Below are 450,865 nucleotides of genomic sequence, written 5' to 3'. Positions count from 1 at the left end.
TGTAGACGTCGAACAGGATGTTGTATTGACGGCCGAGGCGGATCTGGCCCAGGTCACTGGACTGCAGGCCAACCCAGGCTTGACGCCAGAAATCGGAAGTAGAGGCGGCAGCGCCGGTATCCGAACTGAGGCGATGCTCCATGTTCACCAGAGCCTTGAGACCGCCGCCCATGTCTTCCACGACATTCACGCCCAGACGGCTTTGCGACATGCCGCCAGGGATCAACTGCTTTGGTGCAGCTCCAGGATTGACGTTGGTGGTGTAACGCGCGGCAGCGTCCACGATACCGTACAGGGTCACGGTGGACTGGGCCCAAGCGGAAGAGGTGCAAGCGGCCAGAGCGGCAACTGCCAGAGTGGCTTTTTTCATCAAGGTTGTCTCCTGCGAAGAAAAGTGAACTTTTTGATTCTCAGTGATGCGCCCTGCCATAACGCGAGCTCTGTTGTTGATTTCCCACAGCAATTCCCCTGTCCCGCATGGGACAAAAGAAAAGCCGCCCGAAGGCGGCTTGGCTGATTTCGCTGCGGCCGAGAGGCCGCTCGACATCAGAAGCTGTGACGAACGCCGACGTCGTAGCCGGTGGACTTCAGGCCGTTGGAGGTCGCTGCAGGAGCGCCGCCGACGGCGAAGCGCGCAGCGCCGCTGTTCTTCAGCTGCGAGAACGTCGTGTACAGCGCGGTACGCTTGGACAGGTTGTAGATGTAGCCAGCCGCGAACAGCTTTGCATCGCCGATAGCGGTGTAGCCTGCAGCGGCCGTCTCGGCGGCGCCATTGGCCTCGGCGTTTGTATAACCAGCCCACAGCTGACCCTGACCCAGCGGCGCCGTGACGGACGCGGTCCAGATCTTCTGCTCGCGGCCGAGGTACTTGGTTTGCGTGTAGGACAGCGACGGGCGAACCACACCGAAGTCGTAAGCCGCGCCAACCGAGGCCAGCTTGAACTTGCTGGTGTCAGCGGCGTTGGACGTGCTGGCGTAGGCGCCCGACACGTGCAGGGGACCCTGCTTGTAGCCCAGACGAACCGACTGGCCCTTGTTGGTGCTCGTGCCTTCACCGGCAGACACGTCCACACCGCCGTAGAAGCCGCCGAGATTGGCCGGCAGCGAGTACGAGGCGAGGTTGTCAGCACGGCCGAAAGACGTGCCGTTGCCGCTGCCCAGGTTGCTGTACAGCACGCTGACGCTGCCCAGGCCGGTGAATGCGGTCGGGTCGAAGTCTTCGACGTGCAGGCGCGAGACGGTCTTGTTGCGGCCGAGGCGCACTTCACCGAAGTCGCCGCTCAGGCTAACCGTGGCGCGGCGACCCCAGAAGGCGCTACCGCCACCAGCGACACCGGTGTCGGTATCGACTTGGGATTCCAGCCAGAAGCCAGCCTTCAGGCCGCCGCCCAGATCTTCGGTGCCACGCACGCCGAAACGGCTGGTGTTCAGACCGCTGGAGTCCAACTTCTTCACCGTGAGACCGCCGGTCTTGACGTACTTCAGGTCGGCATCAATGACGCCAAACAGAGTGACGGACGATTGCGCGACGGCAGCGCCGCCGGTCAGACCGAGGACGGCCAAGGCAATCAGAGCTTTCTTCATTCGATACTCCTAGGTATTCATCCGAGTCGCCGAGCGAACAGGCCACAGCGACTTACCTCCTATGAGGAAGTGCGCGTATTCCACTACAGGTTTGAGATGCTGGGGAATTCACGGATATGAAATTATGTGTTGTCGTTGCCGATCCACAACGCCGCCCCAGATTCACCATTTCTTCATCGAAACATTGCTTAACTGAATGCAACCTCGAGCAAGCAATTCGCATCGTCGCGATCTGGACTTTCGGGACCGGTTCATCAGCGCACTCGACGCCGGGCTTCGCACCGTGTTCATGCCCACCCGCGCTACCCGCCAGTCGCCGTCGGCGGCCCAGTCGCCGGTCGAGTTGGATGCGGCAGACCAGCAGCACGCGGCAGCGCTGATGCGCGTCAATCACGTCGGTGAAATCTGCGCCCAGGCGCTTTACCAGTCACAGGCGCTGTTCAGCCGCAACGAGCAGCTGCGGCGGCACTTCGAACAAGCCGCCCAGGAAGAACTGGATCACCTCGCCTGGACGGCCGACCGGATCGCCGAACTGGATGGCCATACCAGCCACCTCGCGCCGCTCTGGTGGGCCGGTGCCTTCGCCTGGGGCAGCCTGGCTGGGCTGGCCGGCGATCAATGGAGCCTTGGATTCGTCGTCGAAACGGAGCGCCAGGTCGAAGCCCACTTGGCCTCGCATCTTCAACGCCTGCCTGAGGCCGACGCGCCATCCCGCGCCATCGTCGACCAAATGCGGCGCGAGGAAGCCGAGCATGCCGACGCGGCCGTTGCCGCCGGCGCGCGGCCATTGCCCGCGCCCATTGCGGAGCTGATGCGCGCGGCAGCCAAGGTCATGACGACCGTGGCTCACCACATCTGATCAGACCTGGCTCAAACTTCAGTGACCTCGAAAGAGGTACTGATGGCCGAGGTCTTGGCCAGCATGGCTGTCGCCGAGCAGTATTTCTCGTGCGACAGCGCCACTGCGCGCTCGACGATCTCAGGCTTCAGCCCCTTGCCGCTGACGATGAAGTGAAAGTGGATGGCTGTGAAGACCTTGGGATCGCTGGTGGCGCGCTCGGCCTTCAGCGTCACCTTGCAGCCACGCACATCATGGCGGCCGCGTTTGAGGATGAGCACCACGTCATAGGCCGTGCAGCCGCCCGTACCCGCCAGCACGGTTTCCATGGGCCGCGGCGCCAGGTTGCGCCCGCCACCGTCCGGCGCGCCGTCCATGCTCAGCACATGACCGCTGCCGGTCTCGGCCACGAAGCTCATGCCACTCGGGCCCTCAGGACCCAGCCAACTGACGGTGCATTCCATGGTCATCTAGAGTCAAAGCTCCAATTCGTTCACGAAAAATATTGCAGCGCAGCATAACTCGGCGCTAAACTGCCACTCAAGCGAAAACGTTTTCGCACCGATTGTCTCCTCCACCGCCTCCATGGTGGATTCAACCCGAGCTTGCAAAAGCTCGGGTTTTTTTTCGCCGAAGGCAGGCAAGCGGCGCCGCATGAGGGTCTCCCCTATCATGCGGCGCCGCAACAAGACACCATGGAGAGACGATGAGCGCCCCCTCGCGCCGACGCCAGCCCCCCGCCAAGGCGCCGTCCAGCACGTCATCTCAGGTGCCCGCGATGCTGCCGCCCGGCAGCAGCTATCTGCAGCGAATCCTGAACGCCCGGGTCTACGAAGTCGCCCGCGAGACCCATCTCCACGCCGCCGCCAAGCTATCCAAGCGCCTGTCCAACAAGGTCTGGCTCAAGCGCGAGGACGAGCAGGACGTCTTCAGCTTCAAGCTGCGCGGCGCCTATAACAAGATGGCGCATCTGTCGGCCGAGCAACGCGCGGCCGGCGTCATCTGTGCTTCGGCAGGCAACCACGCCCAGGGCGTGGCGCTGTCGGCGAAAAAGCTCGGCTGCCGCGCCGTCATCGTGATGCCGGTGACCACGCCCCAGGTCAAGGTCGAGGCGGTGCGCGGCCACGGCGGCGAAGTCGTGCTGTTCGGCGAGAGCTTCACCGACGCCTATGGTCACGCCAAGGAACTGGAGAGCGCGCAAGGCCTGACCTTCGTCCACCCCTTTGACGACCCCGACGTCATCGCCGGCCAGGGCACCATCGCCATGGAGCTGCTGCGCCAGCATCCCGGCCCCATCGACGCGATCTTCGTCGCCATCGGCGGCGGCGGCCTCATCTCCGGCGTTGCTGCCTACGTCAAGGCGCTGCGCCCGGAGATCAAGATCATCGGTGTGCAGACCACCGACTCTGACGCCATGCTGCGCTCGGTGAAGGCAGGCAAGCGCGTGACGCTCAGCGACGTCGGCCTGTTCGCCGACGGCACCGCCGTCAAGCTGGTGGGCGAGGAAACCTTCCGCATCGCCCGCGAGCTGGTTGACGACTACATCGTCGTCGACACCGACGCCGTCTGCGCGGCCATCAAGGATGTCTTCGAGGACACGCGTTCCATTCTTGAGCCCTCAGGGGCGATGAGCGTCGCCGCCGTCAAGCAATACGCCGCGACGACTGGCGCCAAGGGCGAAACGCTGGTCGCCATCACCTGCGGCGCCAACATGAACTTCGACCGCCTGCGCTTCGTCGCCGAGCGGGCCGAGGTCGGCGAGCACCGCGAGGCGTTGTTTGCCGTCACCATCCCCGAGGCGCGCGGCAGCTTCAAGCGCTTCTGCGAGTTGCTCGGCCCGCGCAGCGTCACCGAGTTCAACTACCGCATCGCCGGCGCGGACGTCGCCCATATCTTCGTCGGCATCGCCATCTCCAAGCCCGACGACGCTGCCAAGCTGGCCCGCACCTTCAGCAAGGCCGGCTTCGAGACGCTGGACCTGACCAACGACGAACTCGCGAAGCAGCACATCCGCCACATGGTGGGTGGGCGCAGCGAACTGGCACGCGACGAGCGCCTCTATCGCTTCGTCTTTCCAGAACGGCCGGGCGCGCTGATGCGCTTCCTGTCCAGCATGCACCCCGACTGGAACATCAGCCTTTTCCACTACCGCAACCAGGGTGCGGACTACGGCCGCATCCTTGTCGGCATCCAGGTTCCCAGGGGCGATGCGGCGGCTTTGCGAGAGTTCCTCAACGGCTTGAACTACCCCTTCGAAGACGAAACCTCCAATCCGGTCTATCGCTTGTTCCTCGGTTGAGTTGAAATGCGGGGTCTGACAACGCCTGCGCCATGACCGTTGCCCAACAGTCGCTGATCTCCCCCACCGCCAATCCCGAGCTGGAAAAAGCCCTGCGTGACCGCGTCGATCGACGCTCGGCCATCGCTGGCGGCCTCGGCGAACTGGAACCACTGGCCGTCCGCCTCGGGCTCGTGCAGAACAGCCTGACGCCGCGCTTTCGCGACCCGGTGCTCGGTCTTTTCGCTTCCGATCACGGCATCGTCGTCGACGGCGTCGGCGCCCAATGGGGCCGCGCCACCAGGGACCAGGTGCAGATGGCCCTGCATGCCCAGTTGCCGGTGTCAGTCTTTGCCCGGCTGCAGGGCCTGCACCTGACCGTCGTCGACTGCGGCGTCGCCGAGAACCTGCCCCCCCACGCCCGGCTGCTGGCGCGCAAGGTCGCCCACGGCACGCGCAACGCGCGCACCGCGCATGCGATGAGCGTCGAGCAGGCCCACGCCGGCGTGCGCGTCGGCATGGAGATCGCCGACAACCTGCCCGGCAATGTGCTGGCCTGCGCCTCCATGGGCCAGGGCTCGCCCGAATGCGCCGCCCTCGTGCTGGCACGGCTGTCCGACCAACCGGTGCGCGACTTCATCGTCTCTGGCCCGACCATGCGCCAGGACGATCTCGTCCATCTGCTCGACGTGCTGCAAGGCGCCCTGGCTCGCCATCGCGACGCCAAGGACCCCATGGACATCATCGCGGCCTTCGGTGGCCACGAGATCGCCGTCATGGTTGGCGCCATGCTCGTCGCGGCCAGCAAGCGCAGCCTCATCATCGTGGACGGCATCGCCGCCTGCGCGGCCCTCAAGCTCGCGTCGCTGATCTGCGCGCCGGTGACCGACTACGCGGTGTTCTGCCGCAGCCATGTGCACCGCGGCCTGGATGAAGCGCTGGCCCTGTTCCATGCCTCCGCCTTGCTTGAGCTGGGCATGGACAGCGCCGACGGCACCGGCGCGGCCCTGGCCTGGCCGATGATCCGCGCCGCCGCCGCTCTGCTGACCGATCTGCACGAGGTCGCCGAAGCCCGCGTCGCGGCCCGCCCCGACCCCAGCGCCCACGTCCCGACGCTGGGCGCCTAACGCCAGGTCAGCGCTGCTGCTCCTCGCGCGTCGGCGGCGAGGCTTGGTTTGCCGGCGCCGCGCCATAGGTGGCCGGCACGGGCGGCGGCACATTGGCGCGCCGCGGCAGGCCCTGTGAGTTGGACGCGGCATTGGGATTGCCATTCGGATTGCCGCCCAGCACCACCGGAGATGGCGCAGCCGGCGGCAGCGCGCCCGTCGCTGCAGCGGCCGGCGGGCTGATCTGCAAGACCTGGCTGGGCGCCTGGCCGATGCGGCCAAGGCTGGCGCTGCGAACATCCACGCGCAGCAGGCGCAACTCGCCGTCGACCACTGCGCCGACGCGCACCGTGCGCGCCACGCCGTCCACCTCGATCAGCGCGACGCCCTCGCCGGCCTCGGCCGCCTTCGCGTTCTTGGGCGCAACGACACCGAGCAGGCGCAACCGCGTCGATACCGCGACCTCGGGCTCGGGCACGGCCTCGGGCGCCGTCACGCCGAGCAGCCGGCTCAGGTCGACCGCGCCGCCGCGCCCCTCACCGGCCGGCAGCACCGAAGCCGGCATGGGCAGCGGCCGTGCGAGCAGTTGCAGGCTCCAGTAAGCCACCGAGCCGCCGAGCAGCAGCCACACCGTAAACGCCATCGTTCGAGCAAGCATGGCCCATTATGATGGCCCGCTCACCGCAGCTCAGCGCTTCCACGCCCCCAGACATGCGTCGCTCCTCCCTCACCGGCTCCGTTGCCCGCGGCTTCACGCTGATCGAACTGTTGGTCGTGCTCGTCATCATCGGCGTGCTCGCGGCCCTCGTCGTGCCCAACGTGCTGGACCGCGCCGAAGACGCCCGCGTCACCGCCGCCCGCACCGACGTCAACAACCTGATGCAGGCGCTCAAGATCTACAAGCTGGACAACCAGCGCTATCCGAGCTCGGAGCAGGGCCTGGACGCCCTCGTGCACAAGCCCACGGCCGGCAACCCGCCGCCGAACTGGAAGCCCTATCTCGACAAGCTGCCCAACGACCCCTGGGGCCACCCCTACCAGTACGCCAATCCCGGCGTGAAGGGCGAGGTTGATATCTACAGCTTTGGCGCCGACGGCCGCGCCGGCGGCGAGGGCCGTGACGCGGACATCGGTTCCTGGCAGTAAGCCCAGGGGCTTCACGCTCATCGAGCTGCTGGTCGTCGTCGCACTGATCGCGATCACCAGCGCCACGATCACGCTGGCCCTGCGCGACCCCGCCGAGTTGCAGCTGCAGCGCGAAGCCCAGCGCCTGGCCGCGCTGCTTGAGACGGCGCGTGCCGAGAGCCGCGCGTCGGGCCTGGACGTGCGCTGGATCCCCAAGGGCATCAAGACCGGTGACGACTTCCGCTTCGAAGGCCTGCCCCGCACCATCCAGCTGCCGACGCGCTGGCTCGGCGAGCCGGTGGCCGTGMTGATCGAGAACGCGACCGCCACCAACCCTGGCCTGAGGCTCGGCCCCGAACCCGTGATCCCCGCCCAGCGCCTGCGCCTGCAGCTCGGCAGCCAGCAACTCGTGCTGGCCACCGACGGCCTGGCCGCCTTCGACATCGTCACGCCGCAATGAATCCCGTGCATGACCAGCGCGGCTTCACGTTGATCGAGGTCCTCGTCGCCCTGGTCATCGTCGCCATTGCGCTGGGCGCCGGCATCAAGGCTGCCGGGGCGCTGACCAACAACGCCGAGCGCCTGGCCCAGGTCAGCGCGGGCCAATGGTGTGCCGAGAACCTGTTGACCGAATTGCGCTTGACGCAGCAGTTTCCCGACATCGGCGAATCGCCCTTCAGCTGCGAGCAGCTCGGCCGCAGCTATGGCGGCAAGCTCAGGGTCAGCCCGACGCCCAACCCACTGTTCCGCCGCGTCGACGCCGACGTCACCGACGACCAGGGCCGCCCCGTGCTCAGCCTGAGCACCATCATGGGCAAGTTCTGATGAAGGTGCGCGGCTTCACCCTCGTCGAGGTGCTCGTCGCCCTGGTCGTCATGGCGACGATGGCGGCCATGGCTTGGCGCGGCATCGACGCCCTCGTGAGAAGCCGCGAGATCGCCCAGGCCCACCTGGCCCAGACCGCCCGGCTGCAGACCGTGCTGGCGCAGTGGGAGGTCGACCTGCACGCCTTGCAGGACAGCCACAGCACCGTGCAACCCATCGCTTTCGACGGCGGCAACCTCGTGCTGACCCGCCAGGCGCCGACCGGTTTGCAGGTCGTCGTCTGGACCCTGCGCGAAGGCAGCCTATGGCGATGGGAAAGCCCGGCGCAGCGTACCGTGCAGGACCTCGAAGACCAGCGCCAGCGCGGCCTGCAGCAACTGGACCAGCGCAACCCGGCGCTGCGCGCATTCGACGGCGTGGCCGGCTGGCAGTTCTATTGCTACTGGGGCAATGCCTGGAGCAACTGCCAGTCCACCGGCGGCAACGGCAACGACAACGCCGGCCCCGTCAACCCCAAGACGCCGACCCAGCCGCCCGCCGGCCTGCGCGTGGCCATGCAGTTCGCCGAGGGCAGCGGCCTGACTGGCACGCTGACGCGCGAGCTGGAGGTGACCGTTCGATGAAGACTCGTCAGAGCGGCGCCGCCTTGCTGACGGCCATGATCATCGTCACGCTGATTGCCAGCCTCGCCGCCGGCATGGTCTGGCAGCAGTATCGCGCCGTGCAGATCGAAGCCGCCGACCGCGCCCGCGCGCAGAGCGCCTGGATCCTGCAGGGCGCGCTGGACTGGGCCCGTCTGATCCTGAAAGAGGACGCCCGAGGCAACAGCCAGCAGCGGAAGAAGATCGACCACCTCGGCGAGCCCTGGGCCGTGCCGCTGGCCGAGGCGCGGCTGTCCACCTTCCTGGCTGCCGACCGAACGGCGGCCAGCGACGACGACGGCCCCGAGGCCTTCCTGTCCGGCACCATCGAGGACGCGCAGAGCCGCTACAACCTGCGCGCACTGCTCGGCGGTGCAAAGGTGCCGGAGTTGGAGCAGCGCGTGCTGGAGCGGCTGTGCAGCCAGGTCAACGCGGCGCCCGGCGCGGCTGCCGTCATCGTCACCGGCCTGCGGAGCGCTTTCCCGGCGCCGGCCAGCGCCGCCAGCGGGCCCGGCGCGCCTGCGAGCGATGCGGCCATCAGCGAGTCCGGCCCCCTGCAGCCGGCCGGCCTGGACCAGCTCGCCTGGCTGGGCCTGGACGCCGACACCCTCAAGCGCCTGCAGCCCTATGTGGTGCTGCTGCCCAAGCCCACGCCGGTCAACTTGAACACCGCGCCGCGCGAAGTCATCGCAGCGCTGTTCGAGGGCGTCGACCTCGCCTCGGCCGAGCGCCTGGTGCAGGGCCGCAAGGCCCAGCCGCTACAGAACGTCGACGACGCCAAGAATTTCCTGCCCGCCGCTGTCGACCTCAGCGGCAACCGGGCGTCGGTGGATTCGTCCTACTTCATCGTCACCGGCCGGCTGCGCCTTGACGAGCGTCAGCTCGAACAGCGCTCGCTGATCTTTCGCAACAACCTGAGCATGGACGTCCTCGCCCGCGAGCGCATCAACCAGCTGCTGGATCAGTGATTCCTTGAACTCGAACCCGGCTACAGACTTTCACCGGCGGCTTGGCGCCCGGGCCGGGAAGGCAGCCGCCCCTCCTAGAATGCGCCGCCCCTGATCTCCCAATGAGCACCCTGCTGCTGTTCCTGCCCCCACGGACGCGCCTGCGCGCCCTGGGCAAAGCCGCGTCCGCCGCGGCCGAGCTGCCGCGCGCCAACGCGGTGCGCGAGTACGACTACGCACTGACGCCGGATGGCCGCCAGATCACCGCCGAGGGCCGTGCCGCGCCGGGTGGCCTGCCGGCGGCGGACAGCGTCATCGCCGTCGTCAACGAGTCCGATGTGGCCTGGCGCCGCGTCGAACTGCCGCGCGCCGGCCGCCAGATGCGCGCTGCCCTCGCCGGCAAGCTTGAGGAGGCCCTGCTCGACGAGCCCGACACCCTGCACTTTGCGGTCGAGCCCGACGCCCTGGGCGGCGACACGGCCTGGATCGCCGTCACGTCGCGCCCCTGGCTGGCCGAGCATCTGGCCCAGCTCGAAGCGGCCCATATCTTCATCGATCGCGTCGCACCGCTGTCCTGGCCCGACGAATTGCCGCGCGGCCATTTCTTTGAAGCCAATGGCGCCGGCGTCGCGCTGCGCTGGAGCCATGTCGACGGCGTCGCCACCCTGCCGCTGGAAGGCGGCCTGGCGCGCCAGCTCTTCCCGCCTGGCCTCGTGCATGCCGCACAGTGGACGGCCACGCCAGCTGTAGCGACAGTGGCCGAGCGCTGGCTGGGCACGACGGTCACCGTGCAGACGCCGACGCAGCGGGGGCTGGCCGTCGTCGACAACGCCTGGGATTTCCGCCAGTTCGACCTTGCGCCCCGCGCTCGTGGCGTGCGCGCCCTGCGCCTTCTCAGCCGCGGGCTGATGCGCAAGCCCTGGCAGCCCGTGCGCTACGGCCTGGCCGGCCTGGCCATCGTGCAGCTGCTGGGCCTCAACCTGTGGGCCTGGCACCAGCATCGCGAGGTGGCGGCGCGACGCGAGGCGGTCACGACGACGCTGACCGGCGCCTTCCCGCAGGTGCGTGCCATCCTCGACGCGCCGGTGCAGATGCAAAAGCAGCTCGACCTGCTGCGCGCCAGCGCCGGCAGCGTCGGCGAGCAGGACCTCGAAGCCCTGCTCGCGGCCGCTGCCATGGCCTGGCCGGCCGACCGCCCGCCAACTGATGCGCTGGCCTTCGAGCCCGGCCGCCTCACGGTGTCGGCACAGGGCTGGGCCCAGCCCCAGATCGACAATTTCCGCAACCAGCTGCGCAGCGAAGGCTGGCAGCTGGACGCCAGCGAGGGCAAGCTGACCATCAGCCGCACCAACGCGCAAGGACGCCCCTGATGGCCCGCTTCAATTCCAGCGCCGGCGACGGCCTCTCCGCCCAACTCGGCCAGGCCAAGGCCCAGGCGCTCGCGCACTGGCAAGCCCTGGGCGAACGCGAACGCTTAGCCGTGGGTGCCATCGGCCTGCTGCTCGGCCTGCTGCTGGCCTGGAGCGTGCTGCTCGCGCCGGCCCTGCGAACGCTGAAGACAGCGCCCACCGAACTGGACCGGCTGGAGCTGCAACTGCAGCAGATGCAGGCCCAGGCGCAGGAGGCCCAGGCGCTGCGCGCGGCGCCGCCGGTGCCGCCCGACCAGGCCCAGGCCGCATTGAAGGCCTCCGTCGAACACCTGGGCGCCGCAGCCCGCCTGAACCTGACGGGCGACCGCGCCGTCGTCACGCTCACCGGCGTCGCACCCGAGCTGCTGCAGGGCTGGCTGGGCGAGGTGCGCTCGGCAGCGCGGGCCCGGCCCGTCGAAGCTCAGTTGACGCGCGGCCCCAAGGGCTATGCCGGCACGCTGGTGCTGAGCCTGGGAGGCGCCTGATGGCCTTGTTCAAGAAGCGCAGCGGCCACACGACGCAGCAAATGTCGGACTCGGTGCTGGGCAGCGGCAGCTATGGCGGCCGTGCGGTGCGCCACCGCACGCCCCGGCGCTGGGCCGTGGGCGGCGCCCTGATCGGCATCCTCGCCGCGCTCATCGTCTTTGCGCCGGCGAGCTGGCTGGCACGCGCGCTGGCCTCGGCCACCAACGACCACCTGCTCATCGTCGACACGCGCGGCAGCGTCTGGAATGGCTCGGGCGTGCTGGTGCTGACCGGCGGCATCGGCAGCCGTGATGCCTCGGCCCTGCCCGGCCGGCTGTACTGGCGCATGGCCGTCAAAGGCCTGGGCCTGCAGCTCGCAGCACGCCAGGACTGCTGCATCAACGGCGACCTGCTGCTGGGCGTCAAGCCGGGCCTGGGCCGCATGGAGATCAGCGTCGACAACCAGGCCGACTGGCTGGCCCGCCTGCCCGCCGGCCTGCTGGCGGGCCTGGGCACGCCGTGGAACACGCTGCAGCTGGGTGGCTCGCTGCGCCTGTCAGCCCGCGAGCTGAGGCTCGAATCGGTGCAGGGCCGCTGGCGCCAGTTCGGCGAGCTGCAGCTGGACCTGCTCAACCTGTCCTCGCGCGTGTCCACGGTTGCGCCACTGGGCAGCTACCGTTTCACCGTGACGGCCGACACCGCCAATCCCGGCGTCAGCACGCTGCGACTGTCCACGCTGGAGGGCGCGCTGCAGCTTTCGGGCGTCGGCACACTGAACAGCGGTGGCAAGAGCCGCTTCACTGGTGAGGCCGGCGCCGCGCCGGGCCGCGAGGAAGCGCTGAACAATCTGCTGAACATCATCGGGCGCCGCCAAGGGGCCCGCTCCGTCCTGACGATCGGATGATCATGAATTTCCAACGCACCGCCGTCGCTTCGGCTACCGCGCTCTCCGTGCTGCTGACGTCCGCAGGCAGCGCGTTCGCCCAGCCCGACAGCGCCACTGTGCAGCGCGGCCGGCCAGGCTCGGGCAAAGGCCCCGCCGTGCGCGCCAGCTCGCCGGTCACACTGAACTTCGTCAACGCCGACATCGAGGCCGTCACCCGCGCCATCGGCGTCATGCTGGACCGCCAGATCATCATCGACCCGCGCGTCAAGGGCACGATCACGGTCTACAGCGAGCAGCCGGTGTCGGTGCGCGAGGCTTACCTCAACTACCTCGCAGCGCTGCGCGGCCTGGGCTTCACGGTCGTCGAGACGGCCGGCCTCTTGAAGGTGCTGCCCGAGCCCGACGCCAAGCTGCAGGCCGGCTCGGTGGCCGTCGAGACCAGCGCCGTGCGTGGCGACCAGATCCTGACTCAGATCTTCCGCATCCAGCACGAAAACGCGAACAACCTCGTCGCCGTGCTGCGCCCGCTGATCAGCCCCAACAACACCATCAATGCCAACCCGGGCAATAACAGCCTGATCATCACCGACTACGCGGACAACCTGCAGCGCATCGCCAAGATCATCGCGGCGATGGACACGCCGGGTACCAGCGACATCGAGATCGTGCCGCTGAAGAACGCCGTCGCCGCCGACCTGGCACCGCTGGTGCAGCGCCTGGCCGATGGCGGTGCGGCCGTCGGCGGGGCCGTGCCCGGCCAGAGCAGCAGCGCCGTCAACGTGCTCGTCGACCCGCGCTCCAACGGCCTCATCCTGCGCGCCAGCAACCCGGCCCGCCTGGCCGCGGTACGTTCGATGGTCGACAAGCTCGACCAGCCCAGCGGCGATGGCGGCGGCAACAATATCCGCGTCGTCTACCTGAAGAACGCCGACGCCACCAAGCTGGCCACCGTGCTGCGTGCGGCCTTCGGCGCCGCCTCGTCGGGCAGCAGCAGTGGCGGCAGTTCCTCGGGCACGTCCAGCCTCAGCGGCAGCGGCTCGCTGACTGGCGCCTCGCCCTCGCTGACCGGCGGCAACGCCGCCAACAGCAACACCGGCGGCATGAGCTCGACCGCCGCGACGACGCCGCTGACGCAGTCAGCCGGCCCGTCCACCGGCGGCTTCGTGCAGGCCGACCCGTCGACCAACTCACTGATCATCACGGCTGCCGAGCCGCTGTACCGGCAGGTGCGCGCCGTCATCGAGCAGCTCGATTCGCGCCGCGCCCAGATCTACGTCGAGTCGCTGATCGTCAAGATCGACAACACCAAGGCGGCCCAGTTCGGCGTGCAGTGGCAGAACCTGTTCGGCAACAAGGGCGACAGCACCATCACCGGCGCCGGCACCAATTTCGGCTCGGGCCTGGCCAACATCATCAACGGCACGGTGGCCGTCGCCGGTGGCCGCTCCACCGTGGGTCCGGCGCTGAGTTCAGGCTCGGCGCCCACCGGCCTGAACATCGGCGTTCTGAAAAAGGTCGGCGACTTCTACACCCTCGGCGCCGTGGCCAATTTCTTCGAAAGCCAGAGCGGCGCCAACGTGCTGTCCACGCCCAACCTCGTGGCGCTGGACAACGAGGAAGCGCGCATCGTCATCGGCCAGAACGTGCCCTTCGTGACGGGCTCCTACGCCAGCGGCACGACGACCGGTGGCACCGTCAACCCGTTCACGACCGTGGACCGCAAGGACGTGGGCCTGACGCTGAAGATCAAGAGCCAGATCGGCGAAGGCGGCACCGTGCGCATGGTGGTCTACCAGGAGAATTCCTCCGTGGTGCCCGGCTCCAACAGCACCACCGGCCCGACGCTGGACAAGAGCGCCATCGAGACCAGCGTCGTCGTCGATGACGGCGACATCATCGTGCTCGGCGGCCTGCTGAAGGATGAGTACACCGACGGCGACGACGGCGTGCCCGGGCTGTCCAAGATCCCACTGATCGGCAACCTCTTCAGCAGCAAGAGCCGCAAGCGCGTGAAGACCAACCTGATGGTCTTCCTGCGCCCCGTCGTCATGCGCAACGCCGACAGCGCCAACCAGCTGACGCTGGACCGCTACGAAAGCATCCGCGGCGTGCAGCAGCTCAGCCAGCCGCAGAAGAGCCTCGTGCTGCCGGACACCGGCGCGCCGGTGCTGCCCGAGCCCAAGACTTCGCCGCCGAACAAGGCGCTGCCGCAACCGTCGCTGCAGCCACCGCCACAGCAGCAGCAATCGCCGCAGCAATCGCCACAGTAAGCGATCGATCCATGGCCGCCACCCGCCACCCCCTGCCCTACGCCTTCGCCAAGGCCAACACCGTGCTGCTGGAGGACGACGGCAGCACGCTGACGCTGTGGGCGCCGCCCGAGGTCGGCTGGGCCACGCTGTCCGAGGTGCAGCGCCAGTACGCGGTGGACCGGCTCGAATCCGAAGCCGTCACGTCGCTGGCCGAGCGCATCAACGCCGCCTATGCCGGCAGTGAATCGAGCGCAGCCGTCGTCGTCGGCGAGGTCGAGAGCGCGGTGGACCTGTCGCGCATGATGCAGGACCTGCCGGCCGTGGAAGACCTGCTCGAAGCGGCCAACGACGCGCCCATCATCCGCATGCTGAACGCCCTGCTGACCCAGGCGGCCAAGGACGGCGCGAGCGACATCCACATCGAACCCTATGAGCGCGCTTCGTCGGTGCGCTTCCGCGTCGACGGCACGCTGCGCGAAGTGGTGCAGCCCAACCGTGGCCTGCACGCCGCGCTGATCTCGCGGCTGAAGATCATGGCCGAGCTCGACATCGCCGAGAAGCGCCTGCCGCAGGACGGCCGCATCTCGCTGCGCATCGGCGGGCGGGCCATCGACGTGCGCGTGTCCACCCTGCCCTCGGCGCACGGCGAACGCGCGGTGCTGCGCCTGCTGGACAAGAGCGAATCCAAGTTCACGCTCGAGGGCCTGGGCATGGACGGCAACGTGCTGACCGCCTTCAAGAAGCTGGTGCAACAGCCCCACGGCATCGTCCTGGTCACCGGCCCGACCGGCTCGGGCAAGACGACCTCGCTGTACGCCTCGCTGCAGACCGTCGACACCAGCACGACCAATGTGCTGACCGTCGAGGACCCGATCGAGTACGAGCTGCCCGGCATCGGCCAGACCCAGGTCAACAGCAAGATCGACCTGACCTTCGCCAAGGCCCTGCGCGCCATCCTGCGCCAGGACCCGGACGTCATCATGATCGGCGAAATCCGCGATTACGAGACCGCGCAGATTGCCATCCAGGCCTCGCTGACCGGCCACTTGGTGCTGGCCACGCTGCACACGAACGACGCGCCCAGCGCCGTCACACGCCTGACCGACATGGGTGTCGAGCCCTTCCTGCTGAGCAGCTCGCTGCTCGGCGTGCTGGCCCAGCGCCTGGTGCGGCGGCTGTGCCCCGTCTGCAAACGCCAGGACGACCATGACCGCTGGCACCCCGTCGGTTGCGATGCCTGCGGCCACACGGGCTACAAGGGCCGCACAGGCGTGTATGAGCTGATGGTGGCCGACGAAGCCGTGCGCAGCCTCATCCACAACCGAGCGCCGGAGAGCCAGCTGCAGGCCGCCGCCGAGGCCAACGGCCTGCGCTCCATGCGCGAGGACGGCGAGCGCTTGATCAACGCCGGCATCACCTCTTTGGAAGAAGTGCTTCGGGTCACTCGCGAATGATCAAGCAGCCCCCACGCTCGCTTCGCTCTCTGCCCCCCGAGGGGGCGTCAGCGCCCTGGGGGCGACCCGGCGGGCGCTGCTGACCACACCATGCCCGCCTACAAATACGAAGCCCTCACCGACGCCGGCCGCCAGAGCAGCGGCCTGATCGAGGCCGACAACCCGCGTGCGGCGCGTGCCATGGTGCGTGCGCAAGGCCTGACGCCACTGTCGATCGAGATGGTGCAGCAGCACGGCACCCAGGAAGGCAGCCGCTTCACCCGCCGCGTCTTCAGCACGACGGCGCTGGCCGTCTGGACGCGCCAGCTCGCCGGCCTGGTCGGCTCCAGCCTGCCCATCGAGCGTGCGCTGACAGCCCTGGCTGACGAGAGCGAGGACACCAAGCAGCGCGAGCTGATCTCGCAATTGAAGGCCGAGGTCAATGCCGGCTCGACTTTCGCGCGGGCGCTGGGCCTGGCGCCGCGCGAGTTCGACGAGGTCTATCGCGGCGTCGTGGCTGCCGGCGAACAGAGCGGCGCGCTGGGCCAGGTGCTGGAGAAGCTCGCCGACGACCTCGAGGAGCGCCAGGACCTGAAGGCCAAGCTCATCGGCGCCATGGCCTACCCGGCTATCGTCTCCTTCATCTCGGTGCTGATCGTCATCTTCCTCGTCACCTACGTGGTGCCGCAGATCGCGACCGTGTTCACCAGCTCCAAGCGCGCCCTGCCCGCGTTGACGGTCGCGATGCTCGCCGTCAGCGACTTCGTGCGCAGCTGGGGCTGGGCCATGCTCGCCGTCCTCGTCGCCGGCGGCGTGGCGCTGCGCTTCGCGTTGAAGGCGCCGGCCTTCCGGCTGCGCTTCGACGCGGGCATCCTCGGCCTGCCCCTGGTCGGGCGACTGGCGCGCGGCTACAACGCCGCCCGCTTTGCCGGCACGCTGGCCATGCTGGCCGGTGCCGGCGTGCCCATCCTGAAGGCGCTGCAGGCGGCGGCCGAGACCCTGTCCAACCGCGCCATGCAGGCCGATGCGCTGGACGCCCTGGTGCAGGTTCGCGAAGGCGCGCCGCTCGGCTCGGCCCTGGCCGGCAAGAAGCGCTTCCCTGGCATCCTGGCGATGTTCGCCCGCCTGGGCGAGCAGACCGGCCAACTGCCCGAGATGCTGGGCCGCGCGGCGCGCCAGTTGGGCGTCGAGGTGCAGCGCCGCTCGATGGCCGCGGCGACGCTGCTCGAACCGCTGCTCATCGTGGCGATGGGCGCGGTGGTGCTGCTGATCGTGCTGGCGGTACTGCTGCCTATCATCCAGCTGAACACCTGGGTGAAATAGACCACCCCCTACCGCAGCGAAGCTGCGGCCCCCTCAAGGGGGCTGAGCCCGGACACAAACAGTCCTGAGGACTGTTTATGCCTGGCGAAGGACAAGGCCTCTGGGCTTGGCAACCGCTGGTGGACCGGCAAAGCCGGATCCACGGCGGTCGCGCGGTCATGCACTACGGCGCGACGAGGCGCCGTTCGGCCATCCTGGCCACGCGCGTCAGCCCGAAGCACATGACGAAGTAGCAACCCGCCAGCGTCAGGTAGATCTCCACCGGCTTGACCAGCACCTGGGCGTTGATCTGGTTGGCGATGAAGGACAGCTCGGAGAGGCCGATGATGGTGCCCAGCGACGTCTCCTTGATGGTTGCGACGAACTGGTTGATCAGCGAGGGCAGCATGTGGCGCAAGGCCTGGGGCAGCAGCACCGAATGCAGCGCCTGGCCGCGCGTCATGCCCAGCGACATTGACGCCTGCAGCTGGCCCCTCGGCAGGGCCTGCAGGCCGGCGTGGACGATTTCTGCAAGATAGGCGGCGTCGAAGACGATCAGCGCGACCAGCATGGTGCTGAACTGGTCGGTCTTGTGGCCGGTCACCGTGGGCAGGAAGAAATAGGCCCAGAACACCACCATCAGCAGCGGCGTGCCGCGCACCACCCAGACCCAGCCGGTCACCGGCAGGCGCAGCCAGCGGCTGGGGCTGAAGCGGGCCAGGCCCAGCAGCACGCCCAGCGGCAGCGCCAGCACCAGGCCCAGCGTGGCCAGGATCACCGTCAACGCCAGGCCACCGAGTGGCCCGTGCGGATACTGCCCGACGAGGAAATAGAGCCAGTAGGTTTCGACGAGTTCGCTCAACGTTTGGCCCCCTGCGGCGACACGACATGCTGGGCCCATTGCGCCAGGCCGGTCAGCACCAGCGACACCGACAGATAGGCCACCGTGACGAGGGCAAAGGTCTCGAAGCCGCGAAAGCTCGCCGACTCGACGCGCTGGGCCTGCGTCATCAGCTCGGCCGCGCCGATGACGGTGGCAATGCTGGTGTTCTTCCAGAGGTTGAGCGTCTGTGACAGCAGCGGTGGCAGCGTGATGCGCAGGGCCTGCGGCAGCACGACCAGGCGCATGCCGGCGAGGAAGCTGAAGCCCAGGGCCATGGCCGCATCCAGCTGGGCGCCGGGCACGGCACGCACCCCGGAGCGGATGTCCTCGCTCATGTAGGCGGCCGTGTACAGCGTCAGCGCGGCCCAGGCGCTGAGGATCTCGATATTGCCGGCGTAGACCTTTTCCTTGATGCCGGCGGGCAGCAGCTCCGGCGCGCCAAAGTACCAGAACAGCATGTGTACCAGCAGCGGCACGCAGCGCACGGCCTCGACATAGCCTTCTCCGATGACGCGCAACGCGCGCCACGGTGACAGGCGCAGCAACGCGATGAAGACAGCCAAAGGCAGCGCGGTCAGCAGCGTCAGGCCGGTCAGCAGCAGCGACAGGCGCAGGCCTTGCAGCAGCCAGGTGAGGTAGTCGCCCTGCAGCAGCGGGGCAAAGGAAAGGACGGGCATCGGGGGGCTCACCAGAAACGAGGCAGCCGCCGGCCCTCGTGAGGCGGCGGCTGCAATCAGACAGACGGACGAATCAGCTTTCGACCTTGTCGCTGTCGATCTTGAAGGTGCGCTTGGGGAACTTCAGACGCGTGTCCGGGCCATACCACTTGACGAACAGCTTGTCGGCTTCGCCACCCTTCTCCAGGCCGCTCAGCGCCGCATCGACCTCGGCCTTCAGGCGCTTCTCGCCCTTGCGAATGCCGATGGCCAGGGGCTCGACGCTGATGTTCTGTTCCAGGATGCGGTACTGCGCCGACGCCGCGCCGAGCTTGGCGTGCTGATCCAGCAGCGAGACCTCATCGTTGACAAAGGCCACGCCCTTGCCCTGCTGCAGCGCCTGGAAGGCCTGCGGGCCGGTGTCGAAGGTGACGACGTCGACCTGAGGTACGGCCTTGCGAATATTGGGCTCCTGCGTGCCGCCCTTGATGGTGACGACCTTCTTGCCGGCGAGCGCGGCTACGTTCTGGATACCGCTGTCGGCCTTGACCAGCACCTTCTGGCCGGTGACGAAGGTCGTCAACGAGAAGTCGATGACAGCCTCGCGTTCCTTGTTGTGGGTCAGCGATGCGGCCAGCAGGTCCACGTGGCCTTGCTGCAGCTCGGGGATGCGCGCAGCGACGGCGAGCTGCTTGATCTGCAGCTTCACGCCCAGCCGGGTGGCGATGGCGCGGGCCAGATCGACCTCGTAGCCAATGATTTCGCGCGTCTTGGGGTCGATGAAGCTGTTGGGCTCGTCGGTGCCGAGCACGCCGACCACGAGCTCGCCCTTCTTCTTGATGTCGTCGAGCTGGTCGGCGTGGGCGACCTGCACTGCAAAGAGGCCGGCAGCGACCAAGGCCTGGGTGATTACGCGGCGGGAGAGAGTCATCTGGATTCCTGGAGAACAAGTGGTCGCATGCTAGGAATCACATAAGCCGCCGTGAACGATGCTTTTCGCATTTGCTTGTGCGGCGGGGCGCGGTCGAAAACCGCGCAAGCTCATGCGAAAAACGGGATTGCGCGCGAAGCCTCCCTTCGTATCCTGCGAGGTCTAGCCCAAATTGGCCGCGCCCGACCCGCGGCCCGACTCGTCATGAACGCTCGACTCCCGCTCGAGGCCCGGCCCGCCGTGCTGGACCTCATCGGCAACACGCCGCTGTTGCCGGTGCTGCGCCTGGACACCGGCCCCTGCCAGCTCTTCCTCAAGCTCGAATCCCAGAACCCCGGCGGCTCCATCAAGGACCGCATCGGCCTGGCCATGATCGAGACGGCCGAGCGCGAGGGCTTGCTCAAACCCGGTGGCACGGTGGTGGAAGCCACCGCCGGCAATACCGGCCTGGGCCTGGCCCTGGTGGCGCGTGCCAAGGGCTACCAGGTGGCGCTGGTGGTGCCCGACAAGATGTCCGCCGAGAAAGTGCTGCAACTCAAGGCTCTCGGTGCCCGCGTGCACCTGACACGCTCCGACGTCGGCAAGGGCCACCCGGCCTACTACCAGGACGTGGCCGCCCGCCTGGTGCGCGAAATCCCCGGCGCCTGGTATGCCGACCAGTTCAACAACCCCGCCAACCCGCTGGCCCACGAGACGACGACGGCGCCCGAGATCTGGCAGCAGATGGGCCACGACGTCGACGCCATCGTCTGCGGCGTCGGCTCGGGCGGCACCATCACCGGCCTCGGTCGTTTCTTCCAGCGCGTGCGCCCCGGCATCGAGATGGTGCTGGCCGATCCGGTCGGCTCCATCCTGAAGGACTACATCGACACCGGCAAATTCGGTGACGCCGGCTCGTGGGCGGTGGAAGGCATCGGCGAGGACTTCATCCCGCCCATCGCCGACCTCAGGCCGGTACGCACGGCCTACAGCATCAGCGACACCGACAGCTTCGCCACCGCGCGCGAGCTCTACCGCGCCGAGGGCATCCTGGCCGGCTCGTCAACCGGCACGCTGCTGGCGGCGGCGCTGCGCTACTGCCGCGAGCAGACTACGCCGAAGCGCGTCGTCACCTTCGTCTGCGACACCGGCACGCGCTACCTGTCCAAGGTCTACAACGACCATTGGATGTTCGACCAGGGCCTGCTGACGCGCCCGCGCCTGGGCGACCTGCGCGACCTGATCTCGCGCCCGGTGACCAGCGGCGGCGTCGTGTCGGTCGGGCCGGACGACACGCTGCAGACCGCCTTCTCGCGCATGCGCCAGGCCGATGTGTCGCAATTGCCGGTGCTCGACGGCGACCGCCTCGTCGGGCTGCTGGACGAGTCCGACCTGCTGGCCCGGCTACATGCCGACCCGGCCGCGTTTGGCGCCCTGGTGCAGAGCGCGATGAATACCGACGTCATCACGCTGGCGCCCAGCGCGTCGCTCACCGAACTGAACGAGCAGTTGCGCCGCGGCCTCGTGGCCGTCATTGCGGACGACGCCGGCTTCCACGGCCTCGTCACCCGCTTCGACCTCATCAACCATCTGCGCAAGGAGATCGCGCGATGAGCGATCAACTCGACTTCAACACCCGCGTCATCCATGCCGGCCAGACGCCCGACGCCGTCACCGGCGCCGTCATGCCGCCCATCTCGGTCAGCTCCACCTACCGCCAGCACGGCCCGGGCGAGCACACCGGCTACGAGTACGGCCGCACCCACAACCCGACCCGCCAGGCCTGGGAGCGCGCCGTCGCCGACCTCGAAGGCGGCGCCCAGGCCTATGCCTTCGCTTCCGGCCTGGCCGCGATGGCGACGGTGCTGGACACCCTGCCGGCCGGCTCGCACATCGTTGCGGGCGATGACCTCTACGGTGGCAGCTACCGCCTCTTCGAGCGCGTGCGCAAGCACAGCGCCGGCCTGCGCGTGAGCTATGTGGACAGCCGCGACACCGAGGCCGTGCGCGCCGCGCTGCAGCCCGACACGAAGCTGATCTGGATCGAGACGCCCAGCAACCCGCTGCTGCGCCTGAGCGACCTGGCAGCCATAGCCCGCGTCGCCCGCGAGCACGGCGCGCTGGCCGTGGCGGACAACACTTTCGCCAGCCCCTGGGCCCAGCGCCCGCTGGAACTGGGCTTCGACCTCGTCGTGCACTCGGCGACCAAATACCTCAACGGCCACAGCGACGTCATCGGCGGCATTGCGGTCGTGGGTGGAGAGCCGCGCCAGGCCGAGCTGCGCGAGAAGCTCGAGTTTCTGCACAACGCCGTCGGCTCGGTGGCCGGGCCCTTCGACAGCTTCCTCGCGCTGCGTGGCCTCAAGACGCTGGCATTGCGCATGGAGAGGCACAACGCCAGCGCCGCCGAATTGGCGACCTGGCTGGCCGCGCAGCCCCAGGTCGAGCGTGTGCTCTACCCCGGCCTGGAAAGCCACCCGCAGCACGCCCTGGCCAAGCGCCAGATGCGCGGCGGCGGCGGCATGATCAGCGTCGCGCTGAAGGCCGACCTGGCCGGTGCGCGCCGCTTTCTGCAGCGCGTAGAGCTGTTCACGCTGGCCGAGAGCCTGGGTGGCGTCGAGAGCCTGATCTCGCTGCCCGCCTTGATGACCCACGCCTCCATTCCGCCCGAGACGCGGGCGCGGCTGGGCATCACGGACTCGCTGGTGCGCCTGTCCGTAGGCATCGAGGCCACGGACGACCTGCGGCGCGACCTCGCCACCGCGCTGGCCGTGATCTAGCGGTAGAAGTAGTAGGTCGCCGTGTAGGTGACGCGCACGACCTGGCCGGCCGCCGTGCAGGCCTCGGCGGGCGCGACGCCACCGACCGTCGTGACGCGCTGGATGCTCTTCGTCGTGCTGAAGACGCCGCTGCCGCCATTGCTCTTGGCCGCGAGCAGCAGCCAGGGGATGGCCTTCGCGTCCGGGCCCGGGTCGCGGGCCTTGACCTCGCCGACGACCGTGCTGCCATCCAGCCCCTCCCAGGTCGGACCGGCGTAATGCTTGCCCAGCGGCCGCCCCGCGCGGTCGGCCAGCGTGGCCTCGGGCGCCTTGAAGACCCAGGCGGTGCCGCTGCCATCGGCCTTGGCCTGGCATTCGTAGATCTGCCAGCCCTGGGCCAACGCCTCGAGCTGCAGCACCTGCCCGGCAGGGGGCTGCAACGCGGCAGGCACTTGAGGCGGCACCGGCTTGCTGGCGCAGGCGGCGAGGATGGGCAGCATGGCAAGGGCAGCAGCGCGCATGGGCAAGTCTTTCGAGTTGAAAACGCGGCGAGTCTAGGAAGGCGTGGCCCGGGCGTCGAGCCCTATCATCGACCGCCATGCCAGCCACGCTCTCCGGTCAACTCGTCGTCGCCATCTCGTCACGCGCCCTCTTCGACTTCGAGGCCGAGAACGAGGTCTTCGAGGCCGGCGACGACCATGCCTACATGGCCCTGCAGCAGCAGCGCCTGGACGAACCGGCTCCGCCCGGCGTGGCCTTCTCGCTGGTGGAGAAACTGCTGGCCTTCAACGCCGGTGGCGCACCCCAGGTGGAGGTCGTCGTGCTGTCGCGCAACGACCCGATCTCGGGCATGCGCGTGTTCCGCTCGGCCAAGCACTACGGCCTGCCCATCGAGCGCGGCGTGTTCACGCGTGGCGCCTCGCCCTGGCGCTACCTGAAGCCGCTGTCGGCCCAGCTCTTTTTGTCCACCAACGAGGCCGATGTGCGCCAGGCCCTCGGCGCCGGCGTGGCCGCAGCGCGCGTGATGCCGCTGGCGGCGCGGGCCTCGGCAGCGCATCCCAAGGAATTGCGCATTGCCTTCGACGGCGACGCGGTGCTGTTCTCCGACGAAGCGGAGCAGGTGTTCCAGCGCGACGGCCTGGCGGCCTTTCGCGAGCATGAACTGCAGCGCGCCCACCTGCCGCTACAGGCCGGGCCCTTCAAGCCGATGCTGGAGGCGCTGCACCGGCTGCAGCATTCACACGCCAACGGCATGAAGGTACGCACGGCCCTCGTCACTGCGCGCAGCGCACCGGCTCACGAGCGCGCCATCCGCACGCTGATGGACTGGCAGATCGAGGTCGACGAGGCCATGTTTCTCGGCGGCCTGGCCAAGGGGGAATTCCTGCGCGAGTTCGAGCCCGACTTCTTCTTCGACGATCAGGTCGGCCATGTCACGAGTGCGGCCGCCCACGTGCCCGCGGGTCACGTGACCGCCGGCATCGCCGCAGGCTGACCTCCTCCCCCTAGCTTGTGCATGCCGGCGTGACCGGGTCGCGCGGATTTGCGCGTCTGTGCATGTAGGGGCCGCTTGTGTGTGCCCCGGGGAGCATGCCGTGCCAAATCTGTGGATTCCTCATGCGAGCCGCCCGGCTTGCGGCCTGCCGCGTCTGCGGCGCCAGCCGCCACAGGTCTTCGGCTTCTACTGGGAGATGCTGCACGACCGCTCCGGCGACGTCGTGGGCGATGGCTTCAGCCGCTGCGCCTTCCCGCAGTTGCTGATGCGCCCGGGCTACAGCTACCGCATCACACCGCTGCGCAGCGACCTGCGCCAGGAGGCAGTATGGCCGTCCTGATCAGCGCACTGCTGGACACCGACGCGATGGCCTTTGCCACCGAGCCTGCCATGCTGGGCGTCAGCGCGCGGCTGGAGCAGGCACTGACCACGCACTTGGACGACGCCACCGGCAGTGTCGACATCCCGCTCCAAGCCCTGGTCGGCGATGCCGACAGCCTCATCATGGCCCAGATGCTGCTGGCCCAGCTGCCGCCCGGGCTGGCTTGCCTGGGCGCGCGGGATACGGCTGGCGGGATGCACGAAGGCGACGATGCGCTGTCGACTTGCGCATCGGGCCGCGGCATACAGGCGGTGTTCTACCGCTTCGACCTGGCGTTGCTGCGCAGCCGCCTGCGGCCGCTCAAGGCAGCAGGCTGAGCCCGAAGCTGCGCTCGACACACCAGAGCAGGGCCAGCGCGGCGACAGCGCTGGATCCACCGGGCACGATCCAGCGCCGGTAGATGGTCGCCGAGCGCAGCATCAGGGCCAGTGGCAGCAGCAGCGCGACGACGGCAAGCTGTCCCAGCTCGACGCCGAGGTTGAAGCCCAGCAGCGGCAGCACCAGTTCGCTGCCGCGCAGGCCCAGGTCCTTCAGCGGCCCGGCAAAGCCGACGCCGTGCACGAGGCCGAAGAGGCCGACCATGCTCCAGCGCGGCCCAGGCACAAAGGGCCGCAGGTTGTCGAGCGCGGCGAGCAGCACGGTCAGCGCGATCAGCGATTCGACGACGGTGGTCGGCGGGTCGATGGCGCCGCTGGCCGCCAGCGCCAGGGTGATGGAGTGGGCCAGAGTGAAGGCGGTGACAAGCTTGAGCGTCTCGGCCAGCGCGGCGCGGCCGCTGGCACGGGGCGCCCAGCCCTTGCCCTCGCGCCGCCAGACGGCGACCAGCAGCAGCGTGACGAGGAAAAGCACATGGTCCAGCCCGCTGGCGATATGGACCATGCCCTCGACGACGAAGCCACCGAAGCCGCGGCTGTCCAGCGCCAGACGTTGTGGGCCGGCGCCGGGCGTCAGCACCAGCGGCTCGCCCGCCGCGCCGACGAGGCGGGCCAGGCCACGGTGGGCGGTGTCGGTGCTGGCAAAGAGGCGGTAGTCGATGTCGAGCTCATGCACGGCGGCGCGGCAAAGCCAGTGGCTGATGAGCACGGCGTGCATGCCGTCGCTGTGCTGGTCAAGCTGGGGTTGGGGACGGTCCTGCGGCGTGCAGGCCGCGCCATCGGCGGTGAAGCGCAGGCCGGCCATGGCCAGCGCTTCGATGTCGGGCCAGCGCTGGCGCACCTCGCCCCAGCTCAAGTTGCCGTCGCCATCGGCGTCCAGCGCCAGGTCGCGGTCCAGGTCGCGCAAGGCGATGTCCAGGCGCTGTTCGACCGCCGCACCTTCGACGCGGTAGACGAGATAGGCCTCGCTGGCCTGGTGGGCCTGGGCCACACCGCACAGCAGCAGCGCCAGCCACAACAAACAACGGATCACGGCGCGAAGCTCCGGTCAAAACGCCGATCAAGAGCGGCAAGGCGTGCATCCTGCCAGCCCTTGCCGCGCAGCACGCGCGCCAGTTCCTCACGCGTCGCATCGCCATCGCGCCCAGCGGCGAGGGCAGCGCGCAGCAGCAGCACCGCATCAACAGGCTCGCGTTGCATGGCCCAGTTCAGCTGAGCCAGGCGCAGGGCCTCGCGTGGCTGCTGCTCGACATCGAGGGCAAAGCGGGCCTGCTCGCGCGCATGCTTGCCCGATTCGCGGCGGTCGGCGGCGGCAAGGCGCTCGCGCATCAGGGCCGTCGGCGCCGACGCATCGCGGCCGAGCTGGCGCAAGGCGATGACCTGGCGCAACAGCAATGCATCGGCCTCGGCATCGGGGCTGCGTTCGACCAGCACGAGGGCCTCGGCCGCGCGCTGGCGGGCCAGCAGCCAGTCGGCCAGCGCGGCGCGCGTGTAGACCTCGTCCTCGCCGGCCAGCGCGGCACGGTAAAGGGCAGGCGCGGTGGCTTCGTTGCCGAGGCGTTCCGCCAGCTCGGCACGCATCAGTGCAAGCCAGGGCGCGATGGACCGGCCCGGGCTGAGCTGGGCCAGCGTTTGTGCCGCCGCTTGGCCCTGTCCCGACAGGCTGGCCAGCTCGGCCAGACAGGCAGTTGCCGGCAGTGCGGCCAGGGGTTGAAGCTGTTCGCACAAGGCGCGAGCCTCGGTTAGTTCGGCGCGCAGCTGATGCAACGCGGCCGCGTCGAGCAGGGCCTGGGCGCGATGCTCCGGCGCGAGATCTTCGCGCGCCAACAGGCGGTGCAGCTCGGCCAGGGCAGGCTCGAACTCGTGCCGCGCCTGCAGAACGCGGGCGCGCAGCAGCACGGCATCGGCGGGTGCATCGGCCTGGCACCACCACGGCGCCAGCGCGGCCTGTGCCGCGCCGAGCTCGCGCGGGTCGCCATGCACGCGGGCGCGCTGCAGCGCCGCACGTGCAGTGGCTACGGCGAGCTGCAGCTGTGCCGGGTCGCGCGCCAAGGCCGCACGGCGCTGGCGCTCGGCCGCGTCGATGCGGTAAGGCAGGCGCTGCACGATCTCGGCGTCGTCCTTCGGGACGAAAGGTTCGGCCAAGACCGCCAGCGGGATTGCCAGCAGCAGCGCGAGCAGGTGCTTCACAGGCTCACGGGCTCTTCGGTTTCGCTGACCGACACCACCACTGTCGGCAGCGTCAGCGCCTCCGTGGTCTCGTCGTCGGTCTTCTGCGCCTTCAGGTAGCTCACCAGGGCGGTGGACGATGCCACGGCACTGTCGGGCACCGCGGTGGGCGCCGGCGGCGGTGGGGGTGGCGGGCTGATGATTTCAGTGTCGCTGTCACTGCCGCCGCAGGCGGCCAGCACGAGCACGGCACCGGCGGCAACCGCGGCGGTCTTGCGGGTCAACATGGCGGCCCCTTTCACTTCGTGCCCGGGATGGGCGTGTTGAGATAGGGGAAGCCGCTCAGCAGGGGCACGACAGCCTGGTCCACCGCGTCATGCAACTTGAAAGTCGTGGCACCCAGCGGCACCGCACTGGGCTTGCAGGCCACGCCGAAACCGAGCTTGTCGGTGTCGCCGTTGGCCACGCACAGGCCGCCCATGACGGCCACCAGCGAGATGTCGACGACGTCGTCCTTGGGACGGCGGCCGTTCGGGAAGCCGGCGTTGTCGTTGCCTGCGGCGAGGATGTTGCCGACGATGCCCAAACGGTTTTGTTGAGCGAATGGCACGGCGGCGATGGCCGTGTTCAGGCGCAGCATTTCGGAGGCCGTGACCGTCTTCTGTTGGTTGACACCCTTGATGCCGGTCAGGAAGGTGGTGACGAGGTCGTTGCGCGGGAAGTTGGTCGGCGCGGTGTTGGGCAGGGCCAGCGCGATCTCCAGCAAGGCCGGCAGCGTCGGGTTGGTCACGTAGTCGGCGAATTGGCCGTCGTCCTTGGGGCGGGACGAGTTGAACTTGTCCTTGTCCCTCAGGCCGATGACGACCTCGTTGACCAGGGGCATGCCCAGGCGCGAGACCTGCACCCAGGCGCCGCCGGCCTTCTCGCTGGCCTGATGGCCCGAGCCCGGCTTGGGATCGAGCAGGCGGCCCTGGCGCAGGCTGGCCGTGGTCCAGCCGCCGATGACATCGTCGGTCGCGGATTTCAGGCAGTCCTTGTGCACCTCCAGCGCCAGCGTGGTGACGTTCTTGTCGTCGATGGTGTTGGGCGCGGCATTGATCAGCGACGGGTCGGTGATGACGGAGACCGGCGCGTTGACCAGGTCGAAGATGGTGCCGAGGTTGACGGCAAACGGGTCCTGGCGCTGGCCGACGAAGACCTTGGCCGGCGTACTGCAGCCGGGGATGGTGATGGGGTAGACATGCTTGGCCGCATAGCTCGCATAGTCGGCGATGGTCTTCTTGCCGATGTTGTCGACCGGCTTGTCGAAGCTGGTCGCACCGCTGGTGGCATGGACCACCGCCTGGGCCGTGCCGCTGCGGCGGTCGCCGCGCACCACGGTCAGCGTGTAGCTCTCGTTGACCTGCAGGTTGGCGTCCTTGACGTTGGCCACCGCGCCCGACTGGATCAACGGGATGCCGACCATCTTGCCGCCGACGCTTAAAGACGTGCCGGCACCGCTGTTGGACAGCGTGTTCTTGAAGCGGAACTGGAAGGTCAGGTGTTCCTTGGCATCGCCAACGTTGTCGACGTGGATCTCGTAGAGCGCATTCGGGTCCATCGAGAAATAGTTCGGGCCGCCATAGCCGTCCTGCAGCGGCTGGTAGTTGGCGATCAGCGTCACGTAGCCGGCACGGCCGGTCTCGTAGCTGTTGAACATGTAGAAGTCCGTCGCGTCGACCTTGGGCACGGTCGTGATGAAGGGCGCTTCGCGGTGGCTGGAAGCCTGAGCGCCTGCGGCCAGGCAGAACAGCGCTGCGCCCACGGCGCTGCGGGTGAGACGAGCTTTCATCGGGGGCATCCTGTATGGCAATGCCGTCTTGGCATCTGAGCGCTGTTACGCGCTCCAGCGCTCTACGGATTCACCCGATGTGACGAATCGCCCTCCATTCCCCTAACAACACAATGGCGACCCTCATCAGGAGAGCACCATGCCCCGCTTCCGTCTCGCCGCGCTCGCTGCGGTCCTGTGCGCCACGAGCGCCTGGGCCGGCACCAGCGGCTTCTATCGCCAGCCCACACTGCGTGGCGATGCCGTCTATCTCGTCGCCGAGGGCGACCTCTGGCGCGTCGGCACGCAGGGCGGCGAAGCCCAGCGGCTGACCACGCACAACGGCCAGGAGACCCAGCCCGCCGTGTCGCCCGATGGGCAATGGCTGGCCTTCACGGCGCAGTACGACGGCGGCACCGAGATCTACCTGATGCCGGTGGCCGGCGGCCCGCCGAAGCGCCTGACCTGGGAAGGCGGCGGCATGCGCGTCTGGGGCTTCACGGCCGCCGGCGAAGTCCTCTACACCGGCTTGGACGCCCGTCCCGGCAGTCAGCTTTTCGCCATCGACGTGAAGACTGGCCAGCGCCGCCAGCTGCCCGTCGGCCAGGCCAGCGACGCCGCGCTGAGCGCCGATGGCAAGACGCTCTATTTCACGCGCAGCGGCCTGCGCAGCGACAACGCCCGACAGTACCGCGGCGGCGCCATCGCGCGGCTGTGGTCGCTGGACTTGACGGACAAGGCCGAAGCAAAACCGCTGATCGCCGAGGGCAACAACGATCGCCGTCCCCTGCCCTACCGCGTCGGTGGCGCGGAGCGCGTCGCCTTCCTGTCGGACCGCGAAGGCACGGTCAACATCTGGTCGGTCAATGCCCAAGGCGGTGACATGCGCCAGCACACCACGCACAAGGGCTGGGACATCCGCCACGCATCCGTCGACGGCAGCCGTGTCGTCTATGCAGTGGGCGCGGACCTCTACCTCGTCGACCTCGCGCAGAGCGCGGGCGCGAAGAAGCTCGACATCAGCCTGGGCGGCGACTTCGACCAGCAGCGCGAGCGCTGGATCAAGAAGCCGCAGGACTTCCTGACCGACACATCCTTCGCCCCCAATGGCGAGCGCGTGCTGCTGGCCGCGCGCGGTCACCTCGCGACGCAGGGCGTGCAGCAGCTGCGCCGCGCTGAGCTGCCGCAGCCGGCCGACGGCAGCTGCAAGAAGGGTGAATTCAGCAGCGACAACAAGAGCGTCTTCGCCGTCTGCGACTTCAGCGGCGAGACCGAGATCTGGCGCTTCGCGGCCAATGGCACGGGTCAACCCGAACGCATCACCAGCGGCGCAACGACGCAGCGCCGCGACCTGCTCCCTTCGCCCGACGGCCGCTGGCTGGCGCATACCGACAAGGAAGGCGGCATCTGGCTGACCGACCTGAAGGCCAAGACAACACGCGAGATCGCTCGCAGCGCCCTTGGTGACGCGCCGCAGCTGCAGGGCTGGAGTCCCGATGGCCAGGCCCTGGCCTGGACGCTGTCGCTGCGCCATGCCGACCGCAGCCAGCTGCAGCTCTACAGCACGGCCGATGGCCGCACCCACACGCTGACCAGCGACCGCTACGACAGCGACAGCGCCACCTTCAGCCCGGACGGGCAATGGCTGTACTTCGCGTCCAACCGCAACTTCGCGACGACGGGCAATGGCAGCACATGGGGCGACCGCAACACCGGGCCGTTCTTCGGCTTTCGCGCCAAGCTCTACGCGCTGGCCCTGCAGCCGGGCCTGCGCTCGCCGTTCGCGGCCAAGGACGAGCTGGAGTCGGTCACCGAGAAGAAGGCCAACGAGCAGCGCGCCGAGGACAAGAAGGCCACCGACAAGGAGCCGACCGAGCGCAAGCCTGATCCAAAGGACGACAAGAAGCCAGCCGCCGAGAAGAAGGGCAAGCCCGCCATCGTTTTCGAAGGCCTGGCCGAGCGCCTCCACGAGCTGCCCGTGACCGCCGGCAGCTACCGCGCGCTGCGCGCGGATGGCAAGCGCCTGTGGTTCCTGGATCGTGATCTGGACGGAAAGAGCCAGCTCAAGTCGGTTGGCATCGACAACCAGGGCGGCCCGGCCGAGATCCTGGCCAGCGACGTGCGCAACTACGACATCAGTGCCGACGGCAAGAAGCTGATGCTGGTGCGCAACCAGCCCGCGGGTGCGGCGCCGGAAATCCTCGTCGTCGACGCGGCGCCCAAGCTGCCGACTGAACTCGCCAAGCTGCAAGTGCGCTGGAGCGACTGGCAGATCGCCACGCAGCCGCGCGCCGAGTGGAAGCAGATGTTCGCCGACGCCTGGCGCATGCACCGCGACCACTTCTACGACAAGGCCATGCACGGCGTCGACTGGGTGGCGGTGCGCGCCAAATACGAGCCACTGGTGGACCGTGTGACCGACCGCTTCGAGCTCGCCGAGCTGATGGCGCAGATGGTCAGCGAACTGGGCGCCCTGCACAGCCAGATCGGCGCCGGCGACACGCGGCTCGCGCCCGACGAGCCTGGCCTCGCGGGCCTCGGTGGGCGCTTCTCGCGCGCACCGGAGGGCTGGCGCATCGATGCGATCTATGCGCATGAGCAGGAGTTGCCATCCGAGGCACCGCCGCTGGCCGCGCCCGGTCTCAACCTGCAAGTGGGTGACGTCATCACGACCGTCAATGGCCGCCCCAGCGCCAGCGCGCCGCACATCCTGGAGCTGCTGCGCGGCCAGGCCGGCCGCCAGGTGCTGCTGGAGGTTAAACAGGCCAGCGGCAAGACGGTGCAGCGCATCGTCACGCCGGTGGCGCAGACGCGCGAAAACCAGCTGCGCTACAACGACTGGCGCGTCAGCCGCGCCCGCGCCGTTGAGCAGTCGGCCCAGGGCCGCATCGGCTACGTGCATCTGCGCGCGATGAGCGCGGCCGACATCGCCGATTTCGTGCGCGAGTTCTACGCTGCCAGCGACCGCGACGGCCTCATCATCGACGTGCGCTACAACAATGGCGGCAACATCGACAGCTGGATCCTGGAAAAGCTGCTGCGCCGCGCCTGGGCCTTCTGGCAACCGCGCTCGCCAGGCGGCGCGCCGGTCTACGCCAACATGCAGAACGTCTACCGCGGCCACACGGTGGTGTTGATGAACGAGGACACCTACAGCGACGGCGAGACCTTCGCCGAGGGCTTCAAGCGCCTCAAGCTGGGACCCGTCATTGGCAAGCGCAGCTCGGGGGCGGGCGTGTGGCTGTCGGACCAGAACCGCCTGATCGACAACGGCATCATGCGGGCCGCCGAGACGGGGCAGATCGACGCCGAGGGCCGCTTCCTCATCGAGGGCATCGGCGTGACGCCGAACATCGAGGTCGACAACCCGCCGCGGGCGACGGCGATGGGCCAGGACGCGCAGCTGGATGCGGCGCTGGCCGAGCTGAAGCGCCGGATTGCCGAGCAGCCGGTCCAGGTGGTGAAGCCGGGACCGTATCTGCGGCCGGTCAAGCCGTGAAAGCAAAGGGAGGCCGCGGCCTCCCTTTTTTATGCGCTTGGGAGCTCAGGCCGCGCGGACGAAACGATGCACCGCCGTGGCCCGGGCCGCGAAGGCGCCGCTGAACAGCCCCAGCACCGCGCTCACCATGGCGATGAACCAGACCTCCTGCAGCACACGGGCGCCCATGCCGGTGGCGAAGCCCAAGCCGAACTTGGTCATGAAGATGCCCAGCATCAGGCCCATCGGCACCCAGCTGCCGGGCATGCGCACGGCGGCGCCTTCCTTGGCCAGGCCGCGCGGTGCAAACAGCGGGCCGCCCATGAAGACAGCAGCGGCAAAGGCCAGCGCCCAGGCCAGCACGGGAATCATGTGGGCGCCGAAGGCCGCCGTGACGCCATAAAACGACAGGGCCAGCATCGCCAGGGCGACCTTGGCAAGCATGCCGGGTCGGACGACACGGTCACGCGACTGGCGGTAGCCCAGCGTCACGAGAACGGCGAGGACGGCGAAGGGCCAGACGGGGAGGGAAGCTGCGGTCATGAGGTGCACTCCGTGGCGTTGCGATGCCCCGGACTGTGCGGATGCCTCGCCTTCCCGGCGACTAGCTTGCGACGAATGGACAGCCCGCGGCGGGAATCGCCAGCGGGCAGCGGCGAATGGAGGCCCGTGCCGGAGAAGATCAGCTCAGCACAACCCGCGCGAACTTGCGCCTGCCCACCTGCAGCACGTGCTCGCCGGCATCCAGCTTGAGAAGCTTGTCCGAGATCACCTCGCCAGCGCGGCGCACGCCGCCCTGCTCGACCATGCGCAGGCCTTCGCCGGTCGACGCGACGAGGCCGGCGGCCTTCAGCACCTGGGCCAGGCCCATGGGCGCGCCGCTGAGCCGCACCTCGGGGATGTCGTCCGGGATGCCACCCTTGGCGCGGTTGTTGAAATCGGCCTCCGCCGCGTCCGCCGCCGCAGCGCTGTGGAAGCGCGCGGTGATCTCCTTGGCCAGCATGACCTTGGCGTCCTTCGGGTTGCGCCCGCCGGTCACTTCGGCCTTCAGCGCGGCGATCTCGGCCAGCGACTTGAAGGACAGCAGTTCGAACCACTTCCACATCTGCACATCGCTGATCGACAGGATCTTGGCGAACATCGTGTTCGGCGCTTCCGTGATGCCGATGTAGTTGTTCTTGGACTTGGACATCTTCTCGACGCCGTCCAGCCCCTCCAGCAGCGGCATGGTCAGGATGCACTGCGGCTCCTGGCCGTATTCCTGCTGCAGGTGGCGGCCCATCAGCAGGTTGAACTTCTGGTCGGTGCCGCCCAGTTCCAGGTCGCTCTTCAGTGCCACCGAGTCATAGCCCTGCATCAGCGGGTAGAGGAACTCGTGCACCGAGATCGGCGTCTGGGCCGCGAAGCGCTTGGTGAAGTCGTCGCGCTCCATCATGCGGGCGACCGTGTACTTGCTGGCGAGCTGGATCATGCCGGCCGCGCCCAGCGGCTCGCTCCACTCGGAGTTGTAGCGAATCTCGGTGCGCGCCGGGTCCAGCACCAGCTTGGCCTGGGCGTAGTAGGTCTCGGCGTTGGCCTGGATCTGCTCCTTGGTCAGCGGCGGACGGGTGGCATTGCGGCCGGACGGGTCGCCGATCAGGGAGGTGAAGTCGCCAATGAGGAAGATGACCTGGTGGCCCAGGTCCTGCAATTGACGCATCTTGTTCAAGACCACCGTGTGACCGACGTGGATGTCGGGCGCCGTCGGGTCCAGGCCCAGCTTGATGCGCAGCGGCACTCCGCTCGCGGCCGAGCGGGCCAACTTCTTGGTCCACTCGGCTTCCGGCAGCAGCTCGTCCACGCCGCGGCGCGTGACGGCCAGGGCTTCGAGGACGGCATCGGTGATGGGGAATTGCGGAGCGTCGGACATGGCGCATCGTGCCCGGTCACAAGCCGGACAAAATTGTTAAGTTATTGATCCATCGGGGTTAACCGGCATGTCGGGTAGGACAAAGCCGTTAGAATTCACCCTTCGTTTTGGGGGTGTTGTTTCAACACAACCAATCCAGGGATTTTAAGGGCCGCCCATGAGCGGCTTGCGCGTGGAACCGGCTCGGCCGGGATTGCCCCAGCGACAACCCCGGGGATACCGAGAGTGACAGCGAGAGTGACCGTTCAGAACCGCCTCCAGCAAGTCCAAGCCAGTCTGCAGCGTGCCGAGGCCTTTGCCGCCATGCACCCGCGTGCGCTGACGGCCACCGTCGTCGGCCTGCTGAGCTGCTTTGCCGTGACCGCCTTCGGCATTGCGCCGCTGGCCCCCGATGCCGCCGAGCTGCCCAAGCGCACCCTGGTCGAGACCCTGGCCACGCCCGACGTCGAGAGTCAACTCGAAGAGCTGGCCACGCACGCCATTGGCCTGACGCGCGCCGAAGCCACCCGCTCCAGCGACACCCCTGACAGCCTGCTCAAGCGCGCCGGCGCCTTCGACCCGGCCGCCGCGGCCTTCCTGCGCACCGACCCGCTTGGCCGCCGCGTGTTGCAGGGCCGCGCCGGCAAGATGATCCATCTGACGGCCGACGCCTCGGGCCAAGTCCAGCAGATCGTCGTGCGCTCGCCCGCAGAGAAAGCCGAGCAGCAGGGAAGTCATTTCACCCGCCTGACCATCGAGCGCGTCGGCGGCCGCTTCACCGCCCGCACCGAAACGGCCCCACTGCAGGCCCAGGTGGCCTTGGGCAGCGGCACCATCCGCACCTCGCTGTTCGCCGCCACCGACGACGCCAACATCCCCGACGCCATCGCTTCGCAGATGGCCGACATGTTCTCGGGCGACATCGACTTCCACCGCGAGCTGCGCAAGGGCGACCGCTTCAGCATCGTCTACGAGACGCTGACCGCCGACGGCGAGCCGGTCCCGTGGGACGGCGGCGTCGGCCGCCTGCTGGCCGGCGAGTTCACGAACAACGGCCGCACCTATTCGGCCGTCTATTTCAAGGACAACGCCACCGGCAAGAGCAGCTTCTTCGGCTTTGACGGCACGAGCAAGCGTCGCGCCTTCCTGGCCAGCCCGATGGAGTTCTCGCGCATCACCAGCGGCTTCGCGATGCGCTTCCATCCCATCATGCAGACTTGGCGCCAGCACAACGGCGTCGACTACGGTGCGCCGACCGGCACGGCCGTGCGGTCGGTGGGCGATGGCACGGTCGAAATGGCCGGCTGGCAGAACGGCTTTGGCAACGTCGTGCAGGTGCGCCACGCCGGCGACCGCAGCACGGTCTACGCCCACCTGAGCCGCATTGACGTCAAGAAGGGCCAGCGCATCGAACAGGGCATGAAGCTCGGTGCCGTCGGCTCGACCGGCTGGGCCACCGGCCCGCACCTGCACTTCGAGTTCCGCGTCGGCGGCCGCCACATGGACCCGCGCACCATCGCTCGCGCCTCCGAGGCGATCACGCTGCCCAACTACGCCAAGTCGCAGTTCCTGCAGACCGTCGCCAGCGTCAAGACCCAACTGGCCGTGGCCGAGACCATGGATGGCGTCTCAGCCGCCGACTGAGCTCCGTCAGCTCTACATCGGGCTGATGTCGGGCACCTCGCTCGACGGCATTGACGGCGTGCTCTTCGACGCTGACGCACTGGCCGTCATCGGTCATGTGCATGCCCCCTTCTCCCACGCGCTGCGCGACGAGTTGTTGGCACTGAACGCACCAGGCGGTAACGAGCTGCATCGCGCCGCCTTGGCTGCCAATGCGGTAGCCCGTGCCTATGCCGACGTCGTCTCGCAGTTGCTTGAAGCCACGGGCGTTCCACGCAAGCAGATTGCGGCGCTGGGCGCTCACGGCCAGACGGTGCGCCACCGCCCGGACGGCTTCGACGGCTACACGACGCAACTGCTGAACGGCGCCCTGTTGGCCGAGCAGGCCGGCATTGACGTCATCTGCGACCTGCGCAGCCGCGATGTGGCCGCGGGCGGCCAGGGCGCGCCACTGGTGCCGGCCTTCCACCGCGCCGTCTTCGGCGCAGCGCAGGCGGACGTGGCAGTGCTCAATCTCGGCGGCATCAGCAACCTCAGCTTGCTGCATGCCGACGGCCGCACCGGCGGCTTCGACTGCGGCCCGGCCAACTGCCTGATGGATGGCTGGATCGCCCGACACCGCAGCCTGGCCTATGACGCCGACGGCGCCTGGGCCGCGACAGGCCGCGTGCTGCCCGAACTGCTTGAAGCGCTGCTGGCCGAACCCTGGTTCGCGTTGCCGCCGCCCAAGAGCACGGGGCGGGATCTTTTTCATCTGCGCTGGCTGGACGCGAAGCTGGCGCCGGGTCTTGCGCCGGAAGATGTGCAGGCGACGCTGCTGGAGCTCAGCGCCCGCTGCGTTGCGGACGCCCTGCAAGCGCAGATGCCGAGCACGGCCACGCTGATTGCCTGCGGGGGCGGCGCGCTCAACAGCCAACTGCTGCAGCGCTTGGCCGCGTTGCTGCCTGGCATTGCCGCGAGCACCAGCGCCGCGCACGGCTTGCCCGTAGACCAGGTCGAGGCTGCCGCGTTCGCCTGGCTGGCGCATCGCTTCATCGAACGGCAGCCCGGAAATATGCCCGCTGTCACCGGCGCAGCCGGGCCGCGCGTGCTGGGTGCGCTGCATCCAGCCTGAGCCCGGGGCAAGCCCCGCCCCATGCCCCGGCCCGCCGCAGTTAGCATGCGGCGCCCTCATCAAGGAGTCCGCGTTTGAGTCCCAGGTTCCGCGCCACCACAGGGCCGGTAGCGACCGCCTTCTTCCTGTCCGGCTTTGCTGCCCTTGTCTACCAACTGGCTTGGCAGCGCCTGTTGTTCGTCGTCGTCGGGGTCGACATCGAGTCGGTCACCATCATTGTCTCGACCTTCATGCTGGGCTTGGGCGTGGGCGCGGTGCTGGGGGGGCAGTTGGCCGATCGCTGGCCGAACCGCATCCTGGCTGCGTTCTGCGTGTTCGAGGCGCTGATCGCGCTGTACGGCCTGGCCAGCGTGGACCTGCTGCAGACCTGCGCCGCACTGTTTGCCGGCCTGTCCCGCCCTGCTGCGGCGGCGCTCAGCTTTGCGCTGCTGATCCTGCCCACCGTCTGCATGGGCGCGACGCTGCCCATGCTGGTGGCCCACGGCTGGCAGCGCTCGGGCAATGTGGGCGTGTCCACCGGCACGCTTTACTTCATCAACACGTTGGGCGCCGCCTGCGGGGCCTTTGCCATCGGCTTCGTACTGCTGTACTGGCTGGACCTGCGCCAGGTCGTCTGGCTCGCTTCCGGGCTGAACGCTGCAGCCAGCGCGGTGGTGGCGCTGAACCTGCGCGGGAGGGACGCGTGATGCGCCGCCTCGCCTTGCTGCTGTCCTTCAGTGTCGGCTTGCTGTCTCTGAGCCAGGAGATCCTTTGGGTGCGTTTGCTGAGCTTCGGCCAGTCGGGGCGGCCGCAGGCGTTCGCGCTGGTGCTGGTGGCCTTCCTGGCCGGCATCTCTGCCGGTTCCGTCATTGGGCGGCGCATCTGCGAACGCAGCACGCAACTGCTGGCCTCAGCGGCCCGGGTGCTGAGCTGGGCCGCAGCCCTGGACGTCGTCGCGCTGCAGTTGGCTGCGCCCATGCTGGGCTACACGCCGCTGCGGCTGGGCGCTTTGATGCTGCTGATCGCGTTGACGGCGGGCGCCAAGGGCGTGCTGTTTCCCATCGTGCACCACCTCGGGTCCGACAGGTCGCGGGAGGCTCTGGGGCGCTCGGTGTCGCATGTGTACCTGGCGAACGTCTTGGGGGCTGCCCTGGGCCCGCTGCTCACGGGCTTCTGGCTGCTGGACCTGCTGACGGTCGAAAGCGCCTGGGCCGTAGTGGTCACAGGCACCGCCGCGCTGGCCCTGGTCTGCCTGATCGCCGCGCCGCAGCGGCAGCGCAGCTGGTTCACGCTGCCTGCGCTGCTGCTGGGCGCGGGCATCACCCTGGTGGTGCAGCCGCTGCCTGTCATCCAGAAGGTGGCCACGGACGACGAAACGGCCTCTATCCGCCAGTTGATCCAGAACAAGCACGGCATCCTGCACACCATCGCGCAGGATGCGGGCGACATCACCTACGGCGGCAACGCCTATGACGGCCGTGTCAACGTGGACATGACTCTGAACTCCAACATGCTGGATCGAGCCTACCTGATGGCGGTGCTGCACCCACAGCCCAAGCGCGTATTGGTGATCGGCCTGTCCACCGGCGCCTGGACCCAGGCGATCCTGGGCGTCCCAGGCGTCGAGCAGGTCGACGTCGTCGAGATCAACCCCGGCTACCGCGACCTCATCGCCAGCCATCCCACCGTGGCGCCCCTGCTGAAAGATCCGCGTGTCCATTTGCACATCGACGACGGTCGGCGCTGGCTGCGGGCAAACCGCGAGGCCCGCTATGACCTGATCTTCCAGAACACCACCTTCCACTGGCGGGCCTACACCAGCCTGCTGATGTCGCGCGAATATCTGCAGGAGATGTCGCGGCACCTCACCCCCGGTGGCATCGTGGCCATGAACACAACGGATAGCCTGGACGCCTACGCCACCGCGCTGGACGTCTTCCGGCACGTGGCGCGCTACAGCAACTTCGCTTACATGAGCGACCAGCCACTGCGCCGCCGTCCCGATGCGCAGGCCGTGCTGCGTGCCTGCCGCACGCTCGGGCAGCCGAGCTTCCCCGAACCCCTGTTTGCGCCTGGGGCCGTGGCGTACCGCCTGCTGAACACGCCGCTGATCGACGCCCGTGACCACCTGCGCCTGCAGACCGACGCCCAGCCCGGCGTCATCACCGACCTCAATATGCTCAACGAGTTCCGGCACGGCAAGCCGCCGCTGTTCGGCTGGCTCAAGCCCATCCTGCCGGCCGCGCCAGCCGACTAAGCCGAGGAACGGAGTGCACCAACGTCCGAAAGCAACAAGCCGCCCGAAGGCGGCTTGTTGTCGCGAACTCAACGACGCTCAGACCGAGAAGCTGGACCCGCAGCCGCAGGTCGTCGTGGCGTTCGGGTTCTTGATGACGAACTGGGCGCCCTGCAGGTCTTCCTTGTAGTCGATCTCGGCACCCATCAGGTATTGCAGGCTCATCGAGTCGATCAGCAGCGTGACGCCATTCTTCTGCATCTGCGTGTCGTCGTCGTTGACGGCCTCGTCGAAGGTGAAGCCGTACTGGAAGCCGGAGCAACCGCCACCCTGCACGAAAACGCGCAGCTTCAGGTCCGGGTTGCCTTCCTCGGCCACCAAGTCGCGCACCTTGTCGGCGGCGCTGTCGGTGAACACCAGGGGCACGGGAATGTCAGTGACGGGGGTATCAAGCACGGCGCTCATGGCGAGGCTCCTGTGAATCTGTCCAGAGACGAATATGGGGATTGTCCGCGCAAAAACAAAAGGCCGCTCGAAGCGGCCTTTTGTGTCCAAGCGCAGAAATTAACGCTTGCTGAACTGCTTCCTGCGACGGGCGCCGTGCAGACCGACCTTCTTACGCTCGACTTCACGCGCGTCACGCGTGACGAAGCCGGCGCGGCTCAGTTCGGGCTTCAGGGCTGCGTCGTAGTCGATCAGCGCGCGGGTGATGCCCAGGCGCAGGGCGCCGGCTTGACCCGATTCGCCACCACCGTGCACGTTCACCTTGATGTCGAAGGCTTCACCATTGTTCGTCAGCAGCAGGGGCTGCTTGGCGATCATGATGGACGTCTGACGACCAAAGTAAGCGTCGATGGCCTTGCCATTGACGATGATCTGGCCCGTGCCCTTCTTCATGAAGACGCGAGCGACCGACGACTTGCGACGGCCCGTACCGTAATTCCAGTTTCCGATCATGGCCGTTCCTTAGATCTCGAGAGCCTTGGGCTGCTGGGCGGTATGCGGGTGCGTCGGGCCTGCGTAGACCTTCAGCTTCTTGACCATGGCGTAACCGAGCGGGCCCTTGGGCAGCATGCCCTTGACGGCCTTTTCCAGCGCGCGGCCGGGGTGCTTGGCTTGCATGTCCTTGAACTTCGTGGCGTAGATGCCGCCGGGGAAGCCGCTGTGACGGTAGTACACCTTGTCGGTGGCCTTGTTGCCCGTGACACGGAGCTTTTCGGCATTGACGATGACGATGAAATCACCGGTATCCACGTGAGGCGTGTAAATGGCCTTGTGCTTGCCGCGCAAACGGAGTGCCACTTCGCTGGCAACACGTCCGAGCACCTTGTCGGTGGCGTCAATCACAAACCACTCGTGCGTCACTTCGGCCGGCTTGGCGCTGAAGGTCTTCATGAGAGTGCTTTCGCTGCGCCGGCTTCAAACTGCTGAAACCGGCAATAGATGGCTGAACTTCGACCGGTCTCGGTGCTTGTGTCTGATGCACAGCCTCTCAACACGGCTCTTTCCCGCAGCCTTTTGACGGAAAAGCCCACGAGTGTAGCAGTGCGGCCGATGGTTTGAAAAGGACCGAGGCGTTAACCTTGCCATACCTTTGCAGTGCCCGCCATGCCCAAGCCCCCGTCCGCCGCCTCTCCTCCCCTCGCCGAAGCCGCGGCGGGCGAGGGCCATGAGCTGTCGGCCTTCGGCCTCGACCCGATTGCGCCGGCAGCCGCCCCGGCCGAACCGGCAGGCCCGCTGGCCAAGGCCCGGGCTGCATTGGAGCTCCTTTCCACCTGGGTGCCAATTCGCTCGCTCGCGCGCCGCCACCGCCATCGCATCATTGACCACCTGCTGGCGCTGGAGCCGCAGGACCGTTACTTGCGCTTCGGGTACCCGGCTTCGGACGAGCAGATTCGCAAATACGCCCTCAGCATCGACTTTGCCCGCGACGAGGTGCTGGGCATCTTCAACCGCCGCCTGCACCTGATCGCCCTGGCCCATCTGGCCTATGGGCAACCGATGCCGGATGAGCCCAGCCGCACGATGGCCGAGTTCGGCGTCTCCGTGCTGCCGCAGTCGCGCGGCCGGGGCCTGGGACGGCGGCTTTTCGACGCCGCGGGCTTGCATGCCCGCAACCGGGGTATCGACACCCTGTTCATCCACGCACTGAGCGAAAACCGTCCCATGCTGCGCATTGCGGCAGCGGCTGGCGCCATCGTCGAGCGCGACGGCAGCGAATCCGCGGCCTATCTGCGCCTGCCACCCGAATCATTCAGCTCCCAGGTCGAGCAGGCACTGGAGCGGCATCTGGGCGAGCTGGATTTCCAGTTCAAGCGCCAGGCTCAAGTGCTGAGTGGATTTGTCGACAGCGTTGCCGAGGTCAAAGCCCATTTCGAATCTCCCGGCCGCGCCGCCAAGGAATAAATGACGGGCTAACGGCCGTTTTCCCAGGCATGCTCCCCCTCAGGCCCGGGGGAATCGGGACTAGCGAGTAATTCCTTTTAGGGACGTTGCGCTACATTGCCCGACCATTGCGCCGCGAGAAAACAAGGTCGGCGTCATCCGCCGAAATCCCTTCAGGGTATGCCGTACGCCATCTATTGGATCGCCGCGCTGGCTGTTTGCGTCCTGGGTCTGGCCATCAGCCTGATCTGGGCGCTGCGCCGACCTGCGTACGCCAATAAAGGCTTGCCGGCGGAGTGGTCACTCACGGCGCGGCCTGTATTCACGACCGACGAGCGCCGTGTCTTCCGGCTGCTGCGCGAGGCCCTGCCCCACCACGTCGTGCTGTCCAAGCTGCCGCTGGTGCGGTTTTGCCAGCCGACCGAGGCCAAGGAAGTGCGCTACTGGTTCGACCTGCTCGGCGCCTCGCATGTGACCTTCGCGGTCTGCAGCCCCAATGGTCGCGTGCTGGCCGCCATCGACCTCGAGGGCGAGCGCGGCGTTACGCCGCGCAGCCTGCAGATCAAGCATGCCGTGCTCTCCGCCTGCCGCGTGCGTTATTTGCGCTGCGCGATGGACCAGCTGCCCAGCGTCGCCGAGCTGCAGCTTTTGGTGCCCCAGAGCAGCAATTCACGCGGCCCGCTCCCCGCACCGGCAGCCACATCGACGCCGTCGCGCCGCCGCATGGGCAGCAGCGAGGACGAATTCGGCAGCGACTGGGGCCAGTTCTCCCAGCCTCTGCCGCTGTGGCAGGACGCTGGCGTCTTCAGCGGCGGCAATGACGGCTATGGGGACCGAGAGCGCGACCGCCATCCGCGCATGCCGGCCCAGCCCGCCACGCCGCATCCACAGCGCCGTCTGTCCTCACGCAACCTCGACCCGGCGCGCTACAACCCGCGCAATCTGCCGGTGCTCGATGACGCCGACGAGGAGGCCATGATGGACGACATCGTCGGCGTCGTCGTCGATGCGCCGCGCTACGCCACCCAGCGTCCCCGTCGGAGTTGATTGCAACCGGCGACACTCGCCGGATGCATGACACGACCCCTGATCTCAGTTTCGGCGACCTGACGCCGGAGTTCATGCTCGACGCCCTGGACGCCGCCGGCCTGCGTGCCGACGGCCGGCTGCTGCAGCTCAACTCCTTCGAGAACCGCGTGCTGATGCTGCACCTGGAGGACGGCGGCGCGGCTGTCGCCAAGTTCTACCGCCCGGCGCGCTGGAGCGATGCGCAGATCCTGGAAGAACACGATTTCGCCACCGAGCTCGCCGCCGCCGAGGTGCCCGTCGCGGCGCCGTGGACGCTAGAGGGCGGCTCCACCCTTTTCCACTATCAGGGCCAGCGCCTGGCCGTCACGCCGCGCCAGGGTGGGCGCGGGCCGGAGCTGGAAGACCCCGAAGTGCTGCGCTGGATCGGCCGGCTACTGGCTCGCCTGCACGGCGTCGGCCGCCAAAAGCCCTTTGCCGAACGCCTGGCCTGGGCCAGCGCCGCGCCCGCCCAGGCCGCACGCGATTGGCTGATGGGCAACGACGCCATCCCGCCCGAGATCGCACCCGCCTGGGACGAGGCCGCACGCCGCTGCATTGATGCCATCCAGGCCGCCTTTGACAGCCTGCCCGACCTGCAGTTGACACGCCTGCATGGCGACTGCCATCCCGGCAACATCCTCTGGACGCCTGACCGCGGGCCGCACTTCGTCGACCTCGACGACGCCGTCAATGGCCCGGTGGTGCAGGACCTGTGGATGCTGTTGCCCGGCGAGCCCGATGCTGCACGCAGCCTGCTCAACGCCGTGCTCGATGGCTACGAGCAGATCGCCGAATTCGATGATCGCGAACTGCGCCTGATCGAACCGTTGCGAACAATGCGCATGATCCACCACAGCGCCTGGCTGGCTCGCCGCTGGGGCGACCCGGCCTTCCCTCTCGCCTTCCCCTGGTTTGGCACGCCCAACTATTGGCTGGACCAAGTGGCCAAGCTGAGGGAACAGCTGGAAGCGATGCGGCCCAAGGGCAGCACCCCGACGCTGGCCCGTGACGAGGACGAGGTCAACTTCGATGGCGACGGCTTCGCCTGATTCGCTCAGGGCAGTGGGCTCGTCAACACCACGGCATAGCCATCGGGGTCGCGCAGCCAGAACTCCCAGTTGCCGTTCTGGCTCCAGCGCTTCGGCCTGACGACGTCGACATCCAGCGCTGTCGCCCGCTCCACGGCGGCGTCGAAGTCAGCCAGCTCGAACCACAGCAGCACGCCGTTGCCATAGGGGCGCAACTCGACGTCGCCAAGAGGCCCATGATCGTGATCGACCTCCCAGCGGTGCAACTGCAGCAGCAAATGGCCGTCGGGCGCGTTCAGGCGTTCGTATTCGTCGCCGCCGTGGCCGCTGTGGCACCCCAGCAAGCGCTGATACCAGCGGCTGCTGGCGGGCACGTCATGGACGCAGATCAGCGGGACGAGTTGCATGGCGGCTCTCCAGGAACGCCGTGAAATGCTAGCGCCAAGGTGGGGTCGATTGCCAGAAAATACTGGATATCCATACAGTCTTGTGATCTCATTCAAGCTCCGGATTCTTCCCCCGACCTGCCTGTTTCCTGGCCATGTTGTCCGCTTCTCTCGCCTCCTGCGTCCCTTGCGCTGCCTTGCGGCCCCCGCTCGTCCCCCTGCCGCTGGACGACGCCCGGCTGCAGGGGCGGCTGTGGCGCGGCAGCAGCCTGAGCACCGCCGCCGACCCGACGCTGGCCAGTGGCTTTGCGGCGCTGGACGCCGAGCTGCCCGGCGGCGGCTGGCCGCTGCGAGCCGTCACCGAGCTGCTGACGCCGCAGCCCGGCGTGCTGGAGTGGCGGCTGCTGGCGCCGGCGCTGAGCGGCTGGTGGGCGGCCCAGGCCCTGCCGGCGGCCGCTCCCGGCCGTCGCGGACGCGTGGTCACGTCGGCGCTGCGTTCGCTGCTGCTCATCAACCCGCCCCACACGCCCCATCTGCCGGGCCTGCAGGCCCTGGGCCTGCCACCCTCGGCACTGATCTGGGTGGAGGCCAGCACGCCGGCTCAAGCGCTCTGGGCCGCCGAGCAGGCCATCAAGTCGCGCGTGGCCGTGCTGGCCTGGCTGCCCGAGGCGCGGCCGGAGCAGATCCGGCGCCTGCAGGTCAATGCGCTGAGTTCCGATGCGCCGGCCTTCCTGATGCGGCCGGAGCGCGTGCAGCAGCAGTCCTCAGCCGCGCCGCTGCGCCTGATCGTGCAGCCGGGCGAGGGCTGGGACCTGGCCGTGCACCTGCTCAAGCGCCGCGGGCCCGCGCACGAGGGCTGGCTTGAACTGTCCGCCGTGCCGGGCGCCGTGGAGCCGCTGCTGACGGCGGCCAAGCGCAAGCCCCTGCCTGCCCCCATGCCGGAGCCCGCGCCGGCTCCGGTCAGCCCTCCGATGGAGCGCCCTGATGCGCTGGCTCGCCCTGTGTTGCAGGCCTGATGCGCCGGCTGGCGATGTTGACGCCCTCGGCTGGCTGGCGCTGAGCTTCACGCCGCGCGTTGCGCGGCTGGAGGAAGCGGTGGTGGCCGAGGTGTCGGCCAGCCTGCGGCTGTTCCGCGGCGCACGGGCTCTGCGGCAGCGGCTGCAGACGCAGGCAACACAAGCCGGCTTGGCCCTGGGCGACATGGCCTGGGCGCCGACAGCGCTGGGCGCCTTGGCACTGGCGCGTTGCAGCGACATCAATCCTGGCCGCCTGAGCGAGCGCCTGGACGCGCTGCCGTTATCGGCACTGAGCGCCGCCCAAGCCCATCACGCCATGCTGGCCCGCCTGGGCTGCACGCGCCTGGGCGAGCTGCGCCGGCTGCCTCGCCCGGCACTGGCCAAGCGCTTTGGCCCGGCGCTGCTGACGGCGCTGGACCAGGCCTATGGCGACCTGCCCGAGATACACAGCTGGCTGACCCTGCCCGATCGCTTCGACGCCCGGCTGGAGCTGCCCTACCGCGTCGAGCACGCGCCCGTGCTGCTGCACTTTGCTGAAACCCTGCTGCGCCAGCTCTGCGCCTTCCTCGCCGCCCGCCATGCCGGTGTGCGTGCGCTGCGACTGGCCTGGCAGCACGACGCGATGCGCCCCCGCGACGTGGCCGACAGCGGCGAGCTGACCGTGGCCACGGCGGACACGACGCGCGATCTGAGGCGGCTTACAAGGCTGCTGTCCGAACACCTGGGCCGCATGGCACTGGCCGCGCCAGCCGGCGAAATCCGCCTCAGCGCCGATACCGTGCTGCCGCTGGAGGAAGGCAGCAGCAGCCTGTTGCCCGGCCCCGCCGATCCGCAGGAGCGCACGACGACGAATGCGCTGCTGGAGCGGTTGTCGGTGCGCCTGGGCGCCGACCATGTGCGCGAAGGCCGGCTGCGCGAAGACCATCGGCTGGCCGAAATGCAGCGCTGGCAGCCTTGGCCAGCACCGCCTTCCGTAGCTGTGCGCTCTCCACCCGGGCCGCAGCCGACCTGGCTCGTCGAGCCACCACAGCCACTGCGCTGCGATGCGCAGGAACAGCCGCTGTACGCCGGGCCGCTGGCGCGAATCAGCGGCCCGCACCGCATCGAGGCCGGGTGGTGGGAGGGCCGCGGCGGCCTGCAGACGCGCGACTACTTCGTCTACCGCAGCGCCGCGCGCGGGTTGCTGTGGGTCTATCACGAGCGCCTGCCGGACGCGGCAACGGCCACATCGGGATGGTTCCTGCATGGGGTCTTCGCATGACGCCGCCGATGTCGGACCGCGACGAGCGGCTGGCGATGCTGCGCGAGCAGGGAATCGCCTCGGAAGCCGACCTGCGCCGCGCCGCCGATGGGTGGCAACGGGCCCAGCCCGGCTCGCGCACCGACGTGCCGCGGTATGCCGAGCTGCACTGCCTGTCGGCCTTCAGCTTCCTGCGTGGCGCGTCCGAGCCGGCCGAACTGGTGGAGCGTGCCTGCGATCTGGGCTACGAAGCGCTGGCCATCACCGACGAATGCTCGCTGGCGGGCGTCGTGCGCGCGCACAAGCAATTGCGGGAGATGCGCGAGGCAGCGCACCACGCCCTGAAAGAGGTTGCACGCGAGGCGGGCCAGACCGAAGACGACATTGCGCAACCGCAGCTGATGCAGTTGCTGATCGGCAGCGAGTTCCTTGTGCGCGACGACGCCGGCACGCCGCGCTTCAAGCTCGTGCTGCTGGCGCAGAACCTCAACGGCTACGGCAACCTCAGCCAGTTCATCACTCGACTGCGGCGCGCCAGCCCGGTCAAAGGCGAGTACACGCTGCACTGGCGCCAGATCGCGCCCGAGAAACTGTCCGACTGCCTGGCCCTGCTCGTGCTGCCGCGCGAGGCTCCTGATGCCGAACTGGCGCCACCCGCGCATTGGGTGCTGCGCCATTTCGCCGGCCGCGCCTGGATCGCCGTCGAACTGCTGCGCGAGGCCAGCGATGCGCTGTGGCTGCAGCGGCTGCAGGCGCTGTCCGAGGAGACGGCGCTGCCGCTGGTTGCCGCCGGTGACGTGCACTTCCACGTGCGCTCGCGCAAGGCGCTGCAGGACGTGATGACGGCCACGTGCCTGGGCCGCACGGTGGCCGAGTGCGGTTTCGACCTGCAGCCCAATGCCGAGCGCCATCTGCGCAGCCGCTACCGGATCTCGCAGATCTATCCGCAAGCGTTGATGCGAGAGACGACGCAGGTGGCGGCTCGCTGCACGTTCAGCCTCAACGAGATCAGCTACCGCTACCCCAGCGAGGTCGTGCCTGCCGGTCGCACGCCGCGCCAGCACCTGCGCGATCTGACCTATGCCGGTGCCTACAAGCGCTGGCCAGAAGCCAAGGGCGGTGTGCCCGACAAATTCAAGCGCCGCATCGAGGACGAACTGGAACTGATCGAGGAGCTGGCGTACGAACACTACTTCCTGACCGTTGCCGATGTGGTCGACTTCGCGCGCAGCATCGGCATCCTCTGCCAGGGCCGCGGCTCGGCCGCCAACAGCGTGGTCTGCTACTGCCTGCACGTCACATCGGTGGACCCCGACCGCAGCACGCTGCTGTTCGAGCGCTTCATCAGCCGCGAGCGCAACGAACCGCCGGACATCGACGTCGACTTCGAGCATGAGCGCCGCGAGGAGGTCATCCAGCACCTCTACAAGAAATACGGCCGCGACCGTGCCGCGCTGACGGCCGTCGTCATCTGCTACCGGCCCAAGAGCGCGATCCGCGACGTCGGCAAGGCGCTGGGCTTCAGCGAGGCGCAGCTCGAAGTGATGAGCAATGACCACAGCGGCTGGTCCACCCAGGTGCTGCCCGAGGAGCACCGCCTCGAGCTGCTGCAGCAGCTTGGCTTGCCGGACGACGATCCGCGGCTTCAGCAACTCATCACTCTGGGCCGCCAGCTCAACGGGCTGCCCCGCCACCTCTCCCAGCACGTGGGCGGCTTCGTGCTGACGGAAGGCACGCTCGAGCGCCTCGTGCCCATCGAGAACGCGACGATGAAGGACCGCAGCGTCATCGAGTGGGACAAGGACGACATCGACGAGCTGAAGATGATGAAGGTCGACGTGCTGGCCTTGGGCATGCTCAGCGCCATCCGGCGTTGCTTCGATCTCGTCAACCCGATGCGCGGCACGGCCATCGACCTGACCATCCCCGACAACGACACCGCCACCTACGACATGATCTGCAAGGCCGACACCATCGGTGTGTTCCAGATCGAATCGCGAGCCCAGATGTCGATGCTGCCGCGGCTGAAGCCGCGCGACTACTACGACCTGGTCGTGGAAGTCGCCATCGTCCGCCCCGGGCCGATCGAGGGCGGCATGGTGCACCCCTATCTGAAGAACCGCGCATTGCCGGCAGACCAGGTGGAGTACCCCAGCGAGGCGCTGAAGGAAGCCCTGTGGCGTACCCGTGGTGTGCCCATCTTCCAGGAGCAGGTCATGCAGGTGGCCATGATTGCCGCGGGCTTCAGCGCCGGGGAGGCTGACCAGCTGCGCCGCGCCATGGCCGCGTGGAAGCGCCCCGGCGTGCTGGAGAAGTACTACGACAAGGTCGTCAAGGGCATGCGAGAACGAGGTTATGAGGACGCGTTTGCCGAGCGCATCTTCAGCCAGATCAAGGGCTTCTCCTCCTACGGCTTCCCCGAGTCCCATGCCGCCAGCTTCGCGCTGCTGACCTATGTCAGCTCCTGGCTCAAATGCCACGAGCCCGCAGCCTTCCTGTGCGCGCTGCTGAACTCGCAACCGCTGGGCTTCTACACGCCCAGCCAGCTCATTCAGGATGCGCGCCGGCACGAGGTCGAGGTGCGCGCCATCGACGTGAACCACAGCAACAAGGACAGCACGCTGGAGCCCCGACCGGGCGAGCACCAACCCGCCGTGCGGCTGGGCCTGCGCCTCGTCGGCGGCCTGGGCGACGAGGCGGCCGAGCGCATCGAGCAGGCTCGCGCTCGCGACGGCGAATTCGCCCACCCGCAGGACCTGGCCTTCCGAGCCCGCCTGACGCAGCAAGACATGCAACAGCTCGCCGCCGCCGATGCACTGACGTCGCTGGCCGGCCATCGCCGCCAGCAGGTCTGGCAGGCCTCGGCCCTGCATGCCATGCCGGAGCTGCTGCAGGGCAGCCTGTTGCCCGAGGACGACCTCGAACTGCCCGCCGCCGCCGAGGGCGAGGAGGTGCTGTGGGACTACGCCGCCACCGGCCTGACGCTGCGCCGCCACCCGCTGGCCCTGCTGCGCCCACGCCTGTCCAAGCAAGGGCTGCTCAGCGCCCAGCAGCTCGACGCCGTCAAGAGCGGCCGCCGCGCCAAGGCCTGCGGCATCGTCACCGGGCGGCAGAAGCCGCAGACGGCCAAGGGCACCCTGTTCGTCACGCTGGAGGACGAGACCGGCAACGTGCAGGTCATCGTCTGGCCCAAGGTCTATGAAGAGCACCGCAGCGCCATCCTCGGCGCACGGCTGCTGGCCGTGGAAGGCGTCTGGCAGCGCGGCGACGGCGATGTGCGCCACCTGCTGGCGCAGGGCTTCACCAACCTCAACCCGCTGCTGGGCCGGTTGCCGACGGAGAGTCGGGACTTCAAGTGAGCCAAACCGAGCAAGTTCCGCTTCTGAACACCGGGCCGCACAGGGGCCCACCATGACCGCCACTTCGGGCCGCTGCCAAGTGCGCACTGCGCACTGGATGCAGCAGCCAGTAATGAGCGGAGGAGCGAAGCCCTGCGTCCTAATGGGCCCAATCGGTCAGAAATTTCAATCCACTCCCATAAGACGGGCGCACAGCCAGTATCTCATTCGCGACATACCCTTACGGAAATCTGCTCTAATTATTCTGAAAAATCAGTCCCCAATCCGGAGGGCCAGCGATGAAGACCCCGCAAAACCGTCGCATCCTGTTGGTGGATGACATGCCTGCAATCCACGAGGATTTTCGAAAGATCCTCATGCCGCAAGCGCCGGAACACGCGCAACTCAGCGCCGTGGAAGCAGCTTTGTTTGGCGAAGAGGACAGCGCGCTCCCCCAAATCGCCTTTGAACTCGATTCTGCCTATCAGGGGCAGGAGGGGCTTTCAAGATTAGAGGCCGCCCTCCACGAAAACAGGCCCTATGCCATGGCCTTCGTGGATATGCGCATGCCGCCCGGCTGGGATGGTGTGCAAACCATTGAACATCTATGGCAGCGCGACCCACGTTTGCAGGTCGTTATTTGCACGGCATATGCCGACGGTTCGTGGGCCGATATCTTGGCGCGCCTGGACGTGTCCGATCGCCTGCTGATCCTCAAAAAACCCTTTGATTCCATCGAGGTCTTCCAACTGGCCACGGCGCTCACCACCAAATGGCAAATGATGCAGGATGCGGCGGCGCACCGCACCCTTTTGGAAGACGCGGTACGGGAACGCACCAGTGAACTGCTCACCGTCAACGAAGTTTTACAGAACGAGATAAGGGAGCGCAAGCATCTGGAAGGGCAATTGATCCAATCAGAAAAGCTGGCCTCCATCGGTCAGCTTGCGGCAGGTGTCGCGCATGAGATAAACAATCCGATCGGCTATATCTTCTCCAACCATGGCACCTTGGATGGATATATCGGAAAACTATTCGAGCTGATTGCCGCCTATGAACACGCAGAAACCAGCATCACGGCACCCGAGGTGATTGCAAATCTGCGCGCACTGCGTGAACGTGTGGAGTTGGACTTCTTGAAAGAAGACATTCCAGTGCTCATACGAGAATCCAAGCAAGGCATTGTGCGGGTGCGCCAGATCGTCCAGGATCTGAAGGACTTTTCCCGCATTGATTCGTCGCAAGACTGGGAATCAGCCGATCTGCACCAGGGCATCGATTCGACGCTGAACATCGTCGCCAGCGAAATCAAGTACAAGGCCGATCTGGTCAAGGAATATGGCGCCATTCCCAATATTGAATGCCTGCCTTCACAGATCAATCAGGTGGTGATGAACCTTGTGGTCAATGCGACTCACGCCATTGGTGAAAAACGTGGCCGCATCGCCATTCGAACGGGAGCCGAAGGGGCGCACGTGTGGATGGAGGTGGCCGACACGGGCACTGGCATACCACCCGACACGCTCAAGCATATTTTCGAGCCCTTCTTCACCACCAAGCCCGTTGGCAAAGGCACGGGGCTCGGGCTATCGGTGTCCTACGGCATCGTGCAGAAACACCACGGCCGCATCGACGTGGAAAGTGTCGTGGGTCAAGGCACCACGTTTCGCGTCACGCTGCCCGTGCGACAGACAAAAACGCAAGCCGAAGTGCCAGTGTCCGATATCTGAAGCCACTTCATGCAAGGCAACCCATCATGAAAACATGGCCTGCCCCAAACAAGGGCCGTATTCTCGTCGTGGACAGCAATCCCGACACTCACGGCGCCTTTCGCAACATGTTGGTCGAAGATGCCCATGCGCAAGGGAAATTCGAACTGGACTGCGCCCGCGACACCCCCGACAGCCTTGCCCTTATGCAGCAGTCCCTGCTGGCCTCACAACCTTATACCTTGGTATTCATAGGCGCCTCTCAAACGAAGGCATGGACAGCGGTCGAAATAGCCCCCCAAATTTGGGCAATTGATCCCAGAGTTCAGATCGTGCTTTGCGCGGAGCGGCTCGCTTCTTCCTCTGACTCGTTATTCGAAGCCATGGGAGCAACGAATAGCAGGTGGCTGACGCTTCAAATGCCTCTTGACCGCGTCGAAGTCATCCAGCTGTCACATTCCCTGACAGAGAAGTGGCATTTGCAACAGTTTGCCGAGGCGCATCAAGGCGTGAACTCGTCGGCAGAGACGACAGCGGCAGAGAGCCCAGTGGATGCGTCCCAGATCAATGAGCAAGATTTGCTGCGCACACTCCTGGACAACTCACCCGATCATATTTATTTCAAAGATATGCAGTCCCGTTTTCTCAAATGCAGCAAAGCCCAGGCGTTGCAATTCGGGGCCGCGTCGCCGGCGGCATTGGTAGGCAAGACAGATTTCGATTTTTTTTCCGAAGAGCATGCGCGCCCCGCCTATGAGGATGAACAGGAAATACTGCGCACAGGCCAACCGATGATTGGCAAAGCGGAGAAGGAAACCTGGAAGGATGGCCGCGCCGAGTCCTGGACGCTGAGTACCAAAATGCCGCTGCGCAACAGTGCAGGAGTCATCATCGGCACCTTCGGCATCTCCAAGGACATTACTGCGCTGAAGCAGTCGGAAGCAGCGCTGGCATATCACCACGATTTGCTGAGCACGCTGATGGAGAATTCGCCTGATTCCATCTTCTTCAAGGATTTGAAATCACGCTTCGTCAAAATAAGCCGTTCAGAGCTGCATAACCTGCTGCGACTATCGATCAGCCGCTACCGCGCAGTACATCCCGGCACGGATGAAGACGCACTCCCGCCGCATTTGGCCAACGTGGATGAGTTTGAAAAATATGTGATCGGCAAAACCGATGCAGACCTTTACGGCCAGGACAGGGCGAGTGAATTCAGCCATGATGAAGAAGAAATCCTCCGGACCGGAAAACCCATCGTCGAAAAGAGCGAGAAAACCGTCCATCCCGATGGGCGCGTTGTTTGGTATCTCACCACCAAAAGCCCCTGGAGAGACCGGCATGGTCAACTGATCGGGACCTTCGGAACGTCAAAAAACATATCCGAACTGAAGGAAGCCGAGCGAAAAATTGAAGAGGTGCAGGCCCAACTGCTGACTGCGGCACGCCTCGCCGGCATGGCAGAGATCGCAACCAACGTTTTGCACAACGTGGGCAACGTTCTCAACAGCGTCAACGTATCGGCCGACTTGATTGGCGCCCAGTTGCGGGCATCCAAGCTCAAGGGACTCGCCCGCTCCGTGGCTTTGATGGATGCGCATACCGAGGATTTGGGGCAGTTCCTGACGCAGGACAGCAAAGGCAAGCTGCTACCCACCTATTTGCGTGAACTGGCTCGAACACTCGAGGGTGAGCACGAAGCCATAACGACTGAACTGGGCGCGCTGTGCGGCAGCGTGGAACACATCAAACAGGTCATCGCAACCCAGCAGTCATACGCAGGCACGCCGCGTGTTGTCGAATCCGCCAAGGTGGACGAACTGCTGGACGACGCGCTGCGCATGCACACGGTTGCGCTGACGCGTCACAAAGTGGATGTTGTAAAAAACTACCCGACCTTGCCCGCTCTCTTACTGGATCGGCATCGCGTGTTGCAGGTACTGGTGAACTTGATCAGCAACGCCAAACAAGCGTTGAGCGCGACCGCGGACAAACGCGCCTTCATTACGCTCGGTGCTGTTTTGATGGAAGGGCCAGTGCTGCGCATCACGGTGACCGACAACGGCGAAGGCATCGCGCCGGAGAATCTGACCCGCGTTTTCTCTCATGGTTTCACCACGCGCAAGAACGGGCATGGCTTTGGTTTGCACAGCTGCGTTCTGGCCGCACAGGAGATGGGCGGCAGCTTGAGCGTCCATAGCGATGGCCCTGGGCAAGGTGCGTCGTTCATCCTGGAGGTTCCCGTGAACGTACCCACGGGATCCGCGCGCTGAATGGCGATACCGACAAATGCCTGGCCCAAGGTCTGCACGTGCCGCCATGCGCTCAACGCTCAAGCAAGTAGAACGCGGTCGGTGTAAGTTGCGCCCGTCCTGGCCCGACCCAGCCTCAGCCCACAGACCCGAGAGCCCCTCATGCTGATTCGAACGACCGCCCTTCACGAGCCCCTGTCCAGCGAGATCACGCCCCGCCGGGTTTACCTGAACCGCCGCACGGCCCTGGCCGGCCTCGGCCTGGCAACCGCGTCACCGCTGGCTCTGGCCCAGGCCCAGGCCGCGCCAGGTGGCGGCAAGCTGCCCAAGCTGCCGGGCGCCCGCTCGGCCGTGGCCGGTGCGATGGTGATGGAGAAAGTCACCAGCTACGCCGATGCAACCTCGTACAACAACTTCTACGAATTCGGCACCGACAAGGCCGACCCCGCCGAGCGCGCCCACACGCTCAAGCCCCGGCCATGGACGGTCAGCGTCGAAGGCGAATGCGCCAAGCCCGGCCGCTACGACCTCGACGCGCTGCTCAAGCTCAGCGCCATGGAAGAGCGCATCTACCGGCTGCGCTGCGTCGAAGGTTGGAGCATGGTGATCCCGTGGGTGGGCTACTCGCTGTCAGAGCTCATCAAGAAAGCAGAGCCCACCGGCAAGGCGAAGTTCGTCGAATTCACGACGCTGGCCGATCGCGCGCAGATGCCCGGGCTGCGCTCGTCGGTGCTGGACTGGCCCTACCTCGAAGGCCTGCGCATGGATGAAGCCATGCACCCGCTGGCGCTGCTGACCTTCGGCATGTATGGCGAGGTGCTGCCCAACCAGAATGGCGCGCCGGTGCGCATCGTGCTGCCCTGGAAGTACGGCTTCAAATCGGCCAAGAGCATCGTCAAGATCCGCTTCGTCGAGAAGCAGCCGCGCAGCAGCTGGGAAGAGAGCGCACCCCAGGAATACGGCTTCTATTCCAACGTGAATCCCACCGTGGCCCATCCGCGCTGGAGCCAGCTCAGCGAGCGCCGCATTGGCGAAGACGGCCTGTTCGCCAAGAAGCGGCCGTCCTTGATGTTCAACGGCTATGAAGCGCAAGTGGGCCAGCTCTATGCGGGCATGGATCTGAAGCGCAATTTCTGATGCGGCGTGCGTTGACGGCGGCGCTGCTCAGCCGCGGCGCCAAACCGGCGCTTTTCCTGCTGTGCCTTACGCCGCTGGCGTGGCTGGTCTTCGGCGCCGTAGCCAACCGGCTCGGTGCCAACCCGGCCGAAGCCATCATCCGCGGCCTGGGCGACTGGACATTGCGCGGCCTGTGGCTGACGCTGGCCATCACGCCGCTGCGCGAGCTGACGGGCCTGGCCGCACTGGCGCGCTTTCGGCGCACGCTGGGCGTGTTCACCTTCAGCTATGCCTCACTGCACCTGCTGGCCTATGGCTGGCTGGACATGGGGCTGGATTTCTCCGACATCGCCCGCGACATCGCCAAGCGGCCCTTCATCCTGATGGGCTTCACCGCCTGGCTGCTGATGGCGCCGCTGGCGGCAACGAGCTTCAACAAGGCCATCAAGGCCCTCGGCGCCAAGCGCTGGCAGGCGCTGCACAAGACGATCTACGCCATCTCCGTCATCGCGCTGCTGCACTTCATCTGGATGCGAGCCGGCAAGCACAACTTCGCCGAGCCGGCCGTCTACGGCGTGATCCTTGCCGCGCTGCTGGGGTGGCGCCTCTTCAAACGCCTGAACACGAAAAAGGCGCGACTGGGATAATTCGCGGTTCTGCCCGAACCACCCCATGCCCAACCCCACCTCCATTGACGTCGCCATCCTCGGCGGCGGCCCCGCCGGCTGCAGCGCCGCGTCCTGGCTGGGCCAGATGGGCATGACGGCCCTGCTCGTCGAGCGCGAATCCCGCCTGTGCGCCGCGCTGGCCGGCCTGAACTTCGCCCAGGACTGGGTGCTGGGCGAGCCCGCCGCCCGCCTGGCTGCTTTGGGCGAGCACTACGCCGCCCAGGCCCAGGCCACGCCGGGCATGACGCTGCGCCTGGGCACGCGGGCCGAGTCCGCCCGCCACACGCCCGCAGGCTGGACCCTGCAACTGGCCACCGGCGAGCATGTGCAGGCCCGCGCCCTGCTCGTCGCCACCGGCCTGCGCCTGTTGCGCCCGGCGCGCTACTTCGCCGTACCGCATGAGCGCGTGCTGGACGCCTCCCAATTGACCGCCCGCCGCGAGGCCCTGTCGCCAGGGCGCGTGCTGCTGCTGGGCGCCGGCGACAACGCCGCAGAGAACGCCCTTTTCCTGGCCGAGCGCGGCCATGAGGTGACTGTCTGGTCGCGCGGCAGCTGGCGCGCCCAGATCCACCTGGCCGAGCGGGCGACCGCCCACCCCCGCATCACGGTGCAACTGGCCACGCCACTGCCCGAGGCCCTGCTGCCGGACGACCGCGGCGTCACTGTCGGCGCCGAACGTTTCGACTTTGTCGCCGCACTGCTGGGCTTCGAGCCCGAGCCTTCCGCCTTTGCGCTGCTGGACGAGGCCTCGCGCCAACGCGCCTTCGTCGCCGGTGACGCCAGCCGTCGCTGGCATCCCTGCGTGCAGACGGCACTGGCCGATGGCGTGCAGGCGGCCAAGCAGATCGAACTGGCGCTGCGCCCGCAGGTCGCCGCCGCGCCGCAGCGCTACAACAACCGCCAGGTCATCCATCTGCAGGGCCTGCGTTTTCGCGCCAACCTGGGCGTGCTCGACTTCGAACGCACCGGGCCCCAGCCCATCCAGGTCGATGCCGAGGTCAACCTCGGCGCCATGCCGGTGGTCGCGCGCGACGCCGACATCGGCCATGTGCTGGACTACCGCCGCGTGCGCACGGCCATCATCGACGAGTGCACGGCCGAGCACACCGACCTCGTCGAAGCCCTGCTCGGCAAGCTCTGCAACCGCCTGATGAGCCTGCCCGGCGTCGTCGGCGTGCGCCTGAAGCTGACCAAGCTCGAAATCTTTCCCGACTGCGAAGTCGCAATCAGCACCGAACTGGGTGCATGGTGAACAACATGTCTGAACTTGATTTGCCCCCACGCTCGCACGGCGAGCTGCCCCCCGAGGGGGCTGTCAGCGGTTTCGGGCGGCCGGGCACCGCTGACGTCCTCGATTTCGCCGAACAAGCCGCGGCCGACAAGAAGGCCGCGTTTGAGATCAACAAGCTGTCCAAGCGCCTGCACCGCCAGGTCGGCCAGGCCGTCACCGACTTCAACATGATCGAAGACGGCGACAAGGTCATGGTCTGCCTGTCGGGCGGCAAGGACAGCTACGCCATGCTGGACATCCTGCTCAACCTGCAGCAGCGCGCGCCAATCAAGTTCAGCCTCGTCGCCGTCAACCTCGACCAGAAGCAGCCCGGCTTCCCCGAGGAGGTGCTGCCCAACTACCTGCGTTCGCGCGGCGTGGACTTCCACATCGAGAACCAGGACACCTATTCCATCGTCAAGAAGCTCATCCCCGAGGGCAAGACGACGTGCAGCCTGTGCTCGCGCCTGCGCCGCGGCATCCTGTACCGCGTGGCCGGCGAACTGGGCGCCACTAAGATCGCGCTGGGCCATCACCGCGACGACATGGTCACGACGCTGTTCCTGAACATGTTCTTCGGCAGCCGCATGAAGGGCATGCCGGCCAAGCTGGTGAGCGACGACGGCAAGAACGTCGTCATCCGCCCGCTGGCCTATGTGAAGGAGCCCGACCTCGTGCGCTGGGCCGAACACCGCGAGTTCCCCATCATTCCGTGCAACCTGTGCGGAAGCCAGGACAACCTGCAGCGCGTGCAGGTCAAGGCCATGATCAACGAGTGGGAAAAGCGCTACCCCGGCCGTATCGACAACATCTTCACGGCCATGGGCAACGTCGTGCCCTCGCACATGATGGACAAGAAGCTCTTCCCGTTCGAGACCATGAAGGCCACGGGCCGGGCCGAGCCCGACGGCGACATCGCCTTCGACGACGATGAAAGCTGCGCGACACCCGCGCAGGCTTCAGTCATCACGCTGCAACGCTGATTTACACGCGGGCAATCTGAGCGGGTCAGAATGACGGCATCTCGTTGATGGAGGTGCCGTCATGAACCGCCGCCTGATCCTCGCCACCCTTGCCGCTGCCTCGGTCGCTGCCTTCACCGGCTGCGCCGGCCCGTACACGGTCTCCGCTGACGTCTCCAGTTATGGCAATTGGCCGGCCGACCGCAAGCCCGGCAGCTATGCCTTCGACCGCCTGCCCTCGCAGCAGCAGAGCGAGGAAGCCGCCAAGCGCCAGGCCACGCTGGAAGACGCCGCCAAGGCCGCGTTGGAAAAGGCCGGCTTCAGGCCTGCCGCCGATGCGAAGAGCGCTGACGTGCTCGTCACGCTGGGCGCCCGCGTCACCGCCTACGACCCCGTGCCCTGGGATGACCCGCTGTGGTGGCGCTGGCGCGGCCGCCTCATTTCGCCGCGCTATGGCTATGTGCCAGGCTGGAGCGGCTTTGGCTGGCGCCACGATCCGTTCTTCGATCGCCGCTACGACCGCGCCGTGGCCCTGCTGATGCGTGACCGCGCCAGCGGCGAGGCCCTGTTCGAGACCCATGCCAGCAACGAGGGCGTGACCATGGGCAGCGACGCCCTGCTGACGCCGCTGTTCGACGCGGCCATGGCCGAGTTCCCCAAGGTCAACCCGAAATCGCATCGCGTCTCCGTGCAAGCCGTCCGCTAGCGGCGAGGACAGCAGGGAACAGCGCCCCGCCTGCCCATAATCGCGGCTTCGTTCAAACGTAGTCGCAAGGCAGGCATGGCGCTCAACATCGTGATCATGGCGGCGGGCAAGGGCACCCGCATGAAGTCCGCAACGCCCAAGGTGTTGCACAAGCTCGCCGGCCGCTCATTGCTGGCTCATGTGCTGAAGAGCTGCGAGCCCCTGGCCGCCAGCGCGCGCATCGTCATCACCGGGCATGGCGCCGACCAGGTCGAGGCGGCCGTCTCGGCTGACGGCATCTCCTTCGTGCGCCAGATGCCCCAGCTCGGCACCGGCCACGCCATCCAGCAGGTCGTGCCGGCGCTGTTGGGCGAAGGCACGACGCTGATCCTGAACGGCGACGTGCCCCTGATCGAAACCACCACGGCCAAGGCTCTCATCGACGCCTGCGCCGGCCACGCCCTGGTGCTGCTGACGGTCGACCTCGCCGATCCCACCGGCTACGGCCGCATCATCCGCGACCCCGATGACGGCGGCGTGCTCGCCATCGTCGAGCACAAGGACGCCACGCCTGAGCAGCGCCTCGTCCACGAGGGCTACAGCGGCATGATGGCCGCGCCCACTGCAGCGCTCAAGCGCTGGGTCGGCCAGCTGACCAACAACAATGCCCAGGGCGAGTACTACCTGACCGACATCGTCGCGATGGCCGTCGCCGAGGGCCTGCCCGTGCTGGGCATCAAGGCCCACAGCGAGATCGAGGTGCTGGGCGTCAACGACCCCGTGCAGCTCTCCCAGCTCGAACGCGCCTTCCAGGTCCGCCAGGCGGAAGGCCTGATGCGCGCCGGCGTGCGCCTGGCCGACCCGGCCCGCTTCGACCTGCGCGGCACGCTGACGCACGGCCAGGACGTCGAGATCGACGTGAACTGCGTCTTCGAGGGCGAGGTGAGCCTGGGCGATGGCGTGCGCGTTGGCGCCAACTGCGTGATCCGCAACGTGACCATCGCCGCCGGCGCACGCATCCACGAGTTCACCCACATCGACGGTGAAGCAGCGGGCGCCAGCGTTGGCGAGGGTGCGCTGATCGGCCCCTTCGCCCGCCTGCGGCCCGGCGCACAACTGGGCGCCGAGGTGCACATCGGCAACTTCGTCGAGGTCAAGAACTCGACGCTGGCCAAGGGCGCCAAGGCCAACCACCTGGCCTATCTGGGCGACGCCACCGTGGGCGAGCGTGTCAACTATGGCGCGGGTTCGATCACGGCCAACTACGACGGCGCCAACAAGCACCGCACAACGATCGGCGATGACGTTCATGTCGGCTCCAACTGCGTGCTGGTGGCGCCCATCAAGATCGGCAATGGCGCCACCATTGGCGGTGGTTCCACCATCACCAAGGACGTTACTCCCGGTGACCTCGCTGTCGCCCGCGGCAAACAAGTTGCATTGACTGGCTGGACCCGTCCCACGAAGAAGCGTTGAATAGTGACTTAGTTCCGGCGATTGCTTCACGCCGCTCGAGGTGAGGGGGCACTTGCCGGGCCGGCCCGCCGTTAGGATGGCCCTGTCACGAACACCGCAGTACCCATGGCCCACGAACTCGACTTTGCCGCGCTCTCGCTTGACGATGCCGTCCCGGCGGATCTGGGTGCCTATGAGATCGCCCAGGCCTATCGTGAACGCGATGAGGCTGAAGCTCGGAATCGCGCCCTTGAACTCAAGGCCCAGGCCTGCGACAACGCGGCCGAAGCCTGCTGGTATCTGGCCCGCAGCCTGGGTGCCGCGCGCGACCTGCCGCAGGACGGTGAAGCCAGCCTGGAACTGCTGTTCCAGCTCATCGGCGCCCTGGCTGACCTGCCCACCGAGATTGCCGCGGCGCCGCTGCCAGCAGTCACTGGCGGCCGGGACGACGGCATCAGCGAACTCTGCCAGCAGCTCGAGGCGGCCCGCGAGTTGACCGAGGAAGCGCTGATTGATGCCGAACTGGCGCCCGCCCGCAGCCAGCACTGCCACTGAACCCAGCCCCACAACGCAAACGCAAAAGGCGCCCCTGAGGGCGCCTTTGTCATTGGCGTGGACGCTTATTGCAGGCTGGTCGGCGCCTGGCTCACCACTGCTGCCGGCGGCACCGTCAAGCGGTTGTCGACGGCCTTCACGCCACCCGTTGAGGACGCGACGACGGTGGCCCGCTCACGGGTCTGGCTGTCGGGTGCCTGGCCTTCCAGCTTCACGACGCCATGGTCGGTGCTGACAGCGATGGGCACTGCGGCCAGCGTTGAATCGGCGGCGAGAGCTATGCGCACCTTGGCCGTGATGCCGCTGTCTTCGGCCGTCGGCAGGATCTGCTGCGGCGGTTGCGGCTGGGCTTGAGCCTGGGCTTGAGGCGACGTGCCAGGCGCCGTCGAGCCGGCAACCGTGTCAGGCACAGCAGGCGTTGCCGAGGCCAGTGGCGGCGTCGCGGGCGGCATGGTTTGGGTCGCCGTGGCCGGGCCGGCCGCGGTGGGCGGCATCACGATGGGCGCCGAGCCAGGCGGTACGCTGAGCGGCTGGGCGTTCGCTGGCGCGGCGGCCACGGTCGTCGGTGGCGGCAGGGTTGCAGCCGGGCTGGTCGGCGCGCCGCGCAACACCATGTCGGGTCGCGCCGCGGGCGCCGGCGCCTGAGCCACCACAGCGGGGGCGTCAGCGGCCGGCCGGGTCGTCGTCACCGGCGGGCCCAGACGAGTGGTCGCTGCAGGCTCGGCGGGTGCTGGCGCGGCGGCGACGGTGGTCGTCGTGCTGTCCTCCACCTGTGACGCGGCCGGTGTCTCCGGCACCGGGGTGGCGGCGGCGACTTCGGTCTGCGGCTCGGCGCTGCCAACCACGATGGCGGGCGGCGTGACGGGTGCCTCGCTCGGCCGGTTCATGGCCCAGATGGCCACAGCGGCGATGAGGGCGGCGCCGGCACCGGCGGGGATCATCCAGCTCATCTGCCGGTCACGCTGCAGCGATGCGGTGGCGGGCTGAGGCCGGGCGTGAACCGGCTCGACACGCGGCGTTTCGGCATGAAGCGGCGTCGTCGCCGACACCTTGGCCCCAACGCCGGTCGGCTTGAATCGCGCCGCGCCGACGGGGGGGACCTTGGCGGCGTGCAGAGGCGCGGAGCCACCGGCCTTCAGCGCGTCGGGCAGATGCTCGGGCTTGGTCTCCTCCAGGTGGTTGGCCCAGCCCTCGGCGTGCATCGATTTCGGGAATTTCATGTCGGCCTCCGGTCGTCGTTGTCGACGTTTGCGATGGAGCCGACTGTGAGGTGACCTGGCGGCACGCCATGCCGGTGCAAGCTCCTTCGCCTTGTAGGACAAAGGGCTTGGGGTGTATGTACTTGTGACCGCTGTGAGGGCGCGGCTTAAAAACCCCGCACCGGCAACGTGCCGTCACGCTGCAGCCAGTTGCGCGGTGAATAGCGGCTGGCCGCGTCCGTCACATGCAGGGTGTAGGCATGGCGCGATTTATCGGAGCGGTTGGCCGCCGAGTAATGCGGCAGCAGGCCGTGGAAGACGACCAGCGAGCCCGCCTCGACCTCCAGCGGAATGGCTTGCCGGGAGTCCGCCGCGGGCCAGGGCGTCGCGTCGATCTGCTCCATCCAGGCCTTGCGGCCCTCGCGCACAAAGCGCTCGCGCAGCACGCCGCGCTCGCCCTTGTGGCCGCCGGGCTCGGTCCACAGGCAGCCGTTGTGCAGCGTCGCATCCTCCAGCGCGAACCAGAAGGTGGTCACCGTGATGGGGTCGCTCTCGAAGAAGCTCGCATCCTGGTGCCAGCGCACCTCACCGCCGATGCCGGGCTGCTTGAAGATGAACATGCTCTGCCAGACCTGCGGCTGCTTCAGCCCGAGCTCGGCCGCCACGCCGCGCAGCGCCTGGCCTTTGGAAAAGGCGCTGAAGACCGGGTCGAGGTCGTGCATCGCATGGCCGATCTTGTTGATGGCCAGGGCCTTGTCGACGCGCAGCCGGCCCTCGGCATCGAAGGCCTCCTCCTCGAAGAAGCAGCGCATCTGGTCGCCGCTGTCGAGAAAGTAGTCGTCGACATGGCGCTGCTGCTCTTCGGTGGTGAAGACGGGGCGCTGCTCGCCGGGATCGAAGGCATCGACGATGTCGAAGGCGCGCTGGCGCAGCGCGGCGATGTCGGCGGCCGTCTTGAAGCCGGGGATGACGAGATAGCCCTGTTCGGCGTATACGGAGGCAAGGTCGGCGGAGTTCGTCATGAGCTTGTAGGAAGGAGTTGTGCGGATTGTGTGACCAGTGCGGGGCGCCCACAGTGCGGCCACGTCAACACCCCGGGAGACTCCCGATGAAAGTGCTCAAGGTCCTGCTGATCGCCATCGTCGCGCTGCTGGTGTTGTGCGTGGGCGGCGGGCTGATGCTGTCGCCGAAGTACACGCTCTCGCGTACGGTGAAGATCAACGCCGCGCCGGACAAGATCTACGCCCTCGTCGCCGATCCGCGCAACTGGAAAGCCTGGAGCGCCTGGAACCAGCGCGATCCGGCCATGGCCATCGAATACAGCGGCCCCGCCTCGGGCGCCGGCGCCGTCTGGGCCTGGAAGAGCAAGAGCCAGGGCGATGGCCGCATGACCTTCACGACGGCCGAGGCGCCCAAGCGCCTGGGCTATGAGCTCTATTTCCCCGACTTCGGCACCACCTCGACCGGCGATTTCCGCCTCGAGACCAACGGCGGTGCCACCCAGGTGACGTGGTCGATGGACGGCGACATGGGCAGCAACCCGGTCTACCGCTGGATGGGCCTGTTCATGGACAAGATGGTCGGGCCGGATTTCGACGCGGGGCTGGCGAACCTGAAGGCGCTGGCCGAGAAGTAGGGCCTGTTAGCCCTGCGGCGATGGGCCGCGAAGGCCCGCCGCAAGGGGCCAATCTAGACGCAGCGTGCAGCCCGCACTCATGTGCGGGCAAGGGCTGCAACAACGAGTGGCCACTTGCGGCGGGCCTTCCCGAAGGGTTGTGGCCAGAAGGGCCGCATGCTGTGTTGCAAATCCTCGCTGGGTATCAACCCAGCTTGCGGTTTGCTGTCGTGCCTGCGGCCCTTCTGGCCACAACGCGACCCATCTCCGCAGGGCTAACAGGCCCAACGAACAACCCCGCGGCCCCCAGCAGGATGGCCGCCGCGCCCAGCCATTGCAGCGGCGCCAGTTCGTGCCCCAGGGCCAGCCAGTCCACGAGGATGGCCACCACCGGGTAGAGGAAGGACAGGCCACCCTGCAGCGCTGTCGGCAGGCGCTGCACGCCGGCATACATCAGCGCGTACATCAGCCCGGTGTGCACGACGCCCAGCACCACCAGCGGCATCCAGCCCAGTGCCGTCTGCGGCAGGTGGCCGAGGTCGGCAAAGGGCGCCAGCATCAGCATGCCGACAGCGACCTGGATCATGGCGATCAGCGGGGCGGGCATGCCGCTCAGGCGCTTGGCGACGACGGCCGCCACCGCCCACAGCGCCGCGGCACCCAGGGCCATCGCCACGCCCAGCCCGAAGTTGCCGCCGACATAGCCGGCGCTCGGCCGTGCCTGCACGATGAGCACCATGCCCACAAAGGCCAGGGCCACCCAGGCCAGCCGCGCCACGCTGAGCCGCTCGCCGAAGAACACCACGCCCAGGCCCATCAGCAAAAAGGGCTGCAGGTTGTAGACCGCCGTGGCCACGGCCACCGAGGCCCGGCCGTAGGCGCCGAACAGCAGCACCCAGTTCAGCACGATGGCCACACCCCCCAGCACGGCCAGCCCGAGCTCCCGCGCGCTCGGCCGGCGCCACAGGCCCAACACCGTGCAGATCAGCGCCAACGTCAGCAACCCGAAGCCGCAGCGCCAGAACACGACGTCCAGCGGCGCCAGGCCGGACAGCAGCACGAAGTAACCGATCGAGCCCAGCAGGCTCATCGCACTGCCCATCTCGAGGGCGCCACGGGTAGTGGGGGACACGGTGCTTCCTTGCAATGACGAGGAATGCCATTGTTTCAAGGTCAGCCCGGCCGATATATGCATTAAAGACGGCAATCTGATGCTTCGGCAGAATCAACGACGGCACTTATCCATTCGAACCTAATCATGATCGACGACATCGACCGCCTGCTGCTGGCCGCCCTGGCCGCCGACGCCCGTGCGCCGCTGAAGGACCTGGCCGAGGCGATTGGGCTGTCGCCGCCCGCCACCTCGGAGCGGCTGGCGCGCCTGCGCGAGCGCGGCGTGATCCGCGCCTTCACCATCGACATCGACCCGGTGGCCCTGGGCTTCACGCTGCAGGCCATCGTGCGCGTGCGACCCATGCCCGGTGCGCTGGCCCAGGTGCAGCAGCGCATCGAGGACATGCCCGAGGCGCTGGAGTGCGACAAGGTCACCGGCGACGACTGCTTCGTGCTGCGGCTGGCGCTGCGCTCCATCGAGCACCTCGACCAGGCCCTGGACAGGCTGGCCGATTGCGCCCAGACCAGCTCCAGCATCGTCAAGGCCCAGCCACTGCGCCGGCGCGTACCGCCGTTGAAGCTGGAGACCTGACGCTCCTGGCGTCAGTTCAGTTCAGCTCAACTCGGCTCCCAGGCCAGCGCAAGGGCCAGAGCCGCCTCCGTGACGGCCCGCCCCAACGGTGTGGCCGGGTCGGGGCGGCGCAGCCGCGGCTGGCTGCCGCTCAGGTCCAGGCTGCCGACGACGGTGCCCTGGTGCAGCATCTCGTAGCCCGTGGCCACTGTTTGCGGCTGCGCGCTGCCTTCGTGGAGATGCACTGAACGCAGCCCCACCGTCAGCTCGCCGCGGCGGTAGGCGCCTTCGCGGCTGAGCTTGCCGCGGCGCATCTGGCCTTCGCCGATCTGCAGCATGGCGGCTGGCGCATTGCCCCAGCGGCAGCTCAGCACCCAGGGCTTGCTGTCAGTCAGCCGGCCATTGGCGCTGGACTCCGGTGTCCAGGCCTCGCAGACGGTCGAGCTTTCGCCCCCCGACCCCTGCCAGCTGAAGTTAAGGGGCGTGCGCAGATTGGCGGGCAAAGGCTCGAACAAGGCCAGCCGCTCGGCGCCGCGCTCGTAGCGCACGCGCTGGCCGCTCAGCGAGAACTCGCCCTTGCGTCCCCAGGCCGGCTTGCCGAAGCTCTCCTCCGCCACGCCCGCCACCGACGGCGCCTGAGCCATGTGCGCGTCACGCCCGCGTGCCTCACGCCCGTCGCGCACCGCGGCACAGCCCGCGAGCAGCAAGGCCAGCAGAGTCGGAACGGAAACGCTCAAAAGGCGATGGCGCATGGGCTGGGACTTCGGTCGTGGCAAGGCCTCGACTCTAGAGCCGGGCGAGCCCGACAGCTGTTACCCGGCGTTGCTTCCGTTAATCACCCTGCCGACTGTCGGCCGGCATTGCAGCTGACCGCCCCGCCCCTGCCGCCGGTCGCAGCCCGTGCCGCCGCCACGCATCTCCTCGGCCACACTCCGGCGGATGCGTTACATCACCCCACCGCGCCTGGCGCTCGCCGCCCTCGCCGGCCTCGCCGAAATCCTGCATCTTGGCTGGGAGGCCCTTCATGGCGGCATCGTCAGTCACCATCTGCTGCAGCGCCCCGATCTGCCGGGCCTGTCCAACGCCTGGGGCTTGCTGCTGTTGCCGGCCCTGGCCGCCTGGGCGGCTGGTCGATTGCCGCGCCGCCCGGCAACGATGCAGGACTGGGCGCCAATCGCGCTGGGTTTCGCGCTGCCCCTGCTAACCGGCGCAGCACTGTCGCTGGCCTTCAGCCTCCAGCTCCAGGCGCTGACCGAGGCGATCTTCTTCGGCATGCTGCTGCTTGCGGTACTGCTGCCAGCCCATCGCCCGGAAAGCCTCTTCGGCTTCGCGCTCGGCATGAGCTGGACGTTTGGCGCCGTGCTGCCAACGCTGGTCGGCGGCATCATCGCCGGCCTGTCTTGGCTGGTGCGCGGCACGGCCCGCTGGGCCTGGCATGCCGTGAGGCCGGCATGATCAGCGTGAGCTCGCGCGAACTGCGCATCTCCGGGCTTTGCTACCTCGCCATCATTGCGCTCGGGCTGTGGAGCGAAGCCTTCGTGCGCGGCAGCCTCGTCGTTGCCGGCGATGCCGCCGCGACGGCCGAGCGCATCGCCGCCAACCCGCAGTTGTGGCGCCTGGGCCTGGGCGCAGACCTGTTGATGCAGGTGCTGGACCTACCGATCATCGTCATGACGTGGCGGCTGCTGCGGCCCGTGAACGAGCCGCTGGCACTGACTGCGGCTGGCCTGAACCTCGTGCAGACGGCCATGCTCGTCGCCAACCGCGTGCAGTTGCTCGCGGCGCTGGACCTGCTGACCGGCCCCGCCATGGGCACCGCCTTCCCGCCAGCCCAGCGCGAGGCGCTGGCGATGCTGGCGGTTCAGTTGCACGGCCAGGGCTTTGCCATCGGCTTGGTGTTCTTCGGCTTCTCCTGCGTCATCTGCGGTGCGCTGATCGCTCACAGCGGCGTGCTGCCACGCGTGCTGGGCTGGCTGCTCGCACTCGCGGGCCTGGCCTATCTGCTCAACAGCTTCGCGCTGCTGCTGGCGCCGGCGTTCGCCAGGCTGCTGTTCCCGGCCGTCATGCTGCCGGTCCTGGTGGGCGAGCTGGCGTTTGCGCTGTGGCTGACCGCGGGCAAACACCGACTTGTGAAGGTCACGGCCAACCCCACGTCCAGCGCATCCACACTGCCCTCACCCCCATGAGCGATCCCGCGATCCCCACCCTTTACGACTGGCTGGGCGGCCTGCCCGCGCTGCAACGGCTGACCGAGCGCTTCTACCAGCGCGTCAAGGACGACGCATTGCTCGCGCCCGTCTTCGCCCACATGAACGGCGAGCATCCGGCTCATGTGGCCGCCTTCCTCGCCGAGGTGCTGGGCGGGCCGGCCACCTATTCCGCCGAGCATGGCGGCCATCCGCACATGGTGCGCCAGCATCTCGACCGCCATCTGAGCCAGGAACAGCGCCGCGCCTGGGTCGCACTGCTGCTGGACACGGCCGATCAGCTCGGCATGCCCGATGACCCCGAGTTCCGCTCCGCGCTGGTGGGCTACCTTGAATGGGGCTCGCGTCTGGCCGTTCTCAATTCGCAACCTGGCGTGACGGTGGACGCCGACGCGACCATGCCCAAATGGGGTTGGGGCGAGGTCAAGGGGCCGTATCAGGGCTGATGCGCAAGCACCCCATCGCGTGCTGAAATCGTGCCACTTCAGGAGCTCGCATGAAACGCGTGATCGGCATCGGCGGCATCTTCTTCAAATCGCCCGACCCCAAGGCCCTGGCCGAGTGGTACGGCAAGCACCTCGGCCTGCCCGTCGAGGCCTGGGGCGGCGTCACCTTCCCCTGGGCCACGCCCGACAACCCGGGCGGCGCGGGCGGCACCAACTGGTGCCCCTTCAAGGCCGACACCGGCTACTTTGCGCCGAGCACGGCGGCTTTCATGATCAATTTCCGCGTTGCCGACCTGCACGGCCTGCTCGCGGCCCTGCGCGTGGAAGGCTGCAACGTCGTCGGCGAACCGCAGGACTCGGAGTACGGCAAGTTCGGCTGGGTCATGGACCCCGATGGCAACAAGGTCGAGCTCTGGGAGCCGCCGGCAGGGCAATGAGCCCGCTGGTCGCTACTGGTTGATCGGCGGCGCCGACGGCGCGGGCTCGGACGCAGCCTCATCGACGCGCGGCGGGGCCGGTGGCAGGCCGATGCGCGCGATCGCCATGTCGCCGGCGAATTCCGAGTAGAACCAGTTGCCGTCCTGCTGCACCAGGCCCTCGTCCGGCGGCGCCAGCTGGGTATTGGGCTGGCCCTTCAAGGCCACGGCCATGGTCGCGACCCAGACGGGCAGGGCCAGGCCACCGCCGGTTTCGCGCTCACCCAGGGACTTGGGCTGGGGATAGCCGATCCAGACGGCACCGGCCCGCGTGGCCTGGAAACCGCAGAACCAGGCGTCTACGGCGTCATTGGTCGTGCCGGTCTTGCCATAGAGGTCCCAGCGGCCGAGCAGGCTGCTGGCCCGCGCGCCGGTGCCTTCGCGCGCGACGGCGGCGAGCAGTTGCGAGGTCATGAAGGCATTGCGCGGGCTGACAGCCGTCCTCATCTTTGGCGGCTCGGCCTTCCACAGCACGGCGCCTTGCGCGTCCTGCACGCGGTCGATGAGCCAGGCCGTCGGCAGCTGGCCGGCGTTGGCGAAGGCGGCGTAACCCTGGGCCATCTGCAGCGGCGTCACGGAGCCGGTGCCCAGGGCGATGGTCAGGTTCAGCGGCTGCTTGTCCTCGTCCAGGCCGAAGCGCGCCGCCCAGGCGCGGGCGCGCTGCGGGCCCAGGGCCTGCACCAGGTGGATGGTGACCATGTTCTTGGAGCGGGCCAGGCCCTGGCGCAGCGTCAGCGCCTCCTCGTACTGGCCGTCGTAGTTGCGTGGCGACCAGTCGCCGACCTCGACGGGCTGGTCGCTGACCAGCGTGCCGGCCCAGGCGCCCTGGTCGATGATGGCCGAGTAGATGAAGGGCTTGAAGGCCGAGCCCGGCTGGCGCCAGGCCTGGGTGGCGGAGTTGAACTGGTTGCGGGCGAAGTCGAAGCCGCCCACCAGGGCGCGGATGGCGCCGGTGGCCGGGTCCAGCGTGACGACGGCGCCTTCGGCCTGCGGTGTCTGGCTGAGCTGCCACTGCTTGCCGGACTCCATCACCCGCAGCACGGCACCGCGCTTGAGGCTCTGCAGCGGGCGCAGCGCCTGGCCCTTCAAGCTGATCTTCTCGCCGTCGGCCATCACCAGCTCGGCCGCGCTCTTGTCGACCTTGAGCAGCACGGCGGTGCGCAGCTCGCCGAGGTCGGGGTGGGCGTCGAAGGCGGTCTCCAGGGCCTCGTCGAAGTCTTCGCCTTCAGGCAGCTCGACGGTCGCCTCGGGGCCGCGGAACGGCTGGCGGCGCTCCAGCTCGAACAGCGCATGGCGCAGCGCCTCTTGCGCAGCCGCCTGCTCGGCATAGCGCAGCGTCGTGTAGACGGTCAGGCCGCGCGTGTAGGCCTCCTCGCCAAAGCGCGTCACCATCTCGGCACGCACCTGCTCGGCGGCATGGTCGGCGACGCCGGAGAGGCGCTTGGGCCGGCGCACGTCCAGCGGCTTCTCGCGCGCGGTGTCGGCCTGGGCCTGCGTGATCTGGCCCACCGCCACGAGGCGTCCCAGCACGACAGCCTGGCGACGCTTGGTGCGCTCAGGGTAGAGAACCGGGTTGAGGCGGTTGGGGTCCTTGGGCAGGCCGACGAGCACGGCAATCTCGCCGGTGTTGAGCTTGTCCAGCGGCTTGCCGAAATAGCGCTCGGCCGCGGCGCCAAAGCCATAGGCCTTGTTGCCCAGCGAGATCTGGTTCATGTAGATCTCGAGGATCTGATCCTTGCTCAGGTTTCTCTCGATCTTGATGGCCAGCAGTCCCTCCTGGGCCTTGCGCGCAAAGGTCTGCCGGTTGCTCAGGAAGATGTTGCGGGCCAGCTGCTGCGTGATGGTGGACGCGCCCTGCAGCCGCGTCGGGTGCAGGATGTTGTGCAGCATGGCGCGGCCGATGCCGCTGTAGTCGATGCCGGAGTGCACGTAGAAGTCGCTGTCTTCGACGGCCAGCAGCGCGTCCTGCAGGGCTTTTGGGATGTCCTTCAGCGGCACGAAGCGCCGCCGCTCGGCGCCGAATTCGCCGAGCAGCTGGCCGTCCTCGCTGAGCACGCGCAGCGGCTGGTGGGGCTGGTAGTCGGTCAGCGCATCAAGGGCCGGCAGCTGCGCCCAGATCAGCGCCGCCACGATGGCACCCAGCAGCAGGATCGCCAACGGCACGCCCACGAGGGCGGCGAGCCAGGGGCGTTGGAGAAGGAACTTCAGCATGGCGCGCATCCTAGGGGGTGGACGCCTGGCTCCGGCGCGGGCTGCAAGCTGTTACTTGGCCGCCGCGATGGCACGCTGCAGGTGCTCGCGCTGCTCGCAACCGGCCGGGCAGAGCTTCTCCAGCACGGCCAGGCGCTCACGTGCCTTGGGCAGCTCGCCCTTCATCACATAGAGCTCGCCCAGGTATTCGTTGGCGCCACGGTGGTTGGGGTCGATGCGCAGTGCCTGCAGGTACTGGGCCTCGGCCTCGGTGAACTGCGGCGTGGCCTGCTTGCGCAGCGTATAGCCCATCAGGTTGTGCCAGTCGGCATTGCCGGCCTGGGGCTCGGTGCGCAACGCGGCCAGGGCGCCTGCCCAGTCCTTGGCCGCGATGAGGCGGCGTGGCGTGGCCAGTGGATCGGCCGCGGCAGGCTTGATCTCCGGCGGTGGGCTCATGTCGGCGGCCCAGGCGGAGCTGGCCAGCAGCAAGGCGGTCAGGACGAAGCGGCGCATGGGCGTCTCCCGAAGTGATGCCGATTGGCAGGGCCGCCAGCTTAGCGCCCTCCGCTGCCACGACGGGGGCTGTCAGAAGTCATGGCGGCCTTGCGCCGTTCAAGCAGCTTGGAGGGCGAACAACTCGGCCGCGTTGCGCCAGGCGATGCGCTGAGCCACCTCAGACGGCAACTGCCCGAGCCAGCCGCGGTACTCGGCGAACAGGCCCTCGTAGTGCTGCAGACGCTGGGGGACCCAGGTGTCGGAGCCGATCAGGAAGCGCCCCGGGTGCTGTGTCATCAGTGCGCGCCAGTCGTCGCCAAGCTTGCCGTCAAACGTGATGCCCGGCCGGTAGGACAGCTCGCCGCGCAGACCCGCGTGCTTGGCTAGCAGCTCCTTCACGCGCGGCAAGGGCTCGCCGGAAATGCCGGTGTGGGCCCAGATCAGCGACGTGCCGGGCGCGTGGCCAAGCAGCTTGTCGACCGCCACATCGTCCACGTGAGCCAGCACGGTCAGGCCGCGCTCGCGCGCCAGCTTCATCAGTGCGATGGCGGTCGGCCCATCGGCATTGGCGCTGTCGTAGAGATGGAACTCACCCAGGCCGCGGAAGGGCCCGGCCGGGCTGCCGCGCTTCAGCAGTTCCAGCACCATCAGCCGAATGCTGTCGTCGGCGAACCAGCCGGTGTAGTCGGCCCGGTCGCGGTACAGGCGGATGAAGGGCACCCATTGCGGCCCCGGCTCAGAGACGAGACGCAGCGTTCCGTCGTTGGGCCTGCTGTTGACCAGCGCACCCCGCACGCCGGCACGGGCCATGCGCGCCAGTACATCGGCCGGTGGATGCAGCGCCTGGGCGTCGTCGTTGTAGTGCAGATGAGCATCGAACAGCGGGCCGGCATAGGCCTGCGCCCATGCGAGAACCGGCAGGCCGGCCAGCAGCAATGCCCGGCGTCTGAGCATCAGACGGCTCGCTCGGCGGCAGCGATGAGGCGACTGATGCGCGAGACGGACAGGCCGAGCTGGCCCGCCAGATCCGTCATCGCGACGCCGCCCTCGGCATGGGCCAGCCACAGCGCCTGCTCGCGGATGCCACCGGCGCGCTTCAGCCACTCGCCAAAGCCCGTGCGGGCCACGCGACGGGGCGCAACGGCGGCGGCCCGCATGCGCGCGGCGAAGTCGGCGTCGCCGAGGAAGATCTGTTCACGCAGACGCCCGGGCCACAGCTGCAAGCCAGGCTCGGAGGCGACCAGGCGGGCATAGCGTTCGCCGGCCAGGCGATGCTGGGCCGGCGTCGTCGCCGGGCGCCCCAGCAGATGGCTGTGCAGGCCATCGACGTCCAGCCATTCGGGCGCGGCTTCCATGGCGGCCAGGGCGCGGAAGCTCGAGCCAGCCCAATCCGCCGCGCCACGCGCCAGGCGCAGGCGCACCGGGTTGAGGTCGACATAGCGGCAGGCATCCAGCAGATGGCGCTCGCGGTCGACCAGCACGGCATGGAAACGCCCCTGGAACAGCGAGCCGCTGAAGCCGTGGCGGCGCTGGTGATGCTGGGTGTAGACGCCGTTCACATGCCGCATCAGCTGCGACAGATTGGCGCGGCGCGTGAACAACAGCAGGTGGTAGTGGTCGGGCAGCAGGGCGTAGGCCAGGGCCTGGGCGTCGAAACGGTGCAGGGCCTGGGCCAGCAAGGCACGCATTTCGGCACGATCGGCTTCGTCGACAAAAGCCTGCTGCCCGCTCTCGAACGGGCAGTGGGCGCCGATCAGATAGACGGCGCCAGCGATCTCGAGTCGAGCAGGCCTTGCCATGCGCCACCTTAAGTCTCGCCGCCCGGAATGGCAAGATGGCGGCCTGCCGGTCTCCTCATTCGTCCGGCACGCCCCATGAAGACCCATCAAATCGAAATCCAGAAGTTCAAGGCCGCGTCCGCCAACCAGCACGGCCAGATCATGTTCAAGGTGGACGCCATGGTCACGCCCAAGACGCCCATCGACGGCATCGAGCCCAGCAGCGTCATCGTCATGACGGAGCAGAACGCCCGCGTGCTGATGGCCTTGCTGAAGGCACAGATCGCCGAAATCGACAACAAGAAGCCCAAGAGCCGCCACGGCCGCCACGGCTGAACTCGCGAGGCAAAGGACGACTCCCATGCAGTACCCCCAATACAACCCTGCCTCCGACAACCGGCCGCTGTCCGACGAGGAGCTCGACGACCTGGACGAGCTGCTCTCGGTATTGCCCACCGATAGCGCGATGAACATCGAGGCGCTGGACGGCTATCTGACTGGCCTGCTGCTGTCGCCGCAGAAGCTGGCCGACCTGCCTGGAGACGCCTGGCTGCCGGTGGTCTGGGGCGGCGACCAGGAGCCCGACCCCAAGCCCTTCGCCAGCGGCAAGCAGCGCAAAAAGGTCGTCATGGCGATGCTGCGGCATGTGCAGTCCATCGCCATGGCCTGGACGCATGCGCCCAAGGCCTGGGAGCCCATCTTCAGCTTTGCCTCACTGGAGGGGGACAGCGAAGATGAAGACACCGAGTACGCCGACGCCGAAGACTGGGCTGCCGGCTTCCTGATGGCCGTGGACCTGGCGCCCGAGGCCTGGGGGCCGTTGTTCGACGGTGCCGGGACGGCCGAGCTGCTCGCGCCCATCGCCGCCCTGGGCGGTGAGGATGGCGCGCTGGCCGAAGGTTCGGCTGCCGAGCGCGACGAAGCCAGCCGCAAGATTCCTGACGCCATGCTGGCGTTGTGGGCTCTGCGCCAAGACGCCGACCAGAAAGCGTAACCATCCCCCCAACGCGGGTGGTTGCAGGTGGCCGCAAGCGTCGGTTTAGGTTAACTTCAGGCCATGCTCCAGACCCTGCTCGCCGCCACCGGCCTTGCCGTCTGCATCGCGATGGCGGTCCACATGGCCCTGCCCTACCGGCTGCAGGCGCGGGTGGATGCCGGCGTGGCCGCCCTGGCATCGTGGGTGGAGTTGCAGATCGCCCGCCTGACCGGTTGGCGCCGCCGCCAGCGCCAGACCCGAGCCGCCGCGCTGGAGGCCGAGCGCGTCATCCGCCGCGCCCGCGAGTCGGCCCTGCACGATGCGCGCGACAGTCGCACGGACGGCGAGTGGGACGGCAACGTCTATCGGCCCAAGAGCTTCGAGAAGCCCAAGAAGCCGCACTAGTCAGCTGACTGCTGCAGGCGCCACATTTCGGCGTAGCGGCCGTTCCTGGCCAGCAAGGTGTCGTGCCGGCCGCGCTCGATGATGCGGCCCTGCTCCAGCACGAGGATCTCGTGCGCGTCGACGACGGTGGACAGGCGGTGGGCGATGACCAGCACGGTCTTGTTCTGGCCCACGGACTCCAGTTCGGCCTGGATGGCGCGCTCGTTGGTCGAATCCAGTGCCGACGTGGCTTCATCAAAGATGAGGATGGGCGGGTTCTTCAGCAGCGTGCGCGCAATGGCCACGCGCTGCTTCTCGCCACCCGACAGCTTCAGGCCACGTTCGCCCACCATGGTGTCGTAGCCGAGCGGTGTCGCCGCGATGAAGGCGTGGATATGCGCCGCACGCGCCGCGCCTTCCACCTCCTGCTGACTCGCGCCCGGCCGGCCGTAGGCGATGTTGTAGGCCACGGTGTCGTTGAAGAGCACGGTGTCCTGCGGCACGATGCCGATGGCGCGGCGCAGGCTGGACTGCGTCACCGTACGGATGTCCTGGCCGTCGATGCGGATGGCGCCCGAATCGATGTCGTAGAAGCGGTAGAGCAGCCGCGCCAGCGTGCTCTTGCCTGAGCCGCTGGGGCCGACGACGGCGACCTTCCTGCCCGCCGGGATCTCGAAGCTGACGCCGTGCAGGATGGGCCGCACGGGGTCGTAGGCGAAGCGGACGTTGTCGAAGACGACACTGCCGCCACCCACGGCCAGCTCGGCGGCATCCGGCGCATCGGCGATCTCGCGCTCGCGGTCCAGCAGCACGAAGAGCTTCTCGATATCCGTCAGCGCCTGCTTGATCTCGCGGTAGATCACGCCGAGGAAGTTCAGCGGGATATAGAGCTGGATCATGAAGGCGTTGACCATGACCAGGTCGCCCAGGCTCATGTGGCCCGCCACGACGCCCTGGGTGGCTCGCCACAGCATCAGCACCAGCGCCGACGCGATGATGAGCTGCTGGCCGGTGTTCAGCATGGACAACGTGCGCTGGCTTTTCAGCTGCGCGCGGCGCAGCTTCTCCAGGCTCTCGTCATAGCGCGTGGCCTCGAAGGCCTCGTTGTTGAAGTACTTGACCGTCTCGTAGTTCAGCAGCGAGTCGATGGCCTTGCTGTGGGCCACCGAGTCCAGCTCGTTGAGCGTCTTGCGGAATTTGGTGCGCCACTCGGTGACGACGACGGTAAAGCCGATATAGATCACCAACGCCGCCACCGTGATGCCGGCGAACCAGACGTCGAACTTGACGCCCAGCAGCGTCAGCACCAGCACCACCTCGATCAGCGTCGGCACGATGCTGTAGAGCGAATAGCTGATCAGCGAGTGCACGGCGCGCGTGCCGCGCTCGATGTCGCGCGTCATGCCGCCGGTCTGGCGTTCGAGGTGAAAGCGCAGCGACAGGTCGTGCAGATGCCGGAACACCTGCAGCGAGATGCTGCGCGACGTGCCCTCGGTGGCCTTGGCGAAGATCAGCTCACGCGCCTCGGCGAACAGCGACGTCGACAGCCGCAACGCGCCATAGGCCAGCAGCAGACCCAGCGGCACCACCATCAGGGCCTCGGGCTGGCCAGGCTTGAGGTTCAGGCTGTCGATCAGCTGCTTGAGCAGCAGGGGCACGCCGACATTGCAGAGCTTGGCGCCCACCATGAAGGTCAGCGCCAGTGCAACGCGCCAGCGGTAGCGCCACAGATAGGGCAGCAGGCGGCCGACGGTGCCCCAGTCGCCACGCGGCGTGGGGGCAGTGCCGGCCGGTGGCACGGATGATGCTGAAGTGAGAGATCGCAAGCGCAGGACCGAGAATGAAAGACGCAATTAGAGAAGAATGGTTCCAAGTGACTGCCATGCCCCAGGATTCAAGCCCCATTCAACCCCTACCCGGCAACCGCGAGCTCGTGCTGCGCGTGATGCCCATGCCCGCCGACTCGAATGCGAACGGTGACATCTTCGGCGGTTGGATCATGGCCCAGGTGGACATTGCCGGCTCCATCATGCCTGCCCGCATCTCGCGCGGCCGCGTCGCGACGGTGGCCGTCAACGAATTCATCTTCAAGCAGCCAGTCTCCATCGGCGACCTGCTGAGCTTCTACGCCACGGTGACGCGCGTCGGCCGCACATCGATCACCGTGCATGTGGAGGTGATGGCCGAGCGCGACCCGGAGAATCTGCACGTGGTCAAGGTGACCGAGGCCAACCTGACCTATGTGGCCATCGACCGCGAGGGCAAGCCGAGAGTCGTCGGGGTCTGAGCGACCGACGCCCGGTTCGCAGGCGCCGGCCACCGCAGCTCAAGGCGTGGCGATCAAATCGACGGCGTCGTAGGAGAAGCCCGGGCTCAGATAGGCCGTACCCGTGGTGCCGCTGACGACGTTGATCGTCAGCGTGTTGGTGCCGGCCACCAGCGCGGTCGACGGAATGTCGAAGCTGTAGAGCCGGTTCACGCCGCGGTAGGTGCCCACCGTCAGGTTGCGCGAGCCCTTGGGCGGCGCGGTCGGGATGGCGGAGGTCCAGCTGCCGTTGTTGACGCTGATCTGGGGCCGGGCGCCGTTGAAGTCTTCCGTCGTTCCAATGCGCAGCGTCAGGTTCTGCACCTGGGCGCTAGTCAGCGTGAACTGGATGACGCGCGCGTTGTTGACGTCCTTCCACTGGTAGGCCGGGAAACCGCTGGCCGCGCTCGACGTGCCCACCACGAAGGTGGCCGGCACCCAACTGCTCATGCGCGCATCCGTCGGGTGCATGGTCGTGAGCCTGGCGCCGTTCAGGAACTCGGCTGGCGTGCCGTCCCAGTTGCCGATGCGCCACAGCGCCGCCTTGGCTGAAGGATCGGCGTTGATCGCCAGCGTGTTCAAGGTCGTCGTGCCGCCGGCCGTGACGGTCACGCTGCCGGTGTAGACCGCCAGCTCGTTCTTGTAGACCGTGAGCGTGTAGGCGCCCGGCCGCATGCCGGTGCTTTTGAAGAAGCCGTTGTTGGCGAGATTGGCGCTGGCCCAGTACTGCGCCGTGCTGCTGGAGAAGCCCACCGTGTAGCTGTAGTTCGGATCGGTGCCCGACAGGCCGACGCCGGCCACCGTGCCGCGGCCGGACGCAGCCACATAACCGTCCAGCGCCATCACCGAGAACCAGCTCGTATCCGGCGCCGACGGCGCACCGCCGGCGGTGAACATCAGCGTGTAGCCGTTCAACACCCCCATGCGGAAGGCCTCGGTCTGGCCCTCGCCGTAGTTGACGATATAGGTCAACTCGTTGTTGGTGGCGGTGATCTGATTGAGCAGGCTGCGGTAGAAGGGCCCGCCGGAATTGCCTTCGTTGTTGTCCCGGTAGAACCACAGCCCCACGCTGCCGGCGCTGTTCAGGCCGCCAAAGTACTGCCAGTCCTTCAGCCGCATGTTGGAGTAGTGCTTGGAGCGCGTCTGCCCCGCGCTGGAGGTGCTGCTGGAGAAACCGAACACGTCGCTCGCTTCGACAGTTGTGTCCGTGCCGCGCAGGTCCTGCGGCCAACTGCCGTTGCTGGCCAGGCCGCCGGGCGTGCCGGCCGGGCCGCCCTTGGAGAGCGCCGCGATGGGTACGCGCAGGATGAAGCGCACCAGATTCAGCGTGTCGGGCTCCTCGGTGAAATAGGTGCCCATGTAGATGCGCGGCTCGCCGCTCTTGGCCATGTAGTAGTGCTTGAGCACGCCGCCGTTGGCGCTGAAGACGGTCACCGTGATCTTGACGTAGGTGCCGCCGCTGACCACGCCGCCGTTGGCGGTGGAGGCCGACGTGGCCGCACCACTGCTGCTGATCATCTGGGCCTGCACGTCGACGGCCGAGACGTTGCTGTAGAGGAAGTCGAAGCCGGAGTTCAGCTGCGAGCCACGGCTGGCATCGGCGTACTGCACGCCGTTGTAGAGCAGGCTGGAAAGGTCGCCCTTGGACTGGGTGCTGACGCCGTTGTCGTAGGCCATCACCTTGAACACCAGGCCGCCGCCGGTGTCCACCTGGTATTGCAGCTTGGCAGAACTGCCGCTGTCGTAGAGCGTGGTGAGGCTCAAGGCCGCCAATGCTGGCGTGGCCGTGGCCGTCGCCAAAAGCAGGCACGCTGCCGCGCCCAGCCGGCGCAGGCACCGACGGAGGAAATCGATCCGCATGTTTTGTCTCCTATTGAGCCCGCCGTCTGCAGGTTCGCGCGGCCGGTGCTGCCGCGTTGCTGCGGCCGGGGCAGTCTAGGAACGGCCGGGCGGCCGCAACGCTCAACTTGGTGAGTGGATCGATAGCTGAGGTAACGACGCCACCACCCGATCGGCCAGCGCCTCGGCCCAGAGCGCATAGCCGCGCGGGCCGGGGTGGAAGCCGTCCTCGGCCATCAGCTCGACGGCATTGCGTTGCATGGCCTCGGGCAGATGCAGCACATGGCGTGATGCCTGGCCTTCGACCGACGAACTCAAGGCCACGTTGAAGCGCGCTGCCTGGCGGCCGAAGAACCAGCGCAGAGGCTGGGGCAGCAGCGGGAATCGCTGCATGGGCGGCGCTGCGCAGTGCACGCTCAGGCGCACACCAGCGCGCTCGGTCGCAAGGGCGTGGATGCGGTCCAACGCCACCAACGCCTGCGCAGGCGCGATCTGGTCAACAACGTCGTTGACGCCCAGGGAGGTGATCAGCACATCGGCCTGCACCACGTCCGCCGCCTCGAACGCCGCGAGCGCCTGCTCGCTGCGATGGCCGCTGGTGGCGATGAGCTGCCAGCCCACCGGCTGCCCGAGGCGCGTTGCCAGAGCCTGAGCGAGCCGGCCGGCCAGTGCTTCGTCCTGATGCGCGGCACCGACTCCAGCGGCGGACGAGTCGCCGACGATCAGCAGCCGCAACGTCGAGCCTTCGGCCCAACGCGGGCCGGCCGCCTCGGGCAAACGCAGCGCCGTCGCACGGACTCGGCGCCCCTGCCAAATCAGCAGTGGGCCGAGTGCGATCTTTGAAAGCTTCAGGAGAATTTGGAAAAGTCCGGCACGCGTTTCTGGAAGAAGGCCTGGAAAGCCTCCATCGCCTCCGGGCTGCGCAAGCGGGCACCGAAGATCTCGGCTTCACGCGTGATGGCGGCCTTGACGGCGTCGCGCTGGGCATCGCGGATCAGCTTCTTGCTGTCGCGCACCGCTCCCGGCGCGAGGTTGTTGAACCGTTCGGCGATGCGGCGTGCGTGGTTCAGCACTTCGGAACCCGGCAGCACGCGGTTGGCGATGCCGCATTCGACGGCCTGCTCACCGGTGAAGGGGTCGCCCAGCAGCAGCTTCTCGGCCGCGCGACGGTTGCCGATCAGCTGGGGCAACACGACGCTGGACGCAAACTCGGGCACCAGGCCCAAGGCGACGAAGGGCATGGCCAGTCGGGCGTCATCGGCGACGAAGACGAAGTCGCAGTGCAGCAGCATGGTGGTACCGATGCCGATGGCCGCACCGGTCACGGCAGCGATCACGGGCTTGGTGCTGTCCACCAGCGCATGCATGAACTGGAAGGTCGGTGCATCTTCACCCCGCGTCGGGCCGGCCATGAAGTCTTCCAGGTCATTGCCCGACGTGAAGATGCCCGGCTGGCCGGTGATCAGCACGGCGCGCACGGCCGGATCGGCATCGGCCGCGCGCAGCGCATCAGCCATGGCTTGGTACATCGCCTGGGTGATCGCGTTCTTCTTCTCGGGGCGGGCGATCTCGAGGGTCGCGACGCCGTTGACGGTGTAGCTCTTGATGGTCATTTCAGTCTCCTGTCGGGGCTGCTTGTATTGTCGGCGGGTCGAGCGCCGGGCCGCTCCCTAGCCGGCCCGCTCTGGCGATGTGCTTGCCGGTCGAGCCGGCAAGCATCGCCGTCCCCTCGGGGGACCGACCGGGCTGGCCCGCGTTCAGCGGAGCGAGACTGGGCGAGGGGCTCACGCGACAGCCGTCTTGGCGTGGAACTGCGTCCAGTGATTCGCCAGGTGCATCAGATGGGCTCGCTCGTACTGCGGCTTGGTCAGCTCACCGTAGGCGAAATGAGGCCGCAGTGTGCCGTTGAATTGCGTGAAGGCGTCCATGGCATCCAGCAGGCGCTGCACCGAGGTCTTCAGCGCCTGTGAGGCGTCCAGCGCCGGCGCGCCGGGAATGGGCTCGTCCAGGCTGTGGCTCATCGCACCGCGCGCATTGAATACCGCGAAGGCCGCCGAGCCGATGGACGAGCGGAACCAGGCGCCCTTGAGCGCCGGGAAGCCCTGCATCGAGAACTCGATGCTCTGGGCCAGATGCTGCATGACCTGGCTGAGGTTCCAGGGGTTGTCCTGCACGACCTTGGGCGCGAACAGCAGATCGAGCACGGCCTGCTGACCGTCCTTCCACGTCGCAAAGGTCTTCAACTTGCCCGTGCAGGCGGCCAGCGGGGTCGCCGCGAGCAACACCGTGGTGGTCTTGAGCGCGCGGCGACGATCCATGGTTTACAGCCTTTCGAAGATGCCTGCTGCGCCTTGGCCGGCGCCGACGCACATTGTCACCATGCCGTACTTGCCACCGGTGCGGCGCAGGTTGTGGATGACCGAGGCCGCACGGATGGCGCCGGTGGCGCCCAACGGGTGGCCCAGCGCAATCGCGCCGCCGTTGGGGTTGACCTTGCTGCGGTCCAGCACGATACCCTTGCTGTCGAGGTCGTTCAGCACGGCCAGCGACTGCGCGGCGAAGGCCTCGTTCAGTTCGATCCAGTCCAGGTCGGCGGCGGTGATGCCAGCGGCCTTCAGTGCCACGGGGATGGCGGCGATCGGACCGATGCCCATGATCTCCGGCGGCACGCCACGCACGGCGAAGGACACGAAGCGTGCCAGCGGCGTCAGGTTGTAGCGCTTCAGGGCCGCTTCGCTGACGATCAGCAAACCACCCGAGCCGTCGGAGGTCTGCGAGCTGTTGCCGGCGGTGACGCTGCCCTTGGCGGCGAACACGGGCTTGAGTTTGGCCAGGCCTTCCAGCGAGGTGTCGGGGCGGGCGCCTTCGTCGAGCTTGACGGTGCGGGCCTTGGTGTTGACGGTGCCGTCGGCCAAGTTGGGCGTGCGCTCGACGACGTCGAAGGGCGTCATCTCGGCGTCGAAGTGGCCGGCCTGCATGGCGGCGACGGCGCGACGGTGCGATTCCACCGAGAACGCGTCCTGCGCTTCGCGGCTGATCTTCCACTGCGCGGCGACCTTCTCGGCCGTCAGGCCCATGCCGTAGGCGATGCCGATGTTCTCGTCCTTCTCGAAGATCAGCGGCGACAGGCTGGGCTTGTTGCCGCCCATCGGGATCATGGACATGGACTCGACGCCGCCGGCGAACATCACGTCGGCTTCGCCCACGCGGATGCGATCGGCGGCCATCTGCACGGCGGTGATGCCGGAGGCGCAGTAGCGATTGATCGTCACGCCGCCGATGGTGGGGCCCAGGCCCGCCAGCACCGAGGCGACGCGGGCGATGTTCATGCCCTGCTCGCCTTCGGGGAAGGAGCAGCCGACGATGGCGTCTTCAATGGCCGCCGGGTCCAGGCCCGGGGCTTGCGCCAGCACGGCCTGCATGACCTTGACGAGCATCTCGTCAGGGCGGGTGTTCTTGTAGAAGCCACGGCCGCTCTTGCCGATGGGCAGACGGGTGGCGGAGACGATGTAGGCGTCTTGGACTTGCTTGCTCATGGTCTTTCCTTTACTTAAGCCTGGGGCTTTTCTTTGGGCACCCAGGCCCAGACAAATTCACACTCGATCGGCTCGATGCCGGCTTCGTCGGTCACGGTCACGGCGACCCGCACTTCACCCTTGGTCTCGTTCGCCATCGTGAAGCGCTGAGCGGCGGTCAGGTGCGCCTTGGCGACCAGACCGCCGGTGGCGCGCTTCCTGAAGTTCACCTGCAGCGACTTGCACAGCGGCAGGCAGTCGTCACGCACATTCATGCCCACCACCATGCCAGTGGCGGTCTCGGCCAGCAGCGACATCGCGGCCGCATGCACGCCCTTGATGTGGTTCTGCACCGGGCGCTTGTTGGCGACGCGGATCTCGCTGCTCTCGGGCGTGAGGGCAATGAAATCGAGCGATGCCGTGCCCGTGAAGGGCACAGCACGGCGCAACGCGAAGTTGCGCGCGGCGCCCCGCAGCGGGCCGGGCAGGCCGTCCAGCTTGGCGAGAGTGCGTTGAAGCCGGTTCACTTTTGTTCCTAGTCAGTCGAGGACAGAGCTACGCGCTACGCGCTTCGGTCTGTCCCGCGATGTCATTAGTTTCGAACCGGCTTGCCGGTCTGCAGCATCCCCATGATGCGTTCCTGCGTCTTGGGGTTGTCGAGCAGCGCGCAGAAGTGCTTGCGCTCCAGCGCCATCAGGTACTCCTCCGTCACCAGGGAGCCCGCCTCGACCTCGCCACCGCAGACCACATCGGCAATTGCCGCAGCCAGGTGGTAGTCGTGGGCGCTGACGAAGCCGCCGTCGCGCATATTGGCGACCTGGCCCTTGATGGTCGCGATGCCGCTGCGGCCAGCGACCGGGAACAGCGCCTTGTGCGGCGGGCGGTAGCCCGCTTCGGACATGCCGATGGCGGTGGCCGTCGCCACGTGCAGCAGCTCGTCCTTGTGCGGCACGATGATGTCGCTGTCGAGCAGGAAGCCGTTCTTCCTGGCTTCGTGCGCCGAGGTCGCGACCTTGGCCGTGGCCGCGGTCAGGAAGCCGTCCTTCAGGAAGGCCAGGATGTCGGCGCCGGCATTGCCAGCGGCGGCCATCTCGGCGGCGCGACGGGCGATATAGGTCAGTCCGCCGCCGCCGGGCACCAGGCCCACGCCGACTTCGACCAGGCCCACATAGCTCTCGACGTGGGCGACACGGCGTGCGCAGTGCACGGCCAGCTCGGCGCCACCGCCCAGGGCCAGGCCGCGCATGGCGGCGATGACCGGCACGGACGCGTAGCGCAGGCGCAGCATCATGTCCTGCAGCTTCTTCTCTTCCGGCGCGATGCCCTTGCTGCCCATCTTCATGAAGACAGGCATCAGGCTCTCGAGATTGGCGCCGGCCGAGAACACGTCGTCCGGCGACCAGATCACCAGGCCCTTGTAGTCGGCTTCGGCGATCTCGACGGCGCGCAAAAGACCTTCGGTGACGGCCGGGCTGATCAGGTGCAGCTTGGCGGTGATGGAGGCGATGACGACGTTGCCGTCCAGCGTCCAGACGCGCACTTCCTCGTTCTTGAACAACTCGGTGCCGCTCTTCAGCGGGTCGGCGGCGCCGGAGCCCAGCAGCGACTCGGGGAAGGCCTGGCGCTTGTAAACCGGCAGCTCGCTGCGCGGCTTGAACTTGCCCTCAGCGGCGCTCCACGAGCCCGCCGGCGTGTGCACGCCACCGGCTTCGGCCACGGGGCCCTCGGTGACCCAGGCCGGCAGCGGAGCGCTGGACAGCGTCTTGCCGTCGGCGATGTCGGCCGAGATCCATTCAGCGACCTGCTTCCAGCCGGCGGCTTGCCACAGCTCGAAGGGGCCTTGCGTGGTGCCGAAGCCCCAGCGCATCGCAAAGTCGATCTCGCGGGCGGTGTCGGCTACGGTGTTCAGGTGCACGGCCGCGTAATGGAAGCTGTCGCGCAGGATGGCCCACAGGAACTGGGCTTGCGGGTTGGTGCTCTCGCGCAGCAGCTTGAGGCGGTCGGCCGGTTGCTTCTTCAGCATGCGGGCGACGATCTCGTCGGCCTTCTTGCCGCCGGCAACGTACTCGCCCGTGGCGAAGTCCAGGCGCTGGATGTCCTTGCCCACCTTCTTGTAGAAGCCGGCGCCGGTCTTCTGGCCCAGCGCGCCCTTCTCGATCAAGCCAGCCAGCACCTTGGGCGTGGCGTAGGTCGAATAGAAGGGGTCGTCCTTCAGGTTGTCCTGCATGGTCTTGACGACGTGGGCCATGGTGTCCAGGCCGACAACGTCCGCAGTGCGGAAGGTACCGCTCGATGCGCGGCCCAGCTTCTTGCCGGTCAGGTCATCGACGACGTCCACGGAGAGGCCGAACTTCTCGGCCTCGATCATCGTGGCCATCATGCCGGCGATGCCGACGCGGTTGGCGACGAAGTTGGGCGTGTCGTGGGCGCGCACGACGCTCTTGCCCAGCGACGTCGTCACGAAGGCTTCGAGCTGGTCGAGGATTTCAGGCTGCGTGGTCGGCGTGTTGATCAGCTCGACCAGGGCCATATAGCGCGGCGGGTTGAAGAAGTGGATGCCGCAGAAGCGCGGCTTGATTTCTTCGGGCAGCACTTCGGAGAGCTTGGTGATGCTCAGGCCCGAGGTGTTGCTGGCCACGATGGCATGCGGCGCCACGAACGGCGCGATCTTGGTGTACAGGTCGAGCTTCCAGTCCATGCGCTCGGCAATGGCCTCGATGATGAGGTCGCAGCCGCGCAGGACCTCCAGGTGCTCTTCGTAATTGGCCTGCTGGATCAGCGCGGCTTCCGATGCATCACCCAGCGGGGCCGGCTTGAGCTTCTTCAGGCCGTCGACGGCCTTGGTGACGATGCCATTCTTGGCGCCTTCTTTCGCAGGCAGGTCGAACAGCACGACCGGCACCTTGCAGTTGACCAGGTGGGCCGCGATCTGCGCGCCCATCACGCCGGCGCCGAGCACGGCGACCTTGCGGACTTGGAATCGACTCATTTCTTTCTCCATGTTTGCCAGTTGTTCATTGCCCTTCGGGCCGAGCGCCGGGCCGCCCCAAGCCGGCCCGGCTGGCTATGTGCTTGCGGCTCAACGCCGCAAGCATCGCCGTCCCCTCGGGGGACCGACCAGGCTGGCCCGCGTGCAGCGCGGCAGCTGGGCGAGGGGCCACTTCATTCCACGCGAATCCACGTCTGCGTGCGGTAGAAGGGGCCGATGTAGCCGCGCATCTCCAGTTTCTTGCCACCGTCCACGGGCTTCAAGCGGGTGCGGTAGGTCTTGCCGTTATTGGGGTCGAGGATCTCGCCGCCGCCCCAGATGCCGTCGCCTTCGGTCTTCACGCCGCGGATGATCTGCAGGCCGACGACGGGCTGGTCCCTGCGGTCATCCTTGCACTTGTCGCATTTCGCGTTGGGCTCCGCGCTCGGGTCCAGCAGCTTGTCGATGCTGCCGACGAGGGTGCCCCCCTGTTCGCTGATGCGGACCAGCGACTTCGCGGTTTTGCCGTCGTCGTCGATGGTCTTCCACAGGCCCACGGGTGAAGTCTGCGCGAACGCAAACGCGGGCAACAGCAGGGCAGCAGCGAACAGGAATTTCATCGGGGCATCCTTGTCGTTCATCAAGCGGTTCAGAACAGAGCTTCTTCCATTTCCATCAGCGGCGCCAGGCCCGCACGGCAGGTGCGGATCAGCGTCGCCGTCTCGGGCAGCAGCTTCGCGAAATAGAAGCGCGCCGTGGCCAGCTTGGCCGTGTAGAACGGGTCACCACTGTCCTTCTTGGCCAGAGCGATCTTGGCGGCCTGCGCGAAGAAGAAGGCGAAGGTCATGTGGCCCACCACGCGCAGATAGTCCACCGCCGCGGCGCCGACCTCATCCGGGTTGCCAAAGGCCTTCATGCCCAGTTCCTGCGTGAGCTTGTTGACCTTGTCGCCGAGGTCGGCAAGCGGGTTCACGAACTCCTGCATGGCCTCGTTGGTGCCTTCTTCCTCGATGAAGGCGGCGATCTTCTTGCCGAACTTCTTGAGGGTTGCGCCGTTGTTGCCCAGCACCTTGCGGCCCAGCAGGTCCAGCGACTGGATGGTGTTGGTACCCTCGTAGATCATGTTGATGCGCGCGTCGCGGACGTACTGCTCCATGCCCCATTCGTGGATGAAGCCGTGGCCGCCAAATACCTGCATGCAGTGCGAGGTGGCCAGCCAGCCGTTGTCGGTGATGAAGGCCTTGATGATGGGCGTCAGCAGCGCGACCTCGGCCTCGGCGTCCTTGCGCTCGTCCTCGTCGTCGCTCTTGAGCGCCTTGTCCAGCTGCAGCACCGTGTAGCCCTGCAGCATGCGGCCGCCTTCGGCAAAGGCGCGGGCCGTCAGCAGCATCTTGCGCACGTCGGGGTGGACGATGATGGGATCGGCCGGCTTGTCCGGGGCCTTGGGGCCGGAAAGCGCCCGCATCTGGATGCGGTCCTTGGCATAGGCCACGGCGTTCTGATAGGCCACTTCGGTCAGGCCCAGGGACTGGTTGCCGACACCCAGGCGGGCCGCGTTCATCATGACGAACATCGCGGCCAGGCCCTTGTTGGGCTGGCCCACCAGCGTGCCGTTCGCGCCTTCCAGCACGATCTGCGCGGTGGCGTTGCCGTGGATGCCCATCTTGTGCTCCAGGCCGGCGCAGAAGACGCCGTTTCGGCTGCCCAGTGAGCCGTCGGCGTTGACGTTGAACTTGGGCACGATGAAGAGCGAAATGCCCTTGGAGCCCACAGGCGCGTCAGGCAGGCGGGCCAGCACCAGGTGGACGATGTTCTCGGCCATGTCGTGTTCGCCGGCCGAGATGAAGATCTTCTGGCCGGTGATCTTGTAAGTGCCATCGGCCTGCGGTTCGGCCTTGCTGCGCAGCATGCCGAGGTCGGTGCCGCAATGCGGCTCGGTCAGGCACATGGTGCCGGTCCATTCGCCGCTGGTCAGCTTGGGCAGGTAGGTGGCCTGCTGCTCAGGCGTGCCATGGGCATGCAGGGCTTCATAGGCGCCATGCGAGAGGCCCGGGTACATCGTCCAGGCCTGGTTGGCCGAGTTCAGCATCTCGTAGAAGAACTGGTTCACCAGATGCGGCAGGCCCTGGCCGCCGAACTGCGGGTCGCAGGAGAGTGCCGGCCAGCCGCCTTCGACGTACTGCTTGTAGGCTTCCTTGAAGCCCTTGGGCGGCTTGACCTCGTGCGTGGTCTTGTCGAGCACACAGCCCTCGGCGTCGCCGCTGAGGTTGATGGGGGCGATGACTGCGGCGGCGAACTTGCCACCCTCCTCAAGCACCGCGTTGATCGTGTCGGCGTCGATGTCTGCATGCGCGGGCAGCATCTTCAGTTCGTCGACGACGTTCAACAGCTCGTGCATGACGAACTGCATGTCACGCATGGGCGGGGTGTACTGGGGCATCGGGGTACTCCTGGAACGGTCAGTGGGTCAAGAAAGGGGTTCAGCGCTTGGCGGTGCCGGTCTTTGGAAGCTTGCGGCTGCCGTCGATGTCGAGGCCAAGCGGCGTGGCGTAGAACTGGATGGCTCGGTCAAAGCCGATGCCGGCACGCGCCAGTGCGCCAGGAATGCGCATGAAGCGCGCGTCGTGGTGCAGGGACAGGATCAGGCCGTGCAGCTCGAAGCAGATCTGCTCGACATCGGCATCGGCTTTCAGATGGCCCTCGCTGATGGCGAGCTGGATGGCCTTTTGCAGCGCCGCATGCCAGGCCTTGACCATGGCCACGAGAGCATCGCGCACCGGGCCGGGCCGGTCGTCGAACTCGACGGCGCCACTGATGTAGATGCAGCCGGAGTCGACCTCGACGGATACGCGGCGCACCCAGCGCTCGAACATCGCGCGCAGGCGCGGCAGGCCGCGCGGCTCGCGGATGGCGGTGAAGAAGACTTCTTCCTCGAACTTGGCGTGATACTCAGTGACGACCGCGATCTGCAGTTCCTCACGCGAGCCGAAGTGGGCGAAGACGCCCGACTTGCTCATGGCTGTCACATCGGCCAGTGCGCCGATGGACAAGCCCTCCAGGCCCATGTGCGAGGCCAGGCCGAGAGCAGCCTCGAGGATGGCGGCACGGGTCTGCTGGCCTTTTTGCAGCGAACGCGCAACGCGCGCCGGCTTCGCAACGCGCAGCGGGGCGGTTTTCTTGGCGGGAGTGGGCAGCGTGGACACGGGCAGAAGGGGCGGAAGCCAGCCTGGAATAAAACGAACGATCGTTCTATTTTGCAGGTCGCTCCCGTGACAGCGCCAGCTTGTCCTACCGATTTCCTAGGGTGATGTGCCTAATACTGCCAACAACCTAGTGCAAACCCTGGCCCCTCGTCCGGTCTCGCGCCGCTGAACGCGGGCGTGCCCGGCCGATCCCCCGGGGGGATGGCGATGCATGCGGCATCGAGCCGCATGCACATCGCCCGACGGGCCGGCTAGGGGCGGCCCGGCGCTCGGCCCAAATACCGGATGCGCAGAACCGCCACGCTGTCATGCACACACGCTTGAGTGCCGGGTCGCTTCTGAAGTAGTCTCCGGGAGGAGGTTGACTTCTGTGGATGTGCTCCAACTCGATGTCTCCGGCCGACCCCAGGCCTGGATCACGACCCGCGAAGCGGCCGTGATCTACGCCTGCGACGGCGTGGCCTGGACGCTGGGCGACCCCTGCCAGGTGCTGCGCGGGGGCTGGCAGCGCATCTCCGGGCGCCAGTCGCGCATCGAGGTCCACCCCATCATTGCCGTGCGTGGCGCCGTGCCCAGCCGGGCCTGGCGCCAGGCGCCGGCGCTGACCAACAGCAAGTTGTTCGTGCGCGACCGCTTCGTCTGCGCCTACTGCGGCCACCACTGCCTGCCCGAAGACCTGACACGCGAACACATCCACCCAACATCGCGCGGCGGCTACGACACCTGGATGAACTGCATCACCGCTTGCCGGCCCTGCAATGGCCGCAAGGGCAACCGCATGCCGGAGGAGGCGCACATGAGCCTGCTCTACCTGCCCTATGTGCCCAGCCTGCACGAGGACATGATCCTGCGCGGCCGCCGCATCCTAGCCGACCAGATGGAGTTCCTGCTCGCCAGCGTGCCGCGCAGCTCGCGCCTGCATGGGTGATGCGGGTCATTCCCGTTGACCGCCAACGGTAAAGAGTTGTAGTCGGGGGCATCGAGCCGTCAACGGCGAGACAATTGGCGACGTTGGGCTGCCGGTTTGCCCAAGGAGTATTCGAATGTCCAAGCTCATGACCTCCCTCACCCTGGCCGCAGCTGTTGCGCTTTCGGCCTGCTCGACGACCAGCCCCGACGTCGTCCAGCGTGGTGACGCGCAACGCATGTCCCAGATCCAGGACGCCACCGTGCTGTCCTCCCGCCCCGTCACCGTCGACGGCTCGCAGAGCGGCGTCGGCGGCGTGGCCGGTGGCGTGACCGGCGCGATTGCCGGCAGCTCGGTCGGCGGCCGCCGTGAAGGCGCGGTCGTTGGCGTCATCGGTGCCGTCGCCGGCGCCGTCATCGGCAACGCCATTGAGCGCTCGGCGACCAAGGAAGATGCTCTCGAAATCATCGTCCAGCTGCGCAACGGCGAGCGCCGCGCGATCGTCCAGGCCAAGGGCGCCGAAGCCTTCAACAGCGGTGACCCCGTTGTCCTCGTGACGACCGGCGGCAAGACCCGCGTGCAGCGCGCCCCGGCCGTCGTGCCGGCCGCTCCGGCCACCAACGGCTGACGCTCACAGGCCGGCTTGTCTCCAAGGGGGGACAATCCGGCCCATGAGCATGAAGAAAACCGATCTTGAACGGCTCGCCGGCCTGAAGCTGGACAGCGCGATGCGCGGCAAGGCGGCCCCCGGCCGCTTCGGCCAGGCCGCTGCCGCCCTGCCTGACCGCAAGGCCCAGCGCAAGCTGGACGCCGCCGCCGGCCTCGTTCCCTTTGCCTGCAAGTTGCCTGCTGAGCTGACCGAGCAGTTGCGCGAGCGCGCCACCGGCCGTGAAGGCGGCATCAATGCGCTCGTCGCCGAGCTGCTGGCCAAGGGATTGAAGGCATGACTGATCTGGACGACCCCGTCTTCGAAGCGCGCCTGTGGCGCGACAACGGCTGGACGGCCCAGGTCATCAAGAACGAAGACGACGAAGGCTGGGCTGTCGCGATGTTCAAGGCCGGCGAAAGCGAGCCGGCCCTGGTCGGCCCCTGGACCATGGGGCGCGACAAGAAGAACCCCAAGCCACTGGACGTCAACGCCTTCAACACGCTGGTGAAGACGGCCTCCGAGGTCCTCCGCCGCCATGAGCAGCAACTGCACGCCCAGCTGAACAAGGCGCTCTATGTGGCGCGCGACGGCAACTGGCTGAAGATCACGCTGGAGATCGTGCCCGCCGAGGACGACCCCTATGCCTGGCTGGCAGCCTTTGATGCCGCCGGCGAGCGCCTTGCGCAGGTCAAGGTCGCAGCCGGCTTCAAGCTCAGCCAGGCGTCCGCCGAAGCCTGGGTGGACAACGGCTATGAGCGTCCCGCAGGCCGAGATTGAAGGTCCGATTGCGGCCAGACGCAGCCCGGCCGTGTCTGAAGAATGGCGTGCATCCACCCCTTGGAGCACACCATGTCCTTTCGCATCACCGGGCTGTCCGCCCAACCCTTCCAGCACCTCTTCGGCCTGAGTGACGCAGCGCTGGCCGACCACGGTGCGCTGCGCCATCGCGGCGCGGGCCTGCCCGACCGCGTCGAACTGCGCGACACCACTGAGGATGAGTCCGTGCTGCTCATCAACCACGAGCACCAGCCTGCCGACACGCCCTACCGCTCCCGCCACGCCATCTACGTGCGCGAAAAGGCCGGAGAAGCTTTCGACGCCATCGACACCGTGCCCGACGCATTGCGCAGCCGCCTGCTGTCACTGCGCGCCTTCGATGCAGCGGGCCTGATGATCGATGCGGACATCGTCGACGGCGCAGCCATCGAAGGCCTCATCGAGCGCCTGCTGTCCCGGCCCGAGGTGGACTACATCCACGCCCATTACGCACGACGCGGCTGCTATGCGGCGCTGATCCGGCGCGGCTGAACCTGCCCCCCCCGAGTCGGGGGACACCCCCAAGTTCAAAGCCCACGGCGCGGACCGGCGGCGGATAGATTGCGCCGAACCCCACCGGAGACGCGCGATGACTTCGATGCCCCGCCTGCCGCTGCTCGCTGCCGCCGCCTTGCTGACGGTCGCGCCCGCCTGGGCCGCCACGCTGTACACCTTGCCCGCGCCGACGGCCACGTTGGACACCACGGTCTCGGTGACCGCCAATTTCGCCGCTGGTGCCGGCGCCGGCCTGATCGACTTCACGCTGGCCGGCTACGCCACGCTGGACGGCGACAACGGCTATATCGACATCCTGCGCGTGACGCTGAACGGCAGCGAAGTGTTCAGCGGCACCTGGAATCTCGGCGGCGGTGGCGCCGACCGCGTGCTGTTCAACCCGAACGGCGCCACGGTCGGTGCGGTGGTCAACCAGCAGCTGACGATCAGCCTCCCCGTCACGCTGGCCGCGGGCAGCAACCAGCTGGTCTTCAGCATCGACAGCCCGACGACCTTCGAGGGCACGGACCGAGCCGGCTTCCAGGGCCTGGGCGACGAGGGCTGGGGCTTGAATGCCGCAACGGTGACTGGCGCGACTGCCCCGGTGCCCGAACCCACCAGTGGCGCGCTGCTGCTGGCCGGCCTGGGCGTATTCGGCTGGCTGGCCAAGCGCAGACGCTAAGCCAGATCCACGACGATCAAGGCGGCTTCATCCCGCGGCAGCGTCAGCACGCAGTGGCCATCCGGCGCGATGACGACGCTGGCCCCGAAGCCGCGCTGCTCGGGTGCGTTCAGCGATTCGGCCCAATTGCTCTGCAGCACCCAGGCGCCCAGCTCGCACGCCAGCGCCTCGGCGCCGGCACGATAGGCTTGGCACAGCGCCGCCTGCTCGGCGTCGGATTCGCTGATGTAGCTGGGCCAGAAGATCACGCGTGGCCCCGAGCCAATGGCCGCGGCGCGCAGCTCCGGTAGCAGCGCTGCGCCGTCCAGCGTCTCGCGGCACAGCACCGACGTCGCCAGCACGCCACCGATCGCCGTCCAGCCGCGTTCATCACCCCGCGCGAAGAAAGTCGCCTCGCTGTCGGTCAGCCCGCGCTTGTGCACGCGGCCCAGCTCGCGGCCCGCGGCGTCGATGTAGAGATGGCTGTTGAACACCGCGCCGTCCACGCCCAGTGTCGGCACGCCCACGGCCGCCGCGATCCCGAGCCGCGCGCAGGCCGCACGCAGTTGCGCCTCGGCATCGGTCAGCGCCCGTTCATCGAGCAGTTCAGGCACGCGGCGGTGAAAGCCCGTCAACGCCAGCTCGGTGCCGACGCAGCCCTTGGCACCGGCCGCTGCGGCCGCCTCCAATGTGGCCAGCGTCTCGGCCAGGCTGGCCTGCAGCGTCCAGTGCATGCGCGGCTGGCTGACCGCCCAGCGCGGGACGCCCGTCAAGCCGCGATCTCGAAGGTCAGCCCGGCGCGTTCATGCAGGCGGCGCACCAGGGCCAGCCCCATGGCACTGCCCGGCGTCCAGATGCCGCCCGGCGTCGCGTCGCGTCCCACGTCCTGCACGAGGCACAGGGCGGCCTCGCTGATGAGCTTGCAGGTCGAGCCATAGCCGGGGTCGCGGTCGCCCTTGACGACGGCGCGCAGCAGCTCGCCGCCGGCCGACCTGCCGGTGAACCAGAGCTCATAGTGCCCGGCCTCGCGCGCCGCCTTGTCCGGCCCGTCGCCGGGCTGGGTCAGCACGAAGCGGCGCAGCAGGGCCCGTGTCGGCGTGAAGCCCAGGGCCAGGTTCTGCAGCTTGGTGAAGCGGGCCAGCGCGATGGCCTTCTTGCGCCCCTTGTCGGCCTGGCCGGGCTTGCCGGTCAACAGCTTCTCGCTGTAGATGAAATCGGCGCCCCAGGGGTGGCCGCGCAGCGCGTTGCTGCGGTGCACGTTTTTCGTGTTGATGGTGGCCATGAAGAAGGGGCCGCTCCAGCGGTCGGCCCAGCCGTCGAAGTCCGCGGCCTGCCCGCCGGGCTGGCGCGGGCCCTTGAAACCCGGTGTCAGCGCGAAGGGGTTGGCCATCACCTTGATGAGCCCGGGTTCGCGGCGCACGGCCTCGATGGTCTCCATCATGCTGGCCAGCGTGCCGCCCGACGCCGTACCCTTCACTCGTGCGACGCGGCCGCGCACTTCCGGCAGCGGCGCGCCGAAGCGCTTCTGCGCCTCCGCCTGCAGGTAGACGACGCCGAGATCGAAGGGGATGGAGTCGAAGCCGCAAGAGAAGACGATTCGCGCGCCGCTCTTCTGCGCCAGTGGCGTGAGCTTGTCGATCATCTTCGCCATCCAGAGCGGCTCGCCGCAGAGATCGACGTAATCCGTGCCGCCCTCGGCGCAGGCCGTCGCCAGCGGTTCGCCATGCAATTGGTAAGGCCCGACCGTCGTGATGACGCAGCGCGTGCGCGCCACCAGTGCCTTCAGCGCTGCAGCGTCGTTCGCATCGGCCTTGAGCAGCGCGACGGACGGCGGCAGGTGCAACTCGTCGCGCACCTTGCCCAGCTTGTCCAGGCTGCGCCCGGCAATTGCCCAGCGCGCGCCACCGGCCCCGCTCAAGTGCAGGTATTCCGCGACAAGACGGCCCGTGAAGCCGGTCGCACCGAAGACGATCAGATCGAATTCACGGTTGTTGTGGCCAGCGGAGCTCACTTGTCCTTGCCTTTCATCGCCATCCACTCGCTGCGCAGCAGCGACAGCGAATGGCAGTCCACATACTCACCGCCGACAAACACGACGCCGCGCTGGATGCCCTCGTGCGTGAAGCCGCACTTCTCCGCCACACGCCGGGACGCATGGTTGTGCACCGACATGCCGCAGGACAGCCGGTTCATCGGCCAGTTCTCGAACAGATAGTCCACCAACAGCGCGGCAGCCTCCGAAGCCAATCCGCGGCCGCGCATCGCGACGTCGGCCAGCGTCCAGCCGATCTCGCGCGCCGTCGTGTAGCGGGCCGCGGCGAAGTGCACCACGTCACCGATGACGCTGCCGTCGTGCAGGTGACAGATCAGCAGGCGCTCGGCGTCCTCGTTGGCGAAGCCGTTGTCCTTCCAGCGCTGGTCCACAGCATGCGGCGTCATCATGCGCGAGCCAAGGTAGGGCCCGCGCACCTGCGGGTCGCCCACGGCGCGCTTGAGCCAGGGCAGATCGTCTTCCGTCACATAACGCAAGCCGACGTGTTGGCCTCTCAACATGAGCTCGGTTCCTTGAATGAGAAAGCCCGGCCGAGGCCGGGCTCCGGGGCATTGTGATTCAGTTGAAGTAGGGGCGCTCGTGGCTCTGGAGCAAGCGCTTGGCGGCTTCCCGCCAAGCTGGCGGCGCGCGGCCACCCAGGCGCACGGTGGCCATGCTGTAGGCTTGGCCGCGCAGCTCGGGCAACAAACCTTGCAGATGCTTTTCAGCGCTGGCCAATGCGGCAGTGCTGCCCAGCGCGTTGCGAAAGGCTTCGAGCTTGCGGATCTGGTCGGGCTCGATGCCGGCACTGGCCATGGCCGCGGCGGGCAGCGCAGGCGCGGGCCGTCCCTCGCGGTCGGCCAGGGCCAGCGCCGTCCAGTAAGTCAGCTCGTCCAGGCCGTCGTCGGGAGGCAGGGTCGCGACACGCCGGCGCAGGTCGGCCGAGGCGCCGTCGGACGCCGCAGCCAGACGCAGTAGATGCGAAGAAGGCGCGGCGTCGACGCTGGCCGCCTTGTCCGGTTCTCCGGCCGCGAGCCTGGCGAAGGCCTCGGGCTCGGAGACCAGCGCGCGTGCCCGCACCTGGTAGCCGAGTGCGCCCAGCAACCGACTCGGCGGGCCGATGCGCTCGGCCTCTACACCCAGCTCCTTTTCGCCAAGCAAGCGACGCAGCCGGTTGGCCTCGATGCTGGCAAACGGCGCCAGTGCGGGCTCCACACGCGCCAGCTCATAGTCACGCAGCGCCACGCGCCAGTTGGCATTGCCGGCTTCGGCCTTGGCCGCGCCATAGGCCAGCCAGGCGTGCTGGGGGAAGCGCGCCAGGCCTGCCAGCAGCGCGGCGTCACGCAGTGGACCTTCGGGCAAGCACCGTGCGGCCAAATAGACCGAATGGCCGTCGGCTACCGGCGCGGCCGCGCGGCCGTCGAGTTCGTCACACAAGCTCCTCTTCTCGTCGGCGGGCAAGGTGTCCATGCGTTCGCGCAGCAGCTCGATGCCTGCCGGCTCGCGTGACAGAGCCGCGGCCAGCACCTTGTCGTGGGCCGGCTGGCCGCGCAGCAGGCGCAACCAGGCGTAACGCACGGGCGAATCACGGCGGTCCCAAAGCAGATGCTGCTCGCTCAAGCGCTCGACCGCCGCTGCGTCGTCGCGCAGCAGGCTGAGCTGCATGGCCGGGGCCACATCCGCTGCGCTGTAGAGCACGTGGCGGATTTCGGTCTGCCCCTGCTTGACCGAGACGCTCTGCGGCGGATCGCCAAAGAAGACATCGGCCTGGCTGCTCGACCAGCGCGGTGCGCCAAGCACCCTGGGCGGCACTTGCCCCGCGTCGCGGCCATAGGTGTAGGTCAATTCCACCAGCGGCGCGGCGCCGGCGACGTTGTAGATCGGCTGGCCCGGGCCGTGCTCCAGGGCGACCTCGAAGCGCTCGATGAGCTCACCCTGCTCCGTCTCGGCGCTGATGGGGAGATGAGCGTCCGGCGCCTGGCCGACGGTCGCCGAACCAAAGGCGGGTAATGTGATCGCGCCCGCTCCGCCAACGCGCACGCGCACCGGGCGGTCGAAGCCGTTGAGCACCTGCACACTGATGTCGCCATAGCCACCGCCAAAGCCGAGCACGCCGACGACGATGCCGCCCGCCACGGCGATACGCGCCGCAGCCGCGCCGCGGCCTTGTGCGGCCAGGAAGCGCGCCCACGGGCTGGGACGCAGGTCGCGCGGGCGCTCGGCGCCTTCGAGCAGGGTGGCGTAGCCGCGCGGCGTGGACGGCACCGTCGCCTCGCCGGCGGGCTCCTTGGCAGCCGTGCGGCTTTCCGCGGCCAGCAGTTCCGCCAGCACGGCACCACGCAGCCCATTGAGGGCGCGTTCCGCCAGGTCCATCCAGCTGTCGATGACGCCGAGCCAATCGCCCAGATGGCTGATGTCGGGCGGACCGAGCTTCAACTCACCCAGCGCGGCGACCCAGCTGTCGACCTGCAGCCGCTTGCAGGTGGCTTCATCCAGCACCACGTCAGGGGCTTCGGCATAGAACTGCTGCAGCGCGTGATGCAGCCGGCCGCCGGCATCTCGCACGCGCATGCGACCGGCATCGCTGATCCGGCCCGTGGTCTCGACGCGAACCGTGTGCGCCAGCATGCCGCGCAGGTCGCGCAGATTGGCGGCGGTGTGCTCGGCGTAGTGCAGCTGAGCGAGCAAGCCGCGCAGCCGCGCCTCGCTGCCGTCGCCCAACGCCCGCGCCAGCGCGAGATGGGCCGCACGGGCGGCCTGGTCGTGGCGGCGCAGTTCGGCCAGCAGCTCGGCATGCTCGGCCGGCTCCTTGTCGGCGTCGATGCGGCGCCAGCGGCGCACGGCCTCGCCCAGGCTGGCCGGATAGAGGGCGGCGAGGCGTTGGATGCCCTCCGCCTCCTCGGGAAGGTCGCCAACCAACTGGCCGGGCTCGGCCGCATGGCGGGTCAGGGCGCGGCCCAGGTAGGCACCGCGGTAGCGCGGCTGCAGCAACTCGCCACCGAAGCGCTCATCCAGCGCGGCTTGCAGAGTCGCCTCATCCATGGCCTTGGCGGCCTCGGGCGCCTCGATCAGCCGGCGCGTGACTTGCTCGCGCAGCGTGGCGGCGTTCTCGAACAAGGTCCAGGCACTGCGCTCATCAACCTCGCTGGCCTTGTAGTTTGTCTTGGCACGCGCCTCGCGCTCATGGTTGAGCGGATGGGTGCGCCACATCTGCGGCACGGCGCTGTCGGCGGTGTCGAACAGGCGGCTGAGGCCGCCCTGTGCGACCGGCACCCGGCCATAGTCGGCGTCATCCAGCATGCGACCGGTGCGCTCGGCGATAGCTCCCTGCAGCGCGAACAGGTCGCCCACCCATTGCTCCTTGGCCCGCAACTCGCCCGCCACGCCGGCGGCACGGTCCCAGTCGATGTCGGCCGTCTGCAGCTTGTAGAGGGCGTGCACCAGCGCATCGCTGCCGGTCAGCGCGACGGCCACCGCGTCGGCGCCGTACTCCATCTCGCGGCCCAGGCTGCGCTGCAGCAGCTGCACACCGGTGAAGACGCTGTCCACCAGGCTGCGGATGGCCCAGACGATGACGCTGAGCACCCAGCCGACCCAGGCGATGCGGAAGTCGAAGCGGCTCAGGGCCTGCAGGAAGTTGTCCAGCATGTCGCGCTGCGCCACCAGCCGCGCAGCGATCTGCTGGGCCACGTAGACCCAGCGGCCTACCGCCATGGCGCGCTGGGCGAAATGGCCGAACTCGTGCGCCAGCACCGCGCGCAGTTCGCTGCGGTTCAGCACGTTGACCAACCCGAGGCCGATCTCGAGGTTCTTCTTGGTCGGGAAGAGCAGGTTCAGCGGCGACAGGTCGTAGAACACCGCCGCGTTGACACGGGCCGACACCAGCACGCGGTGCGGGCGAGGTGCGCCGACCGCGTCGGCGATCGCATTCAGCTCGACGAACAGCGCGGGCTGGTCGGTGCTCTGGATCTCCAGGCTATGGTCTTCAGCGCGGCGCTGGCGAAAGAACAGCGCCTTCAGCATGAAGACGGCCAGCAGCGCCGCGCACAGCGCCACCAGAAAGGCCCAGAAGCCGTCGCTGCGGCCGGCGAAGGCGCTCTGGCCCAGCCGCCAGGCCGTCCAGGCGAACCAGCCGGCCAGGCCGAAGTAGACGCCGAGGAAGGCGATCAGCGAGGCCATGGCGCCCCAGGCGCGCAGTTGGTAGCTGCGTGGCGTGGGTGCTGGCTTGACGGACGGCAGCGGCCCGACAGGGTGTGAGTGTTGCAAGAGATCCTCCCTTCACGCGCCGGAGCTCTGTGGCCCCTGGGCGCTCATCGATGGCTTAGAAGTGAATCCCTCGCATCATTTGTTGCATCGCGATGGCCTCGGGCGACAGCCCCGACTTGCCCGACTTGTCGCCCTTGGCGGCGGAGCTGTCGGGGAACATGCGGAAGGTCGTGTTCATGACGATCTGCGCGATGCGCGGTGCGGCGGCGTGCAGCATCTCGCCCGAGATGCCCAGGCGCGTGGCGATGCGCACCGGCTTGTTGATGCAGGCCTGCGCAATCATGTCGCCAGCCTCCTCGGGCGCCAGCGTCGGCACGTTCTTGTAGATCGCCGTGGGGGCGATCATCGGCGTGCGCACCAGCGGCATGTTGATCGTCGTGAAGGTCACGCCGGTGTCGGCGAACTCGCTGGAAGCACAGCGCGTCCAGGCGTCCAGCGCGGCCTTGCTGGCCACGTAGGCGCTGAAGCGCGGCGCATTCGTCAGCACGCCGATGGAGCTGATGTTGACGACATGGCCCTTCTTCTTGGCCACCATGCCGGGCAACAGGCCCATGGTCACGCGCAGGCAGCCGAAGTAGTTCAGGTCCATCGTGCGCTGGAAGTCGTGGAAGCGGTCGTAGCTGCTCTCGATGGCGCGGCGGATGGAGCGGCCCGCGTTGTTGATCAGGAAGTCGACGCCACCGAACTCTTCGGTGCACCACTGGATCAGCCCGGCGCAACCAGCCTCGTCGGCGATGTCGCAGGCGTAGCTGTGGATCTGCGCGTCCTTGCCCGCCGCGGCCTTGATCTCCTTGACCGCCTCGGCCAGCTTGACCTCGTCGCGCGCGCAGATCAGCGTGATGGCGCCGGCCTCGGCGAACTTGATGGCCGCGGCCAGGCCGATGCCCGACGAGCCGCCCGTCACCAGCACCACCTTGCCGCCGGTCGCGCCGCGCAGCGAACGGTCGATAAACAGCGCCGGGTCGAGATGACGCTCCCAGTAGTCCCACAGCCGCCAGGCGTAGTCGTTCAGGTCCGGGCAGGCGATGCCCGAGCCCTTCAGCGCAGCCTCGGTGTCGCGGCAGTCGAAGCGGGTCGGATAGTTGACGAAGGTCAGCATGTCCTCGGGGATGCCGAGGTCCTTCATGACCGCGTTCTTGATGCGGCGCACCGGCGCCAGCGCCATCAGCCCCTTCTTGACGCTCTTGGGGATGAAGCCCATCAGCGCCGCATTGATGAACAGGTTCATCTTGGGTGCATGCGCGGCCTTGCTGAAGATGTCCAGCACGTCGCCGACGCGGTAGCCCTTGGGGTCGACGAGGTGGTAGCAGCCGTGGGCCTTGGTGACCTTGTGCGAGATGTGGTCGAGCGCATCGACGACGAAGTCCACCGGCACGATGTTGATGCGGCCGCCTTCCAGGCCGACGCTCGGCAGCCACGGCGGCAGGATCTGGCGCATGCGCTGGATCAGCTTGAAGAAGTAGTAAGGCCCGTCGATCTTGTCCATCTCGCCGGAGGTGGAGTCGCCCACCACCAGCGCGGGGCGGTAGACCGTCCAGGGCCGCTTGCATTCCTTGCGCACGATCTTTTCGCTCTCGTGCTTGGTCATGAAGTAGGGGTGATCGAGGTTCTCTGCCTCCTCGAACATGTCCTCGCGGAACACGCCTTCGTACAGGCCTGCCGCCGCAATCGAGCTGACGTGGTGCACATGGCCGGCGTCGATGGCCTGTGCGAACTCCACCATGCTGCGCGTGCCCTCGATGTTGACGGCGACCTGCGACTCCTCGTCGGCGCCAAGGTCGTAGACCGCAGCCAGGTGGTATAGGTGGTCGATCTGGCCCTTGAGGCTCTTGATGACGTCGCTGGCCACGCCGAGCTTTTTGCTCGTCAGGTCGCCGTAGACGGGGATCGCGCGGGTCTTGCTGACGCCCCAGTAGGCGAGCAGGTCGGGCAGCTTGGCCGCACTCTCCTCGCGCATCAGGAAATGGACCGTGCTGCCGCGGCGAGCCAGCAGCTTCTTGACGAGCCGCTTGCCGATGAAGCCTGTGGCGCCGGTGACGAAATACTGCATGCGGGTCTCCTGCTTGTGGATTTGGACGTTGTCGCGCTGATTCTTGACCAGGGTTTGCGGCCGCCCGCTGGGCACTTTCCCCAGGAAACGGCCTTCGCCATCGTAGAGCGCACTCACTAGGAATGGCCGTGCTGAAGGGGGATCGCGCCGCTACAGTCCCGGCGGCTGATCCCAACAAACCGCGCTAACTCGCAAGGACACCCAAATGGTCAAGAAGCTTCAAAAGATGGCAGACAAGAAGAAGGCCTCGGCCGCCACCGGCTTCCCGGCTGGCCTGCTCGATGGCGACATGGCCAAGAATGTCAAGGACAGCGCCCAGCAGATCTGGGCCGCCGGTCTGGCCTCTTTCGCCAAGGCCCAGGGCGAAGGCGGCAAGGTTTTCGAGGCCCTCGTTTCGGAAGGACTCAAATTGCAGAAGAAGACCCAATCCGCCGCTGAGGAAAAGCTCAGCGCCGTGGCCACCAAGGTCAGCGGCATGGCTGGTGATGTCGGCGCCAAGGCCGGCCAGCACTGGGACAAGCTGGAAAGCATCTTCGAGCAACGCGTCGCCAAGGCGCTGAAGACCCTGAACGTGCCGTCCGCCAGCGACGTGCAGAGCCTGATCAAGCGCATCGACGACCTGGCCGTGTCGGCCGGCCTGAAGAAGGCTTCGCCCGCTGCCAAGGCCAAGAAGGCCGTCGTCAAGAAGGCTGCTGCCGTGAAGAAGGCCGTCGTCGCCAAGGCTGCGCCCGCCAAGAAGGCTGTTGCCAAGAAGGCCGCTCCGGTGAAGGCCGCCGTCAAGGCTGTGGCCAAGAAGGTTGCCGCTCCCGCCAAGAAGGCTGCCGCCCCGGCGAAGAAGGCTGCTCCGGCCAAGCGCGCCCCGGCTGCCAAGAAGGCTGCCGCCGCACCGGCCGCCGAGCAAGCCGCTCAAGCCTGAGCAAGTAACTCTCTCTGACCATGAGCCAACCGAAGATCGGTTTGGCCCTGGCAGGCGGAGGCCCACTGGGCGCCATCTATGAAGTTGGCGCCCTTTGTGCTTTGGAGGAGGCCGTTGGCGGCCTCGACTTCACCGCCTGCGACGGCTACATCGGCGTGAGCGCGGGCGGCTTCATCGCCGCCGGCCTGGCCAACGGCATGACGCCGCGCCAGCTCTGCGCCGCCTTCATCGAGAACACCGCCGAAGCACCCGACCGCTTCGACCCCGCCGAGCTGCTGCAGCCCGCCTGGACCGAGTTCGGCGAACGTCTGCGCCTGCTGCCCGGCCTGCTGGCCGACGCCGCCCGCGAGGTGCTGCTGGAAGGCCGCTCCCTGCTCGGCGCCATCGAGCGCCTGGGCCGCGTGCTGCCCACCGGCCTGCTGTCCAGCGAACGGTTCGGCGAGGCGCTGACCCAGGTTTTCGCCGAGCCCGGCCGCAGCAACGACTTCCGCGACCTGCGCCATCGCCTCGTGCTGGTGGCCACCGACCTGGACACCGGCGAAGCCATCCCCTTCGGCGCCGAGGGCTGGGACCATGTGCCCATCTCGCAGGCCGTGCAGGCCAGCGCGGCGCTGCCTGGCCTGTTTCCGCCGGTCGAGATCGACGGCCGGCATTACGTGGACGGCGCATTGAAGAAGACTCTGCACGCTTCCGTGCTGCTGGACCGCGGCCTGGACCTGCTGATCTGCCTGAACCCGCTCGTGCCCTACGAGAGCAACCGCCTGTCGCCGCGCGATGCGCGCTCGCGCCGCGCCAAGAAGCTGGCCAGCAAGCTCGGCCGCCCGGCCCTGCGCGCGCTGCAGCCGCGCATCCACCGCCTGGTGGACGGCGGCCTGCCGCTGGTGCTGTCGCAGACCTTCCGCTCGCTGATCCATTCGCGCCTGGCCCTCGGGCTGAAGGGCTATGAGCTGACGCATCCGCACACCGACATCCTGCTGTTCGAGCCGGACCCGCGCGATGCCGAGCTCTTCATGGCCAACACCTTCAGCTACAGCCAGCGCCGCCATCTCGCCGAGCATGCCTACCAGGCTACACGCGAGCTGCTGCGCGAACGCGCGGCGGTGCTGAAGCCACAGTTCGCGCGCGCCGGCCTGGCGCTGCGCGAGGATGTGCTGGCCAGCCGCGAGGCGCGCCTGCTGCCCGCACCGGGCGAGACGCCGATGGAACAGGCGCTGCGTTCGCTGCGCGGGTCCTTGAGCGTGCTGGAAGCGCAGGGCCGCTAGGCGTCCACCAGCCGGCGCGTGATTGCCGCGCGCAGCGGCGGCAGATGGCGGGCGATGTCGATGACGGCGCGGCGCAGCGCCAACACCGGCGCGCGGTCGTCCGTGAAGAAGCGCACCAGCGCATTCGTGCCGGCATACAGCGGCCCCGCCGCACGGCGGTGCTCCGCCTCATAGGCCAGCAGCGCGCTCATCTCGCCCGGATCGCGGGCCGCATCCAGCCGCTGCGCCAACGCTTCGATGCCGTAGAGCCCCAGGTTGTAGCCATGCGCGGTGACCGGGTGCATGCCCACCGCCGCGTCGCCGATGAGCGCCAGGCGCGGCGCGACGAAACGCTCGGCCCATACAGCCACCAACGGATAGATATGGCGGGCACCGTCGACGCGCATCGGCCCCAGCCGGCCCTCGGCGGCGGCTTCGATGGCGGCGGCCAGCGCCACCTCGTCCATCGCCGCCAGGCGCGGCAGCTCGGTATTCGCCACCGTCCACACCGCCGAGCATCGCCGCCCCGTCTTGGGCAGCAGCGCCAGCGTGTGGCCTCGCAGAAAACATTCCTGAGCCACGCCTTCATGGTCGCGCTCGTGCGCGAGCGGTACGAGCAGCGCGCTGCGGCCGAAGTCGTGATGGCGGGCGCCGATGCCGGCCAGGCGGCGCAGCGGCGAAAAACGGCTGTCGGCCGCGACGACCAGCGGTGCCAGGTGGCGCTCACCGCAACGCGTGTCCGCGGTGGCCATCTCGCCCTCGCGGCAAAAGCCGACGACCGTGCGGCCGCAGAGCACCTCGATGCCGCGCTGCTGCGCGCCGGCCCAGGCCGCGGCGCGGATGCGGTGGTTGGCCACCAGCCAGCCGAGATCCTGCCCACTCGACTCGAAAGGCAGCGCCGTGCGTGAGCCGCTGGAGCGCACACTGGCGCGGCGCAGCGGCGCGATGTCGCTCAGGTGCTCCCACAAACCCAGGTTTTCCAGCGCGCGGCGCGAGCGGTGGGTGAGTGCGATCTCACGGCCATCGTCCGCGGGGGCGGCCTGCGTGGTGGCATCGGCCTGCTCCAGCACGCGCACGGCCAGGCCGCGGTCGTGCAGCGCGCAGGCCAGCGCCAGGCCGGCCGGGCCGGCGCCGCAGATCAGGACTTGCGGCGAAGTGCGGACGAGTTCATTCATGGTCGCGCAGCCTAGGCCGCGGAGCGCAACGGCGCCTTGACGCAGGTCAGACAGGCTCGGCTTCGGCGTCGGGCTCTTCCAGTGTCTGCAGTTCGACCAGGCGGCGGTACAAGCCGCCTTCGATCGCCATCAGCGCCTCGTGCGAACCACGCTCCTGCAGGTGTCCGTGGTTGAGCACGAGGATCTGGTCGGCGGCGCGGATGGTCGACAGCCGGTGCGCGATGGCCACCACCGTCACGCGCCCGCGCAGCGCCGTCAGCGCCTCACCCACGCGCTGCTCGGTGGCGCTGTCGATATTGCTGGTCGCCTCATCCAGGAACAGGATGCGCGGTGAGCCTGCCAATGCCCGCGCCATCGCCAGCAACTGCTTCTGCCCGGTCGATACGCGCGCCCCGCCCTCGCCCAGCCGGGTGTCATAGCCCTGCGGCAGCGCCCTGATGAAGTCGTGCGCGCGGGCCGCCGTGGCCGCGTCCTGGATGTCGTCCTCGCTGATGCCCGGCCGGCCCATCGCGATGTTGTCGCGCACGCTGGCCGACATCAGATAAGGCTCCTGCGGCACCAGCCCCACCGCGTCGCGAAAGGCCGCGTCCGGCACGCTGGCCAGCGGCTGGCCGTCCACCGTGATGCGCCCGGCCTGCGCTGTGTAGAAGCGCAGCAGCAGCGATAGCAGCGTGCTCTTGCCGCTGCCGGTGTGGCCGACGATGCCGACAAAGCTGCCCGCCGCGATGTCCACGTCGACGCCATGCAGCACCGGCCTTGCAGGGTCGTAGCCGAAGCTCAGCCCCTCGATGCGGATGCTGCCCTGGGCAATCCCGCGGCCGTCCTGGGCCGGGCCGCGGTGCTCATCCTCCTCCAGCAGCGTGCGCACGCGCGACGCCGCCACCATGGCCTGCTGCAGCTGGCCGAACTGCATGGTGATCTGGATCAGCGGCTCCACCACCCGGGCGATGTAGCTCAGGAAGGCGTAAAGCAGCCCGACCTCCAGCCCCGACATCTCTCGCCGCCCGAAGCTGTAGATGACGGTGACGAGCAGCAGCACGTTCATCAGGTCCAGCGCCGGGCGCAGCAGCCAGGCGTTGGCGCGCAGCTCGGCGATGCGCGACAGGCGGTGCTCGGCATTCGTCGTCTCGAAGCGCGCGCCAAAGCGCCCGGCCGCACCGCTGGCCTGCAGCACCGCCATGCCGGCCATGCTCTCGGCCATCTGCGCGTTGATGTCGCTGCGCAGCTGGCGCGTGCGCGCCACCGCCGGCGCCGACAGCTTCTGGTAGCCCAGGATGATGACCACCATGGCCGGCACCAGCGTCGCGACGATGAGCATCAACCGCCAGTCGAGAAAGGCCATCGCCACCAGCGAGCCGAAGACGACGATGGTCGAGTCCAGCATCACGTAGAGCACCTGGCGGTAGAGCTGGTTCACCGCCTCGGTGTCGTTGGTGACGCGGCTGACGAGCTGGCCGGTGATGGCCTTGTCGAAGAAGGCCATGGGTAGCGCCAGCACATGCGCGTAGACCCGCTCGCGCAGCCGCAGCACCGAGCGGCGCGCGACACCGGCCATGCGCGACAGCTGGGCGTAGCGGATCCAGCTCGCGGCCCAGCCGGTCAACAGCATCAGCGCCAGCAGCGTGGCCATTTCGGCGACGACGAACTGGCGCGGCAGCAGGTGGTGGTCGATGTAGCGCTTGCCGAGGATCGGGCCGAGCACCTCCAGGCCGGCGGCGAGGACGAGCCAGATACCGCCCTGGATGAGGTGGGGTTTCTCAGGCTTGGCCGCATCGAGCAGCAAACCGACGCTCTTCCACGGTGTCTCTTTCTTCATTTAGGGCGCTCCACCGCGCATTGCATTTCGGGCCGTGCGCAGGGCCGCTCCCAAGCCGGCCCGCACTGGCGATGTGCTCGCGGCTCGATGACGCGAGCATCGCCATCCCCTCGGGGGATCGACCAGGCTCGCCTGCGTTCAGCCAGGCAAGATTGGGCGAGGGGCTCCATTTCAGGCGGCTTCAAGGCTGGCCTCGATCTGTTGATAGCGCCACTGAGCGGCATACCAGCCGCCCAACTCCAGCAACTGTTGATGCGTGCCGCGCTCGATGACATGGCCCTGCTTGAGCACGATGACTTCGTCGGCATCCATCACGGCCGAGAGTCGATGCGCAATGACGATGACGCTGCGATCAGGCCGCGCGGCACGCAGCTCGCGCAGGTGGTCGAGGATGTCGGTCTCGGTGCCGGTGTCGACGGCGGACAGCGCATCGTCCAGCACCAGCAACGGTGCATCGCTCAATAGCGCCCGTGCAATGGCGACGCGCTGGCGCTGACCGCCCGACAGCGTCACGCCGCGTTCGCCGACCTCCGTGGCGTAGCCCTCAGGCAGGCGGGCGATGTCGTCGTGCACGGCAGCCAGGCGTGCTGCAGCCTCGATCTCTTCGCGCGTTGCGCCGGGCTTGGCCAGCGCGATGTTGTCAGCCACCGAGGCCGAGAACAAAAACGGCTCCTGCGGCACCCAGGCGATGTGGGCGCGCAGCGTAGCGAGCGGCAGTTCTGGCAATGCGACACCACCCAGCGTCAGCCGGCCCGCGTCCGGCTCGGACTGGCGCAGCAGCAAGCGCACGAAAGTGGATTTACCCGCACCGGTCGCGCCGACGACGCCCAGCGTCTTGCCCGGTGCGAGTGCCAGGTCCACGCCTTCCAACGCCGGCCGTTTGGCGCCGGGGAAGCTGAAGGTCAGCCCGTCGGCGCGCAGTTCGGCGTGGGCCGGCAGCGCCGCCCTGCCCTCATCGGTCAGTGTCAGCGGCGCGTCCAGCACCGGCGCCAGCCGCGTCCAGGCCGCGCGCCCGCGCTCCAGCAATGCCAGTACCCAACCCGCCGCGAACATTGGCCAGATCAACTGGCCGAGGTACATCGTGAAGGCCGTCAGCTGACCGATGCTGATCTCGCCGCGCGCCACCAGCCAGCCGCCCACGGCCAGCGCGATGGCGAACGCGGCGGACAGCGTCATGCCGACGGCGGGCTCGTAGGCAGCCTCCCAGCGCTGCGAGCGAAAGCTCGCCTCGGCCGCCTTCTCGGCCAGCTCGGTGAACTGCGCCTCACTGCGCGCGACGAGCCCCAGGGCCCGCACTGTGCGCACGCCGGACAGGCTTTCCTGCACCTGGTGGTTCAGGCCACTGAAGGCGCCCAGTGAGTCCTGCGCGGCCTGGTGCAGATGGTTGGAGATCCACCAGAAAGCCAGCGCCATCAACGGAAAGGGCACGAGGGCCGCGAGGCCCAGGCGCCAGTCGATGCCGATCGTCATCATCGCGAGCACCAGCACCAGCGTCTGCGTGCCATCAAAGCCCGCCAGCATCGCCTCGCCGGCGGCCTGCTCGACGGTGTCGATGTCATTGGTCGCCAGCGCCATCAGGTCGCCGGTGCGCTGGGACTGGAAGTAGGTGGGGCCTTGCAGCGCAAGGCGCGCGTAGAGCCGCGTGCGCAGTCGTGCGCCGAGCTGGAAGGACGCTTTGAAGAGGGTCAGCCGCCAGCCGGCGCGCAGCAGGTAGATGACGAGCCCGGCCAGCACGAGCCGGCCGAGTTGTTTCAGCAGCGAATCACCCTTCAGGCCGCCGGCGACGAGGTCGTCGACGACATGGCCGACCTGGCGGGGGATCCAGACGGTCAATGCGGCGATGCAGGTGAGCATCACGCCTGCGGCCGCATAGGCGCGCCAGTGCTCACGCACGAAGGCGGCGAGCATGCGGGACAGGCTGGAAGGCGAAGAAGCGACGGGAACGGACATGCAGGGTTCGGAGTGTCGCCGCAGCGGCACTCCCTTTGAAGGTTAGGGTGCCGGTCGGTCTCGCGGTACCGATGCCAGGTATTCCGCCAGGGAGCCTCCTGCCAGGGGCTTGAACATGACACGGAGTTCGTTGACCTGATCTCCGATGTGGAAGCCGCTGCGAACCTGGGTTTCGGCATAGCCCATCGAGGCCCAGAAGCGCTCGGCCCTGGTGTTGCCGATCACCACGCCCAGCCGCAGCCAGCGAGCGCCCGACCGAATTGCCCAGGCTTCGATGCTGTCGTACAGGCGCCGCGCATCGCCCGAGCCATGGCGAGCGGTCTCGACGATGAAGGTGCTGACGTTCCAGACAGACGGCGCAAAAATGTCCGAGACCAAGTTGGCCATCGCGACGATCTCGCCGTCTGGGCGGACATAGCCGATGACCCATTTCCTCGTATGCGGAATGCCTTCTGGCAGCGCCTCCTCGATCTCCTCGCGTGCATCACCGGGCCGGGCAGGTTCGCCCTGCACGGCGAGAAAGTACGCAGGGTTGGCCGCGAAGAAGCGCGCCAGCGCCGGGGTGTGCGACGACGTCAGTTCGATGGCCGTGAGGCCATCGATGGGTGAGCCAGGCCAAGACATCTTCATCTCCGTATCCCATCAGCCATCCGCAGCCTCTAATCCCGCGCAGGCATTTCCACGACGGGCACGTCGAGGTGGTGCACGGTACCTCGACGAAGAACGCTGATGGCTTTGGTCGTCCCGGGCTCGGCGGATCGAACGGCCGATGCGAGATCCATCATGTCATCGACCGGCTTGCCGTCGAACATCAACACCAGATCGCCCACCTCCAGCAGTGGCGGCGGCTCGCCTGCGGTCTTCCTGACGGTGCGCACGAGCGCCCCGCCACGTGGCAGCCCGGCGCCTGCAGCCTGCTGCGCAGTGAGCGTCGTCGACGTCACGCCAATCGATCCATAGCGAACTCTGCCCACAGACAGCAGCTGCGCTTCGATGCGCTTGAAAGCAGCGACCGGAACCGACAGCGCGATGGCCTGGCCTTTGGGCGGCGCCCATAGCAGCCCATTGACGCCAATGACGCGGCCGCTTTCCTCATCCAGCAGCGGCCCCCCGCCCATGCCAGCAACCAGCTGTACTGTCGACTCCACGAACAGCGGCACTTTGGCGATAGGCAAACTCGCACTGACCGCGCCGGCTGCCAACAACGGCTTTCCGCCAGCAGCCGCAGAGGTTCGGCCAAGCGCCCAGACCTTGCGCCCTGGCTTGGTGGGCTCGTCATCGCCAAGCGTGACGGTTCTCAAATCCTTTGCGGCAATGCGAAGGAGCGCAAGCCCGCTGATCTTGTCTTTGCCAACCATTTCGCCGACGTAGCTGGACCGATCTGCAGTCTCCACGGTGATGTTGCCCTGACCCTCGAACAGGCTCGCCGACGTCAGGATCAGCCCGTCGGAGCGAATGACCATGCCCGAACCGACCGAGGGCATCAGGAGTTCCCGCTGCGTCGCCACAGTGATGCTGACGACCGCCTCCAGAGATCGGTGAACTGGTGTGGGCATTGCTCTCGAAGGCTCATCCGCATGGGCGGAGAAAGCCAGTACCGATGCCAGCGCAGAGGCGATGAAGGCCATGAAATTCATAGGGGTCACATGGGCATGGCGTGCGTCACTTGGTCGGCGAAGCCCTAGCTCTGCCAATAGATGTCTTCCCGGATCTCCACGACCGCGCAGCCCTCGACCAGCTCGAACTCCAGATAGCCGGCATGCTCCGAAAACACGGCGGCCAGGCTGGCCGCTGGCCTGACCACGACAAAGGCCGCGTTGATCTTGTGCGTGCAACCGAAGGGATAGCGGATTTCGACATAGCGTTCCGGGCTGAAGTCATAAGGCTCAGGGCGCGCTCCAGCAAGTCGGCCCCCGGCCGGCCGACCTTCAAGGCCACCTCGGCTACCCAGTCGCACAGGACTTCCTTCCAGGGCCGCAAGGGCTTCAAGGTCATTTCAGGACTCATGCGATGTTCTCCCTCCGTGCCGGCCGCCGCGCCACCAGCCACAAACCCGTCCAGGTCAGCACGCCGTTTAGCAAGAGCAATTCCAACCCGATCTGATAACCGCCCCAAGGCTGTCCGAAATCAAGCACCGCGCACAGCAGCGGCGCGGCCACGCAAACGCCGACCAGCGCCCGCCCCGACACCGCCCTCGGCGTGAACATCGCAAACGCGAACAGCCCTAGCAGCGGCCCGTAGGTGTAGCCCGCCAGCTTCAGGATCAGAAAGATCATGCTGGTGCTGTCCAGGGCCTTGAAGCCGAGCACGAGTGCCAGGAACAGCACCGCAAAGCCGAGGTGCACGCGCCGCCGCGTGCGCACGTCCTCGCGTGGCAGGCGCAGCAGGTCCAGGCAGGTGCTGGCCGTCAGCGCGGTCAGCGCGCCGTCGGCGCTGGGCAGCAGGGCCGACACCAGAGCCAGCACGAAGACGACCTGCACCCAGGCCGGCAGGTACTGCATGACGACGGTGGGGAACAGTGCGTCGCCCTTGACCGCGATGCCGTGCGCTTGAGCGAACAGCGTCAGCAGCCCGCCCAGCAGCAGGAAGGCCGCAACAACGACGAGCATCAGCACGGCCAGCACGAGCACGTTCTTCTGCGCGTCACGGAGCTTCGCAACCGACAGGCTCTTCTGCATCATTTCCTGGTCCAGCCCCGTCATCGCGATGGCAATGAACATGCCGGCCAGCAGCGCCTTGGCGGAGAAATCGCGGGAGAGCGGATCGCCGACCCAGACGCGGCTCAGGCCAGCGGCATCGATCTGCGCCAACGCACCGGTCTGCCACAGCAGCGCCAAGCAGACGACCAGGCCGGTCAGCATGCCCGCGGTCTGCAGCGTGTCCGTCCACACCAGCGCCTTCACGCCGCCCTCCACGGTGTAGAGCAGGATCATCACCAGCACGACCGCCGCGCCCACCCCAAACGGCACGCCCAGCGGCTGCAGGATCAGCGTGTGCAGCACGGCCACGACGAGGTAGAGCCGTGCCGTCGCACCCAGCGTGCGGCTCAGCACGAAGAAGGCCGAACCCAGGCGCTGCGCTGCGGGGCCGAGCCGGTCACCGAGCAGGCCGTAGATGGAGGCCAGCTTGAGCCGGTGATAGGCCGGCAGCAGCACGAGGGCGATGACGGCATAGCCGACCACTTGGCCAACCGCGATCTGCAGATAGGTGAAGCCGCTGATCGCGACCGAGCCCGGCACGCTGATGAAAGTGACGCCGGACAGCGACGTCCCGATCATTCCGAAGGCAACGACCGGCCAGGGACTTTCCCTGCCCCCCACATAGAAACCCTCAGCCCCCGAACCGTGCGAGACGCACCGCGCCAGTACCAATAGCAGCGCGAAATAGGTGAGAACCCCGAGCAAAAGCAGTGCTGGCGACATGGGCCGGGATCATGCCCGATGGCACCCCCCTGAATGCGGCGGGTCAAACCGTCACAGGTGGTCGTTAGCATCCGCGCCCATTGCGGCAATTTTTACTAAATAGTCATGCGAATCAAACCACTGGTCTCCCTCCTCGCCGCGGCCTTCGCCGCGCCCGCCGTGCTGGCCTCGACCAGCGGGGTTGTGATCAGCCAGGTTTATGGCGGGGGCGGCAACGCCAACGCCACCTACAGCCGCGACTTCATCGAGCTCTTCAACGCCGGCACGACGCCGGTGACGATTGGCGGCTGGTCGGTGCAGTACGCCTCGGCCGCCGGCACCAGCTGGACCAACAAGACCGTCATCCCGGCCGGCGTCGTGCTGCAGCCGGGCCGCTACTACCTGATCGCCGAAGCTTCCGGCGGCGCCGCGGGCGTGGCACTCCCCACACCCGACATCGACGTCACGTCGGGCGCAATCAACATGAGTGGCGCCTCGGGCAAGGTCGCCCTCGTCACCAATGGCACGACGCTGCCTGCCGTGGCTGCGCCGACCGGCGTGGAAGACATCCTGTCCTACGGCAGCTCGACGCCCGTTGAAGGCAGCCCCACGCCCGCGCTGGCCGCCACCACGGCAGCGCTGCGCAACGCTGCCGGCTGCACCGACACCAACGCCAACAGCGCCGATTTCACGGTTGGGCCCGTCAGCCCGCGCAATGGCGCCACGCCCGCCAACCTCTGCGGCGGCGGCAACGTCAACCAGCCCATCATCCCGAGCTGCCCCGACCAGGCCGCCGTGTCCGGCGCAGCCTCCAGCTTCGTCGTCAGCGCGACCGACAGCGACAGCCGCGTCAATGCGGCCAGCGTGGTCGGCGCCTTGCCCGCCGGTGTGACTCTGGGCAGCTTCGTCGGCGCAAGCGCCGATGGCGTGGCTGCGACCCAGCAGATCAACGTCGACAACACACTCGCGGCCGGCAACTACAACCTCGGCCTGAAGTGGGACAACGACGAAGCCCAGACGGCGAGCTGCACATTCAAGCTGTCGGTCAGCGGTGTCGTCAAAATCCCCGCCATCCAGGGTTCGGGTGCCAAGAGCGGCATGGATGGCACGAGCGTCACGACCGGTGGCGTCGTCACCAAGCTGATCAACAACGGCTTCTACCTGCAGGACCCGGACGGCGACGGCGACCCGGCGACCTCCGACGGCATCTTCGTGTTCACGAGCACGGCGCCCACCGTGGCCGTCGGCGACAAGGTCAATGTGTCGGCCAAGGTGCAGGAATATTCGGTCTCGAGCAGCGCCGCCAGCCAGGCCAACCCGCTGACCGAGCTGAGCAGCGTCACCAACATCACCGTCGTCAGCACCGGCAACCCGCTGCCCCTGCCCGTCGAGGTCAGCCTGGCATCCCTGGCCAGCCAGTCGGACATGGAGCGCTATGAGGGCATGCTGGTCCACATCACCGACCCGCTGACCGTCAACCAGACCAACTTCGTCGGCAGCTGGGGCCAGCTGACCGTGTCGGCCGGCGGCCGCACGCTCAACCCCACCAACGTGCTGCGCCCCGGCCCGGCGGCACTGGCGATGCAGGCCGCCAACCTGGCCCGCAGCGTCGTGCTGGATGACAGCAGCGCCACCAAGTTCCCCAACCCCACGCCCTACCTGTGGCAGGACGGCACGGTGCGCGCCGGTGACACGGTCGATGGCGTGACCGGTGTCGTCGACTTCGGCCCCTCGACCGACTCGGCCACCGGCCCGCTGGCCTACAAGATCCACCCGACCGCCGCGCCGGTGTTCGCCCGCCCGATCGCGCGCCCGCTGGCGCCGCCGGCCGTGGGCGGCAATGTCCGCGTGGCCAGCTCCAACGTGCTGAACTTCTTCACGACGTTCACCAACGGCGGTGCCGTGCCGGGCGGCGGCGCCTGCCCGAGCGCCGGCTGCCGCGGTGCGGACAATCAGGCGGAGTTCGATCGCCAGCGCACCAAGATCCTGGCCGCCCTGTCGGGCCTGAACGCCGACGTCGTCGGCCTGATGGAGATCCAGAACAGCGGCAACTTCGCCGTGCAGAACCTCGTCGACGGCCTCAACGCCATGATGGGCGTCAACACCTATGCCGCCGTGCCGCTGCCGCCGTCCACGGGCACCGACGCCATCCGCGTGGCCATGATCTACAAGCCGGCCAAGCTCGGCCTGATGGGTGCGTCGATGTCCGACGACAACGCCATCAACAACCGGCCGACCTTTGCCCAGGGCTTCGTGGCCCCCAACGGCGAGAAGTTCGCCGTCGTCGTCAACCACCTGAAGTCCAAGGGCAGCTGCGGCACCGGCGCCAACGGCGACACCGGCGACCTGCAGGGCTGCTGGAACCTGCAGCGCAAGCAGCAGGCCCAGCGCCTACTGGACTGGCTGCCCACCGTCACGGCCACGGCCGGCACCGACCGCGTCATCATGCTCGGCGACTTCAATTCCTACGCCAAGGAAGACCCGATCGACCTGCTGACCAGCGCCGGCATCGTCGACTTGGTCAGCCTGTTCGACCCGGCCGACTACAGCTATGTCTTCGACGCCAGCGCCGGCCGCCTCGACCACGGCCTGGGCACCGCCGCCATCGCCGCCAAGGTGACGGGCGCGACCAGCTGGCACATCAACGCCGACGAGCCGGAATGGATCGACTACAACACCGAGGACAAGGCCGCCGGCAATGACTGGTACCAGCCCAACCAGTTCCGTGCGTCGGACCATGACCCGATGCTGATTGGGCTGGACCTGACCAAGGGCTTCACCGGTACCGACGGCCGCGACAACATCGTCGGCACGGCAGGCGACGACATCATCGAAGGTGGCCCGGGCGCCGATACGCTGACTGGCAACGGCGGCCGCAACCAGTTCGTCTATCGCAGCATGGGGGACGCCGGCGACGTCATCACTGACTTCAAGCCCGGTGTGGATACGCTGGTATTGACCAAGCTGCTGACTGCGAATGGCATTGCCAGCGCAGACCCGCTCGCCAGCGGCCATGTGACCTGCACGGCCAATGCCACCGGCGCAATCATCGGCATCGACGCTGACGGCGCTGCCGGCCCCATCAAGTCCAAGCCGCTGCTGCAGCTCAAGGGCATTGCCTGCGCAGCAGTCACGGCCACCAGCTTCAAGTTCTGAGGAAATACAAAATGAATCGCAAATCTATCCTGGCCCTGGCGGCCCTGACTCTGGCCGGCGCCGCTCAGGCCGCCACGTACAACTTCACCGGCAGCTTCGACACCGCCCCCACAGCCACGGTGCTGAACGGCAGCTTCTCTTTCGACGACGCCGTGGTGTCGGCTGGCGGCTTCGACGGCGACTTCGGCCTGACCTCGCTGAGCTTCAGCTTTCAGGGCCAGACCTACACGCTGGCACAGGCCACCGACCCCTATGTGAAGTTCGAAGGTGGCACGCTGACAGGCCCCAATGGCCGCTTCGCGACCCAAGGTGGTGGCGCCGTAGATCTGTTCTCGAACTTCGGTGCAAGCAATTTCAACTATGCGATCAACGGCATCGATCAAGGTGGCACGCTGAGCATCAGCGCAGTACCGGAACCCGAAAGCTATGCCCTGATGCTGGGCGGCCTCGGTGTCGTCGGCTTCCTCGCTCGTCGCCGCAAGCTGATCTGAGCGCGACCCGCGTCGCTTCGACGGCCCGCTTAGGCGGGCCGTTCTTCTTAGTACGTCCGCCCGCCCTTGAACTGCGCATGCTGCCGCCGCTCCAGCGTCGTGCTGCGGCTCATCGCTTCGAAGCTGACACGTGCATGCGCATGCATGATGGCGATGCCCAGCGCATCGGCGGCGTCCTTGCCGGGCAGGCCGGGCAGGTTCAGCAGGCGCTGCACCATGGCCTGGATCTGCTCCTTCTTGGCGTGGCCGTGGCCGACGATGGCCTTCTTCATTTGCAGGGCGGTGTACTCGCTGACGAGCAGGTCGGCGGACACCAGCGCGGTGATGGCCGCGCCGCGCGCCTGGCCGAGCAGCAGCGTGGACTGCGGGTTCACGTTGACGAAGACGATCTCCACCGCCGCGCACTGCGGCTGGTAGCGCGCCGTGACCTCGCGGATGCCATCGAACAGGATCTTCAGCCGCGCCGGCAGGTCGCCGGTGGCGACGGCGTTGGTCTTGATGGTGCCGCTGGCCACATAGGCCAGCCGCGGGCCGTCGGCTTCGATGACACCAAAACCGGTGGTCTGCAGGCCGGGGTCAATGCCGAGAATTCTCATGTTAGATAGCGGTTCTGCGGGCCGAGCGCAGGGCCGCTCCCAAGCCGGCCCGCCTGGGGCGATGTGCTTGGCGGTCGATCCGCCAAGCATCGCCGTCCCCTTGGGGGACCGACTGGGCTTGCCCGCGTTCAGCGCGGCGAGACTGGGCGAGGGGCTCCATCATTTCACCGGTAGTACCAGTTCGCCGAATGGAACAGCACTGGCGCCGCAAAGCACAGCACCGCGATGCGGTCGAGCAGGCCGACGGCGCCGGTGATGGAGCTGCGGTTGCCCCAGTACAGCACGCCGGCGTCCTTCTTCAGGGCCTTCATGACCAGGCCGCCGAAGCCCGCAGCACCGGCGGTCAGGAAGGCCATGGCCAGCGCCTGGCCGGCCTTGAACGGCGTGATCCAGTACAGCAGCAGGCCGGCCAGGGCGCCGGTGCAGGTGCCGATCCACCAGGCCCGCATCGAGAAGCTGCGGCTGATCTGCCGGGCCACCGGACGGCGGCGCATCGCGCGGGTGGCGATCTCCTGCGCGATCTGCGAGGCCGCCACGACCATGACCAGGAAGAACAGCAGGAAGGCGCCGCGGCCGGTGTTGCCCGGAATATCCAGCAGCAGCAGCGCCGGCGCGTGCGACAGGCCGTAGACGCAGACCATGACGCCCCACTGGATCTTGGCGTTGCGCTCCAGGAAGCGCCGCGGGTCGCCCGCCAACGCGCTGACGATGGGCAGCACCAGGAAGCCGTAGACGGGCAGGAAGACGGTGAACAGGTCGAAGAAGCGCGTGCCGCAGATCATGTACTGGATGGGCAGCAGCACGAAGAAGGCGACGATGAGGGTGCGGTGATCGCTGCGCTCGGTGTGCACGAGGGTGATGAACTCGCGCAGCGCCAGGAAGGAGAACAGCGCGAACAGCAGCGTCGCGCCGAGCGGCCCGGAAATCCACGCCACCCAGAACATGCAGCCGCCGATCCAGGCGGCGCGCAGGTCGCGGCGCACGCGCTCCCAGGCGAGCTGGGACTTCAGGCGTTCGTCCTCGTTCTCGCGTTCGCGCAGCGAATTCAGGAACAGCCCCACCGTCAGCAGCATCAGGAAGCCGAACAGCACGACGAAGAGCAGCGCCACCTGCTCGCTGGGCGTCAAGGCCTTGAGCCAGCGCATCAGTGGCCCTCCTCTTCGCGGCCGACCCAGTAGGGGTCGGGCCGCTGCTCCATGACGGCCTCGCGGGCACGGCACAGGAAGTCGGCCTTGCTCTCACCGGCCTGCAGCTGGATGGGGGCACCGAAGGTCACCGTGCATAGGATGGGCACGGGCACGACCTCGCCCTTGGGCATGACGCGCTGCACGTTGTCGATCCAGGTCGGGATCAGTTGCACATGCGGGAATTGCTCGGCGAGGTGGTAGATGCCGGACTTGAAGGGCTGCGGGTTGCCCTTGTTGGACCGCGTGCCCTCGGGAAAGATGACCAGCGAGTCGCCGTTGGCCAGTGCCTCGACGAGGGGCTCCAGCGGGTCCTCGTCGGGCTTGCTGCGTGCGCGGCTGACGTAGATGGCGTTGAAGACCGAGGTGGTCAGCCAGCGCTTGAGGGCACTGGTCGTCCAGTAGTCGCGGGCGGCGATGGCGCGCGTGGTGGCGCGCAGATCATGCGGGAAGGCAGCCCAGATCAGGACGAGATCGAAGTGACTCTGGTGGTTGGCGATGTAGATGCGCTGCTCCGCCGTCGGCGGGCAGCCCTTCCAGTGGCCCTGAGCCCCCGTGATGAGGCGGGCAATGAAGGAGAGCAACTGGCCGGTGAAAGCGGCTGGCGTCATGGGGCGGGATTATCGGGGCCCGCCCCCGCGCCAGCCCGTGAGGACTTACCAGTCGTCGCTGCCGCCGCCACCGCCACCCAAATCGCCGCCGCCCGCATCGCCGCCACCCCAACCGTCGCCGCTGCCGAAGTCGACGTCGCGGCGGCTCAGTTCGTCGGCGGCGCTGCTGGAGCCACCGGAATCAAAGCTGCCGGGGATCAGGCCGCCGCTGGTATCGGTGTCGCGCGCAACGCTGCGTTCGTCATGGCCACCATGGAGCAGCTTCTCGGCCAGCATGCCGGCGGCAACGCCACCCGCTACGCCAAGACCAACGCCGAGCATGCCGGGGCCGCCCGAGCCTGGCGCCTGCATGCCGCCAGGCCCATAACCAGCGCCAGCGCCATAGCCGCCTGGGCCATAACCACCCGCCATGGCCGGCTGCTGGCTCTGCGCGGCGGTGCGGTTGCGCATCCAGCGCATGGCCAGCCAGATGAAGATGACGGCACCACCGATCAGCAGCCAGAGGGACACACCACCGCCGCTCTCGCTGCGCTCGACCGGCGCGGCGCGCATCGGCGGTGCCGCATTGACGGCAGTCGGCGCGACGGACTTCGCCACCCCGGCCTGCTCACGCTGCAGCAACTGTTCGAAGGCATTGAACTTGGCGGCGTCGGCGAACTTGATGGCAGGGTCCAACGCGCGAGCGCGGCGCGTGTGCTCGGCGGCTTCAGGGAACTGGCGCTGGTGGGCCAGGATCTCGGCCAGCACGTAATGGGCGCGCGGGCTGTCGGGCTTGGCCGCAACAACCTCGCGCATCATCTTCTCCGCGCCGGCGTAGTCGCCACGCTGAGCAGCGGCCTGCACCTCGTCGACGTTAGGCAGCGCCTGGGCGGTGCCCAGCCAGAGCGTGCCTAGCAGGGCCATGCAAAGCAGCAGGAATCGGGGGAATTTCATCGCAACACTCCTCAAACCATCACCCACCCGCCACGCGCGTGGGAAGACGGCAGTTTGCGCCCCTGATCTGGCGACGAGCCGTGCGGTTTCAAGGCTTTACCTGTAGGACTAAAACCAATAATCGGAAACGCATCGGCCATCGCGTGGCAGGTCATCGAAGGTATCAAGGCCGTCGAAGTGATCGATCGGGATGCTCGCCACCACATCGGGCTCGGCCAGGCGCAGGTTGACGGCAATGCGGCGGCGCCCGTCGGCTTCCAGCCTCAGCCCGCGCCAATGCGTCACGCAGCCGCAGGTCGGGCAGAAATGGAATTCCAACGCCTTGCCGCGCACATAGGCCTGCGTAGAGCCGGTGATGTGGATGCCTTCGTCCACATAGTCGTAGGCCCAAAGCGTGCCATAGCGACGACACGCTGTGCAGTTGCAGGCGGTTGCGCCGTCAGGTTGGCCATCGAAACGCCAACGGACGCTGCCGCACAGGCAGGAACCTTCGATCATCAGCAGGCCTCCTTCAGTTCGGCGGGCCACACAGCGACCGCATAGACCGGGTCGATGTAGATCTGGCCGCCGAAAAGGAATTCCTGGCCGCCAACCTGGGCGAAACCGAAGCGCTCGTAGAAGGCCACGGCCCGCACATTGCGGTCGTAGACGCCCAGCCACAGGGTCTGCGCCCCGCGCCGGCGCGCCACGGCATGCACCTCATGCATCAGCGCCGCGCCCAGGCCACGGCCGATGAAGCCCTCGCCGAGATAGATGCGCCAGAGATGGATGGGGGCCGGGCCCGCCACGCAATCGGGCGCGGGCTCGACCTTGACGATGGCGTAGCCGGCGAGCTGCTCGTCCACCCAGGCCAGCAGCACCGTGCAGGCGGTGTCCAGGATGACGCCAGCCATGACCTCGGGCTGGAAGTGCTCGGCGACATAGTCGGCGATCTCCTGCGCGTCGCTGAGGTCACGGTAGGTGTCGGCGAAGGCCTGGGCGCCGAAGGCCGCGAGCGCGGCAGCGTCCTCAGGCGTGGCGTGGCGGATTTGTGGCGGGCTGTACATGCGTGGACCGCATGTTCGCATCCCGAGGCTTCAAATCTGCTCGTAGTGCAGCACCGTCGGGAACGGGTCATAGAAGTGGTGCAGCAACCGGCGCCATTCCTGGTAGCCCTCGGACTTGCGAAAGCCTACCTCGTGGTGCTCGACGCTCTCCCAGCGCACCAGCAGCATGTAGTGATCGGCGCGCTCCAGGCAGCGCTGCAGCTCATGGCCCAGGTAGCCGGGCATGAACGAGATGATTCCCTGCGCGACGGCAAAGGCCCTCTCGAACTCAGCGCCCTGACCAGGCCGCACCTGAAGCTGCGCGATCTCCAGGATCATGCTCAGGCCGCCTGCGCAACGATCTCGGGCTGGCGGGCTGCAACCTGCATCATCTGCGCTGCCTTCTCGCCGATCATCATGGCCGGCGCGTTGGTGTTGCCGCTGATCAGCGTGGGCATGATGGACGCATCCACCACGCGCAGGCTTTGCAGGCCGTGCACACGCAGCTCGGCGTCCACCACGGCCATCGCGTCCGTGCCCATCTTGCAGCTGCCCACCGGGTGGTAGATGGTGTCGGCGCGCTGGCGCAGCAAGGCTTCGATGTCGGCATCGGAGTGCGTCTCGGTGCTCCACATCTCGGTGCGCCAGTGCGCGCGCAGCGCCGGCTGGTGCAGAAGCTCGCGCGTGAGCTTGAAGCCGGCCACCATCTGCGCCATGTCGTCGGCATGCTGGAAGAAGCCTGGGTCGATCAGCGGCGCGGTGCCGGCGTCGCGACCGGCCAGCCTGACGGTGCCGCGGCTCTGCGGGCGCAGCAGGCACACGTGGCAGGACATGCCGTGCCCCAGGCGCATCTTGCGGGCGTGGTCCTCCACGGCGGCGACGACGAAGTGCAGCTGGATGTTCGGCCGCGCCTGCGCGGCACTGGTGCGCAGGAAGCCACCGCCTTCGGCGAAATTGCTGGTCAGCATGCCGCGGCGCTCGGCGCGGTAGCGCTGGACGGCGCGCCAGAAAGCGAACCCGCCGCGCAGCGACAGGCCGAAGGTGTCGAGGCTGCTGCTGCGCAGGCCGAACACAAAGTCCGGGTGGTCCTGCAGGTTGGCACCCACACCGGGCAGGTGGTGCAGCACGGCGATGCCCTGCGCCTGCAGTTGCGCCGCATCGCCCACGCCGGACAGCATCAGCAGTTGCGGCGACTGGATGGCGCCCGCCGCCAGCACGACCTCACGCCTGGCCTGCAGCCGACGCAGCACGCCGCCCACCTTCACCTCCACGCCCACCGCGCGGCGGCCGTCGAACAGGATGCGCTGAACTTGCGCCTGCACGGTCACGCGCAGGTTGGGCCGGCCGAGGTGCGGGCGCAGGTAGGCGCGGGCCGCACTGCAACGCTCGCCGCGGTCCTGCGTGACCTGGTAGATGCCAACGCCTTCCTGCGTTTCGCCATTGAAGTCGGCGTTGATGACGTGGCCCGCCTCACGCCCCGCGGCCACCCAGGCCGCCTGCAGCGGGTTGTCAGTGCGCAGCTGGCTGACCTTCAACGGCCCATCGCGGCCATGCAGCGGGGCGCCGAAGGTGTCGTTGCCCTCGCTCCTGATGAAGTGGGGCAGTACATCGCTCCAGCCCCAGCCGGGGTTGCCGAGCGCGGCCCAGTGGTCGTAGTCCTCGCGCTGACCGCGGATGTAGACCATCGCGTTGATGCCCGACGAGCCACCCAGCATCTTGCCGCGCGGCACATAGCCGCGGCGGCCATTCAGGCCCGGCTGCGGCACCGTCTCGAAGGCGTAGTTGTGCAGCTTGCTGGGCACCATCAGCACGGCACCCGTGGGCACCGTCCCCAGCCAGTTGCTGACGTCGGCACCGGCTTCCAGCACCAACACCTGGGTGCCGGGGTCTTCGCTCAGCCGGCCGGCGAGCGCCGAGCCGGATGAGCCACCGCCGATGACGATGACGTCGTGGGTCTCGTCGAAAGCTTGAGGGTCGTTCATGGTCAGGCGATGCGTCGCAGCAGCGAAAGGAGTTTCTCGAAGGTGGCACCGTAAGGCGGCTGGAACAGCTTGGTGCCGGCAAAGCGCGACTGGATGAACAGCGGCTTCTCCTTGCTGAAGGTACGGAAGCCCCACTCACCGTGGTAGGAGCCCATGCCGCTGGCGCCCACGCCGCCGAAGGGCTGCTCCTCCTGGCCCAGATGCCACAGGCAGTCGTTGATGGTCACGCCGCCGGCATGGGTTTCGCGCATGACGTGGTCGCGCGCAGCGCTGTCGGTGCCGAACCAGTAGAGCGCCAGCGGGCGATCACCGCGGTTGATGTGGGCCAGGGCTTCGTCGACCTTGTCGTAGCCGACGATGGGCAGCAGCGGGCCGAAGATTTCTTCCTGCATGACGGTCGCCTCGGCCGACACGTCCAGCAGCAGGGCCGGCACCAGGCGGCGGTCCTGTTGCGGATCGGGCTGCTCGTCATGGCTGCGCAGCACGCGGGCGCCGCGCTCGGCGGCGTCGGTGAGCAGGCCTTGCAGCCGCGCGTGGTGGCGCGGCGTGGCGATGCTGGTGTAGTCGGCATTGCCGGCGATGCGCGGGTACATGCGGCGCATCTCGGCCAGGATCTTCTGGCTCAGCGGCTCGACCATCTCCTTGGGCACCAGCAGGTAGTCGGGCGCGACGCAGGTCTGGCCGGCGTTGAAGAGCTTGCCGAAGGCCAGGCGCGACGCGGTCAGGTCGAGGTTGCAGCTGCGGTCGACGACGGCCGGCGACTTGCCACCGAGCTCCAGCGTCACCGGCGTCAGGTTCCTGGCCGCGGCCTGGGCCACGTGGCGGCCCACGGCGGTGGAGCCGGTGAAGAACAGGTGGTCGAAGGGCTGCGTCGTGAAGGCCTTGCCCACTTCGGCGTCACCGGTGATGACCTGCATCTCTTCGGGCTTGAAGTATTCGGCGACGAGGCGGGCCATCAACTCGGAAGTGGCCGGCGTCAGCTCGGACGGCTTGATCAGCACGCGGTTGCCGGCGGCCAGCGCCGCGACGGCCGGCTCCATCGCCAGGTAGTAGGGGTAGTTCCAGGGCGACACGATGCCCACGACACCCAGCGGTTGGCGCATCAGCACATTGCGGCCGGGCAGGAAGTGCAGCGGCGTGGCGACGCGCCGGGTCTTCATCCAGCGGCGCAGATGCTTGATAGCGTGGCGGGCGCCGGACTCGACGGTGAAGATGTCGGCCAGCAGCGATTCCTGGCGGGCGCGATGGCCGAAGTCCTGGGCCATGGCGCTAGCGATCGCCTCGCCGTGCTGGCGCGTCATCTTGAGCAGCCGTTGCAGGCGGTCACGGCGCACCTCGTACGAGGGCATGCGGTCGGCCTCGTAGGCGCGGCGTTGCGCCGTCAGCGCCAGATGCAGGCGCTCCTGCAGGGCGGTGTCCATGGGCATGTCTCCGGTTCTCGATCTAGTGCGTCGAGGCTAACCGCAAGACGGGCCCCCACCATCGGGGGAGGCCCTGGACTAGAGGCGCGCGTCTAGTCCCCGAGGTGACACGGGCATTTCATGGGATTTGCGGGCCGAGCGCTGGGCCGCTCCCGAGCCGGCCCGCCTTGGCGATGTGCTTGCCGGTCAATCCGGCAAGCATCGCCGTCCCCTCGGGGGACCGGCCAAGGTACTCCTTGGACGAGGGGCTCTTTAATGGCGGAAATGGCGTACGCCTGTGACCACCATCGCGATGCCGCGCTCGTTGGCGGCAGCGATGACTTCGTCGTCGCGCATGGAGCCACCCGGCTGGATGACGCAGCTCGCGCCCGCGTCGGCCAGCACGTCCAGGCCGTCGCGGAAGGGGAAGAAAGCATCGCTGGCCACGGCCGAGCCCTGCAGGCTCAAGGACGCATGCTGGGCCTTGATGGAGGCGATGCGGGCCGAGTCGAGGCGGCTCATCTGGCCGGCGCCGACACCCAGCGTCATGCCGCCGCCGCAGAAGACGATGGCATTGCTCTTCACGTACTGGGCGACGGTCCAGGCGAACATCAGGTCGTCGAACTGCTGGGCCGTGGGCTGCAGCGTCGTGACGACCTTGAGGTCTTCCTTCTTCAGGAAGTGGTTGTCGGACGTTTGCAGCAGCAGGCCCGAGCCGACGCGCTTGCTGTCGCCGGCATTGCGGCCCTGGTCCCAGGGGCGTGGGCCGCCCGGCGGCAGCGCGATCTGCATGAGGCGCACATTGGCCTTGGCCTTGAAGATCTCCAGCGCCTCGGCGCTGAAGCTGGGAGCCATCAGCACTTCGACGAACTGCTTGGCGACGAGCTGGGCCGCCGCGCCGTCCACTTCGCGGTTGAAGGCGATGATGCCGCCAAAGGCGCTGGTGGGGTCGGTCTTGAAGGCCTTGCTGTAGGCCTCGGCCGCGGTGCCGGCCACGGCCACGCCGCAGGGGTTGGCGTGCTTGACGATGACGCAGGCCGGCGTGTCAAAGCTCTTCACGCATTCCCAGGCCGCATCGGCATCGGCGATGTTGTTGTACGAGAGTTCCTTGCCCTGCAGCTGCTTGCCGGTGACCAGCGACCCAGGTGCCGGGAACAGGTCGCGATAGAGGGCCGCACTCTGGTGCGAGTTCTCGCCGTAGCGCAGGTCCTGCACCTTGACGAAGGTGGCGTTCATCTGCGCCGGGTACTCGGTCTTGCTGCCGTCTTCCTGCAACGCGGACAAGTAGTTGCTGATGGCCGCGTCGTACTGGGCGATGCGGTTGAAGGCGGCGACCGAGGCGGCGAAGCGCGTCTTGTCGCTGGTCTTGCCATTCGCCTTCAGTTCGTCCAGCACGGCGGCGTACTGGGCCGCGTCGGTCAGCACCGTCACGTCCTTCCAGTTCTTGGCCGCGCTGCGCACCATGGCCGGGCCGCCGATGTCGATGTTCTCGATGGCGTCTTCCAGCGTGCAGCCGGGCTTGGCCACGGTCGCCTCGAAGGGGTAGAGATTGACAGCCAGGATGTCGATGCGCGTGATGCCGTGCTTCTCCATCGCCGCGACATGCTCGGGCGTGTCACCACGGGCCAGCAGGCCGCCGTGGATCTTGGGATGCAGCGTCTTCACGCGGCCGTCCATCATTTCCGGGAAGCCGGTGTGCTCGGCCACCTCGGTGACGGGTAGGCCGGCTTCGGCCAGCAGCTTGGCGGTGCCGCCGGTGGACAGCAGCTTGGCGCCCAGGGCGTGCAGCGCTGAAGCGAATTCGAGGATGCCGGTCTTGTCGGAGACCGAGAGCAATGCAGTGAGTTGGGTCATATTCTTGATCAGTTGGGGTCGGAGCTTGTCGCTGCGCTCGAAGGTCCAACCCGCAAAGCATGTTCAGTTGAGGTCGGAGCTTTTCGCTTTGCTCAAAGGTCCAACCCGCAAAGTCTTATAGATTGTGATCGGTCAGCTTGCGGCGCAGCGTGTTGCGGTTGATGCCCAGCCATTGCGCGGCCTTGCTCTGGTTGCCGCCGGCTTCACGCATGACGATCTCGAACAGTGGTTTCTCGACCAGCTTGACCAGCATCTCGTGCATCGAATGCGGCTCCTGGCCGTCGAGATCACGGAAAAAGGCTTCGAGGTTGTCGCGCACACAGGCGTCGATGGGGTTGGGCGTGGTGTTCTTCTGGGCACTCATGACAGGGCGCGAATGGGTTTCAGGCGGCACAGGCTTCGTCGGCCTGTGCGTCTTCGTCGTTGGCGGCCGCGACGGTGGGCGGCAGCCGGTCGTGGGTCTGGCCGAGTTCATCGAACCAGTCACGCAGAGCCTGCAACTGCAGGTCGCAGCTCTCGAGCGTATTCATGTGCTGGCGGAAGGCTTCGCCGCCGGGCAGGCCGCGCACAGCCCAGCCGATGTGCTTGCGGGCGCTGCGCATGCCGCTGAGCGCACCGTACAGGCCGTAGTGGTCGTGCAGATGCTCGGTCAGCCAGTCGCGTGCTTCAAGCACGGTGGGCGCGGCTAGGTGTTCGCCTGTCGCCAGAAAGTGGGCCACCTCGCGAAAGATCCAGGGCCGCCCCTGGGCGGCACGGCCGATCATCAAGGCGTTGGCGCCCGTGTAGGCGAGCACGTCGCGCGCCTTCTCGGGCGAGTCGATGTCGCCGTTGGCGACGACGGGAATTGTCAGCGCTGTCTTCACGGCGGCGATGGTGTCGTACTCGGCCAGGCCCTTGTAGCCCTGCTCGCGCGTGCGGCCGTGGATGGTCAGCATCGCGATGCCGGCCGACTCGAACAACCGGGCCAGCCGCAGCGCGTTGCGTTCGTCGGCGCTCCAGCCGGTGCGCATCTTCAGCGTGACGGGCACGCCGCCAGTGACTCCACTTTTGGCACACACCGCGACGACGGCTTCGACGATCTCCAGCGCCAGCGCCTCGTTGCGCATCAGCGCCGAGCCCGCCCATTTGTTGCAGACCTTCTTGGCCGGGCAGCCCATGTTGATGTCGATGATCTGGGCGCCACGGTCGATGTTGTAGGCCGCCGCCTCGGCCATCATGGCCGCGTCGGTGCCGGCGATCTGCACGGCAATGGGCCCCGGCTCGCCGCTGTGGTCGGCCCGGCGTGAGGTCTTGAGGCTGCCCCACAGCTCCTTGCGCGACGTGACCATCTCGCTGACCGCATAGCCTGCGCCCAGGCGGCGGCAGAGCTGGCGGAAGGGCCGGTCCGTCACCCCTGCCATCGGCGCCACGAAGAGCCGGTTGGGGAGAAGGTGGGGGCCGATTTGCACGAGAGGGTCTGCTTAAAAAAGAGGCGAGATTGTAGCCATCCGGCCGCACCGACAATGACCGCCATGGAAGCCTGGCTCGGTCAATTCATCAGCGAGCTGCTCGCCGCCCTGGCTCTGCCCCAGGTCGGGCTGGTGGCCGTCTTCGTCATCACTTTCGTCTCGGCCACCCTGCTGCCGCTAGGCTCGGAGCCGGCCGTCTACCTCGTCGTCAAGGCGGACCCGAGCATGTTCTGGGCCGTCATTGCAGTGGCCACGGTCGGCAACACGCTGGGCGGCATGACGAGTTGGTGGATAGGCTACGGCGCCGAGAAGGCGGTCGAGGCGGTGAAGCATCACGAGCCCTCGCACTCACGTGCGATGCGCTGGCTGCAGCGCTTCGGCCCCAAGGCCTGCCTGATGAGCTGGCTGCCCATCGTCGGCGACCCGCTCTGCGCCGTGGCCGGCTGGCTCAAGCTGCCGTTCTGGCCCTGCGTGGGCTGGATGGCGCTGGGCAAGTTCCTGCGTTTTTTGCTCTACACCGTGGCTTTGATTTGGCTGATTCCGGAGACCTGGTTGTCATGACGCTGCCCCTCGCCCAATCTCGCCCGGCTGAACGCGGACGAGACCGGTCGGTCTTGCAGACCGCGCAGCCGACGGAGCGGCTGCCCTTCGGTAGGCACCACAAGTCCACAGGACTTGCCGTGTCCGGCCTCAGCCCCCGCGGGGACGGCGATGCTGGCGGCATCGAGCCGCCAGCACATCGCCAGCGCGGGCCGGCTCGGGAGCGGCCCAGCGCTCGGCCCGCAAGTTCCAATACCCCACTACGTGGATTGACATGACCTCTGCCTACCAAGATTTGGCCACGCGCCAGCAGCGCCTGCACCACCTCGGCCATCTGCAGGCCATCGCGCAATGGGACCAGGCCGCCAACATGCCGGCCAAGGGCAACGAGGCGCGCAGCCTGGCCCTGGCCGAGATGGACGGCTTGCTGCACCAACTGGCCACCGACCCGGCCCTGCCCGGCCTGCTGGAGGCTGCCGACGCCGAGCCGCTGGACGAGGGCCAGCGCGCCAATCTGCGCGAGATCCGCCGCGTCTGGCGCGCCGCGAACGCGCTGCCGCAGGCGCTGGTGGAAGCCAAGAGCCTGGCCAACAACCGCTGCGAACACGCCTGGCGCGGCCAGCGCCCGGCCAACGACTGGGACGGCTTCGCGCCGAACCTGCGCGAGGTGCTGAAGATTGCGCGTCAGGAAGCCGAACTGCTGTCGCAGAGCGCTGGCCTGTCCAAGTACGACGCGCTGCTCGACAACTACGAGCCGGGCATGCGCAGTGCCGACGTCGAGGCCGCCTTTGCGCCGCTGCGCGGCTGGCTACCGGGCTTGATCCGCGACGTGACGGCCAAGCAGGCCGGTGAGACCGTTATCCAGCCCGTCGGCCCCTTCCCCACGGCGGCTCAGAAGGCCCTCGGCCTGGACGCGATGAAGCTGATGGGCTTCGACTTCGCGGCCGGCCGCCTGGACGAAAGTACCCACCCCTTCTGCGGCGGCGTGCCCGAGGACGTGCGCATGACGACGCGTTACCGCGAGGACGACTTCCTGCCCAGCCTGATGGGCACCATCCACGAGACGGGCCATGGCCGCTACGAGCAGAACCTGCCGCGCGCGCTGCTCGGCCAGCCCGTTGCTCGCGCCCGCTCCATGGGCATCCACGAGAGCCAGAGCCTGTCCTTCGAGATGCAGCTCGGCAGCCACCCCGCGTTCGCCGGCCTGCTGTCACCGCTGCTGGTGAAGCATTTCGGCGACCAACCCGCCTTCGAGCCCAGCAATCTGAACAAGCTGCTGACGCGCGTGAAGCCCGGGTTCATCCGTGTCGATGCCGACGAGGTGACCTACCCTGCGCACATTCTGCTGCGCTTCGACATCGAGCGCGCCCTCATCGAGGGCCAGGCCGAGGTCGACGACATCCCGGCACTGTGGGACGCCAAGATGGCCGAGTTGCTCGGCCTGGACACGCGCGGCAACTTCAAGGACGGGCCGATGCAGGACGTGCACTGGCCCGCCGGCCTGTTTGGCTACTTCCCCTGCTACACGCTGGGCGCCATGTACGCGGCGCAGTGGTTTGCGGCGATGCGGTCCCAACGCCCCGACCTGGATGCGCAGATCGCCCGCGGTGAACTGGGCACGGTGTTCGACTGGTTGTCCACCCATGTCTGGCAGACGGCCAGCCGCTATGAGACGCCCGAACTGGTGCGGCGCGCCAGCGGCGAGGCCTTGAACCCGGCGCATTTCGAGGCCCATCTGCGCAGCCGCTATCTCGGCAGCTGAATTCAAGCAAAGACAGACAGCTTGTCGACAGCTTGCGCTGGGGTGTGGGAACAAAAAAAGGGCCGCTCCTGCGGGAGCGGCCCAATCAGTTTCAACAACGATCTCTCTCTCTTCAATCCACTGCGCTTCCCCGGCCCCCCGGCCTTCTCCGCGCGTGGCGCCCGGTTTGTGGAGTCCCGGACTGGGCCGCTGCAACGCGAACAGCGACCGTGATTGCATTCTGAGCACATGCCGCCGGCCTCGCATCCCCGCAAGCCAAGGGGGCGCGCGATGCGGCGTGACGAGCGTCACAGCAACAGCGCCAATCGCTCCAGGATGAGCACGCCGAAGAAGGCCAAACCGGCCACCAGCGTCCATTTCATGATCATCAGCCCAAGCCGCCGCCAGCGCGCCTGGCCGGTGGCGATGGAAAAGGCGAAGCACAAGACAGCCGAGAACAGCAGCAGGCCGACGACGAGGCGGGCAATCAGCATCAGAAAGCAGCTCCAGCTGCAGTCTTGAAGTACCGCGCATGGGTATGGCGCAAGGTGGTTTCGTCGGCGGCCGCTAGCAAGACGACCTCCCGTTGCTCACCCGATTGCAGATGCAGCAATTCCAATTTCAGACGCTCTTCCTGCGCAAGCAGGCGCTGCCGATCATCAAAGACCGTCATGCGATGAAGGCGGCGGTGCTTGGGATCGAAATCCATCAGATAGATCATCGCGACTCTCCAAGGGCGGGAATTACCTCCACGAGCGCCTTCAACAACTCGGTCAGGTTCTCGCGGTCAGGCGTCATGTCCGGGCCAGGAGGCATCATGGACACAACGGGTAGAGGAACTGGCATTGTCTCGCCATCGAGTCCTAGCTCGACCTGATCGACAGCCGTTGAAAGTGACGCAAGCCATTGCTGCAGTACGGCGTGGCCAACGCCGTACTTGAATTCAAGGCCTACTTTGTCGGCGATGCGTTCACAGACTTGTGCCCACAAATGCTGCAGCTCGGTCCGGATCTGGATCTCGACGCGACGACCTTCCACCCCGACGACCAGATGCAAAGCACGGTAGCCGTGGCTGGGCCGGGCAATACGGTCGATCAGCTTATGGTCAGCAAACCTCAGCGCCAAGGCGCTCGCTAGCGAGCGTTGTGCTTGCCGGTCTGCCACAACGATGCGGCAGCCGGCAATATCCTGCATGGTTGCTAGGCGCGAGCCGCGCTCCCGCTGCAGCTTGGCGCAAATGGCAGGAGTCGATTTCGCTTCACGCGAGGCGGGCTGCTGCAGAAACTCCTCTCTCAGCACCCGCTCGACTTCTGCGCTCGCATTTGCGAACTGCCGCCGGTACTCATCCAGCAAATGCAGGTCAGCCTCGGAAATCGGCCCTGCGCGCAGCCTCTCGCCCAGCTTGTTGACCTGCGTCGTGCTCACCACGCCGGTGCCAACTCGGCGAAGCCCTTGGGCGCCTGGCGCTCATCGTCGAAGTGGACGATCTCGTAGGCGGCCTCGTCGGCCAGCAGCGCGCGCAGCAGCTTGTTGTTCAACGCATGACCACCCTTGAAGGAGGTGTATGCCGCCAGCAGCGGCATGCCGGCGACCTGCATGTCACCGATGGCATCCAGGATCTTGTGCTTGACGAACTCGTCGTCATAGCGAAGGCCATCGGCGTTCAGCACCTTGTAGTCGTCGACGACGATGGCGTTGTCCATGGAGCCGCCCAGCGTCAGGCCGCGCGAGCGCATCAGGTCGATGTCGGCCGTCATGCCGAAGGTGCGTGCGCGGGCGATCTCCTTCTTGTAGGTACCCGAACCCATGTCGAAGACAAAGCTGCTGCCGGTGGCGGCCACGGCCGGGTTGTCGAACTCGATCTCGAAGCTCAGTGTGTAGCCGTGATGCGGCTCCAGCCGGGCCCACATCAGCTTCTTGCCCTCGCCGTGGCGCACTTCGATGGGCTTCTTCACGCGCAGGAAGCGCTTGGGCGCGTCCTGCATGACGATGCCGGCCGACTGCAGCAGGAAGACGAAGCTCGCCGCGGAGCCATCCAACACCGGCACCTCGTCGGCGTTGATGTCGATGATGAGGTTGTCCAGGCCCAGGCCCGCGCAGGCGGACAGCAGATGCTCGATGGTCTGCACCTTGGGCGCGCCCGGGTCGCCGCCAGGGCTGATGGTGGTGGCCATGCGCGTGTCGCTGACCGACGTCACACCGACCGGGATGTCGACCGGTGGGCAGAGGTCGACGCGGCGGAAGACGATACCGGTGTCAGCCGGCGCTGGGCGCAATGTCAGCTCGACCTTCTGGCCGCTGTGGATGCCGACGCCGACGGCGCGTGTGATCGACTTCAGGGTGCGTTGCTTGACCATGGGGTCAATTGTCCAAGATCAGACCTCGCCTTTGCGCTCCACGGGCAATCTGAGCGACAGGCGCGTGCCCATGCCGGGCTGGGAGTCGATGCGCAGCTTGCCGCCCAGGCGCTGGGCGCGCTTGATCTGGCTCTTCAGGCCGCGGCCGTGCTGAATGCTCTGCAGGTCGAAGCCGGCGCCATCGTCCTCGACGCGGATCTCAACATAGCTGCCGTGGTGGCGCGTCACCATGCGCACGCGGCTGGCCTGGGCATGCTTGAGCACGTTGTTCAGTGCCTCCTGCATCAGGCGCAGCACATGCAGCGCGTCGGGCGGCTCCAGCCAGGCCAGGGGCGGCAGGTCCTGCACGTCCCAGTCAAGCTTGAGGCCGCCGATCTGCAGCCGTTTTCCCAGGCGGTAGCGCATCGTCGCCAGCAGCGAGACGAGGTCGTGGCCGACCGGCTCCAACGAGTCGATGACCAGGCGCAGGTCGTCCACGCATTCGCGCAGCACCTCCACGCACTGCTCGTGCGACATGCTGCCTTGCTCCATCGCCACCAGCGCCGACAGCAGCGAGGAGCCGAGGCCGTCGTGCATGTCGGCCATGATGCGCTGACGCTCCAGCAGCAGGGCCTGCTGGCGCTCGGCCTCGCGCAGCTGCGCGTTCTGCGCATGCAGCACCGAGACCTGCTCGTCCAGGTCCTCCTGCAGCTGGCTGTTCTCGGCCTGGACCTGCTCGACGGCACCGACATAGCGGCGCTGCACCGCATGCAGGAAGCTGAGCATGACGGCCAGCGTCGCGAACGGCATCAGGAAGAAGTGTTCGGGCCAGGCCCAGCCGGCCAGCACGGCGAGGTCGTGGCCGCCGATGACGACGCCGATGACCAGCGCCACGGCCATGATGCGCAGCTCGGTGCGGCGCTCCCGCCAGGCCAGGAAAGCCACCCAGGCCGTGCCGATGGTGGCGACGCCGGCCGTGACGGCGTACTGCATGACGACCATGTCGAGCTGGCGCAGCCACAGCGGCATGCTGAGCAGGCTCACCAACGTCACGCTGGCGGTCAACGCCCACTCCAGCCACAGGATGCGCCGGCTCGCAAAGCGCAGCGCGAACAACAGCGCCGTCAGCATGACCCAGCCCATGGATGCGTGTGTGGCCCACCAGAACCAGTCCTGCCCCGCCGGCGAAGCCGGCAGGCTGACGTAATAGTGCAGGTTGCGCACCATCCATGCGGCGGCACCGAGGGCAAACAGCCCATAGATGGCCTCGGGGCGGCGCAACCACAGCGTCAGCGCGAACAGCCCTAGCACCGCCAGCGTCAGGCTGACGGCCTGGGGCAGGCCGTTCTGGGCGCGCACCCGCCACAGCCAGCGTCTTTCCAGCTGATCGCGCGGGGCGATCCAGATGCGTGACACCGCGTGATAGCTGCCCGCCGGCACCGGCAGAGCGACGACCACGTCCAGCCCCTGGGCACCGATGCCGGGCAAGGGCAGCCACAGGGGCTGCACCCATTGCTCGCGCTCGGCATGCTGGTTGTCCAGCAGGGCCTGCCAGCCTTTGTCGGTGCGGGCCAGCACCGCGGCCGACAACGTGACCAGACGCGGCAGATACAAGGCCATGGCTTCGTCCCGCCCGCCCGGTACGTGAAGTCGGTACCAGCGCATCTCGTAGCCCCGCGCATCGCTGACCATGGCCGCGCCGGGGCGTGAGCGCACGTCAGGCATCGCCACGGGCTTCCAGGCCGCTTCGTCCTCGGGAGGCAGCAGTTCAGGCGGCAGCTCGAGATGGTCGCCGCCGGCCACCGTGTGGTGGCGCAGTGCGGTCCACCAGACGTCGAGCTGGTCGCGCGTCCAGGCGGTGGTGGCAAGCTCAGCGGGGGCCGCGTCATCGCTCCCGGCCCGTGCGCTGGGTTGGGGCAATCGCTGTGCCTGTAACGGCAGACAGGCCAGCAAGGCCAGCAGCAGCAGGCCGCGGCGCCATAGCAGGCCCAACTCAAGCATCCCTATGATTTCTTCTAGGCGTTGACATGGGGCGCGAGCATGCCACAGGGGCTGGCCGCGCCCCAACCGCCGCAGCACCGCTGGGCGGCGGGTGGCGACCGTTCAGCCGCCGGCAGGCAGACTCTTGCGGGCGGCCTCGCGGAGTTCGCTGGACAGCGCGGTGTCGCCGCCGACAGCGCGTGACAGCAACAGCGCCCCCACCAGCGTGGACAGCATGGCCAGCGCCTGCTCGCGTTGCTCGGGCGCCGAGTCGGCCGGCATCTGTTCCTGCAGCGTTGCCACGAGGTTGGCGACGCCCTCCGCAAACACCTCCCGCACGGCCGGCCCGCCACGCGCAGCATCACCCGCCAGCGCGACCAGGCCGCAGCCGGCACCGATATGGTCACGGTGAGCGTCGGACAGATAGGCCTTGACCCAGGCCTGCAGGCTGCGGTCGGACTGCGTCTTCCACTGCTCGCGGTTGGCCTGCAGCGCGCGCCGCGTCGCCTGGGCAGCCAAGTCGTCCTTGGACTCGAAGTGGCCATAGAAGCCGCCACGCGTCAGGCCGGCGGCCTGCATCAGGTCGTTCAGGCCGATGCCATCGAAGCCGCGCTCGCGAAACAGCTGGGCGGCGTTGTCGAGGATGCGTTCGCGGTTCTCTTCGGCCTGGGCGCGGCTGACCTTCATCGCGGTCTCCTGGGGTCTTTGTGTGGGCGGGCTTGACGCATTTTATATGTTGACCGACATTTATATCAATCATGTCGTTCGACATGAATAAGCAGATCGAGAAGGAATTGCCACCATGAGGCTCAAGAACGCCATCGTCTTCATCACCGGCGCCAACCGCGGCCTGGGCCGCGCCTTTGCCCAGGCCGCGCTGGCCGCGGGCGCCGCCAAGGTCTATGCCGCCGCGCGTGACCCGGCCTCCATCGACCTGCCCGGCGTCGTGCCCGTCGCGCTGGACGTGACCGACCCTACCCAGGTGGCCGCCGCGGCTGCGCAATGTACGGATGTGACGCTGCTGATCAACAACGCGGGCATCTCGCAGCAGGCCGGCGTGCTCGGCGCGGACGCCATCGCAACGGCGCGCCGCCATCTGGACACCAACTTCTTCGGCGTCTGGGCGCTGACCCAGGCCTTCGCGCCGGTGCTGCAGGCCAACGGCGGCGGCGCGGTGCTGAATGTACTGTCCGTGCTGAGCTGGGTGACGGTACCGGGCCTGACGCCCTACAGCGCCAGCAAGGCCGCCGCCTGGGCGCTGAGCAATGGGCTGCGTAGCGAGCTGAAGGCCCAGGGCACGCAGCTGACCAGCCTGCATGTGGGCTATATGGACACCGACATGACGCGCGGCATGGACGCCCCCAAGTCTGCGCCGGCCGATGTCGCTCGCCTGGCCCTGGCCGGGCTGGAGGCCGGCGCCTTCGAGGTGCTGGCTGACGACATCAGCCGCCAGGTCAAGCAGAGCCTGTCCACGGCCGCGCCAGCTTACGCGGGCTGAGCCCCGAACTCAGGAGAACGCCATGCTCGCCTCCCCTGCCCTTGCAGCGCCTTTCACGGCCCATGACGACGGCCACCTCGCAGCGGCCCGCCATGCCTTCTCGGCGCCCGAGCGCGTGCCGCTGACGGCCGAGGAGCGCGCTGCGCTGGCTGGCCACGCCGAACCGCCGCTGCGCCACGAAGGCCTGAAGCTCGCGCGCTGGACGCTGGGCGTCGGCCCACGCGTTGTCCTCGTCCACGGCTGGAACAGCCGCGGCGCCCATCTGCTCGGCTTCGCCCGGCCCCTGGTCGAGGCCGGCTTCTCGGTCACCCTTTTCGATCTACCCGCCCATGGCGACTCGACCGGTCATGCGGCCAGCGTCGTGCATGCCGGCCGCGCACTGCGCGCCGTGGTGGCCGACATCGGCAAGGAGGTGCACGGCGTCATCGGCCATTCGATGGGCTCGGCCGCCGCGCTGCTCGCGTTTGCCCACGGCTGGCGAGTCGGGCGCAGCGTGCATCTGGCCGGCCCCTCCTCGCTGTCGCCCATGGTCAAGGGCCTGGCCGCCGCTCAAGGCCTGGGCCCGGCGGATGCGGCCGCATTCGCGGGCTGGGTGGAACGCTTCATCGGCACGCGCATCACCTATGTGGATCTGGAGCGGCTGCAGCATGGCCTGCGCCATCCCGGGCTGATCGTCCACGACCCGGAGGATCGCACCGTGCCTTTCGCTGCATCCGAGGCGCTGCATGCGGCTTGGGCTGGCTCGCATCTGCAGCGCGTGAGCGGGCTTGGCCATCGCCGTCTGCTGGCGGATGCCGACGTCATTGCGCGCAGCATTGCCTTCATTGCCGAAGGAGCCAGGCAATGAGCGCCGTGCCCCGCCCCTGGCTGCTGACGCTGGCCGCGCTGTCAGCGCTGGCGACGCTGTCCACCAACATCCTGCTGCCGTCTCTGCCCGTGATGGCGCAGGCCCTGGGGTCGAGCGAGGCGGCCATGACGGCGGTGCTCAGCCTCTTCCTCGCCGTGTTCGCGCTGGCCCAACTCATCGTCGGCCCGCTGTCGGACCGCATCGGCCGCCGGCCCGTGGTGCTGGGCGGCTTGGCCGTCTTCATCGTGGGCAGCGTGGTTTGTGCTTTGGCGAGCGATCTGCCGTTGCTGCTGCTCGGCCGCGCGCTTCAGGCCGTCGGCGTCGCCGCCGCGTCGGTGCTGGCACGCGCCGCCGCGCGCGACCGTTTCGAAGGCCCGCAACTCGCTGCGCTGCTCGGCCGCATCATGGTCGTCATGGCCGCCGCGCCGGGCTTCTCGCCGCTGCTGGGTGGTCTTGTACAGGCCGCCTGGGGCTGGCGGGCGCTGTTTGTCGTGCTGGTGCTGGCGGGGATGACGCTGGCGGCGGCCTATGTCGGCATCGTCGGCGAGACGCTGCCGGCCGAGAGACGGCGACACCAGCCGGCCAGCGCGCTGGCACGCGGCTACGTCGTGCTGCTGGGTGATGCGCGCTTCATGCGCCCGGCACTCGCCACCGCCGCCATCCTCGGCGCGCTGTTTGCGTTCTTCGGCACCGCGCCGCTGGTGCTGGCGCGCGACTTCGGCTTCAGCGCGCTGCAGGTCGGGCTGTTCTTTGCCACGTCCGTGTTCGTCGTCTTCGCAGCAGGGCAGACCGCGCCGCGCTGGGCCGCGCGCTGGGGTGGCCCCACCGTGCTGCGCATTGGCGCAGCGCTGGCAACACTCGGCGGCCTGACGATGCTTGTCGCGAGTGGAGCCGGTCTCGCGGGCTTTGCCGTCGCGGTGGGCATCTTCCTGTTCGGCATGGGGCTGGTCTCACCCACTGGCACCGCACTGGCGTTGACGCCATTTGCATCGCAGGCCGGCCAGGCCTCCGCGCTGCTGGGCTTTCTGCAGATGGCGGCAGCGGCACTGCTGACAACGGCTGCCGCGACGTTGCCCGGTGCGCGCATGGATGCCTTGGCCCTGGTGCTGGCGGGAGGCGGTTTGCTGGCCCTGCTTTCTGGCGCCGCAAAGCCGGCCGCGGCGGTAGTACGCGCGTCCTGACAAAGCAAAAGGGCGAGCCTCACGGCTCGCCCTTCTTAGGATCAGCGACTGATCAGTCTGCCTGCTTGCGCAGGAAGGCCGGAATCTCGATCTCGTCCATGCCGTTGGACGACAGGGCCTCGACCTTGGCCGCAGCACTGCCCGAGCGGCCATGGCGCCAGACGCTGGGCACATTGGCGTTCGCAAAGTCACCCAGGCCGAGGCCGACATTGGCCTGCTGGCCCGTGGCCGGCGTGGCCATGGCCACGGCCTGCGTCAGCACAGGCATGCCGTCGGTACCGTTGCGCACCACCTGCTGGGTCTGCACGACCTGCAGCGGCGCCTGCTGGCGGGCGCGACCGGCCGTCAGGCCGGTGGCGATGACGGTCACGCGCAGCGCGTCGCCCAGGCTCTCGTCGTAGGCGGTGCCGAAGATGACGTGCGCTTCATCCGAGGCGTAGCGCTTGATCGCGTTCATCGCGTTGCGCGACTCGCTGAGCTTGAAGTTGCTGCGGCCCGCGGCGATCAGTACCAGCACGCCACGCGCACCGGAGAGGTCGATGCCTTCCAGCAGCGGGCAGGCCACGGCCGCTTCGGCGGCCTTGGCGGCGCGGTCCGGGCCGGTGGCTTGCGCCGTGCCCATCATGGCCTTGCCGGGCTCGCTCATCACCGTCTTGACGTCTTCGAAGTCGACGTTGACCAGGCCGGGGATGTGGATGATGTCGGAAATGCCGCCAACGGCGTTCTTCAGCACGTCATTGGCATGCGCGAAGGCTTGATCCTGCGTGACATCGTCGCCCAGCACATCGAGCAGCTTGTCATTCAGCACGACGATCAGCGAGTCGACATTGGCCTCGAGTTCAGCCAGGCCGGCATCAGCCGCCTTGGCGCGCCGGCCGCCTTCGAAATCGAAGGGTTTGGTGACGACGCCGACCGTCAGGATGCCCATTTCCTTGGCAACCCGGGCAATCACCGGCGCAGCACCCGTGCCGGTACCACCGCCCATACCGGCGGTGATGAACAGCATATTGGCGCCGGCGATGGATTCGCGAATGCGGTTTTCGGCCTCTTCAGCCGCCGCCTTGCCCATTTCGGGTTTGGCTCCAGCGCCGAGGCCGGAGGTGCCGAGTTGCAGCAACTGGTCGGCCTTGGACCGATTCAGCGCCTGCGCGTCGGTATTCGCGCAGATGAATTCCACGCCTTGAACGCCCTGGGCGATCATGTGGTCCACGGCGTTGCCGCCGCCGCCACCGACCCCGATCACCTTGATTTGGGTGCCTTGGTCAAACTCTTCGATCATCTCGATGGGCATATCAAACCTCCTACTGCAATTGTGCCGTGGCACAGATAGATTGACTAGTTGCTGAAACAAATTTTTCGTAATTCGTGGGGGTCAAAAATTCCCCATGAACCAATCCTTGACCCGGCCGAGCAGGGTTTGCACCGAGCCAGCCTGCTGCGCTGCCTTGAAACCCCGGCTGCGTGACAGCCGGGCCTCCTCCAGCAGGCCCATGACGGTGGCCGATCGGGGGTTGGCAACCATGTCGTAAAGGGCCCCCGAATAGGTGGGCAGGCCGCGGCGCACGGGTTTCAGGAAAATATCCTCGGCGAGTTCCACCATGCCCGGCATGACGGCCGATCCACCGGTCAACACGATGCCGGAGGACAGCAATTCCTCATACCCGCTCTCACGAATGACCTGATGCACCAGGGAAAAGATTTCCTCGACGCGCGGCTCGATGACGCCGGCCAGCGCCTGCTTGGACAGCATCCTGGGGCTGCGGTCGCCCAGGCCCGGCACTTCCACCTGGTCGGAGGGGTCGGCCAGCAGCTGCTTGGCGACGCCATATTCGACCTTGATTTCCTCGGCGTCCTTGGTCGGCGTGCGCAGCGCCATCGCGATATCGCTGGTGATCAAGTCGCCCGCGATGGGGATGACGGCGGTATGGCGGATCGAGCCGCCGGTGAATATCGCCACATCGGTCGTGCCGGCGCCAATATCGACCAGCGCAACCCCCAGGTCGCGTTCGTCGGCGGTCAGGGCGGCATGGCTGGAGGCGCTCGGGTTCAAAACCAGCTGATCCACTTCCAAACCGCAGCGCCGCACACATTTGACGATGTTTTCGGCCGCACTCTGCGCGCCGGTCACGATATGGACCTTGACCTCCAGCCGGCCACCGCTCATGCCGACGGGCTCCTTCACCTCATGGCCGTCGATGACAAATTCCTGCGGCTCGACCAGCAGCAGGCGCTGGTCGTTGGGAATATTGATGGCCTTGGCGGTTTCGACGACGCGGGTCACATCGACCGGCGTGACCTCCTTGTCGCGCACGATGACCATGCCGGTGGAGTTCTGGCCGCGGATATGGCTGCCCGTAATCCCCGTGTAAACCCTAGATATTTTGCAGTCGGCCATCATTTCGGCCTCTTTCAAGGCCTGCTGGATGGACTGGACGGTGGCGTCGATATTGACGACGACGCCGCGCTTCAAGCCATGCGACGGCGCCACCCCCAGGCCGGCAATGCGCAAATCCCCCCCCGGCAAAACCTCGGCCACGACGGCCATGATCTTGGCAGTCCCAATATCCAGCCCGACGACCAAATCCTTGTATTCCTTGGCCATGTCCGTCCTCAACGTTTTCTATTTACGGGTTTCCCCGGGGTGTTCGTCGTCACGCCGCGCAGCTTGACCGCGTAGCCGTCGGCGTGGCGCAGGTCGGCGGACAGCAGTGGGCTGCGGTAGGTCGCCGTGACCTGCGTGATGGATTGGGCGAAGCGGCCGAAGCGCTCGACCACGTCGGTCTCGCTGCCGCGGCCCAGTTCGACAACGGCACCGCTGCCGAGCGTCGCGCGCCAGGAGCCGCGGCCCGACAGGTCCAGGCGGTCGATGCCCTCGCCGAGTTTTTCAGCGGCCGGCGACAGGGCCCGCCACATCTGCAGCATCGCGCCGGCCGTCTGCGCCGGGCCGGCGAGCACAGGCAGGGTCTCGTCCTCGACGTCGCCGAGATTGGCCTGGAAGACTTCGCCGAAGCTGTTGACCAGGGCCCGTTCGGCCGCGGCCTCGGTCGCAGAGTCAGCACCATCGGTGCGCGCCTCCCAATAGGCGGCGGCCCGGTGTTCCTCGAGATTGACCCGCAGCCGCATCGGCCAGACGCGCGTCAGTTGCGCGCGCCGCACCCAGGGCACAGCCTCGAAAGCGGTACGACCGTCCTTGAGGCTCATGCTGAGAAAGGAGCCGTGCAGACGCGGCAGGGCATTGGCGCGCAGCGAGGCGACGCTGTTGCGGCTGACATCGCCTTCGACCTGGATGGCGCGCAGGTTGAACGCCGGCAGGCGCACCACCCAGCGCAGCACACCCCAAGCGGCGGTTGCCACCAGCGCAGCCACGAGCAGCGCCGACACCGCATTCATCAGGCGGATGTCGGACGGCAGCGCGGCGGTGGCGGCGGCGGAGTTCACGTGATCAGGCGATCCAGCCGAGCCTGGGCCAGCAGCCACAGGCACAGATGCGGGTAATCGACGCCCACGGCCTGCGCGGCCTTGGGCACCAGCGAATGCGACGTCATGCCCGGGCTGGTGTTCATCTCCAGCAGGAAGGGCCTCATGTCGGACTTGCGCAGCATCAGGTCGGCGCGACCCCAGCCGCGGCAACCGAGCAGGCGATAGGCATGCAGCACGAGGCGACCGATCTCGGCCTCGAGTGCAGCGGGCAGCGAGCCGAACAGGTACTGCGTCGTATCGGTCTCGTACTTGTTCGCGAAGTCGTAGTTGCCGGCCTCGGCGCGGATCTCGATGACGGGCAGCGCGACGGCGCCCTCGCCTTCACCCAGCACGGCACAGGTCAGCTCGGGCCCTTCGATGCATTGCTCGAACAGCAGCTCATCGTCAAAGCCCAGCGCCAACTCGACAGCGCCCTGCATGTCGGAATAGCCAGCGGCCTTGGTGATGCCGATGCTCGAACCCTCGTGCGGCGGCTTCACGACGACGGGCAGGCCGAGCGTGTCGGGAATCGTGCGGATGCGCTCGCGAGTCAGTTCGGCGCGGGACAGGGCCAGGTATTGCGGCGTCGGCAGGCCCTCGTTGGCCCACAGCCGCTTGGTCATGGTCTTGTCCATCGCAACGCCGGAGGCCGTCACGCCCGAACCGGTGTAGGGAACGCCCAGCCATTCGAGAGCGCCTTGGATGGTGCCGTCCTCGCCGCCGCGACCGTGCAACGCGATGAAGGCACGATCAAAGCCCTCGTCCTTCAGGGCTTGCAACGGACGTTTGGCGGGATCGAAGGCGTGCGCATCGACGCCGATGGATTGCAGCGCGGCCAGCACGCCGTTGCCGCTCATCAGCGACACCGGCCTCTCGGCACTGTGACCACCGAAGAGCACGGCAACCTTGCCGAGCGCCTTGGCATCGATGTTCAGATCGACAGGCGACTTCATGCTGCGCCTCCTTGGAAATGCGCCGCGACGCGGCCCGGCAGGCTGCTCATCGAGCCTGCTCCCATGCCGATGACGACATCGCCATCGCGGGTCAACGTGGCCAGCGCCGCCGGCATGTCGGCCACGCCGGCCACGAAATTCGACGTGCCCACGGCCTGAGCGAGCGCCTCACCGGTCGCACCTTCGATGCGCGCCTCGCCGGCCGAGTACACCTCGGTCAGCAGCACGACGTCTGCGCCGCCCATCACTCGCACGAAGTCGGCAAAACAGTCCCGCGTGCGCGTGTAGCGGTGCGGCTGGAAGGCCAGCACCAGGCGGCGGCCCGGGTAGGCGCCGCGTGCGGCGGCCAGCACGGCGGCCATCTCGACCGGGTGGTGGCCGTAGTCGTCGACCAGTTCGAAGCGGCCGCCATCGCCCGCCGGCCATTCGCCATGCTTCTCGAAGCGGCGGCCGACGCCGGAGAAATTCTTCAGTGCCCGCTGGATGGCCTCGTCCGGGCAGTCCAGCTCCATCGCGATGGCGATGGCCGCGAGCGCATTGCGCACGTTGTGCTCGCCGGCCAGATTGAGCAGCACGTCCAGGTCTTCGGCACCCTCGCGCTGGCAGCTGAAGCGCATCTGCGCGCCGGCCAGCGCCTGCACATCGACCGCGCGCACGCCGACACCCGCGGACAAGCCGTAGCTGACGACCGGCCGCTCGATGCGGCCGAGGATGGCCCGCACGCCCGGGTCGTCGGCGCACACCACCGCCGCGCCGTAGAAGGGCATGCGGTGCAGGAATTCGATGAAGGCGTCGTGAAGCCGCTCGACCGAATGACCATAGGTGTCCATGTGGTCCTCGTCGATGTTGGTGACGACGGACAGCACGGGGCTGAGCTTCAGGAAGGAGGCATCGCTCTCGTCGGCCTCGACGACGATGAACTCGCCCTTGCCGAGGCGCGAGTTGGCGCCGGCGGCGTTGAGCTTGCCGCCGATGACGAAGGTCGGGTCCAGGCCGGCTTCGACGAGGATGGCGGTGACCAGCGACGTCGTCGTCGTCTTGCCATGCGTGCCGGCGATGGCGATGCCGCGACGCAGCCGCATCAGCTCGGCCAGCATGACGGCGCGCGGCACGACCGGCACCTGGCGACCGCGAGCCGCCTGCACCTCGGGGTTGTCAGCGGCGACGGCGGTGCTGGTGACCAGGGCCTGCGCTTCGCCGATATTGGGCGCGGCGTGGCCGATCTCGACCCGCAGGCCCAAGGCCCGCAGTCGCTCGGTCGTCGCGCTCTCGACGGCGTCCGAGCCGCTGACCGTGAAGCCCAGGTTGTGCAGGATTTCGGCGATGCCGCTCATGCCGGCGCCGCCGATGCCCACGAAATGCAGTCGTTGAACCGCGTGCTTCACTTCAGCATTCCTTCGATTTCATCGGCCACACGAGCGGCGGCCCGAGGACGAGCCAAACCACGGGCCTTCTCGCCCATCGCGAGCAAGGCACTGCGGTCCAGGCCGCTCAACAGTTCATGCAGCTTGGCCGGCGTCAGTTCGCCCTGAGGCAAATGGATGGCCGCGCCGTGCTGAGCCATGAAGACGGCGTTGTCGCGCTGGTGCGAGGTCGTGCTGACGACCAGCGGCACCAGCACCGCCGCGCAGCCGGCCGCGCAGAGTTCGCTGACGGTGATGGCGCCGGCGCGGCAGACGACAACGTCGGCCCAGGCCAGCGCCGCTGCCATGTCGTCGATGAAGGGGCGCACTTCCGCCGACAGGCCGGCATCGGCATAGGCCTGCCAGACGGCGCCGAGATGGTCCTGCCCCGACTGGTGCAGCACCAGCGGCCGCTGTTCCTCGGGCCACAGCGCCAGCGCCTGCGGCACCGCCTGGTTCAGCGCGCGCGCACCGAGCGAGCCGCCCAGCACCAGCACATGCAGCGGGCCGGACCGCTCGGCCATGCGCTCGGCGGGCGCAGCCAGTGCTTCGATCTCGGCGCGCACCGGATTGCCGCTGACGACAGCGCCCGACGTCGAAGCCGCCGCCGCACCGTCGAAGCCGAATGCAATCCGGCGCGCAAAGGGTTTCAACGCGAGGTTGCTTTTCAGCATCGCCGCATCGGCATTGACCAGCATCAGCGGCCGGCCAGTGAAGGCGGCGGTGAGGCCGCCCGGCAGGCAGACATAGCCGCCCATGCCGAGCACGGCCGTCGCATGGCGCTGCGCATAGACGCGACGCGCCTGGCCCAGCGACTTGAAGAACCCGACGATGCCGCGCAGCGCATGCTTCAGCCCCTTGCCGCGCAGGCCGGCAAACGGCAGCGCATCCAGCTCGATGCCACGTGCCGGCACCAGGCGGTTCTCCATGCCGGTCGGCGTGCCGATCCACGACACGGTCCAGCCGCGGCGCTGCATTTCCTCGGCGACCGCCAGGCCGGGAATGATGTGGCCACCGGTGCCGGCGGCCATGACGACCAGGTGCCGCGTCATGACCTGCCTCCGCGCATCATCTGCCGGTTTTCCAAGTCGATCCGCAGAACAACGGCCAGCGCCACACAGTTCATCAAGATCGCCGACCCGCCAAAGCTCATCAGCGGCAGCGTCAGCCCCTTGGTCGGCAGTGCGCCCAGATTCACGCCCATGTTGATGAAAGCCTGGCCGCCCATCCAGATGCCAATGCCCTGGGCGTAGAGACCCGCGAACACGCGGTCCAGTGCGATGGCCTGGCGGCCGATGAGGAAGCAGCGGCGGGTCAGCCAGAAGAACGCAAGGATCACCACGGCCACTCCAGCAAAACCAAGTTCCTCGCCGATGACGGCGAGCAGGAAGTCGGTATGCGCCTCGGGCAGGTAGTGCAGCTTCTCGACGCTGCCGCCCAGGCCCTGGCCCAGCCACTCGCCGCGGCCGAAGGCGATCAGGCTGTGCGTCAGCTGGTAGGCCTTGCCTTGGGCGTACTTCTCGTCCCAGGGGTTCAGGTAGGCAAAGATGCGCTCGCGGCGGAACTCGCTGAAGGTGATCATCAGCGTGAAGGCGCCCACCAGCACCAGCGTGATCAGCAGGAACATGCGGCCGTTGACGCCACCCAGGAAGAGGATGCCCATCGCGATCGCCGCGATGACCATGAAGGCGCCCATGTCGGGCTCGGCCAGCAGCAGCAGGCCGACGAAGGCCAGCGAGATCGCCACCGGCGTGACGGCCTGGAAGAAGTTCTCCCGGGCGTCCATCTTGCGCATCATGTAGTTGGCCGCATACAGCGCGATGCCGAACTTGGCGAGTTCGCTGGGCTGGAAGTTCATGACGCCCAGCGGGATCCAGCGACGCGCGCCATAGACGACCTTGCCGATGCCGGGAATCAGCACCGCGACGAGCAGCACCAGCGCCACGACAAAGACCCAGGGCGCCCAGCGCTCCCAGATGGCGACGGGGATCTGCACGGTGACCAGGCCCGCCACCAGCGCAAAGCCGATGGCGATCATGTGGCGCGTCAGGAAATGCGTCGGTAGGTATTTGGCGAAGCGCGGGTTGTCGGGCAGCGCAATGGAAGCCGAATAGACCATCAAGAGGCCAAAGGCCATCAGCGCGAGCACGACCCAGACCATGGTGATGTCGAAGCCCTGCAACTGCGTGGGGCGGCCGGCCGAGGTCGACACCCAGTCGCGCACGGGCACGCTGGCGTCCTCGGCGTCGCCCTTTTTCCACAGCGATTGCAGCCTGGCGGCGAACCCGCCCAGCACCGCGTTCATAGGGCCACCCCCCGCTCGTCGGCGAGCTGCTGCACCGTGGCGACAAAGACCTCGGCGCGATGGGCGTAGTTGCGGAACATGTCCAGGCTGGCGCAGGCGGGGGACAGCAGCACACTGTCACCGGATTGCGCCTGGCTCAGGCACCAGGTCGTCGCTGCTTCGAGTGTGTCGTGGCGCTGCATGGGCACACCCGTGCTGGCCAGCGCCGCTTCGACCTGCGGCGCATCGCGGCCGATCAGCGCCACGGCACGGGCATGCCGGGCGACGCCGTCGGCCAGCGGCGCGAAGTCCTGACCCTTGCCGTCGCCGCCGAGGATGAGCACCAGCTTGGCCGGTGCGCGGTCGGCACCCAGGCCAGAGATGGCGGCAACCGTAGCGCCCACATTCGTGCCCTTGGAATCGTCAAAGAACTCGACGCCGTCGATGCTGCCCACGGGCTCGACGCGATGCGGCTCGCCGCGGTATTCGCGCAGACCGTGCAGCATGGGTGCCAGCTCGCAGCCGGCGGCGCAAGCCAGCGCGAGTGCAGCAAGCGCGTTCGCGGCGTTGTGGCGGCCCCGCACGCGCAGCGCGTCGGCCGGCATCAGGCGCTGGATGATGAGCGGTTCTGCCTCGTCGTTCTTCTTGCGCTTGATCGTCGGGTCCAACTCCAGGGCGCGCACCAGCCAGGTCAGGCCGCCTTCATCGACCAGGCCGAAATCGCCTGCGGCCTTGGGCGGGTTCAGGCCAAAGCGCACGACATGGCGCGACACCGTGCGGCCGGGCTTGCCGCGGCTGCCCTTGACGAACACCGGCGCCGGAACCAGCCCTTCGACCTCGGCGTCGTCGCGGTTGGCAACGATGACCGACTCGCGGCCGAAGATGCGCGCCTTGGCGCGGCCATAGGCGGCCATGTCGCCATGCCAGTCGAGGTGGTCCTGGGTCAGGTTCAGCACCGCGCCGGCCGTGGGTTCGAAGCCGTTGACGCCATCGAGCTGGAAGCTGGACAGCTCCAGCACCCAGACCTCGGGCAGGGTCTCGAACACCGGGCCGCGCGGCGGCGGCGGGTCAATGGGCAGCGGCGTGTCCTCGTCGGGCAGAACCGCGGCCTCTTCCTCAGCGCTCTCTTCAACCGGCGTGTCTTCAATCGTCTCGGCAGCGGCCTCGGCCGGCGTTTCGACCGGCGCCGGATCGGGCTCCTTGGCCAGGGCCTCGGTCAGCGTGTCCAGCAGCGTCGGGCCGATATTGCCGGCGATGGCGACGCGCCTGCCGGCGCGCTCGACCAGCAGGCCGGTCATGCAGGTCGTGGTCGTCTTGCCGTTGGTGCCGGTGATGGCGAGCACGGCGGGTGCGTAGCCGTGCTGGGCCTTCAGCGCGGCCAGCGCGTCGGCAAACAGGTCCAGCTCGCCCCGCACTGCGGGGCCGTGCGCGTAGACAGCCGCAAGGCGTGCATCCAGCGGCGACAGGCCCGGACTCTTCAGCACGGCATTGAAGCTGGCTGCAATGTCTGGCGTCAGTTCGCCCGTGATGAACTCAGCGCTATCGCCCAGCGCTGCGAGCTGCGGCGGCTGCTCACGCGAGTCCCACACTGTGACCTTGGCGCCGAAGCTCGCGCACCAACGCGCCATCGCCAGGCCGGAGTCACCCAGGCCCAGCACGAGCACGCGCTGATCGACGAGTTGCGGCAGGTCCAGCTTCATGCGGTCACCGCAGCTTGAGGCTGGCCAGGCCGACGAGGCACAGCAGCATCGTGATGATCCAGAAGCGGATGACGACCTGGGTCTCGTTCCAGCCGCTCTTCTCGAAGTGGTGGTGCAGCGGCGCCATCTTGAAGATGCGCCGGCCCTCGCCAAATTTCTTCTTCGTGAACTTGAACCAGCTGACCTGCAGCATCACGCTCAGCACTTCGGCCACGAAGATGCCGCCCATGATGCCGAGCAGGATTTCCTGGCGCGTGATGACGGCCAGCGTCCCCAGGCCACCACCCAGCGCCAGCGCGCCGACGTCACCCATGAAGACCTGGGCCGGGTGGGCGTTGAACCACAGGAAGGCCAGGCCCGCGCCAGCCATCGCGGCGCAGAAGATCAGCAACTCGCCGGCGCCCGGGATGTAGGGCAGCAGCAGGTATTTGGAGAACACCGACGAGCCGGTCAGATAGGCGAACAGGCCCAGGGCGGAACCGACCATGACGACCGGCATGATGGCCAGGCCGTCCAGGCCGTCGGTGAAGTTGACCGCGTTGCTGGTGCCGACGATGACGAAATAGGCCAGCGCCACGAAGCCCCAGACGCCCAGCGGCATGCTGATGGTCTTGAAGAAGGGGATCAGCAGGTCGGCCTTGGGCGGCAGCTCGGTAGAGAAGCCGCTGGACACCCAGCGAAAGAACAGCTGCACGACGCCGAGGAATGACGTCTCCGACACGCTGAACGCGAGATAGAGGGCCGCGAACAAGCCAATCAGCGACTGCCAAAAGAACTTCTCGCGGCTGCGCATCCCTTCCGGATTCTTGTCGACGACCTTGCGCCAGTCGTCCACCCAGCCCACGGCGCCGAAACCCATGGTGACCAGCATGACGACCCAGACGAAACGATTGCTCCAGTCGAACCACAGCAGCGTCGACACGCCGATGCCGATGAGGACCAGCACGCCGCCCATGGTCGGCGTGCCGGTCTTGGCCAGGTGCGTCTGCACGCCATAGGCGCGAACGGGCTGGCCGATCTTCATCTCGGTCAGGCGGCGGATGACCCAGGGCCCGAAGGCCAGGCCGATCAGCAGCGCCGTCATCGCGGCCATCACGGCGCGGAAGGTGATGTACTGGAACAGGCGCAGGAAGCCGAGGTCGGGGTAGAGACCCTGCAGCCACTGGGCGAGGCTAAGCAGCATGCGAATCTCCAGCTTGAAGGGCAGCGACCACTTGTTCCATCTTCATGAAGCGCGAGCCCTTGACCAGGGTCTGGGCCACGCTGGGTTGTTCTGTGAGGGCTGCAATGAGCGCGGCCGTGTTGTCGAAGGCGCGGGCGCCCGGGCCATAAGCCGCTGCGGCGTCACGGGCGGCGCCGCCGGCCGTCCAGAAATGGGCGATGCCGCGCTCGGCCGCATAGGCGCCCACCTCGCGGTGGAAGGCCGGACCGTCATTGCCCACCTCGCCCATGTCGCCGAGGATCAGCCAGCCCTCGCCCGGCATGCCGGCCAGCACGTCGATGGCGGCGCGCACGCTGTCGGGATTGGCGTTGTAGCTGTCGTCGATCAGCGTACGGCCGCGCGCATCGGTCTTCAGTTCCGAGCGGCCCTTGACGGCGCGGAAGGCTTCGAGGCCTTGGGCAATCGAGGCCAGCGGGGCGCCTGCGGCCAGCGCGCAGGCGGCCGCCGCCAGCGCGTTGCGCACGTTGTGCTCGCCGGCCATGTACAGCGCGACCGGCGCGGTGCCTGCGGGCGTGTGCAGCTCCAGCGCCCAGTGCGTACCGATCCAGGCTGCGTCGCCCGTCACGTCGGCCTCGCCACGCAGCGCAAAACTCAGGTGCGGGCGCGAACCGGCCAGCTCCAGCCAGATCGGCGCGCAGGCGTCCTCGGCCGGGAAGACGGCGCAACCGCTGGCGGCCAGCGCCCCGATGACCGCGCCGTTCTCGCGCGCCACGGCCTCGACCGTGGCCATGAATTCCTGGTGCTCGCGCTGCGCGTTGTTGACCAGGGCCACCGTCGGCTGCGTCATCGCGGCCAGCGGTGCGATCTCGCCAGGGTGGTTCATGCCCAGCTCGATGACGGCGGCGCGGTGGCTGGTCTCGTCGTCGTGGCGCAGGCGCAAAAGCGTCAGCGGCACGCCGATGTCGTTGTTGTAGTTGCCTTCGGTAGCCAGGGCTGCATCGCCGACCCAGGCGCGCAGGATGCTGGCGATCATCTGCGTCGTCGTCGTCTTGCCGTTGCTGCCCGTGACGGCAATGACGGGCAGTTGCTGCTGGCGGCGCCAGGCGGCGGCGAGTTGGCCGAGGGCCGCTTTCGCATCGGCGACAAGCAGGCCCGGCAGGCCCGCTTCGGCCAGACCGCGTTCAGCCAGCGCGGCAACGGCGCCCGAAGCCTTGGCTTCGCCAAGGAAGTCGTTGGCATCGAAGCGTTCGCCGCGCAACGCGACGAAGAGGTCGCCCGCCCGCAGCGTGCGCGTGTCGCTGTGCACGCGGGCGAGGCCCGTCGCGCCGTCGCCGACCAGCGTCGATCCCGGCAGCAGCGCCTGCGCTTCAGCCAGCGTCAAAAACAGGTTCACAGACCCGCCCTTTCCAGCAGCGCCGCGCGCGCTTCGCCAACATCCGAGAAGGGCCGGCGCACGCCGTTCACTTCCTGATAGTCCTCGTGGCCCTTGCCTGCAATGAGCACGATGTCGCGCGAGCCGGCATTCATCACCGCGGCCCGGATCGCTTCCTCACGGGCCTCGACGACGATGGCTTCGGGCGCGGCGACCGCGACGTCGGCCATGATCTGTGCCGGCGCTTCGGTGCGTGGGTTGTCGGTGGTGATGACGACGCGACCCGACAACCGGGCGGCGATGGCACCCATCTGCGGCCGCTTGCCGCGGTCGCGGTCACCACCGCAGCCAAACACGCAGACCAGCTCGCCGCCACGCGCCTGGGCCAGGCCCTGCAGGGCGGACAGCGCCTTGTCCAGGGCATCCGGTGTGTGCGCGTAGTCGACAACCACCTGGGGCAGCTCCCGGCCATTGCCGACACGTTGCATGCGGCCCGGCACCGGCGTCACGCGGCCCAGCACGCGCGCCACGTCGGCCAGGGCAGAGCCCTGGGCGCGCAGAGCGCCGGCCACGCCGAGCAGGTTGGCCGCGTTGTAGTCGCCGATCAGACTGGTCTGCACCGGCAGGGCTTCCTCGCCCTCATGCAGCGTGAAGGCCAGGCCCTCGCCGGTGTAGTGCAGGCCACGGGCCGACAGGCGCGCGTCGCTGCGTGCGACGCCGGTGGTCCAGACATCGAGGGCGACCAACTCGGCGGCGAGGGCCTCGCCTTGCGGATCGTCAAGATTGACGACCGCGGCGCGCAGGCCGGGGAAGGCAAACAACGCACGCTTGGCCGCCCAGTAGGCATCCATCGTGCGGTGGTAATCGAGGTGGTCCTGTGTGAAGTTGGTGAACACCGCCACGCGCACGGCGCTGCCGGCCAGGCGTCCTTCATTGAGCCCGATGCTGCTGGCCTCGATGGCGCAGGCCGAGAAGGCCTCGTCGCGCATACGGGCGAAGGCCGCCTGCAGCAGCACGGGGTCTGGCGTGGTCAGGCCGTTGTAGTCCAGCTTGGGCGGCTCGCCGATGCCCAGCGTGCCGACGACCCCGCAGCGCTTGCCCAACTGCGCCGAGGCCTGGGCGATCCACCAGGCCGACGAGGTCTTGCCATTGGTGCCGGTGACGGCGATGACGTCCAGCGTGTCGGTGGGCTTGCCGAAAAAGGTCGCGGCGATCTCGCCGGTGCGGGCCTTCAGTCCAGGCAGCGAGGCCACACGCGCATCGACAAAGCCGAAGCGCTCGACATCGGCCTCTTCAACCAGGCAGGTGGAGGCGCCGGCTTCCAGCGCCGCCGCGACAAACTCGCGCCCGTCGCGTGCATAGCCGGGCCAGGCGATGAAGGCATCGCCGGGGCGGACCTGGCGGCTGTCGGTGCGCAGTGTGCCGGTGCACCATTCGGACAGCCAGCGAGCGGCGGCATCGGGGGACTTGAGGCGTGTCAGCATCAAAAGCTCTCTTCGACCGCGACGGCCTTCTGGTTGGCCACGATCTGGCTCTTCACGTCCAGGTCGGGCGGTACGCCGAGCAGGCGCAACGTCTGCGCGGTGACCTGGCTGAACACCGGGCCGGCGACCTTGCCGCCGTAGTAAACGCCCGCGGTCGGCTCGTCGACCATGACGGCGACGACGATGCGCGGCTTGCTGATGGGGGCGATGCCAACGAACCAGGAGCGGTATTTGTGGCTGGCGTAGCCGCGGCCTTCCTGCTTGTGCGCCGTGCCGCTCTTGCCACCGATGCTGTAGCCCGGCACCTGCGCCTCGGGCGCCGTGCCGCCCGGGCCAGCGGCGGCCTGCAGCATCAGGCGCAGGTCCTGCGTGACCTTGGGTGAGAACACGCGGATGCCGGCGATCGGATGGTCGTGCGGCTGGCGCAGCATGCTGACCGGGACGATCTCGCCGTCGCGCGCGAACACCGTGTAGGCTCGGGCCAGCTGGAACAGCGACGCCGACAGGCCGTAGCCATAGCTCATCGTCGCCTGCTCGATGGGCCGCCAGGTCTTGTAGGGACGCAGCTTGCCGGTCACCGCGCCGGGGAAGCTGATCTGCGGCCGCTGGCCCAGGCCGATGGCCGTGAACATCTCGTGCATCTCCCGCGGCTGCATCTGCATCGCGAGCTTGGTGGCGCCGATGTTGCTGGAGAACTTGATGACCTCGCGCACCGGGATCACGCCATGCGGCTTGGTGTCGCTGATGACGGCGCCCTGGAAGGCGTATTTGCCGTTGCCGGTGTCGACGAGACTGTCGGGCGTCGTGCGGCCGGTCTCCATCGACAGGCCGGCGATGAAAGGCTTCATCGTCGAGCCGGGCTCGAAGACGTCGGTCAGTGCGCGGTTGCGCAGCTGCTCGCCGGACAGGTTCTGGCGGTTGCCCGGGTCATAGCTCGGGAAGTTGGCCAGGGCCAGCACCTCGCCGGTCTGCGCATCCAGCACGACGACGGAGCCGGCCTTGGCCTTGTTCTCCGCCACCGCGTCGCGGATGCGCTGGTAGGCGAAGAACTGCACCTTGGAGTCGACAGACAGGTCGATGTCGTGGCCGTTGGCGGCGGGCACGACGTCGCCGATGTCCTCGACGACACGGCCCAGGCGGTCGCGCACGACCGAGCGCGAGCCGTCGCGACCCTGCAGCTCCTTCTGGAAGGCCAGCTCGATGCCTTCCTGGCCGCGGTCCTCGGCGCCGGTGAAGCCGACGACGTGCGCCGCGGCCTCGCCCTCGGGGTATTTGCGGCGGTATTCGCGGTCCTGGAACACACCCTTCAGACCGATGGCCTTCACGCGTGCGGCGGTCTCGTCGTCGGCCAGGCGCTTGAGCCAGACGAAGCGGGTCTCGGGGTTGAGCTTGGCCTCCAGCTCCTTGTTCGACACGCCCAGGGCCTTGGCCAGCGCGCGGCGCTTGTCGGCGTCGGCATCGACTTCCTTGGGGATGGCCCAGATCGACGGCACGGCCACGCTCGCGGCCAGCACCTGGCCGGTTCGGTCGTTGATGCGGCCGCGGCTGGCGGGCAGCTCCAACGTGTGGGCGTAGCGGGCCTCGCCCTGCTTCTGGAAGAAGTCAGTGTTCAGCACCTGCACCCAGACGGCTCGCGTGAGCAGGCCCAGGAAGGCCAGGCCGACGAGGGCGACCAGGAAGCGCGAGCGCCAGGGCGGCGTCTTGGACGCCAGCAGCGGACTGGTGGAATAGCTGACGCCACGACCCGAGCCGAGGGCGCGTGCGCCGGACTTGGGCGCTTTGCTCATTGGCCGACTCCCGAGGCAACCAAGGCCGGCGAGATCACGCGCATGCCCAGGCGCTCACGCGCAACCTGTTCGACGCGCAAGTTGGTCGCCTGCGCATGGCGCTCGGCGGCCAGGCGTTCGGCGTCGGCAGCCAGGCGCTGGCCTTCGGCCTTGGCCTTGTCGCGCTCGGCGAACAGGCGGCGCGACTCGTAGGCGCTGTGCACCAGCACAACGCCGCTGGCCAGCACGGCCAGGATGAGGATGAAGTTGAGCTTGGCCACGTCAGCGCCGCCCGGCAGCCCGAAGGCGCGGACGCACCCCCTCGGGGGGCAGTGAACGAAGAGAGCGTGGGGGCTTCATATCAGCGCCTGGAGGTGACGGGCGGCAGCGGCGCATCGGTGCGCTCCGCCACCCGCAGCACGGCGGAGCGCGAGCGCGGGTTGGCAGCCACCTCGGCGTCACTCGGTTTGACGCGGCCCAGCGCATTCAGGATCAGCGGCGCGGCTTCGGCGAACGGCGCGCGGCGGTCGAACACGGCCTTGCTGCGCTCGGCGATGAAGGTCTTGACGCGCCGGTCTTCCAGCGAATGGAAACTGATGACGGAGAGCCGGCCGCCGGCGCGAAGCAGGCGCAAAGCGGCGTTCAGGCCCTGCTCAAGCTCCTCAAGCTCGCCATTGACATGAATCCGAAGGGCTTGAAAGGTGCGGGTCGCCGGGTCTTGGCCGGGCTCGCGGGTCTTGACCGTGCGAGCCACGAGTTCGCGCAGCTCGTCGGTGCGCGTGAGCGGCGTGCCGGCTTCCCGGCAAGCAACAACCGCCTTTGCAATCTGTGAAGCAAACCGTTCTTCGCCATAGTCTCGAATCACTCGTGCAATGTCGCGCTCGTCGCCACGGGCCAGGAAGTCCGCCGCGCTCTGGCCGCGCGTCGTGTCCATGCGCATGTCCAGCGGGCCGTTGAAGCGAAAGCTGAAGCCGCGCTCCGGGTTGTCGATCTGAGGGCTGGACACACCCAGGTCCAGCAGCACACCATCCACCTGATGAACACCCAGCGCTGCCAGTTGCTCGGCCATGTCGGCAAAGGCGCTGTGGACGATGGAGAAGCGCGGGTCGGTGATGGCCGCCGCGGCGGCAATCGCCTCGGGGTCGCGGTCGATGGCGATGAGGCGACCTTCGGGCGCCAGCCGGGCCAGCAGCGCGCGCGAATGGCCGCCGCGGCCAAAGGTGCCGTCCACGTAGACGCCGTCGGGCCGCGCGAGCACGCCGTCGACCGCCTCATTCAGCAGCACGGTGGTGTGGCTGAACTGGGCGCTCTCGTTCATCTCGGCGCCCATCAGAAGCTGAAGTCCTTGAGCGCGTCGGGCAGCGGGCCGGCCATCACCTCGGCCTCGTGGGCGGCATGGGCTTCGGCATCCCAGAGCTCGAAGTGGCTGCCCATGCCCAGCAGCATCACGTCGTTCTTCAGCCCGGCGCTCTTGCGCAGCTCGGGCGAGACCAGCACGCGCGACGCCGAATCGATGTCGACGTCCATCGCGTTACCGAGGAAAACACGCTTCCAGCCCGAAGCCGACATCGGCAGGGCGGCGACCTTGTCGCGGAACAGCTCCCAGGTCGGGCGCGGAAACAGCATCAGGCAGCCATCGGGGTGCTTGGTGACGGTCAGGCGCCCCTGGCAGATCAGCTGCAGCACCTCCCGGTGTCGGCTGGGCACACTCAGGCGGCCCTTGGCATCTAAGGCCAAGTTGGAGGCACCCTGAAAGACGATTTCCGACACTTTTCACCACGAAACGACACTTCCTCCCACTTTAAGGGCCAGACCTCACCCGGTCAAGGTTCGGCACAAGTTTTTTCAATGAAATCAAGCACTTAGCAAGCGCTGTTAATTTATACAGCGCCAGTAAAAAATCTTGTTAATAAATAAGGACTTGCCTGGATATTGAGAAGTGCTGCTTGAAGTGATGGGCGTTTGCGATGTGGCGTTTGCCCCAAGGTTGAATCGCCCGCCCCAGGGCCACCGTCGCAAGCCATGTCTGACAGGGTTTTGCCGCACAAATCACGGCAAGCCTCGCCGGCTGGCCGCTCAGAATGCACTCGCCCCGGGTGATTTCTGCTGAAATTTCATGCTGTTTCAGCCCCTTCAGCCAAGAACTCAAACCGGGGGCTCCTACCAAATATCAAAACCGAGGCAGCCCCCAATGAATTTCTTGTCCCATATGCGCATCGGACAGCGCCTCGCGGCGGGCTTTGCCGTCGTGATCGCCTGCCTGGTGACGATGGCCGGCCTGGGCTATTTCGGCATTCAGACCCTCAACGGCGAGATCAGCCAGTTGCTGAGCACCGACTACAAGGCCGTGGCACTGGCCAACAAGGCCAAGGGCGAACTGGGCGACGCCGTGCGCGGCATGATGACGACGCTCATCATGAGCGGCGAAGAACAGATCAAGAAGGAGCTGGACACGGTTGCCGCCCAGATGGCCGCGCATGAAAAGACCATGGCCGAGCTGGAGCCGCTGCTGACCGACGAGGCCAGCCAGGAGCAACTCAAGGCCGTCAAGGAAGCCCGCGCCAAGTTCCTGCCGGCTCAGGCGTCGTTCGTGAAGACGGTGGCCTCCGGCGATACCGAAGGGGCGCCGCTGAAGTTCCAGTTCTCGGTGCGCGCGGCCCAGATCAAGTACATGACCGCGCTGGAGAAGCTGGTCGAGGCTCGCAACGCCGGCATGGATGCGGCCGGCGAGAAGTCCAACCGCGTGGCCAACAAGACAGCCCTGCTGCTGCTCGGCCTGGCCGTGGCCGCCATCGCCGCCAGCGTGCTGACCGGTGTGTTGATCACGCGTGGCATCGTCAACCCGCTGCGCGGCGCGGTCGCTGTGGCACGCAAGGTGGCGTCGGGCAACCTGACCAGCGAGATCGAGGTGCGCAGCCGCGACGAGACCGGCGAGCTGCTGCAGGCCCTGCATGACATGAACGAGAGCCTCAAGGGCATCGTCGGCCGCGTGCGCGAGGGCACCGAGTCCATCGCGTCGGCGTCCAGCGAGATCGCCAGCGGCAATATGGACCTTTCGGTGCGCACCGAGGCTCAGGCCGCATCGCTGGAGCAGACGCTGTCGGCCATGAAGACGCTGACCGACGCGGTGCAGCAGAACGCGCAGAACGCCCAACAGGCCAATCAGTTGGCCAAGGCCGCCTCGCAGGTCGCCGGCGAAGGCGGCGCCGTGGTGGCCAAGGTCGTGACGACCATGGGCAGCATCGACGCATCAAGCAAGAAGATCGTCGACATCATCAGCGTCATCGACGGCATCGCCTTTCAGACCAACATCCTGGCCCTGAACGCCGCCGTGGAGGCCGCGCGGGCCGGCGAGCAGGGCCGCGGTTTTGCCGTCGTGGCTGGCGAGGTGCGGTCTCTCGCCGGCCGCAGTGCCGACGCGGCCAAGGAGATCAAGCGCCTCATCAGCGATTCGGTCGAGAAGGTGGCCCAGGGCAGCCAGCTCGTCGCCCAGGCGGGCAACACCATGCAGGGCGTGGTGGCGAGCGTGCAACGCATGACCGACATCATGGGCGAGATCACCCATGCCAGCGCCGAGCAGAGTTCCGGCATCGAGCGCGTCACGCATACCATCCATGACATGGACAAGAGCACGCAGCAGAACGCCGCACTGGTGGAAGAAGCCGCCGCTGCAGCCGACTCGCTGCGCGATCAGGCCCATGGCCTCGAGGAGGTCGTCAGCCTCTTCAAGCTCGAGGCGGCGCGCTGAAGGCGCGATCATCCCCATCCCCAAAAGATCAGGAGACTGCATGAAGACGAACGACGCCAGCCGATGGATTGCCGGCTTGGGCCTCGCCCTCGGTCTGGGCGGCGCAGCGCAGGCCATCGAAGTGGCCGGCCTCAAGTTCGACGACACCGTCAAGGTCGCCGGCAAGGAATTGAAGGTCAACGGCGCTGGGGTGCGCGTGCGCATCGTGGTCAAGGTCTATGCCCTGGTGCTTTACCTGCCGGAGAAGAAGGACACGACGGCCGGCGTGCTGGACACCCAGGGCCCGCGCCGCTTCAGCCTCGGCCTGCTGCGCGAGGTGACCGGTGACGACCTGGGCCAGGCCTTCATGGCTGGCATCACGGCCAACACCGACAAGGCCGAGCGCTCCAAGTTCGTCAACCAGCTGGCCCAGTTCGGCGAGGCCTTCGTCAACATCCCGCAGGGCAAGAAGGGTGACGTCATCACCGTGGACTGGATCCCGGACACCGGCACCGTCATGGCCCTGAACGGCAAGCCCATCGGCGAACCGATGAAGGACGTCAATTTCTACAATGCCATCCTGAAGATCTGGCTGGGCGACAAGCCCGTCGACTCTTCGCTCAAGCCCGCCCTGCTGGGCAAGGGCTGACGCTCGTGCACCACGAAACGCGCCACGTCGCCACGCGTCGTGGCGCGTTTCGCTTTGGACTCGCCAATCTCATGGCAGCATGAGCGCCGCCCGGCCGCCCGAAGGCGCTCAGCTCCCGCTTGGCGGGACAGCGCACCGCGCCAAGGGTGCACCAATGAGTTCATCTTGAGCCGCAAGCCCTCGTCATCGCTCTTTGCCGCCCTGGCTCTTGGCGCCAGCATCGGCTTGCTGCTGCCGGCCCTCATCGTCGGCGGCCTCTTCATCGGCCTGCGCGAATCCAAGGTCGCCGAGCAGGCGCTGCAGCGCGACCTCGACGCCAAGCTCGACGTGCTGGCCAGCAGCTTGCCCGAGCTGCTGTGGAACCTGGACGCCGTGGCCGCACGGGAGGTGGTGTCGGCCATCGTCAAGTCGCCCGAGGTCGTGCGCGTCAGCGTCAGCGACGCGTCCCAGGGCCTGCCCTTTATCGAGAACCACCTGCCCGAGCGCCGCCTGGGCCAGACGCTGACCGGCGAGCGCGACATCCTGCGCGGCGCCACGCGCATCGGCCACATCCAGATCGAGATCGACGACCACCTCAGCACGACGGCCGTGCTGCGCCAGCGCTGGCTCTATGGCGCGACCGTGGGCGGCCAGCTGCTGGCCTCGCTGGCCCTGGTGCTGTGGCTGTTGAACTCGCGCCTGTTCCGCCCGCTGCGCGAGCTGGGCGACTTCGCCAACGACCTCGCCGAGGGCCGCTTCAATGCCAAGCTGGAGCACACCCGCCAGGACGAGATCGGCCTGCTCGGCGGCCACCTCGAGCACATGCGCGACGCACTGCAGCAGCAGTTCGACGCCCAGCGCAATCTCATCGAACGCCTGCGCGGCATGGCCGAGACGGTGCCCGGCGTCGTCTATCAGCTGCGCTTGGCCGTCAACGGCGAGTTCTCGTTCGCCTATGTCAGCGAGGCGGTGCGCGAATACTTCCTGCTCGGCAGCGCCGAGCTGAGCCGCAGCGCCACGCCCTGGTTCGAGCGCATCCATCCCGACGACCGCGCCGCCGTCCGCGAGAGCCTGCTGGCCTCAGCGCGCAACCTCAGCCCCTGGCAGCAGGAGTTCCGCACGCCGCAGGCGGACGGCAGCGAGCGCTGGATCTACGGCAACGCCATCGCCCAGCGCGAGGCCGACGGCAGCGTGCTGTGGCACGGCTTCCTGACCGACATCTCACGCCAGCGCCGCGACGCGCTGGAGCTGGAGCGCTACCGCCATCACCTCGAGGAACTCGTCGAGGCGCGCACGGCCGAGCTGGCGGAGGCTACTCAGGCCGCCCAGGCCGCGAGCCTGGCCAAGAGCGCCTTCCTGGCCAACATGAGCCACGAGATCCGCACGCCGATGAATGCCATCATCGGCCTGACCTATCTGGCCCAGAGCGACACCATCGAGCCCGAGCAGCAGCAGCGTCTGCAGAAGGTCGCCAATGCGGCCGAGCACCTGCTCAGCGTCATCAACAACGTACTGGATTTCTCCAAGATCGAGGCTGGCAAGGTGAGGCTGGAGCAGCGCGAATTCACGGTCGGCGAGGTGCTGGACAACATCGCCAACATGACGACCCAGGCCGCCGCGGCCAAGCGGCTGCGTGTCGAGACCGACGTTGCGCCGGAGCTGGGCGGCCGCGTGCTGATCGGCGACCCGCAGCGCATCTCCGAAGTGCTGCTGAACTTCGCCGGCAATGCGGTCAAGTTCACCGACAGCGGTTTCGTGCGCCTGGCCGCGCGGCTCGACGAGACCCAGCCCGGCCCGGCGCTGGCACTGCGCTTCGAGGTGCAGGACAGCGGGATCGGCATTGCGAACGATGCGCAGGCACGGCTGTTCCGCGACTTCGAGCAGGCCGACAGTTCCACGACGCGGCGCTATGGCGGCACCGGCCTGGGCCTGGCAATCTGCCGGCGCCTGGCCCACTTGATGGGCGGCCATGTCGGCGTCGACAGCACCTTGAACCGCGGCAGCACGTTCTGGTTCACCCTGCCCGTCGAGGCCGGCAGCCAGGCGCCGGCGCCGCCGGTAGCGGCCCCACGGCCGCATTCAGCGCGCGAACGGCTTGCCGAGCTGGCGCGAGCTCAGCCACGCCGTCTGCTGCTGGCCGAGGACAACCCCGTCAACCAGGAGGTGGCCGTCGCTCTCATCGGCAGTGCCGGCCTGGCGGTGGATGTCGCCGCCGATGGACAGCAGGCCGTCGACATGGTCAAGGCCGGCGACTACGCGCTGGTGCTGATGGACGTGCAGATGCCCATCATGGATGGCCTGGACGCAACGCGCGCCATCCGTCGCCTGCCCCAGGGGGCCGAGCTGCCCATCCTGGCCATGACTGCCAATGCCTTCGATGACGAACGCCAGCGCTGCCTGGACGCCGGGATGGACGACCACGTTGCCAAGCCGGTCGTCGCCGAGCAGCTGTTCGCGACGCTGCACGACTGGCTGTCTGGGGTGAGACGTGTGACCCCTCGCCCAGCCGCACCCCGCTGAACGCGGCTGCACCTGGTCGGTCCCCCGAGGGGACGGCGATGCTTGCGGCATTGAGCCGCAAGCACATCGCCCAAGCGGGCCGGCTCGGTGAACTGGAGTCGGACACAAGCAGTCCCTGCGGACTGCTTGTGCCTACGGAAGGCCATGAGCCTCTGGCTCATGGCAGGCCCAGCGCTCGGCCCGAAGACCGTTACTGGGATTCTTTGATGAGCCGCCCCGAGCCAGCCTGCAGCGGCCGCGCATTCATCGGGTAGAGCTTGGCGAAGATGCCGAGCTGCTGGGCCGTCATGGTGACGGGCTGGCGCAGCACCATCCACAGCACGCCTTCGCTGCAGGGCGGCGTCGTCAGCGAACCCATGTAGGTGTAGTAGCCGCGCTCGGCGGGCAGCAACTGGTTCAGGTCGATCTGCACCTGGGCTTGCAAGGCCTCGCCCTTTTCCAGCGGCAGGTTGGCCCAGACCGTCTGGATCACCGGCTGGGGCTTGTTGTCGGGCCCGCGCTCCAGCAGTACGGCGACGACGGCGAGCTTGCCTTGCGCATCCTTGTGTACCAAGTGGGCCACCATGTCGGATTGCTTGCCGTTGACGCGCTCTTCGCTGGGGCGGTGGAAGTGGAACTGCACGAGTTCATAGCGCCGGCCCATGACGGTCAGGCCGTTGCCGGCGCCGACATTGACCTGGATGGTGTGGCCGTTGTCCTGCACCGAGAAGCTGCTGGTGCGGTAGTCGAAGCTGATCTTCTCCAACTCGACGGCGATGCCCTCGCGGATGTCGATGGGACTCTGGCGCGTGCCGACGGCGCACAGCTTGTTCTCCGGCGCCAGCTCGGCCCAGCGCTCGGGGCCAATGTCGCCGGTGTAGCCCCAATGCGTCGGCTTGGCGGCCTCGGCCTTGCCCGGCTTGACGGGTTTGGCCGCCGGCTTGGCGGTGGCCGTGCCCTCGGGCTTGGTGGACAGGCGATCCGCCAGGCGCTGGCGCAGCACCTCCACGGGTTCCTTGGGTTCCTCTGCCTGCGCAGCCGCACAGGCGGCCAGCAGCGCGGTGATCAGCCAGCGCTTTTTCATCATGTCGGTGATTTCGGCAAGCGGCCGCCAGGCTTGAGTCACGATCAGGCCGCAACGGAGCGCCTGACGCCGTACCAGGCCACCAGGCCGACCATCATCAGCCCCGCCGACGTGAGGGCCAGAGCCACGGTCGAGTGCATGACCAGCGGCACCAGCACACCAGCCACCAGGCCATTGGCCGCCGAGCCGATGCAGGCCTGCAGCGACGAAGCCATGCCGCGGCGCTCGGGCACCTGGTCCAGCACCAGCAGCGTGACGACGGGCACCATCAGCGCCCAGCCGAAGGCGAACAGGCCGACCATGGGCAAGGCCCAGAAGGGGCTCAGCGGCGCGAACAGGTTGAGCAGCACATTGGTGATCGACACGGCCACCATGATGCGAAAGCCCCGCATGATCTGGCGCTTCGGGCCCATCTTGCCCGCCAGCCGGCCGCTGACCGCGGCGCCAGCCATGATGCCGCCGATGGAGCACAGGAAGAACCAGAAAAACTGCTGCGGCGCGAAGTGCAGATGTTCACCCAGGAACACCGGTGTGGCCAGCACGTAGAGAAACATGCCGTTGAACGGGATGCCACTGGCCAGCACTAGCATCATGAACTTCGGGCTGCTGCACAGCCGCCAGTACTCGCGCATCAGTGCGCCGACGTGGAAGGGCTGCACCAGGTTCGCGTGCAGCGTTTCGGGCAGCAGCCGCCAGTTGGATACCAGCAGGGCAGCGCCCACGGCGGTCAGGAACCAGAAGATGGAGTGCCAGTCGGCGTGCACGAACAGGAAGCCGCCCACCATGGGGGCGATGGCCGGTGCCACACCGAAAAAGAGCGTCACCTGCGACATCACGCGCTGGGCGTCCGCCGGCGGGAACATGTCGCGGATGATGGCCCGCGACACGACGATGCCGGCGCCGGCCGACATGCCCTGCACGGTGCGCCAGAACACCAGTTGGCCGATCGAGCCCGCCATCGCGCAGCCGATGCTGGCCGCCGTGAAGACGCCCAGGCCGATCAGCACGACCGGCCGGCGGCCGAAGCAGTCCGACAGCGCGCCGTGGAAGAGGTTCATGAAGGCGAAGCCCAGCAGATAGGCGGACAGCGTCTGCTGCATCTGCACCGGGGTCGCATCCAGCGCCGCGGCAATGCCGGCAAAGGCCGGCAGATAGGTGTCGATGGAGAAGGGGCCCACCATGGCCAAACAGGCCAACAGCACGGACAGGGCCCAGCGAGGCGCACGCCAGAGGCGGCTGGCTTCGGGATTCATGCAAGGCAGTCTATCGAGCCGGGGCCGTTCAGCCGAAAGAAAGAGGCAAGAAAAGAGTGAAGCAAGCCGATAGGCCGGATTCTGTGCACCGCCCTCCCCTTGCGGTTCGGACGGCGTGACCGCCATTCCTCTGGGCCGAGCATCACTGCCCGGCTCGGTGCCACCTACCCGCCAGCTCTGCGAGCCGCATCGACGCTGGCCTACTTGGTGTTGCTGCGCGTAGAGATTGCCCGTTTCACCTCTGTCGGGCAGAGCCCGACAGAGGTGTATTCGGTTGGCGCTTTCGCGCCATGGTGCGGGGCTTTCGCCCCACCCCACACCAGCTTTCGCTGGCGCCTCATAGACCACCCATCGGGGTGTCCCAACAGAACTCGTCTCTGTTGCTCTGATCCTCGGCTTTCGCCGGGCAGCCGTTAGCTGCTACGCCGCTCTATGCAGTCCGGACCTTCCTCCAGGGCCATGTTTCCATGCTTGCCCCAGCGGCGGTCTGGCTTGCTTCACGGGAGCGAGTATCGCAGGCACGGGCATGTGGTTTGCCTGAGGCCACGTCCACTACCGAGATTCCGTCATGACTTCACCCGTGAGAACCGGCCAGGCGCAGATCATGGGCCGCCAGGAGTTCGGCGAGCGCTTCCGGCAACGCTTCGTCGACCCGGCCTACGGCGCCGAGCGCGACGCATTGGGTCGGCTGGAGCAGATTGCCTGGGAGGCCTTCGAGGAAGGCCGCAAGGCCCCGATCACCGTCAAGGCCGGTGCGGGCTTTGCCGATCCCGACTACGACCTATCGCGCGAATGGCGGGACCTGCACCTGCGGCTGAAGGAGGCTCAGGACGCCTGGGCCAGCTCATCATCGCGCGTCCTCGTCATCAACGCCTCGCCGCGCAACGACGGCAGCTGCCCCGGTGAGATGTCCAAGACCTGGCGCATGACACAGATCGCCCGCGCCGCCTGCGAGGCCGAAGGCATGGCCGTGGAAGTGCTGGACCTGAGCCGGTTGACGTCGGATTACGACCGCCACATCCACCCCTGCAAGGGCTGCGTGTCCACCGCGATGCCACTGTGCCACTGGCCCTGCAGCTGCTACCCCAACCACGCCACCGGGCAGACCAATGACTGGATGGCCGAGATCTACGAGCATTGGGTGCGCGCCCACGGCGTGCTGCTGTTGACGCCGGTGCACTGGTACCAGGCCACCAGCCCGCTGAAACTGATGATGGACCGCCTCGTTTGCGCCGACGGCGGCAACCCCGACCCGACCTCCACCCAGGGCAAGAAGCCCGAACTGGCGCGCGAGATGGAGCTCAAGGGCTGGGGCTACCCCAAGCACCTCGCTGGTCGCATCTACGGCCTCGTCGTGCACGGCGACGTCGCCGGCATCGACGGCACGCGCCGTGCGCTGTCGGACTGGCTGGACTGGATGGGCCTGGTCGACGCCGGATTCGGCGCGCGCTTGGACCGCTACATCGGCTACTACGAGCCCTATGCAACCAGCCATGACGCTCTGGACAAGGACACCGACGTGCAGGAAGAGGTCAAGCGAGCCGCGCGCGCGGTGGCGCTCAGCGTTGGCCTGATGCGCGACGGGCACATAAAGCATGGCGACGAAGGCCTGCCCAAGCCACGCACCAAGTGAGCTGGCACACTGCTCCGATTCGCAGAAACGGAGCCCTCGATGAAAGCCGCCAGCATCCTCGACACCATCGGCAACACGCCGCACATCCGCCTGCAGCGCCTGTTCAGCGGCGCCGAGGTGTGGGTCAAGTCCGAGCGCAGCAACCCGGGCGGCTCCATCAAGGACCGCATCGCGCTGTCGATGATCGAGGACGCCGAAGCGCAGGGCCTGCTCAAGCCCGGCGGCACCATCATCGAGCCGACCTCGGGCAACACCGGCGTCGGCCTGGCGATGGTGGCGGCGGTGAAGGGCTACAAGCTCATCCTCGTCATGCCGGACAGCATGAGCATCGAGCGCCGCCGCCTGATGCTGGCCTATGGCGCGAGCTTTGACCTGACGCCGCGCGAGAAGGGCATGAAGGGCGCCATCGCCCGCGCCCGTGAGCTGCTAGAGCAGCACCCCGGCTCCTGGATGCCGCAGCAGTTCGAGAACGCCGCCAACCCGGCCATCCACGTCAAGGCAACGGCTCAGGAAATCCTGCGTGACTTCCCTGAAGGTCTGGACGCGCTGATCACCGGCGTCGGCACCGGCGGCCACATCACCGGTTGCGCTCAGGTGCTCAAGGCCGCCTGGCCCCAACTCAAGGTCTACGCGGTGGAACCCAGCGCTTCACCGGTCATCAGCGGCGGCCAGCCCAGCCCGCACCCCATCCAGGGCATCGGCGCGGGCTTCATCCCGGCGGTGCTGGACACGGCGCTGCTGGACGGCGTCATCCAGGTCGAGGCCGAGGCCGCACGCGAATACGCCCGCCGCTGCGCCCGCGAGGAAGGCCTGCTCGTGGGTATCTCCAGCGGCGCGACGCTCGCGGCCATTGCGCAGAAGCTGCCCGAGCTGCCCGCGAATGCACGTGTGCTCGGCTTCAACTACGACACCGGCGAGCGCTACCTCTCGGTCGACGGCTTCCTGCCACAGACCTGAGCGCAGCGCCTCACTCGCCGGCGCCGACGTCGTCGTCGACGGCGCCCTCGTTGTCCTTGCGCGCCTGCCTGGCCAGTTCGGCCTTCAGCGGCTTCAGCGAATCGATCAGCGTCTCAGGCGGCTGCGGCGACACGAGGCGCAGCGCCGGCGGCGGCAGGCTGGCCAGATAGGGCGGGCCGAAGACGTATTGCTGTTCCTGGCGGCTGCCCACCTGCAGGCCCAGGAAGAGCAGCAGCAGGGCCGCAATGCCGCCGTGCAGGATGCGCCGCGCGCCCGGCCAGACCAGGCCGGCATGCCAGGCAACCAACGCCGCAGCGGCCACCGGCGTGGCCAGCGACTCCACCACCATCAGGCGCGGCCACGAGAAGGCATAGGCCACTGCCGGCAGCAGCCACTCCAGCACCTGCAGCGTGACGATGACGACCAGGGCACGGCGCAGATGCGTCGTGAACGGGAAGCGATGATGAAAGAGCTGGCTGGCCAGCGACCACAGCCCGGCCCAGCCGAGTACGAAGGCCAGCGGCCCGAGCAACGGCGAGGCGTAGTCGATCCAGCGCGCGTCCGGGTCGACGGCGCTCCAGCGGTCCAACCACTGGAAGAACACCAGAGAAAGCAGCAGCAGCGGCAGCAGAGCCCAGTGGCGCACCGGATGGATCACCATCAAATGCTCGGGCGCCAGCGCGTCGGCGCTGGTGCGCAGGCGCAGCGAGCAGCTCGCGAGTTGGAAGGCGCCGCCTTCGGGCAGCGTGGCCTCCTCGCCCGCGGCCAGGCGCTTGCCGGCGACGCTGCCGCCATTGCGGCTGTCCAGCAGCCTGAGACTGACACCACCGCCGGGGGCGAGTTGCAGCTCGGCATGTTCCGCGGCGAGGTGGCCGTCGTCCAGCACGATGTCGCAGGCCGGCGAGCGGCCGATGCGCACCGGCCAGTGCGTCACGCGCTGCACCAGGGTCGCGCGGCCGTCGCGGCCCAGCAGTTCGACGACTGCGGCGTCAGGGATGGCAGGCATCACTTGGCTTTGCTGTTCGTCCACGCGAAGCCCTCCAGGTAATGCGCCGCCAGCTTGAGCGCGTTGTCGAAGCTGATGCCGCGGGCGTCGAAGCGGCCCAGCGCGCCTTCGGTGGGTGAGTCCACCGTCGTCACGAGCACGCTGAGGTCGTGCAGGCCGTCCAGCTTGCGGTAGGCGCGCAGGCAAACGACGGCTCGCAGCGGTAGTCCATCACGATCGACGAACTGCTCCTTGCAGTACGGCGCGGTGCGCGACTTGTCGGCGCTCCCCAGGCGCTCGTTGCGAAAGCTCCCCGTGTACTGGCGCGCAAAGCGCAGCGCCCCGAGCTTGCTGCCGTCATAGGCCTCATGGGACATGTCCAGCCAGCCCGTCTGCAGATTGCCGCTGACGAAGAGGGCGTGGTCCATGCGGCACTGCGAGCGTTCGAAGTCCAGGCCCTTGGTATCGGCCGAGGTGCCCCGCCCCCAGCAGCGCATGAAGTCCTGCTTGGGCACGGGCAGGCGGTAGCGGTCGTGATTGGCGCTCTCCCACGGTGCGGCCAGGAAGCGCGTGACGAGCTCGTCCTGGTAGCGCGTCAACTGGTCGCGCAGCCGGCCCCAGGCCGCCGTGCGGATGGGTTTGGCGGCGAGGCTGCGCTTGACCAGGCTCTCGGCGAACTCGCCGGGCACGAGGAAGCTGACCTGTTGGGCGAACAGCAGCGTCGACACATTGACGCCGACGACCAGGCCGTCCTCGTCCAGCACCGGGCCGCCGCTCATGCCGGGGTTGATGCCGCCGGCGTAATAGATCAGCGGGTCGAAGCTGCGCTCCACCAGGCCGTTGTAATTGCCCTCGACGACGGCGAAGGCCACGTCGTGCGGGTTGCCCATGGAATAGATGCGCTCGCCCTTGGCCAGCGGCTGGTTCTGCGGGCGGAAGGTCAGCGCGCCGCGGCCCTTGAGCCCACCGCCCTTGCCGTCGTCGACGGCACGCAGCAGCGCGAGGTCTCGGCGGGCGTCGAAGTCCAGCAGCTCCAGCGCCCCGCCCTGGCCGTCAGTCGTCGCGTAACGCAGCCGGTAGCTGTCGGGCTCCAGCGCGAACTGGCTGATGACGTGGTAGTTCGTGACGACATGGCCGTCATCGCTGACGAGGAAGCCCGAGCCGACCGAGGCCTGGCTGTCCTGCGTCTTGAGCAGCGTGCGGATCTGCAGCAGCTGGCCCTTGCTGCGCTCATACAGGCGCCGGGCGCTGGCGGACACGGTGGGGGGCTGCGCCTGTGGCTGCTGCGGGTTGGGCGCGGTGGCGGGCGCGGGCGGCGGCGATTGCGCAGCAGCGGCAAGGGCCAGGCCGGCGAACGCCGCACCCAGCAGGGACTTCAGACAGGACTTCAGCAAGCAGGACCTCCGGTGGAGGCCGCCGATGCTAGCCGCTTTGCGCACGACAGCCGCTCGTCACCGCGCAAGGCCCGTGAAGCATTCCGAATCATCCGTGGCCGAAGCGGACCTGGTTGGGCTGCTTGGCCGGCTGCAGCTGGAAGGCCTGCGGGTGCTTGCGGAACAGCTTGGTCGACGCTGCCGTCTTGGGCAGCAGGCCGGCCTCTTTCAGCGCCTTGGCCGCCACGCCGAGGTCATGCCATTGGCCGTCGGCCAGCCTGGGCAGCAGGGCCAGGATGGCATTGATCTCCCGGGCGGCGGCAACGTTGGCGTCAACCGGGGCGGGTGCCGCGGCCGGCTTGGGTGCAGGCACCGGCGCAGCCTTCGGTGCAGGTGCAGGTGCCGGCGTTGGCTTCGCAGCCGGCGCAGGGGCCGGGGCCGCGGCCTTGGCCGGCGCGGCTCTCTTCGCGGCTGGCCGGGGAGACGCGGTCTTCCTCGCCGGCTGGCGCTTGGCCGAAGGCTTGCCGCTGTCATGGGCCAGCTCGTTGAACTGGTCGTAGATGGCGATAACGCCGTCGCCCGTCTTGCCGTGCTGGCCGAAGCCGCGCAGCCAGGCGCCCTTCTCGCGCAGGCGCAGCACCAGCGGTGCAAAGTCGCTGTCCGACGACACCAGCACGATGACGTCGGGCTTCTCGGTGATGGCCAGTTCCATCGCGTCGACGGCCATGGCAATGTCGGTCGAGTTCTTGCCAATGGCGAGATTGACGATGGCGCGCAGGCCCAGGCGCTTCAGGAAGGACTGGTGGGTCTGCGCCTGCTCGGCGTTGCAGTAGGCGCGGCGGATGTGGACGGCTTCATAGTCCTTGAAGGCCATCTGCAGGGCCTGCTCGATGACGTCGGTGGCGACGTTGTCGAAGTCGACGAGAAAAGCAACTTTCTTCATGCGATGAGTTTCCAGTTCAGGGTTTCGCCGCCGCGCAGGGGCTTCAACTGCGCTTCACCGAAGGGCACGGCGCTGGGCAGGGTCCAGGGCTCGCGCTTCAGGGTGACGGTGCCGGTGTTGCGCGGCAGTCCATAGAAGTCGGGGCCATGGTGGCCGGCAAATCCATCGAGCTTGTCGAGCGCACCAATGCCTTCGAAGGCCTCGGCATACAGCTCCAGCGCCGAGATGGCCGTGAAGCAGCCGGCGCCGCAGACCGAGTTTTCCTTCAGCTGGGCGGCGTGCGGCGCGCTGTCGGTGCCGAGGAAGAATTTCGGCAGGCCCGAGGCCGCGGCTTTCAGCAACGCCTGGCGGTGCTCCTCGCGCTTCAGCACGGGCAGGCAGTAGTAGTGCGGGCGCAGGCCGCCGGTGAAGATGGCGTTGCGGTTGTAGAGCAGATGCTGCGGCGTGATGGTGGCGGCCGTGAAGCGGTCGCTCTCTAGCACGTACTGGGCCGCTTCCTTGGTCGTGATGTGCTCGAAAACGACCTTCAGCTCGGGCATGGCCGCGCGCAACGGCTTCATGACGCGCTCGACGAAGACGGCTTCGCGGTCGAAGATGTCGATGTCGCCGTCCGTCACCTCGCCGTGCACCAGGAAGAGCAGGCCCTCGCGCTGCATGGCTTCCAACGTCCTGTAGGTCTTGCGCAGGTCTGTCACGCCGGCGTCGCTGTTTGTCGTGGCACCGGCCGGATAGAGCTTGAGGGCGACGACGCCCGCACCCTTGGCACGCTTGATCTCGTCCGGCGGCGTGTTGTCCGTCAGGTACATCGTCATCAGCGGCTGGAAGTCCAGGCCCTCAGGCAACGCGGCCAGGATGCGCTCGCGGTAGGCCACCGCCTGGGCGGCCGTCGTGACCGGCGGGCGCAGATTCGGCATGACGATGGCGCGGGCGAACTGGCGCGCCGTGTAGGGCAGCACGCTGGCGAGCGCCGCCTCGTCGCGCAGATGCAAGTGCCAGTCGTCAGGCCGGGTGAGGGTGAGCTGTATGGGAGCTTGGGTCATAAAACCGGATTGTCGCCGCCGCACCCCGCCCGGTACAGGCACACTGCGCATCTCATTGAAAGGAGCTTGCACCCCCTCATGAACACCCCAAAACGACTGGCCGGTACCCTGGTCCTGTTGGCGCTGTTTGGCGGCGCCCTGTTTTTTGCATTGCGCGCCAATGACGAAACCAAGCAGATCGCGCAGGAGCAGTCGGCCGTCGCGAGCGCCGAGCCGCTCAAGGGTCTGATCGCCGTCGACGTGGAGGCGTTCTTCAAGGACGAGAGGGTGAGCAAGCTGCTGGCTGGCGCCAAGCTGCCGGTGCAGGTGGCCCGCGTGGGCAGCCGCGACATGGCGGCGAAGATCGGCGCGGCCGACCAGCCCGACTTCTTCATCGCCAGCGGCGTCGTCGCCGCCAACATGATTGCCGACGCCGCGCGCAAGGCCGGCAAGACCGCGACGCAGACCTCGCCCTTCCACACGCCGCTGGTCGTGGCGTCCTGGGAGCCGGTCGCCAAGATCCTGGCCGCCAACGGCATGGCCAAGACGATGGCGCCCAAGGTCTACAGCCTGGACATGGAGAAGTTGACGCAGGCCATGCTGGCCAAGCAGCGCTGGCGTGACCTGAAAGCCAGTGGCGACTACGCGGTGTCGCGCAGCGTGCTGGTGAGCACGACCGACATCCGCCGCAGCAACTCGGCCGCCATGTATCTGGCGCTGACTTCGGCGGCGCTGAACGGTGACGTGGTGGCCGACCGCACGGCAGCGCAGAAGTACGCGGCCCAGCTCGCCGAGCTGTTCAAGCGCCAGGGCTTCCAGGAGAACTACGTCAACGGCGCCTTCGACGACTACCTGTCCATCGGCATGGGCAAGACGCCGATGACCTTCATCTACGAGGCGCAGATGGTGGCCCAGGCCCAGAAAGGCGGCGTACGGCCCGAGATGGTGCTGATGTACCCGCAGCCCACCATCGTCAACAAATGGGTGCTGGTGGCGCTGAACGAGCGCGGCAAGCGGCTGGCCGAACTGCTGGCGACGAACAAGACGCTGCAGGCCGTGGCGCTGGAGCAGGGCTTCCGCACCGGCGACACGGCTGCCTTTGCCGAGGCTGCCAAGACCGCCGGCCTGGCCGTGGACGTGAAGCTGAACCAGGTCATCGACCCGCCGGGGTTCGACCTGATGTTTGAAATGATCGACATCGTCAGCCGGGAGATGAACCAGTGATGCGCCGTGCCCTACTGTTGTTGAGCTTCGCGCTGCTGGCCGCCTGCGGCAAGAAGCCTGAGCCCGCCGCGCCGACGGCGCCCGAAGCGCCCCAGAGCGCCGGCGCCACGCTGCAGGTGCTGGCCACCAGCGACCTGAAAGACATCGAGCCGCTGGCCGCACAGATCAAGGCCGCCACCGGCATCGACGTGCAGTTCCGCTTCGGCGGCACGATGGAGAGCACGCAGGAGGTGCTCAGCGGTGACAGCGCCGGCAAGCCCAAGCCCGACGTGGCCTGGTTCGCCAACGCCAAATACCTGCTCAGCGACGCGGCCGGCCAGGGCAAGGTCAAGCTGCAGGAAAAAATCATGCTGTCGCCCATGGCGGTAGGCGTCAGCAAGAGCGATGCGGCCAAGAACGGCTGGGACAAGCCCGACGCCAAGCTGACCTGGGCCGACATCACCCGTGCCGCCAAGCAAGGCAAGCTGCAGTACGCGCTGTCCAACCCGGCCACCAGCAACCAGGGCTTCATGGCCCTGCTGGGCGTGGTGGCCGCGGCCGGCGGCAAGGGCGAGGCGCTCTCCGCCGCCGATGTGGACCGTGGCGCGATTGCCGACTTCCTGAAGGGCTACAAGATCGTCGGTGACAACTCCACGTATCTCGCCGACCAGTTCATCAAGCAGCAAGGCACGCGCGCCAACGCCTTCATCAACTACGAGAGCTGGCTGCTGAGCCTGAACGCCAGCGGCAAGCTGCGCGAGCCCCTGCACCTGATCTATCCGTACGAAGGCGTGGCCACGGCCGACTACCCGTTCATGCTGCTCAACGAGGCGCGCCGGGCCGACTACCTGAAGGTCGTCGAATACCTGAAGGGCGACACCGCCCAGCTGTGGCTGGCACGCCAGACGCTGCGCCGCCCGATGCGGGCCGAAGTGGCCGCCCAGGTCGCCGACATCCTGCCGGCGCGCGGCTTCCAGGTCGAGCTGCCCTTCTCGCCCGACCGCCAGCTGGCCGACGGCCTCATCGACGCCTATCTCAACGAATTCCGCAAACCCATCGCCAGCACCTTCGTGCTGGACACCAGCGGCAGCATGCAGGGCAAGCGCCGCGAGCAGCTCGTCGAGGCCATCCACTACCTGGCGGGCGCCGACGCATCGCTGACCGGCCGCGTCGCCAAGCTGACCAACCGCGAGCGGCTGTGGTTCCTGCCCTTCAGCGACCGGCCGCGCGAGCCGGTGGCCTTCGAGATCCCGGCCGGCAGCAAGGTGGCCAAGGGCGTGCTGCCGCAGGCCGACACCGAGGCCAAGCGCAATGAGCTCAAGCGTGTGCGCGACGCCGCCGACGAACTGAAGATGGCCGGCGGCACGGCCCTGTACGACGCGGTACTGGCCGGCCTGCAGCAGATGCTGGAGGAACGCAAGCGCAACCCCGACTACCAGTACTCGGTCGTCGCCTTCACCGACGGCAAGAGCAATATGGGCCGCCGCCTGGAAGACTTCAAACGCGCCTACGAGCAGCTGCCCGAGGACRTGCGCGGCATCCCCGTCTTCATGGTGCTGTTCGGCGAGGCTGATGCGGGCGACCTGAAGGCGCTGGTGGAGATCACCGGCGGCAGGGTCTTCGATGCACGCAAGACGCCGCTGTATGCGGTGTTCAAGGACATCCGGGCGTATCAATGAGCGGGCTTCTCAGATGGCTGAACGCGCCAGCCAACTGGTGCGGCCTGCTGGCAGCGACCGCCGTGCTGGTGCTGAAGGGCCTGGGCTTTCTCGGCGGCTGGGGTTTGGGTGTCGCGGCGCTCGGCTATGCCGTCGGCCTGGTCGGCGGCGCGCTGTGGTGGGGCTGGCCCAGCACGCGCGAGGACGCCTGGGAAGCGCTGAACTTCGAGGACGAGGGCGACGCCCGCGAGGCCATGGGCCGGGCGCTGGCCGGTGTGCGCGGCCTGACGGAACACAACCCGGGCGGGCGCATTCCGGCGCCGCTGGCCCAGCGCATCAAGCAGCTCTGCCAGCGCCTCGAAGGCCTGCTCGACCAGTGGGAGCGCAGCAAGGGCCAGCTCAGCCTGCAGGAAACCTTCCACGCCCGCCACATCGCCATCAGCTATCTGCCGCAGGCGCTGAACACCTATCTCAGCATCCCGGCGCAGTTCGCCACCACCAAGCTGCTGGCCAATGGCAAGACGGCGCAGACCACCTTCGAGGGCGTGCTGGCCGAGCTGGAGACCAAGGTCGAGCAGCTCGGCGACGATCTCGCCTCGCAGGACGCCCAAGCCTTCCTGCGCCACAGTGAATTCCTGAACCAGAAGTTCGGCAGCAAGGACATCGCATGAACACCACGACCACGACAACCGCCGCTCCCACGTTCACGCTGACCCCGCCCGAGGTCATCACGCCGGTGCAACCGGCCGCCGCCGTCGAGGCCGTGCCGCTGAAGGCCGAGGTCAGCAGCCAGGTGGATGCGCAGGTGCAGCGCTTCATCGAGGCGCTGGAGAAGGAAGACCTGCACAGCGAGCCCTTCAAGGCCAAGCTGGACAGCGCCTTCCAGCTCGGCCGCCAGGAGATCAGCCTGGCCGCCGGGCTGATGCAGGGCAGCCTGATGCAGCGCAATTTCGTCGGCGCGACCGACACGCCGGCCTACAAGGCCATCGCGGCCATCCGCGGCCAACTCGACGAGCTCAACCCCGGCAAGGACGGCGACCTGCTGCAGCCGCGCAAGCTGCTCGGGATCATCCCCTTCGGCAACAAGCTGGAGGCCTATTTCCGCCGCTTCCAGTCCGCCAGTTCGCAGCTGCAGACGGCCATGACCCAGCTCTACGCGGCCAAGGACGACATCCAGAAGGACGTCATCGACGTCGAGGCCACGCGCGGCAAGCTCTGGGAGGCGATGCAGAAGCTCGCCGCCGCCGCGCGCTTTGCTCGTGTGCTGGACGAACGCCTGGCCACGCGCGTGCAGGAGCTGCAGCCAACCGACCCGATGAAGGCCAAGGCACTCGAACAGGAAGTGCTGTTCTACGCCCGCCAGAACCTGGCCGACATCCAGACCCAGCAGGCCGTCTGCGTGAACGGCTACCTGGCGCTGGACGTGCTGAAGAAGACCGGCCGCGAGATGATGATTGGCTGCGATCGCGTCGCGACGACGGGCATGAGTGCCCTGGCCGTGGCCCAGACCGTGGCGCGCGCCACCGGCAACCAGATCGAGGTCATGCAGATGCTGCAGGGCGTCAACAAGACCATCGGCGACCTCATCAACCAGACCGGCACGGCGCTGAACCAGCATGTGGACGCGACGGCCGAGTTCTCGGCCAACCCCATGCTGGGCATCCAGCAGATCCAGTCCATGTTCGACCAGACCTTCCAGGCCATGGACGCGATGGACAACTTCCGCAGCAAGGCCATCGAGACCATGGGCACCAACAACAAGCTCATCCAGGAGCAGTTGCAGCGCTCGGAGGGCTATCTGGACCGCGTGCGCCAGCAGCAGGCCAAGGCGGCGGTGTCGGGCGCGGCGGCCATCGAAGGCCCGGTCAAGCTATAGGGAAGCGCTGAACAAGTCCTCACGCGCGGCGCATCCCTGCTTTGGGCGGTCTGCTGCGTTGCAAATCCTCGCCATAGCCAAGCTATGGCTGTGGTTTGCGCCTTGCAGCCCATCCCAAACCAGGGCGCGCCGCATCGCGGGACCTATTCAGCGCTCCCCTGGGCATCAAGCCGGTCGGCCAGCCGGCCCGCCAGCCAGTCCATGAACACGCGCACCCGGCGCGGCGTGTGGCGGCGCTGGCTGAGCACGAGTCGCACGGGCAGCGGCGCGGCATCGAAACCGTCGAGCAGCTGGACCAGAAGGCCGTCGGCCAGCAGATGCCGCACGCCCTGCAGGGGGAACTGCGCGACGCCGGCGCCTGCCACCGCCGCGGCCTGGTAGGCGTCGGTGTTGTTGACGGTGACGCGTGACGGCAGGGTCAGCGTGCGCTCCTGCCCGGCGGCGTCCACCCAGTCGAAGCGCGGGCGGCGGTCGGCCCAGCTCTGGCTGTAGTGCACGAGGTGGTGGCCCTGCGCGACCAGGTCGTCCGGCGTGGCCGGCGTGCCATGCGCGGCGAGGTAGCCGGGACTGGCCACGTTGACCATGCGCATCTGCCCCAGCGGCCGCGCCACCAGCAGCGGGTCGTGCACGGCACCCACGCGCAGCACGCAGTCGAAGCCCTCTTCCACCAGGTCCACGCGGCGGTCGGTGCAGCTCAGCTCCACGGTCACGCCGGGGTGGGCGGCCAGGAATTCCGGCAGGGCCGGCAGCACGGCGTCCAGCGCCAGCCGCACCGGCATATCCACGCGCAGCCGGCCGCTGAGCTGCTGGTCCTGCTGGAACAGCGCCTCGATCTCGCCGGCGTCCGCCATCAGCGCGCGGGCCCGCTCCGCGAGCAATTCGCCATCCGACGTCAGGCTGACCCGCCGGGTGGTGCGCTGGAAGAGCCGCGTGCCGAGCTGCGCCTCCAGGTCGCGCACGACCTGGCTGACCCGGCCCTTGGGCAGGCCCAGCTCATCGGCAGCCCGGCTGAAGTGGGCCAGTTCGGCCACCTGCAAAAAGACACGCAACGAGGCGAGGTCGAGATTGGATGTCATTCAAAGCACAGTCATTTCAGCTGCGGCGACTTTATCCACACCAGAACGAACAATAAATTTCACTCCGTCCACAAACCCCATCCTCTGACGGAGCTGAAATGAGTTCTTCCCCCATCACCCTGATCACCGGCGGCAGCCGCGGCCTTGGCGCGCAGATGGCGCTGGCCCTGGCCCGCGACGGCCACGACATCGTGCTGACCTACCGTGAAGCCGCTGCGGCGGCGGATGCCGTCGTTGCCCAGATCCAGGCCCTGGGCCGCCGCGCCCTGGCCCTGCCGCTGGATGTGGCCGAACCGACGAGCTTCCCGGCCTTCGCCGAGCGCTTGGACGCCGGCCTGCAGGCCTGGGGCGCCCCCCGGCTCGACGGACTCATCAACAACGCCGGCGCCGGCGCGCATGCCAGCTTCGCCGAGACAACGCCGGCCCAGTTCGACGCGATGCTCGCCATCCACCTGAAAGGCCCCTTCTTCCTGACCCAGGCCCTGCTGCCCTTGCTGGCCGACGGCGCGAGCGTCCTCAACGTCTCCAGCGGCCTGGCCCGCTTCACCATCCCGGGCTATGCCGCCTACGCGGCCATGAAGGGGGCGGTGGAAGTGCTGACCCGTTACCAGGCCAAGGAGCTGGCGGCCCGCGGCATCCGCGTCAACACGCTGGCGCCGGGCGCCATCGCGACCGACTTCGGCGGCGGCGCGGTGCGCGACAACGCGGAGCTGAACCGCTTTGTCGCTTCGGTCACGGCGCTGGGCCGGGTCGGCGAGGCCGAGGACATCGGCGGCGCTGCGGCCGCGCTGATGCGCCCCGGTGCGGGATGGATCACCGGCCAGCGCATCGAAGCCTCGGGCGGCATGTTCCTTTGAATCAGCGCGTCGAGATGGCGCGGCGCGGCTAGGCGGCGCCGCGGCCCTGCTGGCTGGTGAAGTAGGCCACCTTGCGCGCGCGCATGACCTCGCCCAGAGGCCGGTGCGCCACCAACGCCTGCCAGGGGTCGAAGACACCGGCTTCGACGCGAGCGATGAAGTCGACGTCGGTCGACGGCGCTTCCAGCGTCAGCTCGGCCACGTCGACGAAGGGCGCGACGGACTCGGGCCATTCGACGGACGCGTCCTCCAGCGGCGTGCGCGCCTCATCGACGAAGAATTGCAGCTGCAGCCGGTACTTCAACGGGCCGGCCGCCGCCTGGGCTGCGAGATCGCCCGCCCAGTCGCCGTTGACCTCGGTACGCGGCTTCAGCCCGGCGGGCGGCAGCAGCCGCAATTTGACGGCGGCGGGGCCGCAGCTGATGGGCAGCGTGCTGGCAAAGGCCTCGGTCGCGAAACCCGTGAAAGGCTTGCCGGCCGTCGCTGCCAGCTTCTTGAGCTGCTTGAAGCCGCCTATGAAGCCGAAGGTCTTGAACATCCAGCCGATCACGGCGCCCGGGCTGCGGCCGGCTGCCTCGACGAGACCGAAGAAATGGCGGCTGTCGGGAAACGCAAAGGCCGTCTGGTTGATCAGCGACAGGTCCTGGTGATCGGTGCGGCCGCCGAGGGCCGCCTCACCATCGACGCCGAAGACCCGCATCGCAAAGCCGCGGATGTCGGGCCGGCGGTTGCTCTGCTTGTCCATCGCGCCGTTGGACAGCCGCACCCAGACCTCATGCTCACCCGGCTCGGCAAAGAGGCCGTGGCGGGCATGCCCTGGCAGGCCCTGCGGCACACGCAGCCGCCCGCGCACCGCGGCAACGCCCTTGCGGTGCAGTGCACGGCCGGCGCCAAAGCGCTCGTCCTTGCGCTTCTGCATCTCGGCCATCGCCCGCGCGGCCGCAGCGTGGCGAGCTGCCTCGTCGGCCGCGATGACTTCTCTCCATCCCGTGCCGACGCTGCTCATCACGGGCTCCGTTCCTAGTGCTGGAGAATCTTCGCGAGGAAGTCCTTGGCGCGCGGCGAGCGCTCCTCGGGCTTGGTGAAGAAGTCGCTGCTGCTGCAGTCCTCGACGATCTTGCCCGCGTCCATGAAGATGACGCGATTGCTGACCCGCTTGGCAAAGCCCATCTCGTGGGTCACACACATCATGGTCATGCCCTCGTGGGCCAGTTGCACCATCACGTCCAGCACTTCGCCGACCATTTCAGGGTCCAGCGCCGAGGTGGGTTCGTCGAACAGCATGACGATGGGGTCCATCGACAGCGCTCGCGCGATGGCCACGCGCTGCTGCTGGCCGCCGGAAAGCTGGCCGGGGAACTTGTCCTTGTGGGCGCTAAGGCCGACGCGGTCCAGCATCTTCAGGCCGCGGGTCTTCGCGTCGGCCGCCGAGCGGCCCAGCACCTTGATCTGCGCGATGGTCAGGTTTTCGGTCACCGACAAATGGGGAAACAGCTCGAAATGCTGGAACACCATGCCGACGCGCGAGCGCAGCTTGGGCAGGTTGGTCTTGGGGTCGGCGATGGAGATGCCGTCGACGACGATGTCGCCCTTCTGGAAGGGCTCCAGCGCGTTGACGGTCTTGATCAGCGTCGACTTGCCCGAGCCGGACGGCCCGCAGACGACGACAACCTCGCCCTTCTGGATGGTCGTGGTGCATTCGGTCAGCACCTGGAAGCTGCCGTACCACTTGGAGATGTTCTTGATATCGATCATGGCGGACTCGATTCGACTCAACGGATGATGGCGATCTTCTTCTGCAGCTCCCGCACGAGGCGGGACAGGCCGAAGCAGATGACGAAGTAGACGACCGCAGCCGCCAGATAGGTCTCGACGGGGCGGTTGAAGTTCTTGCCGGCCACTTCGAAGCCCTTGAGCAGGTCGTACTCGCCAACGGCATAGACCAGCGAGGTGTCCTGGAACAGGATGATGGTCTGGGTCAGCAGCACCGGCAGCATGTTGCGGAAGGCCTGGGGCAGCACCACGTAACGCATGCTTTGGCCGTAGGTCATGCCTACGGCATACCCGGCGTTGACCTGGCCGCGCGACACCGACTGGATGCCGGCACGCATGATCTCCGAGTAGTAAGTGGCCTCGAACAGCGTGAAGGTGATGAAGGCCGACATCTGCCCGCCCAGCGGCCCGACGAGCTTGGGGATCAGCAGGAAGAACCACAGGATCACCATCACCAGCGGGATGGAGCGCAGCGTGTCGACGTAAAACGCCGCCGGCACCGACAGCCACGGCTTGCTGGACAGCCGCATCATCGCCAGCAGCGTGCCCAGGATGATGCCGCCGATCATGGCCACCAGCGTCAGCTGGATGGAGAACCAGAAGCCCTTGGCGACGAAGCTCTGGACGACCGCCCAGTTCACGAAGGAATAGTCGAGATTCAGCATCACTTGCCTCCCGACTGGCCGGGGATGCGCACGCGCGCCTCGATGAACTTGGCGATGCGGTTGATGGCGAAGGCCGAGACGAAATACAGCGCGGTGACGGGGATGTAGATCTCCTCGAAATGAGACGTCTCTTCGGAGGCCTGCTGCGCGAACTGCGCCAGCTCGGGGATGCTGACCGCGAAGGCGACCGCCGAGTTCTTGACGATGTTCATGCTCTCGCTCGTCAGCGGCGGAATGACGATGCGGAACGCCATCGGCAGCAGCACGTGGCGGTAGGTCTGGGGAAGCGTCAGGCCCATGGCCAGGCCCGCGTAGCGCTGGCCGGTGGGCAGGGTCTTGATGCCGGCCTTGACCTGCTCGCCGATGCGCGCGCTGGTGAAGAAACCCAGGGCGAAGACGACCAGCACGGAGGACGGCACGGCCTCACGCAGCACCGGGAACAGCGATGGCAGCACGTGGTACCAGAGAAAGACCTGCACCAGCAGCGGGATGTTGCGGAAGAGCTCGGTCCACGCCTCGCCGAAGCGCGCCAGCCACTTGTTCGGCGCGGTGCGAGCAATGCCGATCAGCGAACCGACCACCAGCGCCAGCACGAGGGCCAGCAGCGAGACGCTCAGCGTCCAGCCCCAGGCGTTCAGCATCCATTGCAGATAAGTCTGCTCCTTGCCGCCCGGGCCGAAGCAGCCAGCAACGGCCTCCCCGGTGGCGGTGTCATTGCAGTAGAACTGCCAGTCCCAACTCATGGCCCTCTCCTCAAGCCTCTTAGCTAAAGCAAAGCGGGTGCCAGGCACCCGCTTTGCGGTGGTTCAGGTCGATGCGCGAATCACTTCTTCGCGTAGTCTTCCATCGGCTTGTCGTTGGGGTTGGCCCAGGCGTCCTTGGTCGCAGTGGACACCGGCAGGCCAATCTTCGTGTTGGTCGGCGGGATGGGCTGCAGGAACCACTTGTCGTAGATCTTGGCCATCTCGCCCGACTTCATCATGGCCTTGATGCTGTTGTCGACCGCGGTCTTGAAGCCCGGGTCGTCCTTGCGCATCATGATGGCGATCGGCTCGACCGACAGCACCTCACCGACGATCTTGAAGTCGGCCGGGTTCTTGGACGTGGCGATGTTCTTGGCCAGGATGGAGCCATCCATGACGAAGGCGTCGGCGCGGCCGGAGTCCAGCAGCAGGAAGCTGTCAGCGTGGTCCTTGCCGAAGACTTCCTTGAAGTCCACGCCGTTGGCGCGCTCGTGCTTGCGCAGCGTCTGCACGGACGTGGTGCCGGTCGTCGTTGCGACGGTCTTGCCGTTGAGCTGGCCGATGCCGGTGATGCCGGAGTTGGCCTTCACGGCGATGCGCACTTCCTCGACATAGGTTGTCACGGCGAAGGCGACGTCCTTCTGGCGGGTGGCGTTGTTTGTCGTGGAGCCGCACTCCAGGTCGACGGTGCCGTTGACGGTCAGCGGGATGCGGTTGGCCGATGTGACCGGTTGGTACTTGACTTCGATCTTGCTGCCCAGCTGCTTGCGCAGGTCGGCAACGACGTGCTCGCAGACATCGATGTGGTAGCCGACGTATTTGCCATCACCGATGGTGTAGGACAGGCCCGACGACTCGCGCACACCCATCGTGATCGCGCCGCTGTCCTTGATCTTCTTCAGCGTGTCTTCGGCATGCACGGCCGAAACGCCGGCGAACAGGGCTGCGACGAGCAGAACTTTCTTCATGGAGACTCCAACAACAGGAAGTGGATATCGATAACAGCCGCGAGCAGACCACGCCGCACGCTCAGCCCGAATACGGGTTTACACGATGCATGCGCAAGCTGGATGAGGTCATGCCGCGGACGATAAATAGTCCCACAAAGCCAAGGAGGCTGGTTTGAGCCGGCGCGAAAGCTCGGGCTTTTCGCGATAGATGCGCAGCTCCATGCTGACGCTGAAGGTGCCCGGCGCAGCGGCGGGCACGAGGCGGCCACTGGCGATCTCCTTTTGCACCGAGCTGGCGGGCAGGAAGGCAAAACCATGGCCTTCCAGCGCCATCGCCTTCAGGCCTTCGGCCATGTCCGTCTCGTAGATGGCGTCGAGGTTCAGCGCGCAGTCCGCCTCCTTGACGATAAGCTCGACCAGGCGGCCGAGATAGGCGCCGGCCGCGTAGCTCAGGAAGGGAATCTTCTGGCCCGGCCGTCCGGGCAGCCGGAACATCGGCTCGCCCTGACTGTCGGCCCTGGCATACGGCGACAAGGTCTCGTGGCCCAGCGACACCATCTGGTAGCGCTCCGGGTCCAGCTGCAGCGGCTGGCTGGCGTGGTGATAGACCAGCAGCAGATCGCAATTGCCCTCGCTGAGCTGCAGCATCGCGTCATGCACATTGGCCGCGTTGAGCCGGCACTTGATGGCGCCGAAGCCGCGGCGCAGGCCCATCAACCAGTGCGGGAAGAAGGAGAAGGCCAGCGAATGCGGCACGGCGAACTCGATCATGTCCTGGTCGGCCGCCTGATGGCTGCGCAGCATATTGCGCGTCGCCTGCAGATTGCCCAGCAGCTCGACGGCCTGGGCCAGCAAGGTGGCGCCTGCGGCCGTGAGTCGGGTCGGATAGGAGGATCGATCCACCAGGTCGACGCCGGCCCAGGCCTCCAAGGCCTGAATGCGGCGCGAGAATGCCGGCTGGGTCACGTGGCGCAGCTGGGCGGAGCGGGAAAAGCTGCGCGTCTCGGCCAGGCTGACGAAGTCTTCAAGCCATTTGGTTTCCACCCGAGGCAGTGTAGCCAAGGCCTTCTGCCAGCCGCGCGATCTAGCGAGTCATCTCGGCAACTCATATATGCGCGCGCAGTACCTCTTCACCCCCCTAAGCGCGGCCCCTAGGTGCTTGACTCCCCCTCAACTGAAGGGGCACAACGCGGCCCGGCGCGCAGGTGCTTGTTTACAGTCCGTGCAACCACCCCAACTCGAACAAACCCGGACGGAGAACGCCATGCGCGCGACGAGCAAACTTCTGGCACTCGCCTTGACGGCCACCATGCAATCGGCGATGGCCGGTGCGGTCTTCCTGGACTTCGAGGATGTGCAGGCCACCGAACTGCTGACCAACCGCTACGCCGCCAAGGGCGTTACCGGCAGCGGCGCGGGCTGGACCGCAACCTCCGAAGCCTGCGGTTTCGGTCCCAACAATGAATCTGGCGACATCAGCTTCTTCCGCTCGGGCAGCTGCGGCGCACTCTTGCTGGCCCAGGACTGGACCAAGCCGGCCTCGACGAGCGGCAAGAGCTTGACGCTGAGCCTGTCCGACCACTTCGAAGCCCTGTCCTTTGTCTATTCAGGCAGCGTCACGGCGATCAACCTTTCGGTTCATGTCTTCGACATCGGCGGCAATGAACTGCACGTGTTCGACGCTCAGGGCAAGGACCTGGGCTTTGGCCTGTCGGGCCTTTCCGGCTCTCCGTGCAGCAGCGGCTTGACCTTTTGCAACTGGTCCTCACTGCTCGAGCTGTCTTTCCAGGGCGTCGCTCGCTCGGTCGTCTTCTCGGCAACGGATCAGACGGTCCTGCTTGACGACATCAGCTTCAAGACGTCCGATCCCACCGGCCGCCTGCCAGAGCCGGCCAGCATCGCCCTGGTCCTGGGCGCCCTTGGCGGCCTGGGCTGGAGCCGTCGCCGCGCCACGCGCTGAGCGCCTCGAAGCTGAAGAAACGACCGCCACGGCGGTCGTTTTTCATTGGGCGCCCGCAATAGAGCGGACGTCAGCGCAGTCGCGCGCCGCTGATCGCCGGCCTCGACGAAAGCTGTTCCCCCAAGGCTTGAATCGCCACGCGCCGTCCCTATAATGGCTTTCTGCTAGCACTCAACTCATTCGAGTGCTAACGAGTCGGGCCGACCGGTTTTCCGCTGGCGGCCCCGTTTTTTTCGGCGAGCCGCGATTGCCGCGGCCGCTCCGGTTCCAACTCTCAAGGAGATTCCATGAAGCTGCGCCCCCTGCACGATCGCGTGATCGTTCGCCGTCTGGAGCAAGAAACCAAGACCGCCTCGGGCATCGTCATCCCCGACAACGCCGCTGAGAAGCCTGATCAAGGTGAAGTCCTGGCCGTCGGCCCGGGCAAGCGCAATGACAAGGGTGAGTTCGTGGCCCTGAACGTCGTCGTCGGCGACCGCGTGCTGTTTGGCAAGTATTCCGGCCAGACCGTCAAGGTCGACGGTGACGAGCTGCTGGTCATGCGCGAGGAAGACCTCTTCGCCGTGGTGCAAAAGTAATGGCTTGCGGGACAGACCGAAGCGCGCAGCGCGAGTTCTGTCCCCAACTGATTCAGAGAATTCGACTCTGACCCCAATTTAAGTATTCGGAGAATCAAATGGCAGCAAAAGACGTGATCTTTGGCGGCGAGGCTCGTGCCCGCATGGTTGAAGGCGTGAACATCCTGGCCAACGCGGTCAAGGTGACCCTGGGCCCCAAGGGCCGCAATGTCGTGCTCGAGCGCTCGTTCGGCGCCCCGACCGTGACCAAGGACGGCGTGTCCGTGGCCAAGGAAATCGAGCTGAAGGACAAGCTGCAGAACATGGGCGCGCAGATGGTCAAGGAAGTCGCTTCCAAGACGTCTGACAACGCCGGCGACGGCACCACCACCGCCACCGTGCTGGCCCAGGCCATCGTCCGCGAAGGCATGAAGTACGTGGCCGCCGGCATGAACCCGATGGACCTGAAGCGCGGCATCGACAAGGCGGTCACCGCCCTGGTCGCCGAGCTGAAGAAGGCCTCCAAGGCCACCACCACCTCCAAGGAAATCGCGCAAGTCGGCACGATCTCCGCCAACAGCGACCATGAAGTGGGCCGCATCATTGCCGAGGCGATGGACAAGGTTGGCAAGGAAGGCGTCATCACCGTCGAAGACGGCAAGAGCCTGGACAGCGAACTCGACGTCGTCGAAGGCATGCAGTTCGACCGCGGCTACCTGTCGCCCTACTTCATCAACAACCCGGAAAAGCAAGCCGCGCTGTTGGACAACCCGTTCGTGCTGCTGTACGACAAGAAGATCAGCAACATCCGCGATCTGCTGCCGACGCTGGAGCAGGTTGCCAAGTCGGGCCGCCCGCTGCTGATCATCTCGGAAGACGTGGACGGCGAAGCCCTGGCCACGCTGGTGGTCAACACCATCCGCGGCATCCTGAAGGTCGTCGCCGTCAAGGCGCCTGGCTTCGGTGACCGTCGCAAGGCCATGCTGGAAGACATCGCCATCCTGACGGGCGGCAAGGTCATCGCCGAAGAAGTCGGCCTGACGCTCGAGAAGGTCACGCTGGCCGACCTGGGCCAGGCCAAGCGCGTCGAAGTGGGCAAGGAAAACACCACCATCATCGACGGCGCCGGCGCTGCGGGCGACATCGAAGCCCGCGTCAAGCAAGTGCGCATCCAGATCGAGGAAGCCACCAGCGACTACGACCGCGAAAAGCTGCAAGAGCGCGTGGCCAAGCTGGCCGGCGGTGTTGCCGTCATCAAGGTCGGTGCTGCCACCGAAGTCGAGATGAAGGAAAAGAAGGCCCGCGTCGAAGACGCGCTGCACGCCACGCGCGCAGCCGTTGAAGAAGGCATCGTGGCTGGTGGCGGCGTCGCGCTGCTGCGCGCCAAGCAAGCCGCTGGCGCCATCAAGGGCGACAACGCTGATCAAGACGCCGGCATCAAGCTGGTCCTGCGCGCCATCGAAGCACCGCTGCGCGAGATCGTCTACAACGCCGGTGGCGAAGCCTCCGTCGTCGTCAACGCCGTGCTGGCCGGTTCGGGCAACTACGGCTTCAACGCCGCCAACGACACCTATGGCGACATGATCGAAATGGGCATCCTGGACCCGACCAAGGTGACCCGCACTGCCCTGCAGAACGCCGCATCCGTCGCGTCGCTGATGCTGACGACCGAAGCCATGGTCGCCGAGTCCCCCAAGGACGAAGCAGCCGGTGGCGGCATGCCTGGTGGCATGGGCGGCATGGGTGGCATGGGCGGTATGGATATGTAAGACATTGCGGGACAGACCTGGCGGGCGTACTCGCCCGACAGCTCTGTCCCCAACTGATCAAGCATTCAGGAAGGGGCTGCGCGAGCAGCCCCTTTTCTTTTGTGCCTGAGGTTCTCAGTCGCTGGCGCGGGCGGCTGAGCGCGCGAACGTATAGGTCAGCCCGATGCCGATGCTCGCGCCCGTGGTCTGACGCACAAGCCGACTGTCGCGATTGGCGGCCCCAGCCACGCTGTCGACACGTCCGATGGCAAACAGACGCACATCCGGTGTCAGCTGGTGCGACACCCCGCCCTTGAGCCGCCAGGCAATCAAGCCGGCGCGAGCCGCATAGGCCGGCCGATCCGCCAGCGCCTCGTTCGGCGCGACGGTGTAATAGGTCGCCCCGAGGCGACGGTCGCCGAACAGCACTCCCGCACTGACGCCATAACTCCAGCCCGCCCTGGCGCGGTGCTCCAGAGCCAGCTCCGGCTCCAGGCTCATGCCGCGATGCCGGCGCAGGTCGCTCGCCTCGAACACGCCGCGCAGCGGCAGCTCGAAAGTCAGGCTGTCAGCGGCTTTGCGGCCGTTCAGATACCAGCGACCGACGGGCCCGAACTCCACCAGCGAACGCAGCCGCGGCATGCCCTCGCGCGCCCGCAGCTCCTTACCGCCAGCACTCAGCGAGCCCGCGAAGGACACATCCAGCTCGAAGCTCTCGGTGCGCACCGCCCGCAACCCCGCGCCCGCGTCATCGGCCCGCAGCACCTTGCCGCGGTAGATGACGTAGGGCAGCACCGGCGTGCGCGTGACCTGCTGGTCTGCTCCCGGATAGGCCTGCTGCGACAGCGCGCCGGCGGCCGCACCGAGCTCCCACAGCGGCAGTTCGGAGGGCTTGGTCGCGGCGTCATCGGCATGCACGAGGGTGGCCGCACAGGCCAGGCTGAAACCGAGGAGGCATTTCATGGGCGAGAGGTGGATTGCGACGGCGCGCATCATGCCTGCACCTGCGCCACCCAGCCCGCTGCGAAGCGCTCGGCGTCACCCAGGGGGCTGACTGCCATGCGCTCACGCAGCCCGGCGCGCAGCGCCGCCAGGCCCGCGCGATCTGCGGCCCAGCGTACCGCCAGGCGCACATAGTCCTCCGCGTCCGACGCCACCCAGTCCGGCGCCAGCCCCAGCGTCTGCATGAAGCTCAGGCCCTGACGCGAGATCGGCGCCGGCCCCGGCAGCGTCAGCACCGGCACGCCCATCCAGAGCCCGTCCAGCGTCGTCATGCCGCCGCTGTGCGGGAAGGGGTCCAGGGCGATGTCGATGCGCCCGAAGTCGGCGAGATAGTCGGCCAATGGCCCCGGCCCTTGCAGGTCCAGCCGGGCCGCATCGCCCGGCCAGCGGCCGAGCAGGGCCGTGCGCTCCGCCTCGTGCTGCAGACCGGGCGCCTTCAGCAGCAGCCGGCTGTCGGGCACCGCCTCCAGCACGCGCGCCCACAGCGCCAGCACTTCGTCGCCGAGCTTGTGCAGGGCATTGAAACAGCCGAAGCACATCGGTCCTCCCCGCATGGCCACGGCAGGCGCCTCGGCGGGCGGCGCATAGACCGTGAAGCTGTCGGGCAGCCGCAGCAAAGGCTCCACAAAACCGGCTTCGGCGCCCTCAGGCAACAGCCAACGGTCGCCGATGAAGCCATCCATCTCGGCCAGCCCGGTGCTGCCCGCATAGCCCAGCCAGCTCAACTGTCGCGGCGCCGGCCGGCGCGCGAACACGCCCAGGCGATGACCGCCCGTGTGGCCGTTCAGGTCGATCAGCACATCGATGCCATCGGCCGCGATGCGTTGCGCCAGCGTCGCGTCATCCCAGCCGGCCACGTGCAGCCAACGCGGCGCGGCGGCTCGCAACCGCAGGGTCAGTTCATCGTCGGCACCATGGTTGGCGTAGACGAAAAGCTCGCAACGCCGCGCCAGCGCCGGCAGCCAGGCCTCGGCCAGCCGCCCGACCGGATGGCCGCGCAGGTCGGCCGACACCAAGCCGACGCGCAAAGGCCCAGCCGCGCGCGCGGGCCGCGCAACGGCAGGCGCCGCCACAGCCTGACCGAATGCCTGCGCCTCGCTCCGCAGCTGGGCACCCTGCTGGCGATATGCGCGCAGCAGCAAACGGTCGCTGCGTGCGGTCAGCAGTGCCGGATCGAGGGCAATGAGGCGGCTCAGCACCACGTCGGCCTCGTCCAGACGGCCCTGCTGCCTCAAAGCCTGGGCGAGGTTGCTCAAAGCCTGGGGCGACGTCGGCGCGTCGTCCAGCGCTTGACGGTAGGCGGCCACAGCCTGTGCATACCGTCCCTCGCGCAGCCGCAGCCCACCCAGGTTGGCCAACGCCGCCGCCCGGCGCTCGCCGGCCAGGCCCGTGGCCAGGGCCGCCGTCAACACCGCCTCGCCGCGCTGCGGCCGCAGCAGGCTCAGATTGCAGGCGGCTTCGGCATGGCTGGCATCCAGCGCCAGCACGGCCCCCCAGGCGTCAACGGCACCCGCCGCGTCGCCGACCGCCTGCAGCAGATTGCCCAGCGCGAAGCGGTGGGCGACATCCGCCGGCGCCAGGGCCACGGCCTCGCGCAGCCTGGCCACCGCTTCACGAGGGCGCCCGGCTGCGGCCCAGGCCGTTGCGGCATGCCCGCGCAGACCCGCGTCCGCCGGGCGTGCTGCGATCGCCTGCTCGAAAGCCTGCGCCGCATCCGCGTGGCGCCCCAGTGCCAGCAGCGCCCGCCCGCGGTTGCCCAGGGCGGCGACCAGGCCGGGTTGCAGCGCGAGGGCGGCCTCAAAGGCGGCGAGGGCCTGGGCCGGCTCACCCAGGGCCAGCAGCGCGTTGCCGAGGTTGTTGTGGGCGCCCGGCAGGCGCGGCTGCAGCGCCAGCGCTCGCTCATAGGCGGCCCGCGCCTCGGGCCAACGCTGCCGCGAGGCCAGCAGGGCGCCGAGATTGGCCGTCAGTTCGGCATCGTCCGGCAACAGGGCCAGGGCGCGCTCCAAGGCCGGCAGCGCGTCCTCGCCCAGCATCTGCAGGGCCACGGACAGGGCCTTCCACAACGTGCCGTCCTGGGGATGCTCGGCGAGCAATGCGCGGGCCTGCGCGGCCATCTCGGCATGGCGCCCAGCCTGGAAAAGCGTGAAAAGGTTCTGAAGTGCGGCGTTTGCCATGTGGTTGAGGGGTCGGTAAGAGGGGGCAACACATCGGGGTGCACCAGCCTGGCGCCGGATAATCTCATCACGCCCCTCGATAGCGTCCATGCCCTTCAGCCCGAACCCTCACGACCTGCTTGACCACGCGCTGACCGAAGCCGGCCCGATGGCCCGCGACCTGCTCAACAGCGTGCAGGATGAGCTCGAAGCGCAGCCCCAGCACTATCCACTGCGCGAGGCCTGGCGCAAGGTGCGCGCGCATTTCGCGGCCGACTTCGAGGGCAAGCTCATCGAGCTGCTGCAGGCCGGCCGTCGCGGCGACGATCCCCTGCACCGCTCGCCCGCCCAGCTCGGCGGCCTGGAAAGCCTCAGCCTCGTCGACGAACACCAGGCGCTGCAGGACGTGGCCATCGCCCATGTCGCCCATGCAGCCGAGGACATGAGCCGGGCCGAGCTGCACCAGATCGGCAACTTCTTCGCGGCGCTGCGCGGCATCGCACGGGCCCGCGAGCGCGACAACCCGCTGCGCCCGGCCCTCTACGCTCACGCACTTCACCATGCGCTGGCGTCCAGCCCGCTCGGCGCCCAGACCCAGTACGAGCTGATGCGTGTGGCCGCGACACCGCTGGCCCGCGCCCTGAACCGCCTCTACACCCAGGCCTGCGCCACGCTGCGCGCCGCCGACATCAGCGACATGGTGGCCTCCCACGGCCATGCCCAGACCGACCCGCTGGCCCACCAGCGCCTGGCCGCGGCCCGCGGCGTCAGTACGCGGCCAGCCGCTCATGGCACGCTGGACGGCCTGTCGCGCCGCGTCGACGCGGTCAACTCCCGGCCGCAGGGCCTGGCGCCCCACAGCCCCGTCACCCAGCGCGGTCCGCTGGCCCCGGCGCCCTTCGTGCGCTCGACGGGGCCGGACATGCTGAGCCGGCTCTATGACCAGATCCTGGCCGACCCGCGCCTGCTGCCGCCGCTGAAGGCGCTGCTGGCGCGACTGCAGATCGCCGTCGTGCGCCTGGCACGCAGCGACAGCATGCTGCTGCGCCGCCAGGACCATCCCACCTGGGCATTGCTGAACCGCGTCGCCGCCCACGGCATGGCCTTCGAGCGCGCCGATGACGCCCGCCTTGTGGATTTCCTGCGCTTCATGGAAGCCGAGGCCCAGCTCCTCGTCGACGCGCCCACGCCCAACGCCCTGCTCTTCCAGCAGGTGCTGGCTCGCGTCGACGCCCACATCGACCAGCAGGCCCGCCAGAGCAGCGAACGCAATGCCGTCGCGCTGGCGGCCCTGGAGCGGGAACAGCTGCGCAGCGACTGGCGCGAGCTGATCCGCGATCAGATCGACCACCAGATCACCGGCGCCCCTTTGGGCCCGCGCATGCACCGCTTCCTGCAGACGGCCTGGGTGGACGTCATCGTCGCGGCCATGGTGCGCCACGGCCGCGACTCGCACGAAGCCCACGCGGCGATGGAGATGGTCGACGCCGTGCTCGACAGCCTCATCACGCCGCGCGACCTCGCCGACCGCGAGGCCCTGCGCATGCGCCTGCCCGTCCTCATCGAGCGCCTGCTGACCGGCTGCGAAAGCATCCAGCTCTCCGAAGCCAAGCGCGAGCCGGCCCTGTCCGAACTGATGGCCCAGCATGCCCGCCTGCTGCGCGGCCTGCCGGCGCTGGACCCCGCCGAGCGCCGCCCCGCCGCCCCGCCGCCCGCCTCGCCCACGGCGAGCAGTGCCGCGCCCGCCTCGGCCGACGAGATCGTCCAGCGCCTGATGGAGGAGCGCGATTCCCAGGTGCCTTCGCACTGGCTGAGCGTCGACGTCGACCGCGGCGAATTGCCGACTGTGCCGGTGCAGCTCTACAACCAGCACGATTCGCCGGATGCGCGCGCGGCGCTGCAACGCTGGATCGATGGCCTGCAGATCGGCCGCTGGTTCCATCTCTTCATCCAGGGCGACTGGCATACCACCCAGATCGCCTGGATCAGCGAGGGCCGGCAGTTCCTGCTGTTCGTCGGCCGCGACTCCGACGAACGCCTGCCGCTGACCCGCCGCGCGCTGGAGGCGCTGCTGTCCAACGGCCTCATCACGGCACTGGAAGACGATAACGTCGTCCAACGCGCCGTGGACACGCTGATGAGCGACCTGGACGGCGGCTGAGCTTCAGCCCGCCGAGTGAATCGGCTCGACCGCCGGCATGTCGTCGGGCAGCCGATGCGCCAGCACCCATTCGCGCAGCGCCAGCGCCACGTCGCCGACGCCGCTCTTCTTCAGCGCCGAGAACAGCGTCACCGCCACGTCGGAGTTCTCGGTGGTCATCGCAGCGAGGAACTCCGTCGTCGCGCGCAAGGCCGCGTCTGCTTCCTTGCGATTGAGCTTGTCGGACTTGGTGAGCAGCACCAGCAACTTGATCTCACCGGTGGCCACACGCGCGGCGACGAACTCCAGCAGCTGCTTGTCCAGGTCGGTCAGGCCCAGGCGGGAGTCGACCATCAGCACGACGCCCGACAGGCTGCGGCGCACTTCCAGGTAGTCGGCCATGACCTTTTGCCAGCGCAGTTTGGCCGATTTGTTCACGGCCGCGTAGCCATAGCCCGGCAAGTCGGCGAACAGGGCGTCGGCCGCGTCCTTGGGGCCGAGTTCGAAGAGGTTGATGTGCTGGGTGCGGCCCGGCGTCTTGGAAGCAAAGGCCAGGCGTTTTTGCTGGGCCAGCGTGTTGATGGCGGTGGACTTGCCGGCGTTGGAGCGGCCGACGAAGGCGATCTCGGGCAGTTCGGTGGCGGGCAGATGCACCAGCTGGCTGGCGGTGGTCAGGAAGCGCGTGGTATGCGTCCAGGCCAGGGCGAGCTTCTCGGTGAGGGGCTCGGCCGGCAGGGCCTCAGGAATCTTGTCGGTCATGTCTAGCTCGGACGCTGTGGTTCAGCATTGTAAAATTCTCGGGTTACGCCCTTTGAGACCGTATAAATCCATGAAGACTGTCGCCCTCCTCCTGTCGAGTCTGCTGCTGGCCGCCACGGCTCACGCGAACGAGCCCGCTGCTGTTGCTGCCAAGCCCGATTCGGCCAAGGGCGGTGCCATTTCTTCCCAGGTCTGCGCAGCCTGCCACACGGCGGACGGCTCGCGTGGCAGCCCGGCCAATCCCATCCTGCAGGGTCAGCACGCCGAATACCTGGCCAAGCAGCTGGCCGAGTTCAAGAGCGGCAAGCGCAAGAACCCCGTCATGCAAGGCATGGCAGCCCCGCTGTCGGAGGACGACATCCGCAACGTGGCCGCCTTCTACGCCGCCAAGACCGCCAAGCCAGGTTTCGCCAAGAACAAGGACACGGTCGCCCTGGGCGAGAAGATCTACCGCGGCGGCATTGCCGAGCGCAATGTGCCGGCCTGTGCCGGCTGCCACGGTGCCAACGGCTCCGGCCTGCCGGTCCAGTACCCGCGCCTGGGCGGCCAGCATGGCGACTATGTCGAAGCGCAGATGGTGGCCTTCCGCAGCGGTGCACGCGCCAACAATCCCGTCATGGTCACCGTCGCCGCCAAGATGAATGACAAGGAAATCAAGGCCGTGTCCGACTACATCGCTGGCCTGCGCTGAACGCGGCGCTTGCCTTGAGGAACAAAGGCCGGTGAACCCCACCGGCCTTTTTTGTTGATCGCTGATGTCCGCCGTCCCTGTCCCTCGCTCCTCACCCGCCCGCGAACTGCTGGACGTGCTCGCGTCCATGCGCTTCGCCATCACGCTGCTCAGCGTGATCTGCATCGCCTCGGTCATCGGCACCGTGCTGCGCCAGAGCGAGTCCATGGGCAACTACGTCAACCAGTTCGGCCCCTTCTGGGCTGAGGTATTCGGCAAATTGGGGCTTTACACGGTCTACAGCGCGCCCTGGTTTCTGGTCATCCTGACCTTCCTGGTGCTCTCGACCAGCCTGTGCATCGCCCGCAACGCGCCCAAGATCCTGGTCGACCTGAAGAGCTACAAGGAGGGCGTGCGCGAGCAGTCCCTGCAGGCCCACCACCACAAGGCCATCGGAGAGCTGCCCAGCAACCCCTCGATGGCCCTCGCCGAGATCGGCAATACGCTGGCGGCCCACGGCTGGAAGGCCCGCGTGCAGCGGCGCGACAACGGCATCATGATCGCGGCCCGCCGCGGCGCGGCCAACAAGATCGGCTACCTCTGCGCCCACTCCGCCATCGTGCTGATCCTCATTGGCGGCGTGCTGGACGGCAACGCCATGGTCAAGCTGGCCATGTGGGCCCAGGGCAAGCAGCTCTACACCGGCTCAGGCTTCGTGTCGGACATCCGGCCCGAACACCGGCTCTCCACCGGCAATCCGAGCTTTCGCGGCAATGTGTCGGTCACCGAGAAGCAGCGCCAGGGCATCGCCGTGCTGAGCCTGCCCAGCGGCGTCGTGCTGCAGGACCTGCCCTTCGATATCGAGCTGAAGGCATTCAAGGTCGACTACTACCCGACGGGCATGCCCAAGAGCTTTGCCAGCGACATCGTCATCCATGACGGCACGACACGGCGCGAGGCCACGGTCAAGGTCAACGAACCCGTCATCCACAAGGGCCTGGCCATCTACCAGAGCAGCTTCGAGGACGGCGGCAGCAAGCTCGAGCTCAAGGCCATGCCGCTGACCAGCACCGGCACGCCCTTGAAGCTTGCCGGCCGCGTCGGCACGAAGATGGCCTTTGGCGAGCAGACGCTGGAGCTCGACGGCCTGCGCGTCATCAATGTCGAGAACCTCGCCAATGACGGTAGCAGCGGCGCCAATGCCAGCGGCGCCGACGTGCGCAAGGTCGACCTCGGCGCGGCGCTTGGCAAGCATCTCGGCAGCGGCGCCAAGTCGGACGGCAGCAAAGTTCTGCACAACGTCGGCCCGAGCTTCAGCTACAAGCTGCGCGACGCCGCCGGCCAGGCCCGCGAGTACAACAACTACATGCTGCCGGTCGAGCTGGACGGGCAGAAGCTCTTCCTCGCCGGCGTGCGCGACACCCCGGCCGAGACCTTCCGCTATCTGCGCATGCCGGCCGACGAGAACGGCGAGTTGAGCGGCTGGCTGCGCCTTCGCCAGGCCCTGGCCGATACCGCCCAGCGTGACGTCGCTGCGCGCCGCTATGCCGCCGCCGCCACGCCGCCCAACCAGCCCCAGCTGACGCCGCAGCTGCAGCTGACGGCCCAGCGTGCGCTGACGCTGTTCTCCGGCGCCGCCGCCAAGCCCGGCGACGACGTCAAGGGCGGCCTGCCGGCGCTGTCGCAGTTCATCGAGCGTGACGTGCCCGAGGCCGACCGCCAGCGCGTCTCCGAGGTGCTGCTGCGCATCCTGAACGGCAGCCTGTTCGAGCTGCACCAGATTGCCCGCGAGCGCGCTGGCCTCAAGCCCGCCGGCACCGATGCCGCCGCCCAGGGCTTCATGACCCAGGCCGTGCTGTCCCTGTCCGACAGCCTCTACTACCCGTCGCCCACGCTGCTGCAGCTGGAGAACTTCGAGCAGGTCCAGGCCAGCGTCTTCCAGGTCACCCGCGCGCCTGGGCAGAAGCTGGTCTATCTGGGCGCCCTCCTGCTCATCGTCGGCGTTTTCTCCATGCTCTACATCAAGGAGCGTAGGCTGTGGGTCTGGCTCGTGCCCAGCGCCGACCCGGGCGGCTCGCAGGTGCGCATGGCCATGTCCAGCACCCGTGAGTCGCCCGACAACGCCGTTATGTTCGCCCAGCTCAAAGCCGCCGTGCTGAAGGAGCCCTCATGAACACCACCACCTTTGACCTGCCGCGCCGCCACGCGCTGCAGCGCCGTGACACCCTCGACTGGCTGTTCGCCGCCCTCGTGCTGCTCGGTGGCGGCTATGCCTTCAGCCGCTACCACGCGTCGATGGACGTCTACGAGCAGGGCATCCTGCTGTGCGCCATGCCGGCGCTGATCGCGCTGGGTTGGTTCTGGAAGCCGCTGCGTTGGCTGAGCGTCGCCGTCGGTGCGGCCACCCTCATCGCCATCGGCTTGTATGCCCAGCACACCGACGGCTTCGGCGCCGACCTGGCCGCCGGCGAGAAGGTGTTCTGGCTGAAGTACATGCTGTCCAGCCAGAGCGCCATCCTGTGGATGAGCCTGCTGTTCTACATGAGCATGCTCTTCTACTGGGGCGGCTTCTTCACCGGCGCCGGCCGCAACAGCGTGGCCGAGGTGGTCGGCTCCAAGCTGGCCTGGGGCGGCGTCTTCATGGCCCTGGTCGGCACGCTGGTGCGCTGGTACGAGAGCCACCAGATCGGCGCCGACATCGGCCACATCCCCGTCAGCAACCTCTACGAAGTCTTCGTGCTGTTCTGCTGGCTGACGACAACCTTCTACCTCTACTACGAGGCCCGCTTCGCGACGCGTTCGTTGGGCGCCTACGTGATGCTGGTCGTCAGCGGCGCGGTCAGCTTCCTGCTCTGGTACACGCTGGCCCGCGAGGCCCAGGAGATCCAGCCCCTGGTGCCGGCGCTGCAGAGCTGGTGGATGAAGATCCACGTGCCCGCCAACTTCGTCGGTTATGGCAGCTTCGCGCTGGCGGCCATGGTGGCCCTGGCTTTTCTGCTGAAGACGGCGACGACACGCGCCCTCGTCATCGGCCTCGTTGCCATGCCGCTGGGCATCGTCGGCCTGATCCTGGCGGTGCGCTTCGGTGCCACGCTGGAGGCCGCCACCGTCGCCGGCCTGCAGGGCTGGGCCTACAAGATCGCCGGTGTCGCCGCCTTCCTGGGCATTGCCGTCGCGCTGCGCGGCCACCTGACGGCGCGCCTGCCCGACCTGCCCCAGCTCGACGACCTCATGTACAAAGCCATCGCTCTGGGCTTTGCCTTCTTCACGATCGCCACCATCCTCGGCGCCTTCTGGGCCGCCGAGGCCTGGGGCGGCTACTGGAGCTGGGACCCCAAGGAAACCTGGGCCCTGATCGTCTGGCTCAACTACGCCGCCTGGCTGCACATGCGCCTGATGAAGGGCCTGCGCGGCATGGCCTCGGCCTGGTGGGCGCTGGTGGGCCTGCTGGTCACGACCTTCGCCTTCCTGGGCGTCAACATGTTCCTCTCAGGCCTGCACAGCTACGGTACGCTGTAGCGATGCCTGAAACGCCGGACCGCGAGCCTTGGACGCAGGCTGCGCCGGCCATCGCAGCCGCCCTGCCGGACCTGTGCTTCCTGATCGGGCCCGACCTGCGTTTCGCGGCCTGCAACCACCCGGATCACCCCGATCTGCACGCACCCTGGGCAACGCTGCAGGGTCGATCGCTGCAAAGCATCGGCCCGCCCGCCCTGGCGCAGCAGTTCGCGGCAGCCTGCGCGCCCAGCTCCCAGCGCCTGCGCTATGCGCTGCGCACCCAAAGTGGCCGCCTGGCCCGCTTCGAGGCCAGCATCGCCCCCTTGCCGGACGGCACGGGCTGGCTGTGCATGGCCCGCGACCTCGGCAGCACCGACGCCGAACAGGCGCGTTATGCCCGGGCCATGAAGGGCGCCGCCGATGGCCTGTGGGAATGGGACATCGCTGCCGACAGCGAATACCTGTCGCCCCGTGCCCTGACCCTGCTGGATCGCCCCGGCCGCCTCGCCGAGCAGTTGCACGCCGACGACCAGGGCCAATGGCGGGCCGCCCTGCAGTCCCATCTGCAGCACGGCGCGCCGCTGGACATCGACCTGCGCCTGGCCGGTGCCGCGACACGCTGGCTGCGTTGCCGCGGCTGGACCGAGCGCGACGCACGCGGCCAGCCAGCCCGCGTGCTGGCCACGCTGTCCGACATCACCATCGCCAAATTCACCGAACAGGCGCTGACCGACAGCCAGGCCAAGTTCCGCGCCTTCTTCCACACGGTGCCGGTTGGTATCGCGCTGTTCGACGTCGCCAGCGAGACCGTCATCGAGTCCAACGACGAGCTCGGCCGCCTGCTCGGCTGGCCGACGCTGTCGGTCGTCGGCCAGACCGCCGAGGCCCTGGGCCTGGCGCCACTGCCTGGCAGGGAAGGCCGCACCGAGATCGACGACCGCGAACTGTGTCCCGACTCGGGTTGCCGCCTGCACGCCAAGCTGGTGGCCGAGCCCATCGAGCTGGCCGGCCGGGCGCTGCTGCTGTGCGTCGTCGTCGACATCTCGGTGCAGATCGACGCCGAGGCCGCGCTGTCGGCCCTGGCCGAGCAGTTGATGGACCAGGAGCGCCGCACCACCCAGCGCCTGGCCCAGGCCCTGCACGACCAGCTCGGCCAGACGCTGACCGCCCTGCGCCTGATGCTGGACCTGGGCGCTGCGGACGCCCGTCAGCAGGCCCGCGGCCTCATCGACCAGGCCTTGCGTGAGGTGCGCCAGGTGCTCGTCGACCTGCGCCCGCCGCTGCTGGAGGACGAAGGCCTGGCCGCGGCGCTGGACAACGAGGTCGCTCAGCGCCGCGCCCTGCACCCCGGCGTGCGCCTGGTGCTGGACGCGGAGGACGAGCTGTTGACGCAGCGCTGGCCGGGGGAGGTCGAGTACGCTCTGTTCATGATCGCCCGCGAAGGCCTGGAGAACGCGCTGCGCCACGCCCGGCCCACCGAGGTCAGGCTCAGCTTCTACGGCTGTGCGCAAGAGATCGAACTCGGCGTGGCCGATGACGGCAGCGGCCTGGACGCCGACTTCGAGCGTCGCCCCGGCCACCTCGGCCTCATCGGCATGCGCGAGCGCGCCCGCGCCATCGGCGCAACGCTGGAGCTGGGCCCGCGCGAGGGCGGCGGCACGCAATTGACCCTGCGATGGCAAACCCCGGAATGACGCAAGCCGCCCGCATCTACCTCGTCGATGACCACGCCATGGTGCGCCAGGGCTTGCGCGCGCTGCTGACCGAGGCTGGCCACGATGTCGTCGGCGACAGCGGCGACATCACCGCCGCCCTGGCCGAGTTGCAGCAGCTGACGCCGGACATCGTCCTGGTCGACCTGTCGCTGGGTCCGCGCTCCGGCATGGAGCTGCTGGCCGAGCTGCAGCGCCGCCACCTGTCCGTGCGGCCCCTGGTGCTGACCATGTCGGCCCAGCCCCGCCACGTCGGCATGGCCCTCAAGCTGGGTGCCTGCGGCTATGTGCTGAAGGGCTCGCCATCGGAGGAACTGCTGCAGGCCATCGAGGCGCTGCGCAGCGGCCGCCGCCATCTCGGCCAGGGCGTGGGCGAACTCGCCGCGCGGGCGCTGGCTGAAGGCACGGGCGACGACCCCTTCGCCGCGCTGTCGGTGCGCGAACGCCAGGTCGTCACCATGGTCGTCGATGGCCATTCCAGCAGCGAGATCGGCACCGCCCTGCATTTGTCGCCCAAGACGGTGGACAGCTACCGCAGCCGGCTGATGGCCAAGCTCGGCGCGTCCGATGTGACGGCCCTGGTCAAGCTGGCAATACGTCACGGTCTGATCAGCAACGACGCCTGAGCGGCGCGGACCTGAGCGCCCCGGCAACCGGCATCAAGAACTCCCGGCAGCGCCGCCGGGTGGGGGCGCCTAGATTGACAGTCACCGGCCCTCGGTCGGCGAAAGTCCCAGATGCCCGTCCCCCAAAGCTCAGAGGCCCTCCATGCGGGCGCATGAACTCCCCGCCGACGAGGCCGAGCGCCTGCAGTGCCTGGCCGAGCTGGGCCTGAGCCAGCCGCCCACCCAGCCCGAGCCCGACGCCGTGCTCGACGGCCTGGTGCGCTGCGCCGCTCATCTGCTCGGTTATCCCATCGCGCTGATCAGCCTCGTCGGCGAGCGCCGCATGTGGTTCAAGGCCCGCTACGGCACCGAGGTGGTCGACTGCGAGCGCGAGGCCTCCTTCTGCGCCCACACCATCCTCGGCGAGACGCTGTTCGAGGTGCCCGACGCCACGACCGATCCCCGCTTCGCCACCAGCCCCTGGGTGATCGGTGCAACCCGCCTGCGCGCCTACGCCGGCCTGCCCATCCGCCTGGGCAACCTGACGCTGGGGGCCCTGTGCGTGGGCGACACCGTGCCGCGCCGCCTGGACGCCGTGCAGGCCACGCTGCTGGCCGACATTGCCAACGCGGTCGGCGCCTGGTTCGCCCACCGCCGCGAGCATGTCGACCTGCTCGCCAGCCGCACCCATCTGCAGGCCCAGGCCGAGCTGCTCGGCCGCCTCAGCAGCGAGACGCCCGGCATGCTGTTCCAGTACCGCAGCGCGCCCGGCGGCGGTGGCGAACTCGGCTTCATCAGCGGCCAGGCCGAGCACATCTTCGGCCCCATGGCGCCGCTGCAGCCTGAGGGCCTGCGCGTCTTCGCCGAGCGCGTGCACCCTGAGGACCTGCCCGGGCTGTTGCTAGGCATGCGCGAGGCCAAGGCCGGCCAGCAGGCCTGGCAGCGGCTGTTCCGCGTCTGCCTGCCCGGCGCCGAGCGGCCGGCCTGGCGCTCCGGCCGCGCCAGCCCCTCGCTGCAGGCCGACGGCAGCGTGCTCTGGCATGGCTTCATCGCCGACGTCGACGAGCACATCGAGATCGAGAACCTGCGCCGCGACAAGCTCGCCGCCGAACAGGCCAGCGCCGCCAAGAGCGCTTTCCTGTCGCGCGCCAGCCATGAGCTGCGCACGCCGCTGAATGCCGTCATCGGCTTCAGCCAGTTGCTGCTGCTCAACCATGAAGAGCCCCTGACGCCGCGCCAGCAGGAGCGCATCGAATGGGTGCTGGACTCCGCCAAGCGCCTGCACCAGCTGGTCGACGGCCTGCTCGACGTCGACCGCGCCGAGCCCGGCCGCCCCAGCCGCTTCGATGCGGGCTCCGGGGCCGAGGATGCCTTCACCCTGCTCTACATCGAAGACGAGCCGCTCAACACCCTGCTCGTGCAGGAAGCCCTGCGCGACCGCCCCGACTGGCGCGTGCTGCACGCTGGCGACGGCCGCGCCGGTCTGGCCTTGGCCAAGACCCAGAAGCCCGAGGTCGTGTTGACCGACATCAACCTGCCTGGCCTGTCGGGCCTGGACGTCGTCCGGGAGCTGCGCGCAGACGCCGCCCTGGCCGGCACGCTGTGCATCGCGCTGTCCGCTGACGCGACGCCGGGCCAGATCGAGCGGGCCATGCAGGCCGGCTTCGACGACTACTGGACCAAGCCGCTGGACATCCTCGAGCTCGCCGGCCGCCTGGCCGATGCGCTTGCCGAGCACGGCGGCCGCTGATTCGATTGCTTCTCAGGGAGAGAACATGATGAACGCCCTCGCGACGAGCCCCAGGCCCGCCCCCCCGCCCGCCCAGCCCCGCGTGACCCGGCCCGCGGCCGCGGCCGTGGCCCGCACACCGTCCGAGCGCGCCTGCCTCATCCATCTGCTCGTCGTCGACGACGACGTGGCCGCCATCGAGTACCTGGGCCAGCTGCTCAAGGGCTTCGCGCAGATCAGCTTCGCCACCAATGGCGAGGATGCGCTGCGCCTGGCCGAGCTGCATCGCCCCGACCTGGTCCTGCTCGATGTCGAGCTGCCTGGCATGGACGGCTTTGAGGTCTGCCGCCGCCTGCGCGCCACGCGCGGCCTGGCCGAGCTGCCCATCATCTTCGCGACCTCGCATGTCGATCCCGGCATCGAGGCTCGTGCCCTCAGCCTCGGCGCCAACGACTTCCTGCGCAAGCCCTTCGACGACGTGCAGGTGCTGGCGCGCCTGCGCACCCAGCTGCGCGCCGCCGCCGAGCGCACAGACAAGCCCGAGGCCACCGCCCAGAGCCGCACGCGCATCCTCATCGTCGACGACGACGCCACCAGCATCCAGCTCGTGCGCAGCCTGCTGGCCGACGTCGGCGAATGCCATTTCGCGCTGAACAGCGCCCAGGCCCTCAGCCTGGTCGGCGAGCTCAAGCCCGACCTCATCCTGCTGGACATCGACCTGCCCGACAGCGACGGCTTTCACCTGTGCAAGCGGCTGCGCGCCGACGCCGCGCTGGGTCAGGTGCCCATCATGTTCCTGACCCAGTCCCACACCCTCGGCCACGAGGCCCGCGCGCTGGCTCTGGGCGGCGACGACTTCGTGCGCAAGCCCTTCAGCGCACCGGTGCTTTGCGCCCGCGTGCGCCGCCTGGTTGAGCGCAAGCGCTCGCTGGAGCGCCGCCAGGTCGACCACGACCACCGCCAGATCAGCGACGGTCGGGTCGCCGCCATCGTCCAGGCCTGCAAGGACGCCATCCTCGTCGTCGACGCGGCCGGTGGCGTCGTCATGGCCAATGCCGCCGCCTGCGCCCTGCTCAACGTGAGAGCACAGCCGCTCAGCCTGCGCCTGGATGAGCTGCTCATCATCGACGCTCTGGGCCGCCACTGCGTGCAGCGCGCCAGCGGCCAGCGCGTACCAGTCGAGGTCAGCACCTCGACCGAAGGCGAAGGCGCCGACGCGCTGACCGTGCACGTGCTGCGCGACACCCGCGAGCGCGACCGCGAGCAGGCCCTGGCGCGCCGCCAGACCGAGGCCGCCGCCACGCGCCGCGCCACCGCGTCCATGCTCTCCTACATCGCCCATGAGATCGGCAACCCGGTCAACGTCATCAAGGGTTTCGCCCAGCTGATGCAGGCCGAACGCCTGAGCGCCAGCCAGGCCGACAAGCTCGCCCACATCCTCGACGCCGTCGGCCAGCTGTCGGGGCTGCTCGGCGACGTCAGCGACGTCGCGCGCATGGAGTCGGGGCAGTTCCATGTCGAATTGCAGGATGTCGAGCTGCACACCCTGGCCGGGCAGGCCTGCGAACCGGCCGCCGCCCAGGCCGCCGCCGTCGGCATGCTGCTGAGCGCGCCGCCACCGGCACCGCCCGTGCGCGTGCGCGCCGACGCCCGCCGCCTGCGCCAATGCCTGGACAACCTGCTGTCCAACGCCATCAAGTACGCCGGCGACGGCATCTGCATCGCGGTCGAGATCGAAGCCCGCGGCCCCGAGGTCGTGCTGGCCGTGCAGGACCGCGGCTGCGGCCTCAGCGAAGACCAGCTCGCCCACCTCTACGAACCCTACAACCGCCTCGGCCGTGACGGCGGCGCCATCCCCGGCACGGGCCTGGGCCTGACGCTGACGCGCGACCTGGTGCAGGCCATGGGCGGGCGGCTGGAGGTGCGCAGCCAGCCCGGCCGCGGCTGCCGTTTCGAGATATTGCTGGCGGCCAGCCAGCCCACAGACAACCCGGATTGACTCAGCCTCGCTGCGCGGCCCCAAAATGGGCCGCGCCATGCCTTTGACCCTCCCCAGCCCTCTCCACCCCGCCGCGCCCAGCCCGCTGGCCAGCCGGCTCGACAGCCTGTTGCCGGCCCTGGCGGATGCCCGCGTGCTGCTCGTCGATGACGACCCCGGCATGATCCAGATGCTCGGCCGGCTGCTGTCGGGCTACAGCCAGCTGCGCTTCGCCACCGACGGCGCCCAGGCCCTGGCCATCGCGCGGAGCTGGCAGCCCGAGCTGGTGCTGCTGGACGCCGAGATGCCCGGCATCGACGGCTTCGAGGTCTGCCGCCAGCTCAAGGCCGACCGGCTGCTGGCCGAGGTGCCCGTCATCTTCGTCACCCAGCACACCGGCGCCAGCGTCGAGGCTGCCGTGTTCGAGCTCGGCGCGGCCGACTTCGTCGCCAAGCCCGTCGCCGGCCCGGCCCTGCGCGCCCGCGTCGCCATGCAATTGCGCCTGCATCGCACCGCCCAGCGCCTGCTGCGCCTGGCCCGCCGCGATACGCTGACCGGCCTGGCCGAACGCGCCCAGTTCGACGACGAGCTGGACCTGGAATGCCGCCGCGCCCGCCGCAGCGGACAGCCGCTGGCCCTGCTGCTGGCCGGCCTCGAAGGCCTGGCGGCCTACCGCAAGCGCCATGGCCAAGGCGCCGCCGACAACGCGCTGCGTCATGTCGCCGGCCTGGCCCAGCAGGCGCTGCAGCGGCCCGGCGACCTGGTCGCGCGCCACGGCGACGAAGTCTTTGCGCTGCTGCTGCCCGACACCACGGCCGCCGGCGCCGCGGCGCTGGCCGCACGCCTGCAGCAAGCGCTGGCCGGTGATGCCGAACTGACCCTGGCCATCGGCATCGGGCTGCTGGCCAGCGAAGGCGACCCGAGCGTGGCCGCCGCCGCCGCGCTGGCCGCGGCGCTCGAGGCCGGTCCAGGCCGTGTCCACGTGTGCGCTGCGACTGCCGACGGCCACGAGCCGCCGCTCGCAACATGAAGCTGCCCGCTCCCGACAGCTGGCCCACCCAGCTGGACACGCGCCACAGCCTGCTGCTGGTCGACGACGACGCCGCCAGCGTGCAGGTGCTGGCGCGCATGCTCAACGGCCTGGGCGAACTGCGCTTCGCGCTGTCCGGCGAGGACGGGCTGCGCCTGGCGCGTGAGAGCCCGCCCGACCTCGTCCTCGTCGACGCCGAGATGCCCGGCCTCTCGGGCTTCGAGGTCTGTGCCGCGCTGCGTGCCGACCCGCGGCTGGCCGATGTGCCCGTCATCATCATCACCGGCCACACCGAGGTCGCCGTCGAGGTGGCTGGTTTCGCGGCTGGCGCCTCCGACTTCATCCGCAAGCCGCCGGTGGCCGAGGTCGTCGTCGCGCGCGCCCGCACCCAGCTGCGCTTGAAGGCCCTGGGCGACGCGCTGCGCGCCTCGGCCCTGACCGACGGCCTGACCGGCCTGGCCAACCGCCGCCGTTTCGACCAGGACCTGCGCCTGGAATGCGAGCGCGCCCGCCGCGGCCACGAGAGCCTGGCCCTGCTGTTGATCGACGTCGACCACTTCAAGCGCTACAACGACCGCTACGGCCATGTGGCCGGCGACGCCTGCCTGCGCGAGATCGCCGCCGCCATCCGCGGCTGCATCCGCCGCCCGGCGGACCTCGCCGCGCGCTACGGCGGCGAGGAGTTCGCCGTGCTGCTGCCGCAGACCGACGCGGCCGGCGCGCGTGCCATGGCCCAGCGCATCGTCAACGCCGTGGCCGACCTGGCGCTGGCGCATGCCGATGCGACACCGAGCTGCCTCGTCAGTGTCTCGGTCGGCTGGGCCGCAGCCCGGCCGGATCTGGACGCCAGCGTCGTGCTGACACGTGGCGAGTCCCTCGTCGAAGCGGCCGACCGCGGCCTCTATGCCGCAAAGGCGGCCGGCCGCGGTCGCATCGGCGAAGCCAGCGAGGCCCATGCCCACGCTTGAGCGCCAGCCGCGGCTCGGCGGCCCACACACTGCGCCAGACCAGGACCCGACATGTCCCTGACTTCCTGTGCCCCATCCACACTGCGCCGCTGGCTCGCCGGCCTGTTGCTCGCTGCGACCACGTTCGCGGTTCCGGCTGCTCCCCTGGTCATCGCCATTGGCGACTCGACGCTGTTCGCGCCGCTGCAGCTGGCCGCGCAGGAGGGCTTCTTCGCGGCCGAGGGCCTGGACGTGCAGATCATCGGCTGCATCAACGGCCGGCGCTGCCTCAAACACCTCACCGACGGCGAGGCCCAGATCGCGACGGTGGCCGACACGCCCATGGTGTTCGCCCTGCATGCCGGCCACCGCTTCGAGATCGTCGCCACCTTCGGCACAACGCCCCGCGACACGGCACTGGTGGGGCGCACTGATCGCGGCATCCGCACGCCCGCCGATCTCGCCGGCAAGCGCATCGGCGTCGTGCGCGGCACGAGCGCCCACTACTTCACCAACGTCTTCCTGCTCGTCAATGGCGTGCCGCGCGACTCGGTCAACCTCGTTTTCATCGACCCCGATCGCGGCGCCGAGCCGCTGCTGCGCGGCGAGGTGGACGCGGCCGGCCTCTACCGCCCCGCGGGCCCCCAGGCGCTGCAGCAGCTCGGCCCCAAGGGCGTGCAGTTGTCGACACTGCGGCCCTACACCGTCATGGTCAACCTCGTTGCCCAGCCCGGGCTCAGCCAGGCCACGCTGCTGCGCATGCTCAAGGCGGCACAACGCGGCGTGGCCCTCCTCAACAACCAACCGGGCCGCGCCCACGAGCTGCTCGGGGCACGCTGGAAGGTCGGCGCCCGCAATGCCGCCGCCCAGCTTGACGGTTATGAGTTCCACCTCGGCCTCGACCAGAACCTGCTGTCGACACTGGAGGCCGAGTCGCGCTGGGCGGTGCGCGAAGGCCTGGTGGAGAACAAGGCCGTGCCGGACTATCTCGAGCTGATGCGCGTCGAGCCGCTGCGCGCGCTGGATCCGCGCTCGATGACGATAGTCAAGTAATGATGGTGCCCCTCGACCGCCCCCGCCTCGCTGAACGCGGGCGTGTCCAGTCGGTCCCCCTGGGGGACGGCGATGCATGCGGCGTCGAGCCGCATGCACATCGCCAGAGCGGGCCGGCTAGGGAACGGCCCGGCGCTCGGCCCGCCGAACCCAAATATCCGCGGAGTCATTGATGCGCCTGCGCCCCGCCCTGATGACCTGCGTGATCGCGGCGCTGCTGGTCGTTGGCACGCGGCTGACGAGCATCGCCATCGAGCGCGAAGCCTCCGAGCGCAATGACGCGCAGCGCACGACGGTCGAGGTCATTGCGCGCGACGCCGCCGGCCTGCTGGTGCTGACCCAGGACTACGGCCTGTACCACAGCGAACGCGCCGCCCGGCAGTGGAACCTCGTGCACCAGCGCCTGAGCCAGGCGCTGGCCAACTACGCCGGCGCGGACGCGGCCAGCGCCGAGCAGGTCGGCGACCTGCAGGACACGGCCCGCGGCCTGCCGCAGGTCTTCGCCGCGCTGCGCCAGGCCTCGCAGTCGGCAGCCGTCGATGCCGATGGTGTCGCCCGCCGCGAGATGCTGACCGACCAGCTGGTCAACGAAACGCGCCGCGTCAGCGACGGCGCCTTCGAGCTGTCGCGCGACCTCGTCGAGTCGCGCCGCCGCGACGCCGTGCGCCAGCGCTGGCTGGCGGTCGCCACGCAGGCCACGCTGCTGACGCTGACGCTGCTGCTGGCCGGCCTGCTGCTCAAGCGCGTGCTCGCGCCCATCGACAAGCTGCGCAGCGTGGCCAAGGCCGTCGAAGGCGGTGACCTGGCTGCCCGCAGCGGCTTGGCAGACAAGGACGAGCTCGGCCAGCTGTCGCAGGCCCTGGACGCCATGACGGCCGCCCTGCAGCAGCGCGACACGGCCCTGCGCGACAGCAACCGCCAGCTTGCACGCAACGAGGCCTTTCTGGAGCGCGCCGGCCAGATGGCGGGCGTCGGCGGCTGGGAGCTGGATGTGGACAGCGGCCGGCTGAGCTGGACGGGCCAGACCCACGCCATCCACCAGTTGCCGGACGGCACCGAGCCGGACAGCGAGGCGGTCTTGCGCGGCTTCATGCCCGACTCCGAGCAGAAGCTGCGCCAGGCCATGGCCACGGCCGCTCGCACCGGCGAGGGCTGGGACCTGGAGCTGGAGCTGCTGGCCCCGGACGGTCGGCTGCGCTGGCTGCATTCCGTCGGCGCCACCGAACGAGAAGAAGGCCGCGAGGCCGGCCGCGTCGTCCGTCTTGTCGGCGCCGTGCAGGACATCACCGAGCGCCGCGCCGATGCCGACGCCCTGCGCCGCGCGATGCAGGCGGCCGACGCGGCCAACGCGGCCAAGAGCGACTTCCTGGCCAATATGAGCCACGAGATCCGCACGCCCATGAACGCCGTCATGGGCCTGACCTTCCTGCTCGAACGCACGCCGCTGGACGCCGCCCAGCGCGACCTGCTGGCCAAGGTCAGCAGCGCCAGCCGCTCGCTGCTGGACGTCATCAACGCGGTGCTGGACCTGTCCAAGATCGAGGCCGGCGAGATGGTCATGGAAGCCACGCCCTTCGACCCGCGTGCCCTGCTGCGCGATGTCACCAGCCTGTTCCAGTCGCAAGCCGAGTCCAAGCGCATCGCGCTCAATCTCGAATTGGACGCAGGCCTGCCACCGCTTCTGCTCGGCGACGCGGCGCGGCTGCGCCAGGTCGTCAGCAACCTCGTCTCCAACGCCATCAAGTTCACGTCCGAGGGCAAGGTCGCCTTGAGCGCGCGCTGCGCCGACGCCGGTGCCCAGCCGCTGCAGCTCGAGATTGCCGTGCAGGACAGCGGCATTGGCATTCCGGCCGAGGCGCTGTCGCGCATCTTCACGCCCTTCACCCAGGCCGACAGCTCCACGTCGCGCCGCTACGGCGGCACGGGCCTGGGTCTGTCCATCGTCAAGCAGCTGTGCGAGCTGATGGGCGGCCAGGTCGGCGTCAGCAGCAGCCCCGGCGCCGGCACGCGCTTCATCGTGCGCCTGCCCTTCGAGCCCGCGGCCGGCCCGGGCCCGGCCATCCGCCCGCTGACGCTGCTGCTGGCCAGCGACGATGCCACCCAGCGCGACGCGCTGCAGCGCCTGTGTGCCGACCTTGGCTGGCAGGCCGAACCGCTGGACGCCGCCGCGGCGCTGATGGAGCGCCTGGGCCGCGCCGCACCCGACCTGGTGCTGCTCGACCACCGCCTGTTGCAGACCCTTCCCTCGGCCGGGCAGCGCGTCTTGCAGGAACGCCTGGCCGCCCTGCCCTGCGTGTTGATGAGTCGCGGTGCCGGCGTGGGGCAGCTGCGCCTGCCAGCCGATGTGTCGGCCCTTTTCGACGCCGTACAGGCGGCGCTGGCCGCGCGCGGCACTACGCAGCCGCTGCTGGCCAGCGGCCCCAGCGCCACAGCCGTGCAGCGCCTGCCCGGCGTGCGCGTGCTGGTGGCCGACGACAGTGACATCAACCTCGAGGTGGCCCGGCGCATCCTGGAGCAGGAGGGCGCGATCGTCACGCTGGCCCAGGACGGGGCCGCCGCCGTCGCGCGGCTGCGCGCCGAGCCGAGGGGCTTCGACGCGGTGCTGATGGACGTGCAGATGCCGGTGCTCGACGGCTTGGCCGCCGCGCGCAGCATCCGCACCGAACTCGGCCTGCGCGAGCTCCCCATCCTGGCGCTGACTGCCGGCGCCCTGCTCAGCGAGCGCCAACGCGCGCTGGACGCCGGCATGAACAGCTTCATCAGCAAGCCCTTTGATCCGGCCGGCCTCGTGCAGCAGCTGCGCGAGCAGGTCGAACGCATGCAGGGCCGGCGCCTGCCGGTGGCCGCCCGCGCCGCAGAGAGCCCGGCGGGCGAGGCCTGGCCGGCGCTGGACGGCATCGACAGCGACGAGGCCAGCCAGCGCATGCAGGGCGACCTGGACTTCTTCGCCCGGCTGCTGGAGCGCCTGCTCGACGAGTTCGGCGATCTGATGGCATCGGCGCCTCTCGACGCCACGCGTGCCGCCGCTCGCCTGCACAAGCTGGGCGGCAGCGCCGGCTTGCTGGCGGCTGCGGCCCTGCGCCAGGCAGCCCAGCGTGGCGAAGTCCAGGCCCGCGCCGGACAGGACTTCCAGGCCGCGCTGGCCGAAGTGGCGCAGCGCCTGTCGGCACTGGCGGCGCAGGCCCGACCCTGGCTGCAAGGTCGCCAGCCCGGCCCGGCGACCGCCGCGGCCCGCCCGCTGGATGCGCAGGCGCTGGTGCGCTTGAAGCAGGCCCTGCAGGCGCATGACCTGGCCGCCCTGGACCAGTTCCGGCCCCTCGCCCCGGCACTGCGCGCGGCCTGCGGCGAGGCCGGCTTCGAGCGGCTGCGCCACGCGCTGGACCGGCTGGATTTCGAGGCGGCGCTGGCTGTTCTCAGCTCCATTGCCGACGCACCAGCTTGACGCGCTGCATCGCCGCATCGGACTGGGCCAGCGCCGCCAGAGTGCGTGCCGTCGAGACGGATTCGCAAAGCAGGGCGAAGAGCGTCTATGGCTGCAATCGATCACGCCCAGCCTGTTGCGGGGCGGTCAGCCCACCGGCAGGGCCGTCTCGTACTTGACCTCGCGCAGCACGACGTTGCTGCGTACGCTGCTCACGCCCGGCAGCTTGAAGATGTGCTGCTGCAGGAAGAGGTCATAGGCCTTCATGTCGGCCGCAACAACCTTGATGACGTAGTCGGCCTCGCCGGTGATGGCATGGCATTCGATGATCTCGCGTCGCGTGCCCACCAGGCGTTCGAACTGCTCCACCGCGCCTTCGCTGTGCCGCACCAGGCTGACATTGGCCAGCACGAGGATGGACAGGCCGATCTTCTCGCGGTCCACCAGCACGACCTGGCCGCGGATGACGCCGCGCTCCTCCATCTCCTTGACGCGCCGCCACACCGGCGTGGCCGACAGGCCCACCTTCTCGGCCAGGGCCTGGGTCGACAGGCGCGCGTCAAGCTGCAACGCCTCAAGGATCTGCAGGCTGGCCCGGTCGAACTCGTTTGTTTCCATGTCAGTGGTGCCCGGCCGCCCGAAGCCACTGACGCGCCCCCTCGGGGGGCAGCCAGCAACGCGGGCGTGGGGGCGTTTCGTTAAATAGCCTCTTTGGAGAAGAATCATCTCATTCGGCCCGCCGCAACCCGGCATTGAGGCAAGTTCTTCCGGCGTATGGAGGGAAGAATTTCCCGCCTTAGGAGATCCGATGTCCGACACCTCTGTCAAGCCCAGCCTGCGCCCCTACCAGCTCAGCGACAACCTCGCCGCCAACAGCGGCGCCGTCTTCCTGACCGGCACGCAGGCCCTGGTGCGGCTGCTGCTCGCGCAGAAAGCCCAGGACGAGCGCGCCGGGCTGAAGACGGCCGGCTTCGTCTCCGGCTACCGCGGCTCGCCGCTGGGCATGGTGGACCAGCAGCTGTGGAAGGCCAAGAAGTTCCTCGAGAAGGCCCACATCGAGTTCCTGCCCGCCATCAACGAAGACCTCGCCGCGACGGCTTGCCTGGGCGTGCAGCGGGTGGCGCTGGATGCGCAGCGCACCGTCGATGGGGTGTTTGCGATGTGGTACGGCAAGGGCCCCGGCGTGGACCGCTCGGGCGATGCGCTCAAGCACGGCAACGTCTACGGCACGAGCACGCAGGGCGGCGTGCTGGTCGTCTGCGGTGACGACCATGGCTGCGTGTCCAGCAGCACGCCGCACCAGAGCGACCAGGCGCTGCAGGCCTGGAGCATGCCGCTGGTGCACCCGGCCAATGTGGCCGAGTACCTGGAGTTCGGCCTCTATGGCTGGGCGCTGTCGCGCTTCTCGGGCGCCTGGGTCGGCTTCAAGGCCATCTCCGAGGTTGTCGAGAGCGGCATGACGGTGGACCTGGACGCGGTGGCGCTGGACTTCACTCAGCCCGTCGACTACACGGCGCCGACCAATCTGCACATCCGCTCGGTCGACCTGCCCTCGCTGGAGTTGGAGTCGCGCCTTGCGCACAAGATCGAGGCGGTGAAGGCCTTTGCCAAGGTCAACAGCATCGACAAGCACATCGTCACCAGCCCGGCGGCTACTTTGGGCATCGTGACGGTGGGCAAGGCGCACTACGACTTCATGGAGGTGCTGCGGCGCCTGGACCTCGACCCCAACGCCCTGGCCGCGGCCGGCGTGCGGGTCTACAAGGTCGGCCTCGTATTCCCGCTGGAGCCGACGCGCATCACCGAGTTCTGTTCCAACCTGACCGACGTGCTGGTCATCGAGGAGAAGGGCCCGGTCGTCGAACGCCAGATCAAGGAGCTGCTCTACCACCTGCCCGACTTCCAGCGCCCGCGCGTCGTCGGCAAGACGGATGAACATGGCTGCGCGGTGCTGAACGCCCTGGGCGAGCTGCGCCCCAGCCGCATCATGGGCACGGTGGCCGACTGGCTGGCGCGGCTGAACCCGGCGCTGGACCGCCGCCACCTGGTCGTCGACTTCCTGACACCGCAACTGCTGAGCAACGCCGCCGACGCGGTGCGCCGCCAGCCCTATTTCTGCTCGGGCTGCCCGCACAACACGTCCACCAAGCTGCCCGAGGGTTCGCGGGCGCTAGCGGGCATCGGCTGCCACTTCATGGCGAGCTGGATGGAGCGCGGCACCTCCGGCCTGATCCAGATGGGCGCCGAGGGCGTGGACTGGGCCGCGCAAAGCCGCTTCACGAACGAGAAGCACGTCTTTCAGAACCTGGGCGACGGCACCTACTACCACTCGGGCTACCTGGCCATCCGCCAGGCCATCGCGGCCAAGACCAACATCACCTACAAGATCCTCTACAACGACGCCGTCGCGATGACCGGAGGCCAGCCGGTGGACGGCCAGACCAGCGTGCCGCAGATCGCGCGCCAGGTGGAGGCCGAGGGGGTCAAGCGCCTCGTGGTCGTGTCCGACGAGATCGGCAAATACGACGGCCACCACGGCCTGTTCCCGGCCGGCACGACCTTCCACGACCGCGGCGAGCTGGATGCCGTTCAGCGCGAACTGCGCGAGATCGAAGGCGTGACGGTGCTGATCTACGACCAGACCTGCGCCGCCGAGAAGCGCCGTCGCCGCAAGAAGAAGGAATTCCCGGACCCGCCGCGCCGCATCTTCATCAACGAGGCCGTCTGCGAGGGCTGCGGCGACTGCGGGGTCGCATCGAACTGCCTGTCCGTGGTGCCGGTGGAGACCGACTGGGGCCGCAAGCGCGCCATCGAGCAGAGCAGCTGCAACAAGGACTTCTCCTGCGTGAACGGCTTCTGCCCGAGCTTTGTCTCGGTGCACGAACCGGTGCTGAAGAAGAAGGCCGGCGGCAGCTACACGGCGCAAGACCTGGCGCGCGAACTTGCCGCCATCACGCCGCCCGCGCCCTGGCAGTGGACGGGCCCGTTTGATCTGCTGGTCACGGGCGTCGGCGGCACGGGCGTCGTCACCGTCGGCGCGCTGGTCTCCATGGCCACCCACCTGGAAGGCAAGCAGGCCTCGGTGCTGGACTTCATGGGCTTTGCGCAGAAGGGTGGCGCGGTGCTGAGCTTCGTGCGCGTGGCACCAACGCTGGACCTGCTGAACCAGGTGCGTATCGACACCCAGCAGGCCGACGTGCTGCTGGCCTGCGACATGGTGGTGGGCGCCTCGCCCGATGCGCTGGGCACGGTGAAGGCCGGCCGCACCGTCATCCTGGCCAACACGCATGAACTGCCCACGGCCGGCTTTGTGCGCAACCCGGATGCATCGCTGCAGGGCGACTCGCTGCTGGCCAAGATGAAGTTCGCGGTCGGCGAGCAGGGCGAGCTCAGCACCATCGATGCGCAGGACATCTCGCAGCGCCTGATGGGCGACACCCTGCCCAGCAACATCATCATGCTCGGCGCCTGCTGGCAGCGCGGCCTGATCCCCGTCAGCGAGGCGGCGCTGATGCGCGCCATCGAGCTGAACGGCGTCGCCGCCGAGGCCAACAAGACTGCCTTTGCGCTGGGCCGCCTGGCCATCGCCGCACCGGACGCCATTGCGCGCCTGGCCGGCGATGTCAATGTGGTGAAGCTCTTCAACTTCGACCAGCCCGACGGCCCAGACGGCCTGATCGAGCGGCGCGCCCAGTTCCTGACCGACTACCAGGACGCCGCCTATGCCCAGCGCTACCGTGCCCTCGTCGACCGCGTTCGCGCCGCCGAGTCCAAGCTCGGCAAAGGCCAGCGCCTGACCCAGGCCGTGGCCCGCTACTACGCCAAGCTGCTGGCCATCAAGGACGAGTACGAGGTGGCGCGCCTGTACACCGACGGCCGCTTCGAGAAGGCGATGAAGGACCAGTTCGAGAACTGGGAGCGCCTGTCCTTCCACCTCGCCCCGCCGCTGATCTCCAGGCCCGGCGCCGACGGCCGCGCCAGGAAGATCGAGCTGGGTTCGTGGACCTTCACGGCCTTCAAGTGGTTGGCCAAGCTCAAGGGCCTGCGCGGCGGCGTGCTGGACATCTTCGGCAAGACCGGGGAGCGCCGCATGGAGCGCCAGCTCATCACCGACTACGAGAAGCTGGTCGATGAGATCCTGGCCTCACTGACTGCCGACAACCTGAACACCGCGGTCGAACTGGCCCGCCTGCCCGAAAAGATCCGCGGCTATGGCCACGTGAAGCACGCCAACGTCGTCGCGGTACAGAAGCAGTGGCAGGCACTGCTGGACCGCTTTCATGGCCGCACGGTCGAGGTTGCGGTGCAGCCGGTGGCGATGCCGGTGCGGGTCAAGGGTGTGGCGGAGCTTTGATCAATCAACCAGATCGAGATTTCCAGTATTACCTGGCCAGCGCACGAGCCTTGGCGAACACTTCATCCGCGGACAGGCTCTGCGCCTCGCCACGATCAAAGGCAGCGAGACGCCGTTCGATCTCAGCATCCCAGGCGTCGTCCAACTCGCGGGCAGCTGGCTCGTTCAATGACGCCAGCAACTCATCAACCAGGCGTTCTCGCTCTAGCAGCAGCAACTGGTGGCCAAGACGGGCGAGTTCGGCGGCGGAAGGAGCCTGCATGACGCACCTCGATACAGAGCTTCGATCGTCACACCGGCTCGGCCCAACCCAGCTCCGCCATGTCCGCCACACGATGCTTGTCATCGCCCAGCATGATGAAGTCATCCAGCTGCGGCGGCTTCACCGCCGTGCCGGCCAGCATCGCATGCACCTGCCCCCGATGGTGGGTCTGGTGCATGAAGAGGTGCGCCAGCACCCGCCCCACCGGCTCGCGCGGCCCGTTCTCGATACCGGCGCCGCGGTCGAAGGCGACGATGCGCTCCTCGTCGCCCGGCTGTAAGCCTGAGCAGAACGCCACCAGCTTCTCGTCGCTTTCGTCCTGCCGCGCCGCCAGCTCGGCCGCCGTCTGCGCCGGCACATAACTGGCCCAGATGTGGCGCATGGCTGCGTCACCCTGCAGGGCGGCAAGGTAGTAATGGTCCACATTGAGGATGTGATTGGCCGTCAGCGCCAGGCTGGGGAAGAAGCTGGTGCGCGGGGCGTGGAAATCGACATCGGACAGCGCTGCCAGCGCACTCAGCAGGCGGCGGTTGGCGAGGCGGTTGGCGCGGGCCTGAATGAGGAAGATATTCATGGCTGGCATTGTGCTCGGGCGGCCCCGCCATGGGGCTGACGGCGCGGACCGGACATGCTTCAATCGCCACGCAGGCAGCATGCCGCGCCACAAAAGAGTCAAGGCTTGCGCATCGGAGACGGCTATACCGGGTCAGAGAAGGTCAGCACGGCTGCATGGGTGGCGGCCGCGGCCGTGCTGTCCATCGGCCTGGCTTTGACAGCGGGCGCCGTCATCTGGCAGCAGCAGCGCGCCGGCGCCGAGGCGCGCGGCCTGCAGGAACGCCAGGTTGAGCGGCTGCAGGCCGATGTCGTGAAGCGGCTGACCATGCCGGTCTATGGCCTCAAGGGCGCCCGCGGCGCGCTGGCGGCGCTGGAGGGCAAGTTCAGCCGCGCGGCCTTTGACGCCTATGTCGAGTCGCGCGACTTGCCCCGCGAGTTCCCCGGCGTGCGTGGTTTCGGCTTCATCGAGAGGGTGGCGCGCCGCGACCTGGCCGCCTTCGTCGCGGCCCGCCAGCGCGAGGGGGGCACCGAATTCCGCGTGCATGGCTCAGGCCAGGACCCGACGCTCTACGTCGTCACGCAGATTTCGCCGTTCTCGCACAACTTCTCGGCCTGGGGCATCGACTCCGGCGCTAACCCGGTGCGCCGCCAGGCCATCGAACAGGCCATCGACAGCGGCGAGGCGACTCTTTCCGGCCCCGTGCGCCTGGTGCAGGACCCGCTGAAGGGCACCGGTTTCCTGCTGCTCGTGCCGGTCTATCTGCAGGGGCATGACCCCGGCACGCCGGCCGAACGCCGTAAGGCGCTGCTCGGCTTGCTGTATGCGCCGCTGGTGGCGGGCGACCTGCTGCGCGGCGTGGCAGAGCCGGCGTCGTCGCTGCTGGACCTGAAGTTGTCCGTCCGGACGACGGACGCCGAGTTTCAGCCCCTGCTGGCGACACGCGCGGGCCAGGCGCTGACGCCGGCCGAGGCGGCCGACTACGAGCTGAGCGACGCGCCGACGGCCGATTCGTTGCGCTTCACGGTCGCCGGCCGCGAGTTCATGCTCGATACGGCGCTGACCCGCGAGGCGTCCATGCGGCTGCTGGGCCTGTCGGGCCTGGGCCTGGAACTGGGCGGTGCGCTGCTGAGCCTGCTGCTGGCGGTGACGGTCTATCTGCTGGCCGCCGGCCGCACACGCGCCGAGGAGATGGCGCGCGGCATGACCGCCGACCTGGCGCGCCTGGCCATGGTGGCCAGCCACACGACCAATGCCGTCTTGATCACCGACACGGATCGCCGCATCAACTGGGTCAACGACGGTTTCACGCGGCTCAGCGGCTTCACCAGTGCGGAAGCCGTGGGCAAGCGGCCGAGCGACCTGCTGCACTCCGAGCTGACCAACGAAGACACGGTGCACGGCATGCGCGAGGCCATGAGCGTTGGACTGGGCTGCAAGGTCGAGCTGATACGCCGCGCCAAGGACGGCCGCGACTACTGGGTGGACGTCGAGGTCCAGCCCCTGCACGACGCCGAGGGTGCGCTGACGGGCTTCATGGTCATCGAGTCCGACATCACGGCCCGCAAGCAGCTCCAGGCCCAGGCCGACGAGGCGCGCCAGAGCCTGCAGGATCTCTATGACAACGCGCCCTGTGCCTACTACGCGCTGGACGAGAACGGGCGCTTCCTGCAGATCAACGCCCTGGGCCTGAGCTGGCTGGGCTGCACGGCCGAAGAGCTGATCGGCCAGGCCAGCCCGGCGGACTTCTTCGATGCCGAGGGCCGCCTGCTGTTCAGCCAGGCCTTCCCCCGCTTTATGCGCGAAGGGCGCATCTCGGAGTTGGAGTTCAGCGTCAAGGGCCGCCAGGGCGAAGCCCGCCGCGTCAGCCTGTCGGCCACGGCCGTCTACGACGCCAACGGCAACTACCTGCGCAGCCGCTCCGTGATGTTCGACATCAGCGAGACCCATCGCATCCGCCAGCAGTTGCACCAGTTGACGCTGGACCAGGAGGCCATGCTGGAGAGCGATCTGGTCGGCATCGTCAAGCTGCGGGACCGCGTGACCGTCTGGCGCAACCAGGCGCTGGAGCGCATGTTCGGCTACGCCGAGGGCGAACTCCTCGGTGCGCCGGTGCGCCAGCTTTATGTCGACGACACCGCCTACGAGACCCTGGGTGCGCTGGCCTATCCACAGCTCAAGGCCGGCGGTCGCTTTCGCACCCAGCTGCAGATGCGGCGCAAGGACGGCTCGTTGATCTGGGTGGACCTGGCCGGCGTCGAGCTGCCCGCCGTATCCAGCGAACGGGGTGGCGAGTCGCTGTGGATGATGGTCGACATCACGCAGAGCAAGGCCCACGAGGCGCGCATGGAGCGCGCGGCCCTGCACGACGCATTGACCGGCCTGCCCAACCGCCTGCTGCTGGGCGACCGGCTCAAGCAGGCCATTGCCGCCGCCGAGCGCAGCGGCCATGTCTTTGCGCTGGCTTATCTCGACCTGAACGGCTTCAAGCAGATCAATGACAGCCATGGCCACGACGCCGGCGACGAAGTGCTCAAGGCCGTGGCCGCCCGCCTGCACACCGGCCTGCGCGCCAGCGACACGGTGGCCCGCCTGGGTGGCGACGAATTCGTCGTGCTGCTGACGCCGACCCTGGTGCCGGCCGACGCCGAACCGGTGCTGAACCGGCTGCTGGACGCTCTATCCCAGCCGATCACGCTGGGCTCGGGCGAGCAGGTGGCCGTGGGCAGCAGCCTGGGCCTGGCCCACTTCCCGGTGGATGGCCAGACGGCGGATGCGCTGATGCGCTTCGCCGACGAGGCCATGTTCGCCAACAAGCGCGCCGGCCGCGCTCGCGCACGCACAAGTTAGCAAACGTTTCCGCCGGGGCGTATTCACGCCCGGCGGGCACTGTGCGCCGATCGGTTGTAACAGCTGCCCCCGGCTTGGGGCATGATTCGCGCCCATGCTGACCCGCCGCCAAGCCCATCTCGCCCTGGCCAGCCTTGCGCTGCCGGCCACATCTGCTCGCGCCCAGGAACGCCGCGCCATCGTGCTCGGCCAGTCCGTGCCGCTGACCGGCCCCGCCGCCCAGCTCGGCCTGCAGATGCAACTCGGCGCCAAGGCCTATTTCGATGCCGTCAACACCAGCGGCGGCGTGGGCGGCCTGCCCATCGTGCTGAAGACGCTGGACGACGGCTACGAACCCGCGCGCTGCAAGGCCAACACCGAGAAGTTCATCCAGGAGGATGTCTTCGCCTTGTTCGGCTATGTGGGCACGCCCACGTCGGTGGCGGCGCTGCCGCTGGCGACGGCCGCCAAGATTCCCTTCATCGCCCCCTTCACCGGCGCCGAGGCGCTGCGCGACCCGTTCAACAAGCTGGTTTTCCACATCCGCGCGTCCTACTACGACGAGACCGAGCTGATCGTCAAACAGCTGACCCAGCTCGACCTGAAGAAGATCGCCGTCTTCCACCAGAACGACGCCTATGGCCAGGCCGGTCTGAAGGGCGTGCTTCGCGCGCTGGAAAAACGTGGCCTGCAGCCGGTGGCCGTTGCGACGGTGGAGCGCAACAGTGTCGACGTGGCTGCGGCCATCAAGACCCTCGTGCCGGCACAGGCCGAGGCGATCGTGCAGATCAGCGCGTACAAGAGCTGCGCCGCCTTCATCCGCGAGGCCCGCAAGGCAGGCTATTTCGGCCAGTTCTACAACGTGTCCTTCGTCGGCACGCAGGCCCTGGCCGATGAGCTCGGCAAGGACGCCGCCGGCATCGTCGTCTCGCAGGTCATGCCGTCGCCCTTCGGCACCGCGGTCGGCCTCGTCAACGACTACCAGCAGGCCCTGCGCAAGCTCGACGCCAAGGCCGAGCCCAACTACACGAGCATGGAAGGCTATGTCGCGGCGCGCGTCATCGTCGATGCCCTGCGCCGTTTGGGCGGCCGGCCCACCCGCGAAGCACTGATCGCCGCGCTGGAGACCTTGTCCGGCTACGAGTCACGCGGCTATCACCTGAACTTCTCGCCCACCAAGCACACCGGCTCCAGCTTCGTGGAGCTGTCGATGCTCACGGGCGACGGAAAAGTCAAGCGTTGAAGCCCCTCGTCCAGTCCGGCCTGGCTGAACGCCGGCCAGCCTGACCGGTCCCCCAAGGGGACGGCGATGCTTGCGGCATTGAGCCGCAAGCACATCGCCCTCGGCGGGCCGGCTAGGGGCGGCCCGGCGCTCGGCCCGCAAGAGCCATCACGCGCGCTCGTCTTTGGGCGAGTCCATGACGATGAAGCTCGTGATCATGCTGACCTGGGGCAGGCCGCCCAGCACGTCGGCATGGAAGCGCTTGTAGGCCGGCAGGTCGGCCACCTCCACACGCAGCAGGTACTCGAAGGCACCGGTCACGTTGTGACACTCGCGCACAACCAGGCAGTCCTTCATCGCCTGCTCGAAGCTCAGCTGCTCGTCCAGCGTGTGGCGCGACAGGCCGATGGCCACGTAGGCCACGAAACCCAGGCCCAGCCGCGCCGGGTCCAGCACGGCGCGGTAGCCCTTGATGACGCCCACTCTCTCCAGCTCCTGCACGCGCCGCAGGCAGGCCGACGGGCTGAGCGCGATGCGCTGGGCCAGCTCGGCATTGGTCAGGCGCCCGTCCTTGACCAGTTCGCGCAAGATCTTCTCGTCGATGGCATCCATGGCCGCAGATGATTGCACAAGACCGGCCGGCGGCACTGCAAAACGCAAGCCCATTCGACGCCGACCTGCCTAGAGTTGCGCGCCATGGAAACCACCCTCAGCACCCTGGCCGCCCTCACCGGCTTCGCCTTCGTCATGTCCATCACGCCCGGACCCAACAACCTGATGCTGCTGGCCTCGGGCACCAACTTCGGCTGGCGGCGCAGCCTGCCGCATCTGCTGGGCATCAGCTTCGGCTTCGGCGTCATGCTGGTGCTCGTCGGCCTGGGGCTGGGCGAGGTGTTCACGCACTACCCCGGCCTGCATGAGGTGCTGAAGTGGGCAAGCCTGGCCTATCTGCTCTACCTCGCTGTCAAGATTGCCCGCGCCGCGCCACCGACCGCCCAAGGCGGCGGTCAGGGCCGACCCATGGGCTTTGGCGCTGCGGCGCTGTTCCAGGTCGTCAACCCCAAGGCCTGGGCCATGGCGCTGACGGCCGTGACGGCCTATGGCGAACTCGGCATTGCGGCGCTGACCGCCGTCTTCGTTCTCGTCAACCTGCCCTGCTGCGGCTCATGGGCCCTGCTGGGCGAGCAGATGCGCCGCTGGCTGCACCGGCCACGCGCGCTGCAGGCCTTCAACTGGGGCGCGGCGACGCTGATGGTGGTGTCGGTGCTGCCGCTGCTGCGGAGCTGACGCCGCTCAGTCGGCCACCGGCTCCACGCTGACGCTCACGCCCAGTGTCGCCACGCCGCCGCCGCGCAGCACGCCGCGCAGCGGCGCCACGTCGGCATAGTCGCGGCCCCAGGCCAGCGTGACGTGGTCCAGGCCCGCAGGCACGGCATTGGTCGGATCCAGGGCCAGCCAGCCCTGCTCGGGGCACCACAGTTCAACCCAGGCATGCGAGGCATCCGCGCCGACAAGTTTGGTCACGCCCTCGGGCGGGCGTGTCAGCAGATAGCCGCTCACATAGCGCGCCGCCAGGCCCAGTGAGCGGCAGGCGGCGATGAAGACGTGGGCGAAGTCCTGGCAGACGCCGCTGCGCAGGGCCAGCGCGTCGGCGGCGCGGGTCGCCACCGTCGTGCTCTGCGGCAGATAGCGCAGGTCGGTGTGGATCTGGTGCATCAGCGACAGGCCGCCGGCGGCCAGCGTGCGGCCGGGCGAAAAGGCGCGGCGCGCATAGGCGCGCAGCGTCTCGTCGGGTGCGGCGTAGTTGGAGGCGAGCGCGAACTCGTCGGCCTCCTGCAGCGCACGGCCAGCGCGGTAGCGCAGGCCGGCCGCAACGGCCTCCCAGGCCTGGCCGCGGCCGGGCTCGGGCACCGGGCGGTCGCTGAGCTCCACCTCGAAGCGGCTGTCGACGACGAGGCGTTCATGCACGCGCGCATGGCCAAAGCTCAGATGCTGGTTGCCCCAGGGGTCGCGGCGCAGATGCCGGGCCAGCTCGCCCGTGTCCAGCTCCAGCCCCTCGACGCCCCAGCCGTCCGGCAACGGGTCGATGTTGAGCCGCCAGTCGCTGACCTTTTGCCAGGGCGTGTGGCGCGGCGCCAGGCAGGCGGCGTGATAGGCCCATTCCACCGAGTCGTCGTAGGTGTACTCGGTGACGTGATGGACGGCGAGCCGGATGCCTGTCATTGCCAGACTCGCTGTTCTGCGCCGAGCACATGCGCGAAATAACGCTGGCTGATCAGGCTGGACAACTCGCCCGCCTGGGCCGCCGCGCGCGTCAGATGCTCGACAAGGGCCGGCCCTGACGCCGCCAGTTCGGCCAGCGGCCAGGCCTCGGGCACGGGCAGCTCGGCAGCGATGTCGGCGGCCCAGCCGGGATCGTGGCGGGCCAGCTTGGCGAAGCGGTCGCGCAGCGTGCGCGCCACCCAGGCCAGCGACCGCGGGTTGTCGGTGTCGTGCACCAGCAGGTGCAGCAATGGCGGTGCCTCGCGGCGCGCCTGGAACTGGGCACGGTAGGTGATGGTCGAGTCGAACACGCCCAGCAGCAGGCCGAAGCCGTCCTCGGTCAGCGCCAAGCCATGCTCGAAGGTCTCGGCCAGCACCTCGGCATGGAAGGACAGGCGCTCGATCTGGCGGCCGATGGACAGCAGCCGCCAGCCGTCATCGCGCGTCATGCGGTCGGTCTGGGCGCCGGTGATGGCGGCCAGGTGGGTGTCGGCGCGCGCCAGCACATTGAGCACATCGGTCACCGGCGTGCCCGGACCGGGGCGGTCCAGCACAGCGCGCAGATGCTGCTCGAACTGGGCGGCTGTTTCGTGGATGAGGCGCCAGGCCTCGGGCGACAGGCGCTCGCGCAGCGCCTGGGCGCAGGACTGCAGCGCACGCAGGTTCCAGCCGACGCTGGTCTCGCCGGACGCCGGCAGCAGGGCCGTCAGGATCGCACGCTCGAAACCACGCGGGTCGTCCTCGGCCGCGGGCGCCTTGGCGCCGACAAGGCCATGGCGGCGCGCCAGCGCGTCCAGCAGCGGCAGCATGGGCGGCGGCATCGCGCCGCGCTGCACCATGACGCTGGCCTCGATGACATGACGCGCCAGCCGGGCGCTGTTCTCGGCACGCTCGGTGTAGCGGCCCAGCCAGAACAGGTTCTCGGCGGCGCGGCTGGTCACCGTCCAGTGCACGTCGCGCAGGTCGGCGGCCTGCAGCGGCTGGGCCAGCAGCGTCGTCGGGTCGACCTCGCCGTCGGTCATGACCCAGGTGTCGGCGCTCAAGCTGCCGCGCTGGATGGACAGCCAGGCATCGGCCAGCGGGTCGCGCTTGGGCGCCACGCGCGCCAGGCCGCCGGGCAGCACCTTCCAGCCGCCCTGGCCGTCGGTCATCGCGAAGACGCGCAGCACGGCCACGCGCGGCTCCAGCGCGCCGCGTGTCCAGACCGGCTGCTTGGTGGGCTTGACGCGGGCCTGCAAGGTGTAGGCGGTGGGGTCGGCGTCGATACGCTCGGCCAGCTCCCAGAGCTGCTCGTCGGTCAGTTCCGCGGCGACGATGGGCGAGAAGCTGCGCGTCGTGCTGCTGGCCGAGAAGGTCGGCACGACGACAAACTCCGCCAGCCGCGGGCGCAGTCTGCGCCAGGCGCTGTCCTCGCCGCACCACCAGCTCTGGATGGCTGGCAGCGTCAGGTCCTCGCCCAGCAGGCTCTCGGCCACGCCAGGCCAGAAGGCGGACAGGCCCGGGCTCTCCAGCCAGCCCGCGCCCGGCGCATTGGCGATGACGACTTCGCCGGCACGCGCTGCCTGCAGCAACCCCGGCACGCCAAGGATGGAGTCGGGGCGCAGCTCCAGCGGGTCCAGCCAGGTGTCATCAACGCGGCGCAGCAGCACATGCACGCGCTCCAGGCCGGCCAGGGTCTTGAGATAGACCTTGTCCGCGCGCACCGTCAGGTCGGCGCCTTCGACGAGGGTGATGCCGAGATAACGCGCCAGGAAGGCCTGCTCGAAATAGGTCTCGTTGCGCGGCCCCGGTGTCAGCAGCGCGACGCGGCTGCGCTCGCCGGCGGGTGACAGCTGGGTCAGGGTCTGGATGAAGTCGCGGTAGCTCGCCGCCAGGCGCTGCACGGCCATCTGCCGGAAGGCTTCGGGGAACTGCTGGGCAATGATGAGGCGGTTCTCGAGCACATAGCCCAGGCCCGACGCCGCCTGCGTGCGCTGGCCGACCACCCACCAATGGCCGTCGGCGCAACGCGTCAGGTCGAAGGCCAGCACATGCAGGTGAACGCCAGCGGCCGGCTTGGCTCCATGCATGCCGCGCAGGTATTGCGGGTGGGCCAGCACCAGTGACGCGGGCAGCAGGCCTTCGCTCAACAGCTTGCGCTCCCCGTAGGTGTCGGCCATGACGGCGTTGAGCAGGCGCGAGCGCTGGGCGATGCCGGCCTCGATATGGCGCCATTCGTCCGGCTCGATGAGCATGGGCAGCAGTTCCAGCGGCCAGTGGCGGGCCAGCGGCGCACCCTCTCTCTCGTCCTGGCCGGGCAGCGGTGGGGCATCGCTGTGCACGTTGTAGCTGGCACCGTCCTCCAGCACGCGGCGCTGCACCCGCAGGGCCTTGGCGCTGAGCTCCTGCCAACCCGCCGCACCGCCGGCCGCGAAGAAACGACGCCAGCGCTCGGTGAGGCCGCCCTGGGGCTCGCCGGGCTGGTTGACCTGGCCGGTCAGCTCATAGAAGTGGCCGTCACGGCTGCGCAACGCGGCCGAAGCGGCAAGCGCCAGCGGGTCGGGCGCCAGCACCTCCTCGGGCTCGTCGGGAAGCAGGCTCCACTGGCTGGGGGTGAGCTCAGACATGGGCGAGGAGGATCGATGCGGTCATGCGGCGCGAAGAAGGCGGAAAGGGCATTGTCGAGCAATGTCCGCGCGGCGCCGGCCCGGGGCTGCGGGGGGTGCGCCGGCTGGCGCCGGTCACTGCTCAGGGCGCCGGTAAGCCCGGCTCGCTGGCAACCTGGCCACGCGGCGACAGAAAGGCGCGCAACACGCGTTCGGCCGCTTCCGGGTCATCGCGCCAGGCGCCATGGCCCACGTTGGCAAAGCGCTCGAACTGCACCCATTGCGCCGGTAGCGCGGCAACGATCTCTTCGGCGTCCTGCGGCGGCGTGACCGGGTCCTGCTCGCCGGCCATGACCAGCACCGGGCACTGCACATTCGCGAGGCCCGGGCGAAGGTCCATGTCGCGCAGCTCGGTGCGGGTGTGGGCGAACAGGATCTCCGGCTTGAACATCATCCAGCCGCCGGCGTTCGGGTTCTTGAGCTGCGTGTTGTAGAGGCGGCGGCAGACCTTTTCATACACGGCCCAGCTGGCCGGGCCGGGGTTCTCCCAGAACTCGCGCGTGGCGGCCGCGGCGTCCGGCCCGCCGAGCGCACCGAAGCGCTCGATCTTGCGCTCCAGCCCGAAGTGATGCGAGGTGCTGGACAGCACGACCTTGCCCGGGTGCTCCGGGTGGCGGGCCAGATAGCGCTGCGCGACAAAGCCGCCGAAGCTCTGGCCCAGCACGATGGGCTTGACGACGCCCAGTGCGTCGCACAGCCGCACGATGTCGTCGGCGAAGACGTCCAGCACCCACTCATCCGCCGGCCGCGGGTCGCTGCGGCCATGGCCGCGCTGGTCGAAGTAGACGACCTGGCAGAGATCGGTGAAGCGGCTGAAGAAGGGCCGGAAGGCGGTATGGTCGAAACCCGGGCCGCCATGGATGAGGATGAGGGTTGGCTTCTCGCGCAGTTCGGGGCCGACGGGCTCATGGCCCAGGCCCTCAATGTCGACGAAGAGGCGGACGCCGGGTTCGATTTCGATGCGCATGTTTCGGGTCTTAGCGCGATTCGCGCTGGTGGCGAATCGAGATTACAACGGCCACATCAGCGCGCGGCATGTATCGGTAGCGGACGACGTAACCTCGTGCAGCGCGGCCGACGACCAGTTCACGCGTGCCGGTGCCGGCACGGCGTCCGATTTCTGGCGCGTAAGTCAGCACACGCAGCGCATCGAGCAACTCGTCTTTGCGCTCGATGGCGTTGTCAGCATCGTGCGCCATCAGAAAGTCCGTGATGCGATCCAGATCGTCAATTGCACCGCGCCCAAGCTCGACACGCGTCATTCGAGAATCTTGCGAGGCTTCGGCAGTACCGCCGGCTTACCGGCAACCTTGGCATCGAAGTACGCCTTGGCTTCGTCAAGGCTGACGGCTTCGCCAGTCTTCAGGAACTCAGTCCAACGCTCCTCGCAGATCCTGTCCATCTCCGCATCGAATTCCGCCTGCTCGACCGACTCGGCAATGGCATCGCGGATGAAGGCATGCGCCGTCTTGCCGGCCCGCGCGGCGGCTTCGCTCACGCGTTCCTTCAAGTCGTCTTCCAGGCGAATGGTCGTCGTCGACATGGGGGCTCCAATGTTGTAGCGCAATTGTGCTACATCAGCCCACCTTGCGCAGATCCAATGTGAACGGGAACTCCAGGCTGCGCTTCGGCTCACCCACCTCGACCTGGCCCGGCGTGTGGCCCATGGCCACGAAGCGCGACAGGCGGCGGCTCTCGGCCTCGTAGGCGTTGACCGGCAGCGTCTCGTAGCTGCGCCCGCCCGGGTGCGCGACCGAGTAGCGGCAGCCGCCCAAGGACCGGTTCTGCCAAGTGTCGACAAGGTCCAGCGTCAGCGGCGCGTGGATGGGGATGGTGGGGTGCAGGGCCGACTCCGGCAGCCAGGCGCGGTAGCGCACGCCGCAGACGAACTCGCCGACGCGGCCCGTGGGTTGCAGCGGCACGGGCACGCCGTTGACCGTCACACGGTGGCGCGGGTCGACGAGGCCGGTGACGAGCAGCTCCATCCGTTCCAGCGACGCGTCCACATAGCGCACATTGCCGCCGGCCGAGCCTTCCTCGCCCATCACATGCCAGGGTTCCAGCGCGCCGCGCAGCGTCACATGCACGCCGCGGGCCACGAACTCGCCGTACTTCGGGAAGCGGAACTCCAAGTGCGGCGCGAACCAGTTGGCGTCGAAGGCATAGCCGGCCTCGCGCATGTCCTGCATGACGTCGGCGAAGTCCTCGCGCACGAAATGCGGCAACAGCCAGCGGTCGTGCAGCTCCGTGCCCCAGCGCACCAGCGGTGCGCGGTAGGGTTTGTTCCAGAAGCGGGTGACGAGCGCGCGCAGCAGCAGTTGCTGCACGATGCTCATGCGCGCATGCGGCGGCATCTCGAAAGCGCGCAGCTCCAGCAGGCCCAGGCGGCCGGTGGCGGAGTCGGGCGAGTAGAGCTTGTCGATGCAGAACTCGCTGCGGTGGGTGTTGCCGGTCACGTCGACCAGTACATTGCGCAGCGTGCGGTCAATGAGCCAAGGAGCGACGTTGTCCCCGAGCTTGTGGATCTCGCCCAGCGCAATCTCCAGCTCGCGCAACTGGTCGTTGCGCGCCTCGTCCACGCGCGGCGACTGGCTGGTGGGGCCGATGAAGAGGCCGCTGAACAAATAGCTGAGCGACGGGTGGTTGTGCCAGTAGGCCAGCAGCGACGCGAGCAGCGCGGGGCGGCGCAGGAAGGGTGAATCCGCCGGCGTGGCGCCGCCGAGCACGAAGTGGTTGCCGCCGCCGGTGCCGGTGTGGCGGCCGTCGATCATGAACTTCTCGCTCGACAGCCGCGTGAGGCGCGCGGCCTCGTAGAGGAATTCGGTGTGGTCGACCAACTCGCGCCAGTTGTGAGCCGGGTGGATGTTGACCTCGATGACGCCGGGGTCTGGCGTGACCTGCAGCAGCTTCAGGCGCGGGTCGCGCGGCGGCGGGTAGCCCTCCAGCACGATCTTGTAGCCCGTGTCCTCGCAAGCCGCCTCCACCGCCGTCAACAGCTCCAGGTAATGCTCGAGCTTTTCGAGCGGCGGCATGAAGACGTAGAGCACGCCGCTGGCCTTGCCCTTGCGTTCGGCCGCGGGGCCGTTGGCGCGCCGCGGGTCGCGGGCTTCGACGCACAGCGCCGTGCGCGTGACGTCACGGGCGCTCTCGAAGCGGCCTGGTGCGGCCTGGGTCGAGCCGTCGCCTGCCCCTGCCCCACCAATGCCGGCGCCACCCGCAGCAGCACCGGCCTTGCCCCCCAGCCGCAGGCCCGGCACCGGCCCGGCCGACGTCACGCCCAGCGTCTGCACCCGCAGTGCCGCCGCGGCCGGCAGCATGCCGCGCGGTGCGAAAGGATCCTGCTCGATCAGATAGGGATAGTCGCCCTTGCTGACCCAGGGGAGCGAGTCCAGCGGCAGCCGCCAGCCCATCGGCGAGTCGCCGGGATGCAGGTAGAGGCGATCGTCGCGGAAGAACCAGGGGCCGGTCTGCCAGCGCGTGCCGGCCAGGGCCGGCGAGTCGCCGCTGTGGGCGATCGGCAGCACATAGCCGACGACCTCGGCCAGGCCTTGCTCGAAGATGCGGCGCAGGCGCGCTCGCTCCATCTCGTCGTCCAGCCGCGAGTCGAAGGGGTCGACGTTGACCGGCAGGCGGCGCTCGCGCCACAGGTAGTAAAAGGTGTCCTCGTAAGCGGGCTCGACATGGCTGTCTGGCAGGGCCAGGCGGCGCGTCAGTGCGCTCATGAAGGCCTGGGCATGCGTGCTCGTGTAAGCGTGGCCCTCGCGTTCGTCAGCGAACCACTCCGGGTTGCGCCAGCAGGGTTGGCCGTCGGCACGCCAGTAGATGGACAGCGCCCAGCGCGGCAGCTGTTCGCCGGGATACCACTTGCCCTGGCCGAAATGCAGGAAGCCGCCCTGGCCATATTCGTCGCGCAGCCTGTGCGTGAGCTGCTGGGCGTGGATGCGCTTGGTGGGGCCCAGCGCCTCGGTGTTCCATTCGGGCGCGTCGCGGTCGTCGATGGACACGAAGGTGGGCTCGCCGCCCATCGTCAGGCGCACGTCGCCGGCGGCGAGTTCGCGGTCCACCTGCTCGCCGAGCAGCAGCACTTCGGCCCATTGCTCTTCGGTGTAGGGCTTGGTCACGCGCGGCGACTCGTAGATGCGCGTGACGCTCATCTCGTGCTCGAACTCGACCTCGGCCTTGTCGACGGCGCCGCTGATGGGCGCAGCACTGCCGGGCGTGGGCGTGGCGGCCAGCGGGATGTGGCCTTCACCGGCCAGCAGGCCGGAGGTCGGGTCCAGGCCGATCCAGCCCGCGCCGGGCAGATAGACCTCGCACCAGGCGTGCAGGTCGGTGAAGTCGACCTCGGTGCCGCTGGGGCCGTCCAGCGCCTTCTCGTCGGGCGTCAGCTGGATCAGGTAGCCCGACACGAAGCGCGCCGCCAGACCGAGGTGGCGCATCAACTGCACCAGCAGCCAGCCAGAGTCGCGGCAGGAGCCGGAGGCTTTCTCCAATGTCTCCTCGGGCGTCTGCACGCCGGGCTCCATGCGGATCAGGTAGGAGACGCTGCCCTGCACCTTCTGGTTGAGCTCGACGAGGAAGTCATTCGTCGAGCGCCGGTCGAGCGGGATGTCCTTCAGGTAGGCGGCCAGCAAGGGCGTCAGCGGCTCGACCTGCAGATAGGGCGCGAGCTCGATCTGCTGGACCTCGTCGTACTTGAAGGGGAAGGTCTGGGCGTGCTCTTCGAGGAAGAAGTCGAAGGGGTTGTAGACCGACATCTCGGCCACCAGGTCCACCGTGACGGTGAACTCGGTCGTCTTCTCGGGGAAGACCAGGCGCGCGAGGTAGTTGGCAAAAGGGTCCTGCTGCCAGTTGATGAAATGGTCGGCAGGTTCGATGCGCAGCGAGTAGCTCAGCACCGGCGTGCGGCAATGCGGCGCCGGCCGCAGCCGCACGACCTGCGGGCCGAGGCTGACGGGGCGGTCGTATTTGTAGCGGGTGACGTGCTTGAGGGCGACGTGGATGCTCATGTCAGTTGTCCGTTCTGCATTCGCGGCTATCGCGACGCATAGAGTTATCGGGCCGAGCGCCGGGCCGCTCCCAAGCCGGCCCGCGATGGCGATGTGCTCGCGGCTCAATGCCGCGAGCATCGCCGTCCCCTAGGGGGACCGACCGGACCCGCCCGCGTTCAGCGCGGCAGGACAGGGCGAGGGGCACTGTCATCCTGTCGAAGGAACGAGGAAGTCGCGGCTGATGCCTGCGCCGAGATCGGCCACCTCGGCGAGGAAGCCATCCAGGAAGGGATGCAAGCCCTTGGCCAGGATCTCGTCAATGCGCCCGAAGGCCAGTTCCGCCTCCAGCCGCCCGACGCGGCGCAGCGTCTCGCCCGACTGTGGATTGGCCACGCGCTTGAGGTTGGCCAGCATGCGCGTCACGCAATGCGACAGCGAGCGCGGCATGTCGGGGCGCAGGATCAGCAGCTCGGCCACCTTGTCGGGCTGGATGACGTTGCTGTAGACCTTGCGGTAGATCTCGAAGCCCGACACCGAGCGCAGCACGGCCGACCAGTAGTAGAAATCGCGCGCCGTGTCGCGCTCGGAGACGATCTCCCCGTCGTGGCGATAGAACTTGACGTCCAGCAGCCGCGCCGTGTTGTCGGCCCGCTCCAGGAAGGAGCCAATGCGGATGAAGTGAAAGGCCTCGTCCTGCAGCATGGTGCCGACCGTGACGCCACGCGACAGGTGCGAGCGGTACTTGACCCACTCGAACAGCTGCGACGGATCTCGCGTCAGCAGGCCTTCGCGCAGCAGGCGACGGAACTCCAGCCAGGTCTGGTTCATCGTCTCCCAGACCTCGGTCGTCAGCGCACCGCGCACGGCCCGCGCGTTCTCGCGCGCCGCGCGCAGGCAGTTGAAGATGGACGAGAGGTTGTTCTCGTCGGCCACCATGAACTCCATGACGCTGCGACTGTTGATGCGCGGGTACTTGGTGTTGTAGAGGCTGTTCAGCTCGGAGATCGAGACCAGGCTGCTCCACGACTGCTCGGATTCCGTCGCCGATTGCGGCTGGAGGGAGGTTTGATACGCGATGTCCAGCATCCGCGCGGTGTTTTCGGCCCGTTCGATGTAGCGGCTCAGCCAAAACAGGTGGTCAGCGGTTCTTGAAAGCATCGATCAGTCCTCCCTCAGTCCTCAAGAACCCAGGTGTCCTTGGTTCCACCACCCTGGCTGCTGTTCACCACCAAGGACCCCTCTTTCAACGCCACCCGAGTCAACCCGCCGGGCACCATGCGCACGCTCGACCCCGACAGCACGAAGGGTCGCAGATCAATGTGACGCGGCGCGATGCCCGATTCGACGAAGGTCGGGCAGGTCGACAGCGACAGCGTCGGCTGGGCGATGTAGTTGCCCGGGTTGGCAATGAGCTGCGCCCGGAAGGCCTCCACCTCGGCCTTGGTGGCGGCGGGGCCGACCAGCATGCCGTAGCCGCCCGCGCCGTGCACCTCCTTGACCACCAGCTCGGACAGGTGCGCCAGCGTGTAGGCCAGGTCTTCCTTGTCGCGGCAGACATAGGTCGGCACGTTCTGCAGGATGGGTTTCTCGCCGAGGTAGAACTCGATCATCTTCGGCACGTAGGGGTAGATGGACTTGTCGTCCGCGATGCCGGTGCCGATGGCATTGGACAGCGTCACCTTGCCCGCTTTGTACGCATCCACGAGGCCGGCGCAGCCCAGCTGCGAATCGGCGCGGAACACCTTGGGATCGAGGAAGTCGTCATCCAGTCGGCGGTAGATCACGTCGACGCGCTTGGGGCCGCGCGTGGTGCGCATGTACACGAAGCCGCCGTCGACGAACAAGTCCTGACCCTCGACCAGCTCCACGCCCATCTGCTGGGCCAGGAAGGCGTGCTCGAAGTAGGCCGAGTTGTACATGCCCGGCGTCAGCACGACGACGGTCGGGTCCGACACGCCCGAGGGCGCCACGCTGCGCAGCGTGTCCAGCAGCAGGTCGGGGTAATGCGCCACCGGCGCGATGCGATGGTTGACGAACAGCTCGGGGAAGAGCCGCATCATCATCTTGCGGTTCTCGAGCATGTAGCTCACGCCGCTGGGCACGCGCAGGTTGTCTTCCAGCACGTAGTAGTGGCCGCTACCGTCGGCGTGGCCGGCGCGCACGATGTCGACGCCGGCAATGTGGCTGTAGACGCCGCCGGGCACGTCCACGCCCATCATTTCCTTGCGGAACTGGGCGTTGTTCAGGATCTCGTCGGCGGGCACGATGCCGGCCTTGAGGATTTCCTGGTCGTGATAGACGTCGTGGATGAAGCGATTCAGCGCCGTCACGCGCTGGGCCAGGCCGGCCTGCATGGACGTCCACTCGCTGGCCGGGATGACCCGCGGGATCAGGTCGAAGGGGATCAGGCGCTCGGTGCCTTCGCCCGAGTCCTTGTCGCCGTAGACGGCGAAGGTGATACCCACGCGCCGGAAGATCAACTCGGCCTGCTCGCGCCGTTCGCGCATCAGCGACTCGGGCTGCTCGGCCAGCCAGCGGGCGTAGCTCTCGTAATGAGCACGCACGCCGCCGGCCTGCTGGGCCTGGCCGGTGGCGCCTTGCCACTGCAGCGCAGCGGCATTCATCTCGTCAAAGGCGGTCTGCATCGTTGCTCCTGTTCCCTGCCTCGCGACGCAAGTTCCGCGCCCGCGCTAGAAAGAAGCTTCTGGTGCGTGCACGCACGACTTGCGTGCATACCGCCCAGTACATGGGCAGCATGCACGGTTGTACACCGGGTCGGGGGCTCAGAAACGCAGTTGCAACCCTGTACTCGCCGACCGGCCCGCCTGGGGCGCCAGGTCGCGGATGGTCGGCACGGCGGTGGCGTTGTAGGCCAGCTTGTTGCCCAGGTTGTCGAGCTTCAGGTACCAGAGGGCGTCGGTCTGCCCCCAGCGCAGCTGGCGGGCGACGTACAGGCGCAGCGTGCCGTAGCCGGGCGTGGGCGTGTCGAACTCGGCGACGCGGGTCTGGCGGGCGGCGCCGCGCCATTCCAGCTTGCCGGACCAGTCGCCCTGCCGGGCCTCCAGGCCCAGCATGGCGCGCAGCGGTGCCAGGCGCGGCAGGGGCTCGCCGGTGGCACGGTTGTCGCCGCGCACGGCGTCCAGTTGGCTCAGCAACGCGATGGTGGGATGCAGCTGCCAGCGGCCTTCCAGCTCGACGCCACGCAGCCGCGCCGGCACGGCCTGGAAGTTGTAGACCGGCACCGCCTCGCCGTCGTTGTCCACCGTCGCACCGGTGGCTTGCAGCGCGATGTAGTTGGTAAAGCGCGTCTCGTAGACATTGACGTGGACATGGCTCTGCGCCGATTCCCACTTCAAGCCGACGTCCAGGCCCTTGGACCGCTCCAGGCCCAGGTTGGCATCGCCCCGCTCATACGCCGCGCTGGCCAGATGCAGGCCGTTGGCGAACAGCTCGTAGTAAGCCGGTGCGCGCTCGGTGCGGTTCAGGTTGGCGCTCAGGCTCCAGGCGTCGCTCAAGGGATAGACGCCGCTGAGCGCGACGCTGACGGGTTTGAAGCGCCTGTCCGCCGGGGTGCCGAAGCGCTCGCCACCGTCCGAGTCCACCGTCACGCGCTCGCTGCGCGCGCCCGCCGACCAGTCCACGCCGCCCAGCCTGGCCTGCTCCAGCACGAAGACGCCGGTATTGCGGGTGCGCGTGCTGGGTACGAAGGCTTCCTCGCCCAGGGCCGAGAAGTCCAGCGACTCGGTCTGCAGGCCGACCAAGCCCTTGACCGGGCCCCATGGGGTCTGGATCGCGGCGTGCTCCACCTCCAGGCGCCCATCGGTGCCCGTGCTCTTGAAGGTCGTGCCGACCTCGCCCGTGCCCTCCACCTCCTGGTGCTCGTAGCGGTTGCGGCTGAGCTGCCAGCTGACGCGGTGGATGGGGCTGTCGGCCGTGGCCCATTCGCCAGCCGTCGCCAGGCGCTGGCGCTGCATGCGGATGGTCACGTCCTCCTCGGCCGTGGTGCCGTAGTTGGTGTGAAAGTCGTCCACGGACACGCCGGCATAGCCGCCCTGGAAGAACACCGAGCCGCCCACCGCGCCGCCATGGCTGCGCGCCGCGGAGTTGCGCACGCTGGTGCGGGTTTCGCCATCACTGTCAAAGCGCGGGGCGACCTGGTCGCCGGCATCGCGCCCGGCCAGGTCGACATGCCAGCCAAAGCCCGAGTGCGGCTGGCCGCTGCCGCCGTCCAGCACCACGGCGCCGCTCTTGTCGCGTGAGGCACCGCCGAGGCGAACTTCCGCCGCGCCGCTCAGGCCGTCGATCAGCGTGCGCGGGATGCGGTTGTCCAACGTGTTGACGACACCGCCCACCGCGTTGCCACCGTACAGCAGGGCCGCCGCGCCGCGCAGCACCTCGACCTTGTCGATGACCAGCGGGTCGATGGCCACGCCATGGTCGAAGCTGAGGTTGGACGCATCCACCGACGCGCCGGAGTTGCTCAGGATGCGCACGCGGTCGCCATCCAGGCCGCGGATGCTGGGCCGGCTGGCGTTGGGGCCGAAGTTGGTGGCCGCCACGCCGGGCAGGCCTTGAAGGGTGTCGCCGAGGTTGGCGGCGCGGGTCAGCACGAGCTGGTCACCGCTGAGGGAATCGCTGGGCTGGGCCAGCACCTGGCTCTTCAGCGGGTTGCCGGTGACGACGACCTTGTCGAGGGATTCGGCGGGCTCAGCTTGAGCAGAAAGGGAAACAAGACAGGCGGCCGCGAGGGGCGCCAGGGCAAAGGAACGCATGGAGGTACTTCCGCAAGAAAACGCAAACGCCCGCGCCAACGTTGGGCGCGGGAAGGCTTGGACTTCAGGCGGAAGCGGGCGGCGCGCGGGCCGGGGGCAGGCCGAGGCTGACCGCGCGCGGTGCACCGCCGCGGGCCAGCAGCGGCGCGGCATGCGTGGCCGAGCCGACAGCCAGAACCACCGGTTCGGCCACTGGCGCGCCGGCGCCGAGGTCGGCGGCGGTCAGGCAGAGGTCGCAGTGAACCAGGTGGGCGATGCCGTCGTCCTGGCGGTCGCTGCCGACGTGCGACAGCGCATGCACCCCTGCCATCGCTTGCGCGAGGGGGAGTAGCAGCGCCAGCCACAACAGCCAGTTTCTTGACCAACGACGAACGTTCACGGAGGGGCCTGTTACCAGGGCAAAGATCGGTGCGAGAGGGTCTGCGCGGGTGCAGGGCTAGACGCGCGGCGCCGCCAGGGCTCATGCCCAGGCCAGGCGCGCAACAACGCCATGCGCCCGCGCAGACCCTCTCCCGAAGGGTTGTCACTCAAAAGCCTGCGCGCGGCGTTGCGAAGCCTCGCTGGGGACGACCCCAGCTTCGTTTCGCGCCTTGCTCGCAGGCTTTTGAGTGGCAACGCACCCGACCTTTGCCCTGGTAACAGGCCCCGATCCTAAACTCAGGCCTCTACAGAGCCTGAAGTCACCCTGTCATGAAGCTCATCGACACCATCCTGGCCGACGCGCCGGCCATCACGGCCATCCGCCGTGACCTGCACAAGCACCCCGAACTCTGCTTCCACGAGCAGCGCACAGCCGACGTCATCGCCCAGGCGCTGACCGACTGGGGCATCCCCGTGCACCGGGGCCTGGGCAAGACCGGCGTCGTCGGCATCGTCAAGAACGGCTCGTCCGACCGCGCCGTCGGCCTGCGCGCTGACATCGACGCGCTGCCGATGACCGAGCGCAACGAGTTCCCGCACGCCAGCTCCTACCTGGGCCGCATGCACGCCTGCGGCCATGACGGCCACACCGCCATGTTGCTGGCCGCCGCCAGGCACCTGGCGACGAACCGCAACTTCGACGGCACCGTCTACCTCGTCTTCCAGCCTGCCGAGGAAGGTGGCGGCGGCGCGCGCGAGATGATCAAGGACGGCCTGTTCGAGAAGTTCCCGATGGAGGCCATGTTCGGCGCCCACAACTGGCCCGGCATGCAGGCCGGCCAGTTCGCGCTGAAGAGTGGCCCGGTGTTCGCCAGCAGCAACGAGTTCAAGATCACCTTGCGCGGCAAGGGCTCGCACGCGGCCATGCCCCACCTCGGCCTGGACCCGGTGCCGGCGGCCTGCCAGCTCGTCACGGCCTTCCAGACCATCGTCAGCCGCAACAAGCGCCCCATCGACCCCGGCGTCATCTCCGTGACCATGATCCACGCCGGTGAGGCGACCAACGTGGTGCCCGACTCAGTGGTCATGGAGGGCACGGTGCGCACTTTCACGCTGGAGCTGCTGGACCTGTTCGAGCGCCGCATGAAGGAGATGACCGAGCAGCTCGCCGGCGCCTTCGAGCTGACTGCCGAGTTCGAATTCCGACGCAACTACCCGCCGACGATCAACCACCCCGAAGAAACCGAATTCGCTCGCCGCGTGCTGACCGACATGGTCGGTGCCGACAACGTGCAGGAGTTCGAGCCCACCATGGGCGCCGAGGACTTCAGCTACTACCTGCTCGACAAGCCCGGCTGCTACTTCCTGATCGGCAACGGCGACGGCAGCCACCGCGTCGGTGGCCATGGCATGGGGCCCTGCATGCTGCACAACCCGAGCTATGACTTCAACGATGAGCTGATTCCGCTGGGCGGCTCGATGTGGGTCAGGATGGCTGAAGCCTGGTTGAATACACCGCGATGAATCACGAGCAAATCATCCAGGACACCCGCGACTGGGTCGTCAAGGCCGTCATCGGCCTGAACCTCTGCCCGTTCGCCAAGGCCGTGCACGTCAACGAGCGCATCCGCTATGTCGTCAGCGACGCCACCGAGCCCGAGGCGCTGCTGAAGGACCTGGCCCGCGAACTGCTGGCGCTCAACCGTGCCGATCCGGAAGAGGTCGACACGACGCTGGTCATCCATCCCCATGTGCTGACCGATTTCCTCGACTTCAACGACTTCCTGGACGCGGCCGACGCGCTGGTGGAAGAACTGAAGCTCGACGGCATCCTGCAGATCGCCGACTTCCACCCCGCATACCAGTTCGAAGGCAACGAGCCCGACGACATCGCCAACTACAGCAACCGCTCGCCCTACCCGACGCTGCACATCCTGCGCGAAGACAGCATCGAGCGCGCCGTCGAGTCCATGCCCGACACGGCGTCCATCTACGAGAACAACCTAGAAACGCTGGACAAGCTGGGCGTGGAGGGCTGGCGCAAGCTCGGCCTCAAGGGCTGAGGCTCATTCCTTCACCCAGGAGAACGCGCCGCCGCCCTTCTTGGGCGAATTGGCGCGTGTGCGCAACACGGCATCGAAGCCGCTCTTGCCGCCATTCCAGATGGCTGTCAGCAAGCTGACAACATCGTCGCGGCTGTAGGCATCCAGGTCGGCACGGAACTGCTTGATCGCCGCGGCCAGCATGTCGCGCGGCAGCTCCTGGTGGGTTGCCAGCACGAGGAACATGGCGGCGAACAGGTCGGGCCGGCTGCCACACAGCACCTGGATGCGTCGCAGCGCCTCGGGCGGCGCCGCGCGCTGGCCCGGATGCAGCCAAGTCAACTCGTCTGGGCCTTCGGCTTGCACGTCATCGGCCATCGCGGTCTCCTCGTGCCGCTCGTTGGCGGCTTGATTTATCACAGCGTCCGCCTAGTGTCAGTCATTTATGACCCAAAACGTGCAGCAAACCACGTTCAAGAGGCTTTCCGAGGCATGCTGACGCCCCAGTCATGCGGCAAACTCCGCGGCTGCTCTCGTGTCCCCCGCCACCATGCAACCCAAGACCCTCGCCCTCATCGATGACGACGCTGAGTACTCCGAGTTCCTGACCCAGCATCTGCAGGAGCAGCAGGGCATCGCGGTCAGCCGTTTCGACGACAGCAATGCGCTGCTGGCCTCACCCGATGCCTTTGGCTTTGATTTCTATCTCGTCGACCTGATGCTGCCCGGCGTCAACGGCGTGGAGCTGATCAAGATCCTGCGCCGGCGCACCGATGCCGGCGTCGTCGTCGTGTCGGGGCGCCTCGGGCCGGAAGTCTTCCGCGAGGTCATCACGGCTGGCGCCGACATGTATCTCGTCAAGCCGGTGCAGTTCGAGCAGGTGTCGCTGGCGATTGCCGCCGTGCAGCGCCGCGTTGCCAAGCCCTCGGCGGCCGACGCGGTCTGGAAGTTGGACCGCGCCAGTGGCGAGCTCGTCGTGCCCGACGGCACGCGCATCCAGTTGAGCGAGGCCGACCGCCAGTTGCTGGAATGCTTTGCCCAGGCCGGCGGCGAACCGGTCACGCGCGAGACCCTGCTGAACAAGCTCGGCCGCGAGGTGCCCGAGGGCGAGACCGACGACGGCCTGTCGGCCACCATCTACCGCCTGCGCCGCCGCATCGAGCGCGCCACGCCCACCCTCGTGCCGCTGCAGAGCAAGTCGCGGGTCGGCTATGTCTTCCGCGCGCCGCTGCAGCTGATCTAGACCTGTTTTCTGAAGACGCCTGGGGCCAGCGCTTCCAGGCCCGGCGTCGTGACCAGGCCCTGCTCGGCCGTTCCAACGAAGAACAAGCCACCGGGATGCAGCCGCGCCAGCACTTGCGCCAGGACGGCCTGGCGCGTCGCCGCATCGAAATAGACCAGCACCTGGCGCAGCCAGATCGCATCAAAGCCCTGAGCGCCGTGCAGTGGTGCGCGCAGGTCGTGGCGCTCGAAATGCACGCGCTCGCGCAGGCCGGCCTGCACCTGCACCAGGCCGGTGCCTGCCGGGTCGCCGCCCAGGCCGTAACGGCGCAGCCGCTCCGGCGTGACCTGGCGCAGTTGCGCCTGCGGGTAGAGGCCCTCGGCAGCGCTGCGCAACCGCCGCTCGTTGATGTCGGTGCCCAGCACCAGCCAATCAGCGCCGACGCGCCCGGCCTGCTGCAGGTCGGCCAGCAGCATGGCCAGGCTGTAGGCCTCGTCGCCGAAGGAAGTGCTCGCGCTCCACAGCCGCGGGCGCTGCGGACGGACACGGCTCAGTTCGGACTCCAGCAGGTCGAAATGCATCAACTCACGGAAGAAATGGTTTTCGGGGGTGGTCAGCAGGTCGACGGCCATCTGGAATTCGCCGCCATCGTCCGCCGTGGCGATCAGCGTGACATAGGCCTCATAGCTGTCCAGGCCGAGGCGCTGCAGCCGCGGCGCCAGACGGGACGCCACCACGGTCCTCTTGGCCGTCGCAAAGCCCAATCCCAGGTTCTCCTGCATCAGCCCACCAAGCCGCACATACGTGTCTTCGCGCAATTCCGGCAAGCCCATCGTTCAGGCGTCCTCTCGGGCCGTCGTGGCGATGAGATCGGCCAGGCCGAGAGCGCGGCAGGCGTCGGCAGGCACGTCGCTGGCCCACGTCAGCTGCAGGCTCTGGGCACCGGCGGCATCGAACTGCTCGACGGCCGTGTAGAGGCCGATCTCCATCGGCAGGCTGCCCCGGCAGCTGACGCGCTGGCCCGCCTGAGGGGTGGAAAGGACGACGGCCAACATGGCTCCAAGCCTAGGAGCTGCCTACAGACGCCGCTGCGGGGAATTCTTGACCGAGTCTGTCGGGCCGCCTCAAGACCCCGCTGCGGCGTGATCCAGGCCACGGCCTCGGCCGCCTTCAGCGGTCCAGCGCGTCGCTCATGCCGACGGCAACCCGTTTTCGGGTCGATGGCGCTGCACATCACGCATCAGGCGCGCGACGACGAGGCGCATGACGTGGAAACCGAGCTTGGGGTTCTGGTAGTAGAGCAAGGCCATCTCCTCGGCTGTGAGGCTGTAGACGACGCAATCGCCCGGAGCCTCCAGCGTCAGCGTGCGGCGGTTGTCGGGCGCGAACAGGCCGATCTCGCCGACCAGGCTGCCCGGCGGCAGCAGTTCGTCGTATTCGGCCAGCCGCAGCGTACCGGTGTCGAGGTAGAGCATCTCGGTGGCGGCATCGCCCTGGCGCCACAAGGTGGTGCCGGCTTTCACGGTCCGGCGGTGCATGTGCGGCAGCAGCCACTCGGACACTGGCGTGCCGTCGCGCGCGTTCTCGATGGCCTTGACGAGCTTCCTGATCTGCAACGTCTTCTTGATGTTGATCGGGATCAGTGCGCCATAAAGCAGCAGCGTTGGCAGCGCCGACTTCAGCGCGCCATAGGCGACGAGGAAGCAGCAGGCCGTCAGCGCCGCGATGCGCAACGGCAGCATGCTTTTCATCAGATAGCTGGCCAGCATCAGCGTGGCGCCGATGAAGCCGAGGATGGTGGCGAGGGTGTCGGTCATGGTTGGAGCAGCGCCTGAACTTGGGGTTGGGCCAGCACGGTCAGCGCATGCGCGTGGCCCTGCTCGACGATGGCGTCGAAACGCTGCCAGGCCAGCAGGCCGACACGCTCCAGCGGCGGGTTGAAATAGACGTCGCAGGCGGCCTGCGCGGCACGGCGGCGCGAGCTGCTGTAGAGGATGGTCACGTTGAGCAGATAGGCCGACAGCGCGGGCAGCCGGTAGCGTCGCCGCGAGCGCGCGCGCCAGCGGTCGCGCAGCAGCGCCCAGGGGCCGGGCACCTCGTCGAAGTCGAGCTTGCGGGCCTTGTGCAGGCTCAGGTCCGCGCCGATGACCAGGCCCACGCCGCGGCGCGCGCGCATCACGTCGACGGGGAAGTTGTTGAAGCTGCCGCCGTCGCACAGCAGGTCGCCATCGACGACCACGGGTGGCAGCGCGCCGGGGATGGCCGTGCTGGCGCGTAGCGCACGCTCCAGCGGGCCGTGGGTCAACAGGGCCTCGCTGGCCTGGGAATAGTTGGTGGCCACGCAGAAGAAAGGCTTCCACAGGTCCTCGATGCCGGCGCCCGGGCCGGCCAGCCGGCCGAGCGCTCGGTCCAGGATGCCGCGCAGGCGCCGGCCGCGGATCAGCGAGATCAGCGGCAGCAGGTTGAAGTCACCGGTCGGGTTGACCTTGAAGGCCTCGCGCGCAACGGCCGTGGTGTGCGCCAGCGGCTGGTCGGTCGCGGCCAGCGCCGCCATGACCGCGCCCATGCTGGTGCCGCCCACGCAGTCCACCACCACGCCCTGCTCTTGCAGCGCGCGCAGCAGGCCGAGGTGCGAGAAGCCGCGCGCGCCACCGCCGGCCAGCACCAGGCCGACCGCGCGGCGCGCCTGCAGCCGTGCCAGGCGGGCCAGGTCGCCTGCCAGCGCGGGGCGCACGTGGAAATGATCGGCCACCGGCCGGCGCGCCAGCCAGGCCGCCGTGCCGCGCGGTGCCGGCGTGTCGGCCGCGTGCAGCAGCACGAGGATCTCGTCGGCCTCCGTTCGTGGCGGGCGCTGCACCAGGCATTGCGTCTCGCTGAGGTGCACGGCCGGCGCGGCGCCGGCATCGGCCAGCAGCAGCACCTCGTCGGCATGGCGGCAGCAGCGCTGCGTCCAGGGCGTGGGCGCGTCGTCGGCCAGCAGCAACACGAAGTCGTGGGCGGCCTCGACCTCGTCCAGCCACAGCGACACCTGGCGATAGCGCTCGCCTTCGTCGGCCGCCGCGCCGACGGCGGCATCCACCGCGGCCGCGTCGATGACGCAGACGCGGCCGAAACGGCCAAGCCCCGCCGCCAGGCCGAGTGCCAGCCCGGCCGCGTCCACGCCGGCGGTGATGGGCAGCAGCGCCTGCACGACCGGCGCAGCGAAGGGCGCGGGCGCATGTTCGGTCTGCAGCCGATGCACGATCTGGCGCGTCAGCGCGATGCCGACGCGCGGCTGCTGCTCGATCAGGCGCAGGAAGGGATCCTTGTCCAGCCGCACGAGCACGGAGTCGCGGATGGCGACGACGGTGGCCGAGCGCGGCGCCGCCGTGTACAGGCTCATCTCGCCGATGACCTGCCCGCGGCCCAGCTCACGCACGACACGCGGTGCCTCGCCATCACTCGACACATAGGCCCGCAAGCGCCCGCTGACCGACAGATACATCGAGTCGCCCGGCTCGCCCTGCTGCATCAATGTCTGGCCACCAGCCACCTCGACCCAGGTCAGCTGCTCGCGCAGCAGGGCCAGCGTGGCCGCGTCGAGCTCGCCGAAGGCCTGGGCCAGCAGCTCGCCAAGCAGGTGGTCGTGATAGCCCTCGGTCATTGCAAGGTCAGGGCGAACACGTCGACCGAGCTCGTCTTGCCCTTGAACTGCACCGGCCCGATGGGCTCGCTCGGCAGCGCGCCGGCGAGCTGGGCCTGGGTGGCGGCGTCGAACAGCACGGCGTGGCCGGCCACCTTGGTGTGGGCCTCCATGCGCGCCGCGACGTTGACCGCGTCGCCGATGCAGGTGTAGGTGGCGCGCTGGCGCGTACCGGTGTAGCCGGCCACGACATCGCCGCTGGCGATGCCCACGCCGATGCGGATCTCGGGCCGGCCGGCGGCGCGCTGCTCCTCGCTGAACTGGGCCACCATCTCGATCATCTCGGCCGCTGCCATCACGGCGCATTGCCCGGCTGCGGGCAGCGGCTGCGGCGCACCGAAGATGGCCATCAGGCCGTCGCCGATCATCTGGTTGACCACGCCGCCATGGCCGTTGATGGCCGCGAACATCAGCGTGTAGTAGGTGTTCAGCAGCTCGATGATGTCCTCGGGCGACTCCGATTCGGCCAGCGTCGTGAAGCCGCGGATGTCGCAGAACAGCACCGTCGCCTGCACCTTGCGGCCGCCTAGCGCGAAGCCCTCGGCCTCCAGGTCCTGGGCCACCTCGCGGGTGGCGAAGCGGCGCACCAGCTCGCGCTGCTGGTCGCGCAGGCGCTTGCGCTCCAGGCTGGCGTTGATGCGCGCCTTCAGCAGCACCAGGTTGACGGGCTTGTGCAGATAGTCCTCGGCGCCCAGCTCGATACAGCGCACCACGCTGTCCATGGCCTCCACGGCCGACGTCACGATGACTGGCAGCTCGCGCAGCTCGGGGCTGGCGCGCAATCTTTCCATCAGTTCGATGCCACCCATGACCGGCATGTGGATGTCCACCAGCAGCAGGTCGAAGGCGCTGTCCTGCAGCCGCGCCAGGGCCGCGTGGCCGTCTTCGACGCTGACGACCTGGTGGCCAAGCAGCTCCACGTGCCGGGCCAGCAGCAGGCGGTTCACGCGGTTGTCCTCGACGAGGAGGATGCGGGCGGATGGGGCGCGGCGTTCACGCATTGCGGCGCTCCTTCAGGTCGGCCGCGACCGCGGCGAACAGGGCGGCCAAGGCATCGACACGGCCCGGGGCGGCGGCGCCCAGTTCGGCCAGTGGCGTGTGTTCGAGCTCGCGCGCCGCGGCAGCCAGGGCCGTGGCGCCGAAGGTCAGGCCGTTGGACTTCAGCGAATGCGCCTGGCGCGTCCAGCCTGTGACGTCGCCCGTCGAGGCGGCGCGGCGCAGCGCCGCAAGGCCCTGGGGAGCGTCTTCAAGGAAGGAGTCGATCAGTTCGACAACGAAATCGGCCCCCGCCGTTTCCTGAAGGTCGGCGAAAACCACCCCGTCAATCACCGGCTGGGACATGCTCAGGCTCCTTTCGTAGCGGTGTGCGCTGCAGCGCCAGCACCAGCTCGTCGACTCGGATCGGCTTGGTCAGGTAGTCATCCATGCCGGCGGCCAGGCAGGTTTCCCGGTCACCCTGCATCGCATTGGCGGTCATGGCGACGATGCGCGGCCGCTCGCTTTGGGCGTTCAGGCGCCGCGACGCCTCCAGCCCGTCCATCTCCGGCATCTGCACGTCCATCAGGACGAGGTCATAGGCCTGGCGCGCCACTGCCTCCAGCGCTTCGATGCCGTTGGCGGCCAGGTCGGCGCGGTAGCCCATTTGCTGCAGCAGGCGCAGCGCCAGCTTCTGGTTCACGACGTTGTCTTCGGCCAGCAGGATGCGCAGCGGGTGGCGCTCGGCGAGGTGCTGCGTCGCCACCGGCTGGGCGCGCTGGCGGCGCGGGCTCGGCACGAGGTCGGCCGCCACCGTGGCGCGCAGCGTGAAACCGAAGCGCGCGCCGCGGCCCGGGCCGTCGCTCTCGGCCCACATGCGTCCGCCCATCAGCTCGGCCATGCGCCGGCTGATGGCCAGGCCCAGGCCCGTGCCGCCGTATTTGCGCGAGGTGCTCGCATCGGCCTGGCTGAAGCTCTGGAACAGGCGGGCCAGGGCTTCAGCGCCCAGGCCGATGCCGGTGTCGCGCACAAGGAAGCGCAGCTCCACGCCGCCTTCGGCCGGAGCGGCCTCCACTTCGACGGTGATGCTGCCTGCCTCGGTGAACTTGACCGCGTTGGACAGCAGGTTCAGCAGGATCTGGCGCAGCTTGGTCACGTCGCCATTGATGCCAGCGGGCACAGTGGGCGCGATGTCGACGGCCAGCGCCAGGCCCTTCTCGCGGGCGCGCGGCGCGATCAGGTCGACGGCCGCGTCCACGCAATCGCGCAGCACGAAGGGCGCACTCTCGATGTCCATGCGGCCCGCCTCGATCTTCGAGAAGTCGAGGATGTCGTTGATGATGGTCAGCAGCGCCTCGCCGGCCTCTCGGATGATGGCCGCGTGGTCGCGCTGCTCGCCGTCGAGCGTGGAGTCCAGCAGCAGGCCGCTCATGCCGATGACGGCATTCATCGGCGTGCGGATCTCGTGGCTCATCGTCGCCAGGAAGGCACTCTTGGCCGCATTGGCCTGCTCGGCCACGGCCTTGGCGGCCTGGGCTTCTCCGAACAGGCGCGAGTTCTCCATCGCCACCGACGCCGCCAGGCTCAGGCCCACCAGAAAGCTCAGTTCGCTGTCGCGGAACGGCTGGCCGCCCTGGCGCCAGACGGTCAGGGCGCCCAGCACGCGCTGGCCGGCGCGCAACGGCGCCACCATCATGCGCTCGTCGGGGTCCTCTTCGGTGCCCTCCATCCGGACGCCGCGCGGGTCGTCGCGCGCGGCGTTGATGACGCCGGGCTCGCCCTTGGCGATCAGCGAGCCGATGATGCCCTCGCCGGCCGTGATGACGGCGTCGCGCACCTCGCTCTCGTATCTGCCGACGGCGACGATGGCGCGGTAGCGCCGCGCCGCGCCCCCGCCCTCTTCTTCCGGCACGAAAACCGCGCTGTTGTCGGCGTCCAGCAGCTCCTTGGCATGCACGGCGATGCGGTTCATGACCGTGGCCAGGTCCAGCGTGGAGGAGATCTCGCGGCCCACCTCGGCCAGGGCCGCGCTCTCGCGCGTGCGGCGCTGGATCTCGTCGAACAGGCGCGCGTTCTCCAGCGCCACGCCGACGCTGGCTCCCACCGTGCTGAGGAAGCGCACGTCGGCCTCGCTGAAGGCGTTCTCGCGTTCATAGCTCTCGACCAGGATGGCGCCCAGCACCTGGTCGTTGCCGATGATGGGCACGTTGGCGAAGGACAGCGCCTGGTCGGTGCCTGGCACCGCCAACAGGCCGGCAGCGGCGATCTCGGCCACGTTGCGGCAGACCAGCGGCTGGCGCGTGCGGCGCATCTGCTCGAAGGGCCCGTCCGGCGCCGGCCGCTCCGGCGGCAGCTGGATGGGCACGCCGTGCTCGAGCTCGTAGAGGTAGTGGTTGAGGCCGCTGGCCGGGTCATACCAGCGGATGCCGATGTCCCGGGTCTCGAGCAGCTCGCACAGGCGGTCGCCGACACGCTGGATGATGGCCTCGAAGCTCAGCTCCGGCGACAGGCTCTGCTGCAGGTTGTTCAGCATCGCCAGCTCGTTGACGCGGCGCTCCACCTGGGCCTTGCTGGCCAGCAGCTCGGCCGTGCGCTCAGCGACGCGCTGCTCCAGGCCCTCGCGCAGCCGCAGGTTGGCCAGCGCGACGGCGGCCTGGGCGGCCAGCATGACGAGCAGATCGCGGTCGCCCTCGCGAAAGCGCCCGAAGGCGCCGTCCAGGTCGGCGTAGAGATAGCCGACCAGCTCGCGCTCGGCGATCAGCGGCGCGATGAGGCAGGAGCGCTGTTGCACGGCCGGCACGCCTTCGGGGCCGATGCGCAGGGCCGCCGCGCGGCTGCCGCGCGCTTCATCCAGCCAGGGTGTGATGGCGGCCAGCAGGGCCTCCTCGCCACCGGCCTCCCCTTGCGGCATCAGATGGCTGGCGATGTGGCGCAGGCTGCCGCCGTACTCCAGCACCAGCAGCACGCGTTCGGCGCCACTGATCTCGGCCGATTCGTCGACCAGGAACTCATGCAGCTCAGTGCCCGTGGCCAGCTCGGCCAGGCGCAGGCCGACGTCGACCTGGCGGGCGAAGCGCTCGTCCAGATGCGCGGCGCCATTGAGATGACGCGGCCTGCCGCCGTCGGCCAGCCAGGCCTGCACGACGGCACGCGCCACCGGCCGCTTGTTCAGCGAGTTGCGCCGCAGGCCCTCGTCGGACAAGCCGGCCAGGCGCAGGCAGACGAAGCGATAGGCCCGCGCCAGCGCCACGCCGGCCTCGCGCCGCCGGCCGGCCGCGCGCAGCGCCTCGCAGCGCCGCCACCACAGGGCTGGCAGGTCCAGGTTCTCCAGCGGCGCCAGGCCTTGGGCCCAGTGCAGGCGGGCGGCCTCGGCGCTGGCATTCAACGCTGCCTGCAGGTCGCCGGCGCCCAGTTCGGCCCAGGCGATGAGGCCGAGGTCGGCCATGCGCTGGGCAGCCGATGGCGAATGGTCGAGCGCCAGGCGGAACTGCACCGCCGCGGTCGCCGCATCGCCTTCCGCCATCGCCAGCTCACCTTGCAGGCGCGCGATCTCGGAGCGAAAGCCCGGGTTCTGGCGCGCCAGGCTCAGGGACTCGGCCTCGCCGGCATAGGCGCGCGCCTCGGCCAGCGCGCCGCCCTCCAGGTCGAGCCGTGCCAGCGCCGTCAGCGTGTAGGGCAGCAGCGCCGTCGCGCCGCTGCGGCGCCAGATCGCGAGCGCGGCCAGGTAGTGGCGGCGCGCGCGGCGCGTCAGGCCCAGCGTGACGTAATGGTTGCCAATGTTGTGGATGGCCGTGCCCTGGCGCTCGGCATAGCCGGCGGCGGCATAGGCCGCAAGCGCCAGCTTGCACAGGTGCAGGCAGTCGGCCAGGTCGGGGTTGTTGAAGGTCTGGGCGTTGTAGGCATTGCCCTGGCCCAGCAGGTCGCCAGTGGCCAGCGCCAGCGCCAGCGCGGCCTCGGCCGCCGCGCGCGCCTCGGCAACGAAACCCAGCATGCCCAGCAGCAGGGATTCGATATAACCGCAGCGGCCCCGGGGCACCGTTTTGCCGGCGGCGGCAAACAGCTTGGCGGCCTCGTGCACCCGGCCCAGCGCCACTTCGGGCTCCAGCTGGCAACGGCACTGGGCTTCGGCCAGCAGGGCCAGCGCATAGGCACGGTCGAGTACGTCAGTGCCGGCCTCGGCCAGCGCGGCTTCGGCGGTGGCGATGGCCGCCAGCAGTTCACCGCGGCGCATCTGCACCAGCCCGAGCGCGAGGCGGGCGCGGAGCCGCCAGGCGGGGCGGCCCTCGGCCAGCTTGGCCAGGGCTGCGGCGGCATCGGCCGCAGCAGCCAGGGCGCCAAGCGCGATGAAGCTCTCGACGCGCAGCTCCAGCACCCGGGCGTCGCCGCGCCAGCCCGCGCTCACGTCGATCAGACGCTGATGCTGGCCCGACCAGGCCAGGTCGGCCAAATCCTCCAACACGGCGACATCGGGGCGCAAGGGCATCGCGGGACAGGGCCTGTTCACACCACGGGGATCGGATGCGTTGCCACTCAAGGGCTTGCGAGCAAGGCGCGAAGTCGAAGCTGGGGTCATCCCCAGCGAGGCTTCGCAACGCCGCGCGCAGGCTCTTGAGTGGCAACCCTTCGGGAGAGGGGCTGCGCGGGCGCATGGCGTCGTTGCGCGCCTTGCCCGGGCACCCAGCCCGGGCTTCAGCGCACGCCTAGCCCTTCACCCGCGCAGCCCCTCTCGCACCGATTCCCGTGGTGCGAACAGGCCCTTTTGAAGCTGGGGCCGCGCGAGTCTAGTCCGCTCTAGTCGGCCTGGGGCAGCGTCAGCCTCATGACCGTCCCCAATGGGCCGGTGCGCAACAGTTCCGCCGTGCCGCCATGCATGTCCATGACGCGGCGCACGATGTACAGGCCCAGGCCGTGGGCCGACTCAGTGCCGCCGCTGCCGCGCGCGCCGCGGGTGAAGAGGCGGGGCAGCAGCTCGCGCGGAATGCCGGGGCCGGCGTCCGCCACCTCGAACTGCAGCACGGCGGGTTCATCAAAATCGATGACATGCAGGGTCACGGGGCTGACGCCGCGCGCGTACTTCAGCGCGTTGGACAGCAGATTGCGCAAGGCCAGGCGCAGCAGGCTCATGTCCATCAGCGCCGTGCGGGTGGCCGTGTGGCGATGCACGACGATGCGGTCGCGCTGTTCACGTGGCAGGTCGGCAATGGTGACGGCGATCAGCGTGTCGATGTCGGTGTCCTCGCGCGCGATGCGTCCGCCACCCGCCAGCAGGCTGGCCGCAGCCAGCGTGTTGTCGACGCCGGCCAGCACCTGGCCGAGCACGGCCTGGGCGCGGTTCAGCCTCTCCTGGGCCTGGCGCTCACCGCGGCCGGCCAGGCTGGCCGCCGCGCCCTGCAGGGCCGCGCTGGCGTTGTTCAGCGGCTGGCGCACCTCGTGGGCCAGCACGTCCAGCATCTCGGAGCGCTCATGCAGCAGCTGGTCCAGCTCCTGCACGTGGCGCTCGGTCTGGCGGCGCATGCGCTGCTCGTGCGCCAGTTCGGCGCGGCGCTGCAGGTCCTCGGTGATGTCGTCCACCAGGGCCAGGGCACGCAGTGGCCGGCCGTCGGCGGTGTATTCCGCGACCGCCGAGACCAGCACGTCGCGCAGCCGGCCGTCGGCGCAAATCAGCTGCACGGGGCAGTCGCCGACATGGCCGTCGCGCCACATCGCCGGGCGGTAGACCTCGCGCACCTGCTGCGACGACTCCGGCGTCATGAAGTCGTCCATGGCGCGACCGATGACCTGCTGGCGCTTGTAGCCCAGGCGCTCCAGCCAGCGGTCGGACACGCTGAGCACCCGGCCGGCCGCATCCACCGAATGCATCAGCGCCGGCGTCGACTCGTACAGCGCGCGCAGGCGCTGGCGGTTGTGCTCCAGCTCGACAGCGGCGCGATGATGCTCGGTGACGTCCTGGAAGGCGCCCACGAGCCGCACCGGCACGCCGTCCTGCCAGTCGACCTGCCCCTGGGACAGCACCCAGATCTCACGCCCCTTGGCCGTCACCAGCGGCAGCTCCAGGCTCCAGGGCTCGCCGTGCTGCATGCCGCGCAGCACGGCCGCCTCGATGGCGGCGCGCGCCTCGGGCTTGTAGTAGCCAATGGCCTCCTGCAGCGTTGGCCGGTGGCCGGCCTCGAGGTCGTGGATGCGGCAGGTCTGGTCGCTCCAGACCAGCTCCTCGGTCTGCAGGTCCAGGCTCCAGCCGCCGATGCCGGCGACGCGGCCGGTGCGGTCCAGCAGGGCCTTGCTGTCGCGCAGCTCGCGTTCGGCGGTGATGCGGTCGGTGACGTCCTCGGTGATGCCGACATAGCCGCGCAACCCGCCATCGGGCGCCAGCAACGGCCGGGCACGGGTCCAGACCTGGCGCACGCCGTGGCCGTTGCCGCCGCGGCGCAACCGGTAGCGCATCTCGAATGCCTGACGCTGGGTAACGCAGCGCCGCCAGTGGGCCAGCACCGACGTGCTGTCCTCGGTCGTCAGCGTGGCTGCCCAGCCCTCACCCAGGGCAGCACGCGCCGGCAGACCGCAGATGCGCTGCCAGTTTGCGTTCGTGAAGATGAAGTCCCCTGCCGCGTCGGTACGGAAGATGCCCAGCGGTGCCGTCTCGGCCAGCACCTGGAAGGGCTGTTCCGCCGCCTCGAGGTCGGCGCCACGCAAGGCGCGCTCGCGCATCATCAGCGCTTCGGCTGCGGCGTCGGCCAGGCGGGTCAGGACCTCGCGCTGCGCCTCGGTCAGCTCGCGCGGCTGGAAGTCGACGACACACAGGGTGCCGGGGTGGCTGCCGTCGTCCAGGCGAATGGGCACGCCGGCATAGAAGCGCAGCGCGGGGCGGGCCAGCACATCGGGGTGGTCGACGAAGCGGGCGTCCAGCCGGGCATCGCGCACTTCGAAGAGGCCATCGGCCAGCAGCGTGTGGGCACAGAAGGTCTGGGCCCGCGGCGTCTCGCTGCGGCCAAAACCGACAGCGGCCTTGAACCACTGACGGCGCTCGTCCAACAGGCCGAGCAGGGCGACGGGCGTGCCGCAGATCTGCGCCGCCAGGGCGGTGAGGTGGTCGAACAGCGGCTCGGGCTCGGTGTCCATGACGCTCAGCGCCGCCAGGCGGGCGAGGCGGCGGTCTTCGTCGGGCGGCAGGGGCGGGGTCACCATGGCCGACAGCTTAGGGCAGGTCAGGGCGTCGCTCCTCATTGCGCAGGCCGTCCGCGCGGCGTAGCGTCGCCGTCTTTCTTCCAGGGAGAACCTCATGCTCAAGCTCTGCGCCCTGCTGCTGGCGCTGCTGATCGCGCCGGTGCGCGCCGATGTCGTCAGCGACTGGGCCGAAGCCACGCCCAAGGTGCTGCAGAAGTCGCCGCGCGGTCAGGTCCTGCCCGCGACGCTGCTGACCGACCTGGCGATGTTCAACGCGCTGAATGCGATCACGCCGCGCTACCAGGCCTATGGCGCAGCGCCGGCGGCGGTGCCGGATGCCTCGCCGGAGGCGGCCGTCGCCTCYGCCGCCCGCGTCGTGCTCGGCAACGTGCCTGGCGCCGACCAGGCTCTGCTCGACAAGACCTACGAGGCCTCGCTGAAAGCCGTGACCGACGCGGCCGCGCGCGCCAAGGGCGTGGCGCTGGGCCGGCGCGTCGCGCTGGCGCTGCTGGCCGCGCGGGCGGATGACAGCTTCGCGCGCGTCGAGCCGCCCAAGGTCGAGCCAGCGCCGGGCATCCATGTGCTGACGCCCGAGTACAAGCAGGAGTCGGGCATCGGCCTGGCGCGCATGAAGCCCTTCGCGATCAAGGACGTGGCGGCCTACGACCCCGGCTCGCCGCCGGCCGTGGGCAGCGCCGTGGCGCTGCGCGACCTGGCCGAGGTCAAGGCCGTCGGCGGGCGCGTCAGCACGCAGCGCACGGGCGAGCAGTCGGTCATCGCGCTGTTCTGGAACTCCGGCGAGGGGGAGGACGCCGTGGCGATGCTCAAGAAGCTGGCCGAGAGCACCAAGGCCACGCCGCTTGAGTTCGCGCGCATGCTGGCCCTGATGGACATGGCCGACCTGGACTCGCGCATCGTCTACACCGGCATCAAGACCAAGTACCGCCACTGGCGGCCCTACAACGCGCTGCGCGGTGCCTTTGCCGATGCCAAGCTGCGCGACGCGAGCTGGGAACCGCTGATCCACACGCCGCCCAACAGTGACTACCCCTCGGGCGGCGCGGTCGGCGGCGGCACGCTGCAGGCTCTGCTGAAGGACTTCCGCGGCGACAGCCAGGCGCCACTGGTCTGGGTCAACTCGGCGCTGTCGATGACGCGCAGCTGGAGCTCGCCCGAGGCCATGGGCCAGGAGCTGGCCAATTCACGCGTCTGGAGCGGCGTGCATTTCCGCAACTCGGTGGACGTGGGCTACCGCCTCGGCCAGAAGGTGGCCGAGGAAGTGCTGGCGACGCAACTGCGGCCCTTGCCCTGATTTTTCTCAGGGAGTCGCGCGGCCCAGGTTGCGCAGCCAGAAGGCCTCGTACTTGCGGTGCCAGCCAGCGGGCTTGACGACGCCACCCATGGCATGCACGCCGTCGGGGTCGAGGAAGAGCTCGACCAGCGACTCCTTGCCCGAATCCAGCAGCTCGCGGTAGACGTTGACGGTGTCCTGGTACAGCACGTTCGGGTCCTGCATGCCGTGCACCAGCATCAGCGGCTTCTTCAGGCCCTTGGCCAGCGGCAGCAGCGAGTATTTGCGCAACACCGGCTTGGTGCGGTCCGTGGCCTTGCCGATGGTGCGGCCGCTGTACCAGCTGTTGTAGTTCTCCCATTCGGTCGGGCCGGCTCCGGCAATGCCGGCGGCGAACAGATCGGGCCGGGTGTACATCGTGTACTGGGTCTGGAAGCCGCCAAAGCTCCAGCCATTCAGGCCGATGCGCCGGGCGTCCACGCCGAACTGCGCGGGCAGCAACTTGACGAGGTCTTCCAGGTCCTCGGCCTGGGGCTCGCCGGGGCGCTCCCAGTTGGCGTCGGAGAACTTGCGGCCATAGTTGCTGTGGCCGCGCGGGTCGACGGCGATGGTCACATAGCCATGCCTGGCGGCCATGTATTGGCCGAACAGATAGGCGGTGTTCTGGAAGCTGTCGACCTCGACGATGTGGCGGTCGTTCAGCGGGCCGCCGTAGACGTAGACGATGGCCGGGCGCTTGTCGGCCGCGGTCCAACTGGCGGGCTTGAAGGCATAGGCCTCGATGCGGTCGCCATGGCGGTTGGTGAAGTTGAAGCGTTCGGGCCGCAACAGTTTCAACTCGCCCCAGGCCTTGTCATTGCTGTCGGTCAGCGTGCGCGCCGGCGTCTTGCCATCCGTGGCCAGCAGCTTGAGCTCCGGGCGCTGGGCCCAGTTGCCGGCCACGGCGCCGACCCATCGGCCGTCCTCCGAGGCCGCCGCAGCACGGTGGTACTCGCCCGCCGCACCCAGGGCCTGCGTGGCGCCGCTGGCCAGGTCGACGCGCAGCACATTCATGGCTGCCATGTCGCCCTGGTTGGCCAGCACGAACATGGCCTTGCTGTCGGCCGTGAAACCGATCACCTGATGGGCCTCGAACTCGCCCTTGACGAGGGGGCGCAGCGCCTTGGTGGCCACGTCGATGGCATAGGGCTGGCGCCAGCCGGCTTCGTCCAGGGCCAGCACCAGCGTCTTGCCGTCGGGTGTGAAGCGGGGCTTGAGCACGTTGACCACCTCGTGGCCGACCTCGCCGCGGCGCTCCAGCACCATCTCGGGTTTGGCGGATTCGTCGCAGGCCGCCGGGCCGCTCCCAAGGCCTGCAGCGCCCCCTTGGGGGGCAGCCGTCGTACCCGACGGCTGGGGGCAAGAAGTCTTACCGATGTAGACGCGCAGCAGCTCCTTGTCGCGCTCCCAGGTCGTGAAGGCATAGCGGCTGCCGTCACGGGCCCAGGCCACATCGCTCATCTCGAACCAGACATCGCCACCGTTCTGCGTGAACACAGGCGCAGGCTGCTTGCGGGGCGGCTCATTGCCGGTGGGCAACTGGCGGATATAGAGGGCCAGCGGCTGCTGGTTGCGCTTGTCGTCGGACACCTCGCGGTTGACCTTCTTGGCCGTGGCCCAGCGCTCGCTGTAGTTCATGATCTCGACCTGCTTGGGCGGCGGCGCCGGCTTGTCGTCGGCCGTCTTCAGCGGCGCCTTGGCCAGCAGCGACATCCAGCGGCCGTCCTCGCTGATGGCCGTCTGGTCGATCTTGTATTTCTTCTGCTCGTCGTCCGGGTGGATGAGCTCGCGGTTGATGACCTGCACGCCGGCCTGCTTGAAGCCGCTGCGCAGCACGCGGGTCTCGTCCGTGTAGATGACGCCGCTGTCGTCGGCCGTGTAGGCGACGAGCTTCAGGTCGCGCTGCGTGGCCACCAGCGGCTGAACGGTGGGGATCTTGTCGTCCGCCTTCCAGCGGTAGAGGCCGCCGCGGTACTGGAAGACCAGTTCGTCGGCCTTGTGTGCCCAGGCGAACTGGCTCGGTCCGGGATAGAGATCGGCGGGCTTGAGCTTGTCGCGGGCCAGCTTCTTCTTCAGCTCGTCGCGGAGCTCCCACAGCTCTTTTTCCTTGTCTTTGTCGGGCGACGAGGCGGCCGATGCCGGTGCTGCCGCAGGCACCGGCTTGCCGGCGCGCCTGGCGGCCAGCGCGGCCATGGCCTGCTTCTCAAGCTCGGCCTCGGCCTTGTCGGCGGCCTTTTGCGCGTCGTCCTTGGCTTTCTTCTCGGCAAGCTCCTTCTTCAGCGTCTCGATGGCAGCGGTTTCCCACTGCGACAGATTGACCTTCTCGCCGCGCAGATAGGCCTGCTGCGCCACCTCACGGGCCTGGCGCTCGGCGTATTCGGTGTTGCGCTGCCGGAGCTTCTTGTCGAAGCGCTCCATGTCCTCCGGCGCCTCGAAGGCCGCCATGACCTGGGGCGACGTGATGCGCTGCGTCTTGCCGGTCTTGGTGTCGTGCACCCAGAGATCGGTGCCGGGCTCGCCGAACGGGCTCCACAGCCAGGCCAGGTAACGGCCGCTGCGGCTGAAGTCGGCCTCCTTGGCAGGCTCGCCGCGATAAGGCTCAGCACGGAAGATCTGCTCGAGACTGGGAACGGGCTTGGGCGGCGCGGTCTGTGCCTGCAGGGGGGCGGCGGCCGACAGGGCCACGGCAAGGGCCAGGCTGCTGATGGCAGCGAAGGTCACGGGCTTCAAGGGGGTCTCCTGAGTTGGCCCCAGGGAAGCGCTGAGCAGGCCGCGCGATGCGGCGCGCCCTGGTTTTGGATGAGCTGCAAGGCGCAAACCACAGCCATAGCCCGGCTATGGCGCGGATTTGCAACGCAGCAGATCGCCCAAAGCAGGGATGCGCCGCGCGCGCGGCCTGCTCAGCGCTTCCCTAAGGTTAGGGGCAACGAATTCTAAGAAGCAGGCGCGGCGACCCCCATTCGTCACGGGATCGTCGTGGCAGGCGGCGACGTGGAAGCCTTGGACTTGCGCCACAGCGCTACGCCGACGTGGATGGCCAGGCCGAAGACGAACAGCATCACGGCGCCCAGCACCCAGACCACCCAGGCCAGCACCGTGACGCCGCCAGCCAGCGACGGCAGCGCGCTGGCCAGGGATTGCAACTGCGGCGACAGCGTCTCGACCGTCGACACCAACCAATCCGCCACTGCCGAGGGCAGCCAGTCTCTCAGCGACTCCGGCAAGCTCCAGCCACCCGAGCCGACGCTGCCGGCGTGGGCCAGCAGGCCGGTGAGAAACGACTGCACCGCCCACACGAGGCTGGACCACAGGGCCAGCAGCAGCAAGACCAGCACCCAGCCCACAACGAACGCCATCGCAAACCTCTCCGGTCAATTGAACGGTGCAGTGTGTCCGGTCCGATGCCTCGGACAAAGCAGGCGGAGCCGCAACCGGACTTCTGGAAAACCGAAGCGCGGCCGAGTCAGCCCAACCGTGCCAGCACCGGCTTCAACGCCACGCCCGTGTGACTGCCGCTCGCCACCACCTGTTCCGGCGTGCCTTCGATGACGACACGCCCGCCCGCATCCCCACCTTCCGGCCCCAGGTCCAGCACCCAGTCGGCTTCCGCAATCACATCCAGGTCATGCTCGATGACGACGACCGAATGCCCGCCTGCCACCAGGCGATGCAGCACGCGGATCAGCTTCTCCACGTCGGCCATGTGCAGGCCCACCGTCGGCTCGTCCAGCACATAGAGGGTGTGCGGCGCCTTCTGGCCGCGGCGCGTGACATCGTCGCGCACCTTGACCAGCTCGGACACCAGCTTGATGCGCTGTGCCTCGCCGCCCGACAACGTCGGGGAAGGCTGTCCCAGCGTCAGATAGCCCAGCCCCACGTCCTTCAGCAACTGCAGCGGGTGCGCGATCGACGGCATCGCTGCGAAGAACTCGACGGCCTCGTCGACCTCCATCGCCAGCACGTCGCCAATGCTCTTGCCGCGCCAGGACACGCCCAGCGTCTCCGGGTTGAAGCGCTGGCCATGGCATTGGTCGCAAGGCACCTTGACGTCGGGCAGGAAGCTCATCTCGATGGTCTTCATGCCCTGCCCTTCGCAGCCCGGGCAGCGGCCTGCACCGGTGTTGAAGGAAAAGCGCGCCGGCGCATAGCCGCGCGCCTTGCTCTCCAGCGTCTCGGCGAACAGCTTGCGGATCGCGTCCCAGAAGCCGATGTAGGTGGCCGGGCAGGAGCGCGGCGTCTTGCCGATGGGGGTCTGGTCGACCTCCAGCACGCGGTCGACCTGGGCGTGGCCTTCGATGCCGTCACAGCCGGTCCATTTGGCGGGGGCCTTTCTCAACGGCACCGCAACGGCCATGCCTGCCAGCAGCACGTCGCGAGCGAGTGTCGACTTGCCCGAACCGGACACGCCCGTCACGGCCACCAGCCGATGCAGCGGCACGTCCACCGTCACGCCCTTGAGGTTGTGCAGGGCCGCGTTCAGCACGGTCAGCTTGGGCGCATCGGCCTCGATGGGTCGGCGCGCCTGCAGCGGGTGGATCAGCGGGTGGGCCAGCATGCGGCCCGTGGTCGACTCAGGCTCCAATGCCAGCTGCGCCGCCGTGCCCTGAGCCACCACGCGGCCACCGCGTTTGCCGGCGCCGGGGCCGATGTCGATGATGTGATCGGCGCGGCGGATGGTGTCCTCATCGTGCTCGACGACGACCAGCGTGTTGCCCTTGTCGCCAAGTGTCGCCAACGCCTTCAGCAGGATCTGGTTGTCGCGCGGGTGCAGGCCGATGGTGGGCTCGTCCAGCACGTAGCAGACGCCTTGCAGGTTGCTGCCGAGCTGCGCGGCCAGACGGATGCGCTGGGCCTCGCCGCCCGACAATGTGGGCGCCGCACGGTCGAGCGTCAGATAGCCCAGGCCAACCTCTTGCAGGAACTCCAGCCGGCCGAGGATTTCGCTGACCACGTCGCGTGCGATGTCGGCGTCGCGGCCATGCAGGTGCAGGCCCTTCACCCAGCTGTGCGCCTCGCCGACGCTCCAGGCGGCGACGTCGCCGATGCCCTTGTGCTCGAACTCCACCGAGCGTGCGGTCGGATTCAGGCGCGTGCCGTGGCAATCGGGGCAGACCGCGTCGGTCAGACCTTCGACCTCGACTTCTTCAGAAGGGAAGCTCTGCTCGCGGCCGCGGTTGTTGTCGGACTGCACGCTGTCGTCGAGCTCCTTGCGCTGCTCGCGCGTCAGCGCCAGGCCCGTGCCGACGCAGCCCTTGCACCAGCCGTGCTTGGAGTTGTAGGAGAACAGCCGCGGGTCCAGCTCGGGATAGCTGGTGCCGCAGACCGGGCAGGCGCGCTTGGTGGAGAACACCTTGACCGTGCCGACGCCGGCACCGGTCGAGCCTTCCTCCACGCTGAGGCCGTCCAGCGGTGCCAGCAGGTGCAGCACGCCTTTGCCCACGTCCAGCGCCTTGGCCAGCAGCTCGCGCAGCTCGGCTTCGCGTTCGGGGGCGATGACAAGGTCGCCGACCGGCAGCTCCAGCGTGTGCTCCTTGAAGCGATCAATGCGCGGCCACGGCGACGTGGGCAGGAACTCGCCATCCACGCGCAGGTGCGTGTGGCCGCGGCCCTTGGCCCACTTGGCAAGGTCGGTGTAGACGCCTTTGCGATTCACCACCAGCGGCGCCAGCAGGCCCACGTGCTGGCCGCGGTAGTCGCGCATCAGCTGGGCAGCGATGGACTCGACGCTCTGCGGCCGCACCGGCGCGCCGTCGTTGATGCAATGCTGCACGCCCAGCTTCACATAGAGCAGGCGCAGGAAGTGCCAGACCTCGGTCGTCGTCGCCACCGTGCTCTTGCGGCCGCCGCGAGACAGGCGCTGTTCGATAGCGACCGTGGGCGGAATGCCCCAGACGGCGTCCACCTCGGGCCGGCCGGCCGGCTGCACGATGGAGCGGGCGTAGGCGTTCAGCGATTCGAGGTAGCGGCGCTGGCCCTCGTTGAACAGGATGTCGAAGGCCAGCGTGGACTTGCCGGAGCCGGACACACCGGTGACGACGTTGAACTTGCCGCGCGGGATGTCGACACTCAGACCCTTGAGGTTGTGCTCGCGGGCGTTGACGATCTTGATGGCCTCGTCGGTCTGGCGGCGCGCCAGCACGATGGACTGCAGCGGCCGGCCTTCCTCGACGGCCATGGCCGGGCGGTCCATGTGCAGCGCGTAGTCGCGCAGCGCGGCGGCGGTGTGCGAGCTCGCATGCTTGGTGATCTCCTCGGGTGTGCCGACGCAGACGACCTCGCCGCCGGTCTCGCCGCCTTCGGGGCCGAGGTCGATGAGCCAGTCGGCCGCACGGATGACGTCGAGGTTGTGCTCGATGACGATCAGCGAGTGGCCGGCGGAGAGCAGCTTGCGCAATGCGCGCATGAGCTTGGCGATGTCGTCGAAATGCAGGCCCGTCGTCGGCTCGTCGAACAGGAACAGCGTGCCCTTCTTGGCGACGCCGAAACGCGGTGACGCCGCCGCCTCGGCCAGGAAACCCGCAAGCTTGAGGCGCTGCGCCTCGCCGCCCGACAACGTCGGCACCGGTTGGCCCAGGCGCACGTACTCCAGGCCCACGTCGACGATGGGCTGCAGCTTAGCCAGCACGGCGCGGTGCTCGCTGAACAGGTTCACCGCCTCGGCGACGGTCAACTCCAGCACGTCGGACACGCTGAGGTCTCTATCCTTCAGCGCCAGCTTCACGTCCAGCATCTCGGCGCGGAAGCGCTTGCCGTCGCAGTCCGGGCAGCGCAGGTAGACGTCGCTGAGGAACTGCATTTCGACATGCTCGAAGCCCGAGCCCCCACAGGTCGGGCAGCGGCCGTCGCCGGCGTTGAAGCTGAACATGCCGGCCGTGTAGCTGCGCTCGATGGCCAGCGGCGCGACAGCGAACAGCTTGCGGATCTCGTCGAAGGCGCCGACGTAGCTGGCCGGGTTGGAGCGCGCCGTCTTGCCGATGGGCGACTGGTCCACGAACACCGCGTCGGCGAGAAAGTCGCCGCCCAGCAGCCGCTCGTGCGCGCCAGGCGTCTCGGTCGCCTTGCCGAACTGGCGGGCCAGCGCGGGATACAGCACGTCCTGCATCAGCGTGCTCTTGCCCGAGCCGCTCACGCCGGTCACGACGACGAGGCGCTGCAGCGGGAACTCGACTGTCACGTCGCGCAGGTTGTGCTCGCGCACGCCTTCGAGGATGAGCTTGGGCGTCGATTCGTCCACCAGGCGCTTGAGCCCCATGCCGACATGCTTGCGCCCGCCGAGGTAGGCGCCGGTCAGCGTGTCGGCCGAGCGGATGTCGTCGGGCGTGCCGTCGTAGACGATCTGCCCGCCGCGCTCGCCGGGGCCGGGGCCCATGTCGATGAGGCGGTCGGCCGCCAGCATGACGGCCGGGTCATGCTCGACGACGACCAGCGTGTTGCCCGCGTCGCGCAGGCGCTGCATGGCCTGCACGATGCGGCCCATGTCGCGCGGGTGCAAGCCGATGCTGGGCTCGTCCAGCACAAACAGCGTGTTGACCAGCGAGGTGCCCAGCGCCGTCGTCAGGTTGATGCGCTGCACTTCGCCGCCCGACAAGGTGCGACTCTGGCGGTCCAGCGTCAGATAGCCCAGGCCCACGTCGCACAGGTAGCGGCTGCGGTGGCGGATCTCGTCGAGCAGCAGCTTCAATGCTTCGTCCAGCATCGTGCTGGGCAGCTGCAGGCCGTCGACAAAGTTGCGTAGGCGCTGGATGGGCAGCTGCATCAGGTCATGCAGGGACAGGCCCGGCAGCGTCTCCAATTGCTGGCGGCTCCAATCCACGCCGACCGGCAGGAAGCGTTGCTCCGCGGGCAGTGCCACGTCGGCCAGTTCCTTGGCGCCGACGCGCCACAGCAGCGCCTCGGTCTTCAGCCGCGCGCCGCGGCAGGAAGGGCACTCGGTATAGCTGCGGTACTTGGACAAGAGCACGCGGATGTGCATCTTGTAGGCCTTGCTTTCGAGGTATTCGAAGAAGCGCTTGACCCCGTACCACTGCTTGTTCCAGTTGCCGTTCCAGTTCGGCGTGCCACCGATGACCCACTCGTGCTGGGCGGGGCTCAAATCCTTCCACGGCGTGTCGCGCGGGATACCGGCCTCGCCGGCGTACTTCAGCAGGTCCTCCTGGCAGTCCTTCCAGGCCGGCGTCTGCATGGGCTTGATGGCGCCGTTGCGCAGGGTCTTGCGGTCGTCGGGAATGACGAGGCCAAGATCGACGCCGATGACGCGGCCGAAGCCGCGGCAGCTGTCGCAAGCGCCGAAAGCGGAGTTGAAGGAGAACAGCGCCGGCTGCGGGTCGGCGTAGCGGATGTCGCTTTCGGGACGGTGAAGGCCGGTCGAGAACCGCCAGAGTGTGGCGCCGTCGTCACCGACGTGAACATTCACCCGACCCGCGCCGCGCTTCAAGCACAGCTCGATGGCTTCCATCGCGCGCTGCTTGTCGGCCCCCTGGATGCGGAAGCGATCGGCCACCACATCCAACACCTTCTTGCCCTCAACCTCGCGCTCGCCCTGCACCCGCGTGAACCCGCTGGCGGACAGCCACTGCTGCACCTGCTCCGCGCTCGTGTTGCCGGGCAATTCCACCGGAAAACTGAGCACCATCCTGGGGTCCCCGGCTGCTTCGCCACGAGCCAGCAGTTCCACATAAATGCTCTGGGCCGTGTCATGCCTGACCGGCAGCGCCGTCTTGCGGTCAAACAGCTCCGCCGCGCGCGCAAAAAGCAGCTTCAGGTGGTCATTCAGCTCCGTCATGGTGCCCACCGTGGAGCGGCTGGTGCGCACCGGGTTGGTCTGGTCGATGGCGATGGCGGGCGGCACGCCATCCACCTTGTCCACCGCCGGGCGGTCCATGCGGTCCAGGAACTGACGGGCGTAAGCGGAAAAGGTCTCCACGTAGCGACGCTGGCCCTCGGCATAGAGGGTGTCGAACACCAGGCTGGACTTGCCCGAGCCGCTGGGCCCGGTGACGACGGTCAGCTCCGCTGTGCGCAGATCGAGGTCAAGATTCTTGAGGTTGTGCTGCCGAGCGCCTCGGATGCGGATCAGACCGTCAGACATTGATGGGGGCCAAAACGACAAAGGCGAGCAGTGTAGGGAGACGCATGGACGAAAACTGTCAGCACCCGCGACCGACGAGCGGTCGTTTCAGGCGACATGAGCGGCCCAAGTCGCACTGCATTCATGGGGCATCCGGTTGCGCTGCGGCGCCAGCTGAGGCAACAATGGCTCACGGCTCCTCGAGGGCCGCATAAGAAAAGAACAAGCTGACACAAGGACATGGGGATGGACAAGTCGAGGTTGCCCGAGCCGGCGCAGGTGCTGGTTCCCTTCTGGCTCAATGCCGCCACCGACGGTGCGGGTGTTGACGCGCCGGAGCCCGACGAGGGCGGTACCGCCCCGAGCCAACGACAAGCCCAGGTCCTGCTCGTCGAGGACAACCACATCAACCAGGTCGTCGCGCTGGAATTCCTCGCGCTGATGGGCGTTCAGGCTCGCCTGGCCAGGAACGGCCTCGAAGCCCTGTCGGCCTGTGCCGAGTCCGCCCCGGATCTCGTGCTGATGGATATCCAGATGCCCGGCATGGACGGCCTGGAATGCGCCCGCCGCATCCGCACCCAGCAGCGCGAGGGCAAGCTGCCCGCATTCCCCATCCTGGCACTGACGGCCCATGCGCTGGATGCCGACGTGGCCGCCAGCCTCGAGGCCGGCATGGACGAGCACCTGACCAAGCCGCTGGACTTCGTCGCACTGCGCACGCGGCTGCAGCGCTGGCTCCAGTTGCCCGAGCCGAACTGACAGACCCAGCGCCTAGACCCGCGGCCCCGCATACAAATGCCAGCGGGATCGCCCCGCACGCTTGGCGTCGTAGAGCGCCAGGTCGGCCGCCTTGTACAGCCCGTCCACATCCTGCGCGTCGCGCGGATAGCAGGCGGCACCGATGCTCGCGCTGGGCAGCGTCAGCGATGACTGCCCCTGAGGCAGCACCTGGGCCAGCGCCTGGGCAATGCGGCGGCATACCGCTTCCGCTGCAGCCGGCTCGATGGTGTCGGGCAGCAGCACGGCGAACTCGTCGCCGCCCAGCCTGGCCGTGCGATCCGCTTCCCGCACGGCGAGCCCCAGGCAGGCGCTGACCGTCCTCAGCACCGCGTCGCCGGCGTCGTGTCCCTGGGTGTCGTTGATCTGCTTGAAATGGTCAAGGTCGATCAGCAGCAGGTACAGCCCCAGCCCGTTGCGCTGCGCCTGGGCCATCAGGTGGCGAAGGTCGTCGTTGAACAGGCGCCGGTTGGCCAGCCCRGTCAGGCCGTCGTAGTAGGCGAGTTGCTCCAGCTGCTGCTGGCTTCTCTGGAGCTCGCTCGTGCGCTGCTCCAGCGCCACCGTGCGCTCGGCCACCAGCAACTCCAGCGTGCGCTGGCGCCGCCGCAGGATCAGCGTGCGCGCCTGCATCATCGCGACGAGCAGCGCGGCCACCGCCACGCCCAGGCCGACGCGAAACCACAGCATCTCGTGCCAGCGCGGCCGCACATGCAGCGGCAGCCGCAACACCTCGGACCACCCGCCCTGCGCGCCGGCGCCGCGCAGCTCCAGCACATGGTCGCCGGGCGGCAGATTGGTGTAGGTGGCGATGCGCCGGTTCGGCTCGGTGGCGACCCAATCGGCGTCGACACCCGGCAACCGGTATTCGTAGCGGTTGCGTTCAGGCGCGCCGTAGTCGAGCACCGAGAACTCGACCAGCAGGCTGCGTCGCTGTGGTTCGAGAGTCAGGGCTTCGTCGCCGGGCGAGGCCGGTGGCACCACGGCCCGCACACCGCCCAGCCGCACTTCAGTGATCACCAGCGGCGCCGGTTCGGCGCGGGCCACGGGCTGGCGCGGGTCCACGATGGTCAAGCCGCCGATGCCGCCAAACAGCAGCATGCCGTCGGCACTGGACGCGCCCGCGTTGGTCCAGTAGGTGGGGATACCCACCCCCTCGGCCGCGCGCAGGCTGCGCACGCGCAGGCTGTCCTGTGCGATGTGGGCGATGCCGCCGTCGGTGCTGGCCCAGACGTCGCCGTTCGGCGCCAGCACCAGCGCATCGACGCCGTTGTGCGGCAGTCCTTCGGCCAGGGTGATGCGCCTGACCTGCGGTTGGGCTTGCGGCGCCTGCGCGGCCTCCATCACGCGCACGCCGGCGCCGAAGCTGGCCACCCACAGGCGGCCAAGGCGGTCCAGCAGCATGGAGGAGACATAGCCAACGGGAAAGCCCACCCGGCCGGGCGCGTCGGGCGCCAGCCGGCTCAGTGCCATCGTGGCCGTGTCCAGCCGCAACACGCCCGTGCGCGTGCCCACCCACAGCACGCCGTCCCGGCCCTCCAGCAGCGCGGTGACGCGCTGCTCGTCCAGGCGGCTGCCGTCCTCATGCGCCAGCACGCCCAGTTGCAGGCCATCGGCCGGGGCCACCGCCCACAGGCCGTCGAGACCGCCCAGCCAGAGCCGGCCGTCCTGCATCGCCATGGCCCACACCGACGCGGTGGGTGACCGGCCGGGGATAGCCAGCCGTTGCACCGCTCGGCCATCGGCCGTGGCGCGATACAGCCCGCGCTGGGTACCGAGATAGACCACGCCGTCGGGCGCGCGCACCATGCTCAGCACGCGGCCTGGCGGCAGCGCGGTGGCCGGTATGGCAGCGTCGGGCCGCAATGCCGCTGTGCGGCCCTGATCGGCCCTGACGATGTCGATGCCACCGTCGCCCGTGCTGAGCCAGACGCTGCCATCGGGCATGGGCAGCACGCAAGGCACGTTGAGGTGGCTGATGCCAGCCGTTGCGCCGGGGCCGCCGAACCAGGTGCTGACCGTGACCTGGCGCGCGTCGTGGTGGCTGAGCCCCGTGTCGGTGGCGACCCAGAGCAGCCCGCTGCGATCGCGGTACATCGCGGCGACGTCGTCGTCGGGCAGGCTGGCCGCGCTGTCCGAGCGGTGCCGCACGCGACGCATCTCCCAGCGGCGGGTGTCGATGCGCAGGATGCCGCCCCCATCGGGGGCCAGCCACACGTCACCAGGCGCGGCCTCGGCCATCACGCGGATCGGCGCGTTGCCCAGCCCCGTCGCGTCGGCGCCAGCCGCCTGCAACAGGCGATGCAACGGCACCGCCTCAGCCTCAGGCTCGGGCTCGATCACGAAAACGCCATACGAACGCGTGCCAACCCAGACCCGCCGCTGGCTGTCCAGCAGCAGCCTGGCGACGAATGGCGCGTGCTCTTCGGCCGGCAGCCCGACCTGCACGAAACGATCGCTGCCGGCACCGCGACGGAAGAGGCCCTTGTCGGTGCCAACCCACAGGCCGCCCGTCGAGTCGCGCAGCAGCGCCAGCACGGCGCCATCGGGCAGGCCTTTGGTCCCGGCCAGTACCGCATGGCGCTGGACCGTACCGCGGCTGGTATCCAGCAGGTCCAGACCGGCACCGGTGCCGACCCACAGCAGGCCGTTGCCCTCGTCGAGCATGGCGTGCACGCTCTTGCGGCTCAGCGCCGCGCCGGCAGCCAACGGGGCGACGAAACGGTCGGTGCGCGCCTCATACCGCACCAGGCCACCGGCGCTGGTGCCTACCCAAAGACGCCGTTGGTCATCGACATGCAGCGCTTGCACGTAACTGTCGGGCAAGGCACCGGACGAAGCCATGTCGCTGACATAGCTGCGAAGCTGATAACCATCCCAACGGGACAGCCCGGATTGCGTGGCGATCCAGAGGAAGCCTTCGCCGTCCTGGGCCAGCGCGGTGAAGGACATCGGCGCGACCAGCACCTGGTGGAACACCGCATCCGAACGGGCGGCCCAGGCCGTCGGGGCGGGCTCGTCTGCCGCCCGGGCGCCACCGCCCAACGCAAGCCCAAGCAGGGCGACGAAGCGCGCCCATCTGTTGATCAGCGAGAAAAAGTGACCCATGCCGTCGCAAGGCGCATGCACGGCTGCAGCTTGCGCGCAGCGGCGCATTTCGCGCGTCCTCTGACGGTCAGGATACGGTACAAAACCACTGCGACACCAGCGGCCGCGGACTTGTTGCAACTGCGGCTGGCGCCGGGAAATCGCCCGCTCAGCCCGCCACCGGCACGTAGACGTAGCCGACGTTGCGCACGGTCTTGATGACCTCCGGCTTGTCGGGGTTGCGCTCCACCTTGCGGCGCAGGCGCATGACGCGCAGGTCGATGCTGCGGTCGAACACGTCCCAGCCGCGGTTGTGGGCCTGCTCCATGATCTGGTCGCGGTTCAGCGGGCGATTGGGGTGGCGGGCAAACAGCGCCAGCAGGTCGAACTCGGCGGCCGTGATGTCGATCTCCTCGCCCACCGCGCCAAAGAGCTTGCGCTGGGCCATGTCGAGTTCGCACAGGCCAAAGGCAACGCGCTCCGGATCGCTCGGTGCGAGCACAGGTGCCGGCGCGGCCGTCACCTGCAGGCGTCGCAGCACGGCGCGCACGCGGGCCAGCAGTTCGCGCAGCTCAAAGGGCTTGGCGATGTAATCGTCCGCCCCCACCTCCAGGCCGACGATGCGGTCGATGGCCTCGCCCGCCGTAGTCAGCATCAGCACAGCCAGGCGCGGATGGGCTTCACGCAGCGCGCGGGCCAGGGACAGACCGTTCTCGCCCGGCATGTTGATGTCGAGCACGGCCACATCGGGTACACGCTCGGCGACGCGGGCGCGCGCCGCGGCAGCGTCCTGGGCCTGCATGACCTCGAAGCCGTTGCGGCCGAAATACTCGGCCAGCAGGGCACGCAATTCAGGCTCGTCGTCGACGAGCAGCACGGTGGGCGAGGTGTTTGGCATGGCGGCGAATGATAGGCAGGCCGGCCTTGCTCGGAGCAAGGCAGCGTGGTGTTGAAACAAACGCAACACAGTCGAGCCGACGTGAAGCGCGCTTGAAACCGGCGCGGCCGACAGTGGCGACACACCAACCGGAAGACCCTCATGCACTACCGCAGCGACAACCCCTCCACCGACTGGCCCGAAACGATGCTCGTCGGCTGCCGCAGCGAAGCCTTCGCCGAGGACCTCGAACACGCCCCTGCGCCCTCGCCCCGCTGGAACCTGCTCGAGCGCCTCATCATGGCCTTGCCACTGCTGTGCGTGTTCGCACCCGTCGCCGACGCTTACCTCATCCATTGACACCGAGGCTGCCATGACCCCGCACCAAATCCACCTGATCCGCAGCAGCTTCGCGCCGCTCATGCCCCTGGCGCCCACCGTCGCCGAGGCCTTCTACGCCCAGCTGTTTGCCCGTGACCCCGCCCTGCGCGCGCTGTTCCGTGGCAGCGCCATGGTCGAGCAGGGGGCGCGGCTGATGCAGATGATCGGCGCCGCCATCGACCTGCTTGACCGCCCCGCCTCGCTGAACCCCGTGCTGCTCAAGCTCGGCCAGCGCCATGCCGGCTATGGTGTCGTCGAGGCCCACTACGCCAGCGTCGGCGCCGCGCTGCTGGACACCCTGGCCGCCGGCCTTGGCGATGGCTTCACGGCCGAGGTGCGCGAAGCCTGGACGGTGATGTACGGCCATGTCGCCCGGACCATGCAAGAGGGTGCCGCTACCGAGGCGCTGGCCGCCTGAGCCTGCTTATCATCGGCGCGCCCAGGGAGAGCGCGCCGCATGACAGAGACCTTGCATTTCCACCCCACGCCCGACGCCGGCGTGGGCGAACTCGGCAGCGTGCTCAAGGCCACGCTGCCGCTGCTGTCGCAGCTGCTGGAAGCCGTGCCGGCGCGCGTCGTCGTCATCGACGTGGCCGAGCGCTTCGTCTGGGCCAACCACGAGTTCTTCAAGTTCACCGGCCTGCATCCCAAGCAGGTGCTCGGCCAGCCCATCGGCCGCATCATTGGCGACGCCGCCTATGCCGACTACGGTGCCGTGCGCTCGCGCCTGGCCAGCGGCCAGACCGTCGCGTGGGAGGGTTGGACCGAACTGGCTGGTGCCGGTCGGCGCTATATGCGCGAGCACCTCATTCCCGTCGACGTGCAGGCCGGCGTGCCGCAGGCCACCGTCGTCATGAGCCTGGACCTGACCGAGCTGAAGCGGCGCGACGCCGAGCTGTCGGCCAAGGTCACCGAGCTGCAGGCCAGCGAGGCGCTGAAGTCCTCCATCTTCGACCACGCGATGGCGGCCCTGGTCTCCACCGACAGGACCGGCCACATCGTCGAGTTCAACCCCGCCGCGGCGGCCATGTTCGGGCTGGCGCGCGCCGAGGCTATCGGCCGCTCGGTGTCCGACGTGATGATTCCGGCCCGGCTGCGCGCGGCCCACGAGGCTGGCATGGCGCGCGTCTCGGCCGGCGGCGAACAGCGCATCATCGGCAAGCGCATCGAGATGCAGGCCCAGCGCGCCGACGGCAACGAGTTTCCCGTCGAGATGGTGCTGTGGCGCACCGATGTAGCCGGCCAGGCCTTCTACACGGCGTCGCTGTTCGACCTGTCCGAGCGCCAGACGGCGCTGAGCGAGATCGAACGCCAGCGCGAGGCGCTGCGCCAGAGCGAGAAGCTGACGGCCATGGGCAGCCTGCTGGCCGGCGTGGCCCACGAGCTCAACAACCCGCTGTCCATCGTCATGGGCCGCGCGTCGCTGCTGGCCGAGAAGATGAGCGGCGACCCGCGCGCCGCCGACGCCCAGCGCATCCACGAGGCCGCCGAACGCTGCGGCCGCATCGTGCGCACCTTCCTGAACATGGCGCGCAGCCGGCCCGCCAACCGCAGCGAGGTGGCACTGAACGACCTCGCCACCGCCGCCGTCGACATGCTGGGCTATGTGCTGCGCAGCCACGGCATCGCCGTCACGCTGGACCTGCTACCGGGCCTGCCACCCGTCAAGGCCGATGCCGATCAGATCGGCCAGATCGTGCTCAACCTCATCGTCAACGCCCAGCAGGCCCTGGGCGCTCGAGACAACGGCCGCCGCCTGACCGTCTCCACCGGCGTGGCGCCCATGACCGACGGCGACCGCCGCCGCACGCCGCGCGTCTGGATGCGGGTGCGCGACAACGGCCCCGGCATCGACCCCGAGCTGCGCGAGCGCATCTTCGAGCCCTTCTTCACGACCAAGAGCGAGGGCGTCGGCACCGGCCTGGGCCTGGCCGTGTCGCGCTCCATCGCACGCGACCACGGCGGCGAGCTGACGCTGCAGGACGATGGCAGCGGCGCCTGCTTCTGCCTGCAGATGCCCGTCAGCGGCGAGCCCGAGGCCAGTGAGACCGAACCCGTACCGCTGCCGGCGACCGACGAGTGCAGCGCCCGCATCCTCGTCGTCGATGACGAGACCGAGATTGCCGAGCTGATCGGCGAGATGCTGTCGGGCGCGGGTTATGAGGTCATGACGGCCGAGTCCGGCGCGGTGGCACTGGCCATGCTCGCCGAGGCGCGCTTCGACGCCATCGTCAGCGACCTGCACATGCCCGACATTGACGGCGCCCAGCTCTGGCGCGAGGTCAAGGCCCGGCACCCGTCGCTGGCGCGGCGCATGCTGTTCGTCACCGGCGACACGCTGTCGCCCATCGCCCGCCAGTTCCTGCACGAAGCGCGCTGCGACAGCCTCAACAAGCCCTTCTCCAAGCCGGAGCTGCTCGCCCGTGTGACCGCATTGCTGCAACCATAATTGCCGCACAACACTGACGGAGACAAGCCGATGAAGCGACGCATGCTGCTGCCCGCGCTGTGCAGCCCCTGGCTGGCGCTGGCCCAGGGCACCAAGCCTCAGACCTGGATCGTGCCCTTCCCCGCTGGCGGCGGCACCGACGCCTTCGCGCGGCCGCTGACCGCGCTGCTGACCCGGCAGCTGGGCCGCCAGGTCATCATCGACAACAAGGGCGGCGCGGGCGGCACGGTGGGTGCCACCATCGCCGCCAAGCTGGCGCCGGACGGCAACAACTTCTTCATGGGCGCCGTGCACCACACCATTGCGCCGTCCATGTACCCCAGGCTGGACTACAAGCTGGAAGAGGACTTCATCCCCGTGGCCCTGCTGGCCAGCGTGCCTCAGGTCATCGTCGTGCACCCGGGCCAGGTGCCTGTCAGCGATCTCAAGGGTCTGCTCGCCACGGTGCGCGCCAAGCCCGGCAAGCTGAACTACGGCTCGGCCGGCAACGGCACTTCCCACCATCTGGCCGGCGAGCTGTTCAAGCTGCAGACCAAGACCTTCATCACCCACATCCCCTACCGCGGCGCCGGCCCGGCCCTGCAGGACCTGATCGCTGGCCAGGTGGACCTGATGTTCGACGGCCTGGGCTCGTCGGCCAACCACATCAAGAGCGGCCGCATCAAGGCGCTGGCGGTGGCGGCTCCCAAACGTGCTGTCGGCTTCCCCGATGTGCCGACGGCCGCAGAGGCCGGCGTGCCGGGCTATGAGGTGTCGACCTGGTACGGCCTGTGGGCACCCAAGGGCACGCCCAAGGAAGCGATCACCGCCATGCAGGCCGAGCTGCGCAAGGCCTTCGCGACGGACGACATCCGCAACATCTGGCACGGCCTGGGCGCGGAGACGCCCAATCTCTATGGCGACGCCTTCGGGCAATTCGTCAGCTCTGAAGTCAAGCGCTGGGCAGAGGTCGTCAAGCGCTCCGGCGCAAAAATGGACTAACCCCCTACCGGCTTCGCCGGCCCCCTTTGAAAGGGGGCACTGCCAGTGGCCCGGCAAAGCCGGTTCCACGGCAGTCACTTGGTAAGACACCACCCCGTCAACCAGCACCATGAATCTCTACTCGGCCCTGCGCGCCGGCTTCCCGGCGGACCTGGACGCGACCGCCATCGACGCCGACGGCCTGCTCTACAGCTGGCGCGACCTCGACAATGGCAGCGCCATGCTCGCCAACTGGCTGGGCCGGCTGGAGCTGCCCGCTGGCAGCCGCGTCGCCGTCCACACCGACAAGAGCATCGAGAACCTGATGCTCTACCTGGCGGTGCTGCGTGCCGGCCTGGTCTACCTGCCGCTGAACCCGGCCTATCACGCGGCCGAACTGGAGCACTTCATCAGCGATGCAGCACCGGGCGTCGTGGTCTGTGCGGGCAAGCACTTCGGCTGGGTCAGCAAGCTGGCCTTCCAGCGCGGCGTGCGCTGGGTCTTCACGCTGGACGACGATCGCACGGGCACGCTGCTGGACCGCGCCGCGCAGATGCCGCTCGCACACGAACCCGTCAAACGGGCCGCCACCGACCTCGCTGCCATCCTCTACACCAGCGGCACGACCGGGCGCAGCAAGGGCGCCATGCTCAGCCACGGCAATCTGCTCTCCAACGCGCAGACGCTGAAGAGCTTCTGGGACTGGAAGCCCGATGACGTGCTGCTGCACGCATTGCCCATCTTCCATGTGCACGGCCTGTTCGTCGCCTCGCATGGCGCGCTGCTGAATGGCAGCAAGATGCTGTGGTTCAACAAGTTCGACGCCGGCGCCGTGGCGCGCCGCTTCCCCGAAGCCACGGTCTTCATGGGCGTGCCCACGCTCTATGTGCGGCTGTTGCAGGAGCGCACACTGGATAGCAGCCACATCCGCCTCTTCATCAGCGGCTCCGCGCCATTGCTGATCGAGACGTGGCGCGAATGGCAGGCCCGCACCGGCCATGCCATCCTGGAGCGCTACGGCATGAGCGAGACGCTGATGCTGACCTCCAACCCGTGCCGCCCGGAGGACGGCGACCAGGGCCAACGAGTAGGCGGCACCGTCGGCCCGGCGCTGCCGGGCGTGAGCCTGCGCATCGTCGATGACGAGGGCCGCCCCTGCGCGGCGGACGAGATCGGCCATGTGCAGGTGCGCGGGCCGAACGTTTTCAGCGGCTATTGGCAGATGCCCGAGAAGACGGCCGAGGAGTTCACCGCGGACGGCTGGTTCAAGACCGGCGACGTCGGCCGCGTCGGCGCCAATGGCTATCTGACGCTGATCGGCCGCAGCAAGGACCTCATCATCAGCGGCGGCTTCAATGTCTACCCGGCCGAGATCGAGGGCTTCCTGAACGACCTGCCCGGCGTGGGTGAATCGGCCGTCATCGGCGTGCCGCATCCAGACTTCGGCGAGGCCGTCGTCGCCGTCATCACGCCCGACGGTCAGCCTGACCCCGAGGCGCTGATCCAGGCGCTCAAGGCCCGCATTGCCGGCTTCAAGGTGCCCAAGCGCATCCTGGTCGTGCCGGAGCTGCCGCGCAATGCCATGGGCAAGGTGCAGAAGAAGCTGCTGCGGGAGCAGCAGGCAGCGCTGTTTGCGCCGAAATAGCGGAGCCGGATGGCGGGGGCGGCGGCGCACAATGGCCCGCAACCCCTGCCCCCGATGAGCGCCGCCACCCCGCCCACCGAGCCGCTGAAGCAGGCCCGCCGCCGCCGCTGGCGCGAGCGTGCCCTGCTGCTGGCGCCCGCCCTGGCCTTCGGTTCCGTCGTGCTGACGATCTGGGCCTTGGTGGGCTGGTATGCCGTCGAGAAGCCCCGAGAACTGCTGGCCCAGCAGCGCCAGGAGCTGGCTACCGGCGTTCGTGCCGTCGCGATGCAGACCGAGCCCGTGCTGCGCCAGGCCGAAAGCGCGCTGCGCGTCGTGGACCTGTGGCTGCTGACGCGTCGCACCGATGGGCAGGAGGGGCGGCCGCAGGCCGACGCCATGCTGCGCCAGTTCGTCGACAGCGTGCGCAGCGGCTCGCGCCAGATGGTCGACATCGTGCTGGTGGCGCCCACCGGCCAGGTGCGCCGGCTGCAGGCGGGCGCTGAGGGCGACGACGCCAGCATCGCCGGCACCGCGGCCTTCGGCGAGATCGCGGGCCTGGTGCCCGAGGGCATTGCGCTGGGCCTGCCGCTGCGCCTGGGCGGCCGCGCCGACGATGGCCGGCTGCGCCTGCCGCTGCTGATGCGGCTGTCGCGGCCGCTGGACGACTACGAGTTCGTCATGGCCACCATCGACCTGCAGCGCCTGCATGACATTCAGGGCCTGTTCGTGCCCTTGCCGCCATCCTCCCTCGTCATGCTGCGCACCGACGGCCTGGCCCTGTCGCGCCGGCCTGAGGTGCCGGGCTTTGTCGGCCGCAACCTCTTCGAACAATTCCCCGCCGCCCGCCGCAATCTCAGCGGTGAAGAAGGTTTCTACGCCAGCAGCGGCGCGGCCACGGACGGCCGGCCCCGCACCGGCGCCTTCGTCACCCTGTCCGACTACGGCCTGAAGCTGCTGCTGTCGGGCACCGAGGAAGACGTGCTGGTGCCGTTCTGGCGGCAGCGCAGCCTGGTGGTGGCCGCCTCGGCGCTGGCCACGCTGGGCCTGGTGCTGCTGGCGCGCTGGCTGGGCCAACTGCAGCGCGCGGCACGGCTGCGCGAGGCGACCCTGCAAGCCACCAGCAATGCCATGCCGCTGGGCCTGTTCCGCACCGACGAAACCGGTCGCATCGTCTACGTCAACGACAGCTATCTGCACGTGCACGGCCTCAGGCGCGAGAACGTCGAGTGGGGCTGGACCACCCTCGTGCAGCCAGAGCAGCGCGACATGCTGATCCAGCGCTGGAAACACCAGATGGCCACCGGCGAGCCCATCGACATGGTGCGCAAGATGAAGCGCGGCGACGACGGCCGCATCCGCTGGATCGCGGTGCGCACGGCGCCGCTGTATTTCGACGGCCGGGTGGCCGGCCAGGCCGGCACCGTGGAAGACGTGACCGAGCGCGGCGAGCAGGAGAAGGCCCTGCAGACGCTGACCGCCATCTTCGACATGACGCCCGACTTCGTCTGCCAGGCCCGCGAGCATGGCCAGGTCACCTATCTCAACCCGGCTGCGCGGGCCCGCCTGGGGATGGCCGCCGATGCGCTGCTGGGCGACGCCCACATCGCCGACTACTTCTCGGCCGAGCAGCTCGACCTCTACGAAAAGCTGGTGCTGCCCGCCGCCATGCGCGAGGGCCACTGGCGCGGCCGAATCGGCTTGCAGCTGGGCGACGCGAAGCTGCCGATGGACTGCCTCATCATCATGCACCGCGACGTGCGCGGCCGTGTCGAGACCGTGTCGGTCATCCTGCGCGACATGTCCGAGCAGCTGCACGCCCAGCGCGAGAGCGAACGCAACGAGGCCATGCTGCTGGCCGTCGCCCACACGGCGCGGGCACAGTTCCTCGTCGGCGACACCGAGGCACGGGTGATCTTCTTCAACGCCGCCTTCGAGGAGCAGCGCCGCGTCGAGCTCAAGGACTGGGTCGGCCGGCCGCTGGCCGAGCTGTTCGGCGTGCAGGACTACGCAGCCCGTGCGCCACTGATCGAAAGCGCCCTGGCTGGCGAAACGCGCCGGCTGGATCTCGTCGACCCCAGCGAACGCGACGGCCACAGCTTCGATGCGCAGTACGCACCGCTGCGCGTGCAGAGCGGCAAGATCGAAGGCCTGATCGGCATCGAGGTCGATGTGACCGAAACCCGGCGCGAGGAGGCGCGGCTGCGCCTGGCCTCACAGACCGACGCGCTGACCCAGGCGCTCAACCGCACCGGCTTCGAGGAGGGCGCGCGCCGCTTGCTGACCGCCCCACCGGGCCAGCGCCTGGCCCTGCTCTACCTCGACCTGGACAAGTTCAAGCCCGTCAACGACCTGCACGGCCACCCGACCGGCGACGCGCTGCTGAAGGCCGTGGCGCTGCGCCTGCGCCATGCGTTGCGCCCGGGCGACCTGGTGGCCCGTCTGGGCGGCGACGAATTCGCCGTGCTGCTGCCGCAGGTGCACGAGGCCAGCGACGCCGCCACGGTGGCCGACAAACTGCTGCACGCCCTCTCCACGCCGTATCACATCGGCGAGCTGGAGCTGGAGATCGGCGTCAGCATCGGCTACTGCGTCGCGACGACGGGCGCGGTCAACCTGGAGCAACTGGTGGCACAGGCCGATGCCAGCCTCTACGAAGCCAAGCGTGCCGGGCGCGGCTGCCACCGCGGCGGCGAAATCTAGGAGCCTAGACAGCCACGCCGTTCTTGATCTCGTCCAGGGCCAGCTGCAGCACGCGCGCATCGCTGCTGGCGCGGTGACGGGTCAGGCGCTGTCGCTGACGCACGATTTCGGTGACGCCGCGCCAGCGCTGGGCCTCCTGCTCGTCGAGCAGCCGGCGCAGGTCATCCAGGCGAAAGTTCTGCCGCATGCCGGCCGCGTCGTAGAGACGCGCCAGCCAGGGGTAGTCCTGTCCCCAGCCATCGCAATAGACGGTCTGGCCGGCCAGCCGCTCATTGAGCTGCTCAGCCATCCAGCGAACCGGTCTGCCGTGGCGCTGAAGCAGTTCGCGGCTGATGCCGTGCAGGGCTTCGGCGCTGGGGTCCCAATGCAGCCAATCGGGCTCGGGCGTGACCAGGCCACAGAACAGCCCGCCGTCCACCGCGACGAATCCGACCTCGATCGGATAGCTGCCGCGGCCGAAGCCCGAGGCTTCGATGTCCAGGATGGTGGGAAGCTGCATACGGACGCCAGTTTGTCAGGCCCGACACAGAAGTTACACAGGGTTGTCGCCGAGATGGCTAGCCCGGCTCGTTCTCGATCACCTGTTCGTTCTCGAACAGCTGCAGCGCTGCCCGCCCGACCTGGCGCGTGTCCCAATAGGCATAGGCGCCGACCCCCGCCGCGCCGATCAGCGGCACCCAGCGCGACAGCATCCGGCTGGCGGCCTTCTTGCCCAGGTACACGCCGATGGCCTCGGCCACGCGTTGCAGCAGCACCTGCGCGGCCGGGCGCACGATGACGCGCTCGCCGACGCGCACCGTCAGGTCGCGCAGGGCCTGCGCAGCCGTGTGGCGGAACAGGCACCACAGCATCTGCGCCGGACCGAGGTCGGCGCTGCGGCCATAGAGGGCGGCAATGTCGGCCACCAGTTGGCGCTGGATCTGCCAGACGGCCAGCATCTCCGGCGCGATGGTGGCCCAGCCCAGCGGCCCCGGCGGCAGGGCCAGCGTGCCGGCGGCCAGGCCGGCCTTGGCGGCGGCGCCCTCGATGGCACGCGCCGCCGCATCCCGGGGCCGCGCGCTGGGCGTACATCCGGTATCAGGCGGCTGCGCTACCAGCGCCAGCACCCTTTCGCCCAGGTTGGCTTGCGTCTCCATGCCTTTGCTCCAGTGCCGCGAACTGCACACCACGTGCACTGTCCCTTGCGCGGCATCAAAGATTCGCATAGTTTCACATCCTCGTGCTAACTTCGATTCAACATGGAGCCTGGCGGCGGATGCACGCGCCGCCAGCACACAGGGAGAACAACCATGAATATCTTCAAGGACCTTCGCATCGGCCTGCGCCTGGGTCTCGGCTTCGCGGTCTCCATCTTGTTCAGCGTTGCGCTGGCGCTGTATGCACGTGGCCAGCTGAGGCAGATCAACGACGAGCTGGCGCTGATGGTCAAGGACCGTGTCGTCAAGGTCGAGCAGCTCGAACAGGTCAAGCACAACGTCAATCTGACGGCACGCACGGTGCGCAACATCGTGCTGCTGAGCGATCCAGCCGCCATCCAGAAGGAACTGGACACGATTGCGGGCAACCGCAAGAGCACGGGTGACCTGTTTCAGAAGCTGCAGGCCTCGATCACCTCCAGCCAGGGCACCAAGCTGCTGGCCGCCACCGCCGAAGCACGGGCGCCCTATGTCGCGACGCTGCAGCGCGTGACCGACCTTGGCGTGCAGCAGCAAAAGGACGCCGCACGCGACCTGCTCCTGGGCGATGTGCAGGCCAAGCAGCAGGCCTATTTCGCCGCGCTCGACGCCCTGATCGACTACCAGAAGGAGCTGATGCGCACGTCGGCGCAGCTTGCCGATGGCACCGTGAGCTTTGCCTCGGCGGCCATGCTGATCGCGGCGGCATTGGCAGGCGCCGTGGGTGTGGCGCTGGCGCTGTTGATCACGCGCTCGGTGGTGGGCCCGATCCAGGACGCGGTGCGCGCTGCCGAGACCGTGGCAGCCGGTGATCTGAGGCTGCATCTGACGACCGATCGCCGAGACGAAGCGGGCCAGCTGCTGGCCGCGCTGCAACGCATGAACGACGCGCTGGTCGACATCGTCGGCACGGTGCGCGGCAACGCCGACAGCGTCGTCATGGCCAGCGGCCAGATCGCCCAGGGCAATGCCAACCTGAGCCAGCGCACCGAGCAGCAGGCCAGCAATCTGCAACAGACGGCCGCGTCCATGGAGGAGCTGACCGCGACGGTCAGCCACAACACCGATATCTCCCGCCAGGCCGCCCAGCTCGCCAACAGCGCGGCGCGCGTGGCCGAGAGCGGCAGCCAGGTCGTGGGCCAGGTGGTGAACACGATGGAGCAGATCACGGCCAGCTCCAGGAAGATCGCCGACATCACCGGCGTCATCGACGGCATCGCCTTCCAGACCAACATCCTGGCCCTGAACGCAGCCGTGGAAGCTGCGCGCGCCGGCGAACAGGGCCGGGGCTTTGCCGTCGTGGCCGGCGAAGTGCGCAGCCTGGCCCAGCGCAGCGCCGAAGCCGCGCGCGAGATCAAGGTCCTGATCAACGCCAGCGTTGAACGCATCCAGACGGGCAACGGCCTGGTCGGCGACGCCGGTCGCACGATGGGCGAAGTGGTCGGACAGGTGCAGCGCGTGGCCGACCTGATCAGCGAGATCAGCGCGGCCAGCGTCGAGCAGAGCAAGGGCATCGGCCAGATCGGCGAGGCGGTCAGCCAGCTCGACGAAGTCACCCAGCAAAATGCCGCCCTCGTCGAGGAGAGCGCCGCCGCGGCCGAGAGCCTGCGCATCCAGGCCAGCCAACTCGCCGGCACGGTTGCGGCCTTCAAGCTCGACGCCGTGGCCGCGCCCAGGGCGGCGCCTGCCTCGTTCTAGGCGCTGCGGCCGCGCGCACACCGCCGTTGGCCCGCCGGCTGTGCCCACGGGCGCTAGGCACCCCCCAGCACGGGCAGCGGCGGTAGTTGTTGGCTTTTCGCGGCGGTAACGCCGCTAAAAACGCCTTGCGTGGCGCCGGCCTGAAGGAAGAGACTCGGGGCACGGAATACGGCTCGACACGAAGCCCAGGCCGATCAGGGAGCGTCACCCACAAGGAGACCCACCATGAACCTCCTCACGCGCCTGCGGATCGGCCAGCGTCTCGGCCTGGCTTTCACCATCTCCATCGCCTTCACCGTGTTGCTGGCCGCCTATGCGCGAACGGCGCTCCTTGGCATCGACCACGAGCTCGAGGTGATGGTCGAAGATCGAATGGTCAAGGTCGAGCAGCTCGAACAGATCAAGGACAACGTCAACATCAACGCACTGGCCGTGCGCAATGTGCTGCTGCTGTCTGATGCCGAGGGCAAACGCAAGCAGCTGAGCGATGTCGACGCCGCTGCCAAGCGCACGGCCGAGCTGTTCGAGAAGCTCGACGCCAGCGTGCCGCCGGGGCGGGGGCGCGAAATATTGGGCGGCGTCGTGCAGGCCAGGCAGCTGTTCGTGGCCTCGGTGCGCAGGGTCATCGATCTGGGCCTGAAGGACGACACGGAGAAGGCCCGCAACCTGCTGCTCAGCGAGACGCATGAGTTGCAGCTCAAGTATTTCCAGCAGCTCGACGCGCTGATCGCCTATCAGAAGGAGTTGATGCACGCCGCGGCCGCCGCGGCGAACGCGACCGTTGACTTTGCCGGCATCGCGGTCATCGTCGCGGCCGCTGCCGCGCTGGCCCTCGGCGTGGCCATGGCCCTGCTGATCACCCGCTCGGTGGTGGGCCCGATCCGCCAGGCCGTGGCCGCCGCCGAGACGGTGGCTGCAGGGGACTTGCGCCTGCATCTGTCCACCGACCGCACGGACGAGGCCGGCCAGTTGCTCAACGCGCTGCAGCGCATGAACGACTCCCTGGTGGGCATCGTCGGCGCGGTGCGCGGCAATGCCGAGAGCGTCGCCACGGCCAGCGGCCAGATTGCCCAGGGCAACGCCGACCTGAGCCAGCGCACCGAACAGCAGGCCAGCAACCTGCAGGAGACCGCCGCCTCCATGGAGGAGCTGAGCGCGACGGTCAAGCACAACACCGACACCGCCCACCAGGCCGCGCAGCTGGCAGGCAGCGCGGCTCGCGTGGCCGAGAGCGGCGGCCAGGTCATGGGCCAGATGGTGTCCACCATGGATGAGATCACGACCAGCTCGAAGAAGATTTCCGACATCATCGGCGTCATCGACGGCATCGCCTTCCAGACCAACATCCTGGCGCTGAACGCGGCCGTCGAGGCGGCACGGGCCGGCGAGCAGGGGCGTGGTTTCGCCGTCGTGGCCGGCGAGGTGCGGGCCCTGGCGCAGCGCAGCGCCCAGGCCGCGCGGGAGATCAAGGCGCTGATCGGAGCCAGCGTCGAACGTGTCGAAGCCGGCAACAAGCTGGTGGGCGAAGCCGGCAGCACCATGGACGAGGTCGTTGGCCAGGTGCGCCGCGTGGCGGACCTGATCAGCGAGATCAGCGCCGCCAGCAGCGAGCAGGGCAAGGGCATCGGCCAGATCGGCGATGCCGTCAACCAGCTCGACCAGGTCACGCAGCAGAACGCCGCCCTGGTGGAGGAGAGCGCGGCGGCCGCCGAGAGCCTGCGCATCCAGGCCGGCCAACTGGCCGAGACGGTGGCAGCCTTCAAGCTCGACGCCGTCAACGCGGCCCGTCCGGCTGCGGCGCCCGTCAGCCGGCCGAGGACGGCCGGCGTGGCCAGGCCGGCTCCCGCACGCCCGGCGAAGGCGCGCGCGGTGGCGCCCAGGGCTGCTCCGGTTCCGGCCGCCGTTGCGGTGGCCGCCGACGGCGACGACTGGACGTCGTTCTAGTTGAGCGAACATGGGGCTCCCCATCCAGGAGCCCCAGAGATGCACAACGTCCCCTGGCGCGGCGTCTTCCCCGCCGTCACCACCAAGTTCCATGCCGACGAAAGCCTCGACTTCGCAGGCACGGCGCGCCACATCGATTTCCAGATCCGCAACGGCATCCATGGCGTCGTCTGCTGCGGCTCGCTGGGCGAAGCCAGCACGCTGACGCTGGACGAGAAGCTGGCCGTCGCCCGCTGCGCGCTGGATGCTGCCAACGGCCGCGTACCGGTGCTGGCCACGGTGTCGGAGGCGAGCACCCGCGAAGCGCTGCGCTTCATCGAAGGCGCCAATGCGCTGGGCGTGGCCGGCTACATGGTCATGCCCTCGGTCATCTACGTGGCCGATGCGCGCGAGGCGATGGCCAATGTGCGTACCTATGCCCATGCCGCCCAGCGGCCGCTGATGGTCTACAACAACCCGGTCGCCTACCGCGTCGACCTCAAGCCCGAACACTTCGCCGAACTGGCTGACTGTGAACATGTCGCCGCCATCAAGGAAAGCAGCGGCGACGTGACCCGCATCACCGACCTGCGCAACCTGCTCGGCGACCGCTACCAGCTCTTCATGGGCGTGGACGATCTCGCCTTCGAGGGCCTGGCGCTGGGCTGCGACGGGCTGCTGGCCGGCGTCGGCTGCGCCTTCCCGCGCGAGACGGTGGCTCTGTTCAACCTGATGCAGGAAGGCCGCTGGGACGAGGCCCGCGCCATCTACCGCTGGATGACGCCGCTGCTGCACCTGGATGTGTCGACCAAGCTGGTGCAGAACCTCAAGCTCATCGACCTGCTGGTGGGCGTGGGCAGCGAGCACATGCGCCGGCCACGGCTGCCCGTCATCGGCGCGGAGCGGGAGCGCATCGAGGCCCTCGTCGCGAAGGCACTGGCGACACGGCCGGCTCATTGCCAGTCGCAACCATGAAGCGCATCCAGATCATCGACTCGCACACCGGCGGCGAGCCGACGCGTGTCGTCATCGACGGCTTTCCCGATCTCGGCGCTGGCACCATGGCCGAGCGGCGCGAACTTCTGGCCCGCGAGCACGACCGCTACCGCCGCGCAACGCTGCTGGAGCCGCGTGGCAGTGAGGTCCTCGTCGGCGCCCTGCTCTGCCCGCCACAGGACCCAGCCCACACGGCCGGCGTCATCTTCTTCAACAACGCCGGCTACCTTGGCATGTGCGGCCACGGCACCATCGGCCTGATGGCGACGCTGGCCCATCTGGGCCGCGTCGAAGCCGGCGAGCACATCATCGAGACGCCGGTGGGCCAGGTGCGGGCCACCCTGCACAAGGACGGGAAGGTGAGCGTGCGCAATGTGCCGGCCTACCGCCTGGCGGCCGGTGTCAGCGTCGAGCTGCCGACGGGCCAGACCGTAACGGGCGACATCGCCTGGGGCGGCAACTGGTTCTTCCTGTGCGCCGACCATGGCCAGGCCATCGCGCCCGCGCACGTCGCGGCGCTGACCGACTACGCCGCCATGCTGGGCCAGGCCCTGCAGGACCAGGGCCACCGCGGCACTGACCAAGCCGTCATCGACCACATCGAACTCTTCGCCGACGTCGACCCGGCCCTCGCCGACTCGCGCAGCTTCGTGCTCTGCCCCGGCCGCCAGTACGACCGCTCGCCCTGTGGCACCGGCACCAGCGCCAAGCTGGCCTGCCTCGCGGCCGCGGGCAAGCTGAGCGCCGGCGAGGTGTGGCGCCAGGCCAGCGTCATCGGCAGCGTCTTCGACGGCTGGTTCGAGAAGGAAGGAGCAAGCATCATTCCCACCATCCGCGGCCAGGCCTACATCAGCGCTGAGGCCACGCTGCTGATCGCGCCAGATGACCCGTTCGGCTGGGGCCTGCCGTAGCGCCAACAGAGGCCCTGGCGATATCCCCGCGCTTTCGTGAGTCATTGAAACTTGGGGCTGCACCGCGGCGAAAGCGACGGCAAACTGAGGGCGTCGTTGAAAGGAGTCGTTGCGCATGCCAGCGGAGCAAGCCACGCTATCCCGCCCCGAGGGCCCCAAGCCGCATTCGGCACCGCAGCCGCCCACCGTGCTGCGCGAGCTGCTGGCACGCGCCGATGTGCAGATCAACGGCGCACGGCCCTGGGACATGCGCGTCAACGATGCCCGCACCTACCGCCGCATCCTGACGCAATGGTCACTGGGCGCAGGCGAGGCCTATGTCGACGGCGACTGGGACTGCGAGCGCCTGGACATGATGTTCGACCGCCTGCTGCGCGCCCAGCTCGATCGCACTGCGCCGGCCTCGGCGCGCTGGAAGCTGCTGCTGGAGAGCCTGCGCCATCGCCTGTTCAATCTGCAGAGCGAGGCACGCGCCCACCAGGTTGGCGAGCACCACTACGACGTCGGCAACGATGTCTTCGAAGCCATGCTGGACTCGCGCATGATCTATTCCTGCGCCTACTGGGAGCATGCCCAGGATCTGGAGCAGGCTCAGGCGCACAAGCTGGAGATGATCTGCCGCAAGCTGGAACTGCAGCCCGGCGAGACGCTGCTGGACATCGGCTGCGGCTGGGGCGGCCTGGCGCGCCATGCGGCCGAGCGCTTCGGCGTGCGCGTCACCGGCATCACCATCAGCAAGGAACAACTGGCCCTGGCCGAGAAGCGTTGTGAAGGCCTGCCTGTCACGCTGCTGCTGCAGGACTACCGCTCGTTCCAATGCGCCGATGACCGTCGCTTCGACAAGATCGTCTCGGTCGGCATGTTCGAGCACGTGGGGCTGAAGAACTACGGCGTCTACTTCGACACCGCCCGCCGGCTGCTGGCGCCCGAGGGCCTCTTCCTGCTGCACAGCATCGGCGTGGACCAGCGCGCGCCGCATACCGACCCCTGGATCGAGCGCTACATCTTCCCCAACGGCAAGCTGCCCTCGCCCGTCGAGCTGGCCGGCGCGCTGGAGGGCCGCTTCATCATCGAGGACTGGCACAACTTCGGCCCCGACTACGACCGCACGCTGATGAGTTGGGCCGAGCGTTTCGAGGCGGCCTGGCCGCGCCTGGCCGCCCGCTACGACGAAGGCTTCCGGCGCATGTTCCGCTACTACCTGCTGAGCTGCGCCGGCTTCTTCCGCTCCCGCCAGGGCCAGCTGTGGCAGCTGGTGCTGAGCCGGCCGGAGCGGCGCTGCGTGTATCGCTCCGTCAGGCCGGCATCACCGCGCAGCTGACTGCAGGGCGGCACCAAGACGTTGCCCGCCCTCGGGCTCAGCTCCCTTCGCGCTGGTGTTGCAGCGTGGCTGCGACATGGGCAAACGCGGGCAGGAGTTCGTCCCAGGCCTGGCGAGCAAGCGGCCGCGGCTTGCGCAGCGCGCCGGCCTGCGCTGGCGCCCGCAGCGCGCGCCGGCCAGCGAAGGCAACGGTGTTGCTGCATTCCTTGTCGCCCACCAGAAGAACCGCGCCGTCGAAGGCGCGATCCAGGCGGGCCACATGGCGCTGGAACTCGGGGTGGGCGGTGTGCAGGTTGACCACCAGCAGGCCGTCTTCGCGCAGCGCCGTGCGGCAGTCGTCGTAGAAGGCCTGCGAGCACAGGGCCGGCGGCTGGCCTTCATGGTCGAAGCCATCCACCAGCAGCACGTCCAGCCGGTCCTGGGTGTGGCGCACGAAGTCGGCCCCGTCGCCGCGCCGCACGCGCAGGCGCGCATCGTCCGGTGGCACCTGGAACTGCTCGCGCAACGCGATGACGTGGGGGTTGATCTCGACGACCTCGATGCGCGTGTCCGGCAGCTCGCGGTGGCAGAACTTGGCCATGGAGCCCCCGCCCAGCCCGATCATGGCCAGCGTCTCGGGCCGCGGCACGAACAGCAGGAAGGCCATCATCGTGCGCGTGTAGGCCAGGTCCAGCGCATGCGGGTGCTGCACCTTCATGCGGCTCTGGATTTCGCAGATCGTGAAATGCATGGCCCGGGTATCCAGCGTCTCATAGACGAAGGGCTTGACGAACTGGTGTGGGTCGGCGGTGTCGGGCATGGCGTGCGGGAAAGGCAGCAGCGCTCAGGCGCGCTGCAGGTCGTTGATCAGCGGCGGCGAGGCCATCAGCACCAGCAGCAATGCGATGGGCAGGGTGGCCGAGAAACCGAAGTGCTTGAAGGCCAGCGCGCCGACGAGGCCGCCGACGAAGAACAGGCCCAGCACCAGGCTGTGGATAAAAAGCTTGTCGCGATTGGCGCGGACGAAGTGCACAGAATCGGGCGACGTGGCGCGGTTCCAGTACAGCAGCCGGCCCAGCTCGATGCCCAGGTCCGTCACCACGCCCGTCATGTGGGTGGTGCGGATCTCGGCCTGGGATATCTTGGTCACGATGGCGTTCTGCAGGCCCATGATGAAGCACAGCAGCAGCACGGCTGTCGGCACCAGCAGGTAGGCCAGCGTGTCGAGGTGGGCCCCCAGCAGGCCGAAAGCCAGCAGCAGCGCAGCCTCCAGCAGCAGGGCGAGCGCGTACCGGCTGTGCATGTGGCGCCGGCGCGCCCAGTTGATCAACAGGGCCGAGCAGGCCGCCCCCGCGATGAAGGCCAGCAGCGAGGCCAGCCCGGTCAACGCCAGCGCGACGCCGCCGGTGGCGAGATCGTCGGCCACGCCGGAGATCACGCCCGTCATGTGCGAGGTGTAGCGCTGCACGGCCAGGAAGCCGCCCGCGTTGACCGCCCCGGCCACGAAGGCCAGCACCGCGCCGAGCTGCCGATTGGCCGACCGCGTGCGGTGCCTGCCGGTGAGGCGGTGCAGGAAGCTGATGGTCACAGCGCTAATTTAGTTTGAATTCAATATGATTGCAATTATCATTTGATGAACATGAGGAGCCGGCATGGAACAAAAGACCGCCCGCCTGACGGTGCTGATTGATCCGGACAAGAAGAAGGCCTTCGAGACCCTGTGCGCGCAGCAGGACCAGACACCCTCGCAGGTGGTGAGGCGCCTGATTCGCGACTACCTGGCCGCCCATGGCGTGGACTACAAGCCGGACGCAGCGGCGTCTCGCTGAGCCGCGCTGGCGCCTCGGGGCCGTGCGTGCGGCTCAGAGGGTGAGAGTTTTTCAGACGCGCCCGAAAGGCGCGTCAAAACGCCCTCGAACTAGGCGCAAAGCACAGCCATAGCGGGCTATGGCGAGCATTTGCAACGACGGGCGAGGGTGTTTTGGCGTGCAAGGCGGGCGTGGATGAAAAGCTCTCGCCCTCTCAGTCGTCGCCGCGGCCGATGTAGGCGCGGATGGCCGCGATGCGGTTCGAGGGCTCGAACTCGAACACGTCGACGACGTGAATCGTGTCGCGGCCATTGACGGTGATCTTCAGCTCGGCCGCGGCACCATCCGGTCGGTCGTAGGCCGCCAGCACATCGATCGACAGGCTCGCGACGGACTCGAAGTTCTTGCGCGTCTCGGCCAGTGCCGCAGCCTTGCCAACGACGCGGATCTTCCAGTCGCGCAGCGTGATGGCGTCGGCAAACATGGGCTCGATGGCGGCGAGGTCGCGCGCTGCATAGGCGGCCAGGTAGGCGCGCACGAGGTCGAGTCGGTCCGTCATCGCCAGCTGTCCATGAAACGGTGGTTGTCCAAGGCTGGATGATCGCCGAGGCACGGGATGACACCCACACGAAACCTCGCTTCGCGCCAGGACAATCCGCGCCCCATGAGCCGACTCCAACAACTCCAGGCACGCATTCCCGAAGGGTCTGCCGTGCTCTTCCTGATCCAGGTCTTCGCAACACTGGGCTTCGCAGTCCTGCAGTTCACGCTGACGCTGTACACCACGCGCCACCACGGCTTCACCAGCGAGCAGGCCGCATTGATCACCGGCGTGTTCGGCGCCTTCAACTATGGGTTGCACCTGTTCGGTGGCTACCTGGGCGGCCGTTTCCTGAGCAACCGCAACCTGTTCGTGGGCGGCATGCTGCTGCAGGTGCTGGGCTGCGGCACCGTCGCCGGCGGCAGCCTGGAAGGCCTGTACTGGGGCATGGCCCTGTTCCTGACCGGCAGCGGCCTGAACGTGACCTGCGTGAACATGATGCTGACGCAGCGCTTCACACCCGAGGACAACCGCCGCGAGGCCGCCTTCCTGTGGAACTACGCCGGCATGAACGTCGGCTTCTTCATCGGCTTCACCGTGTCGGGCGTGTTCCAGCTCAGTGAGGACTACCCGTCGCTGTTCTGGTTCGCGACGCTGGGCAATGCCGCGGCCATCGTGGTGGCGCTGATCTTCTGGCGCACCCTGGCCGACCGCAACACGTCGCTCGCCCAGCGCCGTGGTGTGGCCTTCTGGGGGCGCTTCGCCATTGGCAGCGCCATCCTGGTGGGCCTGGTGCCGCTGCTGGTCTGGCTGCTGAAGCAGCCGGGCGACACCGCCATCGGCATGAAGGCTTTCTGCGCTCTGGTTGCCATCGCCCTTGTCGTCATCACGGTTCGTCATCCGGTGCAGGCTGAGAAGCAGCGCATGAAGGCCTATCTGGTGCTGACCCTGGGCTCGCTGGTGTTCTGGTCGCTCTACCAGATGGCCCCGAACGGCCTGCAGCTCTATGCGGTGGGCAATGTGCTGATGAACGTCTGGGGCGTGGCCGTGGCGCCGCAGTGGGTGCAGAACATCAACACCGTCACCATCGTCATCGGCGGGCCGCTGCTGGCCGCCCTCTTCACTCGCTGGCGCGCCCGCGGCTGGCCGGTGGACATCCCGATGCAGTTCGCCGCGGCCATCGTGCTGATGGGCCTGGGCTTTCTCGTGCTGCCTGTGGGCATCCACTTTGCCGACGCCTCGGGCCGTGCTGACTTCTCCTGGCTCTTCCTCAGCTATGTGCTGCAGTCGGTCGGCGAGCTGCTGATCTCGCCCATCGGCTACGCCATGATCGGTCGCCTGGCGCCCAGGCAATACCAGGGCGTCATGATGGGCAGCTGGATGCTGGTGACCGGCCTGGCGTCACTGTTCGCGGGCGACTTCTCGGGCGTGGTGTCCCAGCCGGTGGATGGCTCACCGCTGACGACGAATGCCGCCTACGCGACGCTGTTCACGCAGCTCGCCGTCGGCAGCCTGGTCACGGGCGCCGCGCTGTTCGCGCTGCGGCCGTGGCTGCGGCGCCTGATTGGCGCCTGAGCCGCGGCGGCGCACCAGCTTGCAGCGGCCTGTCCAGGGCCTGGCTGCCGTTGCCAAACAGTTGACGCTGCGCATTGCATCAGCGCGGCAACGGCATGACGTCCCGTCGTCGCGCCGCTAGGCCGCCACTCAAGGGCGAAGGTCGCGTAGACATGAGCGGCCGCCCAGGCCTGCCGGACGCGCTTCGGGTGCGGCAACCTGCCTTGATGGCATGATTTTCCGCCGGGGCCTGACCCGCTGGTTCAGTCGCCCCGACGCTGACAAGATGGGCGCATGAGATTCCTCGCTGCCCTGCTCCTGTCCGCTGCGCTCGCGCTGAGCGCCACGGCCCATGCCGGCACCGCCATCGTCATCGGTGGCGCCCTGAAGAACGACAACGAGGCCGTCTGGCAGCGCATCGTCGATGAGTCCGGCGGCGCCGGCGCCCGCATCGCCGTGTTCGCCACGGCGGCGGCCAACCCGGAGCGCAGCGCCGGCCTCATCGTCGCTGCGCTGAACCGCCACGGCGCCAATGCCGAGGCCATTCCCGTTGCGCCGCGCCAGAAGGACATCGACCTGCAGGCCAACCTCAACGACCCGGCACTGATCGCCAAGGTCGCGGCCTCGAAGGCCGTGTTCTTCTCCGGCGGCGCGCAGGAGCACATCGTCGACACACTGCAGCCCGGCGGGGAGCCGACGGCCATGCTGCTGGCCATTCGCCAGGTGTTCGACGGCGGCGGTGTCGTGGCCGGCACGAGCGCCGGCGCGGCCATCATGAGCCGCATGATGTTCCGCGACGCACCGGACAACATGCAGGTCCTCAAGGGCCAGTGGCGCGACAGGCGGGAGTTCGACCGCGGCCTGGGCTTCATCGGACCGGACCTGTTCGTCGACCAGCACTTCCTCAAGCGCGGCCGCATCGGCCGCATGCTGCCGGCCATGCGGGCACTCGGCTATACGCTGGGCCTGGGTGTGGAGGAAAACACGGCGGCCGTCGTCAAGGGCAGCGAGGTCGAGATCGTCGGCGCGCGCGGTGCACTGCTGGTGGACCTGTCCGAGGCCAGCGCCGACACCAAGTTGCCAGCCTTCAACCTGCGTGGCGCGCTGATCAGCTACCTGGACCGCGGCGACCGCCACGACCTCAAGACCGGCGTCACGATACCCGCCGCACACAAGCTGCGCGAGCCCAAGATCGACCCGGCGGCGAGCGACTACAAGCCCTATCTGCAGAACGACAACTACTTCCTCGACATCCTGGCCGACAACACCATCGTCACGGCGATGGCCCAGTTGCTGGACGGCCGCGCGCCCGAGGTGCGCGGCCTCGCCTACCGCGCGAAACCCCGCCCCGGCGACCTCTCCCCCGAGCTCGGCTTCGAGTTCCGCCTCTACAAGGGGCCCGGGCTCGTCGGCTGGTTCAGCGGCGCCCTCGGCGGCGAGGACTACACGGTGCTGAAGGCCCGCCTGGACGTCATCCCGGTGCGCATGGCAGCGCCGCTGTTCACGCCGCTGGTCGCGAATTGACGGGCGAGCAAGCACTGGCTCGCCGTCGGGCGATGTGATTTACCCGAGGTCCGATGCTCAAGCGCGCATATCGGGCCATGGCAAGTTAGGCTCGCGCCCATGGCTGCCCCTTCTCCCGAACCGCGTTCGGCGCCCCGCCTGCCGCCGCAGTGGCTGCGCCGACCGGTGCTGATCCTGCTCGCTGCCTGCGCGGCCATGGCATCGGCAGCGCCGGCCGAGCCGCCGCCATCCGAGGCCCCGAGGCGGGTCGTCTTCCTGGCCCAGGACTTCCGCAACGGCGGCATCACCGCCGTCTACCGTGGCTTCGAGCAGGCCTGCCAGGAACTCGGCTGGACCTTGAGCATCGTCAACGGCAAGGGCGACAAGGCGACGATCAGGCGTCAGTTCGACGAAGCCTTGCGTGCCGGCCCTGACGGCATCGTGCTTGGCGGCTTTGACGAAGCCGATATCGCCGACCGTCTGGCCCCGACTTCGCGGCCTCTTCCCGTGCTGGTGGGCTGGCACGCGGCCCCGCGCCATGGGTCGACGCCTCATCTGTTCGCCAACGTCAGCACCGACCCCGCGGTCGTGGCCGACATGGCCGCGGCCTTGGTCGCCCAGCCCGGCGGTGCCCGGGCGGGCGTCGTCATCTTCAACGACAGCCGCTTCGACATCGCCAACGTCAAGACCCTGCGCATGCGCGAGGCCTTGTTGCGTTGCGCCTCATGCGAACTGCTCGCCGTGGAAGACCTGCCGATTTCGAACGCCTCCAAGGACATGCCGGCCGCGCTGGAACGGCTGCATCGGCAGTTCGGCACGCGCTGGACCCATGTGCTGGCGATCAACGACGTCTACATGGACTCCATGCACTTTCCGCTGCTCGCCCTGGGCCGCCGCGACGTCGTTGGCATCGCGGCCGGCGACGGCTCACGCACGGCACTGAGCCGCATCCGCTCGGGCCGCTCACAGCAGCTCGCGACCATCGCCGAGCCCACTGGCCAGCAGGGCTGGCAACTGGCCGATGAGCTCAAGCGCGCCTTCGCCAGGCAGCCCCCCAGCGGCCGCGTCGCCCGCCCGATCGCCATCACGACGGAGTTGCTGCGGCAACTCGGGCAATTGGAGGTCGATGACCTGCTGCCTTACCGGGCCGAGTACCGCCAGCAATGGTCGATCAGCCCACCGAGTGCGGCGAAAGCGCCGTAAGCGCCCTGGGATTCGGCCGCCAGCGGCCCGGCCAGGCGCCGTCTTGTGTGCGCCAGCAGACGGTGCGCCGGCCAGGCCGCGGGCAGACTCGCCGTCACCCCCGCTTCCTCGTCCCCCATGTCGCTCCCGCCAGACGATGCCCACGACGCGCAGGCCACCGCCCTGCTGGGCCGGCCGTTTGCGGAACTCGACGTGCGCGCGCAGCGCGTGGCTCGGCATATCGGCCTGCGCCAACCCATCACGCAGCATCCGGAAGCCGCGGCAACCACGCCGCCGACCCGGGGCCAGCGCGCCGCCGATGCGGTCACCGCGTTTGGCGGCTCCTGGCTGTTCGTCAGCCTGTTCGCGGCCGTGATGCTGGTGTGGGTGGGCATGAACGTCGTGTTGCTGGCCGCACGAGGCCAGACCTTCGATCCCTATCCCTTCATCCTGCTCAACCTTTTCCTGTCCATGCTGGCGGCGGTGCAGGCGCCCATCATCCTGATGTCGCAGAACCGCCAGTCCGAGAAGGACCGCGTCACGGCGGGGCATGACTACGAGGTCAACCTCAAGGCCGAACTCGAAATCATGCTGCTGCACGACAAGCTGGATCAGCTGCGCCAGCAGCAATGGAGCGAACTGCTGGCACTGCAGGCCGAACAGATGCGCCTGCTGGCCGCGCTGGCGGCCGGCCTGCCGGCCATGTGCGACACCGCACAGACGCCGGCGGCCATGCCCTTGCAGCATGGCGGCGCCGTCGGCCCCGCGAACGAGCCTGGGAACCGTGCCTGGTTTGCCCAGCCGTAGCACGGCGGCCGGCGGCGCCTCTGTGCGCTAGCGCACGGTCCTGCCCAACAGGCACCGTCAGGATCGACGTCTTAGCGGGAGTCAGCCCATGTACGTCGTCCAGCCACGCCCAACAGCGTGGAACCTCCGTTGCTTGCCTGCACCCTGGTGAGCACCTTCACCGGCCCTCGGCTACCGCTGGCGCTGACGCAATAAGGGCGACGCCCCCGCATGCCAAAAATGTTTATGTGCGATGCCGTACACACGGCAGGCCAGGCGCTGGATAGAGTTGTTGCTTCTAAGTCGCGCCAGCGCGGGAGGATTGATGTCTGCACCGCTTGACGCCCTGGCCCCTCGCAGCAACCGCCTGCTGGCCGCCCTGCCGGGCGAGGAATGGGACCGCTGGGCCGACCAGCTGGAGTTCGTGCCACTGAAACTGGGCCAGGTCATCTACGAGTCCGGCCGGCCACAGAGCCACGTGTATTTCCCCACCACGGCCATCGTGTCGCTGCTCTATGTGCTGGAGGACGGCGCCTCGGCCGAAATCGCCGTGGTGGGCTACGAAGGCGTGGTCGGCGTATCGCTCTTCATGGGCGGCGAGACCACCCCGAGCCGTGCAGTGGTGCAAAGCGCCGGCGGCGCCTTCCGGCTGCGCGCGGCGGCCATCAAGGTGGAGTTCAACCGCTACGGCGTGGGCATGCACCTGCTGCTGCGCTACACGCAGGCGCTGCTGACGCAGATGGCGCAGACGGCGGTCTGCAACCGCCACCATCTGCTGGAGCAGCAGCTGTGCCGCTGGCTGCTGCTCAGCCTGGACCGCATCGCCGGCGAGCAGCTGGTGATGACGCAGGAGCTGATCGCCAACATGCTGGGCGTGCGCCGTGAAGGCGTCACCGAGGCGGCGCTGAACCTGCAAAAGCTCGGCCTGATCGACTACGCGCGGGGCCACATCACCGTGCTGGACCGCGCGGGGCTGGAACAGCGCAGCTGCGAGTGCTATGGCGTCGTCAAGCAGGAGTACGACCGGCTGCTGAACTGGCCGGCAATTCCCTTGCCCTGACCCGCAGCGTGTGCTGGCGCACAGCGGCAATCAACAAGTGATGTGCAGACTGGTGCATGACTGCCAACCAGTTGCTCGATCACCTGCCCGCCGCCGAGTTGCGGCGCCTGCTGGCGCAGAGCATTCAGGTGCCCTTGCGCAGCGGGCAGAAGCTCGGCACCCAGGACCAGCCTGCCCGCGTGCTGCTGTTCCCGCTGCAGGGTTTCCTTTCGCTGGTCACGCCCATGGACGCTCACCCGCCGCTGCAGGTGGGCATGGTGGGCTGCGAGGGCGTGGTGGGCGCGCAATTGCTGTTGGGCGTGGCTGCCAGCCCGGTGAGCGTGATGGTGCAGGAGGACGGCCAGGCCTGGAGCCTGCCCGCCGCGGCGCTGCGCAGCCAGTTGCCCGACAGCCCGGGGCTGCGCCGGCTGCTGATGCGCTATCTGCTGGTGCAGCTGAGGCTTTCAGCGACGGCCGCGGCCTGCCTGCACTTCCATGCCCTGCAGGCGCGGCTGGCACGCTGGCTGCTGATGGGGCAGGACCGAGCGCAGGGCGACGGTTTCGCGGTCACGCAGGAAGGCATGGCCCACCTGCTGGGCGTGCGGCGCGTCGGCGTCACGGTCGCGGCGGGCGCGCTGCAGGAGGCCGGCCTGATCCGCTACCACCGGGGCTGGGTCACAGTCAGCGACCGCGCCGGCCTGGAGGGGGCGGCCTGCGGCTGTTATGCGCAGGACCGGGCGAGCTACCGCGCCGGCATGAAATTCCCCCCTGGAAACGGCGCTCCGCACGCTGACGAACATGCGCCGGTGGCCGCGTTATCTGCAAGCCAAGTGGTCCCATGACGCCGTGGAGTTCCCTGATGAGGCCACGCATCCCGCAACTGCGCCGGCGGCACTGCGGCGAAGCCGGGGCGGGTCAGCTTGCAGCCGGCATCAGCACGGTGTCGATCACATGGATGACGCCGTTGGTGGCTTCGATGTCGCGCTCGACGACGCGGGCCTTGTTCACGCGCAGGCCGACCGGGGTCATGTCGATGGCCAGGTCTTCGCCTTGCAGCGATTTCAGCGTGGCGGGCTGGCCGCCCGCCGCAGCGGCCTTCACATGGCCCGCCACCACGTGCAGCAGCAGGATGGCCGTCAGCCTGGCCTTGCTCTCGGGCTTGAGCAGGTCGACCAGCTCGTTGCTGGCGAGCTTGTCGAAGGCCTTGTCGTTGGGTGCGAAGAAGGTGTAGGGGCCCGAGCCGTCAAGCACGTCGGCCAGGCCGGCGGCCTTGACGGCCGCCATCAGGTGCTTGAAGTGGCCGGTCCTGTGGAGCGTGGCCAGCAGGTTGTCCTGCAGGGCGGCCTTGCTCGGGTTGTGGGTGACGACGGCAGCAATCATGAGCGCTTTCTGGTGAAGGGATGCATGCAAATGCTGCCCCTCAGGATTGCCGGCGTCCGTGCGCTGGAGCACCCGCCCGCGGATCAGGCGCGCGGTTCGCCGTTGGCATTGACCGTCACGGTGGCGCCGGGCGGCGTGGCAACCTGCATGTGGTGCTGCTGGCCGCGGAAGTTGTAGGTCACGTCCCAGTAGGCGGGGTTCTGCGCAGCCGGCCGGTCATCGCAGCGCTGCACGTCGCGGGTCACCACCGATTCGCCACTGTTGTTGCGGCCGATGTTGTTGCCCACCACGCCACCGGCCACCGCACCGCCGGCCGTGGCCAGCACGCGCCCCGTGCCGCCGCCGACCTGGTGGCCGAGGATGCCGCCGATGACCGCGCCGATGACGGTGCCGGGCACGTTGACGTCGCTGCGGCGGTCGTCGCTGACCTGCTCACGCTCCGTCCAGCAGCGCCGCTGGCCGGACTCGCCGTAGATCGCCCGCACATCGCTCACGGTCGCCTGGTACAGGCGCTCGCGGTCGCGGCGGCGGTAGTCGGCCGGCACGCTCGGGTAGGGCGCATAGCTCAACTCGTCATCGCGGGCATTGCGCTGCACGGCGCGCACCGACGAGATCTGCTCGTCCAGCCCCATGGCTTCGAGCGACGGGTACTGGCCGGGTCGCAGCACGCGGCAACGGCCCGAATAGCGCTGGTCCACGCAGACCTCCCAGCGCTGGCTGCGCACCACCACCGACGAGGCCCTGTCGTTGAAGTTGTTGCTCCTGAAATTGCTGACGCTGCCGTTGCTGGTCATGGAGCGGCCCTGGAAGTTGGCCTGCTCATAAAAGGTGATCTGCGCCAGCGCGGGCGTGCTGGCCGAAAGGGCCAGCAGCAGGCCAAGGGCGTTGCGGCGCAGGGAGTGTGTTTGGGGGGTATGCATGGCGTTCTCCGGTGTCGGGGCGAGGCCCGTGAGGAAAGTCTGTGCCGTGTCGGGCAACCCGTCTGTACGGTGGCGGACCCAGCCGGCGCTGAAGCACTGACGCACTGACGCGCGAGCGCTCCAGTGTTCGGCAGCGCACAGACCGTTGGCCCAGGCTCGGCGAGCCTTGCGCCCCGTCACCCGACAAACCGGCAAACACCGCATGGACTGGCTGCTCGCCGCTTTTGTCCTTCTCGCCGCCCTGGCCCTCGCGATCACGCTGCTTCTGGGAGCGCGTCGCCAGCGCCGCTGGCGCTCACAGTCCAGGGCGCTGATCGCCAAGCTCAATGCCGAGCCGGGCCCAGCGGGCGTCACCCATTTCGACCCCGCGGAACTCATCCATTTGCCGGCACCGGTGCAGCGCTATCTGCGCATCGCGCTGACCGCCGGCCAGCCACTGGTGCGCGGCGTGAGGTTGACGCAGAGCGGCTTCCTCAACCTGTCGGCTGCCGGCGACCGTTGGCAGCCCTTCACGGCCGAGCAGCAGGTCGCCACCCGCGGGCCGGGCTTTCTTTGGAATGCCCGCGTCGGGCTGTTCTCCGGCCTGAGCGTGCGCGTGCAGGACAGCTATCTGGCCGGCGCGAGCCTGCTGCATGCGGCCCTGCTTGGCGTGCTCGACATGGCTCGCCAGCAGGGCGGGGGCGAGCTGGCGCGCGGGGAGCTGATGCGTTTCCTGGCCGAGGCGCCCTGGTACCCCACGGCCCTGCTGCCCAGCCAGGGCGTGAGCTGGGCGGCGGTGGACGCGCGCCAAGCCGATGCCACGTTGGCCGACGGCGCCGTCTCGGTGACGCTGCGCTTCAAGTTCGGCGATGCCGGCCTGGTGGACACGGTGCGCGCCGAGGCGCGCGGGCGCAAGGTGGGCCGGATGACTGAAATGGCCCCCTGGGAAGGGCGCTGGAAGGAGTGGACGACCCGCGACGGCATGCGCGTGCCTCTGGCCGGCGAGGTGGCCTGGCTGCTGCTCAGCGGGCGCCAGACCTATTGGCGCGGACGCCTGGGCAAGCTGCGCTACCGCTTCAGCGCTTGATGGGGGGCACGGCCGTCGGTGCGGTGTGCGAACACGAGCCGAAGGATCGGCTTGGAGGGTGGCATTCAACGCGACCCCTTCTGGCCCTTGCGGCCGGCGTGCTTGTGGCGCTCGGGCATGTGGGCCGACGGCTTGGGCAGCTCGGGCTTGATATCCAGCACGGGCGGGTGGCCGGCGGGTTCCGCGGGCTTGTTCCTGGCCTTCATCGACTGCTTCATGGGGTGCTCCGGCATTGAGGTCCAGGCGACGAAGGATTTCTGGCCAGGACTGCCCAGACCTTAGGGCGGCCGCGCGCGCTTGACTGTGCGGCAGCGCACCCGTGGCATGCCGCGCTGTGTGCGCCGCCGCACAGACCCGTCGTAGCGCACGCGTACAAGCTCCTCCTGCCCTTGCTGCACAGGCCCCCATGAAAGCAGAGCCACAGCGCCGTCCGCCCGCGATGCCCGCACCCAGCGATGCCGATCTCGCCTACATGGCGCAGGCGGCATTGACGTGGAACCCGTCTCTGCCCCCGGGCGGGATCCGGGCCAGCGTTGAAGCCGGCTGGCTGACCTTGTCGGGTGAAGTGCGCTGGCACTGCCAGCGCCAGGACGCGGTCAACTGCGTGCGCCATCTGCCCGGTCTTGCCGGCGTCAACAACTGCATCACGGTGCAACCGTCAGTGCCGCAAACGCCCTTCAGGGGCACGACCTGAAGCGTGGAAGGCATGAGGCGCGCCTACAGCCGGCCCATCAGCCAGAGCACGATGAGGATCAACAGCAGCAAGCCGATGCCGCCCGAGGGCATATAGCCCCAACTGCGGCTGTGCGGCCAGGTCGGAAAGGCGCCGACCAGCAGCAGGATCAGCACGATCAAAAGAATGGTTGAGATGCTCATGACGTTCTCCTTGAGCGAAGGCGCTCGGCCTGATTCATGCCGACGCCGCCGAAGCGGCGGGTGTCACGACGACAACGGCGGCGGCGCCTGCTTTGCCGGCCTCGCCCGTGGCGCCGGTGGCCCCGGGCGGCCCCGGTTCGCCCGCAGGGCCGGGGGCGACGATGACCGTGGGCGGTGGTTCATTGCGCTGGCAACCGTCCAGCAGCAGCGCCAGCATGGGCAAGCACAGGGCCAGCGCTGTTGAGCGTGAAGACATGAAGATTCCTTTGCGACAGACCACACCGGGAGGTGCTCCAGCGCAAGGTAGCCACGCGATGCGGTCGTGTCGGTGCGGTAGCGCACCAGGGGTGCACCGGCAGTTCGGACTACCCCGTTGCCGGCCCGCCGGTATGTAAGCGGCTCAACGTCCTACAGCCACGCGCTGGCGCTGAGGACATTGTTGAGGGGCGCTCAAGGTTGAGCAGTGCAGGTCTCAGGCATGAGAACCCCCTTCCGACTGAACGTGCCGAATTGGTTCGACAACCTCGGCTCCGAGTTGCTCCGGTCGCACGCGGCGCCGAGGCCGCTGTGGCGTCGCGCCATTGAACAGCGCCGTAGAACGCGCCGACTGGCGCCGGCGGCCACCACTCGCACGCAACCACCACTGCCGGCACGCCCATGAGCGGCTTCTGGATCTCCACGCCCTTCTCCCAGGAGCCGCGCATCGTGCTGGTCCGCTGGCGGGCCTGGGAGGTGCAGGTGCCCAGCTACGACGCCCCCACCTGGCATCTCGTCGGCTACATCGAGGACGAGCACTGCGCCAAGGTCTCGTCGGCCGTGGCCTTTGTGCACATCGACACCGAGGAGGTGACCACCAAGACGGGCCGCACCTATGCGCTCAACGGGCCGCCCAGCATCGATGCCGACGCGGCCCATCTCTGGGACAGCTGGCGCAAACAGCATGGCGCCGTGGTGCTGCGGGAGGTCACGACGGATGTGCTGGATGGGCGGCAGCCGGTGGCGGTGAACTTGATCCAGCCGCCGGGATAGTCTCCTTCCGTTTACCGGCGTGCCTTGAGGCCTGCCCAGGCCCCATAAATGGCCGCGGGGATGGTGACGAGGGTCGCCAGCGCCGTGAACCAAGCCGACTGCGCCGCGTCGGAGAGCAGCAAGCCGGTGGCAATGCTCAGTACACCGAACGCAGCTGCGTGCCAGTACGGCACGGTTGGAGCCAGGCGGGCGCAGATTGCGCCACCCATGGCAGTCGTCAACGTCCCGAGCACAAAGACAACTGCCAAGTACTCGGGTTGGGCGGGAAGCGCAGCGACATCAGCCGACGTCGAAACACTGCCTGGCCAAAGAGCAAGGACGGCAAAGCCCGAGACCATGTCCAAGGCGAGCATGCTGATGAGCCCGACTGCAAGGGCTCGTAAATTGAGGCGAGGTAACTCCATTGATTCCCTGTTGGCAAACCGAAGCGCCCGGCGCGGGCGCCTGAAGCCGCTATTCCTTGACGATTCGTCGGGCTGGCCAAGTCGGCGAGACCATCTCCGCGGCCACGCGGCTTTGCGGCCGCCCGGCGCTTCGAGCCAGCGACTGCCTTCGCCGGCAACCTCATGGCCCGCGGGTACTTTCACAAATTGGTGCAGCGCACACTCTCACCCGCACTGCCCCACATAGCCACACGCCGTACAAAAATCGCAGCCGTCCTTGTGGATCATGGTCGCGTTGCCGCATTCCGGACAGGGCTTGCCGGCCTGGACCTGCAGCGTGCCGGCCGCCGCGGCGAGCTTCGGAGCGGGCGTCTGCAGCAGGCCCATGTCGCTCAGTGGCTGGCCGGCTTCGTCGAGGATGCCGAGCATCGCGTAGCGATGGATGACGAGGCGGGCCACATAGGCCACCGTCGAAGGCCAGACCTGCTGGCGGCGCTCACCGTTCAGTGACGGCACCGGCGCCATGAAGTGGCCCAGCGGCTCGCCGACATTGAGCAGCTTGCGCAGCTTCATCGCGATCCAGCCAGGGTCCATGACACGCATGTCCAGCGACAGCAGTCGCGCCAGGCCATCGAGCGCCTTGGGGTAGTTGCCCGAGAAGCCCATTGCGCAAGGCCGCATGACGCTGCCGCCTTCGGGCGTGGGCAGCACCACTTCCTTCAGCGTCAGCGTGAACTGCTCATTGGTGGCCGGGTTGTCCACGTCCACCGCCCACGCCAGCGTGCCAGACACGCCGGTGCGCGGCTCGTTGCGGCTGAACATGGCGTCCACCACGGGCGTGGCGCCGCCTTCGGCCAACGCGCCGAGTTGCTCGCAGCGCCAGCGGATGACGGCCGCCGTTGCGGCGACGACGCCGGGGAAGAGGCGCTTCTCGCCGCTGGGCGGCATGGGCATCTCGAAGGCGCGCTCCTCGGCGACTGTCGCGAGCGCATCGAGCTTGAGGCGCAGCCAGGCCGCATCGTTGGTGCGCAGATCCATGGACAGGGTCTTGGCCAGGGCCGACAGGCCGCGCGGCTGCTCGGCGCCGTTGACCCAGACTTCGAAAGGCAGGTTGCGGCCGAACAGGCCGGCGTCGGGCCCCTCCAGCGGCAGCTCGCCGATGAAGAGGGCGAAGTCGCCGTGCGGGTGCTGGATCAGATAGCTCCAGGCCGGGTTGCCGCCAGGCATGTCGGGGCGGCTGGGCCAGCGCAGCGAGGCCACCACCGCATTGGGCAGGCGCTCCACGCGCAAGCGCTGGTTGGCGCCGCCGACGTCGGCTCGCAATGGCTCCGGTTGCTTGACCTCGGGCGTGACCGACAGCACCGAACCCAGCACGCTGTTGGGCCGATAGGTGGCCAGGCCCTTGAGCTTGGTTTGCCAGGCCTGGATGTAGAGGTTCTGGAAGTCCTCGTACGGATAGTCGGCCGGCACATTGACCGTCTTGCTGATCGACGTGTCGATGTACGGGGCGACGGCCGCGACCATGGAGGCATGGTCGGCCGCGCTCAGTTCGAGTGCGGTGACGAAGGCGTCGCTCAGCGGCGCGTCGGCGCCGAACAGGTGGCGGTACAGCCGCCAGGCATGGTCCTCGACCGCGTATTCCTTGAAGCCACCGCCCTCGGTCTGCGGCAGGCGCTTCTTGCGCGTGTAGGTCCACGAGAAGGCCGGCTCGATGCCATTGCTCGCGTTGTCGGCAAAGGCCAGGCTGATGGTGCCGGTGGGCGCGATGGACAAGAGGTGGGAGTTGCGCAGACCTTGCGAACGGATCTTGTCCTTCAACCCCTGCGGCAGGCGCGACGCAAAGCTGCCGCCGGAGAGATACAAGTCGGCATTGAACAGCGGGAAGCTGCCTCGCTCGGCGGCGATGTCACTCGAAGCCGAATAGGACGCGTCGCGCATGAGCTCGCTGATATGGCTGGCCATGTCACGCGCCTCTTGCGTGTCGTAGCGCAGGTTCAGCATGACGAGGGCATCGCCCAGGCCCGTGAAGCCCAGGCCGACACGGCGCTTGTTGGACGCCTCCTGCGCCTGTGCGGGCAGCGGCCACGGCGTCACGTCGAGCACGTTGTCCAACATGCGCGTGGCCACGGCCACGACCTCGGCAAAACCGGCTTCATCAAACGCGGGCTTGGCGCTGAAGGGGTCGCGCACAAAGCGCGTCAGGTCGATGGAGCCGAGGCAGCAGCAGCCGTAGGGCGGAAGTGGCTGTTCGGCGCATTGCCCGGTCACCAGGCCATTGAAGATGACCGTGTTGCCGTCGGCTTGCGTCGTGTCGTAGACGGGCTCGATGCCGGCAGCCTCGATGGATGTGATCTTCGCGGCGAAGCGCTGGGTCTTCAGCAGCGCCTTGCCTTCAACCCAGGCCTCGTACTTCTCTCGCTTGGTTGGTAGCAGGAAGCCGACTTCGCGCATGAAGACTTCGCGCGACTCGCCATCGACGATCAGCTCATGCAGCGTCTGGCAGAGATAGTCGCGTCGGCCACCGTGGCCATCCGGCAGGCTGCGCGCGCCGCCTTGGCGCCGCTCGTGAATGCGCGAGAACACGCCGAAGTTGGCGAGCAGCACCTGCACGTCCTGCAGCAGGCGCCGATGAATGGACGACAGCCGCACCGAGCAGCTCTGGCTGAACGAAGACACATTGACCGTGCCGTCGGTCTGGAACAGCGCGCGCAGATAACCGCGCATGCAGTCCTCGCTGCCCTGCCAGACGACCTCGGGCACGGCCAGCTTGGTCTTCGCGTTGAAGCCATAGCCGTCCAGCACGCGGGCCAGCATGATGGAGCGAATCATCACCAGATTGCGTTCGGCAATGGCGACCGGCTTGACGTGGTACTCACGCGGTGCCTGAGCGATGCCAGCAATCAAGGTGTTGACGAAGCCGGCGATGCCGTCGGCAAGCTGGCGCTCTTCGTTCCACAGGTTGACGACTGCGGCCTGCTCGCCCTTGCCGCGGTTGGTGAAATGGCCGTCGCCGGTGATCAAGCCGAGCAAGGTGCCAAGTGCCTCGCTACCCTGGGCACCGAACTGGCCCTTGCCGGACTGCACCCACAGCTCGTCGCCCGGCTTCAACTCGGACAGCTTGAGCTTGCCGCGTGCTGTGTAGAACTCGTGCCAGGCCGTTGCCTTGATCTCATAGCCTTCGGCCGTCGTGACCTTGAAGACCTCGGCCTGGCCGGCGCTCAGGAAGGCGGGTACGGCGGGGCGAACCACGGTGCCGCGTTCTTCGGCGCCAAGGGCGCGCCGGTCCACCGTGCAATCCAACGCCGCGCCATTGGCTTGCAGCCAGGCGATGGGCACAAGGCCGTGCTGGGTCGCCAGCCGCGTATCGCCCGTCACGCACGGGTTGGTCGCCGCAATCGTCTCGCAGTAATGCAGGTTGTTGTCAGCGTTGATGCGGTCCAGGAAGAGCACGCCCGGCTCGGCGTGGTCGTAGGTGGAGCGCATGACCTGGTCCCACAGCTCGCGGGCGCGCACCTTGCGGTAGACCCATTGCCCGTCGCCGCGCTGGTAGGCGCCGGCCTCGATCTGCTCGGCGCTGGGCTGGGCCTTGTGCGCCAGCTCCACCGTGCCGTCGGCCTGCACGGCCTCCATGAAGGCGTCGGTCACGCCGATGGAGATGTTGAAGTTGCGCAGGTCGCCCTGGTCCTTGGCGTGGATGAAGGCCTCGATGTCGGGGTGGTCGCAGCGCAGCACACCCATCTGCGCGCCGCGGCGGCTGCCGGCGCTCTCCACCGTCTCGCAGGATCGATCAAACACGCGCATGTAGCTGATAGGGCCGGAGGCGTGGCTGCGCGTGGAGCCGACCCAGGCACCCATCGGGCGGATGCGGCTGAAGTCGTAGCCGACGCCGCCACCGCGGCGCATGGTCTCGGCAGCTTCGGTCAACGCGGTATAGATGCCGGGCACGCCATCCTCGGGCGTGGCGATGGAGTCGCCCACCGGCTGCACGAAGCAGTTGATCAGCGTGGCCGACAGCTCGGTGCCGGCGGCGGACATGATGCGGCCGGCCGGCACGAAGCCACGCTTTTGCGCGTCGAGGAAGGCCGCCGTCCAGTGGGCGCGGTCGGCCGGCTTCTCGGCCTGGGCGAGGGCGCGGGCGACGCGCTCACGCAATTCGTCGGGCGTCTGCTCGCCGCCCTTGGCGTATTTCTCGATCAGAACTTCGCTGGAAATGTCCTGCACGGACAGGTCGTTGGTGGTGCTCACGTTGGCCCCGGAAAATGCTGTACAAAAATACAGTCTACGCCTGCCGGCGCGGACGCGGAATGGCCGCTCAGAACGGGTTGATGCTCTTCTCGCGGCGGTAGTGGATGTAGCCGACGCTGGCCCCGGCGCGCAGGCCCACGCCCAGGCGGATGGGCGCCAGCGTGATGCCATTCAGGCGCTGGTAATTGATGCCGGCGCCGCCGATGTAGTAAAGGCTGCCGTCCACACCGGGAAAGCGCTGGTAGATCGCGCTGGCCTTGGGCAGCTTGTAGACCAGCGTGAAGACCTTGGACGCATTGGCGCCCAGGTCGAAACCGATGGACGGGCCGGCCCAGTAGACCCTGGACGCGCCGCCGCCCTTCATCAGCAACTCGCCATCGCCATAGCGCAGGCCCACGGTGATGGCGGCGGCGGCTTCCTCGCCCTTGATGTAGGCATTGGGCCGCCCCTGCTCCTTGAAGGCTTTCTCGACGACCTTGGCCAGGCCCTCCGTCGTCTGGCCGAAGAAATCGGTGGCAGCCTTGAGGACGGACTCCTCGTCATAGGTGCCGTCCTTGTCATCCGCGGCAAAAGCAGGCACAGCCGCAGCAGATGCCAGGGCGGCGAGGTGTTGCAGATGCTGGCGACGATCGATCACGGCAGCTCTCCTTGAGGCCCTCATTGGAGGGGCCAGCATAAACAAAACAGCGTGAAGTTTGGCCGCCCGTTGCCCCTTCACACAACCTAGACTCGACGATCATGTCGTCCAACCCCGACCTCCAGCGGCTGTCCGCCGCCCTCGAATACGCCGACCTCGCCGCCGGCCTCTATCTGGCGGGCGGGGCCGACCAGGCCGCCCGGCTGCTGGCCGCCGCGGCCGAGCAGCAGCTCGGTGATCTGGTCAGGCTCATTGATGCCCCCAGCGCAACGGTCGACACCCGCGAGCTGCTGGCCCGCATCGCGCGGGCGCACCGGCCCGCCGTGGTCGCGCCACGCCAGGCCCAGCAGGAGCGCGGCTGGGATGACTCCCCGGTCGAAATCGACGGCACCCGCGACGAAATCGTCGCCCTGCTGCGCGCCGCCTGGTTCATGCTGGAAGCCATGGGCCTGGCCTCGCTGGCGCCGGAGCGGCTGCAGCAGGCGGTGGAGCACAGCACCGTCTTCAGCAGCAGTGCCGCGCTGGAACCTTTCATCTAGGATCGGCCGAACCCATTCGCCCGGGCTCGCCCGATCAGGGAGACCATCATCAGCACCGAACGCCGCCAATTCACCCGCGTCGCCTTCGCCTCGGGCGCCGAGCTGATCACGACCCAGGAACACCTGCGCTGCCAGGTGCTGGATATTTCCCTCAAGGGCGTGCTGCTGCAACTGCCGGCCGGTCACCCGCCGCAGGTCGGCATGCCCTGCCTCGTCAAGCTCCCCCTCGGCGCCGGCGCCCCGGGAGACATCGTCATCTCGATGGCGGGCGAGCTGGCCCATGTCGAGGGCAGCCATGCCGGCGTGCTGTGCCGCAGCATCGACATCGAGTCCATCACCCATCTGCGCCGCCTCATCGAAGTGAACCTCGGCGATCCATCGGCATCGGAGCGGGAACTCAAGGCGCTGATTGCCGCGGCCGGCAGCCCCTGAGGGCAGTTCGTCGCATCCCACACCGGGCGGCGATGGCCCACCGAGAATCGCCCGAATGGAGGACCTCAGCCCGCTGCAAGCCTTTCGCCGCGTCTGCAATCTGCGCATGCTGGCGGGCGTCTACTACTTCTGCCTGTTCTACGCCATTTCGCGCGCGCTGACCTGGTTCGGCGAAGGAGACGGTGGCCTGGACGACGCCCTCTTCGACCTGATCCGTTTCAGCCGCCAATGCCTGCTGACCGGCATCTCCCTGCTGCTGATGGTGGCCCTGGCCGAAGCACTGCTGGCCGGCCGGCACTGGAAGCTGCCTGCCGCGCTGACGGTGCAGGCCGGCGCCGTCGGTTTCGGCGCTGCCCTCGGCACCTGGCTGCGCTATGCAGTCTCGTCGATGGGCGACCCCGGCAACAAGGTCAAGCCCGCCTGGGTGATGTCCACCGTCTTGCTGTGGGCCCTGCTCGGCGGTATCGCCTATGCGCTGCTGCTCGTCAGCCGCGCCCAGCGCCAGGGCCGCGACGAGCTGACCCGGCTGTTCCGCGAGCGCGAGGCGCTCAAGACGCAGCAGACCGAGGCCCAGCTGTCGGCGCTGAATGCCCAGATCGAGCCCCACTTCCTGTTCAACACGTTGGCCAACGTCAAGCGCCTGTACGAGACCCAGCCCGAGCGCGGCCGCAACATGCTGGTGGCCCTGATCGCCTACCTGCGCGCTGCCCTGCCCGGCATGCGCCGGCATGAGTCCACGCTGGCCGAAGAGCTGGAGCTGGTGCGCCATTACCTCGCCATCCTGCAGATGCGCATGGGCGAGCGCCTGTCCTTTGACATCAGCGCACCAGCCGAATTGCTGACGGCCCGCCTGCCGACGCTGGTGCTGCCGACGCTGGTGGAGAACGCCATCAAGCACGGCCTGTCGCCGCTGCCCGAAGGCGGGCGCATCGAGATCCGCGCTGCACACGCGGCCGATGGCGGCCTGACCGTCGAGGTGGCCGACAACGGCCAGGGCTTCGGCACGGCCAGCGGCGGCGCCGGCGTCGGCCTGGCCAACACGCGCGCACGGCTTGCCGCGCGTTTTGGCGACATGGCCACGCTGGCTCTGGAAGCCGTCCAGCCGCGCGGCGTCGTGGCCCGCGTTCATCTGCCGGCAGAAGCTCTGGTATGAATGCATTGCGTCATGTGCTGCAGTCCTGGCGCTCCCTGAGCCTGAACGAGGCCCTGGTCTTCGTCAGCGCGGCCCTGCTGTTCGGCGCCATCGACCTGACCTCGCTGCTGGAACTGCGTGTCGGCGACCAACTGCCCCAGGTGCTGGCCCGCCAGCTCAGCCTGCCCCTGGTCAGCTGCGCCGTGCTGCTGCTGTGCTGGCTGCCGGCCGCGCGCAGCAGCCCCATCCACCCGGCGCGCCGCCAGCGCCTCGTGGCAGCCACCTTGCTGGGCTCCGTGCTGGCCATGGCCGTCATCTACCCGCTGGCAGCCGCCCTGCCCTGGCCGTCGCTGTGCGACATCTATGCCCAGACCCACGGCAAGATGAAGTGCACGATGTTCCGCGTCAACGCCGTCATCGGCGACACGCTGTGGGTCTTCATGCCGGCACTGATGATCGTCGGCGTGCTGGAGTTCCGCACGCTGCGCCGGCGCCAGGACCAGGCCGCGCAGGACCTGCTGCGTGAGCACAGCCAGCTGCGCCGCCACGCGCTGGCCTCGCGCCTGGCCGCCCTGCAGGCCCAGGTCGACCCGGCCTTGCTGTTCGACGCCCTCGTCTCCGTCGAGCAGGCCTATGGCCGCGAGGACCCGACCGCCAGCGCGCGGCTGGAGCGGTTGATCCGCCATCTGCGCGTGGCCCTGCCGCGGCTTCGCGATGCCGGCGCCACGCTGGGCAGCGAGGCCGAGTTGATCGCCAGCTACCTTGACCTTCTGCGCGATCTCAACGGCGACCCGCCCGCCTTCGACTGCGAACTCGGCCCGCGCGGCGCGACCCAGCTGCCACCGATGCTGCTGCTGCCCCTGGTCCAGCGTGCGGTGCGGCTGGGTCACCCAAGCCGCTGCTGGCTCAGCGTCAATGGCAGCATCACGCTGGGCTTCGACCAGGAGGGCCTGTGCAGCGATGACGCCGACCTCGCGTCGCTGCGCGAGCGCCTGGCGGTGCTTGGCGCGAAACTTGTCTGCACGAGTGGCAATGGCCGCACCGAATTCACCTTAGAACTTTCTGCATGAGCCTGTTTGCCCCCACCGCCGTCGTTGCTGAGGACGAAGCCGCGCTGCGTGGCGAACTCGTCGAGCAGCTCGGCAAGCTCTGGCCCGAACTCAGCATCGTCGGCGAAGCGGCCGATGGGCTGGAAGCACTGCGCCTGCTGGACCGTCACCAGCCCGACATCCTCTTCCTCGACATCGAGATGCCCGGCGCCACCGGCATCGACGTGGCCCGCCAGGTCAATGGCCGTGCCCATGTCGTCTTCGTGACGGCCTATGACCAGTACGCCATCGCCGCCTTCGACCAGGGCGCGGTGGACTACCTGCTCAAGCCGCTGGCCGGCGCGCGCCTGTTCACGGCCATCTCGCGGTTGAAGGCGCGGCTGGGCCAGGCACCGGCCCAGCTCGGTGGCGTGCTCGACGAGCTTGTCGCTCGCCCCGCCGCCACACCGTCTGCCGCGCGCGCGCCGCTTCGCTGGATCAACGCCTCGGTGGGCCAGACGCTGCGCCTCATCACGGTCGACGAGGTCATGTTCTTCCAGAGCGACAACAAGTACACGCGGCTGGGGCTGAAGGACGGCGAGGCCTTGATCCGCAAGCCGCTGAAGGAGCTCATCGACGAGCTCGACCCGCAGCAGTTCTGGCAGATCCACCGCTCGACGCTGGTCAATGTGAACTCGATTGCCACGGTCAGCCGGGACTTTCGGGGAAGGATGCAGATCAAGTTGAAGCATGGAGCGGAGATGCTGTTGGTGGCGGAGAGCTGTGCGCATCTGTTTCGGCAGATGTGAGGGTGGGTTGGGTTGCTTTTGCGGAGAGCGCGTCTGCTCGATGCATTGCCGGGAGTCCGTCCCGGCGGCCGGGTAACTTTCTTCTGCGGGGCTGTATAGACCGGGGACATAGGTAACGGGTGTGCCAGGACATGGGTAACGCTTTCGGGGTTTCGAAGCCCCGGAAGAAGCCCATGGTCTGGACGGAGAAGAGCACCGTGTCCCTGCGTGAAGAATTCGTGCACCTGGCCCGCCAGGACGGCGCCAACGTGCGTGCGCTGTGTCGCCGGTTCGGCATCAGCCCCAAGACCGGCTACAAGTGGCTCGGCCGCTTTGAACTCGCTCAGGGCGATGTCCAGGTGCTGCATGACCGCAGCCGTCGCCCGCTGAGCAGCCCCGCCCGCAGTGGCGATGCCATCGAGCAGGCCGTGCTGGCCGTTCGTCGCGAGCACCCCGCCTGGGGCGGCCGCAAGATCGCCCGGCGCCTGGCGGCCCTTGGCCAGGCTTGCGTGGCGCCCAGCACCGTCACGCGCATCCTGCATCGGCACGACCTGATCAGTCCCGCGGCCAGCGACACCGCCCGGCCCTGGCAGCGCTTCGAGCACGAAGCTCCGAACTGTCTGTGGCAGATCGACTTCAAGGGCCACTTCCCCACGCTGGCCGGGCGTTGCCATGCGCTCACGCTGCTGGACGACCACTCGCGCTTCAACCTTTGCCTGCACGCGCTGACGCGCACCGACACGCCCGCTGTGCGCGATCAACTCATCCAGGCGTTCCAGCGCTACGGGCTGCCGCTGCGCATCAACGCCGACAACGGCTCGCCCTGGGGCACGCCTAAGGCCAGCGGGCACAGCCTCAGCGAGTTGGCGGTCTGGCTGATCCGCCAGGGCGTGCRRGTGAGCTTCAGCGCYCCKCACCATCCGCAGACCAACGGCAARCTGGAGCGGTTCCAYCGCACGCTGGACGTGGAGGTGCTGGCCGGGCGGCACTTCACRGACWTCGMKGCYGTGCAGYGCGCGTTCGAYGCCTGGCGCCCGAGCTACAACTGCSAGCGKCCGCACGAGGCACTGGGCTTGCAAGCGCCCATGCAGCGCTACCGGCCCAGCGCCGTCGGCTACAACGAGGTGCTGCGCCCCATCGAGTACCCCGACACGGATTGCGTGGTCACCGTCGGCTGGAACGGCTTCTTCCACTTCCAGCGGCGCAAGCTGCACGTGTCCAGCGCACTGCAGGGACTGCCCATCGGCATCCGCCCGAGCCTGGAGTGCGATGGCCTGCATGACGTGTACTTCTGCCATCAGCGGTTCACGCAGTTCGACCTGCGCGAGCCGACGTTGGACACTTGAGAAGGTGTTACCCATGTCCTGGCACGGGTGTTACCCATGTCTCCGGTCTGTACACGGGGCCAGAAGAAAGTCACCAAAGAAGAGGCCCTGAACCGCACACCAGCACCACATGCACGAGCTGCGCCGTGCAACAGCCGGTCGGTGAGTGGGCAGATGCGAGCCGCTGCGCTCTCGCTGCTGTCCCTATCACCAGTACCATGCATCGCACCGGCGGGCCGCTTAACGCGCGGCTGCACGCCGGGCTCATCAGAAACCCAAATACAGCGTCGCTCGGGCGACGCGACGGCGGGGACAACTCATCCGTCCTGCGTAGGTCGGGTGACGCAGTGAACTCCAACGCCCCCACGTAACCGCTGTGGCGTCGCTCCAGCGACGCGGTATTCCCTGGTGAGCCCGGCGTGCAGCCGGCGTTAACCGGCGTGAAGGGGCGATCCTTGATGCTCGTCATAGGGACAGCAGCGAGAGCGCAGCGGGTCGCGTCTGCCCGAAATGGAAGTGAGAGTTTTCGCGCGCCGATCTTGGCGGTGTGGTGCTCGTGTGCGGTTCAGCGCCTCTTCTTTGGTGACTTTCTTCTGGCGCCGCAGAAGAAAGTTACCCGGCCGCCGGGACGGACTCCCGGCAATGCACCGTGCAAACGCACAAACAGGCCAAAGCATACAAACACAACACCGGCATGATGCCCCCATGCCCAGCCCCCAGCAGCTCCGCGGCGCCAGCCGCCTCGCCGTCGATGCCACCACCGGCGTCACCAACCTCGTCGAGGCCATGCACGCCGAGATCGCCCGGCTGCCGCTGACCAAGCAACGCGACCGCACCACCGGCATCACCGGCCTGGTCTACCGCAGCGTACGCGGCGTGACCCAATTGGTAGGCGGCGGCCTGGACCTGGCGCTGGGCGCACTGACACCGTTGCTCGGCCAGGCCAAAGCCGACCACGCGAACGCCGCGCAGGCCGCATTGAACGGCGTACTGGGCGACTACCTCGAAGACACCCTCAACCCGCTGGCCACGACGATGAACCTGCGCCCGCTGGTGGACGGTGCGACCGGACCGGCCCTCATCATGCTGCACGGCCTGTGCATGAATGAGGCGCAGTGGCGGCGTGACGGTGCCGACTTCCCCGCTGCGCTCGCGGCACTCGGCTACCAGCCGCTGGGCCTGCGCTACAACAGCGGCCGACCGATCTGGCGCAACGGCGCCGAACTGGCCAAGCTGATGGACGACGTGCCCGGCCCGCTGACGCTGCTCGGCCACAGCATGGGCGGCCTGGTGGCACGCAGCGCCATTGCCCAGGCCGGGCGGCGGCGCTGGCCCAAGCGGCTACAAGCCTTCGTCACGCTCGGCACGCCGCACCAGGGCGCGCCGCTGGAACGCGGCGGCCAGCAGGTGCAGCAACTGCTCAACATCAGCGCCTACTCGCGCCCACTGTCCCTGCTGGCCGCGCGGCGCAGTGCCGGCATCCGTGACCTGCGCCATGCCAGCCTGCTTGAAGCGGATGCCGGCAAGGCCAGTGCCTTGCCGCTGCCCGAGGGCGTGGCCTGCTACGCCGTGGCAGCCACCACGTCCAAGTCCGCCAGCGGCTCACCCGCTCGCTGGCTCGGCGACGGCCTGGTGCCTGTGGCCAGTGCGCTGGGCCAGCACCGCTCACCGGCGCGCCGCCTCGCCTTCACCGACACCGCCCTCTTCACCGGTCTGGGCCATCTGGGCCTGCAGACTGACGCCGCCGTGCTGGATCAACTGCAGCGCTGGTTGAAGCCATGATCGCGACAGCTGCCGCGTACCAGCCGGCCGCCAGAGGTGGTCCCCGTCGTGAAGGCAGGGCGGGCCCCTAACTTCCGCCCGGCAATACCAGTTGCAGCAGGCCCACAATGCCGCTCGCTGGCCCGCTTCCACCCTTGCCGCCATGACGCTTTCTCCGATCAAGCCTCCGCCCCGGCCCCGGCCGGCAGCCCTGCTCGACCTGACGCCCGACTGGCTGCAATGGCTGGCCGACAACCGGCTCTGGGACTGCGCGCCCAACTCCATGCTGGACACCATGGTCACGGCCGGCCAGGACACCGAGACGGCCGCCGCCGCCATAGGCCAGATCGACCAGGACCCGGTCTTCCAGGCCGCGCGCCGCCACCAGCAGATGCTGCGCAAGCTGGAGTCGGTCTGCGGCAATCTGCAGAAGGTCTGGCAGCAAGACCCCAACTACGCCGTCGTCGAGAAGCGCCGCGGCGTCGGGCGCGACGAATTCCTGCAGCGCTATGTCTACGGCTGCCGGCCCGTCGTGCTGACGGACATCGCCGAGGACTGGCCGGCCATGAAGCGCTGGTCGCCGGCCGACCTGAGCAAGCGCTTCGGCCATCTGGAGGTCGACGTGCAGGTGGGCCGCAACACCGACACGCTGTTCGAGCAGAACAAGGAAAAGCTGCGCCAGCGCATGAAGGTGTCAGAGTTCGCCGACCTGGTCGTCAGCGGCGGCGCCACCAACGACCACTACCTGACGGCCAACGACGAGATGCTGCGCCGGCCCGAGTTCATGCCACTGCTGCAGGACATCGGCCGCATGCCGCCCATCTGCGACCCGGCCCTGCTGCATACGGCCGCGTCCTTCTGGTTCGGCCCGGCGGGCACGCGCACGCCGCTGCATCACGACACGCTGATGCTCTTCCACACCCAGGTCGTCGGCCGCAAGCGCTGGCGCTTCGTGTCGCCGCTGCAGACGCCGCTGCTCTACAACCGCATGGGCGTCTACAGCCCCATCGACCTCGACGCCCCCGACTACGCCCGCTACCCACGGCTGCGCGAGGCCGTCGTGCTGGAGACGGTGCTGGAGCCCGGCGACACCCTCTTCCTGCCGCTGGGGTGGTGGCACCAGGTGTCGTCACTGGAGATGAGCATGTCCTTCTCGTACACCAACTTCGATACCGGCGTGCCCAACGAGTTCAGCTATGTGAACCCGAGCATCGGCAACTGGTAGCTCAGGAGCACCCCGAGCGAGGAAAGCTGCACGCATCCGTTTTTCCAAAGGCAACGGCAGCGGTGCGCGGCAGCGGAGACCACCATAGACTTGGCCAGCGGAGCTGCCCCGGCATCGAGGGCGCGCATTCGCCGACTATGGCGCAAAGAAATATTCGAACGGACCGGTCTCGCATCGGAAGGACTGCCATGCGACCCGCTGCGCGGCTGGCGGCCGCCCTGTTGGCCGGATGCGCAGCCTTCGGCACGCCGGTCGCCGGCCAGGCTCAGGCGGCTGCGGCGACAAGTGCGGCCTCCGCTCCCGGCGCCCGGGCGCCCGCCCTGGACATCGCCGAGCTGAAGGCCAGGATCGCCTCGGACGACCGCCGGCGGCCTGCCGCTTCGATCGAACTGGCCCAACAGGCGCTCGCAGCAGCCGGGTTGGCGCCCGAGGATCGCCGCTGGCTGCGTACGCGCCTGGTGCGCGACCTGGACCGCCTGGACCGGACGGAGGAGGCCGTCGCCCAGGCCGGCATCGGCCGGCGGGAAGCTCGCGACGAGCAGGAACGGCTGCATTTCGACCGGTTGGAGATGATGGCGCTGGTGGATGCGCACCGCCACGACGACGTGCTCAAGCGCTACCAGAGCATCGCGCCCCAGCTGCCAGCGCTGGCGAGGGACGCAGCGAATGCCGACGCGCGACTGATCGCGGCGGACATCTGGCGGCTTGCCGGCATCGCCACGTTTGGCGTCGGCCGGCTGCCCGAGGCCACGGAACTGCTGACACAGGCCTTGCGCATCCTCGATGAGCGCCCCGACGCCGTCTACGAGTTCGCGCAGGCGCTGACTTACATGGCCCTCGTGCATTCGCGTTCCGGTCGCGTCGACGAAGCGTTGCGCACGGTGCAACGGGCCATCGACGTCTCTGAGGCCGCAGGGGATCGCTCCGCCCTGTCCAGCTACTACCTGCGCAAGGGTTATTTTCTCGGCCTGCTCGGGCGCCCCGACGAACAGCACGAAGCGCTGCTCAAGGCCCGGGCCACCGCGCGGGACGAATTGAGGAACTACAACCTCGCCGTCGCAGCGACCAACCTGGCCGACGTCGCCCTGCAGAAGAAGGACTACCGCGCCGCGCTGAGCTATGCCGAGGAAGCCATGCCCCTCGTGGAGCGCAGCGGCGACAAGGAGTCACTTTGGATCTGCTGGGTCAACAAGGGCATTGCCCTGAACCGGCTGGGGCGGCCCGGCGGCCTCGATTGGATACGCAAGGCCATCGCCGCCTTCACCGCGACACCCGGCATGGCCGCCAACGCCGCTGACGTCCAGGGCCTGCTGGCCGAGGAGCTGGCCTTCGCCCACGACTACCCGCAGGCCTACGAGGCGGCGATGCAGTTCAAGCGCCTGAGCGACGATGTGCGCAAGGCGGCCGACCACAAGCGCATCGCCCAGGCGCAGGCAGCCTATGAGGCCGACAAGCGCCAGCGTCAGATCCAAGCGCTGGAGCATGAGCAGCAGTATCAGCAACGCTTCCACTGGCTGCTGGCGCTGGCCGCCGTGGCCGGGCTGGTGGCGGCCATCGTCGCGGCCGTCAGCCGCCATCACGTCAAGCGGGCCTACCAGGCGATGCGCGACATGGCGTTCTCGGACCCCCTGACCGGCCTGCGCAACCGCCGCCACCTGGTGAGCAACGTGCAGGAGGACATGGCGCGAGCACGGCGCCTGCGTGCCAACGCTGGCGCTGGCGTCGGGCCGGCCAACACCGACATCGTCTTCATGATGATCGACATCGACCACTTCAAGGCCGTCAACGACGTGCACGGGCACGCGGCCGGCGACGCGGTGCTCAGGCAATGCGCCGCCGTGCTGCAACGACAGCTGCGCGAGTCCGACACCCTCGTGCGCTGGGGTGGCGAGGAGTTCCTCGTCTTCGCCCGCCAGGCCAACGCTGGCGAGATCCACGTGCTGGCCGAGCGGCTGCGCGCCAGCATCGCCGCCCACAACTTCGTGCTGGACGACGGCCAGGTGCTGCGCAAGACCTGCTCCATCGGCTACGCCTGCCACCCCCTGCAACCGGATGCCCAGGGCGCCGCGCCGGCAGACTGGAACGACACCGTGGCGCTGGCCGACCAATGCCTGTACGTCGCCAAGGCCAGCGGCCGTGACGTCTGGGTCGGCGTCACCGCCATAGACACCCCGCGATCATGCGGGCACCCGGACATCCGGGAACTGCGGGCCGGGGTCGATGCCGGCGTCTACACGCTGCGGTGCAGTGACGGGCGCAAGATCGTCTGGCCGGCATCATGAAGCGAGGTCAATGACCTCTCGGGTCATGTCGCCCGGTTGACGCGGGCCTCAAGCTCGGCGTCGCACAATCGTTCGAAAGATCGATCAGGAGACGTGCCATGTCCGAAAGCCATTACCGCATCTGCCCGCTGTGCGAGGCCTGCTGCGGGCTGGAAGTGAAAACCGAAGGTGCCAAGGTCATCAGCATCCGCGGCGCCGACAACGACGTCTTCAGTCACGGCTATCTCTGCCCCAAGGGCGTGAGCCTGAAGGACCTGCACGAGGACCCCGACCGCCTGCGCACGCCGCTGATCAAGCGCGACGGCAAGTTTGTGCCGGCGAGCTGGGACGAGGCCTTTGCCGAGATCGAAAAACGCCTGCTGCCGATCTGGCGTGAGCACGGCCCGGATTCGGTGGCCCTGACCATCGGCAACCCGGCCGCGCACAAGGTCAGCCTGCTGGCCTACACGCCGCGCCTGGTGCGGGCACTGGGCACCCGCAATGCCTTCAGCGCATCGACGCTGGACCAGATGCCCAAGCAGCTCAGCGCCGGCCTGATGTTCGGCCACTGGCTGTCCATTCCCCTGCCCGACATCGAGCGCTGCGACTACCTGCTCATCCTCGGCGGCAACCCGATGATCAGCAACGGCAGCCTGTGGACGGTGCCGGACTACCGCGGCAAGGCCAAGGCCATGCGCGCGCGCGGCGGCCGCATCGTCGTCGTCGACCCGCGCCGCAGCGAGACGGCCGCGGCGGCCGACGAGCATCTGGCCATCCGGCCCGGCGGCGATGCGCTGCTGCTGGCCGGCATCGCCCACACGCTGTTCGACGAGGGCCTGTTGAAGCTCGGTCGGCTGGCCGATCACATCAACGGTCTGGACGAAGTACGCGCCGCCCTGCTGCCCTTCGCACCCGAGGTCACTGCCGCCGGCTGCGGCATCCCGGCCGAGGTCCAGCGTCGCATCGCCCGCGAGATCGCCAGCGCGCCGCGCGCCGCCGTCTATGGCCGCATCGGCACCTGCACGACGCGCTTCGGCACGGTCAACTCCTGGCTGGTCGACCTCATCAATGCGCTGACCGGCAATCTCGACCGCGAAGGCGGTGCGATGTTCGCCAAGGCTGCCGCCTTCGCGTCCAATACCCAGGGCAAGCCCGGCAGTGGCAAGGGCATCACGACCGGCCGGCGCCATAGCCGCGTGTCCGGCGCGCCTGAGGTCTTCGGCGAGCTGCCGATCACCGTCATGGCCGAAGAGATGGAGATCGCCGGCGAGGGCCAGATCAAGGCGCTGATCAGCATCGCGAGCAATCCGGTGCTGTCGGCCCCCGGCGGCCCGCGCATCGCCAAAGCGCTGGAGAAGCTGGACTTCATGCTCAGCCTGGACATCTACGTCAACGAGACCAGCCGCCATGCCGACGTCATCCTGCCCGGCCTGTCGCCGCTGGAGGACCTGCACTTCGACGTCGCCTTCCCACAGCTCAGCCATCGCAACCATGCGCGCTTCTCCGGCCCGGTGTTCGACGCGCCGGCCGGCACGCCGCAGGAGTGGCAGACCATCCTGCGCCTGTGTGCCCTGCTCGAAGGCCGCGGCCTGGAAGTCGACGTGGCCCAGCTCGACGACGACGCCATCGAGGCCGACGTGAAGCGCTTTGCCGGTGACAACACACCGGCCATCCTCGCCGCGCTGCGACCCTGGCGCGGCCCCGAGCGCTTGATCGACCTGCAGCTGCGCGTCGGCCCCTATGGCGACCAGTTCGGCCGCAAGCCCGACGGCATCAACCTCGCCAAGGTCAAAGCGGCAAGCACCGTCGAAGGCGGTGGCATCGACCTCGGTGCGCTCACCGCCCGCATTCCCGAGGTCCTGCGCACGCCCAGCGGCAGGATCGAGCTCGCGCCGCCCTCGGTGCTGGCCGACCTGGCAGAAGTGAAGACCGAGGCCGCGCCCGAGTTCAGCCTCATCGGCCGGCGCGACACGCGCTCGGGCAACAGCTGGATGCACAACCTGCCGGTGCTGGCCAAGGGGCCGGACCGCTGCACGCTGCTGGTCAACCCGGGTGACGCGGATCGCCTGGGCCTGGCCGAGTTTGCCCGGATCAAAAGCGCGGTCGGTGAGCTGATCGCGCGCGTCGAGCGCAGCGCCGACATGAGCCCCGGCGTGGTCAGCCTGCCGCATGGCTGGGGGCATGACCTGGACGGCGTGCAGCTCGGCGTGGCGCGCGAGCGGCCGGGCGTCAACATGAACGAGCTGCTGGACGACGCGGCACGGGACCCTTTGAGCGGCAATGCAGTGCTGAGCGGCATCGCCGTGGAGATTGCACCCGCCTGACCTGCCGGGACCGCGACGACCCGCCACATTTTGCGAACAACTTGTCAAGCATCGCCGGGCCGACCTGCCTAAACTCCCAGTAAAGCGGCGGTCGTCCCTGGCGCGCTCGCCACGGACGGCGATGGCGCGACGCATCCGCCAGCGGGAGCGATTTGATGGATGCAAAAGTTGCCGACCCTCCGGTCGTGCTGTTCGTCGATGACGAGGTGTCGATCCTCAGTGCGCTGCGACGGCTGTTCCGGCCCCAGGGTTACCGGGTGTTGCTGGCCGAAAGCGCCAAGGCCGGACTGGCCATGCTCGAGACCGAGCCGGTCGATCTCGTCGTGTCCGACATGCGCATGCCGGAGATGGACGGCGCGGCGCTGCTCGAACAGGTCCACCAGCGCTGGCCGACCGTCGGGCGCATCCTGTTGACGGGTTATGCCGATATCGGCTCGACCGTCGCAGCCATCAACCGCGGGCAGATCCACCGCTATATCGCCAAGCCTTGGGACGACCGCGAGCTGGTGATGTGCGTGCAGGACGGCCTGGAGCGCCGCCGGCTGGAGAAGGAAAACCGCGCGCTGCAGCTGCTGACTCAAAGGCAGAACGACGAACTGCAGGCCTTGAACACCGACCTGGCGGCGCGGGTCAAGGCGCGGACCAGCGAGCTGGAACAGGTCAACGCCATGCTGGAGACCTCGTTCGCGCAGTTGCAGGAGAACTTCCTGCTGTCGATCAACGTGTTCTCAGGTCTGATCGAGCTGCGTGGTGGTGGCATGGCGGGCTATTCACGCGAGGTGGCCGACCTGGCTCGCCGCACGGCGCGGCGGCTCAACCTGGGTGCAGCGGCAGAGGAAGACATCTACATCACCGGCCTGCTGCATGAGGTCGGCAAGATCGGCCTTCCGGACACGATGCTGCGCAAGCCGCTCTCGGCCATGTCCAGCGATGAGCTCGCCCTGTACCGTCGCTACCCGCTCAATGGCGAGGCGGCGCTGCTGCCGCTCGGGCGGCTGCAACGCGTGGCGCGCCTGGTGCGGTCGCACCACGAACGCATCGACGGCAAGGGCTACCCCGATGCGCTGAGCGGCGACGAGGTGCCGCTCGGCGCGCAGGTGGTGAGCGTGGCTTGCGACTACTACGCCGCACAGTCCGGCCGGCTGTCGCTGAAGCGCCATTCGGCGGCCGAGGCGCATTCGCTGATCCTCGGCGGTGCCGGCACGCGTTACGAGAAGGCTGTTGTCGAGGCCTTCGAGCTGGCGCTCAAGGACGAGCCCTCCGAGAAGCCGCGTGACCGGGAGCTGCAGCCTCACGAAGTGATGCCGGGCATGGTGCTGTCCCGCGACCTGCTGTCGCCGCAGGGCACGCTGCTGCTGGCGGCGGGTTTCGTCTTCGACAACCGGGTCGTCAGGCAGCTGCGCGAATTCGCCGGCCGTGAAGGCGCAAAGCTGCATGTCTTCGTGAAGCTGCCTGAAGGAGGTGCGACGTGAGCGAACGCATCCTGCTCGTCGACGACGAGCCTCACATCCTCAGCGCGCTGCAGCGCCTGCTGCGCAACGGGCTGAAGGACACCGGCGGCGCGCGCTATGACGTTGAAAGCTTCACCGACGGCGCCGTGGCTCTGGCGCGGGCGCGCGAGTGCGCTTTCGCACTGGCCATCTCCGATCAGCGCATGCCGGGCATGACCGGCGTGGAATTCCTGCGCGAACTGCGTCAGGTGCAGCCCGACTGCGGGCGCATCATCCTGTCCGGCTATGCCGACCTGAACGCGCTGGTGGCGGCCATCAACGAGGCCGAGATCGCCCGTTTCATCTCCAAGCCCTGGGCCGACTTCGACCTGCTCAGCGCCGTGCGCCAGGTGTTGCGCATCCGCGAGCTGATGATGGAGAACCAGCGCCTGGCTGACCAGGTGCGCCAGCAGATGGGCGTGCTCACCGCCCAAGAGGCGGAGCTGCGCCGCCTGGAGCGGCTCGAACCCGGCATCACCCATGTGAAATGGGGCAGCGACGGCTCGTTCATCCTGGAGGACCCGGATGAAGAGGTGAAGTGGTGACCGCACTGACGGTCGACTTCAGCCTCGCGCTGCAGGCCGTCAGTGCGTCGGTCCTGGTGCATGGATCGGACCGCATCCTGTTCGCCAACGCGGCGATGGAACGCCTGCTGGGCTATGGGCTGGAGGCGCTGCAGCAGATGCCGCCGCACGGCTGGGCAGCGCCCGAGTTCGCCGATGAGTTGCAGCGCTATGGCCAGCGGGCGCTGGCCGAGGAAGGCGAGCTGCCCGCGATCGAGATCGAGGCGCTGACGGGCAGCGGCTCGCTGCGCGTGCTGGAAGTCAAGGCGCATCGCGTCATGCTCGACGGCCAACCCTGTGCGGTGCTGACCGGGCAGGACCTCAGCGACATCCGCCACGTGCAGACCAGCCTGCTGGACATCGGCCGCGTGCTCTACCAGATCCTCGAGAACAACCCGGTGGCCACGCTCGTGATCGACAAGTCTCACCGCGTCACGCACTGGAACGCCTCCTGTGCCCAGCTCACCGGCCGCGACGCCTCCGAGATGCTGGGCCGCGACGACACCTGGCGCGCCTTCTACCCCGAAGCCAGGCCGCTGCTGGTCGACCTGATCCTGGACGGCAATGTCGAGCAGGAGCGCCAGCGCCTGTACGGCCGGCACTGCCAACCCTCGCCGCACATCGCCAACGCCTACGAGGTCGAGGGCTATTTCCCCAATTTCGGCCGGGAGGGGCGCTGGCTCTACTTCACGGCCGCCCCGCTGGTCGATGCCCACGGGGAAGTCGTCGGCGCCATCGAGACACTCCAGGACATCACGCGACGGCGCCAGGCCGAGGACGAACTCCGCCGCCATCGCAACGAACTCGAGAACATGATCGCGGACCGCACGGCCGAGTTGCTGAGCACCCACCATGAACTCGAAGCCTTTCTTGAGAACGCGTCGGTAGGCATCATCGCGACGGCCAATCAGCAGATCCAGCGCGGCAACAAGAAGTTCATCGAGATGTTCGAACTCGGTGACGTCCCGCCCCATGGGCTGCCGACGCGCCGCCTGTTCAAGAGCGATGAAGACTTCGAAGCGCTGAGCCAGATCGCCATCCCGGTGCTGTCGCGGGGCGGCTCGCTGCTGCACGAGATGGAGGTCTGCACGCTGGCCGGCAACACGCTGTGGGTGCAGATCATTGCCTACGTGTCCAATCCCGAGGAGCCGACAGCGGGCACCTGGTGGCTGCTGCAGGACCGCACGGAGGTGCGCCGCGTGCAGCGTGAGCTGGAGCTCAACTACGAGCGCATCAAGCAGACCAACAACCGGCTTGAGGAAGCGCAGAACCAGCTGCTGCAGGCCGAGAAGATGGCCTCCATCGGCCAGCTCGCCGCCGGTGTCGCCCACGAAATCAACAACCCGATCGGCTTTGTCAGCTCCAACCTCGGCTCGCTGCGCGGCTATGTCCAACCTGTCTTCGCGTTGCTCGCACTGCTGAGGAAGACGCCGGCCGACGCGCTGCCTGGCGATGTGCGAGAAGAGCTGGACCGGGTGGATGCCGCCGTCGACCTGAGCTTCGTGCAGGAGGACCTGCCCCAGTTGCTCGACGAGAGCGAGGAGGGGCTGTCGCGGGTCAAGAAGATCGTGCAGGACCTCAAGGACTTCTCGCGCGTCGACCATGCCGATTGGCAGGACGCCGACCTCAATGCCGGGCTGGACTCGACGCTCAACGTCGTCATGAACGAGGTCAAGTACAAGGCCGAGGTTCGCAAGGACTATGCCGTGCTGCCCCCGGTGCACTGCATCGCCGCGCAGCTCAACCAGGTCTTCATGAATCTGATCGTCAATGCGGCCCATGCCATCAAGGAGCGCGGCACGATCACGCTGACCACGCGCGCCGAGGATGGCTGGGTTCGCATCGAGATCGCAGACACGGGCAGCGGCATGAGCGAGGAGGTCAAGCGGCGCATCTTCGAGCCCTTCTTCACGACCAAACCCGTCGGCCAAGGGACGGGCCTGGGCCTGTCCCTGTCTTTTTCCATCGTGCAAAAGCACGGCGGCCGCATCGAAGTGGATTCCCAACCCGGCGTCGGCACGCGCTTCACGGTCTGGATCCCGCTGCACCCGCCGCAGCCCGCCTGAGCTTTTGTGTCCTGCGTGACACAAAGCAACCACAGGGCAGTAACTCACGAAACGCAGACTGGCGGCATCGAAAGCTCGCGCTGCCCGCCGAGTCAGAAGTCACGCAGCGCCTTTGTCGGGCCCCGTATCTCGGCACCCCGGCGCCTAGACTGAACCTGTTTCACAACCCAGAGGGCAAACCCGTCGAAAGGCGGGGACGCAAAGCCACCGGCCTACAGCGCGCAAGCGCCACGGCAGCGGGGCCGCCAAGACCGGCAGGTCTTGATCGGCGTGGCCCTCCTTCGTACGAGAACCCGGCCATGCGCAGTACCCGCCCTGTCTCCTGGACTTCCTGGACCTTCAGCCTGCTGACCGCCGCGGCGCTGACCGCTTGTGGCGGTGGCAGCAGCGACAGCCCGACCGTCCAGGTCAGCGAGGCGGCCTCGGTCATCAACCTGACCGTTGATCTTGCCGATGGCGCCGCCGCCAGCGTCGAGGCTCAGCCCAGCTTCCACACCGCCGCCGTCGATCTCGAAGAACCCGACAACGGTGCCGCACCCCACCGCAGCCACGCCCTGGCCGGCGTCGCCACCCAAGGCCTGACGCGCGACCGCCTGGACGACGCCATGCGGCCTCGCGCCTTCGCGGCGGGTGCAGGCGAAGCCGCCCCGATGGCGACGTCCACTGCGGTGACGACCTATACGCCGGCACAGATCCGCGCCGCCTACGCGCAGCCGGCCCTGCCCGCCAGCACCGCCGGCCTGACCGCAGCCCAGGCCGCCCAGCTCGGCGCCGGCCAGACCATCTACATCGTCAACGCCAAGCACGACCCCAACATCGCCGCCGAACTGGCCGCCTTCAACACCAAGTTCGCGCTGCCGACCTGCAGCTCGCGCACCCTGGCGGCCAACGCCAGCCTGCCGCTGGCCAAAGCCTCCGCGTCCAGCTGCGAGCTGGTCATTGCCTACAGCACGACCGCCGGCGCCCTGACCGCCACGGCGCCCGCCTATGACAGCGGCTGGGCCACCGAGATCGCGCTGGACGTGCAATGGGCCCACGCGACGGCACCGCTGGCGCGCCTCGTCCTCATCGAAGCGCCGGACGCCGGCGTCGGCAGCCTGTCCAAGGCCGTGGCCCTGGCCAACAAGATGGGCGCTGGCGTCGTGTCCATGAGCTTCGGCGCCGCCGAGGGCAGCTGGACGTCGAGCTATGACAGCGCCTTCACCACCGCCGGCATGAGTTACCTGGCCGCCACCGGTGACAACGGCGCGGCCGTGTCCTGGCCTTCGGTGTCGACCCGCGTCGTGGCCGTCGGCGGCACCACGCTGAGCTACAGCAGCGGTGCGCGCAGCGAAACCACCTGGACCGGCACCGGCGGCGGCACCAGCGCCTATGTGGCCCTGCCCAGCTACCAGAGCGGCACCATCGGCGGCTACGCCAAGCGCGCCGTCGCCGACGTCGCCTTCAACGCCGACCCCAACTCCGGCCAGTACGTGGCGCTGATTGCACAGGGCACGACGACGACGCGCTGGGTCAGCGCCGGTGGCACCAGCCTGGCCACGCCGCAATGGGCCGGCCTGCTGGCCGTGGCCAACGCGATGCGCGCCGCCGCCAGCAAGGCCCTGCTCGGCCAGCCTCATGCCGCCCTCTACCAGCAGATCGGCGCCGTGCCGACGCAGTACGCCGCCGCCTTCAAGGACGTGGCCAGCGGCAGCAACGGCACATGCACGAGCTGCGCCGCCAAGGCCGGCTATGACACGCCCACCGGCTGGGGCACGCCCAACGTCAGCGCCCTGCTGATCAGCCTCAGCGGCGCCAGCGTCACGACCTCGACGACCACCCCCACGCCGACGACCAGCAGCGGCCCCACGCTGACGACCACCAGCCTGAGCGGCACGGCCGGCAAGGCTCTCGCCGCCACCATCGGCTACTCGGCGCCGGGCGCGAGCTCGCTGAGCATCAGCATCAGCGGCGCCGCCAGCGGCATGAGCTTCTCGGCCACCAGCAGCGGCCTCGCCCTGAACTGGGCCAACCCGGTAGCCGGCCGCACCAACCTCGTCATCACGCTGAAGGACAACCTCGGCCAGACGAGCACGGGCAACGTGACGGTGACGATCAACGCGAGCTGAACTCAGCACTGGCGACTGCTCGAATACTGCTTCGTCACGATCCAGACCAGCTGACACGGGCAATGAGGCCGCCACCATCGCGTGGCATCAACCTGAGCTCGGCGCCCTCGGCCCGCGCGATGCGCTCGACGATGGCCAGGCCCAGGCCCGAGCCGGGCTTGCCGCCGCGCGCCGTGTCGCCGCGCTGAAAGGGGCGCTTGAGATCGTCGACCCGGGCCGGCGCGATGCCCGGGCCGCGGTCGCGCACCTCGATCCAGGCGGCACCGGCGTATTCACCGCAGGCCAGCTCGATGGGTGGCGCGCCATGGTTCTGCGCATTGGCGATGAGGTTGAGGACGAGGCGGCGCAACGCCTGCGGCCGTGCGCGCCGATGCACTGCCTGCCCGTTGGCCAGCAGCGGTTGCGGCAGGCCCGGCGCCAGGGCCAGCGTCTCGGCCAGGAATTCGCGCAGCTCGACGTCCACGGCCGGCAGCTCCTGCTCGGCGGGGTGGGCGGCGCGCGCGTAGTCGAGGAACTGGGTCAGCAGCCCGTCCAGGCCGTGGAGGCTGCGGTCCAGCGTGTCGAGCAATTCCCTGTCCCCTTGGCCCGCCCGATCGAAAGAACCACGCAGCAACTCGCTAGCGAGGCGAATCTTTGCCAGCGGCGTGCGCAGGTCATGCGACAAACCGGCCAGCATCAGCAATCGCTCCTCCTCGTCGCGCGCCAGGGCCTCGGCCATGTCGTTGAAGCCGCGCGCCAGCGCCGCGGTCTCGGCCGGGCCGTCAGTGGGCAGCAGCAAGCGGCGCTGGCCGGCACCGACCGCCCGGGCCGCGTCGACGAGGCGGGCCAGCGGGCGGTTGATGCGGCGCTGGATCAACCAGGCGCCGAGCAAGGCCAGCACGGCGCTGACGCCGCTGGCGATCAGCCAGGTGCGCGCGAAATGGTGGGCCGGCTGCACGGCAGGCAGCACCAGCCAGGCCGGCGCGCCAGGCAGTTGCACCGCGATGAGGCCGTTGGCTTCGCGCCGCCACGGCAGCTCGCCGCGCTCCAGGCCCAGTTGCATCGCCAGTTCGGCCAGGAAGCCGCGCTCCACCCAGGTCGGCCGGTCGAGCAAGCGCTGCTGCTGGCCCGAGCCGGCGCGCGCATTGAAGCGATCCACGAAGCCGGCGCGCTCGGCCTCGGGCAACAGGCGCATGCCTTCGGCGACGGCCTGCAGGCTGCGCGCGGTCGCCTCGGCCGACTGCTGCAGGCGCGGCCGGGCGACGAACTGCGCATAAGCAAGCGCATTGACCAACTGGCCCAGCACGATCAGGCAGACGATGAGCCACAGGTTGCGGCCGAACAGCGTGGACAGGCCGAACTTCATCGCGCGCCCGGCTCAGGAATAAAGACGTAGCCCAGGCCCCACACAGTCTGGATGTGGCGCGGTGTGCTCGGGTCGGCTTCGACAAGGCGGCGCAGCCGCATGACCTGCACGTCCAGGCTGCGGTCGCTGACGCCGTGCTCGTCGCCATGCGCCAGGGCCAGCAGCTTCTCGCGGCCCAGCGGCCGGTTGGGCTGGCTGGCCAGCGCGCGCAGCAGCTGGAACTCCACGGTGCTGATCTCCACCGCCGCGCCAGCGCGCTCCAGCCGGCGCTGCGTGGGGTAGAGGGTGAAGTCACCGAAGCGCACCGCTTCCTCGCCCGCAGGGCCGAGGTGGGCACCGAGCTGCTGCTGGCGACGCACCATCGCCTGGATGCGCGCCAGCAGCTCACGCGGGGCGAAGGGCTTGGCCAGGTAGTCGTCGGCGCCCATCTCCAGGCCCAGCACGCGGTCGACGAGGTCACCGCGCGCCGTCAGCATCAGGATGGGAATGGTCTCGCCCTGGCCGCGCAAGCGGCGGCACAGCGACAGGCCGTCCTCGCCCGGCATCATCAAATCCAGCACCAGCACGTCGAAGCGTTCGCGCGCCAGCAGCTGCGCGGCGGTGGCGGCATCGGGCACGGCGCGCACGCTGTGCCCCTGCTCGGTCAGGTAGCGCTGCAGCAGGCCGCGCAACTCGGCCTCGTCGTCGGCGATCAGGATGCGGCTCATAGGGGGATGTTAGGGAGAAGCCCGCGCCCCACCTTGCCGGAAAACAATGACAAACCGTTGCAAGCCGCGCCCGCCGTCAGGCCCTGCAAGCACTGCAACCCGCGCGGCAACCTTTGCGTGGCCACGGCTGGGCAGCATGGCCCCACCTCAAACGGAGATCGCCATGCGCCACGCCGCCTTCACCCTGCTCACCCTGCTGATTGCCGCCCCGCTCATTGCTCAAGCCGAACCAACGCCACTGCAGCGCGCCGGCGCCGCACGGTTGACGGCCGAGAAGTCCGCGGCCTGCGTGGCCGCCCAGCCCTTCTATTGGGAGATCGGCAACGCCACCCAGCCGCTGGCCGGCGGCAAGGCCGGCGAAAACGGCCCCGAGCGCCACACCGAGATGGCCATCGCGTCTGCCTCCAAATGGGTCTACGCCGCCTTCGTGGCCGAGCGCCGCCAGGGCCAGCTCAGTGCCGAGGACGTCAAGTTCCTGCACTTCCAGTCCGGCTACACCTACTACCACGTGTGCCGCCAGAACCAGAGCGTGGCGGCCTGCCAGCAAAGCCTCATCAACGGCCGCGGTCGCCTCAATCCGGCCACCGAAAACCGCTTCGACTACAACGGCGGCCACATGCAGCAGCACGCCATCCTGATGGGCCTGGGCTCGCTGGGCCCGGAGGGTCTGGCCCTCGCGGTGCGGCAGTCGCTCGCACCCACGCTCGGCACAGACTGGTCCTTCAGCTACAGCCAGGCCATGCCGGCCGGCGGCGGCCAGACCAGCGCGGCCGACTACAGCCGCCTGCTGCGCGCCCTGCTGGGCGGCCAGCTGCAACTCGGCCGCTTGCTGGGCAAGGAGGCCGTCTGCACCAACCCACAGGTCTGCCCGAGCGATGCCGTGAAGACGCCCATCCCTGCGACGGAGAGCTGGCACTACAGCCTCGGCCACTGGGTGGAGGACGACCCGCAGGTCGGTGACGGTGCCTTCAGCAGCCCGGGCGCCTTCGGCTTCTATCCGTGGATCAGCGCCGACCAGCGCTTCTACGGCATCGTCGCTCGCGAGCAGCGCCGTGGCGCCCTGGGCGACGACCCCAGCGACAAGCCGGCGGTGGCTTCGGTGAACTGCGGGCGCGAGATCCGCGCCGCGTGGATGGACGGCCAGCCTCGTCGCTGAATGGAGAAGAGATGCCGCCGAAGCCGGCGCACTCCGCGAGCGCGCGCCGGCTTGGGATAACTTGCCGTCTCAGCGCATCCGGTCGGTCTCGAATGCGATGCGATCGACGCTGCCGTCGACGTTGCGGAACAGGCGCACGCGACGCAAGCCGTCGGGGCTGACGAGCAGCTCGGTGTTCTCGGCGCGCCAGGTCTCCAGCGGGCTCTCGTCGAGGCTGACGCCCAGACTGCGCACGCCGACATGGACCTTCAGCGTGCGGCCATCGTCCAGCAGAAATTCGCCTCGTGCGTCGCGCAGCATGGCGCGGCCGGTCATGGCGGGGACGGTGGGTTCCTGGGCACTCGCGGGCGCGATCAGCGTCATGGTTGCGAGCAGAGCGGCCGACAGGGTGAGGGGTCGCAGATTCGTCCAGGTCTTCATGGTGAGGTACTCCTTAGGTTCCCCGAGGCCAGTCGCCTCGGCACAAGCCATAGTGCAAACCCCATGCCAGCTCGAAATGCCAAGAACTTCACGGTCAAACGGCGTCTTCAATCAGTATTCGCCCCAGGTCTGGGCCTGAGCGCCCCGCATCGCGACACCACGCCTCGCGATGGCGCGGCGCTTGACCCTCACGTCACGTGAGGCTTCATCATCCGGCCCGTTTCATGCACGAGCCTGGATATGGACTACACGGTGGGAGAGCTGGCCAAACGGGCCGGCTTGACGGTGCGCACCCTGCACCATTACGAAGAACTCGGCTTGCTGCGCCCCTCGGGCCGCAGTGAGGCTGGCTACCGCCGCTACGGCGAAGCCGACGTGCTGCGCCTGCACCGGGTGCTGGCGCTGCGCGACGCCGGCCTGTCGCTGAAGGCCATCGCGCCGCTGCTGGACGGCGAGGCGCCGCAACCGCTGGCTGACGTGCTGCAGGCCCAGATCGAACAGGTCGAGGCTCAGCTGCAGGCGCAGGAGAGCCTGCTGCTGACGCTGCGCAATGCTGCCAAGCGGCTGGAACTGCAGGGCGATGGCGGCGATGCGGTGCAGGTGCTGCTGGACGCCATGGCCATCCGGCGCGTGCACGAGCGCTGGTTCAGCCCGGAGCAGCTGCGCGCCATGCGCCGGCAATGGGAAGCCATCCCCGAGCCGGAGCGCGACGCCGTCGAGCTGGAATGGCCGCAGCTGATCAAGGAAGCTCGCGCGGCGATGGACGCCGGCCTCGACCCGGCAGCGCCCGAGGTCCAGGCCCTGGTGCGGCGCTGGCTGGCGCTGCAGAAGCAGTTCCTGGAAGTGGCGCCCGGCATGAAGGACACCATGCAGCGCATGTATGCCGCCGAGCCCGAACTGGCGCGCCAGTCCGGTGTGACGCCTGAACTGATCGCCTACCTGCGCCGCTCGAAAGAAACACTGCCCCTTGGGGAACAGTCATGAGCGACCCGCGCCGCGAACTCTTTCGCAACGCCAATTTCCGCTGGATCATCGGCGGCGGCCTGCTGTCCATGCTGGGCGACCAGTTCACGCTGCTGGCCCTGCCCTGGCTCGTCATGGGCCTGAGCCGCGACCCGCTGGTGCTGGGCACCGTGCTGGCCCTGGGCAGCCTGCCGCGCGCCATCTTCATCCTGGTTGGCGGCGCGCTGGTGGACCGCCACTCGCCCAAGGCCGTGCTGCTGCTGACCAAGTGGATCAACTTCGCGCTGCTCGGCCTGCTGGCCGCGCTGACCGCCACGGGCGCAGTCACGCTGCCCTGGGTCTATGGCCTGACGCTGGCCATCGGCCTGGCGACTGCCTTCAGCTATCCGGCAGGCAGCACCATCCTGCCGCAGACCGTGCCGGCCACGCTGATCCAGCCGGCCAACGGCGTGCTGATGGGCGCGCGCCAGCTGGTGCTGCTGCTCGGGCCGGTGCTGGCCGGCCTGCTGGTGACGGCGGGCAGCGCACCGGCGCTGAGCGGCCACGGCCTGGCACTGGCCTTTGGCTTCGATGCGCTGAGCTTTGCCATCTCGGCCTGGACGCTGTCGCGCGTGCGGGTGGCGCCGGCCGAGTCCAGGCCGCCTCAACCCGTCTTCGCGGCCATTGCCGAGTCGCTGAAGAGCTGCTGGCAGGACCGCGAGCTGCGTGCCCTCTTCATGTACTTCGCGGCCATCGCCTTCTTCGTCGGCGGGCCCATCCAGGTCGCGTTGCCGGTGCTGGCTGCCGAGCGTCTGCCCGGTGGCGCCGCGGGCTTGGGCGCAATGCTGGCCGTGCACGGCCTGGGCGCGCTGGCCGGCATGGCGGTGTCGGGGCTGAAACCGCACTGGCGATTGAGCACGCTGGGCGGCACGGTGCTGCTGATCGACACCGTCGCCGGCTGCGTCTTCCTCGCCTTCGGCCATGTGCATGCGGCCTGGCAGGGCGCGTTGCTGCTGTTGCCGCTCGGCGCCTTGGGCGGCTTTGTGCAGGTCGCGGTCTACAGCTGGCTGCAAAAGCGCATCCCGCCGGAGATGCTGGGCCGCTCGATGGCGCTGTTCATGTTCATCGTCATGGGGCTGGCACCGCTGGCTGCGGCGGCAGCCGGGGCGGCGCTGCGGGTGCTGGACGTGACGCAGCTGTTCACGGCGGCGGCGTTGTGCCTGCTGGGGGTGGTTGCGTTAGGGGCGTTGTTCACGCCGATTCGGCGGATTGCGTATCTGGAGGCGATGGGTTGAGCGGGATTCGGCTCGCAATGGACCGCCGCATTGCAGCGATTGCAGTCTTCCGCAGCAGGTCGCCAGCTTCACAGTCAGGGACATGAAGCCGTCATCGGCTTGCCTGGCGTCGCACCAGCAGCGATGAACGCTGTCGGAGGGTGAAGCAGCCGTCCAGGCGGTCTGCCCATCGTTTGCCGCGTCACACAGCCGCGAATGTCTGCTGCGCGACCGGCCAAATGGGTGATCTCGACCCAAATCAGTAGCTCGTTATCGACGACGAGCGACAGCACCGTGCGAATTCGACCAATTGCACCAAAAATTCCTATTCTTAAGACTGCCGCTTGGAGTTAGGTCTGACGAGTCGATGATTAGCAGCTATCAGGGGATTCTGATAGTCGATCAAATTGATTGTTTTAGAATAAAGAGAAGCAACTAGGTATTTGAATCAAAATCGATCGCTCTTTTGGCCTCAAAAATATAAGCAAGATCGTGCGTTTGAGACCAATCTGAGCCCTCTTTGCTGCGCCGTGCAAGATGCAAGGAAAATTGGGCTAACTCAACAAAAAAAGTCGCTGTCAGCGCGACCTCTGCATCAACAAGGAAAGCGGCGCAAATCCCAGCTGCAGCAGTTGCCTGCATTGCCTTAGCGTCTACAATGGCAGAAAGACTGCCAACAACCACTTCAAAGCCATGCTTTTTTCTGGCCATGTCATAGTCATCGAGTCTTCGGCAAATGTCATCTTCAATGAAAGAAATCGATTTATTTGCGTACGTTGAGTCAAGAAATGCACGCAAGCGCTGCAGCTTTCTCCGGGAATTCTCGTCATTACGCAATTCAAGAATTTGTTCCCATGCGGCCTTGTCAGTATCAATGAGCTTCAGTTTGGCAAAAGTTACTATCGGCTCGTCGCTCCCGCCTGATAGCGCCCCGAAAGATTGACTAGGTAGCATCAGGCTTGTCTGTGGCAGCCCAAGAGTAGCTGCATAACCTGCCAGGAAATCTTGGGGCCGGCCTAGTGCCTCGATGTACGCATTGCTTAGATATGAGCTTGCAATCGAGACAGGTTTAATGAAGTCCGGATAACCAAGCAAGTCCCGATTCGCTCGTCTCAATGCCTTTGAAAATTCGAGCGATCTACTTACCACCGGGACGTAGTGCTGATCAAGCTCCTCGTACCCATAGGTATGAAATCCCCACTTCTTTCTCCACCGCAAATTCATTGCAATGGAAATGAGCGCGCCATGAGGGATTTCATCGTTGCCTAAATATAAGCCTCCTTCATTTCGCTCATCCAGTCCGGCCAGTAGCACTTGGTCAAAATATAACGCAGCATCTTTTGCACCCTCAAAGCAAAGGACAGCACGAGACATAAAAACTCCGGAGTTGAAAAGTATTCAAGAGGAGCGTCCAACCGTACGTTCATCAAATGGAACCGCAGGTTTGCGTCGAGGCGACGACTAAGTCGCAACACTGCACCGTTGTACTTCATCTAGGCTGATTCAAGCATCCTCAGCACAGTTGCGCTGCCGAACGGACTTGGAGATTTTGCTCCCAGCAAATTGCCGTAGCTTGGCCAATTTTGGCTAAGGGCACATCGCTGACACTCCCGACGCACGGGCCTACGCTGCAACAGGTTGTCATCCGACCGGTTCCGCGCGCTGAAATCGTCGTTCGAGCCGGTGCGCGGACTGCCCCGGCGGTCGAGTGACCGGTCCCGCTGGTAGAGCCGCCGGTCCCCAACAGCGTCGCGTAGTGACCAGCGTCGGCGCTTGCCGCCATCCAGGGACTGAAGCGCCAATGTCTCAGATCAGCCTGAAGCTGCCGTTGCGGTTGCGAGGGGTGGCTCTGCAGCGGTTGCTGCCGGTCAGCTTGTGCATGCTGGCAAGCCGCTTCCGGCCAGCAGCGGTTGTCTATCACTGGCAGCCATCCGGCGGCCGGCGGGCTGCCTGGGCATATAGATCCCTAGCGGGAAATTCCACCGTTGCGCGGCGTTCCACCGGCTGGCAGAGTCGCGTCGAAGGATACCGCCTTCCGCATCAATTTGATGGCGGGACAACCGGCATGACGCGCAAATTGTCTTTGCCGCTCAAAGATTTATTCACATGGACTTGTTGAGCGGCAGTCGCAGGATTTCTGCAGCACAACGTGCTGGATAAACCAATAGTTCGGCTGCACAATCGAGCCAGATGGACCTTTTCGACGATCCAAACTTGACGTTCAGCAAGCTGGGCGCTGCGTGGCTATTGGGGCTAGATCCCAGGATGAAGATCGGCGGGTTCACGAAAACGCTTTGCGCCGCGATGAAACGAGTCAACGGGAACTTAGACGCAGAGGAACTTAGGCCTCTGCTTCTACGACATCGCATTATCCCAGACGCGTACCTAATCGATGATGATTCTCAAGTTGTCTATCTCTTCGAAATCGAGGACACGAATCCACTCTCGGCAGACAAACTCAGGAAGTTGAGTGAGATATGGTTTCGCCTAGACTGTATCGAGTGGGAGATGCGCGTATTTCTGATTGATCGCTACCTGTCTATTTGGCGCTCCCTACCGCTTGCAGATGTATGGCACGCCCTTGAGTTTCCAATGCCAAAAGAAGCTGCCAAATCCAGGGCGCCCAGCATCGACTGGGAAGCAACTCATGAACAGGCGTCAAAAATAGCGATCAATCGGCCTGTTGGCCGCCGCAAAGGCGCAGCTTAAATATTCGCTCAAGCGGATAGCCCAACAGCACGTCGCCCAGCCCGCCGGCTGGGCTGGCACATATTCCGTCCGTCGGGCCCGACGCTCTGACGCTGACTCCCGCTCAGCTCGAACCTTGAACGCCAGCTTTGAATCGATCCATCTGCCTAGTGCTACTCCGCTTTAGGTCGATCTGCGACGGTCGCGGGACGAGATGGCGGTCACTCGACCAGTCCGAATGCGAACGCCGGGCCCAACGGCCGGTTCCGGGGGCGAAGCTGCCGGCCAGGTCGTTCGACCGCTCCTGGCAACGGCAGTCACTGGGAGCGGCATGGTCGAACGACCGAGCTCAGCCTGGAGCCGCCTTTGCTCAACGGGAACCCTAAGCTTCAACAGCCAGCTTCGCATTCAACCTCGCCGCCAGATTGACCGCCCGCAGGAAGACCCGGAACTGCTCCACCGCGTCGGATGCTTCCCCCGGCTCCGAGCCCAGCTTGGTCAAGCCGAGCAGCCGGCTGTAGAGCTGGGCCTGCTCGGGGCCGATGGACTCACTGAAGGCCAGCATCTGCAGCAGCTGGCTGGACGTGATCTGCATCTTGGGGCCCAGCCAGCCGCCCCATTTCCTGACGGCGGCCTCCTTGCGTTCGAACACGCGCGGCTTGGCTCGCTGAGCCTCGACGGGGGCGCCGTCGATGCCGAGGTCGGCGAGGTATTTGAGAAGCAGGGCCAGGTTGGCGTCCTTGCCGTCATCGGGCAGGCGCGCGAGCAGCCAGTCCTCGGCCTCCTTGCGGATGGGGTAGTCCACCTTGCCGATGCAGCCGAAGGCCCGGCCCGACAGGTTGGCCGGGCAACCCTTGCATTCGCCATCCAGCTCGCTGAGCGGCGCAATCATGTCCAGCAGTTGCCCGACCGTCACCTGTGTCTGCTTGGCCGTCCCGTCCGGGCTCTTGACGGTGATCTCGACCGTGCATTTGCTGGTCAGCGTCTCGCTGTCGGCGTGGGGAAATTTCTCGCGGAACTGGGCGATCGCGAATTCCGCAATGCCGCGGTGCCTGACCATGGACCGCAGCTTGACCTCTGGCGTGTACCGCCGGGCCGTACAGGGCCGCTGCAGTGCGAAATCGATAGCCATCTGATCCCTCCCTGGCGTGGCTCTTTCGCGCAGGAGTTTCGATGAAGCCTGCAGCTGCGCCAGCCCCCCGGATCCAGGGTGCAGTTGCTATTTACAACGGCAAGCCGGCCCGGATGCCACTCGTTGATCCGCCCAAGCGGCAGGCGCGGCCTGCCCCTGAGCTGGGATAGTCGCTTGGGCCAGTCCGTCGATGCTGAGAGGGCTCGAAGCTCGACGTCAAGCTGGTTCAGCCCCTCCACAAGAGCGGATGCAGTCTCGAAATCCATCGGCTCCTTCTCCAGCAGGTCTTCGCCCTGCGCTTCGCGCAGCGCGGAGCCGGGCACTGTCGGTTCCTGGGCACTCCCGGGCGCGGTGAGCGCCCCGCATCGCGACGCCGTGCCTCGCGGTAGCACGGCGCTACCTGTCCTTCGGCCGTCCGGCGGTGGCCGGCCGGCTTCATCGGCCCGTCACCGTTAAATAGTTCTCTGGTCAGGCCACCCTCCGCATGATCGAATTCGGCCTGACCAATTTGTCGTGCGTCCCATGAAGTAAAGGGAACCATGTCCAAACCTTCCTCCTCCCGCCGGCCGGATCGGCGTCGCGGCCCGCTGAGCCGGAATTTCACTGCCGCGCTGTGGGCCGCGCTGCGCCGGATCGCGCGCCGGCGTCCCCGCCAGCCGGCCTCGCCGGTCCAGCTGCCATTGTCGAAATCGGCAGCCGCAGAAGCGGAGGCGCTGGCACGGGCCCTCGCCGAATTGCTGGGCCAGCATCCGTCGACGCGGCGGGTGATGCGGCACCTGGGCTACGTGGAACACCAACTGGCCCGGCAAGGTGCAGCGGCCCTCTCGGAGATGCCCGTGCACATCGTGGCGACCGCGCTGTCGCAACTGGAGGCGATCGTCAGCAACTGGTCCAACCGCGACCTGGCGGAGCTGCGTTCGCGAATGGCCGTGGCCGTCAAGAAGGGCTCGGAGGATGAGTTCCTCGGCCCCGATGGCGAAAGGCGCTCGGTGTTCGCGACGGCGTCACGCCTCCTCGTCGGGGACGTGAATCACTCGGTGTTTGAGGAATTGCAGCGGCAATACCATGGCTTGGTCTCCCCGGAAGGCATCGAGGCGGCCCTAGGCGTCGCGGCCTCACGCGCAACTAAGGCTGCGGCCTGACTTCAGCTGCGAATCTGCGCGTTGACCTCCTGAGGTCGCGGCGCTGAACCCCGCGCCGCCTATCGCCCGGCCAGCAAGGTCGCCACCTCCGCCGCCGACCGCACGCCCAGCTTCGCAAACACCCTGGCCCGGTGCACTTCCACGGTCCGCACCGACACGTTCAGCTCGTCGGCAATGACCTTGTTGAGCTTGCCTGCCGCCACGCGCGTCATGACCTCGCGCTCGCGCTCGGTCAGGCTGGCCAGCCGCGCGCTGCGCTCGGCCACGTGCGCGCCCTCGGCCTGCATGGCCGCGTCCACGGCCAGGGCCTGCTCGATACGGTCGGCCAAGGCGTTGTCGCTGTAGGGCTTCTCCAGGAAGTCGAAGGCGCCCTTCTTCAGCGCCTCGACGACCATGGGGATGTCGCCATGGCCTGTCAGGAAGAGCACCGGGTTCCTCAGCCGGCGCGCCAGCAGTTCGTCGTGCAGGCGCGTGCCGCTCATGGGCTCCATGCGCACGTCGAGCAGGAACACGCCTTTGGGATTCCCTTCGCGGTCCAGCATCTCCAGCAGCGCCGGGCCGCCGTCGAAGGCGCGCACATGGAGGCCCCGCGAGCGCATCAGGAAGGCGAGTGCGTCACGCACGCCAGGGTCGTCATCGACGAGATGGATCGTGCCTTCAGCCATGGATCGTTTCCGTCTGGGTTTGCGGGCTCAGCGGCAGGCTGAACGAGAACAGCGCGCCGCCATTGGCGGCCTCGCTGGCGTCGAGCACGCCCTGATGGGCCTCGATGATGGAGCGGCAGATGGCCAGGCCCATGCCCATGCCGTCGGCCTTGGTGGAATAGAAGGCCGCGCACAGCTGTTCGACACGCCGGCCCTGCAGGCCAGGGCCGTTGTCCTGCACATCGACGCGCACGAAGTCGCCCACGACGCGGCTGCTGACTGCGATGCGCCGGCCGCCGTTCCCGGCCGGGCGCGCCTGCAGCGCATCCGCGGCGTTGCGCACCAGGTTGATGACCACTTGCTCGATCAGGACGGCGTCGGCCAGCATCGCCGGCACGCCCGGCGCGAGGCTCACGTCCAGCGTGACGCCGCGGCGCTGGCAGTCGCGCTTGAGCAGCTCGATGGCGGCGGTGACGACCTCATGCAGATCGCAGGGCTCGTGGCGAGGTTCGCGCCGCGTCAGAAACTCGCGGATGCGCGCGACGATGCGGCCGGCGTGCGCGGCCTGCTGGCCCAGGCGCTGCAGCGCGCCGAGCACGAGTTCGTCCTGCACGCCGAGCTTGGCCAGCGAGTTCGTGATGCCGGCGCCGTAGCTGGCTATTGCCGTGAGCGGCTGGTTCAGCTCATGGGCCAGCGTGGAAGCGACCTCGCCCAGCATGGTCAACCGCGCGTTGTGGGCCAGTGTCTCGACCTGGCGGCGCTCTCGGTCTTCGAGGCGCTTGCGCTCGGTGATGTCGATGATGCTGCCCATCCAGCCGATCTGCCGGCCGCCGGCATCCACCAGCGGCGACTCGAACACCATCACGTCGACCATGCGGCCTGAAGCGTGCCGCCAATGCGCTTCGTAGCCCTCGCGCGGCGCATGGCCGGCCAGGTTGCGGCGGTTGCGCTCCGCCACCTCGGCCAGTGCGTCGGGCGGCCAATAAGGCATCGGCGGCAGCATGCCGACCAGCTGTTCGGCGGGCAGGCCGACCATGTCGCAGAAGGTGCGGTTGACGTACAGCAAGCGGCCGTCGAAGTCGCGGGCGCGCAGCGCAACAAGCGCCGAGTCTTCCATCGCCCGGCGCCAGGCGGCCTCCGTGCGGCCGGCCACCTCGGCCCGCTGCACCTGGCGCATCTGGCGGCGCAGCAACCAGCTGGCGACGGCGATCAGCGGCAGGAAGCCGGCCACCAGCACCCAGGCCAGCGGCCGCACGCCGTTGACGGCGGGGTCGCGCACCGTCAGCTCCAGCGCGGCGTCGGTCAGCGTCGCCTGCGTGAGCGGGCTGGCGCGCAGCGGGCCGGTCAGGGCGACGCGGTAGCTCGGCTTCTCGCCCAGGGCGGCGCGCAGGGGCGACTCGGTCGTGGAGGCGATGACCTGATCGGCGCTGTCGATGAGCTGCACGTCGTATTTGCGCGCCAGCCACCAGGGCACGCCACGCTTGAGCAGCAGGGCTGGCGCATAACGCACCACCAGCACGCCGTCGGGCGCGACGCGGGCGGTCAGGTGCAGGGACAGGCCGTCCTCATAGCGGTTGGCCTCGGACTCGGCCGGCACCTCGGCCAGCACGCGGTTGCTGCGCGAGTCCAGCCAGGTCACAGCCAACCAAAGGCGGCGCAGGCCGGCGTTGACCTCGGGGTGGGCCGCCAGCGCCGCGGTGCTGGGCACCTGGCCGGCCAGGCCCGCGGCGAGCTGGCGCAGATGGGCCTGCTCCTCGTCGATGCGGTCGCGCAGCTGGGCCTCGGTGCTGAGGGCGTCGGAAATCAGCGTCTGGCGCTGCAGCTCCTGCTCCTCGGCCTCGTTGGCGCGCACCCAGGTCAGCACGCCCCCCACGAACACCAGGGACAAACCCAGGGGTGCCAGCCACAGGCTTCGGGTCAAGAGCTCGCGCAGCGTCATGGAGTGCAGTCTAAGAAGAGAGTAGGCCGCGCGAAATGTGGAACTCCACAACTATCTGCAGGGTCCCGGGCTCGGAAGAATGCCGTCCAGACCCCTCATTCCAATATCGGAGACAAACCATGATCCTGCGCCGTCTCGCACTCGCCGCCGCCCTGGCCCTGCCTTTCAGCCTGCCCACGGCGGCCTTCGCCCAGGCCCCCATCGTCATCAAGTTCAGCCACGTCGTCGCGCCCGACACGCCCAAGGGCAAGGGCGCCCAGCGCTTCAAGGAGCTGGCCGAGCAGAAGACCGGCGGCAAGGTCAAGATCGAGCTCTACCCCAACAGCCAGCTCTACAAGGACAAGGAAGAGATGGAGGCCCTGCAGCTGGGCTCGGTGCAGATGCTGGCGCCGTCCCTGGCCAAGTTCGGGCCGCTGGGCGTCAAGGAGTTCGAGGTCTTCGACCTGCCCTACCTGTTCAAGGACACCGATTCCTTCCGCGCCGTGACCGACGGTCAGCTCGGCGCCGATCTCTTCAAGAAGCTGGAACCCAAGGGCATCAAGGGCCTAGCCTACTGGGACAACGGCTTCCACATCATGAGCGCCAACAAGCCGCTGCACAACGTGGCGGACTTCAAGGGCATGAAGATGCGCATCCAGTCCAGCAAGGTGCTGGACGCGCAGATGCGCGCCCTGGGCGCCATCCCGCAGGTGATGGCCTTCTCCGAGCTCTACCAGGCACTGCAGACCGGTGTGGTGGACGGCACCGAAGGCGTGCCGAGCAACTTCTACACGCAGAAGATCTTCGAAGTGCAAAAGCACATGACGATGTCCAATCACGGCCACCTGGCCTATGCGGTCATCGTCAACAAGAAGTTCTGGGACGGCCTGCCGGCGGACATCCGCACCCAGCTGGAAGCGGCCATCAAGGAAGCCACGACCTACGCCAACGCCATCGCCAGCACCGAGAACGGCCGCGCGCTGGAAGGCATCAAAGCCAGCGGCAAGGTGACCATCTACACGCCGACGCCCGCCGAGACCAACGAGTGGAAGAAGGCGCTGATGCCCGTCCACAAGGAGATGGAATCGCGCGTCGGCAAGGCCACCATCGAGGCCGCCTACAAGACGGCTGGCTTCGTCGCGCCGAAATAAGCCCCCCCGTACCGGCTGACGCCGGCCCCCCAGGGGGCAAGCCAGCGGCCTGGCAAAGCCAGTTCCGCGGCTTCGCTCGGTCAATACACCGCCTGGCGTCCGCCGGAGGCGGTTGGAGAAACTCATGTTGAACAAAGCGCTCAATCATCTGGAGGAGTGGATGATCTCCTTCCTGATGGCCGCGGCGACGCTGGTGATCTTTTTCGCCGTCGTGCACCGCTACCTGGCCGGGCTGCCCTATATCCAGGACATCGCCCTCAAGATCCACATGAGCTGGGCCCAGGAGCTCTGCATCATCCTGTTCGTGTGGATGTGCAAGTTCGGCGCGGCCTATGGCGTGCGCACCGGCATCCACGTCGGCGTGGACGTCATCATCAACCGCATGTCGCCCGCCAACCGCGGCCGCTTCGTCATCTTCGGCCTGCTGGCCGGCGCGCTGTTCACCGGCGCCATCGCCGTGCTGGGCGGCACCTTCGTCTGGGACAACGGCGCCCACCACGCCTTCCTGGACCTCATCGGCCAGCCGCGCGAGGACGTCTACGAAGGCCCGACGACGCCTGACCTGGAATGGCCGACCTGGATGGTCTATTCGGCCATCCCGCTCGGTTCGGCGCTGATGTGCTATCGCTTCCTGCAGGTCTGCTGGACCTTCCACAAGACCGGCGAACTGCCCAAGCATGACGAGTCCCACGTCGAGGGCGTGGATGAACAGACCCCGCTGGAAGTGGAGGCCCGCAAATGAATGCACTCATCATCTTCAGCCTGCTGCTGGCGCTGATGCTGACCGGCATGCCGATCAGCATCTCGCTCGGCCTCACCGTGATGACCTTCATCGTCACGATGACCCAGGTCCCCATCGAATCGGTCGCCCTGAAGCTGTTCACGGGCATCGAGAAGTGGGAAATCATGGCCGTGCCCTTCTTCATCCTGGCCGGCAACTTCCTGACCCACGGCGGTGTCGCGCGGCGGATGATCAATTTCGCCACGTCCATGGTCGGCCACTTCCACGGCGGCCTGGCGCTGGCGTCCATCCTGGCCTGCTCGATGTTCGCGCTGGTCTGCGGCTCGTCGGTCGCGACGGTGGTGGCCATCGGCTCCATCGTGTTGCCCGCCATGGTGGCTCACGGCTACCCGATGCGCTTCGGCGCCGGCGTCATCATCACGGCCGGGTCACTGGGCATCCTGATGCTGCCGTCGATTCCGAAGGTCATCTACGCGATCTCGACCAACACCTCCATCGGCGCCCTGTTCGTCGCTGGCCTGCTGCCCGGCATCACGCTGGCCCTGATGCTGGCCGCGGTGACCTGGTACATCGCCCGCAAGAACAACTACCCGCGCCTGGCCCGCATGGGCTGGATGGCCCGCTTCCAGGCCTTCCGCAAGAGCTTCTGGGGCCTGCTGCTCGTCGTCATCATCGTCGGCGGCATCTGGTCGGGCGCCTTCACGGCCACCGAGGCGGCGGCGATGGCGGCGGTGTACTCCTTCTTCGTGGCCATCTTTGTCTACAAGGACCTGAAGCTCAAGGACGTGCCCAAGGTGCTGAAGGACTCGGCCAACATGTCCGCGATGCTGCTCTACATCATCACGAACGCGGTGCTGTTCTCCTTCGTGCTGACCAACGAGAACCTGCCCCACCAGCTGGCCGATTGGCTGCTGGGCATGAACCTGGGGCAGAACGGCTTCCTGTTCGTCGTCAACCTGGTGCTGCTGGGTGCTGGGAACTTCATGGACCCGTCGTCCATCATCCTGATCATGGCGCCGATCTTCTTCCCGGCCGCCATGCAGCTGGGCGTGAACCCGGTGCACTTCGGCATCCTGATCGACGTCAACATGGAAGTGGGCCTGTGCCACCCGCCGGTGGGCCTGAACCTGTACGTCGCTTCGGGCATCTCGAAGTTGGGCATCACCGAGCTGACCAAGGCCGTCATGCCCTGGCTGCTGACGATGATCGTCTTCCTCGTCATCGTCACCTACTGGCCTTGGCTGACGCTCGTCGTTCCCCAAATGATGGGCATGCTCTAAGGAGCCGACCATGAGTGCGCTCCTCTTCGCGCTGGCCCTGCTGACAGTGCTGCTGCTCGTCTACATGGGCCGCTACAGCGGCCGGGTGCGGGCCGAGGAGAGCCGGCTCATCGCCGCGCCGCCTGAGGCCATCTATCAACGCGTGGCCGACCTGGCGCAGTGGCAGGCCTGGAATCCCTGGCTGGAGCATGCGCGTGGCGCGCGTGCCGAGGCCGACGGCATCGCCCTGGCCTGGGACGTGCCCCAGGTCGGCCGCGGCAGCGTGCGCCAGACGGGGCAGAGGCCGTCGCGCGCGCTGCGCCAGCGCCTGCAGTTCGCCCTGCCTTTTGCCTATCGCGGCCGCTCGGACTGGCGCTTCGACCCCGCGCCGGGCGGCACCCGGGTCACCTGGCGCTTCAAGGGCCGCGTCGCCTTCACGCTGCGCGCCTTCGCCGCCACCGTACAAGGCGCCACCGCCCTGGACCTGCGCTTCGGCCTGGACCGCCTCGCCGCGACGCTGGAGTCAACGCCCCCGGCCTACACGCTGGATTACCTCGGCGTGCAGGAGCAGCGCGCCCACGTCTACGCCCAGGCGCACCACCGCGGCCCGCTGGACAAGCTGGCCGCGGAGTTGCCGCCACGGATCAAGGAGGTGCGTGAGCAACTCGCCACGGCGGGGCTGGCGGCAACCGGCACCGCCACCATCCACTATCTGAAGACCCAGCTCAAGCTGCGCATCGTCGACTGCCGGGTCGGCGTCGAACTTCCCGCCGATGCCGCATTGCCCAACGGCCTCAAGCTGCAGCAGCAAGCGGCCCACGCCGCCTATGTACTGCGCTATGACGGCCCGCCCGAGGCGCTGGAGCTGGCCTGGTACCAGGCCATGCAGCGCCTGCGCATCGAGCAGCACCAGCCGCATCCGCAGCTGCCGCCCTATGCCTGCTACCTGGGCGATTCGGCACCCGGCCGGCGCGGTGTCGTGCACCTGTATTTGCCGCTGAAGACCTAGGAAACGCCCCACGGCACGCTATTTGCACTGCCCTGGGGCATGAACACGCCCCCGTTTGCCCTCCCCGGGCTGCGCGTGCTGCTGGCGGATGCCGGCCAGCGCCGCAGCCCCGTCATCCGCCTGGAGCTGATCCGGCTGCGCTGCCAGCTCGTCGACGTCATCGACCTCGTCGCCCAGCCTGATGCCCTGCCCATGGCCCTGCAGCGCCTGGCACCCGAGCTGCTGCTGGTCGACTGCGAGCAGCCCACACCCGAGCTGCTGGCCCAGTTGGGCGAATCCCTGCAGCAACAGCCCCGCCCGGTGCTGCTCTTTGCCGAGCAGATGGGCCCGGAGCAGATGCGCGCCGCCCTGCAGGCCGGCATCAGCACCCTGCAGCTCGCCGGCCTGCCGCCGCAGCGCCTGGGTGCCCTCTTGCAACTGGCCCTGGCCCGCTTCGAGCACGACCAGACCCTGCAGCGCGACCTGCGCCAGACCCAGACCCAGCTGGCCGAGCGCAAGCTCGTCGAGAAGGCGCGCGGCATCCTGATGCGCGAGCAAGGGCTGGACGAGGAGGCGGCCTTCCAGCGCCTGCGCCAGCTGGCCATGGACGGCGGGCAAACGCTGGCCTCGGTCGCCATGCGCCTGATTGATGCGGATCAGCTGCTGCGCGCCCGCTGAGCCTCGGCCTGGGGCGCGCGCGCACCAATCAGGGCCGATGCGGCGGCTGCTGCGTGTGCGTCATTTACCGCGCCGGGGCACCGGCCTGCCAAGAAGGATCGGGATGTCGAGCTTGCACGTGCAGCCTTGTCAATCCAGCTCTTTCATGATGTCGCCTTCCTTGTAGTCGTCGCGGTACTCGAAGTCCACCGAGTACTTGCCGCTGCACTCGAGGTTGACAGTCATCATGTACCAGCGGGGTTGGCCGAGATCCTGGGCAAGACGCCAGTGACGCAGCGCTGCATCTTCAACCAGGCTTTCAAGTTCCCGCTTCGGAAAGTCCTTCCTGACAGCGCCATCCGGCGACGTGAACCAGTAGTCAGGCGCCAACACGCTTGCATCAGGCGTGACCCGGAAACAGAAGCGCACTTTCGCCGCACCAGAGCTTTCGCAAACCGCAAACAACGCCCCGGCGATGGCCTGCACAGATTCATCAAGTTTGTTCAGCATCAAATTCATCCCCCGGGGGTATTGGGAAACACTCGTTTGGTCGCCGCGCCGTCGATCCAATACCTCACGTCGATCCTCGTGGGCACCTCGCCAACAGCGGCATAGACAGGACTGACCTCCACCCTCACCTCCTTGCCCACCTGCATCGCCTCGGCCCAGGATTTCTCCATGACCCGGAATTCGCCGCGATTCACGCTGGAGAGTTGGGCGACCAGGTTGATCTTCTCGCCGGCGCCTCCCACCAGCGTACCGATGAGGTGTCCGCCATCGTAGCCATCGCCGCCCGCCCTGCCGGCCAGAAGCTGCTGGTAGGCATTGCGGTCCACCGTCGCGGGATTCAACGTCCCCTCGGCCTTCACGACGCGACCCAGGGTATCCGTCGTGTAGGTATGGCCGTTTGTCAGGACATAGGTGGCGTTCGACTTGAGCTCCCCGCTCAGCTCGGCATTCCAGTCACCTTTCTTGCCAGGAACCTCGCGTATGACGAAGCGGCCGGCCTCTCTTGCTTCGGCTTCGGCGGCATTGCCCAGCAAATGCCCGGCCACATCACCGCCTTCACGCGAGGCGGCCTGCAACAGCTCACCCACTTCCTTGCCGAGCCGGCTTTCAACCGCCGCCGCCTTGAGGACGCCCGCCAGTGGCAATCCGGCCTTGACAACGCTGGCGCCAAGTTCGTTGAGCGCCGCGTCGCCATAGGTTTCGGGAGTGATCGCTTCCACGGCGATACGCAGCCCTTCCAGAGCCACCTGACCGCTGCCACTGGTCTTCGCAACAGCCTGGTCGATCTGCGAAAGCAGGAAGTCCCGCACGTCGGCCACGACGGGGATGCGCTGGCCCCAGACGCCGGTTTCTGGCGGCTCGACGACCGGCCGGTTGTTGGCGGCAGCCCAGTCGCTGAAGGCCTGTGAGCGCTGCACCGCCGCGAGGGCATTGAGCTGCTGCATGCGCTGGGCCAGCATCGCCTCGAAGGCGGCGGTGACCTTGGGATCGACGGGCGGATTCAGGCCCGTGCCATCGCTGATGACCAGGCGACCGTTCTCGTCGCGGTAGACCTGGAATTTGTCGTGCTCGCCCGCCGGGTTGAGATCCACGTTCTGGCCGTAGATCTCGCGCATCATGCGGACGGTGAACTGGGAGTCGGACTCGCCCTCGCGAGGCGTGATCACGCTCAGATCGACCGGCTCTGCCGGCAAAGGCGTCACGACGGCCGGTGGCGGGGCCGGCACGGGGAAGGTCTGCACGCCGTCGCCATCGGCCGGCGCCGGCGCGGGCGCCTGCACTGGAGGCAGGTTGTCCCGCATCAGCCCGTCCAGCCAGGCACTGGCAAATGCATGCGCCGGATCGTCCGGCGAGGCGGCCGCGCGGATGGCGCTGCCCAGCACCGTGTTGAAGGAGCGCGCGGCGAAGGCCTCGGCCGTGCTCATCGTGCCGGCCGCCACGGCCCTGTTGATGCTCTCGCCGATGTTGGCGTTCGTCAGGTCCGCCAGCCCGCTGGCAAAGCCCGCGATCGCGCCATCCTTGAACTTGCCGCCCAGCAGCGCCTGGATGCCGCCCTGCACCGTCATGCGGGCGGCGACGCCGGCGGCCGCGCCTAGCCCGGCATCCTTGATGCGTGTTGGTGAGCCCGGGCGTCAGGCCGGCCGTCAGTGCGCCGCTGACGGCGCCAATGAGCACGCCCTTGAGGCTGAGGTTGCCGTTGATGACCCCGCCCGCGAAGGAGGCCGCGGCACCGGCGGCCGCCGCCGAGCCGACGGCGCCCCAGCCGGCCGCCGAAGCCGCACCGGCGGTGGCCCAGCTGACGAAGGCCACCATCACGACCGGCATTGCACGCTCGAACCAGTTGCGGTGCTCGTAGAGGTTGTCGCGCGACGTGACCCAGCCGAGTTGCGGGTCGAAGCCGACGCCCGCGTCGTTGTTGAGCTTGGGCGCACGGTTCAGGTCCAGCGCCACCAGCTCCCCGTCCCAGACGCCGCTGTCCCCGAGGGCGGCGTGCGGGTTGTCCAGGCCGGGCTGGCTGACCCAGCGGGGCGGACCGCCACTCTCGCTGTTGTCCTGCTGCAGCGTGATCTGGCTGTGGGCCTGGCCGTAGAAGCGGGCGAACGCCTCCTGAGCCAGCCCGCCCTGGGCCAGCCAGGCGTTCGTGAACGCCGCCTCGTCGAAGACGCGCTGTGTGGCCAGCACCGGCGCGCCGCTGGCGTCGCGCAGGATCTCGCCGTCGCCCACGGTCTGGTAGATGCCGGTGGGCCAGCCCGTCTCCGGGTCGGTGCCGAACTGCAGCGGCACCTCGATCCAGCCCGTGCCGCCACCGTCGCGCGCGGTCTGCATGGCCGCGGCATGGGTCTGGCGCACGGCCGCCATGGCCTGGCTGAGCTGGGTCAGCTCAGCGACACGCTCGGTGCCGTACAGGCGCTGCTGCTCCAGCGCGAGGCCGCTCGTCGGCGCGGCGGGCGCGCCGCCGAGCTGGGTGCGCAGCTGGGTGAGGAAGGGGTCAGCCAGATAGAGGTCGAGCTGGCCAAGGCTGGCGGCGTCGCCCATCGCCACGCCGGGCTGCGGCGGCGGGCCGGCGTTGATGGCGTGGTCCTGCGTGCCCAGCGCCCACAGCCCCGGTTGCGTGCCGAGCAGTTGCTGCACGGGCTGGCCGTAAAGCTCGGCCAGCTTGTTCAGCGGCGCGGAGGCCTCGGGCCGCGCGGCAAGGCGCTCGCGGTAGGCCTGCTCGTAGGCACCATCGTCGAAGCTCAGCCACTGGCCCTGCGGCGCGGGGGCGCCCATGCCCTCGCGCAGCATCCAGGCCGGCACGGGCCCGGGAGCCGCGGCCGCCGCGGCGGTGTCGGGCACGAAGACGGCGCCGTTGACGGGGTTGCCGTCGTGATCGGTTTGCGCAGCCACCCAGCCGGAGCCGATCGCCTGCGCCACATCGGCGGGTGGCGCCTGACGGGCGGCTTCACGCGCAGCTTCGAATTCAGCGCGCACGCCCTTCAGCGCGGCTTCGCGCTGGTTCAGCCAGTCCGGGTTGACCGCCGGACCGAGCGGCAATGACACGGTGCCAACGTTGGCCGTGGGTGGCTTGGATGCGGCGGCAGGCGCGGCAGCAGGGGGTGGCGCCTCGACAGGAGCCGCCGCTTCGACCGATGCCGGCTCGCTGGCCGACGGCGGCGCGGGTGCGGGCGGCGGGGCCGGCACGGGCACCTCGGCAACCGAGGCAGGCGTGTGGCTGGGCAGCTCGCCGTCCTGGCCGCCGTCGCGCTCGAAGCGCTCGAAACGTTCGAAGCGCCCTTCAGGCTCGCGCTGCCGCAGCGGCCAGCGGTCGCCATCGACCAGGCGCGGCAGCCGGCGCATCGGACCCGGTTCCGGCAGCAGCACGAAGGCCGGCGGTTGCCGGGCCATCTCGGCAAGCAACCGGCTGGGCGTCTCTTCGGCGATGACCGGCTCGGGCGCCGGCGCCTCAGATGCGCCATGCCGGGGCGCATCGGCGTCACGCTGCACCGGATCGAAGGCATCAAGGCTTTCAAAAGGGGCAACGCTGTAGTTGTCCAGCCGCATGGGGCACTCCCTGTCTTGGTATGGCCGCATTGAAGCGGCTGCCCCCGTCGGCGGGCAATTGCGGGCGCTCCTAAAAATGCATGCCCGCACCCGGGGCGCCGCGCACCCGGACGCACCAACACGCGTCGTGACTGCACGCACCGACCCGGCGCAAACCGCCCGCCACAGCGCCTGCCATGCGCCAAGCGCGTGCAAATCGGGCCTGGCGCCACGGTGCGGGGGCTGGCACGTAACCTGCGTTAACCAATGCGAGGCCTGCAATGGCGCAGGCCTCTCGGGCCGGCCGGCTGATGAATCGGCCGGCACTTCGGGACAACGGCGTCCGACCTCTCCTTTGTCGCTCGCGCTGCTCGCCGCGGTGCGGGCGATGCGTGGTCGCACGGCGTTGCGCCTTGCATGAACAGGAGCCCGTGATGACCGCCAGCGACAACTCGAACGCCACGCCCCACCTTCAGCGCCGCAGCCTGCTGGCCGCGGCTGCAGCCCTCCCCACCCTCGGCTTGGCCGGCGGTGCCTGGGCCCAGGGATCGGACAAGCCCGAGAAGGAGGAAGTGCGCATCGGCTTCATCCCGCTGACGGATTGCGCATCGGTCGTGATGGCCGCCGAGCTGGGCTTCGACAAGAAGTACGGCGTCAAGATCATCCCGACCAAGGAGGCTTCCTGGGCCGGCGTGCGCGACAAGCTCGTCAACGGCGAGCTGGACATGGCGCATGTGCTCTACGGCCTCGTCTACGGCGTCCATCTGGGCACCAGCGGCCCCAAGAAGGACATGGCCGTGCTGATGAACCTGAACCACAACGGCCAGGCCTTCACGCTGTCCAAGGCGCTGGCCGACAAGGGCGCCGTCGACGGCCCGTCGCTGGCCAAGGTGATGGCGGCCAACCCGCGCGAATACACCTTCGCTGGCACCTTCCCGACCGGCACCCACGCGATGTGGATGCATTACTGGCTGGCCGCCGCGGGCATCAACCCGATGTCGGGCGCCAAGCTCATCACCGTGCCGCCGCCGCAGATGGTGGCCAATATGCGCGTGGGCAACATGGACGGCTTCTGCGTCGGCGAGCCCTGGAACCACCGCGCCATCATGGACGGCATCGGCATCACGGCCAACACGACGCAGGACCTCTGGAAGGACCACCCCGAGAAGGTGCTGGGCACCAGCGCCGACTTCGTCAAGAAGTACCCCAACACCACCCGCGCCGTCATGATGGCCGTGCTGGAGGCCAGCCGCTGGATCGACGCCAGCCTGTCCAACAAGCTGAAGATGGCCGAGACGGTGGCGCAGAAGGCCTACATCAACACCGGTGTCGACGCGATCAACCAGCGCATCCTGGGCCGCTACCAGAACGGCCTGGGCAAGACCTGGGACGACCCCAACCACATGAAGTTCTTCAACGACGGGACGGTGAACTACCCCTACCTGTCCGACGGCATGTGGTTCCTGACTCAGCACAAGCGCTGGGGCCTGCTCAAGTCCCACCCTGACTACCTGGCGGTGGCCAAGCAGGTCAACCAGACGGCGCTCTACAAGCAAGTGGCCAGCGCCATGGGCATCAACGTGCCCAAGAGTGACTTCCGCACCAGCAAGCTGATCGACGGCGTTGTCTGGGATGGCAAGGACCCGGCGAAGTACGCCGACGGCTTCAAGATCAAGGCTTAATCATGGTCTCCGCAGTCTTCCACTCCCCGGGCGAAGCCGTTGCGGCTTCTGCATCCACCACCACCGCCAGCGCCAGCCGCCCCGCGGTTGCCGCACCCGCCGAGATGCCCAAGCCTGCACCGAAACGCACGCCCTACGACTGGCGTGCGCTGGCGATGCGCGTGCTGCCCCCCGTCCTCGGCATGGCCCTGCTCATTGGCCTTTGGGGCCTGGCCACCATGAAGGGCGGCAGCTTCCCCACCCCGGCAGCAACCTTCGATGCCGCCGTGCAGCTCTTCTCCGACCCGTTCTATCGCAAGGGCCCGAACGACCAGGGCATCGGCTGGAACATCCTGAACTCGCTGTCGCGCGTCGGCATGGGCTTCGGCCTGGCGGCCCTCGTCGGCATCCCGCTGGGTTTCATCATCGGCCGCTTCGAGTTCGCCAACCGCATGGTGTCGCCGCTGATCGCGCTACTCAAGCCGGTGTCTCCGCTGGCTTGGCTGCCCATCGGCCTGCTGGTGTTCAAGAGCGCGAATCCGGCCGCGATCTGGACCATCTTCATCTGCTCGATCTGGCCCATGGTGGTGAACACAGCCGTCGGCGTGCAGCGCGTGCCGGTCGACTACCTCAACGTCGCCCGCGTGCTTCGCCTGTCCGAGTGGAAGGTCATCACGCGCATCCTGCTGCCCGCGGTGCTGCCCTATGTGCTGACCGGCGTGCGCCTGTCGGTGGGCACGGCCTGGCTCGTCATCGTCGCGGCCGAGATGCTGACCGGCGGCGTCGGCATCGGCTTCTGGGTCTGGGACGAGTGGAACAACCTCAACGTCGCCCACATCATCATCGCCATCTTCGTCATCGGTACCGTCGGGCTGCTGCTTGAATGGTTCCTGATGTCTCTTGCCAAGCACTTCACCTTCGAGGACTGATGCCATGAAGCCCTTCATCCAAGTGCAAGCCGCCGAGATGGTCTTCACCACCCGCAAGGGGCGCTTCCATGCGCTGCAGGACGTCAATCTCGACGTGCAGCGCGGCGAGTTCATCACGTTGATCGGCCACTCGGGCTGCGGCAAGTCGACGCTGCTGAACCTGATCGCCGGCCTGCTGGCGCCAACCTCGGGCGCGCTGATCTGCGACGGCCGCGAGATCGCCGCGCCGGGGCCCGAGCGTGCCGTCGTCTTCCAGAACCACTCGCTGCTGCCCTGGCTCTCCTGCCTGGACAACGTGCTGCTGGCGGTCGAGTCCGTCTTCAGTGGCAAGGAGAGCCCCGCCCAGCTCAAGGTGCGCGCCCGCGCCGCGCTGGAGCTGGTGGGCATGAGCCATGCGCTGCACAAGCGCCCGCATGAAATCTCGGGCGGCATGAAGCAGCGCGTCGGCATCGCCCGGGCCCTGGCCATGGAGCCCAAGGTGCTGCTGATGGACGAGCCCTTCGGTGCGCTGGACGCGCTGACCCGCGCCAAGCTGCAGGACGAACTGCTGAAGATCGTCGCGCGCACGCAGAGCACGGTGGTCATGGTGACCCACGACGTGGACGAAGCCGTGCTGCTGTCGGATCGCATCGTCATGATGACCAACGGGCCGGCGGCGACGATTGGCGAGATCCTGTCGGTGGGCATCCCGCGGCCGCGGGTGCGGGTGGAGCTGGCGGAAGACGCTCGCTATGTGGCTGCGCGCAAGGAGGTCATCGACTTCCTGTACACAAGGCATGCGCATGTGGAGCAGGCGGCTTGATGGCTTGATGGCTTGATGGCTTGATGGCTGCGGGCGGGCTGCTTTTGCGCAGAGCGCGTCTGCTCGCTGCATTGCCGGGAGTCCGTCCCGGCGGCCGGGTAACTTTCTTCTGCGGGGCCAGAAGAAAGTCACCAAAGAAGAGGCCCTGAACCGCACACCATCGCGGCGCCGCCGTCAGCGGCGCGCGAAAACGCCCTCCGGCTTTGCGGGACGAAGCGACCCGCTGCGCTCTCGCTGCTGTCCCTGTCACCCGCACCATCCATCGCACCACCTGCCCGCTTAACGCGCGGCTGCACGCCGGGCTCACCAGAAAACCAAATGCAGCGTCGCTCGGGCGACGCAACCGGTGGCTGGCACCAACCCCTGTGGCGTCGCCCCAGCGACGCGGTATTTCCTGGTGAGTTCGGCGTGCAGCCGACGTTAACCGGCGTGAAGGGGCGATCCTTGATGCTCATCATAGGGACAGCAGCGAGAGCGCAGCGGGTCGCGTCTGCCCGAAATGGAAGTGAGAGTTTTCGCGCGCCGATCCTGGCGGTGTGGTGCTCGCGTGCGGTTCAGGGCCTCTTCTTTGGTGACTTTCTTCTGGCSCCGCAGAAGAAAGTTACCCGGCCGCCGGGACGGACTCCCGGCAATGCAGCGRGCAGRCRCGCTCTCCGCTAAAGCAACCCTCCAACCTACCCAGCCACTACCTCGAAATAGCGCTCAAACGACGCATCCACCGCTTGCCGCCCACCGCCAATGATGTTCAGCCCCCACGTGAACCCATACACGTCGTCAAACTGAACACCCCGCAGCCTCGCCTGCGTCTCCCTCACCAACGCCGGCCTTGCCGGCACATGGTTGGGCACGCTGTACATGAAGCTGACGTGCCGCCGGTCCTGCGCCACATGCAGCGCATCACCCGCCAGCAACAGCGACTTTCCGCCGCCAGACCAGTGCAGCACCGTGCTGCCCGGGAAGTGCCCCGGGCAACGCAACAGCGTCGCGCCGCGGCCCAGGTCCAGCGTGTCGCCGCGCCAAAACTCCACCCAGCGCGAACAGCGCGCCACCCACTCGCGGTCGTTCTCGTGCACGAAGATCGGCACGCCGCCCAACGCCTCGCTCCAGCGCACCATGGCCGAATAGAAGTGCGGGTGGGAGATCGCGATGCGCTCCACGCCACCGCGCCGCTTCAGCTCAGCCACCGCCTCCTCTGTGACGAGGGCCGTGCTCTCCCACAACACACCTGCCTCGGGCAGGTGCAGCGCCCGCTGCGGAATCGCGAAGCCCGGTGCGACACCGATGCCGAACAGCGTGTGATCCATCTCCAGCCGGTTGCGGTGGAGGGTGGCCAGCTCGTCATGTGTCGTCCAGGCCTGCCCTTGCCAGCCGACGTACTGACGCTCGTCGCTGCAGATGCGGCACAGCCCCGGCGGCTGGGCGCTGTCGTCGTGTTCGGTGCCGCAGGTGCGGCACATGAAGTGGGCCATGGGGTGCTCCGTGATTTGCCAGGGCTGCAGCCTAGACAGGCCGGCCATCCGGTCACAGAGCCAAGTTCAGTGATTCAGAGGGTGCCAAGCGCCTTTGAGAGGCGTCGCACGGCCTCCGGAATGCGCGCCGCCGTGACGCTGCCGTAGCCCAGCACCAGCCCCTGCACGCTGCCCGCGCCCAGCCAGTAGCGGCTCAGCGGCTCGACGCCGACGCCGGCGGCCCAGGCGCGACGCGTCAGCTCGTCGGCATCGACGCCGGGCAGCGCCACGGCCAGGTGCAGGCCCGCAATGGCGGAGAAGATTTCCACCCGATCGCCCATATGGCGCTTGAGCATCTGCTCCAGCACGCGGCGCCGCTCGGCGTACTCGCCCCGCATGCGGCGCACATGCCGCAGCAGATGGCCCTCGGCGATGAAGTCGGCCACGGCCGCCTGCGTCAGCGCCGGCGTGCCAAAACCCGCCGCATGCTTGGCTGCCACCAGCGCCTCGCGTGCCCAGGCGGGAGCGACGACATAGCCCAGGCGCAGCGCCGGCAGCATGCTCTTGGACAAGGTACCGACATAGAAGACGCGGCCATCGCGGTCCAGCGTCTTCAAGGCGTCCAAGGGCCGCGACGTGAAGCGGAACTCGCCGTCGTAGTCGTCCTCGATGACGACGGCCTGGTGCGCGGCGGCCCAGTTCAGCAGGTCGCGACGGCGCGGCAGCGACATCGCCATGCCCAGCGGCGCCTGATGCGACGGCGTCACGCAGACGATGCGTGTCTCCGTCGGCAGGGCGCTCACGACCAGCCCTTCAGCGTCCAGCGGTATCGGCGCGAGCTTCGCCCCTGCAGCCAGCAGGGCCGCGCGCAGCGGCGGGTAGCCGGGGTTCTCGACAGCGGCCAGCGTCTGACCCGGCGTGACCAGCACGCGCGCGATCAGGTCGAAGGCCTGCTGCGCCCCGGCCGTGATGACCACGTCGTCCGCCGTGCAAGCCACCGCGCGGGACGACGACACATGGCCCGCGATGGCGGCCCGCAGCGCCGGCAGACCCTGCGCCGGCGGGTAGCTTGCCGGCTCGCGCGCGGCGGCCTGCAGCGCGCGCGTCTGCAGGCGGCGCAGCACGTCAAAAGGAAAGCTCGCCGTGTCCGGCATGCCGGTCTTGAAGTGATAGGCCGGTGCCGGGCCGCTGGTGAACGCGGCCGGCCACCCGCCACTCTCGCCGCGCAGCCAGCGGCTGTCGGCCCAGGGCGCGACGCTGGCGCGGTCCGACACGCCCACCGCGGCCCGCGGCAGCTCGGCCACAAAGCTGCCGCCCGCGCCGCGCGACTCCAGCCAGCCCTCCGACGCCAGCAGCTCATAGGCGGCCACCGCGGTGTTGCGTGACACGCCCACCTGCGCCGCCAGCTCGCGTGACGACGGCAGGCGCAGCCCCGGTGCAAGGCGCCCGGTGGCGATGGCGTCACGCAGCGCCGCATGCAGGCTGGCCAGGCGCGAACCGCGCGCGGCGAGCTGCAGATCGAGTTCCAGGCTTGGCTCCATGTCTTCTCTTCAATTTGGCTCTTTTGTGGAGCCATGCAAGCCGGCACTCTAGCGCCCTGCAACACAGGAGATTGCCATGAGCTCGATGACGACACCCTTCGATGGCCTGCAACCCCATGTCCGGCCCCATGTCGACGCAGCATTGCGGCGCGCCGGCCTGGACGCCTGGATCCCCGAAGGCCCGGGCAAGTGGTCGCTGCCGCTGCAATTCCTTGCCGATGGCGGCTGGGTGGAACTGATGCGGCTCACGCCTGGAACGAAGTTGACGCTGCACCGCCACCACGGCGAGGTGCACGGCCTGAACCTGCAGGGCCAGCGCCGCCTGGACGACGGCCGCGTCATCGGCGCGGGCGACTATGTCTTCGAACCCGTCGGCAATGTCGACAGCTGGAAGGCGGTCGGCGACGAGGTGCTGGTGCTCCATGTCGTCGTGCGTGGCGACGTGGACTACGTGGCCGCCGACGGCACCGTGCAGCGCCACATCACGACGGCCGACGTGATCGCCGGCTACCGTGACTTCTGCGCGTCGCGCGGCCTGACGCCGCGCCTCACCGAGGCCGCGTGAGCCGTCAGGCCGCCAACGCCACCGCGTCGGCACCTGCGGGCAGGCGCATCGGGCAGCTGGGGTCCGTGGCCGCGCGCCACACAGCCAGGGCCACATCCTGCCCATGCGTGACCTCGCCCGCAGGCTGCTCGGCCCAGTTGGCGAACACGCGCTCGGCCAGCTCCGCGTAGGCCTCGGGGATGCTGCCCTGCATGCGCGAGCGCGCGTTCTCGGCGAAGCGGGTGGTGGGCGAGCGACCCGGCAGCACGACGCAGGCGCGGATGCCGAAGGGATGCAGCTCCAACGCCAGCGACTCGGTGAACGCGTTCACGGCTGCCTTGCTCGCCGTGTAGACGGCCAGTAGCGGCAACGCCTTCAGCGTCACGCTGGACGTGATGTTGATGACGATGCCCGAGCGGCGCTGGCGCATCTGCGGCAACAGGGCCTGCGTCATCGCCATCGTGCCGAAGGTGTTGGCCTCGAAGATCTCGCGCACCTGTGCCATCGGGATGCCTTCCAGCGCGCCCAGCAGGCCGATGCCGGCGTTGTTGACCAGCACGTCGACAGGACCCGCCGCGTCCACGCAGTAGCGGATGCTGGCGGCGTCGGTCACGTCCAGCGGCAGCACGCGCAGGCGTTCGCTGCGCGGCAGCAGATCGTCGCGCGGCGTGCGCATCGTCGCGATGACCTGCCAGCCCTGGTCGAGGAAATGGCGTGCGGTTTCGAGGCCAAAGCCGGACGAGCAGCCGGTGATGAGCACGGTTTTCATTGGGAACTCCAGGGGGTTGGGGGATGCGCCACGATAGGGCGGCGCAGCAGGACTGCCTACAATCAAAAGTCCACAAAACATTGGCAAACGTCCTGTCGTGACCGATCCCCTCGCCGAAGTCGTCGGTCTCCTGCAGCCCGGCGCGCGCTTTTCCAAGGTGGTTGCCGGTGCGGGCGACTGGCGGGTGCGCCGCACGGACGCTGGCCTGCCCTTCTATGCCGTCGTGCTGGAAGGCGCGTGCCGCCTCACGGTCGACGGGCAGCCGCCGCTGGACCTGCAAGCCGGCGACTTTGCCCTGGTGCCCGAGGCGCTGCCCTTCACGACCAGCAGCGCCGGTCCTTCCGCGGCGGATTTGCCCCTGACGCTGCCCGAGCGGCTGGCCGACGGCAGCTACCGCGTCGGCAACGCGGACGGCCCGGCTGACGTGCGGCTGCTGGTGGGGCATTGCAGCTTCGGCTCGCCGGATGCGGCCTTGCTGGTCTCGCTGCTTCCCCAGCTGATGCATGTGCGCGGCGAGCCGCGGTTGACGGCGCTGGTACGGCTGCTCATCGACGAAACCGGCGCCGAGCGGCCGGCGCGCGACGAGGTGCTGGCGCGGCTGCTGGAGGTGTTGCTCATCGAGGCCCTGCGCTGTGCGGCTGGCACCGCCGCGTCGCCGGGCCTGGTGCGCGGCCTGGCCGACGTGCGCCTGGCCGCCGCGCTGCGCCGATTGCACGAAGCACCGGCCCAGCCCTGGACCGTCACCTCACTGGCCAGGGAGGCGGCCCTGTCGCGCTCAGCCTTCTTCGAACGCTTCAACCGCGCGGTGGGCGTCGCGCCGATGAGCTATCTGCTGGCCTGGCGCATGGCTCTGGCGCGGCGGCTGTTGCGCGACGAGAGCCTGGGCGTGGCCGACGTGGCCGAGCGCGTCGGCTACAGCTCGGCCAGCACCTTCAGCGTGGCCTTCACGCGCCACGTGGGCCAGCCACCGGCGCGCTATGCGCGAGGCGCCTAGAAAACGACTTCCGCCCGCAGTCCACCTTCTGGCCGGTTGCTGAGCACGAGCAGCGCGCCCTGCCGCCGCACCAGTTGCTGGGCGATGTACAGGCCCAGCCCCGTGCCGCCGGTTTGGCGGTTGCGCGAGCCCTCGACGCGGCGGAAGGGCTGGCGCACGCGCTCCAGCTCGGCTTCCGGGATGCCGGGGCCGTTGTCTTCCACCACCAGCCGCGTCACACCGGCCGACAGGTCGACGCTGACCTCGGCCTGGCCGGCATAGCGCAGCGCATTGCCGACGAGGTTGTCGACCACGCGACGCAGGGCGACCGGATCGGCTCGCACGACAGCCGGCGGGCCGGTGAAGCTGACGTTGGCGCCCGTCTCGGCCAGGTCGTCGACAGCGGACTGGGCCAGGGCCGACAGATCGACGCGCTGGGCCTCGGCCGCCTCGGCGGGACGGAACACCTCGATGACGCTCTCCACCAGCCGGTTCATCTCGCGGATGTCCTCCACGCAGCGCTCGCGCACGCCGGCTTCCACCTCGCCCGTCTCCAGCCGCAGCCGCATGCGGGTCAGCGGCGTGCGCAGGTCGTGGGAGATGGCCGCGATCATCAGGCCGCGTTCCTCGAACTGGCCGCTCAGCTCGGCCGCCATGCGGTTGAACACGGCCGCGGCGTCACGCACCTCGCGCGTGCCGTCTGCCTCATCGAGCGCGGGCGCCGGGCGGCCCTGGGCGAGCGCCGGCGTCAGCCCCTGCGCCGCGGCAACGAGGCGGCGCACAGGCTGGGCCAGCCAGCGCGAACCCCACCAAGCCGCCAACGCGATGACGAGCAGGCGCACACCGTAATCCAGCAGGCTGGAGCGCCAGGGCAAGCTGGGCGGCAGCGACGGGAAGGTGGGCACGCGGGCGACGTGTTCACCGCGCGGTGGCGGGCCGGCGTCGTCAAAGCCACCAGCCGGCGGAGAAATCGGGCCTCTGTTGGCATGCATCGGGGGTGGCCCGGGGCGCCCGTCCATGCCCGGCCCGTGCAGCGTCTGCGCCACGAGGCTCCAGGCCGCCAGATGGCTCAGCGCCAACGCGGCCCACATCAAAAGGAACAGCCGCAGACCCAGGCGATCCCAGTCTTTCCATGGCTTCAGCACGGGCTCACCTCGGCATCAAAAAGATAGCCCTCGCCGCGCACGGTGCGGATCAGCGACGGCTCGCGCGCCGTGTCGCCGAGCTTGGCACGCAGGCGCGACACGGCCAGGTCAATGCTGCGGTCATTGACCTCAACGCCGGGTGCGCGGGTCAGCTCGATGAGCTGGTCACGGCTGAGCACGCGGCCCGGTCGCTGCACGAAGGCGCCGAGGAGCCGGAACTCGGCGCTGGAGAGGGCAATGCCGACGTCGTCGGCATTGATGAGCTGGCGCGTCATGCGGTCGAAGCGCCAGCGGCCGAAGCGCAGCAGGCGTGTGTCTTCGGCCAGGGTCTGGCCGCCCTTGTTGGCCCGCCTCACCAGGGCCTGCAAGCGCGCGACCAATTCGCGCGGCTCGAAGGGCTTGGCGAGGTAGTCGTCGGCGCCGAGCTCCAGGCCGACGACGCGGCTCATGGTGTCGCCGCGTGCGGTCAGCATCAGCACCGGCGGCGCATCGGCCTGCGTGGACAGCCAGCGCAGCAGCGCCAGGCCGTCTTCGCCGGGCAGCATCAGATCGAGCACGATGACATCGACCTGGTCGCTCGTCAGCTGCTGGCGCATGCCCCGTCCGTCGGCCGCCGCACTGACCCGCCAGCCAAAGCCTTCCAGATAGACCGTCAGGCTGGTGCGGATCTCGGCGTCATCGTCGACAACGAGGCAATGCATGTCAGCCCCTCGTCCGGTGGGTACACCGACCGATCCCTCGAGGGGATGCGGCTCGGCGAGGGGCGGCCCGGCGCTCGATTCCACTCATGCGGCAATACCTACTTTCAAACGGGCCACATAACCGGCACTGACCGAGCCCGTCATCGTCGCGAGCTGCGTCGAATAACCGTCGCTGAAGATGCCGTCGCTGGACAGGCTGATGGCATTGTTGTTGGCCGCGCTGTTGCCATAGCCGCTGGTGGCGTAGACGGCGGTGTTCGAGTCCGCCGGGAAGCACAGCTGCGAGGTGCGCAGCTTGTTGTTCCAGTTGGTCGCCGTCGTCGTGCTGCGGTAGACCTCGAAGTGGATGTGGGGCACGCGGCCCGAGTAGCAGCCCGGGTAGATGGTCTGGAAGGTGGCCGTGCCGTCAGTGGCGGTGGCCTGCACGCCGCGAAGGTAGTTCTCGCCCGTCACGCCGCTGGAGTACATCGAATAGCGACCCAGCGCATCGCAATGCCAGAGGTAGACGGCATAGCCGGACAGGTCGGCGCAGGAGGCATTGGTGTTCACAAGCTCGATGATGACCTGAAGCGGCACGCCTGTGGCTACGCCGCTGGCGCCGGCGATGCTGGCGCGGATGTCGCTGCGCACGATGCCCGACAGGGCCAGCGCGTTGGCGACGCTGCCGTTGGCGGTGTTGGATCCGTCGCCCGGATAGGGGCCTTCGGTCTCGCTGGGAATGACGGAGCAGCTGCTGGTCGTTGTGCCGGAACTGCCGCCGGAGGAGCCCGATGAAGAAGAGGACGATGAGTCGCTCGTCGCGCTGCTGCCGCCACCGCCGCAACCGGTCAGCGCTATCGCGCCGGCGCCGCTGAGCGACACGGCGCCCGCGCCGAGCAGCCAGCGCAGCGCGGTCCGCCGCTCGAAGGCCTGCTGGTGCAGGCGGCTCAGGTCGTGGGCCAGGCCCAGGTCGTGGTCATGCTTGGCGTCGTGATCGTGGTGCATTGCAGCTCCTTCGGCAGTGTCGGATGGAGGCATTGCATCGCTCGGATGTATCGAGGGAATCGACAGATTGTGTCGGCGTGGACATACGGCCTTGAATGCTTTTGCGGAGAGCGTGTCCGCTCGGTGCATTGCCGGGAGTCCCGCCCGGCGGCGGGGTAACTTTCTTCTGCGGCGCCAGAAGAAAGTCACCAAAGAAGAGGCCCTGAACCGCACGCCATCGCGTCACCGCCCTCAGCGGCGCGCGAAAACGTCCTCGGGCTTTGCGGGACGAAGCGACCCGCTGCGCTCTCGCTGCTGTCCCTATCACCTTCACCATCCATCGCGCCACCTGCCCGCTTAACGCCGGCTGCACGCCGTTCTCACCAGGAAGACCGAATGCAGCGTCGCTCGGGCGACGCGACTTGCCGCGCTCACCTGCCCGACACGTCGCCCGAGCGACGCCGCCTTCATTGATAAGCCCGGCGTGCAGCCGGCGTTAAGCGGCGTGAAGTGGCGATGCGTGGCGCTCGTCACAGGGACAGCAGCGAGAGCGCAGCGGGTCGCGTCTGCCCAAATCGGAAGTGAGAGTTTTCGCGCGCCACACTTGGCGGTGTGGTGCTCGTGTGCGGTTCAGCGCCTCTTCTTTGGTGACTTTCTTCTGGCGCCGCAGAAGAAAGTTACCCGGCCGCCGGGACGGACTCCCGGCAATGCAACGAGCAAACACCTGCTACGCAAAAGCACCCACCCAGCTTCACCCCAAGATCAACTGCAACGACCCCTGCAACGCCTGAATCAACGCCTCCAGCGCCTGCAGCAGTCTCTCGCTGCCTTGGTGCATGCGCTGCACCGCGTCGCCCTGCTCGACGCGCAGGCCACGCAGCAGCAGCAGCCAGGCCTCGTCCACGTCCTTGAAGGCCGGCTGCAGAGTCGGGCCTGCGAGTGGCGCGGCGCGCACGCTGTCATAGGCCTTGATGAATTCATCGAGCCCCGCGGCGAGGCCGCTGGCGTCGTGGCCCGGCATGACCTGGGCGAGCAGGCCTTCCTTGGCCAGGCGCTGGCTCAGCAAGCGCAGCCGCGTGACCTGAGCCAACAGGCCGACCGGGCGCTGGCCGGCGCGTTCGGACAGGCGGGCGACCAGCGTCTCGCTGCTTTCCAGCAGGCGCTGGGCTGCCCGGTCGCTGCGGCCGAGGTCGGGCTGGCGGTTGGCCAGCGCGGCGTCCAGCTGAGCCCAGGCGGCCGATACGGCAGACAACTCCTCGGCCAGATCGTGGCGCAGCAGCTCGGCCAGCCGGGCGAGATTGGCCGCCACGCGTTCGGCCGACGCGTCCAGCAAGGCCTGGGCCTCGCGGCGCTCGGGCGGCGTGAGGCGCGGCCACTGGCGCAGGGCCTGCAGCTTGACGAGGCGCTGGCTCAGCATGCGCTGGGCGCCGGCGCGCTCCAGCGCTTCGGCCAGCTCGCTCGTGTGCACGACACCACGCGCCACCTCGGGCAACTTGGACTGGGTCTGCATCGCGGTATTGCGCAACAGCGCGAAGGCGGCCGCCTCGTCGATGCCGCGGGCCTGCATCAACAGGCCCTTGGCACGTTCTGTCCACTTGCGCTCGTCCAGCTTGGCCTGGGCGGCGAGCTCGCGGGCCTGCTGCTGGGCAGTCAGATCACGCGCCCACAGCAAGGCCTCGCCCAGCACGCTGGCATCCACATCGGCCGGCAGCCATTGCACGGCACCGCGGGCCAGCGCAGCCTGCCGCTCGGGCCCCTGAGGCGGCGGCGACAGCAGCACCACGGGCAAGCCGAAAGCCCGCTCCGAGTGCAGAAGCTGCGCCAAGGCGGTGCGGTCCGGGCACCAGAGCAGCCCGACGGCCGGACCGTCGGCGGGCGGCGCAAGCTCCGAAACGGTGCACACAGACCAGCCCAGGGCCTGCAAAGCGGCCACCTGGGGCGGCGGTTCAGGGCTGCAGATCAGCGAGGGCAGCTGGGGCAGCGAGGTAGGAGCGGCGGTATCAGGCATGGCTTCAGGCTTCACGCCCCAAAACGGCGCAAGAAACAGGCCAGCGACGTTGCCGGCGGGTGGGCATGAGGCTTGCAAGTATCGGCCGTGGTTCCCGCAATGGTGCGGAAACCCTCCCGCTGCACGTCCTTGCCGCCCTGGCACGCGACCGGTGGGTTGGCGTGGGCGCGTGCAGCCAGCACGATAGAGCCCAAGATGTCCGCATTCCAGAACTTCAAACGCGCCGGCCACAGCCCCACGCTGTTCGCCGCCTTCCTGTACTTCGCGTTCTCCTGCTGCATCTGGGTGCTCAACGGCGCGCTGGCGCCCTTCATCAGCGAGACCTATCACCTGACACCGGCCCAGAAGGGGCTGATGCTGTCGATCCCAATCATGGCCGGCGCGCTGATGCGCTTCCCGCTCGGTCTGCTGTCGCAATACATCGGCCGCAAGAACGCGACGCTGGTCGAGATGGGCATGATCGCCGTGGCCATGCTGTATGGCTTCTTCATGGTGAAGAGCTATGACGACCTGCTGGCCATGGGCGTGCTGCTGGGCATTGCCGGCGCCAGCTTCGGCGTGGCGCTGAGCCTGGGCTCGGGCTGGTTCCCGCCGCAGTACAAGGGCCTGGCCATGGGCCTGGTGGGCGCGGGCAATGTCGGCACGGCGGTGTCGGTGCTCGTCGCGCCGCCGCTGGCCCAGGCCTATGGCTGGCAGACGGTCTATGCCTTCGCGGCCGCCGCCATCCTGGTGCCAATGCTGGTCATGATCATCTTCGCCAAGGAGCCGCCCGATGTCGACGCGCATGCCTCGCTGCGCGAGCACGTCGCCTGCCTGTTCGAGAAGGATGGCTGGGCCTTCAGCCTGATCTACGGCGTGACCTTCGGCGGCTTCATCGGCCTCACCACCTTCCTGCCCACCTACTACTACGACCAGTTCGGCGTCTCCAAGGTGCAGGCCGGCCAGCTGACCATGCTGGCGGCCTTCATGGGCGCGGCGGTGCGCGTGGTGGGCGGCTGGCTGTCGGACCGCTGGGGCGGCGTCAACATGCTGACCTTCGTGCTGGTCGTCGTCGCGATCACGCTGGCCCTGATCGGCATGAGCAGCGGCTCGCTGGTGCTGACGACGCTGCTGCTCATCGTCTGCTTCGCGGCCCTGGGCGCGGGCAATGGCGCCCTCTTCCAGTTGGTGCCGCTGCGCTGGCCCGCGGCCACGGCCGTGGCCGGCTCGATGATCGGCGAGATCGGCGCCCTGGGCGGCGGCCTGGTGCCCAATCTGATGGGCATGTCCAAGCAGCATGCGGGCACTTATATGTGGGGTTTTGTCGTCTTCGCGGTGTTGGCTGTTTTGATGCTGGGGGTCATGCGCGTCATGCAGATCCGCTGGACGCGCACCTGGGCCGAGAAGGGTGGCCGCGCACGCCAAGCCGCCACGGCCGGCCAGGACGCCGATCCGGTGCATTACCAACGCATCTGAGTCGCGGCTGCCCCTCGCGCGAGGGACAGCCCGACGCGCAACTCTCGGCACACTGGGCGCATGAAGACCCTCATCGCCCTCACCCTCGTCGGTCTGGCCGCCGGCGCCCAGGCCGCCATCAGCTGCAAGATTGCTGGCGCCGACATCCGCGTCTCCGACAGCTACGCCGACTTCAACTACTCGCCCAGCGGCAAGGCGGGCGCGACGGGCAAGCTGTCGCGCTTTCGGCTGATGACGCTGGACGGCGGCGAAGCCCCGACCAGCAACGTCGAGCTGAAGACCGTCGACATCACGGGCCCAGGCGACTACACGCTGTCCATGGAGTCGCTGTGGCGCTCGGTCATCCGCGTGCAAGGCAAGAGCCAGCGCGTGACGGCTGGCAAATTCCACTTCACGCGCTTCGAGATGAAAGACACGGTCGGCCATGCGGCAGGCACTGTCGAGTTCACGACCGACCAGGCCAGCGGCTCCTGCACGTTTGATGTCGAGGTCAAGGGCATCAACCGCGACCGCCTTGGGCTCTGAATAGGGCCTGCTAACGCTACGGCAAGGGGTCGCGTTGCCGTAGCGTTAACAGGCCCTAGCGCGGCAGGAAGGCCAGCCAGGCAATCAGCAGCAGGTTGAGCAGCACGGACAGGCCCAGGCCGACCTGCCAGACGCTCACCGCCTCGCGCGCGGCCTTGGGCGGGCGCGCGGAGGCGGGCTGGTCGCGGGCGGCCAGCCGTTCGAGCGCCAGCAGCAACTCGTCGGCCGTCTCGAAACGCGCCTTGGCCTCGCGAGCGACGGCGCGCATGACGAGACGGTCCAGCGGCATGGGCACGCTGGGCTGCAGCCGGCTGACGCTGGCCGGCTCGCGACGATAGCGGGCCAGTTGATAGGGTTCGATCTCGCCATAGGGCAGGCGGCCCGTCAGCGCCTGGTAGAGGGTCACGCCCAGCGCAAACAAGTCAGAACCCGCGTCGGCCGGGGTCGGCGGATCCTGCCATTGCTCGGGGTTGATATAGCTGGGCGTGCCGGCATGCAGCTCGTGCGAGGCCGCGGGCGCGCGTGGGCTCAGGGCGACGCCCAGGTCCAGCACGCGCCACTGGCCATCTTCACCCAGATGCAGATTGGCCGGCTTGATGTCGCGGTGCACGACGCCGGCGGCATGCAGCAGGCTCAATGAGCGCGCGACGGCGCTGGCCAGGCCCAGAGCCTGGACCGTATCCAGCGGGCCTTTGGCGAGCAGTTGCTCCAGCGTGTGGCCGCCATGCCAGTCGAACACGGCGTAGAAGTGGGTGGCGCCATCGGCCGGCGCATGAACGCGCACAAAACCGCTCTCACCCCCACGCCGACGGTGCCGGGGTGCCTCGGCCAGGCGCAGGCCCAGCCAGATCTCGTGGGCCAGCATGGCGCGCTCTTCAGGATCGTCGGCGCGGCCGGGGCGCAGCATCTTCAGGGCCACGAGGCGCCCGGTGGCAAGCTCGCGCGCCTGCAAAAGGCGGTGCACGCCGTTGTCGGCGACGACGGCGGTGACCTGGTAGCCGTCCAGCGTCGCGCCGACACCGAGCGGCCCGGGGCTGGGCAAGGTTCGGCCCAATGCCGCGAGGTCGTTCAGGCCCGGGTCGGCCAGGTCCTTGACGTCGAGGACGAGGGCGGTCGCGTTGTCGTGGCTGCCAGCCGCCAGTGCCGCAGCGGTCAGCGCATCGGCCGCCGCCTGCGCGCCTGGCGTGGTGCGCAACAGGTCGGCGATCTGGCGGCTGCGCAGGGAGCCGTGCACGCCATCGCTGGTCAGCAACAGGCGGTCCCCCACCTTGAGCTCGCCGGCGCTGTGGTCCAGGCGCAGCGCATCGTCCAGGCCCAGGGCGCGCGTGAGGCCGGCGAAGTCGCGGCGCTCCATGCGGTGGTCCTGGGTCAGCAGCAGGCATTGGCCGTCGCGCAGCAGCCAGGCGCGGCTGTCACCCACATGGGCCAACGCGTAGCGGCGGCCGCGCAGTGCGATGGCCGTCAGCGTCGTCAGCGCCTCGCGCGGCTGACCGTCCGGCCCGGGGCGGCGGTTGTGCGAGGCGAGCCATGCGTTCTGGTGCCCGAGCAGGCGGTCCAGCGCCACGCTGGTGTCCCAGTCGGCGGGCACGCCGTGGAAGTCGCGCAGCAGGCTCATGACCGAAGTCTGGGCAGCCATCAGGCCATCGCCGTTGGAATGCTCACCACCGCTGACGCCATCAGCCAGGGCGGCGACCCAGCCGCGCTCGGCCTCGTGCGCAGCCGGCGCCTGCACGCCGGCGAAGTCCTCGTTGCGAGGACGCTTGCCCTGCAGGCTGGACAGGCCGGTATCGAGTTCGAAGCGCATGCGCGTGAGTCGTTGTCAGTGAGCGGTTGGTATTGCGGGCCGAGCGCCGGGCCGCTCCCAAGCCGGCCCGTCTGGCGATGTGCTTGCCGGTCGAGCCGGCAAGCATCGCCGTCCCCTCGGGGGACCGGCCAAGGCAAGGCCTTGGACGAGGGGCTTCATCTTGGTGCAGTTTCAGGGATGAGTGCACCCGCACCGGGCTAGCAAACGCTTCGGCGTGGGGCGTCGCTGGGCGTTTGAGGTTGATTTCTCACGCTGCGGCAGGTCTGAAGGCCAGCTTCATCGCTGGCACATGCCTTGCAAAGCAAAGGGCAGACCAGCTTTGTTGTATGGAGTCCGGCATGAAGAAGATGAAGCTCGTGATGGTGGGCAACGGCATGGCCGGCGTGCGCACGCTGGAGGAGCTGCTGAAGATCACGCCGGATCTCTACGACATCACCGTATTCGGTGCCGAGCCGCACCCCAACTACAACCGCATCCTGCTCAGCCCTGTGCTGGCCGGCGAGCAGACGATCGAAGAGATCATCCTGAACCCGCTCTCCTGGTATGAGGAGAACGGCATCACGCTGCACCTGGGCAAGACGGTCACCGAGATCGATCGCGTGCGCCGCCGCGTCATCGCGGCCGACGGCACGACGGCGGAATACGACCGCCTGCTGATCGCCACCGGCTCGAATCCCTTCGTGCTGCCGGTGCCTGGCAAGGATCTGGATGGCGTCATCGCCTACCGCGATATTGCCGACACCAACGCCATGATCGACGCGGCGACGAAATACAAGCACGCCGTCGTCATCGGCGGTGGCCTGCTCGGCCTGGAAGCCGCCAACGGGCTGATGCTGCGCGGCATGCAGGTCACGGTCGTGCACCTGGTCGACACGCTGATGGAGCGCCAGCTCGACGGCGTCGCCGGCGACCTGCTGCGCAAGTCGCTGGTCGACCGCGGCCTGACCTTCATGCTGGGCGCGCAGACGCAGGAACTGGTGGCCGGCCCCTCGGGCCGGGTCCAGGCCATCAAATTGAAGGACAAGAATGGTCAGGTCATCGACGTACCGGCCGACCTCGTCGTCATGGCCGCCGGCATTCGCCCCAACACCGCGTTGGCCGAGAAAGCAGGCTTGCATTGCAGCCGCGGCATCGTCGTCACCGACACGATGCAGACGGTGACCGACCCCCGCGTCTACTCGGTGGGCGAATGCGCCGCCCACCGCGGCATTGCCTATGGCCTGGTCGCGCCACTGTTCGAGCAGGGCAAAGTCTGCGCCACCCACCTGGCCCAGTTCGGCATCGGCCGCTACCTCGGCTCCTCGGTCAGCACCAAGCTCAAGGTCACCGGCATCGACCTCTTCAGTGCCGGCAACTTCACCGGCGGCGCGGGCACCGAAGAGATCGTCATGAGCGACCCCTTCGCCGGCGTCTACAAGAAGCTCGTCATCCAGAACGACCAGCTCGTCGGCGCCTGCCTGTATGGCGACACGGTGGACGGCGGCTGGTACTTCAAGCTGCTGCGCGAGGGCCGCAAGATCGGTGACATCCGCGACAAGCTGATGTTCGGCGAGGCGGGGGCCAACATCGGCGACGTCGGCCACCAGGGCGTCAGCCGCGCGGCCGCGATGGCCGACACGGACGAGGTCTGTGGCTGCAACGGCGTCGCCAAGGGCACCATCTGCAAGGCCATCCGCGACAAGGGCCTGTTCACGCTGGACGAGGTGCGCAAGCACACCAAGGCGAGCGCGAGCTGCGGCAGCTGCACCGGGCTGGTCGAACAGCTCATCATGTTCACCGCCGGCGGCGACTACTCGGCCACGCCGAAGAAAAAGGCCATCTGCGCCTGCACCGACGCCAGCCACCAGGACGCCCGCGACACGATTCGCCTGGCGCATCTGCTGACCTCGGCCGAGGTGTTCCGCGCGCTGGACTGGAAGACGCCCAATGGCTGCGCCACCTGCCGCCCGGCCGTCAACTACTACCTGATCTCGACCTGGCCCAAGGAGGCCATCGACGACCCGCAGAGCCGCTACATCAACGAGCGTTCGCACGCCAACATCCAGAAGGACGGCCGCTACTCGGTCATCCCGCGCATGTGGGGCGGCGAGACGACGAGCTCGGAGCTGCGCCGCATTGCCGACGCGGTGGACAAGTATCAGATCCCCACCGTCAAGGTCACCGGCGGCCAGCGCATCGACCTGCTGGGCGTGAAGAAGGAAGACCTCGTCAACGTCTGGAAGGACATCGGCATGCCCTCCGGCCATGCCTATGCCAAGGCGCTGCGCACGGTGAAGACCTGCGTGGGCAGCGAATGGTGCCGCTTCGGCACGCAGGACTCGACGCAGATGGGCAAGGACCTGGAGCGGGCGCTGTGGCGCATGTACGCGCCGCACAAGGTCAAGATCGCCGTGTCGGGCTGCCCGCGCAACTGCGCGGAGGCCGGCATCAAGGACGTCGGCGTCATCGGCGTCGACTCGGGCTGGGAGATCTACGTTGCCGGCAACGGCGGCATCAAGACCGAGGTGGCCGAGTTCTTCTGCAAGCTGAAGACGCCGGAGGAGGTGCTGGAGTACAGCGGCGCCTTCCTGCAGCTCTACCGGCTGGAGGGCTGGTACCTGGAGCGCACGGTGCATTACGTCGCCCGGGTCGGCCTGGATCATGTGAAGAAGAAGATCCTCGAGGACGCCGACAACCGCAAGGCGTTGTGGGCGCAGCTGCAGTTCAGCCTGGACGGTGAGCCCGACCCGTGGTTCGACTTCGACAAGGCCCACGTGGACCTGCGCCAGTTCGACAAGGTGGCCGTCTGATGCTGAACCGCCGCGTCATTCTTCTCGCGAGCTTGGCCTCCGGGCCCGCCCTGGCTCAGAGCCGCATCAGCCAGCTCGGCGAAGCCATCGACAAGGCCGGCGCCCAGCGCATGCTCAGCCAGCGCATGGGCAAGGCCTGGCTGGGCCAGCTGCGCCCCGAGCTGGCGCCGCGTGCGCGCCAGGTGCTGGAGGCCAGCGAGGCCCGCTTCGAGCGCCAGTTGAGCGAACTGCTCGCCTTTGCGCCCACGCCCGAGATCGCCGGCAGCTACAAGGCCATGCAGCACCGCTTTGGCGACTACCGCGCCTTGCTGCAGAGCAAGCCCAGCCGCGAGCGCGTCGACGAACTGCTGCAAACATCCGGCGAAATGCTCAGCCTGGCCCACGTCGCCACCGGCCAACTGCAGCAGCGCTCCACCACGGCGACCGCGATGCTGGTCAACATGTCGGGCCGGCAGCGCATGCTGTCGCAGCGACTGGCCCTGTTCTTCATGGCCGGCCAGCAGGGCGCTCGATCCGACGTCGTGAGCAAGGAAACGGTCAAGGCCCGCGCCGAGTTCGAGACCGCCATGCGCGTGCTGGCTTCGGCCCCTGAAGGAACGCCCGCCATCCGCGACAACCTGGATCTTGCACGCAACCAATGGGTCTTCTTGCAGTCGGCACTGGCCGGCGAGAGCCAGGGGCCGGAAACGGCCAGCAACGTCTTCGTGGCGAGCGAGAACCTGCTCGCCGTGATGGAAACCGTGACGGGGCAGTTTGCCCGCCAACTGGCATGAATCTGCCCCTCGCCCAGCCTCGCGTCGCTGAACGCGAGCGAGTCCAGTCGGTCTTGCAGACCGCGCTGCGGCTCGCGCCGCAGCCCTTCGGCAGGCACAAGCCGCCCACTGGGCGCCTTGTGTCCGGCCTCAGCCCCCGCGGGGACGGCGATGCTTGCCGGATCGACCGGCAAGCACATCGCCAGCGCGGGCCGGCTAGGGAGCGGCCCGTCGCTCGGCCCGTCAGGTTCGGATTGGACAACTGAGGTAGACGCTATGGACGACTGGACCCGCATCTGCGCCCTGCAGGACATCCCCGTGCTGGGCTCGCGCCGTGTGCAGCGCACCGCCGGCATCGACGTGGCGCTGTTCCGCAACGCCGACGACGAGGTCTTCGCGCTGCTGGACCGCTGCCCCCACAAGGGCGGCCCCTTGAGCCAGGGCATCGTCTTCGGCAAGAGCGTGGCCTGCCCGCTGCACAACTGGACGATCGGCCTGAACGACGGCACGGCCCGCGAACCCGATGAGGGCTGCACGCCGAGCTTCCGCGTGAAGCTGGAGGGCGGTGAAGTCTTCCTGCTGCAGACGGAACTGGCCACGCTGGCCTTGGACCTTCCTGCCCCTGTCGCAGGCCCGAAGATTTCGATTGCGGTGGCTTGAGCGGCGAAGACCTGCCTGGCTAGAAGAACATGAGCGAGACAAAGTCCACCTGCCCCTACTGTGGCGTCGGCTGCGGATACGCGCGGAAGCGCGATCCGCATTGCGGTGACATGGCGCACTCCCCTCTCATCCCCTCGCCAAGCGAGGGGCTCCACAGCCGAGGGCGGGTATGACCATGCGCGAAACCAAATCCACGTGCCCTTACTGCGGCGTCGGCTGTGGTGTTGTGATCGAGCATGACGACACCCAAATCACCGGCGTGCGCGGTGACCCCGACCACCCGGCCAACTTCGGCCGGCTGTGCACCAAGGGCACCAACCTGCACCTGACGGCCACGCCCGTCGTCATCCAGCATCAACGCCAGCGCGAGCCGATGAAGCGCGCGACCCGTGGCGGCCCCACCGAGGTGATCGGTTGGGACCAGGCCAACCGCGAGATCGCCGACAAGCTGCTGGCCATCCGCGCCGAGCATGGTCCCGAGTCCATCGGCGTCTACATCTCCGGCCAGCTGCTGACCGAGGACTATCACGCCTTCAACAAGCTGGCCCGCGCCGTCATTGGCACGCCGCACATCGACTCCAACTCGCGGCTGTGCATGAGTTCGGCGGTGGTCGGCTACAAGCAGGCCCTGGGTGCCGACGCGCCGCCCTGCAGCTACGAGGACATCGAGCTGGCCGATTGCGTGCTGATCAGCGGCGCCAACCCGGCCTGGGCCCACCCCATCCTGTTCCGCCGCCTCGAAGCAGCGCGCGCCAACAAGCCCGCACACAAGCTGATCGTCATCGACCCGCGCCGCACCGAGACGGCCGAGCTCGCCGACCTGTACCTGCAGATCCGCCCCGGCACCGACGTGGCGCTGTGCCACGGCCTGCTGCATGCCGTCATCTGGCAGGGCTGGACGGCGGGCGACTTCATCGCCCAATCCACCGAAGGCTTCGACGCGCTGAAGGAGCTGGTACGCGACTGGGCGCCGTCCCGCGCGGCCCAGGTCTGCGGCGTCAAGGAGGCCGACATCTGGCAGGCCGCTGAATGGTTCGCCACCTCACCGAGTTCGCTCAGCCTCTACTGCCAGGGCCTCAATCAGAGCAGCAGCGGCACCGCCAAGAACACGGCCCTGATCAACCTGCACCTGGCCACCGGCCAGATCGGCAAGCCCGGCGCCGGCCCTTTCTCGCTGACCGGCCAACCCAACGCCATGGGCGGCCGCGAGAGCGGTGGCATGGCCACGCTGCTGCCGGGCCACCGCGACCCGGGCAAGGCCGAGGACTGGGCCGAGATCGCCTCGCTGTGGGATGTCCCTGACCTGCCCGGCAAGCGCGGCCACACGGCCGTGGAAATGTTCGAGGCCGCAGCCCGCGGCGAGATCAAGGCGCTGTGGATTGCCTGCACCAACCCCGCCCAGTCCATGCCCGACCAGGCCACCGTGCGCCAGGCACTGGAGCGCTGCGAGCTGGTCATCCTGCAGGAAGCCTTCGCCCACACGGCCACAGCGCGCTACGCCGACTATCTGCTGCCGGCCTCCACCTGGGGAGAGAAGGAAGGCACGGTCACCAACAGCGAGCGTCGCATCAGCCGCGTGCGCCCGGCCGTGCCGGCGGCCGGCGAGTCCCGTGCCGACTGGCGCATCGTGAGCGACATCGCCGCGCTGATCGACGCCGGCCTGGGCCGGCAGCCTCGCCTGACGGCCACGACGCCGGAAGACCTCTGGCTGGAACACCGCGAGGCCACGCGCGGCCGCGACCTCGATATCACTGGCCTGTCCTGGGTCACGCTGGACACCGAAGGCCCGCAGCAGTGGCCCTTCGTCACCGGCCCGACGGCACGGCTCTACACCGATGGCCGCTTCGCCACCGCCGACGGCCGCGCCCGCTTCATCACCAAGCCGTATCAAGCCACTGCCGAAACCGCCAGCCCCAAGCACCCCTTCGCGCTGACGACCGGCCGCATGCGCGACCAGTGGCACGGCATGAGCCGCAGCGGCAGCGTGCCGCGCCTGTTTGCCCACGAAGGCAAACCGCTGGTGCGCATCCACCCCAGCGACGCTGCGCGCCGCAAGCTGGCCGACGGCGAACTCGTGCACGTGCGCTCGCGCCGCGGCGAAGTCGTGCTGCAACTCAAGCTCGATGAGAACGTGCCCCTGGCTGGCGCCGACGTCGCCATGCACTGGGGTGACGAGTTCATCGGCGCCCAGCTCGGCGTCAACGCCGTGACGCAGGGCGCCTTCTGCCCCGACTCCAAGCAGCCCGAGCTGAAGTTCAGTGCCGTCGCCATCGAGCCGGCCGACCTGCCCTGGCGCCTCAGCGCCTGCGCCTGGGTCGCACCCGCAGACGGCCCTCGCCTGCGCGAGCAGCTGCGCGCGCTGATGCCCCGCTTCGGCTACGCGCACTGCCTGCCCGAACCGGCGAAGGGTGAACAAGTGGGCTGGGCCTTCGAAGCCGCCTGCGCCGAAGCGCCGGCGCCCGAGCTGGTCGATGAACTCGCCGCCGTGCTGGGCCTGAACAGCCCCGCCGTGCTGCGCTATGCCGATGCCCAGCGCGGCCGCCTGCGCCTGCTGAACCTGGACGGCGACGATCTGCAGGCCGCACCGCTGCAGGCCCTGCTGCGTGTTGGCCAGCACGACGAAGGCGCCTGGCTGGTCGACCTCTGGCGCGAGCGCACTGCGGCGTCGACGGTTGGCCGCTGGCTGCTGTCGCCCGGCACGCCGCCCACCAACACCGTGGCCGCCAGCCCGCAGGTCTGCAACTGCTTTGACGTGCGCGAGGACGTCATCCGCCTGACGCTGGCCCGCTGCAGCGGCAGCCCGGCTGAGCGCCTGTCGCAGCTGCAGGGCGAAAAGCGCTGCGGCACCCAGTGCGGCTCCTGCCTGCCGGCGCTGCGCCGCCTCGTCAACACAACGCCTGAGGAAGTTCCGGCATGAACCACACCGTCTCCCTTGTCGGCGCCGGCCCTGGCGACCCGGAACTGCTGACCGTCCGCGCCTTGAAGCGTATCGAGGCGGCCGATGTCGTCCTCGCCGACGACCTCATCGACCCACGCGTGCTGGCCCTTGTGAAGGGCCGACTGCTGCGCGTCGGCAAGCGCGGCGGCTGCATCAGTACCGACCAGCACTTCATCCACGCGCTGATGATTCGCGAGGCCCGCGCCGGCCACCGCGTCGTGCGCCTCAAGGGCGGTGACCCCTTCGTCTTCGGTCGTGGCGGCGAGGAGGTCGACGCGCTGCGCGAGGCCGGCCTCGACGTCGAAGTGGTCAGCGGCCTGACCAGCGGTATCGCCGGCCCCGCCGCCGTCGGCATCCCGGTGACGGACCGTCGCGCCTCGCCCGGCGTCATCCTCGTCACCGGCCACCCCGGCGAAGGACGTGCCGAGCCCGACTGGGCAGCCCTGGCCCGCACGGGCCTGACCCTGGTCATCTATATGGGTGTGGCCCGCGCGGCCGACATCACGGCCAAGTTGCTCGGTGCCGGTCTGCGCCCGGATCTGCCGGCCGCCATCGTCAGCGCGGCGCACACGGCACAACAGCGCCACGCGGTGACGACGCTGGCCGAGCTGCCCGACTGCATCGAGCGCGAGGGGTTGAAAAGCCCGGCTTTGCTGGTGATCGGCGAGGTGGCTGCGCATGCGGCGCTCGATGCGGTGCAGCATGGCCAACGCAAGGTCGGCTGAGGAGCCCGCTCGGCACTGATCCCGACCGCGGCGAGAGCAGCTCCAGGCTGAACGCTGCCACCCAGATTTCGCGACCTGATGGCCGCTGTCGGCGGCAACTGTCATTGAACGGGGTGCCGACTGAGCGACTGCTGGACCACCGGGACCGGCCATTCACCGACGCTCGCGCTTGAGACGACCGTGACCCGAGGCGCCGGGCGGGTCAACGACAGCTATCGTGGCCGACGAGCTGGCGGAACCGACCCGAACCGGAGTTCGCACCAGGCCCGTTGAGGGCCGTAAAGCCGACATTCAACGTTCGCGGTTAGCGGGCGGCGCAGCCGTCCAAGACGTGGATGTGACACTGCGGCCGCAAGCGTGCTTAGGCATCGCGCGCCGACTGGCGGGTTGCAATACTCTGCCCCGCGCGGGTGAGCCCCCTTTCCCGCCAGTGCCTGCCGCCATGCGCCGCCATGCGTTAGGGTGCGCGCCCAGACTGAACCGCCTACGAAGGAGACCCATGAGTACTGCCGGTGTGACGCGTCGCAATTTTGTCCAAGGTGTCGGTGCCGTCGGGCTTGCCACGGCAGGCCATGCGGTGGCGGCTCAGTCCGATCAGCCGCTCTACAAGCAGGCGTCCGCAGGCGTGGCGGTGCGCGTCAAGGACCTGCTTTCCCGCATGACGCTGGAGGAGAAGGTGGCCCAGACCATGTGCATCTGGATCGGCAAGAACCGCGTGCAGAACGAACGCGGCGACTTCGACGCGGCGCAGGCCGCGCAGGCGCTGCCGCACGGCTTGGGCATGCTGGCCCGCCCGAGTGACCGCAAGGGCGTGGACAACACCAACGCCGGCGCAGATGCCAATATGGCCAACCGCACGGCGGCCGAGACGGCGGCCTATGTCAATGCCGCCCAGGCCTGGGCCGTGCAACGCACGCGGCTGGGCATTCCGCTGTTCATGCACGAGGAAAGCCTGCATGGCTACGCTGCGCGCGACGCGACCTGCTTCCCGCAGGCGATCGGCCTGGCGTCCTCCTTCGACCCGGCGCTGATCGAGCGGATCTATTCGGTCTGCGCGCGGGAGATGCGGGCGCGGGGTGCCAACCTCGCCTTGGCGCCGGTCGTCGATGTCTGCCGCGATCCGCGTTGGGGCCGAGTGGAGGAGACCCTCGGCGAAGACCCCTACCTGACGGGCGTGCTGGGCAAGGCGGCCGTCATCGGCTTTTCCGGCACCGAGCGCAAGCTGGCGCCGGCCAAGGTGCTGGCGACGCTCAAGCACATGACCGGCCACGGCCAGCCCGAGCGCGGCATCAACACCGCGCCGGCGCAGATCTCCGAGCGGGTGTTGCGCGAAGTCTTCTTCCCGCCGTTCGAGAAGATCATCCGCGAGACGCCGATTGCGGCCGTCATGCCGTCGTACAACGAGATCGACGGCATCCCTTCACATGCCAACCCGTGGCTGCTGAAAACCATCCTGCGCGGCGAATGGGGCTTCAAGGGCCTGACGGTCTCGGACTACTTCGCGATCGGGGATCTGGTGTCGCGCCACCGGCTGGTGCCTGACATGAAGGAGGCGGCTTATCGCGCCTTCACCGCCGGGGTCGACATCGAAACGCCTGACACCGGCGGCTTCCCCGAGCTCGTCAACCTGGTGAAGGCCGGCCGCATCAAGGAGGCCGAGCTCGACGTGGTCGTGCGCCGCATCCTGGAGCTGAAGTTCCTCGCCGGATTGTTTGAAGACCCGTATGTCGACGCCAGCAAGGCGGACGGCCTGACCGCCACACCGGACGCGGTGGCCCTGGCGCGTGAAGCGGCGGTGCGATCCGTCGTGCTGTTGAAGAACGACGGGGTACTGCCACTCGACGGCAAAAAGGTCGGCAAGCTGCTGCTGCTGGGCACGCATGCCAAGGACACGCCCATCGGCGGCTACTCCGACATTCCCCGCCATGTGGTGTCGATCCACGACGCGTTGGCCGGCGAGGCCAAGGCGCAGGGCTTCGCCTTCGAGTACCGCGAAGCCGTGCGGCTGACCGAGAAGCGCGAGTGGACAGAAGACGATGTGCGCTTCATCGCCCCGGCGGTCAATGCCCGCCTCATCGCCGAGGCGGTCGAGGCGGCCAAGGCGGCAGACACCATCGTGATGGTGCTGGGCGACAACGAGCAGACCACCCGCGAGGCGTGGTCGGATACCCATCTGGGCGACCGGGACTCGCTGGAACTGATCGGCCAGCAGAACGACCTGGCCGCCGCCATCTTCGCGTTGAACAAGCCAACAGTCGTCTTCCTCCTCAACGGCAAACCGCTGGCGATCAACCTGCTGCAGGCCAAGGCCAGCGCCATCATCGAAGGCTGGTACCTCGGCCAGGAAACCGGCCATGCGGCCGCCGACATCCTGTTCGGCCGCGCCAACCCGGGCGGCAAGCTGCCCATCAGCTTCCCCCGCAACGTGGGGCAACTGCCCGTGTACTACAACGCCAAGCCAACGGCCAGCCGCGGCTACCTCGGGGCAGACAACACACCGCTCTATCCCTTCGGTTTCGGCCTGAGCTACACGACGTTCACCCTGTCGGAGCCGCGCCTGTCGAAGGCCACCATCGGGTCGGCGGACAGCGTGACGGTCTCGGTGGACGTCACCAATACCGGCAAGCGCGCGGGCGACGAGGTGGTGCAGCTGTACATCCGCGACGACATTTCTTCGGTGACCCGGCCCGTCAAGGAACTCAAGGGCTTCGCCCGCGTGACGCTGGCGCCCGGCGAGAAGCGGACCGTCACCCTCACGATTTCGCCGGCAGAACTCCAGTTCCACGGCATGGACATGAAGCGCGTCGTCGAGCCCGGCAGCTTCACCATCATGGCCGGCCCCAACAGCGTCGACCTGAAGACCACCACGTTGACGGTTGCTGCGGCCTGAACGACATGACGCCATCACTCTCGCTTTCCGTGCTCGCCACGACGTTGCTGGCGACGCCGGCTTCCTTCGCCGGCACCTACCAGCAAACGCCCACGGGCGTGTTGGTGAGGCCCGATACGGGCAGCGTGACGGAGCTGCGCTTGAATGCCATCACGGAGTCGATCATCCAGGTCATCGGGGTCGACGATCCGGCGCGTGCGCAGATCGAGTCGCTGATGGCCGTCGCCAAGCCAAGCGGACGCTTCACCGTGAAGGCCGGCCCCGACGCCGTGACGCTCGATGCAGGCAAGGCGTCGGCCCAGGTGTCGCTGAAGGATGGCCGGGTCACCTTCCTTGACGCCAAGGGTGTCGCCGTGCTGACGACTGAGCGGGCCGACCTCCAGCCGGTCATGGTCGAGGGCCGGCCCTACGTCGCTCCCTCCGCCCAGTTCAACCGGGGCACGACCGAGGCGTTCTACGGCCTGGGGCAGCACCAGAACGCCCAGATGGACTTGAACGGCGAGGATGTCGAGCTGCGCCAGCACAACATGGACATCGCCATCCCGTTCGTCGTGTCCGACAGGAACTACGGCGTGCTCTGGGACAACGCCTCTGTCACGCGCTTCGGCAATCCGCTGCGCTTCGGGCTGGCCAGCCGTGACCTGAAGCTCACCGCACTGGACGGCTCCAGCGGCCTGACTGCGAAGTACTACGTCGACGATCAATTGATCCTGACCCGCGTGGAGCCCGACATCCGCTATCAGTTCCTCAGCGATGTCCGCAACTACTGGCCCACCGACGCCGCGCTGAGCAAGGCCGCCACGCGGGGCAGGAAGGTCAGGGTCGTCTGGGAGGGCACGGCCACTTCCGACAAGCCGGGGCTGCACAAGATGCGCCTGTTCGCTTCGGACTATGTGATGCTGAAGGTCGACGGCAAGACCCTCTTCGACCATGGCATCTGGCGCGCGAACTGGAACGGCTGGTACAACAATTTCGAGCAGCCGTTCAGCCCAGGCAAGCCGGTCAGCCTGCATGTCGAATGGCGGCCGACGAGCGGTCTCATCTCGCTGCATCACTCCGACCCAGAGCCGGCCGCCGACAAGCACTCGTTGCGCTTCACGTCCGAAGCCGGCACCGGCCTGTACTACTACTTCATCAGCGCCGATTCCCTTCAAGGCGTCATTCGCGGCTACCACCAGGTCACCGGCATCCCGCCGATGATGCCGAAATGGGCCTACGGCTTCTGGCAATCCCGGCAGCGCTACCGCACCCAGGCCGAGTTGCTCGGCGTGCTCAAGACCTACCGCGCCAACCGCTGGCCCATCGACAACATCGTGCAGGACTGGTTCTACTGGCCGGAGGACCAGTGGGGCAGCCATGCCTTCGATGCGGCACGCTTCCCCGATCCCAAGGGCATGGTCGATGAAGTGCATCGCCAGCACGCCAGGATCATGATTTCGATCTGGGGCAAGTTCTATCCCAACACCGCCCACTACAAGGAGCTGGACGCCAAGGGCTATATGTGGCGCCGCAATGTCGAACTCGGCATGAAGGATTGGGTCGGGGCGGGCCATCTCAACAGCCACTTTTCGCCCTACAACCAGGACGCGCGGGACATCTTCTACCGCCAGATGAAGAAGCCCCTGGTCGACCTCGGCTTCGATGCCTGGTGGATGGACAACACCGAACCCGACGTGCGCTCCAACGCCAGCCCCGAAGAACTCGCCGAACTGATCACGCCGACGCAGATGGGGCCGGGTGCGCTGGTGACCAACGCCTACGCCACCATGAGCACCCAGGCCGTTCACGACGGGCTGAAGCGGGACCGCCCGGACGCGCGCCATTTCATCCTGACCCGCTCCGGCTTCGCGGGCGTGCAGCGGAATTCGGCGGCGCTGTGGTCGGGGGATGTCGTCGGCACGTGGGACAGCCTTTACAAGCAGATCTCCGCAGGGGTGCAGACCGGGTTTTCAGGCGTGCCCAACTGGACGCACGACATCGGCGGCTACTCGCAGGAAGCGCGGTTCCAGGACAAGTCGGTCGCAGGGCTTCAGGAGAACCGCGCGGCAGGCGGCGTGCGTACCGCCGAAGACCTGAAGGAGTGGCAGGAGTTGAACCAGCGCTGGTGGCAGTTCGGCACCTTCTCACCGTTGATGCGCAGCCACGGCGAAGGCGTGAAGCGCGAGATCCACGAGATCTCGCCCGAGGGGTCCGCCATGCGAGCCAACATGGTGTGGTTCCTGGAAATGCGCTACCGGCTCATGCCCTATATCTACACGGCCGCCGCTGACAGCCACTACGAAGGCGCGCCGATCATGCGCGGCCTGGCCCTCGACTTCCCGGCAGACGCCACGGCCAGGAAGATCACCGACGAGTACCTCTTCGGCACATCGCTGCTGGTGGCGCCGGTGACGCGGTATGGCGCGACGTCCCGCACGGTCTACTTCCCTGGCACGTCGACCTGGTACAGCGTCTGGACGGGTGAGGCGGTCAAGGGCGGCGAGGCGCGAACCGTGGCCGCCCCGCTGGACCAGATGCCTCTCTTCGTCAAGGCGGGCGCCATCGTGCCGATGGGGCCCGTCATGCAATATGTGGACGAGAAGCCCGACGCGCCGTTGACCATCCACGTCTATACCGGCGCCGATGGAAACTACAGCCTCTACGAGGACGACGGCATCTCAAACTCGTACCAGGCCGGCCAGTACACGCGCATCCCTTTTGTCTATGACGACAAGCGCGCCGAAGTCACCATCGGGCCGCGCTCCGGGGGCTATGCGGGCATGGTGACGAAGAGAACCTTCAACATCCGCTTCCTCAAACCCGGCGACCGCACGGTCGACTTCGATGCGCCTGCTATTCCCGTGACCTATTCAGGAGACCGTATCGTCGTCAAGGCGCTGTAAGGGCACCGTCGGCGAATGGGACCACGGCAGAAGGCGCCGCGTCACGGCTTGAACAGATCGACGCGATTTGTGATGAGGCCAACGATGCCGAGCGGCGACCGATCGCTTGATCGACGGCCAAGCAAGCGTTAGAGCGACGGAAAGCGAATCGCACCTTCCGCGGGTAACTTGTACATGCACGCAACGAATAGCGGGCTGACGAGCCAGCCGTTCAGCCAGGACCTTACCGATGGCAGGTTCAGCGTTGCAAACCATCCCGGCTCCACCGAGGCGAACTGGCGGACGAAGGGCAACAATGCCAAGTCGGTGGCGCAGGGCGTGGCGCCGCCCAGGCAGGGCGCGCTTTGCAGCCGTGCCTCTAGCGGTCGCAGAAGCACATCCAGCGCCCTGTCGCGGTGTGCGTCTGGCGTGAGGGTCTCACTCGCGTAGCGCTGGGGGTACTTCCAGCGGTCCAGGTGATGCTTGAAGTCGCCGTCGTTTCGCTGTACCAGGTCAAGGTTCGCAGGCGACTGCGCCCGCGCCCACCAGCCCTGCGCATCGGGCGCGGCCAGTGCCCAGCGCATGATGTCCCAACTCTCCTCGATCACGCTGCCATCGGGCAACTGCAGCACTGGTACCGTAGCCTTGGGCGATAGGGCCAGCAAGCTTGCTGGCTTGTCGCGCAAGCTGACCTCCACCGCCTCGAAGGCCCGCCCGGCCTGCAGCAGCGCCATCCGTGCTCTCATGGCGTAGGGGCAGCGGCGAAAGGTGTAGAGCCGCGGCAACTGTGGCCCTGGGGTGGTGAGTGGTGCGTGCGGTGTCAGGGTCGATGCGTGCATGGGTGAGGTCTGTGCAGCTACGCACGTCGATCTGGATCGCAGCCCCAGGTCACTGGAGGCAGGGTGGCCAATGGTCGCACCGCGGGGCCTCGCCAGAGGCCCGTGACAAGCGTCATTCGACCAAGGCCGAAGTGTGGCTGCAGTCAACAGAAGCCTCGAAAGCTGGTGGAGCCCTTCACAATCACGATCCGCGCCCGCTTGTTCGAGATGTCTACCTTTCATCATGGATAAATTCTTGCTGCAGCAGCAGGTGTTGGAACGGCTCGCCGAAGACCTGCTGCAAGCCGAACAGGCAGCGCGGGCGGCCCATGAAACGGCAACTCACGAAGAAAATATCGCCGAGAACAAATACGACACGTTGGGTCTGGAAGCGGCCTACCTGGCCACCGGCCAAGCTCGGCGCGCCCAAGCCATCCGCCAGGCGATGGCCAATTGGCGCCAATTCCGCCCGCGCCCCTACGACGCCAGCAAAGGCATACAGCTCGGCGCGCTGGTTTGCCTGGTCGATGCCGACGACAAGCAGCAACAGCTCTTTCTCGGCCCGGCTGGGGGCAGCATGAAGTTGGTCAGCGGCGCTCAGACCATTCAGGTCATCAGCAGCGAATCCCCGTTGGGCAAGGCCATGCTGGGCAAATGTGAGGGTGACGAGGTGTCGATACAGGCGGCTCTGATCCGACAGCGGTTTGAGGTGCTGCGGGTTCATTGAGCCGCAAGCAAGTTCACGGCGACTTGATCAGAAATCAATCGCCCCAACCCCTTCAGGAAGCTCCGCACAACTCCTGGCGAGCTATGCGGAGTTCGTTCGGGCTCTCGGCCTCGCGCACATCAATTCACTTCGGTGGCACTGACTGCAAGGCTTGTCAGAGGTTGCCGTCATCGGCTCACCCGTCGACGCGGCAACAGCGACGCCCGCTTGCCGGCAGTCCCGGTCAGCTCAGCTTGAAGCTGCTCACCAGCCCCGCCAGCCGCACGGCCTGTTCCTTCAGCGACTGAGCCGCCGCGGCGGACTCCTCCACCAGCGCAGCGTTCTGCTGCGTCATCTGGTCCAGCTCCGTCACGGTGCCGTTGACCTGGCGCAAGCCCTGGCTCTGCTCGACGGCGGCAGCGCTGATCTCGCCAATGATGTCGGTCACACGCTGCACGGAGCCGACGATGTCGGTCATGGTCGTGCCGGCGTCGTTGACGAGATGCGTGCCGGCCTCGACGCGCTCGACGCTGGCGCCGATCAGCGCCTTGATCTCGCGCGCCGCCTCGGCGCTACGCTGGGCCAGCGAGCGCACTTCGCCGGCGACGACCGCGAAGCCGCGGCCCTGCTCGCCGGCGCGGGCCGCTTCCACTGCGGCATTCAGCGCCAGGATGTTGGTCTGGAAGGCGATGCCGTCGATGGTGCCGATGATGTCGGCGATCTTGCGGCTGGCATTGTTGATCTCGCCCATGGTGCTGACGACGCGCGACACGACCTCGCCACCACGTCCGGCAGTCTCGGCGGCGGCGCCGGCCAGCTGCTTGGCCGTCATGGCCGAGTCAGCGCTCTGGCTGACGGTACCGGTCAGCTGCGTCATCGAGCTGGAAGCCTGCTGCAGGTTGGACGCCGTCTGCTCGGTGCGCTGCGACAGGTCCATATTGCCGCTGGCCACCTCGCTGGAGGCGACCTGGATGCTCTCGGCCGATTCGCGCACCTGGCCGACGATCTCGGACAGCGACTTCTGCATGGCGGCCAGGGCCTGCATCATCTCGGCGGACTCGTCCGTGCCGCTGGCCTCGGGAGCACGCGACAGGTCACCGCCGGCCATGCGTTCGGCAAAGCGCTTGGCTGCCACCAGCGGGCCGATGATGGAGCGCGAGATCAGCACGGCCAGCGCGCCGCCCACGATGACGCAGACGACGAAGGCGACGATGAAGCCGACGAAGACGTTGCCCACCAGCTTGTCCACCGTCGCAAAGATGTCATCGCCGCGCTTCTTCAGGTCGGCCTCGATGTTGTTGAGCATGGACAGCGCCGGCTCATAGGCGACGTCCGCAGCCTTCATCTCCTCGAAGGCCGACTGGGCGTCAGCGAAACCATCTGCGCTGATCTTGTCGGCCACCGGCTTGACGGCCTTGCGGTAGTCGGCCATCAGCACACGGAACTTCGCCAGCGCCTCGCGACCCTTGTCTTCGGTCGTCATCTTGCCGAAGTCGTCCATCGCCTTGTCCAGGCCCGCCTGGGCGCCGTCCCACTCCTTGCGGGCCCGTGCCATGCCTTCCTTGTTGAAGATGGAGGCCACCAGCGTCGATGTGGCCGTCTTGCTCTGCAGCAGGTGGCTGCGGGCCGCAACGGTGATGTTGGACGTCGGGATGAGCTTCTGCGTGATGCCCTGGATGGCCTTCTGCGACACGTTCAGGCCAAAGCCACCGACGGCAACCAGCAGCGCCGTCATCGCCAGGATGATGCCGAAGGCCAGCCAGAGGCGGGCTTGGATACGCAGGCGTCGCAGCATGGCGGTTCTCCTCGTGGGAAAGGGCGATCAGAAATAGCCGCTGATTGAAGCAGAAACCCGCACGGGCAGATACAAATGCGCTGGTAGGCTCGCGGCATCGTTCACGGCACAGCCCACCATGAGCTTTTTGGCCATCGACATCGGCAACACCCGGCTCAAGTGGGCCGTCTATGAAGACGGCGCCGAACCTGGCAGCCCGCCGACGCAGCACGGTGCCGTTTTCCTGGAGAACATCGACCGCCTTGCCGACGACGACTGGCAGCACTTGGCGCCGCCCGCACGCATCCTGGGCAGCAATGTGGCCGGCGACGCGGTGCGCCGCCGTGTCGAGGAGCAGATGGAGCACTGGGACCTGGTGCCCCGCTGGGTCGTGCCCGCCGCCGAGGCGGCCGGCGTGAGAAACGGCTACGACCACCCGACGCGCCTGGGCGCCGACCGCTGGGTGGCCGTCATCGGCGCCCATGCACACGCCAAGAAGCGCGGCTTCGAAGGCCCGGTGCTGGTGGTCATGGTGGGCACGGCGGTGACGGTGGACGCGCTGTCCACCGATGGCGAGTTCCTGGGCGGCCTCATCCTGCCCGGCCACGGCATCATGCTGCGCGCGCTGGAAGGCGGCACCGCCGGCCTGCGTGTGCCCACCGGCGAGGTGCGCAACTTTCCGACCAACACCAGCGACGCGTTGACGACGGGCGGCACCTTCGCCATCACCGGCGCCATCGAACGCATGTTCCGCCTGCTGGCCAAGCGCGAGGGCCGCGAGCCCCTGCTGCTGATGACGGGCGGTGCAGGTTGGAAAGTGGCGCCGGCGCTGGATGCGCCTCATGAACTCATCGAAGGGTTGATCTTCGATGGGCTGCTGGCGATCAACGCGGCGCGGACTTGACCCACACGTACGACGCCGCCGGCCGCACAACCCGACGGCTGCCGCGATCAGAGAAGATCAGTCCTCGCACCGGGCCAGTCTGCAGCGGCCGCGATGGCGGCGGCCTTGAAGTTCGCCGCCTGCAGCAACAGATCGACCACCTGTCCAGCCAGTAGCTTTCCTGCTAGCGAATCGCTCGGGTAGTGCAGGCCGGCCACCTCACGGTTTAGGGCGATATCGGCAGCGGCGGCCAGCAACTTGTCCGTCAATTGCGGAAAGAGGCGCGCATAGAAGTAGGCCAGCGCGTGCGCCTGCGTCGAATGTCCGCTGGGATAGGCAGGGTGGGCAGGATAGAACGGCGCGCCCTTGGGGTACATCGGTTCAACGTCCTCGCAGCACATGAACGGGCGCCCCCGGCTGAACACCCGCTTGAAGTAGTAGATCGGGCGGTCGAGGTTGTCGTACAGCAACCTCAGCGCGGTCCACGTGGCGGGCTTGGTTCCGAACACCAGCGGCCCGACGATGGCCTGGATCGTTTCAGTTGCCGAATACACGGTGCCTTCTGCCTGCTGGCAGATCGCAGTCTTCCTGGCCGGCCTCTCGACCTTCAGCTCAACCAGGTATCGGCATTCGTAGGCCTGTCTCCGCCGCGGCGGTACGGCCAACGTGATCAGGCTGCGCCAGTTCAGGGGCAGGTCTGGCGGATTGCGCCCGGCATCCGTCAATAGATCGGGTTTCCATTCGCCATCCGCAAACAGACAGTCATCTGCGCAAGGACATTCGCTCATATTCGCCTCCCTGGCGCCAGAGTGCTGCCTCTGGCTTGAACCGTTGTGAAATCAGCTTTTATCGATCTTCACCAGATGCACCGACAACGCATCCTTGAACCAGCCCGGGTGTGCGTCGCGCCATTCATGAGCAGCCTGCTCCGTGCCCAAAGCCATTGAGGGAAAACACTGGAGCTCGGTGGCTGCCGCGCCCTTTGCATACGATGCGACTTCGGCAATGAACGGCGGCCGGTCGTCAGCCTTGGGCCAGGTGACGGGTTCATTTGGGGTGCCCTTGGGAACGACCCTCAGCCAGACGTGGCACGGAAGCAAGACCGTCTTCTGCTCCCATTCGATTTCTCTCATTACATTCCTCCGTTGGTGTGTTCTGACACGGCGTCAGCGTCGCAAGGGTAGTGGCAGTAAACCGGCATGCAAATAGGTCAGTTGCTCAGACCGTTGGGAACCACCTCAATAGTGATGGGCTTTGCCATGCTGATGAGCGCCGACAGTTGCCAAACGCCAGCCAGTCCATCGATTGCCTACATCGGATCGTGGCCCGAAGCTTCTGACCCGGTCTACAAGCGCTTCACGGCTGCGCTGTCCAGACGGCACCCGGAGTTGTCCGTCAAAGCCTCGATCCGGCATCATCAAGCGGATGCGGGCAACATCGTGGCGATCGACAAGGCGCTGAAGGCTGCGCTGGAGGGCCGGCCCACTGTGGTGGTCACCCCGACAGGGCAATCTGCAATGCGGGCGGCAAAGCTGCCAAGCCCGACACCCTTCGTCTTTTCCGGCTACACAGACCCAGTAGCGGCCGGCATCCGGGACTCGCTCCAGTTCAGCGCTTCCGCTAACACCGGCGTATCGCTGCTCGACGTTGTCGACGGCAAGCGGCTGGAGATCCTGAAGGACGCCTTTCCACATATCCGCAGGGTCGCTGTCCTGGCCGATCGGTCCTGGGCCGAGAAAAACGGCGGCTCAGCCAGGCTGACCCAACCTGCCCATCTTTTGGGCCTCGAGGTCACCGTTTTCCTTGCCGAAAGCAAGGTCGAGCTTGATCAACAATTGGCCGCGCCGGTAGCCACAGGCTACGACGCCTGGTACATCCCTCCCAGCTACATCGCCTATGTCGCCGAGCCGGAGATCATTGACCATCTCCGGCGGCTGAAGGTGCCTGCCATGCATTCGACTGCGAGAGAGGTCAGAGCCGGCGCCCTGATGGCCTACGAGCAGGACACTTCATTCGTGATGGACGCGCTTGCCGATCTGGTGGCCCGCGTCTGTGACGGGGAGCGCCCCGGCGGCATACCCGTCGAGAGGCCGCATCGCTTCACCTTGATCCTTCGTGCCAATGGCGACTCTGGCTCCCCGCGCCCCGATGCGGCGGTCATTCGCCGAGCGGACATCGTCATTCGATGAATTCAGCATCGCCGGAACGGCCGACCCACAGCCCCCTGTCCAGACGCTACGCGGTTTGGTTTTGCGGACTGACGCTCCTCGTGCTGCTCGTATCCGGAGCGTCCGAGACCTACTTCGGGTATCAGGAATCTTCAGAGCACATTCAGTCGGTTCAGGCCGCCCAGGCAGAAGGCGCCGCGCGCGAGATCGCCAATTACCTCGCCGTCATTGATGCCGGCCTGCGCGATGTCGCCAAGATGCCCTGGGAAGGCCCAGGCTTCGGCCTTCAGCAGCGACGCGAGGAGTTCTATCGGCTGATGCGGCTGGTTCCCGCGATCACAGACCTGCAAGTAGTCGATCGTCAAGCCAGGGAGCTTCTGCATGTATCGAAACAGGCCATGGACCGATCATGGCTTGGCACGGCGTTGGATGAGCCCGAGCTGGCTCGATTCGATGACCGAGAGGGCGTGCGCATGGGCAAGACCTTCTTTCGGGATGACCATCTGCCCACCGTTCGCATGTCTGCCTTCGACGGTGTCGGCGCCATCGTCGCCACCATTGATCTGCGACTGCTGGGTGACGTGGTCGCGCGGCTGAAGGCTGGCGAGGGTGGCGTGGCCTTCATCGTAGACGGCCATGGCACGCTGATCGCACATCCCCGCGCGACGGACATCCTGAGCCGGATCGACCTTTCGGCATCGCAAGCGGTCCTTCAGGCGCGTGCTCATGCCGCGTCGGAGCCCATCCTGGTCCGAGGTCTGCGAACCCTGGATCTCCAGCATCAACCGGTCATCGCGACGGGAGCCGGCATACCGGGTACAGACTGGATCCTGTTCATGGAACAGCGGCGCAGCGAGGCGCTGCGCCCTGTCTGGGCCACCATCAGCCGAACGCTGCTCCTGATGGCACTGGGTGGCATGGCTGCCTTGCTGGTCGGTATCGCTTTCGCTCGCCGCATGGCGGCCCCCATCCTGACCCTGCGCCGCGCCACAGCCCAATTCGCCGTTGGCAATCTAGGCAAGACCATCCAGCTGGGACGGCAAGACGAGATCGAAGACCTCGCCCAGGACTTCAACCAGATGTCCTCCCGCCTGCACGACCTCTACACCAGTCTTGAAGCCAAGGTTGCCGAACGCACGGCCCAGCTTTCCGATGCCCGCGACGGCCTTGCCGCCCGTGCAGAGGAACTCTCCCGCCTCAAGGACGAAGCCGAGCGCGCCAACGCCGCCAAGACGCGCTTCCTTGCCGCCGCCAGCCACGATTTGCGCCAACCCATGCACTCGATCAGCCTGCTGCTGGGCGTGCTGCAGGGGCGGCTGACCAGTCCCGAGCACCTGGCCCTGGCCGACAAGATCCAGTCCTCCGTCGCGACGATGGAGAACCTGTTCGGCAATCTGCTGGACATCTCCAAGCTCGATGCCGGCACGGTGCAGGCCCACATCGAGGATGTGAACCTGGCCTGGCTGTTGCATGGGCTAGAACAGATCTGGGCCCCGCAGGCGGCTGAGAAGGGCCTGAAGCTGCGCGTGCGACCCTGTGACGTCGTCGTGAAGGGCGACGCCGCGCTGCTGGCGCGCATCGCCGGCAATCTGGTGGCCAACGCCATCCGCTATACGCGAGAAGGCGGCGTGCTGGTAGCCTGTCGGCGTCGCGGCGCCAGGGTGGAACTGGAGGTCTGGGACAGCGGGCCCGGCATCGAGCCCCGCTACCAGGAAGCCATCTTCGAAGAGTTCTTCCGCATCGAGGCGCCCGGCACGGGCCAGGAGAAAGGCCTGGGACTAGGTCTGTCCATCGTGCAGCGCAGCGCCCACATCCTGGGCTACCGGCTCAGCGTGGACAGCCGTGTCGGTAACGGCTCGGTGTTCCGCGTCGAAATGCCGCTGGCCGGACCCGCCACGCGGTCAGCGAAGGTCTCGTCAAGGCTTGCGGCCAGCCAACAAGCGCTTGAGGGTCGTTTCATCATCGTCGTCGACGACGATGAGACGAATGCTCAGGCCCTGGTCGACGCCCTGCTCGCGCTGCGCTGCCACGTCGTTGCAGCGGCCTCCTGCGAGGACATGTTGGCCCAGCTGCAGCAGCATCTGCGTGTGCCGGATCTCATCGTCACCGACTACCAGCTCGGCGCCGGGCGCGATGGTTTCGAGGTCATCGCGCGGCTGCGCCAACACTATGACGAAGACATTGGCGCCGTCATCGTGACGGCCAACACGGAAGCCGCCCTGCAGCCGCAAGCCCTAGCCTGCCGCGCCCGGCTGCTGCACAAACCGATCGGGCTTCAGCGGTTGCTGGAAGCCATGAGGGAATCATTGGCATCAACGGCAGAGCCTTGAGCCGGCACCGGCTCTTCGAAGCACAGTCCCATGCGACTCGCAGCCAGTACGGCCTGGGTGCGCGTCGTCACGTTCAATGCCCGCAGCACGCACGAGGTGTGCGCCTTGACGGTACTGAGCGACAGGTTCAGCTGCCGACCGATCAGTTTGGCCGGTTTGCCCTGCAGCAGCAGATGCAGCACGTCGGCCTGGCGCGGTGTCAGGCCCAGCTCAACAGGGCGCCGCCCCTGCGCAGGCGGTGCCAGCGGTGCCGGCATGGCGGGAGTCAGCGCACGGCCGCCGAGGAACACCGACGACGGCAGGTAGATGCCCTTGGCAAGGATGAGGCGCAGCGCACCCAGCATGACCTGCGACGTCGAGCTCTTGGGAATGAAGCCCATCGCACCCGCATCTAGCACGGCAAGCACCGTGTCCTTGTCATCGGCCGAGGACATCACGACGACCGGCACCTCAGGATGATCACGCCGCAGCCGGCCCAGACCCTCGAGGCCAGACAGCCCTGGCAGGCCGAGGTCGATCATGACCAGATCGGCGTCGCCGCGCTCGGCAAGCACCGCAAAGGCCTCCTCGCAACTGCCCGCCTCCCAGGTTTCAAGTGCTTCCACCAGTGGTTTCAGCAGCAGTGCCACGCCTTCTCGGAACAGGGGGTGATCATCAATCAACAGAACTTTCATCGGCAGTCTCCCGCTGGGCTGCATGGTATCGGCGCAGGAACGCGCCATCGTGGATTGCGGGTAAGCCTTTTGGCCAGGCCTTTTGGTCTATGCGCGGTGGCATGGGTTGGTGTGCTTCTAGGCAATGGCGATGCCGGCTTGCAATCACCAAACTTGATGACATCAACGAGGGCGCCTTTGCGCCACACAGGCTCAGGGAGATCCAAATGCTGCAAGCTGTTCCCGTCGCATACACCGAACGCCGAGTCGGCCACGAAGCCCAGCCACGCCAGGTGCTGGGCGCCCTGCCCCAACCGCTGATGGTGCTGCTGCCCGATCGGCGCCTTCTGTTCGTCAACACGAGTGCGGAGCACTTGCTGGCAGAGGGACTCTGGCAGTCGCGGTCCGAACACCTGATGGGCCTGGGGCAGCTGGACGCACAGCGCCTGGGCGAGGTGCTGGCGCTGGCGGCCGCGGGCTCGTCCTCGCGCACCGGGCTGTGGTTCACGCCCAGCTTTGCGACCGGCTGGCTGCACGCGGCGCCGCTTGCGCCGGCCATCAGCAGTGCCTCGGGCTGGCCTGACGGCTGCCTGCTGCTCGTCATCCATCTGGACCAGCCGGTGCTGACCCAGGCCGCACGCATCGACGCGCTGACCCGCCAGTGCCGCCTCAGCCAGGCCGAACGCCACGTGCTGATGCTGCTGGCCGACGGTGAGCCGGTGGAGGCCGCCTCCCGTCACCTCGGTCTGTGCGTCAGCACCGTGCGCAGCCATGTGCGCAACCTGCTGGGCAAGACGCAGGCACCGTCGCTGATGCAATTGCTGCGCTGGACGGGCAGCGCGCAGATGCTGCCGCACTGATAAGGGGCACGGCATCTAGCGCGAAGTCAGGGCTTGCGAGCCTTGACCTAGCCCGAGCCAGCTCCCATCATCCGCGGCGCCCAAGGGAAGGGCCAACAAAGCGCGGGAGCTCGAAGACGTGCGATCAGAAACTCGAACCGACGACGAGCGGCAGGATGAGCTGATCCAATCCTTCATCTATGGGCGCTTCGAGGACATCTTCCTCAGCCAGAGCCTGCGTGCGCAGGTCGGCATGCTGCTCGCGGCGAGCTTGATCGCCTTCATCTGGTTGAACCGTACGCAAGCATGGCCGCCTGTCGCCTGGGAGGCTGCCGTGATCGCGGTCACCGGATGGCGCATGCGCTACACGACCAAGTTCGTACGCGCCGCTACCGAGGGCACCGGCTCCATGCGCCGCATCGCCTGGCTGCTGGCCATCAATGGCGTGCTGATGGCCGTGCCCCTGGTGGCTTTCGGCGGTTTCGACGCCACCGAGCGTGCGGCCATCTCCATCATCCTGCTGTCGTCGGCAACCGCCTCGACCGTCACCACCTCAGGCCACCGCTCCCTGTTCCTGGCGTTTGCCGCGCCCATGCTCATCCCCCTGGCCGGGACCTGGATGTTTCTCGGCGGCCTGCAGAACCCAAGCCCGGGGGAGTGGTGGCTCGCGGGGTTGATCATCGTGTTCCTGCTCTTCCTGGTCGGCCTGGGCAAGCAGGTCAACAAGGTGTTCGAGGAATCAAGCAAATATCGCTACGGCGAACAGCAGCTCAATGCCAAGCTGACGAGGGCCCTGCAGCAGGCTGAAGAGCACCGTCTGGTTGAACAGCAACTCAATGCAGAGCTGACGCAGGCACTGCAACGCGCTGACGAGCACCACCAGGTTGAACAGCAGCTCAACGCCAAGCTGACGCTGGCATTGCAACGCGCCGATGAGTCCAACCGAGCCAAGACCAAGTTTCTTGCAGCCGCCAGCCACGACCTGCGCCAGCCGCTGCACGTGATGACCGTATGGCTCGGCGTGCTGCGGCAATCCAAGATCGACGAGGACACGCGCGGCATCGTGAACAAGCTGGAGTCGATGAACCAGGCCTTGTCCAAGCAACTCGAAGGCCTGCTGGACATTTCCAAGCTCGACGCCGACATCGTCACGCCCAGACTCGCGCCCTGCAGCCTCGATGCGCTGCTGACCGGGCACCAGCAGGCCATGGAACCCGTGGCACACCTCAAGGGCATCCACCTGGAACTGCAGTGTGACGAGAGCCTCGCGGTAGCGACCGACGAGACACTCTTCTCCCGCATCCTGCGAAACCTCACGGACAACGCGCTCAAGTTCACGCGCCGTGGAGGCAGCGTCCGCCTATCCCTGCAACGAGACGGCGATGACGCCGTGCTGAGCGTGGCCGATTCAGGCGTGGGCATTGCAGAGAAGGAACTCGAATATGTCTTCCAGGAGTTCTATCAAGTGGCAAGCACGGAGCGGGACCGCTCCGAAGGCCTGGGGCTGGGCTTGTCCATCGTTCGTCGCCTGTGCGCCCTCCTCGGCGTGCAGTTGGCCCTGGAATCCAAATTCGGCGTCGGCACCACGTTCAAGCTGAGGCTTCCCCTTTCCAGCCTCGAAGAAGAACCCGTCATTGAAATCGCGGCGCCCGAGGTGGTGGGCTTGTCGGTGCTGGTCATCGACGACGAACTGGACGTCCGCGAGAGCACCCAGGCCCTGCTGCGCGGCTGCAATGTGCATCTGGCCGCATCTGGCGCAGAGGCGCTCAAGATCGCTCAGGCCGTCTTCATCGACGTGATCCTGTCTGACCTGCGCCTGCGAGACGGCGAGAGCGGCATTGACGTCATCCAGCAGCTGCACTTGGTGCGCCCAGAGGCACACGCCGTCATCATCACCGGAGACACCGCACCGCAACGGTTGCGCACGGTCATATCGGCCGGCATCCCGCTGATGATCAAGCCCGTTGATCCCCAAAAGGTCGTCCGCGATTTCAATATTTCCAGCCGACCAAGCCAGCAAGAAGCCAGCTCACCAGGGAGGTGATCGGACATGAACAGCGGCAGCACCACGGCGGCTCCGGCCGCAGGACAACGCCTGTCCCAAGGGCTCGGCGAGCTCTGGACCTCTGACGTCGACAAGCGTCGCTTCGACGTGCTGATCATCGGCAGCGGCTACGGCGGCAGCATGGCCGCCGCCGAGCTGGCGGGAAGGAGCTCGGGCACCACCGGCAAGCCGTTGCGGATCGGCCTGCTGGAACGGGGCAAGGAATACCTGCCGGGCGAGTTCCCGTCGCACTTCAGCGAGCTGCCGGGACACATGCGCATGGGGCAGCAGCAGACGGGGCGCGTGGGCGGCAAGCACGAAGGCTTGTTCGACCTGCGCCTGGGGGAAGACGTGAACGCTCTCGTCGCGAATGGGCTGGGCGGCGGCTCGCTGATCAATGCGGGCGTGCTGCTGAAGCCAAAGCTGACAGACCTTCCCCCCGGCGATTTGCACGAGCTGGTCTACGAACTGGAGCAGGCCGGGCTGTTCAAGGAGGCCAAGTACCTGTTGGGTGGCTTTGCGATACGCAACAAACGGCAGGTGCGCAACAGAATCACCCTCCACCCGGGCGCCAGCAACAAAAGCGGATTGCCCAAGACCGAGGCACTGAGCAAGCTCTCCAGCCGCGCAGCTGATATGCCGCCCTTGTCGGTAGCCATGGCCAACGAAGCCAATTCGGCGCAGGTCAAGCTCAACCAATGCACGCTCTGCGGCGATTGCATGACAGGCTGCAACATTGGCGCCAAGAACAGCCTGGATGCCAACCTGCTGGAGCTGGCCAAGTGGCGCGAGGCGGAAATCTATACCGGCGCCACGGTGCTGTCCCTGCGACGCAGCGACAAGGACGATCCACACTGGCGAGGCAGGCCCGATTGGGTCGTACGCGTCGTGCATACATCGCCTGCGCTGCAGCAGCGAGAGCCGAAAGAGCTCCACCTGTATGCAGACACGGTCATCCTCGCGGCAGGCACGCTGGGCAGCAGCGAGATCCTGCTGCGCTCCCGCACCGACAAGCTGGTGTTTTCGTCCCGGCTCGGCGAGCGCTTCTCATGCAATGGCGACAACATCGCCGCCGTGGCCCAGATGCCCGAGGCAACAAAGGGCTGCGCGGATGAACAAGTCGGGTTGAAGGATCGAGGGGTCGGCCCGACCATCACCGGCTCCATCACGGTGCCCGTTTCGGCAAAAGTGAAGCGGCCTTTCCGCATCCAGGAGTTCTCGGTACCCGGCCCGCTGAAGCCGTTGTTCGAGCAACTCGTCACCACGGCCAGCTTGATCCACCGCATGCCGGAAGGCGACTCCACAAGGCATGGCGCGGAAGGCGCCGGCACCGATCCCCTGGCCGTGGACTCGACGGCCATGGGCAAGACGCTGCTGGTCGGCGTCATCGGCCACGACGATGCCGCGGGCTCGTTGCACTTGCCGCGGCCGTTGCGCCCGCGCGACCGGCCCGCCGAGCCGGGCACGTTGAGCATTCACTGGCCCGAGGCCCGCAAGGCCCGCGACCTCACCCAGGCGCATGAGGAGCTGGAACGGCGCGCGCTGGATGTGAAGCCGGCCGCCCGGCTCATCGCCAACCCGATGTGGCGGTTGCTGCCGCCCAAGCTGGAGCAACTCGTCACCCAGCCACGCGGCCCCGTGCTGACGGTGCATCCACTCGGTGGCTGCCCCATGGCCAAGACGGCGGCCGATGGCGTGGTTGACCGCTTCGGCCGCGTCTTTGACGCAGGCCGGGAGCGACTGCCCAATGATGAGCCCATCCATGACGGCCTGCTGGTACTGGACGGCTCCATCATCCCGGGGTCGTTGGGAGCCAACCCGGCGCTGACCATCGCCGCGACAGCCTTGCGCGCGGTGCGCCGGCACTGGGAAAGTTTTCCTCCCGCCAGTTCGCTTCCGCCACTGCGCAATCGCCGCATGGCACAGCCGGACGACACCCGCCCCAACGCGCCTTTGCGGCCGACGGAGATCGAGATCGTCGAGCGCCTTGTCGGCACGGTTCCCCTGCAGTTCAACACGACGCTACCCCAACCGCATGTGGTGGAGCTGACGCTGGCCTACGAACGTTTCCATCCCGAGGATCTGCGCACGCCGATGAACCGCAAGGTGGAAGTCAGGCCGGGCCACAGCTCGGTCATCCGCATCTTTGAACAAAGCACCTGGGACGAAAAACACTTGCGCGTGGCCAGTGATGCTCAGCGCGAGCAGCACATCAAATTCAAGGCGGAACTGCGCGGCGATCTGCGCTTCCTGCACCGTGAGCGCTCTTCGTCGCTGAAGCGCCGGTTGCGCACCCTTGTCCCATGGGCGTTGAACCGGGGCCTGCGGGACATCGTCCAGAAGATCAAGGAGCCGAACAAGACCAGCGCCGGCCTGCAGGACTGGCTCGAGTACGCGGGTGACCTGTGGCGCATGGCCTCGCGCGCAGGCGAGGTTCGCCGCTTTGACTACGAGCTCTACGTGGGCAAGGTGCTCATGCCCTGGGAAGACGCAGAGGGCCCTCGCGAAGGCCAGGGCATCTCCGGCGTCAAGCGCCTGACCTACGACCGCCGTGCCAACCCCTGGCACCAGCTCACCCGACTCTCCCTTACGCGCATGCCGGGCATGCCGAACAGCCAGCGGCCCCTCCTTGAACTCGACATGCGCTTTCTCGCCAGCCAGGGCTTCCCGCTGCTGCGCATCACGGGTCAGCAGGACCACGCCCGCGCGCTGCTGGACCTCGCCTGCTTCGGCCTGCTGTGGCTGCGTGTGCTGATCAGCATCCATCTGTGGACCTTCCGCAAGCCCGACACGCCGTCGCTGAAAGAACCCGACCGCTTGCCGCGGCCCATTGCGGGCCTGCCCTCACCCGAGATCACCGAACTGTGGGTGGACCGCATGCCCGGGCCCTACGAGGAAGCCATCCAGGATCCGCGCCCCGCTGCAGGTCGATGCCGGCCCTCGCTCATCGACTTCTGCAAGAACAGCGGCGATGTGCCCGTCAAGATCCGGCTGACCCGCTACCTGCCACCGCCCACCGTGGAGCGCCGCGGTCGGCCGCTGGTCATGCTGCACGGCTACAGCGTGAGCGGCAACACCTTCACACACGAATCATTGGCGCCCAACAGCGCGGCGGAGTTCTTCTGCCGCCAGGGCCGCGAGGTGTGGGTGGTTGACCTGCGCACCAGCACCGCGCTCGCCACCGCCACCTACCCCTGGCCGATGGAGCAGGCCGCGCTGGTCGACATCCCCGCGGCGCTGCTGCACATCCGCAATGCCACCGGCAAGGAAGTCGACGTGCTCGCGCACTGCATCGGCTGCGTGATGCTGAGCATGGCCTTGCTCACCGACCCGCGCAAGGTGCGCTCAGGCGTGACGCAACTCAGCGTCGACTCCTGGCTGACCACGGAGCACCTCGCCACGCTCACCGCTTTCAACGGTGCCGAGCCGCCGGCAAAAGGCGCCAGCCACCCTTGCGTGCACCGCGTCATCCTGAGCCAGAAGGGCCCGCTGCTGCGCTACACCGACAGCAACATCTTCCGCGCCTTCGTGCTGCAGTCGGCCCGGCGGCTGCTGATGAAGGACGACTATCAGTTCCGCCCGCCTCGCGAGCCCAAGGTTGCCGATCAGCTGCTGGACCGCCTGCTGGCGAGCCTCCCCTACCCCGACGCAGACTACGACGTCGAGAACCCGCTGTGGCCCTTCAAGACCACACCCTGGGTCGCCTCGCGCCACCGCATGGACGCGCTCTACGGACGCGACTTCGATGCCGCCAATCTCAGCGATGAGACGCTCGAGGCCATCGACGACCTGTTCGGCCCCATCAACCTGGAGACCGTGGCCCAGACCATCCACTTCACGCGCTTCCAGGTCATCACCAACCAGCGCGGCCGTGGCGAGTTCGTGACGCGTCGACAGCTGCGCGAGCGCTGGAGTCCAATCCCGACCATGATCATCCATGGTCAGCACAACGGGCTGGTCGACGTGAACACGCAGGACCTGCTGGGAAGCCACCTAGCCGGTGCCGGTGTGCGCCTGGACCATCCCAAACCCGATGAGGGGCCGTATGCGAACCTGGGCCATCAGGACGTGCTCATCGGCAGGGATTCGCTTCCTGTCTTCGAAGACCTTGAGCGCTTCCTGAGCTTGAAGGACGACGAGCTTCCTGACCCGCTCGAGCCCGAAGAGGCGAGGCATGTCTTCCTTTCGCCATGGATCGGGCCCCGCATCGCGTTGTCCGACAAGGCGACGAGCGTCGTCCGGCTGGCCTGCATGTCCCACCCCGTTCAGGGTCGGGCGACGCTTTGCCTGTTCCCGGTGTCTCAAGCCGGTGGTCAATTCAAGCTGGGGCAAAACCCGGCCGGCGTGGTCGTCGGCGACGACGACAACAGTGAGCGATGGCTGTTCGCCCAGCCCGCCGTTCCTTCGGACGGCAGCACCGGGTCAGACTATCTCGCCTTGCTGGCGTATGCCCGTGACGAGGTGGTCGACTGCGAGGAAGCATGGCCATTCATCCCGCAGCCGACGTCGGCCAACCCTCCTTCGGGCCTGCGCGCGCTGCTGGTCGCGCAGCCCTTGGAAACCGCCAAGCTCCTTCAGCAAGCCCAGGAGTGGGTGAAGCTCCAGCCCACCGCGGTGCTGCAGAACGCCTTCGTCAAGGCCGGGGCCTTGGCGGCGGCCTTGAGCCAGCACACCGCCACCTCACCGCAATATGGCACCCGTTTCGCGCTGGCCAGCTGCCAGTACCCCGCCGGCCTCATGGATGGCCCGGTAGCACAGGCCAACCTGCAGCAGCTGGCTGACACCACGCTCGAGGGCCCGCAGGTGGGTTTCGCGCTGCTGGTCGGCGATCAGATCTACGCCGACGCCACTGCCGGCCTCATGGACCCGATGCGCCGCGACGAACGCTACGACCAGCCTCACCAGAAGGCCCTGCGCGCCAGCGGCATGCGCAGCCTGCTGCGCAGCATGCCGGTGCAGATGCTGCTGGACGACCACGAGATCGTAGACAACTGGGAACCCACGCCGGAGAAGGTCGAACAGGCGCGCCCCATTGATGCATTGCGCAACCGCCTGCTGCGGCACCACGGCTTCAGCGCCTTCCGCCGATACCAACGCATGGCCCATGGGCGTTTCAGTCATTCCGCGACCGCCGACATGCATTTCCTGCATGCCGGCTTCCCCTTCTATCTGGCTGACACGCGCACCGGGCGCACGGCACGCGGTTCCACCGTGCCGCAAGCGCAGCAGTCCATCCTGAGCCATCGCCAGGAACAACGCCTGCAGGCCTGGCTCAAGCGCCACCGCGAGGCCGTGAAGTTCGTGGCCACACCCTCCCTGCTGCTGCCCCGCCGCCTGCAGACCAAGCAAGACCCCGCAGGCGGCGCGCGCCACAGCGATGCCTGGGACGGCTTCCCAGCCTCGCTGGAAAGGCTGCTGATCTTCATCGCCGAGAACGGGATCACCAACACGGTGTTCCTGTCGGGCGATGAGCATCACAGCCTGGTCGCGGAGATCGAGATCACCGCGTCGAGCGGCAGGGCGGCGAAGGTCCTCTCCGTCCACAGCTCGGGCCTCTACGCGCCCTTCCCGTTCGCTAACGGCCGTCCGAGCGATCTGGTGCTGAACGAGACCTTCCCGCAAGGCGAGCTGACGGTGAAGGTCACCTCACACCTCGCCCAGACGGGTGATGGTTATGCAATCCTCCACACCAATGGCATCGACCTCGACGTGGAGTTCAGCCGCCCGGGCGGCGCCCCGCCGAAAACCATCAGCAAGCGGCTGGTTTGAACCTCAGAGGATGAACCGACTCAAATCCTCATTTGCCGCCAACGCGCCCAGCTTCGCATCCACCGCGGCCGCATCGATGACCACGGTCTGACCCGAGTTGCGCGGCGCATCGAAACTGATCTCGTCGAGCAGCCTCTCCATCACCGTCGCCAGCCGGCGCGCGCCGATGTTCTCGGTGCGCTCGTTGACCTCGAAGGCGATCTCCGCAAGGCGGCGGATGGCGCCTTGCTGCAGGTCCAGCGTGACACCCTCGGTGGCGAGCAGTGCCTGGTACTGCTTGACGAGGCTGGCGTGGGTGCTGGTCAGGATGGCTTCGAAATCGGCGACCGACAACGAATCCAGCTCGACGCGGATGGGCAGGCGGCCCTGCAGCTCGGGGATGAGGTCGCTGGGCTTGGCCAGGTGGAAGGCGCCGCTGGCGATGAAGAGGATGTGGTCGGTCCTCACCAGGCCGTATTTGGTCGACACCGTCGTGCCTTCGACCAACGGCAGCAGGTCGCGCTGCACGCCCTGACGCGACACCTCGGCGCCACCGTGTTCGTTGCGCGATGCCACCTTGTCGATCTCGTCGATGAAGACGATGCCCATCTCCTGGGCATTGGCCAGCGCCGCGGCGCGGATCTCCTCCTCGTTGACGAGCTTGGCCGCTTCCTCTTCGATGAGCAACCTCATCGCTTCGGCGACCTTGAGCTTGCGCGTCTTCTTCTGAGTGCCGCCGAACTGGCTGAACATGCCCTTCAGCTGTTCGGCCATGTCCTCCATGCCTGGCTGGTTGCCGAAGGGGCCGAGCACTTCCATCGTGGGCCTGGGGGCGAGCAGGTCGAGCTCGATGTCCTTGTCGTCGAGCTGACCCTCGCGCAGGCGCTTGCGCAGGGTCTGGCGCGTCGCGTTGTCTCCGTCCTGCGAGCTCGGGCTGCCCGGCAACAGTATCTGCAGGATGCGCTCCTCGGCGGCGTCCTCGGCGCGCGTCTGGCAGCGGCGCATGGCTCCCTCGCGCTCCTGCTTGACGGCGACCTCGATGAGGTCACGAATGATGGAGTCCACGTCCTTGCCGACATAGCCGACCTCGGTGAACTTGGTCGCCTCGACCTTGATGAAGGGCGCGCCGGCCAGCTTGGCCAGGCGGCGGGCGATCTCGGTCTTGCCAACGCCGGTCGGGCCGATCATCAGGATGTTCTTGGGCGTGATCTCGCCGCGCAGCTTCTCGTCGACCTGCTGGCGGCGCCAGCGGTTGCGCATCGCGATCGCGACGGCGCGCTTGGCGGCCTGCTGGCCGACGATGTGGCGGTCCAGCTCGGAGACGATTTCCTGGGGGGTCATCGAACTCATTCAAGCACCTCGAGGGTGTGATTCTGGTTGGTGTAGATGCAGATCTCGCCGGCAATCTCGAGCGAGCGCTTGACGATGTCTGACGCGCTCAAATCGGTGTGCGCCAGCAAGGCCTTGGCGGCGGCCTGGGCGTAGGCGCCGCCAGAGCCGATGGCGACGATGCCCTGCTCGGGCTCCAGCACATCGCCGTTGCCGGTGATGATCAGCGACGCGGTCTTGTCAGCCACGGCCAGCATGGCTTCCAGCCGGCGCAGCACGCGGTCGGTGCGCCAGTCACGCGTCAGCTCGACCGCCGCGCGCACCAGGTGGCCCTGGTGCTTTTCCAGCTTGGCCTCGAAACGTTCGAACAGCGTGAAGGCATCCGCCGTGGCACCCGCGAAGCCCGCCAGGACCTGGTCACGGTAGAGCTTGCGCACCTTGCGCGCGCTGGCCTTGACGACGATGTTGCCCAGGGTCACCTGGCCATCGCCGCCGATGGCGACCTGCCAACCGGTGGGCGTCTGGCGGCGCACTGAAACAATGGTGGTGCCGTGATAGACGGCAGAAGATTCTGAAGACATAGGCCGTCCCAGTTGAGGTTCAGCCGCGGTTTCGCAAGGTCGGCCGCGGCCGCGGGATCAGTTGATCCGCACCTTGACCTTGGCATGCTCGTTGATGCCCATCGCGCCGAAAAACAGCGCGACCAGCCGGTGGGCGTCGGTGAAGACGACCATGCGGTTCTCGGTCCGGCGCTGCAGCACCCAGTTCAACAGGTCGCCGGCGGCCATGAAGTCCAGCCGGATCAGCTTGGTGCAGGAGATGTTGATGATGCTCGCGTCGCCGACCTCGGTGGACAGCGTGCGCAGGCTGTCGGAGATATCGCCGCTCATCTGGCCCATCAATTCGAGCTGGGCCAGGCTGGCCTCGGCAACGCTCGTGTCGAGGAAGGTCGACTGCGCCTCGCTCTGCATCGAGCTCGTGGCCGGGCTGTTGGTCGATGAGCCTTCGCCGCCGATGCGCACGCGGCACTTGGCGCGCTCCCAGGACGGCGGCGAGACCTCGTAGGTCACGCAGTAGTCGATGGCGGCCTCGTCGAACTGATCGGGTCGGTTGGCCAGGCGCAACGCTTCCAGCCGCAGCATCCAGAGCACCGGGTCGGTGTCGCGTTCGCCCACTGGCGCCAGCTCCTTGAGCTGGTTCAGGAAGCGGTCGCCGCCCACCCATCGCTGGTCGACCTGCTGCTGGGCCCAGACCCGAAACAGCTGGCGCATCTGGATGGCGGCCTCGATCTCGATCTCTTCCAGCGGGCCCCAGTCGAAGACCCAAGGCATGGGCAGGGTCTCGCTGCGCTTTTGCAGCAGCGTCACATCCTCGGCTCTCACGGTGGAGGGCGCCGTCCAGCTGACCTGGCTGGCCTTGGCCATGGGCGAGCGGTTGGACTGGCGTGTCGATTCGGCCACCAGCTTGGGCATGGAGAACCACTGCGGTGCCGACAGGCCGAACTGCTGGGCGTACTCGACGGCCAGCGCCTCGAACTTGCCCTGGGCGCCGGTGGCGCGGTAGTGGTCGAACAGCACCAGCCAGGTCTCGCCGTGCAGATTGCGGCTGCCGCCCGGGCGCACGAGCTCGGTCAGGGCACGCTCGCTGTTCTCGTAATCGGCGTTCGCAAACGCGATGACGGCCTCGTCGAGCTCGGGATCGTGCACGACCTCCTGCACCTCGACATCGGGCGTGGACTCGGCCAGCGTGAACGACAGCGGCATGTCCAGCGGCGGCAGGTCGGGCAGGCGGCTGGGCGGCGAGTCGGACAGCGGCGGGATGGCCGCGCCCATGGTCACGGCAGCCGGCGGCGTCGGCGCCTGCAGGCGCTGCACCTCACGCGGCGTCGAGAACTCGCTGACCCGGCCGCCGTTGGCCTCGGCAGGCGACGGCGTCGCGACGGAGGACGAGAAGGCCACCGGCCGCGTGCTGGTGTCGAAGAACCCGGGCTGCTGCTTGGGCACAGCCTGCGTCGTCGCAAAGCTCTCGCCCACCATCTGCTGCTCGATCTCGTCGATCTTGGCCTTCACGCCCAGATCGATCTTGGAATTGGGCTCGCTGATGCGCTCGTCGTCGCCCATCCGGGACGGCGACGAGGCCAGGGCCGCGAGCTGCTCAGGTGTCAGGCCCTCGCGGCGGATGCGGCGCAGCATGTCGAGCTCGCGCTTGCGCACGAAATCGTTGCGGCGCTTGCGCTCCACCATCGCACGCAGTTCGGCCTTGGCAAGGTCGCCCTCGGGGTCGTCCTGGCGCGAATTGATCTCGGCCCAGTCCGTCGTGGGGTTGGCCACGAAGCGCGCCACCTTGCGGAAGAAGCTGTCGCCTTCCTTCGGGTCTGCGGGCTTGGATTCGGACATGTCTGGACTATGCCTCGTGGAAACGAACGGGTGTCAGCGACCCACGGGCCGAGCGCCGGGCCGCTCCCAAGCCGGCCCGCCCAGGTGATGTGCTTGCGGCTCAACGCCGCAAGCATCGCCGTCCCCTCGGGGGACCGGCCAAGGTTCACCTTGGACGAGGGGCTCCATTCAGTCCCCGAACATTTTTTGCTTGAGCTCGCGGCGCTGCTGCGCTTCGAGCGACAGCGTGGCCGTCGGGCGGGCGATGAGGCGGCCCAGGCCAATGGGCTCGCCGGTCTCGTCGCAGTAGCCGTACTCGCCGGTGTCCAGTCGCGCGATGGATTGCACGATCTTCTTCAGCAGCTTGCGCTCGCGGTCACGGGTGCGCAGCTCCAGGGCGTGTTCTTCCTCGATCGTGGCGCGGTCGGCCGGATCGGGAACGATGGTCGTGTCCTCGCGCAGATGCTCGGTCGTCTCGCCCGCATTGGACAGCACGCCGTCCTTCAGCTCGGTCAGCTTAGCGCGAAAGAACTCGATCTGCTTCGCGTTCATGTACTCCGAGTCCGGCATGGCCAGCACCTCGGCGTCCGTCAGCTCGGCGCCCGATTTGGTCTTCCAGGCGTTGACCAGCTTGGGGTCGCCTTTGGCGGCCACGCGCGGCGTCTCGTCGACATGGCCAGCGCCACGCACGGGGGGCTTGGGCGGAGCGAACCGGTCGGCGAACCGGTTGGCTGGCGCGGGCGCCTCGAGCATCGCGACGTCGGCGCCGGGGTCAGTCTTCTTGGCGCCCTTGGGGGCGGTTTTGGGGGCCGGGGTCTTGCTCACTGTCTTCTCCTCGCTCAGGGCTTGCATCGGCGCGGTGTCAGACCTTGATCCCACTGCTTTTCAGCCGGCTGCCCAATTTTGAGCGCGGCGGATTGTAGCCACAGGGAATCTTCAGCCTTCACCCCCCGGGAAACGGTGCTCCCGGGGCAAAAAAACATCACGCCAAGCAGCCTTCCAAGCCTTGCATCAGTACCTCTTTTGGCAGGTCGATACCAATGAACACCATCTTGCTCTGCTTTTTCTCTCCCGGCATCCACTTCGGGCCGAGATCGGAGCCCATCATCTGGTGTACACCCTGGAAGATGACCTTCTTGTCCGTGCCTTTCATGTGTAGGACACCCTTGTATCTGAGCATCTTGGGACCGTAGACCTGCACGATAGCGCCCAGGAAGTCCTCCAGCTTGGCCGGGTTGAAAGGCTTGTCGGCACGAAAGACGAAGCTTTTCACGTCGTCATCGTGGGCATGGTGGTGGGGATGGTCGCAATGCTCGCCATGTTCATGATCGTGATCATGGTGATGATGGCCGTGGTCGTGAGCGTCCGCTTTGAGGAAATCCGGGTCGATCTCCAGCTTGGCGTTCAGATTGAAACCGCGCAGGTCGAACACCTTGGCCAGGGCCACCTCGCCGAAATGGGCGGTCTGGATGGGTGCGCGCGGGTTCATGTGCTTGATGCGGTGCACCAGCGCCTCGACGGCCGCCGGCTCGACCAGATCGGCCTTGCTGATGAAGATCTGGTCGGCAAAACCCACCTGCATGCGCGCTTCCTGGCGACTGTCGAGCTGCTCCTCGGCGTGCTTGGCGTCCACCAGCGTCAGCACCGAGTCCAGCAGATAGCTCTCGGCGATCTCGTCGTCCATGAAAAAGGTCTGGGCGACGGGGCCGGGGTCGGCCAGGCCGGTGGTCTCGATGACGACGCGCTCGAAGTCCAGCTCGCCCTTGCGGCGCTTGGCGGCCAGATCGGACAGGGTCGTACGCAGGTCCTCGCGGATGGTGCAGCAGACGCAGCCGTTGTTCATCTGGATGATCTGCTCGTTGGTGTCGGACACCAGGATGTCGTTGTCGATGTTCTCTTCGCCGAACTCGTTCTCGATGACGGCGATCTTCTGGCCATGGGCCTCGGTCAGCACCCGCTTGAGCAGCGTGGTTTTGCCGGCACCGAGGAAGCCGGTCAGGATGGTGGCGGGAATGAGGCCTTGGGGCTTGGACATGATGGGAACCGTTTTCGTCGAAGGCGGCAGATATGGGGGCTGGGAGGCCCAGCACAAGGTTTTGTCAAATCAATCGGCTATTCTGTCCCTTCCGCAATACCTTGACAGCTCCCCTTGAGCGAACCGCATTCAGGCAGGCCCCCAGTTCGCGGGGCCGCCAAACACCCGCCCGAGGCCCGTGGCCTGCTGGAGCGCATGCTGGAGTTCCTGCACCCCGGCCCCGACTCCAAGAGCGAACTGATCGATACCCTGGCCGACGCCGAGCAGCGCGAGCTGATCGAGCCCGAGTCGCGCCAGATGCTGGAAGGCGTGCTGCGCATGGCCGAGCTGTCGGCCGGCGACGCCATGGTGGCCGCACCGCGCATGGACCTGCTGGACATCGACGCGCCCTATGACGAGCTGCTTGGTCTCGTCATCGACACCGGCCATTCGCGCTTCCCCGTCTTCGAGGGCAGCCGCGACAACATCATGGGCATCCTGCTTGCCAAGGACCTGCTCAAGATGCAGCGCGCGCCTGAGCTGAACCTGCGCGCCCTGCTGCGCCCGACGGTCTTCGTGCCCGAGAGCAAGGGCCTGAACGAGCTGCTGCGCGACTTCCGCTCCAACCGCAACCACCTGGCCATCGTCATCGACGAGTTCGGCAACACCGCCGGCCTCATCACCATCGAAGACGTGCTCGAAGAAATCGTCGGCGAGATCGAGGACGAGTTCGACGACAAGGATGGCGAGTCCGGCATCTACACCCTGGCCGACGGCAGCCAGCGCATCGCCGGCGACGCGACCATCGCGGCCGTCAACGGCAGCTTCAACCTGGCCTTGCCGGACAACGACTTCGACACCATCGGCGGCCTCATCGCCCATGAGCACGGCCGCGTGCCGCGCCGCGGCGAGACCGTGCAGGTGGGCGGCCTGAACTTCGCCGTCATGCTGACCCGCGGCGGCGCGGTGCGCTGGTTCAAGGTCACGCGCGCCCCCGAAGACGAGACCGAGGCGTGAAGGGCGCGAGGGCTGCGGCTGTCGCACTGGCCGCAGGCCTGCTGCACACGGCCTCATTTGCGCCCACCGGCGCCTGGTATCTGCAGCCCATCGCGCTGGCGCTGCTGTTCGCCACCATCGAGCAGGCCACCCCCAGGTTCGCGGCCCTGGTCGGCGCGCTGTTCGGCTTTGGCTGGCTGGCCTCAGGCCTGTGGTGGCTGCATATCAGCATGCACCAGTTCGGCGGTATCCCCTGGCTGCTGGCCGCGCTGGCGGTGGCATTGCTGGCGGCCTTTCTCAGCGGCTTCTACGCGCTGGCCCTGGGCCTGACCGCGCGCTGGATCGCGCAGGGCCGCTGGCGGCTGATGGCGCTGGTGCCGGCCTGGCTGCTGGCCGAGCTGGCACGGGCGACCTGGCTCAGCGGCTTCCCGTGGATCGCTGCGGGTTATGCCCACACCGTCGGCCCGCTGGCGGGCTGGGCGCCCTGGGTGGGGGTCTACGGCATCTCCGCGCTGGCAGCGCTGGCGGCCGCCGGCCTGGTATGGCTAAAGCGCGGTGCCGTTGCCTGGGCCGCGCCTGCGCTGCTGATCCCGCTGGCCGGCCTGCTGCTGCCGCAGGACTTCACGACCTCCAGCGGCCGCCTGGCCCTGTCCCTGGTGCAGCCCAGCATCCCGCAGGACCAGAAGTTCGACCCGGCCCGCTTCGCCGCCAATCTGGAGTTGCTGGCCCGGCTCATCGAGTCGGCACGCGGCCAGGTCGTCATCACACCCGAGTCCGTCGTGCCGCTGCCACTGGCCGAACTGGACCGCGCCACCCTCGTGCGTCTGGCCCGCCCCGAACGCCCCGCACTGCTCGGCGCCTTCCTCGGCAATGCCGACGAGGGCTTCGTCAATTCCGTCGTCGCCCTGGGCAGCGACTACCACTACGGCAAGCGCCATCTGCTGCCTTTCGGCGAGTTCATCCCGCCGGGCTTTGGCTGGTTCGTGCACGCCATGAACATCCCGCTGGACGACCAGGCCCGCGGCGACCACCAGCGCCCCTGGGCCGTCGCCGGCCAGAGGCTGCGACCGCTGATCTGCTACGAGGACCTGTTCGGCGAGGACTTCGTGCAGAGCGCCGTCGGGCCCGACGCGGCGACCGCCTTCGTCAACGTCAGCAACCTGGCCTGGTTCGGCACCGTCATGATCCAGGACCAACATCTGCAGTTCTCGCAGATGCGCGCTCTCGAGTTCCAGCGCCCCGTCGCGCGCTCGACCAACACCGGCGCCACTGCCCTTGTTGACCATCACGGCCACATCACCGCCCGGCTGCCCGCCCTGCAGCGCGGCGTGCTGGAGGTCGAAGTCGACGGCCGCAGCGGCTCCACGCCCTATGCCCGCTGGCTGGCCGCGCTGGGGCTTTGGCCGCTCTGGCTTTTGTCCCTGTTGGCCCTGGCGGGCGTGCGCAGGGCGGCCTCATAGAATCGGCCACCCCCTCTCCCCCTCGCCTCATGCTGACCTTCCAGCAAATCATCCTGACCTTGCAGGACTATTGGTCCAAGCAAGGCTGCGCCCTGCTCCAGCCCTACGACATGGAAGTCGGCGCCGGCACCAGCCACACCGCCACCTTCCTGCGCGCCCTCGGCCCCGAGCCCTGGAAGGCCGGGTATGTGCAGCCCAGCCGCCGCCCCAAGGACGGCCGCTACGGCGACAACCCGAATCGGCTGCAGCATTACTACCAGTACCAGGTCGTCCTGAAGCCCGCGCCGGCCAACATCCTGGAGCTCTATCTCGGCTCGCTGGAGGCGCTGGGCTTCGACCTGAAGAAGAACGACGTGCGCTTCGTCGAGGACGACTGGGAGAACCCGACGCTCGGCTGCTGGGGCCTGGGTTGGGAGGTGTGGCTGAACGGCATGGAGGTCACGCAGTTCACCTACTTCCAGCAGGTCGGCGGCATCGACTGCAAGCCCATCACCGGCGAGATCACCTACGGCCTGGAGCGCCTGGCGATGTACTTGCAGGGCAAGGAATCGGTCTATGACCTGGTCTACACCGGCGGCCTGACTTATGGCGACGTGTTCCACCAGAACGAAGTGGAGCAGTCGACCTACAACTTCGAGCACAGCGATGTGGACTTCCTGCTGTCGGCCTTTGCCGCGCATGAAAGGAAGAGCCAGGAGCTGATGGTCGAGAAGCTCGCCCTGCCCGCCTACGAGCAGCTGCTGAAGGCCGCCCACAGCTTCAATCTGCTGGATGCCCGCGGCGCCATCAGCGTGACCGAGCGCGCGGCCTACATCGGCCGCATCCGCAACCTGGCCCGCGCCGTTGCGCAGAGCTATCTGGACAGCCGCGCGCGCCTCGGCTTCCCGATGGCCCCCAAGGCCTGGGCGGATGAGGTCGTTGCGCAGATCGAACTGAAGAACAGCAAGAAGGCGGCCGCTTGATGAATCTGCTCGTTGAACTGTTTGTCGAAGAGCTGCCGCCCAAGGCGCTGAAGAAGCTCGGCGAGTCCTTCGCCAGCGTGTTGGCCGACAGCCTCAAGGCCCAGGGCCTCGCCGCTGCGGACGCCGCCGTCACGTCGTTCGCGTCGCCGCGCCGCCTCGGCGTGCATGTGGCCAACGTCGCCGCCAAGGCCACCGACAAGGCCGTGCAGCAGAAGCTGATGCCGGTCGCCGTAGCCCTCACCGCTGATGGCCAGGCCACGCCCGCGCTGCTGAAGAAGCTGGCCTCCATCGGCGCCGGCCCCGAAGTCATGCCGCAACTCAAGCGCTTGCCCGACGGCAAGGCCGAGGCGCTGTTCTGGGACAGCATGCAAGCCGGCGCCACGCTCGCGCAGGGCCTGCAGAAGGCGCTGGATGAAACCCTCGCCAAGCTGCCCATCCCCAAGGTCATGAGCTATCAGCTCGAAGACGGCTGGACCGACGTGAAGTTCGTGCGCCCGGCCCATGGCCTCGTCGCGCTGCACGGCAGCGAGATCGTGCCCGTGCAGGCCCTGGGCCTGACTGCCGGCCGCACGACCTGCGGCCATCGCTTTGAAGCCGCCCAGCCCACGGTCAGCATTAAATCGGCCGACAGCTATGCCACTCAACTGCGTGACCAGGGCGCCGTCATCGCCGGTTTTGCCGAGCGGCGCGCCGAGATCGCGCGCCAACTCAAGGGTGCGGCCGATGCGCTGAGCCTCACGCCCATCGATGACGCGGCCCTGCTCGACGAAGTCACCGCCCTCGTCGAGCGCCCCAATGTGCTGACCTGTGCGTTCGAGGCCGAGTTCCTGGCCGTGCCGCAGGAGTGCCTCATCCTGACGATGAAGGCCAACCAGAAGTACTTCCCGCTGCTGGACTCTCAAGGCAAGTTGACCCGCCACTTCCTGGTCGTCAGCAACATCGCGCCCGCCGACGCCGGCGCCGTCGTGCAGGGCAACGAGCGCGTCGTGCGCCCGCGGCTGGCCGACGCCAAGTTCTTCTTCGACCAGGACCGCAAGAAGAAGCTCGAAGACCGCCTGCCAGGCTTGGCCAAGGTCGTGTACCACGGCAAGCTGGGCAGCCAGGGCGAGCGCGCCGAGCGCGTCAGGTCGATCGCGCATGCCATCGTCAACCAGCTGAGCATGGCGACCCTGCCCTACACGGTCGACGCCGACGACGAGTTCAAGGTGCTGGACAGCAAGGTCCAGCAGGCCAGCCAGCTCGCCAAGTGCGACCTGCTGACCGACATGGTCGGCGAGTTCCCCGAGTTGCAGGGCATCATGGGCGGCTACTACGCCCGCCACGAAGGCCTGCGCGACGGCGTCGCCATCGCCATCGAGGACCACTACAAACCGCGCTTCGCCGGCGACGCGCTGCCGCGCAACCACACCGGCACCGTCGTGGCGCTGGCAGACAAGCTGGAGACGCTGGTGGGCCTGTTCGGCATCGGCCAACTGCCCACCGGCGACAAGGACCCGTTCGCACTGCGCCGCCATGCGCTGGGCGTCATCCGCATCCTCGTCGAGAAGAACCTGCCGCTGGACCTGCCGGCGCTGATCGACGCGGCCGTGCCGGCCTTCGGCGAGCTCATCGAGAACCCACGTGAGGCGCTGCTTTCCTTCTTTGCCGATCGCCTCGCGGTCAGCTTGCGTGACCAGGGTTACAGCGCCCAGGAAGTCGACGCCGTGCTGGCGCTGAACCCCGCTCGCCTGGGTGACGTGCCGCGCCGTCTCGAAGCCGTGCGTGCCTTTGCCGCCCTGGCCGAAGCGGCGTCGCTCGCGGCTGCCAACAAGCGCGTCGGCAACATCCTGAAGAAGGTCGAGGGCGAACTGCCCCACGCCATCAACGATGCGCTGCTGAAGGAAGCCGCCGAGCAGGCCCTGGCCGCCGCGATTGCCGAAGTCCAACCCACTGCCGACCTGCTGTTCGAGCAGCATGACTACACCGGTTCGTTGAAGGCCCTGGCCGCGCTCAAGGGCCCGGTCGACGCCTTCTTCGACGACGTGATGGTCAACGCCGAGGACCCGCTGCTCCGCGCCAACCGGCTGGCCCTGCTGGGCCGCCTGCACGCCGCCATGAACCGGGTCGCCGACCTGTCGCGCCTTGCCTAAAGCCTCCATGCGCGCCGACCACGCCCACGGCATGAAGCTCGTCATCCTCGGGCGGGACGGCACGATCAACCGCTACCGCGACGACCACGTCAAGGCGCCGGAGGAACTCGACCCGCTGCCGGGGGCGCTGGAGGCCGTCGCGCGCCTGAATCACGCCGGCTGGCACACGGTGCTGGCGACCAACCAGGCCGGCATTGGCCGCGGCCTGCTGGACATGGCCTCGCTGAATGCCGTGCACATCCGCCTGAACCAGTTGCTGGCCGAAAAGGGCGGGCGCCTGGACGCGGCGTTCTTCTGCCCGCACACGCCCGAAGAAGGCTGCGACTGCCGCAAGCCCCTGCCCGGCCTCATCCAGCAGATCGGCGAGCGCTTCGACGTTGCGCTCGCCACCATCCACATGGTCGGCGCGTCGCTGACCGACCTGCTGACGGCGCAGAACGCCGGCTGCATGCCCCACCTCGTGCTGACCGGCCCCTTCGGCAGCCTCGGCACCAACGAGCTCGCCAACCTGCTCGTGCAGGTGCCCACGGCCCGCGTGCACGACGACCTGATGAGCTTTGCCGAAGCCATCATCCAGGAGGAGCGCCGCCGCGTTGCCGTGCAGCGCGGCCAGGTTCTGACCCCCGACACCCAGGCCGGAGACCTGAACTGATGTCCACCTTGCTGAGCGCTATCCGCTCGCTGATCTTTGTCCTGGTTCTCGTCGTCACCGTCATCCCCTGGGCGACCGGTGTCGTCATCCTGTCCATCTTCCGCCGCGGCGACCCGGTCTACTGGGCTTGTGCCGGCTGGCTCAAGGTCGCCATCTGGAGCGCGCGCCTCATCTGTGGCATCCGCTGGCGCATCCAGGGCATGGAGAACCTGCCGTCGGCTTCGGACCGCCGCGCCGGCGTCGTGCTGCTGTCCAAGCACCAGAGCACGTGGGAGACCTTTGCCTACCCGGCCCTGCTCAGCCATCCGCTGGCCTATGTCTTCAAGCGCGAACTGCTCTACGTGCCCTTCTTCGGCTGGGCGATGGCGCGCATGGACATGATCCACATCGACCGTGGCCGCCGCACGGAGGCCTGGAACAAGGTGCTCAGCCAGGGCAAACGCCTCGGTGGCCAGGGCAACTGGGTCATCATGTTCCCCGAAGGCACGCGCATCCCGCGCGGCCAAGTCGGCGACTACAAGACCGGCGGCACCCGCCTGGCCATCGAGGCCGGCCTGCCCGTCGTGCCCATCGCCGCGACGGCGGCGCGCTGCTGGCCACGCAAGAGCTTCCTGCTGCGTCCGGGCGTGGTGGACATCTCCATCGGCCGGCAGATCCGCCCCGAAGGCCGCTCGCCAGCCGAGCTGATGAACGAGGTCAAGGACTGGATCGAATCCGAGATGCGCCGCCTCGACCCCGAGGCCTATGCCAACCCTCCGTCCGCCGGCGTCGCCGGCGACGCGGCGGCGAACCAACGCTGATCACCATGCCCGCCAAGCGCCCGGCCCCACTCCTGCAGGACAGCCAGCTGTCACTGTTCGACGTGGAGCCGGAGATCACGCCAGCCGAGCCCGGCGCGCCGCGCGCGCGGCGTGAGCTGCTGCTGGGCCAGCATCGCATCGGCTATGAACTCAAGCGGGCGCGCCGGCGCTCGATCGGCTTCGTCGTCGGGCCGCAGGGCCTGCGCGTCAGCGCACCGCGCTGGGTGCCCATCAACGAGATCGAACGCGCCCTGCATCACAAGGGCGATTGGATCCTGCGCAAGCTCGTCGAGCAGCGCGAACGCCAGCAGCGCATCCAGGCGTCGCGCATCGAGTGGCTGGACGGCGGCCGCCTGCCCTATCTCGGCGAAGCGTTGACGCTGGTGCTGGCACCTGCCGAGCGCGAGGTGGTGTGGGATGCCGCCGCGCGCCAATTGCGCCTGCCCTTGCCCTTGGGCGCCTCGGCCGAGCAGATCCGCGACCTGGCCCAGTCCTGGCTGCAGGCCCGCGCGCGCGAGGACTTCCTGCCGCGCTGCCACCAGTTCGCCGAGCAGCTCGGCGTGGCCATGAAGTCGCTGCGCCTGTCCTCGGCGCAGACGCGCTGGGGCAGTGCCAGCGCCGATGGCTCCATCCGCCTGAACTGGCGCCTCATCCATTTCGCGCCGGCCATCATCGACTACGTCGTCGCCCATGAACTGGCCCATCTGCGCGAGATGAACCACAGCCCGGCGTTCTGGGACACGGTGCGCTCGGTGCTGCCCGATTTCGAGCGCTCGCGCGATGCGCTGCGCGAGGAATCCATCGTGGTTCAGTAGGCCCCTCGTCCAGTCTGGCCCGGCTGAACGCCGGCCAACCTGGCCGGTCCCCCTGGGGGACGGCGATGCTTGCAGCATTGAGCTGCAAGCACATCGCCAAGGCGGGCCGGCTTGGGGCGGCCCGGCACTCGGCCCGAAAGACGCCGCAATGGCTTGCATGTGAATACTACCGAGCCACGGTCACCCTGCCGCCTTCACAAAGCGCAACACTTCGTCTGACGCTGTCACACAGGTACCCGCAGCCGGCCCAGCCGGAGGGAGTGAAGGTACCGCGCTAAGCCGGACCGCCGCCGCACGATCTTGATCGTCGGCGGCGTTTCTCTTTGGGGCCGGCGTCAGCCGGGTAAGAAGCGGTAGACGCCGTCGGCGCCCAGTTCGCGCTTCAGCTCACCCTTGAGCCACAACGCGTGCAGGTGAGCGATCGCCTCGCCCATCGCGAACGTCGTCTGGTGCAGGTCGAGCTTGCGTTTGAACAGCACGGGCAGCAGGCCGGCCGCATGCGTCGGTTCGGCGCGGCAGGCGGCGATGACCTCGGCGAGGCGCTCGTCATGGTGCTCCTGCAACTGGTCGATGCGCTCATGCAGGCCGGTGAAGGGCTTGCCGTGCGAGGGCAGCACCAGCGTGTCGGCCGGCAGTTCCAGGTAGCGCTTGAGTGAGTCCAGATAGAGCGTCAGCGGGTCGGCCTCGGGCTCGACGTCGACGACGGAAACATTCGTCGAAATGCGCGGCAGCACCATGTCGCCACTGATCAGCAGCTTGGCTTCTTCGCAGAACAGGCTGATGTGCTCGGGCGCGTGGCCGTAGCCGGCGATGCAGCGCCAGGTGCGCCCGCCGATGTCGATCTCGCTGCCATCCATCAGCCGCCGGTAGCTGGCCGGCACGACCGGCACCATCTTGGGGTAGTAGTCGGCACGGGCGCGGATCTTCTCCAGCGACTCGGGGTCGGTCAGGCCATGGCTGCCAAAGAAGGCCGCTGCCGAAGCGCCGCCCATGCCCACCGTCGAGCCGCTGGCCAGGCGGGCGAGGTTGTAGTCGGTCGCGCTCATCCACAACCGGCAATTCCATTTCTCGGTCAGCCAGTGCCCGAGCCCGAGGTGGTCAGGGTGGAAGTGCGTGGCGATGACGCGCAGCACCGGCAAACCGTCCAAGTGGGCGGCAAACACCTGCTCCCAGTTGGCCCGCGTGTCGTCGTTGGCGATGCCGCAGTCGACGATGGTCCAGCCCTCGCGGCCGTCCTGGCGGTCGCGCAGCAGCCACAGGTTGATGTGGTCCAGCGCAAAGGGCAGGCCCATGCGCACCCAGCGCACGCCGGGTGCCAGGTCCAGCGCCTCGCCGGGTTGGGGCAGGGTATCGCCCAGGGGGTAATGCAGTTCGGATTCGCGTGGATTGGCCATGACCGCTCTAGACTGACGTTTACGTCAATTGAGTGTAGCCATGCCCTCCCGCCGACCTGTCCCCGCCGCGACCGAAACGACCTACACGATCACTGAACTCGCCGCCGAGTTCGACATCACGCCGCGTGCGATCCGCTTCTACGAGGACATGGGCCTGCTGGAGCCTGGCCGCAAGGGCCGCAACCGCGTCTACACGCCGCGCGACCGCACCCGGCTGAAGCTCACGCTGCGCGGCAAACGCCTGGGCCTGGCCCTGCAGGAGATCAAGCAGCTCGTCGACATGTATGACAGCCAGGCCAGCGCTGCGCCCCAGTTGCGGGCCTTCCTCACCATCCTGGCGCAGCACCGCCAGCAGCTCGAACAGCAGCGCCACGACATCGAAGTCACGCTGGCCGAGATCCAGCAGCACGAGAAGCGTTGCCGCGCCTTGCTGGGGTCTTGAACCATCGGCCAAGCGTGACGCTTTGCCGGGAGCGGCTTCAAATTGCGTCGCATGCGGGACAAACCCCGCTGACGCCATCCCACAGTCTGACTAGAGTCCGCCCCTCGACCGAGGTGGCATTTGCCACCGGCCGAAATGTCTTTGTGGAGCTGTCATGACACTCGGACCGCGCCGTACCCTGGCGCTTGCCCTGCCCGCCATCGCGGGCGCCCTGCTGATGCTGGCCCAAGCGGCCAGCGCCCAACAAGAAGCACCCAAGGCCGAGAGCCTCGAGCGTGCGCAGAAGGCGGCCGACGCCGTCTTCCACTGGATCAAGCTCAACGCCGACAAGGGCGCCAACCGTCAGGCGCCCGCACCAGCGCCGGCGCCAGCCGCCGCGCCGCGCAAGCCGGCTCCGGCTCCCGTGGCGGCCGCGCCCCGGCCCGCGCTTGCCCCAACGCCCGGCACGGCACCCGCACCGACCGCTGCCGCAGCTGTTGCGCCCCCGACCACCGTTGCTACCGCGCCGCAGGCGGCGCCCGAGCCTGAACCTGAAGTTGAGCGCACGCCCGTGCTGCTCGCCTCTGCGGCGCCGACGCCCGCGCCCGCTGCCCCGATGGCCGCCGCGGCACGGGCTGCGGAGCCGCCGCCCAAGCCGGCCGAGGAAGAGGCCGAGGAGCCGCTGAAACTGCTGGCCAAGGTCGAACCGGCCATCCCGCGCCAGATGCAGCAGCAGAGCACCTTCCGCAACGGTTTTGCCCAGGTGCAGTTCACGGTCGGGCCCGACGGCGCGGTCCAGCAGGCCTCGGTCATCAAGGCCAGCCATTCGCGGTTGGGCACGGCGGCCGTCGAGGCCGTCAAGCAATGGCGCTTCGCTCCCATCCGCAAGGCCCGCGAGGCCGCTGTCGAAGTCGCCTTCAAGAGCGACACCGACTGATTTCAGTCTCGGGCGTCCCCGGGTTGACGCTGAGCCAACGGGCGGAGATGCTGTTGTCGAGCCGTTAGAAGTCCTGCGGCCACAAATCAGGGAGTTTCCATGTCCATCCGTCTGCTCGCCCGCATGCTCGCGGGCATTGGTCTTTGTGCTGCCGCCTTCGCAGCCTCGGCCACCGGCCCGTATTCCGGACTCGTCGTTTTCGGCGACAGCCTGTCCGACAGCGGCAACAACGCTTTGCTGCTGTCTCAGGGCCCCGGTGGGCTGCCGCCCGTCAACATTCCGGGCGACGGCTACTACAGCAAGATCCCGTCGACGGCGGGCACGTATTCCAATGGCTGGGTCTGGACGCAGTACTTCGCGCAATCGCTCGGCGTGGCGCTATCGCCCTCACTGGCCGGCGGCAATAACTTCGCCTTCGGTGGCGCACAGACCAGTCTGAACGGTGGCGAGATTCCGCAGTTGCCGGGCTTCCCGTACAGCATGCAAACCCAGCTTGGCATGTATCTGGGCGCCACCGGCAACCTCGCCGATCCGAACGCTCTTTACGTGGTGGCCGGCGGCGGCAACAACATCCGTGTCGCATTGGAAGCGATCGCCATGGGTGCCGACGCTGACGCCACGGCTGCCGCGACAGTGGCCAGCTACGCCGCCGACATGGCCGGCATCGTTGGCAGCCTCAAGCTCGCCGGCGCCCAGCATGTGCTGGTGCTGAACACGCCGAACTTCGGCCTCACGCCGCTGGCCAACGCGATGGGCGCCAGCGGCCAGGCCTCGGCGCTGAGCTTCGCCATGGACACCGCCCTCACCGGCGCGCTGGCTGGCAGCGGCGCACAGGTCTTCGACATGTACGGCTTCATGACGAGCGCCGTGGACAATGCCTCGCAGCTGGGCTTCAGCAACTGGACCAATGCCTGCGCAGCAACCACCAGCAGCTGCGATCTCAGCACCGCGCTGTTCTGGGACGGCATCCACCCCACGACCCTGGCGCACCAGCAGCTCGCTGCAGCCGTGTTCGCCGTGGCCGTGCCCGAGCCCGACATGGCTGCGCTGCTGGCCGTTGGCCTCGTCGTCGTGGCGCTGGCGGGCTCAAGGGCCCGGCGCCGGGCAGTTGTCCAGCAGGGCTGACATCGCCTCCAGAAACACCCGGGTACGCAGCGGCATCAGCCGGCGCTCCGGGAACACCGCCCAGCAGCTCGAGCCCGGCAGGTGCCAGTCCGGCAGCAGGCGCTGCAGCCGGCCCAGCGCCAGCGCATCCCTGACGATGAGGCGGTCAATACCGGCGATGCCGACGCCGCTTTGCGCCAGCTGAGCCAGCAGGCTGGGCGCATTGGCCAACGTGCGCTGCGCCGGCCGGGCGAGGTGGGGCTCGGCCCCCTCGCGCTGCAGCCGCCAGGGCACGGGCTCGCCGTGGCGGGTCAGCAGCATCAGCCCATGCATGGTGTCCAAGGCCTGCGGCAACAACGGCTCGCCGACCCGCTCCAGGTAGCCCGGTGACGCGTACAGGCCCCAATGCGTCGTCGCCAGCTTGCGCGCAGCGAGCTGGCTGTCCTCGTCCATCGATCCCATGCGGATGGCAAGGTCGAAGCCCTCGCCGATCAGGTCCACGCGCCGCGGCGTCAGGTCCAGCTCCAGCTGCACCTCCGGGTAGGCCAGCGCGAATTCGGCCAGCATGCCGGCCGCCACCTCCTGGGCGAAGTCCGCCGGCATGCTGACGCGCAACCGGCCGCTGGGTTTTTGCTGGCGGTGCAAGGCCAGCGCCAGTGCGCCATCCACCTCTGAAGCGACTGCCCGCGCGTGCTCCAGCACTCCGGCGCCGAAGTCGGTCAGTGTCAACTTGCGCGTCGTGCGCTGCAGCAGCTTCTCGCCCAGCCGGGTCTCCAGCGCGCCGATACGCCGCGACACCGTGCTCTTGGGCCAGTGCACCCGCTCGGCGGCGCGGCTGAAGCTGCCGGCCTCCATGACGCGGGCAAACAGCAGCAGGTCGTCGGCGTCTGATTCCATCATTGGCCCCATTGATCCATTGGCGGAACAATCATATGCAAATCGCCGTCTTCTGAAGTCGATTGGCTAATCCTAGAGTTCATTCCATCGCAACCGCCCCTTCAGGAGCCACCGAATGAACATCCTGCAAATCAACGCCAGCGCCCGCCGTGCCACCGATGACCAAGGCTCGGTCTCCACCCGCCTGGCCAATGAACTGACCGCAGGCCTGCGCGCCGCCAACCCTGCCGCCACCGTGATGGTGCGCGACCTGACGCTGACACCCCAACCTGTGCTCGACGAGGCCGCGCTGGGCGCCCTGTTCACGCCTGCCGACCAGCGCACGCCCGAGCAGGCCGCCCGCGTCGCGCTGGACGACGCGCTGATCGCCGAGTTGCAGGCCGCCGACACCGTCGTCATCGGCGTGCCGATGTACAACTTCAACATCACCGCCCAGCTCAAGAACTGGATCGACGCCGTCGCCCGCGCTGGCGTCACTTTCAAGTACGGTGAGAAGGGCCCGGTCGGCCTGGTGACCGGCAAGAAGGTGGTCATCGTCACCAGCCGCGGCGGCATCCATCGCGGCCAGCCCAGCGACCAGATGACGCCCTATCTGCGGGCCGTGCTGGCATTCCTGGGCATGACCGATGTCGAGTTCGTCTACGCTGAGGGCATGGCCTTCGCCGCTGAGCAAGGCCTCGCCAACGCCCGCGCCCAGATCTCCGAATTTCTGATCGCCTGAAAGAACGCCATGAACACCGTCGCCACTTCCCTGTTGAACCAACCGCGCGAGGTCGAGCGCCTCGTCGCTGGTCAGCCGACCAGCGACGGTGCCGGCGTCAAGCTCAACCGCGTGCTGACGCAGAACCTGCAGCGCCGGCTGGACCCCTTCCTGATGCTCGACGCCTTCGGCACGGACAATCCCGACGACTACATCGCCGGCTTCCCTGACCACCCGCACCGCGGCTTCGAGACCATCACCTACATGCTCAATGGCCGCATGCGCCACCGCGATTCGGCCGGCAACGAAGGCCTGATCAGCGACGGCGGCGTGCAATGGATGACCGCCGGCCGCGGCGTCATCCACAGCGAGACGCCGGAGCAGAACGCGGGCCGCATGGCCGGCTTCCAGCTCTGGCTCAACCTGCCCGCCAAGGACAAGCTGCGCGCGCCCTGGTACCGCGATGTGGCCAGCCACGAGGTGCCGGAGTTCGAGCGCGACGGCGTCAAGGCGCGCGTCATTGCCGGCGCGAGCCATGGTGTCGAGGGTGCCGTGCAGCGCGACAGCACCGAGCCGCTATACCTCGACCTGCATTTCGCGCCCGGCGCCCGCTTCGAGCAATTGCTGCCGCCCGAGTTCAATGCATTCGTCTACGTCTACGAAGGCGGGCTGAAGTTCGAGACCGGCTGCCAGGTGCCCTCGGGCCGCATGGCCATCCTCGCCAACACGCCCGGCAGCGACGGCGTACGCCTGCAAGCAGGCGAAGCCGCCACCCGCGCGCTGCTGATTGCCGGCAAGCCGCTGGGCGAGCCCATTGCGCAGTACGGCCCCTTTGTCATGAACACCGAGGCGGAGCTCGTGCAGGCCGTGCGCGACTTCCAGGCCGGCAGACTCGCCTGAACGCATGGACCGCTTGCAGGCCATGGAAGTCTTCGTCGCCGTTGTCGACAGCGGCGGCTTCGCGAGCGCGGCGCGCAAGCTGGACCTGTCGGCCCCAGTCGTCACGCGCGCTGTGGCCGAGCTGGAAGCGCGTCTCGGCCTGCGCCTGCTCTCACGCACCACCCGCAGCGTGCGCGTGACCGAGGCCGGCGCCCGCTACGCCGAGGACTGCCGGCGCATCCTGGCCGACGTGAGCGACTCCGAAGCCGTCACCAGCGGCAGCCGCAGCCAGCTCAAGGGCCTGCTCAGCGTCACGGCGCCGGTGCTGTTCGGCAACCTGCACGTCACGCCCATCGTCACCGACTATCTGCAGCGCTACCCGGACGTCGACGCGCAATGCGTCTTCGTCGACCGCGTCGTCAACCTCGTCGACGAGGGCCTGGACGTGGCCGTGCGCATCGGCGAGCTGCCGGACTCCTCCCTGCGCGCTATCGGCGTTGGCCAGGTGCGGCGCATGCTGCTGGCGTCGCCGGGCTATCTGGCCACGCATGGCCGGCCGCAGCGCCCCGATGGGCTGTCGGGACACACGCTGATCCAGCCCACCCAGGTAGCGCCCTACCCTGAATGGCGCTTTGCCGAAGCGGGTCGACCGCTGGTGCAGCGCATCCGCCCCCGCTTGCGCACGACAACCAATGATGCCGCCCGCTCCTTCGCGCTGGCCGGCCTGGGCATCGTGCGCCTCCTCAGCTACCAGGCCGCCGACGCGCTGGCCCGGGGCGAGTTGCTGCCCTTGCTCGAGGATTTCGAGCCGCCGACCATCCCCGTCCACATCGTGCATCACGAGGGCCGGCACATGACACAGAAAGTGCGTGCCTTTGTCGACCTGGCGGTGGACAGCCTGCGCGCGAATCCCGCCCTGCGCTAAACGTTCTGCGGTGCCCAGTCGCGGAACCGCCAGCGCAGCGGCAGCGCATCACGCAGCCACCAGCCCTCATCCAGGTGGAAGCGCCAGGCGCGCTCGGCCTTGTCGTCGAGCGCGGCCCGTTCCGGCCCGTCCCAGACGATCTCGGCGCGACCCGTCAGGCTCAACAGATCGCCGCGCTCGAAGTCGATGAAGAGCAGGCCCGCGCGTCCGTCGAGTTGCAGATTGCCCAGCGTCATGAACATGCGGTTGCCGGAGTAGTCCGGCACCAGCAACGTGCGTGCGTCCTCTTGCGTGACGAAGCCGGCGGGACCGCCGCGGTGCGACACATCCGCCCCTGCTGCGCCCGCATGCGTGGCGACGAACAAGGTGTCGGCGGCGGCGATCAGCCACGCCGCGTCGCCGTCCAGTTGCGACACGCGTTCGATGGTGCGCGGCCGCGTGTCCGCCGCATCGCGCAACCACTCGACTTCGCGGCCCTGGATGTACTGCGGGCAGTTGCCTACCGTCTGCTCCACCTGCAGCCGCAACCCTGAGGGCTCGACCGTCAGCAGCTTGCCGTTGACGCGGTTGCGCCGCCGCGTGTGCAGCTCGATGCCCAGCAAGCCGAGCCGCGCGCCCGGTGTCATGCCGGCCGCGGCCGGATCACCCGGGATGGACGTGGCCGCGAAGGTCAGATGCCAGGCATCCGGCGCCTGCACGAAACCCGGCGGCCCCACCAACACCGTGGCCCAGGGCCGACCGGTCGGGTCCACACTGCCGGCCAGCATCAGCGGCAGCTGCTCGTAGAAGCGCTGGTGCTGCTCGGGCATGTGGTCGCGCACGACGCGGCGACCGACCTCGGCCATGCGCTCGGCGACGCCGACGCGAGACTGCACGGCGACCTCGCCGGCGTGGAAGGGTTGATCCATTTTCAGTGGCCTTTCGTATTTGCGGGCCGAGCGCCGGGCCGCTCCCTAGCCGGCCCGCCCTGGCGATGTGCTCGCGGCTCGATGCCGGGAGCATCGCCGTCCCCTCGGGGGACCGGCCAGGCACAGCCGCGTTCAGCGGGATGGGACCGGGCGAGGGGCTTCATTTCAGGCGGCCCGCAGGCCGGCCGGCGTGGTCTTGAAAGGCACAAAGCCCGGCAACGCCTCGATGCGCGCGAGCCAGGCACGCAGCGCCGGATAAGGCGCCAGGTCCACATTGCCCTCGGGCGCGTTGACGATATAGCTGTAGCCGGCGATGTCGGCCAGCGTGGCGTGGTCGCCGACGAGAAAGGAGCGACGAGCCAGCTCGCCTTCCATGACCTTGAACAAGGTGTGAGCCCGGTTGATCACCTCGTCAGCATCGAAGCGTGCGCCGAACACGGTGACGAGGCGGGCCGCCGCGGGGCCGAAGGCGATCAGGCCCGAGGCCACCGACAGCCAGGCCTGCACCGCCGCGCGACCGGCGGCGTCGGCCGGCAGCCAGCGGCCCGCCGGGTCGTACTTGCTGGCCAGGTAGACCAGGATGGCCGTGCTGTCCCAGACGCAATGGCCGTCGTCGTCCAGCAGCGGCAACTGGCCGAAGGGATGGCGGGCGAGGAACTCGGGCGTCTTGTGTGCGCGGGTGGCGAAGTCGATATCGATGCGCTCATGCGGCAGGTCCATCAGGGACAGCGCGAGTTCAGCGCGGTGGGCATGGCCAGACAGCGCGTGGCGGTACAGCTTGAGGGTCATGGAAGGCTCCGTTGAAGACAGAGCCACTGTGCCCAGCGCCGCGCACTGATGAAACGGCGCGCCCCGCAAGTCATTCTTTCCGCCGCCGATGGGAGTCGTCAGACCAGTCGCCGCCCCACCAGCACCAGGTCCTTCTCCACGCCCTCCAGCCGTGCCACTCGCGGCATGAAGCCCCAGCGCTCGAAGCCATGCTTCTCGAACAGGCGCAGGCTGCCAACGTTGGACGCAAAGATCGTCGCCGTCAGCGTCTCGATCCCCAGCGCGGGCGAACTGGCAATGGCCTGTGCCAACAGATAGCTGCCCAGGCCCCTGGCCTGGTAGGTGGGGTGCAGGTAGATGGCCAGGTCGGCCGTGATGAAGTAGCCCGGCCTCTCGTTCATGAAGTGGAAGAAGCCGAGATAGCCGATGGCGCCCTGGCCGGGTTTGTCGCTGTCCTCGGCCACCCACAGCGGCCGGTGGTCGGGCGTGTGCTGGTCGAAAGACGGGCGGCGTTTGGCCACGGTCGTCGGTTCGAGGTCGCAACTGCAGGTGCGCGTGGCGACGGCGAAGTTGTAGATGTCGACGATGCGCGGCAGGTCGTCGGCGATGGCATCGCGGTGCAGATAGGCCATGAGGGGCGAGGTTAGCGGCGGCAAGGCAAGATGCCGCCATGGACAACCCTCGCCGCCACAGCCCCGCCGCCGAACGCAACGGCCCACCCATCCTCGCGGCCCTGCAGCGCCTGTTGCCCGCACAAGGCGTCATGCTGGAGATTGCCAGCGGCACGGGCCAGCACGCGGCCTTCTGCAGCGAAGGCCTGCCCGGCTGGCATTGGCAGCCCAGCGATTTCGACGCGGCCTCCCTGCCCTCCATCGCCGCCTGGTGCGAAGGCCTGGCCCGGGTGCGCCCGCCAATCACGCTGGACGTGCTCGATGCGACCTGGCCCGGCGTGCCGGCCCAGGTCGACGCGATCTACTGCGCCAACATGATCCACATCGCGCCCTGGGCCTGCACGGCGGGGTTGATGCAAGGCGCCGCGCGGCATCTCGTGCCCGAAGGCTTGCTGCTCACCTACGGGCCCTACCTCGTCGACGGGGAGGCCACGGCGCCAAGCAATCTCGCCTTCGATGCCGACCTGCGCGCGCGCAACCCGGCCTGGGGCCTGCGGCGTTTGGCCGACGTGGCGACGCAGGCCGCCGCCGCGGGTCTTTGCCTGCGCGAAACCCTGGCCATGCCCGCCAACAATATGCTGCTGGCCTGGGCGCGCGCCACCTGAAGGCCGCGCCTGTCAGACATGCTTCTTGGACTCCTCGTGCTCGCCGGCCTCTGGGCCGGCCTGCAGAACTCGCTGGCCGGTGGCGGCTCCTTCGTCACGCTGCCGGCGCTGATCCTGTCGGGCATGTCGCCGCTGGCGGCCAACATCACATCGACCGTGGCGCTGTTCCCGGGCCAGCTCAGTTCGGGCTGGGCGGGCCGTCGCCTCGTCGTCGGCACGGCGACGCTGTCCTTCCGTGCCCTGGTCATCATCAGCCTGCTTGGCGGCGCGGTCGGCGCCTGGCTGCTGCTGAACACGCCGTCGTCGGTGTTCGCGCGTCTGGTTCCCTGGCTGGTGCTGTTTGCCACCAGTGTGTTCGCCTGGGGCAGCTTCCTGCGCAAGCCGGTGGCTGAAGGCCATCACTTCAGCGCCCGCGCGACCGCCGCGATGCAGTTCCTCATCGCCATCTACGGCGGCTACTTCGGCGGCGGCATCGGCTTCCTGATGCTGGCGGCGTTGACGGTGGCGGGCATGCCCACCCGCAACGCGGGTGCAACGAAGAACGTGCTGGCCGGCGTCATGAACGCGTCGGCCGTGGCCCTGTTCGTGCTGTCGCCCGAGGTGCACTGGCTGCAGGCCGTCGTGCTCGGCGGCAGCGCCATCGTCGGCGGACTCGCCGGTGCCTGGGCCCTGCATCACGTCAACGAAAAAGCCCTGCGCATCGCCATCGTTGCCCTGGGCGTGGCGCTGACGATCGGCCTCTTCCTGCGGCCGATCTGAGCCTTCAACTGGCCGCCAGTCCGGCGGCGAGGTGATCGCCAAAGGCCTTGACCTTGCCCGACAAGCGCCGCTGCGGCGGGCTGACGAGCTGCATGGGCAAGGCCTGGCCCTGCCAGTGCGGCATGACCAGCTCCACCTCGCCACTGGCCAGTTCCTTTTCCATCAACCAGTCCGGCGAATACGCCAGCCCCATGCCCGCCAGCACCGCCTCGCGTACGGCTTCACCGCTGTTGGTGCGCAGGCTGCCCGACACGCGCACGCTGACCAGGCTGCCCGGCGGCGCATCGGCACCGGGCCCGGCCTCGAAGGTCCAGGTTGGCCCGGTGCGCAGCTCGCTGTAGACGATGCAGTCGTGCTGCTGCAGCGCGATTGGGTTGATTGGCGGCGGCACGCCGAGCTGCTCGAAGTAGCCGCGCCGCGCCACGACGGCCCGGCGCACGGTGCCGATGCGGCGCGCCACCAGGCTGGAGTCCGGCTGCTCACCGATGCGCACCGCGACGTCGATGCCCTGCTCGACGAGGTCGATGAAACCGTCGTTCAGGCGCAGGTCGATCTTCACGCCCGGGTGGGCGGCCATGAAGCTCTTGACCAAAGGCATCAGCTTCAAGCGCCCAAAGCTGCCCGAGGCCGCAACGCGCAGCCAGCCCTGCAGCCGATGTTCGCCCGCGCGCAACTCGCTCTCGGCCTCGCCGATCTCGGCCACCAACCGCCGCGCCTGCTCCACATAGCGCTCGCCCGCGTCGGTGAGCTTCAGCGCCCGCGTGCTGCGGGCCAGCAGCTGCGCGCCCAGTGCCTTCTCCAGCGCCGCCACCTGCTTGCTGACGGCGCTCTGCGTGCTGCCCAGTTCGCGCGCCGCCGCCGAGAAGCTGCCCAGCTCGACGACCCGCACCAGGGTCTGCATTGACTGCAATCGGTCCATGGCTGCTCGTTTCAGTCTTGATTGGAATAAATCTTAGGCAAACCGGCCGGCTTCTGGATTGAGGAGGCAGCAATCACAGTGAGTTCACTCAACCACTGGAGTCATTTCCATGACCTCGTCTCGCATCGTCCTCATCACCGGCGCCCTGACCGGCATTGGCCGCGCCACCGCCCTCGCCTTTGCCAAGGAAGGCTCAGTCGTCGTCGTCAGCGGTCGCCGCGAACCCGAAGGCCAGGCTCTGGCCGCCGAACTGAAAACGCAAGGCGCCGCAGACGCCACCTTCATCCGCGCCGACGTGCGCCATGAGGCCGAGGTGCGCTCGCTCGTCGAGCAGACGGTCGAGCGCTTCGGCCGCCTGGACGTGGCCGTCAACAACGCCGGCACCGAGGGCAGCAACGGCCCGATCGCCGAGCAGAGCGCCGAGAACTACGACGCCATCTTCGACACCAATGTGCGCGGCGTGCTGTTCTCGCTGAAGCACGAGATGCGCACCATGCTGGCCCAGCGCAGCGGCGCCATCGTCAACCTGTCGTCGGTGGCCGGGCTGATCGGCTTTGCGGGCGCGTCGGTCTATGTGGCCAGCAAGCATGCGGTCGAAGGCCTGACCAAGAGCGCCGCGCTCGAAGGCGCCGCCGCCGGCGTGCGCGTCAACGCCGTCGCGCCGGGACCTGTCCAGACCGACATGATGGAACGCTTCCTCGGCCGCAGCGAAGACGCCAAGGCCGGCCTGCTCGCCGCCATCCCGGCCAAGCGCGCCGGCACGGTGGACGAGATCGCGCAGACCATCGTCTTTCTGGCGAGCGACAAGGCGCGCTATCTGACGGGGCAGTCGCTGGCGGTGGATGGGGGGTTCACGGCGCAGTAGGCGCCGCGACCGTGCGGCGCGGGTGTTAGCCTGTGCCGCACGGTGTGTCTCAGGCGCAACGGCAGACGGGTTGGCACGCGCAGTTCGGTCCGCAGGCGCAGCCGGCAGTGGCTGCCGCGGCGGCCAGTTGGGTCGCAAGCGACTGGCAACCGCAGGTGCAGGAGGCGCCGGGGCAGTTGGCGCAATTGCAGGCGGGGGTGGTGGTGTTTTGCATGGATAGCTCCGTGAGGTGACAAAGATGCGGACCGGTTTGTCCGTGAAAAGAATTCTGTTCATTGCGGGCCCTGCCGGCTTGAACAAAACGGCTGATCTGCGCTGGCGCAGCGGGAGGCGTTGATGCCGTCGGCCAAGCCCATCGTCGGCATCGGCCGCGTGCTGCTGTGGAGCGGTGGCAGCCTGTGGATCGGCCGCGCCACGGGTCGCGCCCAGGCGCATGCCCATCACGCCATCCAGATTTCCATGGCCCTCACCGGGCGGCTGCGCTTGTGCAGCGACGAGCAGCCATGGCAGGCGCGCGCCGTCGCCATGGTCAGCCCGCACCAGCGCCATCAGTTCGATGGTGGCGGCGAAACGGTGGCGCAGATCTTTGTGGAGCCCGAGACCGCGCAAGGTCGTGCCCTGCTGCAGCAGTACGGTGCAGCCGCCATCGTCGACCTGCCCGTCGAGGCTATCCAGACCCTGCTTGCGGAATTGCTCGACGCATTCACCGCCGACGCGCTGGGCGAAGCCCTCGTCGATATTAGTCACCGCATCGTCGACACCTTGTGCGGTCAGGCGCCGCCCACGCTGAGCGTGGACCCGCGCATCAGCCGCGCCATCGAGTTCATGAGGGGCCGCCTGAGCGAGCCGGTGACACTGGCACAAGCCGCTGCCGCGGCACATCTGTCACCCAGCCGCTTCCGCCATCTCTTCGTCGCGCAGACCGGCATGTCGCTGCGGGCCTATCTGCTCTGGGCCCGCGTCGAAGCCGCCGTTGGTGCGGCCATGGGTGGGGTGTCGTGGACGGAAGCAGCGCAGGCCTGGGGATTTGCGGATTCGGCCCATCTCAGCCGGACGTGTCGGCGCATGTTCGGCATTGCGCCGACGATGTTGGTCAGGCCTTAGCGCGAAACAAGGCCCAAACAGGTCTGGTCAACGCGCATTGACGGTTGATGGCCTGCACGAGGCTGCCTAGCGCTGCAAGCGAAAGACTGCAGGCAATGCAACCAGTTCACGAGCGAGCGCGAACGCTGAATACGAAGCAACAAACAAGATCAGCCCCTTATCAACACCCATCGCAAAAGCCCAAATCAGTGCACTCACAGAAACCGCCCACAAAAGGAGAACAGACAGACGCCCGCCTTTGGTGGCATAGAGGGTCTTTCTGACTTGCATCGCTGATTCGGTCTGCTTCAGCTCTTCAGCGACCAAGCTCAACGCCTGGGCCTGAGCCGCTCCGGCAAAGCTGCCAATGCAGAAGGTGAGCATGGTCGCGTACCTTGCCTCGGGCCAGCCCAGATAGATCGCGACAGCAGTAACTGCCAGCCACCCGGCAATCAACAGCAGGTTGGCGCGAGGCGTCAGGCTCTTGTGCATACGGCATTGGCCTCAGTTCAATCCTTGCGCCCCGCACCAAGATACGTCTCAATCACCCTCGGATCCGCCGCCAGCTGATCCGCCGGCCCGCTGAGCCCGAACTCCCCCGTCTCCAGCACATGCCCGTGGTCGGCCACGCGCAAGGCGGCACGGGCGTTCTGCTCGACGAGCAGGATGCTGACGCCGCTCGTGCGCAGGTCCTCCACGATGGTGAAGATCTCGCGCACGATCAGTGGCGCCAGGCCCAGGCTGGGTTCGTCCAGCATCAGCAGCTTGGGCTGGCCCATCAGCGCGCGGCCCAGGGCCAGCATCTGGCGTTCGCCGCCGGACAAGGTGCCAGCCGCTTGCGCGCGGCGCTCCTTCAGGCGCGGGAAGCGCGTGTAGACGCTGTCCATGCCGTCGCGCCAGCGCTTGTCGCCGAGCTTCTTGGGCCGCCAGCCGCCGAGCAGCAGGTTGTCCTCGACGGTCATGGTGCCGAACAGCTCGCGCTTCTCGGGCACCAGGGCCAGACCGGCGAGCACGCGCTCTTCCAGCGTCAGCTTGGCGATGTCTTCGCCCGCAAAGCGCAGCCTGCTGCTGCGTGACGGGATCAGGCCCATCAGCGCGCCCAGCAGCGTGGACTTGCCGGCGCCGTTGGGGCCGATGACGGTGACGACGCTCTTCTCCGCCGCGGTGAAGCTCAGGCCATGCAACACCTCGGCACGCCCATAGCCGGCGTGCAGGTCGACGACCTCCAGCAAGGCGCTCATTCGTCCGCTCCCAGGTAGGCCGCACGCACCGCCGGGCTGGCCTGTACTTCGGCGGGCGTGCCCTCCGTCAGCCAGCGACCGAACTCCATGACGACGATGCGGTCGGTCAGCCTCATGACGAAGTCCATGTCGTGCTCCACGAGCAGCAGCGACAGGCCCTCGCCCTTCAGCTGCCGCAGCACTTCGGCGAGCGCTTCCTTCTCCTTGTGGCGCAGGCCGGCGGCGGGTTCGTCCAGCAGCAGCAGCGACGGGTCGCTGGCCAGCGCGCGGGCGATCTCGACGAGGCGCTGCGGCCCCAGCGCCAGGTTGCCGGCCAGCTCATGGGCTTGGTCGCCCAAGCCGATGCGGCGCAGCTGGCGCATGGCCTCGGCGCGGGCCTGAGCCTCTTCGGCCGCATTCAGGCCCAGCATCGCGCGCAGGGTGCCACTCTTGGTGCGCAGATAGGTGCCCAGCGCGACGTTCTCCAGCACCGTCATGTCGGGCACCAGCTTCACATGCTGGAAGGTGCGGCTCAAGCCGGCGCGGGCGATGTCGCGGCTCTCGCGGCCGTCCATGCGTTGACCGAGCAGCTCGACCTCGCCGCTGGTGAGCGGCAGCACGCCTGAGACGAGGTTGAAGGTCGTGCTCTTGCCGGCGCCATTGGGGCCGATGAGCCCGACGATGTCGCCGGCGCGGATGACAAAACTGATGTCGTTGACGGCGACCAGGCCACCGAACTGCTTGCGGATCTTGCGCACGTCCAGCAGCGCCGCGCCGGGCTGCGGGTGGCTGCGCGCGCTCAGGGCCGGCACCGATTCGTCCACCGCCTTCGCACGGCCCGCCGGCAGCCAGCGTGCAATCAGCGGCCACAGCCCATCCGGCGCAAAGCGCAGCACCAGCACCAGCACGACGCCGAAGACGATGATCTCGTAATTGCCCGAGCCGCCAAAGACCATGGGCAGCACGACCTTGAGTTGGTCCTCGGCGAGCTTGACCAAGGCCGCGCCGGTGAAGGCGCCACCCACCGTACCGATACCGCCGAGCACGGCCATGAAGAGGTATTCGATGCCGAACTTGATGCCGAAGGGCGAGGGGTTCACGCTGCGCTGCATGTGGGCATACAGCCAGCCCGACACCGAGGCCAGCAGCGCCGCGACGACGAACATGATGAGCTTGTAGCGAAAGGTCGATGCGCCCATCGCCTCGGGCATGGTCGAGCCGCCACCGCGGTTGGTGTTCAGCGCCCGCATGATGCGGCCCGGCCGGGAGTCCAGCAGCCGCGTGACGCCCAGGGCCGCGAGCAGGGCCGCGAGCCAGATCAGCAGATAGATGCGGCGCTCGCTCTGGAAGCTGAAATCACCGAGCGTGATGGCCGGCAGGCCGAGCAGGCCGTCGTACTTGCCCAGCGCCTCCAGGTTGCCGACGAGGTAGTACAGCGCCAGGCACCAGCAGATGGTGGCCAGCGGCAGGTAGTGGCCCGACATGCGCAGCGTCAGCGCGCCGATGACCAGGGCCAGCACCAGCGTGATCGCGAGGCCCGCCACCAGCCCCAGCCACGGCGACATGCCCAGCGCGTTGCAAAGATAGCCGGTTGCGTAGGCACCGACACCGGCAAACGCGGCCTGGCCAAACGAGGTCAGGCCGCCGACGCCCGTCAACAGCACAAGGCCGAGCACGACCAGCGAAAAGAGGCCGATGTAGTTGAGCTGGGTGATCCAGAAGTCCGGCACCGGGACAAAGGGCAGGACCAGGACAGCGATGGCGGCAGCGATGGCGAGATGCGTGCGGTTCATCGCGTCAATGCTCCTCATGGTGCGGGTCCACGAAGGACCGCCAGAGGAGGATGGGCAGGATCACCGTGAAAACGATGACCTCCTTGAAGGCGCTGGCCCAGAAGGAGCCGAAGCTCTCGATAAGGCCGACGCCGATCGCACCGGCCAGCGCCATCGGGAAGCTGGCCAAGCCGCCGAACACCGCGGCGACGAAGCCCTTCAGGCCGATCAGGAAGCCGGTGTCGTAATAGATGGTCGTCGACGGCGAGATCAGCAGGCCCGACAGCGCGCCGATGAAGGCCGCCATCGTGAAGCTCAGCGAGCCGGCCGCATCGCCCGAGATGCCCATCAGCCGAGCGCCGGTGCGGTTGATCGAGGTGGCGCGCAGGGCCTTGCCCATCAGCGTGCGCTCGAAGAAGAAGAACATCGCCACGAGCAGCGCGATGGAGGCGCCGAAGATGATCAGCGTCTGGCCCGTGAAGCTCAGCGGCCCGACGTCGTAACGCGCTTCCCAGAAGGCCGGTGTGCGATAGCCCTCGGCACCGAAGAAGACCAGGCCGACGCCGGTCAGCGCGAAGTGCACGCCGACGGACACGATGAGCAGCGTCAGCACACTGGCGCCGGACAGCGCGCGGTAGGCCAGGCGGTAGAGCAGCGGGCCCATGGCGGTGACGATGGCCAGCGTCAGCAGCACTTGCATCCACAGCGCGGGCTGGCGCTGGACGATCGACGGCGTCGCCACAGCAATGGCGACGGGCAGGCCCAGCGGCATGATGAGGCGCGACTTGAAGCGCGCCATCGGCCAGCGCTCACGCAAACCCTGAATCACGTCCAGCACAGCGCCCGCAATGGCCATCATCAGCAGCAGCCACACGGTGCCCGGCACCTTGCCCATCTGCAGGGCGGCCAGCGTCAGCGCGCCGAAGGCGACGAACTCGCCTTGAGGAATGAAGATGACGCGGGTGACCGAGAACACCAGCACCAGGGCAAGGGCGACCAGCGCGTAGATCGCGCCGTTGGTCAGGCCATCCAGGCCCAGGATCGCGGCAATCGTCAGGTCCATCGGGGAGGCGCGCAGGCTAGCAGCAGGAAGTGCGCGGATCGTAGCGACGATTTCCTACTCGACCCTTGCGCGAACCCTCACTTGTCCGGCTTGTCAGCCGGCCGGCGCGGCGTCTTCGCCAGCGTCCAGCGCCCCCCACCGGTCAGCTTCAGCACATGGCGGTGAAAGCCCGCCACGGCGGCGCGGTGGGCGATGCTGATCAGGGTGGTGCCGCGTTCGGCCAGCCGCTGGTACAGCCGCTTCTGGTTGGCATCATCCAGCGCGCTGGTGGCCTCATCCAGGATGGCCAGGCGCGGCGCATGCACCAGCAGGCGCGCGAATGCCAGGCGCTGCTGCTCGCCGCCGCTGAGCAGCTTTTCCCAGTCCTCGCTACGGTCCAGGCCGCTGTCGCCTTCGGCGAGGTGGCGCAGCTGCACCTCGTCCAACACCTTCAGCAGCGCCTCGTCGTCGAGCTTGCTTTGCGTGCTGGGGTAGATGAGCTGGCTGCGCAGCGTTCCCACCTGCAGATAGGGCCGCTGCGGCAGGAAAAAGACATCCTCGCGCGGCGGGTGCAGTACCTGGCCGCTGCCCTGGGTCCACAGGCCGGCGATGGCGCGCAGCAGCGAGCTCTTGCCACAGCCACTGGCACCGGTGATCAACAGTGAGCCGCCTTCCGGCACGTGCAGGGAGAGCTTTTCGACCAGCACCCGGTCACTGCCCGGCGCGTGCACGGTGAGGTCCTTGATGTTCAGCTCGCGGCCTTCCTGGCGGTCGATGCCGGCCTCGGGCAGTGCCGCATCCAGCACTTCGGTCATCACATGCAGGCGGTCGATGCCGGCAACGAAGCGCGAGAGGCTTTCGAAGTTGTCGATGATGAGGGACACCGCCCCCAGCACCGCCGCAAAGGCGCCGCCGGCCTGCACTGCCTGGCCCACCTCCAACCGGCCGCCAAGCACGTCGGCGGCCAGCACGACGCTGGGCACCAGCAGGCTCAGCTGGCTGAAGGCCCGCTGGAAAAGGTTGAGCCCGAACTGCGCGCGGATCAGCTTGCGTGTGTTCAGCAGCGTGGCGCGCAGGCGCTGCTGCAGCTGGTGGCGCTCCTGGTCTTCGCCGCCATAGAAGGCGATGGACTCGGCGTTCTCGCGCACGCGCATCAGCCGGAAGCGGAAGTCCGCCTCGCGCTTGAGCTGCCAGTAGTTGAGCCGGATCAGCGGCCGCCCGAACAGGCCGAGAGACAGCAGGGTGCCGGCCACTGCGTAGACGACGAGAAAGCCCACCAACGAATGCGACAGCGACCACAGCACGGCACTGAAGGCCACCAGTTGCATCAGCGAGCCCAGCAGGATGAGCAGGAAGTGCAGCGACCGGCTGGTGAAGGTGTTGATGTCGTCGGCGATGCGCTGGTCCGGGTTGTCGATCTCGTCGCCGGCGATGTGGAAGTAACGGCGCTCGCGCAGATAGCCGTCCAGGAAGCGGTGGGTCAGCCAGCGCCGCCAGTCGTTGGCATAGGCGTCGCGGGCGTAGTAGTAGATGGCAAAGATAGGCACCGCGAAGGCCATGATCCACAGCATGGCGCGCACCGCGGCCCAGAAGCGCGGCTCGTCGCGCGCCGCCAGTGCCGAGGTCAGCTCGCCGGTCTGGTTGTTCAGCAACACGGCGAACTGCGTCTCGGCCAGCATCAGCACGATGAGCCCGACCAAAAAGGCCCAGGCCCAGACGCGCCGGTCGCCCACCCAATAGGGTTTGGCCACGGTCATGAAGCGTTTCAATGCAGAAACAGGGGCGGCCATGAGTAAGCGATTGCAGTTGTCTAGACAAGGCTATCGTTACGGCCGGCGGTGGACTGTCGGACGGCATGCCGACGCGGCCAAAGCAAAGGCGCCCTCGCGGGGCGCCTTTGCTTTGGCGAGTTGCAGGGTCAGCCGTTGCGGGTGACCACCAGCTGGTTGTTGACCTGCTTCACCCCGTCGATGGCCGCGGCCAGCGTCGTAGCGCGCTCGCGCGACCTCGGGTCGGGCGCCTGACCGGACAGCGTCACCTGCCCGTCACGGGTGTCGACATTGATCTGTGTGGCCTTCAGCTGGTCATCCACGGCCAGCGCGGCATTGACCTTGGCCGTGATGTTCATGTCTGAAGAAACGCGGGCTGTCGCATCCGCGGCCTCGCGCGCCGACATGCGGGCGTCGGCCAGGACTTCGCTGCCTTCGCGCTTGGCATCGGCCACGGCGTTGTCCGCGCGCTGGCCGGCGCTCAGTTCATCGTCGGGCTGCCGGCTGCAGGCGCCAAGCGCAGCGGCCATGGCGAGGGTGGCCAGCAGGGGCAGGCGGGCAGTGGTGTGCTGTTTCATTGGGGCGTCCTTTCCGGTGCGAGGCCATCAGGCCGGTTTTCATACTTTGGACGTCTCTGGCCGCGCCCGATTTCGGCCCAGGCGCCGATCGCCTGTCGGACCGAACCGACAGGCGCGTGTGTCAGCCAGCGTCCTACAGGCATGGGGCCCCCCGTCCCACGCCGGTCCCGGCAACCGGCCGCGAGCATGGCCTTCATGAAAGTCGCCGTCACCATTGCCGGCGCCGTCGTGCTGGTCGTCATTGCCGTCGTGGGCATGGATCTGGCCGGCTGGCCCGGCCTCGCGCCCCGGCTGGCCGCCCAGGCCGAGCGCGGCCTGGACATGGACGCCGGTGCTCGGCTGCACCTATTGTGGAAACCTCGGCTTGAGGCCCCCCGGCTGCGCGTCAGCGGCACCCGCGGCGAGCCCCTGGCCGACGCCAAGGACGTGCTGCTGAACTGGCAATGGGGTGACATCTGGGCCTGGCGCCGCGGCGCACCGCTGCGGCTGCGCCTGGTACAGGCCGAGTCCTTGTCCCTGAACTGGCAGCGTGACGCCGCCGGCCGCACGGCCTGGCCGGTGCAACCCTCGGGCGCCCGCGATGAGCCGGCCGAGCTGCCGCAGATCGACCACCTCGTCGTCCGCCACGGCAGCGCCCAGCTGGACGATGCGCCGCTGCTGTTGGTCGGCGACGCCCGCTTCGCGACCCAGGCCGACGGCAAGTGGACGGCCGATTTGAAGGGCAAGCTGCGCGGCCAGCAACTCGCGCTGAAGGCCGAAGCCGGCGCCGGGCTGGCCCTGCTCGCGCCCGCCGACACCGGCCTGCCGCCGGTGCAGCTGCGTGCCGAACTGACCCAGCGTGACGGCCGCATCGCTTTCGCCGGCACGGCCGCATCGCTGCTCGACGCCCGCGCGCTGGACGGCCAGCTGCAGGTGCGCGGCAACTCGCTGGCCGACGTCGGCCGCCCTTTCGGCATCACCCTGCCCAGCACGCCGCCGCTGGAGCTCAGCGGGCGGCTGCAGCATGCCTCGGGCGTCTGGCAGCTGGGCGGTGCCCGTGCCCGCATCGGCAAGAGCCAACTGGCCGGCGATTTCAGCTTCGACACCCGCGAGAAGTCAACACGGCGCCCCATGCTCAGCGGCATGCTGCGTGGCGGCCCGCTGCGCCTGGCCGACTTAGGCCCAGCCGTCGGCGCGGATGCGCCACCCAGCCGCCCGGGCCGCGTGCTGCCCGACCGGCCGCTGGACCTGCCGTCGCTGAGCACGATGGACGCGCGCGTCGCCGTCGCGCTGACCCAGCTCGACCTCGGCAGCGCCAAGCTTGCGCCGCTGGCACCGGTGAATACCAGCGTGGTGCTGGAAGGCGGCGTGCTGACGCTGGAGAACTTCAATGCCGGCGTGGCCGGCGGCGAGCTGGCCGGCCGGCTGCGGCTGGACACGCGCCCCAGCCCGCCGCTGTGGCAGGTGCATGCCGACGTACGCGGCATGGCCATCGAGCAATGGTTCAAGTTCCAGGCCAAGAGCCTGAGTGAACACCCCGTGACCGGCCGCATGCGCGCCGACATCGACGTGCAGGGCCACGGGGGCAGCACGGCCGCATTGCTGGCCAGCCTGAATGGCCCTATTCGCCTGCAGCTCGACAAGGGCAGCATTTCCCATCTGCTGACCGAAGCCACCGGGCTGGACCTGGCTCAAGGCCTGGGCATCCTGCTGCGCGGCGACAAGAACCTGGCGCTGAATTGCGCCCGCCTGGACGGCAATTTCAAGGCGGGTGTGCTGAGGCCACGCTCGGCCGTGGTGGACAACCGCGACAGCCGCATCGACATCGACGGCCGCATCAGCCTGGCAGACGAGACACTGGACCTGCGGGTGGTCGCCAGGCCCAAGGACTTCTCGTTGCTGACGCTGCGTTCACCGGTGCGCGTGCAGGGCACTTTGGGCGACCCGCGCATCGCCCTGGAGGGCAAGGCCCTGGGCGGCAAGGCCATTGCCGCCATCGCCCTGGGGGCGCTGGCGCCGCCGGCCGCCCTGCTGGCCTTCGTCGATCCCGGGGAGGACCTGCCACCCGTGAGCTGCGATGGCCCGGCTGCGGCGCCACGTGCGGATGCGAGCGCCAAGCCGGCTGTAACCGCGTCGGCGGCTTCCTACCCGGCAGCGCGGCGGGGGCCGGCACCCCAGCACCAGCGCCAGCCCTAGATTAGCGATGCCAACAGTCCAAGGAGAAACCTCATGCTGCGTTACGCGATCATCTTCTTTGTTGTCGCCCTCGTGGCGGCCCTATTCGGCTTTGGTGGCATCGCCGCCAGCGCCGCAGGCATTGCCCAGCTGCTGTTCTATGGCTTCATCATCCTGGCCATCATCAGCCTGGTGGTGGGGCTGATGCGCAGATAGCGACTCGGTTCGTCCCTGCGCGTGGCCCGCGTTCAGCTTCGAGAAGAAGCGCGACGCGGGCCACGCTTTTTGGTGCAGTTCCGACAGGCCTGCCACAAGCTGACAGGCTCGGAGCAAGGATCAATCGACGGCCAGGCGCTCAACGGCCGCGATGGGGCTGTTCCTGGATGGCGTCGAGGAACTCGCGCAGCGTCTCGCTGCAAGGCCCCTGGGGGCAGAGGAAGAGGCCTTCGGCCTCGGCGGGCACATCGGCCGCAAAGCCCAGTGTGCTCAGCGAATTCATCGCGTCGCCGCATAGCGCCACGGTGCGGCCGCAGCGCCAGGCCATTTTCAGCAGGGCTTGCAACTTGGCGCAGCCGGTTGGTGCGGCCCAGGCGTCGGAATTCAGCACGATAAGGCCGTCGGCCCAATCCGCCTCGACGGGCGGCTCGCCGAACTCGTCGTCCAGACGCCAGTCCACGCGATGCACGCTGCTGTTTGCCGCCAGCACCGCCAGATCGGCCTCGCAAGCCTGCATCACATCGGCCGTACCGACCACGCAGATCAGCACATCCGCAGCCTGCGAAGGTGCTGTTTCCAGCCGGGGCGGGCTGTCCATCATCGTGTCCATGATTGCATCTCCGCAAATCGGGATGCTTCACTCTCGCGCGGCCACCTCCGCACCCGCGTGAGCCTGCGGCGCGACGCCGTGTAGGACGGCGCGCCAGGCCCGCCTCAGTCCCCCAGGCGACGCTCCAGCATCGCATCGACGCTGTCCGCCAGGCGGCTCAGCAGCCCGCCGAGCACCGCCACCTCCTCGGCGCTGAAGCCCTGCAGCGCCTCCGCGCTCAACGCCTGCATGACGCCGCGCGCCTTGGGCATGCGCTCGCGGCAGGCGGTCGTCAGCGAGATGAGGCGGCTGCGGCCGTCCTCGGGGTCGGGCACTCGCTCGACGAGGCCGTCTCTTTCCATGCGCGCAAGCAACTGGGCCATGCTGGGTTGCTCCACATGGGCCAGCCGCGCCAGCTCCGCCTGGGAGCGCGGCTTGCCGTCCTTCAGCGCCATCAGCACCGGCAGCTGGCCCAGCGCGAAGCCCTGCTCGCGCAGCAATTGATCGGCCATGCGCTGGAAACCGCGGTGGACATGTCCGATCAGCTTCAGCGGCGGTTGGGGTTCTCGAGGCTCGGGCATGGGCGCACAGAAAAGACCGATGAACGATCCTTGACTTTATATAGGCGCCTATCTTAATATGAATAGGCTCCTATGCAGCTGGACTGCCCCTCAGTCCATCAGCATTCCCAGGCTCTGCTGCCATGTCCGGGCACGCCCTCGCGCACACTGCGTGGCAGTCCCAACGCCGCCATCGAGCGGCACGCCAGCGCCCCACATCCCCCCATCAGGCCCCGCGCCTGCCACCGCCGCCGCCCATGCCCGAAGCCACCGCTCCAGCCACTGCCCCGCCGCTCGCCTTCACCCCCTACCAGCGCTTTGCCACCGGCCTGCTGACACTGCTGCAGTTCGCCGTCATCCTGGACTTCATGATCATGTCGCCGCTCGGCGCCATGATCATGCCGGCGATGTCGATGACAGCCCAGCAGTTCGGCCTGGTCGTGTCGGCCTATGCCTTCAGCGCCGGCATCTCCGGCCTGCTGACGGCGGGCTTTGCCGACCGCTTCGACCGCAAGAAGCTGCTGCTGTTCTTCTACGGCGGGTTTCTGCTCGGCACGCTGTGGTGCGGCCTGGCCACCAGCTTCGAGTCGCTGCTGATGGCGCGCATCGTCACCGGGTTGTTCGGCGGTGTCATCGGCTCCATCGTCATGGCCATCGCCGCCGACCTCTTCGAGCCGGCACTGCGTGGGCGCGTCATGGGCCTGCTGCAGGGCGGCTTTGCGGCCAGCCAGGTGCTGGGCCTGCCTTTCGGCCTCTACCTCGCCACGCACTGGGACTGGCACGCGCCCTTCATGGCGCTGGTGGCTTTCGGAGCGGTCGGCGGCCTGCTGATCGCCTGGCGCATGAAGCCGGTGGACGCCCACCTGAAGCTGCAGAGCGACCGCAGCGCCTTCGCCCACCTCTGGCACACCGTCGCCAAGGCCCGCCATGTGCACGCCTTCGTCATCACGGCGCTGCTGACGACCGGCGGCTTCATGATCATGCCGTTCGCCAGCGCCTTCTCGGTGAACAACGTCGGCATCGACCTGCAGCACCTGCCCATGGTCTATCTCGTCACCGGCATCAGCACGATGTTCGTCGCGCCGCTGGTGGGCCGCCTCACCGACCGCCTCGGCCCGCTGCCGGTGTTCTACGTCGGCAGCGCGATCACCATCGCCATGGTGGCGATCTACACGCGGCTGGGCACGTCATCGCTGACGACGCTGATCGTCGTCAACGTCATCCTCTTCGCCGGCATCTTCTCGCGCATGGTGCCCTGGCAGGTTGTCGTCACCGGCATCCCCGCGCCGGAGCAGCGCGGCGCCTTCACGGCCATCAATGCGGCGTTGCAGCAGCTGGCTGGCGGCCTGGCGGCGCTGGTGTCCGGCCATATCGTGAGCATTGGCACCGACGGCAGGCTGGAGCACTTTCCGTGGGTCGGCAACGTGCTGATCGGCACGACGCTGATCGTCTGTGTGCTGCTGTGGCAGTTGCAGAAGAACGTGCCCAGGAAAAGTCCACGCTGACGAGCAGGCAGCGCCCCCCCGGCCCGGCGGCCAGGCGGATGCTGGCGCCATTGCGCGCTGCCACTCACCCGACGTGCCCGAATCCCGGCGCAGGCACGCAGCGCCCCTGAAACGAGGCGTTTGTCACGGGTTGCCGTCTGGTGCCACATGCGGGCCGATGTCGCGTTGCCGCCATCCGGTCGCTGCGTTATCGTCGAGCGACCGGGTCACCGTTGGGAGGGTGCATGGGGCAGCCACAAAGCCGGGCATGTTGCATTGCAGCAGCTGCGCTATGGGCGGCGCCCGCGGCGGCCCAGGCCCCTCTGGTCGACCTCAGCCTGGAAGAGCTCGGCAACGTCACCATCACCTCCACTGCCAAGCGTGAACAGCGCCTGGGGGATGCGGCGGCCTCACTCTTTGTCATCACCGCCGACGACATCCGCCGCGCCGGCGTGACCCGCCTGCCCGAGGCCCTGCGCCTGGCGCCGAATCTGCACGTCGCCGAAACCTCGAGCGGCGACTATTCGATCAGTGCACGCGGCTTCAATGCCGGCTCGGCCAACAAGTTGCTCGTCCTTATCGACGGGCGCTCGGTCTACACGCCGCTGTTTGCCGGCGTGTTCTGGGACGTGCAGGACGTGGCACTGGAAGACATCGATCGCATCGAGGTCAGCAGCGGCCCCGGCAGCACACTGTGGGGCGTCAACGCCGTCAACGGCGTCATCAACATCATCACGCGCAGTGCCTCGGCCACGCGCGGCAGCCTGGTATCGGCGGCGGCGGGCAGCCACGAGCGCGACACGGTGCTGCGCCATGGCTGGTCGCTGGGCGACGGCGGCGACATGCGCCTCTACCTCAAGCACACCAGCCAAGGCCGCACCGAAACGGCGGCGGGCACGCCCGTGGAGGATGCGGGCCACATGCTCAGGGGCGGCTTTCGCGCCGACTGGGGCCGCGGCAACGATCGCGTCACACTGCAGGGCAATGCCTATCGCGGCAACCACGGCCAGCCGCTGCCGGGCAGCATCGACGTCACAGGCGTGAACTTCGCGCTGGACACCATCCGGCTCTCCGGTGCCAACCTGCTGGCGCGCTGGGATGGGTCAGTCGGCGGCGGCGGCGAACTCAGCGTGCAGGGCTATCTGGACCGCACCGTGCGCGTGAACCCGCCCACCTTCGACGAGACGCTGGAGATCGCCGATTTCGAAGTGCAGTACACGTTGCGGCCCACGCCTGACCACACCGTCGTGCTGGGCGCCAACCATCGCCGCTCGCAGGACCGCGTCGGCCACGGCGCGCCTGAGTTCGCCTTCCTGCCCGAGCGACTGAACCAGGCCTGGACCAGCCTGTTTGTTCAGGACGAGGTCGCGGTTGCCGAGGGCCTGCGCGTGACATTCGGTGCGCGTGTCGAACGCAATGACTACACGGGCAACGAGTTCCTGCCCAATCTGCGCCTGGCATGGAAGCCCTCGCCCGGCCAGCTGTGGTGGGCTTCGGCCGCGCACACGGTGCGCGCGCCCTCGCGGCTGGACCGCGACATCTACATCCCTGCCCAGCCGCCTTTCATCCTCGACGGCGGCGCGGGCTTTCGCGCCGAGACGGCCAATGTGCTGGAGCTCGGCTACCGCGGCCAGCCACTGCCCGCACTGACGCTGTCGGCCACGGCCTTTCATGGCAACTACGACCATCTGCGCACCCAGGAGCTGGCGCCCAGCGGCACGTCGGTCTATTTCGGCAACGGCATGAAAGGCCGCGTCAGCGGCCTGGAGGCCTGGGGCAGCCTGCAGGCTGCGTCCTGGCTGCGCCTGCACGGCGGCGTCACGCTGCTGAGGCCGCGCCTGCAGCTCAAGCCGGGCAGCATCGACACCGCCGACTCCGTGGCCGCCGCCTCCGGCGCCATGCCACGCCAGCTGTGGCGGCTGCGTGCGGCCTTCAACCTGCCCAGCGATGCCGAACTGGACCTCATGCTGCGCCATGTCGGCGCCCTGAGCGCGCCAGACGTGCCGGCCTACACGGCCGTGGACCTGCGCCTTGGCCGGCGCATCGGCCCCGATGTCGACCTCGCGCTGGTGGCCCAGAACCTGTTCGGCAGCCACGGCGAGTTCACCGCCATTCAAACCCGCACCGAGTTCGGCCGCAACCTCATGCTCCAGATGCGCATGCGCTTCTTCTGATGAAGGCCGCCCGCCTCGCCCGCCGAACGCTGCTGCTCGCGGCGTTGGCCATCGCGGGCGGCGCACGGGCGGGCGACGATGACGGCCTGGCCGAATACCAGGTCAAGGCCGCCTTCGTCTGCAAGTTCGGCAACTACATCGACTGGCCGCCACAGTCGCTGGGCCCGGTCGGCGAGCCGTTTCGCATCGGCGTGCTGGCCAGCGAGGCGGTCGTCGAGGAGTTCCGCCGCACCGCCACGGCCACCTCCGTGGCCGGGCGGCCCGTCGAGGTGCGCCGGCTCGTGCGCGGCGAAGTGCCAGAGGGCGTCCACGCCCTCTTCGTTTCGCGCGGCATGGTCTCCTACACACCCAACCTGCTCGCGGCCGTACAAGGGAGGCCAGTCCTCACAGTCACCGAGTTTGACCCCGGCGGCGCAATGGGCATGATCAATTTCGTCGTCATCGACGACAAGGTGCGTTTTGACATCCTGTTGCCGCCCGCCACGCAAAGCGGCCTCAAGATCAGCGTGCGCCTGCTCGGCGTCGCGCGTCGGGTTGAAGGCAAGTCATAGATGTTCAGGCTCTCACTCCAACGGAGACTGCTCGGCGTCACGATGTTGACGGCCCTGGTCGCGTTGCTTGTCGCGCTGGGCGCGATGGTGGCCTATGACCTGAAGTCCTATCACGAAGGCTGGGTGGCTGATCTCAAGGCCCAGGCCGAGTTGCTCGGCCATTCGACGGCGCCGGCGCTGGAGTTCGACGACGTCAAGGTGGCCAGCGAGAACCTTGCGCTGCTGCGCCTGCAGCCGCGCGTGCGTGCCGCCGCCATCTACGGCGCCCAGGGCGAGCGCTTCGCCTCCTACACGGCCGCTGGCGCCGACGCGCCGCTGCCCGCGCATGCTGAAAAGCAGGGCGTGCACCGTGCCGACCGCGACATCGCCGTCGCCCTGCCCATCGTGCAGGACGGGCGCGCCATCGGCAGCGTCTATCTGCGCGCCGAGTACGCGCTGCATGACCGCGTGCTGACCTATCTCGGCATCGCCGCGGTGGTCGCCCTGGCCGCGCTGGGCATCGCTTTCCTGTTTTCCATGCGGCTGCAGCGCGCCGTGGTGCAGCCCATCCTCGCCATCAGCGATGTGGCCCGCGACGTCATGCAGCGCCAGGACTATTCGCGCCGGGCCGCCAAGATGACCGACGACGAGGTCGGCGTGCTGGCCGATTCCTTCAACGGCATGCTCGGTGAGATCGAGAAGCACGCCCAGGAAGTCATGCGGCTCAACGAGCAGCTGGAAGCCCGCGTGCACGAGCGCACCGCCCAGCTCGAGACCTCCAATGAGGACTTGCGGCTCGCCACCGCCGTGGCCGAGAAGGCCAACCGCGCGAAGTCGGAATTCCTGTCCAGCATGAGCCACGAGCTGCGCACGCCGCTGAACGCCATCATCGGTTTCGGCCAACTGCTGGGCACCAACATCGCTGACGCCAAGCCCGAGCGGCGCCAGGAGTTTGTCGGCCACATCGTCGGCGCCGGCAAGCATCTGCTGACGCTGATCAACGAGATCCTCAACCTCGCGCGCATCGAGAGCGGCCATGTGGAGCTGTCGGTCGAGCCGGTACCGCTGGATGATGTGCTGTCCGAGTGCCGCAAGATGATCGAGCCGATGGCCAGCCAGCGCGCCATCGCCACCCAGTTCGTCAACAGCAGCGGCTGCGTGGCGCTGGCCGACCGCATGCGGCTCAAGCAGGTGGTGCTCAACCTCGTCAGCAACGCCATCAAGTACAACCGCCCCGGCGGCTCGGTGCGCGTGGACTGCGACCGGTTCAATGCCGGGCATGTGCGCATCTCGGTGAAGGACACCGGCGCCGGGCTCAAGCCCGAGCAGGTCGAGGCGCTGTTCCAGCCCTTCAACCGCCTCGGCCAGGAGGGCGGCCCCGAGCAAGGCACCGGCATCGGCCTGGTCGTCACCCAGCGCCTGGTCGAGCTGATGGGCGGCCAGATCGGCGTGCACAGTGTGCCCGGCGAGGGCAGCGTGTTCTGGGTCGACCTGCGGGCCAGCGAACTCCCCGCCGTGCCGCACGCCGAAACCGACTGGGGCGACCTGGCCAGCCTGACGGCCGCGCCGCGTGAGGGCGAGGCGCCAGCCACCGTGCTCTATGTGGAAGACAACCCCGCCAGCCGCCAGCTCGTCGAGGAGCTGCTGGCCGCACGCGGCGACATCCGGCTGCTGACGGCGCCCGACGGCCAGCGCGGGGTCGAGATGGCCCGGCAATATGTGCCCGACGTCATCCTGATGGACAACAACATGCCGCGCATGACGGGGCGCGAGGCCCAGTCCATCCTGCACATGGACCCGCGCACAGCCCATATCCCCATCATCGCGCTGACCGCCAACGCCATGCCCGATGCCGCGGTGGCAGGCCTGGCCGCAGGCTTCTTCCGCTACCTGACCAAGCCGCTGGAGCCGCGGCGGCTGCTGGAGGCGCTGGACAGCGCGCTGGCCACCGCGCGGGCGCGACGCTAGACGGCTGCCGCGGGTTTCTGCTGCTGATCGCGAAAGCGCCGCTGAGCCAGCACCAGCATGCGGGCGAAGGAGACGACCGGGCGCAGCGGCTGCGGCCGCGGAACCGTAGGCAGGGGCAAGGTGTTCATCTGAAGTCCTCAGTGAAGTCAACCGAAGGTGAAGGCATAGGCGCGGGCGCCGGGTGCATCGAAGCGGATCTCGAAAGTGCGTGCGCGCACCGGGCCTCGCTGGCGCACCAGCTGATAGAGGCGCTCGCCACTGGCCAGGCCGCGGCCGTCGGCGCCCACGTCCAGGCCCGCGTCGGTGCCAGGCGGCTGGCCGTCGAGGGTGATGCGGAATGGCAGCGGCTTGCCGTCAGTTGCGGGACCAAGCACGAGGTGCAGGTCGCGCGCTTGAAAGCGCAGCGCCACGCTGCCGCTGTCGCCCGACAGCTCGGCGTACTCGGGGCGCACGGTCCAGTCGCCGGCCAGCGACCACTCATTGAGCCGGGGGATGCCACCGGCATAGCGCTTGAGGCGGTCGGGCAGGATGCCGCGGGCTGCACCGTGCCTATGGCCGAGATAGGTCTCGGGTGAGCGCACGTTGGCGATGTCGGGCGCCAGGCCGATGCCGGTCGCCGCAACCTGGGCCATGCCCGCCTCCGGCGCCTTGCCGGCCTCGCGCAGCAGCTCGCGGATGACCTGCTCGGCACGCTCGTAGTCGCCCTCGCCGAACTGGTGGTGGCGCACGCGGCCCTGGGTGTCAACGAAATACAGCGCCGGCCAGGCCTGGTTGCCAAAGGCGCGCCAGATGGTGAAGTCGTTGTCGAGCACGATGGGGTAGTCAAGCTGGCCGTCTTTTGCCGCCTTGCGCACACGCTTCGCGTCGCGCTCGAAGCCGAACTCCGGCGCATGCACGCCGACGACGACCAGGCCCTGGGGGCCGTACTTCTGCGCCCACGCGCGCAGGTACGGCAGGGTGCGCTGGCAGTTGATGCAGGAGTAGGTCCAGAAGTCGACCAGCACGACCTTGCCGCGCAGGCCGGCGAGTGCCAGCGGCGGTGAGTTGATCCATTCGCCGCCACCGTCCAGGCGCGGTTCGGCCGGGGCGTGGGTGGTCATGAACAGGGCGAACGCGGTGGCGATGGAGAGCTTTCTCGCGAAGTTCATGACGTGGAACTGCGGGTTGCGAAATCGATGGCGTTCATTATTATTGACCGATCGTTCAAAAACAAGTCCAATTCGCTTCATGGCAAGACCTTCTGAATTCGACAGGGACGAAGTCCTCCACCGCGCGATGGAGGTGTTCTGGTGTCAGGGCTTCGAGGCGACGGGTATGCCCCACCTCGTCGAGGCCATGGGCATCGGCCGTCAAAGCCTCTACAACGCCTTCGAGAGCAAGCGCGGCCTCTTCCTGGAGGCCCTGCGCCTTTACCAGGCCGAGCGCGCCCAGTCGCTGCAGAAGGTGCTGGCATCCGCGCCCTCGCCGCTGGCCGGCATCGAGACGCTGCTGACGTCCATCGCCACCTCCAGCGGCGTGGCGCGCACGCGCGGCTGCATGTCGGTCAACACCGCCGCCGAGATCGGCACCAGTGACGAAGAGGTCGCCGCCATCCTGCGCGAGGGCGCCAGGCGCTCCAAGGCCGACGTCGCCGCCGCGCTGGCGCAGGCCAAGGCGCAGGACGAGCTGCCGCCCACGCTGGATGAGTCCGCGGCCGCCGACTTCGTGCTGACCGTCATGCGCGGCCTGCGCCTGAGCGCCAAGGCCGGTGCCCCCGTCACCGAGACCCGCAATGTCGTGCGCCTGGCCCTCGTGGCCCTGCGCCATTTCCACGCCGAAACCTGACCCACGAGGAGCCCACACCATGCGCGCCATCGAGAAAGTCGTCTACACCGCCCACACCCACACCGCCGGAGGCCGTGAGGGCTGGGGCAAGTCCAGCGACGGCGAACTGGACGTCAAGCTCAGCCCGCCCGGGTCGAACAAGCCGGGCACCAATCCCGAACAGCTCTTCGGCATCGGCTACTCGGCCTGCTTCATGGGCGCGATGCGGCGCGCCGGCGCGCCGCTGGGCATCCGCGTGCCGGACGAGGTCAGCATCGATGCTGATGTGTCTCTCGGCACGACGGCCGACCAGGGCTTTGCGCTGGCCGTGAAGCTGACCATCAACCTGCCCGGGCTGGATGCCGAGCAGAAGAAGCAGCTCGTCGACGGCGCCCACCAGCTCTGCCCCTACTCCCATGCGACGCGAGGCAACATCGACGTGCGCTTCGAGATCCTCTAAGCGCTCAAGAGGAAATCCACGAAGCACCTCACCCGCAGCGGCACATGGCGCTGGTGCGGGTAGAGCAGGTTGAAGGGCCGCGAGCGGCCGCCCAAGGGCTTGAGCAGCTCGACGAGGCGGCCCTGGCGCAGCTCTTCTTCCACCGTGAAGCGGTAGGCCTGGAAGATGCCGGCGCCATGGCGCGCCAGCGTCACGCCGGCCAGCACGTCGTCGGAGCAACTGGTGCCGCCCACGGTCGGCCGCTCGACATCCTTGCCGTCGACACGGAACAGCCAGGGGATGGTGCGGCCGCTGCTCGGCAGCTCGAACTGGATGCAGTCGTGCTGCGCCAGCTCGTCGAGTGACTGCGGCTCGCCGCGCAAACGCAGGTAGTCGGGCGCGGCGACCAGCACCAGCTCCGCGTCTTCCAGGTGCCGCGCGATCAGCGTCGAGTCGGCCGGCGCGCGCACACGCACGGCGAGGTCATAGCCCTCGGCCGCGAAGTCGATGTTGCGGTTGCTGACGTGCACATCCACGCGGATCTCCGGGTAGCGCTCGCGGAAGGCCGGCAGGCGCGGCAGCAGGCGGTGGTGGCCATAGGTCGTCGGCACGCTGATGCGCAGCAGGCCGCTCGGCGCCGCCTGCCGGCCGCTGACTTCGCGCTCGGCCTCCACCAACTGGTTCAGCACCTGGCGGCATTGCTCGTAGTAAGCCTGGCCCGCGTCGGTGAGGCGGATCTGCCGCGTCGTGCGCACGAACAGGCGCACGCCCAACCTCTCTTCGAGGCGCGCCACCGTGCGGCTGACGGCCGCCGGCGTCACGCCCGCCGCCGTAGCCGCCGCCGTGAAGCCACCCAGCTCCGCCGCCGCGCAGAAGAGCTCCAGGCTGCCCAGCATCAGGTCGTCGAATTGCCGATTCATGCCATCACATCATGTAAATACTGAAGTGGCCATGATCTTATTTATTGATCACGACGTCGCCAATAGATTTGAGTCCATCGCAACCAATGGAGTCATCCATGAACCACCGTCCTCGCACCGTCATCGTCACCGGCGCCTCCAGCGGCATCGGTCTGGCCATCGCTGCCGCCTTCCTGAAGCAGGGCGACAACGTCGTCGCCAACGGCCGCAACGCCGAGCGCCTGCAGCAGGCCGCCGTCGAACTCGGCAAGCCCGACAACCTGCTCACCGTCGCCGGCGACGTGGCCGACCCGGCCACCGGCACCCGCCTCGTACAGGCGGCCATCGAACGCTTCGGCCGCGTCGACGTGCTCGTCAACAACGCCGGCATCTTCAACGCCAAGCCCTTTGTCGACTACACGCCGGCCGAGCTGGATGCCCTCGTCGACACCAACCTCAAGGGCTTTGTCTACCCGTCGCAGGCCGCGGCCCGCCACATGGTGGAGCGCAAGGCCGGCCACATCATCAACATCACGGCCGCCATCGCGTCGCAACCCATCCAGGGCGTGCCAGCGGTGTTGCCGGTGCTGATCAAGGGCGGCATCAACCACGCCACCCGAGCCCTGGCGCTGGAGCTGGCACCGCACAACGTGCAGGTGGCCGCCGTTGCACCCGGCATCGTCGACACGCCGATGTACACGGCCGACATGCATGGCTTTTTGAACACGCTGCAGCCGGCCGGCCGCATCGCGACCGTGCAGGAGATTGCCGATGCGGTGCTCTATCTCGCCGGCGCGGCCTTCACGACCGGCGTCGTGCTGCCCGTGGATGGCGGCATGAGCTCCGGCAAGTGGTGATGCCATGACCGACCGCGAAGAACTGCTGGCGCTGCTGCAGCGCTATTTCGACGGCCTCTACCGTGGCGATGTGGATCTGCTCGCGCAGGTCTTCCACTCGCAGGCGCGGCTCTACGGCGAGGTCAGCGGCCAGGTGCTGCTGCGCGACGTCGAGCCCTATCTGCAGGTGGTGGCCAAGCGGGCCAGCCCGCAAAGCCAGGGCGAGACCCAGCGCATGCAATTGCAGGCCCTGCGCATCGACGGCTCGGTCGCGCTGGCGACGGCGCGCTGCCAGATGCTGGGCTTCGACTACCTGGACCAGCTCAGCCTGCTCAAGGATCGCGGCCGCTGGTCCATCGTTGCCAAGCTCTACACCCATCAGGAGACCTGACCGTGCCCTACATCCGCATCGAGATCACCCGCGAAGGCGTGACGCTGGATCAGAAGAAGCAATTGATTGCCGAGGCGACCGACCTGATGGTCCGCGTGCTGAACAAGGACCCGGCGGCCACCTTCGTCGTCATCGACGAGGTCGACACCGACAACTGGGGCGTTGCCGGCCGCACCGTCACCGAGCTCCGGCACGAGCGGGCGGCGGTGCCAATAAAAAGATGAGGGCGCTCGCCATCGGCCGGCGAGGACCCTCATCGAAACACCAGCGGGCCACACCCGGACCGCTGGCGGAGACACAGGCGATGAATCAGAAGCTGGCGCGCAGACCCACCTGGCAAGTGCGACCCGGCTCGTAGATCGCGTACGGCGCGTTGGCCAACTGGAAGCTGGTGCGCTGCGAGGCGCGGGTCAGGTGGACGACGCCGAACATGGCCTGCCTCTGGTCAGAACTTCATCTGAGCGGTCAGCTGATAGGTACGGCCCGGATCCCAGTAGCCACGCACGGCGAGCTCTTCCTGGATGTAGGACTTCTGCGTGGCCTTGTTCAGGTTGGCAACGTCAAAGTTGAGCGACACGCCCTGCTTCCAGCCTACCCAGTCGCCGATTTCGAGACGGGTCGAGAGGTCCGCCTGGTAGTAGGCCTTGTTGTACTTGAACATGGTGCCTGCCGGGATGGAATCCGTGTTCTTCGACTCGAACGGAGTCCGGGCCTGGTAACTGTTGCTCAGGCGGATGGAGCCGCGGCTGTTTTCGAAGTACACGGTCAGGTTGGCCGTATAGGGCGCCGCGCCAATCGGCACCTGGCCACTGGTGCCTGCATCCTGCTTGGTGCGGGTGTAGTTGGCGTAGAAGCCGAAGCCGTTGATCGGCAGGAAGCGGTCCAGCGACTGCGCCCAGCTCAACTCCCAGCCCTTGAGCTTCATGATGTCTTCCGTGTTGAGCGGCTGCGACAGCGGAATGTTGAACTTGTCAGGGCCGCCGGCCGCAGTCACCGCCAGGTCGATCGCGCTGCCCGCCGCGTACTGCAGCGAGTCGGCACCGAACTCTTGGCGGATCTGCGACAGCGTCATCTGGCGCACGACAGTGCGCGGGAAGTTCTTGATCTTCTTTTCGAAATAGGCCGCCGCGAGATAGCTGCCCTTCTTGTCCGTGTACCACTCCCATCCAAAGTCCAGGTTCTTGGACTCGAAGGGCTTGAGCCCCGGGTTGGTGGCGGTGGCGTTGGACAGGGCCACGTCATTGGACGTCGCTCTCAGCGGCTGCAGCGCCTTGGGGTCAGCACGGGTGATGGCCTTCGAAGCCGCCGCGCGGACGATCATGTCGTTGGTGAGGCTGTAGGCCAGCGTGCCGCTGGGCAGGGTGTTGCTGTAGGAAGTCTGGCCCATCGTCTCCGTGACGAGGTTCGGGTACAGGCCGCCATTGGTCTGGCCTGCATTGCGCGGATCGGCCACGTTGCCCGTGTACGCGCCGACGCTCTGCGAGGTGCGCGTGCGGCGCAGGCCCGCGTCATAGCGCAGCAGGCGGTCGAAGACACGCGTCTGGCCGGACACCTCGATGTAGTTGCCGAAGACGTTTTCACCGAAGTCCTGCGGCGACGCGCCGCTGAGGGCGTTGCTGCCCGCTTGCTGGACCATGTTGGCGGCGATGTTGTCGTAGCCGGTGGCCCCAGCGAAGCGGTTCCAATCAATCGTGACAAAGCCGTTGGGGCCGGGCACCAGGTACTGGGAAATGTCCGGCACGGCCGAGCCCTGATAGGCCAGCGCGGGCCCGCCAGCCGTCGAACCCTTGCCGTAGCCAGGGTATTGCGTCGCCGGGTTGGCCGTGATCGGAATGATCGCGCAGCCATTCGGGTTGGTGGTGTTGGGCGCGTACATGCGCACGTTCAGGTTGCCACCGCAGACGACGTTCTGCAGACGGCCATCGTCGTTGAATGGCGTGATCAGGCGGTGGTAGGTGTCATAGGCCATGCCGCCCTTGAGGGTCAGGCTCTCGTCACCCCAGGCCAGATTCCAGCGTGCACCCCTCGTCTTGATCTCGCGGTCTTCACGATTGACGCTGATCTGGGCGCCCGTCGCGTTGCCGTGGTGATCCCAGGTGTAGCCGGCCGGGCTGTTCGGGTCGAAGCCGTTGGGCGTGTAGACCGGGAAATTGGCGTTGGCGCCGATCTTCACCGTGAACGGCTTGGCCGCGTCGGTCGGGACCAGGAGCGTGGGCGCGGTGCGGCTGAATTTGCTGCTGGCCTGATTGGCCTGCGCGTCCAGCGTCCACTTGTCGGAGATGCGCCATTCGAAGCCCGGGTTCACGGACGTGAAGCTGCTCCTCTCGTCCATGCGGCGGTATTCAAGGAAACCGGTGCCGTTGAGGAGGGTGCCGCCCGTCACGAAGCAGTAGACCGCGCAGTCACTGCGGTCATAGCTCATTGCCGAAGGGATGACGGCGCTGTTGCGGACGTTGATGTCGAAGTCGACACGCTCCTGCTTGCTGGTCTTGCTGCCAGTCAGCAAATCAAGGTAGGCGTCGAAATCTGAGGTCGGGCGGAACTCGAAGCTCAGCAGACCATTGGCACGGTTGCGCTCACCAGAGAAGTTCACCGGGCGCGGCAGGCGCGGCATGTAGCCGTTGTCCAGTTGCTGGATCGTGGCATTGGGGTTCAGCTGTTTCAGCAGCGCCATATCGACGGACTGGCCGGCTGCCAATGTCGTCGAACCATAGGTACCGGCGGCCGCAGCGGGCACAGTCGTCGGGATGCCCCAGGCACCGTTGGTGGTTGAGGTACCCGCGCCGGTCTGCAAAGGGTTGGTCAGACGGGGCGTGACCCAGTCGGTACCGTCCTCGAAGCCGCGCGTGGTGATCTTGTTGCGGGCGAAGGACACGCCGGCCAGCACGCCGAAGGTGTCGCCGAACGTCGTGCTGTAGAGCGCCGTGCCGCGCGTGCTGGGCTTGGGCGCGGGGTCGTTCTTGGCCAGTTGCAGCTTGACGGTGCCGCGCGTGCCGGCCTTGTCGAACGGGCGGGCGTTGCGCATGTTCACGACGCCGGCGATAGCGCCTTCCAGCATCCCGGCCGTGGGGCTCTTGGACACCGTGATGCGCGAGAAAAGGTCGCCCGGCATGAAGTCCAGGTCGACTTCGCGGTTGGCGCTACCGGCACTGCTGAAGCTCGTGGAGGCCGATGCGACGGGGTTACCGTTCATCAGGATGCGCGTGAAGTTGGAACCCAGGCCGCGGACCTGGATGTTCAAACCCTCACCCGTCACGTCGCGGTTCACCTGGACGCCGGGGATGCGCGAGATCGACTCGGCGAGGTTGTTGTCCGGGAACTTGCCGATGTCTTCGGCGTGGATCGAGTCCGACAGGCCGATGTTCTCGCGCTTCGAAAGCGCCGAGGCAGCCAACGAGCTGCGGATGCCGGTCACGACGACCGTCTCCAGTTGCTGGGCCGATGGTGCCGGCGCGGTCTGCGCATAGGCCTGCGTGATCAGGCCGGCCAGCAGCGTGGTGCCCACGGCCAGCTGTCGATCCAGGCGGGCGCGGCGGCGCGGCTGCGAATTGGTCTTGCTCATCTTGTCTTTGTCTCCTGATTGGTTCTATGACGCCGTCATCATCAAAATGGTAGCGCGCACATTTTCAATTTACGTCCACAAGAAACCTCAGTCAACGAGGGTGTGTACTAATGTATTAGTGGGCCGCGAGGCAGAAAGGCGGCTAAGAATTGCAAGGTGATCGAACATTGGATAGCGCTCTCAGGCTTGTCGGCCGACGGGCCAGACCGCGCCCCATCAGCCGCGCCAGGACGCATCAAGCCCGCGATGACAATGGCGCCCAGCCTCCGCGCGCCAACGGCTGATTTGGCTTGCCCCTCGAGATGAACACCACGCTAGATCCCACCCGCCATGCGGCGCCCCAGGTTGTTGAAGCGCTTCGCGCCGCCATCATTTCGCTGGAACTGGCGCCAGGGAGCGCCCTCGACCGCGCCGAGCTGGCCCAGAGCTTCGGCGTCAGCCAGACGCCCGTGCGCGACGCGCTCATGCGGCTCAGCGAAGAAGGCCTGGTGCTCATCCGCGCCCAGTACACGACGCAGGTCAGCCGCATCGACGTGCCGGCGGCCCGCGAGGCGCATTTCCTGCGCCGCTCCATCGAAATCGAAATCGCACGTCTGCTGGCGCTCTCGCATGACCAGGCAGTGATCGACGACCTGCGAGCCCAACTGGCGCGCCAGGTGGGCCTCGCCGCCAGCAAGGACTATCCCGCCTTCATTGCGGCCGACAAGGAGTTCCACCGGTTGATGTACGTCGCCGCCGGCCTGCCGCGGCTGTGGTCGGTGGTGACGCGCATGTCGGGCCACATCGACCGGCTGCGGCTGCTGCACGCGCCGAGCGAGGGCAAGGCCGAGTCCATCCTGGCCGGCCACCTGGCCATCCTGCAAGCCATCGAATCGGGTGACGCGCAAGGCGCGCAACAGGCCGTGCGCGAGCACCTGTCGGGCACGCTGGCCTCGGTGGAAGAGATCCAGCAACGCTACCCCGAGTACCTCATCCTCTCTTGAAGCGCCGCCCGCTTCGCCCCCTGCTTGGCAGGCGCAATCGGTAGCGCTCACAATTCGGGCCGCCTCCCTACCGCACCGCGAGCCGCATGACCCCGACCGACCCCAGCTTCCTTCCCGCCGACGCCGAAGGCGCCCTGGTGGACATCTCCGCCCAAGCCGCCACGACGGCCCATGGCGTCGGCGCGCTGATGAAGCACTTGCGGAGCCGCGCACGATGACGCGCCGACTGCGCTCCCAGGACTGGTTCGACAACCCCGATCACATCGACATGACGGCGCTCTATCTGGAGCGCTTCATGAACTACGGCCTCACGCCGCAGGAGCTGCGCTCGGGCCGGCCCATCATCGGCATCGCCCAGAGCGGCAGCGACCTGAGCCCCTGCAACCGCATCCATCTGGAGCTGGCGAAGCGCGTGCGCGATGGCATTCGCGACGCGGGTGGCATCGCGATGGAGTTCCCTCTGCATCCCATCTTCGAGAACTGCCGCCGCCCCACCGCGGCACTGGACCGCAACCTGGCCTACCTCGGCCTCGTCGAGATCCTGCACGGCTACCCGCTGGACGCCGTCGTGTTGACGACCGGCTGCGACAAGACGACGCCGGCGCAGGTCATGGCAGCAAGCACCGTCGACATCCCGGCCATCGTGCTGTCCGGCGGCCCGATGCTGGACGGCTGGTTCGAGGGGCAGCTCGTCGGCTCCGGCGCCGCCATCTGGGCCGGCCGGCGGCGGCTCGCGGCGGGCGATATCGACGAAGAGACCTTCATCGAGATTGCTGCGGCCTCCGCGCCCTCGGCCGGCCACTGCAACACCATGGGCACGGCCTCGACGATGAATGCGCTGGCCGAGTGCCTGGGGCTGTCGCTGACCGGCTGCTCGGCCATCCCGGCGCCCTACCGCGAGCGCGGCCAGATGGCCTATGAGACGGGCCGGCGCATCGTCGACATGGCGCGCGAGGACCTGCGGCCGTCGAAGATCCTCAGCCGCGACGCCTTTCTCGACGCCATCGTCGTCAACGCGGCCATCGGCGGCTCGACCAACGCCCAGCCGCACCTGATGGCCATGGCCCGCCATGCCGGCATCGAGCTGACAGCTGCCGATTGGACCGAGGTGGGCCAGCACGTGCCGCTGCTGCTGAACATGCAGCCGGCCGGCCAGTTCCTCGGCGAGCGCTTCCACCGCGCCGGCGGCGTGCCGGCCGTCATGTGGGAGCTGCAGCGGGCCGGCCTGCTGCGCACCATCCGGCCGACGGTGACCGGCCACACGATGGCCGCCAATCTCGACGGCCGCGAGACGCAGGACCGTGAAGTCATCTACCCGGTCAGCGCACCGCTGAAGCCCGATGCCGGCTTCGTCGTGTTGAGCGGCAACCTGTTCGACTTCGCCATCCTGAAGGCCAGCGTCATCTCGGCAACGTTCCGCGAGCGCTACCTGAAGGACGGCGCTTTTGAGTGCCGGGCCATCGTCTTCGACAGCCCCGACGACTATCACACGCGCATCAACGACCCTGCGCTTGGCATCGATGAGGGCTGCATCCTCGTCATGCGCGGCGCCGGGCCGATGGGGTGGCCGGGCTCCGCCGAAGTCGTCAACATGCAGCCACCGGACGCGCTGATCCGGCGCGGCGTGATGAGCTTGCCCACGCTGGGCGACGGCCGCCAGTCGGGCACGTCGGACAGCCCCTCCATCGTGCATGCCTCGCCCGAGAGCGCCATCGGCGGCGGGCTGGCCTGGCTGCGCACGGGCGATGTCATCCGCGTCGACCTGATCGCGGGCCGCTGCGACGCGCTGCTCAGTGATGAGGAGCTGGCGCGCCGCCGCGCTGAAGATGCGCCACCTGCGATACCGCCGAGCCAGACACCGTGGCAGGAGATCTATCGCTCAACGGTGGGGCAGCTGTCGACCGGCGCCTGCCTGGAACTCGCCGTGCCCTATCGCGCCGTGATCGACACGCCACCGCGGCACAACCATTAGGGCCTGCTAACACTACGGCAATGGGTCGCGAAGGCCTTCCGCCAGGGGTCAATCATTGCAAATGCTCGCCGGGTGTGCAACCCGGCTCCGCTTTGCGCCTTGCCCGCGGCTTTTCTGGCCACAACGCGACCCGTTGCCGTAGCGTTAACAGGCCCTGTGTGGTCACGCCGGGCAAAGTGCATTAAAGTGATATCTCCTTTTTCTGAGGTATCGCCATGCCCGTCCTCGAACAGCTCTCTCGTCTCGAACTGCCGGCTCGCGCGTTCAGCGGCTTCGTGCCCATTGCCTGCAGCCTGGGCGGGGCGGCAGCGGCGGCGGCGCTGTTCGTGTGGTCCATAGGCAACCTGGCGCTGATGGTGCTGACCGTGCTCCTCTTCGCGGCCAGTTTGCTCATGCTGATCGGGATCTACATGCAGGAGCCCAACGAGGCGCGGATCCTGACGCTGTTCGGTCGCTATGTCGGCACCGACCGCCATGAAGGCCTTCGCTGGGCCAACCCGTTCGCGATGCGGGAGCGCATCTCGCTGCGCGCGCGCAATCTGAACGCGCCGCACATCAAGGTCAACGACAAGCGCGGCAACCCGATCGAAATCAGCGCCGCCATCGTCTGGCGCGTGCAGGACACGGCGCGCGCCGTCTTCGAGGTGGACAAGTTCGAAACCTACGTTGGCGTGCAGGCCGAGACGGCCATCCGCCATCTGGCCACGCAGTTCGCCTATGACGATGGCGAGGATCTGGACCCCGACGAAACGACGCTGCGCGCCGGCCAGGACGAGGTCGTCAAGGCGCTGGTCGCCGAACTGCAGGAGCGCTGCGCCCAAGCCGGCGTGGCGGTGCTGGAGGCCAAGATCACCCACCTCGCCTACGCGCCGGAAATCGCTCAGGTGATGCTGCGCCGCCAGCAGGCCGAGGCCATCATCAGCGCACGCAAGAAGATCGTGCAGGGCGCGGTGACGATGGTGGAGGAGGCGCTGCGCGGGTTGTCGGAGCGCGAGATCGTCGTGCTGGACGACGAGCGCAAGGCGGCCATGGTGTCCAACCTGCTCGTCGTGCTGTGCTCGGACAAGGACGCCCAACCCATCATCAACGCTGGCACGCTTTACGCCTGAGCGCGCCGCGGCATGGCCAGCCCCGACAAGAAGGCCTTCGCGTTGCGGGTGGACCCGGCGCTGTGGGCACAAATCGAACGCTTGGCAGCACAGGAGCTGCGCTCGGCCAATGCGCAGGTCGAAGTGCTGCTGCGCGAGGCGCTGGCGCGGCGCGGCATCAAGCCGGCCGCCAGCCCGGCGCCGCGGCGAGGGCGGCCACCCAATGAGCCGGGCGACACCGGCGAGGGGTAGACGCGCTCATGTGTCGAGACGGCTATATCCGACCCATCAAGAGCAGCACGAGCACGATCAGCAAAACCAGGCCGATCCCTCCCGTTGGCCCATAGCCCCAGCCGCGGCTGTGGGGCCACGCCGGGATGGCGCCGAGCAGAAGAAGGATCAGCACGACGAGCAGAATGGCACCTAGACTCATGGCGGTCTCCTTGGTAGTTGGGGCTCACGATTCAACGGCGCTGAAGCGCCTTGAACCTGTGCCGACTCTCCTCGCAAGGCCGACCCCCAGGTGTAGGACTTGACCGCGCAACCGGCTAGCTCGATGCCGGCTCAGCACTTGCGCCCCCGTCTCGCCGTGCGCTCAGGTCTCCAGCCGACCCTTCAACGCGGCATGGTCGGCCGCCAGCGGCGTCACGCTGGCCGCAGCCGCCAGCGCGCCCAGCGCCTGCCGGCGCAGCGCCTCGCCATCCGCCGGCTTCAGTGCCAGCAGCCAGGCGGCCGCCTCGGCCCAGGCCAGCCGCGCCGGGCGACCCAGGCTGGGGTCGTCAAACAGCGGCTGCAGGCGGGCCAGGGCCTCGCGCAGTTGCGCTTGCGCGCCGGGCTTGTGAAGCTCGGCCAGAAGGGCGCCATGCACGGCTTGCACGGTGCTCCGCCGCAGGTCGGCCGCGGGATTGGGCGCGGTGCCGGGCGACGCCTTCCACGCGGCCAGGCCCTGCTCGACCACTGCCAGAGCCTGCCCAGGCTGGCCGTTGCGCCAGAGCGCGAGCCCATGCTGGGCGGCCAGGTTCCGCGGCAACTGGGCCCATTTGCTCTGCGGGCCCTCCTGCTTGGCCAGGCGCTCGTTCTCGGTCCAGGCCAGGGTTGAGGCCTCGAGCGCTGCGGCCCATTGGCCACGGCGCAGTTGCACAAGCGACAGGGTATTGGCCTCTTGCAGCAGGCCATCGTGCCAGGCGATGTTGGCGGGCTCGGCCTCGACATTGGCGCGGCGCAACGGCATCGCTGCCTGCAGCTGAGCCAGTGCGTCGTCGAGCCGGTCCAGGCGCAGCAGCGTCAGCGCGCGGGATGCCAGAGCGACGCCGAGCTGGTGGCGGAGGTAGACCTCGGTCTTCATCTCGCCGGGTGCGGCGCGGCGGTCGCTCTCGGCATGCATGGCGGTGTCGGCCAGCAGTTCGCGGTAGACCGGCTCGGCCTTGGCGTACAGGGCCAGGGCTTCGTCAAGCTGGCCTGCCGCGCTCAGCGTCTGGCCGAGGCTCAGGGTGGTGTTGGCCAGCTCCACGCCCAGGGCTGCGCGGCCCAGCACGTCGTCCCTGGCAAACGGGCGTGCCTGTTCGAGGCGCTGGAGGATGAGCCGGCTGTTGGCCACCGCACGCTCGCGCTGGCCGGTGTTGCGCAGCCGAACCGACTGCACCTGCAGCGCGCGGGCATGCCACTGCGCAAAACGCCAGTCGTGATGTTGGCTGGCCCACAGGCGTTCACCCAGTTCGACGGCGCGCAGCGCCATGGCGTCGATCTGGGCACCGAGCTCGGCCGTGCCGGTGGTGTCATTGCCCAGCAGCTCGGCGCGGCGGGCGAGGATGGCGGCGCTGAGCGCCTGCAGGTCGCCATCGGGCTGCTCGCCCTGCACCAGGGGGTCGAGCGCGGCGAGGGTCTGTGCCAGCAGCGCATCCTGGGCCTTGCTACCGCCGGGCAGGTAGGCGATCGCATCGCCGAAGCGGAACACCAGATCGGCCGTGATGCCCTTGACCGCCGTCAGCCGCAACTCGGCCGCCGCGCGCGCTTGGCCGGCCACGTGTGCCTGCCAGGACGCCGCCGCCAGGCCCCCGGCCAGAGCCAGCACGACGCCCAGACCCAAGGCCACCGGCAGGCGGTTGCGCCGCACGAACTTGGACAACAAGTAGCCGCGGCTGGGCGCGCGGGCGCTGACCGGGTAGCCCGCAAGCGTGGCGCGCAGGTCGGCGGCGAACTGCTCGACGCTGGCATAGCGGCGGCCCACGTCCTTCTCCAGCGCCTTGAGCAGGATGTTGTCGAGATCGCCCTTGAGGCGCTGCCGGGTGATCAGCCAGGCCTGAGCATCGGGCGCCGCAGCGTCGGGGCTGCTCAGTTGCGAGGGGCGGGTCGGCGCTTCGTCGAGCACCGCGCGCGCGGCCTCGGCGGGGCCGCGCGCATTGCGGCCGTAAGGACGCTGGCCAGTCAGCAATTGGTAGAGCAGCACGCCCAGCGAGTAGACATCGGTACCCGTGCCCACCGGCTCGGCGCGCACCTGCTCGGGGCTGGCGTAGTTGGGCGTGAAGGGGCGGACGGCGCCAAGGGTGCTGTCGTTCCCTTGCGCCTCGGCCGGGTCGAGCGCCTTGGCGATGCCGAAGTCGAGCAGCTTGACCTGTCCGTCGTGCGTGACGAGCACGTTGCCGGGCTTGAGGTCGCGGTGCACGAGCAGGTTGCGGTGAGCGTGGGCGACGGCGTCGGCCAGCTGCAGGAAGAGCCCGAGGCGCTCCTCGATGGACCGCGTTTGCGCGGCTTCGTCGATGGGCAGGCCATCGATGAACTCCATGACGAAATAGGGCAGTCCGTCGGCGCTGAGACCGGCGTCGAAGAGCTGGGCGATGTGCGGGTGATGCAGCCGCGCCAACGCCTGGCGCTCCTGCGCAAAGCGCTGCAGCACGGCGTCGCTGTCCATGCCCCTCTTGATCACCTTGATGGCCGCGCGGCCCTCGAAGCTGCCGTCAGCGCGGCGCGCCTCGTACACCTCGCCCATGCCGCCGCTGCCGATGCTGCGCACGACGGCCCAGGCGCCGAAGCGCTCACCGTCGCGGGACAGGCTGGCCGCCACGCTCTCGGCGATGGGCCGCGACAGCAGCGGATCGCCGTCGGTGTGGTCGGCGTGATGGGCGAGCAGCGAGTGCAGCTCGGCCTTCATCACGGCGCTCACGGGCAGCGCGTCGACATGCGCCGCACGCTCGGCCGCAGGCAGCGCCACCGCCTCGTCAAAGAGGCTGCGCAGCACGGCCCAGTCGGCGGGCGTGGGGGCGGGTGTGGTCATCGGCGGGACTCGGGGTGGGCGGTGGCGACGCGACTGTAGTGACGCACCGGCATGCGGGGGAGCGGGGGAACCGCCCCCCCGTGCCATCACTGCTTGACGAGGCCGCTGCACTGCGCAAGCGACTTGACCGGTCGCGGCATGCGGTGGCTGGCGTCGGCGCTGTACGACGCCGGCACGTTCAGCGCCACGTTGGCCGGCTGGTAGGTCAGCGTCACCCAGGTTTGTTCACCGGCGCTGAAGTAGTCCTGCGCCTGCACCGCCACGCTCTCGCCAAAGGTGACGATGACGTCGTCCTCGTCGCCGGCGAGGCGGGTCGTCACGTCGACATTGCCGCTCACCAGGTGGAAGACGCCGCTGCTCGACACGTCCAGCGTGCAGCTGCTGCTCGTGTAATGGCCGACGAGTGCCGCCGACATGTCGACGGCGGTGGCGCCGTTCAGCGTCGCGATGTTGGCGCCGCCTGCGCTGGTCGGGTTGGGGTTGCTCAGCCAGCACTCCACCCGGTCCGTGGCCGTGGTGAAGCCGGTGCCGCCCTGGCGCGCCACGCCTTGCGCCATCACGCCCTTGACGAGGGTGAGCTGGGCGTAGCGGTCGTTCGGCACATCGCTGGCCTGGACCCGCGTGAGGCTGACGACATTGAGGATGAGGTCGCCCACGTCGCCATTGACGGCAGCCTGCAGGCTGCGCCCACCGGCCGAGACGGTCAGCATGCCGTCCTTGGCCACGGCGATGCTGCACGAGGTGGTCTCCTGCGTCGCCTGGCCCGGCGTGAAGACGCGCCCGAGCTGCCCCTGCCAGGTGCCGATGGCCGGCGCGACGTCAGCGGCTGCCGCTTGCCCCTTGGGTGTGAGCACGATGGCGTGCGGCGCCGGTGGCGTGGGATCGGTGCCCGTCAGCGCGGGCGGCAAGCGGTAGATGCCATTGGTTGCGGCGCTGAAGTCGGCGATCAGGTCGATGTAGGTCTTGTGGCTGGCGAGTGCGGCGGCCATGACGCTGTCCAGCAGCGCGTCCGTGGAATCGCCCGGCTTGGCGTCGAACACGACGGTGAAGGGGTCGAATGGCCCGGTGGGCAGCACGTAGCTGCCGGCCGTGAGGGTGGCAATCAGCTGGGTGAGCGCTCCGGCGGTGTCGAGCCGGGTGCCCGCCGGTGCGGCGGCCAGGCCCGCAAACCAGGTCGCGGGCGGCATGCCGGCAGCGCGCGCAATGGTCAGGTCGGTAAGGGTGGTGATGTTCACGCGCCCGGCGGCCACGGCAATGCTGTGCAGCGAAAGCGCATTCGGCACGCCGCCCACCGTGCCACCCGACACCTGCAGTGCGCAGGGCAGCGTGTTGGCCGGCACGTCGACGGTCCAGGTGCCGGTGGCGCTGGTCGGCAGCGAGACCGTGGCCGGCCCGCTGGTACAGGTGGCCGTGACCGTGCCGCCAACGACGGGCGCGCCGCTCGCAGCCACGCCGGTCAATGTGGCCTTGACAACCGCCGGGGCAGGCGCAGGCGCGGGCGCAGGGGCTGGGGCGGGTGCAGGCGCGGGGACGGGCGCAGGCGCTGTTGCGACCGGTGCAGGAGCCGGTACTGCGGGCGCCGTGGTGCCGCCACCCCCGCAGCCGGCCAAGGTGGCAACGGCCACGGTGGCCGCCGCGATCACGAGGCCACGCAGGCCGTGGGGAGTTGGGCAAGGGGTCGATGTCATGGTGGAGTCCGGTGGGAGGGGTGGCACCCCTCGCCGATTCGAGGGGCATGCCGGGGTACGCAGCGTGGCGCGGCCAAAAGGCTCATCGGGCTTGAAAACAGGCACGCATGAACCGAGCAATCCTTCGCAGGCATGTCGCGGCGCCGCGCGCAAAATGCGCGGCGCCATGACCGCTATGACTGCCCTGTCCGCTTCGAACCCCGCCGCCGCCGATGTCACCGAGTGGCTGCGCCGGCTCGACACGGATGCGGCCGGCGCATCGAACCAGCTCTTCGAGCTGCTCTACGGCGAGCTGCACCGCATCGCGCGCGCCCACATGGGCCGCGAGGCGAACGCGCACACGCTGAGCCCGACCGTGCTCACGCACGAGGCCTGGTTCCGCATGGCCGAGCAGACGCGCACGCAATGGTCCAACCGCGCGCATTTCCTGTCGGTGGCGTCGACCATGATGCGGCGCATCCTGGTGAACCACGCGCTGGCCAAACGCACCGAGAAGCGCGAGGCGCAGCTGGTGTCGCTGTCGATCACCGGCGCACCGGAAATCGGCGTGCAGGCCGAGCCGGACGTGGTGGCCGTGCACGAGGCCATCCTGGCCCTCGAAGCCGTCGACCCGCGCGCGGCCAAGGTGGTGGAGCTGAAGTTCTTCGGCGGGCTCGAAAACGACGAGATCGCGCAGGCGCTCGATCTGTCGCTCGCCACCGTCAAGCGCGACTGGGCGCTGGCACGGGCCTGGCTGCGCCGCGAACTGGGCGCCGCACCGCTGGCCTGACGCGAGGGCGGAGGTTCACCTGGCGCTCTTCAACCGCTGCACCAGCGCATCCCGCGCGCTGCCGATCATGGGCAGGTAGGCCCGCTCGAAGCTGGCCTCGTCGAGCGTGACCGCGGCAGTCGCATTGCTGGTGCCACGCGAGCGGCCACCGGTCAACAGCGCCAGGCCCATCGACAGCGCGTTGCTCGTGTTGTCTGACTTGCGTGACTCGTCGGTGGTGGTGTCGACGAGCGTGAAGCCTTCAGTCGCGCCCTGAACCAGGCGGTCGACGTAGAAGGCGCCGTTGACGCCGCTGCGCGACGTCGTGCGGAAGATGCGCTGGCCCTCCTGCGACACGATCTGCAGCTGGGTCTCGTTGGGGTAGAGCACCGGGCCGGCCTCGATGGAGGACTGTGAGCGCCGCGCGATATTGGCCAGGAAGCCCTTGCTGCCGGAGGCGGTGCCGAAGCTCGCGAAGAAGTGCAGGCGCACGAAATGCAAGTCAAGCGCCTGCGCCACCGCGCTGGCCTTTGCACCGTTGGCGCCATCCAGCGCGGTGATGCGGTCGCTCAGCGTGCCGCGGCCGCCCGCCGTCTGGAAGAAGGCCGGCATGCCGGTGGGCGCGAAGATCTTGGAGACGGCGCCCGTGTCGTCGATGACGTAGGGCGCCGGCTTGCCCATGCGGGCCTCGACTTCGGCGTACTCGGGGCGAGCGCGAACCGTGTCCATGCCGACGACTTCAAAGCCGGCAGCGGTCAGCGCCTCGACGGTGTCGCGGTAGACGCGGTCGGTCAGCGCCTGCATCGCCGCATCCGGCACGCCACGCAGCTCGGCCTGCACCGAGGTGCTGTTGCCCCCGCCGCTGCCGCTCGCCTTCAGCGTGGTGACGAATTCGATCCCGAACTGGTCGATGGCAACACGGCGCGCACCCTTGATGGCCGCGCCGTTGTCGCTGCCGACGGAGACCGTCGGCGCAGCAGCTTGCGCGGCGGCTGGCGGCACGCCAGCCAGGAGGGTGAGCGTGGCAAGGAGCAGCGGGGCGAGCAGTCGGCACATGGCGGTCTTTCGTGGCAGGGCTGAAACCTTCGGTTCGTCGAAGGGGACAACCTGGTACGCAAGACGGTCAGGTGAAAAGGCTCATCCCCACCACCCGTCAGCCCGCCTGCGCGGTTGGATACGACGCCGCCGTGACCGGCGAGACCAGGGACCAACCCATCGCCTTGTACAGAGCGGCGCCCGACTCCGTGGCCACCAACACGCCTTGCCTTGCCTCCAGATCGAGCGCGATGCTTGACAAGATGGTCATGACGCGTCGCCCCAGCCCCTTCCTCCTGTGGGCCTCGGCCGTGACGATTTGATCGAAGGTGGCGAACGGACCCTCGATCGCCACCTGGCCGCCGGCCGCGATTTCTCCTGAACCTGCGATCAGCCTGGCAAACGCGACCTCTCCCACCTTGTCGGTCTGTATGCGATAGCCCTCAGGGGCGGTGGTGTCGCCGCCCCTGAGATCGGTGCTCATCAGAAACTCGGGTTCGTGAAACTGCCAATGATGGGAGAGCAAGGGAGACACGCTTTCACGTGGTGCGCAGATCTTCAGCCAGCTGCCGGGGCCGGTCTCGGTGACAAGTTCTTGGAGGAGATGTCGATCAAGGGCGGGAAGAACATAGCGAGTCGTCTGCCCGGGCTTTCCGACCGAAATCTGAAAGCAGCCAGAGCGCCTGACCGGCGCTGGCGTGCGTCGCGAAATCGCCCAGCCGCAGGCCCAGGCACGAGCAGCGACTGCGGGGTCGAGCGCGCCGGCGTTGCGGTCACCCGCGGAGTTGATGGAGGGAGGGATCATCTGTGCAGTTCAGAAAATGAAGGGCATCTGCATCGGCAGCCATGGCATCGGCAATCAGCCTCATGTCATGGTCGCTGATGGCAAACAGTCCGAAACGAAACGAATAGCCCCAGCGCGCGCGGTCCTGCACGAACTCGAAGCGGTCGATCAGCGGGGCGATGGGCGCTTCGCGTGCGGGCACATAGTCCACGTCCTTGCGGTAGGGGACGAAGCCGCCACCCATGTCAAAGGCGTAGGGCTCGCCGGGCCTGACCAGCCCCAGCGACACAAAGGCCTGCAGCTTGTCGCTGCCGCCCATGGTGACTGTGGGCGCGTAGTAGGCCACGCGGTCACCGGGCCTCACGCGCCGCAACGGCGCGACCTTGCCATGGCACACCTGCATATAGCCTGCGCCGCGTTCCGCGCAGCCTCGGCGTGCGTGGGTGGCGCTGGCCACGGCAATCCAGTTGCCGCGCGGCGCGGCCATGCCGGCCTGTGCCGATTCCTCCCACAGGGTGGCGTTTTTCATCGGAGCGCCTCGTGCGCAAATTGGGAATCGCCATGATGGCGGGAGGTCGCGACAACGGCTTGTCAGCAGAAGGCACCCCGCCAGCCGGTGAGTCCTGCCCACGCCGATCGCGAGCGGGCAACGGAGTTCAGCAACGCGGCAACGGGCATAGTTCTGGCTCCTCCCCTTGCCTTGAAGCCGATGACCCCGCCTCTCGCCGCCCGCGGCTCCTGCTACTGTGGCGCCGTCTCCGTCACGGTCCCATCGCCTTTGCGCCGCCCGGACAACTGCCACTGCGGCGAATGCCGCCGCCTGAGCGGTGCGGCATTCACCACGTGGATCACAGCGCCGCGCGATCGGGTCGTCGTGAACAACCCTGAGGGGCTGTCGGTGTTCTGCCCCACGCCCAACCTGCAGCGCTCGTTCTGCAAGACGTGCGGATCGCATGTCTTCACTGCGGACGCGCGGCTGCCAAGGGCCTATGGATTCCCCGCGGGGGTCTTTGAGGGCGAGCCCATCGAGCCGCCGGGCGAGGACTACTTTCTCGATGACAAGGCCCGTTGGTGTCGGGGTTCTTTACACCCAGAAAGCTGACCGCAAGCAAATCACTGCCACAGCAGGGTTTTCTCTGATGGCACGATGCTTGCTAATTCGTCCAGGTCTTTCTTTGGGAGTAAGTAACTATGTTGAAGTCTCTTGCCTTGGCCTCTGTGCTGTCCCTGGGCAGCCTCGCGGCTCAGGCCACCCCCTTCGTGTTGGGCACCGGCACGCTGGGCGCAATCACGGTCAACAGCGGCAACGTCGCTGTCGTGCCGAGCCTGGTGAACGACACCTTCACGTTCTCGCTCGCGTCGGCTTCGAGCGTGCAGAGCAATGTGACGACGATCTTCGGCAGCCTGTCGCCGGCCTTCTACAGCATCGTCAGCACCGGCGCCGATCACGTCGTGGGCGGCACTGACGACACCGTCATCACCGGCTTTGCCTTCACGTCCACGTCGACCGGGCATTTCACGAACCTGAGCGCCGGCAACTATTACTTCAACGTGTTCGCGTTGGCTAACCAGGCGCCGTCGGCCTACGCAATTTCGGCTTCGGCCACCGCGATGCCGGTGCCGGAACCTGAAACCTACGCCATGCTGGCAGCAGGCCTGGGCGTCATGGGTTTTGTTGCTTCGCGCCGTCGTCGCGATCTGTAATTGATTTGATTTCTGGGTCACTTCCGCAGTGATCCGCCGAAGTCCCCCAAAGCCCTGGCCTCAAACGCCAGGGTTTTTTTCGTGGGGCGGCCGTGCCGTCAAGCGACTGCGCCGCGCGTGTTCACGTACAGCGCATACAGCGAATGCGTGCTCGCCATGAAGAGGCGGTTGCCCTTGGCGCCGCCGAAGCAGAGATTGGCGCAGCGCTCGGGCAGGTGGATATGCGCCAGCGGCTTGCCCAAGGGGCCGTAGACGCGCACACCGTCCAGCACCGCCGCATCAGCATCCGCGCTGCCGTCACTGCCAAAGCCACACCAGAGATTGCCTTGCACATCGACGGCCATGCCGTCGAAGGCACCTGGGCACCCCGGGTCGATCAGCAGCCGCTTGTTGCTCAAGGACACGCCATCTACGTCATAGGCCCAGATCAACCGATGCGGCTGGGCGCGGCTTTCGATGACGTAGAGGGTCTTGCCGTCAGGGCTGATGGCCAGCCCATTCGGGCCCTTGAGGTCGTCGATCTGCAGTGTCAGCTCGCCGGTCACGCCGTCGATGCGGTAGACGGCCGGCGTCAATTCAGACTCGGCCTTCTCGCCCTCGAAGTCGCTGGCGATGCCGAACAGCGGGTCGCTGAACCACAGGCTGCCGTCGCCCGGATGGCAGGTGATGTCGTTGGGCGAGTTCAAGCGCTTGGCCGTATAGCGGTCGGCCAGCACCGTGATGCGGCCGTCGTACTCGGTGCGCGTGATGCGGCGCGTCAGGTGCTCGCAGCTGACGAGGCGCCCCTGGCGGTCGCGCACGTGGCCATTGGCGTTGTTGCTGGGGTTGCGGAACTCGCTGATGGCGCCCGTCGTCTCGTCCCAGCGCAGGATGCGGTTGTTGGGGATGTCGGAGACGAGCAGGTAGCGCCCGTCGCCAAACCAGACCGGCCCCTCGGCCCAGGCCAGGCCGGTGGCCAGTTGCTCGACGCCCGCAGGGAAGAGGCGCAGCGGCAGGAAGGCGTCGTCCAGCACCTCGATGGCCGGGTCGGGCCGGCGGGCGTTGGGCGTGAAGGGGATCTTCATTGGTCTTCCGGCGCCTTCTCGAAGGGGCCGAGGATGACGAACTGGCCGCCCTGGCAGCGCACCTCGGGCCGGCTGGGGTCGACATAGGGCTGGGCCGCCTCGACCTCGGCGCGCCAGGGCTCGGAGCTGTCCTGGGGCTTGAAACCGATGTGGTTGGACGCGCTGTTGTCCCACCAGGTCGAGCGGTTGTCGCTCATGCCGTAAATGATGCTGTGGCCGACGACGGGCGCGCTCAGTGCGGCGACGAGGAGGCGCTCCAGGTCGTCAAAGCTCAGCCAGCTCGACAGCATGCGGCGGTCCGTCGGCACGGGCCAGCTGGAACCGATGCGCACCGACACCGTCTCCAGGCCGTGGCGGTCGAAATAGAACTGGGCCAGGTCCTCGCCAAAGGCCTTGGACAGCCCGTAGTAGCTGTCCGGCCGCGGCGCGGCCCTTGGCGTCAACGTCTCGCCCTGGCTGTAGAAGCCGGTCACGTGGTTGGAGCTGGCGAAGATGATGCGCTTCACGCCGCGCTGGCGGGCCGACTCGTAGACGTTGTAGGCGCCGACGATATTGGCCGGCAGCACCACGTCGAAGGGTTTCTCGATCGACACGCCGCCGAAGTGCAGCACGGCGTCGACATCCTTCAGCAGTGACTGCATGGCAGCCAGATCTTCGAGCGGCGCCTGCACGACTTCCTCGCCCTCGCCGGCGGGGTCCATGGGTGCGAGGTCCGACAGCCGCAGCACGTCGCAGTAATGCTTCATGCGCGGCCGCAGCACGCGGCCGAGGTTGCCGGCGGCGCCGGTCAGCAGCAGGCGCTTGAAGCGCGGGGCGGAGAGAGGGTTCATTTCAGGGCGATGCATTTGAATTGCGGGCCGAGCGCCGGGCCGCTCCCAAGCCGGCCCGCCTTGGGTGATGTGCTTGCCGGTCAATCCGGCAAGCATCGCCGTCCCCTCGGGGGACCGGCCAAGGTACGCCTTGGACGAGGGGCTTCATTTCATGCGCCGATGCGCAAGGGCGGGCGTAGCCGCGGCGCCGCGTCGGACTGGCGTCGGACCAGCGCGAAATCCATGAGCTCATGCTCGCAGGGCAGAGGCACTCCGGTGCGGCGCGCGCGGATGTGACGCACCAGCAGGTCCACCGCGGCACCGGCCATCTCCATGATGGGCTGGCGCACGGTGGTCAGTTCGGGCCAGATGGTCGTGGCCAGCGGCGCATCGTCGAAGCCGACGACCGTCAGGTCGCTGGGCACGTCCAGGCCCATGCGATGGGCGATGGCGACCGTGGCTGCGGCCATGTCGTCGTTGCTGGCGAAGATGGCCGTCGGCCGGCGCTCCTGCGAAAGCAGGAACTCGGCCGCGTCCAGGCCCGAGCGGTAGGTGAACATGCCCTGGGCGACGACCTCCTCCTCCTCGATGTTGAGGCCGGCGTCGGCCATCGCTGCATGGAAGCCGGCCAGGCGGCGGGCGCTGCTGCTCTGGTAGGGGTCGCCGATGATGAAGCCCATGCGGTGGTGGCCCAGGTTCAGCAGGTGCCGCGTCATCTCGTAGGCGGCCTGGTAGTCGTCGATGCCGACGGCGCAGACGGCTTCGGGCGGCACGCCGCTGGACACGACCACGGCCGGCGTGTCGGTCTCGGCCACGAGCTTCAGCAAGGGCTGGGAATCGCAGAAGGGCGGCGGCAGGATGAGGCC

Annotated in this window: 397 protein-coding genes, 1 other RNA gene, 3 pseudogenes and 1 riboswitch (2 of these 402 running past the window's edge); of the genes and pseudogenes, 204 read left to right on the top strand and 197 right to left on the bottom strand. The window is 68.0% G+C overall.

Annotated features, from left to right (window positions below; genetic code table 11):
• On the bottom strand, positions 1-370 hold the 5' end (the start) of the coding sequence (locus tag ACXJLH_RS06545) for a porin (protein ID WP_457350408.1). Its footprint begins 848 nt before the window's first position; only the first 370 of its 1,218 coding nucleotides appear in the window; its start codon is at positions 368-370; the stop codon falls past the left edge of the window.
• A gap of 176 nt (positions 371-546) precedes the next feature.
• The gene (locus tag ACXJLH_RS06540; RefSeq protein ID WP_457443045.1) at positions 547-1,584 is read right to left on the bottom strand and encodes a porin; all 1,038 of its coding nucleotides are present in this window, start codon (positions 1,582-1,584) and stop codon (positions 547-549) included.
• A 196-nt stretch (positions 1,585-1,780) separates the two neighbouring features.
• On the opposite strand from ACXJLH_RS06540, the gene coq7 reads away from it, so the two are divergent.
• Positions 1,781-2,443: a 2-polyprenyl-3-methyl-6-methoxy-1,4-benzoquinone monooxygenase gene (gene coq7 / locus ACXJLH_RS06535; RefSeq protein WP_457443043.1), complete on the top strand. Its 663-nt coding sequence runs from the start codon at positions 1,781-1,783 to the stop codon at positions 2,441-2,443.
• An 11-nt stretch (positions 2,444-2,454) separates the two neighbouring features.
• Here the strand turns inward: coq7 and ACXJLH_RS06530 are convergent, their stop codons facing one another.
• Entirely contained in the window at positions 2,455-2,886 is a 432-nt protein-coding gene (locus ACXJLH_RS06530) for an OsmC family protein (protein ID WP_056203625.1), read from the bottom strand.
• A 12-nt stretch (positions 2,887-2,898) separates the two neighbouring features.
• Complete coding sequence (locus tag ACXJLH_RS06525) at positions 2,899-3,078, bottom strand: hypothetical protein (protein ID WP_457326441.1); 180 nt, start codon at positions 3,076-3,078, stop codon at positions 2,899-2,901.
• A gap of 122 nt (positions 3,079-3,200) precedes the next feature.
• On the opposite strand from ACXJLH_RS06525, the gene ilvA reads away from it, so the two are divergent.
• Entirely contained in the window at positions 3,201-4,721 is a 1,521-nt protein-coding gene (ilvA, locus tag ACXJLH_RS06520; RefSeq protein ID WP_157282065.1) for a threonine ammonia-lyase, biosynthetic, read from the top strand.
• 32 nt (positions 4,722-4,753) lie between these two features.
• Positions 4,754-5,827 carry a nicotinate-nucleotide--dimethylbenzimidazole phosphoribosyltransferase gene (locus ACXJLH_RS06515; protein ID WP_056203250.1) on the top strand — a complete coding sequence of 358 codons (1,074 nt, stop codon included), beginning with the start codon at positions 4,754-4,756 and terminating at the stop codon, positions 5,825-5,827.
• A 7-nt stretch (positions 5,828-5,834) separates the two neighbouring features.
• Here ACXJLH_RS06515 and ACXJLH_RS06510 read toward each other — a convergent pair whose 3' ends face one another.
• A complete protein-coding gene (locus tag ACXJLH_RS06510; RefSeq protein WP_457443041.1) occupies positions 5,835-6,464 on the bottom strand; it encodes a hypothetical protein in 630 nt (209 codons plus the stop codon).
• A gap of 53 nt (positions 6,465-6,517) precedes the next feature.
• On the opposite strand from ACXJLH_RS06510, the gene gspG reads away from it, so the two are divergent.
• The 11 genes from gspG (at position 6,518) to gspF (ending at position 17,112) form a co-directional block, all read left to right on the top strand.
• The gene (gspG, locus tag ACXJLH_RS06505) at positions 6,518-6,952 is read left to right on the top strand and encodes a type II secretion system major pseudopilin GspG (protein WP_457322910.1); all 435 of its coding nucleotides are present in this window, start codon (positions 6,518-6,520) and stop codon (positions 6,950-6,952) included.
• Complete coding sequence (locus ACXJLH_RS06500) at positions 6,924-7,391, top strand: pilus assembly FimT family protein (protein WP_457443038.1); 468 nt, start codon at positions 6,924-6,926, stop codon at positions 7,389-7,391. The genes gspG and ACXJLH_RS06500 overlap by 29 nt, the downstream gene beginning before the upstream one ends.
• Positions 7,388-7,756 (top strand): type II secretion system minor pseudopilin GspI, encoded by a 369-nt coding sequence (gspI, locus tag ACXJLH_RS06495; protein ID WP_056203235.1) that lies wholly within the window; start codon positions 7,388-7,390, stop codon positions 7,754-7,756. The genes ACXJLH_RS06500 and gspI overlap by 4 nt, the downstream gene beginning before the upstream one ends.
• The gene (locus ACXJLH_RS06490) at positions 7,756-8,379 is read left to right on the top strand and encodes a PulJ/GspJ family protein (protein WP_056203230.1); all 624 of its coding nucleotides are present in this window, start codon (positions 7,756-7,758) and stop codon (positions 8,377-8,379) included. The genes gspI and ACXJLH_RS06490 overlap by 1 nt, the downstream gene beginning before the upstream one ends.
• Positions 8,376-9,365: a type II secretion system minor pseudopilin GspK gene (gspK, locus tag ACXJLH_RS06485; RefSeq protein ID WP_056203228.1), complete on the top strand. Its 990-nt coding sequence runs from the start codon at positions 8,376-8,378 to the stop codon at positions 9,363-9,365. The genes ACXJLH_RS06490 and gspK overlap by 4 nt, the downstream gene beginning before the upstream one ends.
• A gap of 101 nt (positions 9,366-9,466) precedes the next feature.
• On the top strand, positions 9,467-10,714 hold the full coding sequence (gene gspL, locus ACXJLH_RS06480) for a type II secretion system protein GspL (protein WP_056203225.1): 1,248 nt from the start codon (positions 9,467-9,469) through the stop codon (positions 10,712-10,714).
• Positions 10,714-11,238, top strand: a complete 525-nt coding sequence (gspM, locus tag ACXJLH_RS06475) for a type II secretion system protein GspM (RefSeq protein ID WP_056203222.1) — start codon at positions 10,714-10,716, stop codon at positions 11,236-11,238. Before gspL ends, gspM begins: the two co-directional genes overlap by 1 nt.
• Complete coding sequence (gspN, locus tag ACXJLH_RS06470) at positions 11,238-12,122, top strand: type II secretion system protein N (RefSeq protein WP_457443036.1); 885 nt, start codon at positions 11,238-11,240, stop codon at positions 12,120-12,122. The genes gspM and gspN overlap by 1 nt, the downstream gene beginning before the upstream one ends.
• Positions 12,123-12,124: 2 nt before the next feature.
• Positions 12,125-14,374, top strand: coding sequence for a type II secretion system secretin GspD (gene gspD / locus ACXJLH_RS06465; RefSeq protein ID WP_457350059.1), 2,250 nt, complete (start codon positions 12,125-12,127; stop codon positions 14,372-14,374).
• A gap of 11 nt (positions 14,375-14,385) precedes the next feature.
• Entirely contained in the window at positions 14,386-15,810 is a 1,425-nt protein-coding gene (gspE, locus tag ACXJLH_RS06460) for a type II secretion system ATPase GspE (protein ID WP_457443034.1), read from the top strand.
• Between the two features lie 90 nt (positions 15,811-15,900).
• Complete coding sequence (gene gspF, locus ACXJLH_RS06455) at positions 15,901-17,112, top strand: type II secretion system inner membrane protein GspF (RefSeq protein WP_457322903.1); 1,212 nt, start codon at positions 15,901-15,903, stop codon at positions 17,110-17,112.
• Positions 17,113-17,275: 163 nt separating this feature from the next.
• On the opposite strand, the gene ACXJLH_RS06450 is transcribed toward gspF, so the two are convergent.
• The 3 genes from ACXJLH_RS06450 to ACXJLH_RS06440 form a co-directional block, all read right to left on the bottom strand.
• On the bottom strand, positions 17,276-17,992 hold the full coding sequence (locus tag ACXJLH_RS06450) for an amino acid ABC transporter permease (RefSeq protein ID WP_457443032.1): 717 nt from the start codon (positions 17,990-17,992) through the stop codon (positions 17,276-17,278).
• Entirely contained in the window at positions 17,950-18,651 is a 702-nt protein-coding gene (locus ACXJLH_RS06445; protein ID WP_457443030.1) for an amino acid ABC transporter permease, read from the bottom strand. Before ACXJLH_RS06445 ends, ACXJLH_RS06450 begins: the two co-directional genes overlap by 43 nt.
• A 73-nt stretch (positions 18,652-18,724) precedes the next feature.
• The gene (locus tag ACXJLH_RS06440; protein WP_457350067.1) at positions 18,725-19,561 is read right to left on the bottom strand and encodes an ABC transporter substrate-binding protein; all 837 of its coding nucleotides are present in this window, start codon (positions 19,559-19,561) and stop codon (positions 18,725-18,727) included.
• 204 nt (positions 19,562-19,765) lie between these two features.
• Here ACXJLH_RS06440 and ACXJLH_RS06435 point away from each other — a divergent pair, with 204 nt between their 5' ends.
• Together ACXJLH_RS06435 and ACXJLH_RS06430 are read left to right on the top strand one after the other, a co-directional pair.
• A complete protein-coding gene (locus tag ACXJLH_RS06435) occupies positions 19,766-21,154 on the top strand; it encodes a pyridoxal-phosphate dependent enzyme (RefSeq protein WP_056203203.1) in 1,389 nt (462 codons plus the stop codon).
• Positions 21,151-22,320 (top strand): trans-sulfuration enzyme family protein, encoded by a 1,170-nt coding sequence (locus tag ACXJLH_RS06430; RefSeq protein WP_457443028.1) that lies wholly within the window; start codon positions 21,151-21,153, stop codon positions 22,318-22,320. Before ACXJLH_RS06435 ends, ACXJLH_RS06430 begins: the two co-directional genes overlap by 4 nt.
• Here the strand turns inward: ACXJLH_RS06430 and ACXJLH_RS06425 are convergent.
• Positions 22,317-22,820 carry a DUF3455 domain-containing protein gene (locus tag ACXJLH_RS06425; protein WP_056203198.1) on the bottom strand — a complete coding sequence of 168 codons (504 nt, stop codon included), beginning with the start codon at positions 22,818-22,820 and terminating at the stop codon, positions 22,317-22,319. The two genes, ACXJLH_RS06430 and ACXJLH_RS06425, sit on opposite strands and share 4 nt — an antisense overlap.
• A 77-nt stretch (positions 22,821-22,897) precedes the next feature.
• Here ACXJLH_RS06425 and ACXJLH_RS06420 point away from each other — a divergent pair, with 77 nt between their 5' ends.
• The 3 genes from ACXJLH_RS06420 to ACXJLH_RS06410 all read left to right on the top strand — a co-directional run bounded on the left by ACXJLH_RS06420 (position 22,898) and on the right by ACXJLH_RS06410 (position 24,493).
• On the top strand, positions 22,898-23,794 hold the full coding sequence (locus ACXJLH_RS06420; RefSeq protein ID WP_056203196.1) for a 5'-nucleotidase: 897 nt from the start codon (positions 22,898-22,900) through the stop codon (positions 23,792-23,794).
• 100 nt (positions 23,795-23,894) lie between these two features.
• Positions 23,895-24,134, top strand: coding sequence for a hypothetical protein (locus ACXJLH_RS06415; protein ID WP_157282021.1), 240 nt, complete (start codon positions 23,895-23,897; stop codon positions 24,132-24,134).
• The gene (locus ACXJLH_RS06410) at positions 24,122-24,493 is read left to right on the top strand and encodes a hypothetical protein (RefSeq protein WP_457443026.1); all 372 of its coding nucleotides are present in this window, start codon (positions 24,122-24,124) and stop codon (positions 24,491-24,493) included. The genes ACXJLH_RS06415 and ACXJLH_RS06410 overlap by 13 nt, the downstream gene beginning before the upstream one ends.
• On the opposite strand, the gene ACXJLH_RS06405 is transcribed toward ACXJLH_RS06410, so the two are convergent.
• The 4 genes from ACXJLH_RS06405 to ACXJLH_RS06390 are packed head-to-tail and all read right to left on the bottom strand — an operon-like array spanning position 24,477 to position 28,550.
• A complete protein-coding gene (locus tag ACXJLH_RS06405; RefSeq protein ID WP_457443024.1) occupies positions 24,477-25,583 on the bottom strand; it encodes a HupE/UreJ family protein in 1,107 nt (368 codons plus the stop codon). The two genes, ACXJLH_RS06410 and ACXJLH_RS06405, sit on opposite strands and share 17 nt — an antisense overlap.
• Positions 25,580-26,740: a hypothetical protein gene (locus ACXJLH_RS06400; RefSeq protein ID WP_457443022.1), complete on the bottom strand. Its 1,161-nt coding sequence runs from the start codon at positions 26,738-26,740 to the stop codon at positions 25,580-25,582. Before ACXJLH_RS06400 ends, ACXJLH_RS06405 begins: the two co-directional genes overlap by 4 nt.
• On the bottom strand, positions 26,737-27,006 hold the full coding sequence (locus ACXJLH_RS06395) for a hypothetical protein (RefSeq protein ID WP_457443021.1): 270 nt from the start codon (positions 27,004-27,006) through the stop codon (positions 26,737-26,739). Before ACXJLH_RS06395 ends, ACXJLH_RS06400 begins: the two co-directional genes overlap by 4 nt.
• A gap of 11 nt (positions 27,007-27,017) precedes the next feature.
• Entirely contained in the window at positions 27,018-28,550 is a 1,533-nt protein-coding gene (locus ACXJLH_RS06390) for a DUF4331 domain-containing protein (RefSeq protein WP_457443019.1), read from the bottom strand.
• 139 nt (positions 28,551-28,689) lie between these two features.
• On the opposite strand from ACXJLH_RS06390, the gene ACXJLH_RS06385 reads away from it, so the two are divergent.
• Positions 28,690-32,028 carry a S41 family peptidase gene (locus tag ACXJLH_RS06385; protein ID WP_457443017.1) on the top strand — a complete coding sequence of 1,113 codons (3,339 nt, stop codon included), beginning with the start codon at positions 28,690-28,692 and terminating at the stop codon, positions 32,026-32,028.
• 45 nt (positions 32,029-32,073) lie between these two features.
• Here the strand turns inward: ACXJLH_RS06385 and ACXJLH_RS06380 are convergent, their stop codons facing one another.
• Both ACXJLH_RS06380 and tyrS read right to left on the bottom strand, forming a co-directional pair.
• Positions 32,074-32,550 carry a DUF6622 family protein gene (locus tag ACXJLH_RS06380; protein ID WP_457443015.1) on the bottom strand — a complete coding sequence of 159 codons (477 nt, stop codon included), beginning with the start codon at positions 32,548-32,550 and terminating at the stop codon, positions 32,074-32,076.
• Between the two features lie 139 nt (positions 32,551-32,689).
• Positions 32,690-33,916, bottom strand: coding sequence for a tyrosine--tRNA ligase (tyrS, locus tag ACXJLH_RS06375; protein ID WP_457443013.1), 1,227 nt, complete (start codon positions 33,914-33,916; stop codon positions 32,690-32,692).
• A gap of 237 nt (positions 33,917-34,153) precedes the next feature.
• Between tyrS and ACXJLH_RS06370 the strand changes: the two genes are divergently transcribed.
• The 4 genes from ACXJLH_RS06370 to ACXJLH_RS06355 all read left to right on the top strand — a co-directional run bounded on the left by ACXJLH_RS06370 (position 34,154) and on the right by ACXJLH_RS06355 (position 38,868).
• Positions 34,154-35,539 carry a peptidoglycan DD-metalloendopeptidase family protein gene (locus ACXJLH_RS06370; protein ID WP_457443011.1) on the top strand — a complete coding sequence of 462 codons (1,386 nt, stop codon included), beginning with the start codon at positions 34,154-34,156 and terminating at the stop codon, positions 35,537-35,539.
• On the top strand, positions 35,517-36,632 hold the full coding sequence (locus ACXJLH_RS06365; RefSeq protein ID WP_457443009.1) for an anhydro-N-acetylmuramic acid kinase: 1,116 nt from the start codon (positions 35,517-35,519) through the stop codon (positions 36,630-36,632). The genes ACXJLH_RS06370 and ACXJLH_RS06365 overlap by 23 nt, the downstream gene beginning before the upstream one ends.
• A gap of 74 nt (positions 36,633-36,706) precedes the next feature.
• Positions 36,707-37,318: a fused MFS/spermidine synthase gene (locus ACXJLH_RS06360; protein WP_457443007.1), complete on the top strand. Its 612-nt coding sequence runs from the start codon at positions 36,707-36,709 to the stop codon at positions 37,316-37,318.
• Positions 37,318-38,868 (top strand): fused MFS/spermidine synthase, encoded by a 1,551-nt coding sequence (locus ACXJLH_RS06355; RefSeq protein ID WP_457443005.1) that lies wholly within the window; start codon positions 37,318-37,320, stop codon positions 38,866-38,868. The genes ACXJLH_RS06360 and ACXJLH_RS06355 overlap by 1 nt, the downstream gene beginning before the upstream one ends.
• Positions 38,869-38,946: 78 nt before the next feature.
• On the opposite strand, the gene erpA is transcribed toward ACXJLH_RS06355, so the two are convergent.
• The 3 genes from erpA to rplM form a co-directional block, all read right to left on the bottom strand.
• On the bottom strand, positions 38,947-39,312 hold the full coding sequence (gene erpA, locus ACXJLH_RS06350; RefSeq protein WP_056203164.1) for an iron-sulfur cluster insertion protein ErpA: 366 nt from the start codon (positions 39,310-39,312) through the stop codon (positions 38,947-38,949).
• A 99-nt stretch (positions 39,313-39,411) separates the two neighbouring features.
• Positions 39,412-39,804, bottom strand: a complete 393-nt coding sequence (gene rpsI, locus ACXJLH_RS06345) for a 30S ribosomal protein S9 (RefSeq protein ID WP_056203161.1) — start codon at positions 39,802-39,804, stop codon at positions 39,412-39,414.
• 9 nt (positions 39,805-39,813) lie between these two features.
• Complete coding sequence (gene rplM / locus ACXJLH_RS06340; RefSeq protein WP_056203159.1) at positions 39,814-40,242, bottom strand: 50S ribosomal protein L13; 429 nt, start codon at positions 40,240-40,242, stop codon at positions 39,814-39,816.
• 213 nt (positions 40,243-40,455) lie between these two features.
• Between rplM and ACXJLH_RS06335 the strand changes: the two genes are divergently transcribed.
• The 3 genes from ACXJLH_RS06335 (at position 40,456) to ACXJLH_RS06325 (ending at position 43,349) form a co-directional block, all read left to right on the top strand.
• Entirely contained in the window at positions 40,456-41,253 is a 798-nt protein-coding gene (locus ACXJLH_RS06335) for a GNAT family N-acetyltransferase (RefSeq protein WP_082532968.1), read from the top strand.
• Positions 41,254-41,412: 159 nt separating this feature from the next.
• Entirely contained in the window at positions 41,413-42,279 is an 867-nt protein-coding gene (locus ACXJLH_RS06330; RefSeq protein ID WP_457350089.1) for a DUF2726 domain-containing protein, read from the top strand.
• A 23-nt stretch (positions 42,280-42,302) separates the two neighbouring features.
• Positions 42,303-43,349 carry a serine/threonine protein kinase gene (locus ACXJLH_RS06325; protein WP_457350091.1) on the top strand — a complete coding sequence of 349 codons (1,047 nt, stop codon included), beginning with the start codon at positions 42,303-42,305 and terminating at the stop codon, positions 43,347-43,349.
• A 5-nt stretch (positions 43,350-43,354) separates the two neighbouring features.
• Here the strand turns inward: ACXJLH_RS06325 and ACXJLH_RS06320 are convergent, their stop codons facing one another.
• Positions 43,355-43,735 (bottom strand): VOC family protein, encoded by a 381-nt coding sequence (locus ACXJLH_RS06320; protein ID WP_457350093.1) that lies wholly within the window; start codon positions 43,733-43,735, stop codon positions 43,355-43,357.
• Between the two features lie 176 nt (positions 43,736-43,911).
• Between ACXJLH_RS06320 and ACXJLH_RS06315 the strand changes: the two genes are divergently transcribed.
• The 13 genes and pseudogenes from ACXJLH_RS06315 to ACXJLH_RS06255 all read left to right on the top strand — a co-directional run bounded on the left by ACXJLH_RS06315 (position 43,912) and on the right by ACXJLH_RS06255 (position 59,980).
• Entirely contained in the window at positions 43,912-44,730 is an 819-nt protein-coding gene (locus tag ACXJLH_RS06315) for a translesion DNA synthesis-associated protein ImuA (protein WP_457350095.1), read from the top strand.
• Positions 44,699-45,991 carry a Y-family DNA polymerase gene (locus tag ACXJLH_RS06310; RefSeq protein ID WP_457443002.1) on the top strand — a complete coding sequence of 431 codons (1,293 nt, stop codon included), beginning with the start codon at positions 44,699-44,701 and terminating at the stop codon, positions 45,989-45,991. Before ACXJLH_RS06315 ends, ACXJLH_RS06310 begins: the two co-directional genes overlap by 32 nt.
• Entirely contained in the window at positions 45,988-49,329 is a 3,342-nt protein-coding gene (locus tag ACXJLH_RS06305; RefSeq protein WP_457443000.1) for an error-prone DNA polymerase, read from the top strand. The genes ACXJLH_RS06310 and ACXJLH_RS06305 overlap by 4 nt, the downstream gene beginning before the upstream one ends.
• 278 nt (positions 49,330-49,607) lie before the next feature.
• Positions 49,608-51,038, top strand: a complete 1,431-nt coding sequence (locus ACXJLH_RS06300; protein ID WP_056203135.1) for an ATP-binding protein — start codon at positions 49,608-49,610, stop codon at positions 51,036-51,038.
• Positions 51,039-51,064: 26 nt separating this feature from the next.
• Positions 51,065-53,290, top strand: coding sequence for a PAS domain-containing protein (locus ACXJLH_RS06295; protein WP_457442998.1), 2,226 nt, complete (start codon positions 51,065-51,067; stop codon positions 53,288-53,290).
• 141 nt (positions 53,291-53,431) lie between these two features.
• A complete protein-coding gene (gene msrP, locus ACXJLH_RS06290) occupies positions 53,432-54,406 on the top strand; it encodes a protein-methionine-sulfoxide reductase catalytic subunit MsrP (RefSeq protein ID WP_457350104.1) in 975 nt (324 codons plus the stop codon).
• On the top strand, positions 54,406-55,032 hold the full coding sequence (locus tag ACXJLH_RS06285; RefSeq protein WP_457323498.1) for a sulfite oxidase heme-binding subunit YedZ: 627 nt from the start codon (positions 54,406-54,408) through the stop codon (positions 55,030-55,032). The genes msrP and ACXJLH_RS06285 overlap by 1 nt, the downstream gene beginning before the upstream one ends.
• Before the next feature lie 25 nt (positions 55,033-55,057).
• Positions 55,058-55,597, top strand: a pseudogene (locus ACXJLH_RS06280) (FAD-dependent oxidoreductase); the annotation flags it as partial.
• 312 nt (positions 55,598-55,909) lie between these two features.
• Positions 55,910-56,305: a dihydroneopterin aldolase gene (locus ACXJLH_RS06275; RefSeq protein WP_056203616.1), complete on the top strand. Its 396-nt coding sequence runs from the start codon at positions 55,910-55,912 to the stop codon at positions 56,303-56,305.
• Between the two features lie 5 nt (positions 56,306-56,310).
• Positions 56,311-57,306, top strand: a complete 996-nt coding sequence (gene ttcA / locus ACXJLH_RS06270) for a tRNA 2-thiocytidine(32) synthetase TtcA (protein WP_082532988.1) — start codon at positions 56,311-56,313, stop codon at positions 57,304-57,306.
• Between the two features lie 61 nt (positions 57,307-57,367).
• Complete coding sequence (locus ACXJLH_RS06265) at positions 57,368-57,991, top strand: DUF4136 domain-containing protein (RefSeq protein WP_056203113.1); 624 nt, start codon at positions 57,368-57,370, stop codon at positions 57,989-57,991.
• Between the two features lie 75 nt (positions 57,992-58,066).
• Entirely contained in the window at positions 58,067-59,446 is a 1,380-nt protein-coding gene (gene glmU / locus ACXJLH_RS06260; protein ID WP_457323499.1) for a bifunctional UDP-N-acetylglucosamine diphosphorylase/glucosamine-1-phosphate N-acetyltransferase GlmU, read from the top strand.
• 105 nt (positions 59,447-59,551) lie between these two features.
• A complete protein-coding gene (locus ACXJLH_RS06255) occupies positions 59,552-59,980 on the top strand; it encodes a hypothetical protein (RefSeq protein ID WP_457350110.1) in 429 nt (142 codons plus the stop codon).
• A 65-nt stretch (positions 59,981-60,045) separates the two neighbouring features.
• Here the strand turns inward: ACXJLH_RS06255 and ACXJLH_RS06250 are convergent, their stop codons facing one another.
• Together ACXJLH_RS06250 and ACXJLH_RS06245 are read right to left on the bottom strand one after the other, a co-directional pair.
• Positions 60,046-61,200 (bottom strand): BON domain-containing protein, encoded by a 1,155-nt coding sequence (locus ACXJLH_RS06250; RefSeq protein ID WP_457442996.1) that lies wholly within the window; start codon positions 61,198-61,200, stop codon positions 60,046-60,048.
• Positions 61,201-61,346: 146 nt separating this feature from the next.
• Entirely contained in the window at positions 61,347-62,201 is an 855-nt protein-coding gene (locus tag ACXJLH_RS06245; protein ID WP_457442994.1) for a phytanoyl-CoA dioxygenase family protein, read from the bottom strand.
• 86 nt (positions 62,202-62,287) lie between these two features.
• Between ACXJLH_RS06245 and ACXJLH_RS06240 the strand changes: the two genes are divergently transcribed.
• Positions 62,288-62,815, top strand: coding sequence for an SRPBCC family protein (locus ACXJLH_RS06240; RefSeq protein WP_457442992.1), 528 nt, complete (start codon positions 62,288-62,290; stop codon positions 62,813-62,815).
• Between the two features lie 184 nt (positions 62,816-62,999).
• On the opposite strand, the gene ACXJLH_RS06235 is transcribed toward ACXJLH_RS06240, so the two are convergent.
• Positions 63,000-63,896, bottom strand: a complete 897-nt coding sequence (locus ACXJLH_RS06235; protein ID WP_457443160.1) for a DMT family transporter — start codon at positions 63,894-63,896, stop codon at positions 63,000-63,002.
• 156 nt (positions 63,897-64,052) lie between these two features.
• Here ACXJLH_RS06235 and ACXJLH_RS06230 point away from each other — a divergent pair, with 156 nt between their 5' ends.
• Positions 64,053-64,499 (top strand): Lrp/AsnC family transcriptional regulator, encoded by a 447-nt coding sequence (locus ACXJLH_RS06230; RefSeq protein WP_457442990.1) that lies wholly within the window; start codon positions 64,053-64,055, stop codon positions 64,497-64,499.
• Positions 64,500-64,525: 26 nt separating this feature from the next.
• Here the strand turns inward: ACXJLH_RS06230 and ACXJLH_RS06225 are convergent, their stop codons facing one another.
• A complete protein-coding gene (locus ACXJLH_RS06225; protein ID WP_457442988.1) occupies positions 64,526-65,230 on the bottom strand; it encodes a hypothetical protein in 705 nt (234 codons plus the stop codon).
• Positions 65,231-65,417: 187 nt separating this feature from the next.
• Between ACXJLH_RS06225 and ACXJLH_RS06220 the strand changes: the two genes are divergently transcribed.
• The 4 genes from ACXJLH_RS06220 to ACXJLH_RS06205 are packed head-to-tail and all read left to right on the top strand — an operon-like array spanning position 65,418 to position 67,568.
• A complete protein-coding gene (locus ACXJLH_RS06220) occupies positions 65,418-65,933 on the top strand; it encodes a hypothetical protein (RefSeq protein WP_457442986.1) in 516 nt (171 codons plus the stop codon).
• Positions 65,930-66,664, top strand: coding sequence for a DUF4386 domain-containing protein (locus ACXJLH_RS06215; protein WP_457442984.1), 735 nt, complete (start codon positions 65,930-65,932; stop codon positions 66,662-66,664). The genes ACXJLH_RS06220 and ACXJLH_RS06215 overlap by 4 nt, the downstream gene beginning before the upstream one ends.
• A complete protein-coding gene (locus ACXJLH_RS06210) occupies positions 66,661-67,131 on the top strand; it encodes a group II truncated hemoglobin (protein ID WP_056203082.1) in 471 nt (156 codons plus the stop codon). Before ACXJLH_RS06215 ends, ACXJLH_RS06210 begins: the two co-directional genes overlap by 4 nt.
• Before the next feature lie 50 nt (positions 67,132-67,181).
• Positions 67,182-67,568, top strand: coding sequence for a VOC family protein (locus tag ACXJLH_RS06205; protein WP_457442982.1), 387 nt, complete (start codon positions 67,182-67,184; stop codon positions 67,566-67,568).
• Positions 67,569-67,580: 12 nt separating this feature from the next.
• On the opposite strand, the gene ACXJLH_RS06200 is transcribed toward ACXJLH_RS06205, so the two are convergent.
• The 4 genes from ACXJLH_RS06200 to ACXJLH_RS06185 all read right to left on the bottom strand — a co-directional run bounded on the left by ACXJLH_RS06200 (position 67,581) and on the right by ACXJLH_RS06185 (position 72,091).
• Positions 67,581-69,818, bottom strand: coding sequence for a penicillin-binding protein 1A (locus ACXJLH_RS06200; RefSeq protein WP_457442980.1), 2,238 nt, complete (start codon positions 69,816-69,818; stop codon positions 67,581-67,583).
• A gap of 51 nt (positions 69,819-69,869) precedes the next feature.
• Complete coding sequence (locus ACXJLH_RS06195) at positions 69,870-70,310, bottom strand: tetratricopeptide repeat protein (protein ID WP_457442978.1); 441 nt, start codon at positions 70,308-70,310, stop codon at positions 69,870-69,872.
• Positions 70,311-70,409: 99 nt separating this feature from the next.
• The gene (locus ACXJLH_RS06190; protein WP_457442976.1) at positions 70,410-71,246 is read right to left on the bottom strand and encodes an amidohydrolase; all 837 of its coding nucleotides are present in this window, start codon (positions 71,244-71,246) and stop codon (positions 70,410-70,412) included.
• Positions 71,246-72,091, bottom strand: a complete 846-nt coding sequence (locus tag ACXJLH_RS06185; protein ID WP_457324633.1) for a transposase — start codon at positions 72,089-72,091, stop codon at positions 71,246-71,248. The genes ACXJLH_RS06190 and ACXJLH_RS06185 overlap by 1 nt, the downstream gene beginning before the upstream one ends.
• Before the next feature lie 75 nt (positions 72,092-72,166).
• Here ACXJLH_RS06185 and ACXJLH_RS06180 point away from each other — a divergent pair, with 75 nt between their 5' ends.
• From ACXJLH_RS06180 to ACXJLH_RS06170, 3 genes are all read left to right on the top strand, one after another.
• Positions 72,167-72,406, top strand: a complete 240-nt coding sequence (locus tag ACXJLH_RS06180; RefSeq protein WP_056203067.1) for a hypothetical protein — start codon at positions 72,167-72,169, stop codon at positions 72,404-72,406.
• A 25-nt stretch (positions 72,407-72,431) separates the two neighbouring features.
• Positions 72,432-73,064, top strand: a complete 633-nt coding sequence (locus ACXJLH_RS06175; RefSeq protein ID WP_056203064.1) for a UPF0149 family protein — start codon at positions 72,432-72,434, stop codon at positions 73,062-73,064.
• A gap of 63 nt (positions 73,065-73,127) precedes the next feature.
• Positions 73,128-73,451 (top strand): hypothetical protein, encoded by a 324-nt coding sequence (locus ACXJLH_RS06170; RefSeq protein ID WP_056203062.1) that lies wholly within the window; start codon positions 73,128-73,130, stop codon positions 73,449-73,451.
• Here the strand turns inward: ACXJLH_RS06170 and ACXJLH_RS06165 are convergent.
• On the bottom strand, positions 73,448-75,229 hold the full coding sequence (locus ACXJLH_RS06165) for an ABCB family ABC transporter ATP-binding protein/permease (RefSeq protein WP_457442975.1): 1,782 nt from the start codon (positions 75,227-75,229) through the stop codon (positions 73,448-73,450). The genes ACXJLH_RS06170 and ACXJLH_RS06165 overlap by 4 nt on opposite strands.
• An 83-nt stretch (positions 75,230-75,312) precedes the next feature.
• Between ACXJLH_RS06165 and ACXJLH_RS06160 the strand changes: the two genes are divergently transcribed.
• Positions 75,313-75,717, top strand: coding sequence for an acyl-CoA thioesterase (locus tag ACXJLH_RS06160; protein WP_457442973.1), 405 nt, complete (start codon positions 75,313-75,315; stop codon positions 75,715-75,717).
• 39 nt (positions 75,718-75,756) lie between these two features.
• Here the strand turns inward: ACXJLH_RS06160 and ACXJLH_RS06155 are convergent, their stop codons facing one another.
• The 10 genes from ACXJLH_RS06155 to ACXJLH_RS06110 all read right to left on the bottom strand — a co-directional run bounded on the left by ACXJLH_RS06155 (position 75,757) and on the right by ACXJLH_RS06110 (position 87,251).
• Positions 75,757-77,595 (bottom strand): rhamnogalacturonan lyase B N-terminal domain-containing protein, encoded by a 1,839-nt coding sequence (locus ACXJLH_RS06155; protein WP_457442971.1) that lies wholly within the window; start codon positions 77,593-77,595, stop codon positions 75,757-75,759.
• Positions 77,596-77,697: 102 nt separating this feature from the next.
• Positions 77,698-78,309 carry an SGNH/GDSL hydrolase family protein gene (locus ACXJLH_RS06150; protein WP_457350137.1) on the bottom strand — a complete coding sequence of 204 codons (612 nt, stop codon included), beginning with the start codon at positions 78,307-78,309 and terminating at the stop codon, positions 77,698-77,700.
• 113 nt (positions 78,310-78,422) lie between these two features.
• Positions 78,423-79,187 (bottom strand): enoyl-CoA hydratase, encoded by a 765-nt coding sequence (locus ACXJLH_RS06145; protein ID WP_457325565.1) that lies wholly within the window; start codon positions 79,185-79,187, stop codon positions 78,423-78,425.
• A 171-nt stretch (positions 79,188-79,358) separates the two neighbouring features.
• Positions 79,359-79,892 carry a DUF1569 domain-containing protein gene (locus ACXJLH_RS06140; protein ID WP_457442969.1) on the bottom strand — a complete coding sequence of 178 codons (534 nt, stop codon included), beginning with the start codon at positions 79,890-79,892 and terminating at the stop codon, positions 79,359-79,361.
• Positions 79,893-79,895: 3 nt separating this feature from the next.
• Entirely contained in the window at positions 79,896-81,110 is a 1,215-nt protein-coding gene (locus ACXJLH_RS06135) for an acetyl-CoA C-acyltransferase (protein ID WP_457442967.1), read from the bottom strand.
• Positions 81,111-81,124: 14 nt separating this feature from the next.
• Positions 81,125-81,616 carry a DUF4442 domain-containing protein gene (locus tag ACXJLH_RS06130; RefSeq protein WP_235532080.1) on the bottom strand — a complete coding sequence of 164 codons (492 nt, stop codon included), beginning with the start codon at positions 81,614-81,616 and terminating at the stop codon, positions 81,125-81,127.
• A gap of 65 nt (positions 81,617-81,681) precedes the next feature.
• A complete protein-coding gene (locus ACXJLH_RS06125; protein WP_457442965.1) occupies positions 81,682-84,078 on the bottom strand; it encodes a 3-hydroxyacyl-CoA dehydrogenase/enoyl-CoA hydratase family protein in 2,397 nt (798 codons plus the stop codon).
• 173 nt (positions 84,079-84,251) lie between these two features.
• Positions 84,252-84,677 carry a DUF2147 domain-containing protein gene (locus tag ACXJLH_RS06120; RefSeq protein ID WP_056203610.1) on the bottom strand — a complete coding sequence of 142 codons (426 nt, stop codon included), beginning with the start codon at positions 84,675-84,677 and terminating at the stop codon, positions 84,252-84,254.
• Positions 84,678-84,706: 29 nt separating this feature from the next.
• Entirely contained in the window at positions 84,707-86,497 is a 1,791-nt protein-coding gene (locus tag ACXJLH_RS06115) for an acyl-CoA dehydrogenase C-terminal domain-containing protein (protein ID WP_457442963.1), read from the bottom strand.
• Between the two features lie 40 nt (positions 86,498-86,537).
• Positions 86,538-87,251 (bottom strand): TetR/AcrR family transcriptional regulator, encoded by a 714-nt coding sequence (locus ACXJLH_RS06110; RefSeq protein WP_457325991.1) that lies wholly within the window; start codon positions 87,249-87,251, stop codon positions 86,538-86,540.
• Positions 87,252-87,630: 379 nt separating this feature from the next.
• Here ACXJLH_RS06110 and ACXJLH_RS06105 point away from each other — a divergent pair, with 379 nt between their 5' ends.
• The 6 genes from ACXJLH_RS06105 (at position 87,631) to ACXJLH_RS06080 (ending at position 90,809) form a co-directional block, all read left to right on the top strand.
• Positions 87,631-88,188, top strand: a complete 558-nt coding sequence (locus ACXJLH_RS06105; RefSeq protein WP_056203026.1) for an HNH endonuclease — start codon at positions 87,631-87,633, stop codon at positions 88,186-88,188.
• A gap of 127 nt (positions 88,189-88,315) precedes the next feature.
• Entirely contained in the window at positions 88,316-88,795 is a 480-nt protein-coding gene (locus ACXJLH_RS06100; protein ID WP_457389150.1) for a glycine zipper domain-containing protein, read from the top strand.
• A 43-nt stretch (positions 88,796-88,838) separates the two neighbouring features.
• Complete coding sequence (locus tag ACXJLH_RS06095) at positions 88,839-89,114, top strand: hypothetical protein (protein WP_457323434.1); 276 nt, start codon at positions 88,839-88,841, stop codon at positions 89,112-89,114.
• A complete protein-coding gene (locus tag ACXJLH_RS06090) occupies positions 89,111-89,593 on the top strand; it encodes a hypothetical protein (RefSeq protein WP_457442961.1) in 483 nt (160 codons plus the stop codon). Before ACXJLH_RS06095 ends, ACXJLH_RS06090 begins: the two co-directional genes overlap by 4 nt.
• Before the next feature lie 72 nt (positions 89,594-89,665).
• Positions 89,666-90,124, top strand: coding sequence for a DUF1203 domain-containing protein (locus ACXJLH_RS06085; RefSeq protein ID WP_457442959.1), 459 nt, complete (start codon positions 89,666-89,668; stop codon positions 90,122-90,124).
• Positions 90,125-90,221: 97 nt separating this feature from the next.
• The gene (locus ACXJLH_RS06080) at positions 90,222-90,809 is read left to right on the top strand and encodes a PEP-CTERM sorting domain-containing protein (protein ID WP_457442957.1); all 588 of its coding nucleotides are present in this window, start codon (positions 90,222-90,224) and stop codon (positions 90,807-90,809) included.
• Here the strand turns inward: ACXJLH_RS06080 and ACXJLH_RS06075 are convergent.
• The 5 genes from ACXJLH_RS06075 to ACXJLH_RS06055 are packed head-to-tail and all read right to left on the bottom strand — an operon-like array spanning position 90,806 to position 99,136.
• The gene (locus ACXJLH_RS06075; RefSeq protein WP_457442955.1) at positions 90,806-91,561 is read right to left on the bottom strand and encodes a carbon-nitrogen hydrolase family protein; all 756 of its coding nucleotides are present in this window, start codon (positions 91,559-91,561) and stop codon (positions 90,806-90,808) included. The two genes, ACXJLH_RS06080 and ACXJLH_RS06075, sit on opposite strands and share 4 nt — an antisense overlap.
• Positions 91,558-92,799 carry a saccharopine dehydrogenase family protein gene (locus ACXJLH_RS06070; protein WP_056203010.1) on the bottom strand — a complete coding sequence of 414 codons (1,242 nt, stop codon included), beginning with the start codon at positions 92,797-92,799 and terminating at the stop codon, positions 91,558-91,560. The genes ACXJLH_RS06075 and ACXJLH_RS06070 overlap by 4 nt, the downstream gene beginning before the upstream one ends.
• Complete coding sequence (locus ACXJLH_RS06065; protein WP_457442952.1) at positions 92,796-93,341, bottom strand: GNAT family N-acetyltransferase; 546 nt, start codon at positions 93,339-93,341, stop codon at positions 92,796-92,798. The genes ACXJLH_RS06070 and ACXJLH_RS06065 overlap by 4 nt, the downstream gene beginning before the upstream one ends.
• Positions 93,342-93,399: 58 nt before the next feature.
• Positions 93,400-97,086, bottom strand: a complete 3,687-nt coding sequence (locus tag ACXJLH_RS06060; protein WP_457442950.1) for a M48 family metalloprotease — start codon at positions 97,084-97,086, stop codon at positions 93,400-93,402.
• Positions 97,087-97,141: 55 nt separating this feature from the next.
• Positions 97,142-99,136, bottom strand: a complete 1,995-nt coding sequence (locus ACXJLH_RS06055) for an SDR family oxidoreductase (protein ID WP_457442948.1) — start codon at positions 99,134-99,136, stop codon at positions 97,142-97,144.
• Between the two features lie 205 nt (positions 99,137-99,341).
• Here ACXJLH_RS06055 and ACXJLH_RS06050 point away from each other — a divergent pair, with 205 nt between their 5' ends.
• Both ACXJLH_RS06050 and ACXJLH_RS06045 read left to right on the top strand, forming a co-directional pair.
• Complete coding sequence (locus tag ACXJLH_RS06050; RefSeq protein WP_056203002.1) at positions 99,342-100,052, top strand: phasin family protein; 711 nt, start codon at positions 99,342-99,344, stop codon at positions 100,050-100,052.
• A 20-nt stretch (positions 100,053-100,072) separates the two neighbouring features.
• Entirely contained in the window at positions 100,073-101,314 is a 1,242-nt protein-coding gene (locus ACXJLH_RS06045) for a patatin-like phospholipase family protein (RefSeq protein WP_457442946.1), read from the top strand.
• Here ACXJLH_RS06045 and ubiM read toward each other — a convergent pair.
• From ubiM to ACXJLH_RS06010, 7 genes are all read right to left on the bottom strand, one after another.
• Positions 101,311-102,468, bottom strand: coding sequence for a 5-demethoxyubiquinol-8 5-hydroxylase UbiM (gene ubiM, locus ACXJLH_RS06040; RefSeq protein WP_457442944.1), 1,158 nt, complete (start codon positions 102,466-102,468; stop codon positions 101,311-101,313). The two genes, ACXJLH_RS06045 and ubiM, sit on opposite strands and share 4 nt — an antisense overlap.
• A 46-nt stretch (positions 102,469-102,514) precedes the next feature.
• Positions 102,515-104,284, bottom strand: coding sequence for an ABC transporter ATP-binding protein (locus tag ACXJLH_RS06035; RefSeq protein ID WP_457442942.1), 1,770 nt, complete (start codon positions 104,282-104,284; stop codon positions 102,515-102,517).
• 171 nt (positions 104,285-104,455) lie between these two features.
• On the bottom strand, positions 104,456-106,234 hold the full coding sequence (locus ACXJLH_RS06030; protein WP_457442940.1) for an ABC transporter ATP-binding protein: 1,779 nt from the start codon (positions 106,232-106,234) through the stop codon (positions 104,456-104,458).
• A gap of 42 nt (positions 106,235-106,276) precedes the next feature.
• Positions 106,277-106,858, bottom strand: coding sequence for a GNAT family N-acetyltransferase (locus ACXJLH_RS06025; RefSeq protein WP_457350171.1), 582 nt, complete (start codon positions 106,856-106,858; stop codon positions 106,277-106,279).
• Positions 106,859-106,893: 35 nt separating this feature from the next.
• The gene (locus ACXJLH_RS06020; RefSeq protein WP_457350173.1) at positions 106,894-107,871 is read right to left on the bottom strand and encodes a S1C family serine protease; all 978 of its coding nucleotides are present in this window, start codon (positions 107,869-107,871) and stop codon (positions 106,894-106,896) included.
• A 44-nt stretch (positions 107,872-107,915) separates the two neighbouring features.
• Positions 107,916-108,191: a hypothetical protein gene (locus ACXJLH_RS06015; protein ID WP_457350175.1), complete on the bottom strand. Its 276-nt coding sequence runs from the start codon at positions 108,189-108,191 to the stop codon at positions 107,916-107,918.
• A gap of 46 nt (positions 108,192-108,237) precedes the next feature.
• Positions 108,238-109,656, bottom strand: a complete 1,419-nt coding sequence (locus ACXJLH_RS06010) for a sodium:solute symporter (RefSeq protein ID WP_457442938.1) — start codon at positions 109,654-109,656, stop codon at positions 108,238-108,240.
• A gap of 105 nt (positions 109,657-109,761) precedes the next feature.
• Here ACXJLH_RS06010 and ACXJLH_RS06005 point away from each other — a divergent pair, with 105 nt between their 5' ends.
• Positions 109,762-112,791, top strand: a complete 3,030-nt coding sequence (locus ACXJLH_RS06005; protein WP_457442936.1) for an ExeM/NucH family extracellular endonuclease — start codon at positions 109,762-109,764, stop codon at positions 112,789-112,791.
• Positions 112,792-112,802: 11 nt separating this feature from the next.
• Positions 112,803-113,282 (top strand): FxDxF family PEP-CTERM protein, encoded by a 480-nt coding sequence (locus ACXJLH_RS06000; protein ID WP_057296820.1) that lies wholly within the window; start codon positions 112,803-112,805, stop codon positions 113,280-113,282.
• A gap of 47 nt (positions 113,283-113,329) precedes the next feature.
• On the opposite strand, the gene ruvC is transcribed toward ACXJLH_RS06000, so the two are convergent.
• The 12 genes from ruvC to dusB all read right to left on the bottom strand — a co-directional run bounded on the left by ruvC (position 113,330) and on the right by dusB (position 124,315).
• Positions 113,330-113,878: a crossover junction endodeoxyribonuclease RuvC gene (gene ruvC / locus ACXJLH_RS05995; protein ID WP_457442934.1), complete on the bottom strand. Its 549-nt coding sequence runs from the start codon at positions 113,876-113,878 to the stop codon at positions 113,330-113,332.
• A 164-nt stretch (positions 113,879-114,042) separates the two neighbouring features.
• A complete protein-coding gene (locus tag ACXJLH_RS05990) occupies positions 114,043-115,023 on the bottom strand; it encodes a phosphatidate cytidylyltransferase (protein ID WP_457442932.1) in 981 nt (326 codons plus the stop codon).
• Positions 115,023-115,673 (bottom strand): lysophospholipid acyltransferase family protein, encoded by a 651-nt coding sequence (locus tag ACXJLH_RS05985; RefSeq protein WP_457389166.1) that lies wholly within the window; start codon positions 115,671-115,673, stop codon positions 115,023-115,025. The genes ACXJLH_RS05990 and ACXJLH_RS05985 overlap by 1 nt, the downstream gene beginning before the upstream one ends.
• A 45-nt stretch (positions 115,674-115,718) precedes the next feature.
• Complete coding sequence (locus ACXJLH_RS05980; protein ID WP_457324201.1) at positions 115,719-116,606, bottom strand: tetratricopeptide repeat protein; 888 nt, start codon at positions 116,604-116,606, stop codon at positions 115,719-115,721.
• A 108-nt stretch (positions 116,607-116,714) separates the two neighbouring features.
• Entirely contained in the window at positions 116,715-117,104 is a 390-nt protein-coding gene (locus tag ACXJLH_RS05975; RefSeq protein WP_457442930.1) for a GFA family protein, read from the bottom strand.
• Positions 117,104-117,652, bottom strand: a complete 549-nt coding sequence (locus ACXJLH_RS05970) for a GNAT family N-acetyltransferase (protein ID WP_457442929.1) — start codon at positions 117,650-117,652, stop codon at positions 117,104-117,106. Before ACXJLH_RS05970 ends, ACXJLH_RS05975 begins: the two co-directional genes overlap by 1 nt.
• Positions 117,653-117,682: 30 nt before the next feature.
• Positions 117,683-117,970, bottom strand: coding sequence for an antibiotic biosynthesis monooxygenase family protein (locus tag ACXJLH_RS05965; RefSeq protein ID WP_457442927.1), 288 nt, complete (start codon positions 117,968-117,970; stop codon positions 117,683-117,685).
• A 2-nt stretch (positions 117,971-117,972) separates the two neighbouring features.
• Positions 117,973-119,613, bottom strand: coding sequence for a GMC family oxidoreductase (locus tag ACXJLH_RS05960; RefSeq protein ID WP_457442925.1), 1,641 nt, complete (start codon positions 119,611-119,613; stop codon positions 117,973-117,975).
• A gap of 2 nt (positions 119,614-119,615) precedes the next feature.
• Positions 119,616-121,034: a coniferyl aldehyde dehydrogenase gene (locus ACXJLH_RS05955; protein ID WP_457442923.1), complete on the bottom strand. Its 1,419-nt coding sequence runs from the start codon at positions 121,032-121,034 to the stop codon at positions 119,616-119,618.
• 252 nt (positions 121,035-121,286) lie between these two features.
• Positions 121,287-122,867, bottom strand: coding sequence for a bifunctional phosphoribosylaminoimidazolecarboxamide formyltransferase/IMP cyclohydrolase (gene purH, locus ACXJLH_RS05950; protein WP_457442921.1), 1,581 nt, complete (start codon positions 122,865-122,867; stop codon positions 121,287-121,289).
• A 115-nt stretch (positions 122,868-122,982) separates the two neighbouring features.
• The gene (locus ACXJLH_RS05945; RefSeq protein WP_056202949.1) at positions 122,983-123,231 is read right to left on the bottom strand and encodes a helix-turn-helix domain-containing protein; all 249 of its coding nucleotides are present in this window, start codon (positions 123,229-123,231) and stop codon (positions 122,983-122,985) included.
• Between the two features lie 19 nt (positions 123,232-123,250).
• A complete protein-coding gene (dusB, locus tag ACXJLH_RS05940; RefSeq protein ID WP_056202947.1) occupies positions 123,251-124,315 on the bottom strand; it encodes a tRNA dihydrouridine synthase DusB in 1,065 nt (354 codons plus the stop codon).
• Positions 124,316-124,378: 63 nt separating this feature from the next.
• On the opposite strand from dusB, the gene ACXJLH_RS05935 reads away from it, so the two are divergent.
• Positions 124,379-124,876 (top strand): YqaA family protein, encoded by a 498-nt coding sequence (locus ACXJLH_RS05935; RefSeq protein ID WP_457389176.1) that lies wholly within the window; start codon positions 124,379-124,381, stop codon positions 124,874-124,876.
• Between the two features lie 253 nt (positions 124,877-125,129).
• Positions 125,130-126,617, top strand: coding sequence for a carboxypeptidase M32 (locus ACXJLH_RS05930; protein WP_457442919.1), 1,488 nt, complete (start codon positions 125,130-125,132; stop codon positions 126,615-126,617).
• Positions 126,618-126,904: 287 nt separating this feature from the next.
• On the opposite strand, the gene ACXJLH_RS05925 is transcribed toward ACXJLH_RS05930, so the two are convergent.
• From ACXJLH_RS05925 to ACXJLH_RS05900, 6 genes are all read right to left on the bottom strand, one after another.
• A complete protein-coding gene (locus ACXJLH_RS05925; protein WP_056202941.1) occupies positions 126,905-127,090 on the bottom strand; it encodes a hypothetical protein in 186 nt (61 codons plus the stop codon).
• Positions 127,090-127,317, bottom strand: coding sequence for a hypothetical protein (locus ACXJLH_RS05920; RefSeq protein WP_457442917.1), 228 nt, complete (start codon positions 127,315-127,317; stop codon positions 127,090-127,092). The genes ACXJLH_RS05925 and ACXJLH_RS05920 overlap by 1 nt, the downstream gene beginning before the upstream one ends.
• Positions 127,314-128,021, bottom strand: a complete 708-nt coding sequence (locus tag ACXJLH_RS05915; protein WP_457442915.1) for a hypothetical protein — start codon at positions 128,019-128,021, stop codon at positions 127,314-127,316. Before ACXJLH_RS05915 ends, ACXJLH_RS05920 begins: the two co-directional genes overlap by 4 nt.
• Positions 128,018-128,953, bottom strand: a complete 936-nt coding sequence (gene lpxC, locus ACXJLH_RS05910; protein ID WP_457442913.1) for a UDP-3-O-acyl-N-acetylglucosamine deacetylase — start codon at positions 128,951-128,953, stop codon at positions 128,018-128,020. The genes ACXJLH_RS05915 and lpxC overlap by 4 nt, the downstream gene beginning before the upstream one ends.
• A gap of 18 nt (positions 128,954-128,971) precedes the next feature.
• Positions 128,972-130,933 (bottom strand): sensor histidine kinase, encoded by a 1,962-nt coding sequence (locus tag ACXJLH_RS05905; RefSeq protein ID WP_056202934.1) that lies wholly within the window; start codon positions 130,931-130,933, stop codon positions 128,972-128,974.
• A gap of 102 nt (positions 130,934-131,035) precedes the next feature.
• Positions 131,036-131,599 (bottom strand): TetR/AcrR family transcriptional regulator, encoded by a 564-nt coding sequence (locus tag ACXJLH_RS05900; RefSeq protein WP_056202931.1) that lies wholly within the window; start codon positions 131,597-131,599, stop codon positions 131,036-131,038.
• A 115-nt stretch (positions 131,600-131,714) separates the two neighbouring features.
• Here ACXJLH_RS05900 and ACXJLH_RS05895 point away from each other — a divergent pair, with 115 nt between their 5' ends.
• The 3 genes from ACXJLH_RS05895 to ACXJLH_RS05885 are packed head-to-tail and all read left to right on the top strand — an operon-like array spanning position 131,715 to position 134,438.
• Positions 131,715-132,410, top strand: coding sequence for an SDR family oxidoreductase (locus ACXJLH_RS05895; RefSeq protein WP_457442911.1), 696 nt, complete (start codon positions 131,715-131,717; stop codon positions 132,408-132,410).
• A 22-nt stretch (positions 132,411-132,432) separates the two neighbouring features.
• A complete protein-coding gene (locus ACXJLH_RS05890) occupies positions 132,433-133,257 on the top strand; it encodes an alpha/beta fold hydrolase (RefSeq protein WP_457442909.1) in 825 nt (274 codons plus the stop codon).
• Positions 133,254-134,438, top strand: coding sequence for a Bcr/CflA family efflux MFS transporter (locus ACXJLH_RS05885; protein ID WP_457442907.1), 1,185 nt, complete (start codon positions 133,254-133,256; stop codon positions 134,436-134,438). The genes ACXJLH_RS05890 and ACXJLH_RS05885 overlap by 4 nt, the downstream gene beginning before the upstream one ends.
• A gap of 52 nt (positions 134,439-134,490) precedes the next feature.
• Here ACXJLH_RS05885 and ftsZ read toward each other — a convergent pair whose 3' ends face one another.
• The 16 genes from ftsZ to ACXJLH_RS05805 form a co-directional block, all read right to left on the bottom strand.
• Positions 134,491-135,729 (bottom strand): cell division protein FtsZ, encoded by a 1,239-nt coding sequence (ftsZ, locus tag ACXJLH_RS05880; RefSeq protein ID WP_056202920.1) that lies wholly within the window; start codon positions 135,727-135,729, stop codon positions 134,491-134,493.
• An 81-nt stretch (positions 135,730-135,810) separates the two neighbouring features.
• Entirely contained in the window at positions 135,811-137,040 is a 1,230-nt protein-coding gene (gene ftsA / locus ACXJLH_RS05875; protein WP_056202917.1) for a cell division protein FtsA, read from the bottom strand.
• A gap of 8 nt (positions 137,041-137,048) precedes the next feature.
• Positions 137,049-137,876, bottom strand: a complete 828-nt coding sequence (locus tag ACXJLH_RS05870; RefSeq protein WP_457442905.1) for a cell division protein FtsQ/DivIB — start codon at positions 137,874-137,876, stop codon at positions 137,049-137,051.
• A complete protein-coding gene (locus ACXJLH_RS05865) occupies positions 137,873-138,850 on the bottom strand; it encodes a D-alanine--D-alanine ligase (protein WP_457442903.1) in 978 nt (325 codons plus the stop codon). The genes ACXJLH_RS05870 and ACXJLH_RS05865 overlap by 4 nt, the downstream gene beginning before the upstream one ends.
• Positions 138,847-140,235 (bottom strand): UDP-N-acetylmuramate--L-alanine ligase, encoded by a 1,389-nt coding sequence (gene murC, locus ACXJLH_RS05860; protein WP_457442901.1) that lies wholly within the window; start codon positions 140,233-140,235, stop codon positions 138,847-138,849. The genes ACXJLH_RS05865 and murC overlap by 4 nt, the downstream gene beginning before the upstream one ends.
• A complete protein-coding gene (murG, locus tag ACXJLH_RS05855) occupies positions 140,232-141,305 on the bottom strand; it encodes an undecaprenyldiphospho-muramoylpentapeptide beta-N-acetylglucosaminyltransferase (protein ID WP_457442899.1) in 1,074 nt (357 codons plus the stop codon). The genes murC and murG overlap by 4 nt, the downstream gene beginning before the upstream one ends.
• Positions 141,302-142,558 (bottom strand): putative lipid II flippase FtsW, encoded by a 1,257-nt coding sequence (gene ftsW / locus ACXJLH_RS05850; protein ID WP_457442897.1) that lies wholly within the window; start codon positions 142,556-142,558, stop codon positions 141,302-141,304. The genes murG and ftsW overlap by 4 nt, the downstream gene beginning before the upstream one ends.
• On the bottom strand, positions 142,555-144,237 hold the full coding sequence (gene murD, locus ACXJLH_RS05845; protein ID WP_457442895.1) for a UDP-N-acetylmuramoyl-L-alanine--D-glutamate ligase: 1,683 nt from the start codon (positions 144,235-144,237) through the stop codon (positions 142,555-142,557). Before murD ends, ftsW begins: the two co-directional genes overlap by 4 nt.
• 4 nt (positions 144,238-144,241) lie before the next feature.
• Complete coding sequence (gene mraY / locus ACXJLH_RS05840) at positions 144,242-145,420, bottom strand: phospho-N-acetylmuramoyl-pentapeptide-transferase (RefSeq protein ID WP_056202895.1); 1,179 nt, start codon at positions 145,418-145,420, stop codon at positions 144,242-144,244.
• Positions 145,410-146,792 (bottom strand): UDP-N-acetylmuramoyl-tripeptide--D-alanyl-D-alanine ligase, encoded by a 1,383-nt coding sequence (locus ACXJLH_RS05835; protein WP_457442893.1) that lies wholly within the window; start codon positions 146,790-146,792, stop codon positions 145,410-145,412. Before ACXJLH_RS05835 ends, mraY begins: the two co-directional genes overlap by 11 nt.
• On the bottom strand, positions 146,789-148,255 hold the full coding sequence (locus ACXJLH_RS05830; RefSeq protein ID WP_457442891.1) for a UDP-N-acetylmuramoyl-L-alanyl-D-glutamate--2,6-diaminopimelate ligase: 1,467 nt from the start codon (positions 148,253-148,255) through the stop codon (positions 146,789-146,791). The genes ACXJLH_RS05835 and ACXJLH_RS05830 overlap by 4 nt, the downstream gene beginning before the upstream one ends.
• On the bottom strand, positions 148,255-150,042 hold the full coding sequence (locus tag ACXJLH_RS05825; protein ID WP_457442889.1) for a peptidoglycan D,D-transpeptidase FtsI family protein: 1,788 nt from the start codon (positions 150,040-150,042) through the stop codon (positions 148,255-148,257). The genes ACXJLH_RS05830 and ACXJLH_RS05825 overlap by 1 nt, the downstream gene beginning before the upstream one ends.
• Complete coding sequence (ftsL, locus tag ACXJLH_RS05820; RefSeq protein WP_457442887.1) at positions 150,039-150,302, bottom strand: cell division protein FtsL; 264 nt, start codon at positions 150,300-150,302, stop codon at positions 150,039-150,041. Before ftsL ends, ACXJLH_RS05825 begins: the two co-directional genes overlap by 4 nt.
• Before the next feature lie 80 nt (positions 150,303-150,382).
• A complete protein-coding gene (rsmH, locus tag ACXJLH_RS05815; protein WP_457389192.1) occupies positions 150,383-151,339 on the bottom strand; it encodes a 16S rRNA (cytosine(1402)-N(4))-methyltransferase RsmH in 957 nt (318 codons plus the stop codon).
• Positions 151,340-151,350: 11 nt separating this feature from the next.
• Positions 151,351-151,782 (bottom strand): division/cell wall cluster transcriptional repressor MraZ, encoded by a 432-nt coding sequence (locus tag ACXJLH_RS05810; RefSeq protein ID WP_056203596.1) that lies wholly within the window; start codon positions 151,780-151,782, stop codon positions 151,351-151,353.
• Positions 151,783-151,927: 145 nt separating this feature from the next.
• Positions 151,928-152,170 carry a hypothetical protein gene (locus tag ACXJLH_RS05805; protein WP_157282013.1) on the bottom strand — a complete coding sequence of 81 codons (243 nt, stop codon included), beginning with the start codon at positions 152,168-152,170 and terminating at the stop codon, positions 151,928-151,930.
• Between the two features lie 42 nt (positions 152,171-152,212).
• On the opposite strand from ACXJLH_RS05805, the gene ACXJLH_RS05800 reads away from it, so the two are divergent.
• The 3 genes from ACXJLH_RS05800 to ACXJLH_RS05790 all read left to right on the top strand — a co-directional run bounded on the left by ACXJLH_RS05800 (position 152,213) and on the right by ACXJLH_RS05790 (position 156,896).
• Positions 152,213-153,769, top strand: coding sequence for a methyl-accepting chemotaxis protein (locus ACXJLH_RS05800; RefSeq protein WP_457442886.1), 1,557 nt, complete (start codon positions 152,213-152,215; stop codon positions 153,767-153,769).
• Positions 153,770-153,809: 40 nt separating this feature from the next.
• A complete protein-coding gene (locus ACXJLH_RS05795) occupies positions 153,810-154,397 on the top strand; it encodes a chalcone isomerase family protein (protein ID WP_457442884.1) in 588 nt (195 codons plus the stop codon).
• Between the two features lie 165 nt (positions 154,398-154,562).
• The gene (locus ACXJLH_RS05790) at positions 154,563-156,896 is read left to right on the top strand and encodes an ATP-binding protein (RefSeq protein ID WP_457442882.1); all 2,334 of its coding nucleotides are present in this window, start codon (positions 154,563-154,565) and stop codon (positions 156,894-156,896) included.
• 190 nt (positions 156,897-157,086) lie between these two features.
• Here the strand turns inward: ACXJLH_RS05790 and ACXJLH_RS05785 are convergent, their stop codons facing one another.
• The 3 genes from ACXJLH_RS05785 to rnpB all read right to left on the bottom strand — a co-directional run bounded on the left by ACXJLH_RS05785 (position 157,087) and on the right by rnpB (position 159,711).
• Complete coding sequence (locus tag ACXJLH_RS05785; protein WP_235532075.1) at positions 157,087-158,001, bottom strand: carbonic anhydrase; 915 nt, start codon at positions 157,999-158,001, stop codon at positions 157,087-157,089.
• 2 nt (positions 158,002-158,003) lie between these two features.
• Positions 158,004-159,212: a multidrug effflux MFS transporter gene (locus ACXJLH_RS05780; protein ID WP_457442880.1), complete on the bottom strand. Its 1,209-nt coding sequence runs from the start codon at positions 159,210-159,212 to the stop codon at positions 158,004-158,006.
• Positions 159,213-159,266: 54 nt separating this feature from the next.
• An RNA gene (gene rnpB, locus ACXJLH_RS05775) (RNase P RNA component class A) lies at positions 159,267-159,711 on the bottom strand.
• A 69-nt stretch (positions 159,712-159,780) separates the two neighbouring features.
• Between rnpB and ACXJLH_RS05770 the strand changes: the two genes are divergently transcribed.
• Both ACXJLH_RS05770 and cysK read left to right on the top strand, forming a co-directional pair.
• On the top strand, positions 159,781-160,845 hold the full coding sequence (locus tag ACXJLH_RS05770) for a flavodoxin family protein (protein ID WP_457442878.1): 1,065 nt from the start codon (positions 159,781-159,783) through the stop codon (positions 160,843-160,845).
• Between the two features lie 39 nt (positions 160,846-160,884).
• Positions 160,885-161,802, top strand: a complete 918-nt coding sequence (gene cysK, locus ACXJLH_RS05765; protein WP_457350240.1) for a cysteine synthase A — start codon at positions 160,885-160,887, stop codon at positions 161,800-161,802.
• A 10-nt stretch (positions 161,803-161,812) separates the two neighbouring features.
• Here the strand turns inward: cysK and ACXJLH_RS05760 are convergent, their stop codons facing one another.
• The 4 genes from ACXJLH_RS05760 to pyrC form a co-directional block, all read right to left on the bottom strand.
• Entirely contained in the window at positions 161,813-162,808 is a 996-nt protein-coding gene (locus ACXJLH_RS05760) for an FHA domain-containing protein (protein WP_457389198.1), read from the bottom strand.
• On the bottom strand, positions 162,808-164,181 hold the full coding sequence (locus tag ACXJLH_RS05755; RefSeq protein ID WP_457324571.1) for a S1 family peptidase: 1,374 nt from the start codon (positions 164,179-164,181) through the stop codon (positions 162,808-162,810). The genes ACXJLH_RS05760 and ACXJLH_RS05755 overlap by 1 nt, the downstream gene beginning before the upstream one ends.
• Before the next feature lie 88 nt (positions 164,182-164,269).
• Positions 164,270-165,103 (bottom strand): NYN domain-containing protein, encoded by an 834-nt coding sequence (locus ACXJLH_RS05750; protein ID WP_457442876.1) that lies wholly within the window; start codon positions 165,101-165,103, stop codon positions 164,270-164,272.
• Positions 165,100-166,143, bottom strand: a complete 1,044-nt coding sequence (pyrC, locus tag ACXJLH_RS05745; RefSeq protein ID WP_457442874.1) for a dihydroorotase — start codon at positions 166,141-166,143, stop codon at positions 165,100-165,102. Before pyrC ends, ACXJLH_RS05750 begins: the two co-directional genes overlap by 4 nt.
• Positions 166,144-166,221: 78 nt before the next feature.
• On the opposite strand from pyrC, the gene ACXJLH_RS05740 reads away from it, so the two are divergent.
• From ACXJLH_RS05740 to ACXJLH_RS05725, 4 genes are read left to right on the top strand one after another with little or no spacing between them, the layout of a single operon-like run.
• Entirely contained in the window at positions 166,222-167,346 is a 1,125-nt protein-coding gene (locus tag ACXJLH_RS05740) for a hypothetical protein (RefSeq protein WP_056202864.1), read from the top strand.
• Entirely contained in the window at positions 167,346-169,004 is a 1,659-nt protein-coding gene (locus ACXJLH_RS05735; protein ID WP_457442871.1) for a substrate-binding domain-containing protein, read from the top strand. Before ACXJLH_RS05740 ends, ACXJLH_RS05735 begins: the two co-directional genes overlap by 1 nt.
• Positions 169,001-169,654: a hypothetical protein gene (locus ACXJLH_RS05730; protein ID WP_056202858.1), complete on the top strand. Its 654-nt coding sequence runs from the start codon at positions 169,001-169,003 to the stop codon at positions 169,652-169,654. The genes ACXJLH_RS05735 and ACXJLH_RS05730 overlap by 4 nt, the downstream gene beginning before the upstream one ends.
• A complete protein-coding gene (locus ACXJLH_RS05725) occupies positions 169,651-170,859 on the top strand; it encodes a toxic anion resistance protein (RefSeq protein WP_457442870.1) in 1,209 nt (402 codons plus the stop codon). Before ACXJLH_RS05730 ends, ACXJLH_RS05725 begins: the two co-directional genes overlap by 4 nt.
• A gap of 143 nt (positions 170,860-171,002) precedes the next feature.
• Here the strand turns inward: ACXJLH_RS05725 and ACXJLH_RS05720 are convergent, their stop codons facing one another.
• Complete coding sequence (locus ACXJLH_RS05720) at positions 171,003-171,935, bottom strand: LysR substrate-binding domain-containing protein (protein WP_457442868.1); 933 nt, start codon at positions 171,933-171,935, stop codon at positions 171,003-171,005.
• Between the two features lie 98 nt (positions 171,936-172,033).
• On the opposite strand from ACXJLH_RS05720, the gene ACXJLH_RS05715 reads away from it, so the two are divergent.
• Positions 172,034-172,792, top strand: a complete 759-nt coding sequence (locus tag ACXJLH_RS05715; RefSeq protein ID WP_457442866.1) for an SDR family NAD(P)-dependent oxidoreductase — start codon at positions 172,034-172,036, stop codon at positions 172,790-172,792.
• Between the two features lie 28 nt (positions 172,793-172,820).
• On the opposite strand, the gene ACXJLH_RS05710 is transcribed toward ACXJLH_RS05715, so the two are convergent.
• The 6 genes from ACXJLH_RS05710 to ACXJLH_RS05685 form a co-directional block, all read right to left on the bottom strand.
• Entirely contained in the window at positions 172,821-173,798 is a 978-nt protein-coding gene (locus ACXJLH_RS05710) for a catalase (RefSeq protein WP_457442864.1), read from the bottom strand.
• Between the two features lie 14 nt (positions 173,799-173,812).
• The gene (locus tag ACXJLH_RS05705; RefSeq protein ID WP_056202848.1) at positions 173,813-174,547 is read right to left on the bottom strand and encodes an amino acid ABC transporter ATP-binding protein; all 735 of its coding nucleotides are present in this window, start codon (positions 174,545-174,547) and stop codon (positions 173,813-173,815) included.
• 17 nt (positions 174,548-174,564) lie between these two features.
• The gene (locus tag ACXJLH_RS05700; protein ID WP_056202845.1) at positions 174,565-175,230 is read right to left on the bottom strand and encodes an amino acid ABC transporter permease; all 666 of its coding nucleotides are present in this window, start codon (positions 175,228-175,230) and stop codon (positions 174,565-174,567) included.
• Positions 175,230-175,973: an amino acid ABC transporter permease gene (locus tag ACXJLH_RS05695; protein WP_056202842.1), complete on the bottom strand. Its 744-nt coding sequence runs from the start codon at positions 175,971-175,973 to the stop codon at positions 175,230-175,232. Before ACXJLH_RS05695 ends, ACXJLH_RS05700 begins: the two co-directional genes overlap by 1 nt.
• An 80-nt stretch (positions 175,974-176,053) precedes the next feature.
• Positions 176,054-176,941, bottom strand: a complete 888-nt coding sequence (locus tag ACXJLH_RS05690; protein ID WP_457350260.1) for an amino acid ABC transporter substrate-binding protein — start codon at positions 176,939-176,941, stop codon at positions 176,054-176,056.
• A gap of 108 nt (positions 176,942-177,049) precedes the next feature.
• The gene (locus ACXJLH_RS05685; RefSeq protein ID WP_056202837.1) at positions 177,050-177,967 is read right to left on the bottom strand and encodes a LysR substrate-binding domain-containing protein; all 918 of its coding nucleotides are present in this window, start codon (positions 177,965-177,967) and stop codon (positions 177,050-177,052) included.
• Between the two features lie 220 nt (positions 177,968-178,187).
• Between ACXJLH_RS05685 and ACXJLH_RS05680 the strand changes: the two genes are divergently transcribed.
• From ACXJLH_RS05680 to groL, 3 genes are all read left to right on the top strand, one after another.
• Positions 178,188-178,883 carry a PEP-CTERM sorting domain-containing protein gene (locus ACXJLH_RS05680; protein WP_457442862.1) on the top strand — a complete coding sequence of 232 codons (696 nt, stop codon included), beginning with the start codon at positions 178,188-178,190 and terminating at the stop codon, positions 178,881-178,883.
• Positions 178,884-179,170: 287 nt separating this feature from the next.
• Positions 179,171-179,461: a co-chaperone GroES gene (locus ACXJLH_RS05675; protein ID WP_056202831.1), complete on the top strand. Its 291-nt coding sequence runs from the start codon at positions 179,171-179,173 to the stop codon at positions 179,459-179,461.
• 98 nt (positions 179,462-179,559) lie between these two features.
• Positions 179,560-181,209 (top strand): chaperonin GroEL, encoded by a 1,650-nt coding sequence (gene groL, locus ACXJLH_RS05670; protein ID WP_457323938.1) that lies wholly within the window; start codon positions 179,560-179,562, stop codon positions 181,207-181,209.
• Between the two features lie 114 nt (positions 181,210-181,323).
• Here groL and ACXJLH_RS05665 read toward each other — a convergent pair whose 3' ends face one another.
• On the bottom strand, positions 181,324-182,151 hold the full coding sequence (locus ACXJLH_RS05665; protein WP_457442860.1) for a MipA/OmpV family protein: 828 nt from the start codon (positions 182,149-182,151) through the stop codon (positions 181,324-181,326).
• 29 nt (positions 182,152-182,180) lie between these two features.
• On the bottom strand, positions 182,181-184,364 hold the full coding sequence (locus ACXJLH_RS05660; RefSeq protein ID WP_457442858.1) for a tetratricopeptide repeat protein: 2,184 nt from the start codon (positions 184,362-184,364) through the stop codon (positions 182,181-182,183).
• Between the two features lie 88 nt (positions 184,365-184,452).
• On the opposite strand from ACXJLH_RS05660, the gene ACXJLH_RS05655 reads away from it, so the two are divergent.
• Positions 184,453-186,504: a DUF1631 family protein gene (locus ACXJLH_RS05655; RefSeq protein WP_056202822.1), complete on the top strand. Its 2,052-nt coding sequence runs from the start codon at positions 184,453-184,455 to the stop codon at positions 186,502-186,504.
• 3 nt (positions 186,505-186,507) lie between these two features.
• Here ACXJLH_RS05655 and yihA read toward each other — a convergent pair whose 3' ends face one another.
• Positions 186,508-187,242: a ribosome biogenesis GTP-binding protein YihA/YsxC gene (gene yihA / locus ACXJLH_RS05650; RefSeq protein WP_056202819.1), complete on the bottom strand. Its 735-nt coding sequence runs from the start codon at positions 187,240-187,242 to the stop codon at positions 186,508-186,510.
• Between the two features lie 70 nt (positions 187,243-187,312).
• Here yihA and ACXJLH_RS05645 point away from each other — a divergent pair, with 70 nt between their 5' ends.
• The 11 genes from ACXJLH_RS05645 (at position 187,313) to ACXJLH_RS05595 (ending at position 203,906) form a co-directional block, all read left to right on the top strand.
• On the top strand, positions 187,313-187,933 hold the full coding sequence (locus tag ACXJLH_RS05645) for a c-type cytochrome (protein WP_457350267.1): 621 nt from the start codon (positions 187,313-187,315) through the stop codon (positions 187,931-187,933).
• Between the two features lie 64 nt (positions 187,934-187,997).
• Positions 187,998-190,085, top strand: coding sequence for a cytochrome c biogenesis protein ResB (locus ACXJLH_RS05640; protein WP_457442856.1), 2,088 nt, complete (start codon positions 187,998-188,000; stop codon positions 190,083-190,085).
• A complete protein-coding gene (gene ccsB, locus ACXJLH_RS05635) occupies positions 190,082-191,431 on the top strand; it encodes a c-type cytochrome biogenesis protein CcsB (protein ID WP_457442854.1) in 1,350 nt (449 codons plus the stop codon). The genes ACXJLH_RS05640 and ccsB overlap by 4 nt, the downstream gene beginning before the upstream one ends.
• Positions 191,432-191,433: 2 nt before the next feature.
• The gene (locus ACXJLH_RS05630; RefSeq protein ID WP_457442852.1) at positions 191,434-193,104 is read left to right on the top strand and encodes a histidine kinase; all 1,671 of its coding nucleotides are present in this window, start codon (positions 191,434-191,436) and stop codon (positions 193,102-193,104) included.
• Positions 193,101-193,748 carry a response regulator gene (locus ACXJLH_RS05625; RefSeq protein ID WP_457350275.1) on the top strand — a complete coding sequence of 216 codons (648 nt, stop codon included), beginning with the start codon at positions 193,101-193,103 and terminating at the stop codon, positions 193,746-193,748. The genes ACXJLH_RS05630 and ACXJLH_RS05625 overlap by 4 nt, the downstream gene beginning before the upstream one ends.
• A 142-nt stretch (positions 193,749-193,890) precedes the next feature.
• Positions 193,891-195,477 carry a response regulator gene (locus ACXJLH_RS05620; RefSeq protein WP_056202803.1) on the top strand — a complete coding sequence of 529 codons (1,587 nt, stop codon included), beginning with the start codon at positions 193,891-193,893 and terminating at the stop codon, positions 195,475-195,477.
• 28 nt (positions 195,478-195,505) lie between these two features.
• Complete coding sequence (locus ACXJLH_RS05615) at positions 195,506-197,455, top strand: response regulator (RefSeq protein ID WP_457442850.1); 1,950 nt, start codon at positions 195,506-195,508, stop codon at positions 197,453-197,455.
• Positions 197,456-197,492: 37 nt separating this feature from the next.
• Entirely contained in the window at positions 197,493-198,464 is a 972-nt protein-coding gene (locus ACXJLH_RS05610) for a response regulator (RefSeq protein ID WP_457442848.1), read from the top strand.
• Positions 198,461-199,432, top strand: a complete 972-nt coding sequence (locus tag ACXJLH_RS05605) for a diguanylate cyclase domain-containing protein (RefSeq protein ID WP_457442846.1) — start codon at positions 198,461-198,463, stop codon at positions 199,430-199,432. The genes ACXJLH_RS05610 and ACXJLH_RS05605 overlap by 4 nt, the downstream gene beginning before the upstream one ends.
• Before the next feature lie 51 nt (positions 199,433-199,483).
• Positions 199,484-200,464 carry an ABC transporter substrate-binding protein gene (locus tag ACXJLH_RS05600; protein WP_457320072.1) on the top strand — a complete coding sequence of 327 codons (981 nt, stop codon included), beginning with the start codon at positions 199,484-199,486 and terminating at the stop codon, positions 200,462-200,464.
• Positions 200,465-200,636: 172 nt separating this feature from the next.
• Positions 200,637-203,906, top strand: a complete 3,270-nt coding sequence (locus ACXJLH_RS05595; RefSeq protein ID WP_457442843.1) for an ATP-binding protein — start codon at positions 200,637-200,639, stop codon at positions 203,904-203,906.
• A gap of 126 nt (positions 203,907-204,032) precedes the next feature.
• On the opposite strand, the gene ACXJLH_RS05590 is transcribed toward ACXJLH_RS05595, so the two are convergent.
• On the bottom strand, positions 204,033-204,503 hold the full coding sequence (locus tag ACXJLH_RS05590) for an Lrp/AsnC family transcriptional regulator (RefSeq protein ID WP_056202791.1): 471 nt from the start codon (positions 204,501-204,503) through the stop codon (positions 204,033-204,035).
• A 190-nt stretch (positions 204,504-204,693) separates the two neighbouring features.
• On the opposite strand from ACXJLH_RS05590, the gene ACXJLH_RS05585 reads away from it, so the two are divergent.
• On the top strand, positions 204,694-208,239 hold the full coding sequence (locus ACXJLH_RS05585) for an indolepyruvate ferredoxin oxidoreductase family protein (RefSeq protein WP_457442841.1): 3,546 nt from the start codon (positions 204,694-204,696) through the stop codon (positions 208,237-208,239).
• A gap of 28 nt (positions 208,240-208,267) precedes the next feature.
• Here the strand turns inward: ACXJLH_RS05585 and ACXJLH_RS05580 are convergent, their stop codons facing one another.
• Positions 208,268-208,501 carry an addiction module protein gene (locus ACXJLH_RS05580; protein WP_457442839.1) on the bottom strand — a complete coding sequence of 78 codons (234 nt, stop codon included), beginning with the start codon at positions 208,499-208,501 and terminating at the stop codon, positions 208,268-208,270.
• Between the two features lie 28 nt (positions 208,502-208,529).
• Positions 208,530-209,075 (bottom strand): DinB family protein, encoded by a 546-nt coding sequence (locus ACXJLH_RS05575; protein WP_457442837.1) that lies wholly within the window; start codon positions 209,073-209,075, stop codon positions 208,530-208,532.
• Between the two features lie 105 nt (positions 209,076-209,180).
• On the opposite strand from ACXJLH_RS05575, the gene ACXJLH_RS05570 reads away from it, so the two are divergent.
• Entirely contained in the window at positions 209,181-211,904 is a 2,724-nt protein-coding gene (locus ACXJLH_RS05570) for a CHASE domain-containing protein (RefSeq protein WP_457442835.1), read from the top strand.
• Between the two features lie 94 nt (positions 211,905-211,998).
• On the top strand, positions 211,999-213,126 hold the full coding sequence (locus ACXJLH_RS05565; protein WP_056202770.1) for an ABC transporter substrate-binding protein: 1,128 nt from the start codon (positions 211,999-212,001) through the stop codon (positions 213,124-213,126).
• Between the two features lie 147 nt (positions 213,127-213,273).
• On the opposite strand, the gene ACXJLH_RS05560 is transcribed toward ACXJLH_RS05565, so the two are convergent.
• Positions 213,274-213,717 (bottom strand): Lrp/AsnC family transcriptional regulator, encoded by a 444-nt coding sequence (locus ACXJLH_RS05560; RefSeq protein WP_457442833.1) that lies wholly within the window; start codon positions 213,715-213,717, stop codon positions 213,274-213,276.
• A gap of 84 nt (positions 213,718-213,801) precedes the next feature.
• On the opposite strand from ACXJLH_RS05560, the gene ACXJLH_RS05555 reads away from it, so the two are divergent.
• Positions 213,802-214,392: a LysE family translocator gene (locus tag ACXJLH_RS05555; protein ID WP_457442831.1), complete on the top strand. Its 591-nt coding sequence runs from the start codon at positions 213,802-213,804 to the stop codon at positions 214,390-214,392.
• Positions 214,393-214,398: 6 nt separating this feature from the next.
• On the opposite strand, the gene ACXJLH_RS05550 is transcribed toward ACXJLH_RS05555, so the two are convergent.
• The 10 genes from ACXJLH_RS05550 to ACXJLH_RS05505 form a co-directional block, all read right to left on the bottom strand.
• Positions 214,399-215,328, bottom strand: a complete 930-nt coding sequence (locus ACXJLH_RS05550; protein ID WP_457442829.1) for a transglutaminase family protein — start codon at positions 215,326-215,328, stop codon at positions 214,399-214,401.
• On the bottom strand, positions 215,325-217,973 hold the full coding sequence (locus tag ACXJLH_RS05545) for a circularly permuted type 2 ATP-grasp protein (protein ID WP_457389915.1): 2,649 nt from the start codon (positions 217,971-217,973) through the stop codon (positions 215,325-215,327). Before ACXJLH_RS05545 ends, ACXJLH_RS05550 begins: the two co-directional genes overlap by 4 nt.
• A gap of 121 nt (positions 217,974-218,094) precedes the next feature.
• On the bottom strand, positions 218,095-218,979 hold the full coding sequence (locus ACXJLH_RS05540) for an alpha/beta fold hydrolase (protein WP_056202750.1): 885 nt from the start codon (positions 218,977-218,979) through the stop codon (positions 218,095-218,097).
• Between the two features lie 10 nt (positions 218,980-218,989).
• Positions 218,990-219,274, bottom strand: a complete 285-nt coding sequence (locus ACXJLH_RS05535; protein ID WP_457442827.1) for a type II toxin-antitoxin system RelE/ParE family toxin — start codon at positions 219,272-219,274, stop codon at positions 218,990-218,992.
• Positions 219,271-219,555, bottom strand: coding sequence for a DUF6290 family protein (locus tag ACXJLH_RS05530; RefSeq protein ID WP_056202746.1), 285 nt, complete (start codon positions 219,553-219,555; stop codon positions 219,271-219,273). Before ACXJLH_RS05530 ends, ACXJLH_RS05535 begins: the two co-directional genes overlap by 4 nt.
• A 34-nt stretch (positions 219,556-219,589) precedes the next feature.
• Positions 219,590-223,021: a transglutaminase family protein gene (locus ACXJLH_RS05525; RefSeq protein ID WP_457442825.1), complete on the bottom strand. Its 3,432-nt coding sequence runs from the start codon at positions 223,019-223,021 to the stop codon at positions 219,590-219,592.
• 189 nt (positions 223,022-223,210) lie between these two features.
• Positions 223,211-224,161 (bottom strand): alpha-E domain-containing protein, encoded by a 951-nt coding sequence (locus ACXJLH_RS05520; RefSeq protein ID WP_457350306.1) that lies wholly within the window; start codon positions 224,159-224,161, stop codon positions 223,211-223,213.
• Positions 224,162-224,175: 14 nt separating this feature from the next.
• Complete coding sequence (locus tag ACXJLH_RS05515) at positions 224,176-225,648, bottom strand: circularly permuted type 2 ATP-grasp protein (protein WP_056202739.1); 1,473 nt, start codon at positions 225,646-225,648, stop codon at positions 224,176-224,178.
• Between the two features lie 138 nt (positions 225,649-225,786).
• The gene (locus ACXJLH_RS05510; protein WP_457442823.1) at positions 225,787-227,775 is read right to left on the bottom strand and encodes a TonB-dependent receptor; all 1,989 of its coding nucleotides are present in this window, start codon (positions 227,773-227,775) and stop codon (positions 225,787-225,789) included.
• Positions 227,776-227,839: 64 nt separating this feature from the next.
• Complete coding sequence (locus tag ACXJLH_RS05505) at positions 227,840-228,154, bottom strand: hypothetical protein (RefSeq protein WP_457442821.1); 315 nt, start codon at positions 228,152-228,154, stop codon at positions 227,840-227,842.
• 311 nt (positions 228,155-228,465) lie between these two features.
• On the opposite strand from ACXJLH_RS05505, the gene ACXJLH_RS05500 reads away from it, so the two are divergent.
• Positions 228,466-229,659: a M20 aminoacylase family protein gene (locus ACXJLH_RS05500; RefSeq protein WP_457442819.1), complete on the top strand. Its 1,194-nt coding sequence runs from the start codon at positions 228,466-228,468 to the stop codon at positions 229,657-229,659.
• On the top strand, positions 229,656-230,198 hold the full coding sequence (locus tag ACXJLH_RS05495) for a DUF1415 domain-containing protein (RefSeq protein ID WP_056202728.1): 543 nt from the start codon (positions 229,656-229,658) through the stop codon (positions 230,196-230,198). The genes ACXJLH_RS05500 and ACXJLH_RS05495 overlap by 4 nt, the downstream gene beginning before the upstream one ends.
• A gap of 3 nt (positions 230,199-230,201) precedes the next feature.
• Here the strand turns inward: ACXJLH_RS05495 and ACXJLH_RS05490 are convergent, their stop codons facing one another.
• Positions 230,202-230,555: a hypothetical protein gene (locus tag ACXJLH_RS05490; protein ID WP_056202726.1), complete on the bottom strand. Its 354-nt coding sequence runs from the start codon at positions 230,553-230,555 to the stop codon at positions 230,202-230,204.
• Between the two features lie 172 nt (positions 230,556-230,727).
• Between ACXJLH_RS05490 and ACXJLH_RS05485 the strand changes: the two genes are divergently transcribed.
• Positions 230,728-231,420, top strand: a complete 693-nt coding sequence (locus ACXJLH_RS05485) for a response regulator transcription factor (protein ID WP_056202722.1) — start codon at positions 230,728-230,730, stop codon at positions 231,418-231,420.
• Here the strand turns inward: ACXJLH_RS05485 and ACXJLH_RS05480 are convergent.
• The 8 genes from ACXJLH_RS05480 to ACXJLH_RS05445 form a co-directional block, all read right to left on the bottom strand.
• Positions 231,417-232,232: a CheR family methyltransferase gene (locus tag ACXJLH_RS05480; protein ID WP_457442816.1), complete on the bottom strand. Its 816-nt coding sequence runs from the start codon at positions 232,230-232,232 to the stop codon at positions 231,417-231,419. The genes ACXJLH_RS05485 and ACXJLH_RS05480 overlap by 4 nt on opposite strands.
• Before the next feature lie 3 nt (positions 232,233-232,235).
• Positions 232,236-232,454 carry a hypothetical protein gene (locus ACXJLH_RS05475; protein ID WP_457350320.1) on the bottom strand — a complete coding sequence of 73 codons (219 nt, stop codon included), beginning with the start codon at positions 232,452-232,454 and terminating at the stop codon, positions 232,236-232,238.
• Between the two features lie 135 nt (positions 232,455-232,589).
• Entirely contained in the window at positions 232,590-233,216 is a 627-nt protein-coding gene (locus ACXJLH_RS05470; RefSeq protein ID WP_056202713.1) for a Crp/Fnr family transcriptional regulator, read from the bottom strand.
• A complete protein-coding gene (locus ACXJLH_RS05465; RefSeq protein WP_457442815.1) occupies positions 233,213-235,042 on the bottom strand; it encodes a patatin-like phospholipase family protein in 1,830 nt (609 codons plus the stop codon). Before ACXJLH_RS05465 ends, ACXJLH_RS05470 begins: the two co-directional genes overlap by 4 nt.
• On the bottom strand, positions 235,039-236,082 hold the full coding sequence (locus ACXJLH_RS05460) for an adenylate/guanylate cyclase domain-containing protein (RefSeq protein WP_457442813.1): 1,044 nt from the start codon (positions 236,080-236,082) through the stop codon (positions 235,039-235,041). Before ACXJLH_RS05460 ends, ACXJLH_RS05465 begins: the two co-directional genes overlap by 4 nt.
• Entirely contained in the window at positions 236,075-236,422 is a 348-nt protein-coding gene (locus ACXJLH_RS05455; protein ID WP_457442811.1) for an Hpt domain-containing protein, read from the bottom strand. The genes ACXJLH_RS05460 and ACXJLH_RS05455 overlap by 8 nt, the downstream gene beginning before the upstream one ends.
• Positions 236,403-240,539 carry a GAF domain-containing protein gene (locus ACXJLH_RS05450; RefSeq protein ID WP_457442809.1) on the bottom strand — a complete coding sequence of 1,379 codons (4,137 nt, stop codon included), beginning with the start codon at positions 240,537-240,539 and terminating at the stop codon, positions 236,403-236,405. Before ACXJLH_RS05450 ends, ACXJLH_RS05455 begins: the two co-directional genes overlap by 20 nt.
• A gap of 308 nt (positions 240,540-240,847) precedes the next feature.
• Positions 240,848-243,238 carry a PAS domain S-box protein gene (locus tag ACXJLH_RS05445; RefSeq protein WP_457442808.1) on the bottom strand — a complete coding sequence of 797 codons (2,391 nt, stop codon included), beginning with the start codon at positions 243,236-243,238 and terminating at the stop codon, positions 240,848-240,850.
• Positions 243,239-243,332: 94 nt separating this feature from the next.
• Between ACXJLH_RS05445 and ACXJLH_RS05440 the strand changes: the two genes are divergently transcribed.
• Entirely contained in the window at positions 243,333-244,529 is a 1,197-nt protein-coding gene (locus tag ACXJLH_RS05440; protein ID WP_457442805.1) for a vanadium-dependent haloperoxidase, read from the top strand.
• A gap of 6 nt (positions 244,530-244,535) precedes the next feature.
• Here the strand turns inward: ACXJLH_RS05440 and ACXJLH_RS05435 are convergent, their stop codons facing one another.
• The 3 genes from ACXJLH_RS05435 to uvrA form a co-directional block, all read right to left on the bottom strand.
• On the bottom strand, positions 244,536-247,268 hold the full coding sequence (locus tag ACXJLH_RS05435; protein ID WP_457443158.1) for a S9 family peptidase: 2,733 nt from the start codon (positions 247,266-247,268) through the stop codon (positions 244,536-244,538).
• Between the two features lie 242 nt (positions 247,269-247,510).
• On the bottom strand, positions 247,511-247,903 hold the full coding sequence (locus ACXJLH_RS05430) for a hypothetical protein (RefSeq protein ID WP_457442804.1): 393 nt from the start codon (positions 247,901-247,903) through the stop codon (positions 247,511-247,513).
• Positions 247,904-248,010: 107 nt separating this feature from the next.
• On the bottom strand, positions 248,011-253,635 hold the full coding sequence (uvrA, locus tag ACXJLH_RS05425) for an excinuclease ABC subunit UvrA (protein ID WP_457442802.1): 5,625 nt from the start codon (positions 253,633-253,635) through the stop codon (positions 248,011-248,013).
• 225 nt (positions 253,636-253,860) lie between these two features.
• On the opposite strand from uvrA, the gene ACXJLH_RS05420 reads away from it, so the two are divergent.
• Positions 253,861-254,373, top strand: coding sequence for a response regulator (locus tag ACXJLH_RS05420; RefSeq protein WP_056202681.1), 513 nt, complete (start codon positions 253,861-253,863; stop codon positions 254,371-254,373).
• Positions 254,374-254,385: 12 nt separating this feature from the next.
• On the opposite strand, the gene ACXJLH_RS05415 is transcribed toward ACXJLH_RS05420, so the two are convergent.
• Together ACXJLH_RS05415 and ACXJLH_RS05410 are read right to left on the bottom strand one after the other, a co-directional pair.
• Positions 254,386-257,544: a two-component regulator propeller domain-containing protein gene (locus ACXJLH_RS05415; protein ID WP_457442800.1), complete on the bottom strand. Its 3,159-nt coding sequence runs from the start codon at positions 257,542-257,544 to the stop codon at positions 254,386-254,388.
• Positions 257,545-257,644: 100 nt separating this feature from the next.
• The gene (locus tag ACXJLH_RS05410; protein ID WP_457325727.1) at positions 257,645-258,373 is read right to left on the bottom strand and encodes a response regulator; all 729 of its coding nucleotides are present in this window, start codon (positions 258,371-258,373) and stop codon (positions 257,645-257,647) included.
• A gap of 141 nt (positions 258,374-258,514) precedes the next feature.
• Between ACXJLH_RS05410 and ACXJLH_RS05405 the strand changes: the two genes are divergently transcribed.
• The 6 genes from ACXJLH_RS05405 (at position 258,515) to ACXJLH_RS05380 (ending at position 266,466) form a co-directional block, all read left to right on the top strand.
• Positions 258,515-258,712, top strand: coding sequence for a hypothetical protein (locus ACXJLH_RS05405; RefSeq protein WP_056202667.1), 198 nt, complete (start codon positions 258,515-258,517; stop codon positions 258,710-258,712).
• 13 nt (positions 258,713-258,725) lie between these two features.
• The gene (locus ACXJLH_RS05400; RefSeq protein WP_056202664.1) at positions 258,726-259,151 is read left to right on the top strand and encodes a globin family protein; all 426 of its coding nucleotides are present in this window, start codon (positions 258,726-258,728) and stop codon (positions 259,149-259,151) included.
• A 39-nt stretch (positions 259,152-259,190) separates the two neighbouring features.
• A complete protein-coding gene (locus tag ACXJLH_RS05395; RefSeq protein ID WP_457442798.1) occupies positions 259,191-261,182 on the top strand; it encodes a PAS domain S-box protein in 1,992 nt (663 codons plus the stop codon).
• A gap of 30 nt (positions 261,183-261,212) precedes the next feature.
• Positions 261,213-262,163 (top strand): Bug family tripartite tricarboxylate transporter substrate binding protein, encoded by a 951-nt coding sequence (locus tag ACXJLH_RS05390; RefSeq protein WP_457325983.1) that lies wholly within the window; start codon positions 261,213-261,215, stop codon positions 262,161-262,163.
• Positions 262,164-262,272: 109 nt separating this feature from the next.
• Positions 262,273-263,787, top strand: a complete 1,515-nt coding sequence (locus tag ACXJLH_RS05385) for a malonate--CoA ligase (protein WP_457323217.1) — start codon at positions 262,273-262,275, stop codon at positions 263,785-263,787.
• A 54-nt stretch (positions 263,788-263,841) separates the two neighbouring features.
• Positions 263,842-266,466: a diguanylate cyclase domain-containing protein gene (locus ACXJLH_RS05380; protein WP_457323218.1), complete on the top strand. Its 2,625-nt coding sequence runs from the start codon at positions 263,842-263,844 to the stop codon at positions 266,464-266,466.
• 4 nt (positions 266,467-266,470) lie between these two features.
• On the opposite strand, the gene ACXJLH_RS05375 is transcribed toward ACXJLH_RS05380, so the two are convergent.
• Together ACXJLH_RS05375 and ACXJLH_RS05370 are read right to left on the bottom strand one after the other, a co-directional pair.
• On the bottom strand, positions 266,471-266,965 hold the full coding sequence (locus ACXJLH_RS05375; RefSeq protein WP_056202650.1) for a 3'-5' exonuclease: 495 nt from the start codon (positions 266,963-266,965) through the stop codon (positions 266,471-266,473).
• 58 nt (positions 266,966-267,023) lie between these two features.
• The gene (locus ACXJLH_RS05370; RefSeq protein ID WP_457323219.1) at positions 267,024-267,602 is read right to left on the bottom strand and encodes a hypothetical protein; all 579 of its coding nucleotides are present in this window, start codon (positions 267,600-267,602) and stop codon (positions 267,024-267,026) included.
• Positions 267,603-267,755: 153 nt separating this feature from the next.
• Here ACXJLH_RS05370 and ACXJLH_RS05365 point away from each other — a divergent pair, with 153 nt between their 5' ends.
• The 5 genes from ACXJLH_RS05365 to cfa all read left to right on the top strand — a co-directional run bounded on the left by ACXJLH_RS05365 (position 267,756) and on the right by cfa (position 274,490).
• Positions 267,756-269,339 carry a methyl-accepting chemotaxis protein gene (locus tag ACXJLH_RS05365; RefSeq protein WP_457442796.1) on the top strand — a complete coding sequence of 528 codons (1,584 nt, stop codon included), beginning with the start codon at positions 267,756-267,758 and terminating at the stop codon, positions 269,337-269,339.
• A gap of 225 nt (positions 269,340-269,564) precedes the next feature.
• Positions 269,565-271,283 (top strand): methyl-accepting chemotaxis protein, encoded by a 1,719-nt coding sequence (locus tag ACXJLH_RS05360; RefSeq protein ID WP_457323221.1) that lies wholly within the window; start codon positions 269,565-269,567, stop codon positions 271,281-271,283.
• 39 nt (positions 271,284-271,322) lie between these two features.
• A complete protein-coding gene (locus ACXJLH_RS05355; protein ID WP_056202635.1) occupies positions 271,323-272,237 on the top strand; it encodes a dihydrodipicolinate synthase family protein in 915 nt (304 codons plus the stop codon).
• Positions 272,234-273,169 (top strand): 4-hydroxyproline epimerase, encoded by a 936-nt coding sequence (locus ACXJLH_RS05350; RefSeq protein WP_457323222.1) that lies wholly within the window; start codon positions 272,234-272,236, stop codon positions 273,167-273,169. Before ACXJLH_RS05355 ends, ACXJLH_RS05350 begins: the two co-directional genes overlap by 4 nt.
• Positions 273,170-273,284: 115 nt before the next feature.
• A complete protein-coding gene (gene cfa, locus ACXJLH_RS05345) occupies positions 273,285-274,490 on the top strand; it encodes a cyclopropane fatty acyl phospholipid synthase (protein WP_457442794.1) in 1,206 nt (401 codons plus the stop codon).
• 37 nt (positions 274,491-274,527) lie between these two features.
• Here cfa and ACXJLH_RS05340 read toward each other — a convergent pair whose 3' ends face one another.
• Positions 274,528-275,289: a spermine/spermidine synthase domain-containing protein gene (locus tag ACXJLH_RS05340; RefSeq protein WP_457442792.1), complete on the bottom strand. Its 762-nt coding sequence runs from the start codon at positions 275,287-275,289 to the stop codon at positions 274,528-274,530.
• Between the two features lie 24 nt (positions 275,290-275,313).
• Positions 275,314-276,057 carry a YoaK family protein gene (locus ACXJLH_RS05335; RefSeq protein WP_056202624.1) on the bottom strand — a complete coding sequence of 248 codons (744 nt, stop codon included), beginning with the start codon at positions 276,055-276,057 and terminating at the stop codon, positions 275,314-275,316.
• A 64-nt stretch (positions 276,058-276,121) separates the two neighbouring features.
• Here ACXJLH_RS05335 and ACXJLH_RS05330 point away from each other — a divergent pair, with 64 nt between their 5' ends.
• Positions 276,122-276,298, top strand: coding sequence for a ribbon-helix-helix protein, CopG family (locus ACXJLH_RS05330; protein WP_057296700.1), 177 nt, complete (start codon positions 276,122-276,124; stop codon positions 276,296-276,298).
• A 193-nt stretch (positions 276,299-276,491) separates the two neighbouring features.
• On the opposite strand, the gene ACXJLH_RS05325 is transcribed toward ACXJLH_RS05330, so the two are convergent.
• Positions 276,492-276,836, bottom strand: coding sequence for a nuclear transport factor 2 family protein (locus tag ACXJLH_RS05325; RefSeq protein WP_457389944.1), 345 nt, complete (start codon positions 276,834-276,836; stop codon positions 276,492-276,494).
• Between the two features lie 105 nt (positions 276,837-276,941).
• On the opposite strand from ACXJLH_RS05325, the gene ACXJLH_RS05320 reads away from it, so the two are divergent.
• The 6 genes and pseudogenes from ACXJLH_RS05320 to ACXJLH_RS05295 all read left to right on the top strand — a co-directional run bounded on the left by ACXJLH_RS05320 (position 276,942) and on the right by ACXJLH_RS05295 (position 283,724).
• Complete coding sequence (locus ACXJLH_RS05320) at positions 276,942-278,393, top strand: peptide MFS transporter (RefSeq protein WP_457442790.1); 1,452 nt, start codon at positions 276,942-276,944, stop codon at positions 278,391-278,393.
• Positions 278,394-278,666: 273 nt separating this feature from the next.
• The gene (locus ACXJLH_RS05315) at positions 278,667-279,896 is read left to right on the top strand and encodes a cyanophycinase (RefSeq protein ID WP_457442788.1); all 1,230 of its coding nucleotides are present in this window, start codon (positions 278,667-278,669) and stop codon (positions 279,894-279,896) included.
• A gap of 99 nt (positions 279,897-279,995) precedes the next feature.
• Positions 279,996-281,078 (top strand): substrate-binding domain-containing protein, encoded by a 1,083-nt coding sequence (locus ACXJLH_RS05310; protein ID WP_457442786.1) that lies wholly within the window; start codon positions 279,996-279,998, stop codon positions 281,076-281,078.
• A gap of 117 nt (positions 281,079-281,195) precedes the next feature.
• Positions 281,196-281,741: pseudogene (locus tag ACXJLH_RS05305) on the top strand (DUF1003 domain-containing protein); the annotation flags it as partial.
• A gap of 427 nt (positions 281,742-282,168) precedes the next feature.
• Entirely contained in the window at positions 282,169-282,903 is a 735-nt protein-coding gene (locus ACXJLH_RS05300; RefSeq protein WP_056202599.1) for a Crp/Fnr family transcriptional regulator, read from the top strand.
• Between the two features lie 56 nt (positions 282,904-282,959).
• On the top strand, positions 282,960-283,724 hold the full coding sequence (locus ACXJLH_RS05295; protein WP_457442784.1) for a Crp/Fnr family transcriptional regulator: 765 nt from the start codon (positions 282,960-282,962) through the stop codon (positions 283,722-283,724).
• Positions 283,725-283,797: 73 nt separating this feature from the next.
• Here the strand turns inward: ACXJLH_RS05295 and ACXJLH_RS05290 are convergent, their stop codons facing one another.
• Together ACXJLH_RS05290 and ACXJLH_RS05285 are read right to left on the bottom strand one after the other, a co-directional pair.
• On the bottom strand, positions 283,798-284,262 hold the full coding sequence (locus ACXJLH_RS05290) for a fasciclin domain-containing protein (RefSeq protein WP_457442782.1): 465 nt from the start codon (positions 284,260-284,262) through the stop codon (positions 283,798-283,800).
• A gap of 83 nt (positions 284,263-284,345) precedes the next feature.
• A complete protein-coding gene (locus ACXJLH_RS05285) occupies positions 284,346-285,182 on the bottom strand; it encodes a beta/gamma crystallin-related protein (RefSeq protein WP_457442780.1) in 837 nt (278 codons plus the stop codon).
• 202 nt (positions 285,183-285,384) lie between these two features.
• On the opposite strand from ACXJLH_RS05285, the gene ACXJLH_RS05280 reads away from it, so the two are divergent.
• Positions 285,385-286,248: a DUF6920 family protein gene (locus tag ACXJLH_RS05280; RefSeq protein ID WP_457442778.1), complete on the top strand. Its 864-nt coding sequence runs from the start codon at positions 285,385-285,387 to the stop codon at positions 286,246-286,248.
• A gap of 65 nt (positions 286,249-286,313) precedes the next feature.
• Here ACXJLH_RS05280 and ACXJLH_RS05275 read toward each other — a convergent pair whose 3' ends face one another.
• Positions 286,314-286,466: a hypothetical protein gene (locus ACXJLH_RS05275; RefSeq protein ID WP_457350372.1), complete on the bottom strand. Its 153-nt coding sequence runs from the start codon at positions 286,464-286,466 to the stop codon at positions 286,314-286,316.
• A 221-nt stretch (positions 286,467-286,687) separates the two neighbouring features.
• Here ACXJLH_RS05275 and ACXJLH_RS05270 point away from each other — a divergent pair, with 221 nt between their 5' ends.
• Positions 286,688-286,942, top strand: a complete 255-nt coding sequence (locus ACXJLH_RS05270; RefSeq protein WP_457442776.1) for a BON domain-containing protein — start codon at positions 286,688-286,690, stop codon at positions 286,940-286,942.
• 23 nt (positions 286,943-286,965) lie between these two features.
• Here the strand turns inward: ACXJLH_RS05270 and ACXJLH_RS05265 are convergent, their stop codons facing one another.
• Together ACXJLH_RS05265 and ACXJLH_RS05260 are read right to left on the bottom strand one after the other, a co-directional pair.
• Positions 286,966-287,124, bottom strand: coding sequence for a DUF3309 family protein (locus ACXJLH_RS05265; protein ID WP_082532942.1), 159 nt, complete (start codon positions 287,122-287,124; stop codon positions 286,966-286,968).
• A gap of 34 nt (positions 287,125-287,158) precedes the next feature.
• Positions 287,159-287,380: a hypothetical protein gene (locus tag ACXJLH_RS05260; RefSeq protein WP_457442774.1), complete on the bottom strand. Its 222-nt coding sequence runs from the start codon at positions 287,378-287,380 to the stop codon at positions 287,159-287,161.
• Between the two features lie 401 nt (positions 287,381-287,781).
• On the opposite strand from ACXJLH_RS05260, the gene ACXJLH_RS05255 reads away from it, so the two are divergent.
• Complete coding sequence (locus tag ACXJLH_RS05255) at positions 287,782-288,153, top strand: hypothetical protein (protein ID WP_056202586.1); 372 nt, start codon at positions 287,782-287,784, stop codon at positions 288,151-288,153.
• Between the two features lie 11 nt (positions 288,154-288,164).
• Here ACXJLH_RS05255 and ACXJLH_RS05250 read toward each other — a convergent pair whose 3' ends face one another.
• The 3 genes from ACXJLH_RS05250 to ACXJLH_RS05240 form a co-directional block, all read right to left on the bottom strand.
• Positions 288,165-288,506, bottom strand: coding sequence for a hypothetical protein (locus ACXJLH_RS05250; RefSeq protein ID WP_056202584.1), 342 nt, complete (start codon positions 288,504-288,506; stop codon positions 288,165-288,167).
• A 255-nt stretch (positions 288,507-288,761) separates the two neighbouring features.
• Complete coding sequence (locus ACXJLH_RS05245; RefSeq protein ID WP_056202581.1) at positions 288,762-292,781, bottom strand: LAGLIDADG family homing endonuclease; 4,020 nt, start codon at positions 292,779-292,781, stop codon at positions 288,762-288,764.
• 67 nt (positions 292,782-292,848) lie between these two features.
• A complete protein-coding gene (locus tag ACXJLH_RS05240; RefSeq protein WP_457442772.1) occupies positions 292,849-293,418 on the bottom strand; it encodes a DUF1134 domain-containing protein in 570 nt (189 codons plus the stop codon).
• Between the two features lie 101 nt (positions 293,419-293,519).
• On the opposite strand from ACXJLH_RS05240, the gene ACXJLH_RS05235 reads away from it, so the two are divergent.
• From ACXJLH_RS05235 to ACXJLH_RS05170, 14 genes are all read left to right on the top strand, one after another.
• Positions 293,520-293,957 carry a hypothetical protein gene (locus ACXJLH_RS05235; RefSeq protein WP_056202576.1) on the top strand — a complete coding sequence of 146 codons (438 nt, stop codon included), beginning with the start codon at positions 293,520-293,522 and terminating at the stop codon, positions 293,955-293,957.
• 33 nt (positions 293,958-293,990) lie between these two features.
• On the top strand, positions 293,991-294,389 hold the full coding sequence (locus ACXJLH_RS05230) for a PilZ domain-containing protein (protein WP_327082894.1): 399 nt from the start codon (positions 293,991-293,993) through the stop codon (positions 294,387-294,389).
• A gap of 55 nt (positions 294,390-294,444) precedes the next feature.
• Positions 294,445-295,542, top strand: coding sequence for a sensor histidine kinase (locus tag ACXJLH_RS05225; RefSeq protein ID WP_457442770.1), 1,098 nt, complete (start codon positions 294,445-294,447; stop codon positions 295,540-295,542).
• Complete coding sequence (locus ACXJLH_RS05220; RefSeq protein WP_457325244.1) at positions 295,539-296,591, top strand: sensor histidine kinase; 1,053 nt, start codon at positions 295,539-295,541, stop codon at positions 296,589-296,591. The genes ACXJLH_RS05225 and ACXJLH_RS05220 overlap by 4 nt, the downstream gene beginning before the upstream one ends.
• Positions 296,588-297,358, top strand: a complete 771-nt coding sequence (locus ACXJLH_RS05215; RefSeq protein WP_056202566.1) for a LytR/AlgR family response regulator transcription factor — start codon at positions 296,588-296,590, stop codon at positions 297,356-297,358. The genes ACXJLH_RS05220 and ACXJLH_RS05215 overlap by 4 nt, the downstream gene beginning before the upstream one ends.
• A gap of 173 nt (positions 297,359-297,531) precedes the next feature.
• On the top strand, positions 297,532-298,683 hold the full coding sequence (locus ACXJLH_RS05210; RefSeq protein WP_457442769.1) for an IS481 family transposase: 1,152 nt from the start codon (positions 297,532-297,534) through the stop codon (positions 298,681-298,683).
• A 684-nt stretch (positions 298,684-299,367) separates the two neighbouring features.
• The gene (locus tag ACXJLH_RS05205; RefSeq protein ID WP_457442767.1) at positions 299,368-300,444 is read left to right on the top strand and encodes a lipase family alpha/beta hydrolase; all 1,077 of its coding nucleotides are present in this window, start codon (positions 299,368-299,370) and stop codon (positions 300,442-300,444) included.
• Between the two features lie 142 nt (positions 300,445-300,586).
• On the top strand, positions 300,587-301,648 hold the full coding sequence (locus ACXJLH_RS05200; protein WP_457442765.1) for a cupin-like domain-containing protein: 1,062 nt from the start codon (positions 300,587-300,589) through the stop codon (positions 301,646-301,648).
• Between the two features lie 188 nt (positions 301,649-301,836).
• On the top strand, positions 301,837-303,930 hold the full coding sequence (locus ACXJLH_RS05195; RefSeq protein ID WP_457442763.1) for a diguanylate cyclase: 2,094 nt from the start codon (positions 301,837-301,839) through the stop codon (positions 303,928-303,930).
• 98 nt (positions 303,931-304,028) lie between these two features.
• The gene (locus tag ACXJLH_RS05190; protein ID WP_457442761.1) at positions 304,029-306,233 is read left to right on the top strand and encodes a molybdopterin-dependent oxidoreductase; all 2,205 of its coding nucleotides are present in this window, start codon (positions 304,029-304,031) and stop codon (positions 306,231-306,233) included.
• A gap of 155 nt (positions 306,234-306,388) precedes the next feature.
• Positions 306,389-307,705, top strand: coding sequence for an HD domain-containing phosphohydrolase (locus ACXJLH_RS05185; protein ID WP_056194507.1), 1,317 nt, complete (start codon positions 306,389-306,391; stop codon positions 307,703-307,705).
• A complete protein-coding gene (locus ACXJLH_RS05180; protein ID WP_457442759.1) occupies positions 307,702-308,268 on the top strand; it encodes a response regulator in 567 nt (188 codons plus the stop codon). The genes ACXJLH_RS05185 and ACXJLH_RS05180 overlap by 4 nt, the downstream gene beginning before the upstream one ends.
• Positions 308,265-310,352 (top strand): ATP-binding protein, encoded by a 2,088-nt coding sequence (locus ACXJLH_RS05175; RefSeq protein ID WP_457442757.1) that lies wholly within the window; start codon positions 308,265-308,267, stop codon positions 310,350-310,352. The genes ACXJLH_RS05180 and ACXJLH_RS05175 overlap by 4 nt, the downstream gene beginning before the upstream one ends.
• 163 nt (positions 310,353-310,515) lie before the next feature.
• Positions 310,516-310,602: riboswitch (cyclic di-GMP riboswitch) on the top strand.
• Positions 310,603-310,651: 49 nt separating this feature from the next.
• A complete protein-coding gene (locus ACXJLH_RS05170; protein WP_457442755.1) occupies positions 310,652-312,460 on the top strand; it encodes a S53 family peptidase in 1,809 nt (602 codons plus the stop codon).
• A 34-nt stretch (positions 312,461-312,494) separates the two neighbouring features.
• Here the strand turns inward: ACXJLH_RS05170 and ACXJLH_RS05165 are convergent, their stop codons facing one another.
• Positions 312,495-313,805: an ATP-binding protein gene (locus ACXJLH_RS05165; protein WP_457442753.1), complete on the bottom strand. Its 1,311-nt coding sequence runs from the start codon at positions 313,803-313,805 to the stop codon at positions 312,495-312,497.
• Complete coding sequence (locus ACXJLH_RS05160; RefSeq protein ID WP_457442751.1) at positions 313,802-314,512, bottom strand: response regulator; 711 nt, start codon at positions 314,510-314,512, stop codon at positions 313,802-313,804. Before ACXJLH_RS05160 ends, ACXJLH_RS05165 begins: the two co-directional genes overlap by 4 nt.
• A 163-nt stretch (positions 314,513-314,675) precedes the next feature.
• Between ACXJLH_RS05160 and ACXJLH_RS05155 the strand changes: the two genes are divergently transcribed.
• Complete coding sequence (locus ACXJLH_RS05155) at positions 314,676-315,668, top strand: hypothetical protein (protein WP_457442749.1); 993 nt, start codon at positions 314,676-314,678, stop codon at positions 315,666-315,668.
• A 69-nt stretch (positions 315,669-315,737) separates the two neighbouring features.
• Here the strand turns inward: ACXJLH_RS05155 and ACXJLH_RS05150 are convergent, their stop codons facing one another.
• Positions 315,738-316,088: a hypothetical protein gene (locus ACXJLH_RS05150; protein WP_457442747.1), complete on the bottom strand. Its 351-nt coding sequence runs from the start codon at positions 316,086-316,088 to the stop codon at positions 315,738-315,740.
• Between the two features lie 240 nt (positions 316,089-316,328).
• On the opposite strand from ACXJLH_RS05150, the gene ACXJLH_RS05145 reads away from it, so the two are divergent.
• Positions 316,329-317,072, top strand: a complete 744-nt coding sequence (locus tag ACXJLH_RS05145) for a MerR family transcriptional regulator (RefSeq protein WP_457321141.1) — start codon at positions 316,329-316,331, stop codon at positions 317,070-317,072.
• Positions 317,069-318,325 (top strand): MFS transporter, encoded by a 1,257-nt coding sequence (locus tag ACXJLH_RS05140; protein WP_457442745.1) that lies wholly within the window; start codon positions 317,069-317,071, stop codon positions 318,323-318,325. The genes ACXJLH_RS05145 and ACXJLH_RS05140 overlap by 4 nt, the downstream gene beginning before the upstream one ends.
• 414 nt (positions 318,326-318,739) lie before the next feature.
• Here the strand turns inward: ACXJLH_RS05140 and ACXJLH_RS05135 are convergent, their stop codons facing one another.
• A complete protein-coding gene (locus ACXJLH_RS05135) occupies positions 318,740-319,678 on the bottom strand; it encodes a hypothetical protein (RefSeq protein ID WP_457442743.1) in 939 nt (312 codons plus the stop codon).
• Between the two features lie 816 nt (positions 319,679-320,494).
• On the opposite strand from ACXJLH_RS05135, the gene ACXJLH_RS05130 reads away from it, so the two are divergent.
• Complete coding sequence (locus ACXJLH_RS05130) at positions 320,495-321,013, top strand: hypothetical protein (protein WP_457442741.1); 519 nt, start codon at positions 320,495-320,497, stop codon at positions 321,011-321,013.
• 361 nt (positions 321,014-321,374) lie between these two features.
• Here ACXJLH_RS05130 and ACXJLH_RS05125 read toward each other — a convergent pair whose 3' ends face one another.
• Entirely contained in the window at positions 321,375-322,124 is a 750-nt protein-coding gene (locus tag ACXJLH_RS05125; protein WP_457442739.1) for a hypothetical protein, read from the bottom strand.
• Between the two features lie 539 nt (positions 322,125-322,663).
• Between ACXJLH_RS05125 and ACXJLH_RS05120 the strand changes: the two genes are divergently transcribed.
• A complete protein-coding gene (locus ACXJLH_RS05120; RefSeq protein ID WP_457442737.1) occupies positions 322,664-323,266 on the top strand; it encodes a hypothetical protein in 603 nt (200 codons plus the stop codon).
• A 59-nt stretch (positions 323,267-323,325) separates the two neighbouring features.
• On the opposite strand, the gene ACXJLH_RS05115 is transcribed toward ACXJLH_RS05120, so the two are convergent.
• Together ACXJLH_RS05115 and ACXJLH_RS05110 are read right to left on the bottom strand one after the other, a co-directional pair.
• Entirely contained in the window at positions 323,326-323,931 is a 606-nt protein-coding gene (locus tag ACXJLH_RS05115) for a response regulator transcription factor (protein WP_457321150.1), read from the bottom strand.
• Positions 323,924-325,849, bottom strand: coding sequence for a sensor histidine kinase (locus ACXJLH_RS05110; RefSeq protein WP_457321152.1), 1,926 nt, complete (start codon positions 325,847-325,849; stop codon positions 323,924-323,926). Before ACXJLH_RS05110 ends, ACXJLH_RS05115 begins: the two co-directional genes overlap by 8 nt.
• Before the next feature lie 119 nt (positions 325,850-325,968).
• Here ACXJLH_RS05110 and ACXJLH_RS05105 point away from each other — a divergent pair, with 119 nt between their 5' ends.
• The 5 genes from ACXJLH_RS05105 (at position 325,969) to ACXJLH_RS05085 (ending at position 330,646) form a co-directional block, all read left to right on the top strand.
• Entirely contained in the window at positions 325,969-326,979 is a 1,011-nt protein-coding gene (locus ACXJLH_RS05105; RefSeq protein ID WP_056194552.1) for a TRAP transporter substrate-binding protein, read from the top strand.
• A gap of 124 nt (positions 326,980-327,103) precedes the next feature.
• Entirely contained in the window at positions 327,104-327,721 is a 618-nt protein-coding gene (locus tag ACXJLH_RS05100; protein ID WP_457442735.1) for a TRAP transporter small permease, read from the top strand.
• The gene (locus ACXJLH_RS05095; protein ID WP_457356544.1) at positions 327,718-329,001 is read left to right on the top strand and encodes a TRAP transporter large permease; all 1,284 of its coding nucleotides are present in this window, start codon (positions 327,718-327,720) and stop codon (positions 328,999-329,001) included. The genes ACXJLH_RS05100 and ACXJLH_RS05095 overlap by 4 nt, the downstream gene beginning before the upstream one ends.
• 10 nt (positions 329,002-329,011) lie before the next feature.
• Positions 329,012-329,989 carry an SRPBCC family protein gene (locus ACXJLH_RS05090; protein WP_457442733.1) on the top strand — a complete coding sequence of 326 codons (978 nt, stop codon included), beginning with the start codon at positions 329,012-329,014 and terminating at the stop codon, positions 329,987-329,989.
• 39 nt (positions 329,990-330,028) lie between these two features.
• A complete protein-coding gene (locus ACXJLH_RS05085; protein ID WP_056194563.1) occupies positions 330,029-330,646 on the top strand; it encodes an ANTAR domain-containing response regulator in 618 nt (205 codons plus the stop codon).
• 129 nt (positions 330,647-330,775) lie between these two features.
• Here the strand turns inward: ACXJLH_RS05085 and ACXJLH_RS05080 are convergent, their stop codons facing one another.
• Together ACXJLH_RS05080 and ACXJLH_RS05075 are read right to left on the bottom strand one after the other, a co-directional pair.
• The gene (locus ACXJLH_RS05080) at positions 330,776-331,135 is read right to left on the bottom strand and encodes a hypothetical protein (RefSeq protein WP_457442731.1); all 360 of its coding nucleotides are present in this window, start codon (positions 331,133-331,135) and stop codon (positions 330,776-330,778) included.
• Positions 331,136-331,140: 5 nt separating this feature from the next.
• A complete protein-coding gene (locus ACXJLH_RS05075; protein ID WP_457442729.1) occupies positions 331,141-332,559 on the bottom strand; it encodes a DNA/RNA non-specific endonuclease in 1,419 nt (472 codons plus the stop codon).
• A 275-nt stretch (positions 332,560-332,834) separates the two neighbouring features.
• Between ACXJLH_RS05075 and ACXJLH_RS05070 the strand changes: the two genes are divergently transcribed.
• From ACXJLH_RS05070 to ACXJLH_RS05045, 6 genes are all read left to right on the top strand, one after another.
• On the top strand, positions 332,835-332,990 hold the full coding sequence (locus tag ACXJLH_RS05070) for a hypothetical protein (protein WP_457442727.1): 156 nt from the start codon (positions 332,835-332,837) through the stop codon (positions 332,988-332,990).
• Positions 332,991-333,019: 29 nt separating this feature from the next.
• A complete protein-coding gene (locus ACXJLH_RS05065) occupies positions 333,020-334,171 on the top strand; it encodes a hypothetical protein (protein ID WP_457442725.1) in 1,152 nt (383 codons plus the stop codon).
• 171 nt (positions 334,172-334,342) lie between these two features.
• A complete protein-coding gene (locus ACXJLH_RS05060) occupies positions 334,343-334,708 on the top strand; it encodes a hypothetical protein (RefSeq protein ID WP_457442723.1) in 366 nt (121 codons plus the stop codon).
• A 380-nt stretch (positions 334,709-335,088) separates the two neighbouring features.
• On the top strand, positions 335,089-336,336 hold the full coding sequence (locus tag ACXJLH_RS05055) for a CmpA/NrtA family ABC transporter substrate-binding protein (RefSeq protein WP_457442721.1): 1,248 nt from the start codon (positions 335,089-335,091) through the stop codon (positions 336,334-336,336).
• A gap of 2 nt (positions 336,337-336,338) precedes the next feature.
• The gene (gene ntrB / locus ACXJLH_RS05050) at positions 336,339-337,244 is read left to right on the top strand and encodes a nitrate ABC transporter permease (RefSeq protein ID WP_457389979.1); all 906 of its coding nucleotides are present in this window, start codon (positions 336,339-336,341) and stop codon (positions 337,242-337,244) included.
• A 4-nt stretch (positions 337,245-337,248) separates the two neighbouring features.
• Positions 337,249-338,046: an ABC transporter ATP-binding protein gene (locus ACXJLH_RS05045; protein ID WP_457356539.1), complete on the top strand. Its 798-nt coding sequence runs from the start codon at positions 337,249-337,251 to the stop codon at positions 338,044-338,046.
• Positions 338,047-338,720: 674 nt separating this feature from the next.
• Here ACXJLH_RS05045 and ACXJLH_RS05040 read toward each other — a convergent pair.
• On the bottom strand, positions 338,721-339,515 hold the full coding sequence (locus ACXJLH_RS05040; RefSeq protein ID WP_457442719.1) for a hypothetical protein: 795 nt from the start codon (positions 339,513-339,515) through the stop codon (positions 338,721-338,723).
• 74 nt (positions 339,516-339,589) lie between these two features.
• Positions 339,590-341,035: a MocR-like pyridoxine biosynthesis transcription factor PdxR gene (pdxR, locus tag ACXJLH_RS05035; RefSeq protein ID WP_457442717.1), complete on the bottom strand. Its 1,446-nt coding sequence runs from the start codon at positions 341,033-341,035 to the stop codon at positions 339,590-339,592.
• 76 nt (positions 341,036-341,111) lie between these two features.
• On the opposite strand from pdxR, the gene ACXJLH_RS05030 reads away from it, so the two are divergent.
• Positions 341,112-341,600, top strand: a complete 489-nt coding sequence (locus ACXJLH_RS05030; protein WP_457442715.1) for a cupin domain-containing protein — start codon at positions 341,112-341,114, stop codon at positions 341,598-341,600.
• 4 nt (positions 341,601-341,604) lie between these two features.
• On the opposite strand, the gene ACXJLH_RS05025 is transcribed toward ACXJLH_RS05030, so the two are convergent.
• Complete coding sequence (locus ACXJLH_RS05025; protein ID WP_457442713.1) at positions 341,605-342,348, bottom strand: SDR family oxidoreductase; 744 nt, start codon at positions 342,346-342,348, stop codon at positions 341,605-341,607.
• Between the two features lie 97 nt (positions 342,349-342,445).
• Between ACXJLH_RS05025 and ACXJLH_RS05020 the strand changes: the two genes are divergently transcribed.
• Positions 342,446-343,342, top strand: coding sequence for an AraC family transcriptional regulator (locus ACXJLH_RS05020; RefSeq protein ID WP_457442711.1), 897 nt, complete (start codon positions 342,446-342,448; stop codon positions 343,340-343,342).
• Here the strand turns inward: ACXJLH_RS05020 and ACXJLH_RS05015 are convergent.
• The 4 genes from ACXJLH_RS05015 to ACXJLH_RS05000 all read right to left on the bottom strand — a co-directional run bounded on the left by ACXJLH_RS05015 (position 343,339) and on the right by ACXJLH_RS05000 (position 348,138).
• The gene (locus ACXJLH_RS05015; protein ID WP_457442709.1) at positions 343,339-344,466 is read right to left on the bottom strand and encodes an ATP-binding protein; all 1,128 of its coding nucleotides are present in this window, start codon (positions 344,464-344,466) and stop codon (positions 343,339-343,341) included. The genes ACXJLH_RS05020 and ACXJLH_RS05015 overlap by 4 nt on opposite strands.
• Entirely contained in the window at positions 344,460-345,167 is a 708-nt protein-coding gene (locus ACXJLH_RS05010) for a response regulator (protein ID WP_457319737.1), read from the bottom strand. Before ACXJLH_RS05010 ends, ACXJLH_RS05015 begins: the two co-directional genes overlap by 7 nt.
• A gap of 84 nt (positions 345,168-345,251) precedes the next feature.
• Positions 345,252-346,151 (bottom strand): intradiol ring-cleavage dioxygenase, encoded by a 900-nt coding sequence (locus tag ACXJLH_RS05005; RefSeq protein WP_457442707.1) that lies wholly within the window; start codon positions 346,149-346,151, stop codon positions 345,252-345,254.
• Positions 346,152-346,881: 730 nt separating this feature from the next.
• Positions 346,882-348,138 (bottom strand): ANTAR domain-containing response regulator, encoded by a 1,257-nt coding sequence (locus ACXJLH_RS05000; protein WP_457442705.1) that lies wholly within the window; start codon positions 348,136-348,138, stop codon positions 346,882-346,884.
• A 195-nt stretch (positions 348,139-348,333) separates the two neighbouring features.
• Here ACXJLH_RS05000 and ACXJLH_RS04995 point away from each other — a divergent pair, with 195 nt between their 5' ends.
• Both ACXJLH_RS04995 and ACXJLH_RS04990 read left to right on the top strand, forming a co-directional pair.
• Entirely contained in the window at positions 348,334-349,593 is a 1,260-nt protein-coding gene (locus tag ACXJLH_RS04995; RefSeq protein WP_457389981.1) for an MFS transporter, read from the top strand.
• Positions 349,594-349,653: 60 nt separating this feature from the next.
• The gene (locus tag ACXJLH_RS04990) at positions 349,654-350,118 is read left to right on the top strand and encodes a hypothetical protein (protein WP_457442703.1); all 465 of its coding nucleotides are present in this window, start codon (positions 349,654-349,656) and stop codon (positions 350,116-350,118) included.
• A 55-nt stretch (positions 350,119-350,173) separates the two neighbouring features.
• On the opposite strand, the gene ACXJLH_RS04985 is transcribed toward ACXJLH_RS04990, so the two are convergent.
• A complete protein-coding gene (locus ACXJLH_RS04985; protein ID WP_056204564.1) occupies positions 350,174-351,922 on the bottom strand; it encodes a bifunctional protein-serine/threonine kinase/phosphatase in 1,749 nt (582 codons plus the stop codon).
• Positions 351,923-352,260: 338 nt separating this feature from the next.
• Here ACXJLH_RS04985 and nirB point away from each other — a divergent pair, with 338 nt between their 5' ends.
• From nirB to ACXJLH_RS04950, 7 genes are all read left to right on the top strand, one after another.
• Positions 352,261-354,711, top strand: a complete 2,451-nt coding sequence (nirB, locus tag ACXJLH_RS04980) for a nitrite reductase large subunit NirB (RefSeq protein WP_457442701.1) — start codon at positions 352,261-352,263, stop codon at positions 354,709-354,711.
• Entirely contained in the window at positions 354,711-355,484 is a 774-nt protein-coding gene (locus ACXJLH_RS04975; protein ID WP_056204567.1) for a type IV pili methyl-accepting chemotaxis transducer N-terminal domain-containing protein, read from the top strand. Before nirB ends, ACXJLH_RS04975 begins: the two co-directional genes overlap by 1 nt.
• 255 nt (positions 355,485-355,739) lie before the next feature.
• The gene (nirD, locus tag ACXJLH_RS04970) at positions 355,740-356,123 is read left to right on the top strand and encodes a nitrite reductase small subunit NirD (RefSeq protein WP_056204572.1); all 384 of its coding nucleotides are present in this window, start codon (positions 355,740-355,742) and stop codon (positions 356,121-356,123) included.
• Between the two features lie 175 nt (positions 356,124-356,298).
• Entirely contained in the window at positions 356,299-359,040 is a 2,742-nt protein-coding gene (locus ACXJLH_RS04965) for a nitrate reductase (RefSeq protein ID WP_457442699.1), read from the top strand.
• Positions 359,037-359,786 (top strand): uroporphyrinogen-III C-methyltransferase, encoded by a 750-nt coding sequence (gene cobA, locus ACXJLH_RS04960; RefSeq protein ID WP_457319719.1) that lies wholly within the window; start codon positions 359,037-359,039, stop codon positions 359,784-359,786. The genes ACXJLH_RS04965 and cobA overlap by 4 nt, the downstream gene beginning before the upstream one ends.
• A gap of 217 nt (positions 359,787-360,003) precedes the next feature.
• On the top strand, positions 360,004-362,676 hold the full coding sequence (locus ACXJLH_RS04955; protein WP_457442698.1) for a glycoside hydrolase family 3 N-terminal domain-containing protein: 2,673 nt from the start codon (positions 360,004-360,006) through the stop codon (positions 362,674-362,676).
• 5 nt (positions 362,677-362,681) lie between these two features.
• A complete protein-coding gene (locus ACXJLH_RS04950) occupies positions 362,682-365,558 on the top strand; it encodes a TIM-barrel domain-containing protein (protein ID WP_457442696.1) in 2,877 nt (958 codons plus the stop codon).
• Between the two features lie 128 nt (positions 365,559-365,686).
• Here ACXJLH_RS04950 and ACXJLH_RS04945 read toward each other — a convergent pair whose 3' ends face one another.
• Complete coding sequence (locus ACXJLH_RS04945; RefSeq protein WP_457442694.1) at positions 365,687-366,376, bottom strand: glutathione S-transferase; 690 nt, start codon at positions 366,374-366,376, stop codon at positions 365,687-365,689.
• A gap of 223 nt (positions 366,377-366,599) precedes the next feature.
• Here ACXJLH_RS04945 and ACXJLH_RS04940 point away from each other — a divergent pair, with 223 nt between their 5' ends.
• Complete coding sequence (locus ACXJLH_RS04940; RefSeq protein ID WP_457442693.1) at positions 366,600-367,082, top strand: GreA/GreB family elongation factor; 483 nt, start codon at positions 366,600-366,602, stop codon at positions 367,080-367,082.
• A gap of 223 nt (positions 367,083-367,305) precedes the next feature.
• On the opposite strand, the gene ACXJLH_RS04935 is transcribed toward ACXJLH_RS04940, so the two are convergent.
• Positions 367,306-368,856: a methyl-accepting chemotaxis protein gene (locus ACXJLH_RS04935; RefSeq protein ID WP_056204591.1), complete on the bottom strand. Its 1,551-nt coding sequence runs from the start codon at positions 368,854-368,856 to the stop codon at positions 367,306-367,308.
• A 118-nt stretch (positions 368,857-368,974) separates the two neighbouring features.
• On the opposite strand from ACXJLH_RS04935, the gene ACXJLH_RS04930 reads away from it, so the two are divergent.
• Entirely contained in the window at positions 368,975-369,739 is a 765-nt protein-coding gene (locus tag ACXJLH_RS04930; protein ID WP_457442692.1) for a type III pantothenate kinase, read from the top strand.
• A 47-nt stretch (positions 369,740-369,786) separates the two neighbouring features.
• Here the strand turns inward: ACXJLH_RS04930 and ACXJLH_RS04925 are convergent, their stop codons facing one another.
• Positions 369,787-370,506 (bottom strand): phosphatase PAP2 family protein, encoded by a 720-nt coding sequence (locus tag ACXJLH_RS04925; protein ID WP_457356318.1) that lies wholly within the window; start codon positions 370,504-370,506, stop codon positions 369,787-369,789.
• A gap of 51 nt (positions 370,507-370,557) precedes the next feature.
• Positions 370,558-370,851: a hypothetical protein gene (locus tag ACXJLH_RS04920; protein WP_157282161.1), complete on the bottom strand. Its 294-nt coding sequence runs from the start codon at positions 370,849-370,851 to the stop codon at positions 370,558-370,560.
• Positions 370,852-370,977: 126 nt separating this feature from the next.
• Here ACXJLH_RS04920 and ACXJLH_RS04915 point away from each other — a divergent pair, with 126 nt between their 5' ends.
• Both ACXJLH_RS04915 and ACXJLH_RS04910 read left to right on the top strand, forming a co-directional pair.
• The gene (locus tag ACXJLH_RS04915) at positions 370,978-371,907 is read left to right on the top strand and encodes an ABC transporter substrate binding protein (RefSeq protein ID WP_235532125.1); all 930 of its coding nucleotides are present in this window, start codon (positions 370,978-370,980) and stop codon (positions 371,905-371,907) included.
• A complete protein-coding gene (locus tag ACXJLH_RS04910) occupies positions 371,904-374,216 on the top strand; it encodes a hybrid sensor histidine kinase/response regulator (RefSeq protein WP_457442691.1) in 2,313 nt (770 codons plus the stop codon). Before ACXJLH_RS04915 ends, ACXJLH_RS04910 begins: the two co-directional genes overlap by 4 nt.
• Here ACXJLH_RS04910 and ACXJLH_RS04905 read toward each other — a convergent pair.
• Entirely contained in the window at positions 374,162-374,938 is a 777-nt protein-coding gene (locus ACXJLH_RS04905) for a response regulator (protein ID WP_200955353.1), read from the bottom strand. The two genes, ACXJLH_RS04910 and ACXJLH_RS04905, sit on opposite strands and share 55 nt — an antisense overlap.
• 158 nt (positions 374,939-375,096) lie before the next feature.
• Here ACXJLH_RS04905 and ACXJLH_RS04900 point away from each other — a divergent pair, with 158 nt between their 5' ends.
• From ACXJLH_RS04900 to ACXJLH_RS04890, 3 genes are all read left to right on the top strand, one after another.
• On the top strand, positions 375,097-375,729 hold the full coding sequence (locus ACXJLH_RS04900; RefSeq protein WP_056204618.1) for a helix-turn-helix transcriptional regulator: 633 nt from the start codon (positions 375,097-375,099) through the stop codon (positions 375,727-375,729).
• 118 nt (positions 375,730-375,847) lie between these two features.
• Positions 375,848-377,752: an ATP-binding response regulator gene (locus ACXJLH_RS04895; protein WP_056204621.1), complete on the top strand. Its 1,905-nt coding sequence runs from the start codon at positions 375,848-375,850 to the stop codon at positions 377,750-377,752.
• A 6-nt stretch (positions 377,753-377,758) separates the two neighbouring features.
• Positions 377,759-383,521, top strand: a complete 5,763-nt coding sequence (locus ACXJLH_RS04890) for an alkaline phosphatase D family protein (protein WP_457442690.1) — start codon at positions 377,759-377,761, stop codon at positions 383,519-383,521.
• A 3-nt stretch (positions 383,522-383,524) separates the two neighbouring features.
• Here ACXJLH_RS04890 and hslU read toward each other — a convergent pair whose 3' ends face one another.
• From hslU to ACXJLH_RS04865, 5 genes are all read right to left on the bottom strand, one after another.
• A complete protein-coding gene (gene hslU, locus ACXJLH_RS04885) occupies positions 383,525-384,850 on the bottom strand; it encodes an ATP-dependent protease ATPase subunit HslU (protein WP_457356312.1) in 1,326 nt (441 codons plus the stop codon).
• A complete protein-coding gene (hslV, locus tag ACXJLH_RS04880; RefSeq protein ID WP_057296634.1) occupies positions 384,847-385,410 on the bottom strand; it encodes an ATP-dependent protease subunit HslV in 564 nt (187 codons plus the stop codon). The genes hslU and hslV overlap by 4 nt, the downstream gene beginning before the upstream one ends.
• Positions 385,411-385,467: 57 nt before the next feature.
• Positions 385,468-387,225 carry a hypothetical protein gene (locus ACXJLH_RS04875; RefSeq protein WP_457319696.1) on the bottom strand — a complete coding sequence of 586 codons (1,758 nt, stop codon included), beginning with the start codon at positions 387,223-387,225 and terminating at the stop codon, positions 385,468-385,470.
• A 168-nt stretch (positions 387,226-387,393) separates the two neighbouring features.
• On the bottom strand, positions 387,394-388,029 hold the full coding sequence (dksA, locus tag ACXJLH_RS04870; RefSeq protein ID WP_235532114.1) for an RNA polymerase-binding protein DksA: 636 nt from the start codon (positions 388,027-388,029) through the stop codon (positions 387,394-387,396).
• A 157-nt stretch (positions 388,030-388,186) separates the two neighbouring features.
• A complete protein-coding gene (locus tag ACXJLH_RS04865; RefSeq protein WP_457442689.1) occupies positions 388,187-389,239 on the bottom strand; it encodes a CobW family GTP-binding protein in 1,053 nt (350 codons plus the stop codon).
• Between the two features lie 114 nt (positions 389,240-389,353).
• Between ACXJLH_RS04865 and ACXJLH_RS04860 the strand changes: the two genes are divergently transcribed.
• From ACXJLH_RS04860 to ACXJLH_RS04830, 7 genes are read left to right on the top strand one after another with little or no spacing between them, the layout of a single operon-like run.
• Positions 389,354-390,235, top strand: a complete 882-nt coding sequence (locus ACXJLH_RS04860) for an HlyC/CorC family transporter (RefSeq protein ID WP_056204638.1) — start codon at positions 389,354-389,356, stop codon at positions 390,233-390,235.
• Positions 390,232-391,674 carry an apolipoprotein N-acyltransferase gene (gene lnt, locus ACXJLH_RS04855; protein WP_457442688.1) on the top strand — a complete coding sequence of 481 codons (1,443 nt, stop codon included), beginning with the start codon at positions 390,232-390,234 and terminating at the stop codon, positions 391,672-391,674. The genes ACXJLH_RS04860 and lnt overlap by 4 nt, the downstream gene beginning before the upstream one ends.
• 29 nt (positions 391,675-391,703) lie before the next feature.
• On the top strand, positions 391,704-392,636 hold the full coding sequence (glyQ, locus tag ACXJLH_RS04850; protein ID WP_457442687.1) for a glycine--tRNA ligase subunit alpha: 933 nt from the start codon (positions 391,704-391,706) through the stop codon (positions 392,634-392,636).
• Entirely contained in the window at positions 392,636-394,765 is a 2,130-nt protein-coding gene (gene glyS / locus ACXJLH_RS04845) for a glycine--tRNA ligase subunit beta (RefSeq protein WP_457442686.1), read from the top strand. Before glyQ ends, glyS begins: the two co-directional genes overlap by 1 nt.
• Positions 394,766-394,772: 7 nt before the next feature.
• Positions 394,773-395,417, top strand: coding sequence for a D-glycero-beta-D-manno-heptose 1,7-bisphosphate 7-phosphatase (gmhB, locus tag ACXJLH_RS04840; protein WP_235532115.1), 645 nt, complete (start codon positions 394,773-394,775; stop codon positions 395,415-395,417).
• Positions 395,417-396,217 carry a lysophospholipid acyltransferase family protein gene (locus ACXJLH_RS04835; RefSeq protein WP_457442685.1) on the top strand — a complete coding sequence of 267 codons (801 nt, stop codon included), beginning with the start codon at positions 395,417-395,419 and terminating at the stop codon, positions 396,215-396,217. The genes gmhB and ACXJLH_RS04835 overlap by 1 nt, the downstream gene beginning before the upstream one ends.
• A gap of 5 nt (positions 396,218-396,222) precedes the next feature.
• Entirely contained in the window at positions 396,223-397,032 is an 810-nt protein-coding gene (locus ACXJLH_RS04830) for a M48 family metallopeptidase (protein WP_457442684.1), read from the top strand.
• Between the two features lie 335 nt (positions 397,033-397,367).
• Here the strand turns inward: ACXJLH_RS04830 and ACXJLH_RS04825 are convergent, their stop codons facing one another.
• A complete protein-coding gene (locus ACXJLH_RS04825; protein ID WP_457442683.1) occupies positions 397,368-398,426 on the bottom strand; it encodes an MBL fold metallo-hydrolase in 1,059 nt (352 codons plus the stop codon).
• A 40-nt stretch (positions 398,427-398,466) separates the two neighbouring features.
• Here ACXJLH_RS04825 and ACXJLH_RS04820 point away from each other — a divergent pair, with 40 nt between their 5' ends.
• The 3 genes from ACXJLH_RS04820 (at position 398,467) to ACXJLH_RS04810 (ending at position 400,909) form a co-directional block, all read left to right on the top strand.
• Positions 398,467-398,868: a MerR family transcriptional regulator gene (locus ACXJLH_RS04820; protein ID WP_056204659.1), complete on the top strand. Its 402-nt coding sequence runs from the start codon at positions 398,467-398,469 to the stop codon at positions 398,866-398,868.
• Between the two features lie 154 nt (positions 398,869-399,022).
• Complete coding sequence (locus ACXJLH_RS04815) at positions 399,023-399,784, top strand: TonB family protein (protein WP_457442682.1); 762 nt, start codon at positions 399,023-399,025, stop codon at positions 399,782-399,784.
• 99 nt (positions 399,785-399,883) lie between these two features.
• A complete protein-coding gene (locus ACXJLH_RS04810) occupies positions 399,884-400,909 on the top strand; it encodes an SGNH/GDSL hydrolase family protein (RefSeq protein WP_056204665.1) in 1,026 nt (341 codons plus the stop codon).
• Here the strand turns inward: ACXJLH_RS04810 and ACXJLH_RS04805 are convergent.
• Positions 400,871-401,788, bottom strand: a complete 918-nt coding sequence (locus ACXJLH_RS04805) for a LysR family transcriptional regulator (RefSeq protein WP_235532116.1) — start codon at positions 401,786-401,788, stop codon at positions 400,871-400,873. The genes ACXJLH_RS04810 and ACXJLH_RS04805 overlap by 39 nt on opposite strands.
• Before the next feature lie 112 nt (positions 401,789-401,900).
• Between ACXJLH_RS04805 and ACXJLH_RS04800 the strand changes: the two genes are divergently transcribed.
• From ACXJLH_RS04800 to ACXJLH_RS04790, 3 genes are read left to right on the top strand one after another with little or no spacing between them, the layout of a single operon-like run.
• A complete protein-coding gene (locus ACXJLH_RS04800; RefSeq protein ID WP_457442681.1) occupies positions 401,901-402,506 on the top strand; it encodes an FMN-dependent NADH-azoreductase in 606 nt (201 codons plus the stop codon).
• Positions 402,507-402,515: 9 nt separating this feature from the next.
• Positions 402,516-403,385 (top strand): pirin family protein, encoded by an 870-nt coding sequence (locus ACXJLH_RS04795; protein ID WP_457442680.1) that lies wholly within the window; start codon positions 402,516-402,518, stop codon positions 403,383-403,385.
• 4 nt (positions 403,386-403,389) lie between these two features.
• Positions 403,390-404,289 carry a LysR family transcriptional regulator gene (locus tag ACXJLH_RS04790; protein ID WP_457442679.1) on the top strand — a complete coding sequence of 300 codons (900 nt, stop codon included), beginning with the start codon at positions 403,390-403,392 and terminating at the stop codon, positions 404,287-404,289.
• Here ACXJLH_RS04790 and ACXJLH_RS04785 read toward each other — a convergent pair.
• From ACXJLH_RS04785 to ACXJLH_RS04775, 3 genes are all read right to left on the bottom strand, one after another.
• Positions 404,286-405,197, bottom strand: coding sequence for a pyridoxamine 5'-phosphate oxidase family protein (locus ACXJLH_RS04785; RefSeq protein ID WP_457442678.1), 912 nt, complete (start codon positions 405,195-405,197; stop codon positions 404,286-404,288). The two genes, ACXJLH_RS04790 and ACXJLH_RS04785, sit on opposite strands and share 4 nt — an antisense overlap.
• Positions 405,198-405,362: 165 nt before the next feature.
• On the bottom strand, positions 405,363-405,986 hold the full coding sequence (locus ACXJLH_RS04780) for a glutathione S-transferase family protein (protein ID WP_457442677.1): 624 nt from the start codon (positions 405,984-405,986) through the stop codon (positions 405,363-405,365).
• 98 nt (positions 405,987-406,084) lie between these two features.
• Complete coding sequence (locus ACXJLH_RS04775; RefSeq protein ID WP_457442676.1) at positions 406,085-406,597, bottom strand: N-acetyltransferase family protein; 513 nt, start codon at positions 406,595-406,597, stop codon at positions 406,085-406,087.
• Between the two features lie 38 nt (positions 406,598-406,635).
• Here ACXJLH_RS04775 and ACXJLH_RS04770 point away from each other — a divergent pair, with 38 nt between their 5' ends.
• Complete coding sequence (locus tag ACXJLH_RS04770) at positions 406,636-407,241, top strand: DUF938 domain-containing protein (protein ID WP_457442675.1); 606 nt, start codon at positions 406,636-406,638, stop codon at positions 407,239-407,241.
• Positions 407,242-407,259: 18 nt separating this feature from the next.
• Complete coding sequence (locus ACXJLH_RS04765; RefSeq protein ID WP_457442674.1) at positions 407,260-408,000, top strand: sulfite exporter TauE/SafE family protein; 741 nt, start codon at positions 407,260-407,262, stop codon at positions 407,998-408,000.
• A 4-nt stretch (positions 408,001-408,004) separates the two neighbouring features.
• Here ACXJLH_RS04765 and ACXJLH_RS04760 read toward each other — a convergent pair whose 3' ends face one another.
• Complete coding sequence (locus ACXJLH_RS04760; RefSeq protein ID WP_457356301.1) at positions 408,005-408,919, bottom strand: LysR family transcriptional regulator; 915 nt, start codon at positions 408,917-408,919, stop codon at positions 408,005-408,007.
• 109 nt (positions 408,920-409,028) lie between these two features.
• Here ACXJLH_RS04760 and ACXJLH_RS04755 point away from each other — a divergent pair, with 109 nt between their 5' ends.
• Complete coding sequence (locus ACXJLH_RS04755; protein ID WP_457442673.1) at positions 409,029-409,784, top strand: glucose 1-dehydrogenase; 756 nt, start codon at positions 409,029-409,031, stop codon at positions 409,782-409,784.
• Between the two features lie 336 nt (positions 409,785-410,120).
• The gene (locus ACXJLH_RS04750; protein WP_457352335.1) at positions 410,121-410,888 is read left to right on the top strand and encodes a helix-turn-helix transcriptional regulator; all 768 of its coding nucleotides are present in this window, start codon (positions 410,121-410,123) and stop codon (positions 410,886-410,888) included.
• A 66-nt stretch (positions 410,889-410,954) separates the two neighbouring features.
• Here ACXJLH_RS04750 and ACXJLH_RS04745 read toward each other — a convergent pair whose 3' ends face one another.
• From ACXJLH_RS04745 to ACXJLH_RS04720, 6 genes are all read right to left on the bottom strand, one after another.
• On the bottom strand, positions 410,955-411,359 hold the full coding sequence (locus ACXJLH_RS04745) for a hypothetical protein (protein ID WP_457352337.1): 405 nt from the start codon (positions 411,357-411,359) through the stop codon (positions 410,955-410,957).
• Positions 411,360-411,376: 17 nt separating this feature from the next.
• Positions 411,377-412,108, bottom strand: a complete 732-nt coding sequence (locus ACXJLH_RS04740; RefSeq protein ID WP_457442672.1) for an ABC transporter ATP-binding protein — start codon at positions 412,106-412,108, stop codon at positions 411,377-411,379.
• Positions 412,105-413,898: a branched-chain amino acid ABC transporter ATP-binding protein/permease gene (locus tag ACXJLH_RS04735; protein ID WP_457442671.1), complete on the bottom strand. Its 1,794-nt coding sequence runs from the start codon at positions 413,896-413,898 to the stop codon at positions 412,105-412,107. The genes ACXJLH_RS04740 and ACXJLH_RS04735 overlap by 4 nt, the downstream gene beginning before the upstream one ends.
• Positions 413,885-414,922 carry a branched-chain amino acid ABC transporter permease gene (locus ACXJLH_RS04730; protein WP_457442670.1) on the bottom strand — a complete coding sequence of 346 codons (1,038 nt, stop codon included), beginning with the start codon at positions 414,920-414,922 and terminating at the stop codon, positions 413,885-413,887. The genes ACXJLH_RS04735 and ACXJLH_RS04730 overlap by 14 nt, the downstream gene beginning before the upstream one ends.
• A 77-nt stretch (positions 414,923-414,999) precedes the next feature.
• Positions 415,000-416,691, bottom strand: coding sequence for an ABC transporter ATP-binding protein/permease (locus tag ACXJLH_RS04725; RefSeq protein ID WP_235532117.1), 1,692 nt, complete (start codon positions 416,689-416,691; stop codon positions 415,000-415,002).
• Positions 416,692-416,819: 128 nt separating this feature from the next.
• The gene (locus ACXJLH_RS04720; RefSeq protein WP_457320212.1) at positions 416,820-417,248 is read right to left on the bottom strand and encodes a BON domain-containing protein; all 429 of its coding nucleotides are present in this window, start codon (positions 417,246-417,248) and stop codon (positions 416,820-416,822) included.
• 195 nt (positions 417,249-417,443) lie between these two features.
• Between ACXJLH_RS04720 and ACXJLH_RS04715 the strand changes: the two genes are divergently transcribed.
• The gene (locus tag ACXJLH_RS04715) at positions 417,444-419,423 is read left to right on the top strand and encodes an AsmA family protein (RefSeq protein WP_457442669.1); all 1,980 of its coding nucleotides are present in this window, start codon (positions 417,444-417,446) and stop codon (positions 419,421-419,423) included.
• Positions 419,424-419,456: 33 nt separating this feature from the next.
• Positions 419,457-419,618, top strand: coding sequence for a DUF1328 domain-containing protein (locus ACXJLH_RS04710; RefSeq protein ID WP_082533043.1), 162 nt, complete (start codon positions 419,457-419,459; stop codon positions 419,616-419,618).
• Positions 419,619-419,757: 139 nt separating this feature from the next.
• Here the strand turns inward: ACXJLH_RS04710 and ACXJLH_RS04705 are convergent, their stop codons facing one another.
• A complete protein-coding gene (locus ACXJLH_RS04705; protein WP_457442668.1) occupies positions 419,758-420,228 on the bottom strand; it encodes a hypothetical protein in 471 nt (156 codons plus the stop codon).
• 104 nt (positions 420,229-420,332) lie between these two features.
• On the bottom strand, positions 420,333-420,788 hold the full coding sequence (locus ACXJLH_RS04700; RefSeq protein WP_056204720.1) for a MarR family winged helix-turn-helix transcriptional regulator: 456 nt from the start codon (positions 420,786-420,788) through the stop codon (positions 420,333-420,335).
• A gap of 236 nt (positions 420,789-421,024) precedes the next feature.
• Between ACXJLH_RS04700 and ACXJLH_RS04695 the strand changes: the two genes are divergently transcribed.
• From ACXJLH_RS04695 to ACXJLH_RS04680, 4 genes are all read left to right on the top strand, one after another.
• On the top strand, positions 421,025-422,272 hold the full coding sequence (locus ACXJLH_RS04695; RefSeq protein WP_457442667.1) for an MFS transporter: 1,248 nt from the start codon (positions 421,025-421,027) through the stop codon (positions 422,270-422,272).
• Positions 422,273-422,496: 224 nt separating this feature from the next.
• Entirely contained in the window at positions 422,497-424,425 is a 1,929-nt protein-coding gene (locus ACXJLH_RS04690; RefSeq protein ID WP_457442666.1) for a TonB-dependent receptor plug domain-containing protein, read from the top strand.
• The gene (locus ACXJLH_RS04685) at positions 424,425-424,976 is read left to right on the top strand and encodes a YfiR family protein (protein ID WP_056204725.1); all 552 of its coding nucleotides are present in this window, start codon (positions 424,425-424,427) and stop codon (positions 424,974-424,976) included. Before ACXJLH_RS04690 ends, ACXJLH_RS04685 begins: the two co-directional genes overlap by 1 nt.
• Positions 424,977-426,923, top strand: coding sequence for an ATP-binding protein (locus ACXJLH_RS04680; protein ID WP_457442665.1), 1,947 nt, complete (start codon positions 424,977-424,979; stop codon positions 426,921-426,923).
• On the opposite strand, the gene ACXJLH_RS04675 is transcribed toward ACXJLH_RS04680, so the two are convergent.
• Both ACXJLH_RS04675 and ACXJLH_RS04670 read right to left on the bottom strand, forming a co-directional pair.
• Positions 426,920-427,051, bottom strand: coding sequence for a hypothetical protein (locus tag ACXJLH_RS04675; protein ID WP_457442664.1), 132 nt, complete (start codon positions 427,049-427,051; stop codon positions 426,920-426,922). The genes ACXJLH_RS04680 and ACXJLH_RS04675 overlap by 4 nt on opposite strands.
• 18 nt (positions 427,052-427,069) lie before the next feature.
• Positions 427,070-428,071, bottom strand: coding sequence for a thioredoxin family protein (locus ACXJLH_RS04670; protein WP_457442663.1), 1,002 nt, complete (start codon positions 428,069-428,071; stop codon positions 427,070-427,072).
• A gap of 79 nt (positions 428,072-428,150) precedes the next feature.
• On the opposite strand from ACXJLH_RS04670, the gene ACXJLH_RS04665 reads away from it, so the two are divergent.
• Together ACXJLH_RS04665 and ACXJLH_RS04660 are read left to right on the top strand one after the other, a co-directional pair.
• Positions 428,151-428,747, top strand: coding sequence for a TetR/AcrR family transcriptional regulator (locus ACXJLH_RS04665; protein WP_457442662.1), 597 nt, complete (start codon positions 428,151-428,153; stop codon positions 428,745-428,747).
• A gap of 19 nt (positions 428,748-428,766) precedes the next feature.
• Positions 428,767-429,186, top strand: a complete 420-nt coding sequence (locus ACXJLH_RS04660; protein WP_457442661.1) for an organic hydroperoxide resistance protein — start codon at positions 428,767-428,769, stop codon at positions 429,184-429,186.
• Here ACXJLH_RS04660 and ACXJLH_RS04655 read toward each other — a convergent pair.
• On the bottom strand, positions 429,183-430,085 hold the full coding sequence (locus tag ACXJLH_RS04655; RefSeq protein ID WP_457442660.1) for a LysR substrate-binding domain-containing protein: 903 nt from the start codon (positions 430,083-430,085) through the stop codon (positions 429,183-429,185). The genes ACXJLH_RS04660 and ACXJLH_RS04655 overlap by 4 nt on opposite strands.
• Positions 430,086-430,183: 98 nt before the next feature.
• Here ACXJLH_RS04655 and ACXJLH_RS04650 point away from each other — a divergent pair, with 98 nt between their 5' ends.
• Genes ACXJLH_RS04650 through ACXJLH_RS04640 form a run of 3 tightly spaced genes read left to right on the top strand, consistent with a single transcriptional unit; the run spans position 430,184 to position 431,515 of the window.
• Complete coding sequence (locus ACXJLH_RS04650) at positions 430,184-430,921, top strand: SDR family NAD(P)-dependent oxidoreductase (RefSeq protein WP_457442659.1); 738 nt, start codon at positions 430,184-430,186, stop codon at positions 430,919-430,921.
• A 4-nt stretch (positions 430,922-430,925) separates the two neighbouring features.
• Positions 430,926-431,291, top strand: a complete 366-nt coding sequence (locus ACXJLH_RS04645; RefSeq protein ID WP_457442658.1) for a nuclear transport factor 2 family protein — start codon at positions 430,926-430,928, stop codon at positions 431,289-431,291.
• A 2-nt stretch (positions 431,292-431,293) separates the two neighbouring features.
• Positions 431,294-431,515: a tautomerase family protein gene (locus ACXJLH_RS04640; protein WP_056204744.1), complete on the top strand. Its 222-nt coding sequence runs from the start codon at positions 431,294-431,296 to the stop codon at positions 431,513-431,515.
• Between the two features lie 85 nt (positions 431,516-431,600).
• On the opposite strand, the gene ACXJLH_RS04635 is transcribed toward ACXJLH_RS04640, so the two are convergent.
• Positions 431,601-431,723 carry a hypothetical protein gene (locus ACXJLH_RS04635; RefSeq protein ID WP_457320187.1) on the bottom strand — a complete coding sequence of 41 codons (123 nt, stop codon included), beginning with the start codon at positions 431,721-431,723 and terminating at the stop codon, positions 431,601-431,603.
• Between the two features lie 13 nt (positions 431,724-431,736).
• Positions 431,737-434,853 carry a TonB-dependent receptor gene (locus tag ACXJLH_RS04630; RefSeq protein WP_457442657.1) on the bottom strand — a complete coding sequence of 1,039 codons (3,117 nt, stop codon included), beginning with the start codon at positions 434,851-434,853 and terminating at the stop codon, positions 431,737-431,739.
• 302 nt (positions 434,854-435,155) lie between these two features.
• On the opposite strand from ACXJLH_RS04630, the gene ACXJLH_RS04625 reads away from it, so the two are divergent.
• The 5 genes from ACXJLH_RS04625 (at position 435,156) to ACXJLH_RS04605 (ending at position 439,148) form a co-directional block, all read left to right on the top strand.
• Entirely contained in the window at positions 435,156-435,836 is a 681-nt protein-coding gene (locus ACXJLH_RS04625) for a GntR family transcriptional regulator (RefSeq protein ID WP_457442656.1), read from the top strand.
• 86 nt (positions 435,837-435,922) lie between these two features.
• Positions 435,923-436,054: a hypothetical protein gene (locus tag ACXJLH_RS04620; protein ID WP_268795295.1), complete on the top strand. Its 132-nt coding sequence runs from the start codon at positions 435,923-435,925 to the stop codon at positions 436,052-436,054.
• Positions 436,051-437,808: an IlvD/Edd family dehydratase gene (locus ACXJLH_RS04615; RefSeq protein ID WP_457442655.1), complete on the top strand. Its 1,758-nt coding sequence runs from the start codon at positions 436,051-436,053 to the stop codon at positions 437,806-437,808. Before ACXJLH_RS04620 ends, ACXJLH_RS04615 begins: the two co-directional genes overlap by 4 nt.
• Before the next feature lie 215 nt (positions 437,809-438,023).
• Positions 438,024-438,917 carry an SPFH domain-containing protein gene (locus ACXJLH_RS04610; protein ID WP_457323095.1) on the top strand — a complete coding sequence of 298 codons (894 nt, stop codon included), beginning with the start codon at positions 438,024-438,026 and terminating at the stop codon, positions 438,915-438,917.
• A gap of 12 nt (positions 438,918-438,929) precedes the next feature.
• Positions 438,930-439,148 carry a hypothetical protein gene (locus tag ACXJLH_RS04605; RefSeq protein ID WP_457323094.1) on the top strand — a complete coding sequence of 73 codons (219 nt, stop codon included), beginning with the start codon at positions 438,930-438,932 and terminating at the stop codon, positions 439,146-439,148.
• A gap of 22 nt (positions 439,149-439,170) precedes the next feature.
• Here the strand turns inward: ACXJLH_RS04605 and ACXJLH_RS04600 are convergent, their stop codons facing one another.
• The 3 genes from ACXJLH_RS04600 to ACXJLH_RS04590 all read right to left on the bottom strand — a co-directional run bounded on the left by ACXJLH_RS04600 (position 439,171) and on the right by ACXJLH_RS04590 (position 443,855).
• Entirely contained in the window at positions 439,171-439,329 is a 159-nt protein-coding gene (locus tag ACXJLH_RS04600; RefSeq protein WP_457323093.1) for a DUF3309 family protein, read from the bottom strand.
• A gap of 162 nt (positions 439,330-439,491) precedes the next feature.
• Positions 439,492-442,167, bottom strand: a complete 2,676-nt coding sequence (locus ACXJLH_RS04595; RefSeq protein WP_457442654.1) for a serine/threonine-protein kinase — start codon at positions 442,165-442,167, stop codon at positions 439,492-439,494.
• An 86-nt stretch (positions 442,168-442,253) separates the two neighbouring features.
• Positions 442,254-443,855, bottom strand: a complete 1,602-nt coding sequence (locus ACXJLH_RS04590; RefSeq protein WP_457442653.1) for a hypothetical protein — start codon at positions 443,853-443,855, stop codon at positions 442,254-442,256.
• 166 nt (positions 443,856-444,021) lie between these two features.
• Here ACXJLH_RS04590 and ACXJLH_RS04585 point away from each other — a divergent pair, with 166 nt between their 5' ends.
• On the top strand, positions 444,022-444,624 hold the full coding sequence (locus ACXJLH_RS04585; protein ID WP_162250716.1) for an ECF-type sigma factor: 603 nt from the start codon (positions 444,022-444,024) through the stop codon (positions 444,622-444,624).
• A 15-nt stretch (positions 444,625-444,639) separates the two neighbouring features.
• Here ACXJLH_RS04585 and ACXJLH_RS04580 read toward each other — a convergent pair whose 3' ends face one another.
• From ACXJLH_RS04580 to ACXJLH_RS04570, 3 genes are all read right to left on the bottom strand, one after another.
• Complete coding sequence (locus ACXJLH_RS04580) at positions 444,640-445,659, bottom strand: hypothetical protein (protein ID WP_457442652.1); 1,020 nt, start codon at positions 445,657-445,659, stop codon at positions 444,640-444,642.
• A gap of 97 nt (positions 445,660-445,756) precedes the next feature.
• A complete protein-coding gene (locus ACXJLH_RS04575; RefSeq protein WP_457442651.1) occupies positions 445,757-446,443 on the bottom strand; it encodes a GNAT family N-acetyltransferase in 687 nt (228 codons plus the stop codon).
• A complete protein-coding gene (locus tag ACXJLH_RS04570) occupies positions 446,412-446,951 on the bottom strand; it encodes an EVE domain-containing protein (protein ID WP_457442650.1) in 540 nt (179 codons plus the stop codon). Before ACXJLH_RS04570 ends, ACXJLH_RS04575 begins: the two co-directional genes overlap by 32 nt.
• Before the next feature lie 180 nt (positions 446,952-447,131).
• On the opposite strand from ACXJLH_RS04570, the gene ACXJLH_RS04565 reads away from it, so the two are divergent.
• On the top strand, positions 447,132-447,524 hold the full coding sequence (locus ACXJLH_RS04565) for a GFA family protein (RefSeq protein ID WP_457443156.1): 393 nt from the start codon (positions 447,132-447,134) through the stop codon (positions 447,522-447,524).
• 113 nt (positions 447,525-447,637) lie between these two features.
• Positions 447,638-448,126 (top strand): annotated as a pseudogene (locus ACXJLH_RS04560) (FxDxF family PEP-CTERM protein); the annotation flags it as partial.
• Between the two features lie 98 nt (positions 448,127-448,224).
• Here ACXJLH_RS04560 and ACXJLH_RS04555 read toward each other — a convergent pair.
• The 3 genes from ACXJLH_RS04555 to ACXJLH_RS04545 form a co-directional block, all read right to left on the bottom strand.
• Positions 448,225-449,190, bottom strand: coding sequence for an SMP-30/gluconolactonase/LRE family protein (locus tag ACXJLH_RS04555; protein ID WP_457442649.1), 966 nt, complete (start codon positions 449,188-449,190; stop codon positions 448,225-448,227).
• Positions 449,187-450,020 (bottom strand): NAD-dependent epimerase/dehydratase family protein, encoded by an 834-nt coding sequence (locus tag ACXJLH_RS04550; protein ID WP_457442648.1) that lies wholly within the window; start codon positions 450,018-450,020, stop codon positions 449,187-449,189. The genes ACXJLH_RS04555 and ACXJLH_RS04550 overlap by 4 nt, the downstream gene beginning before the upstream one ends.
• A 149-nt stretch (positions 450,021-450,169) precedes the next feature.
• Positions 450,170-450,865: the 3' portion of a LacI family DNA-binding transcriptional regulator gene (locus tag ACXJLH_RS04545; RefSeq protein ID WP_056204784.1), read on the bottom strand. The gene runs 387 nt beyond the window's last position; only the last 696 of its 1,083 coding nucleotides appear in the window; its start codon lies beyond the right edge, outside the window; it ends in the stop codon at positions 450,170-450,172.

The sequence above is a fragment of the Roseateles sp. P5_E4 genome (assembly GCF_054049255.1).
The sequence above is the reverse complement of the archived record's forward strand: the minus strand, read 5'-3'. Positions and strand labels throughout refer to the sequence as shown.

What these genes read in the sequence shown, in the direction of transcription:
- ACXJLH_RS05070 (WP_457442727.1), top strand. Translation starts at nt 332,835, where the DNA reads ATGACCCCGCCCGCGAAGGAGGCCGCGGCACCGGCGGCCGCCGCCGAG.
- ACXJLH_RS06100 (WP_457389150.1), top strand. Translation starts at nt 88,316, where the DNA reads ATGACCTCCCTCACCCTGGCCGCAGCTGTTGCGCTTTCGGCCTGCTCG.
- ACXJLH_RS04790 (WP_457442679.1), top strand. Translation starts at nt 403,390, where the DNA reads ATGGACCGCTTGCAGGCCATGGAAGTCTTCGTCGCCGTTGTCGACAGC.
- ACXJLH_RS05450 (WP_457442809.1), bottom strand. Translation starts at nt 240,539, where the DNA reads ATGCCCTTGCGCCCCGATGTCGCCGTGTTGGAGGATTTGGCCGACCTG.
- ACXJLH_RS06380 (WP_457443015.1), bottom strand. Translation starts at nt 32,550, where the DNA reads ATGACCGCAGCTTCCCTCCCCGTCTGGCCCTTCGCCGTCCTCGCCGTT.
- ACXJLH_RS05970 (WP_457442929.1), bottom strand. Translation starts at nt 117,652, where the DNA reads ATGTACAGCCCGCCACAAATCCGCCACGCCACGCCTGAGGACGCTGCC.
- ACXJLH_RS05705 (WP_056202848.1), bottom strand. Translation starts at nt 174,547, where the DNA reads ATGATCGATATCAAGAACATCTCCAAGTGGTACGGCAGCTTCCAGGTG.
- ACXJLH_RS05535 (WP_457442827.1), bottom strand. Translation starts at nt 219,274, where the DNA reads ATGACGCGTGTCGAGCTTGGGCGCGGTGCAATTGACGATCTGGATCGC.
- ACXJLH_RS06085 (WP_457442959.1), top strand. Translation starts at nt 89,666, where the DNA reads ATGTCCTTTCGCATCACCGGGCTGTCCGCCCAACCCTTCCAGCACCTC.
- gmhB (WP_235532115.1), top strand. Translation starts at nt 394,773, where the DNA reads ATGCGCGCCGACCACGCCCACGGCATGAAGCTCGTCATCCTCGGGCGG.
- murG (WP_457442899.1), bottom strand. Translation starts at nt 141,305, where the DNA reads ATGACGCGGCACCTGGTCGTCATGGCCGCCGGCACCGGTGGCCACATC.
- ACXJLH_RS05195 (WP_457442763.1), top strand. Translation starts at nt 301,837, where the DNA reads ATGCGACCCGCTGCGCGGCTGGCGGCCGCCCTGTTGGCCGGATGCGCA.
- ACXJLH_RS06170 (WP_056203062.1), top strand. Translation starts at nt 73,128, where the DNA reads ATGCTCCAGACCCTGCTCGCCGCCACCGGCCTTGCCGTCTGCATCGCG.
- ACXJLH_RS06305 (WP_457443000.1), top strand. Translation starts at nt 45,988, where the DNA reads ATGACGCCGCCGATGTCGGACCGCGACGAGCGGCTGGCGATGCTGCGC.
- ACXJLH_RS05280 (WP_457442778.1), top strand. Translation starts at nt 285,385, where the DNA reads ATGGACTGGCTGCTCGCCGCTTTTGTCCTTCTCGCCGCCCTGGCCCTC.
- ACXJLH_RS05405 (WP_056202667.1), top strand. Translation starts at nt 258,515, where the DNA reads ATGCACTACCGCAGCGACAACCCCTCCACCGACTGGCCCGAAACGATG.
- uvrA (WP_457442802.1), bottom strand. Translation starts at nt 253,635, where the DNA reads ATGTCTGACGGTCTGATCCGCATCCGAGGCGCTCGGCAGCACAACCTC.
- ACXJLH_RS06155 (WP_457442971.1), bottom strand. Translation starts at nt 77,595, where the DNA reads ATGCGGATCGATTTCCTCCGTCGGTGCCTGCGCCGGCTGGGCGCGGCA.
- ACXJLH_RS05395 (WP_457442798.1), top strand. Translation starts at nt 259,191, where the DNA reads ATGACAGAGACCTTGCATTTCCACCCCACGCCCGACGCCGGCGTGGGC.
- ACXJLH_RS04615 (WP_457442655.1), top strand. Translation starts at nt 436,051, where the DNA reads ATGACGCGCCGACTGCGCTCCCAGGACTGGTTCGACAACCCCGATCAC.
- ACXJLH_RS05645 (WP_457350267.1), top strand. Translation starts at nt 187,313, where the DNA reads ATGAAGACTGTCGCCCTCCTCCTGTCGAGTCTGCTGCTGGCCGCCACG.
- ACXJLH_RS05100 (WP_457442735.1), top strand. Translation starts at nt 327,104, where the DNA reads ATGTTGAACAAAGCGCTCAATCATCTGGAGGAGTGGATGATCTCCTTC.
- ACXJLH_RS05500 (WP_457442819.1), top strand. Translation starts at nt 228,466, where the DNA reads ATGAAGCTCATCGACACCATCCTGGCCGACGCGCCGGCCATCACGGCC.
- ACXJLH_RS04940 (WP_457442693.1), top strand. Translation starts at nt 366,600, where the DNA reads ATGGATAAATTCTTGCTGCAGCAGCAGGTGTTGGAACGGCTCGCCGAA.
- ACXJLH_RS05960 (WP_457442925.1), bottom strand. Translation starts at nt 119,613, where the DNA reads ATGAACGACCCTCAAGCTTTCGACGAGACCCACGACGTCATCGTCATC.
- ACXJLH_RS06185 (WP_457324633.1), bottom strand. Translation starts at nt 72,091, where the DNA reads ATGGCAAGGCCTGCTCGACTCGAGATCGCTGGCGCCGTCTATCTGATC.
- ACXJLH_RS06435 (WP_056203203.1), top strand. Translation starts at nt 19,766, where the DNA reads ATGAACGCTCGACTCCCGCTCGAGGCCCGGCCCGCCGTGCTGGACCTC.
- ACXJLH_RS06190 (WP_457442976.1), bottom strand. Translation starts at nt 71,246, where the DNA reads ATGCTCAGACGCCGGGCATTGCTGCTGGCCGGCCTGCCGGTTCTCGCA.
- ACXJLH_RS05595 (WP_457442843.1), top strand. Translation starts at nt 200,637, where the DNA reads ATGCGCCTGCGCCCCGCCCTGATGACCTGCGTGATCGCGGCGCTGCTG.
- cysK (WP_457350240.1), top strand. Translation starts at nt 160,885, where the DNA reads ATGAAAGCCGCCAGCATCCTCGACACCATCGGCAACACGCCGCACATC.
- ACXJLH_RS05460 (WP_457442813.1), bottom strand. Translation starts at nt 236,082, where the DNA reads ATGCGTGAACGCCGCGCCCCATCCGCCCGCATCCTCCTCGTCGAGGAC.
- ACXJLH_RS05185 (WP_056194507.1), top strand. Translation starts at nt 306,389, where the DNA reads ATGGATGCAAAAGTTGCCGACCCTCCGGTCGTGCTGTTCGTCGATGAC.
- ACXJLH_RS05255 (WP_056202586.1), top strand. Translation starts at nt 287,782, where the DNA reads ATGAGCGGCTTCTGGATCTCCACGCCCTTCTCCCAGGAGCCGCGCATC.
- ACXJLH_RS04730 (WP_457442670.1), bottom strand. Translation starts at nt 414,922, where the DNA reads ATGGACCTGACGATTGCCGCGATCCTGGGCCTGGATGGCCTGACCAAC.
- ACXJLH_RS05265 (WP_082532942.1), bottom strand. Translation starts at nt 287,124, where the DNA reads ATGAGCATCTCAACCATTCTTTTGATCGTGCTGATCCTGCTGCTGGTC.
- ACXJLH_RS04985 (WP_056204564.1), bottom strand. Translation starts at nt 351,922, where the DNA reads ATGCGCTTCGAACTCGATACCGGCCTGTCCAGCCTGCAGGGCAAGCGT.
- ftsW (WP_457442897.1), bottom strand. Translation starts at nt 142,558, where the DNA reads ATGAACGCGGTGCTGGGCGGGTTCGCCGCCAGGCTGCAATCGCTGTGG.
- gspG (WP_457322910.1), top strand. Translation starts at nt 6,518, where the DNA reads ATGCGTCGCTCCTCCCTCACCGGCTCCGTTGCCCGCGGCTTCACGCTG.
- ACXJLH_RS06325 (WP_457350091.1), top strand. Translation starts at nt 42,303, where the DNA reads ATGCATGACACGACCCCTGATCTCAGTTTCGGCGACCTGACGCCGGAG.
- ACXJLH_RS04995 (WP_457389981.1), top strand. Translation starts at nt 348,334, where the DNA reads ATGTCCGCATTCCAGAACTTCAAACGCGCCGGCCACAGCCCCACGCTG.
- ACXJLH_RS05605 (WP_457442846.1), top strand. Translation starts at nt 198,461, where the DNA reads ATGAAGCTGCCCGCTCCCGACAGCTGGCCCACCCAGCTGGACACGCGC.
- ACXJLH_RS05660 (WP_457442858.1), bottom strand. Translation starts at nt 184,364, where the DNA reads ATGGCAAACGCCGCACTTCAGAACCTTTTCACGCTTTTCCAGGCTGGG.
- ACXJLH_RS04825 (WP_457442683.1), bottom strand. Translation starts at nt 398,426, where the DNA reads ATGGCCAATCCACGCGAATCCGAACTGCATTACCCCCTGGGCGATACC.
- ACXJLH_RS06210 (WP_056203082.1), top strand. Translation starts at nt 66,661, where the DNA reads ATGAGCGATCCCGCGATCCCCACCCTTTACGACTGGCTGGGCGGCCTG.
- ACXJLH_RS04865 (WP_457442689.1), bottom strand. Translation starts at nt 389,239, where the DNA reads ATGTCCAAGCCCCAAGGCCTCATTCCCGCCACCATCCTGACCGGCTTC.
- ACXJLH_RS05580 (WP_457442839.1), bottom strand. Translation starts at nt 208,501, where the DNA reads ATGCAGGCTCCTTCCGCCGCCGAACTCGCCCGTCTTGGCCACCAGTTG.
- ACXJLH_RS05720 (WP_457442868.1), bottom strand. Translation starts at nt 171,935, where the DNA reads ATGACATCCAATCTCGACCTCGCCTCGTTGCGTGTCTTTTTGCAGGTG.
- cobA (WP_457319719.1), top strand. Translation starts at nt 359,037, where the DNA reads ATGAACCACACCGTCTCCCTTGTCGGCGCCGGCCCTGGCGACCCGGAA.
- ACXJLH_RS05730 (WP_056202858.1), top strand. Translation starts at nt 169,001, where the DNA reads ATGAGCGGGCTTCTCAGATGGCTGAACGCGCCAGCCAACTGGTGCGGC.
- tyrS (WP_457443013.1), bottom strand. Translation starts at nt 33,916, where the DNA reads ATGTCCGACGCTCCGCAATTCCCCATCACCGATGCCGTCCTCGAAGCC.
- ACXJLH_RS05615 (WP_457442850.1), top strand. Translation starts at nt 195,506, where the DNA reads ATGAACGCCCTCGCGACGAGCCCCAGGCCCGCCCCCCCGCCCGCCCAG.
- ACXJLH_RS06255 (WP_457350110.1), top strand. Translation starts at nt 59,552, where the DNA reads ATGGCCCACGAACTCGACTTTGCCGCGCTCTCGCTTGACGATGCCGTC.
- ACXJLH_RS04770 (WP_457442675.1), top strand. Translation starts at nt 406,636, where the DNA reads ATGGACAACCCTCGCCGCCACAGCCCCGCCGCCGAACGCAACGGCCCA.
- ACXJLH_RS05145 (WP_457321141.1), top strand. Translation starts at nt 316,329, where the DNA reads ATGGACTACACGGTGGGAGAGCTGGCCAAACGGGCCGGCTTGACGGTG.
- ACXJLH_RS06225 (WP_457442988.1), bottom strand. Translation starts at nt 65,230, where the DNA reads ATGCGCCATCGCCTTTTGAGCGTTTCCGTTCCGACTCTGCTGGCCTTG.
- ACXJLH_RS05925 (WP_056202941.1), bottom strand. Translation starts at nt 127,090, where the DNA reads ATGCTGATTGCCCGCCTCGTCGTCGGCCTGCTGCTGTTCTCGGCTGTC.
- ACXJLH_RS05275 (WP_457350372.1), bottom strand. Translation starts at nt 286,466, where the DNA reads ATGAAGCAGTCGATGAAGGCCAGGAACAAGCCCGCGGAACCCGCCGGC.
- ACXJLH_RS04580 (WP_457442652.1), bottom strand. Translation starts at nt 445,659, where the DNA reads ATGTGCCGACTGCTCGCCCCGCTGCTCCTTGCCACGCTCACCCTCCTG.
- ACXJLH_RS04750 (WP_457352335.1), top strand. Translation starts at nt 410,121, where the DNA reads ATGCCGTCGGCCAAGCCCATCGTCGGCATCGGCCGCGTGCTGCTGTGG.
- ACXJLH_RS04635 (WP_457320187.1), bottom strand. Translation starts at nt 431,723, where the DNA reads ATGTTCGGCGTCGTCCACCTGACCCGCGCCTCGCAGCGCACCAGCTTC.
- ACXJLH_RS06175 (WP_056203064.1), top strand. Translation starts at nt 72,432, where the DNA reads ATGCAGTACCCCCAATACAACCCTGCCTCCGACAACCGGCCGCTGTCC.
- ACXJLH_RS05795 (WP_457442884.1), top strand. Translation starts at nt 153,810, where the DNA reads ATGAAGACGAACGACGCCAGCCGATGGATTGCCGGCTTGGGCCTCGCC.
- ACXJLH_RS05130 (WP_457442741.1), top strand. Translation starts at nt 320,495, where the DNA reads ATGGACCTTTTCGACGATCCAAACTTGACGTTCAGCAAGCTGGGCGCT.
- mraY (WP_056202895.1), bottom strand. Translation starts at nt 145,420, where the DNA reads ATGCTGCTTAGCCTCGCCCAGTGGCTGCAGGGTCTCTACCCCGACCTC.
- ACXJLH_RS05410 (WP_457325727.1), bottom strand. Translation starts at nt 258,373, where the DNA reads ATGCCAAACACCTCGCCCACCGTGCTGCTCGTCGACGACGAGCCTGAA.
- ACXJLH_RS06005 (WP_457442936.1), top strand. Translation starts at nt 109,762, where the DNA reads ATGCGAATCAAACCACTGGTCTCCCTCCTCGCCGCGGCCTTCGCCGCG.
- gspI (WP_056203235.1), top strand. Translation starts at nt 7,388, where the DNA reads ATGAATCCCGTGCATGACCAGCGCGGCTTCACGTTGATCGAGGTCCTC.
- ACXJLH_RS05220 (WP_457325244.1), top strand. Translation starts at nt 295,539, where the DNA reads ATGAATGCATTGCGTCATGTGCTGCAGTCCTGGCGCTCCCTGAGCCTG.
- ACXJLH_RS05545 (WP_457389915.1), bottom strand. Translation starts at nt 217,973, where the DNA reads ATGTCTGAGCTCACCCCCAGCCAGTGGAGCCTGCTTCCCGACGAGCCC.
- ACXJLH_RS06410 (WP_457443026.1), top strand. Translation starts at nt 24,122, where the DNA reads ATGGCCGTCCTGATCAGCGCACTGCTGGACACCGACGCGATGGCCTTT.
- ACXJLH_RS06215 (WP_457442984.1), top strand. Translation starts at nt 65,930, where the DNA reads ATGATCAGCGTGAGCTCGCGCGAACTGCGCATCTCCGGGCTTTGCTAC.
- ACXJLH_RS05715 (WP_457442866.1), top strand. Translation starts at nt 172,034, where the DNA reads ATGAGTTCTTCCCCCATCACCCTGATCACCGGCGGCAGCCGCGGCCTT.
- ACXJLH_RS05890 (WP_457442909.1), top strand. Translation starts at nt 132,433, where the DNA reads ATGCTCGCCTCCCCTGCCCTTGCAGCGCCTTTCACGGCCCATGACGAC.
- ntrB (WP_457389979.1), top strand. Translation starts at nt 336,339, where the DNA reads ATGGTCTCCGCAGTCTTCCACTCCCCGGGCGAAGCCGTTGCGGCTTCT.
- ACXJLH_RS04570 (WP_457442650.1), bottom strand. Translation starts at nt 446,951, where the DNA reads ATGAAAAACGCCACCCTGTGGGAGGAATCGGCACAGGCCGGCATGGCC.
- ACXJLH_RS04595 (WP_457442654.1), bottom strand. Translation starts at nt 442,167, where the DNA reads ATGACCACACCCGCCCCCACGCCCGCCGACTGGGCCGTGCTGCGCAGC.
- ACXJLH_RS06330 (WP_457350089.1), top strand. Translation starts at nt 41,413, where the DNA reads ATGCCGTACGCCATCTATTGGATCGCCGCGCTGGCTGTTTGCGTCCTG.
- gspF (WP_457322903.1), top strand. Translation starts at nt 15,901, where the DNA reads ATGCCCGCCTACAAATACGAAGCCCTCACCGACGCCGGCCGCCAGAGC.
- ACXJLH_RS05760 (WP_457389198.1), bottom strand. Translation starts at nt 162,808, where the DNA reads ATGCCTGCCATCCCTGACGCCGCAGTCGTCGAACTGCTGGGCCGCGAC.
- ACXJLH_RS06065 (WP_457442952.1), bottom strand. Translation starts at nt 93,341, where the DNA reads ATGTTGAGAGGCCAACACGTCGGCTTGCGTTATGTGACGGAAGACGAT.
- glyQ (WP_457442687.1), top strand. Translation starts at nt 391,704, where the DNA reads ATGCTGACCTTCCAGCAAATCATCCTGACCTTGCAGGACTATTGGTCC.
- ACXJLH_RS05515 (WP_056202739.1), bottom strand. Translation starts at nt 225,648, where the DNA reads ATGCAGACCGCCTTTGACGAGATGAATGCCGCTGCGCTGCAGTGGCAA.
- ACXJLH_RS04760 (WP_457356301.1), bottom strand. Translation starts at nt 408,919, where the DNA reads ATGGACCGATTGCAGTCAATGCAGACCCTGGTGCGGGTCGTCGAGCTG.
- rplM (WP_056203159.1), bottom strand. Translation starts at nt 40,242, where the DNA reads ATGAAGACCTTCAGCGCCAAGCCGGCCGAAGTGACGCACGAGTGGTTT.
- ACXJLH_RS04705 (WP_457442668.1), bottom strand. Translation starts at nt 420,228, where the DNA reads ATGGACACGATGATGGACAGCCCGCCCCGGCTGGAAACAGCACCTTCG.
- ACXJLH_RS05695 (WP_056202842.1), bottom strand. Translation starts at nt 175,973, where the DNA reads ATGAGTTGGGACTGGCAGTTCTACTGCAATGACACCGCCACCGGGGAG.
- ACXJLH_RS04555 (WP_457442649.1), bottom strand. Translation starts at nt 449,190, where the DNA reads ATGAAGATCCCCTTCACGCCCAACGCCCGCCGGCCCGACCCGGCCATC.
- ACXJLH_RS05360 (WP_457323221.1), top strand. Translation starts at nt 269,565, where the DNA reads ATGAACCTCCTCACGCGCCTGCGGATCGGCCAGCGTCTCGGCCTGGCT.
- ACXJLH_RS06450 (WP_457443032.1), bottom strand. Translation starts at nt 17,992, where the DNA reads ATGGGCCCAGCATGTCGTGTCGCCGCAGGGGGCCAAACGTTGAGCGAA.
- purH (WP_457442921.1), bottom strand. Translation starts at nt 122,867, where the DNA reads ATGACCCAACTCACTGCATTGCTCTCGGTCTCCGACAAGACCGGCATC.
- ACXJLH_RS06295 (WP_457442998.1), top strand. Translation starts at nt 51,065, where the DNA reads ATGAAAACATGGCCTGCCCCAAACAAGGGCCGTATTCTCGTCGTGGAC.
- ACXJLH_RS05400 (WP_056202664.1), top strand. Translation starts at nt 258,726, where the DNA reads ATGACCCCGCACCAAATCCACCTGATCCGCAGCAGCTTCGCGCCGCTC.
- ACXJLH_RS04900 (WP_056204618.1), top strand. Translation starts at nt 375,097, where the DNA reads ATGCTGCAAGCTGTTCCCGTCGCATACACCGAACGCCGAGTCGGCCAC.
- ilvA (WP_157282065.1), top strand. Translation starts at nt 3,201, where the DNA reads ATGCTGCCGCCCGGCAGCAGCTATCTGCAGCGAATCCTGAACGCCCGG.
- ACXJLH_RS06010 (WP_457442938.1), bottom strand. Translation starts at nt 109,656, where the DNA reads ATGTCGCCAGCACTGCTTTTGCTCGGGGTTCTCACCTATTTCGCGCTG.
- ACXJLH_RS05945 (WP_056202949.1), bottom strand. Translation starts at nt 123,231, where the DNA reads ATGAGTGCCCAGAAGAACACCACGCCCAACCCCATCGACGCCTGTGTG.
- ACXJLH_RS06235 (WP_457443160.1), bottom strand. Translation starts at nt 63,896, where the DNA reads ATGGGCAGTGCGATGAGCCTGCTGGGCTCGATCGGTTACTTCGTGCTG.
- ACXJLH_RS04800 (WP_457442681.1), top strand. Translation starts at nt 401,901, where the DNA reads ATGAACATCCTGCAAATCAACGCCAGCGCCCGCCGTGCCACCGATGAC.
- ACXJLH_RS05310 (WP_457442786.1), top strand. Translation starts at nt 279,996, where the DNA reads ATGGCTGCCCCTTCTCCCGAACCGCGTTCGGCGCCCCGCCTGCCGCCG.
- ACXJLH_RS05375 (WP_056202650.1), bottom strand. Translation starts at nt 266,965, where the DNA reads ATGCAGCTTCCCACCATCCTGGACATCGAAGCCTCGGGCTTCGGCCGC.
- ACXJLH_RS04830 (WP_457442684.1), top strand. Translation starts at nt 396,223, where the DNA reads ATGCCCGCCAAGCGCCCGGCCCCACTCCTGCAGGACAGCCAGCTGTCA.
- ACXJLH_RS04765 (WP_457442674.1), top strand. Translation starts at nt 407,260, where the DNA reads ATGCTTCTTGGACTCCTCGTGCTCGCCGGCCTCTGGGCCGGCCTGCAG.
- ACXJLH_RS06385 (WP_457443017.1), top strand. Translation starts at nt 28,690, where the DNA reads ATGCCCCGCTTCCGTCTCGCCGCGCTCGCTGCGGTCCTGTGCGCCACG.
- ACXJLH_RS04920 (WP_157282161.1), bottom strand. Translation starts at nt 370,851, where the DNA reads ATGAGAGAAATCGAATGGGAGCAGAAGACGGTCTTGCTTCCGTGCCAC.
- ACXJLH_RS06145 (WP_457325565.1), bottom strand. Translation starts at nt 79,187, where the DNA reads ATGACCATCAAGAGCTACACCGTCAACGGCGTCGCGACCCTCGAGATC.
- ACXJLH_RS05090 (WP_457442733.1), top strand. Translation starts at nt 329,012, where the DNA reads ATGAGTGCGCTCCTCTTCGCGCTGGCCCTGCTGACAGTGCTGCTGCTC.
- ACXJLH_RS05080 (WP_457442731.1), bottom strand. Translation starts at nt 331,135, where the DNA reads ATGCTGAACAAACTTGATGAATCTGTGCAGGCCATCGCCGGGGCGTTG.
- ACXJLH_RS05455 (WP_457442811.1), bottom strand. Translation starts at nt 236,422, where the DNA reads ATGTCCCAGCCGGTGATTGACGGGGTGGTTTTCGCCGACCTTCAGGAA.
- ACXJLH_RS05470 (WP_056202713.1), bottom strand. Translation starts at nt 233,216, where the DNA reads ATGACCGACACCCTCGCCACCATCCTCGGCTTCATCGGCGCCACGCTG.
- ACXJLH_RS06020 (WP_457350173.1), bottom strand. Translation starts at nt 107,871, where the DNA reads ATGAATTTCATGGCCTTCATCGCCTCTGCGCTGGCATCGGTACTGGCT.
- ACXJLH_RS05000 (WP_457442705.1), bottom strand. Translation starts at nt 348,138, where the DNA reads ATGCCTGATACCGCCGCTCCTACCTCGCTGCCCCAGCTGCCCTCGCTG.
- ACXJLH_RS05105 (WP_056194552.1), top strand. Translation starts at nt 325,969, where the DNA reads ATGATCCTGCGCCGTCTCGCACTCGCCGCCGCCCTGGCCCTGCCTTTC.
- ACXJLH_RS05320 (WP_457442790.1), top strand. Translation starts at nt 276,942, where the DNA reads ATGAGCCGACTCCAACAACTCCAGGCACGCATTCCCGAAGGGTCTGCC.
- groL (WP_457323938.1), top strand. Translation starts at nt 179,560, where the DNA reads ATGGCAGCAAAAGACGTGATCTTTGGCGGCGAGGCTCGTGCCCGCATG.
- ACXJLH_RS06425 (WP_056203198.1), bottom strand. Translation starts at nt 22,820, where the DNA reads ATGCGCGCTGCTGCCCTTGCCATGCTGCCCATCCTCGCCGCCTGCGCC.
- ACXJLH_RS05025 (WP_457442713.1), bottom strand. Translation starts at nt 342,348, where the DNA reads ATGAAAACCGTGCTCATCACCGGCTGCTCGTCCGGCTTTGGCCTCGAA.
- ACXJLH_RS05430 (WP_457442804.1), bottom strand. Translation starts at nt 247,903, where the DNA reads ATGGCGTTCGTTGTGGGCTGGGTGCTGGTCTTGCTGCTGCTGGCCCTG.
- gspE (WP_457443034.1), top strand. Translation starts at nt 14,386, where the DNA reads ATGGCCGCCACCCGCCACCCCCTGCCCTACGCCTTCGCCAAGGCCAAC.
- ACXJLH_RS06440 (WP_457350067.1), bottom strand. Translation starts at nt 19,561, where the DNA reads ATGACTCTCTCCCGCCGCGTAATCACCCAGGCCTTGGTCGCTGCCGGC.
- gspD (WP_457350059.1), top strand. Translation starts at nt 12,125, where the DNA reads ATGAATTTCCAACGCACCGCCGTCGCTTCGGCTACCGCGCTCTCCGTG.
- ACXJLH_RS05295 (WP_457442784.1), top strand. Translation starts at nt 282,960, where the DNA reads ATGACTGCCAACCAGTTGCTCGATCACCTGCCCGCCGCCGAGTTGCGG.
- ACXJLH_RS04815 (WP_457442682.1), top strand. Translation starts at nt 399,023, where the DNA reads ATGACACTCGGACCGCGCCGTACCCTGGCGCTTGCCCTGCCCGCCATC.
- ACXJLH_RS04715 (WP_457442669.1), top strand. Translation starts at nt 417,444, where the DNA reads ATGAAAGTCGCCGTCACCATTGCCGGCGCCGTCGTGCTGGTCGTCATT.
- ACXJLH_RS04725 (WP_235532117.1), bottom strand. Translation starts at nt 416,691, where the DNA reads ATGGCCGCCCCTGTTTCTGCATTGAAACGCTTCATGACCGTGGCCAAA.
- ACXJLH_RS05110 (WP_457321152.1), bottom strand. Translation starts at nt 325,849, where the DNA reads ATGACGCTGCGCGAGCTCTTGACCCGAAGCCTGTGGCTGGCACCCCTG.
- ACXJLH_RS04740 (WP_457442672.1), bottom strand. Translation starts at nt 412,108, where the DNA reads ATGAGCGCCTTGCTGGAGGTCGTCGACCTGCACGCCGGCTATGGGCGT.
- ACXJLH_RS06220 (WP_457442986.1), top strand. Translation starts at nt 65,418, where the DNA reads ATGCGTTACATCACCCCACCGCGCCTGGCGCTCGCCGCCCTCGCCGGC.
- ACXJLH_RS04930 (WP_457442692.1), top strand. Translation starts at nt 368,975, where the DNA reads ATGAGCTTTTTGGCCATCGACATCGGCAACACCCGGCTCAAGTGGGCC.
- ACXJLH_RS05030 (WP_457442715.1), top strand. Translation starts at nt 341,112, where the DNA reads ATGAGCTCGATGACGACACCCTTCGATGGCCTGCAACCCCATGTCCGG.
- ACXJLH_RS04710 (WP_082533043.1), top strand. Translation starts at nt 419,457, where the DNA reads ATGCTGCGTTACGCGATCATCTTCTTTGTTGTCGCCCTCGTGGCGGCC.
- ACXJLH_RS04820 (WP_056204659.1), top strand. Translation starts at nt 398,467, where the DNA reads ATGCCCTCCCGCCGACCTGTCCCCGCCGCGACCGAAACGACCTACACG.
- ACXJLH_RS05315 (WP_457442788.1), top strand. Translation starts at nt 278,667, where the DNA reads ATGAGATTCCTCGCTGCCCTGCTCCTGTCCGCTGCGCTCGCGCTGAGC.
- ACXJLH_RS05750 (WP_457442876.1), bottom strand. Translation starts at nt 165,103, where the DNA reads ATGAAGAAAGTTGCTTTTCTCGTCGACTTCGACAACGTCGCCACCGAC.
- ACXJLH_RS04795 (WP_457442680.1), top strand. Translation starts at nt 402,516, where the DNA reads ATGAACACCGTCGCCACTTCCCTGTTGAACCAACCGCGCGAGGTCGAG.
- ACXJLH_RS05525 (WP_457442825.1), bottom strand. Translation starts at nt 223,021, where the DNA reads ATGAGCATCCACGTCGCCCTCAAGCACGTCACCCGCTACAAATACGAC.
- ACXJLH_RS06140 (WP_457442969.1), bottom strand. Translation starts at nt 79,892, where the DNA reads ATGGATCGTCGCCGCGCGCTCAAGACCACCACGGTGTTGCTCGCGGCG.
- ACXJLH_RS06160 (WP_457442973.1), top strand. Translation starts at nt 75,313, where the DNA reads ATGCCCCAGGATTCAAGCCCCATTCAACCCCTACCCGGCAACCGCGAG.
- ftsZ (WP_056202920.1), bottom strand. Translation starts at nt 135,729, where the DNA reads ATGCCCATCGAGATGATCGAAGAGTTTGACCAAGGCACCCAAATCAAG.
- ACXJLH_RS05490 (WP_056202726.1), bottom strand. Translation starts at nt 230,555, where the DNA reads ATGGCCGATGACGTGCAAGCCGAAGGCCCAGACGAGTTGACTTGGCTG.
- ACXJLH_RS05560 (WP_457442833.1), bottom strand. Translation starts at nt 213,717, where the DNA reads ATGGATGCCATCGACGAGAAGATCTTGCGCGAACTGGTCAAGGACGGG.
- ACXJLH_RS05550 (WP_457442829.1), bottom strand. Translation starts at nt 215,328, where the DNA reads ATGACAGGCATCCGGCTCGCCGTCCATCACGTCACCGAGTACACCTAC.
- ACXJLH_RS04990 (WP_457442703.1), top strand. Translation starts at nt 349,654, where the DNA reads ATGAAGACCCTCATCGCCCTCACCCTCGTCGGTCTGGCCGCCGGCGCC.
- ACXJLH_RS05330 (WP_057296700.1), top strand. Translation starts at nt 276,122, where the DNA reads ATGGAACAAAAGACCGCCCGCCTGACGGTGCTGATTGATCCGGACAAG.
- ACXJLH_RS06095 (WP_457323434.1), top strand. Translation starts at nt 88,839, where the DNA reads ATGAGCATGAAGAAAACCGATCTTGAACGGCTCGCCGGCCTGAAGCTG.
- ACXJLH_RS05600 (WP_457320072.1), top strand. Translation starts at nt 199,484, where the DNA reads ATGTCCCTGACTTCCTGTGCCCCATCCACACTGCGCCGCTGGCTCGCC.
- ubiM (WP_457442944.1), bottom strand. Translation starts at nt 102,468, where the DNA reads ATGAATGAACTCGTCCGCACTTCGCCGCAAGTCCTGATCTGCGGCGCC.
- ACXJLH_RS04925 (WP_457356318.1), bottom strand. Translation starts at nt 370,506, where the DNA reads ATGAGCGAATGTCCTTGCGCAGATGACTGTCTGTTTGCGGATGGCGAA.
- nirD (WP_056204572.1), top strand. Translation starts at nt 355,740, where the DNA reads ATGGACGACTGGACCCGCATCTGCGCCCTGCAGGACATCCCCGTGCTG.
- ACXJLH_RS06035 (WP_457442942.1), bottom strand. Translation starts at nt 104,284, where the DNA reads ATGAAGAAAGAGACACCGTGGAAGAGCGTCGGTTTGCTGCTCGATGCG.
- ACXJLH_RS04910 (WP_457442691.1), top strand. Translation starts at nt 371,904, where the DNA reads ATGAATTCAGCATCGCCGGAACGGCCGACCCACAGCCCCCTGTCCAGA.
- ACXJLH_RS05150 (WP_457442747.1), bottom strand. Translation starts at nt 316,088, where the DNA reads ATGAAGACCTGGACGAATCTGCGACCCCTCACCCTGTCGGCCGCTCTG.
- ACXJLH_RS05640 (WP_457442856.1), top strand. Translation starts at nt 187,998, where the DNA reads ATGTCCGCCGTCCCTGTCCCTCGCTCCTCACCCGCCCGCGAACTGCTG.
- ACXJLH_RS06285 (WP_457323498.1), top strand. Translation starts at nt 54,406, where the DNA reads ATGCGGCGTGCGTTGACGGCGGCGCTGCTCAGCCGCGGCGCCAAACCG.
- ACXJLH_RS04735 (WP_457442671.1), bottom strand. Translation starts at nt 413,898, where the DNA reads ATGAGGAGCATTGACGCGATGAACCGCACGCATCTCGCCATCGCTGCC.
- ACXJLH_RS05740 (WP_056202864.1), top strand. Translation starts at nt 166,222, where the DNA reads ATGAACACCCCAAAACGACTGGCCGGTACCCTGGTCCTGTTGGCGCTG.
- ACXJLH_RS05690 (WP_457350260.1), bottom strand. Translation starts at nt 176,941, where the DNA reads ATGAAGAAAGTTCTGCTCGTCGCAGCCCTGTTCGCCGGCGTTTCGGCC.
- ACXJLH_RS05725 (WP_457442870.1), top strand. Translation starts at nt 169,651, where the DNA reads ATGAACACCACGACCACGACAACCGCCGCTCCCACGTTCACGCTGACC.
- ACXJLH_RS04785 (WP_457442678.1), bottom strand. Translation starts at nt 405,197, where the DNA reads ATGGATCAACCCTTCCACGCCGGCGAGGTCGCCGTGCAGTCTCGCGTC.
- ACXJLH_RS04945 (WP_457442694.1), bottom strand. Translation starts at nt 366,376, where the DNA reads ATGCACGCATCGACCCTGACACCGCACGCACCACTCACCACCCCAGGG.
- ACXJLH_RS05420 (WP_056202681.1), top strand. Translation starts at nt 253,861, where the DNA reads ATGGACAAGTCGAGGTTGCCCGAGCCGGCGCAGGTGCTGGTTCCCTTC.
- ACXJLH_RS04655 (WP_457442660.1), bottom strand. Translation starts at nt 430,085, where the DNA reads ATGAATCGGCAATTCGACGACCTGATGCTGGGCAGCCTGGAGCTCTTC.
- ACXJLH_RS05235 (WP_056202576.1), top strand. Translation starts at nt 293,520, where the DNA reads ATGTCGTCCAACCCCGACCTCCAGCGGCTGTCCGCCGCCCTCGAATAC.
- pdxR (WP_457442717.1), bottom strand. Translation starts at nt 341,035, where the DNA reads ATGGAGCCAAGCCTGGAACTCGATCTGCAGCTCGCCGCGCGCGGTTCG.
- ACXJLH_RS05980 (WP_457324201.1), bottom strand. Translation starts at nt 116,606, where the DNA reads ATGAAATTCCCCCGATTCCTGCTGCTTTGCATGGCCCTGCTAGGCACG.
- ACXJLH_RS04835 (WP_457442685.1), top strand. Translation starts at nt 395,417, where the DNA reads ATGTCCACCTTGCTGAGCGCTATCCGCTCGCTGATCTTTGTCCTGGTT.
- ACXJLH_RS04550 (WP_457442648.1), bottom strand. Translation starts at nt 450,020, where the DNA reads ATGAACCCTCTCTCCGCCCCGCGCTTCAAGCGCCTGCTGCTGACCGGC.
- ACXJLH_RS05350 (WP_457323222.1), top strand. Translation starts at nt 272,234, where the DNA reads ATGAAGCGCATCCAGATCATCGACTCGCACACCGGCGGCGAGCCGACG.
- ACXJLH_RS04665 (WP_457442662.1), top strand. Translation starts at nt 428,151, where the DNA reads ATGGCAAGACCTTCTGAATTCGACAGGGACGAAGTCCTCCACCGCGCG.
- ACXJLH_RS05200 (WP_457442765.1), top strand. Translation starts at nt 300,587, where the DNA reads ATGACGCTTTCTCCGATCAAGCCTCCGCCCCGGCCCCGGCCGGCAGCC.
- ACXJLH_RS04600 (WP_457323093.1), bottom strand. Translation starts at nt 439,329, where the DNA reads ATGAGTCTAGGTGCCATTCTGCTCGTCGTGCTGATCCTTCTTCTGCTC.
- ACXJLH_RS06230 (WP_457442990.1), top strand. Translation starts at nt 64,053, where the DNA reads ATGATCGACGACATCGACCGCCTGCTGCTGGCCGCCCTGGCCGCCGAC.
- ACXJLH_RS05165 (WP_457442753.1), bottom strand. Translation starts at nt 313,805, where the DNA reads ATGAAGTTCGGCCTGTCCACGCTGTTCGGCCGCAACCTGTGGCTCATC.
- ACXJLH_RS04810 (WP_056204665.1), top strand. Translation starts at nt 399,884, where the DNA reads ATGTCCATCCGTCTGCTCGCCCGCATGCTCGCGGGCATTGGTCTTTGT.
- ACXJLH_RS04905 (WP_200955353.1), bottom strand. Translation starts at nt 374,938, where the DNA reads ATGGCGCGTTCCTGCGCCGATACCATGCAGCCCAGCGGGAGACTGCCG.
- ACXJLH_RS04565 (WP_457443156.1), top strand. Translation starts at nt 447,132, where the DNA reads ATGACCCCGCCTCTCGCCGCCCGCGGCTCCTGCTACTGTGGCGCCGTC.
- gspK (WP_056203228.1), top strand. Translation starts at nt 8,376, where the DNA reads ATGAAGACTCGTCAGAGCGGCGCCGCCTTGCTGACGGCCATGATCATC.
- ACXJLH_RS05135 (WP_457442743.1), bottom strand. Translation starts at nt 319,678, where the DNA reads ATGTCTCGTGCTGTCCTTTGCTTTGAGGGTGCAAAAGATGCTGCGTTA.
- ACXJLH_RS05700 (WP_056202845.1), bottom strand. Translation starts at nt 175,230, where the DNA reads ATGCTGAATCTCGACTATTCCTTCGTGAACTGGGCGGTCGTCCAGAGC.
- ACXJLH_RS06420 (WP_056203196.1), top strand. Translation starts at nt 22,898, where the DNA reads ATGCCAGCCACGCTCTCCGGTCAACTCGTCGTCGCCATCTCGTCACGC.
- ACXJLH_RS05125 (WP_457442739.1), bottom strand. Translation starts at nt 322,124, where the DNA reads ATGGCTATCGATTTCGCACTGCAGCGGCCCTGTACGGCCCGGCGGTAC.
- coq7 (WP_457443043.1), top strand. Translation starts at nt 1,781, where the DNA reads ATGCAACCTCGAGCAAGCAATTCGCATCGTCGCGATCTGGACTTTCGG.
- ACXJLH_RS05355 (WP_056202635.1), top strand. Translation starts at nt 271,323, where the DNA reads ATGCACAACGTCCCCTGGCGCGGCGTCTTCCCCGCCGTCACCACCAAG.
- ACXJLH_RS05530 (WP_056202746.1), bottom strand. Translation starts at nt 219,555, where the DNA reads ATGTCGACGACGACCATTCGCCTGGAAGACGACTTGAAGGAACGCGTG.
- rpsI (WP_056203161.1), bottom strand. Translation starts at nt 39,804, where the DNA reads ATGATCGGAAACTGGAATTACGGTACGGGCCGTCGCAAGTCGTCGGTC.
- ACXJLH_RS05270 (WP_457442776.1), top strand. Translation starts at nt 286,688, where the DNA reads ATGCCCGCACCCAGCGATGCCGATCTCGCCTACATGGCGCAGGCGGCA.
- ACXJLH_RS06125 (WP_457442965.1), bottom strand. Translation starts at nt 84,078, where the DNA reads ATGAGTCGATTCCAAGTCCGCAAGGTCGCCGTGCTCGGCGCCGGCGTG.
- ACXJLH_RS05830 (WP_457442891.1), bottom strand. Translation starts at nt 148,255, where the DNA reads ATGCTGACACGCCTCAAGTCCCCCGATGCCGCCGCTCGCTGGCTGTCC.
- ACXJLH_RS06080 (WP_457442957.1), top strand. Translation starts at nt 90,222, where the DNA reads ATGACTTCGATGCCCCGCCTGCCGCTGCTCGCTGCCGCCGCCTTGCTG.
- ACXJLH_RS05370 (WP_457323219.1), bottom strand. Translation starts at nt 267,602, where the DNA reads ATGGAGACGCAAGCCAACCTGGGCGAAAGGGTGCTGGCGCTGGTAGCG.
- ACXJLH_RS06395 (WP_457443021.1), bottom strand. Translation starts at nt 27,006, where the DNA reads ATGTTGACCCGCAAGACCGCCGCGGTTGCCGCCGGTGCCGTGCTCGTG.
- ACXJLH_RS05485 (WP_056202722.1), top strand. Translation starts at nt 230,728, where the DNA reads ATGCAACCCAAGACCCTCGCCCTCATCGATGACGACGCTGAGTACTCC.
- ACXJLH_RS04650 (WP_457442659.1), top strand. Translation starts at nt 430,184, where the DNA reads ATGAACCACCGTCCTCGCACCGTCATCGTCACCGGCGCCTCCAGCGGC.
- ACXJLH_RS04625 (WP_457442656.1), top strand. Translation starts at nt 435,156, where the DNA reads ATGAACACCACGCTAGATCCCACCCGCCATGCGGCGCCCCAGGTTGTT.
- ACXJLH_RS05675 (WP_056202831.1), top strand. Translation starts at nt 179,171, where the DNA reads ATGAAGCTGCGCCCCCTGCACGATCGCGTGATCGTTCGCCGTCTGGAG.
- ACXJLH_RS06530 (WP_056203625.1), bottom strand. Translation starts at nt 2,886, where the DNA reads ATGGAATGCACCGTCAGTTGGCTGGGTCCTGAGGGCCCGAGTGGCATG.
- ttcA (WP_082532988.1), top strand. Translation starts at nt 56,311, where the DNA reads ATGTCTGAACTTGATTTGCCCCCACGCTCGCACGGCGAGCTGCCCCCC.
- ACXJLH_RS05160 (WP_457442751.1), bottom strand. Translation starts at nt 314,512, where the DNA reads ATGAGCCGCATCCTGATCGCCGACGACGAGGCCGAGTTGCGCGGCCTG.
- ACXJLH_RS05900 (WP_056202931.1), bottom strand. Translation starts at nt 131,599, where the DNA reads ATGAAGGTCAGCCGCGCCCAGGCCGAAGAGAACCGCGAACGCATCCTC.
- ACXJLH_RS04695 (WP_457442667.1), top strand. Translation starts at nt 421,025, where the DNA reads ATGCCCGAAGCCACCGCTCCAGCCACTGCCCCGCCGCTCGCCTTCACC.
- ACXJLH_RS05005 (WP_457442707.1), bottom strand. Translation starts at nt 346,151, where the DNA reads ATGCACCACGATCACGACGCCAAGCATGACCACGACCTGGGCCTGGCC.
- ACXJLH_RS05385 (WP_457323217.1), top strand. Translation starts at nt 262,273, where the DNA reads ATGAATCTCTACTCGGCCCTGCGCGCCGGCTTCCCGGCGGACCTGGAC.
- ACXJLH_RS06200 (WP_457442980.1), bottom strand. Translation starts at nt 69,818, where the DNA reads ATGCTGAAGTTCCTTCTCCAACGCCCCTGGCTCGCCGCCCTCGTGGGC.
- ACXJLH_RS05010 (WP_457319737.1), bottom strand. Translation starts at nt 345,167, where the DNA reads ATGCATTGCCTCGTTGTCGACGATGACGCCGAGATCCGCACCAGCCTG.
- ACXJLH_RS05285 (WP_457442780.1), bottom strand. Translation starts at nt 285,182, where the DNA reads ATGCATACCCCCCAAACACACTCCCTGCGCCGCAACGCCCTTGGCCTG.
- ACXJLH_RS05475 (WP_457350320.1), bottom strand. Translation starts at nt 232,454, where the DNA reads ATGTTGGCCGTCGTCCTTTCCACCCCTCAGGCGGGCCAGCGCGTCAGC.
- ACXJLH_RS05120 (WP_457442737.1), top strand. Translation starts at nt 322,664, where the DNA reads ATGTCCAAACCTTCCTCCTCCCGCCGGCCGGATCGGCGTCGCGGCCCG.
- ACXJLH_RS06365 (WP_457443009.1), top strand. Translation starts at nt 35,517, where the DNA reads ATGGCGTCTCAGCCGCCGACTGAGCTCCGTCAGCTCTACATCGGGCTG.
- ACXJLH_RS05990 (WP_457442932.1), bottom strand. Translation starts at nt 115,023, where the DNA reads ATGCGCTGGCTCAAGGCCTTGACGCCCAGCGAGCAGGTGGCGCTGCTC.
- ACXJLH_RS05140 (WP_457442745.1), top strand. Translation starts at nt 317,069, where the DNA reads ATGAGCGACCCGCGCCGCGAACTCTTTCGCAACGCCAATTTCCGCTGG.
- ACXJLH_RS05825 (WP_457442889.1), bottom strand. Translation starts at nt 150,042, where the DNA reads ATGAGCAAAGCGCCCAAGTCCGGCGCACGCGCCCTCGGCTCGGGTCGT.
- ACXJLH_RS04685 (WP_056204725.1), top strand. Translation starts at nt 424,425, where the DNA reads ATGAAGGCCGCCCGCCTCGCCCGCCGAACGCTGCTGCTCGCGGCGTTG.
- ACXJLH_RS04755 (WP_457442673.1), top strand. Translation starts at nt 409,029, where the DNA reads ATGACCTCGTCTCGCATCGTCCTCATCACCGGCGCCCTGACCGGCATT.
- ACXJLH_RS05620 (WP_056202803.1), top strand. Translation starts at nt 193,891, where the DNA reads ATGCGGGCGCATGAACTCCCCGCCGACGAGGCCGAGCGCCTGCAGTGC.
- hslV (WP_057296634.1), bottom strand. Translation starts at nt 385,410, where the DNA reads ATGTCTTCAGAATCTTCTGCCGTCTATCACGGCACCACCATTGTTTCA.
- ACXJLH_RS05590 (WP_056202791.1), bottom strand. Translation starts at nt 204,503, where the DNA reads ATGGAAACAAACGAGTTCGACCGGGCCAGCCTGCAGATCCTTGAGGCG.
- ACXJLH_RS04780 (WP_457442677.1), bottom strand. Translation starts at nt 405,986, where the DNA reads ATGACCCTCAAGCTGTACCGCCACGCGCTGTCTGGCCATGCCCACCGC.
- ACXJLH_RS05365 (WP_457442796.1), top strand. Translation starts at nt 267,756, where the DNA reads ATGAATATCTTCAAGGACCTTCGCATCGGCCTGCGCCTGGGTCTCGGC.
- ACXJLH_RS06335 (WP_082532968.1), top strand. Translation starts at nt 40,456, where the DNA reads ATGCCCAAGCCCCCGTCCGCCGCCTCTCCTCCCCTCGCCGAAGCCGCG.
- ACXJLH_RS05665 (WP_457442860.1), bottom strand. Translation starts at nt 182,151, where the DNA reads ATGAAATGCCTCCTCGGTTTCAGCCTGGCCTGTGCGGCCACCCTCGTG.
- ACXJLH_RS05380 (WP_457323218.1), top strand. Translation starts at nt 263,842, where the DNA reads ATGAGCGCCGCCACCCCGCCCACCGAGCCGCTGAAGCAGGCCCGCCGC.
- ACXJLH_RS05655 (WP_056202822.1), top strand. Translation starts at nt 184,453, where the DNA reads ATGCCCTTCAGCCCGAACCCTCACGACCTGCTTGACCACGCGCTGACC.
- ACXJLH_RS06250 (WP_457442996.1), bottom strand. Translation starts at nt 61,200, where the DNA reads ATGAAATTCCCGAAATCGATGCACGCCGAGGGCTGGGCCAACCACCTG.
- ACXJLH_RS04775 (WP_457442676.1), bottom strand. Translation starts at nt 406,597, where the DNA reads ATGGCCTATCTGCACCGCGATGCCATCGCCGACGACCTGCCGCGCATC.
- ACXJLH_RS05225 (WP_457442770.1), top strand. Translation starts at nt 294,445, where the DNA reads ATGGAGGACCTCAGCCCGCTGCAAGCCTTTCGCCGCGTCTGCAATCTG.
- nirB (WP_457442701.1), top strand. Translation starts at nt 352,261, where the DNA reads ATGAAGAAGATGAAGCTCGTGATGGTGGGCAACGGCATGGCCGGCGTG.
- ACXJLH_RS04585 (WP_162250716.1), top strand. Translation starts at nt 444,022, where the DNA reads ATGACCGCTATGACTGCCCTGTCCGCTTCGAACCCCGCCGCCGCCGAT.
- ACXJLH_RS05930 (WP_457442919.1), top strand. Translation starts at nt 125,130, where the DNA reads ATGACCTCTGCCTACCAAGATTTGGCCACGCGCCAGCAGCGCCTGCAC.
- ACXJLH_RS04690 (WP_457442666.1), top strand. Translation starts at nt 422,497, where the DNA reads ATGGGGCAGCCACAAAGCCGGGCATGTTGCATTGCAGCAGCTGCGCTA.
- ACXJLH_RS06195 (WP_457442978.1), bottom strand. Translation starts at nt 70,310, where the DNA reads ATGCGCCGCTTCGTCCTGACCGCCTTGCTGCTGGCCAGCTCCGCCTGG.
- ACXJLH_RS05480 (WP_457442816.1), bottom strand. Translation starts at nt 232,232, where the DNA reads ATGGGCTTGCCGGAATTGCGCGAAGACACGTATGTGCGGCTTGGTGGG.
- ACXJLH_RS06525 (WP_457326441.1), bottom strand. Translation starts at nt 3,078, where the DNA reads ATGCGGCGCCGCTTGCCTGCCTTCGGCGAAAAAAAACCCGAGCTTTTG.
- ACXJLH_RS05170 (WP_457442755.1), top strand. Translation starts at nt 310,652, where the DNA reads ATGCGCAGTACCCGCCCTGTCTCCTGGACTTCCTGGACCTTCAGCCTG.
- ACXJLH_RS05040 (WP_457442719.1), bottom strand. Translation starts at nt 339,515, where the DNA reads ATGGCCCACTTCATGTGCCGCACCTGCGGCACCGAACACGACGACAGC.
- ACXJLH_RS06515 (WP_056203250.1), top strand. Translation starts at nt 4,754, where the DNA reads ATGACCGTTGCCCAACAGTCGCTGATCTCCCCCACCGCCAATCCCGAG.
- ACXJLH_RS04890 (WP_457442690.1), top strand. Translation starts at nt 377,759, where the DNA reads ATGAACAGCGGCAGCACCACGGCGGCTCCGGCCGCAGGACAACGCCTG.
- ACXJLH_RS04670 (WP_457442663.1), bottom strand. Translation starts at nt 428,071, where the DNA reads ATGAACTTCGCGAGAAAGCTCTCCATCGCCACCGCGTTCGCCCTGTTC.
- ACXJLH_RS04660 (WP_457442661.1), top strand. Translation starts at nt 428,767, where the DNA reads ATGCGCGCCATCGAGAAAGTCGTCTACACCGCCCACACCCACACCGCC.
- ACXJLH_RS06025 (WP_457350171.1), bottom strand. Translation starts at nt 106,858, where the DNA reads ATGTCTTGGCCTGGCTCACCCATCGATGGCCTCACGGCCATCGAACTG.
- ftsA (WP_056202917.1), bottom strand. Translation starts at nt 137,040, where the DNA reads ATGGCCAAGGAATACAAGGATTTGGTCGTCGGGCTGGATATTGGGACT.
- erpA (WP_056203164.1), bottom strand. Translation starts at nt 39,312, where the DNA reads ATGAGCGCCGTGCTTGATACCCCCGTCACTGACATTCCCGTGCCCCTG.
- ACXJLH_RS05325 (WP_457389944.1), bottom strand. Translation starts at nt 276,836, where the DNA reads ATGACGGACCGACTCGACCTCGTGCGCGCCTACCTGGCCGCCTATGCA.
- lpxC (WP_457442913.1), bottom strand. Translation starts at nt 128,953, where the DNA reads ATGGTCAAGCAACGCACCCTGAAGTCGATCACACGCGCCGTCGGCGTC.
- ACXJLH_RS05205 (WP_457442767.1), top strand. Translation starts at nt 299,368, where the DNA reads ATGCCCAGCCCCCAGCAGCTCCGCGGCGCCAGCCGCCTCGCCGTCGAT.
- ACXJLH_RS05155 (WP_457442749.1), top strand. Translation starts at nt 314,676, where the DNA reads ATGCGCCACGCCGCCTTCACCCTGCTCACCCTGCTGATTGCCGCCCCG.
- pyrC (WP_457442874.1), bottom strand. Translation starts at nt 166,143, where the DNA reads ATGACCCAAGCTCCCATACAGCTCACCCTCACCCGGCCTGACGACTGG.
- ACXJLH_RS05575 (WP_457442837.1), bottom strand. Translation starts at nt 209,075, where the DNA reads ATGAATATCTTCCTCATTCAGGCCCGCGCCAACCGCCTCGCCAACCGC.
- ACXJLH_RS05770 (WP_457442878.1), top strand. Translation starts at nt 159,781, where the DNA reads ATGACTTCACCCGTGAGAACCGGCCAGGCGCAGATCATGGGCCGCCAG.
- ACXJLH_RS04675 (WP_457442664.1), bottom strand. Translation starts at nt 427,051, where the DNA reads ATGAACACCTTGCCCCTGCCTACGGTTCCGCGGCCGCAGCCGCTGCGC.
- ACXJLH_RS05340 (WP_457442792.1), bottom strand. Translation starts at nt 275,289, where the DNA reads ATGCCCGACACCGCCGACCCACACCAGTTCGTCAAGCCCTTCGTCTAT.
- glyS (WP_457442686.1), top strand. Translation starts at nt 392,636, where the DNA reads ATGAATCTGCTCGTTGAACTGTTTGTCGAAGAGCTGCCGCCCAAGGCG.
- ACXJLH_RS06000 (WP_057296820.1), top strand. Translation starts at nt 112,803, where the DNA reads ATGAATCGCAAATCTATCCTGGCCCTGGCGGCCCTGACTCTGGCCGGC.
- ACXJLH_RS06510 (WP_457443041.1), bottom strand. Translation starts at nt 6,464, where the DNA reads ATGCTTGCTCGAACGATGGCGTTTACGGTGTGGCTGCTGCTCGGCGGC.
- cfa (WP_457442794.1), top strand. Translation starts at nt 273,285, where the DNA reads ATGCCAGCGGAGCAAGCCACGCTATCCCGCCCCGAGGGCCCCAAGCCG.
- ACXJLH_RS04700 (WP_056204720.1), bottom strand. Translation starts at nt 420,788, where the DNA reads ATGCCCGAGCCTCGAGAACCCCAACCGCCGCTGAAGCTGATCGGACAT.
- ACXJLH_RS05520 (WP_457350306.1), bottom strand. Translation starts at nt 224,161, where the DNA reads ATGCTTTCAAGAACCGCTGACCACCTGTTTTGGCTGAGCCGCTACATC.
- ACXJLH_RS06045 (WP_457442946.1), top strand. Translation starts at nt 100,073, where the DNA reads ATGAGCCAACCGAAGATCGGTTTGGCCCTGGCAGGCGGAGGCCCACTG.
- ACXJLH_RS05250 (WP_056202584.1), bottom strand. Translation starts at nt 288,506, where the DNA reads ATGCTCGCCTTGGACATGGTCTCGGGCTTTGCCGTCCTTGCTCTTTGG.
- ACXJLH_RS06430 (WP_457443028.1), top strand. Translation starts at nt 21,151, where the DNA reads ATGAGCGATCAACTCGACTTCAACACCCGCGTCATCCATGCCGGCCAG.
- ACXJLH_RS05055 (WP_457442721.1), top strand. Translation starts at nt 335,089, where the DNA reads ATGACCGCCAGCGACAACTCGAACGCCACGCCCCACCTTCAGCGCCGC.
- ACXJLH_RS05625 (WP_457350275.1), top strand. Translation starts at nt 193,101, where the DNA reads ATGACGCAAGCCGCCCGCATCTACCTCGTCGATGACCACGCCATGGTG.
- ACXJLH_RS04610 (WP_457323095.1), top strand. Translation starts at nt 438,024, where the DNA reads ATGCCCGTCCTCGAACAGCTCTCTCGTCTCGAACTGCCGGCTCGCGCG.
- ACXJLH_RS04805 (WP_235532116.1), bottom strand. Translation starts at nt 401,788, where the DNA reads ATGATGGAATCAGACGCCGACGACCTGCTGCTGTTTGCCCGCGTCATG.
- ACXJLH_RS04680 (WP_457442665.1), top strand. Translation starts at nt 424,977, where the DNA reads ATGTTCAGGCTCTCACTCCAACGGAGACTGCTCGGCGTCACGATGTTG.
- ACXJLH_RS06050 (WP_056203002.1), top strand. Translation starts at nt 99,342, where the DNA reads ATGGTCAAGAAGCTTCAAAAGATGGCAGACAAGAAGAAGGCCTCGGCC.
- gspN (WP_457443036.1), top strand. Translation starts at nt 11,238, where the DNA reads ATGGCCTTGTTCAAGAAGCGCAGCGGCCACACGACGCAGCAAATGTCG.
- ACXJLH_RS06390 (WP_457443019.1), bottom strand. Translation starts at nt 28,550, where the DNA reads ATGAAAGCTCGTCTCACCCGCAGCGCCGTGGGCGCAGCGCTGTTCTGC.
- gspM (WP_056203222.1), top strand. Translation starts at nt 10,714, where the DNA reads ATGGCCCGCTTCAATTCCAGCGCCGGCGACGGCCTCTCCGCCCAACTC.
- ACXJLH_RS05510 (WP_457442823.1), bottom strand. Translation starts at nt 227,775, where the DNA reads ATGCGTTCCTTTGCCCTGGCGCCCCTCGCGGCCGCCTGTCTTGTTTCC.
- ACXJLH_RS04965 (WP_457442699.1), top strand. Translation starts at nt 356,299, where the DNA reads ATGCGCGAAACCAAATCCACGTGCCCTTACTGCGGCGTCGGCTGTGGT.
- ACXJLH_RS04935 (WP_056204591.1), bottom strand. Translation starts at nt 368,856, where the DNA reads ATGCTGCGACGCCTGCGTATCCAAGCCCGCCTCTGGCTGGCCTTCGGC.
- ACXJLH_RS04605 (WP_457323094.1), top strand. Translation starts at nt 438,930, where the DNA reads ATGGCCAGCCCCGACAAGAAGGCCTTCGCGTTGCGGGTGGACCCGGCG.
- ACXJLH_RS05095 (WP_457356544.1), top strand. Translation starts at nt 327,718, where the DNA reads ATGAATGCACTCATCATCTTCAGCCTGCTGCTGGCGCTGATGCTGACC.
- ACXJLH_RS05865 (WP_457442903.1), bottom strand. Translation starts at nt 138,850, where the DNA reads ATGAAGTCGCCTGTCGATCTGAACATCGATGCCAAGGCGCTCGGCAAG.
- gspL (WP_056203225.1), top strand. Translation starts at nt 9,467, where the DNA reads ATGAGCACCCTGCTGCTGTTCCTGCCCCCACGGACGCGCCTGCGCGCC.
- ACXJLH_RS05800 (WP_457442886.1), top strand. Translation starts at nt 152,213, where the DNA reads ATGAATTTCTTGTCCCATATGCGCATCGGACAGCGCCTCGCGGCGGGC.
- ACXJLH_RS04630 (WP_457442657.1), bottom strand. Translation starts at nt 434,853, where the DNA reads ATGAGCAAGACCAATTCGCAGCCGCGCCGCCGCGCCCGCCTGGATCGA.
- ACXJLH_RS05565 (WP_056202770.1), top strand. Translation starts at nt 211,999, where the DNA reads ATGCTGACCCGCCGCCAAGCCCATCTCGCCCTGGCCAGCCTTGCGCTG.
- ACXJLH_RS05260 (WP_457442774.1), bottom strand. Translation starts at nt 287,380, where the DNA reads ATGTCTTCACGCTCAACAGCGCTGGCCCTGTGCTTGCCCATGCTGGCG.
- ACXJLH_RS04620 (WP_268795295.1), top strand. Translation starts at nt 435,923, where the DNA reads ATGACCCCGACCGACCCCAGCTTCCTTCCCGCCGACGCCGAAGGCGCC.
- ACXJLH_RS06115 (WP_457442963.1), bottom strand. Translation starts at nt 86,497, where the DNA reads ATGCCCCAGTACACCCCGCCCATGCGTGACATGCAGTTCGTCATGCAC.
- ACXJLH_RS06310 (WP_457443002.1), top strand. Translation starts at nt 44,699, where the DNA reads ATGCGCTGGCTCGCCCTGTGTTGCAGGCCTGATGCGCCGGCTGGCGAT.
- hslU (WP_457356312.1), bottom strand. Translation starts at nt 384,850, where the DNA reads ATGAGTTCGATGACCCCCCAGGAAATCGTCTCCGAGCTGGACCGCCAC.
- ACXJLH_RS06355 (WP_457443005.1), top strand. Translation starts at nt 37,318, where the DNA reads ATGCGCCGCCTCGCCTTGCTGCTGTCCTTCAGTGTCGGCTTGCTGTCT.
- ACXJLH_RS05895 (WP_457442911.1), top strand. Translation starts at nt 131,715, where the DNA reads ATGAGGCTCAAGAACGCCATCGTCTTCATCACCGGCGCCAACCGCGGC.
- ACXJLH_RS04720 (WP_457320212.1), bottom strand. Translation starts at nt 417,248, where the DNA reads ATGAAACAGCACACCACTGCCCGCCTGCCCCTGCTGGCCACCCTCGCC.
- ACXJLH_RS04745 (WP_457352337.1), bottom strand. Translation starts at nt 411,359, where the DNA reads ATGCACAAGAGCCTGACGCCTCGCGCCAACCTGCTGTTGATTGCCGGG.
- ACXJLH_RS05920 (WP_457442917.1), bottom strand. Translation starts at nt 127,317, where the DNA reads ATGATCTATCTGATGGATTTCGATCCCAAGCACCGCCGCCTTCATCGC.
- ACXJLH_RS06135 (WP_457442967.1), bottom strand. Translation starts at nt 81,110, where the DNA reads ATGAGCAAGCAAGTCCAAGACGCCTACATCGTCTCCGCCACCCGTCTG.
- ACXJLH_RS05630 (WP_457442852.1), top strand. Translation starts at nt 191,434, where the DNA reads ATGCCTGAAACGCCGGACCGCGAGCCTTGGACGCAGGCTGCGCCGGCC.
- ACXJLH_RS05965 (WP_457442927.1), bottom strand. Translation starts at nt 117,970, where the DNA reads ATGATCCTGGAGATCGCGCAGCTTCAGGTGCGGCCTGGTCAGGGCGCT.
- ACXJLH_RS04590 (WP_457442653.1), bottom strand. Translation starts at nt 443,855, where the DNA reads ATGACATCGACCCCTTGCCCAACTCCCCACGGCCTGCGTGGCCTCGTG.
- ACXJLH_RS05905 (WP_056202934.1), bottom strand. Translation starts at nt 130,933, where the DNA reads ATGCTTGAGTTGGGCCTGCTATGGCGCCGCGGCCTGCTGCTGCTGGCC.
- ACXJLH_RS05680 (WP_457442862.1), top strand. Translation starts at nt 178,188, where the DNA reads ATGCGCGCGACGAGCAAACTTCTGGCACTCGCCTTGACGGCCACCATG.
- ACXJLH_RS06540 (WP_457443045.1), bottom strand. Translation starts at nt 1,584, where the DNA reads ATGAAGAAAGCTCTGATTGCCTTGGCCGTCCTCGGTCTGACCGGCGGC.
- rsmH (WP_457389192.1), bottom strand. Translation starts at nt 151,339, where the DNA reads ATGAACGAGAGCGCCCAGTTCAGCCACACCACCGTGCTGCTGAATGAG.
- ACXJLH_RS04975 (WP_056204567.1), top strand. Translation starts at nt 354,711, where the DNA reads ATGCTGAACCGCCGCGTCATTCTTCTCGCGAGCTTGGCCTCCGGGCCC.
- ACXJLH_RS05935 (WP_457389176.1), top strand. Translation starts at nt 124,379, where the DNA reads ATGGAAGCCTGGCTCGGTCAATTCATCAGCGAGCTGCTCGCCGCCCTG.
- ACXJLH_RS05710 (WP_457442864.1), bottom strand. Translation starts at nt 173,798, where the DNA reads ATGAGCAGCGTCGGCACGGGATGGAGAGAAGTCATCGCGGCCGACGAG.
- ACXJLH_RS06090 (WP_457442961.1), top strand. Translation starts at nt 89,111, where the DNA reads ATGACTGATCTGGACGACCCCGTCTTCGAAGCGCGCCTGTGGCGCGAC.
- ACXJLH_RS05290 (WP_457442782.1), bottom strand. Translation starts at nt 284,262, where the DNA reads ATGATTGCTGCCGTCGTCACCCACAACCCGAGCAAGGCCGCCCTGCAG.
- ACXJLH_RS06245 (WP_457442994.1), bottom strand. Translation starts at nt 62,201, where the DNA reads ATGACGAACTCCGCCGACCTTGCCTCCGTATACGCCGAACAGGGCTAT.
- ACXJLH_RS06120 (WP_056203610.1), bottom strand. Translation starts at nt 84,677, where the DNA reads ATGAAATTCCTGTTCGCTGCTGCCCTGCTGTTGCCCGCGTTTGCGTTC.
- ACXJLH_RS06180 (WP_056203067.1), top strand. Translation starts at nt 72,167, where the DNA reads ATGAAGACCCATCAAATCGAAATCCAGAAGTTCAAGGCCGCGTCCGCC.
- ACXJLH_RS05465 (WP_457442815.1), bottom strand. Translation starts at nt 235,042, where the DNA reads ATGACCGAGGGCTATCACGACCACCTGCTTGGCGAGCTGCTGGCCCAG.
- ACXJLH_RS06265 (WP_056203113.1), top strand. Translation starts at nt 57,368, where the DNA reads ATGAACCGCCGCCTGATCCTCGCCACCCTTGCCGCTGCCTCGGTCGCT.
- ACXJLH_RS05985 (WP_457389166.1), bottom strand. Translation starts at nt 115,673, where the DNA reads ATGACGCCAGCCGCTTTCACCGGCCAGTTGCTCTCCTTCATTGCCCGC.
- ACXJLH_RS05390 (WP_457325983.1), top strand. Translation starts at nt 261,213, where the DNA reads ATGAAGCGACGCATGCTGCTGCCCGCGCTGTGCAGCCCCTGGCTGGCG.
- ACXJLH_RS05540 (WP_056202750.1), bottom strand. Translation starts at nt 218,979, where the DNA reads ATGCGCATCGAAATCGAACCCGGCGTCCGCCTCTTCGTCGACATTGAG.
- ACXJLH_RS04915 (WP_235532125.1), top strand. Translation starts at nt 370,978, where the DNA reads ATGCTGATGAGCGCCGACAGTTGCCAAACGCCAGCCAGTCCATCGATT.
- ACXJLH_RS05495 (WP_056202728.1), top strand. Translation starts at nt 229,656, where the DNA reads ATGAATCACGAGCAAATCATCCAGGACACCCGCGACTGGGTCGTCAAG.
- ACXJLH_RS05085 (WP_056194563.1), top strand. Translation starts at nt 330,029, where the DNA reads ATGAACACGCCCCCGTTTGCCCTCCCCGGGCTGCGCGTGCTGCTGGCG.
- ACXJLH_RS05955 (WP_457442923.1), bottom strand. Translation starts at nt 121,034, where the DNA reads ATGGACACCGCCCTGCAGGAGCGCCTGCATCTGGCGCTGACGGCGCAA.
- ccsB (WP_457442854.1), top strand. Translation starts at nt 190,082, where the DNA reads ATGAACACCACCACCTTTGACCTGCCGCGCCGCCACGCGCTGCAGCGC.
- ACXJLH_RS05115 (WP_457321150.1), bottom strand. Translation starts at nt 323,931, where the DNA reads ATGGCTGAAGGCACGATCCATCTCGTCGATGACGACCCTGGCGTGCGT.
- ACXJLH_RS05975 (WP_457442930.1), bottom strand. Translation starts at nt 117,104, where the DNA reads ATGATCGAAGGTTCCTGCCTGTGCGGCAGCGTCCGTTGGCGTTTCGAT.
- ACXJLH_RS06320 (WP_457350093.1), bottom strand. Translation starts at nt 43,735, where the DNA reads ATGCAACTCGTCCCGCTGATCTGCGTCCATGACGTGCCCGCCAGCAGC.
- ACXJLH_RS06240 (WP_457442992.1), top strand. Translation starts at nt 62,288, where the DNA reads ATGAAAGTGCTCAAGGTCCTGCTGATCGCCATCGTCGCGCTGCTGGTG.
- ACXJLH_RS04875 (WP_457319696.1), bottom strand. Translation starts at nt 387,225, where the DNA reads ATGTCCGAATCCAAGCCCGCAGACCCGAAGGAAGGCGACAGCTTCTTC.
- ACXJLH_RS06300 (WP_056203135.1), top strand. Translation starts at nt 49,608, where the DNA reads ATGAAGACCCCGCAAAACCGTCGCATCCTGTTGGTGGATGACATGCCT.
- ACXJLH_RS05885 (WP_457442907.1), top strand. Translation starts at nt 133,254, where the DNA reads ATGAGCGCCGTGCCCCGCCCCTGGCTGCTGACGCTGGCCGCGCTGTCA.
- ACXJLH_RS04575 (WP_457442651.1), bottom strand. Translation starts at nt 446,443, where the DNA reads ATGATCCCTCCCTCCATCAACTCCGCGGGTGACCGCAACGCCGGCGCG.
- yihA (WP_056202819.1), bottom strand. Translation starts at nt 187,242, where the DNA reads ATGACCGACAAGATTCCTGAGGCCCTGCCGGCCGAGCCCCTCACCGAG.
- ACXJLH_RS04950 (WP_457442696.1), top strand. Translation starts at nt 362,682, where the DNA reads ATGACGCCATCACTCTCGCTTTCCGTGCTCGCCACGACGTTGCTGGCG.
- ACXJLH_RS06445 (WP_457443030.1), bottom strand. Translation starts at nt 18,651, where the DNA reads ATGCCCGTCCTTTCCTTTGCCCCGCTGCTGCAGGGCGACTACCTCACC.
- ACXJLH_RS05445 (WP_457442808.1), bottom strand. Translation starts at nt 243,238, where the DNA reads ATGGTGACCCCGCCCCTGCCGCCCGACGAAGACCGCCGCCTCGCCCGC.
- ACXJLH_RS05300 (WP_056202599.1), top strand. Translation starts at nt 282,169, where the DNA reads ATGTCTGCACCGCTTGACGCCCTGGCCCCTCGCAGCAACCGCCTGCTG.
- ACXJLH_RS05075 (WP_457442729.1), bottom strand. Translation starts at nt 332,559, where the DNA reads ATGAGCACGGCCGAGGCCTTCGCCGCGCGCTCCTTCAACACGGTGCTG.
- ACXJLH_RS06055 (WP_457442948.1), bottom strand. Translation starts at nt 99,136, where the DNA reads ATGCAGTATTTCGTCACCGGCGCCACAGGCTTCATCGGCAAGCGGCTC.
- ACXJLH_RS05585 (WP_457442841.1), top strand. Translation starts at nt 204,694, where the DNA reads ATGTCCGACACCTCTGTCAAGCCCAGCCTGCGCCCCTACCAGCTCAGC.
- ACXJLH_RS06030 (WP_457442940.1), bottom strand. Translation starts at nt 106,234, where the DNA reads ATGTCCGTTCCCGTCGCTTCTTCGCCTTCCAGCCTGTCCCGCATGCTC.
- murD (WP_457442895.1), bottom strand. Translation starts at nt 144,237, where the DNA reads ATGAAGCTGGACCTGCCGCAACTCGTCGATCAGCGCGTGCTCGTGCTG.
- ACXJLH_RS04645 (WP_457442658.1), top strand. Translation starts at nt 430,926, where the DNA reads ATGACCGACCGCGAAGAACTGCTGGCGCTGCTGCAGCGCTATTTCGAC.
- ACXJLH_RS05215 (WP_056202566.1), top strand. Translation starts at nt 296,588, where the DNA reads ATGAGCCTGTTTGCCCCCACCGCCGTCGTTGCTGAGGACGAAGCCGCG.
- glmU (WP_457323499.1), top strand. Translation starts at nt 58,067, where the DNA reads ATGGCGCTCAACATCGTGATCATGGCGGCGGGCAAGGGCACCCGCATG.
- ruvC (WP_457442934.1), bottom strand. Translation starts at nt 113,878, where the DNA reads ATGAGAATTCTCGGCATTGACCCCGGCCTGCAGACCACCGGTTTTGGT.
- ACXJLH_RS05780 (WP_457442880.1), bottom strand. Translation starts at nt 159,212, where the DNA reads ATGAATCCCGAAGCCAGCCGCCTCTGGCGTGCGCCTCGCTGGGCCCTG.
- ACXJLH_RS05555 (WP_457442831.1), top strand. Translation starts at nt 213,802, where the DNA reads ATGGAAACCACCCTCAGCACCCTGGCCGCCCTCACCGGCTTCGCCTTC.
- ACXJLH_RS05190 (WP_457442761.1), top strand. Translation starts at nt 304,029, where the DNA reads ATGTCCGAAAGCCATTACCGCATCTGCCCGCTGTGCGAGGCCTGCTGC.
- msrP (WP_457350104.1), top strand. Translation starts at nt 53,432, where the DNA reads ATGCTGATTCGAACGACCGCCCTTCACGAGCCCCTGTCCAGCGAGATC.
- ACXJLH_RS06490 (WP_056203230.1), top strand. Translation starts at nt 7,756, where the DNA reads ATGAAGGTGCGCGGCTTCACCCTCGTCGAGGTGCTCGTCGCCCTGGTC.
- ACXJLH_RS05045 (WP_457356539.1), top strand. Translation starts at nt 337,249, where the DNA reads ATGAAGCCCTTCATCCAAGTGCAAGCCGCCGAGATGGTCTTCACCACC.
- ACXJLH_RS06205 (WP_457442982.1), top strand. Translation starts at nt 67,182, where the DNA reads ATGAAACGCGTGATCGGCATCGGCGGCATCTTCTTCAAATCGCCCGAC.
- ACXJLH_RS05610 (WP_457442848.1), top strand. Translation starts at nt 197,493, where the DNA reads ATGCCTTTGACCCTCCCCAGCCCTCTCCACCCCGCCGCGCCCAGCCCG.